General features: G+C 65.1%; 356 protein-coding genes, 2 tRNA genes, 1 other RNA gene, 2 pseudogenes and 3 riboswitches (1 of these 364 only partly in view). Of the genes and pseudogenes, 192 read left to right on the forward strand and 169 right to left on the reverse strand.

Features of this window, described 5'->3' with window-relative positions; translation table 11 throughout:
• On the reverse strand, positions 1-1,216 hold the 5' portion of the coding sequence (locus ASC83_RS20725) for an FAD-dependent oxidoreductase (protein WP_056067184.1). 17 nt of this gene lie to the left of the window's left edge; only the first 1,216 of its 1,233 coding nucleotides appear in the window; the start codon lies at positions 1,214-1,216; its stop codon lies off the left edge, out of view.
• Positions 1,217-1,268: 52 nt separating this feature from the next.
• The gene (locus tag ASC83_RS20730; RefSeq protein WP_056067186.1) at positions 1,269-2,624 is read right to left on the reverse strand and encodes an amidase; all 1,356 of its coding nucleotides are present in this window, start codon (positions 2,622-2,624) and stop codon (positions 1,269-1,271) included.
• Between the two features lie 187 nt (positions 2,625-2,811).
• Between ASC83_RS20730 and rpsB the strand changes: the two genes are divergently transcribed.
• The 20 genes from rpsB to ASC83_RS20830 all read left to right on the forward strand — a co-directional run bounded on the left by rpsB (position 2,812) and on the right by ASC83_RS20830 (position 23,727).
• Positions 2,812-3,564: a 30S ribosomal protein S2 gene (gene rpsB / locus ASC83_RS20735; protein ID WP_056067188.1), complete on the forward strand. Its 753-nt coding sequence runs from the start codon at positions 2,812-2,814 to the stop codon at positions 3,562-3,564.
• 106 nt (positions 3,565-3,670) lie between these two features.
• Entirely contained in the window at positions 3,671-4,597 is a 927-nt protein-coding gene (gene tsf, locus ASC83_RS20740; RefSeq protein ID WP_056067190.1) for a translation elongation factor Ts, read from the forward strand.
• Between the two features lie 56 nt (positions 4,598-4,653).
• The gene (gene pyrH, locus ASC83_RS20745; protein WP_008906712.1) at positions 4,654-5,376 is read left to right on the forward strand and encodes a UMP kinase; all 723 of its coding nucleotides are present in this window, start codon (positions 4,654-4,656) and stop codon (positions 5,374-5,376) included.
• A gap of 49 nt (positions 5,377-5,425) precedes the next feature.
• Positions 5,426-5,986, forward strand: a complete 561-nt coding sequence (gene frr, locus ASC83_RS20750) for a ribosome recycling factor (protein WP_056067192.1) — start codon at positions 5,426-5,428, stop codon at positions 5,984-5,986.
• A 23-nt stretch (positions 5,987-6,009) separates the two neighbouring features.
• The gene (uppS, locus tag ASC83_RS20755) at positions 6,010-6,741 is read left to right on the forward strand and encodes a polyprenyl diphosphate synthase (RefSeq protein WP_056067194.1); all 732 of its coding nucleotides are present in this window, start codon (positions 6,010-6,012) and stop codon (positions 6,739-6,741) included.
• 27 nt (positions 6,742-6,768) lie between these two features.
• A complete protein-coding gene (locus tag ASC83_RS20760) occupies positions 6,769-7,623 on the forward strand; it encodes a phosphatidate cytidylyltransferase (protein ID WP_056067196.1) in 855 nt (284 codons plus the stop codon).
• On the forward strand, positions 7,620-8,801 hold the full coding sequence (gene ispC, locus ASC83_RS20765) for a 1-deoxy-D-xylulose-5-phosphate reductoisomerase (RefSeq protein WP_056067198.1): 1,182 nt from the start codon (positions 7,620-7,622) through the stop codon (positions 8,799-8,801). Before ASC83_RS20760 ends, ispC begins: the two co-directional genes overlap by 4 nt.
• A 29-nt stretch (positions 8,802-8,830) precedes the next feature.
• A complete protein-coding gene (gene rseP / locus ASC83_RS20770; protein WP_056067200.1) occupies positions 8,831-10,195 on the forward strand; it encodes an RIP metalloprotease RseP in 1,365 nt (454 codons plus the stop codon).
• A gap of 45 nt (positions 10,196-10,240) precedes the next feature.
• On the forward strand, positions 10,241-12,538 hold the full coding sequence (bamA, locus tag ASC83_RS20775; RefSeq protein ID WP_056067201.1) for an outer membrane protein assembly factor BamA: 2,298 nt from the start codon (positions 10,241-10,243) through the stop codon (positions 12,536-12,538).
• A complete protein-coding gene (locus tag ASC83_RS20780) occupies positions 12,538-13,059 on the forward strand; it encodes an OmpH family outer membrane protein (RefSeq protein ID WP_056067203.1) in 522 nt (173 codons plus the stop codon). The genes bamA and ASC83_RS20780 overlap by 1 nt, the downstream gene beginning before the upstream one ends.
• Positions 13,060-13,083: 24 nt before the next feature.
• On the forward strand, positions 13,084-14,067 hold the full coding sequence (gene lpxD, locus ASC83_RS20785) for a UDP-3-O-(3-hydroxymyristoyl)glucosamine N-acyltransferase (RefSeq protein WP_056067206.1): 984 nt from the start codon (positions 13,084-13,086) through the stop codon (positions 14,065-14,067).
• Positions 14,068-14,083: 16 nt separating this feature from the next.
• Complete coding sequence (fabZ, locus tag ASC83_RS20790) at positions 14,084-14,524, forward strand: 3-hydroxyacyl-ACP dehydratase FabZ (protein ID WP_056067207.1); 441 nt, start codon at positions 14,084-14,086, stop codon at positions 14,522-14,524.
• A 21-nt stretch (positions 14,525-14,545) separates the two neighbouring features.
• The gene (lpxA, locus tag ASC83_RS20795; RefSeq protein WP_056067209.1) at positions 14,546-15,334 is read left to right on the forward strand and encodes an acyl-ACP--UDP-N-acetylglucosamine O-acyltransferase; all 789 of its coding nucleotides are present in this window, start codon (positions 14,546-14,548) and stop codon (positions 15,332-15,334) included.
• A gap of 10 nt (positions 15,335-15,344) precedes the next feature.
• Positions 15,345-16,508: a lipid-A-disaccharide synthase gene (gene lpxB, locus ASC83_RS20800; RefSeq protein ID WP_056067766.1), complete on the forward strand. Its 1,164-nt coding sequence runs from the start codon at positions 15,345-15,347 to the stop codon at positions 16,506-16,508.
• Positions 16,474-17,106, forward strand: coding sequence for a ribonuclease HII (gene rnhB / locus ASC83_RS20805; RefSeq protein ID WP_056067211.1), 633 nt, complete (start codon positions 16,474-16,476; stop codon positions 17,104-17,106). Before lpxB ends, rnhB begins: the two co-directional genes overlap by 35 nt.
• A 20-nt stretch (positions 17,107-17,126) precedes the next feature.
• Entirely contained in the window at positions 17,127-17,900 is a 774-nt protein-coding gene (locus tag ASC83_RS20810; RefSeq protein ID WP_056067213.1) for an RNA methyltransferase, read from the forward strand.
• 265 nt (positions 17,901-18,165) lie between these two features.
• Complete coding sequence (carA, locus tag ASC83_RS20815) at positions 18,166-19,329, forward strand: glutamine-hydrolyzing carbamoyl-phosphate synthase small subunit (protein ID WP_056067215.1); 1,164 nt, start codon at positions 18,166-18,168, stop codon at positions 19,327-19,329.
• Positions 19,329-22,574 (forward strand): carbamoyl-phosphate synthase large subunit, encoded by a 3,246-nt coding sequence (carB, locus tag ASC83_RS20820; protein WP_056067217.1) that lies wholly within the window; start codon positions 19,329-19,331, stop codon positions 22,572-22,574. The genes carA and carB overlap by 1 nt, the downstream gene beginning before the upstream one ends.
• 201 nt (positions 22,575-22,775) lie before the next feature.
• Positions 22,776-23,252 carry a transcription elongation factor GreA gene (greA, locus tag ASC83_RS20825; RefSeq protein ID WP_056067220.1) on the forward strand — a complete coding sequence of 159 codons (477 nt, stop codon included), beginning with the start codon at positions 22,776-22,778 and terminating at the stop codon, positions 23,250-23,252.
• Positions 23,253-23,280: 28 nt separating this feature from the next.
• A complete protein-coding gene (locus ASC83_RS20830; protein ID WP_056067767.1) occupies positions 23,281-23,727 on the forward strand; it encodes a DUF4149 domain-containing protein in 447 nt (148 codons plus the stop codon).
• Positions 23,728-23,806: 79 nt separating this feature from the next.
• Here ASC83_RS20830 and ASC83_RS20835 read toward each other — a convergent pair whose 3' ends face one another.
• Together ASC83_RS20835 and ASC83_RS20840 are read right to left on the reverse strand one after the other, a co-directional pair.
• The gene (locus tag ASC83_RS20835) at positions 23,807-24,538 is read right to left on the reverse strand and encodes a glycosyltransferase (protein ID WP_369817016.1); all 732 of its coding nucleotides are present in this window, start codon (positions 24,536-24,538) and stop codon (positions 23,807-23,809) included.
• Positions 24,539-24,582: 44 nt separating this feature from the next.
• Complete coding sequence (locus ASC83_RS20840; RefSeq protein WP_056067223.1) at positions 24,583-25,056, reverse strand: YhbY family RNA-binding protein; 474 nt, start codon at positions 25,054-25,056, stop codon at positions 24,583-24,585.
• 105 nt (positions 25,057-25,161) lie between these two features.
• Here ASC83_RS20840 and ASC83_RS20845 point away from each other — a divergent pair, with 105 nt between their 5' ends.
• The 4 genes from ASC83_RS20845 (at position 25,162) to glmM (ending at position 30,297) form a co-directional block, all read left to right on the forward strand.
• Positions 25,162-25,827, forward strand: a complete 666-nt coding sequence (locus tag ASC83_RS20845) for an RlmE family RNA methyltransferase (protein ID WP_056067225.1) — start codon at positions 25,162-25,164, stop codon at positions 25,825-25,827.
• Between the two features lie 171 nt (positions 25,828-25,998).
• Positions 25,999-27,918 carry an ATP-dependent zinc metalloprotease FtsH gene (gene ftsH, locus ASC83_RS20850; RefSeq protein ID WP_056067227.1) on the forward strand — a complete coding sequence of 640 codons (1,920 nt, stop codon included), beginning with the start codon at positions 25,999-26,001 and terminating at the stop codon, positions 27,916-27,918.
• 123 nt (positions 27,919-28,041) lie between these two features.
• Positions 28,042-28,872, forward strand: a complete 831-nt coding sequence (gene folP, locus ASC83_RS20855) for a dihydropteroate synthase (protein ID WP_056067768.1) — start codon at positions 28,042-28,044, stop codon at positions 28,870-28,872.
• 90 nt (positions 28,873-28,962) lie between these two features.
• Positions 28,963-30,297 (forward strand): phosphoglucosamine mutase, encoded by a 1,335-nt coding sequence (gene glmM, locus ASC83_RS20860; RefSeq protein ID WP_056067229.1) that lies wholly within the window; start codon positions 28,963-28,965, stop codon positions 30,295-30,297.
• A 62-nt stretch (positions 30,298-30,359) separates the two neighbouring features.
• Here the strand turns inward: glmM and ASC83_RS20865 are convergent, their stop codons facing one another.
• Together ASC83_RS20865 and ASC83_RS20870 are read right to left on the reverse strand one after the other, a co-directional pair.
• Positions 30,360-32,591, reverse strand: coding sequence for an EAL domain-containing protein (locus ASC83_RS20865; protein ID WP_056067231.1), 2,232 nt, complete (start codon positions 32,589-32,591; stop codon positions 30,360-30,362).
• Between the two features lie 195 nt (positions 32,592-32,786).
• Positions 32,787-35,738, reverse strand: coding sequence for an EAL domain-containing protein (locus ASC83_RS20870; protein ID WP_056067233.1), 2,952 nt, complete (start codon positions 35,736-35,738; stop codon positions 32,787-32,789).
• Positions 35,739-35,935: 197 nt separating this feature from the next.
• On the opposite strand from ASC83_RS20870, the gene ASC83_RS20875 reads away from it, so the two are divergent.
• The 5 genes from ASC83_RS20875 to sixA all read left to right on the forward strand — a co-directional run bounded on the left by ASC83_RS20875 (position 35,936) and on the right by sixA (position 41,432).
• Positions 35,936-36,775, forward strand: a complete 840-nt coding sequence (locus ASC83_RS20875; protein ID WP_056067235.1) for a GNAT family N-acetyltransferase — start codon at positions 35,936-35,938, stop codon at positions 36,773-36,775.
• Between the two features lie 3 nt (positions 36,776-36,778).
• A complete protein-coding gene (locus ASC83_RS20880; protein WP_056067237.1) occupies positions 36,779-37,648 on the forward strand; it encodes a UDP-2,3-diacylglucosamine diphosphatase in 870 nt (289 codons plus the stop codon).
• Positions 37,645-38,736 (forward strand): glycosyltransferase family 1 protein, encoded by a 1,092-nt coding sequence (locus ASC83_RS20885; protein ID WP_056067239.1) that lies wholly within the window; start codon positions 37,645-37,647, stop codon positions 38,734-38,736. The genes ASC83_RS20880 and ASC83_RS20885 overlap by 4 nt, the downstream gene beginning before the upstream one ends.
• Before the next feature lie 174 nt (positions 38,737-38,910).
• On the forward strand, positions 38,911-40,971 hold the full coding sequence (gene ppk1, locus ASC83_RS20890) for a polyphosphate kinase 1 (RefSeq protein ID WP_099732066.1): 2,061 nt from the start codon (positions 38,911-38,913) through the stop codon (positions 40,969-40,971).
• Positions 40,968-41,432 (forward strand): phosphohistidine phosphatase SixA, encoded by a 465-nt coding sequence (gene sixA / locus ASC83_RS20895; protein ID WP_056067241.1) that lies wholly within the window; start codon positions 40,968-40,970, stop codon positions 41,430-41,432. Before ppk1 ends, sixA begins: the two co-directional genes overlap by 4 nt.
• A gap of 64 nt (positions 41,433-41,496) precedes the next feature.
• Here the strand turns inward: sixA and ASC83_RS20900 are convergent, their stop codons facing one another.
• Together ASC83_RS20900 and ASC83_RS20905 are read right to left on the reverse strand one after the other, a co-directional pair.
• Complete coding sequence (locus ASC83_RS20900; RefSeq protein WP_056067243.1) at positions 41,497-42,024, reverse strand: hypothetical protein; 528 nt, start codon at positions 42,022-42,024, stop codon at positions 41,497-41,499.
• Positions 42,025-42,076: 52 nt separating this feature from the next.
• Positions 42,077-43,555 carry a Ppx/GppA phosphatase family protein gene (locus ASC83_RS20905; RefSeq protein WP_056067246.1) on the reverse strand — a complete coding sequence of 493 codons (1,479 nt, stop codon included), beginning with the start codon at positions 43,553-43,555 and terminating at the stop codon, positions 42,077-42,079.
• 263 nt (positions 43,556-43,818) lie between these two features.
• Here ASC83_RS20905 and pstS point away from each other — a divergent pair, with 263 nt between their 5' ends.
• The 7 genes from pstS (at position 43,819) to phoR (ending at position 50,632) form a co-directional block, all read left to right on the forward strand.
• A complete protein-coding gene (gene pstS / locus ASC83_RS20910) occupies positions 43,819-44,841 on the forward strand; it encodes a phosphate ABC transporter substrate-binding protein PstS (RefSeq protein ID WP_056067249.1) in 1,023 nt (340 codons plus the stop codon).
• Positions 44,842-44,950: 109 nt separating this feature from the next.
• Positions 44,951-45,940 carry a phosphate ABC transporter permease subunit PstC gene (gene pstC / locus ASC83_RS20915; RefSeq protein WP_369817010.1) on the forward strand — a complete coding sequence of 330 codons (990 nt, stop codon included), beginning with the start codon at positions 44,951-44,953 and terminating at the stop codon, positions 45,938-45,940.
• Between the two features lie 41 nt (positions 45,941-45,981).
• Positions 45,982-46,836, forward strand: coding sequence for a phosphate ABC transporter permease PstA (gene pstA, locus ASC83_RS20920; RefSeq protein WP_056067253.1), 855 nt, complete (start codon positions 45,982-45,984; stop codon positions 46,834-46,836).
• Between the two features lie 61 nt (positions 46,837-46,897).
• Positions 46,898-47,680 (forward strand): phosphate ABC transporter ATP-binding protein PstB, encoded by a 783-nt coding sequence (gene pstB / locus ASC83_RS20925; protein ID WP_056067255.1) that lies wholly within the window; start codon positions 46,898-46,900, stop codon positions 47,678-47,680.
• 11 nt (positions 47,681-47,691) lie between these two features.
• Positions 47,692-48,393, forward strand: a complete 702-nt coding sequence (phoU, locus tag ASC83_RS20930; protein ID WP_010457902.1) for a phosphate signaling complex protein PhoU — start codon at positions 47,692-47,694, stop codon at positions 48,391-48,393.
• 21 nt (positions 48,394-48,414) lie between these two features.
• Complete coding sequence (gene phoB, locus ASC83_RS20935; protein WP_015013590.1) at positions 48,415-49,122, forward strand: phosphate regulon transcriptional regulator PhoB; 708 nt, start codon at positions 48,415-48,417, stop codon at positions 49,120-49,122.
• Between the two features lie 166 nt (positions 49,123-49,288).
• Complete coding sequence (gene phoR, locus ASC83_RS20940) at positions 49,289-50,632, forward strand: phosphate regulon sensor histidine kinase PhoR (RefSeq protein WP_056067257.1); 1,344 nt, start codon at positions 49,289-49,291, stop codon at positions 50,630-50,632.
• Here phoR and ASC83_RS20945 read toward each other — a convergent pair.
• The 5 genes from ASC83_RS20945 to trxA all read right to left on the reverse strand — a co-directional run bounded on the left by ASC83_RS20945 (position 50,586) and on the right by trxA (position 55,982).
• Positions 50,586-51,953 (reverse strand): MATE family efflux transporter, encoded by a 1,368-nt coding sequence (locus tag ASC83_RS20945; protein ID WP_056067259.1) that lies wholly within the window; start codon positions 51,951-51,953, stop codon positions 50,586-50,588. The two genes, phoR and ASC83_RS20945, sit on opposite strands and share 47 nt — an antisense overlap.
• Positions 51,953-53,653, reverse strand: a complete 1,701-nt coding sequence (locus tag ASC83_RS20950) for a hypothetical protein (RefSeq protein ID WP_056067261.1) — start codon at positions 53,651-53,653, stop codon at positions 51,953-51,955. The genes ASC83_RS20945 and ASC83_RS20950 overlap by 1 nt, the downstream gene beginning before the upstream one ends.
• Before the next feature lie 109 nt (positions 53,654-53,762).
• Positions 53,763-54,017, reverse strand: a complete 255-nt coding sequence (locus tag ASC83_RS20955; protein WP_015013594.1) for a type B 50S ribosomal protein L31 — start codon at positions 54,015-54,017, stop codon at positions 53,763-53,765.
• 92 nt (positions 54,018-54,109) lie between these two features.
• The gene (gene rho / locus ASC83_RS20960; RefSeq protein ID WP_056067265.1) at positions 54,110-55,372 is read right to left on the reverse strand and encodes a transcription termination factor Rho; all 1,263 of its coding nucleotides are present in this window, start codon (positions 55,370-55,372) and stop codon (positions 54,110-54,112) included.
• Between the two features lie 277 nt (positions 55,373-55,649).
• Positions 55,650-55,982 (reverse strand): thioredoxin TrxA, encoded by a 333-nt coding sequence (gene trxA, locus ASC83_RS20965; RefSeq protein WP_008906761.1) that lies wholly within the window; start codon positions 55,980-55,982, stop codon positions 55,650-55,652.
• A 110-nt stretch (positions 55,983-56,092) separates the two neighbouring features.
• On the opposite strand from trxA, the gene ASC83_RS20970 reads away from it, so the two are divergent.
• The 3 genes from ASC83_RS20970 (at position 56,093) to ASC83_RS20980 (ending at position 63,639) form a co-directional block, all read left to right on the forward strand.
• Positions 56,093-58,711, forward strand: coding sequence for a PD-(D/E)XK nuclease family protein (locus tag ASC83_RS20970; RefSeq protein ID WP_056067267.1), 2,619 nt, complete (start codon positions 56,093-56,095; stop codon positions 58,709-58,711).
• Positions 58,708-62,217, forward strand: a complete 3,510-nt coding sequence (locus ASC83_RS20975; protein ID WP_056067268.1) for an exodeoxyribonuclease V subunit beta — start codon at positions 58,708-58,710, stop codon at positions 62,215-62,217. Before ASC83_RS20970 ends, ASC83_RS20975 begins: the two co-directional genes overlap by 4 nt.
• A 105-nt stretch (positions 62,218-62,322) precedes the next feature.
• Positions 62,323-63,639, forward strand: a complete 1,317-nt coding sequence (locus ASC83_RS20980; protein WP_056067270.1) for a TIGR03862 family flavoprotein — start codon at positions 62,323-62,325, stop codon at positions 63,637-63,639.
• Positions 63,640-63,721: 82 nt separating this feature from the next.
• Here the strand turns inward: ASC83_RS20980 and ffs are convergent.
• Positions 63,722-63,818: signal recognition particle sRNA small type (gene ffs / locus ASC83_RS23710), an RNA gene on the reverse strand.
• Between the two features lie 102 nt (positions 63,819-63,920).
• Here ffs and dnaX point away from each other — a divergent pair.
• The 6 genes from dnaX (at position 63,921) to ASC83_RS23715 (ending at position 69,486) form a co-directional block, all read left to right on the forward strand.
• Complete coding sequence (dnaX, locus tag ASC83_RS20985; RefSeq protein ID WP_056067272.1) at positions 63,921-65,975, forward strand: DNA polymerase III subunit gamma/tau; 2,055 nt, start codon at positions 63,921-63,923, stop codon at positions 65,973-65,975.
• A gap of 229 nt (positions 65,976-66,204) precedes the next feature.
• Positions 66,205-66,537, forward strand: coding sequence for a YbaB/EbfC family nucleoid-associated protein (locus ASC83_RS20990; RefSeq protein ID WP_055398201.1), 333 nt, complete (start codon positions 66,205-66,207; stop codon positions 66,535-66,537).
• 244 nt (positions 66,538-66,781) lie between these two features.
• A complete protein-coding gene (recR, locus tag ASC83_RS20995) occupies positions 66,782-67,372 on the forward strand; it encodes a recombination mediator RecR (protein WP_056067274.1) in 591 nt (196 codons plus the stop codon).
• Positions 67,373-67,486: 114 nt separating this feature from the next.
• Positions 67,487-67,912 (forward strand): MAPEG family protein, encoded by a 426-nt coding sequence (locus ASC83_RS21000; RefSeq protein WP_056067276.1) that lies wholly within the window; start codon positions 67,487-67,489, stop codon positions 67,910-67,912.
• 154 nt (positions 67,913-68,066) lie between these two features.
• Entirely contained in the window at positions 68,067-69,122 is a 1,056-nt protein-coding gene (locus tag ASC83_RS21005) for an ABC transporter substrate-binding protein (RefSeq protein ID WP_056067277.1), read from the forward strand.
• Positions 69,123-69,333: 211 nt separating this feature from the next.
• Entirely contained in the window at positions 69,334-69,486 is a 153-nt protein-coding gene (locus ASC83_RS23715; RefSeq protein ID WP_015013605.1) for a DUF3096 domain-containing protein, read from the forward strand.
• 75 nt (positions 69,487-69,561) lie between these two features.
• On the opposite strand, the gene ASC83_RS21010 is transcribed toward ASC83_RS23715, so the two are convergent.
• Both ASC83_RS21010 and gloB read right to left on the reverse strand, forming a co-directional pair.
• Entirely contained in the window at positions 69,562-71,091 is a 1,530-nt protein-coding gene (locus tag ASC83_RS21010) for a transglycosylase SLT domain-containing protein (RefSeq protein ID WP_056067279.1), read from the reverse strand.
• A complete protein-coding gene (gloB, locus tag ASC83_RS21015; RefSeq protein WP_056067281.1) occupies positions 71,088-71,864 on the reverse strand; it encodes a hydroxyacylglutathione hydrolase in 777 nt (258 codons plus the stop codon). The genes ASC83_RS21010 and gloB overlap by 4 nt, the downstream gene beginning before the upstream one ends.
• Between gloB and ASC83_RS21020 the strand changes: the two genes are divergently transcribed.
• The 4 genes from ASC83_RS21020 (at position 71,863) to ASC83_RS21035 (ending at position 78,055) form a co-directional block, all read left to right on the forward strand.
• Positions 71,863-72,717, forward strand: a complete 855-nt coding sequence (locus ASC83_RS21020) for a class I SAM-dependent methyltransferase (protein ID WP_056067283.1) — start codon at positions 71,863-71,865, stop codon at positions 72,715-72,717. The genes gloB and ASC83_RS21020 overlap by 2 nt on opposite strands.
• A 76-nt stretch (positions 72,718-72,793) precedes the next feature.
• On the forward strand, positions 72,794-73,243 hold the full coding sequence (gene rnhA, locus ASC83_RS21025) for a ribonuclease HI (protein ID WP_015013609.1): 450 nt from the start codon (positions 72,794-72,796) through the stop codon (positions 73,241-73,243).
• 192 nt (positions 73,244-73,435) lie between these two features.
• Positions 73,436-74,860, forward strand: a complete 1,425-nt coding sequence (locus ASC83_RS21030) for an efflux RND transporter periplasmic adaptor subunit (RefSeq protein ID WP_056067285.1) — start codon at positions 73,436-73,438, stop codon at positions 74,858-74,860.
• Positions 74,861-74,899: 39 nt separating this feature from the next.
• On the forward strand, positions 74,900-78,055 hold the full coding sequence (locus ASC83_RS21035; protein WP_056067287.1) for an efflux RND transporter permease subunit: 3,156 nt from the start codon (positions 74,900-74,902) through the stop codon (positions 78,053-78,055).
• A gap of 144 nt (positions 78,056-78,199) precedes the next feature.
• Here the strand turns inward: ASC83_RS21035 and ASC83_RS21040 are convergent, their stop codons facing one another.
• The 6 genes from ASC83_RS21040 to ASC83_RS21065 form a co-directional block, all read right to left on the reverse strand.
• Entirely contained in the window at positions 78,200-78,526 is a 327-nt protein-coding gene (locus ASC83_RS21040) for a thioredoxin family protein (protein WP_056067288.1), read from the reverse strand.
• A 93-nt stretch (positions 78,527-78,619) separates the two neighbouring features.
• Positions 78,620-79,987 carry a molybdopterin molybdotransferase MoeA gene (locus ASC83_RS21045; protein ID WP_056067290.1) on the reverse strand — a complete coding sequence of 456 codons (1,368 nt, stop codon included), beginning with the start codon at positions 79,985-79,987 and terminating at the stop codon, positions 78,620-78,622.
• A 19-nt stretch (positions 79,988-80,006) separates the two neighbouring features.
• Positions 80,007-80,552, reverse strand: a complete 546-nt coding sequence (locus tag ASC83_RS21050) for a GNAT family N-acetyltransferase (protein ID WP_056067292.1) — start codon at positions 80,550-80,552, stop codon at positions 80,007-80,009.
• 16 nt (positions 80,553-80,568) lie between these two features.
• Positions 80,569-81,207: a molybdenum cofactor guanylyltransferase MobA gene (mobA, locus tag ASC83_RS21055; RefSeq protein WP_056067294.1), complete on the reverse strand. Its 639-nt coding sequence runs from the start codon at positions 81,205-81,207 to the stop codon at positions 80,569-80,571.
• Positions 81,208-81,416: 209 nt separating this feature from the next.
• Positions 81,417-82,553 (reverse strand): GTP 3',8-cyclase MoaA, encoded by a 1,137-nt coding sequence (moaA, locus tag ASC83_RS21060; RefSeq protein ID WP_056067296.1) that lies wholly within the window; start codon positions 82,551-82,553, stop codon positions 81,417-81,419.
• Positions 82,554-82,600: 47 nt separating this feature from the next.
• On the reverse strand, positions 82,601-83,020 hold the full coding sequence (locus tag ASC83_RS21065; protein ID WP_056067298.1) for a BLUF domain-containing protein: 420 nt from the start codon (positions 83,018-83,020) through the stop codon (positions 82,601-82,603).
• A 187-nt stretch (positions 83,021-83,207) separates the two neighbouring features.
• On the opposite strand from ASC83_RS21065, the gene ASC83_RS21070 reads away from it, so the two are divergent.
• Positions 83,208-84,062 (forward strand): type IV pili methyl-accepting chemotaxis transducer N-terminal domain-containing protein, encoded by an 855-nt coding sequence (locus ASC83_RS21070; protein WP_235509433.1) that lies wholly within the window; start codon positions 83,208-83,210, stop codon positions 84,060-84,062.
• A 28-nt stretch (positions 84,063-84,090) separates the two neighbouring features.
• Here the strand turns inward: ASC83_RS21070 and ASC83_RS21075 are convergent, their stop codons facing one another.
• The 6 genes from ASC83_RS21075 to ASC83_RS21100 all read right to left on the reverse strand — a co-directional run bounded on the left by ASC83_RS21075 (position 84,091) and on the right by ASC83_RS21100 (position 89,905).
• Positions 84,091-84,777, reverse strand: a complete 687-nt coding sequence (locus ASC83_RS21075) for a hypothetical protein (RefSeq protein ID WP_235509434.1) — start codon at positions 84,775-84,777, stop codon at positions 84,091-84,093.
• Positions 84,777-85,751 (reverse strand): hypothetical protein, encoded by a 975-nt coding sequence (locus ASC83_RS21080; RefSeq protein WP_082522550.1) that lies wholly within the window; start codon positions 85,749-85,751, stop codon positions 84,777-84,779. Before ASC83_RS21080 ends, ASC83_RS21075 begins: the two co-directional genes overlap by 1 nt.
• A gap of 377 nt (positions 85,752-86,128) precedes the next feature.
• Entirely contained in the window at positions 86,129-86,890 is a 762-nt protein-coding gene (locus ASC83_RS21085) for an SDR family oxidoreductase (protein WP_056067300.1), read from the reverse strand.
• A 56-nt stretch (positions 86,891-86,946) separates the two neighbouring features.
• Positions 86,947-87,573, reverse strand: coding sequence for a DUF2889 domain-containing protein (locus tag ASC83_RS21090; protein ID WP_056067301.1), 627 nt, complete (start codon positions 87,571-87,573; stop codon positions 86,947-86,949).
• Positions 87,574-87,663: 90 nt separating this feature from the next.
• Positions 87,664-89,097, reverse strand: coding sequence for an aldehyde dehydrogenase family protein (locus ASC83_RS21095; protein ID WP_056067777.1), 1,434 nt, complete (start codon positions 89,095-89,097; stop codon positions 87,664-87,666).
• Between the two features lie 103 nt (positions 89,098-89,200).
• Complete coding sequence (locus ASC83_RS21100; protein ID WP_056067303.1) at positions 89,201-89,905, reverse strand: Crp/Fnr family transcriptional regulator; 705 nt, start codon at positions 89,903-89,905, stop codon at positions 89,201-89,203.
• 117 nt (positions 89,906-90,022) lie between these two features.
• Here ASC83_RS21100 and ASC83_RS21105 point away from each other — a divergent pair, with 117 nt between their 5' ends.
• Complete coding sequence (locus ASC83_RS21105; protein WP_056067306.1) at positions 90,023-90,559, forward strand: DUF962 domain-containing protein; 537 nt, start codon at positions 90,023-90,025, stop codon at positions 90,557-90,559.
• Here the strand turns inward: ASC83_RS21105 and ASC83_RS21110 are convergent.
• The 5 genes from ASC83_RS21110 to ASC83_RS21130 form a co-directional block, all read right to left on the reverse strand.
• Positions 90,553-91,761 carry an ABC transporter permease gene (locus ASC83_RS21110; protein ID WP_200938991.1) on the reverse strand — a complete coding sequence of 403 codons (1,209 nt, stop codon included), beginning with the start codon at positions 91,759-91,761 and terminating at the stop codon, positions 90,553-90,555. The two genes, ASC83_RS21105 and ASC83_RS21110, sit on opposite strands and share 7 nt — an antisense overlap.
• Positions 91,761-92,933 carry an ABC transporter permease gene (locus tag ASC83_RS21115; RefSeq protein ID WP_056067308.1) on the reverse strand — a complete coding sequence of 391 codons (1,173 nt, stop codon included), beginning with the start codon at positions 92,931-92,933 and terminating at the stop codon, positions 91,761-91,763. The genes ASC83_RS21110 and ASC83_RS21115 overlap by 1 nt, the downstream gene beginning before the upstream one ends.
• 216 nt (positions 92,934-93,149) lie before the next feature.
• The gene (locus ASC83_RS21120; RefSeq protein ID WP_056067310.1) at positions 93,150-94,136 is read right to left on the reverse strand and encodes an HlyD family secretion protein; all 987 of its coding nucleotides are present in this window, start codon (positions 94,134-94,136) and stop codon (positions 93,150-93,152) included.
• Between the two features lie 17 nt (positions 94,137-94,153).
• The gene (locus ASC83_RS21125) at positions 94,154-95,587 is read right to left on the reverse strand and encodes a TolC family protein (protein ID WP_235509435.1); all 1,434 of its coding nucleotides are present in this window, start codon (positions 95,585-95,587) and stop codon (positions 94,154-94,156) included.
• Between the two features lie 18 nt (positions 95,588-95,605).
• On the reverse strand, positions 95,606-96,427 hold the full coding sequence (locus ASC83_RS21130; RefSeq protein WP_056067312.1) for a metal-dependent hydrolase: 822 nt from the start codon (positions 96,425-96,427) through the stop codon (positions 95,606-95,608).
• Positions 96,428-96,567: 140 nt separating this feature from the next.
• Between ASC83_RS21130 and ASC83_RS21135 the strand changes: the two genes are divergently transcribed.
• The gene (locus ASC83_RS21135) at positions 96,568-97,191 is read left to right on the forward strand and encodes a TetR/AcrR family transcriptional regulator (protein WP_056067313.1); all 624 of its coding nucleotides are present in this window, start codon (positions 96,568-96,570) and stop codon (positions 97,189-97,191) included.
• 43 nt (positions 97,192-97,234) lie between these two features.
• Here ASC83_RS21135 and ASC83_RS21140 read toward each other — a convergent pair whose 3' ends face one another.
• The 6 genes from ASC83_RS21140 to ASC83_RS21165 all read right to left on the reverse strand — a co-directional run bounded on the left by ASC83_RS21140 (position 97,235) and on the right by ASC83_RS21165 (position 102,231).
• Positions 97,235-97,621, reverse strand: a complete 387-nt coding sequence (locus ASC83_RS21140; protein ID WP_056067315.1) for a VOC family protein — start codon at positions 97,619-97,621, stop codon at positions 97,235-97,237.
• 17 nt (positions 97,622-97,638) lie between these two features.
• A complete protein-coding gene (locus ASC83_RS21145; RefSeq protein ID WP_056067317.1) occupies positions 97,639-100,170 on the reverse strand; it encodes a cation-translocating P-type ATPase in 2,532 nt (843 codons plus the stop codon).
• Between the two features lie 112 nt (positions 100,171-100,282).
• Entirely contained in the window at positions 100,283-100,447 is a 165-nt protein-coding gene (locus tag ASC83_RS21150; protein ID WP_056067319.1) for a rubredoxin, read from the reverse strand.
• Positions 100,448-100,479: 32 nt separating this feature from the next.
• Positions 100,480-101,247, reverse strand: coding sequence for a cytochrome b/b6 domain-containing protein (locus ASC83_RS21155; protein WP_056067321.1), 768 nt, complete (start codon positions 101,245-101,247; stop codon positions 100,480-100,482).
• A 44-nt stretch (positions 101,248-101,291) separates the two neighbouring features.
• Positions 101,292-101,816: a diheme cytochrome c gene (locus tag ASC83_RS21160; protein ID WP_056067784.1), complete on the reverse strand. Its 525-nt coding sequence runs from the start codon at positions 101,814-101,816 to the stop codon at positions 101,292-101,294.
• A gap of 10 nt (positions 101,817-101,826) precedes the next feature.
• Positions 101,827-102,231 (reverse strand): DUF1924 domain-containing protein, encoded by a 405-nt coding sequence (locus ASC83_RS21165; protein WP_056067786.1) that lies wholly within the window; start codon positions 102,229-102,231, stop codon positions 101,827-101,829.
• 115 nt (positions 102,232-102,346) lie between these two features.
• On the opposite strand from ASC83_RS21165, the gene ASC83_RS21170 reads away from it, so the two are divergent.
• The 3 genes from ASC83_RS21170 to ASC83_RS21180 are packed head-to-tail and all read left to right on the forward strand — an operon-like array spanning position 102,347 to position 104,889.
• Positions 102,347-102,733: a PepSY domain-containing protein gene (locus ASC83_RS21170; RefSeq protein WP_056067788.1), complete on the forward strand. Its 387-nt coding sequence runs from the start codon at positions 102,347-102,349 to the stop codon at positions 102,731-102,733.
• A 24-nt stretch (positions 102,734-102,757) separates the two neighbouring features.
• Positions 102,758-103,450, forward strand: coding sequence for a response regulator transcription factor (locus ASC83_RS21175; RefSeq protein ID WP_056067323.1), 693 nt, complete (start codon positions 102,758-102,760; stop codon positions 103,448-103,450).
• Positions 103,447-104,889 (forward strand): sensor histidine kinase, encoded by a 1,443-nt coding sequence (locus tag ASC83_RS21180; protein WP_200938993.1) that lies wholly within the window; start codon positions 103,447-103,449, stop codon positions 104,887-104,889. Before ASC83_RS21175 ends, ASC83_RS21180 begins: the two co-directional genes overlap by 4 nt.
• 212 nt (positions 104,890-105,101) lie before the next feature.
• On the opposite strand, the gene ASC83_RS21185 is transcribed toward ASC83_RS21180, so the two are convergent.
• Both ASC83_RS21185 and ASC83_RS21190 read right to left on the reverse strand, forming a co-directional pair.
• The gene (locus tag ASC83_RS21185; protein WP_056067325.1) at positions 105,102-107,471 is read right to left on the reverse strand and encodes a DUF1631 family protein; all 2,370 of its coding nucleotides are present in this window, start codon (positions 107,469-107,471) and stop codon (positions 105,102-105,104) included.
• Between the two features lie 97 nt (positions 107,472-107,568).
• Positions 107,569-109,650 carry a sodium-translocating pyrophosphatase gene (locus tag ASC83_RS21190; protein ID WP_056067326.1) on the reverse strand — a complete coding sequence of 694 codons (2,082 nt, stop codon included), beginning with the start codon at positions 109,648-109,650 and terminating at the stop codon, positions 107,569-107,571.
• A 256-nt stretch (positions 109,651-109,906) separates the two neighbouring features.
• On the opposite strand from ASC83_RS21190, the gene ppa reads away from it, so the two are divergent.
• The 4 genes and pseudogenes from ppa to ASC83_RS24400 form a co-directional block, all read left to right on the forward strand.
• Complete coding sequence (gene ppa, locus ASC83_RS21195) at positions 109,907-110,443, forward strand: inorganic diphosphatase (RefSeq protein ID WP_056067328.1); 537 nt, start codon at positions 109,907-109,909, stop codon at positions 110,441-110,443.
• A gap of 221 nt (positions 110,444-110,664) precedes the next feature.
• A partial coding sequence (locus tag ASC83_RS24390) for an MCP four helix bundle domain-containing protein (protein ID WP_235509436.1) occupies positions 110,665-111,752 on the forward strand: 1,088 nt, incomplete at its 3' end.
• Between the two features lies 1 nt (position 111,753).
• Positions 111,754-112,094: pseudogene (locus ASC83_RS24395) on the forward strand (methyl-accepting chemotaxis protein); the annotation flags it as partial.
• Position 112,095: 1 nt separating this feature from the next.
• Positions 112,096-112,711: pseudogene (locus ASC83_RS24400) on the forward strand (methyl-accepting chemotaxis protein); the annotation flags it as partial.
• A 193-nt stretch (positions 112,712-112,904) separates the two neighbouring features.
• Here the strand turns inward: ASC83_RS24400 and ASC83_RS21205 are convergent.
• Positions 112,905-113,714 (reverse strand): triacylglycerol lipase, encoded by an 810-nt coding sequence (locus ASC83_RS21205; RefSeq protein WP_056067330.1) that lies wholly within the window; start codon positions 113,712-113,714, stop codon positions 112,905-112,907.
• 273 nt (positions 113,715-113,987) lie between these two features.
• On the opposite strand from ASC83_RS21205, the gene ASC83_RS21210 reads away from it, so the two are divergent.
• The 5 genes from ASC83_RS21210 (at position 113,988) to ASC83_RS21225 (ending at position 121,017) form a co-directional block, all read left to right on the forward strand.
• Positions 113,988-114,527, forward strand: coding sequence for a chemotaxis protein CheW (locus tag ASC83_RS21210; protein WP_056067332.1), 540 nt, complete (start codon positions 113,988-113,990; stop codon positions 114,525-114,527).
• A 91-nt stretch (positions 114,528-114,618) separates the two neighbouring features.
• A partial coding sequence (locus tag ASC83_RS24405) for an MCP four helix bundle domain-containing protein (protein ID WP_369817017.1) occupies positions 114,619-115,622 on the forward strand: 1,004 nt, incomplete at its 3' end.
• Between the two features lie 20 nt (positions 115,623-115,642).
• Positions 115,643-116,470, forward strand: coding sequence for a methyl-accepting chemotaxis protein (locus tag ASC83_RS24410; protein ID WP_369817018.1), 828 nt, complete (start codon positions 115,643-115,645; stop codon positions 116,468-116,470).
• Between the two features lie 601 nt (positions 116,471-117,071).
• On the forward strand, positions 117,072-118,865 hold the full coding sequence (locus ASC83_RS21220; protein ID WP_056067335.1) for a methyl-accepting chemotaxis protein: 1,794 nt from the start codon (positions 117,072-117,074) through the stop codon (positions 118,863-118,865).
• 400 nt (positions 118,866-119,265) lie between these two features.
• Positions 119,266-121,017, forward strand: coding sequence for a methyl-accepting chemotaxis protein (locus ASC83_RS21225; protein ID WP_082522552.1), 1,752 nt, complete (start codon positions 119,266-119,268; stop codon positions 121,015-121,017).
• Between the two features lie 105 nt (positions 121,018-121,122).
• On the opposite strand, the gene ASC83_RS21230 is transcribed toward ASC83_RS21225, so the two are convergent.
• Positions 121,123-122,382 (reverse strand): GNAT family N-acetyltransferase, encoded by a 1,260-nt coding sequence (locus ASC83_RS21230; RefSeq protein WP_056067339.1) that lies wholly within the window; start codon positions 122,380-122,382, stop codon positions 121,123-121,125.
• A gap of 80 nt (positions 122,383-122,462) precedes the next feature.
• Between ASC83_RS21230 and ASC83_RS21235 the strand changes: the two genes are divergently transcribed.
• Together ASC83_RS21235 and ASC83_RS21240 are read left to right on the forward strand one after the other, a co-directional pair.
• Positions 122,463-124,121, forward strand: a complete 1,659-nt coding sequence (locus ASC83_RS21235; protein WP_056067341.1) for an NAD+ synthase — start codon at positions 122,463-122,465, stop codon at positions 124,119-124,121.
• A gap of 54 nt (positions 124,122-124,175) precedes the next feature.
• On the forward strand, positions 124,176-124,514 hold the full coding sequence (locus ASC83_RS21240) for a P-II family nitrogen regulator (protein ID WP_015013651.1): 339 nt from the start codon (positions 124,176-124,178) through the stop codon (positions 124,512-124,514).
• Between the two features lie 174 nt (positions 124,515-124,688).
• On the opposite strand, the gene ASC83_RS21245 is transcribed toward ASC83_RS21240, so the two are convergent.
• From ASC83_RS21245 to ASC83_RS21270, 6 genes are read right to left on the reverse strand one after another with little or no spacing between them, the layout of a single operon-like run.
• The gene (locus tag ASC83_RS21245) at positions 124,689-125,282 is read right to left on the reverse strand and encodes a TIGR00730 family Rossman fold protein (protein ID WP_056067344.1); all 594 of its coding nucleotides are present in this window, start codon (positions 125,280-125,282) and stop codon (positions 124,689-124,691) included.
• Entirely contained in the window at positions 125,275-125,685 is a 411-nt protein-coding gene (locus ASC83_RS21250) for a diacylglycerol kinase (protein WP_056067346.1), read from the reverse strand. The genes ASC83_RS21245 and ASC83_RS21250 overlap by 8 nt, the downstream gene beginning before the upstream one ends.
• Positions 125,686-125,689: 4 nt before the next feature.
• Positions 125,690-126,241: an RDD family protein gene (locus ASC83_RS21255; protein WP_082522553.1), complete on the reverse strand. Its 552-nt coding sequence runs from the start codon at positions 126,239-126,241 to the stop codon at positions 125,690-125,692.
• A 37-nt stretch (positions 126,242-126,278) separates the two neighbouring features.
• Entirely contained in the window at positions 126,279-127,178 is a 900-nt protein-coding gene (locus tag ASC83_RS21260) for a DUF3106 domain-containing protein (RefSeq protein ID WP_056067350.1), read from the reverse strand.
• 20 nt (positions 127,179-127,198) lie between these two features.
• Entirely contained in the window at positions 127,199-127,654 is a 456-nt protein-coding gene (locus tag ASC83_RS21265; RefSeq protein ID WP_056067352.1) for a DUF3619 family protein, read from the reverse strand.
• Positions 127,651-128,220, reverse strand: a complete 570-nt coding sequence (locus ASC83_RS21270) for an RNA polymerase sigma factor (RefSeq protein WP_056067354.1) — start codon at positions 128,218-128,220, stop codon at positions 127,651-127,653. The genes ASC83_RS21265 and ASC83_RS21270 overlap by 4 nt, the downstream gene beginning before the upstream one ends.
• A 292-nt stretch (positions 128,221-128,512) precedes the next feature.
• Here ASC83_RS21270 and ASC83_RS21275 point away from each other — a divergent pair, with 292 nt between their 5' ends.
• From ASC83_RS21275 to pbpG, 6 genes are all read left to right on the forward strand, one after another.
• On the forward strand, positions 128,513-130,306 hold the full coding sequence (locus ASC83_RS21275) for an acetolactate synthase 3 catalytic subunit (protein ID WP_056067357.1): 1,794 nt from the start codon (positions 128,513-128,515) through the stop codon (positions 130,304-130,306).
• 144 nt (positions 130,307-130,450) lie between these two features.
• On the forward strand, positions 130,451-130,942 hold the full coding sequence (gene ilvN, locus ASC83_RS21280; RefSeq protein ID WP_015013659.1) for an acetolactate synthase small subunit: 492 nt from the start codon (positions 130,451-130,453) through the stop codon (positions 130,940-130,942).
• Between the two features lie 63 nt (positions 130,943-131,005).
• Positions 131,006-132,022 (forward strand): ketol-acid reductoisomerase, encoded by a 1,017-nt coding sequence (gene ilvC / locus ASC83_RS21285; protein WP_056067358.1) that lies wholly within the window; start codon positions 131,006-131,008, stop codon positions 132,020-132,022.
• A gap of 192 nt (positions 132,023-132,214) precedes the next feature.
• Positions 132,215-133,048: a CDP-diacylglycerol--serine O-phosphatidyltransferase gene (gene pssA / locus ASC83_RS21290; protein ID WP_056067359.1), complete on the forward strand. Its 834-nt coding sequence runs from the start codon at positions 132,215-132,217 to the stop codon at positions 133,046-133,048.
• A 206-nt stretch (positions 133,049-133,254) separates the two neighbouring features.
• On the forward strand, positions 133,255-134,793 hold the full coding sequence (locus tag ASC83_RS21295) for a 2-isopropylmalate synthase (protein ID WP_056067361.1): 1,539 nt from the start codon (positions 133,255-133,257) through the stop codon (positions 134,791-134,793).
• Positions 134,794-134,908: 115 nt separating this feature from the next.
• Positions 134,909-135,985 carry a D-alanyl-D-alanine endopeptidase gene (gene pbpG / locus ASC83_RS21300; protein ID WP_056067362.1) on the forward strand — a complete coding sequence of 359 codons (1,077 nt, stop codon included), beginning with the start codon at positions 134,909-134,911 and terminating at the stop codon, positions 135,983-135,985.
• A gap of 275 nt (positions 135,986-136,260) precedes the next feature.
• Here pbpG and ASC83_RS21305 read toward each other — a convergent pair whose 3' ends face one another.
• The 5 genes from ASC83_RS21305 to ASC83_RS21325 all read right to left on the reverse strand — a co-directional run bounded on the left by ASC83_RS21305 (position 136,261) and on the right by ASC83_RS21325 (position 138,986).
• Positions 136,261-137,088 (reverse strand): IclR family transcriptional regulator, encoded by an 828-nt coding sequence (locus ASC83_RS21305; RefSeq protein ID WP_056067365.1) that lies wholly within the window; start codon positions 137,086-137,088, stop codon positions 136,261-136,263.
• 56 nt (positions 137,089-137,144) lie between these two features.
• Positions 137,145-137,903 (reverse strand): arginyltransferase, encoded by a 759-nt coding sequence (locus ASC83_RS21310; RefSeq protein WP_056067367.1) that lies wholly within the window; start codon positions 137,901-137,903, stop codon positions 137,145-137,147.
• The gene (gene aat / locus ASC83_RS21315) at positions 137,900-138,655 is read right to left on the reverse strand and encodes a leucyl/phenylalanyl-tRNA--protein transferase (protein ID WP_056067369.1); all 756 of its coding nucleotides are present in this window, start codon (positions 138,653-138,655) and stop codon (positions 137,900-137,902) included. Before aat ends, ASC83_RS21310 begins: the two co-directional genes overlap by 4 nt.
• 112 nt (positions 138,656-138,767) lie before the next feature.
• Positions 138,768-138,843, reverse strand: a tRNA-Asn gene (locus ASC83_RS21320).
• Between the two features lie 67 nt (positions 138,844-138,910).
• Positions 138,911-138,986, reverse strand: a tRNA-Asn gene (locus ASC83_RS21325).
• A gap of 164 nt (positions 138,987-139,150) precedes the next feature.
• On the opposite strand from ASC83_RS21325, the gene def reads away from it, so the two are divergent.
• Positions 139,151-139,690 (forward strand): peptide deformylase, encoded by a 540-nt coding sequence (gene def, locus ASC83_RS21330; protein WP_056067371.1) that lies wholly within the window; start codon positions 139,151-139,153, stop codon positions 139,688-139,690.
• A 33-nt stretch (positions 139,691-139,723) separates the two neighbouring features.
• On the opposite strand, the gene ASC83_RS21335 is transcribed toward def, so the two are convergent.
• Both ASC83_RS21335 and map read right to left on the reverse strand, forming a co-directional pair.
• Positions 139,724-142,324 (reverse strand): [protein-PII] uridylyltransferase, encoded by a 2,601-nt coding sequence (locus ASC83_RS21335; protein WP_056067374.1) that lies wholly within the window; start codon positions 142,322-142,324, stop codon positions 139,724-139,726.
• A 95-nt stretch (positions 142,325-142,419) separates the two neighbouring features.
• The gene (gene map / locus ASC83_RS21340) at positions 142,420-143,235 is read right to left on the reverse strand and encodes a type I methionyl aminopeptidase (RefSeq protein WP_056067376.1); all 816 of its coding nucleotides are present in this window, start codon (positions 143,233-143,235) and stop codon (positions 142,420-142,422) included.
• A gap of 137 nt (positions 143,236-143,372) precedes the next feature.
• Here map and purL point away from each other — a divergent pair, with 137 nt between their 5' ends.
• Entirely contained in the window at positions 143,373-147,380 is a 4,008-nt protein-coding gene (purL, locus tag ASC83_RS21345; protein ID WP_056067793.1) for a phosphoribosylformylglycinamidine synthase, read from the forward strand.
• A gap of 186 nt (positions 147,381-147,566) precedes the next feature.
• On the opposite strand, the gene ASC83_RS21350 is transcribed toward purL, so the two are convergent.
• The gene (locus ASC83_RS21350; protein ID WP_056067378.1) at positions 147,567-148,256 is read right to left on the reverse strand and encodes a methyltransferase; all 690 of its coding nucleotides are present in this window, start codon (positions 148,254-148,256) and stop codon (positions 147,567-147,569) included.
• Between the two features lie 234 nt (positions 148,257-148,490).
• Between ASC83_RS21350 and ASC83_RS21355 the strand changes: the two genes are divergently transcribed.
• The 4 genes from ASC83_RS21355 to egtB all read left to right on the forward strand — a co-directional run bounded on the left by ASC83_RS21355 (position 148,491) and on the right by egtB (position 152,573).
• Entirely contained in the window at positions 148,491-149,477 is a 987-nt protein-coding gene (locus ASC83_RS21355) for a DUF808 domain-containing protein (protein WP_056067381.1), read from the forward strand.
• A gap of 129 nt (positions 149,478-149,606) precedes the next feature.
• On the forward strand, positions 149,607-150,197 hold the full coding sequence (locus ASC83_RS21360; protein ID WP_015013729.1) for an OmpW family protein: 591 nt from the start codon (positions 149,607-149,609) through the stop codon (positions 150,195-150,197).
• Positions 150,198-150,437: 240 nt separating this feature from the next.
• On the forward strand, positions 150,438-151,355 hold the full coding sequence (egtD, locus tag ASC83_RS21365) for an L-histidine N(alpha)-methyltransferase (protein ID WP_056067382.1): 918 nt from the start codon (positions 150,438-150,440) through the stop codon (positions 151,353-151,355).
• A gap of 12 nt (positions 151,356-151,367) precedes the next feature.
• Positions 151,368-152,573, forward strand: a complete 1,206-nt coding sequence (gene egtB, locus ASC83_RS21370) for an ergothioneine biosynthesis protein EgtB (protein ID WP_056067384.1) — start codon at positions 151,368-151,370, stop codon at positions 152,571-152,573.
• A 204-nt stretch (positions 152,574-152,777) separates the two neighbouring features.
• Here egtB and ASC83_RS21375 read toward each other — a convergent pair whose 3' ends face one another.
• The 3 genes from ASC83_RS21375 to ASC83_RS21385 all read right to left on the reverse strand — a co-directional run bounded on the left by ASC83_RS21375 (position 152,778) and on the right by ASC83_RS21385 (position 158,983).
• Positions 152,778-154,061, reverse strand: a complete 1,284-nt coding sequence (locus ASC83_RS21375) for an O-acetylhomoserine aminocarboxypropyltransferase/cysteine synthase family protein (protein WP_056067386.1) — start codon at positions 154,059-154,061, stop codon at positions 152,778-152,780.
• Between the two features lie 169 nt (positions 154,062-154,230).
• A complete protein-coding gene (locus ASC83_RS21380; RefSeq protein ID WP_056067794.1) occupies positions 154,231-156,924 on the reverse strand; it encodes a cation-translocating P-type ATPase in 2,694 nt (897 codons plus the stop codon).
• A 55-nt stretch (positions 156,925-156,979) separates the two neighbouring features.
• Entirely contained in the window at positions 156,980-158,983 is a 2,004-nt protein-coding gene (locus ASC83_RS21385) for a U32 family peptidase (RefSeq protein ID WP_056067389.1), read from the reverse strand.
• A 196-nt stretch (positions 158,984-159,179) separates the two neighbouring features.
• Here ASC83_RS21385 and ASC83_RS21390 point away from each other — a divergent pair, with 196 nt between their 5' ends.
• The 4 genes from ASC83_RS21390 to ASC83_RS21405 all read left to right on the forward strand — a co-directional run bounded on the left by ASC83_RS21390 (position 159,180) and on the right by ASC83_RS21405 (position 163,245).
• Positions 159,180-160,334 (forward strand): branched-chain amino acid ABC transporter substrate-binding protein, encoded by a 1,155-nt coding sequence (locus ASC83_RS21390; protein ID WP_056067391.1) that lies wholly within the window; start codon positions 159,180-159,182, stop codon positions 160,332-160,334.
• 141 nt (positions 160,335-160,475) lie between these two features.
• On the forward strand, positions 160,476-160,727 hold the full coding sequence (locus ASC83_RS21395; protein ID WP_056067393.1) for a hypothetical protein: 252 nt from the start codon (positions 160,476-160,478) through the stop codon (positions 160,725-160,727).
• 58 nt (positions 160,728-160,785) lie between these two features.
• Positions 160,786-162,177: a tRNA adenosine(34) deaminase TadA gene (gene tadA / locus ASC83_RS21400; RefSeq protein ID WP_056067395.1), complete on the forward strand. Its 1,392-nt coding sequence runs from the start codon at positions 160,786-160,788 to the stop codon at positions 162,175-162,177.
• Between the two features lie 84 nt (positions 162,178-162,261).
• Positions 162,262-163,245: an LD-carboxypeptidase gene (locus ASC83_RS21405; RefSeq protein ID WP_056067397.1), complete on the forward strand. Its 984-nt coding sequence runs from the start codon at positions 162,262-162,264 to the stop codon at positions 163,243-163,245.
• Between the two features lie 91 nt (positions 163,246-163,336).
• Here ASC83_RS21405 and ASC83_RS21410 read toward each other — a convergent pair whose 3' ends face one another.
• Positions 163,337-163,696, reverse strand: coding sequence for a hypothetical protein (locus tag ASC83_RS21410; protein WP_056067399.1), 360 nt, complete (start codon positions 163,694-163,696; stop codon positions 163,337-163,339).
• Between the two features lie 399 nt (positions 163,697-164,095).
• Here ASC83_RS21410 and ASC83_RS21415 point away from each other — a divergent pair, with 399 nt between their 5' ends.
• The 3 genes from ASC83_RS21415 (at position 164,096) to ASC83_RS21425 (ending at position 168,723) form a co-directional block, all read left to right on the forward strand.
• Positions 164,096-165,025 carry an adenylate/guanylate cyclase domain-containing protein gene (locus ASC83_RS21415; RefSeq protein WP_056067401.1) on the forward strand — a complete coding sequence of 310 codons (930 nt, stop codon included), beginning with the start codon at positions 164,096-164,098 and terminating at the stop codon, positions 165,023-165,025.
• Positions 165,026-165,138: 113 nt separating this feature from the next.
• Positions 165,139-167,691 carry a penicillin acylase family protein gene (locus ASC83_RS21420; protein WP_056067402.1) on the forward strand — a complete coding sequence of 851 codons (2,553 nt, stop codon included), beginning with the start codon at positions 165,139-165,141 and terminating at the stop codon, positions 167,689-167,691.
• Positions 167,692-167,709: 18 nt separating this feature from the next.
• The gene (locus ASC83_RS21425; protein ID WP_056067405.1) at positions 167,710-168,723 is read left to right on the forward strand and encodes an asparaginase; all 1,014 of its coding nucleotides are present in this window, start codon (positions 167,710-167,712) and stop codon (positions 168,721-168,723) included.
• A 97-nt stretch (positions 168,724-168,820) separates the two neighbouring features.
• Here the strand turns inward: ASC83_RS21425 and ASC83_RS21430 are convergent, their stop codons facing one another.
• Positions 168,821-169,438 carry a hypothetical protein gene (locus ASC83_RS21430; RefSeq protein WP_056067406.1) on the reverse strand — a complete coding sequence of 206 codons (618 nt, stop codon included), beginning with the start codon at positions 169,436-169,438 and terminating at the stop codon, positions 168,821-168,823.
• A 233-nt stretch (positions 169,439-169,671) separates the two neighbouring features.
• Here ASC83_RS21430 and ASC83_RS24480 point away from each other — a divergent pair, with 233 nt between their 5' ends.
• Complete coding sequence (locus ASC83_RS24480) at positions 169,672-170,400, forward strand: hypothetical protein (protein WP_056067409.1); 729 nt, start codon at positions 169,672-169,674, stop codon at positions 170,398-170,400.
• 34 nt (positions 170,401-170,434) lie between these two features.
• Here ASC83_RS24480 and ASC83_RS21440 read toward each other — a convergent pair whose 3' ends face one another.
• The 5 genes from ASC83_RS21440 to ASC83_RS21460 form a co-directional block, all read right to left on the reverse strand.
• The gene (locus tag ASC83_RS21440) at positions 170,435-171,709 is read right to left on the reverse strand and encodes an acyl-CoA dehydrogenase family protein (RefSeq protein ID WP_056067410.1); all 1,275 of its coding nucleotides are present in this window, start codon (positions 171,707-171,709) and stop codon (positions 170,435-170,437) included.
• A gap of 52 nt (positions 171,710-171,761) precedes the next feature.
• Positions 171,762-172,847, reverse strand: coding sequence for a phosphotransferase (locus tag ASC83_RS21445; protein ID WP_056067412.1), 1,086 nt, complete (start codon positions 172,845-172,847; stop codon positions 171,762-171,764).
• Between the two features lie 44 nt (positions 172,848-172,891).
• Positions 172,892-173,611, reverse strand: coding sequence for a Crp/Fnr family transcriptional regulator (locus ASC83_RS21450; RefSeq protein ID WP_015013747.1), 720 nt, complete (start codon positions 173,609-173,611; stop codon positions 172,892-172,894).
• A 183-nt stretch (positions 173,612-173,794) separates the two neighbouring features.
• Positions 173,795-174,574 carry an oxepin-CoA hydrolase, alternative type gene (locus ASC83_RS21455; RefSeq protein WP_056067414.1) on the reverse strand — a complete coding sequence of 260 codons (780 nt, stop codon included), beginning with the start codon at positions 174,572-174,574 and terminating at the stop codon, positions 173,795-173,797.
• Between the two features lie 36 nt (positions 174,575-174,610).
• Positions 174,611-176,134, reverse strand: coding sequence for a 3-hydroxyacyl-CoA dehydrogenase (locus ASC83_RS21460; protein WP_056067415.1), 1,524 nt, complete (start codon positions 176,132-176,134; stop codon positions 174,611-174,613).
• A 166-nt stretch (positions 176,135-176,300) separates the two neighbouring features.
• On the opposite strand from ASC83_RS21460, the gene ASC83_RS21465 reads away from it, so the two are divergent.
• Complete coding sequence (locus tag ASC83_RS21465) at positions 176,301-178,418, forward strand: hypothetical protein (protein ID WP_235509438.1); 2,118 nt, start codon at positions 176,301-176,303, stop codon at positions 178,416-178,418.
• A 102-nt stretch (positions 178,419-178,520) separates the two neighbouring features.
• On the opposite strand, the gene ASC83_RS21470 is transcribed toward ASC83_RS21465, so the two are convergent.
• The 4 genes from ASC83_RS21470 to thiO all read right to left on the reverse strand — a co-directional run bounded on the left by ASC83_RS21470 (position 178,521) and on the right by thiO (position 181,625).
• A complete protein-coding gene (locus ASC83_RS21470) occupies positions 178,521-179,417 on the reverse strand; it encodes a thiamine phosphate synthase (RefSeq protein ID WP_056067418.1) in 897 nt (298 codons plus the stop codon).
• Entirely contained in the window at positions 179,410-180,219 is an 810-nt protein-coding gene (locus ASC83_RS21475; RefSeq protein WP_056067420.1) for a thiazole synthase, read from the reverse strand. Before ASC83_RS21475 ends, ASC83_RS21470 begins: the two co-directional genes overlap by 8 nt.
• A 78-nt stretch (positions 180,220-180,297) precedes the next feature.
• Complete coding sequence (gene thiS, locus ASC83_RS21480) at positions 180,298-180,495, reverse strand: sulfur carrier protein ThiS (RefSeq protein ID WP_056067422.1); 198 nt, start codon at positions 180,493-180,495, stop codon at positions 180,298-180,300.
• Complete coding sequence (gene thiO / locus ASC83_RS21485; protein WP_056067424.1) at positions 180,492-181,625, reverse strand: glycine oxidase ThiO; 1,134 nt, start codon at positions 181,623-181,625, stop codon at positions 180,492-180,494. The genes thiS and thiO overlap by 4 nt, the downstream gene beginning before the upstream one ends.
• A 51-nt stretch (positions 181,626-181,676) precedes the next feature.
• Positions 181,677-181,822, reverse strand: a riboswitch (TPP riboswitch).
• A 68-nt stretch (positions 181,823-181,890) separates the two neighbouring features.
• Between thiO and thiD the strand changes: the two genes are divergently transcribed.
• Complete coding sequence (gene thiD, locus ASC83_RS21490) at positions 181,891-182,766, forward strand: bifunctional hydroxymethylpyrimidine kinase/phosphomethylpyrimidine kinase (protein ID WP_056067425.1); 876 nt, start codon at positions 181,891-181,893, stop codon at positions 182,764-182,766.
• An 80-nt stretch (positions 182,767-182,846) separates the two neighbouring features.
• Here the strand turns inward: thiD and ASC83_RS21495 are convergent, their stop codons facing one another.
• The 16 genes from ASC83_RS21495 to ASC83_RS21570 all read right to left on the reverse strand — a co-directional run bounded on the left by ASC83_RS21495 (position 182,847) and on the right by ASC83_RS21570 (position 198,055).
• Positions 182,847-184,127 carry a cytosine permease gene (locus ASC83_RS21495; RefSeq protein WP_056067427.1) on the reverse strand — a complete coding sequence of 427 codons (1,281 nt, stop codon included), beginning with the start codon at positions 184,125-184,127 and terminating at the stop codon, positions 182,847-182,849.
• Between the two features lie 459 nt (positions 184,128-184,586).
• On the reverse strand, positions 184,587-185,048 hold the full coding sequence (locus ASC83_RS21500) for a hypothetical protein (protein WP_056067429.1): 462 nt from the start codon (positions 185,046-185,048) through the stop codon (positions 184,587-184,589).
• A 101-nt stretch (positions 185,049-185,149) separates the two neighbouring features.
• A complete protein-coding gene (locus tag ASC83_RS21505; RefSeq protein ID WP_056067431.1) occupies positions 185,150-185,557 on the reverse strand; it encodes a hypothetical protein in 408 nt (135 codons plus the stop codon).
• Positions 185,558-185,927: 370 nt separating this feature from the next.
• Positions 185,928-186,359: a GNAT family N-acetyltransferase gene (locus ASC83_RS21510; protein WP_056067433.1), complete on the reverse strand. Its 432-nt coding sequence runs from the start codon at positions 186,357-186,359 to the stop codon at positions 185,928-185,930.
• 181 nt (positions 186,360-186,540) lie between these two features.
• Positions 186,541-187,422, reverse strand: a complete 882-nt coding sequence (locus ASC83_RS21515) for a helix-turn-helix domain-containing protein (RefSeq protein ID WP_056067435.1) — start codon at positions 187,420-187,422, stop codon at positions 186,541-186,543.
• Between the two features lie 12 nt (positions 187,423-187,434).
• A complete protein-coding gene (locus tag ASC83_RS21520) occupies positions 187,435-187,794 on the reverse strand; it encodes a nuclear transport factor 2 family protein (RefSeq protein WP_056067436.1) in 360 nt (119 codons plus the stop codon).
• Between the two features lie 125 nt (positions 187,795-187,919).
• A complete protein-coding gene (locus tag ASC83_RS21525) occupies positions 187,920-188,999 on the reverse strand; it encodes an NAD(P)/FAD-dependent oxidoreductase (RefSeq protein WP_235509439.1) in 1,080 nt (359 codons plus the stop codon).
• A gap of 19 nt (positions 189,000-189,018) precedes the next feature.
• Positions 189,019-189,348, reverse strand: coding sequence for a ferredoxin FdxA (gene fdxA, locus ASC83_RS21530; RefSeq protein WP_008904181.1), 330 nt, complete (start codon positions 189,346-189,348; stop codon positions 189,019-189,021).
• 114 nt (positions 189,349-189,462) lie between these two features.
• Entirely contained in the window at positions 189,463-190,833 is a 1,371-nt protein-coding gene (locus tag ASC83_RS21535) for a sulfate adenylyltransferase subunit 1 (RefSeq protein ID WP_056067441.1), read from the reverse strand.
• Positions 190,833-191,786, reverse strand: coding sequence for a sulfate adenylyltransferase subunit CysD (gene cysD / locus ASC83_RS21540; RefSeq protein WP_056067443.1), 954 nt, complete (start codon positions 191,784-191,786; stop codon positions 190,833-190,835). The genes ASC83_RS21535 and cysD overlap by 1 nt, the downstream gene beginning before the upstream one ends.
• Before the next feature lie 14 nt (positions 191,787-191,800).
• The gene (locus tag ASC83_RS21545; RefSeq protein WP_056067445.1) at positions 191,801-192,424 is read right to left on the reverse strand and encodes a phosphoadenosine phosphosulfate reductase family protein; all 624 of its coding nucleotides are present in this window, start codon (positions 192,422-192,424) and stop codon (positions 191,801-191,803) included.
• A 49-nt stretch (positions 192,425-192,473) separates the two neighbouring features.
• Entirely contained in the window at positions 192,474-192,860 is a 387-nt protein-coding gene (locus ASC83_RS21550) for a DUF934 domain-containing protein (protein WP_056067796.1), read from the reverse strand.
• 40 nt (positions 192,861-192,900) lie between these two features.
• Complete coding sequence (locus tag ASC83_RS21555) at positions 192,901-194,685, reverse strand: nitrite/sulfite reductase (RefSeq protein ID WP_056067447.1); 1,785 nt, start codon at positions 194,683-194,685, stop codon at positions 192,901-192,903.
• 7 nt (positions 194,686-194,692) lie between these two features.
• A complete protein-coding gene (locus tag ASC83_RS21560; protein ID WP_056067450.1) occupies positions 194,693-195,496 on the reverse strand; it encodes a sulfite exporter TauE/SafE family protein in 804 nt (267 codons plus the stop codon).
• Between the two features lie 131 nt (positions 195,497-195,627).
• Positions 195,628-197,589, reverse strand: a complete 1,962-nt coding sequence (gene mnmC / locus ASC83_RS21565; RefSeq protein WP_056067451.1) for an FAD-dependent 5-carboxymethylaminomethyl-2-thiouridine(34) oxidoreductase MnmC — start codon at positions 197,587-197,589, stop codon at positions 195,628-195,630.
• A gap of 193 nt (positions 197,590-197,782) precedes the next feature.
• Positions 197,783-198,055, reverse strand: coding sequence for an oxidative damage protection protein (locus ASC83_RS21570; RefSeq protein ID WP_010461281.1), 273 nt, complete (start codon positions 198,053-198,055; stop codon positions 197,783-197,785).
• Positions 198,056-198,213: 158 nt separating this feature from the next.
• Between ASC83_RS21570 and ASC83_RS21575 the strand changes: the two genes are divergently transcribed.
• The 16 genes from ASC83_RS21575 to ASC83_RS21640 all read left to right on the forward strand — a co-directional run bounded on the left by ASC83_RS21575 (position 198,214) and on the right by ASC83_RS21640 (position 210,975).
• On the forward strand, positions 198,214-199,236 hold the full coding sequence (locus tag ASC83_RS21575; protein WP_056067453.1) for a sulfate ABC transporter substrate-binding protein: 1,023 nt from the start codon (positions 198,214-198,216) through the stop codon (positions 199,234-199,236).
• A gap of 177 nt (positions 199,237-199,413) precedes the next feature.
• A complete protein-coding gene (gene ssuE, locus ASC83_RS21580) occupies positions 199,414-200,004 on the forward strand; it encodes an NADPH-dependent FMN reductase (RefSeq protein WP_056067455.1) in 591 nt (196 codons plus the stop codon).
• 138 nt (positions 200,005-200,142) lie between these two features.
• Positions 200,143-200,319, forward strand: a complete 177-nt coding sequence (locus ASC83_RS24055) for a hypothetical protein (protein WP_156379578.1) — start codon at positions 200,143-200,145, stop codon at positions 200,317-200,319.
• A gap of 58 nt (positions 200,320-200,377) precedes the next feature.
• The gene (locus tag ASC83_RS21585) at positions 200,378-201,349 is read left to right on the forward strand and encodes a sulfonate ABC transporter substrate-binding protein (RefSeq protein ID WP_056067458.1); all 972 of its coding nucleotides are present in this window, start codon (positions 200,378-200,380) and stop codon (positions 201,347-201,349) included.
• Between the two features lie 41 nt (positions 201,350-201,390).
• Positions 201,391-201,531, forward strand: coding sequence for a hypothetical protein (locus tag ASC83_RS24200; protein ID WP_165836556.1), 141 nt, complete (start codon positions 201,391-201,393; stop codon positions 201,529-201,531).
• Positions 201,532-201,577: 46 nt separating this feature from the next.
• Positions 201,578-202,741 (forward strand): FMNH2-dependent alkanesulfonate monooxygenase, encoded by a 1,164-nt coding sequence (gene ssuD, locus ASC83_RS21590; RefSeq protein WP_056067459.1) that lies wholly within the window; start codon positions 201,578-201,580, stop codon positions 202,739-202,741.
• A gap of 23 nt (positions 202,742-202,764) precedes the next feature.
• Entirely contained in the window at positions 202,765-203,139 is a 375-nt protein-coding gene (locus ASC83_RS21595) for a VOC family protein (RefSeq protein ID WP_056067462.1), read from the forward strand.
• A complete protein-coding gene (gene ssuC / locus ASC83_RS21600) occupies positions 203,136-204,002 on the forward strand; it encodes an aliphatic sulfonate ABC transporter permease SsuC (protein WP_056067463.1) in 867 nt (288 codons plus the stop codon). Before ASC83_RS21595 ends, ssuC begins: the two co-directional genes overlap by 4 nt.
• Before the next feature lie 48 nt (positions 204,003-204,050).
• Positions 204,051-205,013 carry an aliphatic sulfonate ABC transporter substrate-binding protein gene (locus tag ASC83_RS21605; protein ID WP_056067465.1) on the forward strand — a complete coding sequence of 321 codons (963 nt, stop codon included), beginning with the start codon at positions 204,051-204,053 and terminating at the stop codon, positions 205,011-205,013.
• A 4-nt stretch (positions 205,014-205,017) separates the two neighbouring features.
• The gene (locus ASC83_RS21610) at positions 205,018-205,827 is read left to right on the forward strand and encodes an ATP-binding cassette domain-containing protein (protein WP_056067467.1); all 810 of its coding nucleotides are present in this window, start codon (positions 205,018-205,020) and stop codon (positions 205,825-205,827) included.
• Positions 205,828-205,887: 60 nt separating this feature from the next.
• On the forward strand, positions 205,888-206,103 hold the full coding sequence (locus ASC83_RS21615) for a molybdopterin-binding protein (RefSeq protein WP_015013774.1): 216 nt from the start codon (positions 205,888-205,890) through the stop codon (positions 206,101-206,103).
• Between the two features lie 341 nt (positions 206,104-206,444).
• Positions 206,445-207,053 (forward strand): TetR/AcrR family transcriptional regulator, encoded by a 609-nt coding sequence (locus ASC83_RS21620; protein ID WP_056067469.1) that lies wholly within the window; start codon positions 206,445-206,447, stop codon positions 207,051-207,053.
• A 205-nt stretch (positions 207,054-207,258) separates the two neighbouring features.
• Positions 207,259-208,260 carry an NADP-dependent oxidoreductase gene (locus ASC83_RS21625; protein WP_056067470.1) on the forward strand — a complete coding sequence of 334 codons (1,002 nt, stop codon included), beginning with the start codon at positions 207,259-207,261 and terminating at the stop codon, positions 208,258-208,260.
• A gap of 131 nt (positions 208,261-208,391) precedes the next feature.
• Complete coding sequence (locus ASC83_RS21630) at positions 208,392-209,099, forward strand: SDR family oxidoreductase (protein WP_056067472.1); 708 nt, start codon at positions 208,392-208,394, stop codon at positions 209,097-209,099.
• A gap of 391 nt (positions 209,100-209,490) precedes the next feature.
• A complete protein-coding gene (locus tag ASC83_RS21635; RefSeq protein WP_056067474.1) occupies positions 209,491-209,895 on the forward strand; it encodes a GreA/GreB family elongation factor in 405 nt (134 codons plus the stop codon).
• Between the two features lie 123 nt (positions 209,896-210,018).
• Positions 210,019-210,975, forward strand: a complete 957-nt coding sequence (locus ASC83_RS21640) for a universal stress protein (protein ID WP_056067798.1) — start codon at positions 210,019-210,021, stop codon at positions 210,973-210,975.
• 56 nt (positions 210,976-211,031) lie between these two features.
• Here ASC83_RS21640 and ASC83_RS21645 read toward each other — a convergent pair whose 3' ends face one another.
• A complete protein-coding gene (locus tag ASC83_RS21645) occupies positions 211,032-212,396 on the reverse strand; it encodes an LLM class flavin-dependent oxidoreductase (protein ID WP_056067476.1) in 1,365 nt (454 codons plus the stop codon).
• Between the two features lie 140 nt (positions 212,397-212,536).
• A complete protein-coding gene (locus ASC83_RS21650) occupies positions 212,537-213,394 on the reverse strand; it encodes a TauD/TfdA family dioxygenase (protein ID WP_056067478.1) in 858 nt (285 codons plus the stop codon).
• 279 nt (positions 213,395-213,673) lie between these two features.
• Here ASC83_RS21650 and ASC83_RS21655 point away from each other — a divergent pair, with 279 nt between their 5' ends.
• From ASC83_RS21655 to ASC83_RS21685, 7 genes are all read left to right on the forward strand, one after another.
• Positions 213,674-214,780 carry an ABC transporter substrate-binding protein gene (locus tag ASC83_RS21655; protein ID WP_056067479.1) on the forward strand — a complete coding sequence of 369 codons (1,107 nt, stop codon included), beginning with the start codon at positions 213,674-213,676 and terminating at the stop codon, positions 214,778-214,780.
• A gap of 289 nt (positions 214,781-215,069) precedes the next feature.
• A complete protein-coding gene (locus ASC83_RS21660; protein WP_056067481.1) occupies positions 215,070-215,942 on the forward strand; it encodes an ABC transporter permease in 873 nt (290 codons plus the stop codon).
• A gap of 13 nt (positions 215,943-215,955) precedes the next feature.
• Positions 215,956-216,759 (forward strand): ABC transporter permease, encoded by an 804-nt coding sequence (locus ASC83_RS21665; RefSeq protein WP_056067484.1) that lies wholly within the window; start codon positions 215,956-215,958, stop codon positions 216,757-216,759.
• Between the two features lie 45 nt (positions 216,760-216,804).
• Complete coding sequence (locus ASC83_RS21670; protein WP_056067486.1) at positions 216,805-217,638, forward strand: ABC transporter ATP-binding protein; 834 nt, start codon at positions 216,805-216,807, stop codon at positions 217,636-217,638.
• Between the two features lie 36 nt (positions 217,639-217,674).
• Positions 217,675-218,769, forward strand: coding sequence for an ABC transporter substrate-binding protein (locus ASC83_RS21675; RefSeq protein ID WP_056067488.1), 1,095 nt, complete (start codon positions 217,675-217,677; stop codon positions 218,767-218,769).
• A complete protein-coding gene (locus ASC83_RS21680) occupies positions 218,766-220,124 on the forward strand; it encodes a sulfatase (RefSeq protein ID WP_056067490.1) in 1,359 nt (452 codons plus the stop codon). The genes ASC83_RS21675 and ASC83_RS21680 overlap by 4 nt, the downstream gene beginning before the upstream one ends.
• A 193-nt stretch (positions 220,125-220,317) precedes the next feature.
• Positions 220,318-221,268 (forward strand): CysB family HTH-type transcriptional regulator, encoded by a 951-nt coding sequence (locus ASC83_RS21685; RefSeq protein ID WP_056067492.1) that lies wholly within the window; start codon positions 220,318-220,320, stop codon positions 221,266-221,268.
• Positions 221,269-221,408: 140 nt separating this feature from the next.
• On the opposite strand, the gene ASC83_RS21690 is transcribed toward ASC83_RS21685, so the two are convergent.
• Together ASC83_RS21690 and ASC83_RS24060 are read right to left on the reverse strand one after the other, a co-directional pair.
• Positions 221,409-221,783 carry a hypothetical protein gene (locus ASC83_RS21690; protein ID WP_056067494.1) on the reverse strand — a complete coding sequence of 125 codons (375 nt, stop codon included), beginning with the start codon at positions 221,781-221,783 and terminating at the stop codon, positions 221,409-221,411.
• Complete coding sequence (locus ASC83_RS24060; protein WP_156379579.1) at positions 221,741-222,052, reverse strand: hypothetical protein; 312 nt, start codon at positions 222,050-222,052, stop codon at positions 221,741-221,743. The genes ASC83_RS21690 and ASC83_RS24060 overlap by 43 nt, the downstream gene beginning before the upstream one ends.
• A 226-nt stretch (positions 222,053-222,278) precedes the next feature.
• Here ASC83_RS24060 and ASC83_RS21695 point away from each other — a divergent pair, with 226 nt between their 5' ends.
• Positions 222,279-222,710 carry a hypothetical protein gene (locus ASC83_RS21695; RefSeq protein ID WP_056067497.1) on the forward strand — a complete coding sequence of 144 codons (432 nt, stop codon included), beginning with the start codon at positions 222,279-222,281 and terminating at the stop codon, positions 222,708-222,710.
• Between the two features lie 61 nt (positions 222,711-222,771).
• Here ASC83_RS21695 and ASC83_RS21700 read toward each other — a convergent pair whose 3' ends face one another.
• Complete coding sequence (locus ASC83_RS21700; protein WP_056067498.1) at positions 222,772-223,665, reverse strand: LysR substrate-binding domain-containing protein; 894 nt, start codon at positions 223,663-223,665, stop codon at positions 222,772-222,774.
• Positions 223,666-223,781: 116 nt separating this feature from the next.
• Here ASC83_RS21700 and ASC83_RS21705 point away from each other — a divergent pair, with 116 nt between their 5' ends.
• Positions 223,782-224,192 (forward strand): hypothetical protein, encoded by a 411-nt coding sequence (locus tag ASC83_RS21705; RefSeq protein ID WP_056067500.1) that lies wholly within the window; start codon positions 223,782-223,784, stop codon positions 224,190-224,192.
• Between the two features lie 27 nt (positions 224,193-224,219).
• Here ASC83_RS21705 and ASC83_RS21710 read toward each other — a convergent pair whose 3' ends face one another.
• Positions 224,220-225,860 (reverse strand): argininosuccinate lyase, encoded by a 1,641-nt coding sequence (locus ASC83_RS21710; RefSeq protein WP_056067502.1) that lies wholly within the window; start codon positions 225,858-225,860, stop codon positions 224,220-224,222.
• 174 nt (positions 225,861-226,034) lie between these two features.
• Here ASC83_RS21710 and ASC83_RS21715 point away from each other — a divergent pair, with 174 nt between their 5' ends.
• Positions 226,035-226,991: a LysR family transcriptional regulator gene (locus tag ASC83_RS21715; RefSeq protein ID WP_056067504.1), complete on the forward strand. Its 957-nt coding sequence runs from the start codon at positions 226,035-226,037 to the stop codon at positions 226,989-226,991.
• A 42-nt stretch (positions 226,992-227,033) separates the two neighbouring features.
• Here ASC83_RS21715 and ASC83_RS21720 read toward each other — a convergent pair whose 3' ends face one another.
• Entirely contained in the window at positions 227,034-227,909 is an 876-nt protein-coding gene (locus tag ASC83_RS21720) for a LysR family transcriptional regulator (protein ID WP_056067799.1), read from the reverse strand.
• Between the two features lie 109 nt (positions 227,910-228,018).
• On the opposite strand from ASC83_RS21720, the gene ASC83_RS21725 reads away from it, so the two are divergent.
• Together ASC83_RS21725 and ASC83_RS21730 are read left to right on the forward strand one after the other, a co-directional pair.
• The gene (locus ASC83_RS21725; protein WP_056067506.1) at positions 228,019-229,029 is read left to right on the forward strand and encodes a zinc-dependent alcohol dehydrogenase family protein; all 1,011 of its coding nucleotides are present in this window, start codon (positions 228,019-228,021) and stop codon (positions 229,027-229,029) included.
• Positions 229,026-229,457 carry a nuclear transport factor 2 family protein gene (locus ASC83_RS21730; RefSeq protein WP_235509440.1) on the forward strand — a complete coding sequence of 144 codons (432 nt, stop codon included), beginning with the start codon at positions 229,026-229,028 and terminating at the stop codon, positions 229,455-229,457. Before ASC83_RS21725 ends, ASC83_RS21730 begins: the two co-directional genes overlap by 4 nt.
• 177 nt (positions 229,458-229,634) lie before the next feature.
• Here the strand turns inward: ASC83_RS21730 and ASC83_RS21735 are convergent, their stop codons facing one another.
• From ASC83_RS21735 to ASC83_RS21750, 4 genes are all read right to left on the reverse strand, one after another.
• On the reverse strand, positions 229,635-230,171 hold the full coding sequence (locus ASC83_RS21735) for a hypothetical protein (protein WP_056067508.1): 537 nt from the start codon (positions 230,169-230,171) through the stop codon (positions 229,635-229,637).
• 120 nt (positions 230,172-230,291) lie between these two features.
• Complete coding sequence (locus ASC83_RS21740; protein WP_056067510.1) at positions 230,292-231,065, reverse strand: YkgJ family cysteine cluster protein; 774 nt, start codon at positions 231,063-231,065, stop codon at positions 230,292-230,294.
• Positions 231,062-232,552: a sensor histidine kinase gene (locus ASC83_RS21745; RefSeq protein ID WP_056067511.1), complete on the reverse strand. Its 1,491-nt coding sequence runs from the start codon at positions 232,550-232,552 to the stop codon at positions 231,062-231,064. The genes ASC83_RS21740 and ASC83_RS21745 overlap by 4 nt, the downstream gene beginning before the upstream one ends.
• On the reverse strand, positions 232,533-233,231 hold the full coding sequence (locus ASC83_RS21750; protein ID WP_056067514.1) for a response regulator transcription factor: 699 nt from the start codon (positions 233,229-233,231) through the stop codon (positions 232,533-232,535). The genes ASC83_RS21745 and ASC83_RS21750 overlap by 20 nt, the downstream gene beginning before the upstream one ends.
• Positions 233,232-233,383: 152 nt before the next feature.
• Between ASC83_RS21750 and ASC83_RS21755 the strand changes: the two genes are divergently transcribed.
• Both ASC83_RS21755 and ASC83_RS21760 read left to right on the forward strand, forming a co-directional pair.
• On the forward strand, positions 233,384-233,806 hold the full coding sequence (locus tag ASC83_RS21755; RefSeq protein ID WP_056067517.1) for a tripartite tricarboxylate transporter TctB family protein: 423 nt from the start codon (positions 233,384-233,386) through the stop codon (positions 233,804-233,806).
• A gap of 10 nt (positions 233,807-233,816) precedes the next feature.
• On the forward strand, positions 233,817-235,331 hold the full coding sequence (locus ASC83_RS21760; RefSeq protein ID WP_056067519.1) for a tripartite tricarboxylate transporter permease: 1,515 nt from the start codon (positions 233,817-233,819) through the stop codon (positions 235,329-235,331).
• Positions 235,332-235,577: 246 nt separating this feature from the next.
• Here ASC83_RS21760 and ASC83_RS21765 read toward each other — a convergent pair whose 3' ends face one another.
• From ASC83_RS21765 to ASC83_RS21775, 3 genes are all read right to left on the reverse strand, one after another.
• Positions 235,578-237,881, reverse strand: a complete 2,304-nt coding sequence (locus tag ASC83_RS21765) for an ATP-dependent DNA helicase (protein WP_056067521.1) — start codon at positions 237,879-237,881, stop codon at positions 235,578-235,580.
• Positions 237,878-238,771 carry a hypothetical protein gene (locus ASC83_RS21770; RefSeq protein ID WP_082522557.1) on the reverse strand — a complete coding sequence of 298 codons (894 nt, stop codon included), beginning with the start codon at positions 238,769-238,771 and terminating at the stop codon, positions 237,878-237,880. Before ASC83_RS21770 ends, ASC83_RS21765 begins: the two co-directional genes overlap by 4 nt.
• Positions 238,772-239,172: 401 nt before the next feature.
• A complete protein-coding gene (locus tag ASC83_RS21775) occupies positions 239,173-240,105 on the reverse strand; it encodes a LysR family transcriptional regulator (RefSeq protein ID WP_162245505.1) in 933 nt (310 codons plus the stop codon).
• An 83-nt stretch (positions 240,106-240,188) separates the two neighbouring features.
• Here ASC83_RS21775 and ASC83_RS21780 point away from each other — a divergent pair, with 83 nt between their 5' ends.
• A complete protein-coding gene (locus ASC83_RS21780; protein WP_056067525.1) occupies positions 240,189-240,932 on the forward strand; it encodes a sulfite exporter TauE/SafE family protein in 744 nt (247 codons plus the stop codon).
• Between the two features lie 6 nt (positions 240,933-240,938).
• On the forward strand, positions 240,939-241,130 hold the full coding sequence (locus ASC83_RS21785; RefSeq protein WP_056067526.1) for a hypothetical protein: 192 nt from the start codon (positions 240,939-240,941) through the stop codon (positions 241,128-241,130).
• Positions 241,131-241,338: 208 nt separating this feature from the next.
• Here ASC83_RS21785 and dgoD read toward each other — a convergent pair whose 3' ends face one another.
• From dgoD to ASC83_RS21850, 13 genes are all read right to left on the reverse strand, one after another.
• Positions 241,339-242,487: a galactonate dehydratase gene (gene dgoD, locus ASC83_RS21790; protein ID WP_056067528.1), complete on the reverse strand. Its 1,149-nt coding sequence runs from the start codon at positions 242,485-242,487 to the stop codon at positions 241,339-241,341.
• 57 nt (positions 242,488-242,544) lie between these two features.
• Entirely contained in the window at positions 242,545-243,204 is a 660-nt protein-coding gene (locus ASC83_RS21795; RefSeq protein WP_056067530.1) for a 2-dehydro-3-deoxy-6-phosphogalactonate aldolase, read from the reverse strand.
• Positions 243,201-244,250: a 2-dehydro-3-deoxygalactonokinase gene (locus ASC83_RS21800; protein ID WP_056067533.1), complete on the reverse strand. Its 1,050-nt coding sequence runs from the start codon at positions 244,248-244,250 to the stop codon at positions 243,201-243,203. The genes ASC83_RS21795 and ASC83_RS21800 overlap by 4 nt, the downstream gene beginning before the upstream one ends.
• Before the next feature lie 11 nt (positions 244,251-244,261).
• Positions 244,262-245,200 carry a dihydrodipicolinate synthase family protein gene (locus ASC83_RS21805; protein WP_056067535.1) on the reverse strand — a complete coding sequence of 313 codons (939 nt, stop codon included), beginning with the start codon at positions 245,198-245,200 and terminating at the stop codon, positions 244,262-244,264.
• Positions 245,201-245,313: 113 nt separating this feature from the next.
• Positions 245,314-247,047 (reverse strand): IlvD/Edd family dehydratase, encoded by a 1,734-nt coding sequence (locus ASC83_RS21810; protein ID WP_056067537.1) that lies wholly within the window; start codon positions 247,045-247,047, stop codon positions 245,314-245,316.
• Between the two features lie 34 nt (positions 247,048-247,081).
• The gene (gene yjfF / locus ASC83_RS21815) at positions 247,082-248,119 is read right to left on the reverse strand and encodes a galactofuranose ABC transporter, permease protein YjfF (protein ID WP_121943145.1); all 1,038 of its coding nucleotides are present in this window, start codon (positions 248,117-248,119) and stop codon (positions 247,082-247,084) included.
• The gene (locus ASC83_RS21820) at positions 248,116-249,162 is read right to left on the reverse strand and encodes an ABC transporter permease (protein ID WP_056067539.1); all 1,047 of its coding nucleotides are present in this window, start codon (positions 249,160-249,162) and stop codon (positions 248,116-248,118) included. The genes yjfF and ASC83_RS21820 overlap by 4 nt, the downstream gene beginning before the upstream one ends.
• A complete protein-coding gene (locus tag ASC83_RS21825) occupies positions 249,155-250,705 on the reverse strand; it encodes a sugar ABC transporter ATP-binding protein (RefSeq protein WP_200938995.1) in 1,551 nt (516 codons plus the stop codon). The genes ASC83_RS21820 and ASC83_RS21825 overlap by 8 nt, the downstream gene beginning before the upstream one ends.
• Positions 250,705-251,934 carry a multiple monosaccharide ABC transporter permease gene (gene mmsB / locus ASC83_RS21830; RefSeq protein WP_056067541.1) on the reverse strand — a complete coding sequence of 410 codons (1,230 nt, stop codon included), beginning with the start codon at positions 251,932-251,934 and terminating at the stop codon, positions 250,705-250,707. Before mmsB ends, ASC83_RS21825 begins: the two co-directional genes overlap by 1 nt.
• 1 nt (position 251,935) lies before the next feature.
• Positions 251,936-253,453, reverse strand: a complete 1,518-nt coding sequence (gene mmsA, locus ASC83_RS21835) for a multiple monosaccharide ABC transporter ATP-binding protein (protein ID WP_015013816.1) — start codon at positions 253,451-253,453, stop codon at positions 251,936-251,938.
• Between the two features lie 110 nt (positions 253,454-253,563).
• Entirely contained in the window at positions 253,564-254,634 is a 1,071-nt protein-coding gene (gene chvE, locus ASC83_RS21840) for a multiple monosaccharide ABC transporter substrate-binding protein (RefSeq protein ID WP_056067543.1), read from the reverse strand.
• Positions 254,635-254,821: 187 nt separating this feature from the next.
• The gene (locus ASC83_RS21845; protein ID WP_056067811.1) at positions 254,822-255,787 is read right to left on the reverse strand and encodes an ABC transporter substrate-binding protein; all 966 of its coding nucleotides are present in this window, start codon (positions 255,785-255,787) and stop codon (positions 254,822-254,824) included.
• Positions 255,788-255,865: 78 nt separating this feature from the next.
• A complete protein-coding gene (locus tag ASC83_RS21850; protein ID WP_056067545.1) occupies positions 255,866-257,317 on the reverse strand; it encodes an aldehyde dehydrogenase family protein in 1,452 nt (483 codons plus the stop codon).
• A 132-nt stretch (positions 257,318-257,449) separates the two neighbouring features.
• On the opposite strand from ASC83_RS21850, the gene ASC83_RS21855 reads away from it, so the two are divergent.
• Positions 257,450-258,412, forward strand: coding sequence for a LysR substrate-binding domain-containing protein (locus tag ASC83_RS21855; RefSeq protein WP_056067548.1), 963 nt, complete (start codon positions 257,450-257,452; stop codon positions 258,410-258,412).
• Between the two features lie 900 nt (positions 258,413-259,312).
• Here the strand turns inward: ASC83_RS21855 and ASC83_RS21860 are convergent.
• The gene (locus ASC83_RS21860) at positions 259,313-260,134 is read right to left on the reverse strand and encodes an SDR family NAD(P)-dependent oxidoreductase (RefSeq protein ID WP_055401789.1); all 822 of its coding nucleotides are present in this window, start codon (positions 260,132-260,134) and stop codon (positions 259,313-259,315) included.
• Positions 260,135-260,258: 124 nt separating this feature from the next.
• Here ASC83_RS21860 and ASC83_RS21865 point away from each other — a divergent pair, with 124 nt between their 5' ends.
• Together ASC83_RS21865 and ASC83_RS21870 are read left to right on the forward strand one after the other, a co-directional pair.
• Complete coding sequence (locus ASC83_RS21865) at positions 260,259-261,212, forward strand: SMP-30/gluconolactonase/LRE family protein (protein ID WP_056067550.1); 954 nt, start codon at positions 260,259-260,261, stop codon at positions 261,210-261,212.
• Between the two features lie 76 nt (positions 261,213-261,288).
• Positions 261,289-262,218 (forward strand): aldose 1-epimerase, encoded by a 930-nt coding sequence (locus ASC83_RS21870; RefSeq protein WP_056067813.1) that lies wholly within the window; start codon positions 261,289-261,291, stop codon positions 262,216-262,218.
• A 93-nt stretch (positions 262,219-262,311) separates the two neighbouring features.
• Here ASC83_RS21870 and ASC83_RS21875 read toward each other — a convergent pair whose 3' ends face one another.
• Together ASC83_RS21875 and ASC83_RS21880 are read right to left on the reverse strand one after the other, a co-directional pair.
• On the reverse strand, positions 262,312-263,925 hold the full coding sequence (locus ASC83_RS21875) for a rhodanese-related sulfurtransferase (protein WP_056067552.1): 1,614 nt from the start codon (positions 263,923-263,925) through the stop codon (positions 262,312-262,314).
• A 26-nt stretch (positions 263,926-263,951) separates the two neighbouring features.
• The gene (locus ASC83_RS21880; RefSeq protein WP_056067554.1) at positions 263,952-264,620 is read right to left on the reverse strand and encodes a cysteine dioxygenase; all 669 of its coding nucleotides are present in this window, start codon (positions 264,618-264,620) and stop codon (positions 263,952-263,954) included.
• A 204-nt stretch (positions 264,621-264,824) separates the two neighbouring features.
• On the opposite strand from ASC83_RS21880, the gene ASC83_RS21885 reads away from it, so the two are divergent.
• From ASC83_RS21885 to ASC83_RS21900, 4 genes are all read left to right on the forward strand, one after another.
• Positions 264,825-265,850, forward strand: coding sequence for an ABC transporter substrate-binding protein (locus ASC83_RS21885; protein WP_056067556.1), 1,026 nt, complete (start codon positions 264,825-264,827; stop codon positions 265,848-265,850).
• Positions 265,851-266,058: 208 nt separating this feature from the next.
• Positions 266,059-267,174, forward strand: coding sequence for an ABC transporter permease (locus ASC83_RS21890; RefSeq protein ID WP_082522560.1), 1,116 nt, complete (start codon positions 266,059-266,061; stop codon positions 267,172-267,174).
• Positions 267,168-267,971, forward strand: coding sequence for an ABC transporter ATP-binding protein (locus ASC83_RS21895; RefSeq protein ID WP_056067558.1), 804 nt, complete (start codon positions 267,168-267,170; stop codon positions 267,969-267,971). The genes ASC83_RS21890 and ASC83_RS21895 overlap by 7 nt, the downstream gene beginning before the upstream one ends.
• Positions 267,972-267,979: 8 nt before the next feature.
• Positions 267,980-269,188 carry a cytochrome c gene (locus ASC83_RS21900; protein WP_235509441.1) on the forward strand — a complete coding sequence of 403 codons (1,209 nt, stop codon included), beginning with the start codon at positions 267,980-267,982 and terminating at the stop codon, positions 269,186-269,188.
• Between the two features lie 168 nt (positions 269,189-269,356).
• Here ASC83_RS21900 and ASC83_RS21905 read toward each other — a convergent pair whose 3' ends face one another.
• Positions 269,357-269,749 carry a VOC family protein gene (locus ASC83_RS21905; RefSeq protein ID WP_056067560.1) on the reverse strand — a complete coding sequence of 131 codons (393 nt, stop codon included), beginning with the start codon at positions 269,747-269,749 and terminating at the stop codon, positions 269,357-269,359.
• Positions 269,750-270,106: 357 nt separating this feature from the next.
• Between ASC83_RS21905 and ASC83_RS21910 the strand changes: the two genes are divergently transcribed.
• Positions 270,107-271,222 (forward strand): LLM class flavin-dependent oxidoreductase, encoded by a 1,116-nt coding sequence (locus ASC83_RS21910; protein ID WP_056067562.1) that lies wholly within the window; start codon positions 270,107-270,109, stop codon positions 271,220-271,222.
• A gap of 98 nt (positions 271,223-271,320) precedes the next feature.
• Here ASC83_RS21910 and ASC83_RS21915 read toward each other — a convergent pair whose 3' ends face one another.
• The gene (locus ASC83_RS21915; protein WP_056067819.1) at positions 271,321-272,961 is read right to left on the reverse strand and encodes an FAD-dependent monooxygenase; all 1,641 of its coding nucleotides are present in this window, start codon (positions 272,959-272,961) and stop codon (positions 271,321-271,323) included.
• Positions 272,962-273,005: 44 nt separating this feature from the next.
• Positions 273,006-274,022 carry a tripartite tricarboxylate transporter substrate binding protein gene (locus ASC83_RS21920; protein ID WP_056067564.1) on the reverse strand — a complete coding sequence of 339 codons (1,017 nt, stop codon included), beginning with the start codon at positions 274,020-274,022 and terminating at the stop codon, positions 273,006-273,008.
• An 83-nt stretch (positions 274,023-274,105) separates the two neighbouring features.
• On the opposite strand from ASC83_RS21920, the gene ASC83_RS21925 reads away from it, so the two are divergent.
• Together ASC83_RS21925 and yjjJ are read left to right on the forward strand one after the other, a co-directional pair.
• A complete protein-coding gene (locus ASC83_RS21925; protein WP_235509442.1) occupies positions 274,106-275,035 on the forward strand; it encodes a LysR family transcriptional regulator in 930 nt (309 codons plus the stop codon).
• A gap of 87 nt (positions 275,036-275,122) precedes the next feature.
• Complete coding sequence (gene yjjJ / locus ASC83_RS21930) at positions 275,123-276,481, forward strand: type II toxin-antitoxin system HipA family toxin YjjJ (protein ID WP_056067566.1); 1,359 nt, start codon at positions 275,123-275,125, stop codon at positions 276,479-276,481.
• 278 nt (positions 276,482-276,759) lie between these two features.
• On the opposite strand, the gene ASC83_RS21935 is transcribed toward yjjJ, so the two are convergent.
• The 3 genes from ASC83_RS21935 to ASC83_RS21940 form a co-directional block, all read right to left on the reverse strand.
• Positions 276,760-277,788, reverse strand: coding sequence for a DUF262 domain-containing protein (locus ASC83_RS21935; RefSeq protein ID WP_082522562.1), 1,029 nt, complete (start codon positions 277,786-277,788; stop codon positions 276,760-276,762).
• Complete coding sequence (locus tag ASC83_RS24065; protein WP_156379580.1) at positions 277,785-278,384, reverse strand: hypothetical protein; 600 nt, start codon at positions 278,382-278,384, stop codon at positions 277,785-277,787. Before ASC83_RS24065 ends, ASC83_RS21935 begins: the two co-directional genes overlap by 4 nt.
• A gap of 245 nt (positions 278,385-278,629) precedes the next feature.
• A complete protein-coding gene (locus ASC83_RS21940; RefSeq protein WP_056067569.1) occupies positions 278,630-279,574 on the reverse strand; it encodes a LysR family transcriptional regulator in 945 nt (314 codons plus the stop codon).
• Positions 279,575-279,671: 97 nt separating this feature from the next.
• On the opposite strand from ASC83_RS21940, the gene ASC83_RS21945 reads away from it, so the two are divergent.
• Positions 279,672-280,907 carry an MFS transporter gene (locus ASC83_RS21945; protein WP_056067572.1) on the forward strand — a complete coding sequence of 412 codons (1,236 nt, stop codon included), beginning with the start codon at positions 279,672-279,674 and terminating at the stop codon, positions 280,905-280,907.
• A 147-nt stretch (positions 280,908-281,054) separates the two neighbouring features.
• Here the strand turns inward: ASC83_RS21945 and ASC83_RS21950 are convergent, their stop codons facing one another.
• Together ASC83_RS21950 and ASC83_RS21955 are read right to left on the reverse strand one after the other, a co-directional pair.
• Entirely contained in the window at positions 281,055-281,651 is a 597-nt protein-coding gene (locus ASC83_RS21950) for a hypothetical protein (RefSeq protein WP_056067822.1), read from the reverse strand.
• Between the two features lie 116 nt (positions 281,652-281,767).
• Positions 281,768-282,793 carry an ABC transporter substrate-binding protein gene (locus ASC83_RS21955; protein ID WP_056067575.1) on the reverse strand — a complete coding sequence of 342 codons (1,026 nt, stop codon included), beginning with the start codon at positions 282,791-282,793 and terminating at the stop codon, positions 281,768-281,770.
• Positions 282,794-283,027: 234 nt separating this feature from the next.
• On the opposite strand from ASC83_RS21955, the gene ASC83_RS21960 reads away from it, so the two are divergent.
• The 7 genes from ASC83_RS21960 (at position 283,028) to ASC83_RS21990 (ending at position 290,448) form a co-directional block, all read left to right on the forward strand.
• Positions 283,028-283,846 (forward strand): class II aldolase/adducin family protein, encoded by an 819-nt coding sequence (locus ASC83_RS21960; RefSeq protein ID WP_056067577.1) that lies wholly within the window; start codon positions 283,028-283,030, stop codon positions 283,844-283,846.
• The gene (locus ASC83_RS21965) at positions 283,843-284,991 is read left to right on the forward strand and encodes an acyl-CoA dehydrogenase family protein (protein WP_056067579.1); all 1,149 of its coding nucleotides are present in this window, start codon (positions 283,843-283,845) and stop codon (positions 284,989-284,991) included. The genes ASC83_RS21960 and ASC83_RS21965 overlap by 4 nt, the downstream gene beginning before the upstream one ends.
• 21 nt (positions 284,992-285,012) lie before the next feature.
• The gene (locus ASC83_RS21970) at positions 285,013-286,014 is read left to right on the forward strand and encodes an NAD(P)-dependent oxidoreductase (protein WP_056067580.1); all 1,002 of its coding nucleotides are present in this window, start codon (positions 285,013-285,015) and stop codon (positions 286,012-286,014) included.
• Between the two features lie 145 nt (positions 286,015-286,159).
• Positions 286,160-287,119 (forward strand): ABC transporter substrate-binding protein, encoded by a 960-nt coding sequence (locus ASC83_RS21975; RefSeq protein ID WP_056067582.1) that lies wholly within the window; start codon positions 286,160-286,162, stop codon positions 287,117-287,119.
• Between the two features lie 237 nt (positions 287,120-287,356).
• Positions 287,357-288,565 carry an MFS transporter gene (locus tag ASC83_RS21980; protein WP_225581158.1) on the forward strand — a complete coding sequence of 403 codons (1,209 nt, stop codon included), beginning with the start codon at positions 287,357-287,359 and terminating at the stop codon, positions 288,563-288,565.
• Positions 288,566-288,720: 155 nt separating this feature from the next.
• Positions 288,721-289,767 carry a methionine ABC transporter ATP-binding protein gene (locus tag ASC83_RS21985; RefSeq protein WP_056067586.1) on the forward strand — a complete coding sequence of 349 codons (1,047 nt, stop codon included), beginning with the start codon at positions 288,721-288,723 and terminating at the stop codon, positions 289,765-289,767.
• Positions 289,768-289,782: 15 nt separating this feature from the next.
• Positions 289,783-290,448, forward strand: a complete 666-nt coding sequence (locus ASC83_RS21990) for a methionine ABC transporter permease (protein WP_056067588.1) — start codon at positions 289,783-289,785, stop codon at positions 290,446-290,448.
• A gap of 158 nt (positions 290,449-290,606) precedes the next feature.
• Here the strand turns inward: ASC83_RS21990 and ASC83_RS21995 are convergent, their stop codons facing one another.
• The 4 genes from ASC83_RS21995 to ASC83_RS22010 all read right to left on the reverse strand — a co-directional run bounded on the left by ASC83_RS21995 (position 290,607) and on the right by ASC83_RS22010 (position 295,019).
• Complete coding sequence (locus tag ASC83_RS21995; RefSeq protein WP_200938996.1) at positions 290,607-291,386, reverse strand: N-acetyltransferase; 780 nt, start codon at positions 291,384-291,386, stop codon at positions 290,607-290,609.
• Between the two features lie 99 nt (positions 291,387-291,485).
• Positions 291,486-292,520, reverse strand: a complete 1,035-nt coding sequence (locus tag ASC83_RS22000; protein ID WP_056067589.1) for a tripartite tricarboxylate transporter substrate binding protein — start codon at positions 292,518-292,520, stop codon at positions 291,486-291,488.
• A gap of 64 nt (positions 292,521-292,584) precedes the next feature.
• Positions 292,585-293,889, reverse strand: a complete 1,305-nt coding sequence (locus tag ASC83_RS22005) for a glycerate kinase (RefSeq protein ID WP_056067591.1) — start codon at positions 293,887-293,889, stop codon at positions 292,585-292,587.
• 41 nt (positions 293,890-293,930) lie between these two features.
• On the reverse strand, positions 293,931-295,019 hold the full coding sequence (locus ASC83_RS22010; protein ID WP_056067593.1) for a tartrate dehydrogenase: 1,089 nt from the start codon (positions 295,017-295,019) through the stop codon (positions 293,931-293,933).
• 168 nt (positions 295,020-295,187) lie between these two features.
• Here ASC83_RS22010 and ASC83_RS22015 point away from each other — a divergent pair, with 168 nt between their 5' ends.
• The gene (locus ASC83_RS22015) at positions 295,188-296,162 is read left to right on the forward strand and encodes a LysR substrate-binding domain-containing protein (RefSeq protein ID WP_056067595.1); all 975 of its coding nucleotides are present in this window, start codon (positions 295,188-295,190) and stop codon (positions 296,160-296,162) included.
• Positions 296,163-296,272: 110 nt separating this feature from the next.
• On the forward strand, positions 296,273-296,860 hold the full coding sequence (locus ASC83_RS22020) for a DUF1566 domain-containing protein (protein ID WP_056067596.1): 588 nt from the start codon (positions 296,273-296,275) through the stop codon (positions 296,858-296,860).
• A gap of 55 nt (positions 296,861-296,915) precedes the next feature.
• Here ASC83_RS22020 and ASC83_RS22025 read toward each other — a convergent pair whose 3' ends face one another.
• The 3 genes from ASC83_RS22025 to ASC83_RS22035 all read right to left on the reverse strand — a co-directional run bounded on the left by ASC83_RS22025 (position 296,916) and on the right by ASC83_RS22035 (position 298,763).
• Positions 296,916-297,317, reverse strand: coding sequence for a carboxymuconolactone decarboxylase family protein (locus tag ASC83_RS22025; protein WP_056067597.1), 402 nt, complete (start codon positions 297,315-297,317; stop codon positions 296,916-296,918).
• Positions 297,244-297,723 carry a MerR family transcriptional regulator gene (locus ASC83_RS22030; RefSeq protein WP_056067600.1) on the reverse strand — a complete coding sequence of 160 codons (480 nt, stop codon included), beginning with the start codon at positions 297,721-297,723 and terminating at the stop codon, positions 297,244-297,246. Before ASC83_RS22030 ends, ASC83_RS22025 begins: the two co-directional genes overlap by 74 nt.
• 149 nt (positions 297,724-297,872) lie before the next feature.
• Positions 297,873-298,763 carry a LysR family transcriptional regulator gene (locus ASC83_RS22035; RefSeq protein ID WP_056067602.1) on the reverse strand — a complete coding sequence of 297 codons (891 nt, stop codon included), beginning with the start codon at positions 298,761-298,763 and terminating at the stop codon, positions 297,873-297,875.
• 96 nt (positions 298,764-298,859) lie between these two features.
• Between ASC83_RS22035 and ASC83_RS22040 the strand changes: the two genes are divergently transcribed.
• From ASC83_RS22040 to ASC83_RS22055, 4 genes are all read left to right on the forward strand, one after another.
• Positions 298,860-299,330: a cyclophilin-like fold protein gene (locus ASC83_RS22040; RefSeq protein ID WP_056067604.1), complete on the forward strand. Its 471-nt coding sequence runs from the start codon at positions 298,860-298,862 to the stop codon at positions 299,328-299,330.
• 254 nt (positions 299,331-299,584) lie between these two features.
• On the forward strand, positions 299,585-300,580 hold the full coding sequence (locus tag ASC83_RS22045) for an alpha/beta hydrolase (protein ID WP_056067605.1): 996 nt from the start codon (positions 299,585-299,587) through the stop codon (positions 300,578-300,580).
• Positions 300,581-300,676: 96 nt separating this feature from the next.
• Positions 300,677-301,828 (forward strand): MFS transporter, encoded by a 1,152-nt coding sequence (locus ASC83_RS22050; RefSeq protein ID WP_200939000.1) that lies wholly within the window; start codon positions 300,677-300,679, stop codon positions 301,826-301,828.
• 214 nt (positions 301,829-302,042) lie between these two features.
• Positions 302,043-303,182: a zinc-binding dehydrogenase gene (locus tag ASC83_RS22055; RefSeq protein ID WP_056067610.1), complete on the forward strand. Its 1,140-nt coding sequence runs from the start codon at positions 302,043-302,045 to the stop codon at positions 303,180-303,182.
• A gap of 215 nt (positions 303,183-303,397) precedes the next feature.
• On the opposite strand, the gene ASC83_RS22060 is transcribed toward ASC83_RS22055, so the two are convergent.
• Positions 303,398-303,691, reverse strand: a complete 294-nt coding sequence (locus ASC83_RS22060; RefSeq protein ID WP_056067611.1) for a hypothetical protein — start codon at positions 303,689-303,691, stop codon at positions 303,398-303,400.
• A 370-nt stretch (positions 303,692-304,061) separates the two neighbouring features.
• Here ASC83_RS22060 and ASC83_RS22065 point away from each other — a divergent pair, with 370 nt between their 5' ends.
• From ASC83_RS22065 to ASC83_RS22080, 4 genes are all read left to right on the forward strand, one after another.
• Positions 304,062-304,370 (forward strand): hypothetical protein, encoded by a 309-nt coding sequence (locus ASC83_RS22065; RefSeq protein WP_056067613.1) that lies wholly within the window; start codon positions 304,062-304,064, stop codon positions 304,368-304,370.
• Between the two features lie 323 nt (positions 304,371-304,693).
• Positions 304,694-305,782 carry a DUF6817 domain-containing protein gene (locus ASC83_RS22070; RefSeq protein WP_056067615.1) on the forward strand — a complete coding sequence of 363 codons (1,089 nt, stop codon included), beginning with the start codon at positions 304,694-304,696 and terminating at the stop codon, positions 305,780-305,782.
• Between the two features lie 233 nt (positions 305,783-306,015).
• Complete coding sequence (locus ASC83_RS22075; RefSeq protein WP_056067616.1) at positions 306,016-306,852, forward strand: MetQ/NlpA family ABC transporter substrate-binding protein; 837 nt, start codon at positions 306,016-306,018, stop codon at positions 306,850-306,852.
• A 285-nt stretch (positions 306,853-307,137) separates the two neighbouring features.
• Entirely contained in the window at positions 307,138-309,444 is a 2,307-nt protein-coding gene (locus tag ASC83_RS22080; RefSeq protein ID WP_056067618.1) for a bifunctional diguanylate cyclase/phosphodiesterase, read from the forward strand.
• A gap of 188 nt (positions 309,445-309,632) precedes the next feature.
• On the opposite strand, the gene ASC83_RS22085 is transcribed toward ASC83_RS22080, so the two are convergent.
• Positions 309,633-310,277, reverse strand: coding sequence for an FMN-dependent NADH-azoreductase (locus ASC83_RS22085; protein WP_056067620.1), 645 nt, complete (start codon positions 310,275-310,277; stop codon positions 309,633-309,635).
• A gap of 132 nt (positions 310,278-310,409) precedes the next feature.
• Here ASC83_RS22085 and ASC83_RS22090 point away from each other — a divergent pair, with 132 nt between their 5' ends.
• Positions 310,410-311,357: a LysR family transcriptional regulator gene (locus ASC83_RS22090; protein ID WP_056067825.1), complete on the forward strand. Its 948-nt coding sequence runs from the start codon at positions 310,410-310,412 to the stop codon at positions 311,355-311,357.
• Between the two features lie 164 nt (positions 311,358-311,521).
• Positions 311,522-312,391, forward strand: a complete 870-nt coding sequence (locus tag ASC83_RS22095; RefSeq protein ID WP_056067827.1) for an HDOD domain-containing protein — start codon at positions 311,522-311,524, stop codon at positions 312,389-312,391.
• A gap of 103 nt (positions 312,392-312,494) precedes the next feature.
• On the opposite strand, the gene ASC83_RS22100 is transcribed toward ASC83_RS22095, so the two are convergent.
• From ASC83_RS22100 to ASC83_RS22115, 4 genes are all read right to left on the reverse strand, one after another.
• Entirely contained in the window at positions 312,495-313,580 is a 1,086-nt protein-coding gene (locus tag ASC83_RS22100; protein WP_056067621.1) for an ankyrin repeat domain-containing protein, read from the reverse strand.
• Positions 313,577-314,191 carry a sigma-70 family RNA polymerase sigma factor gene (locus ASC83_RS22105; RefSeq protein WP_056067623.1) on the reverse strand — a complete coding sequence of 205 codons (615 nt, stop codon included), beginning with the start codon at positions 314,189-314,191 and terminating at the stop codon, positions 313,577-313,579. Before ASC83_RS22105 ends, ASC83_RS22100 begins: the two co-directional genes overlap by 4 nt.
• A gap of 22 nt (positions 314,192-314,213) precedes the next feature.
• Entirely contained in the window at positions 314,214-315,122 is a 909-nt protein-coding gene (locus tag ASC83_RS22110) for a hypothetical protein (RefSeq protein ID WP_056067625.1), read from the reverse strand.
• A 141-nt stretch (positions 315,123-315,263) separates the two neighbouring features.
• Positions 315,264-316,925: a methyl-accepting chemotaxis protein gene (locus tag ASC83_RS22115; RefSeq protein WP_056067627.1), complete on the reverse strand. Its 1,662-nt coding sequence runs from the start codon at positions 316,923-316,925 to the stop codon at positions 315,264-315,266.
• 289 nt (positions 316,926-317,214) lie between these two features.
• Between ASC83_RS22115 and ASC83_RS22120 the strand changes: the two genes are divergently transcribed.
• The 6 genes from ASC83_RS22120 (at position 317,215) to ASC83_RS22145 (ending at position 322,571) form a co-directional block, all read left to right on the forward strand.
• The gene (locus ASC83_RS22120; protein ID WP_056067829.1) at positions 317,215-317,799 is read left to right on the forward strand and encodes an alpha/beta hydrolase; all 585 of its coding nucleotides are present in this window, start codon (positions 317,215-317,217) and stop codon (positions 317,797-317,799) included.
• 231 nt (positions 317,800-318,030) lie between these two features.
• Entirely contained in the window at positions 318,031-319,035 is a 1,005-nt protein-coding gene (locus ASC83_RS22125) for a sulfate ABC transporter substrate-binding protein (protein ID WP_056067832.1), read from the forward strand.
• A 37-nt stretch (positions 319,036-319,072) separates the two neighbouring features.
• Positions 319,073-319,942 (forward strand): sulfate ABC transporter permease subunit CysT, encoded by an 870-nt coding sequence (gene cysT, locus ASC83_RS22130; protein ID WP_056067629.1) that lies wholly within the window; start codon positions 319,073-319,075, stop codon positions 319,940-319,942.
• Entirely contained in the window at positions 319,939-320,841 is a 903-nt protein-coding gene (gene cysW, locus ASC83_RS22135) for a sulfate ABC transporter permease subunit CysW (RefSeq protein ID WP_056067631.1), read from the forward strand. Before cysT ends, cysW begins: the two co-directional genes overlap by 4 nt.
• 12 nt (positions 320,842-320,853) lie before the next feature.
• Positions 320,854-321,978, forward strand: a complete 1,125-nt coding sequence (locus tag ASC83_RS22140) for a sulfate/molybdate ABC transporter ATP-binding protein (RefSeq protein WP_056067633.1) — start codon at positions 320,854-320,856, stop codon at positions 321,976-321,978.
• 56 nt (positions 321,979-322,034) lie between these two features.
• Positions 322,035-322,571: a disulfide bond formation protein B gene (locus ASC83_RS22145; protein WP_056067833.1), complete on the forward strand. Its 537-nt coding sequence runs from the start codon at positions 322,035-322,037 to the stop codon at positions 322,569-322,571.
• Between the two features lie 135 nt (positions 322,572-322,706).
• Here the strand turns inward: ASC83_RS22145 and ASC83_RS22150 are convergent, their stop codons facing one another.
• The 3 genes from ASC83_RS22150 to ASC83_RS22160 form a co-directional block, all read right to left on the reverse strand.
• Complete coding sequence (locus ASC83_RS22150; RefSeq protein WP_056067635.1) at positions 322,707-322,925, reverse strand: hypothetical protein; 219 nt, start codon at positions 322,923-322,925, stop codon at positions 322,707-322,709.
• A gap of 186 nt (positions 322,926-323,111) precedes the next feature.
• Positions 323,112-323,783: a glutathione S-transferase gene (locus tag ASC83_RS22155; protein WP_056067637.1), complete on the reverse strand. Its 672-nt coding sequence runs from the start codon at positions 323,781-323,783 to the stop codon at positions 323,112-323,114.
• Entirely contained in the window at positions 323,780-324,781 is a 1,002-nt protein-coding gene (locus ASC83_RS22160) for a rhodanese-related sulfurtransferase (RefSeq protein ID WP_056067639.1), read from the reverse strand. The genes ASC83_RS22155 and ASC83_RS22160 overlap by 4 nt, the downstream gene beginning before the upstream one ends.
• 91 nt (positions 324,782-324,872) lie before the next feature.
• On the opposite strand from ASC83_RS22160, the gene ASC83_RS22165 reads away from it, so the two are divergent.
• Positions 324,873-326,501: an HD family phosphohydrolase gene (locus tag ASC83_RS22165; protein ID WP_056067641.1), complete on the forward strand. Its 1,629-nt coding sequence runs from the start codon at positions 324,873-324,875 to the stop codon at positions 326,499-326,501.
• An 87-nt stretch (positions 326,502-326,588) separates the two neighbouring features.
• On the opposite strand, the gene ASC83_RS22170 is transcribed toward ASC83_RS22165, so the two are convergent.
• Entirely contained in the window at positions 326,589-327,479 is an 891-nt protein-coding gene (locus ASC83_RS22170) for a LysR family transcriptional regulator (protein ID WP_056067642.1), read from the reverse strand.
• A gap of 113 nt (positions 327,480-327,592) precedes the next feature.
• Here ASC83_RS22170 and bla point away from each other — a divergent pair, with 113 nt between their 5' ends.
• A complete protein-coding gene (bla, locus tag ASC83_RS22175) occupies positions 327,593-328,507 on the forward strand; it encodes a class A beta-lactamase (RefSeq protein ID WP_056067644.1) in 915 nt (304 codons plus the stop codon).
• Here bla and argA read toward each other — a convergent pair.
• The 4 genes from argA to ASC83_RS22195 form a co-directional block, all read right to left on the reverse strand.
• The gene (gene argA / locus ASC83_RS22180; RefSeq protein WP_015014347.1) at positions 328,504-329,850 is read right to left on the reverse strand and encodes an amino-acid N-acetyltransferase; all 1,347 of its coding nucleotides are present in this window, start codon (positions 329,848-329,850) and stop codon (positions 328,504-328,506) included. The two genes, bla and argA, sit on opposite strands and share 4 nt — an antisense overlap.
• Positions 329,851-329,936: 86 nt before the next feature.
• Positions 329,937-330,434: a hypothetical protein gene (locus ASC83_RS22185; protein WP_056067646.1), complete on the reverse strand. Its 498-nt coding sequence runs from the start codon at positions 330,432-330,434 to the stop codon at positions 329,937-329,939.
• 28 nt (positions 330,435-330,462) lie between these two features.
• Positions 330,463-332,475, reverse strand: a complete 2,013-nt coding sequence (locus tag ASC83_RS22190; protein WP_156379581.1) for an AAA family ATPase — start codon at positions 332,473-332,475, stop codon at positions 330,463-330,465.
• A gap of 100 nt (positions 332,476-332,575) precedes the next feature.
• Positions 332,576-332,821 carry a hypothetical protein gene (locus ASC83_RS22195; protein ID WP_015014345.1) on the reverse strand — a complete coding sequence of 82 codons (246 nt, stop codon included), beginning with the start codon at positions 332,819-332,821 and terminating at the stop codon, positions 332,576-332,578.
• A 359-nt stretch (positions 332,822-333,180) separates the two neighbouring features.
• On the opposite strand from ASC83_RS22195, the gene hrpA reads away from it, so the two are divergent.
• The gene (gene hrpA / locus ASC83_RS22200) at positions 333,181-337,326 is read left to right on the forward strand and encodes an ATP-dependent RNA helicase HrpA (protein WP_056067650.1); all 4,146 of its coding nucleotides are present in this window, start codon (positions 333,181-333,183) and stop codon (positions 337,324-337,326) included.
• Between the two features lie 53 nt (positions 337,327-337,379).
• Here hrpA and ASC83_RS22205 read toward each other — a convergent pair whose 3' ends face one another.
• Positions 337,380-337,784, reverse strand: a complete 405-nt coding sequence (locus ASC83_RS22205) for a GNAT family N-acetyltransferase (protein ID WP_056067652.1) — start codon at positions 337,782-337,784, stop codon at positions 337,380-337,382.
• Between the two features lie 467 nt (positions 337,785-338,251).
• Between ASC83_RS22205 and ASC83_RS22210 the strand changes: the two genes are divergently transcribed.
• Complete coding sequence (locus ASC83_RS22210) at positions 338,252-339,937, forward strand: long-chain fatty acid--CoA ligase (protein ID WP_056067653.1); 1,686 nt, start codon at positions 338,252-338,254, stop codon at positions 339,935-339,937.
• A gap of 85 nt (positions 339,938-340,022) precedes the next feature.
• On the opposite strand, the gene ASC83_RS22215 is transcribed toward ASC83_RS22210, so the two are convergent.
• Complete coding sequence (locus ASC83_RS22215; RefSeq protein ID WP_056067655.1) at positions 340,023-340,397, reverse strand: PilZ domain-containing protein; 375 nt, start codon at positions 340,395-340,397, stop codon at positions 340,023-340,025.
• Between the two features lie 136 nt (positions 340,398-340,533).
• On the opposite strand from ASC83_RS22215, the gene ASC83_RS24485 reads away from it, so the two are divergent.
• The 4 genes from ASC83_RS24485 to ASC83_RS22235 all read left to right on the forward strand — a co-directional run bounded on the left by ASC83_RS24485 (position 340,534) and on the right by ASC83_RS22235 (position 345,641).
• Positions 340,534-343,482 (forward strand): EAL domain-containing protein, encoded by a 2,949-nt coding sequence (locus ASC83_RS24485; protein WP_304439370.1) that lies wholly within the window; start codon positions 340,534-340,536, stop codon positions 343,480-343,482.
• A 204-nt stretch (positions 343,483-343,686) separates the two neighbouring features.
• Positions 343,687-344,178, forward strand: a complete 492-nt coding sequence (locus ASC83_RS22225; RefSeq protein ID WP_056067657.1) for a hypothetical protein — start codon at positions 343,687-343,689, stop codon at positions 344,176-344,178.
• Positions 344,179-344,300: 122 nt separating this feature from the next.
• A complete protein-coding gene (locus ASC83_RS22230; protein WP_056067659.1) occupies positions 344,301-345,080 on the forward strand; it encodes a 2OG-Fe dioxygenase family protein in 780 nt (259 codons plus the stop codon).
• 123 nt (positions 345,081-345,203) lie between these two features.
• On the forward strand, positions 345,204-345,641 hold the full coding sequence (locus tag ASC83_RS22235; protein WP_056067661.1) for a universal stress protein: 438 nt from the start codon (positions 345,204-345,206) through the stop codon (positions 345,639-345,641).
• 68 nt (positions 345,642-345,709) lie between these two features.
• Here ASC83_RS22235 and ASC83_RS22240 read toward each other — a convergent pair whose 3' ends face one another.
• The 4 genes from ASC83_RS22240 to ASC83_RS22255 form a co-directional block, all read right to left on the reverse strand.
• Complete coding sequence (locus ASC83_RS22240) at positions 345,710-346,693, reverse strand: tripartite tricarboxylate transporter substrate binding protein (protein WP_056067663.1); 984 nt, start codon at positions 346,691-346,693, stop codon at positions 345,710-345,712.
• A gap of 188 nt (positions 346,694-346,881) precedes the next feature.
• On the reverse strand, positions 346,882-348,066 hold the full coding sequence (gene bktB / locus ASC83_RS22245) for a beta-ketothiolase BktB (protein WP_056067665.1): 1,185 nt from the start codon (positions 348,064-348,066) through the stop codon (positions 346,882-346,884).
• Between the two features lie 91 nt (positions 348,067-348,157).
• Positions 348,158-348,919 (reverse strand): SDR family NAD(P)-dependent oxidoreductase, encoded by a 762-nt coding sequence (locus ASC83_RS22250; RefSeq protein ID WP_056067667.1) that lies wholly within the window; start codon positions 348,917-348,919, stop codon positions 348,158-348,160.
• A gap of 39 nt (positions 348,920-348,958) precedes the next feature.
• The gene (locus tag ASC83_RS22255; RefSeq protein ID WP_056067669.1) at positions 348,959-349,474 is read right to left on the reverse strand and encodes a MarR family winged helix-turn-helix transcriptional regulator; all 516 of its coding nucleotides are present in this window, start codon (positions 349,472-349,474) and stop codon (positions 348,959-348,961) included.
• A gap of 75 nt (positions 349,475-349,549) precedes the next feature.
• On the opposite strand from ASC83_RS22255, the gene ASC83_RS22260 reads away from it, so the two are divergent.
• Complete coding sequence (locus tag ASC83_RS22260; protein ID WP_056067670.1) at positions 349,550-350,455, forward strand: EamA family transporter; 906 nt, start codon at positions 349,550-349,552, stop codon at positions 350,453-350,455.
• A gap of 72 nt (positions 350,456-350,527) precedes the next feature.
• On the opposite strand, the gene ASC83_RS22265 is transcribed toward ASC83_RS22260, so the two are convergent.
• Positions 350,528-351,190 carry an RluA family pseudouridine synthase gene (locus ASC83_RS22265; RefSeq protein ID WP_056067672.1) on the reverse strand — a complete coding sequence of 221 codons (663 nt, stop codon included), beginning with the start codon at positions 351,188-351,190 and terminating at the stop codon, positions 350,528-350,530.
• Positions 351,177-353,378 (reverse strand): ATP-binding protein, encoded by a 2,202-nt coding sequence (locus tag ASC83_RS22270; RefSeq protein WP_056067675.1) that lies wholly within the window; start codon positions 353,376-353,378, stop codon positions 351,177-351,179. The genes ASC83_RS22265 and ASC83_RS22270 overlap by 14 nt, the downstream gene beginning before the upstream one ends.
• Before the next feature lie 249 nt (positions 353,379-353,627).
• Here ASC83_RS22270 and ASC83_RS22275 point away from each other — a divergent pair, with 249 nt between their 5' ends.
• A complete protein-coding gene (locus tag ASC83_RS22275; RefSeq protein ID WP_056067837.1) occupies positions 353,628-354,284 on the forward strand; it encodes an NAD(P)H-dependent oxidoreductase in 657 nt (218 codons plus the stop codon).
• A 63-nt stretch (positions 354,285-354,347) separates the two neighbouring features.
• Here the strand turns inward: ASC83_RS22275 and ASC83_RS22280 are convergent, their stop codons facing one another.
• From ASC83_RS22280 to ASC83_RS22325, 10 genes are all read right to left on the reverse strand, one after another.
• Positions 354,348-355,718 (reverse strand): MFS transporter, encoded by a 1,371-nt coding sequence (locus ASC83_RS22280; RefSeq protein WP_255356925.1) that lies wholly within the window; start codon positions 355,716-355,718, stop codon positions 354,348-354,350.
• A complete protein-coding gene (locus ASC83_RS22285) occupies positions 355,708-356,988 on the reverse strand; it encodes an acyltransferase family protein (protein WP_056067681.1) in 1,281 nt (426 codons plus the stop codon). Before ASC83_RS22285 ends, ASC83_RS22280 begins: the two co-directional genes overlap by 11 nt.
• A 78-nt stretch (positions 356,989-357,066) precedes the next feature.
• A complete protein-coding gene (locus ASC83_RS22290; protein WP_056067682.1) occupies positions 357,067-358,110 on the reverse strand; it encodes a MerR family transcriptional regulator in 1,044 nt (347 codons plus the stop codon).
• A gap of 4 nt (positions 358,111-358,114) precedes the next feature.
• Complete coding sequence (locus ASC83_RS22295; protein WP_056067685.1) at positions 358,115-358,522, reverse strand: FKBP-type peptidyl-prolyl cis-trans isomerase; 408 nt, start codon at positions 358,520-358,522, stop codon at positions 358,115-358,117.
• A gap of 169 nt (positions 358,523-358,691) precedes the next feature.
• A complete protein-coding gene (gcvP, locus tag ASC83_RS22300) occupies positions 358,692-361,580 on the reverse strand; it encodes an aminomethyl-transferring glycine dehydrogenase (RefSeq protein ID WP_056067687.1) in 2,889 nt (962 codons plus the stop codon).
• Between the two features lie 114 nt (positions 361,581-361,694).
• A complete protein-coding gene (gcvH, locus tag ASC83_RS22305) occupies positions 361,695-362,069 on the reverse strand; it encodes a glycine cleavage system protein GcvH (RefSeq protein ID WP_056067689.1) in 375 nt (124 codons plus the stop codon).
• Between the two features lie 87 nt (positions 362,070-362,156).
• A complete protein-coding gene (gcvT, locus tag ASC83_RS22310) occupies positions 362,157-363,299 on the reverse strand; it encodes a glycine cleavage system aminomethyltransferase GcvT (protein ID WP_056067691.1) in 1,143 nt (380 codons plus the stop codon).
• Between the two features lie 49 nt (positions 363,300-363,348).
• A riboswitch (glycine riboswitch) is annotated at positions 363,349-363,477 on the reverse strand.
• Positions 363,478-363,490: 13 nt separating this feature from the next.
• Positions 363,491-363,596, reverse strand: a riboswitch (glycine riboswitch).
• 5 nt (positions 363,597-363,601) lie between these two features.
• Positions 363,602-364,879, reverse strand: a complete 1,278-nt coding sequence (locus ASC83_RS22315) for a TRAP transporter large permease (RefSeq protein WP_056067693.1) — start codon at positions 364,877-364,879, stop codon at positions 363,602-363,604.
• A complete protein-coding gene (locus tag ASC83_RS22320) occupies positions 364,876-365,370 on the reverse strand; it encodes a TRAP transporter small permease (RefSeq protein WP_056067696.1) in 495 nt (164 codons plus the stop codon). The genes ASC83_RS22315 and ASC83_RS22320 overlap by 4 nt, the downstream gene beginning before the upstream one ends.
• Before the next feature lie 125 nt (positions 365,371-365,495).
• Complete coding sequence (locus ASC83_RS22325) at positions 365,496-366,467, reverse strand: TRAP transporter substrate-binding protein (RefSeq protein WP_056067699.1); 972 nt, start codon at positions 366,465-366,467, stop codon at positions 365,496-365,498.
• A gap of 447 nt (positions 366,468-366,914) precedes the next feature.
• Between ASC83_RS22325 and ASC83_RS22330 the strand changes: the two genes are divergently transcribed.
• The 10 genes from ASC83_RS22330 (at position 366,915) to ASC83_RS22375 (ending at position 379,675) form a co-directional block, all read left to right on the forward strand.
• Positions 366,915-367,373, forward strand: a complete 459-nt coding sequence (locus ASC83_RS22330; RefSeq protein WP_056067700.1) for an Lrp/AsnC family transcriptional regulator — start codon at positions 366,915-366,917, stop codon at positions 367,371-367,373.
• Between the two features lie 253 nt (positions 367,374-367,626).
• On the forward strand, positions 367,627-368,538 hold the full coding sequence (locus ASC83_RS22335) for a LysR family transcriptional regulator (protein ID WP_056067702.1): 912 nt from the start codon (positions 367,627-367,629) through the stop codon (positions 368,536-368,538).
• A gap of 305 nt (positions 368,539-368,843) precedes the next feature.
• Positions 368,844-369,638, forward strand: a complete 795-nt coding sequence (locus tag ASC83_RS22340; RefSeq protein ID WP_056067839.1) for a putative hydro-lyase — start codon at positions 368,844-368,846, stop codon at positions 369,636-369,638.
• 25 nt (positions 369,639-369,663) lie between these two features.
• A complete protein-coding gene (locus ASC83_RS22345; RefSeq protein ID WP_056067704.1) occupies positions 369,664-370,629 on the forward strand; it encodes a TRAP transporter substrate-binding protein in 966 nt (321 codons plus the stop codon).
• A gap of 111 nt (positions 370,630-370,740) precedes the next feature.
• Positions 370,741-371,250 carry a TRAP transporter small permease gene (locus ASC83_RS22350; protein ID WP_056067705.1) on the forward strand — a complete coding sequence of 170 codons (510 nt, stop codon included), beginning with the start codon at positions 370,741-370,743 and terminating at the stop codon, positions 371,248-371,250.
• A 21-nt stretch (positions 371,251-371,271) separates the two neighbouring features.
• A complete protein-coding gene (locus ASC83_RS22355; RefSeq protein ID WP_192421486.1) occupies positions 371,272-372,570 on the forward strand; it encodes a TRAP transporter large permease in 1,299 nt (432 codons plus the stop codon).
• Positions 372,571-372,612: 42 nt separating this feature from the next.
• A complete protein-coding gene (locus ASC83_RS22360) occupies positions 372,613-373,578 on the forward strand; it encodes a TRAP transporter substrate-binding protein (protein ID WP_056067709.1) in 966 nt (321 codons plus the stop codon).
• A gap of 31 nt (positions 373,579-373,609) precedes the next feature.
• Positions 373,610-374,158: a hypothetical protein gene (locus ASC83_RS22365; protein ID WP_056067712.1), complete on the forward strand. Its 549-nt coding sequence runs from the start codon at positions 373,610-373,612 to the stop codon at positions 374,156-374,158.
• A 51-nt stretch (positions 374,159-374,209) separates the two neighbouring features.
• The gene (locus ASC83_RS22370) at positions 374,210-377,863 is read left to right on the forward strand and encodes a hydantoinase B/oxoprolinase family protein (RefSeq protein ID WP_056067714.1); all 3,654 of its coding nucleotides are present in this window, start codon (positions 374,210-374,212) and stop codon (positions 377,861-377,863) included.
• A 138-nt stretch (positions 377,864-378,001) separates the two neighbouring features.
• Complete coding sequence (locus tag ASC83_RS22375; RefSeq protein WP_056067717.1) at positions 378,002-379,675, forward strand: methyl-accepting chemotaxis protein; 1,674 nt, start codon at positions 378,002-378,004, stop codon at positions 379,673-379,675.
• An 82-nt stretch (positions 379,676-379,757) separates the two neighbouring features.
• On the opposite strand, the gene ASC83_RS22380 is transcribed toward ASC83_RS22375, so the two are convergent.
• Entirely contained in the window at positions 379,758-381,458 is a 1,701-nt protein-coding gene (locus tag ASC83_RS22380) for an electron transfer flavoprotein-ubiquinone oxidoreductase (protein ID WP_056067720.1), read from the reverse strand.
• A gap of 139 nt (positions 381,459-381,597) precedes the next feature.
• On the opposite strand from ASC83_RS22380, the gene ASC83_RS22385 reads away from it, so the two are divergent.
• The 3 genes from ASC83_RS22385 to ASC83_RS22395 all read left to right on the forward strand — a co-directional run bounded on the left by ASC83_RS22385 (position 381,598) and on the right by ASC83_RS22395 (position 386,394).
• Positions 381,598-382,380, forward strand: a complete 783-nt coding sequence (locus ASC83_RS22385; RefSeq protein ID WP_015014335.1) for an SDR family oxidoreductase — start codon at positions 381,598-381,600, stop codon at positions 382,378-382,380.
• 20 nt (positions 382,381-382,400) lie between these two features.
• A complete protein-coding gene (locus ASC83_RS22390; protein WP_056067722.1) occupies positions 382,401-382,826 on the forward strand; it encodes a thioesterase family protein in 426 nt (141 codons plus the stop codon).
• Between the two features lie 406 nt (positions 382,827-383,232).
• Positions 383,233-386,394 carry an EAL domain-containing protein gene (locus ASC83_RS22395; protein ID WP_056067723.1) on the forward strand — a complete coding sequence of 1,054 codons (3,162 nt, stop codon included), beginning with the start codon at positions 383,233-383,235 and terminating at the stop codon, positions 386,392-386,394.
• Positions 386,395-386,465: 71 nt separating this feature from the next.
• Here the strand turns inward: ASC83_RS22395 and ASC83_RS22400 are convergent, their stop codons facing one another.
• Genes ASC83_RS22400 through ASC83_RS22410 form a run of 3 tightly spaced genes read right to left on the reverse strand, consistent with a single transcriptional unit; the run spans position 386,466 to position 388,661 of the window.
• Positions 386,466-387,179: a hypothetical protein gene (locus ASC83_RS22400; RefSeq protein ID WP_056067725.1), complete on the reverse strand. Its 714-nt coding sequence runs from the start codon at positions 387,177-387,179 to the stop codon at positions 386,466-386,468.
• Positions 387,180-387,187: 8 nt separating this feature from the next.
• Positions 387,188-387,769, reverse strand: a complete 582-nt coding sequence (locus tag ASC83_RS22405; RefSeq protein ID WP_015014330.1) for a peroxidase-related enzyme — start codon at positions 387,767-387,769, stop codon at positions 387,188-387,190.
• 46 nt (positions 387,770-387,815) lie between these two features.
• Positions 387,816-388,661, reverse strand: a complete 846-nt coding sequence (locus tag ASC83_RS22410) for an IclR family transcriptional regulator (RefSeq protein ID WP_056067728.1) — start codon at positions 388,659-388,661, stop codon at positions 387,816-387,818.
• Between the two features lie 134 nt (positions 388,662-388,795).
• On the opposite strand from ASC83_RS22410, the gene ASC83_RS22415 reads away from it, so the two are divergent.
• From ASC83_RS22415 to pcaC, 11 genes are all read left to right on the forward strand, one after another.
• Entirely contained in the window at positions 388,796-389,803 is a 1,008-nt protein-coding gene (locus ASC83_RS22415; protein WP_056067729.1) for a tripartite tricarboxylate transporter substrate binding protein, read from the forward strand.
• A gap of 40 nt (positions 389,804-389,843) precedes the next feature.
• Complete coding sequence (locus ASC83_RS22420; protein ID WP_056067732.1) at positions 389,844-390,764, forward strand: amidohydrolase; 921 nt, start codon at positions 389,844-389,846, stop codon at positions 390,762-390,764.
• 12 nt (positions 390,765-390,776) lie between these two features.
• Positions 390,777-391,796, forward strand: coding sequence for a tripartite tricarboxylate transporter substrate binding protein (locus tag ASC83_RS22425; protein ID WP_056067734.1), 1,020 nt, complete (start codon positions 390,777-390,779; stop codon positions 391,794-391,796).
• Between the two features lie 76 nt (positions 391,797-391,872).
• Positions 391,873-392,559 carry a diguanylate cyclase gene (locus ASC83_RS22430; RefSeq protein WP_056067735.1) on the forward strand — a complete coding sequence of 229 codons (687 nt, stop codon included), beginning with the start codon at positions 391,873-391,875 and terminating at the stop codon, positions 392,557-392,559.
• On the forward strand, positions 392,556-393,494 hold the full coding sequence (locus ASC83_RS22435; protein ID WP_056067736.1) for an NAD(P)-dependent oxidoreductase: 939 nt from the start codon (positions 392,556-392,558) through the stop codon (positions 393,492-393,494). Before ASC83_RS22430 ends, ASC83_RS22435 begins: the two co-directional genes overlap by 4 nt.
• A 63-nt stretch (positions 393,495-393,557) precedes the next feature.
• Complete coding sequence (locus ASC83_RS22440; RefSeq protein WP_056067738.1) at positions 393,558-394,565, forward strand: tripartite tricarboxylate transporter substrate binding protein; 1,008 nt, start codon at positions 393,558-393,560, stop codon at positions 394,563-394,565.
• Between the two features lie 189 nt (positions 394,566-394,754).
• Positions 394,755-395,711 (forward strand): tripartite tricarboxylate transporter substrate binding protein, encoded by a 957-nt coding sequence (locus ASC83_RS22445; RefSeq protein WP_056067740.1) that lies wholly within the window; start codon positions 394,755-394,757, stop codon positions 395,709-395,711.
• Positions 395,712-395,714: 3 nt separating this feature from the next.
• Positions 395,715-396,623: an amidohydrolase gene (locus ASC83_RS22450; RefSeq protein WP_056067742.1), complete on the forward strand. Its 909-nt coding sequence runs from the start codon at positions 395,715-395,717 to the stop codon at positions 396,621-396,623.
• Positions 396,624-396,644: 21 nt separating this feature from the next.
• The gene (locus ASC83_RS22455; RefSeq protein ID WP_056067744.1) at positions 396,645-397,562 is read left to right on the forward strand and encodes an SMP-30/gluconolactonase/LRE family protein; all 918 of its coding nucleotides are present in this window, start codon (positions 396,645-396,647) and stop codon (positions 397,560-397,562) included.
• A 175-nt stretch (positions 397,563-397,737) separates the two neighbouring features.
• Positions 397,738-399,939 carry a catalase/peroxidase HPI gene (katG, locus tag ASC83_RS22460; RefSeq protein WP_056067746.1) on the forward strand — a complete coding sequence of 734 codons (2,202 nt, stop codon included), beginning with the start codon at positions 397,738-397,740 and terminating at the stop codon, positions 399,937-399,939.
• A gap of 178 nt (positions 399,940-400,117) precedes the next feature.
• Entirely contained in the window at positions 400,118-400,504 is a 387-nt protein-coding gene (pcaC, locus tag ASC83_RS22465) for a 4-carboxymuconolactone decarboxylase (protein WP_082522567.1), read from the forward strand.
• A gap of 38 nt (positions 400,505-400,542) precedes the next feature.
• Here pcaC and ASC83_RS22470 read toward each other — a convergent pair whose 3' ends face one another.
• Positions 400,543-401,088, reverse strand: coding sequence for a PAS and helix-turn-helix domain-containing protein (locus tag ASC83_RS22470; RefSeq protein ID WP_056067748.1), 546 nt, complete (start codon positions 401,086-401,088; stop codon positions 400,543-400,545).
• A gap of 75 nt (positions 401,089-401,163) precedes the next feature.
• On the opposite strand from ASC83_RS22470, the gene ASC83_RS22475 reads away from it, so the two are divergent.
• Positions 401,164-401,871 (forward strand): CoA transferase subunit A, encoded by a 708-nt coding sequence (locus tag ASC83_RS22475; RefSeq protein WP_056067750.1) that lies wholly within the window; start codon positions 401,164-401,166, stop codon positions 401,869-401,871.
• A gap of 43 nt (positions 401,872-401,914) precedes the next feature.
• Positions 401,915-402,556, forward strand: coding sequence for a CoA transferase subunit B (locus ASC83_RS22480; RefSeq protein ID WP_056067753.1), 642 nt, complete (start codon positions 401,915-401,917; stop codon positions 402,554-402,556).
• The last annotated feature ends 165 nt before the right edge of the window (positions 402,557-402,721 follow it).

Raw genomic sequence — 402,721 nt, forward strand, 5'->3', positions numbered from 1 at the left:
CCAGCCCGTCCAGCGACACCTCGGGTTCCCGCTGCGCGATCAGGTCGGCCAGTGCCCGCGCGCTGCCGCAGGCCAGGGCCCAGCCGCCAGCGCCATGGCCGGTGTTGAGCCACAGGCCCGGCACGCCGCTGGCGCCCACCACCGGGGCACCGTCGGGCAGCATGGTGCGGGCACCGCGCCAGATCTGCAGGTTGGATGAAAGCTGCGCGCCCCCGGGGAACCAGTCGTTCAGCGTGCGGTACAGGCGCTGCAGTGTGGGGGTGTGGTGCTCGGCATCGGCCCCGGCCAGTTCAGCGCCACCGGCAATGCGCACGCGCTGGCCCAGGCGGGTGATGGAGATTTGCTGGCCCGCATCCACCACGCTGGCGCGGGGGGCGTGGGTGGATTCGCGCAGTGGGGCGCTCACGGAGTAGCCGTACACAGCCGCCATGGGCAGCCCCAGGCCCAGTGCGGGCAGCAGCGTGGCCGATGCCATGCCGGCGCACAGCACCACGGCATCAAAGCGGCGCAGGTCCGTTTCGCCCTGCAGCACCACGCCCGTGGGGCTGGTGTCGACGCGGTCTACGCGGGTGTTGAACACAAACTGCACCCCCGCACCCTGGATGCCCTGGCGCAGCAACTGTGCAAACAGACGGCAGTTGCCGGCGCGTGCATCGGGCAGGTGGATCGCGCCGGCCAGCGGGGCTTCGGGCGAGAGGCCTGGCTCGATCTGGCGCGCCACATCGGCGTCGATCTCACGCAGGGCCACGCCGCTGTCGCGCAGCACTTGCAGCGCGGGCTGCAGGCGGGCGCGGTCTTCTTCGGTGCGCAGCAGCACCAGGCGGCCGTCGCTGGCTTCAAAGTCCAGCTCATGCTGGTTCGCAATGGCTTGTAGTCGAGCTTGGCTGTATTGCGCCAGGCGTTCGACCGCGGCGGCCGGGGCGCTGTGGCTGCGCGCCATGCTGCGCCAGCGCCGCAGCCAGGCCCAGTTGGCGCGGGTCAGGCCGCCAGCCAGCCGCAGGGTGGCCTGTGTCCCCATCAGTCGCAGCGGCTGGCCGAAGCCCGGCAGCGCCCAGGGGCTGAGCAGGTGGGGCGCCAGCAGCCCGGCGGTGGCAAAGCTGGCCTCTTCGGCGGCCGCACTGCGTTGTTCAAACACCGTGACTTCGTGGCCGTCGCTGGCCAGTTCGTACGCGGTGGTGACGCCGACAATGCCGGCGCCCACGATAGCAATCTTCATGAATTTGGGTGTTTTTGGCTTGTAGCGCTAGTGAATCATGCGCTGGTAGCTATTATTTTTGTAGTGTTTGCTCGATCTGCAGGCTGATGTTGAGCACCGTGTCATCCCTGAGCGCCCCGTGCCAGACCATCAGCCCGACCGGGAGTTCCCCTTGCACGTGGCAGGGGAGCGACAGCGCACAGCCGTCCAGCAGATTGACCACACTGGTGTTGCGCAGCAGCAGGTTGTTGACGCGGAAGAACTCGGCATCGCGGGCGGCGTCCCGGGCCTTGTCCGCACCATCTGCAGGAGCGACATCGGACAGCAGTGGCGCCAGGATGGGCACGGTGGGGGACAGCAGGGCGTCGTACGGCTCCATGTCGGCGATCATGCGTGCAATCCATTGCTGGCGCGCCTGCAGCAGGTCGATGTATTCCCAGGCCATCAGCGTGGCCCCTTTTTCGATGCGCATGCGCACTCGGGGGTCGTAGCGGTCGCCTGCGCGCTGCAGCAGCTCGCGGTGCCAGGCGTAGGCTTCGGGGGCGGCAAAACCGTAGGCGGGCTGCTCCAGCACGGCGGGCAATGCGATGGTGTCGATCTGTGCGCCCGCCTGGCGCAAGGCTTCCACACTGCGCTCAAAGGCGCGCGCCACGGGGGCGTCGAGCCCGTCCAGGAAGAGGGTGGACGGCACCGCCAGCCGGTACTGGGACAGCGGCGCCAGGCTGCGCGTCACGCGCCGGGCGGCCAGCACCTCGTGCGCCACGATGGCGTCGCGCACGGTGCGCGTCATGGCGCAGGCGGTGTCCAGGGTGGTGGACAGCGGCACGGCGCCGGCGGTAGGCACCAGCCGGGCGGTGTTCTTGAAGCCCACGATGCCGTTGAGCGCTGCAGGAATGCGGATGGAGCCACCGGTGTCCGATCCCAGCCCGATGAACGCCGCGCCAGTGGCCACCGATACCCCGGCGCCGGACGAAGACCCGCCGGGCACGCGGGGCGCGCCGGGCAGGGCGCCAAAGCGGGCATCCCAGGCAGCAGGCGTGCCGTAGTGGGGGTTGACGCCGACGCCAGAGAACGCGAACTCCACCATGTTGGTGCGGCCGATCAGGTTGGCACCTGCTGCGCGCAGGCGGGCCACGGCCGGGCAGTCCTCGGCTGCTGCGGGAGCGTCTGCGAGCGCGGTAGAGCCCGCCGGGGTGGGTTGGCCGGCCACGTCAAACAGGTCCTTCACCGACACCGCCAGCCCGGCCAGGGGCAGCTGGGCCACACCCGGCTGCACCGCCGTGGTGCGTGCCTCGTCAAACAGCGTGCGCACAAAGCTGTGGGTGTTGGGTGTGGCCTGGGCGGCGTCGATGCAGCGCTCGAGCTCGGCGGGCGCGGTGTTGGCGCCGTCCCGCAGTTGCTCACGGGTGGCGATCAGGTCAGGGAGCATGGGTGTGCTAGAATCTTTGGGTTTTGCTGGGAGCAGTAGCGCAGTGGTGCAAGGTTTGCACAACCGGCGTGGCCGCTGCGGCAAGACCAATCGCAAAGCAGCCCTGTCAAGGTGTTGCAGTGTTCGTGAGGATCACGGCACTGCAAATATTGGGGCTGATTTTAGACCTAACCTTTGGAGTATTTTTATGTCCGTTACCATGCGCGAAATGCTGGAAGCCGGTGTCCACTTCGGTCACCAAACCCGCTTCTGGAACCCCAAGATGGCCCCCTACATCTTCGGCCATCGCAACAAGATTCACATCATCAACCTGGAAAAGTCGCTGCCACTGTTCCAGGAAGCCCAAAAGTTCGCCAAGCAACTGGCTGCCAACCGCGGCACGATCCTGATGGTCGGCACGAAGCGCCAAGCCCGTGAAATCCTGGCCACCGAAGCGCAACGCGCTGGTGTGCCTTTCGTGGACCAGCGCTGGCTGGGCGGCATGCTGACGAACTTCAAGACCGTGAAGACCTCGATCAAGCGCCTCAAGGACATGAAGGCTCAGCAAGAAGCTGGCCTCGAGAACCTGAGCAAGAAGGAGCAACTGACGTTCTCCCGCGAAATCGAAAAGCTCGAAAAGGACATCGGCGGCATCCAGGACATGGCTGCTCTGCCCGACGCCATCTTCATCATCGACGTGGGTTTCCACAAGATCGCCGTGGCCGAAGCCAAGAAGCTGGGCATCCCGCTGATCGGTGTGGTTGATACCAACCACTCGCCCGAAGGCATCGACTACGTGATCCCTGGTAACGACGACTCGGCCAAGGCTGTGACGCTGTACGCCCGTGGCATCGCTGACGCGATCATCGAAGGCCGTGCCAACGCCGTGAATGAAGTCGTGAAGGCTGCAACCGCCGAGAGCACCGACGAATTCGTGGAAGTGCAAGAAGCCGCTGCCTGATAGCCCGGCTGCGCGATCCGTCGCGAACAAAAGCGGGGCCCCTGGTGAGCCCCCTTTTTTTTAGCCCGAATCTGAACTGACTGAATTGAATACTGAAGGAATAAAGATGGCTGCAATTACCGCAAGCATGGTGGCTGAACTGCGTGGCAAGACCGACGCCCCCATGATGGAATGCAAGAAGGCGCTGACCGAAGCCGATGGCGACATGGCCAAGGCGGAAGAGCTGCTGCGCGTCAAGCTGGGCACCAAGGCTGGCAAGGCCGCATCGCGCGTGACTGCTGAAGGCGTGGTCGCCAGCTACATCGACGGCACCACGGGTGCTCTGGTCGAAGTCAACAGCGAAACCGACTTCGTTTCCAAGAACGACAGCTTCATTGCCATGGCCAACGCCGCTGCCAAGCTGGTGGCACTGCACAACCCCGCCACGGTGGAAGCCCTGGGTGCACTGCCCTACGAGCAAGACAGCTTCGGCCCCACGCTGGAAGATGTGCGCAAGGGCCTGATCGGCAAGATCGGCGAAAACATGTCGTTCCGCCGCTTCAAGCACTTCAGCGGCTCCAACCTGGCAGCCTACCTGCACGGCTCGCGCATCGGTGTGGTCGTCGAGTTCGACGGTGACGCCACCGCCGCCAAGGACGTTGCCATGCACGTGGCCGCCATGAAGCCCGTGGCCCTGACCAGCGCCGACGTGCCTGCCGACCTGATCGCCAAGGAGCGCTCGGTCGCCGAAGGCAAGGCTGACGAAGCCAACAAGGAACTCGTGGCTGCCGGCAAGCCTGCACAAAGCGCTGAAATCACGGCCAAGCGCATCGACGGCGCGGTGCAGAAGTACCTCAAGGAAGTCTCGCTGGCCGACCAGGTCTTCGTGAAGGCTGCCGACGGCAAGCAAACCGTGGCCCAGATGCTCAAGGCTGCCAACACCAACGTGAAGGGGTTCACCCTGTACGTGGTGGGCGAAGGCATCGAGAAGAAGGTGGACGACTTTGCTGCCGAAGTGGCTGCCCAGGTGGCTGCTGCCAAGGCTGCTGCCTGATCGTTCCCTGTAACCACCCCACCAAAGCCTCGTACCACTTACTGGAGAAATTTCCCATGTCCAACGCTGCACCAGCCCACAAGCGCATTTTGCTCAAGCTGTCTGGTGAGGCGCTGATGGGGGATGACGCCTTCGGTATCAACCGCGCCACCATCGTGCGCATGGTCGAGGAGATCGCCGAAGTGACCCGCCTGGGTGTCCAGGTGGCCGTGGTGATCGGTGGGGGCAATATTTTCCGTGGTGTCGCCGGGGGCTCGGTCGGGATGGACCGTGCCACCGCCGACTACATGGGCATGCTGGCCACCGTGATGAACGCCCTGGCCCTGGCCGACGCCATGGACAAGCAGGGCCTGGTGGCCCGTGTGATGTCCGCCATTGCCATCGAGCAGGTGGTCGAGCCCTATGTGCGCCCCAAGGCGCTGCAGTATCTTGAAGAGGGCAAGGTCGTGGTCTTCGCGGCCGGTACGGGCAACCCGTTTTTCACCACCGACACAGCAGCCGCCCTGCGTGGCGCGGAAATTGGCGCCGAACTGGTGCTCAAGGCCACCAAGGTGGACGGCGTTTATACTGCCGACCCCCAGAAAGATCCCACGGCGACGCGCTACACCAAGCTCAGCTTTGACGAGGCCATGTCCCGCAATCTGGGCATCATGGACGCGACTGCCTTCGCCCTGTGCCGTGACCAGAAGCTGCCCGTGAAGGTGTTCTCCATCATCAAACACGGCGCCTTGAAGCGCGTGGTGATGGGCGAAGACGAAGGTACGCTGGTTTACGCTTGATCACGATGGAAAGGCCTGCATTGCATGCAGGTCGGCCCGAGGAGAAAACATGACGATTGCCGACATCAAGAAGACTGCTGAAACCAAGATGGACCAGTCCATCACCGCGTTCAAGAACAACCTGCAGAAGATTCGCACCGGTCGTGCCAATCCGGCCCTGCTCGATACGGTGCAGGTCGAGTATTACGGCTCCCTGGTTCCACTGAGCCAGGTGGCCAACGTGGCGCTGATCGATTCGCGCACCATCAGCGTGCAGCCCTGGGAAAAGGGCATGGGCGCCAAGATTGAAAAGGCCATCCGCGAAAGCGACCTGGGCTTGAACCCGGCTTCCATGGGCGACCTGATCCGCGTGCCCATGCCCCCCATGAGCGAAGAGCGCCGCAAGGAAATGACGAAGCTCGCGCGCAACGAGGGCGAGAGCGCCAAGATCGCCGTGCGCAACCTGCGCCGCGATGCCAACGAATCCGTCAAAAAACTGGTCAAGGACAAGCTGGCGTCCGAAGACGACCAGAAGCGCGCCGAAACGGAAGTGCAAAAATTCACCGACAAGCACATCGCCGAGATCGACGCGCTGGTGGCCGCCAAAGAGCAGGAAATCATGGCGGTTTGAGCCCCCAGGGCTTGAACATTCCCATGTCTGTATCTCCGGTGGTGCCACACCACATTGCCATCGTCATGGATGGCAACGGCCGCTGGGCTACGCGTCGCTTTCTGCCGCGTCTGGCCGGCCACAAGCAAGGGGTTGACTCACTTCGCCGCTGCGCACGCGCTTGCGTGCAGCGCGGCGTTGGTGTGCTCACGGTGTTTGCGTTCTCTTCCGAAAACTGGAACCGCCCCGCCGACGAGGTCTCCGGCCTCATGGAGCTGCTGGCGATGGCGCTGGCGCGCGAGGTGCCCCAGCTCAAGAAAGACGGCGTGCGTCTTCATTTTGTGGGCGAACGTGGCAGCCTTTCGCCCAAGGTGCGAGACGGCCTGGGTCAGGCAGAAGCCGCCACGGCGGACAACACCCGCCTGGTGCTCAACGTCTGCTTCAACTACGGAGGCCGCTGGGACATCGCGCAGGCGGCTGCATCGCTGGCTGCCCGTGGCGAGCCCATCACCGAGGCCAGTCTGCACAATGCGATGGGATTGGCCCACGTGCCCGACCCCGACCTCGTGATCCGCACCGGGGGAGAAATGCGGATCAGCAACTTTTTGCTCTGGCAATCGGCATACTCCGAGTTCTTCTTCAGCGACCGACTGTGGCCCGATTTCGATGAGTCCGCCCTGGACGAGGCCATCGACGCCTTCAGCCGCCGCGAGCGCCGTTTTGGCAAAACCTCTGAACAGATTCTGTCCGCGCATCCTGATCCGATGCCGGGTTGAGAACCTGAACAGGTTCTGAAAGCCCCCATGCTTCAACAGCGCGTCATCACAGCCCTTGTTCTGCTGGCCATCTTGTTGCCCGCGCTTTTCTACGCCAACACCATACCGTTCACGCTGGTCGTGCTGGTTCTGATGGCTGCCGGGGCTTGGGAATGGGGTCGTCTGAGCGGCTTTGGCCAAGCAGGCTCCGTGGCGGTGGGTGTGGCCTGTGTGGCCTTGTGCGCCGGGTCGTGGGCGCTGGGCTGGGTCGATCGCCCGTTGACTGCCCTGTGGGTGGTGGGCGGCGGGCTGTGGGTCCTGGCGGCTGCCTGGCTGCTCAAGGCCGGGGTGCCCGGCTGGCCCCGCATACCAGCCGGTGTGCGTCTCGTGGCTGGCGTGCTTGCCTTGTGGCTCGCGTGGCTGGCCGTGGTGCAGGCCCGCAATGTGGGCATCAATTTTTTGCTGTCGGTGCTGCTGCTGGTGTGGGTGGCCGACATCTTTGCCTACTTTGCGGGGCGCGCATTCGGATTGCGGTTTACCAAGGGCAAGCTGGCGCCCTCGATCAGTCCCGGCAAGAGCTGGGAAGGTGTGTGGGGCGGTCTGGCAGGGGTGATGGTGATGGCTTTTGTTTGGGCGGCAGCGGATGCCCACTGGCAGGCGTCGGTGCCCAGTTTTTACAGCCGCATGGCGCAGCAGGGCTGGTGGTTGCTGGTGATTGCGGCGTTGTTCATGGTGGCCATGAGCGTGTCGGGTGACCTGGTGGAGTCGCTTATCAAGCGCAGTGCCGGTGTCAAGGACAGCAGTGGCCTGTTGCCTGGGCACGGCGGCGTGCTCGACCGCGTGGATGCCTTGTTGCCCACACTGCCCCTCGCCATGATGCTCACGAGCCTGACAACCCCATGAAGAAACAACGACTCACCGTTCTCGGTTCCACCGGCTCCATCGGGACCAGCACGCTGGATGTGGTGGCGCGCCACCCTGAGCGCTTTGAGGTGTTTGCGCTGAGTGCGGCGACGCAAGTGGATCTCTTGCTGGCGCAGTGCGCGCAGTTTCGCCCGCGTTATGCTGTGATGGCCAGCGCCCCGCACGCTGCTGCCTTGGCTGAAAAATTGCAGGCCAATAGCCTTCCAACGCAAGTCATTCAATCGCAAGATGCTCTTGAAGTGATAGCGTCACACGATGAAGTGGATGCCGTGATGGCTGCCATCGTGGGGGCGGCCGGTCTTGCGCCGTGTCTGGCTGCGGCCCGCGCAGGCAAACGACTGCTGCTGGCCAATAAGGAGGCCCTGGTGGTGGGCGGCGGGTTGTTCATGCAGACAGTGCGCGACGGTGGCGCCACGTTGCTGCCCATTGACAGCGAACACTCGGCCATCTTCCAGTGCTTGCCAGAAGACCCTGCCACTTGGTCTGACCGGGTGGACAGCATCCTGCTCACAGCCTCGGGCGGCCCGTTCCGCCAGCGGGACCCTTCCACGCTGGCGCAGATCACCCCTGACCAGGCCTGCGCGCACCCCAACTTCTCGATGGGACGCAAGATTTCCGTGGATTCGGCCACGATGATGAACAAGGCCCTGGAGGTCATTGAGGCCCGCTGGCTGTTTGATCTGCACCCGGACCAGATCAAGGTGGTCATCCACCCGCAGCAGATCATCCACTCCATGGTGCAGTTCAAGGATGCTTCCATCCTGGCGCAGCTGGGGACGCCCGACATGCGCGTGCCGATTGCCTGCGGCCTGTCCTGGCCCGAGCGCATTACCAGCGGGGCCAGCAAGCTGGATTTCTCGACCCTGGGCGCCCTCGCGTTTGAAGATGCGGACGCCATTCGCTTCCCGGGCCTTCACCTGTCCTGGCAGGCGCTGAAGGCGGCCGAGGGGACCACTGCCGTGCTGAATGCGGCCAACGAGGTGGCGGTGGGCGCCTTTTTGTCGGGTCGGCTGCGTTTTGACCATATTCATGCGGTCAACCTTGCAACTTTGGATGCAGTTTTGCCCTCCAAGCCCGATTCGCTCGCCGCGTTGCTGGATCTGGACACCCAGGCCCGCCATGCGGCTGAACATGTGGCGGGCCGTCTGGCTGCCTGACTGCCGGCCCACTCAGGAACCATCCATCCATGCTGCTTACTATCGCTGCCTTCATCGTCGCCCTCGGTCTTTTGATCGCAGTGCACGAATACGGGCACTACCGCGTGGCGGTGGCCTGTGGGGTCAAGGTATTGCGGTTCTCTGTGGGTTTCGGCAAGCCGCTATTGCGCTGGCAGCCCCAGGGGTCTCCCACGGAGTTTGTGCTGGGAGCCTTCCCATTGGGGGGCTATGTGCGCATGCTGGACGAGCGAGAGGCACCCGTTGCCGCAGAGGAGCGGCATCTGGCCTTCAACACCCAGCCCCTGCGCTCGCGAGCAGCCATCGTTGCGGCTGGGCCCATCGCCAATTTGTTATTGGCAGTGCTGCTGTATTCGGTGGTGAACTGGAACGGTGTCGAGGAGCCCCGAGCCATTCTGGCAAGCCCGGTCGCAGGCTCTGTCGCACACAGTGCCGGTTTGCGGGGCGGTGAACTGGTAGAGCGCGCCGCATTGGGTGCAGAAGACCTGGAGCCAGTTCGTTCGTTTGAAGACCTGCGGTGGCTGCTGACCCGTGGTGCGCTTGAGGGGCTGAACGTGCGTCTTGACGTCCAGTCCGGCCATGGTGCGGGCCATCGTGAAGTCGTGCTCGACATGTCCCGGATCGACAGCCGTGAGGCTGATGCCCAGCTGTTTCGCAAGGTCGGCATCCTGGGGCCTTGGACCCGCCCTGTGTTGGGCGAGGTCATGGCGCAAAGCGCGGCTGAGCGCTCTGGCCTGCGCCAAGGTGATGTGGTGCTCAAGGTGGGGCAGACCGATGTGGTGGACGGCCAGCAATTGCGCGAGTTGATCCGGCAGTCGGTGCGGGGCAACGAGCCATTGGCGCAGCCATGGCGCGTCGAGCGCGGTGGTCAGGTGATGACACTGGATGTGTTGCCCGAGGCTGTGACCGAACCGGGTAATACGGTGGGGCGCATTGGCGCCTATGTGGGAGCTGCACCAGAATTTGTCACGGTGGACTACGGGTTGGTTGAGGGTCTGTGGGGTGGTGTGGTGAAGACCTGGGATGTGTCGCTGCTGACTCTGCGCATGATGGGCCGCATGGTGATCGGCGAGGCGTCGCTCAAGAACCTCAGTGGCCCCTTGACCATTGCCGACTACGCAGGCCGCTCAGCCAGCATGGGGCTGACGCAGTACCTCATCTTTCTGGCCCTGATCAGTGTGAGCCTGGGGGTGCTGAACCTGCTTCCGCTGCCAGTCTTGGACGGTGGGCACCTGATGTATTATCTTTGGGAGGGTGTCACGGGCAGGGGTGTGTCGGACGCATGGATGGAGCGATTGCAGCGTGGAGGCGTTGCTGTCCTGCTTGTCATGATGTCCATAGCCCTGTTCAACGATATCACCCGGCTCTTTGGCTAACACTTTTGCCGCGCTTGCCCTGCAACTGCGGCTCCCGCTTCATTCATGAAAAAACACATCAATCGCCTGGGCGTGCGTACCGCATCGGCCGTTGCAGCCATGATTTTTGCCGCCAATGCGGCATGGGCTCTGGAGCCATTCAAGGTGCAGGACATTCGCGTGGAGGGCTTGCAGCGTGTGGAGCCGGGTACCGTGTTTGCATCCATGCCCCTGCGGGTGGGTGACGACTACAACGACGAGAAAGGCGCCGCTGCAATTCGCGCGCTGTTCGGCCTGGGACTCTTCAAGGATGTGCGCCTGGAGGCCAGCGGCAACGTTCTGGTGGTGGTGGTCGAAGAGCGCCCCACTGTCGCCGACGTGGACTTTGCCGGTGCCCGTGAATTCGACAAAGATGCGCTCAAAAAAGCCATGCGCGAAGTGGGTCTGACGGAAGGGCGTCCTTATGACAAGGCGCTCACCGACCGCGCCGAACAAGAGCTCAAGCGCCAGTACATCAACAAGAGCCTGTACGGCGCCGAGGTGGTGACCACGGTCACACCCATCGAGCGCAACCGCGTGAACCTGACCTTCACGATCACGGAAGGTGAGCCTGCACGCATCAAGGAAGTGCGCATCGTGGGCAACAAGGCGTTCAGTGAATCGACGCTCAAGGGCCTGTTCGACCAGGACACGGGGGGCTGGCTGAGCTGGTACACCAAGTCCGATCGCTACTCGCGCACCAAGCTCAACGCCGACCTTGAAACCCTGCGCTCCTATTACCTGCAGCGCGGCTACCTGGAGTTCCGTGTGGACTCGACGCAGGTCGCCATCTCGCCGGACAAGCAGGACATCTCCATCACTGTCAATGTGACGGAAGGCGAACGGTATGTGGTGTCGGGCGTGAAACTCGAAGGCAACTATCTGGACCGCGAGGACGAGTTCAAGTCGCTGGTGACCATACGCCCCGGTGAGCCCTACAACGCGGACCAGGTGACCGAAACCACCAAGGCGTTTTCCGAGTACTTTGCCCGCTTTGGTTTTGCATTTGCCCGCGTGGAGGCTGTGCCCGAAATTGATCGCGAGAACAATCGTGTCAATTTTGTGCTGCAAGCCGAACCAGCGCGCCGCGCCTACGTGCGCCGTATCAACGTCAGTGGCAACAACCGCACGCGTGACGAAGTCATTCGCCGTGAGTTCCGCCAATACGAGGCCTCCTGGTACGACGGCGACAAGATCCGCCTGTCCCGCGACCGCGTGGATCGTCTGGGCTTCTTCACGGAAGTGAACGTGGAAACCCAGGAAGTGCCCGGCTCGCCCGACCAGGTCGATCTGGTGATCAACGTGGCAGAAAAGCCCACCGGCTCGTTGCAACTGGGCGTGGGTTTTTCCAGCGCTGAGAAAGCGTCTCTCTCGTTCGGTATCAAGCAGGAAAACATCTTTGGCTCGGGCAACTACCTGGGCATCGACGTCAATACGAGCAAGTACCGGCGCACATTGGTGTTCAGCACCACCAACCCGTACTTCACGCCCGAAGGCATTTCGCGTACGCTCGATGTGTACTACCGCACCGACAAGCCCTACGAAGACCAGGGGGGCAATTACCAGCTGGTCACCACCGGGACCTCCGTGCGTTTTGGCGTGCCTTTCAGTGAGACCGACACGGTGTTCTTTGGCGGTGGGCTGGAGCAGACCCGCATCAAGCCCGGCACGAACATCCCGGCCACTTACCTGTTTTACGCAGACAAGTTCGGCTACAGCAGCACCTCGATTCCATTGACTGTGGGCTGGTCCCGTGACGACCGGGACAGCGCCTTGGCGCCCAACTCCGGCCGGTACCAGCGCCTCAATTCCGAATGGTCTGTGGCGGGCGATGCCCGCTACGTGCGGGCCAACTATCAGTACCAGCAATACATCCCCCTCAACAAGCGCTTCACCATTGCCTTCAATGGCGAGGCCGGTTACGGCAAGGGCTTGAACGGCCGTCCGTTCCCGGTATTCAAGAACTTCTACTCGGGTGGTCTGGGCTCGGTGCGTGGTTTCGACCAGGGCACCCTGGGACCGCGTGATGTGACCGGGGCCTCGTTGGGTGGGCCCAAGAAGATCACGCTGAACACCGAGCTGATTGCTCCGTTCCCGGGTGCTGGCAATGACCGGACCCTGCGTGTGTTCACGTTCCTGGACGTGGGCAATGTGTACGGCGAGAACGACAAAGTTACCTTCAGTGACATGCGTGCCTCCGTGGGCCTGGGTCTGAGCTGGATTTCGCCGCTCGGTCCCTTGCGTTTGGCGTTTGCGCAGCCAGTGCGCAAGTTCGCCGGCGATAGAATCCAGAAACTGCAATTCCAGATTGGAACGTCTTTCTAATGAAATCCTTTTCTCGCCATCTCTCCGTGGCCTTGCTGCTCGGCACCGTTGCCATCGCAGCCCCTGCACAAGCGCAAGAGTTCAAAGCCGGTTTCGTCAACACCGATCGCATCTTCCGAGAAGCCACCACAGCCAAGGCTGCGCAGGCCAAGCTGGAGCAGGAGTTCTCCCGTCGCGAGAAAGAACTGGTGGACCTGGGCAACACCCTGAAGACTGCCAGCGACAAGTTTGAGCGTGAAGCACCCACCATGGCGGAGAGCCAACGCACCGCGCGCCAGCGCCAGCTGGTGGACCAGGACCGCGACTTCCAGCGCAAGCGCCGTGAATTCCAGGAAGACCTGAGCGCCCGCAAGAACGAAGAGCTGTCGCAAGTGCTGGAACGCGCCAACAAGGTGGTCAAGCAGGTGGCCGAGGCCGAAAAATACGACGTGATCCTGCAAGAGGCCGTCTACATCAATCCCAAGCACGACATCACCGACAAGGTGATCAAGGCCCTGAATGCCGCTGCTGCTGCCAAGTAAGCCGCTGCGCAAGACAGGTGGCGCGTGAGCAGCTTGCTTCTCGGGCACATTGTTGATGCGCTCGGTGGTTCGCTGGAAGGGGGTGCGCGGGAAACCGTCATCGCCCGCATTGCGCCACTGGAGGTTGCGGGCCCGGGAGACCTCAGTTTCCTGAGCAATCCCCGCTACCAACAGCAACTGGCCGCCTCCCGGGCGGCCTGTGTCATTGTGGCGCCTGCCATGCGCGACGCCGCATTGGCGCGGGGGGCCTGCATCGTGGCCGACAACCCCTACGTGTACTTCGCCCGAGCTACCCAGTTGTGGCGGCAGCGCAATACGCCCGCGCGGTCGTCCGGTGTGCACCCCAGCGCAGTGGTTGATCCCTCGGCGCAGGTCCACCCCTCGGCCACCATCGGTCCGCTGTGCGTGATTGAGCGGGGCGCCTCGGTGGGCGCAGATACCGTGCTCAAGTCGCGCGTCACCGTGGGCGAGGGCTGCAGCATCGGCGCGCGTTGCATCGTCCATGCGGGCGTGGTCATTGGCGCTGATGGTTTCGGTTTTGCGCCGGAGAACGGGCAGTGGGTCAAGATCGAGCAACTGGGTGCCGTGCGCATTGGAGATGGCGTCGAGATTGGCGCCAACACCTGCATCGACCGGGGTGCGCTGCAGGACACGGTGATCGAAGACGGCGTGAAGCTCGACAACCTGATCCAGATCGGGCACAACGTGCGCATCGGCAAGCACTCGGCCATGGCTGGGTGTGTAGGCGTGGCGGGCAGTGCCACCATCGGGGCGCATTGCACGGTAGGCGGTGGTGCCATCGTGTTGGGGCACCTGGAGCTGGCTGACAACGTACACATCTCGGCCGCGACGGTGGTCACCCGCTCTCTCACCCGGCCTGGTCAGTACACCGGCATGTTCCCCATCGACGACAATGCGCGCTGGGAAAAAAACGCTGCCACACTCAAACAATTGCACAGCCTGCGCGAGCGCATCAAGGCGCTGGAGCTGGCCCTCAAGGCAGTATGAACGGAAGAACAACTCGATGATGGATATTCACGCAATTCTCAAACAACTGCCCCACCGCTACCCGTTTTTGCTGGTGGACAAGGTGATCGAGTTAGAGAGCAACACCCGCATCAAGGCCATCAAGAACGTCACGTTCAACGAGCCCTATTTCATGGGGCATTTCCCTGGCCGTCCGGTGATGCCGGGTGTGTTGATCCTGGAAGCACTGGCCCAAGCTGCGGGCTTGCTGGCGTTCGATGCCATGGGCAAGGTGCCCGATGAGAACAACATTTACTACTTTGTCGGTATCGATGGCGCGCGGTTCAAGCGCCCTGTGGAGCCCGGCGACCAGTTGATCCTGACCATCACCATCGACCGCGTGCGCGGCGGCATCTGGAAGTTCAAGGGCGTGGCGAGCGTGGGCGAAGAGGTGGCCTGCGAGGCCGAACTCATGTGCACCATGCGCAACGTCGGTTGACCGGTTCAGGCCTGTTGGATCGTGAGCAATATCCACCCCACAGCCATTGTTGCGGACGGCGCCCGCCTGGACCCTACGGTCACGGTGGGGCCCTACGCGGTCATTGGCGAGCATGTGTCCATCGGCGCGGGCACCACAGTTGGCGCGCATTGCGTGATCGATGGGCGCACCACGATTGGCGCTGACAACCGCATTTTCCAGTTCAACTCCATCGGCGCCATCCCGCAGGACAAGAAGTACGCAGGCGAGCCGACCGAGCTGGTCATCGGTGACCGCAACACCATCCGCGAATTCTGCACGCTGAACCTGGGCGTGCCCCAGGCCGGCGGCATCACCACCGTGGGCCATGACAACTGGATCATGGCGTACACCCACATCGCCCACGATTGCCATGTGGGTAACCACACCACACTGGCCAACAACACCACGCTGGCAGGGCATGTGCACCTGGGCGACTGGGTGACGGTGGGCGGACTCACGGGCATCCACCAGTTCGTCAAGATTGGTGCGCACGCCATGGTGGGCTTTGCCAGTGCGGTGTCGCAGGACGTGCCGCCTTTCATGCTGGTGGATGGCAATCCCTTGGCGGTGCGCGGCTACAACGTGGTGGGGCTGCGCCGCCGTGGCTTTTCGGCCGAGCGCATTGCCGCGGTCAAGCAGATGCACAAGCTGATTTATCGGCAGGGCCTGACGCTGGAGGCCGCGCGTGCCGCCATTGCAGAGTTGGCGCAGTCCGCACCACAGGCCGGTGACGATGCGGCGATGATGGAGCGGTTCTTGGCCGACGCCACGCGCGGCATTGCGCGCTGAGGGCTGGGCGATGGCAGATTCCCCCCGCGTCGCCATGGTGGCGGGCGAGACGTCGGGCGACTTGCTGGCGGGCTTGCTCATCGATGGCATGCAGGCGCATTGGCCCGGGCTGCAATCCTGCGGCATTGGCGGGCCGCAGATGGCGCGCCGCGGTTTTACTGCCTGGTGGCCCAGCGACAAGCTGGCAGTGCACGGTTACAGCATGGAGGTGCTGCGCCGGCTGCGCGAGCTGCTGGGCATTCGCAAACAACTGCGCGAACGCCTGCTCAAGGACCGCCCCGACGTGTTCATCGGCGTGGACGCTCCCGATTTCAACCTGGGCCTGGAGGCCGATTTGCGCGCTGCCGGCATCAAGACCGTGCATTTTGTGTGCCCGTCCATCTGGGCCTGGCGTGCGAATCGCGTCGACAAGATCCGCCGCAGCGCGGACCACGTGCTGTGCATCTTCCCGTTTGAGCCAGAGCTGCTCGCGCAGCACGGCATTGCCGCCACCTACGTAGGTCACCCGCTGGCGGGCGTGATTCCCATGGTGCCGGACCGTGCAGCCGCGCGTGCGCAATTGGGTCTGAAGGATGAGGACGAAGTCCTGGCCATCCTGCCAGGGAGCCGCTCCTCCGAGATCCAGTACATTGCCCAGCCATTCTTTGAGGCTGCAGCGCTAGTACTTCAAGCGCGACCAGCTATTAAATTGATAGTACCTGCAGTGCCCGCACTGCGTGATCGCATCGAGCAGTTGGCGCGCGCGTGCGGTCTGGGCGATGCCTTGCAAATCACCACGGGCCAGTCGCACACGGTGCTCGCAGCGTGTGATGCCACGTTGATTGCCAGCGGCACCGCGACGCTGGAGGCCGCGCTCTTCAAGCGGCCCATGGTCATCGGCTACCACATGCACCCGCTCAGCTGGTGGCTCATGCGCCGCAAGCAGTTGCAACCCTGGGTGGGTCTGCCCAACATCCTGTGCCGCGAGTTTGTGGTGCCCGAGCTGATCCAGGACGCCGCCACGCCCCAGGCGCTTTGCGCAGCCACGCTGGACTGGCTGGACGCAAAGCGCCAAGATCCCCGAAAAATTGCAGCCCTGGAGCAGCGCTTTACGGCGCTGCACGAGAGCCTGCTGCGCAACACCCCCCAACTGGCTGCCGATGCGATCCAGAAAATCCTCGCTCCCGCTGCCTGAGCAGGCCTGCCTGCCCTGGCACCCGCCCGGCCTCGTGGCTGGCGTGGATGAGGCTGGCCGTGGCCCCCTGGCCGGGCCGGTGGTGGCGGCGGCCGTGATCCTGGACGACCTGCACCCGATTGCTGGCCTGGCCGATTCCAAGAAACTCACGGCCGTGCGGCGCGAGAAGCTCTACGACGAGATCCGCGCCAAGGCCCTGTGCTGCAGCATTGCCGAGGCCAGCGTGGAAGAGATTGACCAGCTCAACATCCTGCAGGCCACGCTGCTGGCCATGCGCCGTGCCGTCATGGGGCTGCGGCTCAAACCGGCCATGGTGCTGGTGGATGGCAACCGGCTGCCCGTGCTGGACGTTCCTGCGGAGGCCATCGTCAAGGGCGATGCGCTGGTGCCTGCCATCTCGGCGGCCTCCATCCTCGCCAAGGTGCACCGCGACCGCTGGTGCGCGCAGGTGCATGACGAGTTTCCGCAGTACGGCTTTGCCGGCCACAAGGGGTACGGTACGGCCGTGCACATGGCAGCCTTGCGCGAGCACGGTGCCTGCATTTACCACCGGCGCTCGTTTGCGCCGGTGGCCCAGAACCTGCGCGCCGGATCCTGACCGCGCGCTGAAAATTTGCCATGACCTCCTCGTCCGTGACCGCCATCCATTCCCGCGATAACACCTTCGTCAAGGATTTGCGCCGTTTGGCCCAGGATACGACGGCGTACCGCAAGCAGGGCCGTGTCTGGCTTGAAGGCGATCATTTGTGCCGCGCTGCGCTCGCACGGGGGCTGCGGGCATCGGTGGCGGTGTTTTCGGAGTCTTTTTGGCCGCAAGCGCAGGTGGAATATGCTGGTGCAGCTACAAAATTCATAGTCCTTGCCGATACACTGTTTGCGGACGTGAGCGGGCTGGAGTCGCCCGCCGCGATGGGCTTCATCCTGGACCTGCCCGCACCGGCGTCACTCCGTCCCGATGCCGCCACCGTGGTGCTGGACAGGGTGCAGGACGCGGGCAATGTGGGCTCCATCCTGCGCAGCGCCTCGGCGTTCGGGTTCCGCCAGGTGGCCGCCATCAAGGGAAGTGCCGCGCTGTGGTCGCCCAAGGTCTTGCGGGCTGGCATGGGGGCGCATTTCGCGCTGGACCTGATCGAGGGGCTGGCGCTGGATGACCTCGTTGCCCTGCAGGTGCCGCTGCTGGTCACCAGCTCGCATGCGGGCGACTTCCTGCATCGTGCTGCCTTGCCCTGGCCCTGCGCCTGGGTGATGGGCCACGAAGGGCAGGGCGTCAGCCCGGCTCTGGAAGATAGGGCTTCGTTGCGCATCCGCATCGCCCAGCCCGGTGGCGAGGAGTCGCTGAACGTGGCGGCGGCTGCGGCCATCTGCCTGCACGCGAGCGGAGCAGGGCGCTGAGCCTGCCCGCGCCCGCCGCGGTGCCATGGGCGCTCGGGGTGAGTCTTGGTCCTGCAGCTCATAGACGTTGGTATCAGGGTTATGCAAGGCGTGCATTGCGGAGGTGTCAGCGACGGAAGGTATAATCGGGAGCTTTTCTCGCAACAGCGTCGCCCGACCGCACCCAAAGCAACAACCCATCTGAGAGCAGCCATTGGCACCATCGCGCTTCGAGTGTGCGAGTGGTCTGCAGGCGCCGGGCGACCGTAACCATCCGGAGAACCCAGTGCTTTTGTCTCTCAAGGGAAACTTCCCGCCCGCCATCCTGGCGCTCGCAGACGGCACGGTCTTTATCGGTAACTCGATCGGTGCCACCGGCACCACGGTCGGTGAAGTGGTGTTCAACACCGCCATCACCGGCTACCAGGAAATCCTCACCGACCCCAGCTACTGCCAGCAGATCGTCACCCTGACGTATCCGCACATCGGCAATTACGGCGTCAATGCGGAAGACATCGAAGCCGACAAGGTCCATGCTGCAGGCCTGATCATCAAAGACCTGCCTCTTCTGGCCAGCAACTTCCGATCCACCGAAACGCTTTCGCAGTACCTCGTGCGCGAGAAGACGGTGGCCATTGCCAACATCGACACCCGCAAACTCACCCGCCTGCTGCGCGACAAGGGCGCGCAGAACGGCGCCATCCTGGGCCTGGCGGCTGGTGAGGCTGTGACGCAGGCGCGCATCGACGAAGCCCTGGCGGCTGCCAAGGCCGCGCCCAGCATGAAGGGTCTGGACCTCGCCCAGGTGGTGACCACCCCTGCGACCTATACCTGGGACCAGACCGAGTGGAAGCTGGGCGAAGGCTATGGCACACAGGCTGCCCCGCGCTTCCACGTGGTGGCATACGACTTCGGCGTCAAGAAGAACATCCTGCGCATGCTGGCCGAACGTGGCTGCAAGCTCACCGTGGTGCCCGCCAAGACGCCCGCGGCCGACGTGCTGGCCATGAAGCCGGACGGTGTGTTCCTGTCCAACGGCCCTGGCGACCCAGAGCCCTGCGACTACGCCATCGAAGCCACCCGCCAGATCGTTGATGCAGGCGTGCCCACCTTCGGCATCTGTCTGGGCCACCAGATCATGGCACTGGCCAGCGGCGCCAAGACCTTCAAGATGGACAACAGCCACCATGGTGCCAACCACCCGGTGAAGGACCTGGACAACGGCCGCGTGAGCATCACCAGCCAAAACCACGGCTTTGCCGTGGACATGGCCTCGCTGCCCGCCACGCTGCGCCCCACGCACATCAGCCTGTTCGACGGCACGCTGCAAGGGCTTGAGCGCACCGACAAGCCTGCGTTCTGCTTCCAGGGCCACCCCGAGGCATCGCCCGGCCCGCACGACATCGCCTACCTGTTTGACCGCTTCACCGCGCTGATGGAGAAGAAATAATGCCAAAGCGCACAGACCTCAAATCGATCCTCATCATTGGTGCTGGCCCGATCATCATCGGCCAGGCCTGCGAGTTCGACTACTCCGGCGTGCAGGCCTGCAAGGCCCTGCGTGAAGAAGGCTACAAGGTCATCCTGATCAACAGCAACCCTGCCACGATCATGACCGACCCGGCCACCGCCGACGTCACCTACATCGAGCCCATCACCTGGCAGACGGTCGAGAAGATCATTGCCAAGGAACGCCCCGACGCCATCCTGCCCACCATGGGCGGCCAGACTGCGCTGAACTGCGCGCTGGACCTGTGGCGCAACGGCGTGCTCGACAAGTACAAGGTCGAGTTGATCGGCGCCACACCCGAAGCCATCGACAAGGCCGAAGACCGCCTAAAGTTCAAGGACGCCATGACCAAGATCGGTCTGGGCTCCGCGCGCTCCGGCATCGCCCACAGCATGGACGAAGCCTGGGCCGTGCAAAAGACCGTGGGTTTCCCCACCGTGATCCGCCCCAGCTTCACGCTGGGCGGTACCGGCGGCGGCATTGCGTACAACCCCGAAGAGTTCGAGACCATCTGCAAGCGCGGCCTGGAAGCCTCGCCCACCAACGAGTTGCTGATTGAAGAGTCGCTGCTCGGCTGGAAGGAGTACGAGATGGAAGTGGTCCGCGACAAGGCGGACAACTGCATCATCATCTGCTCCATCGAGAACCTGGACCCGATGGGCGTGCACACAGGGGACTCGATCACGGTGGCCCCCGCGCAGACGCTGACCGACAAGGAATACCAGATCATGCGCAACGCGTCGCTCGCGGTGCTGCGCGAGATTGGCGTGGACACGGGCGGCTCCAACGTGCAGTTCTCGGTCAATCCGAAGGACGGCCGCATGATCGTCATCGAGATGAACCCGCGCGTGTCGCGTTCGTCGGCGCTGGCGTCCAAGGCCACGGGCTTCCCGATTGCCAAGGTCGCGGCCAAGCTGGCCGTGGGCTATACGCTCGATGAGCTCAAGAACGAAATCACCGGCGGCGCCACGCCTGCCTCGTTCGAGCCTTCGATCGACTACGTGGTCACCAAGATCCCACGTTTTGCGTTCGAGAAATTCCCGACGGCCGACAGCCGCCTGACCACCCAGATGAAGTCTGTGGGCGAGGTCATGGCCATGGGCCGCACCTTCCAGGAGTCCTTCCAGAAAGCCCTGCGTGGTCTGGAAGTGGGCGTGGATGGCATGAACGAAAAGACCCAGGACCGCGAAGTGCTCGAAAAGGAACTGGGCGAGCCCGGTCCCGAGCGCATCTGGTACGTGGGCGACGCGTTTGCCATGGGCCTGTCGGTGGACGAGGTGTACGACCTTACCAAGATCGACAAGTGGTTCCTGGTGCAGATCGAAGAGATCGTGAAAATCGAACTCGAACTCGACCAGCTCGCCGCCGACAAGGGTGATGTGGCATTGGCTACGCTGGATGCCGACACGCTGCGTACGCTCAAGAAGAAGGGCTTCTCCGACCGCCGCCTGGCCAAGCTGCTCAAGACCACCGAGAAATCGGTGCGCGAAGCACGCCGCGCGCTGAACGTTCGCCCCGTGTACAAGCGCGTGGACACCTGCGCTGCCGAGTTCGCCACCAACACGGCCTACATGTATTCGACCTACGAGGAAGAGTGCGAAGCTGCGCCGACGGACAAGAAAAAGATCATGGTGCTGGGCGGTGGCCCGAACCGCATCGGCCAGGGCATCGAGTTCGACTACTGCTGCGTGCATGCCGCACTCGCCATGCGCGAGGATGGCTACGAAACCATCATGGTCAACTGCAACCCTGAAACGGTTTCGACCGACTACGACACCTCCGACCGCCTGTACTTCGAGCCGCTGACGCTGGAAGACGTGCTCGAGATCGTGGACAAGGAAAAGCCACACGGTGTGATCGTGCAGTACGGCGGCCAGACGCCGCTCAAGCTGGCACTGGGCCTGGAAGCCGAAGGCGTGCCGATCATCGGCACCAGCCCCGACATGATCGACGCGGCCGAGGACCGCGAGCGTTTCCAGAAGCTGCTGGGCGACCTCGGGCTGCGCCAGCCGCCCAATGCCACGGCGCGTACCGAAGCCGAGGCTTTGGAAAAGGCCGCCACGCTGGGTTACCCCCTGGTGGTGCGCCCCAGCTACGTGCTGGGCGGCCGCGCGATGGAAATCGTGCACGAGCAGCGCGACCTGGAGCGCTACATGCGCGAGGCCGTCAAGGTGAGCAACGACTCGCCCGTGCTGCTCGACCGCTTCCTGAACGACGCCATCGAGTGCGATGTGGATTGCCTGCGCGACCCCGAAGGCAAGACCTTCATCGGTGGCGTGATGGAGCACATCGAGCAAGCCGGCGTGCACTCGGGTGACTCGGCCTGCTCGCTGCCGCCGTACTACCTCAAGCAAGCCACCGTGGACGAGCTCAAGCGCCAGTCGGCTGCCATGGCCGAAGGCCTGAACGTGGTGGGCCTGATGAACGTGCAGTTCGCCATCCAGGAAGTGGATGGCAAGGACGTGATCTACGTGCTGGAAGTGAACCCCCGCGCATCGCGCACGGTGCCGTTTGTCTCCAAGGCCACCGGCATCCAGCTGGCCAAGGTCGCAGCGCGCTGCATGGCGGGCCAGTCGCTGGCTTCGCAGGGCATCACCAAGGAAGTGACACCGCCTTACTTCAGCGTGAAGGAAGCCGTGTTCCCCTTCGTCAAGTTCCCGGGCGTGGACACCATCCTCGGCCCCGAGATGAAGTCCACCGGCGAGGTGATGGGCGTGGGCAAGACCTTTGGGGAAGCGTTCGTGAAGAGCCAGCTGGGCGCGGGCACCAAGCTGCCGACGTCGGGCAAGGTGTTCCTCACCGTGAAGAACAACGACAAGCCCCGCGCGGTGGACATTGCCCGCCAGCTGGTGGCGCTCGGCTTCGATCTGGTGGCGACCAAGGGCACCGCTGCGGCCATCGCCGAGGCGGGCGTCCCGGTGGTGGTGGTCAACAAGGTCACGGAAGGCCGTCCGCACATCGTGGACATGATCAAGAACAATGAGATTGTCATGGTCATCAACACGGTGGAAGAGCGCCGCAATGCGATTGCAGACTCTCGCGCGATCCGCACCTCGTCGCTGCTGGCCCGCGTGACCACCTTCACCACCATCTTTGGTGCCGAGGCGGCCGTCGAGGGCATGAAGTACCTCGACAAGCTCGACGTGTATTCCGTGCAGGAACTGCACGCTCAACTGGCTGCCTGACCGGGTTTTTGCGGTGGCTTTTGCCGCCGCAAACACGGCATAATTGCAGCCGAACTAACACCGCCGCGCGGCAACGTGCGGCGGTTTCCTTTTGTAGATGTGCCATGTGCACCCGCCAGTGTTTTGCGGGGCGCAGCGTGGCGACAGATCGGTGGAAGTGCATTGCACTTTCACCGTTTTGACTTGTGGAGACTCAATCTCATGGCCACCATTCCAATTACCAAGCGCGGCGCCGAAATGCTCAAGGAAGAGCTGCACCGACTCAAGACCGTGGAGCGTCCCGCTGTGATCTCGGCCATTGCCGAAGCGCGTGCGCAGGGCGACCTGAGTGAAAACGCCGATTACGACGCAGCCAAGGACCGCCAGGGCTTTATCGAAGGCCGCATTCAGGAGATCGAGGGCAAGCTCTCGGTGGCCCAGGTCATCGATCCCAGTGCGGTGGATGGTGGCGGCAAGGTGGTGTTTGGCGCCACGGTCGAACTGGAGGACGAAGAGTCGGGCGACACGGTGAAATACCAGATCGTCGGGGAAGACGAGGCGGACCTCAAGCGAGGCCTGATCAATATTTCCAGCCCCATCGCGCGTGCCCTCATTGGCAAGGAGGAGGGCGACACCGCTGAGGTGCAGGCCCCCGGTGGCATCCGCCGCTATGAAGTGGTGGCGGTCAGCTACCAGTGATGGTGTGATGGCTGCCATGTGGCTGGGCATGCGCCCGCGACTTCCCGCTCTGGTGGCGGCCTTGTGGTGGGGCAGTCTCACCACCATCGGCTTTTTGGTGGTGCCGCTGTTGTTCGCCTATCTGCCATCCCCTTCCCTGGCGGGACAGGTGGCGGCCCGGCTGTTTGCGGCGCAAACCTGGGTGGCTGTGGTGTGCTGTGTGGTGCTGCTGCTGCTGTCCAGACCTCGGCATGGGGTGACCCAATATCCGTGGGCACGCGCTGCCATGCTGTTCGTTCTGGGCGGCCTGTTGCTGGCATTGCTCAACCAGTTTGGTGTGGCGCCCCGCATTGTGGCCCGGCAGGACTTGCGTCTGTGGCACAGCGTGGGGACAGTGATGTACGCGGTGCAATGGGGCTGCGCCTTGGCAGTATTCTGGCAAACGCTTCGGCCAGGATCGCACACGGCAGTGGAAGAGCGGTCCGCCAGCGATTGACGGTCAGGCAAGCGACTCGCTGACAGACCTACTGCGGCGTAGACTTTTCTCTTGAGGGCAAGCCTGCCCGCCGCCGCGCCTATTCGTGCCAGTGTTCCGCCACCCAGGTAGCTGGGCGGATGTAGCGGAACCGGCGGTTGCGCCTCCCCGCCAGCGCATCCGGGGGATTGCATTCCCCGTGAAAAATCACGATGCGTGCGCCTTCGGGTACAAACGGTGCGCGCCAGTAATTGGTGGGCCACGGCGGTATCCCGTGGTACTTGAAACTGGGGCACCACGCAGCGGGCCAGTATTGCAGCTTGCCCCGCTTGTGCAAGAAGTCGGACAGGTAGGCCTGTTCGTTGCGAAACTGTGCGCGGATCTCCGCGAAGTGTTCGCGAAAATACGCTAGCACATCCGGATGGGCGCCAAGCTCGAAGCGGTAGACCGACGAGTTTCCCGTGATGCGCCATGGGCGTTTGTAGTCGTGAATGATCAGAAATTCGCCGGGCTGGGTGAAAAAATCATCCAGGCTGCCGGTGACGACCACATCCACGTCCAGAAACAGGGCGGTGCCCCGCAGTCCATGCAAGTCTGCGCTGAAGGTGGCCAGCTTGGTCCAGCCCCGCTCGGGAATGCCTGGCGGTAGATCCAGTGCAGGAATGGGCAGGCATTGCACTTCGCTACGGATACCGGCGCTGTCATCGGTGAGGCAGACAAAACGGAAGTCTCCGCTCAGATGTCGACGCACCATGGCGTACAGCCGGTTGACGTAGTCGGGGCCGTATTTCGTGCCCCATTTCATGCAGAGGATGTGGCGGGTTGGCGCCATGCCGGCAGGTGCTGCAATGGTTGCAGATACTGCTTCAGCGGTCATCAGTCAGCCTGGCGCTTCTTGATGGATTTTTGCTTGGGCTTGGCGCGCTTGATCTGGCCGCCTGACGTAAGACGCTGGTTGCCGAGCACACGCAACTGCTTGATCTCGGGGCGCTGACCACCCCGTTTGCTGTACTTCAGTACCTTGACATCGCGTGGGCCGGGCATCCGGTCTTCGTCGATGGTTCGCTCTTTGACAGGCTGGGGCCGCCACAGCACCAGCAGTTTGCCGATGTGCTGTATGGGTGCCGCGTTGAGTTCGGCGGTCAGCTCCTGGTACATCAGCTCGCGCGCCACGCGGTCGTCGTTGAAAACACGCACCTTGATCAGGCCATGGGCGTTGAGGGCGGCGTCGATTTCCTTCTTCACGGCAGGGGTGAGGCCATCGCCGCCGATCAGGACCACGGGGTCCAGGTGGTGGGCATTGGCGCGTTGTTCCCGGCGCTCGGCAGGAGTCAGTTGAATTTGGGGCATACCCGTATTATGTCTGCGGCCCGTGGTGGGGTGACTCCACCTCCCAAGTGCGGCAAGGCTTTCAAGTCACCAGCTACAGCGATTGTCGAGAGACAATACCGTCATATGAAAGTCAAAACCCAGAGCAAGAAGGTGAACAAGGCGTGGCTCAACGACCACGTGAACGACACCTATGTCAAATTGGCACAGAAGGAGGGTTACCGCGCCCGTGCCGCCTACAAGCTCAAGGAGATTGACGAGCAACTGGGCCTCATCAAGCCTGGTTATACGGTGGTCGACCTGGGCTCCACACCGGGGGCGTGGAGCCAGTATCTGCGCAGGCGCATGTCGCCCGCTGGCGCCGCTGCGGGGCAACTCAACGGGGTGATCATTGCGCTGGACATTCTGCCCATGGACCCCATTGAAGGCGTTACCTACTTGAACGGAGACTTTCGTGAGCCTGAGGTGCTGGAGCGCTTGGAGCAGGCGCTCGACGGCCGGGTGGTGGACGTGGTGGTGTCTGACATGGCGCCCAACCTGTCGGGCATCGAGTCGGCCGATGCAGCACGGATTGCGCATTTGGTGGAGTTGGCTGTGGATTTCGCGTGCAACCATTTGAAACCGGAAGGCGCCCTGGTGGTCAAGCTGTTCCATGGCAGCGGATACAGCGATCTGGTCACCCTGTTCAAGCAGACCTTCAAGGTCGTCAAACCCTTGAAACCCAAGGCGTCGCGCGACAAGTCGTCAGAAACCTTCCTGGTGGGCATGGGGCTGAAAAAGCAGCCTGTCTAGACTTGCCTCAGGTCAAGAATCCGTGAACTTTGGCTGCAAAGCCCGCGCTGATTCCATGGGCGTGAGGGGGAATAGAGCTGGTCCCGTGGCTTGAAAGACCTAAAATGGGCCGCACATGCGTGCCATGACGGCAGTGTGTCCGTTTTCTGTTCCCTGCAACTGGAGCCCCGCTTGAACAATCAGTGGTTTTCAAAAATTGCCGTATGGCTGGTCATTGCCATGGTGCTGTTCACGGTGTTCAAGCAGTTTGACACTCGCAGCGGCGCCAGTGCAGGCCACGTCGGGTATTCCGAGTTTCTGGACGAAGTCCGCAACAACCGCATCAAAAGCGCCACCATTCCCGAAGGGCTGAGCGGTGGCGAGATTGTTGCGGTCACCACCGATGATCGCAAGATCCGCACAAACGCTTCGGTGCTGGACCGTGGTCTGGTGGGTGACCTGCTGAATCACAACGTCAAGTTCGACGTGAAGCCTCGTGAGGAAGGCTCCTTGCTCATGACCCTCCTTGTCAGCTGGGGGCCCATGTTGCTGTTGATTGGCGTGTGGGTGTACTTCATGCGCCAGATGCAAGGTGGCGGCAAGGGCGGCGCCTTCAGCTTTGGCAAGAGCAAGGCGCGCATGCTGGACGAGAACAACAACCAGGTCACGTTCGCTGACGTGGCAGGCTGCGACGAGGCCAAGGAAGAAGTCAAGGAAGTGGTGGACTTCCTCAAAGACCCACAAAAGTTCCAAAAGCTCGGCGGCCGTATTCCCCGTGGCCTGCTGCTGGTGGGGCCTCCCGGTACTGGCAAGACCCTGCTGGCCAAGTCCATCGCTGGCGAAGCCAAGGTGCCGTTCTTCAGCATCTCCGGCTCCGACTTCGTGGAAATGTTCGTTGGCGTGGGCGCGGCGCGCGTGCGCGACATGTTCGACAACGCCAAGAAGAACGCTCCTTGCATCATCTTCATCGATGAAATCGACGCGGTGGGCCGGCAGCGTGGCGCTGGCCTGGGCGGTGGCAACGACGAGCGCGAGCAGACCCTGAACCAGATGCTGGTCGAGATGGACGGCTTTGAAACCAACCTGGGCGTCATCGTGGTGGCCGCCACCAACCGCCCTGACATTCTGGACGCCGCCCTGCTGCGTCCTGGCCGTTTTGACCGCCAAGTGTATGTGACGCTGCCCGACATCCGTGGCCGCGAGCAGATCCTGAACGTGCACATGCGCAAGATCCCGATTGGTCAGGATGTGGCGCCTGGCATCATCGCCCGTGGTACCCCCGGCATGAGTGGTGCCGACTTGGCCAATCTGTGTAATGAAGCCGCCCTGATGGCTGCCCGCCGCAATGCGCGCACCGTGGAGATGCAGGACTTCGAGAAGGCCAAGGACAAGATCCTCATGGGCCCCGAGCGCAAGAGTATGGTCATGCCCGAGGAAGAACGCCGCAACACGGCTTACCACGAGTCAGGCCATGCGCTGATCGGCAAGTTGCTGCCCAAGTGCGACCCCGTGCACAAGGTCACCATCATTCCCCGCGGCCGTGCTCTGGGCGTGACGATGAGCCTGCCCGCGCAGGACCGTTATAGCTATGATCGCGAATATATGCTCAACCAGATCAGCATGCTGTTCGGTGGCCGCATTGCCGAAGAAGTGTTCATGAACCAGATGACCACCGGCGCCAGCAACGACTTCGAGCGCGCGACCCACATCGCCCGCGACATGGTCACGCGCTACGGCATGACCGATGCCCTGGGGCCGATGGTTTACGCCGAGAACGAAGGCGAAGTGTTCCTGGGCCGCTCGGTCACCAAGACCACCACCATGAGCGAACAGACCATGGAAAAGGTGGACATGGAAGTGCGCCGCATCATCGACGAGCAGTACAACCTCGCCCGCCGCTTGATCGAAGAGAACAGTGACAAGATGCACGCCATGGCCAAGGCCTTGCTCGAATGGGAAACCATCGATACCGAGCAATTGGACGACATCATGGCGGGCAAGGAACCTCGTCCTCCCAAGGACTGGACGCCACGCACCCCTCCCTCTGGTGGTGATAACTCCAGTGGTGGCACTCCAGCTGTAGCCACGGATACTGCACCGACGGCAGCCTGACTGGGCTCGCGGTCCAGCCGTCTGAACGGGGCCTTGTGCCCCGTTTTTCATGGGGACCATCGTTTTTTCTTGCGGAATGCTTTGTCGAGCCGCTATTTCGAAATCTGCACGGGTGTGATCGGCATGATCTGGCAAACCTCTCGCTTCGCAATTGACTTGGTCCGTCCCCAGGTCATGGGCGTCGTCAACGTCACTCCTGATTCTTTCTCCGATGGTGGGCGCCATGGCTCCACGGCTGCGGCGCTACGGCATTGCGAACAGCTGTTGAAAGAGGGCGCAGATATTTTGGATATCGGTGGTGAGTCCACCCGCCCGGGCAGCCCTGCTGTGCCGCTGGATGAGGAGCTGTCTCGCGTCGTTCCCTTGGTGCGTGAGGCTGTGGCGCTGGGTGTCCCGATTTCAGTGGACACCTACAAGCCGGAGGTCATGCGTGCTGTGCTGGATCTGGGGGCTGACATCGTCAACGACATCTGGGCCCTGCGGCAGCCAGGAGCTGCGGCAGCGGTGGCTGCGCACCCGCAGTGTGGTGTGTGCCTGATGCATATGCACCGCGACCCGCAGACCATGCAGCAGGCGCCTATGGGGGGGGATGTGGTGCCCCAGGTGCTATCATTTTTGCAGCTGCAGGCGCATAATCTACTAGCGCTTGGGGTCGAAAAGGCTCGTATCCTGCTGGATGCGGGCATTGGTTTCGGCAAAACGGTGGAACAGAACTTTGCGTTGCTGGCACGACAGTCCGAGCTATTGACCGCTGGCTACCCGCTGCTGGCGGGATGGTCGCGCAAGTCATCGCTGGGCACGATCACAGGGCTGGAGGTGAGCCAACGCATGGTACCCAGTGTGGCCGCCGCCTTGCTCGCGGTGGAGCGGGGCGCGTCGGTAGTGCGTGTGCACGATGTACGCGAGACGGTGGCGGCACTGGCAGTGTGGTCTGCGATGCAGCGATCTGGCTGAGGGGCCAGTGATTCGAGAGCAGGTAGTGGGGCGCCAGGTCCTCGCCTTTGACAACAACATACTGAGATCCGTACGAGGAGACGCCAGAACATGACACGCCAATACTTTGGAACCGACGGCATCCGCGGCACTGTGGGGCAGCCGCCCATCACACCGGATTTTGTGCTGCGCCTTGCCCATGCCGTGGGTCGCGTGTTACGCCGCACGGAAGAGCGGCCCACAGTGTTGATCGGCAAGGACACCCGCATCTCTGGCTACATGCTTGAAAGCGCGCTGGAGTCTGGCTTCAACTCGGCAGGGGTGGATGTGGTGCTGCTGGGGCCGTTGCCCACGCCAGGCGTGGCTTACCTGACCCGCGCCCAGCGCGCCAGTCTGGGCGTGGTCATCAGCGCCAGCCATAACGCCTACCCTGACAACGGCATCAAGTTCTTCAGCGCGCAAGGCACCAAGCTGTCGGACGCCTGGGAGCTGGCGGTGGAAGCCGCACTGGCCGAACCACCCGTCTGGGTCGATTCAGCCAGCCTGGGCAAGGCCCGGCGCCTGGATGATGCGGCCGGGCGCTACATCGAGTTTTGCAAGAGCACGTTTCCCCAGGACCTGACGCTCAAGGGCCTGAAGATAGTGGTGGACGCTGCCCACGGAGCCGCCTACCAGGTGGCGCCCAAGGTATTCCACGAGCTGGGTGCGGAAGTGCTGTCGATTGGCTGCGCACCCGACGGCCTCAACATCAACCACGAGGTCGGTGCGACACACCCCGACGCGTTGGTGCGCGCTGTGCGCGCGAACCGTGCCGACTATGGCATTGCCCTGGATGGGGATGCAGACCGGCTGCAGATTGTGGACGCCAATGGGCGGCTGTACAACGGTGACGAGCTGCTGTACCTGATGGCGGCAGACCGCATGGGCCGTGACGAGCACGTGCCTGGCGTGGTGGGCACGCTGATGACCAACATGGCGGTAGAGGTGGCGCTACTGGCCAAGGGAGTGAAGTTTGTACGCGCCAAGGTCGGTGACCGGTACGTGCTGGAAGAACTGGCGCGCCACCACTGGGTGTTGGGCGGGGAGGGGTCCGGGCATCTGCTGGCCCTGGACCGACACACCACCGGCGACGGTTTGGTCAGTGCCCTGCAGGTGCTGCAGGCTTGTGTGCGCAGTGGCCGCACGCTGGCGCAGCTGCTGGCAGGCATCACGCTCTACCCGCAGGTCTTGCTCAACGTCCGACTGGCGCCAGGGCAGGACTGGAAGGCCAACCGTTTACTGGCAGAGGCCACGCAGGCGGTGGAGCAGCAGTTGGGCTCCTCGGGCCGCGTACTGATCCGCGCCAGTGGCACCGAGCCTCTGCTGCGTGTGATGGTGGAGGCGCGCGACGCGCAGTTGGCCAGCTCTTGCGCTCAGCGCCTGGCCGACGCAGCCCGCGCGGGTTGACGTCTTGGACTATCGGCGGAGTGCAGCAGCGTCCGCCGCGCTGGAAAGGGTCTTGAGGCTGGTCAGTGTGCGGTCGTGTGTTGCCGCATGAAGCGTTCCAGTTGCTCCGCGGGCAGTGGCGTGCTGAAGTGGTAGCCCTGCGCTTCGTCGCAACCTTGTTCGTGCAAAAAGGCCAGTTGCCCCTCGGTTTCCACGCCTTCAGCGGTAGTACGCATGCCCAGCGCCTGCGCCATGCGGATGATGGCGCTGACGATGGCGCGGTCGTTGCTGTCGTTGCCCAGGTCGCGCACAAAGGATTGATCGATCTTGAGCTTGAAGATCTGGAACCGCTTGAGCTGGCTGAGTGACGAATAGCCCGTGCCGAAGTCGTCCATCGACATCCGCACTCCACGCGCATGCAACTGGTCCATGGTGGCCACCGCCGCATGGGGGTCGTCCACTGCCACCCCCTCCGTCAGCTCCAGTTCCAGCGAATCGGGGGGCAGGTCAAACTCCGCGAGCACCCGGCTCACCAGCTCTGGCAGCTGTGGCTGGCGAAATTGAATGGCTGACAGGTTCACTGCCATTGTGAGTTCGGGAAACCCGCAGCTGCGCCATGCCTTGAGCTGGGCCAGCGCTGTGCGCAGCACCCACTCGCCGATCTGCAGAATCTGGCCGCTGTCTTCGGCGATGGGGATGAACTCTCCCGGAGAAATCGCACCGAGCTGGGGGTGTTGCCAGCGCAGCAGGGCTTCCACACTGCGCACAGTACCCGTGGCCAGGTTCATCTGTGGCTGGTAGTGCAGGTGGAACTGTTCGCGCTCCAGCGCACGGCGCAATGCGTTTTCGAGCTGCAGGGCCCGTACCGACTGGGCCTGCATCTCGGGGGTAAAGAAGCGAAAGGTGTTGCGTCCGTCCAGCTTGGCGCGGTACATGGCCACGTCTGCCGACTGGGTCAAAGTATCGAAATCGTGTCCGTCCTGGGGGAACAGCGCAATGCCCATCGACGGGGCCATGGTCAGCTCGTGGTGATCGATCTGGTACGGCTGACGGGATGCCTCCTGCAACTTGCTGGCGACCCTGGCTGCACCCCGCGCGTCGGCGCCTGGCAGAAGCAGGATGAACTCATCCCCTCCCAGGCGCGACACCGTGTCCTTGTCGCGCACCACCGCACGCAGGCGCTTGGCAATTTCGACCAGCAGCACATCGCCCACCCGGTGGCCCAGAGAGTCGTTCACATGCTTGAAGTGATCCAGGTCCAGGAAGATGACGGCCAGCGGCGTCTGGTTCTCCTGCGCCACCCGAATGGCCTGCTGCGCACGTTCTGCCAGCAGGGCACGGTTGGGCAGACCGGTCAACGCATCGTAGTGGGCCAACCAGTAAATGCGCTCTTGGTCGGCCTTGCGGTCATTGATTTCACGGTGCAGGTTTTCCACTGTCTCGCGCAGCTCGCGCGTGCGGTCTTGCACCTGCCGCTCCAGCTCCTCATGGGCCTGGGCCAGCACCGCCTGCGCGCGTTTGCGGTCGGTGATGTCCATGGTGATCCAGATGGTCCCCTGGGCAGGGTCGGCGGGATCGATGCATTTGCTGCGTACTTCGCAAATCACAGGGGTGCCGTCCTTGCGGCATAGCTCCACCTCGCCCTCGTACGACTGTCCGGCCACCAGCGAGGGGTAGCAGCGGTCGCCCACTTCTTGCCAGGCAGCATCGCTGGCGTACCAGCGACGCGACGAGCTGCCAATGAGTTCGCCCGGCTCAAAGCCCAGCATCTGTTCAAAATGGTGGTTGCAGCGGGTCAGATGCCGGTCTCGCAGAAAGACGATGCCGACCATCGCGCTGTCAAACAGCAACTGCTTTTCCCGCACAGCGGCATTCAGCGCGGCGTGGGCACGCTTTTGCTCATCGATGTCGTCCACGATCCAGATCGAGCCTTCTCCGGTGTCGTGCGGATTGATCAGGCGCCCCGTGAGGCTGCCCCAGAACAGTGTGCCGTCCTGACGACGCAACTGGCGTTCAATCCGGAATGACTGCCCCTGGGCCAGCGCGGGATAAGCCGTGCGCCCGAGGTCCCGGAATGCATCCCGGTCTGGATAGAAGGCTTCGGTGTTGAGCCCTACCAAGTGGGCGGGGCTGGCATAGCCGAAAATTTCGGCATACCGCTGGTTGCAGCGCACCACGCTGCGCTGGCGCAGGAACACGATACCCACTCCCGCGCTGTCCAGGAGGGTTTGTTGTTCACGCAAGGTGCGTTGCAGGGGGGTGTCAGGGGGCACTCCGGCGCGCTGCGAGGGCGGAGTGCTGAACAGCGAATACATAAGACCAGAACAGGCGGCAGGGCCAGACGGCCTCAGAAAATTGTGCCAAAGTGTAGCAGCGGCAGCTTACAAGCCGTTTGAGGGTATGCCTCAGGTACAGCGCTGCAGGTTCTGCCGTACGGCTGATGTAAGTGCAGTCGCCAGGAGCCAGGAGCTCTGGCGCGAGAGGGTGCAGAGACGCGTTGCCCGGCGTTTTTAGCGTCCCAAGTGTTCCCGCAGATAGGCCTCAAAGGCATCGGCTGCCAGGGGGCGGCTGAACAGGTAACCCTGGCCTTCGTCGCAGCCCTGCGCGCGCAGAAACTCCAGCTGGCCATCGGTCTCCACCCCCTCGGCGGTCGTCTGCATGCCCAAGGCCTGCGCCATGCGGATGATGGCGCTGACAATGGCCCGGTCATTGGCGTCGTCGTCCAGGTCGCGCACAAATGACTGGTCGATCTTGAGCTTGTAGATCTGGAAGCGCTTGAGGTAGCTCAACGACGAATATCCCGTGCCAAAGTCATCCATCGAAAGCCGCACGCCCCGGTCATGCAATTGGTCCATCATGGCCAGTGCAGCAGCGGGGTCGTCTACCGCAGCCCCCTCGGTCAGCTCCAGCTCCAGCCGACGCGCAGGCAGTCCGGCTTGTTGCAGGCAGCGTGTCACCATCTCGGGCAACTGGGGGTGGCGGAACTGCACCGCCGACAGATTGACTGACACAGCCCGCAGTGGCAATTGAAGGTCCAGCCAGCGCTTGGCGTCATGCACGGCAGTGTTCAGCACCCACTCGCCAATTGCGACGATCATGCCGCTGCTTTCGGCCACAGGGATGAACTCCGCCGGGGACACCATGCCCAGCTCGGGGTGGCTCCAGCGCAGCAGCGCCTCGGCACCGACCACTTGGCGCGTGGTGAGTGACACCTGGGGTTGGTAGTGCAGCTCGAACTGGTTGCGTTCCAGTGCCCGGCGCAGTGCGTTTTCGATCTGTAAGGCTCGGGCGGTCCGTGCCTCCAGGTCGGCGGTGAAAAAGCCAAAGCGGTTGCGCCCGCTTTGCTTGGCACGGTACATGGCGGCATCAGCACGCTGGTACAGGGTGTCGAACGAGTCTCCGTCAGCCGGATACATGGCAATGCCTACGGACAGGGTGGTGGTGAGTTCGTAAGGCTCCACCTGAAACGGCTGCGCCACGGCCATCAGCAAACGGTTGGCTACGTCGGCCGCCTGCAGGGCCGAGGCAGCGGGTAGCAGCAGCAAAAATTCATCCCCTCCCAGGCGCGATACGGTGTCCTGTGCGCCCAGCAGGGACTCCAGCCGTCGCGCTACTGCCACCAGCAGGATGTCGCCAATGCGGTGCCCCAGCGAGTCGTTGACGTTCTTGAAATGGTCCAGGTCCAGGAACAGCAAGGCCAGCGTTCCGCCCCGCGCTTGCTCTTGTTCGATGTGGCGTTGGGCGCGCTCTGCCAGGAGCGCACGGTTGGGCAGGTCAGTGAGGGGGTCGAAATGCGCGAGGCGCTGGATGCGGTCCTGAGCCTCGCGTTGCAGGGTGATGTCGCGGAACAGCGTGATGGAGTGGGTGGTGCTGCCATTGCCATCGCGCACGCGGCTGACGGACAGCCACTGGGGGTAGGTCGATCCATCCTTGCGGCGGCCCCAGGCTTCGCCTTCCCAGTGCCCTTCTTTGGTGAGATGGGCGTACACCAGGTCGGCGTCGAAGTCTCGGGTGGACTCTGCCACCGTGAGCAGGCGCATCGACTGACCTACGGCCTCCGCTTCGGAGTAGCCAGTGATGCGGCTGAATGCCCGGTTGATGCGCACGATGGTCTGGGCTGCGTCGGCAATCACGATGGCCTCGCCGCTCTGGTCAAACACCTGGGCCGTCAACTGCAGTTGTTCTTGCGACCGCTTGCGTTCAGAAATGTCGCGGGACAGCACAATGAACCGGGGTTTTCCTCCCGCTGATCCTGCCTTGCGGGCCGCAGAAAGCTCGAACCAGGTGGGCCCCAGGCCAGGCAGGTCCAGCATGATCTGGCGTCCAGTGGACCATCCCTGGGATTGCGCTTCATTGAGCACATCCATCACAGTCAGTGCAGCCAGTGCGGGTAACACCTCGGTGACATTGCGGCCGATCAATTGCTCAGCAGGGCCCATGAGCAACTCGGCACGAGGGCTGTGCACGCTGCAATAGCGGCCGTCCTGGTCGATTTCAAACAACGGATCGGGAATTGCATCGATGGTGGCGCGCAGCTGCTGCTGTGTGGCCTGGATCTCGGAGGTCCGCTGGGCCACCTGTGTCGCAAGACCGCGCTCGTGCACCTTCAATTCGACCAGCAAGCGCGCCAGGTAGCCCATCAGCAACGCAAACAGCAAGCCCAAGGCACAGCGCAGAGCCAGCACACCTGGCGCGCCCCATCCCTTGGCGGGTGTCAGGCTGAGCGTCCACTGGCCATTGGGCAGGGTCAGGGACCGGCCAACAGCGTCACCGGTGGGCGGAGGGTCAGACGTCGCGATGGTCTGCTCCTGGTTGTTATCCGGGCGGACACGCCACAATCGATAGTGAAAACCCCGTTCCTTGAGCTGGGGCAGCCGGGCGGTGGCCAGCACCTCGGGCAGACGGATGGTGACGTAAGTAAAACCCCAGAAGCTCCGGCGCCCCAGGTCATCTTCCAGGTACACCGGTTGGCGCCCCACGACGCCCAGGCCGCCCTGGACCAACTCCATGGGCCCCGCCAGCGTCAACACGCCGGACTCGCGGGCACGGGCTGACTCCGCCCCTTGGCGGGGGTCGTTGAGCTGGTCAAAACCAATCGAATTTTCGTTGCCTGCACGGGGAACAACCTGCTGCACTACCCCTCCCGGGGACAGGCCCATGGCCGCGATGCCCGGGTAGAAAGGCAGCATCTGCACGCCGATTTCTTCGAACTGGGGAACCTTCCCGTGGCCCTGGCGCACCAGCGCCACCAGGGTGTTGTTGGCCGACAGTGCCAACTCGATGGCACGCTGCAGGGCCTGGACATGATCGCCCGCCACATCGGCGGCTTGGGTGCGCTGCTGCGCACGTTCCTGGCGTTCCAGCGTCCAGATCAAAGCACCAGCGCAGGCGGCTGCAAGCACAAACACAGCCACAAAGGCTGCGATGGGGCTGCGTGTGGGGGGCAGGGCGGGGGAAGGCACGGCGGAGTTCCTCAGTCAATTATGCAGGCCATTAGTGAGGGCCCCGTGCCAATGGAAAGCGCGCATTGTCATGGCGTTGACACGCCGAAGACATGGGCATGTCATGCGCGGCTTTCACACTCCCGGCCAGGAAAGCGGATTCCCGCTCTGTTTGGAAATTCCAGCTGTGCCCGTTCTTACCGAAGGAGACGTTGTCCATGAACGACCTGCCCACTTTGATGCAGTTGTCCACATCGCCGGAGGCTACAGGTACCGGTATTGTTCAGCCTTCTGGTGTTGTGCCGGGCGCCGTGCATGCTATCCCGGCGCGTGGTGCTATCGAGGTGACTTGGGCCAGGCATCTGGATGAGGTCCGTGAGGCACAGCGCTTGCGGTTTGAGGTGTTCGCGGCAGAGATGGGCGCTCGATTGACGACCCCCATTCCTGGCCACGACGTGGACCTGTTTGACGACTATTGCGAGCATCTTCTGGTGCGCGACGCTCCGAGCCAGCAAGTCATTGGGACTTACCGGGTGCTGACGCCCGCGCAGGCCAAGCGGGTGGGCGGAACTTACAGCGACACCGAATTCGACTTGACGCGCTTGCGCACGCTGCGCCCGCGCATGGTGGAGCTGGGCCGCAGCTGTGTGCATCCCGACCACCGCCACGGCGGCGTGATCATGGCGCTGTGGAGCGCGCTGGCGGACTTCATGGTGCGCAACGAACTCGACACGATGATCGGCTGCGCCAGCATTCCCATGCTTCACAATGGCGTGGTTAGCGGCGACGCGGCGGCCAGCATCTGGCAGCAAGTGCGAAAGACCCATCTGGCACCCATCGAATACCACGTGCTGCCGCGCCTGCCGTTGCCCGTGGAGCATCTGGACGGATCCATTGCCGTGGACCCACCGGCCTTGATCAAAGGCTATCTGCGACTGGGCGCCCGTGTACTGGGTGCACCGGCGTGGGATCCGGACTTCAATACCGCCGACCTGCCCATGCTGATGCGGCTGGCCGACCTGCATCCCCGCTACCGCAAGCATTTTCTGGGGGCCTGACCGGTGCGTGCCGCGTTCGACGCCCTGGGCCCTTGGTTGAACGAGTCCCAGGTGCCGCAGGATGCAGAGCCCGACGCCCTTGTGGCGTTCGCCGGTCAACGCTGGTTCCGTGCTGTGTTCATTTCGGATTTGCACCTCGGCACGCCTGGGTGTCAGGCTGAAGCGCTTCTGGATTTTCTGAAGCACCATCCCAGCGACCATCTGTACCTGGTGGGAGACATCGTCGATGGGTGGCAGTTGCGCCGCCGGTGGTTCTGGCCACAGGCGCACAACGATGTGGTGCAAAAGCTGTTGCGTCGCGCGCGCAAGGGGGGCCGCGTGGTGTTTGTTCCTGGCAACCACGACGAATTTGCCCGAGCCTTTGTGGGGAATTCTTTTGGCGGTATCGAGGTGGTGTCCGATGCTGTGCACACCACTGCAGATGGGCGCAGCCTGTGGGTCACGCATGGTGACCACTTCGATGGTGTGATCCAGTGTGCCAAATGGATCGCCTATGTGGGTGACAACCTCTATGAATTCACGCTCAAGCTGAACCGCCATCTCAACATCCTTCGGGCGCGGATGGGGCTTCCGTATTGGTCTTTGTCAGCTTACCTGAAAGGCAAGGTAAAAAAGGCGCTCAACTACGTCACCGATTTTGAAGTGGCGGTGGCCGCAGAGGCCCGTCGCCGCGGGCACGATGGAGTGGTCTGCGGACATATCCACCGCGCGGAGATGCGCGAGATTGGTGGCACCTTGTATTGCAACGATGGCGACTGGGTGGAGAGCCACACAGCACTCGTCGAGCACCTTGATGGTCGGCTGGAGCTGTTGCAATGGCCCGCTGTGCCCGCAGCCAATCTGTCCAGCCAGACCACACGGGTGTCCGCATGAAGATTGCGCTGCTAACTGATGCATGGCTGCCACAGGTCAATGGCGTGGTGACCACTTTGGTCGAGTTGGTGCGAGAGCTGGAAGATGCCGGGCATGACGTGCAGGTGCTGCATCCTGGTCAGTTTTCTACCCGTCCTTGTCCCGGTTACGCTGGCATTGATCTGGCGGTGCGACCCTACAAGTTACTCACCCAGAAGTTGGACGCCCTGCAGCCCGATGCCATTCATCTGGCGACCGAGGGGCCTTTGGGCTGGGCGGGGCGTCGTTACTGTCTCAAGCGTGGCCTGGCATTCACCACAGCCTTTCACACAAGGTTTCCCGAGATTCTTCAGGCAGCCTTGCGCATACCACTGGGTTGGGGTTATGCGCTTTTCAGGCATTTTCATCGCCCTTCGTCGGGGGTAATGGTTCCTACGCAGGGTGTCTTGCAAATGCTGCAGCAGCGGGGCTTTCGCCAACTGCGGTTGTGGACGCACGGTGTGGATACCCAGGCGTTTCGCTTTCATGGTGAGGTCTGTCAGAGTCCGCTCACTGGCGTTCTGGCGCATCCTGTGGCGCTGTATGTGGGGCGCATTTCATATGAAAAGAACATCGATGCCTTTTTGCAGATGGACATGCCGGGCACGAAGGTGGTGTGTGGTGTAGGCCCGCTCGAGGCACGGCTGAAAGCCAAGTACCCGCAGGTACGCTGGCTTGGCATTCTGGACCGGGAGGCGCTGGCACAGATCTACGCCTCGGCCGATGTCTTTGTGTTTCCGAGCCGCTCCGAAACCTTTGGGCTGGTCATGCTGGAGGCAATGGCTTGCGGCACGCCGGTCGCTGCCTTTCCTGAAGATGGTCCGCGGGAGGTCCTGGGTGCAGGGGACGGCAGGGTGCCGATGGGCGGCGTGTTGCACGCGAGCCTTCTGGCGGCCACGCAGCAGGCCTTGTCCATACCAAGGTCCGAAGCACGAAGCCGGGCGCTGGAGTTCACATGGGCACATGCGGCCAGGCTGTTTCAACAGTACCTGGTACCAGCCCGCTCCAGCTCGCAGGGAGTTTTCGTGTCTGTCACAAAGTCTGTCACGCAGTTGTCATCTGGGCGTTAAATACTGCAGCGATTCTGCAATTGCTGTACGCGCGTATCCATGCTGCCCCTGCCTCCTGTTGATTCCATCCCTTTGCAGCGCGAGCACCTCGATGCTGTCGGGGACTCCTCGCACGCCGTGTCACATGACAACGATTTTGCGGCTGTGGGGGCTGTCACGGGCGTTGCTCCCCACATGTTTCTGGACCGCGACCACAGCATCCTGGCATTTAACGAACGCGTGTTCGACTGGGCGGTTCGCACAGATGTCCCGCTGCTGGAGCGGCTGCGCTACCTGTGCATCGTGTCATCCAACCTCGACGAATTTTTTGAAGTACGTGCCGCAGCGCACATCACGGCGGCCAAGAAGGGCGAGACCAAGGGGCTCTACACCGCAGCGTCGTTCGAGGCCCTGTCCGCCCAGGTACACGACCTGGTAGAGCGGCAATACGCGCTGTACAACGAAGCACTGGTTCCCGCATTTGCAAAGCATGGGATACGTATCGTGGCGCATGGTGACCGCTCCGCAGAGCAGAGGCGGTGGGTGCACGAGTATTTTGCGCGCGAGGTCCGTCCCTTGTTGATTCCGGTGGGACTCGACCCGGCCCACCCGTTTCCGCAGGTGGCTAATAAGTCGTTGAACTTCATAGTGCGTCTCAAGGGGCATGATGCCTTCGGCCGCGAGAACGAAATCGCCATCGTCAAGGTGCCGCGTGCACTGCCCCGTCTGATCCGTATGCCAAAGAAGGTTGCGTCCGACGGGGCGTTGTTCGTCAGCTTGTCCAGCATCGTGCGTGCCCATTTGGAAGACCTCTTTCCTGGCCGCGAAGTGACGGAGTTTTCCCAGTTTCGTGTCACACGCCACTCCGATCTGGCACTGGACGAAGAGGATGTTCGTAACCTGCGCACCGCCCTGCGGCAAGGCCTGCAGCACCGTCATTACGGACAGGCTGTGCGCCTGGAAGTCTCTGCGGGTTGCTCTCGCTTCCTGTCCGACTTCTTGTTGCAGCAATTTGATCTGCCCAACGCGGCCTTGTACCGTGTACATGGTCCTGTGAACTTGGTGCGCCTGAATCAGCTGGTGGACTTGGTGAACGATCCCGCGTTGCTGTTCCCGCCATGGAGTTCCGCTTGGCCACGTCAACTCCAGCCAGGGGTGTCCATCATGGGTCAACTGCGCGAGCGCGACGTGTTGATCCACCAGCCGTTCGAGAGCTTTGATGGTTTGCTTGCGTTCCTGCGGGAGGCTGTGAACGACCCGGACGTGCTGGTCATCAAACAGACCATCTACCGCACAGGCGCCGACTCCGAACTCATGGACCTGCTCAGCGAGGCGGTGCGCCGAGGCAAGGAGGTGATGGCGGTGGTGGAGCTGAAAGCACGCTTTGACGAGGAGGCCAACATCAATTGGGCAGAGGCGCTGGAGTCGATTGGGGCGCAGGTGGTCTATGGCGTCGTGGGCCTCAAGACCCACGCGAAGATGCTGCTCGTCACGCGCCGTGAAGGGCGGCAGTTACGCCGGTACGGCCATCTTTCCACTGGCAACTACAACGTGCGTACGGCCAAGCTGTACACAGACCTGAGTTACCTCACGGCAGATGAAGAAACCACTGCCGATATGGACGGTGTTTTCAATCACCTGGCCAGCCAGAACCGGCCTCCCAAGCTGCGCAAGCTCATGCTGGCACCGTTCCATTTGCATCGCCGCATGATCGAAAAAATCGAGCGCGTGGGACTGGCTGCCAGCCGTGGGGAAGACGCACGGATCGTTGCCAAGATGAATGCCCTGACCGACGAGGGATTGATGCGGGCGTTGATCCTCGCTGGGCAGCGCGGCGCACGCATCGATCTGATTGTGCGCGGGGCCTGCATGCTGGCCCCGCAGGTGCCGGGAGTGACGGACAACATCCGGGTGCGCTCGGTGATTGGTCGGTTCCTGGAGCACACGCGTGTTTTCTATTTCCGCGCGGGGGGCGAAGAAGACCTCTATCTGTCGAGTGCCGATTGGATGAACCGCAACATGATGCGCCGCGTCGAGCTGGCGTGGCCAGTGACTGACCCCAAGCTGCGCCAGCAGATCATTGATGAATGTTTGGTGGCCTACCTGTGTGATGACCGCGATGCCTGGACGTTGAATGCCGCAGGCGTCTACGACCGCGCGGTGCACCCGGTGGACGGTAGTGGTGCCCAAAACGCGTTGATGGTGCGCTATGGGCCACGGCCTGCTCTGGGTCGCGAGGAGCCAGGGGTCGCATGATGGATTTGATCCTTTGGCGTCATGCCGAGGCGGAAGAGGCAGAAGACGGTAGCGATGATCTTGCACGCCCGCTCACGGCCCGGGGCGAGAAGCAGGCGGCGCGCATGGCGGCCTGGCTTGATCGTCAACTGCCGGAAGGCCTGAGGGTGGTGGCAAGTCCAGCGCGGCGGACTGAGCAAACTGCCCACGCTTTGGGCCGCAAATTCAAGATGCGCGCCGAGTTGTTGCCTGGCGGTACACCACAGGATTTGCTAGAGCTCGTGCAATGGCCGCGTGCCAAGGGCGCTGTTCTGGTGGTGGGGCACCAGCCCATGCTGGGCCAGACCGTTGCCCAGTTGTTGCAACTACAGGCCCCCGAGTGCCCTGTGCGCAAGGGCTCCGTGTGGTGGTTGCGCCAGCGCCAGCGCTGGGACCACAGCCAGACCGTGCTCATGGCAGTGCAGTCACCGGAGTTTCTTTAGCTTACCCGGCGATGTCCGAGGGCCCGAAGCCGTGCCCCTGGACACGCCGTGTCTCGGGACAGGTTTACTTGCGTCCTGCTTTGCCGTTGGTCTTGGTCGTTGCCTTTGCAGTGACAGATGGCGCGGCTTCAGCTGTGTCGGCCTTTGGGCGACCGGTCTTGATGGAAGGCACAGCTTGCAAAGCGCTGCGCAACGCGCTGTCTGACAGACCTGCCAGCACCTTGAGCCCTGCGCGCAACAGCTCGCTTTTCTTGACGGGGTGGGCCAGTGCTGTGGCACGGTCTTTCAGGGTGTCGAGCACCGCGTACTCGTCTTTGGGGATGGTGAAGCTGTCACGGACCAGCTTGGGCTTTTTGCCCTTGGGCTCGGTGGCCTTGGTGGGTTTCACTGCGGAAGCTGCCTTGGTCGCGGTGGCTGGCTTGGAGGCTGGCGCCTTTTCTGCCACGGCCTTTTTTGCGGGCTTTGCAGCCTTGGATGCCTTTGGAGCCTTGGGTGCCGTTTCCGGCTTGGTTGGCTTGGCTGCCTTGGCGGGCTGGGCAGCGGGCGCGGCGGGGGTGACGACGGGGCTGGGGGTTGTGGTGGCAGTGGTCATGACAGAAGATTGGTAAACGGTATAAACAGTTTATACCGTTTGTTGTTTACCCTCAAGGCATGTCCACAGCCAGCTCCCAGGGGGTTTTTTGCCAGGCTTGAACTTCTTCGCGCAGAAGGTGGGCCGACTGGGGGTATGCGATGGCCCATCCAGGGCGCGCGCTGACCTGAAATTGCTGTCCGTCCGCCTGCAATGACAGCCCTTTGGTATCGGGCTCCCGGCGTGCGTGGCACAGGGCCACGGCCAAGCGCAAGCACAAGAGCTGCAGCACAAAAATCGGATCGTCGAGTTCCACCCCCAGCTTTCGTACCTTGCCCCGCTGCCCCTGCACCAGCACTCCCAGGCGGTGCAGTTCTGGCACCGCAAAACCAGCGGCGTCAGTGTTGTCGAGAATGTAAGCGCCGTGTCGGTGGTAGTCGCTGTGGGAAATGCGGCAGCCAATCTCATGCAGGCGGGCGGCCCAATCCAGCTTGCGGCTGGCACGTTCGCTCCCGGGTGGAGCAGCCTGGTCAAACAGTGCGCAGGCGGTGCGCGCCACGCGGTCTGCATGCTCCATGTCCACGCCAAACCGCTGCATCAGCCCTTGGACGGTGGTGGTGCGAAGGTCGGTGCCGGGTTGCTCCCGATCCAGAAGGTCATACAAGGCGCCCTGGCGTAGTGCCCCTTGCGCCACCTGCATCTCGTGGATGTCCAGCAGGTCAAAAACGGCGCGCAGCACGCTGATGCCCCCCCCGATGACTGCACGGCGCTCTTCCTTGAGTCCGTCCATGCGCAGCCGGTCGGCACTTTGGGCACGGAGCAAACGCTCCCGCAGCCAGTTCAGCCCATCGCGGGTGATCAGACCCTGCGAACCTCCGGCAGCGGACAGAATGTCCCCCACGGCGCCCGCCGTGCCAGACGACCCATAGGCAACATCCCATGCATCGGGGCGAAAAGTCTCCAGCGCCTCATCGAGTACCGCCTTGGCAGCAATCTCCGCCGCCAGGAAGGCCTGGGCAGAGAACTCTCCCTTGGCAAAGTACCGTTGTGACCAGGCGACGCTGCCAACCCGGAAGGAGGCCACCGCGTGGGGCGTGAACTGCTCGCCGAGGATCAATTCGGTGGACCGACCTCCGATATCCACCACCAGGCGGCGCTCGTCCGACTGAGGCAGCAATCGGGCTACACCCTGGTAAATCAACCGAGCTTCTTCCGGGCCAGACACCACGTCGATAGGGTACCCAAGCACCTCACTGCCGCGTGACAGGAATTCTTCGCGATTGCGCGCTTCACGCAGTGTTTGAGTGGCCACTGCACGCACCTGCGCGCGGGGAAAGCCTGCTAGGCGCTCTCCAAAGCGCGCCAGACAAGCCCAGCCGCGCTCCATGGCGTCGCGAGTCAGGTTCCGATCTTCATCCAGCCCGTTGCCTTGGCGCACGGTTTCCTTGAGGTATTCCACCCGCTGGACGTGTCCGAACTCATAGCGCCCGATTTCCAGGCGAAAACTGTTGGAGCCGAGATCGACTGCGGCGAGGCGTGTGCCGTTCTGCATGTGTGTTTGGTGGGAGCTGCGTGCGGCATCGTACCGCGATGCGCGTGGCCTGATCCGAAGCGCGGGCCGCCATTGGCTGGGCGGGCAAGTGACCGGGAGATGGCGGGAGTGTGACGAGGTTGTGTGACGCATTCATGACGCCAGCGATGCCGCGTCACGAGGGGTGTTGCAATGGTCTGAGGATGGTTTTTGTGTCACTGAATTGTCACGATAGGCCTCTAGAGTTCGCTCTGTTCCTGTTAACCCCTGCCGAAAGGTACTTCATGAAACGCGTATTTCTCAAAACCGTCGCAGTAGCTCTGGCCGCCCTGGCAGTGGGCAACGCCTTTGCGGCAGACATCACCGGCGCCGGCGCTACGTTCCCCTTCCCGATGTATGCCAAGTGGGCTGAAGCCTACAAGAAGGAAACCGGCGTGGGTCTGAACTACCAGTCCATCGGTTCCTCGGGTGGTATTCGCCAGATCCGCGCCAAGACCGTGGCTTTTGGCGCTACCGATGCCCCTCTGTCGGGCGCTGAACTGGAAAAAGACGGCATGGTGCAGTTTCCTGCCATCATCGGTGGCACCGTGCCTGTGGTGAACCTGGACGGCTTCAAGCCAGGCGAACTGCGCGTGACCGGCACCGTCCTGGCCGAAATGTATCTGGGCAAGATCACTAAGTGGAACGATGCCAAGCTGGCAGCCCTGAACCCTGGCAAGACGCTGCCCGACCAGAACATCACCATCGTGCACCGCGCCGATGGCTCGGGCACCACATTCAACTGGACCGACTACCTGAGCTCTGTCAGCAAGGAATGGGCGGACACGGTGGGCAAGGGTGCTGCAGTGAAGTGGCCTGCTCAGTCTTCCGTGGGTGGCAAGGGCAATGAAGGTGTTGCAGCCAACGTGACCCGTGTGAAGGGTGCCCTGGGCTACGTGGAGTACGCCTACGTCAAGAAGAACAACATGACGTTCCTGCAACTGCAGAACGCTGATGGCAAGTATGTGGCGCCCGACGATGCCACCTTTGCAGCGGCTGCTGCGAGCGCTGACTGGTTCAGCGTGCCTGGCATGGGTATTTCGATGGTGAACGCCAAGGGTGCCAACAGCTGGCCCGTGAGCACGGCATCCTTCATCCTCATGTACGCCGACCCCGCAGACAAAGCCCAGTCAGCCGAAGTCCTGAAATTCTTTGACTGGGCCTTCAAGAACGGCAAAACCATGGCTGCTGACCTGGACTACGTGCCGCTGCCTGACGCTCTGACGGCGCAGATCCGTTCCAAGGTCTGGTCGCAAATCAAGAAGTAAGCGGTTTGCCCCAGAATAGTGCCCATCGGCCGGCTGGTCTGACCGATGGGCGCTGGTTTGTGGGGTCTCCAGAAGCCAGATGGGAGTCAACATGAGCGTGGGAACCACCATGAGTTCGCAACCCGTGTCCGTCAAGATGACGGACGCCCCCACACCGTCCATGGTGTCGATTGCCAAGAGGCAGCGCCTGCAGGACATCGTTTTCCATCGGCTGACCCAGAGCCTGTCGCTGCTGGTGCTGGTGGCGCTGCTGGGCATCATCGTTTCGCTGTTCATCTACGCGTGGCCAGCTTTTCACAAGTTTGGCATCCAGTTCATCTGGCGCGCTGAGTGGGACATCATCAATGAAGAATTTGGTGCGGCGATTGCCATCGTCGGCACCCTGGCCAGCGCAGGCATTGCACTGCTGATCGCCGTTCCACTGGCATTCGGCATTGCGCTGTTCCTGACCGAAACCTGCCCTGTTTGGCTGCGCCGCCCGCTCGGCACGGCGGTGGAATTGCTGGCGGCCGTCCCGTCCATCATCTACGGCATGTTCGGCCTGTTCGTGTTTGCGCCATTGTTTGCAGACCATTTCCAGGTACCCGTGCAAAAGCTGCTCGGCTCCATGCCGCTGATCGGCTTCCTGTTTGGCGGCAGTACCAACGGATTTGGCATCCTGGCCGCGGGCATCGTGCTGGCCTTCATGGTGTTGCCTTTTGTGGCTGCAGTGATGCGCGATGTGTTCGAGATTGTTCCCCCCATCCTGCGCGAGTCCGCCTATGGCCTGGGTTGCACGACCTGGGAGGTGGTGCGTCGCGTGGTGCTGCCCTACACGCAGAAGGGCGTGATTGGCGGAGTGATGTTGGGTCTGGGCCGGGCCTTGGGCGAGACCATGGCCGTCACTTTTGTGATCGGCAATGCCAACCGCATGCCCACCTCGCTGTTCTCGCCAGGCACTTCCATCGCATCCACGCTGGCCAATGAGTTTGGCGAGGCGGCGGACTTTCATTTGTCCACGCTGTTTGCCCTGGGCTTCCTGCTGTTTGTGATCACGTTTGTGGTGCTGTCGGCCGCCAAGATCATGCTGCTGCGCGCCGAGAAGGCCAAGGGCCTGTAAGCCCTGCAGCCCGCTCCCGACCCTCTTCAGAGACGAGCTCCATGGAATTCAATCAACAACTCTACAAAAAGCGCCAGCGCTCCAACGCCATTGGCCTGACCCTGTCACTGGGCGCCATGGCACTGGGCCTGTTCGTGCTGCTCTGGATCCTGAGCGTGCTCCTGTCCAACGGTTTTGCCGCTTTGGACTGGAACATGTTCACGCAGTCCACCCCGGCGCCCGGCTCCGACGGCGGTGGCCTGGCCAACGCCATCGTGGGCAGCCTGCTGATGGTGGGCTTCACCGTGCTGGTGTCCACGCCCATCGGCGTGCTGGCGGGGGTGTACCTGGCCGAATACGGGGACCAGAGCAAGACCGCCGAACTGACCCGCTTTGTGACGGACATCATGCTGTCGGCCCCTTCCATCGTGCTGGGCCTGTTCGTATATGCCATTGCGGTCGCTACCGTGGGCAACTTCTCGGGCTGGGCGGGCAGCCTGGCGCTCTCGCTCATCGCCGTGCCGGTGGTGGTGCGCACCACCGAGAACATGCTGCGCCTGGTGCCCGGCAGCCTGCGCGAAGCAGCCTTTGCCCTCGGTGCACCGCGCTGGAAGGTCTCGACCATGGTCACCCTGCGTGCTGCTCGCAGCGGCGTGATGACTGGCCTGCTGCTGGCTGTGGCCCGCATCAGTGGCGAGACCGCGCCCCTGCTGTTCACCGCGCTCAACAACCAGTTCTTCAGCACCAACATGAATGCGCCCATGGCCAACCTGCCGGTCGTGATCTTCCAGTTTGCGCTGAGCCCGTACGAGAACTGGGTTCGCCTGGCCTGGGGCGGTGCGCTGCTCATCACGCTGTCGGTGCTGATCCTCAACGTCGTGGCGCGGGTGTTCCTGCGCGAAAAGAACCGCGTGTGATTTCGTTGGCTGATGCGGCCAACGCCATCGACAAGACTGCCTCCATTTTCAGGAATTGACAATGAACGCCACTGCTACCGCCACTGCCAGCAAAAACGCGCTGGAGCTGCGTAACCTAAGCTTTTTCTACGGCAAGTTCCAGGGCCTGCGCAACGTGAGCCTGGACATCGCCGAGCACAAGGTCACTGCCTTCATCGGCCCCTCGGGCTGTGGCAAGTCCACGCTGCTGCGCACGCTCAACCGTATGTACAGCCTGTATCCCGGCCAGCGCGCCGAGGGTTCCATCAGCTTCTATGGTCAGGACATCCTGGACCCCAAGCAAGACATCAACCTGCTGCGCGCCCGCATCGGCATGGTGTTCCAGAAGCCCACGCCGTTCCCGATGTCCATCTACGACAACATCGCGTTTGGCGTGAAGCTTTACGAGACGCTGAGCAAGAGCGAGATGGACGACCGCGTGGAGTGGGCGCTGTCCAAAGCCGCTCTGTGGACCGAGGTGAAGGACAAGCTGCACCAGAGCGGCCTGTCGCTCTCCGGCGGCCAGCAGCAGCGCCTGTGCATTGCGCGCAGCGTGGCGGTGAAGCCTTCGGTGCTGTTGCTCGACGAGCCCACCTCGGCGCTGGACCCGTTGTCCACTGCCAAGATCGAAGAGCTGATCGACGAGCTCAAGCACGACTACACCATTGCGATCGTGACCCACAACATGCAGCAGGCCGCCCGCTGCAGCGACTTCACCGCCTACATGTACCTGGGCGAGATGATCGAGTTCGGTGCGACCGAGCAGATCTTCTTCAAGCCCGAGCGCAAAGAAACCGAAGACTACATCACCGGCCGTTTCGGCTAAGGAGACAGCAGATGCCCGATAAACATCTTTCGTCCCAGTTCGACAGCGAACTCAACAGCGTCTCTGCCCGCGTCATGGAAATGGGCGGCTTGGTGGAGTCGCAGATTCGCCAGGCGGTGTACGCGCTGTCGCAATTCAGCCTGGAGGCCGTGGAAACGGTGGCTTCGATGGAGACCCGCATCAATGCGATGGAGGTCGAGATCGACCAGGAGCTGTCCTCCATCATCGCCCGCCGCCAGCCCACCGCGCGTGACCTGCGCCTGCTGCTGGCCTTCTCCAAGGCCACGGCCAATCTGGAACGCATGGGCGACGAAGCCAACAAGATGGCGCGCATGGTGCGCTCCATCATCGAAGGCGGCGCCCCGCGCTCGTTGCCATCGAGCGACCTGCGGGTGGCGGCCGAGCTGGCCTCGGGCCAGCTGCGCAAGACGCTGGATGCGTTTGCAAGGCTGGACGTGAAGGCGGCGGTCGCCATCCTCAAGGAGGACGACCTCATCGACAAGGAGTTCGACGGCTTCGTGCGCAAGCTCATCACCTACATGATGGAAGACCCCCGCACCATCTCGCCCAGCCTGGATCTGCTGTTCCTCGCCAAGGCCATCGAGCGCATTGGCGACCATTCCAAGAACGTGGCCGAGCTCATCATCTATCTGGTCAAGGGCAAGGACGTGCGCCACACAGCCCTCGACGAGATCGAGTCGGCAGTGCTGTAAGTACGGGGCGCTGACATCACCATGAGAAAGCTTCCCCGTGTCCTTATCGTGGAGGACGAACCCGCGATTGCCGAACTGATTGCAGTCAACCTGCGCCACAACGGTTTCCAGCCCTTCTGGGCGGAAGACGGCGACAGCGCGCAGCGCGAGCTGGATGCCGTGCTGCCCGATGTGATTCTGCTGGACTGGATGCTGCCAGGGCAGAGTGGTCTGTCGCTGGCACGCAAGTGGCGTGCAGACAGCCGCACCAAGCCCATCCCCATCCTCATGCTGACCGCGCGTGGGGATGAGCCGGACAAGGTGGCCGGGCTGGACGCCGGTGCCGACGACTACATCACCAAGCCCTTTTCCACGCAGGAGCTGCTGGCCCGCATCCGCGCGGTGCTGCGCCGCCGAGCACCCGAGCAGGTGAGCGACAGCGTGAGCATTGGCGAGCTCGTGCTGGATGCTGCGACCTACCGGGTCACCTTCCAGGGCCAGCCCCTGAAGGTCGGCCCCACCGAGTTCAAGCTGCTGCATTTCTTGATGAAGCACGCCGAGCGTGTGCACAGCCGCTCACAGCTGCTCGACAAGGTGTGGGGCGACCATGTCTTCATCGAGGAGCGCACGGTGGACGTGCATGTCAAGCGCCTGCGCGAGGCCCTGGGTGCAGCCTCCGTGATGGTGGAAACGGTGCGCGGCGCGGGCTACCGGCTCACTGCACAACCTCAGGTGCCGCTGTCGGCCTGATGAGGCAGGCGGGCTCCCGCCTGTGAGTGTTGCGACGCGCTCGATGGCTGCTGTGCAGCGGGCCACTGCGGTCGGCGTGCATCGGTGGTGGCGATGGATGGATGTGATGGATCAATGGGCGCGAGTGTCGCGCCCCTGGCGTTTCTGAGAAGGCTTTGCAATCCGCATGCTGTGGCGTATTTCGTTTTTCCTGCTGTGGCAGTTGGCGGGTGGTGGCCTGGGGTGGTGGCAAGGCGGGCCCTGGGGTGCCGCACTGGGGGCCGCCATTGCTGCCTGGGCGTGGTTCGTGTGGGACTTGCTGCGGGGGGTGCGGGTGCTGCGCTGGTTGCGCACGGGCGACCTGGCATCGGTGCCGTCCATGCGTGGCATCTGGGGCGAGGCGGCGGACCGTGCGCGGCGTCTGCTGCGCAAGCAGGAGGCGCAGATACGCGACAGCCAGGACCGTTTGCAGGAGATCCTGGCCGCCCTGCAGGCCTCCCCCAACGGCGTGGTGCTGCTGGATGCGCAGGGCCGCATCGAATGGTGCAACCAGATGGCAGCCAACCAGTTTGGCTTTGACGCGCAGCGCGACGTCATGCAGTCCATTGGCAATCTGCTGCGCAACCCTGAATTCACGGCTTACTTTGCTGCCAAGGACTTCACCAGCGATGTGGTCCTGGAGGGGCGCCTGAGCACGCCGTCGCGGCCCGTACGCATCTCGGTGCACCTGCACCCCTATGGTGATGGCCGCACGCTGCTGCTGTCACGCGACGTGACGGCGCTGGAGCAGGCCGACGCGATGCGGAGAGACTTTGTGGCCAACGTGTCGCACGAGATCCGCACACCCCTCACGGTGCTCACCGGTTTTGTCGAAACCTTGCAGACCTTGCCGCTGAGCGCCGACGAGCGCTCGCGCTACCTGGGCATGATGGCGCAGCAGGCGCAGCGCATGCAAAGTGTGGTGCAGGACCTGCTCACGCTGTCGCGGCTGGAGGGCAGCCCGCTGCCCGGCATGGCCGAATGGACACCTGTTCAGTCACTGATGCAGCGCTGCGAGGAAGAGGGCCGCGCCCTGTCGACGCTGCTCACACAGAACCAGCAGCGTCCCCATACGATGCGCTTTCCGGCGGCCGATTTGCTGCGGGCCGAAGGCGAGATTGCTGGTGTGCCTGCCGAACTGCAAAGCGCCTTGTCCAACCTCGTCAACAACGCGGTGCGCTACACACCCGGCGGTGGTTCCATCGAGGTGCAGTGGCTGCGAAAGGAGGATGGCAGTGCCGTGTTCTCGGTGCACGACACCGGCCCCGGCATTGCGCCCGAGCACATCCCGCGCCTGACGGAGCGCTTTTACCGGGTGGACCGCAGCCGTTCGCGCGAGACCGGAGGCACCGGCCTGGGCCTGGCCATCGTCAAGCATGTGCTGCAGCGCCATGGCGCCACGCTGGACATCGCGAGCACGCTGGGCAAGGGCTCGGTGTTTTCGGTCACTTTCCCGGCCAACCGTTTGCGGGGTTTTTCCTTGCCGGGTTGATGGCTCGCCAGAGCATGGCGACGAACAGCAGTGCGGTGACTGCGAGCGCCGCCGCGCTGGCCGCCCAGAAGGGAGTGGGCGAAGCCACACCCGACCAAGGCCCGCTGCCCCCATAAGCCAGCCAGTAGCCGCCCGCCAGGCCAGCCCCCCACAGCAGCGCGCAGTACACCACCAGTGGCGCCAGCGTGATGCGGTAGCAGCGCAGCACAAACACGCACAGCGTCTGCACCGCATCGGCAGCGTGGTACGCCGCCACCCAGACCAGCACCGTGCCGGCCACGGCTGCCACGCTGGCGTTGTCGGTGTAGATCTGGCTGATCGAGTGTCTTGCTATCAATAATATAGCTGCCAAGGCAATACCCACTAGCGCAGCGAGCGAAAAACCCATCAAAACCACCTGACGGGCTCGCTGGGGCTGCTGTGCGCCCAGCCAGTAGCTCACCCGCGCGCTGGTGGCGATGGACAGCGACAGCGGCACCATGTAGAGCACGGCAGCCATGTTGGCGGCGATCTGGTGGGCGGCCGCCGAGGTGGTGCCCTGGCGCGCGATGAACAAGGCCATCAGGGTGAAGGAGGTCACCTCCACCATCACGGCCAGGCCTGCTGGAATGCCGAGTCTGGCAAAGCCTGCAATGGTGGGCCAGTGCGGGGGCTCCATGCGGCGCCACAGCCCCAGGGGGGTATAGATGTCCTGCGTGCGCAGCAGCCACACAGCCAGGGCCAGCATGCTGCAGTTGACGACCAGCGTTGCCCAGGCGCAGCCCACCACCCCCTGTGCAGGCAGGCCCCCGCCGCCAAAAGTGAACCACACCGACAGCGGCAGCTTGATCAGCAGTGAGCACACCTGTAGCCAGGTGACCAGACGCGGATGGCCCAGGGCCTGGTTGAGGGTGCTGTAGATCCGGAACAGCAGGGCGGGTGGGAGTGCCAGTGCCAGCACAGCCAGGTAGTTTTCTACCTGCGGGCGAAGCGCAGGGGGGACCTCCGTCCAGCGCAGCAGCGCGCCTGGCGATAGCAGCACCGCCATGCCCACCACTGAAGCAGCAGCGCACAGGTACAAGGCCTGTCGCAGTGATCGGCCTACGGCCTCAGGCTGTTGCGCGCCGCGCTGTTCGGCCCACACGGGGAGGAGTGCCTGCAGCACGCCGATCAGTGCGACGTACACACTGATGAAGATGGCCGACCCCACGGACAGCGCGGCCAGCGACGATTCGCTGTAGCGCCCCGCCACGATGGTGTCCGTCACCCCGAAGGCCATGACCGCCAATTGCCCCGCCAGCACGGTCACGGCGTGCCGGGTGATGGTGGACAGCTCCGACATCAGCGGGCCGGGGCCGCACGGCGGAACAGCAGCAGGTTCTCGTTCTTGTCGGTGGGACGGGGCAGGGTGGCCCGGGCTTCCCACAGCTCAGCGCGGACCATGCGCTCGGACGCGGGCCAGGAGGCGCTGTCCACCAGCAGCCACTGGCATTCATCCTGCAGGCCCGCGCGCTGCAGCGACAGCTGTCCATGGAACTGCAGAGCCGCCACCTGAGCACGGTTCAGCCCCACGGTCTGAATGCACCCGGGCTCCGGCCCCAGGGCTGCCACCACACTGCGCACCTGCGGACCATAGCTGCGTGCGTAGTCCAGCAGGGGCAGCCACAGGGTCATCAGCAAAAGCCAGCCCAGGGCAGCACCACCTGCGGGCAGCACCAGGCTCTTCCAGATGGGGGCCCGGTTGCGGGACGCACGCCACCACGCCAGACCACACCAACCCACAGTGGCCGCCACGGCCACCAGCAAAGCCAGTGCAGAAAACTGCGGCACGAACCCGGGCGCCAGCTTGGCCACGTTGGCGGCAGGTTTGGCAGGCACCCCGGTCTGCATGGCAATCCAGATCACCCAGATCGCGAGGGCCGATGCGGTGAAGAACAGCAGCGTGAACCAGTCGATCAAGGCTCCTACGCTGCGGCGCAGCGTAGGCAGGGCAAAGGCTGCCAGCGCAGCCAGGGCGGGCAGGCCCAGCAGCAATGCCCGGTCGGCCGGCTGGGTGGTGATGGTGGCGCCAATCGACACCAGAGTGAACCACAGGGGCAGCAGCAGGTGCCGTTGGCCAGGGCGGCTGAAGATCTGCTGGCGCCAGCGCCACAAGGTCCACAGTGCCAGTGGCCAGGCCGGCCAGCCAAACCACAGCAGCAGGCGCGCTAGGCTCAGCCAGTCCTTGCCACCACCATCGAACCCCACAACACGCCAGCGCCAAAGGTCCAGACCCTGGGCCAGGGCGGCAGCCGCCAGTGTGGCTGCGGCCAGCACGGCGGCCCAGCGCCAGCGGCGGTCGGTGTTGCCAGCGGGTGCAAACAGCGCCAGCAACGCGCCGCCCATGCCCAATAAGGCCGTAAGGGCGGGGGCTCCGGACAGCGTGAGCCCGGCCATGCCCAGTACCAGGGCCACGGCGGGCGCCACGGAACGGTGGGGCATGGCGGCCACCGCAAAAAACAGCAAAGCGGTGCAGCCAAGCTGAGCCAGATAGCTCGTGACCTCATGCGAGAGCTGCGCCAGGCCCAGGCAGGCGATCAGCGCCAGCAAGGCGCCATCGGCAATCGCGCGCGCATAGTCGAGGGGAGAGGCCTCACCCCCAAAGGCAAATGCGACCGGTTGGGCGCCTGGGCTGCGGGCCAGGTAGTACACGCCATACCAAGTGGCCATCAGGGTGATGACCAGGAGCGCGATGAACGGTATGCGGGCCGCCATCTCCGGCGACAGCCAGGCCGGTGCCATCTGCACAGCCCAGGCCCCCAGCCAGTAGGGCAGCAGCCCTTCGGTTTCGGGGGGCATGCCACCGAGCAGCGGACTGAGCCAGGGAGTGCGTCCCTGGGCGAGCTCCAGCATGTAGCCAAAGGCGGTGACGTCTGCGTTCTTCCACGGATCCCGGCCCACAAAGCCGGGCACTACGTAGGCAATGCACAGCAGCAGCAGCGCCCAGCGGGGCAGTGGGCTGACGGCGTTCTGGGTAACGATGGCGGGGGTGGGTGGAGTCACGCGGCAGTGGGCGGCTGGGCAAAGGAGCCACCGAGAATAAAGGCAAAACCCATGAAAAAAGGCAGCCCGGTTGCCCGGGCTGCCTTTTTGGCGGGATCGCAGGGGCGAATTACTTCGCTGCGGTCTTGCCGAAACGGTTGCGGAAGCGCTCCACGCGGCCACCCATGTTGTCCACCGACTTTTGCGTGCCGGTGTAGAAGGGGTGCGATTCAGAAGAGGTATCCAGCTTGAACAGCGGGTATTCCTTGCCTTCGTGGGTTTCGGTTTCCTTGGTGTTCACGCACGAGCGGGTCACGAACTTGAAACCGTTGGACAGGTCCACGAACAGAACTTCGCGGTAGTTGGGGTGAATGCCTTCTTTCATGATCTTCCTTTGAGTCAACTGCGGGAGCCGCACCGGCCAGTCCGATGTACTTTCCGCAAGAAAAAGCCCTCTATTATTGCACAGGCTGAGAATTAGCCCCCGCGACGCATCATGTCGAAGAAGTCCACATTGGTCTTGGTGGCCTTCATGTTCTTGATCATGAGCTCCATGGACTCGATCTCGTCCATGTTGTACATGAACTGGCGAAGGATGCGGGTCTTTTGCAGGATCTCGGGGGCCAGCAGCAGTTCTTCGCGGCGTGTGCCGCTCTTGTTGAGCTCGATGGCAGGGAACACGCGCTTTTCGTAGAGGCGGCGGTTCAGGTGGATTTCGCAGTTGCCCGTGCCCTTGAATTCTTCAAAAATCACTTCATCCATGCGGCTACCGGTATCGACCAGCGCCGTGGCGATGATGGTGAGCGAACCACCTTCCTCAACCTTGCGCGCAGCGCCAAAGAAGCGCTTGGGGCGCTGGAGTGCGGCGGCATCCACACCACCGGACAGCACCTTGCCGCTCGACGGCACGACGTTGTTGTAGGCGCGGGCCAGGCGGGTGATGGAGTCCAGCAGGATCACCACGTCCTTCTTGAGCTCGACCAGGCGCTTGGCGCGCTCGATCACCATCTCGGCCACGTGCACGTGGCGGGCGGCGGGCTCGTCGAAGGTGGAGGCGATGATCTCTCCCTTGACCGTGCGCTGCATTTCGGTCACTTCTTCAGGGCGCTCGTCCACCAGCAGCACCATCAGGTGCACGTCGGGGTTGTTGGCCGTAATGGCGTGGGCGATGTGCTGCATCATCACCGTCTTGCCGCTCTTGGGCGGCGCGACGATCAGCGCACGCTGGCCGCGGCCAATGGGCGCGATGATGTCGATGATGCGGCCGGTGATGTTCTCTTCGCTCTTGACGTCGCGCTCCAGTCGCATCTGCTCCTTGGGGAACAGGGGCGTCAGGTTCTCGAACATGACCTTGTGCTTGTTCTGCTCTGGGGGGCCGTCGTTGACCTTGTCGAGCTTGGTCAGTGCAAAGTAGCGCTCGCCGTCCTTGGGCGTGCGCACTTCGCCTTCGATCATGTCGCCGGTGTGCAGGTTGAAGCGACGCACCTGGCTGGGGCTGATGTAGATATCGTCCGTGCTGGCGGTGAAGCTGGTGTCCGGGCTGCGCAGAAAGCCGAAGCCATCAGGCAGGATTTCCAGCACGCCGTCTGCAAACACCTGCTCACCCGCCTTGGCGCGCTTCTTGATGATGGCAAACATCAACTCCTGCTTGCGCATGCGGCCCGTGTTTTCGATTTCGAGTTCTTCGGCCTGCTTCAGGACTTCAGACACGTGCAGTGCCTTGAGTTCGTTTAAGTGCATGGATTGACTCCTTGGCGGAGCTGGTGTGAATCTTGGGGGAGGTGGGCTGATGCCGAATGGGCTGCTGTTTGCAGGTCCGGCTCGCCAGGGATCTTGGTCCGGCTGCCAATGCATGCAGCCCGGTGATCTGTGGGAATTATGACAGGAAAAAATGCGGGGGCCTCAGGGGCGCAAGGTGTGAGGTTGCGCAACTGCCAGCCTGTTGTTTCCCCGCAGGTCTATCGCTTAACAAAAAAGCCCCATCGGCAGTCGTACCGAGGGGGCTTGGGGCAGTGGGTCAGGCCAGTTGTTGGTCGATGAAGGCGGTCAACTGGGCCTTGCTCATCGCGCCGACCTTGGTGGCTGCCAGTTGGCCATCCTTGAACAGCATCAGGGTGGGGATGCCGCGGATGCCGAACTTGGCGGGGATTTCGCGGTTCTCGTCCACGTTCATCTTGGCGATCTGCAGCTTGCCTTGGTAGGTGCCTGCGACTTCGTCCAGGATGGGAGCAATCATCTTGCAGGGGCCGCACCACTCAGCCCAGTAGTCCACCAGCACGGCGGAGCCCGGTTGGAGCACGTCGGCTTCAAAGCTGGCGTCGGAGACATGTTTGATGAGTTCGCTGGCCATGGCGGAATTCCTTGATTTTGGGCGGGTTGCGACCGGTGTACGTTTAAAGTCTGGGCATTGTGACAGAAACCAATCCCACGTTCACCGGTGTGGCCGGGTCTTGCGACGCTATGACAGTCATAGCGAAAAGCGATCAAACCAGTGGATTTGCGGCCGCAAGCACCGCCCTGTGGCAACGCGCACTGGCCCGGGTGGCCGCGCATGCCCAAGCCCATGGTGCCCATTTGGCGCGCACGGTGGTGCTGGTGCCCTACGCCCAGCTCATGCCCTGGGCGCAGCGCCATTGGGTTCAGCAGTTCCCGCAGAGCTTTGCTCCACGTTTTGAAACCACCCGCAACTGGGCCCGCCAGCTGCAAGCGTTTGAGCCCACGGGCGACGACCTAGCGGGCGACGTTGCGCGCGACACGCTCACGGCCCGCACTTTGCTTGACCGCGTGGGGCAGGGCGGGCAGCGCGAAGTGCTGGCCACGCCACTGCAGGAGGCCGCTGCCCAATTGGCCCCGGTGATTGCTGCCGTGCCCCCAGCCCGACGCGCTGCCTGGGGTGACGAGGCTCGGAAGCTGCTGGCCACGCCGGAAGAAGGTACCGCCCTGCATTACGAGGCCCTGGTGGCTCGCCTTGCGCTGGAATGGGCACTGGCATCGCGCTACGCGACCGATGTGCTGTTTGAGCCCAGCGTTCGCGGGGCGGTGGATGCGCTGGTGGTGTTGGAGGGATTTCAGTCTGACATGCTGACCCGAGTCCTGCAGGCGCATTGGGGCGAGCAAGGTGTGTGCATTGCGCTCCCCGCGTTGATCGGTGATGCGGATTCACCACCGCAGTGGGCCCTGCACGCCGCAACGGACGCCGAAGACGAGGCGCACCGTGCTGCGGCCTGTGTGCTGCGTCATGTCGAGCAGGGGCGGGTGCCCGTGGCCCTCGCGGCCACTGACCGCGCACTGATCCGCCGTGTCCTGGCCCACCTGGACAGCAGTGGCGTATTGGTGCGCGACGAAAGCGGCTGGATTCTGTCCACCACGCGCGCCGCTGCACGGGTCATGGCCGTGCTGCAGGCCGCTGCGTGGAATGCCTCTTCCAACGAGGTGCTGGACTGGGTCAAACACACCCCAGCGCTGATGCCTGGCGAGGTCAATCGCCTGGAGCAATGGCTGCGCAAAGGTGTGGTGCAGCACTGGAGCGCCGCCGCCCAGCTGGCTTTGACGGGCGACGTGGATGCGCAGCCCCACCTGGCCCGCACCGTGGCCACCGTAGAAACATGGCGCAACACCCTGCGCGCTGCACGGCCGCTGGCGCAGTGGCTACCCGCTTTGCGCACGGTGCTGGAGCAGGCCGGCCAATGGCAGGGTCTGCAGGCCGACCCTGCTGGCATGCGGGTGCTGGCCGCCTTGCGCCTGCAAGACGGTCAGCAGTCAGAGCTGGACGGCTGGGGCGACAGTGCGGGCCGCCGCATGACACTGGCCGAATTCACCCGTTGGGTCAAAGACGTGCTGGAGGCCGGGCGCTATGTGGCCGCGCAGGCGGCTGGTGCCCCCGTGGTGGTGGTGCCCATGCCGCAACTGCTGGGCCGCCCCTTCGCCGCCGCCGTGTTGCCGGGTTGCGACGAAAAGCGCCTGCAACCTGCTCCCGAACCCGCTGGCGACTGGACACAGGCCCAGCGCGAGGCATGGGGCCTGCCTACGCGCCAGTCGCTGGAGGCTGCCCAGCGCGCCGCCTGGGCCCATGCCCTGCGCACGCCGGTGGTGGATGTGCTGTGGCGCACCGGTGACGAAGGGGGCGAGCCCCTGCTGGCCAGCGCGCTGGTGCTCGCCCTGCAGCTGGATGGTGCCGCCCTGCCGGGAGCCGATGAGCGCGGTGCGCGCGAGGTGGTCGCCACTCCCACTTTACGCCCCTTGCCTGTTGGCCAGGCGCTGCCGGTGACCCACCTGTCATCCACGGCGTATTCCGATTTGCGCCACTGTCCTTACCGCTTCTTTGCCCAGCGCCAACTGGGCCTGCGCGAGGCCGACGAGCTGGATGCCGAAGTGGATAAGCGGGACTTTGGCACCTGGCTGCACGCGGTACTGCAGCACTTTCACGAAGCCTTGCTGGCGGAGCCGACCGATGGTCTGGATGAGCGACGTGTGCGCATGGACGCCGCCGCCGAGGCCGTCACCCGCGAGCAGCGTTTGCAGGACGGCGACTTTCTGCCCTTTGCCGCAGGCTGGACGCAACTGCGCGACGGCTACCTGCTATGGCTGGCAGGGCATGAGCAACAGGGCGCCACCTTCCGCCAGGCCGAGGTCAAGGCCCGCCAGCCGCTGGGCGATCTGGAACTCATCGGCACCATCGACCGCATCGATGGGGTCTCGTCCACCGGCGAGCCTGCGGTACTGGTGATTGACTACAAGACCGAAAGCGACAGCATGACCCGCCAGCGCATCAAGGCTGGAGCGGAGGACACCCAACTTGCTTTTTACGCGGCCTTGTTGAGCCACGACACCCTGCGTGCGGCTTATGTCAACGTAGGCGAGCGCGGCGAGACACAGCTGCACGAACAAGACGAGGTGGTGCACCTGCGCGATGTGCTCATCGAAGGCATCCAGCACGACATGGCCCGCATCGCCGCCGGCGCGCCGCTGCCCGCGCTGGGCGAGGGATCGGTGTGCGAGTTCTGCGCCGTGCGCGGCCTGTGCCGCAAAGACTACTGGGCGGACGCTGAACAGGCGTTGCCCGCGCAAGAGACGCCATGACCGAGAGCCATTCCCCACCCGCCCAGGCCGCCTACGAACACAACGGCCGTCCGGTCTCGCGCGAGGCCTTCTACGCCATCGCCTGTGACCCTGCCCGCAGCGTGGCGGTGGAGGCCTGCGCCGGTGCGGGCAAGACCTGGATGCTGGTCTCGCGCATGCTGCGGGCGCTGCTCGACGGCTGCGCTCCGCACGAGATCCTGGCCATCACCTTCACCAAAAAGGCCGCGGGCGAGATGCGCCAGCGCCTGCAAGAATGGTTGGAGCAGTTCAGCCACAAGCCGGTGGAAGAACTGACGGCCGAGCTGATTGCACGCGGAATCAGCCCCCAAGGCGCGCTGGAAAAGCGCGAGGCGCTACAAAATCTATACCGCCAGTTGCTCGAAGCAGGCCGCCCGGTGCAGATACGCACCTTCCACAGCTGGTTTGCCGCGCTGCTGGGCACGGCGCCGCTGGCGCTGCTGCAGCAACAGGGCCTGCCCGCGCACTTTGAGCTGCTCGAAGACGATGCCGAGGCCGTGCGCGAGGTCTGGCCCCCGTTTCTGCAGACCGTGGCTGAGAGCGCCAGCCTGCGCGCCGACTACGAAGCCGTGGTGGCCCGCCACGGCCGCTCGCAAACGCACAAGGCCCTGGCAGCGGCGCTGGCCAAGCGGGTGGAGTTCGATCTGGCCGACGAGGCGGGCGTGGTCGATGCCTCGGTGCCGCCGTTCCAGCAGGCCTACCCCGAACTGGCCGCGTTGGCAGAGCCCGCCGATGCTTTGCAGACCGAAGCGGCTCTTCAGCGCTGGCGCAGTCGTGCCAGCGCGTTGGGCGCCGAGGCCAACAAGACCCCCCAAAAGGCGGCTGACGCCATCATCGACGCGCTGGGCTGCGCCGACCTGAACCAGCGTTTGGACATGCTGCGCAAGGCGATGTTTGTGGCCAAGGAAGACCGCCTCTCCAAGAACCTGGAGAAGTTCCCCGCCGCGCAGGAGGCCGAGCCCGAGTTGCAGCGCCTGCTCACCGCTCGCCGTCAGCACGAGGCCTGGCAGCACCAGCAGCGCATGGCCCGGCTGGCGCGCTGCCTGATTGCGCAGTTTGTGGCCGTCAAGCAGCAGCACGGCTGGGTGGACATGAACGATGTGGAGCGCACGGCCCTGGTCATGCTGGCCGACCCGGTGCTCAGTGGCTGGGTGCAGGAGCGGCTGGACGCACGCATTCGCCACCTGCTGGTCGATGAGTTCCAGGACACCAACCCGCTGCAGTGGCAGGCGCTGCACGCATGGCTGTCCGGCTATGCGGGCTCGGGCGGTGGTTCGGCCGCGCCCAGCGTGTTCATCGTGGGCGACCCCAAGCAGAGCATCTACCGCTTTCGCCGCGCCGAACCACAGGTGTTCATCGCTGCGCAGGCGTTTGTGCGCGATGGGCTGCGCGGCGACCTGCTCAGCTGCGATCACACGCGCCGCAACGCACAGGGCGTGATTGCCGCGGTCAACGCCGTCATGGGCCAGGCCCAGGCGCAGCAAGAGACCAGCGGTTTCCGCGATCACACCACCGAATCCAAGCACCCCGGCCAGTTGCTGCGCCTGCCCGCCATCACCGACGCGGACGACGACAGCCAAGGCGCAGGCCGCGACCCCCTGGTCTGGCGCGACAGCCTGACCGAACCTCGCCACGAGGCCGAAGAAACCCAGCGCATGCGCGAGTGCACGCAGGCCGCTGCCTGGGTGGCCGCGCAGATTGCCGCCGGCACTCTACCCAAAGAGGTGCTGGTGCTGGCCCGCAAGCGCGACCGCCTGGCCAGCATGCAAGACGCCCTGCGCGCCCTGCACCTGCCCTGTGTGCAGCCCGAAAAAGCTGACCTGTTTGACGCGCCCGAGGTGCAGGACATGGTGGCGCTGCTCGACGTGCTGGTATCGCCTACACACGACCTGTCTTTGGCCCGCGCGCTCAAGTCACCCCTGTTTGGCCTGGGCGACGACGCGCTGGTCGCGCTGGCATTGTTGCGCCGCCAGCCGGAACACGCGGGCTGTAGCTGGTTTGATTTGCTATTGAAAAGTGAGCTGTTAGAACATGAATATCAAGCGCTTGGAGCCGTTTTGGCCCAATATCAGACGTGGGTGGGTACTTTGCCGCCCCACGACGCGCTGCACACCATTTACGAACACGGTGACGTGCTGGCCCGCTTTGCTGCCGCAGCACCGGTCACCCAGCGCCAGTCCGTGCAGGCCAATCTGCGCGCACTGCTGGCGGCATCGCTGCAGCACGACGGGGGGCGCTACCTCACGCCCTACGCCTTTGTGCGGGCCATGAAAAAGGGCGGTGTGCGCGCCCCAGGCCGGGCGGATGCGCAGGCCATCCGCTTGCTGACGGTGCACGGTGCCAAGGGGCTGGAGGCCGATTGCGTGCTGCTGCTCGATACCGACACCCGTCCACAAAAGGCTGAGACCATGGGCGTGCTGGTGGACTGGCCTGGCGAGCAGGCCCTGCCGTCTGCCTTCGTCTTTTTGGCCAGCGAATCGAGCCCGCCACCCAGCGCAGTGGAGACGCTCGCCGCCGAGCAGCAGGCCCGCAGCCGCGAGGAACTGAACATGCTCTACGTGGCCATGACGCGTGCCAAGCATTGCCTGGCCCTGTCGTCCGTGCAGCCCGGTAACTCGGCCCCAGGCAGTTGGTGGAATCGGCTCGCTCCCTTGGTCACTGAGGTGGACATGCAGGCGTTGGCCCCCGCAGAACATGCCGTGGCGGCCGTAGCGCCCGCGCAGACCTTCACCATCCCCTGCCTGCCCGCGCTGCCCGAGGCGCTGCAAAGCGCGCGCGTGCAAACCGATGCGGCATTGCCGGGCGACAGGCCTGTGGCCATGCCGGGCGACGGAGAGTCCACCCCCTTGTCGCGCCAGGGCGATGCCATGCACCAGCTGCTGGAGCAAGCCGGCGTGGCTGGTGCCCCACTGGCCGACTTGCGCGCCCAGGGTTGGGCTGCCGCGCGCATTGCCCATCTGGCTCTGGACCACGACATTGCCCCCGCTGCCGCCGAGTTGGCCGCCCGCATGGCGCAGGCCATTCTGGCGGGCGAGGGGGCCTGGGCGTGGGACGCTGCCCTGGTGCAGACCGCCATCAACGAAGCCCCGCTGCACTACCAGGGGCAGAGCCTGCGCATCGACCGCTTGGTGCAGCGCCGCGCGGCACGCGCCGGCGATGCAGAGGCCGGCTGGTGGGTGCTGGACTACAAAAGCGCCAGCCAACCCCAGCGCCAGCAGGCACTGGTGGCCCAGTTGCAGCGTTACCGCGAAGCCGTACAGGCCCTGATGCCAGGCGAGGTGGTGCATGCCGCCTTTCTCACGGGCGATGGGCGGTTGGTAATGGTGGGCGATGCGCCGGGCTCAGCAGGGGCATCGGCGGCCCAGGCGCTTGTGGTGGGGCATACTCGCCCGCCCGTTGCCCCCATTGCGCCGGTTGCTCCAGCACAACCAGAGCGCGCGCCCACCGCGCCAGGCCCTGCGGATTCTCCGCAAGGCTCTCTGTTCTGACATGCCGCCCCCGCAACGCGCTTCTTTATTCAGCAAGGCCCTTACGTGTCCCACCCCCTTCCTCCTTCCGATACATCCCCTGTACTTGCCCAGTCCGCGGAGGCTTTGCAGTGCGACGTGGCCGTCATCGGCGGTGGTCCGGCGGGTCTCATGGCCGCAGAAGTGTTGGCCCAGGCGGGGGTGGTCGTGCACGTGTTTGACGCCATGCCTTCGGTGGGGCGCAAGTTTCTGCTCGCGGGCAAGGGCGGCCTCAACCTCACGCATTCCGAGCCCCACGCGCCTTTTGTGAGTCGCTATGCCGGGCGCGAACCACAGATTGAGCCTCTGATTCAGGCTTTTGGCGGCCCTGAGCTGCGCGCTTGGGCGCAGGGGCTGGGGGTGGAGACCTTTGTGGGCACCTCGGGCCGCGTGTTCCCCACCGACATGAAGGCCGCGCCGTTGCTGCGCGCCTGGCTGCAGCGCCTGCGCGGGCAAGGGGTTCTGTTCCACATGCGCCACCGCTGGCTGGGCTGGGCCGAGGAGGGGGCGCTGCGCTTTGCCGCACCGGCAGGCGAGGTGCGGGTGGCCGCCAAGGCGGTGGTGCTGGCGCTGGGCGGCGGCAGCTGGGCACGCCTGGGGTCTGACGGTGCCTGGGTGCCGCTGCTGGCGCAGCGCGGCGTGGTTGTGGCTCCGCTGCGCCCGTCCAACTGCGGCTTTGATGTGCTGCGTGCAGACGCACCTGCGGGCGAGACGCGCCGCGCCTTTCTGCAGGAGCTGCTGGGCCGCACGCCTGCGCCCACCGTGGGCTGGACGCCGCATTTTGCCGAGAAGTTTGTGGGCCAGCCCTTCAAGACCGTGGCGCTCAGCTTTACCGACAGCCGGGGCCACAGCTTCAGCCGCCGGGGCGAGTTCGTGGTCACGGCCACAGGGATGGAGGGCAGCCTGGTCTATGCCGCCTCGCACCTCCTGCGCGACGAGGTGGAGGTCCATGGCCACGCCACGTTCCACCTCGACCTGCTGCCCGACCATGCGCCTGAGCGCGTGCTGGTGGAAGTGCGCCACCCGCGCGGTTCCCGGTCGCTCTCCAGCCACCTCAAGAGCCGCTTGGGCCTGGATGGCATCAAGGCGGGCATCCTGTACGAACACCTGGGCAAGGACGGAATGAACGACCCCGTGGCACTGGCCCATGCCATCAAAGCCTTGCCCATCACCGTGGTGGCCACGCGCCCGCTGGACGAGGCCATCAGCACGGCGGGCGGTGTGGCCTTCGAAGCGATGGACGCACACCTCATGGCGACGGCGTTACCAGGTGTGTTCTGCGCGGGAGAAATGCTGGACTGGGAGGCGCCCACCGGGGGCTATCTGCTGACCGCCAGCATGGCCAGCGGCCGTGTGGTGGGAGAGGGGGCGCTGCGCTGGCTAGGGCAGTCCGCAGGGGCTTGAGCGGCCGCTGAAGCGCACGGCGCGCTGTGGAAATACTGGAGAGAGGGAAGTTTTTGCGCGACCGCGCAAAGAGAAAGAAGAAGTTGACGAGCCTTACCCCCGGCACTGACTCCACAGTTAGGGCTGCTTGGTTCCCCACCTGACCCGGTTGGCCGCTTCACCATGCGAGGAGGCCCGTCACCGCTGATTGTACGTCGGATGGAGGCCCTGATTTTTCAGTGGCTGTTTTGTTTGCCCTGGTGGCGCCAGGGGCGCATGGCCCAGCCCGTAGAATCGACCGCATGTCCTACCTCGTGCTCGCCCGCAAGTACCGTCCCCGCAATTTCACCGAGATGGTGGGGCAGGAACATGTGGTCCAGGCCTTGTCGAATGCGCTGACCCAGCAGCGCCTGCACCACGCCTACCTGTTTACCGGTACGCGCGGCGTGGGCAAGACCACGGTGTCGCGCATCCTGGCCAAGTCGCTCAACTGCCAGGGGGTGGACGGCACTGGCGGCATCACCGCTACGCCCTGCGGCGTGTGCCAGGCCTGCACCGACATCGACAGCGGCCGCTTTGTGGACTACACCGAGCTGGACGCGGCCTCCAATCGGGGCGTGGACGAAGTGCAAAGCCTGCTGGAGCAGGCGGTCTACAAGCCGGTGCAGGGGCGCTTCAAGGTCTTCATGATCGACGAAGTGCACATGCTGACCAACACGGCGTTCAACGCCATGCTCAAGACGCTGGAAGAGCCGCCTGAGTACCTCAAGTTTGTGCTGGCCACGACCGACCCGCAGAAGGTGCCGGTCACGGTGCTGAGCCGTTGCCTGCAGTTCAACCTGCGCCCCATGGCGCCTGAAACTGTCCTCTCGCACCTCACGCAGGTGCTGGCGACCGAGAACGTGCCTGCCGAGCCCCAGGCGCTACGCTTGCTCTCACGCGCTGCGCGGGGCTCCATGCGCGATGCACTGTCGCTGACCGACCAGGCCATTGCCTTCGGTAGCGGCCAACTGCAGGAAGCCGGTGTGCGTCAGATGCTGGGTGCGGTGGACCGCTCCTATGTGTTCCGGCTCATTGAAGCGCTCGCTCAGGGTGACGGGAAAACCGTGGTGGAGACCTCGGACACGCTGCGCATGAACGGGCTGTCTGCCGCCTCCACGCTCGAAGAGATGAGTGCCGTACTGCAGCGCATGGCCGTGTTCCAGGCCGTGCCCCAGATGGCCGGTGCCGTGGATGCCGACGACCCCGAGGCTGCTGAAACAGCCCGCCTGTCTGCACTGATGCCCGCGGATGAAACGCAGTTGCTCTACAGCCTGTGCCTGCACGGGCGCGGCGAGTTGGGCCTGGCGCCCGATGAGTACGCGGCACTCACCATGGTGCTGCTGCGTCTGCTGGCTTTCAAGCCCGTCAGCGGTGCAGGGGGCGCCGGCGAATCGGCTGAAAAAAAAACTCTGACGCGGGCTGAAACGCCCCCCTCAGGCGCTGTTGCATCAACTGCAGCAGCCCCTGCTGCAGTGGTGGCCACGCCAGGGCCTGTGGGAGGGGCAGCGGTGAAGCCCCCCCAGGCCCTGCCTGTACCGCCGGCGCCTGCAGCTCCGGTGCGTGCTGCCCAGCAAGTCCCGTCTGCGGCCCCCGCGCCTGCAGTCCCGGCCCCCGTTCCGGCAGTGGCTGCAGGCACCGCACCTTCTGGCGCGGACCATCCATCAGAGTCGTTCAACGATTCTGAGCCACCCCCATGGCCAGGTTCTGATGAGCCAGGTACTGTGACCACTGCGGCTGCGCCCGCTGCCACGGCGTTGCCGGTACGCACCACCGAGAGGTTTGAGCAAAATCCCGGTGTAGCGCAATCATTCAAAGCACACAATGCTCCTGAATATGTAGCAATCCCGGTGCGTGAGTCCCCCGAGCCCGGCGAGCGGTTGCAGCCGCTTCCACTGTCTGCACCGACCCCGGTATCTGCCCGCTACACCCCCACCGAAGAGGGGGACGTCTGGCATGCCACGGTGCAGCAACTGGTGGCAGCAGAGGCCATCACGGCTCTGGTGCGCGAACTGGCCCTGCAGTCGCAGCTTGTGGCGCGCGACGGTGGTCACTGGCTGTTGCGCGTCGAGCGCGAATCGCTCAACCAGCCCACGGCGCGCGAGCGCCTGCGTGCGGCCCTTGAAGCTGCGGGCCATGCGACCCAGATCAGCGTGGAAGTGGGCGTGGTCATCGACAGCCCCGCCCGTCGCAACGCCGCCGCCGCTGCCGAGCGCCAACGCCGCGCGGAAGAAATCGTGCACAACGATCCCTTCGTGCAATCGCTGATGCGTGACTACGGCGCGAGAATCGTGCCGGGCAGCATCAAACCCGCGTGAGATGAAGCACCCCCTGAGTCGCCTTCGGCGCCTTCCCCCTCTCTCGCTTCGCGGGAGGGGAACGCTCCCAGCGCAGCGGGGCGGCCCTTGCGCGGGAGCACTGGTCTGGGCAGCGGCAGTTTCGATGGCCGCTAACGGTGCAAAGCACAATACCGTGAATTTCGGATACTGAATTTCAGTCCCCACGTGGGAATCGATCAACCAGAAAGAAAGCAAAGGAAACCACACCATGTTCAACAAAGGACAACTCGCCGGCCTCATGAAGCAAGCCCAGGCGATGCAGGACAACCTCAAGAAGGCCCAGGACGAACTGGCTTTTATCGAGGTGGAGGGTGAGTCGGGCGCGGGTCTGGTGAAGGTGGTCATGACCTGCAAGCACGACGTCAAGCGCATCACCATCGACCCGAGCCTGCTGGCCGAAGACAAGGACATGCTGGAAGACCTGGTGGCGGCTGCGTTCAATGCGGCGGTGCGCAAGGCGGAGGAGACATCTTCGGAGAAGATGGGCAAGCTGACGCAAGGTATGCCTGGCCTCCCCGGCGGCATGAAATTCCCTTTCTGAGGGTTGGCTACCGAGCGGGCCATCTGCGTCGTTGGGCGGTGCTCGCCATCCTCAAGTACTTCAAGTACTTTCCGGTGGCTGTGCTCCGTCCGCCTAGCAGCTGATCCCGCTCGCTACGCCCTTGAGGGTGGGTGTAAAGGCAGGGGTAAATTCCCGTTGTTTTCCCACATCCGTTTGGGCTTGGCCTGTTGAGCCTCGCTCCACTGCTTCGTACGACCTTACGCGCCTTATCTCCAGCCTTTCCATGTCCACCACCAACTCCCTCGACGTTCTGATCCAGGCGCTGCGCCGGTTGCCGGGGGTGGGGGTGAAGTCTGCGCAGCGCATGGCGTTTCATCTGTTGCAGCATGATCGCGAAGGGGCGCTGGCCCTGTCGCGGGCACTCTCGGAAGCGGTGGGCACGGTGCACCACTGTGCACGTTGTCATACGTTCACCGAGGCGGAGGTGTGCAGCACCTGCCTGGACCCTGACCGCGATGCTACGCGGCTGTGCGTGGTCGAAACGCCCGCTGACCAGTCTGCACTGGAGCGCACGGGGGCCTTCAAGGGGTTGTATTTCGTGTTGATGGGGCGGCTCAGCCCGCTCGATGGTGTCGGTCCCAAGGAGATCGGCCTGCACAAGCTCATGGAGCGCGCCACGGATGGCACCGTTCAGGAGGTGATCCTGGCCACCAACTTCAATGCCGAGGGGGAAGCGACTGCGCATGTGATCAGCGAAGCGCTGAAGAGCCGTGGGTTGCATGTCACGCGGCTCGCGCGCGGCGTGCCCGTCGGCAGTGAGCTGGAGTACGTTGACCTTGGAACGATCGCGCATGCGCTGGTGGATCGCCGGTGACGCCAAGGCGCCTGCCAGCCCGTCGCCCCGACAATGTCTGCGGCTAAAATACTCTCAATTTAATAGCTACCAGCGCTTGTATTTGCTGCGCTGTTGCCCTCAAAAGCCTCGAAAATGAATACCACCTTGCACGTCGCGCGGTTCACCGTGGCCTATTGGTGCGTGCTGTTCGCAGCACTGCTGCCCATCGCTTGTGCCTGGTTGGCCAAAAGTGGCAACTTTGGCAAGTCCCGCAAAGAAGGCGGTTTTGACAACCACGATCCGCGCGGCTGGCTCTCGCGGCAGACTGACTGGCGCGGACGCGCCAACGCAGCGCAGGCCAACAGCTTTGAAGCGCTGCCGTTTTTCATCGGCGCGGTCATCATTGCGCACCTGCTGGGCGCGGGGCAGACGTTGCTGGACCTGCTGGCGATGTTGTATGTCTTCCTGCGCATCTTCTACGTGATGATGTACGTGGCCGACATGCCGATGGCCCGCAGCGCAGTCTGGGCCGGTGGTTTTCTGGTCAATATTGCCATCCTGTTCATCGGTTACCGTTGAGCGCCCCGGGGGCGCGCCACCCGTCTTGCGGTGTGCTGCGGTTGAAGGCTGTCTATCGCGGTACGTAGTAACCCGCAGGGATTCACCCTGATGCGGTTTCGCCTGTGCTGCGGCACGATTGTTGCAATGCAGCATTGTCTTTTTGCCTGATTCCATGTCTCTGCCTCCACTCACCCGCCGCGCCTTTGGCGCCGTATCTGCCTTGTCGGCGGCTGCGGTGTGGGCGCCTGCCGTCCGGGTGCGTGCGCAGACCGATGGTGCTGCTCTCGGGCGAGTGACCGTGGCGGTCGGAGGGCAGGGCGTTCTGTACCACCTGCCGCTGGCGCTGGCCGATGCGCTGGGGTACTTCCGCCTCGAAGGCCTGGACGTGGTGGTGCGGGACTATTCGGCGGGAGCGCATGCTTGGCAGGCGGTACAGGACGGTGCGGCAGATGTCTGTTCCGGTGCCTTCGAGCACGTGTTGCGTGCGCAGGCGCGAGGTCATGCGTACCGCGCGCTGGTGCTGCAGGGGCGGGCCCCGCAGCTGGCTATGGGTGTGTCACTGCGGTCGGTGCCTGCGTACAAGGACCTGGGCGACCTGGCGGGGCGCAAGGTGGGAGTGTCGTCGGTGGGCTCATCCACCCATCTGGCGGCCAGCCTGATGCTGATGCGTGCGGGCGTGCCGTTGCGCGATGTGGGTTTTGTGGGGGTGGGCTCGGGCACCAATGCCATGAACGCGCTGCGTTCCGGCCAGGTGCATGCACTGTGCCATGCCGATCCCATCATGACCTTGCTGGAGCAGAAGGCGGACACCCGCATCGTGGGCGATCTGCGCTCTCTCAAGGCAGCGCAGGACATGTTCAGTGGCACCATGCCCGCCAGTTGCCTGTATGCCCCGCAGGCCTTCATCCAGAAGCAGCCTGCCCAGGCCCAGGCATTGGTCAATGGCGTTGTGCATGCGCTCAAGTGGCTGCAGACGGCAGCACCGGCAGACCTGGTGAAGGCGGTGCCTCCGGCCTACCTGATGGGCGATCGGGGGCTCTATCTGGCGGCGTTCAGCCGGGTGCGCGAGACCTACTCCACCAACGGACTGATGCCGGACGAAGGTCCGGCTACCGCACTGCGCGTGTTGTCGCGCGTGCTGCCCGAACTGGCCGAGGCCAAAGTCGAACTGGCGCGTACGTCCAGCAACGATCTGGTGCGCAAAGCCCGCCAAAAGTACAGCGTCTGACAAGCCGCTGCGGCGGGAGACCCCAAGGGCCTGCTTACCTCCCCTGCGAGACCGTCAACAGGCTCTGAGGGCCCTGGCATCGACTACAGTGTCAGCCGCCTGCCCACCTGCCACTGCACCGCAATCACACCGTGCGATACGCATTGCGCAGGCTACGCACGCAGCATTTGTGCTGCGCCATTCCCGTGCCATTTTTCAAGGACTATCCACCATGTCGCTGAGCCTCAGCATCGGCCCGCTCGTCTCCCTGATCGCAGGCATCCTCATTCTGGTCATGCCGCGTTTGCTCAGCACCATCGTGGCGCTTTATCTCATCATCATGGGAATCCTGGGGCTGCTGGGCATGCACACGCTCCGGTTCTGATGCATGGGCCCAGCGACCAGCCAAGCAATGCCGGGCTTCGCCGGGCCCAGGTGGCTTTGCTGAGGCGCCTGCGTCTCAGCGGCGCTTGACCTTGGAGGGGGATCCGCCACGCCGCGCAGGCGCTGGAGCCTGGCGTTTGCCCGCGGTGGCGGCCGATGCGCGAGCGCTGCCGCCGCTGCTGCGCGCCTGACTCTGGCGCACCGGCAGGTACACCACAATCTGCTGGCCCACCTTGAATGCGGCATTCGCCCGCACATCGTTCCAGTCCGCCACGTTGGCTGCTGCCAACTTGTAGCGCCGCGCAATGCTGGCCACCGTGTCGCCCTTGCCGGCCCGCACTGTGGTGCGGCGGGTGACGATCTCGGGGGTAAGGCTCAGTTGGCCGTTGTCGGCCAAGTGGGACGACACGTCTTGCCGGGTGGTGGTGGAGCGGGGCACCATCAGCGCCGAGCCTGCTTTGATGAGCATGCGCGGCGGGATGTTGTTCATGCTGCGCAGATCCGCCTCGCTCATGCCGGCACGTTGTGCCGCCTCGGCCACCGTCATGGTGGTGGGCACAGACCACACGGTCCAGCTCGCGTACTGGCCTTCACGCTTGGCCTCCAGGTTGCGCTGGAAGACCTTGGCGTTGTCCCAGGGCAGCAGGATTTGTGGCGTCCCGGCGGCGAGGATCACGGGTCGCTTGTACGACGGGTTGAGGGCACGGAAGTCTTCCTCGCGAATACCCGCCAGTGTGGCCACCAGCGACACATCGATGTCGTGCGTGATGTCCACGGTCTGGAAGTAGGGGTGGTTCTCGATCAGTGGCAACTCTGTGCGGAAGGCATCGGGGTTGGCCACGATGTTCTTGACCGCCTGCAGCTTGGGCACATACATGCGGGTTTCCGCGGGCATGTTCAGGTCGGTGTAAGTGGTGCCCAGGCCCAGCTTCTGGTTGCGTGCAATGGCCCGGCTCACGCTGCCTTCACCCCAGTTGTAGGCGGCCAGGGCAAGGTGCCAGTCGCCAAACATGCCGTAGAGTTTTTGCAGGTAGTCGAGTGCCGCCCGGGTGGAGGCGAGCACGTCGCGGCGGTCGTCGCGGAAGGCGTTCTGCTTGAGGTCGAAATAATTGCCCGTAGCGGGCATGAACTGCCACATGCCTGCGGCCTTGGCGCTCGATACCGCTTGGGGGTTGAACGCGCTTTCAATGTAGGGCAGCAGCGCCAGTTCGGTCGGCATCCCCCGGCGTTCCAGCTCTTCAACAATATGGAACAGGTACTTGCTGGAACGCTCCGTCATGCGCTGCATGTAGTCGGGGCGCGTGGCATACCACTGCTCGCGGTCCTGTACCAGCTCATGCTGCAGGTCGGGCATAGCAAAGCCACGCCGGATCCGGTCCCACAAGTCGGCGGGGGCCGAGAGCGATGCCACCTCGCCACTCGTGGCTTGCGCGGCAGTGATGGGTTTGAGCGGGCCGTTGGGGATGACAGGGGTGTGGGGCGACGCGGGGCCCTTGGTGTTGGTGGTGTTTCCGCTGGCGGACGCCTGGTCGGGCGTCGAGCCCGTAGTGGCGCAGCCTGTCAGCCACAAAAGGCCGGCCAGGCAGGCAATGTGCAAAATTTTCATCGGAACTCGTTTTTCCATTGACGCAGCGCGGCCAGCACCGCTACGGCGTCGTCAAGGGGCACCTGCGCGTCGTAGCCCTGGGCGGCTTGCGCCACCGGGCCCTGCCGCACGCGCAGAAAGGGGTTGATGTCTCGCTCCAGCGCCATGTGCGAAGGCAGTGTGGGCTGGTTCTGCTCCCGCAGGGCTTCGCATTGGCTGCTGTAGTGGAGCAGGGCGGCGTTGCCAGGTTCCACGGCCCGCGCAAACTTCAGGTTAGACAGTGTGTACTCGTGGGTGCAACACACCCGGGTGTTGCCAGGCAGTGCCGCCAGCCGGTCCAGCGAGTCGAGCATTTGCGCAGGTGTGCCTTCAAACAGCCGGCCACAACCGCCTGAGAACAGCGTATCACCACAAAAAAGCAGGGGCGCTCCGTCCATCTCGCGACAGTAGTAGGCAATGTGGCCCGCCGTGTGCCCTGGCACGTCGATGACCTGGAACTGAAACCCCAGCGCGTTGACGGTATCGCCTTGCGCCAGCCGCTCCAGCGGCTCGGGCATGCGCTCCCGCGCTGGGCCATACACCCGTGCACCGGTGGCTTGGCGCAGGGCATCGACTCCGCCGACATGATCGGCATGGTGGTGCGTGACTAGAATGGCTTGCAATGACAGGCCCCAGCGGTGCAAGGCCTGCTCCACCGGCGCGGCTTCTCCCGGGTCCACAACGATGGCCTGGCGGCCGTCGTGCAGCATCCAGATGTAGTTGTCGGTAAAGGCGGGCAGCGGTAGCAAGTTCATGAGCGATCAAATTATAGGTTTGCACCACTGGTTCGACTCCCCCCCTGGCCGCTACCTGCTCGCATGGGAGCAGGCACGCTTTGACGAGGCGGTGGCCGATATTTTTGGCTATCACAGTCTCCAGCTCGGCATGCCGCTGCTGGACGGCCTGCGCGCCAACCGCATGCCCCACCAGTGGCTGGCGATGGGGCAGGAGGCCGTGGAGGGCTCCATCGCCTTTGTGGAGACCGGTGATGACGATGGGCCGCTGCAGCGCCGCGCGGTGGACCTGCTCACCGAGCCTGTGGCCTTGCCCTTCCCCGCAGCGAGCCTGGACCTGCTGGTGTTGCCCCACACGCTGGAGTTGAGCATCGACCCCCATGCCGCGCTGCGCGAGGTGGAGCGGGTGCTGGTCCCTGAAGGGCGTGTGGTCATCAGCGGCCTGAACCCCACCAGCCTGTGGGGCCTGCGGCAGCGGCGCGCGCGGCTGTACCAGCGCCTGGGGCGGGGCACGCTGTATCTGCCCGACGTGGGCGAGTTCATCGGCTATCGCCGCCTGCGCGATTGGCTGCGGCTTTTGAACTTCGAGGTCGAATCTGCCCGATTTGGCTGTTATCGTCCAGCGGTGCGCAGCGCGCAGTGGCTGCAGCGTTTTGGCTGGATGGACCCTTTGGGTGAGAAATGGTGGCCCATTCTGGGTGCCGCGTATTTTCTGGTGGCCGTCAAACGGGTGCATGGCATGCGTTTGCTGGAGCCCGCCTGGCGCACCCACCGCCAGCGTGCTGCGGGCACCGTGCCCATCGCCAACCGGGTGTCTCAAAGCGGGGTGAATCCTTCGCGCACTGCGCCCACTGCAGCCCGGCACAAGCCTTGAGCACAGCCTTTCGCGGTTGCCTTGGGCTTCCATGCCCCGTCATGGCAACCATCCACCTCATTGTCAGGAACAGAGTTTGAACCAGGTAGAGATTTACACCGATGGCGCCTGCAAGGGCAATCCGGGCCCCGGCGGGTGGGGCGTGTTACTGCGCTCCGGAGCGACCGAAAAAGAGCTGTTTGGCGGCGAACTGGGTACCACCAACAACCGCATGGAGCTGATGGCGGTGATCGAGGCGCTGTCGGCCCTCAAGCGACCCTGTGCCGTGACGCTGTACCTGGACAGCGAGTACGTGCGCAAGGGCATTACCGAGTGGATCCATGGCTGGAAGGCCAAGGGCTGGCGCACGGCCTCCAAGCAGCCGGTCAAGAACGTGGAGCTGTGGCAGCGGCTGGATGCGCTGGTCAGCACCGGCGGGCACCGCATCGAATGGCGCTGGGTGAAAGGGCATTCGGGCGACCCGGGCAATGAGCGGGCCGACGCGCTGGCCAACCGGGGCGTGGACCAGGCTCTGGGCCGCAGGTAGATCCATTGCCAGCTGCTCACCGCATGCAAGCCTCTTCGGAGGCTTTTTTTGTGCCCGCGTCCGATGCGGCCAGTACGGCCTTCACGCACCAGCGGCGAATGCTCCGGGATATTGCTGCGGGTGGCTGCGACTGCACACACCCACTGTTACATTGTGTGACTGCGCATCCCACCTCACTGGATTGATTGACCCATGGCGTCCAAGAGCAAGTACAAGTACCTCGTTTTCGCTGTCATCGGCATCGCTGCCGCATCGGGCGCTGCCTGGTGGCTGCAGAAGCCCGTGCAGCCGCAGCAGCGTGCCGAGGCCGGGGCGGGCGGTGCAGGCGCTGGCGCTGGCGCATCGGCTGGTGGCGCTACGCCCGCCGGTGCTGGCCGCCCCGTGGCCGTGGAAACGGTGACCGTGCGGCAGATGGCGCTGCGCGACGATGCCGAAGCCGTGGGAAGCCTGCGGTCGCGCCAGAGCGTGATGCTGCGGCCCGAGGTGGGCGGGCGTATCACCCAGCTCAACTTCCGTGACGGCCAGCGTGTGCGGCGCGGGCAAGTGCTGGTGCAGCTGGATGACCAATTGCCGCGTGCGCAGATCCAGCAAAGCCAGGCCGAGTTGTCGATTGCGCGGGCCAACCACAAGCGCAATCAGGAGCTGGTGGCCCAGGGCTTCATCAGCCAGCGTTCGGTGGACGAGAGTGCGGCCAACCTGGAAGTGGCCCAGGCCAAGCTGGCTTTGGCCCAGGCCACGGCCCAGCGCCTGAAGATCCTGGCCCCGTTCGATGGTATCGCAGGCATTCGGGGCGTGAACGTGGGCGACTACCTCAAGGACGGGGCCGATATCGTCAACATCGAAGACCTTGATGCGGTGTATGTCGATTTCAGCCTGCCCGAGCGGTTGCAGGGCAAGGTGCGCCCGGGGCAGACCGCGCAGGTCACCTTTGATGCACTGCCGGGCGCGCGTTACGCCGCCGTGGTGCAGGCCATCAGCCCACAGATCGATGCGGATGGGCGGGCCATCGCGGTGCGTGGCTGCATCGACAACCGCCGCCTGCAGCTGCGCCCCGGCATGTTCGCGCGGGTGACGACCGTGTTTTCCGAACGCAGCGACGCGCTTGTGGTGCCCGAGGAAGCCATCGTGCCCGACGGCACCAGCCCCTATGTGCTCAAGGTGGTAGAAGGCAAGGAGCCCAGCAGCAAGGTGACGCGCCGCACGCCGGTCAAACTGGGCGTCCGTTCACCTGGGTGGGTGGAGGTGGTGGACGGCTTGAGCGCCGGAGACCTGGTGGTCACGGCGGGCCAGCAGCGCATCCGCAAGGACGGCACCGAGGTGCGCGTGGTGGAGCTGGGCAAGCAGGGCAACGGTGGTGCGGCGGCCGCGGCAACGCGGCCGGCTCCGGGCGCTTCAGGTGCTGCGACTGGGGCGGACCAAAAGGCATCGCCGGTGGCTGATGCGCCTGCGCAGAGCACCTCTGCGGCATCGGCATCTCCATCTCCTTCTGCCGCCCCCTCGGGGGGCCGCGTGATGGCGGCTCGCAGCGAACCCGATCCGCTGCCCGGCCCCAACCCTTGCCAGCTGGCCGGAACCTCCAGCCGGTCCACGCCCACTGGCAGCCGCCCTCCCGTCTGACGGACTGCCGTCCTTACCCTCTGATGCCTCTGGACTGCCATGCAACTCGCTGAAATCTCCATCCGCCGGCCGGTGTTTGCCACCGTGCTGTCACTGCTGGTGCTGTTGATTGGCGCGGTGAGCTTCACACGCCTGTCGGTGCGCGAATACCCCAAGATCGACGAACCCGTGGTCACCGTCAGCGTGCGGTATGCGGGCGCGTCGGCCGAGGTCATCGAATCGCAGGTGACCAAGCCGCTCGAAGACTCCATCGCCGGTATCGACGCCGTGGATGTAATCACCTCCATCAGCCGGGCCGAGCAAAGCCAGATCAGCGTGCGCTTTCGCCTGGAGAAGGACGCTGACAACGCTGCCGCTGAAGTGCGCGACCGCACCGCCCGTGTGCGCAACCGCCTGCCGCTCGCGGTGGATGAGCCCGTGATTGCCAAGGTGGAGGCCGATGCGTCGCCCGTGCTGTGGCTCGCCTTCAGCAGCGATACACGCAGCCCGCTGGAGATCAATGACCTGATCAACCGCATCGTTAAGCCCCGGTTGCAGACGGTGACCGGTGTGGCGGATGTGCCGATTTATGGCGAGCGCAAATACGCCATGCGCGTCTGGCTGGACCCCGAGCGCATGGCCGGCTATCGCTTGACCACGCAGGACGTGGAAGATGCCATCCGCCGCAACAACCTGGAACTGCCAGCAGGCCGCATTGAATCGCAGCAGCGCGAGTTCAGCGTGACGTCCCAGACCGACCTGAAAACCCCAGCACAGTTTTCCGACATCGTGATCCGCACGGTCAATGGGTTTTCAGTGCGCGTGCGTGATGTGGCCCGGGTCGAAGAAGGCCCTGCCAGCGACCGCAGCCGCGTGCGGCTCAATGGCCGCGATGCGATCTCGGTGGGCGTGATCCGCCAGGCCACGGCCAACCCGCTGGAGCTGTCCAAAGGCGTGCGCGCCATGATTCCCTTGCTCAAGGCCGACCTGCCGCCAGACATCGGCATCGACATTGCCAACGACAACTCGCTGTTCATCGACCGCTCCATCAAGAGCGTGTACTCCACCATCATCGAGGCCGTGGTGCTGGTCGCCCTGGTGATCTTTGTGTTCTTGCGCACGTTCCGTGCGTCCATCATCCCCATCATCACCATCCCGGTCAGCTTGGTAGGCAGTTTTGCGCTGATGTCGCTGGCGGGCTTTTCGATCAACACGCTCACGCTGCTGGCGCTGGTGCTGGCCATTGGCCTGGTGGTGGACGACGCCATCGTGATGCTGGAGAACATCTACCGCCACATCGAAGAGGGGCTCGACCCGTTTTCTGCAGCCATCAAGGGCGCACGCGAAATCGGCTTTGCCATCGTGGCCATGACGCTCACGCTGGTGGCGGTGTATGCGCCACTCGCATTCACACCCGGCCGCACGGGGCGCTTGTTCGTGGAGTTTGCGCTGGCGCTGGCCGGAGCCGTGGTGGTGTCGGGCTTTGTGGCGTTGACGCTCTCGCCCATGATGTGCTCGCTGCTGCTCAAGCACAACCCGAATCCCAATTGGTTTGACCGCTCCATGGAGCGTTGGCTCACGGCCCTGTCGGACGCCTATGGCCGCCTGCTGCGCTGGATCGTCACGGCCCGCTGGGGTGGTGCGGGCGCGGGGCGCAGTGGCGTGCGGGGTGCGCTGTTCCAGGCCCGCTGGATCGTGCTGGGCGTTATGGCCCTGAGCGGCATGGCGCTGGTGCTGGTGTTCCCCAGCATGCGGCAGGAGCTGTCGCCGCTGGAAGACCGGGGCACCATTTTGGCCAGTGTGACCGCGCCCGACGGCGCCACGCTGGACTACACCAACCGGTATGCGCTGGAGCTGGAAAAGATCGGCAACACCTACCCCGAATTCGACCGCGTGTTTGCCAACATTGGCAACCCCACGGTGGCGCAAGGCAGCGTCATCTACCGCACCGTGGACTGGGAAAAGCGCGACCGCACCACGCTGGCCCTGGCCAAGGAGCTCCAGCCCAAGGTGGCGGGCCTGCCCGGTGTGAATGCCTTCCTGATCACGCCGCCATCGCTGGGTCAGGGCTTTCGCTCGCGGCCCCTCACCTACGTGATCCAGACCTCGGACAGCTACGAGAACCTGAGCAAGGTGGTGGCCGCGTTCATGGCCGAGATTGCGCAGAACCCCGGCATCGTGTCCCCCGACGTGGACCTGCGCCTGAACAAGCCCGAGCTGCGGATCGAGGTCAACCGTGAACGTGCCGCCGACCTGGGGGTGAGCGTGGAAGTGGTGGCCAAGGCCATCGAGACCATGCTGGGCGGTCGCACCGTCACACGTTACAAACGCGATGCCGAGCAGTACGACGTGATCGTGCAGACCGAGGCGCGGGGCCGCACCACGCCCGAGAACATCGACACCATCTATGTGCGCGGCCGCAACGACGCGATGATCCCGCTGACCAGCCTGGTCAACGTGCGCGAAAGCGTGAGCCCGCGCGAGCTGAACCACTTTGGTCAGCGCCGCTCGGCCACCATCACGGCCAACCTGTCGTCCGACTACTCACTGGGCCAGGCCATCACCTTCATGAACGAGACGGCGGCCAAGGTGCTCAAGCCCGGCTACACCACCGACCTGAACGACACCTCGCGGGAATTCAAGAACTCGCAAGGCGCGCTGGGCGTGGTGTTTGTGCTGGCGCTGGTGTTCATCTTCCTGGTGCTGGCGGCGCAGTTCGAAAGCTTCATCGATCCGCTGGTCATCATGGTGTCGGTGCCGCTGTCGATGATCGGCGCGCTGCTGGCGCTCAAATGGAGCGGCGGCTCGCTCAACGTGTATTCGCAGATCGGGCTGATCACGCTCGTGGGGCTGATCACCAAACACGGCATCCTGATCGTGGAGTTCACCAACCAGCTGCGCGAAGAGGGCATGGAGATGGTGGACGCGCTGGTCAAGGCCTCGGCCCAGCGACTGCGCCCCATCCTGATGACCACGGGGGCCATGGTGCTGGGCGCCATTCCCCTGGCTTTGGCCACGGGCGCTGGCGCCGAAACGCGCACCCAGATCGGCTGGGTGATTGTGGGTGGCATGTCGCTGGGCACGCTGCTCACCATTTTTGTGGTGCCCACCATGTACACGCTGTTTGCCCGCAAGGCGGTGCCGGGGGCCAACACAGCCGTGGCTGTGGATCAGTCGACCCACCCGCTGCACCCGCACGACTATGTGGCCAAGTAGCCTTCAGTGGGAGTGCAAAGCGAGCTGCCAAAACAGCAAAAGCAAAGCAAGACAAGAAAGGGCCCGGCAGGGCTCTTTCTGCTTTCTGTTGTGCAGTGCCAGCGTGAGGACGGTCTGGGTCCAGCGGGTTGCAGCGCGGGTGGCTTAGGCCAGCACCGCCTGCACCGCGTCCTGCAATTCCTGGCCGCTCTGCGGGCGCACCAGGCGCGCCACTTCCTTGCCGTCTTTCATAAAGACCAGTGTCGGCCACAGCTTCACGCCGAACGTGCGGCCCAGGCGCTGGCCAGGGCCGTCTTCCACCTTGACGTGGGCAATGTCCGCGCGGTCCCTCAGGGCGGTTTCGATCAGTGGCTGGGCGCGCTGGCAGTGGCCGCACCAGGGGGTACCGAACTCGACCACCGTGGCGCCGGGCAGGCGGTCCACATCGTCTCGGGATGGGGGTTGTGCAAGGTGTTGGGCGGCGTAGGGCATGGCGTGATTCGCGGTTTGTGAACAGGGCGAGAGGCTGGTTTCAGGTTACCTTGGCGGCCGATGGCATGCACTGGCTGGCGGCGCATTGCCGTGTCAGATCACGCCCTCAAACACCATCACATCCACGGCGTCGCCTACCGCCACATTGCCCTGCCCGTGGTGCAACACGATGAGCCCATTGGCCTGCACCATGGAGCTGAGCACGCCCGAGCCCTGGTTGCCGGTGGTGCGTACCTGCAGCGTGCCGTCGGCGGCGGTGGTGACCAGGCCACGCTGGTATTCGGTGCGGCCGGGCTTCTTGCGCATGGGCTCGGTGCTGATGGCGCGCAGCAGCGGGGGCGCCGCGCGGGTGCTGCCCATCATGCGCAGCAGGGCGGGGCGCACAAAGGCGAGAAAGGTCACCATCACCGCCACGGGGTTGCCGGGCAGCCCGAAGAGCACTGCGCCACCGGGGGCTGTATTGATATCAGTATTGATATCATTTTGATAGCTGTCAGCGCTTGATGCACTAGCGCTTGAGGCCGAAACGGCTTGATTTTCTGCGTTGCCGATGCGCCCCACGGCCATGGGGCGGCCGGGGCGCATGGCGATGCGCCAGAATGCCACGTCGCCCAGCTTTTTCATCATGGTGCGGGTGTGGTCGGCCTCGCCCACACTCACGCCGCCGCTGGTGATGATGGCGTCGGCCAGCTGGGCCGCCTGGCGAAAGGCAGCTTCGAGCAGTGCAGGCTCGTCGCGCACCACGCCCAGGTCAATCACCTCCACCCCCATGCGCGTGAGCAGGCCGAACACGGTGTAGCGGTTGCTGTCGTACACGGCGCCTTCGCGGGGAGCCTCGCCCAGGCTCAAGATCTCATCGCCGGTGGAGAAGTACGCCACCCGCAGTCGGCGGAACACCGTGACGGTGGGCAGGCCCAGGCTGGCCACCAGGCCCAGGGCGGCGGGCGTCAGCAGCTCGCCACGGGCCAGGGCCACGCGGCCTTCCATGATGTCTTCGCCCTTGAAGCGGCGGTTGTCTCCGGCGCGCAGCACATCGGCTGCGATGGTTAAGTGGCCGTCGGCAGCGGTGGTGGTGAACTCCTGCGGCACCACGGTGTCCAGCCCGGCGGGCATGATGGCGCCGGTCATGATCTTCACGCATTCGCCTGCAGCCACCGTGCCTGCCCAGGCCTTGCCCGCCAGGGCGGTGCCCACCACGCGCAGGGTGAGCGGCTGCCCAGCCACCAGTTGCGCGCCCGCAAAAGCGTAGCCGTCCATGGCCGAGTTGTCGTGGGGCGGCACACTGACGGGCGAGATCACATCCTGCGCCAACACGCGGCCCAGCGCGCTGAACAGCGGCAGCACTTCGGTGGCGGTGACGGGCTCAACCAGCCGGTCCAGAAACTGGTTCACGTCGGCGGCGCTCAGGGCCTGCGGGTCGTAGCCTTGCAGCTCGGCGGCAATCTGGGCAATGGTTTTCATGGGTGGGATTCGCTTGAAGTCAGTGGGAGAGCAGCCGCACCATGTGCAGCTTGTCGTAGCCCACGCCATCCACCACGATGGCGTTGGGCAGCAGGCCCCAGGGGCGGAACCCGGCCTGCTCGTACAGGCGCACCACGTGCTGGTTGGACGCGGTGACGGTGAGCACCAGTTGGGTCAGCCCCGGCACTTGGCTGGCGGCCTGCACGCAGGCATCCACGAGCTGCCGGCCAACGCCCCGGCGCTGCGCAGCGGGCGACACCATCATGCCCACTACCACCGCGCAGTGGCGCTGTTTGGTGCGTTGCTCGCGCTCGCAGCCCAGGCAGCCGAGCAGCTGGCCCGCCGTGTCGAAGGCGCCCAGGAAAAACTGGCCGGACTCCAGCGCGCCGAAACGCGCCACGTACTCGCTGGCATCGCGGCCCACGGAAGATTCGTAGTCCGAGGTGAAGGCGTCCGGCGCTGTGCGCAGTGCCTCGTCCCGCAAAGCCTTGTAGGCCAATGCGTCTGCGGCGACCAGGGGGCGGATCTGCACCGCGGCAGCGTCCACCGGGGGGCGACTGTTCATGGGGTTGGCGCGCGGGTCAGGCCTGGGGCGCGCTGCTGTTTTCCAGCGCGTGCAGCTCGGCAAGCGTGTTGGCGTTGAAAAAGGCCTGGGGGTCGTCGCCCGGCTGGTCGAACGGCACGATGGCGCAGCGGTGCTGGCCGGTCCACGCGTCGATCTTGCGGCCACCGGCCTGGGTGAAGGCGACCAGGCTTTCCAGCAGGTCCACGCGCAGCAGGCAGAACACCGGCTGCGGGCGCACGGTGATCTGGCCCTTGCCGTCGTCTTCCGGGGCTGCGGCCATGGCAATGTCGGCGCCCTCGGCGTCTGCCGCTGCCGCCAGGCGCTGGGCGAGGTCCAGCGGAAACAGCGGCGTGTCGCAGGGCACCGTGAGCAGCCAGGGGGTTTCGCAGCGCTCCAGCCCGGTCAGAAAGCCTGCCAGGGGCCCGGCGTAGTCGCTCAGCACGTCCGGCCACACCGGCGTGCCAAAGGCCTCGTAGGCCGCCAGATTGCGGTTGGCATTGACCATGGTGGCACCGGTCTGCATCTGTAGCCGCATCAGCGTGTGCAAGGCCAGCGGCAGGCCGCGAAAGTTCTGCAGGCCTTTGTCCACCCCGCCCATGCGGGAGCCGCGGCCCCCTGCGAGGACCAGGCCGGTAATGTCTTGCTGATTGATCAATTGAAATCCTGTGGGCAATGGGTCGTGTGCTGGATAGCCGGCGCTGTGCATGAGCGCAACGCCAAATAGCTGCACGAAATGAAATCGATGGCATCGCGCCCAGGGCAAGGCGCAAACCGCAGTGATAGCCGTAGCTATCGCGAGGATTTGCAACGCAGCCTTGGGGGTGAGGACGCGATTTCATGTGCAGTTATTTGCGGGACAGCACACTAGCCCCCGATGTAGCTCATCTCAACGCGGCGAGCACCCTGGCCGGTGTCGGCGGGCAAGCTGCTGCGCAGCTCGGAGTAGCGGTCGTTGCGCTGCTGCCAGATGGGGGCGATGGCCGAGGCAATCTCTGCATCGCTCGCGCCCCCGCGCAGCAGGCTGCGCAGGTCGTAGCCCTGGCTGGCAAACAGGCACAGGTAGAGCTTGCCTTCGGTGGACAGGCGTGCGCGGTTGCAGTCGTGGCAGAAGGCCTGGGTCACGCTGCTGATCACGCCGACCTCGCCCAGTGCGGGGTCGTGCCGGCCCTGGGCATCGGCATAGCCCCAGCGCTCGGCGGTTTCGCCGGGACTGCTCGGGTCCAGCTGCACCAGCGGCAGTTCTGCGCGCAGGCGTTCGATGAGTTCGGCAGAGGGCAGCACCTCGTCCATGCGCCAGCCGTTGGTGGCGCCCACGTCCATGTATTCGATGAAGCGCAGCGTGGTGCCGGTGCCCCGAAAGTGCCGCGCCATGGGCAAGATCTCGTGGTCGTTGGTGCCGCGCTTGACCACCATGTTGACCTTGATGTGCGACAGGCCCGCCGCATGCGCGGCGTCGATGCCGGCCAGCACATCGGCCACCGGAAAGTCCACATCGTTCATGTGGCGAAAGATCGTGTCGTCCAGGCCGTCCAGGCTCACCGTCACGCGGTTCAGGCCCGCGTCCCTCAGGGCCTGGGCCTTGCGTGCGAGCAGTGATCCGTTGGTGGTGAGCGTGAGGTCGGGCGCCACGCCATCCACGGTGCGCAACTGGGCCAGTTGCGCCACCAGGTCTTCGAGGTTCTTGCGCAGCAGGGGCTCGCCGCCCGTCAGGCGGATCTTGCGCACGCCGTGCGCCAGAAACAGCCGCGCCAGCCGCGTGATTTCCTCAAAGCTGAGGAGCGCCCCGTGCGGCAGGTAGGGGTAGTCCTTGTCGAACACTTCCTTGGGCATGCAGTAGTTGCAGCGGAAGTTGCAGCGGTCCGTCACGCTGATGCGCAGGTCGCGCAGCGGGCGGCCCCGCGTGTCGGTGAGTTGGCCCGTGGGGCTCACCAGCCGCGCTGGCACCGTGGCTGCCAGCGCGGCCAGGCGCTCATCGACCAGCGGAATCACGCGTTCAGACATGGGTGGGCTCGTTCAGCAGGACGGGAGGGCACATGCCGCGCATTTTCTCACTCCAGCCAGCGCACGTTCTGCAGGATCTCGTCAAAGAAGCTGCGCAGCGTCAAGGTGTTCATGCTGAACGGGTCGAAATCGGGGGTGCTGGAGTATTTGAGGAACAGCTGCCGGTTGGCGTCCAACGAGCCCAGAAGCCCCATGGACCAGCTGGTAAACCGGCGGTGCGGGATCTCGCCAAAGTCCAGCACGGCCGTGTCTTTGTGGCGCGTGTCCTTGAGCAGGCGGTGGTACAGCGCGTTGACCGCAGCACGGTCGCCTTCGAGCTGCTGCAGGAAGATGCCGTTGTTCAGGCACAGCGCACCAGTGATGCCCGCGCGGGCATTGTTGCGCTGCGACGCGCCCAAGATGTCCTTGATGTCCGCAGGGCCGAGCACACGGGAGGTGCGGCTGGCATAGGTCAGTTGTATCAACATGTATGTCTCCTGAACGGCGCAGTGTGTCAGGTTTGGTGCGCATCAGTGGGCCCGCCCGCCAATGACCCTGAAGATGGGTTCTGTGTCTTCGCAGGTGTGGGACCCGCGGATGGAGATGTTTGATCTGGCGCAGGGCGTCGAAATGCTGCGTTGCAACAATACGGGCATCCGATTTCAGGGGGTTCTCATGCCAGTTCCCGAGCTATTGAACAGGTTCTCCGCCGACGCCATGCCATGCCAGCGCCGTGTGGCGGTGCAATGGGTGGCGGCGGGCATCCTGCTGCCCACCTGGGCCAATGGGGCCCAGGCACAGATGGGATTGTCGGGGGCCATCAACTATGCGGGCTGGTTCCGTGCACTGTCGCAACGCATGGCCAAGGCCTATTGCCAGCAGTACCTGCAGGTGCTGCCGGGCGCTGCGGTGGACGTGATGGGGCTGGCACGCAAGATGGTGCAGTCCGGCAGCAACGAGCTGGCCCGGGGCATGCAGTCAGGGCAATGGCCTGCCGATGTGGGGCGCCAACTGGCCGATGTGCAAAAGCAGTTTGCCCTGCTCAACCAGTTGACGGCAGCGCCGGCCACCCAGACCGCACTGGTCGTTGCGGCGTCCGAGCAGGCAGATCGCACGCTGCTGGTCGCGCAGACCGTGACCGAGTCCATCGAGAAGATGGCACAGGCCCCCAGCGCCCGCCTTGTCCACCTGGCGGGCCGCCAGCGCATGCTGTCGCAGCGCCTGGCCAAGAACTATTTTCTGAATGCGGCCAAGGTGGAGTCGAAGGTGGTGCAGGCCCAGCTGGTGGCCGATGCGGCCGACTTCCGGCAGGCGCTGCAGACGCTGAAAACAGCGCCGGTGTCCACGCCCGCCATCCGCAGCGAGCTGGAGCTGGCCGACTCGCAGTGGCTGTTCTTCGACTCGGCCCTGCGCCGCCCGGCCGATGACGCAGGGCTCAGTGCCGTGGCGACCACCAGCGAACGCCTGCTGGGCGTGATGGACAAGCTCACCAGCCTCTACGAGGCCGCCCTGCGCGAGGTGCTGGGCTGAGCCGCACCGCACGGCTGGGCGCATCCGGTCAGTGGCCGCCACAGGCGGCAGGCAGCGTGAATTCAGCCAAATGGCAATCGCGCCCCACCAGCACCAGCCGCGTGTCCAGCGCGTCGAAAAATCCCGGCGGCGGTGGCAGCGGCAAGTGCTGCACGCGCTTGTGCGCGTCGATGCAGACCGCTGCCAGCTCATAGTCGAGGGCTAGGGCCATCCACAGGCCGTGCGCGCCGGCAGACTGGCGTGCGCCGGTCATGAGGCTGCGGCCAGAGTCCAGCCACCAGCGGTAGATGGCGGTGGCAATGCCCATGCGCCGGTAGCCGTGCGCTACCTTGGTGTGGGGTGCGCGCAGGTGGCGGTCGGTACGTCGGTCCACCTCCACCAGCCGGTTGAATACGGTGTAGGCCACGATGCGGTTGCGCAGCGGGTCGATGGCGTACACAAAATATTCGCCATCGGCCTCGCGCAGGCGGAACACCAGCCCGCGCAGATGCAGGGGCAGCGGCTGCATCGCATCGCGCGTGCGGTGGTTGGTGCGAATGCGGTCGTACAGCGCATCGAACTCGCGCTGGATGTCGCGGCCCGACAGGTCCACGTCGATGCGCAGTTCGGTCAGCCACTGGGCCCAGCGGCCCAGCAGGCCGGGGCTGGTCGATGGCTTGGTGGTTCCGGTGGTGGTGGCATGGCCAGGCAGGTGCAGGCAAAGGGCGCTGGCCATCATGGCGTGCTCCCCGTGCCCCCGGTCCAGCAGCCGCTCAGCAGGCGTGCTGGTTGTTCGCGGGCGCACACCTGGGCGCTGTGGGGCCAGTCTGGCAAGGGCACGTCCAGGCCCGCATACACGCCATAGGCGTCGCCTGCGGCAATCGTTTCACCTGCCCAGAGGCTCTCGCCCGCACGGATGGCCCCGCCGGTGTGGATGTGACCACCGGCCCGCACACCCCAGCCCACCTGCAGGTGGCCCTTGCAGTCCACATCGCCCATGGCCCACACGCCCCGGGCGGCCTGCACGGCGGCATCGGCTTGCAGATGCCCGCCCACCTTGATGCCGCCGTCGCAGCCCAGGTCGCCCACCACCCGCAGATCCTGGGCCACCCGGCAGTGGCCACCGACGTGGGCGGCGGCGGCGCAGTCCAGCTCGCCGCCCACACGCAGGCTGCCTGTGCAATGCAGCCGCTGCGCCACCGTGAGGGACCAGCCCACGCGCGCATCGCCGTGCAGCCGCGCGCTGCCCTCGCAGCGTACCGCGCCCGCCACGCGCAGGTCTTCGCCCACGCGCAGCGCACCGCCCACCCGCAGGCCGCCCAGCACGCTCAGGCTGCGGCCGGTGCGCAGCACACCCTCCACGTCGGCATGGCCCCGGCAGCGCACGCTGCCCGCAAACACCAGCGCGTCTGCCTCCAGGTGGTCCACCTCCAGCACATCGTTGGTGGGGCCGAACTGGTCCAGCATCCAGCACGCGTCTTCCACGCGGCCCTCGCGCACCAGGTCGTCCAGCAGCGCCTGGTAGTTGCTGGCGCCCTCCTGGCGGCGCAGGTACCAGCGGTAACCGTCGGCACAAGGCCGCTTGGCGCGGATGAAGTGGCGGGTGATGTCGGTGGCGGCAGACGTGTTGGCGATGGCCTCATCGGTGGGCAGGCTGTGCGCAAGGGCGCATGGGGCGAGCGAAATCTCGCCCGAAGGGAACGGGGGCATGGACACTCCTGACGTCCGCGCCCCGGCTGTTGCCAAGGCGCAAGCTGGCGCTGGGCGTGGGGCCCGGCGACAAGAGGTGCGCGAAAAGAATGCTGTGGGGAGGGAGTGTCGCCGGGCTCAGGAATCTGCAGCGAGGGTGCAGAGAGCGTGGTCACCGGCCTGGAGCGTGGCTTGCGAGCGCGCAGCACGGCGCAGCGGCGCGGCGGCGCTGGCGGCTGTGGCGGGAGAGTGGCTCGCAAACATCGGCGGCACTATAGGCAGCAGGGCCAGCACCGTCAAATCAATCCGCACTGCCCTAGTGCGGATTGGGCCGCTCAAAAAGGGGCGTGGTGGCTGCTTCAGAGCATGCCGCGACGCCTGTTTGTTTGCTTGCTGACTTAAACGCAGCGCCCGCCATCCACCTCAATGCACACGCCGCTGATGAACGACGCCTCTTCGCTCGCCAGGTACAGCGCCGCGTTGGCCACGTCCAGCGCGGTGGAGAAGCGGCCCAGCGGAATGGTGGCCAGGAACTTGGCGCGGCGCGCATCGTCCACCGGGCCGCCCGCGAATTCGGCGGCCAGGCCGGTGTCGGGGTTGAACACGGGGTTGATGCAGTTCACGCGGATGTTGTCGGGGCCCAGCTCGGCGGCCATGGACTTGCTGGTGATGATGACGGCGCCCTTGGAGCCGTTGTACCAGGTCAGGCCTGGGCGGGGGCGCAGCCCAGCGGTGGAGGCGATGTTGATGATGCTGCCGCCACCCGCCTGGCGCAGTGCGGGCACAGCGTGGATGGCGCTCAGGTAGATGCTCTTCATGTTGATGGCGTAGACCTTGTCGAACTCGTCCTCGCTCACTTCGAGCATGGGGCGGTTGCGGTGCGTCCAGCCTGCGTTGTTCACCACCACGTCCAGGCGGCCGTACAGGCGCACGGCTTCGTCGACCATCGCCTTCACTTCGGCGGACTTCGTCACGTCGGCTTTGAAGAAAGCGGCGGTGCCGCCGGCGGCCGTGATCTCGGCCACCACACGCTGGCCGCCCACCTCGTTGATGTCGTTGACGATGACCTTGCCGCCTTCAGCGGCCAGGCGTTTGGCGATGCCTTCGCCAATGCCGTTGCCAGCGCCGGTGACGATGATGGATTTGTTCTGCACACGCATGGGTGTCTCCGATGGGTTGTGGTGATATATCAAAATTGATAGCTACCAGCGCATATTCAACTAGCGCTAGCGCCCGATGGGGCTGAAATTTCAGTGGCCGAAGCTGTATCGGCCGCAGGGGCTGCCGGGGCGGGTGCCTTGGGCTCCCGGCCATAGAACTGCGGAAAGAACTCTTTGACGCCATTGCCGTTGAAGTCCCACCCCGTGCACTGGCCCAGATGGCGTGGCGGCTCGTCGGGGTGGCTGGCGGCAAACACGGCAGGCACTGACTGGAACGCCGCCGTGGCCAGGTTGAACAGCAGCTCGCGCAGGTGTGTGCAGCTTTCCACGCCGCCCAGGTGCTTCTGGATGGCCTGGCGCCAGCCGCGTGCCATGCTGCAGCCCACCATGCGCTGCAGCGCTGCCTGGGCCTCGGTGCAGCCTTTGAGCGGATGCGAATCCATGGACACATCCACCGCCTGCACCACCAGCTGGCGGTTCACGGTCACGCGCAGCCACATGTGGTGGATGGCTTCGCCCGCCAGGCGCGTGCGCGTCGGGTCGCGGTGCGAGGGCGCGTCGTAGGCCTTGCTGTCATGCAGCTCGCCTTCGATGTCCCACAGGCCATCGTCGCGTTCAAAGCCCTGGTAGTTCACCCGGCGGACATGCTTCAGGGTGCGGAGGGCGGGGGGGCTCAGGGGCATGGGGAAGAAAAATCGTCGTACAGAAGCAGCCGAGGTTAGCGGGGCCTGCCAGCACCGTCGCGCGCCAGCGGGACACCCTGCAATGCCTCTTCAACCGTACTTGATGGCGACGGTCTTCAAGGTGGTGAAGCCGTACAGCGCCTCAAAGCCCTTTTCGCGCCCATAGCCGCTGGATTTGACGCCGCCAAACGGCAGCTCCACACCGCCGGCCGCGCCGTAGTTGTTGATGAACACCTGGCCGCTGTGCACACGCTTGGCCATGCGGAACTGGCGCGCGCCGTCACGCGTCCAGATGCCGGCCACCAGGCCGAACTGTGTGGCGTTGGCCAGCTCGACCGCATGGTCCTCGTCCTGGAAGGCCATGGCCGACAGCACGGGGCCGAAGACTTCTTCCTGTGCCAGGCGGTGGCCCACGGGCACATCGCGCAGCAAGGTGGGGGCCTGGTAGTAGCCGGTCTCGGGGGCCTCGTCCACCACCACGCCCTGGGCCACCATGGGGATGCCGGCCACTTGCGCGTCCGATAAAAAGTCCCACACGCGTTGCTGCTGCGTCTGGCGGATCAGCGGGCCCACGTCCAGGTCCATGGCGGCGGGGCCGACGCGCAGCTTTTCAAACGCCTTGCCCAGGCGCTCCAGCAGGGGTTCATAAATCAGCGAGTCGATCAGCACGCGCGAACCGGCCGAGCAGGTCTGCCCAGCGTTCTGCACGATGGCGTTGATGACCACGGGGATGGCGGCGTCCAGGTCGGCATCGGCAAAGATGATTTGCGGGCTCTTGCCGCCCAGCTCCAGCGTCACGGGGCAGTGGCGTTCGGCAGCCACCTGCTGGATCAGCGTGCCGATCTTGGGGCTGCCGGTGAAGCTGATGTGGTCGATGCCGGGGTGGCGCGCCAGCGCGTCGCCCACCTCGTGGCCGTAGCCGGTGACGATATTCAAAGCTCCGGCTGGGAACCCCACCTCGGCTGCCAGCTGCGCCACGCGGATCAGCGACAGGCAGGCGTCTTCGGCCGGCTTGACCACGCACACATTGCCCGCCGCCAGGGCGCCACCCACGCTGCGGCCAAAGATCTGCATGGGGTAGTTCCAGGGGATGACATGGCCCGTGACGCCGTGGGGCTCGCGCCAGGTCAACACGCTGTAGCCGTCGGGGTAGGGGATGGTCTCGCCGTGGAACTTGTCGCATGCACCGGCGTAGAACTCGAAGTAGCGGGCCAGCGCAATGGCGTCGGCGCGTGCTTGCTTGGTGGGCTTGCCGCAGTCGCGCTGCTCCAGCGCCGTCAGCTCGTCCGCATGCTCCAGGATCTTGGCCGAAAGCTTTTGGAGCAGGCGGCCGCGCTCCACCGGGGCCAGCTTCTGCCACACCGCGTGGTAGCACTGGCGGGCTGCATGCACCGCCGCGTCGATGTCGTCGGCGTTGCTGCGCTGGATCTCGTCGAAGGGCTGGCCGTCGGACGGGTCGATCACGGGGATCGTGCGGCCCGAGGACGAGGGCACCGAGGCGTTGGCGATGTAGTTGAGTTGCATGGCCGCCATTTTGCCCGGAAATGGAATGTGTGCTTAGTATTTGTGTGAAAACACGCCGATGCGCTAGTACAATATGCCTTGGTTGCTATCGATTTAATAGTAATCAGGCGCAGGCCCCCCGCAGGCCGGCCAGGTCCAGAATCTCCACCTCGCCGCGCTGCACGCGCACCAGCTGGCGCGACTCCAGGTCCTTGAGGATCTGGTTGGTGGTCTGGCGCGAGATCGCCAGCATCAGCGACAGCTGCTCTTGCGAGATCTCGATCACCCGGCGCGACTGCCCTTCGGCCGTCCACTGCCCGTAGCCCTCGGCCATCATCACCAGGCGCCGCGCCAGGCGCTGTGGGGCGGGCAGCAGCGCCAGCTCTTCCATCGCCACGAAGGCCGAGCGCAGCTTGTCGGTCATCAACAAGGCCAGCGCATGCCAGTGCTGCGGGTGGGCCTGCAGCCAGTGCTGCAGCCGCTCGTGCGGGATGTGCACCAGGGTGGTGGGTTCGGTGGCCTGTGCATCGTGGGTGCGGGCCGAGTTGTCAAACACCGAGATCTCGCCAAACCAGTGCGGCGGCTCCAGGCGGATCAACAGCGCCGCACGCGCCTCGTCGGCCCGCCCCCCGGTGCCCGAGATGCTGACCGCGCCGCGCACCACCGCATACAGGCCACAGGGCGCATCGCCGCGCCGGAACAGCACCTCGCCCGTCGGCAGATGGCGCAACTGCGCCATGGCAATCAGCGGCTGGGAAAAGTCGGGCGGCAGGTGGGCAAACCAGCGGCCAGACTGGAGGACAGGCAGGTAGGCGGAAGGGGTGGACATGGGATGCGATTGAACGGGGCAGGAGGGCGCGGCGGCTTTTTGTCGTCTGCACGACAGACGCTGGCGCGGCCTGAGAGCGAGTATTGATGCTGCGCAAAACACATGCTGGAGACACCCATGAAAACCCTGATCGACCACCTCTCCCAATACGCCGACTACCACCGCGACCCGCGCAACATCCACACCCATTTTGTGGGCGTTCCCATGATCATGTTCGCTGTCGTCATCCTGCTGTCGCGCCCGACCTGGATGGTGGGTGCGCTGCCGCTAAGCCCGGCGCTGCTGGCAGCGCTGGTGGCCAGTGTTTTCTACTTCCGGCTGGACATGCGTTTTGGCCTGGCCATGGCCGCGCTGCTGGCCGCCATGCTGGTGGGCGGGCAATGGGTGGCCGCACAGACCTTGGCCGTCTGGCTCGCCACGGGCATTGGCCTGTTTGCCGTGGGCTGGGTGATCCAGTTCGTGGGCCACTACTACGAAGGCCGCAAGCCCGCTTTTGTGGACGACCTGGTGGGCCTGATCGTGGGCCCGCTGTTTGTGGTGGCCGAGTGGGCGTTTGCACTGGGCCTGCGCAAGGAAGTGCAGGCGGCAGTGGAAGAGCGCAGCGGCCCGGTGCGCTTGCGTACCGGGCAACAGGCTGCTGCCCACCCTCAGTAAGCTCTGCGCTCGCGCTCCGCCGCGTTTGCTGCTTGAGCGCCAGGGCTTGACGGCCTCGCAAGGGCCAGCACGGCCCCTGCGCACACCGCACCCAGCGCCACCAGCGCACACAGGTAAGGCAGCGCGGCGGACAGCGGTGCGCCCAGCTGGTTGAGCCGCAGCGACGCCTGCACGCCCGAGGTGCTGGGCAGCAGCCAGCGCAGCCACTGCAGCGGCTCGGGCAGCGCCTCCACCGGCCACGAGAAGCCTGCGACGAACGCGATGGGCAGTGTGGTGAACAGCAGCACCTGCAGCGCGCGTTCACGGTTGCCAAACCACAGCCCCAGCAACACACCCAGCGCAGCGATGCCCGGGATGTAGCAGGCCAGCAGCGCCAGTGCGCCCAGCGGGTTGCCGCCGCGCGGGTAGTCGTGCAGCACAAAGATCCAGCCAAAGTAGAAGAGGCCGCTGGCCCAGCCCAGCGTGCACAGCGCCAGCAGGCGGCCCAGCCAGGTGGTGGCGCGGGCACGGTGCTGGCCGCTTTCCACCCAGGTGCCGGTGAGCATCGCAGCGCCCATCAGCAAGGTCTGCTGCAGGATGAGCAGCGCCACAGCAGGCACCACAAAGCTGCCGTAGCCCTCGGTGGGGTTGAACAGCGCCACCATCTGCAGTTGCACCGGCGCGCGGCTGGCGCGGGCCTGGGGGGCGCTCTGGCCGCTGGCCTGCAGCTTGCGGATCTCGACCCCGGCAGACACGGTGCCGACGGCCTCTGCGAAACCGTATTGCACGGCCTTGTTCAGCAGCGCGTAGGCGCCGTTGGCCTCGATGCTGACCACGGCGTTTTCGCCGCGCACCACGCTGCGCTTGAGCCCGGCAGGGATCACCGCGTAGCCTTCGATCTCTCCGCGCCACAGGGCCTCCTGTGCCTCGCGTTCGCTGGCGGCGACGAAACGCACTTCAATGCGGGGGTCGGCGTCGGCAAAGCGGGTGATCTGGCGCGACAGGCTGGTGTGGTCCCTATCCACCACGGCCACAGGCACGCGGGTCAGTACCTCGTCGGCATAGAACCAGGGGTAGAAAAAACCGTAGAGCACAGGCGCTCCTACCAACAGCAGCAGCACGCCCTTGTCGCGCACCACGGTGGCCAGCGCTTGCAACCAGGCGCCCAGCAGGCCCTGGTGGGGTGGCGTGGTCACCGGCATGGGTTGCATCGGTGTGTTCATCAGCGGCCTCCCCAGGTGTCTGGGCGCGTGTGCGCCACGGTCAGCGCCGTGGCGCCTACCAGCCACAGCCCTGCGGTGGCGATGGTCAGCGCCACCATCGTCGAGACGCTGGTAGCCACCGGTGCGCCCATTTGCAGCTGCTCGATCTGCAGGCGGATGTAGTGGGTGAACGGCATGGCTTCGGCCCACGCGCGTGCGCTGCCGGGCATGCCCGAAAGGGGAAACGCCACGCCGCTGAACGCAAACGCCGGTGCCGCAAAAAAGCCCGCACCCGACAGTGCGGTGCGCAGCGACCGCGTGATGCCTGCCAGCGCAGCGCCTGCGGTGATCGACACCGTCATCAGCAGCGCCAGCGCCGCAGCCACCCACCACAGGTTGCCCGGCGGGTGCCAGCCCCGGCCCCAGGTGATGCCCACCAGCGCCAGCAGGCCCACCAGCGTGAGTGTTGCCCAGGGCAGGGCGAGCTTGCCGACCAGCGCGCCTGCAGTGCGCACCCAGCCCCCTGCGCCCAGCCACTCGCCCAGCGTGCGGTCGCGCAGCTCGCGGCCCACCGTCCAGGCACCGGCCGTCATGGCCAGGATGTGCAGCAGCGCGGGGATCAGCGCTGCGCCCAGAAACTGCTCGTAGTTGCTGGACACATTGAACAGCGCCACCATCTGCGTGTGGATTGGCTCCATGCTCACGTGTACGGCCTGGGCGCTTTCGCCGCGCTTGTTGCGCGCGGCCATCTCGATACCCGCCGACAAGGTGCCCACGGCCGTGCGCACATCGCGCTGCAGCAGGCCCGAGTGGGTGGACATCTGCGCGTTGTGCAGCAGCGTGACCTGCGCTGCGCGGCCTTCCTTCACGGTGCGCGCAAAGTCGCGCGGGATGGAGACCACGGCGTACACGTCCACCGCGCGCAGCGCGCGTTCGGCCTCGGCCGCGTTGGTGAAGTGCTGGGTGATCTGCACGCCCGGTGTGGCGTCCAGCATGCGCACCAGCTGGCGCGACAGGCTGGAGTGGTCGTCATCCACCACGCCCACCGCCAGGTGGCGCGGCAGGCCGGCCGAGAAGATCCACCACAGCAGCGCCACGCCCAGCAGCGGCACCCAGGTGACCATGGCCAGGTCCCACGGATCGGCCGCCAGGCGGCGGGCTTCGCGGCGAAGGCTGTTTGCTATTGAATTCATAGCTTTATGCGCTTGTAAGATAAGCGCTGGAGGCACTTTTTTGGATCGGTTTTCCGTCGCGCTCCAGTCCCGTCGCGGAATTCGGAACAGGCGCGGCCCGGCGAGGGCAGCCGAGCAAGGGCCGCCCCGCAGCGAGGGCTGCGTCCCCCTGCCCGCAACGCATAGCGTTGCGAGAGCGGGGGGAAGCGCCGAAGGCGCTCAGGGGGGTGTCGCATTTCAGTTCACCAGCACCGTCATGCCGGGGCGTGCGCCTTCGATGGGGGCCGCCGGGCGCGCGCGCACTTCAAACGTGCGGGCGTCAAAGCCCTGGCCTGCGCGTGTGGCGCGCCAGGTGGCAAAGTCGGGCAGCGCAGCCGTGTGGTGGACCTTGAACTTCACGGTTTTGCCGCCCAGCGCGGGCAGCGTGGCGTCAAATTCGTTGCCGATGGCAAAGCGCTGCAGACGGTCTTCGCGCACATTCAGTACCACCCACTGGTCCTTCAGGTCCACCACCGTGACCACGGCCACGCCCTGCGGCGACAGCTCGCCCGTGCGGGCCAGCACCTTGGCCACTTCGCCGGCGACGGGGCTCTTGAGCTCGGTCTCGGCCTGGGCCGCCTGCACCTCCGCCACCACGCCCGCCACCTGGCGCGCCTGGGCGCTAGCGGCGGATCGGTCTTCGCTGCGGGCACCGGCGCGGGCCAGGTCGTACTGGGCCTTGGCGGCCAGCGCCTGGTCGCGCGAGGCCTTGAAGTTGGCCTCGGCCTCGTCGCGTTTTTGCGTCGCCACCAGGCCCTCGCGGGCCAGGCCGTCCACGCGCTTGAAGGACGATTCGGCCAGGTCGGCGGCGGCCACGGCGCGCTGCCAGTTCAGACGGGCCATTTCAATCTCTTGCGGGCGCGCGCCGTGCTGGGCCTTGTCGGCCACGGCCTGGGCAGCCTCTTGGGCGGCGGTGGCCTGCGCCAGCTTGGCTTTCACCTCGGGGCTGTCCATGCGGATCAGCGGGGCGCCCACGGCGATCTGGTCGCCTTCCTTCACCAGGATCTGCGCGATGCGCGCGGTGACCTTGGGGGCGATGTCGGCCTCTTGCGCTTCGATCTGGCCCTGGAACACCTCGGGTGCAGGCTGCGAGGCCTTCCACAGGCCAAAGCCCACAAAGCCTGCCACGGCCACAAAGGCCACCGTGCCGATCACGGCCGCCTTTTTGCTGTTGTTCTTGCTCATGTTCGTTCCACCTTTACTCATTCCACCCGCACCGCATCAGCGCGCGCCATGTATTTGCCAAAGTCTTCCGACAGGCCGCAGGCCTCCAGCAGATCGGCCAGCGCCTTCACGTAGTCGTGGGCGGCCTGCGCGCGTTCGGTCTGGGCCTTGGCCTGGTTGACCTGAGCGTCGATCAGGTCCAGCGTGGTGCTGGTGCCCGCCTTCAGACCCGAGATGCGCAGGCGCAGCACTTCGTCGGCCAGCTCCAGACCCGGCTGCAGCGCAAAGTAGGCGCGGCGCGCTTGCTCCAGGGCCTGCCAGCGCTTTTCCACCAGCAGGGCAATGTCGTTCTGCGCCTGCGCGCCGGTGCGCTCAGCCTGCTCGATCTGGCGGTTGGATGACTCGGCCAGCGCGTTGCGGTCGATGGAGTCCCACAGCGTCCAGCGCACGCCCACGCCGGCCACCCAGTCGGCATCGCGGCCGGTCTTGAGCTGACGCTGGCCAAACGCGAACACCTGGGGCTTGCGCAGTGCCTCCTGGGCGGCGTGCAGTTGCGTGGCTTGTTCTTTCTTGGCGGCTACCTTGTCCAAGCCTGGGTGGTGGGCCAAGGCGGTGTCGATGAAGTGGGGCAGGGGTTCGACCGGCTGGCTCAGCACAAACAGCGGGCTGGTGGGCGTCACAGGGTCGGACGCCTTGAGGGTGCGGGTCAGCGCCGTGGCGGCCAGCTCGGCATCGTCGCGGGCCTTGCGGGCATTGCGTCGGGCCTCTTCCAGTGCGGAGCGGGCCTGCAGGCGTTCGACGCGCGCGATCACACCGGCGTCCAACATCTTCTGTGCGGCAGCGTCATGTTGTTCGATGGTGGCCAGGGCCGATTCGCGCAGCAGGGCAGCGCGCTGCGCCAGCTGGGCGCCAAAGTAGCGCTGCACCAGCAAGGTGGTGGCCTCGTGGCTGGTTTTGGCAGCGTCGGCCTGGGCTTCTTGCGCCTGGGCATCCAGCAGGCCCCGGGCGGCATTGCTGGCGCCGCCCATGTAGATGGGCCAGATGGCTGAGACCGAGGCTGTGGTGTCGCTCTTGCTGCGGTTGAGCGTGTAGCTGGACGGCAGGTGGGGCAACTGGGCCAGCGAGCCCGCCAGCTGGGGTGGCAGCTGCGACAGCACGCCGGGCAGGGCGCTGTTCAGCGGGTTCAGGTCCACGTCCAGGTTGGCGTTATAGGTATAAGCGGCGCCGCTCAGGTTGACCACCGGGCCACCCAGGCGCTGCATGGCGTCGCGGCGCAGCTGGGCGCTTTCGACGGCGCTGCGCGATGCGGCCAGCTGGTCGGAGCGCTGCTGCAGCTGCTGCAGCGCTGCGTCAAATGCCAAAGGGGCGGCGTGGGCCTGCAGGGGCAGCAGGGTCAGGGTGGTAGATGCAAGCAGGCAGAGCAAAGCCGCGCCTGCCCGGCCTGTGTGCCGGGGCGTGGTGGGATGGGTCATGGTGTCAGGTCGTGGTTGTCAGCGCGCACCCACCGGGGTGTAGGCGTTGCTGTGCTCCGCCAGCCAGCGTGCCGACAAGTCGGTGCCGTGCTGGCTGGGGTGAAAGTCGGGGCGCAGGTACTCGCGCCAGGGGCGCCAGGTCTCGCGCACCAGGCCGCCCTTGCCGAACAACGTGCGTGCGGCGCTGGTCCACGTGCTCCATTTCCACAGCGAGCCATCGCGGCGCAGGTTCAGCACCGTCTGGCGCAGCACATCGCCGAGGAACACCACCGTGATGCGGCGGAACCAGGTGATGCGCCAATCGTGGTTGCCGCCCAGTGCCTGGTAAAGGTCGAAGGCCGTGTTCTTGTGCTCGGACTCTTCGGCGCAGTGCCATTGCCACATCGTGGCCAGGCGCGGCTCGGCGCCCTGCAGCACCTCGGGGTGGGCAAGCAGCCATTCGGCGAGCAGGGCGGTGAAGTGCTCGTTGGCAGCGGTCACAGCCAGCGGATGGCGTGGGTCGGCGCCCGCAAACAGCTTCATGCGCTCTTGCGCACGCGGGGCCCATTCATTGGCGAGGCCCTGCTGGTCGAGGTGGCCGTTGAACAGCGCGTGGATGCGGCGGTGTGTGGCCTCCTGCCCGATGAAGCCACGCACTTCGTCGGCAAACTGCGCTTGCTTGTCGGGGGGCAGGGCCTTGTGGCCGTCACGCACGGCATCGATAAAGAACTGCTCGCCCACCGGAAAGCTCATCGACAGCGCGTTGAACAGCGCAGAGCGAAACGCGTCGTCACCACACCAGTGGCGCGCAAACGGCGTCTCCAGGTCGATCAGCAGGCGGCGGACAACGAGTTCGGTCATGAAGAAAGCTCCCGGCGCAAGGGGGCCGCGCGGTGGTGCATGGATTTGGTACTTTGCAGTACCGGTGGATTTGTATGATGCAGATCAACTATGGTACTGTCAAGTACCTCGTCGAATTTTCTGCATTGCGATCAGTCTCCATGAGCGAAGTCACCGCCCCAATTGCTGCGCCCGTTGCACCCGCTGCGGGCACCGAACACCGCGCCCGCCTGCTGGAGGGCATGGCACGCGCCGTGGCCGCCAAGGGCTATGCCGACACTACCATTGCCGACATCGTGCGCGAAGCCAGCGTGTCGCGCCGCACCTTTTATGAAAATTTTGCCGACAAGGCCGAGTGCCTGACCGCGCTGTACGAGGCGGCCAGTGGCAACGCGATTGCGGTGCTGCGCGCTGCCATCGATCCGCACAGCGACTGGGAGGCCCAGGTGGAGCAGGCCATGGCCGCCTACTTTGGCGTGTTGGCGCGCAACCCCGTGCTGCTGCGCACCTTGTTCATCGACATCCTGGGCCTGGGCCCGACGGGCCTGGCCGCGCGCCGCCGCGCCAACCAGCAACTGGCCGACCTGATGCTGGACGTGGTGAACAACCGCCCGGGTGAGCGCAAACGCAAGACGCCCCTGCAGCCCATGATGGCCATGGCCGTGGTGGGGGGCATCAACGAGATGGTGCTGCACTCTATCGAGCAGGACCGGGCCGGGCAGCTGCAAGAGCTGGTGGAGCCCGCGGCAACTTTGTTGCGGGCGGCGATCTCGGCCGAGTTCTGATCGTTGTGTGGGAGACCGTACTGCGATCGGTGCAGCCAGCGCCTCACACCTCGTTGGCAATCTCGATCAGGTTGTCGTCCGGGTCGTAAATGTAGACCGAGCGCAGCCGGTGGCGGGCGCCCGTTGCGCCCACCGGGCCTTGCACGATGGGGACGCCTTCGGCCTGCAGGTGGGCGATGACGTCGTCGAGCGGCATCTGGGTGAGAAAGCACAGGTCGCCGGAGCCCGCCGTCGCGTGGCGCACATTGGGGTCCACCACCGTGCCCACTTCGTGCAGGTTGATCTTTTGCGCGCCGAAGTGCAGTGCGTACCGCTGGGGCTTGAACTCCCGGGCGGTCATGCCCAGCACACGCTCATAAAACGCAATGGTTTTGTCGATGCTGGCGACGGTGAGCACGACGTGGTCGATGGATTCCAGAACAATGGGCATGGTGTAGGGCGGGAGGATCAGGCGAGAGAAGTATGGCGCGCCAGTGTGGCGGGCTGCAGCCAGCGCTTGTTGGCCGTAAACACCACCGTGAGCAGCAGCCCGGCCAGCAGGGCCATGAACCAGTGCAGGGGCGACAGCGGCACAAACCTGAAAGCGTTGGCCAGCCACGGCACGGTGGTGATGGCCGTCAGCGCGGCCAGCGTGCCTCCCGCCACCCACAGGCTGACCGGGGTGAGTCCCGCCCACAGGCTGCTCCACACCGTCTGGCTGCTGCGGCTGGGCAGGATGAGCGCGGCGTTGGCGGCCACCAGCACCACAAACGCGGCCGTGCTGGCGGTGGCGGCATGTGCGGGCTGGCGCAGCAGCCAGGCATACAGGCCCACCACGGCAGCGGTCACCACGCTGCCCTGCAGCACGCTCAGCAGGATGTGGCGGGTGGACAGCAGGGGTTCGTCGGCCGCGCGCGGCGGCTGCTGCATGAGGTCGGCAGCGCCTTCTTCGGCCTCGAACACGATGGAGCAGGCCGGGTCGATGACCAGCTCCAGAAACGCGATGTGCAGCGGCGCCAGCACCAGCGGCAGTCCGAACAGCACTGGCAGCAGCGCCAGCCCAATGATGGGCACGTGCACCGCCAGCGTGTAGACCATGGCCTGGCGCAGGTTGGCAAACGTCTGCCGGCCCCGGTGAATCGCCAGCACGATGGCCGCAAAGTCGTCGTGCAGCAGCACCAGGGCAGCGGCCTCGCGGGCTACGTCGGTGCCGCGCTGGCCCATGGCGATGCCGATGTGTGCGGCCTTGAGGGCCGGGGCATCGTTCACGCCGTCACCGGTCATGGCCACCACCTCGCCCTGGGCCTTGAGGGCTTCCACCAGCGCCAGCTTCTGATGCGGCTTGATGCGCGCAAACACGCTGACCTGCCGGACCTGGTCGGCCAGCACCTGCGGCGGCATGTGGGCCAGCTCGTCGCCGGTGATCACGCGGTCGCGGGCGATGCCTGCCTGGGCGGCAATGGCGCGCGCGGTGCGGGGGTGGTCGCCGGTGATCATCACCACGCGAATGCCCGCCTGGCGGCACTGCGCAACGGCCTGGGGCACCTCGGGGCGCAGCGGGTCTGCCAGGGCCACCAGGCCCAGCCATTCAAAGTCAAAGCCGTGCTGGGCGTCGGGCCAGGTGTCTTGCGTGCCGTGCCGGGCCTTTGCCACGCCCAGCACCCGCAGGCCCCGGTCCGCCAGGCGCGCGGCCTGGGCGCTGACGGCGGCGCGCTCGGCGTCGGGCAGGTGGCAGAGGTCGGCCACGGCTTCGGGCGCGCCCTTGGTGGCTACCGTGTCGTGCGCCGAGGTGCCATCGCGCCACAGGTGGCTCATGGCCAGCAGCTGGGGCGACAGCTCGTACTCGCGCGCCAGCGACCATGTGGGATGCAGGTGCTCGGTGTCCACCAGGTGGTCCGCCGCCATGCGATGAAAGGCCTGCTCCATGGGGTCGTGCGGTTCTATCTCGCTGGCCAGCACGGCGTATTCGAGCAGTTCGTGGAAGGCATCGGGCAGCGCGCTGCCATCCGCCGCGGCTGGCAGGTGTTGCACATCCAGCTCCTTGCCCGCAATGCAGAGCGCCGCCACCGCCATGCGGTTTTGGGTGAGCGTGCCGGTCTTGTCCACGCACAGCACGGTGGTCTGGCCCAGTGTCTCGATGGCGTTGAGCCGCCGCGTGAGCACCTGCTGCGCCGCCAGCCGCCGCGCGGCCAGGGCCAGGAAGATGATCATGATCACGGGCAGTTCTTGCGGTAGCACCCCCATGGCCAGCGTGATGCCTGCCAGCACGGCCTGCAGCCAGTCGCCCCGCAGCGCCCAGAACAGGGCCACCAGCAGCGCGCACAGCGACAGGCCAATGACCATCAGCTTGCGCGTGAGCCGCGCCATTTCCTCGCGCAGCGGCGAGGCCTGCAGGGCAATGGTGTCGAGCGACTGGCCAATGCGGCCCAGTTCGGTGTGGCGTCCCACGCCGGTCACCCGCAGCAGGCCCTGGCCGCTGACCACCAGCGTGCCCGCAAACACCTTGTCGGCAGGTTGTTTGGCCACAGGCTCCGACTCGCCGGTCAGCATCGACTCGTTGGCGGCCAGCTCGTGGGCCTGCAGCAGCGTTCCGTCGGCCGGGATGCGGTCTCCCTCGGCAATCATCAGCAGGTCTTCGCGCACCACGTCGCGGCCGGCAATGTGCACCATGGTGCCGCCGCGCAACGCCAGGGCCCGGGGGCTGGAGAGGTCGCGCAGGGTGTTCAGCGCGTTGTCGGTGCGGCGCTCCTGCAGCACCGTGATCGCCATGATGATGACCACGAAGCCCAGCAGGATCATTGCCTCGTGCGCGTCGCCCATGGCGAGGTAAATGGCACCTGCACCCAGCAGGAGCAGGAACATGGGCTCGGTGACCACGTCCCAGGCCATGTCGCGCAGCGTGCGGCGCTGGCTGATGCCCAGTTCGTTGGGGCCTTCTTCACGCAGGCGTTGGGCGGCCAGTGCCGGGTCGAGGCCAGTGTGGGAGTCGGTAGTGGGCATGTGGGGCGTGACGCTGCGTTGCAAGGAGGGTTGCAGCGGTGTAACAGTTATACCGCGCGCTGGTGTCAGCCGCCCTGACGGAGCGCAGTGCGCCGCATTCCATCCGCCTTTTTCACACCTCGCACATCACAAAGTCTGCCTTGCCGACATTGCATTCGGGGCAGCGCCAGTCTTCGGGCACGTTGGCCCAGAGGGTGCCGGGCGCGATACCGTGGTCGGGCAGGCCTGCAGCCTCGTCGTAGATCCAGCCGCAGACGGCACACATGTAGATTTTCATAGGGCGGTTCCTCCGTGTTCGGTGGCTCTGCGTCAGTCGTCATCGTGGTGCCGCTGGCGTTCGGTCGATGTGCCGTTGGCAACCCAGCCGCTGGGCGACTGCTGCCACTGCCAGCCACCACAGGCCAGTGTTGCGATCAGCAGCAGGGCGGCGAGCCAGGTGCGGTTCTTCGGGACCAGGTCCGGCCCTTTGCCCTCTACCCGGCCGGTGAGCATGGGCAGTGCCTGGTTCTTGCGGCGCAGCAAGCTCAACCCTGCAATCAGCGCGATGTGGGCCAGCACCACAAACAGCAGGGCGTTGCCGAAGAACTCATGCACTTCTTCCATCGCTTCTCCCATCCAGTTGCCACCCAGCGCAGCGCCCCAGTCGTTGTACGTGGCATATCCGCTGAGGGTGAGGGGCACCACCAGCGCCAGCAGCAACACGATGGCCAGCGCCATCAGCAGGTTCTGGCCCTGGCGCCAGTTGATCTGCGTGACCGATGCGGCCTGGGGCAATGTGCGCAGCCATGCGGGCGCCCCTGTCAGCTTGCGCCACAGCAGGCCCAGGCCCGAGGTGCGCGGCCCGAAGATGCCGTACAGCAGTCGAAAGCCCAGCAGCCCCGCCATGGAGTAGCCCAGCGTGACGTGCAGCAGCCGCCAGTGTTCGCCGTCGGCCGTGGCGTAGGCCCCCGCAAAGCAAAGTGCAAACAGCCAGTGGAACATGCGCGTGGGCGCATCGGTCACCCGGCGGCTGGGAGCCTTGACAGGGGTTGACTGCGCCGTGGTGCTGGCAGGGTGGAGGGAAGGGGCGTTGTTCATCGTGTTCTCCTTGTGGGGACGCCAAAGGTTTCTGTCGGTGGCAGTCAGTCGTTCCACGCGCGGCGCGATCGGGCATCGAGCCCCGCCGGCATGCGCAGGTTGTGTTCGTCAAACTGCCCCTGGTCTGCGCCTGTGTGGCAGGCCGCACAGTTGGCAGCGCTTTTCACGCTGGCGAGCTTCCAGGTGGTGGGTTCGATCTTTCGGTGCTTGCGTTCAAACCAGGCCGAGCGGGTGATACGGTCCTCGGGTGGCTCCTCGTTCACCCGCTTGTAGGTGCCTGCGTGGGCCTGCAGCCACTGGTTGAGTTGGCGTACGGTGGCGGCGTCCAGCGATGCGTCGGTGCCGTAGTGCTTGTCCAGGCCCGTCATCACGCGGTTCCAGGATGCTGCGGGCAGCAGGCCAGGCGGGTAGGCGGTGTGGCAAGCGGCGCATTCCTGTGTGTAGGCACTGGGCACGTTGCGGGGCATGGCGCGCCCGCTGTCTGCATGGGCGCTGGAGAGTGAGAGCAGGGTCAGTGCGCACACAGCGGCGGCCAGGACCGCAGGGCGTAATTGGGCTGGTTTTTGCATGGTGTCGGTCTCAGGGCTTGAGGGCATTGAGGTAGGCCAGCACGTCGGCTTTTTCCACCGCTGTGCATTCACGGCTCACCACGTCGTTGCAGTTGCGGCGGAACCACTTGTCCACCTTGGCGGTGTCGGTGAATGCCTTGGGGTTGAAGGCCGGAGCCAGGGGCGCAATCGACTTGCCGGTGCTGGCGTGTTTGCCCTGTGCGGTGGGCGGTGTGCCGTGGCAGGATGCGCAAGACCATTCGCCACCATGGCGTGCGTTGAAGAACACCTTGCCTTTGTCGGCATTGCCTGGGCTGCCGGCCTGTGCGCTCCAGTGGGCGAGCTGCTGGGCAGCGGTGGTGTCAGCGGCGTGGCTGATGCTGGTGGCTGCAAGTGCACAGAGCGCGGCCAGAGTCAGGGTGCGAAGGGAAGTCATGCTGTGGTCCTTGTGGGTTTCATCGCTTGTGCAGCCATTGTTGAAATCCCCGCCTGAACGGCGCGTGAAAGGGCTGTTCATCGGCCGTTCAGATATCGCGCGGGACAATGCGACCATGCCTTTCTCCTTCCACTCTGCTTGTGCGGGCTGCCATGTCCGGCGCATTTGCTTGGCGGCGTGTGTGCTGTGGGCTGCCGCGCTGGCCGTGCCGTCCGCGTGGGCCAGCGGCAAGGAAGACCACGACCGCGCCCGGCAGGCCGTGCAGGCGGGCCAGGTGCTGCCACTGCCCGTCGTGCTCGATCGCCTGCAGCGCGAGGTGCCTGGCCAGGTGCTGGAAGTGGAGCTGGAGCAGGAGCGCGAGCGCTGGATCTACGAGATCAAGCTGCTGACGCCTGCCGGGCAGTTGACCAAGGTCAAGCTCGATGCGCGCACGGCGGAGGTGCTGCGTGTGCGATCCCGAGAATCGCGCGAAGATCAGCAGCGAAGCCGTGACAATCGCTGACGCCCCTCCGACCACGACACCTCCATGCGCATCCTCCTGGTAGAAGACGACACGCTGCTGCGCGCCCAGTTGCGCAATGCCCTGGACGGCGCGGGCTACACGGTGGACGAGGCAGACAACGGGCGCGACGCGCAGTTTCTGGGCGACACCGAGGCAGTGGATGCCGTGGTTCTGGACCTGGGCCTGCCCGTGGTGGACGGGCTCACGGTGCTCAAGCGGTGGCGGGCCGAGGGGCGCAACATGCCGGTGCTGATCCTCACCGCGCGCGATAACTGGCACGAAAAAGTCGCAGGCATCGATGCCGGTGCCGACGACTACCTGACCAAGCCCTTTCACCTCGAAGAACTGCTGGCGCGCCTTCGCGCACTCATCCGCCGCGCCAGCGGGCAAGCGTCGGCCGTGCTGCAGTGTGGAGACTGGTCGCTGGACACACGCAGTGGCCGCGTGACCTGTGCGGGCCAGCCGGTGACGTTGACAGCGCATGAGTACAAGGTGCTCGACTACCTCATGCACCGGCCTGGCGTGCTGGTGTCACGCGCGGAGCTGACCGAACACATCTATGCGCAGGACTTTGATCGGGACTCCAACACCATCGAGGTCTTTGTGGGGCGCTTGCGCAAGAAGATGTTGCCTCCTGCGGCTTCGTCGGCTGCCCCGGTGGATTCGGCCCGCATCGAAACCGTGCGTGGCATGGGCTACCGCCTGGTGCCGCCATGAGCGCGCAGGCTGTGCCACCTGCGCCGCCCGTGCACTGGTCCCGGTCGTTGCGGGTGCGGCTGCTGGCCGTCACGCTGGCGGGGGCGGCCGTGGCCATGGCGCTGGCTGGGCTGGTGCTGAGCGGATTGTTCCGCGAGCATGTGCAGCAGCAGTTTCAGGCTGCGCTGCAGCTGCAGCTGGACCAGATCACGGCGCGGCTGGAGTTTGACGCCCAGGGGCAGCCGGTGATTGCTGCCGAGGCCCTGTCCGACCCGCGCTGGCTCAAGCCCTACTCCGGCCTGTATTGGCAGGTGGACGCCATGGCGCCCGACGGGCGGGAGCGGGCAGGGGTGTTGCGCTCGCGCTCGTTGTGGGACACCAGCCTGGCGCTACAGGTGGATGCGTTGGCCGATGGCACCGTGCATGTGCACGAGATGACAGGCCCGCAGGGCGCGCCTTTGCTGGTGCTGGAGCGCACGGTGCGCGCCGAGGGCGTGCATGCAGCGCGCTGGCGCTTGATTGTGGCCGCCGACCTGCAGGCCACGCAGGCAGCCACGGCCCGGTTCACTGGCGTGCTGGCGCTGTCGCTGGCGGTGTTGCTATTGCTGCTGGTCGCCGCCGCCTGGGCGCAGGTGGCGGTGGGGCTCAAGCCCCTGCAGGCGCTACAGCGCGCGGTGCAGGATGTGCAAGAAGCGCGGGCTTCGCAATTGCAAGGCAGCTTCCCTGCGGAAGTGCAGCCGCTGGTCGACGACTTTAATGCCGTGCTGCGCAGGCATGGCGAGGTGGTGGAGCGGGCACGCACCCAGGCGGGCAACTTGGCCCATGCGCTCAAGACGCCCCTCACGGTGCTGGAGAACGCGGCCCGCACACAACCGCCCACTGATGGCCCGGAGCTGGCGGCGCTGGTGCGAGAGCAGGTGGTGGTGGCCCGCAGGCACATCGACTGGCACCTGGCGCGGTCGCGGGTGGCGGCATCTGCGCGCTTGCCCGGGCAGCGCACGCCGCTGCAGCCGGTGGTGGATGGGCTGGTGCGCGTGATGAACAAGGTGCATGCGGACCGGTTGCTCGATATCAGTGTCGAGTCTTCAGCGGTGCCGCTTTTCTTTGCGGGCGAGGCGCAGGACCTGCAGGAAATGCTGGGCAACCTGCTGGACAACGCCTGCAAGTGGGCGCAGGCTGCGGTGCGGCTGCAGATGCAACTGCTGCCCGCCGGATCGGGCGCTGCGCAGCCCCAACTGGTGGTTGCGGTGGAAGACGACGGCCCCGGCATTGACGCCGCGCAACGTGATCAGGCGCTGGAACGCGGCGTGCGCCTGGATGAAACCGTGCCCGGCACGGGACTGGGCCTGGCCATCGTGCAGGACCTGGCAGCTTTGTACGGGGGGCGGCTGGATCTGGAGCCCGCAGGCCTTGGCGGCTTGCGGGCGACGCTCACCCTTCCTGCCACGAGCGCTCACTGAGCCGCAGTGGCGGTGGCTGTTCGACACGCCAAAAAGTTCCCGCTGGGCGGGGCGCCTAGAGAAAAACCGCCAAAGCGGAAAACCATTAAAAAAGCCCGCCAAAGCGGGCTAAGGCCCTGACAAATTCCCCTGAATTCTGCAAAGCCTTGGAGTGATGGAGACAGGGTATCACCGTCTGCCGTGTTTGACCACTTTTGTTGTGCAAGCGGCCTTCAGTGCCTGCTTTCCACGCTGTTTTGCATGGCTGTCTGAGCAACGGCGTCCAGGGCGTTGTCCACCACGGTGTGCTCGGCCAGCACCTGCATCGCTCCCTGTTGCAGCAGCCGGTCTAGCAGCCGCAGGGTCATCGACTGGGTGCGACCAGCGGCGCTGGTAAAGAGGAACAGGTTGCCGTGCGAGCCGATCCAGGACAGCTGTGTGCGCTCCCACTGGCCCGCCACCTGCAGGTTGACCCAGGTGCCCACCGTGATGGTGGCGGCGGGCAGCGGCAGGGGCGCAGCGCTGCTGGGGGCAGCCTCGGGGGCCGTGTCTGCGCCCTCGCTCTCGGGCGATTGCGAGATATCGATGTAGCCGGACTCCCTCGCTTCGGAGGGCGCAACCCAGGGGTCGTCGTCATCAAGGGGCGCCGGTTGTTGCGGCTCTGCCGTGGGCGTTGCAAAAGTCGCTGCGGCTGCAGGGGCTGGCGCAGCTACCCGGGGCCCGGGTTTGAAGGCCTGCCGGTGCAGTTGCATCAGCAGCTCAAAAACAGCCTCCGTGCGGTCTGTTGGGTAGTCGATGGACGCCAGACCTTCGCGCAATTTGGCCAGCAGCTTGGGCAGCAGGCGAGCCAGCTGGCCCGTGTTGGCGCGCGTCAGTTCGGGTTGTACGCTCCAGATCAGCGCGTCCACCAGTTCCTGGTAGCGGCCCGGGTCGGTCGTGCCTGATTTGTCCGAAAGACGCGCCTCCGCCATGACCTGGGCCCAAGCGCCCAGCAAAAAGCGCGAGATGGCGTCCGGCACCTTGCCGATGTCGGGCAGCAGCCAGATCTCGCGCGATATCTGTGCGGCCAGCAGATGGCGCTGCTCTGCATGCTGCAGGGCCTCGATGGCGCGCAAACGCTCCTGCTTGAGCGCCTGGTCCTTCTCGGCCCATTTGGCGTGCAGTTGCTGCAGCACTTGTTCAAAGTCATCAGCGCTGTCGATGGTGGCGGTGGCCAGCGGGCCTGCGATGTGCATGAGCGAGCGCATGAAGCTCTGAAAACCAGGGGCTTCGGGGCTGTTGAAGGCCTGGCTGCGGTCGGTGATGTCCTGCAGCAGGCGGCGCGCGGCATGCTCCTTGTGGCTGAAAAAGCGGGGGTCGGCCAATGCCAGCTGCATCAGCGCAGGCTCCAGCGCGCGGATGAACTGTTGCACAGGCCACAGCAGCCGGGTGTCGCGCGCGATGTTGTCCACCATCAGCGCCACCACCTCCATGCTCAAGGCCTGGCCCAGGCCCTGCGCCTGCGCCCGCTGCGCGGCAGCGGGGCTGCCGTCTGCATCGTTGCCGGCTGGCGCGCGTGGCGTACCCAGGCGCTCCATCATCTGGCCGACCTGGTTCATCTCTTGCAGCGCCTCAAACGCTGCGGGCACCGTCATCGCGAAATCCGTGGCCGGTGGGTCGATCTGCGGCAAGCCTTGTGACGGGTGTTCAAACTCCCGGTCAAACCGGGCTGCGAAAGATTCCTGGGGGTTGTCGCCGCTGGCGTGCATGTCCGCAGGGGCGGGTGCGTCATTGAACTCGCCCAGCAGCAGGCGGCGCAGGCGGTCCAGCGTCAGCAATGGGTCGCCCGTGCTGGTGGACGACACGTACAAGTCGTTGTCGGCTGCAAAACCGGGGGACGCCCCGGCGTCGGCCGGCGCCACATAGACCACTTCGCCCGTGGCCTGCCGCATGGCGTAGCCCACAGGCTTCACACCACTTTGCTTGAGCTGGTCGATTTGCGCGAGGTACAGGCTGCGCAGCTCGGCGCCCAATGCCTGTGCCATCAGCCCCACCCAGTCGTGGCGCACCTGGGGTGTGACCTGCATTTGCGACACCACGGACTGCAGAGCCTGCAAGAACACGTCGGGGCGCAGCGGGTTGTGCTCCGGCTGCACCCGGGACAGCCCCTGGGCCGCGCACACCAACGCGTCCAGGTCAGCCAGCGGACCTTCCACTGCAGCGATCAGTACCTGACGGGCACGTGCGCGCTCCACGCTGTCGTTGATCTGCGCCTCGTCCATCAGTTCGAGGTCGTCAAAGTGCACGGTGAACAGGGACCGCGTGGGCTTGTCGTCGCCCTGTGCCGTGTCCTGGTCCAGCGCCTTGCGCAGTGCGTCGGGGTAGCGATCTGCCATCACCGATGCCAGCCGCACCAGTTGCTGCCGTGCCTCCTGCATCGCATGGTGCTCGCCGGGGGTGCGGGCACTGTCCAGGCGCGCTTGCAGGGAAACGCGCGTGGCCTCAATGACGCGCTCCACCACAGGCCGGGCCTGGGCCAGCGCGATCTGGACGATGCGCTGCTGGGGCGCAGCGGGGCTGTCGGTCGGGGCCGGGGCGGGCAGGGTGGTGTGTGTCAAGGCCATCTTCAGTGGAACGCGATACCAGTGGCTGCTGCAGTGGATGCGATGTTACGCGTCAAAAAGGGGCCAGAGGCCCCTTTTTGACGATGGTGGGACGGTTTTACCCGCCGTGGAACTTGACCACCAGCGGCACGATGAGCAGTGCCACGATGTTGATGATCTTGATCAGCGGGTTGATGGCCGGGCCGGCCGTGTCCTTGTAGGGGTCGCCCACGGTGTCACCGGTCACGGCGGCCTTGTGCGCCTCGCTGCCCTTGCCGCCGTGGTGGCCGTCTTCGATGTACTTCTTGGCGTTGTCCCACGCGCCACCGCCCGTGCACATGCTGATTGCGACAAACAGACCTGTGACGATGGTGCCCATGAGCAAGCCGCCCAGCGCCTTGGGCCCCAGCAGCAGGCCCACCACAATGGGAACCACCACCGGCAGCAGGCTGGGGATCACCATTTCCTTGATGGCGGCGGTGGTCAGCATGTCCACGGCCTTGCCGTATTCGGGCTTGCCCGTGCCGTCCATGATGCCCTTGATGGTGCTGAACTGGCGGCGCACCTCCACCACCACAGCGCCTGCGGCCCGGCCTACAGCCTCCATGGCCATGGCGCCGAACAGGTAGGGAATCAGCCCGCCGATGAACAGGCCCACAATGACCAGCGGGTCCGACAGATCAAAGGTGATGGCCTTGCCATAGCTCTCCAGCTTGTGGGTGTAGTCGGCAAACAGCACCAGTGCAGCCAGGCCGGCAGAGCCGATGGCGTAGCCCTTGGTCACAGCCTTGGTGGTGTTGCCCACGGCGTCCAGCGGGTCGGTGATGTCGCGCACACTGCTGGGCAGCTCGGCCATTTCGGCAATGCCACCCGCGTTGTCGGTGATGGGACCATACGCATCCAGCGCCACCACAATGCCCGCCATGCTCAGCATCGATGTGGCTGCCACCGCAATGCCGTACAGGCCAGCCAGGCCGTAGGACACGATGATGGCCGTGCACACAAACACCACCGGCCAGGCCGTGGAACGCATCGAAACGCCCAGGCCCGCAATGATGTTGGTGCCGTGGCCGGTGGTGGACGCCTGGGCAATGTGCTGCACGGGCGAGTACTGCGTGCCGGTGTAGAACTCGGTGATCCAGACCAGCGCGGCCGTCAATACGAGGCCGGTGGCGCAGGCGCCAAACAGCCGCAGCTGGGTGCCCGTGGCCGTGACCGCGTTGTCCGGCATGATCCACAGCGTGACGAAGTAGAAAGCGATGAGCGACAGCACGCCCGCGATCGCCAGACCCTTGTACAGCGCGGGCATCACGTTCTTCATGCCGGGCGTTGCCTTGACGAAGAAGCAGCCAATGATGGATGCGACGATGGACACCGCCCCCAGCGCAAGCGGGTACACCACCGCATTGACCTGGGCCGTGGCCACCATCAGGGCGCCCAGCACCATGGTGGCGATCAGTGTCACCGCGTAGGTCTCGAACAGGTCGGCCGCCATGCCGGCGCAGTCGCCCACGTTGTCGCCCACGTTGTCGGCGATCACGGCCGGGTTGCGCGGGTCATCCTCGGGGATGCCTGCCTCCACCTTGCCCACCAGGTCGGCGCCCACGTCCGCGCCCTTGGTGAAGATGCCACCGCCCAGGCGCGCAAAGATCGAGATCAGCGACGAGCCGAACGCAAAGCCGATCAGCGGGTTGAGCAGCGTGGCCAGATGGGTGGTGGGCGTGTGGTTGCCGTTGCCCGCCAGGAACCAGTAAAAGCCCGTGACACCCAGCAGACCCAGCCCCACCACCAGCATGCCGGTGATGGCACCGCCACGAAACGCGACATCGAGCGCCGGGCCAATGCCTTGAGTGGCCGCCTGCGCGGTGCGCACATTGGCGCGCACCGAGACATTCATGCCGATGAAGCCGCAGGCGCCCGAGAGCACGGCGCCCACCACAAAGCCGACCGCCGTGGTGCCGTCCAGAAACACGCCGATGAGCACCGCCAGCACCACGCCCACGATGGCAATGGTCTTGTACTGGCGGGCCAGGTAGGCGGCGGCACCGGCCTGGATGGCGGCGGCAATCTCCTGCATGCGGGCGTTGCCCGGGTCTTTGGAAAGGATCCAGCCCCGGGCCCAGATGCCGTAGGCCACCGCAATGAGCCCGCAAACGAGGGCGAGGATGAGAGGGGATGTCAGTGCTGAACTTGCAGCCATTCAATTCTCCTTGATGTGTCGCACGGAGGGGGACCAACGCATCGGTGGCTTCCCCGCTGCGTTGCTTCCTCGTGCTACCCATGCGTTTCGCGCAGGAGCCGATTGGCCAACAGGCCCAATTTACAGGCAAACGCCGGTTTGCAAGCGGGCAGAAAGGGGCGTGCGCCTAAAATCAGGGTTAATCCCGACGCTTCGTTGCGCTGCATCAGTGCCGAAGGCCTCGCGGGTTATCGTCAACAAACCACTATCCAAAGACATGTCCCTCAACAACGTCCCCCCAGGCAAGAACGTTCCTGACAGCTTCAACGTCGTCATCGAGATTCCGATGAACGCCGATCCGATCAAGTACGAAGTGGACAAGGAATCGGGCGCCATTTTTGTGGACCGTTTCATGACCACCGCCATGCACTACCCCACCAACTACGGGTATGTGCCGCAGACGCTGTCGGGTGATGGCGACCCGGTCGATGTGCTGGTGATCACGCCTTATCCGCTGTTCCCCGGCGTGGTCGTGCCCTGCCGCCCCCTGGGCATCTTGATGATGGAAGACGAGGCCGGTGTGGATGGCAAGGTGATTGCTGTGCCCACGTCCAAGATCCTGCCCATGTATGACCACTGGAAGACCATCGACGATGTGAACGCCATGCGCCGCAACGCCATCGCCCACTTCTTTGAGCACTACAAGGACCTGGAAAAGGGCAAGTGGGTCAAGGTGCTGGGCTGGGAAGGCATCGACGCCGCGAAGAAGGAAATCACCGACGGCATCGACAGCTACAAGAAGTCGCAGGCCTGATAGCCCTTTGGGCGATTTCTGCCCGTAGCGCTAGTGCAATATGCACTGGATGCTATCAAAATAAAAGCACGCCATCCACCTCGGGTGGCGTGTTTTTTTGTGGGTGGCACTCTGCCAGGGTAGGGAAAAGCCGCGCCATGTGCGGCTGGGCGCGCTGATAGACTGCATTTTGTTACATGGCTACGGCTGTCTCGGCGTTTCGAGGTACTTTGAGGTGATTCATGAAAATTTCTGATCTGCGCATTGGCGTCAAGCTGGCGGCGGGTTTCCTTGCGGTGGTGTTGCTGACCGCCTTGCTCGGCGCCATTGCGCTGGTGCAAATGTCCCGCATCCACGCCAACGCTGAGGAGATCGCCACCAATCTGCTGCCCAGCGTCACGCAAACGGGCGAGCTGCGCGTGCTGCTCAACCGCATGCGCCGCGCAGAGGCGGGCATGGTCACGGCGCGCAGCGCGGCCGAGGTCAAGGCGTTTGCCGAGCAGGTGGCGCAGCGCCACAAGGACCTGACCCGTGTGGAGGCGATCTACGAGCCGCTCATCGACATGCCCAAGGAGCGCGAGGTTTTCCAGGCCTACAAGGCGCGCAAGGCGGCCTATGTGGCGTTGCAGGACAAGCTGGCGGACATTGCCAAGGGCGTGGACTTCAGCACTGCCGAGACCATGGAACTCACGGCAGATGCGTTGAGCATGCTGTATGCGGGCGAATCGGAGTCAGCCTTTGTGGCCACCGCCGAGACCCTGGGCGAGCTGCAAAAGATCAATGCGGACGCTGCATTGAAGGCCAATGAGGAAGCGATGACAGTGTTCAATGCGGCACGCATCTGGGTGCTGGGCACCCTCGCGCTGTGCGTGGCGTTGGCGGCCGTACTGGGTGTGGCCATCACCCGCGCCGTTACGCGCCCCGCCCATCACGCCGTATTGGCCGCCCGCGCGATTGCCGATGGCGACCTGGCGACCGAGGTGCCCCCCGGCGGCAAGGATGAAATGGGCCAGCTGCTGAATGCGCTGGGCGACATGCGGGCCAACCTGGCGCGTGTGGTGTCGGGCGTGCGCAGCAACGCCGAAGGCGTAGCGTCAGCGAGCGCACAGATCGCCTCAGGCAACAACGACCTGAGCGCGCGCACGGAACAGCAGGCCTCGGCGCTGGAAGAGACGGCTGCCTCGATGGAAGAGCTGGGCTCCACCGTGCGCCAGAACGCCGACAACGCGCGCGCCGCCAACCAGCTGGCCGTGAGCGCCAGCACCGTGGCCGTGCAAGGCGGAGACGTGGTGGCCGAAGTGGTCGAGACCATGAAAGGCATCAACGCCAGNGCCGCCAACCAGCTGGCCGTGAGCGCCAGCACCGTGGCCGTGCAAGGCGGAGACGTGGTGGCCGAAGTGGTCGAGACCATGAAAGGCATCAACGCCAGCAGCAACAAGATTGCAGACATCATCAGCGTCATCGACGGCATCGCCTTCCAGACCAACATCCTGGCGCTCAATGCCGCAGTGGAAGCCGCCCGCGCCGGCGAACAAGGCCGAGGCTTTGCCGTGGTGGCCGGAGAAGTACGCAACCTGGCAGGACGCAGCGCAGAAGCCGCCAAGGAAATCAAAGCCCTCATCACCGCCAGCGTGGAACGCGTGGAACAAGGCACCGCCCTGGTCGACAAGGCNCCTGGCAGGACGCAGCGCAGAAGCCGCCAAGGAAATCAAAGCCCTCATCACCGCCAGCGTGGAACGCGTGGAACAAGGCACCGCCCTGGTCGACAAGGCCGGAGCCACCATGACCGAAGTCGTCAGCGCCATCCGGCGAGTGACCGACATCATGGGAGAGATCAGCGCCGCCAGCAGCGAACAAAGCGCAGGTGTTGGCCAAGTGGGAGAAGCCGTCACCCAGATGGACCAGGCCACCCAGCAAAACGCCGCCCTGGTGGAAGAAATGGCCGCTGCTGCCAGCGCACTGAACGCCCAGGCCGGAGAACTGGTCAACGCCGTGGCCGTGTTCAAGCTCGACGCCAGCAGCACGAACAGCAGCTACAGCCAGAGCCGCCAGACGGCAGCCCCCGCCCGCACCCCCATTGCAGCGCCCAGCTACAAAGCCCCGGTCCGCAGCAGCCTGGGCAGCAGCGCCAAGAGCAGCAGCAGCAAACCCGCCAGCCTGGCAGCGCCCAAGACCGGCAGCGCAGCGCCAGCGGCCCCTGCAGCCAGCGCCGCAGCCCCCAAACCGGCAGCGCCCATCCCGGCACCGGCCAAGGCAGGGGGCAACGACGACGACTGGGAGAGCTTCTGACTAGGGCTGCGCAGGCCCCTGAGTGAAGAAATCGGGTCAAAACGGCTGTAAGCGCAGGTGGAACATGCGCTGACAGCTATCAAAACAGAAGTAAAAAAGTACGCAGAGGGGACACCTTCTGCGTGCTTTTTTACGTGGCACTTAGGAATGCGCCGTCCCTTCGGGTACGGCAGGGGACTTTTCCGTACTGCTCTCAGCGGTGCGGGTTCGGATACACCAGATGCAGCCCTGGCAACCGCGGGCGCTGGAACGGCTGCCACACCACGCCTGGCCCGTGCGGCTGGCCCAAACGGTCGGCCACGGCCCACCAGGCACTGGGGTTCAGGCCGATGCCAAAGTGGCTGGCCACCACCTCGATGTTCTCGGTGTGGGGGTTGTGGTCGGCGGGCGCCTGGATGCTGCCGCGCCATGCCACCACGCCATCGGTGCGGGAGTAGATGCTGGTGGTGGGCACCGGGGGTGCTTCGGGCAGGTTGTAGTTCTCAGTTTCGCGCTCGATGCTGCGGCCGCTGGCGAACTGGTAAATGCGCCAGGCGTTGGTGGAGGTGTGGGGCCCGGCAAACGGGGTGCCCAGGGTCACCACGCAACGCACCAGGTCCGGCATTTCCTTGGCCAGCTCGCGGGCGTAGATGCCGCCCAGGCTCCAGCCCACCAGGCTCACCTTGTTGCCGCTGGCATCCACCGCTTGCTGCAGCTGGGCCTTGGCGTTCTCCAGTACGCCATCGCGCGGCCCCAGGTTCAGGCCCTGGCCCCAGCCTAGGGTGTTGTAGTTGCGCGATTCGAGATAGCGGCGCAGGGGCAGGGTGGTGGCGTCGCCAGCTGTCAGGCCCGGAAACACGATGACCGTGTGGCCATCGCCCAGTGGAGCGCGCTGCAGAACGGGCCATGCGGGCAGCACGGCGCCAAATTCCCAGGGGGCCCGCAGCTCCAGCGCCAGCAAGGGGAGGCTGGGCGGTGGCATGTGGTCAGGGGCAGCGGATTTGCGGTCGGAGAAGAGAGGCATCAAGTCGTCGTTCCAAAACGGGCGCCTGCCGGGCAAGGCAGGCGGGTCGTGCGACGGTAGCAGTTTTTGCGCACCAAGGCGGGGCGCGAAATGGAGCAAGCTCTCCAATTGCCCCCGCCCGGACTGGGGGAGTCCCCTTCGGATTGCGGGGGGATTGCCCGCGAATGTCACATTTTGCAACCGTGCGCTGCTATGCTTTGGATAGCTTTTGCGTTCGTCGCGTTCTGGCGCTGTTCGCAACCCTCCCGTTCCAACCGCCTGAAAGCCCGCGCCATGACCGCTATTGCCGACGCCGCTGCGCCTGCCGCCACCCACTCTGCGCACCGCGCGCTGGCCCCAAGCCCCACCGCAGCCCCTCGTGAATTCCTGACCTTCCGCCTGGGTGCGGAGGAGTACGGCATTGACATCCTGCGCGTGCAGGAGATCCGCTCATACGAGAGACCCACGCGCCTGGCGCAATCGCCCGACTTCATCAAGGGCGTGATCGATCTGCGCGGCCGCATCGTGCCCATCCTGGATCTGCGGGTGAAGCTGCAATGCCCTGAAGCCAGCTACACGGACTTCACCGTGGTGATCATTCTGGACATCGGCTCTACCGTGATTGGCGCGGTGGTGGATGCGGTGGCCGATGTGGTCTCGCTCACTCCCGACCTCATCAAGCCCACGCCCCAGTTCGAGCGGCAGGGCCATGTAGACCCGGCCTTTGTCACTGGCATTGCCAGCCTGGGCGAGCGCATGCTGATCGTGATGGACATCGAGGCGCTGCTCAGCAGTGACGAAATTGGGCTGGTGAGATCGGCCGTGCACAGGTAATGTGCCACCCAACTGCAAAAGATCAACACAGAGGAGAAAAAGGATGAATCAGCTCAAGATTTCAACCCGGCTGGCTGTGGCATTTGCCGTCATGGTGCTTCTGTTGGTCGCTTTGGGTGCTGTGGGCCTGGTGCGGTCAGCCAACCAGCGCGCGGAGCTCAAGGACGTGATCGATGTCCGGATACCCATCGTCAAAACCCTGGGTGCCCTCAACGACGGCGTGAACGAGCAGGCGATTCAGCTGCGCAATCTGGCGATCTTCACCTCGGATGCGATCGTGAAATCGGCGACAAACCAGATTTCCGCTTCTGCAGCGGATGTCGATGCGCAATACAAAACCCTGACTGCATTGGTCACCTCTGAAAAGGGCAAGGAACTGATGGCGCGCATGCAGCAGCGGCGCGGTGATTTCTTGAAGCTGAGAGATCAATACCTCACGACGCTCCAGCAAGGGCAGCGCGACGAAGCCCTGAAGCTGCTGGAAGAGCAACTGCGCCCTGCGCAGCGGGCCTACATGGCCGCCATAGACGAACAGTTTGAATTTCAATCGCAGAGAACTGTGGACGCCGGCGCGCGCGCCGAAGCTGCCGCCGTGTCGCTGCAGCGCGATGTGCTCATCGCGGGTGCACTGGCCATCGCCATCGCTATCTTTCTGGCCATCACCATCATTCGCTCCATCACCCGCCCCCTGGCGCAGGCGGTGGAGGCGGCCGACCGCGTGGCCAGTGGCGACCTGAGCGGCCAGATCGTCGTGCAGTCCAAGGACGAAACCGGCCACCTGCTCAGCGCCCTGCAGCGCATGCAGCAAAGCCTGGTCAACACCGTCAGCTCGGTGCGCCAGAACGCCGAAGGCGTAGCGTCAGCCAGCGCACAGATCGCCTCAGGCAACAACGACCTGAGCGCACGCACGGAGCAGCAAGCCAGTGCCCTGGAAGAAACAGCCGCCTCGATGGAAGAGCTGGGCTCGACCGTGCGCCAGAACGCCGACAACGCGCGAGCCGCCAACCAGCTGGCCGTGAGCGCCAGCACCGTGGCCGTGCAAGGCGGAGACGTGGTGGCCGAAGTGGTCGAGACCATGAAAGGCATCAACGCCAGNCGCCGCCAACCAGCTGGCCGTGAGCGCCAGCACCGTGGCCGTGCAAGGCGGAGACGTGGTGGCCGAAGTGGTCGAGACCATGAAAGGCATCAACGCCAGCAGCAACAAGATTGCAGACATCATCAGCGTCATCGACGGCATCGCCTTCCAGACCAACATCCTGGCGCTCAACGCCGCCGTGGAAGCCGCCCGCGCCGGCGAACAAGGCCGGGGCTTTGCCGTGGTGGCCGGAGAAGTGCGCAACCTGGCAGGACGCAGCGCAGAAGCCGCCAAGGAAATCAAAGCCCTCATCACCGCCAGCGTGGAACGCGTGGAACAAGGCACCGCCCTGGTCGACAAGGCTGGAGCCACCATGACCGAAGTCGTCAGCGCCATCCGGCGCGTGACCGACATCATGGGAGAGATCAGCGCCGCCAGCAGCGAACAAAGCGCAGGCGTAGGCCAAGTGGGAGAAGCCGTCACGCAAATGGACCAGGCCACCCAGCAAAACGCCGCCCTGGTGGAAGAAATGGCCGCGGCCGCCAGCGCACTGAACGCCCAGGCCGGAGAACTGGTCAACGCCGTGGCCGTGTTCAAGCTCGACGCCAGCAGCACGAACAGCAGCTACAGCCCGAACCGCCACACGGCAGCCCCCGCCCGCACCCCCATTGCAGCGCCCAGCTACAAAGCCCCGGCCCGCAGCACCAGCCTGGGCAAAAGCGCCAAGACCGGCAGCAAACCCGCCGCCAGCCTGGCAGCGCCCAAGGCCAGCAGCCCGGCAGCCTCCACTGCCGCCAAGCCCGCAGCGCCCAGCCCGGCCCCGGCACCCAAGGCTGCGGGAAGCGACGACGACTGGGAGAGTTTCTGACCAAGGGCTGCGCAGGCCCCTGGGTGAAGAAATCAGGTCAAAACGGCTGCAAGCGCAGGTGGAAAATGCGCTGACAGCTATCAAAAACAAAGCAAGAAAGCACGCAGAGGGGGCTACCTTCTGCGTGCTTTTTTGTGGGTGGGCGCTTTGTTGGTGATGGCTGAAGGCATGCGTGGGGCGGGTATGCCACCCGCTGGCGCGATGCTTGCTGCAGATGCGTGATGGCGAGCTGCCGTCATGGGCAGCGACGCGCCAATGTGGCGGGCGATTTGTACGCAAACGTAACGGAAAGCGCTATGCTGAGCGGGCCCGCCACGGCGCGCGGCCCGTCGGTGGGTGGACATTCCTTTTTTGGCGCCGTTCTCCACAGGAGTTCTGCAATGGACCGAGGTTTCAACGCGTCGCGCACGTGCATGGGTGGCCGCCCCATCATCACCAGCGCGAGCTGCTGTGCGCCTGCCGTGTGGTCTGCGAAGCCAACCGTGGCACCGCAAAGGCCGCACCTGAGTCTGCCGCGCGCTCTCCGTATGCCCCTTTCCAACCGCTGGTGCGCTGCCAGCCGGGCGCAGCCTGTTTGCTTGTTTCCCTCAGGAGTGTTGTCATGAACCAGTTCAAGATTTCCACCCGCCTGGCGGGTTTGCTTGCGGCCCTGTGTCTGCTGGTGTTGCTGGTGGGCGTGGCGGGGCTGTATGGCATGGGCAATTCCAATGCCGGGCTCAAGTCGGTATACGACGACCGGGTGGTGCCGCTCAAGCAGATCAAAGTCGTGGCGGACATGTATGCGGTCAACGTGGTGGACACCGCCCACAAGGTGCGTGATGGCGCGCTGACACCCGCACAGGGCCTGCAGTCGGTGGACGATGCGCGCAAGGCGATCGAGGCCAACTGGAAGGCCTATCTGGCCACCCAGCTGGTGCCGGAGGAAACGCAGTTGGTCGAGCGCTTCAAGCCGCTGCAGGCCAAGGCAGATGCGGCCACCGATGTACTGGCGGGGCACTTCAAGTCGGGCGATGTGGCGGCCCTGACCGCGTTTGCGGCCAAGGAGATGTACCCCGCCATCGACCCATTGCAGGAGGTGCTGGGCCAGCTGATGCAGGTGCAGCTGGACCGTGCCAAGGCCGAGTACGACAGTGCGGCCGCCAGCTACCAGACCATCCGCGCACTGGCGGTCACGGCCGTGGTGGCGGGCATCGTGCTGGCGGTGCTGATGGGCGGCGCCATGATCCGGCAGATTTCGCGCGCGCTGGGCGATGCGGTGCAGATCACCGACGCGGTGGCGCAGGGCGACCTGACCGTGGCGATCCACGCGCGGGGCAAGGACGAGATCGCCCAGTTGCTCAGCGGCCTCACCGCCATGCGGGACAACCTGGCGCATGTGGTGTCGGGCGTGCGTGGCAATGCCCAGGGCGTGGCGTCGGCCAGCGCCGAGATCGCATCGGGCAACAACGACCTGTCCATCCGCACCGAGCAGCAGGCCAGCGCGCTGCAGGAAACCGCTGCGTCGATGGAGGAGCTGAGTTCCACCGTCAAGCAAAACGCCGACAACGCGCGCCAGGCCAACCAGCTGGCGATGAGCGCGTCCACCGTGGCGGGGCAGGGCGGCGATGTGGTGGCCGAGGTGGTGACCACCATGAAGGGCATCAACGACAGCAGCAAAAAGATCGCCGACATCATCAGCGTGATCGATGGCATTGCGTTCCAGACCAACATCCTGGCACTGAACGCGGCCGTGGAGGCCGCCCGCGCGGGCGAGCAGGGCCGGGGCTTTGCGGTGGTGGCGGGCGAGGTGCGTAATCTGGCCCAGCGCAGCGCCGAGGCGGCCAAAGAGATCAAGTCGCTCATCACTGCCAGCGTGGAGCGGGTCGAGCAGGGCACCCAGCTGGTGGACAAGGCGGGCATCACCATGACCGAGGTGGTAGGCGCCATTCGCCGCGTGACGGACATCATGGGCGAGATCAGCGCCGCCAGCAGCGAGCAGAGCACGGGCGTGTCGCAGGTGGGCGAGGCCGTCACGCAGATGGACCAGGTCACTCAGCAGAACGCGGCGCTGGTCGAGGAAATGGCGGCTGCTGCCAGCAGCCTGAGCCACCAGGCCCAGGCCTTGGTGGGGGCGGTGGCGGTGTTCAAGCTCACGGCCGACCAGGCGCGGGCATCGCAGCCTGGCGGCGCTGTGGACCCGGTGCCGCGCCCCGCGCCTGCAGCGGACACGCGCAAGGCAGCGATGGGTGGCCATGCCGCGGGCAGCAAGGCAACCCTTGCTTTGCGCTCTCCCTCTGCTCCTGCCGCCAAAAAGGCACCTGCTGCGAGTGCCACCACCAAGGCCGCGGGCGCCGCACCCAAAGCGGCCCTACAAGCAGTGGCCGCCGGTGCCGAGGACGACTGGGAGAGCTTTTGACCGACGGTAGGCCGCGCCTGCACCGTTTGTAAGTTTTTTGCCCCGTTTTGGGGCGTAGACTTCCCCAAGCTGGTTCGGTGCCTGGCACTGCGCCGACAGCGCCCGCGATGTAGCACTCCAGCCCGTGCGTGCGCTGCACGCACCGGGCCTTGTGCGCTGTTTTGATATCCCCACGGCAGACACAGGGGGCCGCACCCATGCCCCCACCGGCGCAGCGCTTGCGCAGTGGGCCGTCGACTCATTTGTGATGATTAAAATTGATAAAATCATATTTATCATAAATATGATATAATTATCACATCCCAGCCGCTGATTCCTTGTTGTCCCGCGCAGGTGCGCCGAACCACATCGGCGCAGCCATGGCTGGCAAAAGCCCCCATAAAAACCACGAAAGATTCCCATGAGCAACCTGAAAATCGGAGCGCGCCTGAGCCTGGCCTTTGGCCTTGTGCTGTTGATCACCGCCACCATCGCCGCCACCGGTGTCTGGCGACTGGCAGTACTCAAGGAGGCCAGCAGCCGCATTGCCACTGTCGAAATGGAACGCAACGCCCTGGCGCAGGAGTGGAAGGCGGCCATCGACCTGAACTGGGTGCGGGCGTCGGCGTCGCTCAAGGCCACGGATGCGGGCTACATCCAGTCGCTCACGGCGGACATGGCCACCACGTCCCAACGGGCCAGCGAGGCGCAAAAGAAGCTGGAGGCGCTGGTGGACGACCCCACCGAAAAGGCGCTGATGGAACGTGTGGCGGTGACCCGCAAGGCCTATGTGGACGCACGCGCCAAATTGCTGGAGCGCAAGAAGGCTGGGGAAGACGTGTTTGCGCTGGTGGACAGCGACCTCAAGCCCCTGGCCACCGCTTACCTGCAGTCGCTGGCCGATGTGGCGGACAAAACGCACAAGCAGCTCGATGAGTTCGAGGGCGCCATCATCCAGGCCGCAGGCACCAGCCAGTGGGTGCTGGCGCTGGGGGCGGTGGTGTCGGTGGTGCTGGGCGCATTGTTTGCGCTGTGGACCACGCGTTCCATCGTGGGGCCGGTGCAGCGTGCGGTGCGGGCGGCCGATGAGATCAGCCACGGCAATCTGTCGGTGCAGATTCCCGACGTGGGCAATGGCCGCAATGAGATGGCCCAGCTGCTGCGCTCGCTGGACGAAATGCAGCAAAACCTGTCGCGCATCGTGGGGCATGTGCGCTCCGGCTCCGAGAACGTGGCCACGGCGTCGTCGGAGATCGCTCAGGGCAACAACGACCTGAGCGCACGCACCGAGCAGCAGGCCAGCGCCCTGCAGGAGACGGCGGCATCCATGGAGCAGCTCAATTCGACCGTGCGCCAGAACGCCGACAACGCCCGCCAGGCCAACCAGCTTGCGCAGAGCGCATCGACGGTGGCCGTGCATGGCGGAGAGGTGGTGAGCCAGGTGGTGGACACCATGAAGGGCATTCACGACAGCAGCAGCAAGATCGCCGACATCATCGGTGTGATCGATGGCATTGCCTTCCAGACCAACATCCTTGCGCTGAACGCGGCCGTCGAAGCAGCGCGTGCGGGCGAGCAGGGCCGGGGCTTTGCGGTGGTGGCGTCCGAGGTGCGCAGCCTGGCGGGCCGTTCGGCCGACGCGGCCAAGCAGATCAAGACCCTGATCAACGACAGCGTGGAACGCGTGGCCGCAGGCACCACGCTGGTCGATCAGGCGGGTGCAACCATGACCGAGGTGGTGGGCTCCATCAAACGTGTCACGGATTTGATGGGCGAGATCAGTGCCGCCAGCTCTGAACAAAGCCAGGGTGTGGCCCAGGTGGGCGAGGCTGTCACGCAGATGGACCAGGTCACACAGCAGAACGCCGCCCTGGTGGAAGAAATGGCCGCTGCCGCCGCCAGCCTCAACAACCAGGCGCAGGACCTGGTGAGCACGGTGGCGTTCTTCAAGCTGTCGCCAGCGCAGGCTGCGCAGCCAGCTGCGTCTGCCTTTGCGTATGTGCCCAAGGCTGCAGGCCCATCTAAGGCCTTGGCCGGTTCCAGCCGACCAGCCCCTGTGGCCCAGTCCAAGGTGCCGCCCCTGCGTGCGGCCGCCAAGCCCGCACCGGCTCTTGCGTCAACGGCGCCAGCTCGTTCGGGCAGCGGCAATGATGCTGACTGGGAGAGTTTTTGACAGTGACTCGCCGCCCTCGGTAGGCGTGACGGGCCCTGCCTTCGCCATGTGTTGGTTCAAACCTGGCTTTGATCTTGTCCGCGCGTCCTGCCTGACCGTTGCAGGTCAGGCGGCCTTGAAGGGGCTTCGCGCTTGCAGGTCGCCGAGGTAGCTTTCCACGCCAGCGCCTTCGCGGTCCAGAAAGCGCTGCACCGCCTCAGCAAATGCCGGGTGTGCCAGCCAGTGCGCGCTGGTGGCCTGCACGGGCAGCAGCGCGCGGGCCATCTTGTGCTCGCCCTGGGCACCCCCCTCAAACCGCACGGCACCGTGGGCGATGCACCACTGCAGCGGCTGGTAGTAGCAGGCCTCGAAGTGCAGGCAGTCCACGCGCTCCAGCGCGCCCCAGTAGCGGCCGTAGGCCACCAGCTCGGAGCGTGATTCGGGGCCTGATTCAGCGTCTTTTTGGGCTGATGCGCTAGATGCATATGCGCCGATAGCTATCAAACTGCTAGCAATAGGCCGTCCGTCCCGCTCCCCCACAAACAGCAGCCAGGCCTCGGGCATGTCCGCTGCCATGCGGGCGAAGAAGTGGCGCGTGAGGTAGGGCGGGTTGCCGTGCTCCAGATAGGTGCGCTCATAGCAGCGGTAAAAAAAATCCCAGTCTGCAGCGCTGATGTCCGCCCCGCGTGACCAGCGGAAGGTGACTCTGGCATCGGCAACGCGGCGGCGCTCCTGGCGGATCTTCTTGCGTTTGTCTTGCGACAGGCTGGCGAGGAACTGGTCAAAGTCCTGGTAGCGCGGGGTTTCGCCGTCGGTGGCGGCTACACCCTGGGCCACAGCGAGCGTGGGCCGCTCATTCTTCCAGTGAAACTGCACGGTGTGCCGCAGCATCAGGTCTTGTTGCGCGCTGGTCAGCACATCGTCATCGCTGGCAAACAGCACATGCACGGACGACACGTCTTCTTGCTCGCACCACTGGCACACCGCCTGCACCAGCAGGGCGCGCGTGGCGGCATCGCGGGCCAGCAGCCGGCTGCCCGGCACGGGCGTAAAGGGCACGGCAATGACGGCCTTGGGGTAGTAGGGCACACGGTGCTGCTCGTAAGCGCTGGCCCAGGCCCAGTCAAACACATATTCGCCGTACGAATGGCTCTTGAGGTACAGGGGGCAGGCTGCCACCAGGGTGTCGCCGTCCCACAGCGTCATGAAGCGGGGCGTCCAGCCGGTACGCGGCGTGGCGCTGCCGCTGCTTTCCAGCGCGGCCAGGTATTCATGCCGCATGAAGGGCGTGGGGTGGCTTTGCTGCGCCAGCAGGTGGTTCCAGGCGGCAGTGTCCACGTCCAGCACGGAGGGGAGCACGCGGGCGATAATGGCAGCTTCAGCCATGCAGGCCCCTGTGATGCACCTTTGATTGCGGGCCTGCAACGGCGGTATTCAACCTGGCCGCAGGGGCCGATTCCAGTTCCATGACGCTCTCCATTTGCACTGCGCAGCTCAACTTTGTTGTGGGCGACATGCCCGGCAACGCCCAAAAGATCATTGCGGCAGCCCGCGAGGCCTATGCCCAGGGCGCTCGCCTGTTGTTGACACCGGAGCTGGCCATCTGCGGCTACGCGGCCGAAGACCTGTTCCTGCGCCCTGCCTTCATTGCGGCCTGCGATGATGCCGTGAAAACCGTGGCCCGCGAGACTGCGGGGTTGAAAGGCCTGGCCATCGTGCTGGGCCATCCACAGGCCATGGCCCCTGGCGCCCAGGCCTTCAGCGTCTGCTTCAACGCCGCCAGCGTGATGCGCGACGGCAAGATCGAGCAGACCTATGCCAAGCGCGAGCTGCCCAACTACCAGGTGTTTGACGAGCGGCGCTACTTCGTGCCCGGCAGCAAGCCCTGCGTGTTCGAGGTGGAGGGCGTGAAGGTGGGTGTGCTGGTGTGCGAAGACGCCTGGTTTGCCACCCCCGCGCGCGATACCGCTGCCGCCGGTGCGCAGTTGCTGGCAGTCATCAATGCATCGCCTTTCCATCTGGGCAAGGGCACAGAGCGCGAGGCCACCATGCGCGCCCGTGTGGTCGAGACGGGCCTGCCGCTGGTCTACGCCCACCTGGTGGGCGGGCAGGACGAGGTGGTGTTTGAAGGCCGGTCGTTTGCGCTGGCCGCCGACGGCTCGGTCGCGGCCCGGGCCCCTGCTTTTGTGGAAAAACTGGTCTATGCGCTAGTCGAATCTGCCCAGGGTGCTATCAAAATTACAGCAGAGGTTGCCCCAGAGCGCACGCTGGAGGCCGACCTGTGGGATGCCCTGGTGCTGGGTGTGCGCGACTATGTGGGCAAGAACGGCTTCCCGGGCGCGCTGCTGGGGTTGTCGGGCGGCATCGACTCGGCGCTGGTGCTGGCGATTGCGGTGGACGCGCTCGGTGCCGACAAGGTCCGCACGGTGATGATGCCGTCGCCCTACACCGCCGACATCAGCTGGATCGATGCGCGCGACATGGCCGCGCGCATGGGCGTGCGCTATGACGAGATTTCGATCAAGCCGCAGTTCGAGGCCTTCAAGGCCGCGCTGGCCACCGAATTCGCCGGGCTGCCCGAAGACACCACCGAAGAAAACCTGCAGGCACGCATCCGGGGCACGCTGCTGATGGCGCTGTCCAACAAGTTCGGCGCCATCGTGCTGACCACCGGCAACAAGAGCGAGATGTCCACCGGCTACTGCACGCTGTACGGCGACATGGCCGGCGGCTTTGCCGTGATCAAGGACGTGGCCAAGACCCGGGTGTTTGATCTGGCCCGCTGGCGCAATGCCAACGACCCGTATGGCACCTGCGCCAGCCCCATCCCTGAGCGCATCATCACCCGGCCGCCCAGTGCCGAGCTGCGACCCGACCAGAAGGACCAGGACAGCCTGCCGCCGTATGAGGTGCTGGACGCCATCGTGGCCCGCTACATGGAAAACGATGAGCCCATCGAGTCCATCATCGCCAGCGGCTTCGCCCGGGCCGATGTCGAGCGCGTGACGCGCCTGATCAAGCTCAACGAGTACAAACGCCGCCAGGCGCCGGTAGGGATTCGTGTCACGCGCCGCAGCTTTGGCAAGGACTGGCGTTACCCTATCACCAGCAAATTCAGGGCGTGACGCTTCGGCGCCGTGCCCCCAGCCCGATTTTTTACATCCTCCAGGAGACCCGCCATGAAAATGATCACCGCCGTCATCAAGCCCTTCAAGCTCGAAGAAGTCCGCGAAGCCCTGGCCGAATGCGGCGTGACCGGCCTCACGGTGACCGAAGTGAAGGGTTTTGGCCGCCAGAAAGGCCATACCGAGCTGTACCGCGGCGCGGAATACGTGGTGGACTTTCTGCCCAAGGTGAAGGTCGAGGTCGTCGTCAAGTCCGAGGATGTGGACCGCTGCGTGGACGCGATCGTGAACGTGGCGCGCACCGGCAAGATCGGTGACGGCAAGATTTTTGTGACCGCCGTGGAGCGCACGGTGCGTATTCGCACGGGCGATCTGGACGACGCAGCGGTGTGAGGTGACAACCCCCTGAGTCGTTTCTTACCTTGCCCTTTCTCTTGAACGGCTGCGCCATTCGAGAAAAGGGAGGCAACGCCAGCGCAAGCAAGCGAAGCGCCGAATGCGCAGCCTGTTGGCCCTTGCTCGGTGGCCTTGGCTTGTGGGCCGCTCCAGTTTCGGAGTGCGGGGGAGTCAGATCACCGAGCGCAGCGGGACAGGCGCTTGGTCGGGCCCCGCGTCTTGCACCAGCGCGCGCAGCAGGCCCTCTGCATCGGTGGATGCGTGCAACAGGCCCATCTGCCATTCACCCATGAAGCCACTGGCCACGCTGCCCTGCAAGAAACCCAGCAGGCCATCATAGTAGCCCCCCACGTTGAGCAAGCCCAAGGGCTTGTCGTGGTAGCCCAGCTGGCGCCAGGTCCACACTTCAAACAGTTCTTCAAAGGTGCCGATGCCGCCGGGCAAGGCGAGGAAGGCATCGCTGCGCTCTGCCATCATGGCCTTGCGTTCGTGCATGGTCTGCACGATGTGCAGCTCGTCACATTGGCGGTTGGCCAGCTCCTTGTCCACCAGCGCCTGCGGTATCACCCCCACCACCCGGCCGCCCGCCAGACGCGTTGCCTCGGCCACCGTGCCCATCAGGCCACTGCGGCCACCGCCGTATACCAGTTGTCCGTTGTGGGCGCCGATCCACTGGCCCACTGCCTGCGCCGCCTGGGCATAGGCGGGGTTGTCGCCGGGGCGCGATCCGCAATATACGCACACAGAAAAAGTGGGTTCAGCCATGGAAAAACCTCTGAAACAATGCGGCGGCCCAGATGCCGATGCACAGCAGCAAGGCCAGCAGAACCGCTGCGCTGCCCATGTCCTTGGCGCGTTTGGACAGGTCATGCCACTCGGGCCCGATGCGGTCGATGGCGGTCTCGATGCCCGTGTTGAGCAACTCCACAATCATCACGATGACCACGGAGCCCGCCAACAAGGCGACTTCGACCCAACTGCGGCCCAGCCAGAGCGACAGCGGCAGCAGCACCATGGCGGCGATGGCCTCCTGGCGGAAGGCCTTCTCGTTCCAGCCGGCCCGCAGCCCTTCCATGGAATAGCCGGCGGCATGCCAGATGCGGTTGAGACCCGTGCGTGCCTTTTGGGGGTTGGCCGGGGCCGCTGAAGGAGGGGAAGAGGGTTGCATGCGCTTATTTTTTGGGAATTTCGTAGTGCACCAGCCGGGTGCCAGCCAGCGCGTCGTGCCAGAACTGCCGCGTGGGGTGGAACCGGCTGAGCAGCGCCCAGATGGCCACCCAGCCCAGCACGATCACGGCGGACTCGCCTCCCGACAGGGAAAATGGTGCGATTGCCGCCAGCGGCGGCAGAAACCACAGCCAGCTCAATACATACCGCAACAAGGCGCGCGGCTGGCTGATGGGTTGCCCTGCAGTGCCCACCACGCGGATGTGCCAGGTTTTCTGTGCGAGGGTCTGGCCTTTGGCCCAGAACCAGGTGAAATAAATACCGAACACCACAAAGAGAAAGGCTTGCAGCGCATGGCGGTTGTCCATCGCATTGCGCGTCTGGCTCAGCGTGCCAAACAGGTACCCGGCGATAAAGACCACGCCGAACATCAGCATGCCTTCGTACAGCCAGCAGGCCATGCGCCGCCACAGGTTGGGCGTGGGGCCGCCCGCAAGGACACCGCTTGATGCGTTGGCCGCAGGCTGGGGCGTGGTGGGAGAGGGAGAAACGGACATTCCAGGTCAGGCCCGTCGGGCCAGGGCAGGTTGAAACCTACTGAGGATACAGGCCGGAGGTGTCAGGTGTTACCGCGGGGGTGCCGGGCGAGCCCGTGCTGTCGGCTCCGCCAGAGCCCAGGGGCGGAAGTACAGCAGGCACCGCACTGGGGATCGCCACGGGCGCTGTTTCCACGCCACCCATCGAGGTTGCCGGCGCTGCGGATGCGGGGGTGGATGGCATCGCAGGCGCCGTCGGCTGAGGCACAGGGGCCGCAACGCGGGGCGAGTGGTCTACCACCGGTGGAATCTTGGGGGCGTTGGGCCGATCGGGGTTGGCTTGCGTTGCTGCGGGCACCTGGGCCAGCTTTTTGGGCGAGACAGGGCGCAGGGCCGTGGCAGCCCCATGGGGATTGGGGGTCGCCTTGGAGGCCAACGCCTTGCGCTCTTCGTCAGACAGTGCCTGGTAGGCCTCCCACTGCGCCCGTTTGTCGTCCCCAGCCAGGCGCTTGGTGACCGCGTAGTTCAAGCGTGCCTGGTTGCGCTGCTGGGCACTCAGATTGGCCCAGTCGGTGATGCGGTCATGGAACTTGCGTTGTTCCTCTTCCGAAAGACTGGGGTAGTTGATGGCCAAGTCGAGCCAGCGGCGTTTTTGGGCTTCGCTGATCAGCGCCCAGCGTTCCGACAGCGGATACAGCGCCAGTTTTTGCGCCGTGGTGAGCGTGCCCCAGCCTGGTCCTGATTCCGTGGCAGGGGGCATGTTCACGGCAGACAGGTCTGTGCGGGCGTTATTGGGGCGGGCCACTGCGGCCTCAGCGCCCGCCTGGAGCACTGTGCTGGGGGCCATGCGCATCTGCACCAACGCCTGCCAGCCACCAGCGGTAAGCGCACCCAGAAGCGCCAATGCCAGCACGAAGGCTGGCAGCGTGGAGGGAGCTTCAGAGGGGCTTGGGTGCATGCAGTCCAGAGTCAGGCAGGTCAGTTTGACTGCGCGGAGGTCTTGAGGAATTGTACGAAGCCTGGGTCCGAATAAGCGGCGGGAGGCAGGTCATCGGTCAGCAGAGCGGCATCCACCTCGGCCACATCGTTGGCACTGCGTTCGTCCTGCGCGATGTTGATGACCACCAGTCCCACGACCAGCGCCAGCAGAGGCACGGCGGACACCAGGGCATTCCACCAGCCACCGCCTTCGCCGCCACGGCCCAGTGTGGCGGTGCTGCCTGCGTTGACCACCACTGCTGCGGGGGCGGTGCGATGCACCGGCGCGGTGACTTTGCGTTTGGCCAACGCCTGCATGCGCGAGGCGCGCAGCCGCTCGGAGATGTCATAGGGCAGGGCGTCGGTGCCGCTGGACAGGCGCGCCGTGACGCGCAGCGCAAAGCGCTCGGCAGCAGCTTCAGCTTGGGTCGGTGGGGTCTGTACAGTGTTCTTCATGGCTCGATTCCTTTGGCCTTCAGTGCCTTGCTGAGGGTTTGTATGGCGCGAAAGCAGTGTGTTTTGACACTGCCTTCGGAGCAGCCCATGGCGGCAGCCGTCTCCGCGACGTCCATTTCCTCCCAATAACGCATCAGGAACGCTTCCCGTTGACGTGGTGGCAACTCTGCAATTTCTTCTTCAATGCCCTGGAATATCTGGGCCCGGCGGGTCAGGTCTTCCGCGCTTTCGGCTTTGTCGCCGTCTTCTGTCCCTGAGTACGCTTCGAGCAGATCAAAATCCGTGCCATCTTCACCTGGGCCTTCGAAGTCGCTCATGCTCGAAAACAGTGCATTGCGCGTCTTCTGGCGACGAAACCAGTCCAGGGTGCAGTTGGAAAGAATCCGCTGGAACAGCATGGGAAGTTCGCCCGCCGGTTTGTCCCCGTAATGCTCGGCCAACTTGAGCATGCTGTCTTGCACGATGTCGAGCGCCGCTTCCTCGTTGCGAACGTGGTAGACCGAGCGCTTGAATGCGCGCTTTTCTACGCTTTTGAGGAAATCGGAAAGTTCTTGTTCGGTTGCCAAGACGGGTCAGCCCGGGAGGAGATCGGCGCAGATATCTGCAGTTTCGCAACTCAACGGCGCCGTAAAACCTCAGATTATCGCACCCGCCGGAGTTTTTTTCGGCTGCGGAGCGTTTTGTGAGTGTTGCAGTGCGATAATCGGGCTGCAATTCAAAAGGCAAACGGGTCACGGTCCGGCGCGGCAATCATCCCGCCCATGTCCTTGGCCTCAAGTTCCAAGCTGGCTTCACAAGAGCGCGTGCGAGGGGCACCCAAGGTTTTTCGTCAGAGAAATTCACAAAGGTTGATCGATCATGGAAATCTCCAAGGCTGAAATCTCTTCAGCAGCCGCTGCTTCGCAGGGCAACACTTCTCCCGCTTCCGGTTCGCAGGACCTCATGGGTTCTGAGATCCTCATCAAGGCCCTCCAGGCAGAGAACGTCCAGTACATCTGGGGCTACCCTGGCGGCGCGGTTCTTTACATATACGACGCGCTCTACAAGCAAGACACCATCCAGCACGTGCTGGTGCGTCACGAACAGGCCGCCGTGCACGCAGCCGACGGCTACGCTCGCGCCACGGGTGAAGTCGGCGTGGCCTTGGTCACTTCGGGCCCCGGCTTGACCAACGCTGTGACCGGCATCGCCACTGCGTACATGGATTCGATCCCCATGGTGATCATTTCTGGTCAGGTGCCTACGCCCGCCATCGGGCTTGATGCCTTCCAGGAATGCGATACGGTCGGTATCACCCGCCCCATCGTCAAGCACAATTTTCTCGTCAAGGACCCGCGCGACCTGGCCGCGACGATGAAGAAGGCCTTCCATATTGCCCGTACCGGCCGCCCAGGCCCTGTGGTGGTGGATGTGCCCAAAGATGTTTCCTTCAAGAAGGTGCCTTACACCGGCTACCCGCAAACGGTAGAAATGCGCTCGTACAACCCCGTGCGCAAGGGCCATGGCGGACAGATCCGCAAGGCCCTGCAGTTGCTGCTGGCGGCCAAGCGCCCTTACATCTATACGGGCGGCGGCGTGCTGTTGGGCAACGCCACCAACGAGCTGCGCACGCTGGTGGACATGCTGGGCTACCCGGTCACCAACACGTTGATGGGCCTGGGGGCCTATCCCGCATCGGACCGCAAGTTCCTGGGCATGCTGGGCATGCACGGCACCATCGAAGCCAACAACGCCATGCAGAACTGCGACGTGCTGCTGGCAGTGGGTGCGCGTTTTGACGACCGGGTGATCGGCAACCCCAAGCACTTCGCGCAGAACGACCGCAAGATCATCCACGTCGATATCGACCCGTCGAGCATCTCCAAGCGCGTGAAGGTCGACATCCCGATCGTCGGTGACGTGAAGGACGTGCTCACCGAGCTGATTTCCATGATCCGCGAGAGCAGCACCCGCCCTGACGCCGGTGCCCTGGCTGCCTGGTGGGACACTATTGAAGGCTGGCGCAAGCGCGAGTGCCTGAAGTACAGCATGGGCAGCGGCGATGTGATCAAGCCACAGTACGTGGTAGAGACGCTGTGGAACATGACGAAGGATGGTGATACATACATCACGTCCGACGTGGGCCAGCACCAGATGTGGGCCGCGCAGTACTATCGCTTCGACGAGCCGCGCCGCTGGATCAATTCCGGTGGTCTGGGCACGATGGGTGTGGGCATTCCCTATGCCATGGGGATCAAGCTGGCCAAGCCACAGTCCGAAGTGTTTTGTATTACGGGCGAAGGCTCGGTGCAGATGAACATCCAGGAACTGTCCACTTGCCTGCAGTACAACACGCCGATCAAGATCTGCTCGTTGAATAACCGTTATCTGGGCATGGTGCGCCAGTGGCAGGAGATCGAATACTCCGGTCGGTACAGCCACAGCTACATGGACGCGCTGCCCAACTTCGTGAAGCTGGCTGAGGCCTATGGCCACGTAGGGATGCTGATCGAGCACCCCAAGGACGTGGAGCCAGCATTGCGCGAAGCCCGCAAGCTCAAGGACCGCACGGTGTTCATGGACTTCCGCACCGACCCCACCGAGAACGTGTTCCCGATGGTGCAGGCCGGCAAGGGCATCACCGAAATGCTGCTGGGGTCGGAAGACCTTTAAGCCAAATCGGCCTCAGGCGCATGTTTTTCATGCGCTACCAGCTATCGAATAGATAGCATCTAAATTTTTGACGAATCTATTGCCTGCCAAGCCCATGCATTACCGTGCATGGGGGAGGGCAGCAAAAAGAGGAATCTCTTCATCATGAAACACATCATTGCTGTCTTGCTGGAAAACGAGCCTGGTGCTCTTTCCCGCGTAGTGGGTCTGTTCTCGGCCCGTGGCTACAACATCGAGTCGCTCACCGTGGCGCCCACCGAGGATGCATCGCTGTCGCGCATGACCATCCAGACCACGGGCTCCGATGACGTGATCGAGCAGATCACCAAGCATCTGAACCGCCTCATTGAAGTAGTCAAGGTGGTTGACCTCACCGAAGGTGCCTACACCGAGCGTGAGCTCATGATGGTGAAGGTGCGCGCGGTGGGCAAAGAGCGCGAGGAGATGAAGCGCATGGCGGATATCTTCCGTGGCCGCATCATCGACGTGACCGAGAAGAGCTACACCATCGAGCTGACGGGCGATCAGTCCAAGAACGACGCGTTCCTGCAAGCCATCGACCGCACGGCCATCCTGGAAACCGTGCGCACGGGCGCCAGCGGCATCGGCCGGGGCGAGCGCATTTTGCGTGTGTAAGACAATTCACCCCGTTTTTCCCATTTCAATCCCCCCAACAACGCATTTCAACCGGAGCGACCCATGAAAGTTTTCTACGACAAAGACACCGACCTGAGCCTGATCAAGGGCAAGACCGTGGCCATCATCGGCTACGGCTCGCAGGGCCATGCCCACGCACAAAACCTGAACGACAGCGGCGTGAAGGTGGTGGTCGGCCTGCGCAAGGGCGGTGCCTCGTGGGACAAGGTTGGCAAGGCCGGCCTGAATGTGCTGGAAGTCAACGACGCCGTGAAGGCCGCTGACGTGGTCATGATCTTGCTGCCCGATGAAGACATCGCAGCCGTGTATAAGAACAACGTCGAACCCAACATCAAGCAAGGCGCTTCGCTGGCCTTTGCCCACGGTTTCAACGTGCACTACAACCAGGTCGTGCCCCGCGCAGACCTGGACGTGTGGATGGTCGCTCCCAAGGCCCCAGGCCACACTGTGCGCAACACCTACACCCAGGGCGGCGGCGTGCCCCACCTGGTCGCTGTGCATCAGGACAAGTCCGGCAAGGCCCGTGACCTGGCCCTGAGCTACGCAGCAGCCAACGGCGGTGGCAAGGCCGGCATCATCGAGACCAACTTCAAGGAAGAAACCGAAACCGACCTGTTCGGCGAGCAAGCCGTGCTGTGCGGCGGTGCCGTCGAGCTGATCAAAATGGGTTACGAAACCCTGGTCGAAGCCGGTTATGCGCCCGAAATGGCCTACTTCGAATGCCTGCACGAGCTCAAGCTCATCGTGGACCTGATCTACGAAGGCGGCATCGCCAACATGAACTACTCGATCTCGAACAACGCCGAATACGGCGAGTACGTGACCGGCCCTGAAGTGATCAATGAGCAGTCGCGCGCTGCCATGCGCAATGCCCTCAAGCGCATCCAGAACGGTGACTACGCCAAGATGTTCATCCAGGAAGGCCGCCTGAACTACCCATCGATGACGGCCCGCCGCCGCAACACGGCCGACCACAGCATCGAAAAGGTGGGCGGCCAGCTGCGCGCCATGATGCCCTGGATCGCCAAGAACAAGCTGGTCGACCAGACCCGCAACTGATGTTTCGTTTCTGAAGCGTCAAAAGGCCACTTCGGTGGCCTTTTTCATTGGCGGGCGGCATGGTGTGCAGGCGCTACACTGCGGCCTTCGCCTTTTGCGCGCTTGGCAGTCGGCATTCCTGCGGGAAATGGTTCAATACTATAAATTTAATAGCTGCTTGTGCAATATTTGCAAGCGCTGGAGGTCTGTTTGATGCATGACGGCAATGAGTCCACCGAGAACCCCGGTGTGATGGTGCGCAAAAGGCGCAAAGGCATCTACATCCTGCCCAATCTGTTCACGCTGGCGGCGCTGTTTGGGGGCTTTTACTCCATCGTCATGGCCATGAATGGCCGGTTTGATCAGGCGGCGGTGGGCGTCTTCTGCGCGATGGTGCTCGACAGCCTGGACGGGCGCGTGGCCCGCATGACCAATACCCAGAGTGCGTTTGGCGAGCAGATGGACTCGTTGTCCGACATGGTGTCCTTTGGTGCTGCGCCTGCCCTGATTGCCTATGAGTGGTCCCTGCAGGGTCTGGGCCGCTGGGGCTGGATTGCTGCGTTTGTGTACTGTGCCTGCGCGGCGCTTCGCCTGGCGCGCTTTAACGTGAATACGGGCGTTGTGGACAAGCGCTATTTCCAGGGGCTGCCTTCACCAGCCGCTGCGGCCTTGGTGGCAGGGTTTATCTGGTTGATGACCGAGCTGGGCGTGCGTCCCGGCGAAGACCACTGGCTGACATGGAGCCAGGTGACCTGGATCATGTTCTCCTTCACGCTGTATGCAGGGCTCACCATGGTGACCAATGTGCCGTTCTACAGCTTCAAGGATGTGCAGATGAAAAAGAGCGTGCCTTTTGCTGCCATCGTGCTCATCGCGCTGGGCATCGCTGTCATCAACATTCACCCCCCTATCGTGCTGTTTGGTGTGTTCGTTTTCTATGGCCTGAGTGGTTATGGCGTGTACGCCTGGCGCAAGGCCAAAGGGCAGCACAGCAGCGTGATCAGCACCTCTACCGACGAACCCGACGAGCGCGGTCTGCACAAGTGATGACCGTGATATCCGGCCAGTTGTGCTACATTGCGCGATATGAATTTGTTTGCTTTGGCGCTACTGCTACCTCCCCACGGGCGGAGACAGTAGGCGCACGCGCACACTTTTTCACAAAGGCCCGTTTGCACCCGCGACGGGCCTTTTGTTTTGGGCGCCAGATTTCTAAGTTGCGGGGCCCCACCCACTGATACCAGGAGAACAACATGGCTGACAAACTGATCATTTTCGATACCACCTTGCGCGATGGGGAGCAGTCTCCCGGCGCCTCGATGACCAAGGACGAGAAGCTGCGCATTGCCCGCCAGCTCGAGCGTCTGAAGGTGGATGTGATCGAGGCCGGTTTTGCAGCCAGCTCCAATGGCGACTTTGAAGCCGTGCAGGCGATTGCCAACGCCATCAAGGAGTCCACCATCTGTTCCCTGTCTCGGGCCAATGATCGTGATATTTCACGCGCTGCTGAGGCCCTCAAGGGCGCGGCGAGTGCCCGTATTCACACCTTCATTGCCACTTCGGCGCTGCACATGGAGAAAAAGCTGCGGATGACGCCTGACCAGGTGCTGGAGCAGGCTAAACAGTCGGTCCGTTTCGCCCGCAACCTGGTGGGTGACATCGAGTTCAGCCCTGAGGACGGATACCGCAGCGATCCCGACTTTTTGTGCCGCGTGCTGGAAGCCGTGATTGCAGAAGGTGCCACCACCATCAACGTGCCCGATACCGTGGGCTATGCCGTTCCGGAGCTGTACGGCAACTTCATCAAGACACTGCGCGAGCGCATCCCCAATAGCGACAAGGCGATCTGGTCGGTGCATTGCCACAATGATCTGGGCATGGCGGTGGCCAACTCGCTCGCCGGTGTGAAGATTGGCGGTGCGCGGCAGGTCGAATGCACCATCAACGGTCTGGGTGAGCGCGCCGGTAACTGCTCCCTCGAAGAGGTGGTGATGGCAGTCAAAACCCGCCGTGACTACTTCGGCCTTGAACTGGGGATTGATACCCAGCACATCGTCGCAGCCAGCCGCATGGTCAGCCAGACCACTGGTTTTGTGGTGCAGCCCAACAAGGCCGTGGTGGGTGCCAACGCATTTGCTCATGCCAGCGGTATCCACCAGGATGGCGTGCTCAAGGCACGCGATACCTACGAGATCATGCGGGCGGAAGATGTGGGCTGGAGCGCCAACAAGATCGTGCTGGGTAAGCTCAGTGGTCGTAACGCCTTTAAACAGCGCCTGCAGGAACTGGGTGTCAGCCTGGATAGCGAAACCGAAGTCAACACCGCTTTCACACGCTTCAAGGAATTGGCTGATCGAAAGAGCGAGATCTTTGACGAAGATATCTTGGCACTGGTGAGCGACGAGAGCGTGACTGCTGAAAAAGAGCAATACGGGTTCGTATCGTTGTTCCAGCAAAGCGAAACCGGTGAGCAGCCCCGTGCACGTATTGTGTTCACCGTGGATGGGCAGGAAGTGCGCGGCGAGGCCGAGGGCAACGGTCCTGTCGACGCCTCGCTCAAGGCCATCGAATCGCATGTGAAGAGTGGCGCCGAAATGGTGTTGTATTCCGTCAATGCCATCAGTGGCTCTACCGAGAGCCAGGGCGAGGTCACCGTGCGGTTGCAGAACAGCGGGCGTGTGGTGAATGGGGTGGGCGCGGACCCAGACATCGTCGTGGCGTCGGCGAAGGCCTACCTCAGCGCTTTGAACAAGTTACAAAGTAAAGCCGATCGGGTAGCCGCACAAGGCTGAGTGATCAATTTATAATTCACTCACTTTCTCGGAAAGTCGCGCAAGGTATTGATCTTGCGCGACTTTTTTTGATTCTGTACACTGCTCAATAATTCTTACCGTTTGGAGCACTTTGATGCACCATCGCCGCAACGCTGCAGTGAATCGATTTTTCCAGTGGATGGGTTTCGCGCTCGTGAGCGCTGCCCTCATTTCGCCCTCTGTGCACGCGGCAGATGTCAAAAAGCCAGGGGTCAAAAAACAGCAGGTCAGCGCAAGCAACGCGAAGCGTGCCGTGGCACCACGCAAGGTGGCCGCCAGCATCAAGCCCACGCGCGTCGCTGCCCGGACTGCCAAAGCACCTACCAAGGTGGCGTTTGTTCCAGCCAAGCCCTCTTTCGGCCAGATGGCGGGCTTGCACGAGGTCAATGATCCGCTGGACCTCAAGTCCAGCGTAGCGCTGGTGGTGGACCAAGACACCCATGAGGTGTTGCTCCGTAAGAACGATCAGGCTGTGCTTCCCATCGCCTCGCTGACCAAGCTCATGACGGGTATGCTGATTTCGCAGGCCAAGTTGCCCATGGACGAACCTGTCACCATCACGCAGGACGATGTAGACACCGAAAAGGGGAGTCGGTCGCGTTTGACCGTGGGTACCACGCTGACGCGTGGCGAGATGCTGCACTTGGCGCTGATGTCCAGTGAGAACCGGGCCGCCCATGCACTGGGTCGTACTTACCCGGGTGGGTTGGAGGTCTTTGTGACGCAAATGAACGCCAAGGCCAAGTCACTGGGCATGAATGATACTCACTATGTGGAGCCCACGGGTCTGTCCAGCCGTAACCAATCCAGTGCCCGCGATCTTGCGACCTTGGTGGGTGTGGCGCATGGAGATCCTCTGTTGCGTGAGCTGTCCACTTCCCCCGGCTATGAAGTGGCGGTGGGGCATAAGACGCTTCAGTACAACAACACCAACGGTCTCGTGAAAAATCCTACCTGGGACATCGGTCTGCAGAAGACCGGTTATATCTCCGAGGCAGGGCGCTGCTTGGTGATGCAAGCCCAGGTGGCGGGACGCAAATTGATCATGGTGTTCCTGGACTCTGCAGGTAAATTCAGTCGACTGGGCGATGCCGAGCGGGTGCGCCGCTGGGTGGAGTCGAATCCTTCGTTGGCCGCACCTTTACAGGCGGTACGGAGCAACAACGGCTGATAGGCAGACATCTCCCCACATGCGCCTGACAGGCTGGTCCTGTCAGGCGTTTTCTTTTGTAGTGCGAGTCCGGTCTCGCAAACGGTCTTGGGTAAATAGGGTCAGCGGGCATCTCTTGTCTTGAGTGGGTTGGGATGCGATGAGCTGGCAAGACCATGCCGGAGGCTTGCTGCGCGTGTCCCACGCACACCGTGCAGCGCTTGCCTCGATGCCTCAATACGCCACTGCGGCCCCGCCAATAGCGCCATTGGCAAATGGGGTGTGGATGCAGAACATCAGCGCAATTCGGTGCGTTGGTTGGTGATTGGGTTATGACTCGCGTCGGTACTTGGCGTATAGCCCAGGGCCAGTGAAATTTCGTTCGCCGTTGCTTGCAGCTTGGGCAGCCAGCCTTCATCCAGTCTGTCAGCGGGGGCAGAAATGGACAGGCCTGCTACCAGTTTTCCCTGGTCGTCATACACACCGGCTGCCATACAGCGCACGCCCAACTCAAGCTCTTCGTTATCGCGGGCAATACCGTATTGCCGGGCCTTTGCCAGTTCCCGCTCCAGCACGGGCAGCTGGGTGATGCTGTTGCGGGTGTGGCCTGCAAGACCGGTGCGGGTGGCATAGGCACGAACGCGCTGGGGGTCATCCAGTGCGAGGAAGAGCTTTCCTGTAGAGGTCAGGTGCAGTGGCGCCCTGCCGCCAATGGCGCGCACGACCTGCATGCCCGACCGCTCACTGTAGGCACGCTCCACATACACAATCTCGTCGCCCTGGCGCATGCTCAGGTTCACGGGCTGCTGGATCAGCTTGTGCAGACTGCGCATGGGGGTCAGCGCCGCATCACGAACGCTCAGGCGTGCCTTCACCAGGTTGCCCAGCTCCAGCAGTCGCATGCCCAGCCGGTAGCTGCCCGATTCGGGGCGGTCCACAAACCGTCCAATGGTCAGGTCGTTCAGGATGCGGTGAGTCGTAGAGGGGTGCAGCCCTGTCTTTTCGCTGATTTCCTTCAGGGAAATCGCCTCTTCACGAGAAGCCAGAACATCGATCAGAGTGAACATACGCTCAAGCACCTGAACGCTGGGTTTGAGAGGGATGCTGGAATCGGTTTTTTTCATGAGCGGCTATGGTGCGAAGGCCGCCACATTTTATCTTGTGAAATGTTAACGCGTATTCAGGTGCTCGCGTGGCCGGTGTCTGCTACCCGGTGCCATAGCCCATCGGTACGGATTTCATGGGGCACAAAGCGTGCCTTGTAGTTCATCTTGGGGCTGGTTTCTATCCAGTACCCCAGGTAGACATGGGGCAGGCCCAGTGCATTGGCTTGCGCAATTTGCCACATGACGTTGTAGGTGCCGTAGCTGCAATGGGGCTCGGGTTCGTAAAACGTATACACGGCAGACAGGCCGTCATCGAGCACGTCAAGAATGGAGACCATCTTGAGCGCACCGGGTTCGCCTGATGCGTCTGTCTCGCGGAACTCCACCAGTCTCGAGTTCACCCTGCTTTGCAGCAGAAACTGTGTGTACTGGTCGATGCTGTCATGGTCCATGCCACCGCCTGCATGGCGGCCGTTCTGGTAGCGCAGGTACAGCTGGTAATGTTCGGGCACAAAACACAGCCGTAGCACCCGGGCCTGCAGTTGGCCGTGGCGTGTTGCCGCGCGTCTTTGGCTGCGATCAGGCTTGAATTCGTTGACCAGGACCCGCAGCGGTGTACACGCCTGGCATCCGTCGCAATAGGGGCGGTAGGTGAACATGCCACTGCGGCGAAACCCTTTGGTTACGAGGTCGGAATAGAGATCGCTCTGGATCAGATGGCTGGGGGTGGCGACCTGCGATCGTGCCTGACGGTCCGGCAGGTAACTGCAGGGGTAGGGGGCTGTCGCGTAAAACTGCAGGGTCTGCAGTGGAAGGTCATTGAGTTGCGTCATGCCGGATCGATCTTGGGTGGCAGCAGCTCGTTCCAGTATACGGGCTCAAATCTCCAGGGGATGGCAGGCTGTTGTCGCGCTTTGTCCACATGTACCAGGAAATCGGCGCGGGGTATTTCCCGGCCGCCCAGGGAGGTCAGGTGCTGCGTATTCTGCTGGCAGTCAATCAAGCTGATGCCATGGCGGCGGCAAAGGCAGACCAAGGCTGCAAGAGCGATCTTGGAGGCGTCGGTCGCATGGGCAAACATGGATTCTCCGAACACCGCACGACCCAGTGCCACGCAGTACAGGCCCCCTATGAGTCGGTCGTCCACCCAGGTTTCCACGCTGTGGGCATGGCCTGCTCGGTGCAAATCAGTGTAGGCGTTCACCATCTCCGGCACGATCCAGGTTCCAGCCTGGCCATCGCGTTCCTTGGTGGCACAAGCCGTGATGACGTCCTGGAATGCGCTATCGACACGTATTTCGCAATGCGCCTGTCTGCGAAACGCCTGCAGCCGTTTGTTCAGTGATCGATGCAGCCGAAATTCCGACACTGGCAGCACCATGCGCGGATCGGGTGCCCACCACAGGATGGGTTGCCCAGGGCCATACCAGGGAAAGGTGCCCTGCGCGTACGCGGCACGGAGGCTGTCCACATCCAGTGCACCACCTGCGGCCAGCAGTCCCGGCGCAGGGTCACCTTCTCCCCATGCAAGGGTCGGGGCTGGAAGGGGGGCGTCAGGTTCGAGCCAGGGGAGTTGCGGGGGCATGCGGGCGTGTGTCGCAAAGGCACTATTGTCTGGCAAGCACTGGCGCGCTGCGTGGTGGGGTTTCGGCCAACAAAAAAGCCCCACACTCAGAAAGTGTGAGGCTTTTTCAGATTGGCTCCTCGACCTGGGCTCGAACCAGGGACCTACGGATTAACAGTCCGGCGCTCTACCGACTGAGCTATCGAGGAATGATCGGTATCTATCAACTGACTAACTAAAAGGCCCCGCTTTTTTTATGCAGGGCCTGCAAATTCTTGGCTCCTCGACCTGGGCTCGAACCAGGGACCTACGGATTAACAGTCCGGCGCTCTACCGACTGAGCTATCGAGGAACAAGACTTAGATTATATACACAAAAATTGTCCCGAATCCACAAAACTGACTGCATCGGTTCGCAAACCTGCGCGCCAACCTGGAGCCCTACGGCGCGATATGCTGGGCACCCTGCTGCCAATTTGGCGGTCTGTGCCTTGCCTCCAAGCCTGTCTCATATTTCATGACCATCCACACCATTTTGAAAATGGGCGACCCCCGCCTGCTGCGCGTGGCGCAGCCTGTCACTGCGTTCGACACTGACGAGTTGCATCAGCTGGTGCGGGATATGTTCGAGACCATGGCCTCCGTGAACGGAGCCGGCCTTGCCGCGCCGCAGATTGGGGTAGATCTGCAACTGGTGATCTTTGGTTCCAACGACCGCAATCCGCGCTATCCGGATCGGCCGCTTGTGCCGCCCACCGTACTGCTCAACCCGGTGATCACGCCCCTGGGGGTAGAAGAAGAGGAAGACTGGGAGGGTTGCCTCTCCGTGCCCGGTTTGCGCGGCAAGGTGCCCCGCTGGTCGCGCATCCGCTACACAGGCTTCGATTTGTACGGCGACCCCATTGACCGCACGGTAGATGGCTTCCATGCGCGTGTCGTACAGCACGAATGCGACCACCTGATCGGCAAGCTGTATCCCATGCGGGTGCGTGATTTCACGCAGTTCGGTTTTACCGAGGTGCTGTTCCCGGAGATCAGTGCCACCGAAGACGACTGATAGGGATCCTCTCCTGGGCCTATCCCTGCGCGGTCAGGACGACAGTTCCTGCAGCAGCTCGGTCTCGATCTGGATCTGGCGGGCGTTGTTTTGCAGCTCTGGGCCCTGGATGAGAAAAGTGTCTTCCACCCGCTCGCCCAGGGTACTGACCTTGGCCAGTTGCACGCTCAGGTGGTGCTGCGCCAGGATGCGAGCCACGAGATAGAGCAGACCGGCACGGTCGCTGGCCGAGATAGCCAGCAGCCAGCGCTGCGCCTTTTCGTCGGGGCGCAAGGTCACCCGGGGCGCTACCGGAAAGCTCTTGACCCGGCGTGACACCCGCTTGCGGGTGGGTTCTGGCAAAGGGCCGCCTTCCTCGATCACGCGCATCAGGTCGCTCTCCACCATGTGGGTCAGCTCACGGTAGTGCCCTGGTTGCTCCGATGCCGAAGAGGCCACGACCTGAAAAGTGTCCAGCGCATAACCGTTGTTGGCGGTGTGCACCCGCGCATCGAGGATGCTGAAACCCACACGGTCGAAGTAGCCGCAGATGCGTGCAAACAGGTCGGCCTGGTCGGCGGCGTAGACCATCACCTGCAGCCCATCACCCGCCAGCGACTGGCGGGCACGCACCACCGGCTTGGCCGTGCCTACATGGCGCGACAGGTGGCGTGTGTGCCATGCAATGTCGGCAGCGTCGTGGCGCATGAAATAGCTCACGTCGAGCGTGGCCCACAGCGCCTTGTGCGCTTCAAAGGGCAGGGCGTTGAGCGCCAGCAGCACCAGCGCCTCGCGCTTGCGAGCCTCGATCTCGGCGGCTGCATCGGGGGCGCGGCCGCCCAGGGTGCGCAGTGTGGCGCGGTACAGGTCTTCCAGCAGCTTGCCCTTCCAGGCGTTCCAGACCTTGGGGCTGGTGCCGCGGATGTCCGCCACCGTGAGCAGGTACATGGCCGTGAGGTTGCGTTCGTTGCCCACGCGGCGTGCAAAAGCAGCAATCACATCGGGGTCGCTCAGGTCCTGCTTTTGCGCCACAGTGCTCATGGTCAGGTGCTCACGCACCAGAAACTCGATGAGCCGGCCATCTTCGCGGTCCACGCCGTGCTGGCGGCAAAAGCGCCGCACTTCTTCAGCGCCGATTTGCGAGTGGTCGCCACCGCGTCCCTTGCCAATGTCGTGGAACAGCGCGGCCACGTAAAGAATCCACGGCTTGTCCCACCCTCCCGCCAGTTGCGAGCAAAACGGGTATTCGTGCGCATGCTCGGCCATGAAGAACCGGCGTACGTTGCGCAGCACCATCAGGATGTGCTGGTCCACCGTGTAGACGTGGAACAGGTCATGCTGCATCTGCCCCACGATGCGACGAAACGGCCACAGGTAGCGCCCCAGCACCGAGGTCTGGTTCATCAACCGCATGGCGTGCGTGATGCCCGAGGGCTGCTGCAGGATGCGCATGAAGGCATCGCGGTTGACCGGGTCTCGACGGAAGGCGCTGTCCATCACGCCGCGTGCGTTGTACAGCGCGCGCAAGGTGCGCGCCGACAAGTCCTTGAGCCCGACCGTGGTCTGGTAGAGCAGGAAGGTCTCCAGGATCGCATGCGGGTCGCGGGTGTAAAGGTCGTCGCTGGCCACCTCGATAAGACCCGCCTTCTCAAAGAACCGTTCGTTGATCGGACGCGGCTCATGGGTCGATGGGTTCAGGCGCTCTTCGATGTTGAGCAGCAGGATCTGGCTGAGTTGCGACACGGCCTTCGCTGCCCAGTAGTACCGCCGCATCAGACTTTCGCTGGCCCGCATGGGCAGGCGCGAACCATCGGGTGCTTGCGAGCGGTAGCCGAACGACTCGGCCACGGCGGTCTGCAAGTCGAACACCAGCCGGTCTTCGTGCCGCCCGGCAGCCGCATGCAGACGGGCGCGAATCAGGCACAGCAGTGCCTCGTTGCGCTCGATCTGGCGCACTTCAAAGGCCGTGGCCAGGCCACTGGTGGCCAGTTCCTTCCAGTTGCTGCCCAGCCCGGCAGCCTGTGACACCCACAGGATCATCTGCAGGTCCCGCAGCCCGCCGGGCGACTCCTTGCAGTTGGGCTCCAGCGAATAGGGCGTGTTCTCGTACTTGGTGTGGCGCTGGCGCATCTCCAGGGTCTTGGCGACCAGAAACGCCTGGGGGTTCATCTGCGCGCGGTACTGGCGCTGGAATTCTGCAAACAGCGCGGCGCTGCCGCACACCAGCCGCGATTCGAGCAGCGAGGTCTGCACGGTGACATCGCCCGCGCTTTCGGCAAGGCATTCGGCCACTGTGCGCACGCTCGATCCGATCTCCAGGCCCGTGTCCCAGCAGCTACCGATGAAGCCTTCCAGCTTCGTGCGCAAGGCACTGCCGGCCTCGGGCGCCGTGCCGTCGGGCAGCAGCAGCAGAACATCGACATCGGAATAGGGGAACAACTGGTCGCGCCCAAATCCGCCGACGGCCACCAGGGCCATATCGTCGGGCAGCGCAGCACGCTGCCACAGGGTCTGCAGCAGGTTTCCCGCCAGCGACGACAGCTTGCGCAGCAGCACCCGGATGCCGCGTGTCGATGCGCCGGTGGATTGCATGGCCGCCAGCAGCGCGGCCTTGTCGCTGCGGTAGGCGTCGCGCAGGGCATGGAGTTCAGTCATGGTCGGTAAGTATCGTGGGAGGCCATGAAAAAGCCATGCAAGAGTTGTGCAAGCAGCTGCCTTTTTGCGCGGGAACCGGTGGCCCGGCGCTCGCCTCAGGTCTTGGTGGCGGTCACAAACGACGGCAACGGGGGCGAACCCGCTGACAGCGTCATCACCTCGTACCCCGTGGGCGTGACCAGTACCGTGTGCTCCCACTGGGCCGACAGGCTGTGGTCCTTGGTCACGATGGTCCAGCCGTCGTTGCCAAATTCCTTCACTTCGCGGCGGCCGGCATTGATCATGGGCTCGATGGTGAACACCATGCCGGGTACCAGCTCTTCGAGCGTGCCGGGCTTGCCATAGTGCAGCACCTGGGGTTCTTCGTGGAACTTTTGGCCAATGCCGTGGCCGCAGAACTCGCGCACCACCGAGAAGCCGTGCCCTTCGGCAAACTTCTGGATCGCGTGGCCGATATCCCCCAGCCGTGCGCCGGGCTTGACCTGCACGATGCCATGCCACATGGCTTCAAACGTCAGCGCTGACAGGCGCTTGGCGGCGATCGAGCACTCGCCGATCAGGAACATGCGGCTGTTGTCACCGTACCAGCCGTCCTTGGTGATCACGGTCACGTCCACATTGACGATGTCGCCCTTCTTGAGCGGCTTGTCGTTGGGGATGCCGTGGCACACCACATGGTTGACCGAGGTGCACAGCGAAGCCGGGTAGGGCGGGTAGCCCGGTGGCTGGTAGCCCACGGTGGCCGAGATGGTGCCCTGCTGGGCCATGCATTCGGCGCCCAGGCGATCGATTTCTTTGGTGGTGATGCCGGGCTTGATGTGCGGTGTGATGTAGTCCAGCACTTCGGAGGCCAGACGGCAGGCCAGGCGCATGCCCTCGATGTCCTCGGCGCTTTTGATGGTGATGCTCATGGCGCAATTATCCCATTGGGCCCCCGGCTGCGCAGGCGGCCCGGCCATGCCCGGTAAAATGGAGGGCTCCGGTGCTGGTTGCACGCTGGCGCCCGGAGCCACCCTCTACCCCTGACACCCCCCAACAGGCCGCTACCGTGACCTTGCACATGACCACGCTGGCGGGCGGCAACGCCCTCAGCTCCTTCCGCGCCCAGCAACTTCAACCCGCCCTGGAGGCGATCCACCCCAAGATCAGTGGCATTGCAGCGCGTTTCGTGCACCTGGTCGCCACCGATGCGGTCCCCACTCCTGCAGAACAAGAACGCCTGGCCGCGCTGCTGACCTATGGCGACCCCTACGCTGGCCCTGAAGACGGCGCCGCGCTCATCGTCACGCCCCGCCTGGGAACGCTTTCGCCTTGGGCCTCCAAGGCCACCGACATTGCGCGCAACTGCGGCATCGCCATCCGCCGTGTCGAGCGCATCACCGAGTACCGCATCAGCCTGAAATCCGGCCTGCTGGGCAAGACGCCCGAGCTGACGGCCGAGCAACTGGGCCAGATCGCCGCACTGCTGCACGACCGCATGACCGAATCGGTGGTGGCCGACCGCAGCGCCGCAGCCGCCCTGTTCACCGAACTGCAGCCCGCCCTCATGGAGCATGTGGATGTGCTGGCCGGTGGTCGCGCGGCACTCGAAGCGGCCAACACCCGCTTCGGCCTGGCCCTCGCCGACGATGAAATCGACTACCTAGTGACCGCCTTCACGGGCCTGAAGCGCAACCCCACCGACGTGGAACTGATGATGTTCGCGCAGGCCAACAGCGAACACTGCCGCCACAAGATCTTCAACGCCGAGTTCACCATCGACGGCGTGGCGCAGAGCAAGAGCCTGTTCGGCATGATCCGCAACACGCACCAGCTGGCGCCCCAGCACACGGTGATCGCGTATTCGGACAACGCTTCGGTCATGGAAGGCCATCAGGTGGAGCGTTTTGTGGCAAAAATGGCCGCAAGCGCCAGTGAATCAAGCGCTAATAGCTATCAAAAAAGTAGCATTACCCAGCATGTGCTGATGAAGGTGGAAACGCACAACCACCCCACGGCCATCTCGCCCTTCCCAGGCGCATCGACCGGCGCGGGCGGCGAGATCCGCGACGAAGGCGCCACGGGCCGCGGCTCCAAGCCCAAGGCGGGCCTCACGGGTTTCACCGTGTCCAAGCTCTGGGGCAGCACCGTGGGCAAGCCTGAGCACATTGCCAGCCCGCTGCAGATCATGGTCGAAGGCCCCTTGGGCGGCGCGGCGTTCAACAACGAATTCGGCCGCCCCAACCTGAACGGCTACTTCCGCGAGTACGAGCAGAACGTCGGCGGCGTGCAGCGTGGCTACCACAAGCCCATCATGATCGCGGGCGGCGTGGGCGTGATCGATGCAGAGCTGACGAAAAAGATCGAATTCCCTGCAGGCTCGCTGCTGATCCAGTTGGGTGGCCCCGGCATGCGCATCGGCATGGGCGGCAGCGCCGCCAGCTCCATGGCCACCGGCACCAATGCGGCCGAGCTGGACTTTGACTCGGTGCAGCGCGGCAATCCCGAGATCGAGCGCCGTGCACAAGAGGTCATCAACCACTGCTGGGCGCAGGGCACGAACAACCCCATCCTGGCCATCCACGACGTGGGCGCGGGCGGTTTGTCCAACGCCTTCCCCGAGCTGACCAATGATGCTGGCCGCGGCGCGCGCTTTGACCTCCGTGCCGTGCAGCTCGAAGAGTCCGGCATGAGCCCGAAGGAAATCTGGAGCAACGAGTCGCAAGAACGCTACGTGCTGGCGATTGCGCCCGAATCGCTGGAGCAGTTCAAAGCCTTTTGTGAACGCGAGCGCTGCCCGTTTGCCGTGATCGGCACGGCCACCGAAGAGCGTCAGCTGGTGCTGCACGACCCTGCTGCCACGGCCGACGACCAGAAGCTGCCCGTGGACATGCCGATGAACGTGCTGCTGGGCAAGCCGCCCAAGATGCATCGCGACGTGAAGACCGTGGTGCGCGAATTTGCACCGATGGACTTGACCGGCGTGCCGCTGCAAAAGGCCGTGATCGACGTGCTGGCCCACCCCACGGTCGCCTCCAAGCGCTTCCTCATCACCATTGGCGACCGCACCGTGGGTGGCCTGTCGCACCGCGACCAGATGGTCGGCCCCTGGCAAGTGCCCGTGGCCGATTGCGCCGTGACGCTGGCCGATTACAAGGGCTTTGCGGGTGAAGCGATGAGCATGGGCGAGCGCACGCCGCTGGCCGCCATCAACGCGCCCGCCTCGGGTCGCATGGCCGTGGCCGAGGCCATCACCAATCTGCTGGCTGCGCCCATTGAGCTGCCGCGTGTGAAGCTATCGGCCAACTGGATGGCCGCCTGCGGCGAGCCCGGCGAAGACGCTGCGCTCTACGAAACCGTGAAGGCCGTGGGCATGGAACTGTGCCCCGCGCTGGGCGTGTCCATCCCCGTGGGCAAGGACAGTCTGTCCATGCGCACGCAGTGGAATGAAGGTTCCGACCAAAAGAAAGTCACCTCGCCTGTCAGCCTGATCGTGAGCGCCTTTGCTTCGCTGTCCGACGTGCGCGGTACGCTCACTCCCCAGCTCAACGCCACCGAGGCCGATACCACGCTGGTGCTGATCGACCTGGGCAAGGGCCAGAACCGCATGGGCGGCAGCATCCTGGGCCAGACGCTGGAGCAAAGCGGCAACGTGGTGCCCGATGTGGACGACCCCAAAGACCTGGTCAACTTGGTCAACGCCGTGAACGCACTGCGCGCCAAGGGCCAGATCCTGGCATACCACGACCGCAGCGATGGTGGCCTGCTGGCCGCAGCAGCCGAAATGGCCTTTGCAGGCCATGTGGGTGTGGCGCTCAACGTGGACATGCTGGTGACTGAAGGCGACGGCATCAGCGACAGCCGCATGGAAACCGGTGACGCCAAGAACTGGGCGCAGCAGGTCAGTGCCCGCCGTGAAGAACTGACGCTCAAGGCGCTGTTCAACGAGGAGCTGGGTGTGCTGCTGCAAGTGCGCACCGCCGAGCGCAACGATGTGATGCAGGTGCTGCGCGAGCATGGCCTGTCCAAATTCAGCCACTTCGTGGGCAAGACGCGCCCTGTGTCGTCCGAAATCGACGCAGGTAAGGGCGAACTCCAGGTCTGGCGCGATGCCAAGGCCGTGTTCAGTGCCTCGCTGGCCGACCTGCACCAGGTGTGGGATGCGGTGAGCTGGAAGATCTGCCAGCAGCGCGACAACCCCGCCAACGCCGATGCCGAGCACGCTGCAGCGGGCGAGCCCGCCGACCCGGGCCTGCACGTGCACCTGACGTTCGACGCGGCCGACAACGTGGCCGCGCCGTACCTCAACTTGGCCAAACCCAAGGTCGCCATACTGCGTGAGCAGGGTGTGAACTCGCACATCGAAATGGCCTACGCCTTCACCGAGGCAGGCTTTGAGGCTTATGACGTGCACATGACCGACCTGCAGACCGGCCGCGTCAAGCTCGAAGACTTCAAGGGCGTGGTGGCCTGCGGCGGCTTCAGCTACGGCGATACGTTGGGTGCTGGCATCGGCTGGGCGCGCAGCATCACCTTCAACCCCGTGCTGGCCGCGCAGTTCCAGGGCTTCTTCGGCCGCACGGACACGTTTGGCCTGGGCGTGTGCAATGGCTGCCAGATGTTTGCCGAGCTGGCAGACATCATCCCCGGCGCACAGGACTGGCCGCGCTTCACCACCAACCAGAGCGAGCGCTTCGAGGCCCGCCTCTCGCTGGTGGAAGTGCTCGAATCGCCCAGCCTGTTCCTGCAAGGCATGGCCGGCAGCCGTTTGCCGATCGCCGTGGCGCATGGTGAGGGCTATGCCAACTTCAAGTACCGTGGCAACGCCGACAGGGCGATTGCCGCAATGCGCTACGTGGACAACCACGGCCGCGCGACGGAGCAGTACCCGTTCAACCCTAACGGCAGCGCGGGTGGCCTCACGGCCGTGACCACGCAGGATGGCCGCTTTACGGCCATGATGCCGCACCCCGAGCGCGTGTTCCGCAACGTGCAGATGAGCTGGACCAGCGAGGACAAGGCCCAGGCCAGCGGCTGGATGCGCATCTGGCGCAACGCGCGCAAGTGGGTTGGGTAGCAGGGGGCATCCCCCTGAGCGGCTGCGCCGCTTCCCCCTTCTCTCGATTCGCTGCGCGAATCGGGAAGAGGGACGCAGCCCTCGCTGCTGGGCGGCCCTTGCTCGGCTGCCCTGGCGCTTAGGGTGCGCGGGCTCGGCGGTCTGATGGTGGCGCTATCGCGCCGGGCCAACCCTTCAAAGTCGTGTTCAGGCCGCTGTTAAGGTGCGCTGGTACACCAGCAGCCGCCCTTTGTACGCCGGCACATCGGCCAGGGCGGGGTGGTCCAGTCGCTCTTCGATCACATCGAAACGGTGCACAGCCATCTGCTTGTGGAAGGTGGAGCGGTTGCCCCTGTTCGGGTCCACGATCCAGATCTGCGCGCCGTCGCCTGCGTGGTGGTCCAGAAAGGTGGCCAGGGACGCACGAGCGTCGCGTTCGTACAGCACATCGCTGCCGATGATGAGGTCGAACTGGCCTTGCACCGCGTTGGCCGGTGCTGGCGCGTCCGAGCCCCATTGACCCGTGCGGTACTTCACGGGTGACAGGCCGTTCAAGCGCGCGTTTTCCTGCAGAAACTGTGGGGCCAGAGGATGGCAGTCGCTGGCGGTGACATCGATACCGCGCCGGTGGCACACCAGGCTGGCCAGACCCAGTCCGCAGCCGATCTCCAGCACACGTTCGCCCGCTAGCAGGGGGCGGCTGGCCATGCGCTGGGCCAGCTGCGCGCCCGACGGCCACAACAGGCCGAAGAGGGGCCAGGCGGCCGATGAGATACCCAGCGCCTCGGCGGCGCCCAGCGGGTCGGCAAACTGCTGCTTATCCAGCAGCGACTGGATGATCAGGTCTGCCGCGCCGGTGATGGCGATGTCTTCTTGCTTGGTCAGGTAGCCGGGCATGGCGTGGCGGTGAAGCCCGCAGAAGGCCCCATAGCGGGTAGTGGATGAGCGCGCGAGTATGCGCCTTGTGGCTGGGCAGGCATGCCCGCAGGCAATGTGGGGCTATCTGCGAATGGCGTGGCCGCTGCACGACGATGGGGGCTTGCGCGGCGGTTGCCTGTGCGTTGCTATAGTGCGGCGCACACCGGCGGCTTGTTCGCCGCATTTTTTTGCGACTCATCCCAAGGACTTCCCATGGCCGCTGGCAGCCTGCTTGCTTTGCTCGACGATATCGCCACCATCCTCGACGATGTGGCCTTGATGACCAAGGTGGCGGCCAAAAAGAGCGCTGCCATGGCCGACGATGTGTCGGTGATGACCAAGGTGGCTGCACAGAAGACGGCGGGCGTGCTGGGGGACGACCTGGCGCTCAACGCCCAGCAGGTGACTGGGGTGCGCGCTGAGCGCGAGATTCCGGTGGTGTGGGCGGTGGCCAAGGGCTCGTTCATCAACAAGGTCATCCTGGTGCCCGCTGCGCTGCTGATCAGCGCCTTTGCGCCGTGGGCCGTGACGCCGCTGCTGATGGTGGGGGGCGCCTTCTTGTGCTTTGAGGGCTTTGAGAAGGTGGCGCACAAGCTGCTGCACGCCCAGCATGAAGATGAGGCCGAGCATGAGAGCCACGCCAAGGCCAATGCCAATCCAGCGGTGGATCTGGTGGCCTTTGAAAAGGACAAGATCAAGGGCGCCGTGCGCACGGACTTCATCCTGTCGGCCGAAATCATTGCGATCACGCTGGGCACGGTGGCCGCTGCGCCCTTCGTGCAGCAGCTCACGGTGCTGTCGGGCATCGCCATCATCATGACCATCGGTGTCTATGGGCTGGTGGCGGGTATCGTCAAACTGGACGACCTGGGCCTGTGGCTCAACAACAAGGCCAGCAGCGCCGCGCGTGCCCTGGGATCGGGCATCCTGCGCGCAGCACCCTGGCTGATGAAGGGGCTGTCCATTGCGGGGACTGCGGCGATGTTTCTGGTGGGCGGTGGCATTCTGGTGCACGGTGTGCCTGCGTTGCACCATGCGGTTGAGGCTGCAGGTACGGCAGCGGCGCAATGGCCCGTGGGCGGGCTGTGGGCGGTGCTGGTGCCCAACCTGCTGAATGCCGTGGTGGGCATCGTGGCGGGTGGCCTGGTGCTGGCCGGGTGGACGCTGGTTCAGCGCCTGCGGGGCAAGTCCACAGCTTGATAGTGGGTATTCCTTGATCTAGGTCTAAGGGTTACTACCGAGGGCTTGAGGTAAGGCAAGGCCGGGTCGTGGCCGCAGCGGTTCAATGCATGCACGGGGGTCGTCCCCGTCCAACCGATGCGAAATACCATGAAAAAGAACCTGCTGGCTGTCGCCGTTCTCTGTGCCCTGTCTTCTGGCGCTGCCCTGGCGCAACAGGCCGAGGGCCCCTGGATGGTCCGTGCACGTGCGGTGCACCTGGACAGCGCCAACAAGGACAGCACACCGCTGGGCCTGTCGGTCAACAACAAGACCATCCCTGAAGTGGATGTGACCTACTTCTTCAACAAGAACATCGCGGCCGAGCTGATCCTGACCGTGCCCCAAAAGCACACGCTCAGCGCTGGCGGCGCAGCCATTGGCACGCTCAAGCACCTGCCCCCCACACTGCTGGCGCAGTACCACTTTGATGCCCCCGGCTTCAAGCCCTACGTGGGCGCGGGCCTGAACTACACGCGTTTCTCGAGCGTGAACCTGCCCGCAGGCGTGAGCATTGACCGCAACAGCTTCGGCCCCGCGCTGCAAGTGGGTGTGGACATCCCGCTGGCCAAGAACCTGTACCTCAACTTCGACGTGAAGAAGGTTTTCATCAAGACCGATGTGAGCGCAGGTGGTGCCAAGCTGGGCACCTTCAAGGTGGACCCCGTTCTGGTGGGCGTGGGTCTGGGCTGGCGCTTCTAAGGGCACAGGGCCCCAGGCGGGCCCTGTGTTCCTGACAATAAAAGTTCTCCAAGGGTCTGAAGGGCTGGCGCATGCGCCAGCCCTTTTTTTTCGGGTGCGGAAATGGCCTACACACGGCAGTCAGCGAGGCAACGCACAATGGGGCAGGGGAGCGTGTGGGGCGTGCCGCAATGTGGGCGCTCCAGGTGCCTCTGCTTTTGACCACCCGGCGGCGCTGCCGCCCCAACGTCCTGACGACCCATGCTCCTGCCTCGCTATTCCGACATCACCCGCGGACTGACCCAGCGGCCCGCACGCATCTCCCCCAAGTATTTCTACGACCAGCATGGCTCGCAGCTGTTTGAAGCCATCACACGCCTGCCGGAGTACTACCCCACACGCACCGAAATGGCGCTGATGCAGACACATGCAGACAGCATCGCGGGCGCCGTGGGCGCAGGCTGCACCCTGATCGAACTCGGCGCGGGCAACTGCCAGAAGGCCCGCACCCTGTGCCGCCTGGTGCAGCCGGCCTGTTTTGTGGGCGTGGACATTTCGGCGGATTTTCTGGAGCAGGCGGTGCAAGGGCTGCGCGACGACTTCCCGGCGCTGGATGCCCGCGCGCTGGCGGGCGACATGACCCTGGGGGTGTCACTGCCTGACGACATTCCCCGCACCGGGCGCCTCGTGTTCTACCCGGGCTCGTCCATCGGCAACTTCGACCCCCCGCACGCGCTGGAGCTGCTGGCCCACATGCGCGATCTGATCGACGACGATGGCGGCCTGCTCATCGGCATCGATTTGCCCAAGGATGTGGCGGTGCTCGAAGCCGCCTACGACGATGCAGCGGGGGTCACCGCCGAGTTCAACCGCAATGTGCTGAGGCATGTGAACCGCCTGATCGGCAGCGACTTTGACGTGGCGCAGTGGCGGCACCGTGCGTTCTTCAACACCGAGGCGTCGCGCATTGAAATGCACCTGGAGGCTGCCTCTGCCACCGAGGTGTGCTGGCCCGGCGGCGGTCGCAGGTTCGACCAGGGCGAGCGCATCCACACCGAGAACAGCTACAAGTACCCGTTGCCCGTGTTCACCGACATGCTTGCGCGCGCCGGTTTTGCGCAGGCCCAGGCGTGGACGGACGAGCGGGGCTGGTTCGCGGTCGTCCACGCCCGTCCTTGATCGGTGGCCGCCATGACCGTGACATCCCCCGCATTCGACACGCTGCTGGCGCGCTACACCGCGGTACGCGGCCGCTCGCTGGCCCTGGCGGCTCCGCTGTCGCCCGAGGACTGCGCCGCGCAGTCCATGCCCGACGCCAGTCCCACCAAATGGCACCTGGCCCACACCACCTGGTTCTTTGAGACCTTTGTGCTCGAAGCCCACGAGCCCGGTTTTCAGCCGTTTGCACCGGCGTTCCGGGTGCTGTTCAATTCCTACTACAACGGTGTGGGCGCCAAGCACCCGCGTCCGCAGCGCGGGCTGCTCACGCGGCCATCGCTGGACGAGGTGCTCGCCTACCGGGCCGACGTGGACGCCCGCATGGCGAGCCTGTGGCCCACTGTGGCGCACGACGCTGCGCTGCATGGCCTGACCGAGCTGGGCCTGCAGCACGAGCAGCAGCACCAGGAGCTGATGCTCACCGACATCCTGCACCTGCTGTCCTGCAACCCCTTGTTCCCCGCCTATGCCAAGGCTTCAGACGCTGTGGCGCCCGAGGCTGGCCAAGCACTGGCGTGGCATTCCTTTGACGGGGGGCTGGCCGATATCGGCCACGCTGGCAGCGGCTTTGCCTTTGACAACGAGGGCCCGTGCCATCGCGTGTATCTGCATCCCTACGCGCTGGCCTCGCGACTGGTGACGCAGGCCGAGTATCTGGCGTTTGTGGAAGGTGGCGGCTACCACAACCCGCTGCTCTGGCTGGCCGAAGGCTGGGACTGGCGGGCGGCGCAGGGTCTGGAGCAGCCTCTGTACTGGCATCGCATCGACGGGGCCTGGCACCAGTTCACGCTGGCCGGCCTGCAACCGCTGCAGGGCAACCAGCCGGTGGTGCATTTGTCGTACTACGAGGCCGATGCCTACGCGCGCTGGGTGGGCGCGCGCCTGCCCACTGAGGCTGAATGGGAGCATGCGGCCGCGCGGGGTGCCGCCGGCATGGCGCAGTGGCACGGCGCTGCCTGGCAGTGGACGCAGTCGAGCTACGCGCCGTACCCCGGCTTCCGGGTGGCCGAAGGCGCCGTGGGTGAGTACAACGGCAAGTTCATGGTCAACCAGTACGTGCTGCGGGGCTCGTCCAGCGCTACGCCGCCAGGGCACGAGCGACGGACCTACCGCAACTTCTTTCCGGCCACGGCGCGCTGGCAGTTCACCGGCATTCGGCTGGCACGCGACATCGGCTGAAGGCGGCCAGCGCCTGGCGCTGGCCGTCATCGACCCGCCGCGTTGGGGCCAGCATGACGGTGTCGCTGCGTGCCGTGGTCTTGTTTGCTATCAAATATGTAGCTAGCGGCGCATATTCCACTAGCGCTTGGACGCAAAAAGCCTCAAAAGTACGGTGACAGGTGCCTAGCCATGCGCCTGTGGGGGCGCATGGCCATTCGCACATCACACCTTGTCGAGTGCCTGCGCCAGGTCCGCCCGCAGGTCGTCGATGTGCTCGATGCCGACCGACAGGCGCACCATGCTTTCGCTCACGCCCGCCTTGGCCAGCTCTTCGGGATTGAGCTGGCGGTGGGTGGTGGACGCGGGGTGGGTGGCCAGCGACTTTGCATCGCCAATGTTCACGAGGCGCGTGAAGAGCTGCAGCGCATCCAGGAAGCGCGCCCCGGCCGCACGTGGGTCGGCGTCGCTGTTCTTCACGCCAAAGCTCAGGATGCCCGATGCCTTGCCGCCTGACTGGCGTTGCACAAGCGCGTGGTCCGGGTGGTCGGGCAGACCGGCGTAGCGCACCCATTCGACCTTGGGGTGGCTTTGCAGGTACTGGGCAATGGCCAGCGTGTTGTCGCAGATACGGTCCATGCGCAGCGCCAGGGTTTCAATGCCTTGCAGGATCAGGAAGGCATTGAGCGGCGCCAGCGCCGCACCCGTGTTGCGCAGTGGCACCACGCGCGCGCGGCCGATGAAGGCGGCGGGGCCCAGCGCCTCGGTGTAGACCACGCCGTGGTAGCTCACGTCGGGCTCGTTCAGGCGCGGGAAGCGTGTCTTGTGCTCCGCCCACGGGAACTTGCCGCTGTCCACAATCGCGCCGCCCACGCTGTTGCCGTGGCCGCCCAGGTATTTGGTGAGCGAGTGCACCACGATATCGGCGCCATGCTCGATGGGGCGCAGCAGGTAGGGGCTGGGCACGGTGTTGTCCACGATCAGCGGCACGCCGTGGTCGTGCGCTACCTTGGCCAGCGCAGCGATGTCGGTCACATTGCCCAGCGGGTTGCCGATGGACTCGATGAAGATCGCCTTGGTGCGCGCATCGATGTGCTGCGCAAAGCTGGCCGGGTCGCGCGGGTCGGCAAAGCGAGTGGTGATGCCCTGCTGCGGCAGCGTGTGGGCAAAGAGGTTGTAGGTGCCGCCGTAGAGCGTGCTGGCCGAGACGATGTTGTCGCCCGCCTCGGCAATGGTCTGGATGGCGTAGGTGATGGCGGCCATGCCCGAGGCCACGGCCAGCGCGGCAATGCCGCCTTCCAGCGCCGCGACGCGCTTTTCGAGCACGTCGGTGGTGGGGTTCATGATGCGGGTGTAGATGTTGCCCGGCACCTTCAAGTCAAACAGGTCGGCGCCATGCTGGGCGCTGTCAAACGCGTAGGCCACCGTCTGGTAGATGGGCACGGCCACGGCCTTGGTGGTGGGGTCGGGGCTGTAGCCTGCGTGGACGGCCAGGGTTTCGATTTGCATGGGTGCTGTCTCTTTCATTGAAGGGATGGGAGTGGCACAACCGGGCTCGGCCCATTGCTGGACGAGGCCCGATGTGCCGAGGGCGCGGGCCATTCTGGCACCCTGGACCCGTGGCGTCATCGAATCGTTGGCTATGTGCTTATGACGTTCTTGTGCGCCCTGGACTCTTTCAGGCCGAGGGCTCGTCCATGGCGCTGTCCATGGGCTCTGGGGTGGTGCGCCGCGCCTGCTGGCTGCGGCGCCAGGCCTTCTCGACTTCCACGACCACCAGCACCACCAGCGCGGCGCCAATGCACAGCGCCAGCTCGCCCAGGCTCAGCGGCTCGGTGCGGAAGATGGGGTTGAGCCAGGGCACATAGATGGTGGCCATCTGCAGCGCAAAGGTGAGCAGCACGGCACCCAGCAGCGGGCGGTTGCTCAGCAGGCCCAGGCGCCAGATGGGTTCGGATTCGGAGCGGATGGCGATCACATGCGCCATCTGCGCCAGCGTGAGCACGGTGAACACCATGGTCTGCCAGTGCGTGTGGCCGGTGTGCAGGGCCCAGGCCTGCACCGCCAGGCACAGCCCGCCGATGAGCAGGCCCACGCCCAGGATGTGCTGCCACATGCCGTGGGCAAACAGGCTCTCGCGCGGCGCGCGGGGCGGGCGCTGCATGATGCCGCGCTCGGCCGGTTCGGCCGCCAGCGCCAGGCCGGGCAGGCCGTCTGTCACGAGGTTGACCCACAGGATGTGGATGGGCAGCAAAGGGATGGGCAACAGCAACAGCGGCGCCAGGAAGATGGTCCAGATCTCGCCCGAGTTGCCCGTCATCGCGTAGCGCACAAACTTGCGGATGTTGTCGTAGATGCGGCGGCCCTCGCGCACCGCCGCGACGATGGTGGCGAAGTTGTCGTCCAGCAGCACCAGGCTCGATGCCTCGCGTGCCACGTCGGTGCCGCCCTGGCCCATGGCCACGCCGATGTCGGCACGCTTGAGCGCCGGGGCATCGTTCACGCCGTCGCCCGTCATGGCCACAAAGTGGCCCTGGGCCTGCAGCGCCTCGACGATGCGTATCTTCTGCGCCGGGTCCACGCGGGCGTAGACCTGCACCTGCTCCACGCGGGCGCGCAGCGCAGCATCGTCCAGTGTGGTCAGGTCGGCGCCGGTAAGCACCGGGGCATCGCTGCTCTTCACAATGCCCAGGCGGTGCGCAATCGCGCGCGCGGTGGCGGGGTGGTCGCCCGTGATCATCACCGGGGTGATGCCCGCGCTGATGCAGTCGCGCACTGCGGCCTGGGCCTCGGCGCGGGGTGGGTCGATGAGGGCGATCAGGCCCAGCAGCTCCAGCTGGTTTTCTACTGCGTCGATGTCGTTGGTGTCGGGCAGGCGGGCGTGGCTGCGGCGGGCGAGGGCCAGCACGCGCAACCCCTGTGCAGCGAGCTGCTGGGCAGTGGCGAGGACCTTGGCGGTGTCTAGTGCGGCAGCGCCTTCAGGCGTCCAGTGGGCGGTGCAGCGGGGCAGCACGGATTCGGGCGCGCCTTTGGTGTAGGCCACAAAGCCTGCGGCCGCGCGGTGGAAGGTCGTCATGCGCTTGCGGTCGGAGTCAAACGGTTGCTCCTGCACGCGGGGGCTTGCAGCGTCGAGCTGGGCCTTGTCCAGCCCGCCCGCGTGGGCGGCCAGCACCAGCGCGATCTCGGTGGGGTCGCCCAGCCAGTGGATGCCCGACTGGCCCTCTTCGTTGTGGACCTGCAGCGTGGCGTCGTTGCACAGTGCGGCGGCGCACAGGGCTTCGGCGTGGGCGGGGCCGGGCAGGGGATCGCCGGGCACCCAGCGCACGCCGTGGGCCAGCAGCAACTCGGCATGCATGCGGTTCTGGGTCAGGGTGCCGGTCTTGTCCGAGCAGATGGTGGTGACCGAGCCCAGGGTCTCCACCGAGGGCAGGCGCCGCACCAGGGCATGCACCGCCACCATGCGGCGTGCGCCCAGGGCCAGCAGCACCGTGACCACGGCGGGCAGGGCCTCGGGGATGGCGGCCACCGCCAGGCTGATGGCGGTGAGGGCCATGAGCAGCGGCGCCTCGCCGCGCAGCACGCCCACCACAAAGATCACCGCGCAGATGCCCAGCACCGCAATCGCCAGGCGCTTGCCAAACGCCGCCAGGCGCAGTTGCAGCGGCGTGCTGCGGTCGCCGGTGTCGAGCAGCGTGGCCACCTTGCCCAGCTCGGTGCGCATGCCGGTGGCCACCACCAGGCCGCGTGCGCGGCCGTGGGTGGCGGTGGTGCCCTTGAAAGCCATGTTGGTGCGGTCGCCCAGCGCGCCCACGTCTTCGGCTGCCAGGGCTTCGGTCTGCTTGGCTACCGTGACGGACTCGCCCGTGAGGGCCGATTCATCCACCTGCAACTGCGCAATCTCGATGAGCCGCAGGTCGGCCGGGATCTGGTTGCCCGCCTCCAGCAGCACGATGTCGCCGGGCACGAGCACGGTGGCAGGAACCACCTGCACCGCACCGCTGCGCAGCACGGTGGCGTGCGCCGCTGCCAGCTGGCGCAGTGCCGCCATGGCCTGGTCGGCGCGCCAGGCCTGCACAAAGCCAATGACGGCATTGAGCACCACGATGACGAGGATGACCAGCGTGTCGGTGACCTCGCCCACCAGCCCCGAGATGACGGCCGCACCCAGCAGTACCAGCACCATGAAGTCCTTGAACTGGTCGGCCAGCAGGCGCCACCAGGGGCGGTCCTGCGATGCGGCCAACTCGTTGGCGCCATGGGTGGCGCTGCGGCGCAGCGCTTCGTCGGCGTGCAGGCCTGCGTCAGGGTTGACGCCATGGGCCTGGGCCACGGCGTCGGTGGGGTGCAGGTGCGGCGCGGTGGATGGGGACATGCGGCGATCGGTGAAACGGGCCGCACGCCCGCACAAGGACTTCTTCGGCGTTGCCTTAGTGCGCGACTTGCGGCCGGGCTTTGTAGAACTGGAGCGGGGCTTCTGGCAACTGGTTCAGCACCTGGCGCTTGATCTTGCCCACCACATGCATTTCACAGGGCTTGCAGTCAAAGCGCAAGGTCAGCTTTTCCTTGCCATTGATCAACATCAAGGGTTCGGCCTTGATGGTGCCCTGCACACCCGTCACGCCCTTGGCCTGCTTGGGGCACAGGCTCATGGAAAAGCGCACGCAGTGCTTGGTGATCATGAGGCTGACCTCGCCTTCCTCTTCGTGCGCCTCGTAGGCCGCGTCGATCACCTTCACGCCGTGGCGCACGTAGAAGTCGTGGGCCTTGTGGTTGAACACATTGCCGAGGAACGAGAGCGTGTCCTCGGGGTAGGGTGTTGGGGGCTCCACCGGCGTGGCGCGCGGCAGGCGGGCAAAGTTGCGGGCGCGGTTGGCTTCCAGGTCGGCCACGGCATCGCGGCGCAGGGCGTTGAGCACCGAGGCGGGCACAAACCACGGCTGCGAGAGCTGCAGCGCAATGTCATGCACCGCAAACACCGTGGCGCCAAAGCGGCCCAGTTGCTCGCGCAGGCTGGCCTCGGCCTTGGCCGCGTCAGTGGCTGGCTGGTGGGGTTGCTGCACGGATGCACAGCCCACGTTGCCATCCTCGTCGGTCAGCATCAGGCTGAAGCCGGTGGGCGTTTCGCTCAGGTGCGCCCACAGGCCGATGCGGCGGTCGCTGGACTTTTTCTCCAGCGTGCGCACCCAGTCCATGTCGCGGTTGCGGTTGACCTCGGTGCCCTTGCGCAGGTCCTTGAAGCCGTCCATCGGGTCCTTGGGGTACACGCGCCACTGGCCCACGCTGCGGGCCGACACCGGCTCGGCCACGTTGATGGCCATGCCCACCAGCTCCTTGTGCAGGTCGTAGTAGCACAGGCCGTCGCCGTTATGCAGCACGGTGGCGGGGTCACTCAGTTCCAGCTCCACAAAGTCTGGGCCCAGCTTGGTCACCCAGCCGATGGCCTGGCCGGGGTTCTTGGGGGTGTCGAACGCGCCGATATCTTCCTTGCGGCCCGTCACGAAGTAGTCGGTGAACTCGCGGTTGAAGTTCTGCAGTGGGTCGGGCGTGAAGGTGAAGGTGGTGCGACCGCTGGACGAGCGCGACAGCGGCCGGCCTTGGTCCTCGCGCTCTTCGATGATCTCGTCGAGCAAGGTGCGGTAGTGGGCGGTGATGTTCTTCACGTAGCCCATGTCCTTGTAGCGCCCTTCGATCTTGAAGCTGCGCACGCCCGCATCGATGAGTGCGCGCAGGTTGTCGCTCTGGTTGTTGTCCTTCATGCTCAGCACGTGCTTGTCGTGCGCGATGAAGCGGCCCTGCGCGTCGGTCACCTGGTAGGGCAGGCGGCAGGCCTGGCTGCAGTCGCCGCGGTTGGCGCTGCGGCCCGTTTGCGCATGGCTGATGTTGCACTGGCCACTGTAGGCTACGCACAGCGCGCCGTGGATGAAGAACTCGATGTTGGCGCGCCCCGGCGCATCCACGGGCCCCAGCGCCTTGTGCACGGCGGCGATCTGCTGCACCGTCAGCTCGCGTGCCAGCACGATCTGCGAGAGGCCCGCGTCCTGCAAGAAGCGTGCTTTTTCGGGCGTGCGGATATCGGTCTGGGTGCTGGCGTGCAGCTGGATGGGCGGCAGATCGATTTCGAGCAGGCCCATGTCCTGGATGATCAATGCATCCGCGCCCGCCTCGTACACCTGCCAGGCCATCTTGCGCGCGGCCTCCAGTTCATCGTCGCGCAGGATGGTGTTGAGCGTGATGAAGATGCGGCTGTTGAAGCGATGCGCGTGCTTGACCAGGCGCTCGATGTCCCGGATGTCGTTGCCCGCACTGGCCCGCGCGCCAAAGGCCGGGCCGCCGATGTAGACGGCGTCGGCGCCGTGGTTGATGGCTTCGATGCCAATGTCTGCGTCGCGCGCGGGCGAGAGCAGTTCGAGCTGATGGGGCAGGAGGGACATGGGGCGTGATTATCCCAGCCTGCCTGGCCGGGCGGTGGGCGCCGGACTCATTAGCCCGGTTAATGCCGGAGCAAATTACTAAGTTTGCTTAGTAATTTTGCGAAAACGAGGGTTGAGGTGGCTACGATGCGGGGTTTGTTGTGTACAAGTTCGGTGCACAACAGGATGCTTTGACCGACCCAGGAGACTTTGTACCGTGCTGCGCCCCGTTTTTGCTTCTTCGCCCCTGTTCCGAATTTCTGCACTGACCGCCCTTGCGCTGGCGGCCCATCTGGCCTCTGCCCAGGACGTACAGACCGTCAAGATCGCCCATGCGGGCCCGGTGTCGGGCGGCATTGCCCACATCGGCAAAGACACGGAAAACGGTGTGCGTCTGGCCATTGACGACCTGAACGCCCAGAACCTCGTCATCGGCGGCAAGAAGATCAAGTTTGAAATCGCGGCCGAAGACGACGCGGGCGACCCACGCCAGGCCACCGCCGTGGCCCAGAAGCTGTGCGACCAGAAGGTGGCGGGCGTGGTGGGGCACCTGCAATCGGGCACGTCCATTCCCGCCTCGGCGGTCTACGCCAAGTGCGACCTGCCACACATCACGGCCTCGGCCTCCAACCCCGACCTGACCAAGCCAGGCCACAAGACCACCTTCCGCCTGATCGCCAACGACAACGCGCTGGGTGCTGCCCTGGCCTTGTTTGGTGCAGACCACCTCAAGCTCAAGAGCGTGGCCATCATCGACGACCGCACGGCCTATGGCCAGGGCGTGGCCTCGGTTTTCAAGGCGACGGCGCAACAAAAGGGCCTGAAAGTGGTGGCCGAGGAGTTCACTAACGACAAGGCCACCGACTTCATGGCCATCCTCACCGCCATCAAGAACAAGAAGCCCGACGCGATTTTCTACGGCGGCCTGGACGCCCAAGCCGGCCCCATGCTGCGCCAGATGGAGCAGCTGGGCCTGGGCAACGTGAAGTTCTTTGGCGGCGATGCTCTGTGCACCGAAAAGCTGCCCGAACTGTCGGGCAAGACCCCCGCGCTGAAGAATGTGACCTGCGCGACGGGCGGTGCCTCGGTGGACAAGATGCAGGGCGGCTCGGACTGGAAGAAGCGCTACGACGCCAAGTTCCCCAGCCAGTTCCAGATCTATAGCCCCTATGCCTATGACGCCGCCATGGTGCTGGCTGACGCGATGAAGCGCGCCAACTCGGTGGACCCCAAGGTGTTCGCGCCGTTCCTCGCCAAGACTGAATACAAGGGCGTGACCGCCAACATCGCCTTCACCGCCAAGGGCGAGCTGACCACGCCCGCCGTGACCTTGTACACGTTCAAGGACGGCAGCCGCGTGGCATTGAACTGAGGTCACTCTCCGGCGTTGCTTCAGCGACTCCTGACCCAACGGCCGCTCCCTGCGGCCGTTTTTGCGTGCGGCGTTTGGCTTTACAGTCAGATCCCATCGCAAGAACGCGCGGGCCGCCGGTGCCCGCCAAGGAGCCCAGGTATGCGCGCAATGTTTGGATTGGTCGGACTGGTGGTGGTGCTGGCCATCGTGGGCCTGCTGGCCAAGAAGCAACTGGCGGCCACGCGCGCCCCCGTGCCCGCATTGCAAACCGCCACAGGCGCGGCGGGGCCTGCGTCGGCGCCGACCGGAACGGTGCGTGAGCAGAGCCAGCAGATGCAGCAGCAGGTCAAGCAGCAGGTAGAAGGCCTGATGCAACAGGCACGCCCCATGCCCGAAGACGAGAAAAAATGAGCCAGATCGGCTTCAAGCGCTGATACTTCATGCCTTGGATGCTATTGAAAATATAGTGATGAAAACCGCCGACGATGCGCACTGGATGCGACTGGCCCTGGTCGAGGCGCAAGCCGCAGCCAGCGCGGGCGAGGTGCCCGTGGGCGCCATCGTGGTCAAGGACGGCCAGGTCATTGCCACCGGCCGCAATGCCCCGGTGGAAGGCCACGACCCGACGGCCCACGCCGAGATCGTGGCCCTGCGTGCCGCGGCGCTGCGCCTGGGCAATTACCGGCTGGACGGCTGCAGCCTGTATGTGACGCTGGAGCCTTGCGCCATGTGCAGTGGCGCCATGCTGCATGCCCGCCTGGCACGGGTGGTGTTTGGTGCGATGGAGCCCAAGACGGGGGCGGCAGGCTCGGTGCTCAACCTGTTTGGGCATGCCGAGATCAACCACCAAACCGAGGTGCAGGGCGGGGTGCTGGCCGAGGAGTGCGGCGGCCTGCTGAGCCGCTTTTTTGCGCAGCGGCGCCGCCAGCAACGCGCCGAGGCATTGGCCCGCCACCCCCTGCGTGACGATGCCTTGCGCACACCCGATACGGCTTTCGCGAACCTGCCCGGCTACCCCTGGGCTCCCCACTACGTCAGCGACCTGCCGACTCTGGCGGGCCTGCGCCTGCACTACCTGGAAGAAGGCCCCCGCGATGCACGCCGCACCTGGCTGTGTCTGCATGGCAACCCGGCTTGGAGCTACCTCTATCGCCGCATGCTGCCCACCTTTCTGGCTGCAGGCGACCGCGTGGTGGCGCCCGACCTGATCGGGTTTGGAAAAAGCGACAAGCCCAAGAAGGAAGGTGCGCACCAGTTCGAATGGCACCGCCAAGTGCTGCTGGAGCTGATCGAGCGGCTGGACCTGCGCAATGTCGTGCTGGTGGTGCAGGACTGGGGCGGCATCCTGGGCCTCACGCTGCCCATGGCGATGCCCGAGCGGTTTGGCGGCCTGCTGGTGATGAACACGCTGCTGGCCACAGGCGATGCACCGTTGCCCCAGGGCTTTGTGGACTGGCGTGCGATGTGCCGGGACAAGCCGCTGTACGGGGTAGGGCGCCTGCTGGCACGCGGCAACCTGCACCTGAGCGCTGCGGAATGCGCAGCCTACGATGCCCCCTTTCCGGACAAAGGTTACCGGGCTGCGCTGCGTGCGTTCCCTGACCGTGTCCCTGCCGCTCTGGATGACGCCGGTGCGGCGCTGTCGCGTGAAGCCCGCGATTTCTGGCAGCACCGGTGGCAAGGCTTCAGCCTGATGGTGGTGGGGGCGCAAGACCCCGTGCTGGGGCTGCCCACCATGCGGGCGTTGCAACACAACATCCGTGGATGCCCCGAGCCGGTGGTGCTGCCGCATGCGGGCCATTTTGTTCAGGAGCATGGCGAGGCCATTGCTGCACAGGCTGTGGAATACTTCACGCACTGATGTGCCCGCTGGCGCCCCATGACTGCATGGGGCACCGGGCATCCCCCCTGTTTACGGAGCAGGCCCCAGCGGGGCCTGAGCGCTTTGCACGACCACCATCACGACCCCTCGCAGTGCGACCACGACCACGGTCCCAAGCACATCTACATCTACTCGCCTTCCAGTGCAGTGCGCGACAAGGCCGCCTTCAAGCGGGGTATTGCCCGCCTCAAGGCCCAGGGCCATGAGGTGGAGGTGGATGTGGACGCGCTGGCCACACACACACGCTTTGCGGGCGACGACGCCACCCGGCTGGCCGCCATCCACCGTGCGGCGGCCAGTGGCGCCGATGTGGCGCTGATCTCGCGCGGGGGCTATGGCCTCACCCGCATCCTGCCGGGCATCCGCTACAAGGCGGTGGCCAAGGCCATCGAAAAGGGCACCCACTTTGTGGGCGTGAGCGACTTCACCGCCTTCCAGCTCGCCGTGCTGGCCAAAACCGGGGCCACCACCTGGGCGGGGCCCTCGCTGGGGGCCGATTTTGGCGTGGAGGGCGCGCCCGACGACATCATGGAAGCCTGCTTTGACGACCTGCTGACCGGCCACGGCGAGGGCACGGGCTGGCGCATGCACAAGGAAAAGCCCCATGCCACTACCGGCAAGCCTGCTGTGCCCAACGTCTATGTGAAAAGCGCCACCCTGTGGGGCGGTAACCTGGCGGTGCTGGCTTCGCTGGTGGGTACGCCGTACTTCCCGCAGGTCAAGGGTGGGGTGCTGTTTGTGGAGGATGTTCACGAGCATCCCTACCGCGTTGAGCGCATGCTGACCCAGCTGCTGCACGCCGGTGTGCTGGCCCAGCAAAAGGCCGTGGTACTGGGGCAGTTCACCAACTTCAAGCTGGCGCCGCACGACAAGGGCTACAAGCTGCAGTCGGTGGTGGACTGGCTGCGCACCCAGATCAAGGCGCCCGTGCTGACCAACCTGCCGTTTGGGCATGTCGAGACCAAGGTGCTGCTGCCCGTGGGCGCAACGGTGTCGTTGTCGGTGGAAGAGCGCGATGCGCTGATCTATTGGGGCCACCAGCACTGAACAGGCGGCGCTAACCTGGGGCCGCTGCGTGGCACGATGCCGGTGCGGCGTGGTGACCAGCCCCGGCCGTCAGGGCTGCAATCTCAGGGTTTCAGAGGTGCGCGCGGGGTGCGTTGGGCATTTGTGGCACCCGCAGCGACAGCGGCAACTGCCCCTGGAACATCGGCGTGACCTGGTCCAGCACCGTCTGTGCGATGGCCTCGCCGCGCAGCAGGGTGAGCGTGTCGAGCAAATCGCTGCGCAGGTACCACAGCGCTTCAATATCGCCCGCATAGCGCAGGCGCATGTTCATGCGCGCCACTTCGCAGCCGGTCAGCCCCATCAGGCTGTGTAGCATGGCACGCCGCACCTCTTCCAGACCCTGGTCGCGCACCCAGGCCGTCGATGACGGCTTGTCACGACCGAGCAGGTCGTGCAGGTTGTTGCGGAGATTGGGCTTGTTCCAGCGCATGGACGGTGAGCTGTGCGATTTTTGTAACAGGTCGATCAAAGTAAGCGGGAGTGAGGGTTGACGCAAGGGTGGCGCTCCTGTTTTTGCATAAAGACAACACGGCGCCCCCGTTTGTTGCGAACTTTTACGCAATTCATCGCGAATGCTTGCGGCGGCCTGACGCGAGGCAACCACGCGAACAGGTGCGCGGCTCGGCGTGCGCTTTGCCGGGTCTTCAGGCAGCCAAGATGCGCACCCACCACACCTACCGCCGCCATCAGCGCCTGCAGTGAGGCCGCAAGTACTGGCGTGCGTGGCCCGCAAAGACCTTGGCATAGGATTGTTGACGCTTTGATAGATGCGTCTTCGTTGAGCTTGCACTAAACTGGTTCACATGATGTTACTAATCGGCCATCGTTCATGAGTGTGTTGTCAACGGTGGTCTTCGCCGACATTTCGGGCAGCACCTCGTTGTATGAAACGCTGGGCAACGAGCGCGCCACCGAGGCGGTGACGCAGGTCACGCAGTGGATCAGTGACGCCATCGAGGCGCATGCGGGGCGCGTGGTCAAGAAGCTGGGCGACGGGGTGTTGTGTGTGTTTGGTGATGCGGCCAGTGCCGTGACTGCCACCACCCACATGCTGCGCCAGCACCAGGCGCGTCTGGACCGGTGGCCGCAGCCGCTGCGCATGGACATCCGCGTGGGAGTGGCCAGTGGCGAGGTGGTCGATGTGGATGGCGACTGTTACGGTGATGCCGTCAATGTGGCCTCCCGCCTGTGCGAGCGCGCGGGCCCCGCCGAAATCTGGGCCACCGAGACGACTGTGCTGCTGGCGGGGGCCGCTGCCGATGTGTGGTACCGCAAGCTGGGCCTGATGGAAATCCGCGGCAAGGCCGAGCTGCAGATGCTCTACCAGGTGGAGTGGCGCGAGAACGAAGAGCCCGATTCGCTCACCATGCAGGCGGCGCTGGTCAGCAGTTTTGCTCCGGCCGATTCCATCCTGGGGCAGATCCAGTTTTCCTGGCATGGGGTGGACATGTCGTTCACCTCGTCGGATGCGCCCGTGCATGTGGGGCGCGCCAACCATGCCCAGCTGTGCATCAATGACCCCCGCGTTTCACGGCTGCATGCGCGCATCGACTGGCGCAACAGCGGCTTTGTGCTGACCGACATGAGCAGCTTCGGCACCTGGGTGCGGTTTGACGGCAGCGACTCGCCTGTGCGGCTGCGCCGCGATGCCTGCATCCTGCATGGCACGGGGCAGATTGCGCTGGGGGTTCCCTTTACCGAGTCCAGTGCTCCGATCATGAACTTTCAGGTCGCCGGCACCAGCGTTCATCTGGGCTGAGGCCGTCGGCTGCCGCCGACAGCTGTCACAGCGCGGCGGGCTCCCGGTCAGCGCGCAGCCCTTTCACTTCCGAACCCACACAAACAACCCAGAACAATCAGGAGACACGAGACATGGCGTGGATGAAGCGAACGGCCGTCGGGCTGGTGGTGGCGGCCTTGCTGGCTGGCACGGGGGCTGCCGTGTATGTACAGCGCAGCTTTGCGACACTGGATGGCAAGTTGGTCGTGAAGGGCCTGCGCCAGGCCGTGCAGGTGCAGCGCGATGGCGCAGACGTCACCCACATCCGCGCGCAGAGCCCGCAAGACGCCTGGTTTGCGATGGGCTACGTGCATGCGCAGGAGCGCACCTGGCAGCTGGAGTTCAACCGCCGCGTGATGCACGGCGAGCTGTCCGAAGTGTTTGGGCCGGCCACGCTGGAGACCGACAAGCTCATGCGCACGCTGGACATCATGGGCACGGCCAGGCGGCAGTACGCAGGCCTGCCGTTGTATGCCCAGGAGGCCCTGCAGGCCTACAGCCAGGGCATCCACGCCTTCCACCAGAACCGCCCCCAGGCGCTGCCGCCGGAGTTCCACATCCTGGGCGTTCAGCCCGGCGGGACCACGGGTGCTGTGTGGGAGCCGGAGGACAGCTTGGGCTGGGCGCTGATGATGGCGCTGGACCTGGGCGGCAACTGGGGCAACGAGTTTGCGCGGCTGTCCGTTGCGAAAACGCTGGACACCGAGCGCTTGTGGCAACTGATGCCACCGTACCCGGGCGAGCGCCCCGCAGCCTCGGCCGACCTGGCCGCGTTGTACCGGCAGTTGGGGGTGTACCGGGCCACCGATGCCAGCGCTTCTGCTGCACCGGCGGCCGCCGCTGAACCGGTCGACCGGGGGGCTGCATCTGCCGCGCTGGGTGATGGGCATTTGTCCCGCCAGATCAGTGCCGGCATGCTGGCCTGGGCTGACGAACTGACCCGCAATGCGGGTACCAACGAGGGCAAGGGCAGCAACAACTGGGTGCTGGCGGGCACCCGCACCGTCAGTGGCAAACCGCTGCTGGCCAACGACCCGCACCTGGGCCTGTCGGCACCTGCCATCTGGTACTTTGCGGGCTTGCAGGCACCTGCGGGCCAGGCGTCTGACGGCACCCCCATCGGCGCCATCGACGCGGTGGGCGCCACCTTGCCCGGCATGCCCTTTGTGGTGCTGGGCCGTACGGACAAAGTGGCCTGGGGCTTCACCAACACCGGCCCCGATGTTCAGGACCTGTACCTGGAGCAGATCAACCCCGCTGATGCCTCGCAGTACCGCACGCCCGAGGGTTGGGCGCCCTTCACGGTGCGCAACGAAACCATCCGTGTGAAAGGGCAGGCCGACGTCGCCCTGAAAGTGCGCAGCACCCGGCATGGCCCTGTGTTGAGCGACGCGCAGAAGTCGCATGCCGACGTGCTGGACCTCGGCAAATACGTGCTGGCGCTGCGCTGGAGCGCGCTCGATGCCGACAACCAGACGGTGCTGGCGGGCCTCCAGACCAACCAGGCCAAATCGGTGGACGCGTTGTTCGCGGCACTGTCGCACTACCACTCGCCGATGCAGAACGTGGTGGCGGCCGATGACCAGGGCAACATCCGCTTCAAGGCCGCAGGCCGCGCACCCGTGCGAGACCCGGCCAACGACATCCGGGGCGTGGCGCCCTCACCGGGCTGGGATGCGCGGTACGACTGGAAGGGCTGGCTGCCGTATGACCAGACGCCCGAGGACAACGGCGCCCGGGGCTGGATTGCCACCGCCAACCAGCGGGTGACCGCGCCGGACTATCCCCACTACCTCACCCAAGACTGGGCCTTGCCCTACCGCTACGAACGCATTGCGCAGTTGATCGAGGCGACCGACAAGCACGATGCCGCGAGCATGCAGGCCATCCACCGCGATGTAACGTCTCTGGCCACGCGCAGGCTGCTGCCCTACCTGCAGCAGGCCAAGTCATCACACCCCCTGGCCGCAGCTGCGCAACAGCAGCTCCAAGGCTTTGACGGTGTGATGGATGCGGGCAAGGCTGCGCCCCTGGTGTTTGCCGCATGGACCGACGAGCTGGCGCGTGGCCTGATCGTGCCGCGCATCGGTGACGCGCGGTTTACCGCCACCTACGGCAAACGCGACTACCGGGCCGCGCTGGAGGGCATCCTGGAGCGCAACGACCCCTGGTGGTGCCAGCCCGCATCGTGTGCAGAGCAGTCGGCCGCAGCCCTGGGACGCGCGCTCGACCGGCTGCAGGCGGCCTACGGCGCAGACCCCGCGCAATGGCGCTGGGGCGCGGCGCACCCGGCACTCAGCGTGCACCGGCCATTTGGCAATGTGCCTGCGCTGGCCCGCTTTTTTGACGTGAGCGAGCCATCGCATGGCGACGCCTACACCGTCAACGTGGGGCAGTACAACGCGGGCGAAGCCAAGGGGCCGTTTGTGAACCGCCACGCCGCATCGCTGCGCGCGGTGTACGACCTGGCCGACCTGGAGCAGTCGCGCTTCATCTACCAGACCGGACAAAGCGGCCTGGTGTTTTCGCCGCGTTACCGCGACATGAGCAGCACCTGGGCGCAGACGGGCTACCGTGCCCTGCAGCGACAGCCTGCTCGCTGGTCCCATGAGCTGACGCTGGCCCCCGCACCGGCGGCGCAGTAACCACTGCTGGAGATCACCATGGGTTTTGTTCCGCTGATCGAGGTGACCCGGGGCGACCTCGCCGAATGCCAGCACTGGGGCGCCGTGGCGGTGGCCGACCGCCATGGCCGTGTGCTGGCGCAGGTGGGCGACCCGTACACGGTCACGTTCACGCGCTCCACCATCAAGGCATTTCAGGCCCTGCCGTTCATGCAGTCTGGCGGAGCCCAGGCGCTGGGCTGGGGCGCGGGTGAACTGGCCCTGCTGTGCGCCAGCCACAACGGCGAGGCCATGCATGTCGAGCAGGTTGAGCACATGCTGGGCAGTGTGGGGCAGAGCTACCACGCCCTGCGCTGCGGCTGTCACCGGCCGCTGTTTGCCGAGCTGGGGTTAGGGTCGCTGCCAGAGGGTTTTGTGCCCGACGAACGCCACAACAACTGCAGCGGCAAACACGCGGGTTTTGTCGCCCATTGTGTGCGGCAGGGCTGGCCGCTCGACAAGCATCTGGACTCTGCGCACCCGTTGCAGCGGGCGATTCGTGAGCGGGTGGCGCAGGCAGTGGGGCTGGGGCCTGAGCAACTGGTCATGGGCATCGATGGCTGCTCCGCCCCCAACTACGCCATGCCTCTCGCGCACCTGGCCCGGGGCTATGCGCGCCTGGCGGGTGGGGCGCCCGACACGGATCTGGACCAGAGCCTGACCGCACTGGCCGATGCCATGGTGCAACGCCCGGAGCTGGGCTCCGGCACCGGCCGGCACGACCTGGATTTCATGCGGATAGGGCGGGGCGACTGGGTCTCAAAGACCGGGGCCGACGGGGTGCAGGTGGTGGGCAGCCGCAGCCGTGGCGAGGCCTTTGCCCTCAAGATCATGGACGGCAACATGACGGCGCAGGTGGCGGCTGCGGTGGAGGTGATGGACCAGCTGGGATGGCTGGACGCCACCCAGCAAGAGGCCCTGGCGCCGCGCAGAAACGCGGTCATCCGCAACGCCAAGGGGCTGGTGGTGGGCGGCCGCCGGCCTGTGTTTCGCCTGCAGCGCGCAACGGCTTGAGTCTGGTTGGCGTGTGCGTGGCTACTGCCGGAAGCGGCAGCGCGTGAGCCCCAGCCGTACGGGGCAAGAAAATTGAATCAAATGGGCCGGTAGCGCACTATTCATATGCGCTGGCCGCTTCAAAAAATGTAGCAAAAGGCTCGGTGTCCGGCAGCACGTAGATCACCCCTCGCGCCCGCCCGAACCAGGGGGCTATGAACTGGTCGTAAAACGCTGTGGGTGCGTTCACACAGCCATAGCTGATGCGTTTTTCTCGGGTGCTGGAGCTTGCCAGGCGCTGCAGGCGGCGCTCTGCGGCGCTCACGCTGCGCACCCGGTGCAGTGAGACGGCAGCGTCGTAGTCGATCCACACAATGTCTTCACCCTGCAGGTTGCGGCCGGGCTCGGTCACAAAGCGGCCTGCAGGGGTGGTGCGTTCGTGCGGGCGGATGTGGGCCAGCGGCTTGGCCCCGATGCCCAGGGCTGAGCGGTCACCCGCAGCGGCCCCCAGCAGCACGGGCGCGCTGCCGAGCCACTGGGCCTGTGCCGAAAACACGTGGATGCGCGCGGCAGGCTTGTCGATCACGGCAAACGGCAAGCCCTGGTGGTCGGCCGTCGCGGTGGACCAGCGGACCAGCTGGCGCACCCGGGCCGATGCGTCGTCGGGCAGTGCCAGGGCAATCCCCGGTGCGACGAGCGCACCAGCCAGGGTGATCAGGGCAAGTCTGCGGTCCATAGAGAAGAGCATGTGGGCTGTTCAGATCGCCAAAAGTGAATGCGGCGGGGTTGCTCCGGCGCGGTGCAGTGCCCATGCGCTTGGGTAGTGGCTGCACCAGCCGTTCGCCGCTTTGCCCTTCCGGTATGGTGAACCAGGTCACAGAAGGCGTTCCGCCGGTTTGCCGCAGCGGCCGATGCCCCCAATAATGCCTGCATCCGTGACTTCCGCGAAGCCTTGGGCTTCGAATCGCCATGTTTGACCGTCTTCGCAAAGCGCTGCATCTGCCCGGTGGCCCGAATGCCGCACGGCCCGTGTCCAACCAGGAGGTGGTGCGTTGGGCGGCCACCCAGCGCCTGGCGGTGGTGCCGCAGGCGGTGGACGGGCATTTTGACCTGGGGGGCGACCTGAATGGCCACCCGTGGCGGCTGGAATGCGGCAACCCAACGCGTGACTATGTGCGCGGCCTGGAGTTGCGGGGGCGCGCCGACCTGGGGGTGGACCCGGACGCGGCGGTGATGGTGCTCAACCGCCCCTTGCAGGAGTCCCTGGAGGGCAATGCCTACAACGCCATCACCGACACCCTGCAGACCACGGTGAATGCCAGCTTGCCCGAGGAAATGCGCTGGCTGGCGATGTTTGAAGAGGTGACCTGGCCGGGCCTGCCCGCCTCGTTTCGCCAGCACTTTGCGGTGGTGGCGGAGCGCATGGAGACCGCGCAGCGCTGGATCCATGCGCCGGTGGTATCCCAGTTGCTCAACATCGTGGAAGGCGAGGGCGGGGCGGTGCGGGCGCAGTCGCCGCTGCTGTTGATGCTGGTACGCGGCAAGGTGTATCTGCGCATGGAGCACACGCAGCGCAGCCTGACGGAGATCGCCCAGGCCACGCAGTTGCTGCTGGCGGCTGCCCAAGGGGCATTGCAGAACCTGCCGCCCCCTCCGCCTGCGGGTGTGCCGACGGAAGGCGCTGCAGGCCCGCAGTAGGGCCTGCGGGTGTCAGGCCCTACGGAGGTTGGCGTCAGCTGCCGCGGGTGACCGGCACGGCGGCGTCCCGGCCATAGGTGCCGTACTTGCCCAGCTCCCACTTGGCAATGGCGTTGCGGTGCACTTCGTCCGGGCCGTCGGCAAAGCGCAGGGTGCGCGCACCGGCGTAGGCATAGGCGAGCGGGAAGTCGTCAGACATGCCGCCACCGCCGTGCACCTGCATGGCCCAGTCGATGACCTGGCAGGCCATGCTGGGGGCCACCACCTTGATCATGGCGATCTCAGTCTTGGCGACCTTGTTGCCAGCCACGTCCATCAGCCAGGCAGCCTTCAGGGTGAGCAGGCGGGCCATGTCGATTTTGCAGCGGGCCTCGGCAATGCGCTCCTGTGTCACGGTCTGCTGGGCCACGGTCTTGCCAAAGGCCACGCGTGACGATGCACGCTTGCACATCAGCTCCAGCGCACGTTCGGCCAGGCCAATGAGGCGCATGCAGTGGTGAATGCGTCCAGGGCCCAGGCGGCCCTGGGCGATCTCGAAGCCACGGCCTTCGCCCAGCAGGATGTTGGAGACGGGCACACGCACGTTTTCGAAGGTCATCTCGACGTGGCCGTGTGGGGCGTCGTCGTAGCCCAGAACATTCAGCGGACGGATGATCTTGATGCCAGGGGCGTCGGCGGGCACCAGCACCATGCTCTGCTGCGAATGGCGCGGGGCTTCGGGGTCGGTCTTGCCCATGGTGATGAACACGGCGCAGCGCGGGTCGGCGGCACCAGAGATCCACCACTTGCGGCCGTTGATCACGTACTCATCGCCCTGGCGCTCGATGCGGGTCTCGATGTTGGTGGCGTCGCTCGATGCCACATCGGGCTCGGTCATGGCGAAGGCCGAGCGGATCTTGCCTTCGAGCAGGGGCTTGAGCCAGCGGGCCTTGTTGGCTTCGTCGCCGTAGCGGGCAATGGTTTCCATGTTGCCGGTGTCGGGCGCGGAGCAGTTGAACACCTCGCTGGCCCATGGCACGCGGCCCATGATTTCGGCCAGCGGTGCGTATTCCTGGTTGGTCAGCCCGGCACCTGCATAGCCGGATGCTGCGGCGCTGTCGACCGGCAGGAACAGGTTCCACAACCCGGCGGCCTGGGCCTTGGGCTTGAGGTTTTCGATGGTGTTCAGCGCGCTCCAGCGCTTGCCTGCGACGGTGTTGGCGGCCAACTCATCCTTGTAGGCAGACTCGTTCGGATAGATGTGGTCATCCATGAACTGGAGCAGCTTGGCCTGCAGTTCCTTGGTTTTGGGCGAGTAGTCAAAGTCCATGGGTTTCTTCTCCGTTGGTAATCGTGGGCGGCGCTGGTGTTGCGTCGTGTGTTCAGCCGCGTTGCGCGAAGGACCAGGCCAGCTGGGCCATGGGTCGCGCGGTGTCGCCCGAGGCCTTGGCCTGGGCGCTGGAGGCCGTGCCAGCCTCTACCCGCTTGGCAATGCCCTGCAAAATGGCGGCGATGCGGAACATGTTGTAGGCGAGGTAGAAGTTCCAGTCGGCACGCAGCGCATCGGGGGTGGTGATGCCGGTGCGCTCGCAGTACAGGCGGATGTAAGTGTCTTCGTCGGGAATGCCCAGCGCGCCCAGGTCCAGCCCCGCAATGCCACGCCCCAGCGAGGCAGGAATGTGCCAGCTCATGCAGTGGTAGCTGAAGTCCGCCAGCGGATGGCCCAGTGTGGACAGCTCCCAGTCGAGCACGGCGATCACGCGGGGCTCGGTGGGATGGAACATCAGGTTGTCCAGGCGGTAGTCGCCGTGCACGATGGACACATGGCCCTCGTCCCGTGCGCTGGCGGGCATGTTGGCGGGCAACCATTCCATGAGGCGGTCCATCTCTTCGATGGGCTGCGTGATGGAGGCCACGTATTGCTTGCTCCAGCGGCCGATCTGGCGGTCAAAGTAGTTGCCGGGCTTGCCATAGTTGGCCAGGCCTCGGTCTGCAAATTTCACCGTGTGCAGCGCTGCGATCACCCGGTTCATCTCGTTGTAGATGTCACCGCGTTCAGCTGGCGTCATGCCGGGCAGGGACTGGTCCCACAGCACGCGGCCCTGCATGCACTCCATCACGTAGAAGGCGCGCCCAATCACTGACTCGTCCTCGCACAGCACAAACATGCGCGGCACGGGAACGTCGGTGCCGTACAGGCCGCTCATCACCGCAAACTCGCGCTCGATGGCGTGGGCCGAAGGCAGCAGCTTGGCCACGGGCCCGGGCTTGGCTCGCATCACGTAGCTGGCGCCGGGGGTGATGAGCTTGTAGGTGGGGTTGGACTGCCCGCCCTTGAACATCTCTACCGTCAGCGGGCCCGCAAAGCCCTCCATGTTCTTGGAGAGCCATGCAGTCAGCGTTTCGATGTCAAAGGCGTGCTGATCGGAAACAGGGCGGGTGCCGACGAAATGGTCAAAGTTGCTCATGGAGGCGGATGAAGGTTCTGGCTGTCAGTGATGGGGTAAGGGATTCAGTTGTCGGCTTCAGCGATGCGCATCAGGGCTTCGCGGTCCCGCACCACCAGGCCGCCCGGCTCGATGCGGATGGCGTCTTCGCGTTCCATGGCCTTGAGTTCCTGGTTCACGCGTTGCCGCGACGCACCCAGCAGTTGTGCCAGTTCTTCCTGCGCCAATTGCAGGCTGATCCGCATTTCGCTGCCGTCCGACAGGCTGGGCACGCCGTAGCTGCGCACCAGGTGCACCAGCTGCTTGGCCAGGCGCGATCGCAAGGGCAGCGTGTTGAGGTCTTCCACCAGCCCGAACAGCTGGCGAATGCGCCGCGCATGCAGGCGCAGCATCGCTTCGTACAGCTCGGTGTGCACGGCCAGGATCTTGCGAAAATCGGCCTTGGCCACACACAGGATCGTGGTGTCGCCGTGCGCGTAGGCGTCGTGCGTGCGCCGGTCCCCATCGAAGATCGCCACGTCGCCGAACCAGATGCCCGGCTCCACATAGGTCAGCGTGATCTGCTTGCCCGAGATGGATGTGGAGCTCACCCGCACTGCACCGCGCGCGCAGGCAATCCACTCCTCGGGCGGGTCGCCGCGTGCGGCGATGAGGCCGCCGTCCTTGAAGCGTTTGACGTATGCACATCGCAGGATGTCGTGGCGTAGCGAAGGTGAGAGTGATGAAAACCAGCGACCGGAGTTGATCGCTTCACGTTCTTCGATAGTAAGAATCGGGTCGTCCATGGCCTGTCTTTTGGGTGACTAGAAACAGGCCCATTGTCGCGTCAGGGACCTGCGCAATGCGTCAGGGTTGTCACCTGCGTGTCTGCGCGTAGGCCAAAAGAAAACCCCCGGCGCTGGGTGGCAGCGTACCGGGGGTTGATGGGTCTGCGACGGTGGATGCGTCGAGGCGTTTGTGGTGCAGCGCTACTCGTAGCGGGGCACGCGCTTTTCCAGAAATGCGGAGATGCCTGCGCCGCCATTGGCGTGGTGCAGGTTCTTCACGAAGTGGTCGCGCTCATGACCCAGGTGGTGTGTGAGCTGGGCATGGGGAGCTTCGTTCAGTAGCTCCTTGATACTGGCCAGTGCATTGGGTGCACGGGCATTGAGCTGCTCGGCCAGCGCCAGGGCGGTGTCGAGTGCATTGCCTGTTTCGGCAAGGCGGTTGACCAGGCCCAATGTGTGCAGGCGTTCTGCGCCGATGCGGTCCCCGCACATGAGGATCTCGGTGGCAATCTGGCGGGGCAGCGCGTGGGCCAGGCTCCAGCTGGCGCCGCCATCGGGCGACAGGGCCACGTTGCTGTAGGCCATCACAAACACGGCATTGCGGGCCGCCACGATGAAATCGCAGGCCAGTGCCAGCGAAAACCCTGCACCGGCGGCCGCGCCCTCCACGGCGGCGATCACCGGCTTGGGATAGGTGCGGATGGTCTCGATCCAGTTGTGCAGGCCTTCAATGCTTTGTGCCTGCACCTGCGGCGCTTCCTGGCGGTTGGCCAGCAGGCGCTGCAGATTGCCGCCCGAGCAGAACATGCCATCGGCGCCCGTGATGACCACGCTGCGGATGTCGGGGCTGCTTTCGGCCACGCCCAGTGCTTCCACACCCGCGGCATACATCACCGGGTCGATGGCATTGCGCCGCTCGGGGTTGCGAAGGGTCAGGATCAGGGTCTGGCCCTGGCTGGTGCTCTGGAGTTCTGCGGGCATGGTGGTCTTTAGTGAGGCGGCCGTGGTGCTTGGCAATCAGTCTTCTTCGACATGGCTCAGGCTCAGGCCAATCGCACCCCGTCGGCGCAGCCAGGGGCTGGGGCGGTAGCGCGTGTCGCCATACACGGTCTGCATGTTGAACAACACCTCCAGGATGTTGGTGGGGCCCCAGCGGTCGCCCATGGCCAGGGGGCCCAGTGGATAGCCCAGGCCCAGGGTCACGGCAGTCTCAAGATCCTTGGGGGTGCAAATGCCTTGCTGGCAGATGTCGCTGGCGATGTTCACGATGGTGGCCACGACCCGTTGGGTCACAAAACCACCGCTGTCACGGATCACACTGACAGCCTTGCCGTCGCGCGCAAACAGCGCGTGCGCAGCGTTGCGGATGTCGACGCGCGTGGCGGGGTTGGTGGCCAGCACGCGGCGCTTGGTCGCGGCGTCATCGATGAGCATGTCGATGCCGATGGTGCGGGCTGGGTCCAGCCGCTCCACCACGGCGACGGTGGTCACGTCAAAGCCCAGTGGGGCAACCAGCGTGATGGCCTGGGGGGAGGGGGATTGGCCGGTCTCGATGGTGGCCCCCAGGTCCTTGAGCAATTGGTACAGCTCGGCCCGGCGTGCAGCGCGCGGGGACACCCACACGGGCGGAATGTCGTTGACCACGGGGGCTGGCGCCTCGGCAGGCACCTGCGCCGTGCCCTCCACGTAGCGATAGAAGCCTTCGCCCACCTTCTTGCCCACCACGCCCCCCGCCAGACGCTGCGCGGTGATCACGCTGGGGCGGAAACGGGGTTCGTCGTAGTACTGGCGGTAGATAGACTCCATGACCGGGTGCGACACGTCCAGCGCCGTCAGGTCCATCAACTCGAAGGGCCCCAGCTTGAAGCCGACCTGGTCGCGCAGGATGCGGTCGATGGTGGCGAAATCGGCCACACCTTCGCCCACGATGCGCAGGGCCTCCGTGCCGAAGCCGCGCCCCGCGTGGTTCACGATGAAGCCAGGGGTGTCCTGCGCCTGTACAGGGGTATGGCCCATTTCCTTGGCATACGCGGCCAGCGCAGTGCAGATCGCTGGATCTGTCTTGAGGCCCGCGATCACCTCCACCACCTTCATCAAAGGGACGGGGTTGAAGAAGTGGAACCCAGCCAGGCGTTCGGGGCGCTTGAGGGTTGCGCCAATAGCCGTCACGGACAGAGAGGACGTGTTGGTGGCCAGCACCGCATCGGCGCGCACCACCCCTTCCAGTTCGACGAAGAGGGCCTGTTTAGCATCCAGCCGCTCCACGATGGCTTCCACCACCAGATCGCAGGCCGCCAGGTCTGCCGCCGTTTTGACGGGGTGCAGCCGCGCGGTCAGCGCTGTGGCTTGGTCCGCTTCGATCCGGCCCTTGGCGACCAGCTTGTTCCATTGCTCCTGCAGGGCGGCCCGTGCGGCGTCGGCGGCTCCGGGGTTGGCGTCCAGCAGAAAAACCTGACTGCCAGCCTGGGCAGCAATTTGTGCGATGCCTCTGCCCATGGCACCGGTACCCACGATGGCGATGTTGGGAAACTGAATTTTCATAGCGGCATTATGGCTCTGGCCTTATCTGGGTCTTATGTGCAAGAATCCTCCGGACCGAAAAACAGAATTGATTGTGAAAATCCGTAACACCGTTTTTGGACCAGGATTGTGGGCGCTTGCAGCCGGTGCTTCGGCGCTGTCCCTGGGCAATGGTAGTGGTACGGTCGTGTTGGGCGCCCCGGTCGATCTCTCGTTCGAGTTGCAGCCCGACCCGGGCACGGATGTCGCATCGTCCTGCGTCACGGCCAAGCTGGTGGCAGGCGACAACGCAATCAGTGAAAACAAGGTGCGCGTGGTCCCATTGCCCGAGGTGCGTGGGCGTCCTTCAGGGGTCCGCGTGCTGGCCTCGGTATCGCTGGATGAACCGGTTCTCACCGTGACCCTGACCGCAGGGTGCAACGGAAAAACCACGCGCAACTACACCTTCCTCTCGGATTTGCCGACCACCGTCACCCGGTCCGCCTCTGCATCCCCGGTGGACTTGGCGCGGCTTCCTGCAGCAACCCCCAGCGCAGCTTCAGAGTCACAGCGTTCGCCTTTACAGGGCAGTGGCAGTGCATCTGCGGCTGCCGCCGGTGCTATGCAGGCCACCAGGCCCCGTGACAAGGCGCCTGCACTGGCAAGGGCCTCGGGCTCGCCCTCCGCTGATGGCCGCGCTCCCAGTTCTGCAGCTGCCGCACGGCCTTCCGCGCGTGTGGGCACGGCAGCACCTGGCAAGTCGGTAGTGGCCGCTGCACCTGCAGCGCGCTCGCGTTTGGTGGTTGAGCCCCTGGATACCTGGCTGGACAGTCCTGTGGCGTTGCGCTCTACCGCGCAGCTACCCACGGCGCCTTCTGAAGAGATGTCGGCCCTGCGCACCCAGGCCGCCGCGTTGTGGAGGTCGTTGAACGCGCAGCCGGAAGAATTGCAAAAAGACGGCGAACGGTTGAAGGCGCTGGAATCAGACACCGCCGCATTGCGAGCACTGGCCGCCAAGGACCGTGCAGCCGCTGGCCAGTTGCAGCAGCAGCTGGAGGCGATGGAACAGGAGCGTTTTCCTGCGACGGTGGTATATGCCTTGGGCGGTCTGCTGGCCTTGGCCTTGGCGGGGGTGGCATGGATGTGGTCGCGGATGCGCAGCGCCTCTGACAAGGCAGTGCGTTCGTGGCGCGATTCTGTGGCCTTGGGCGCACGTGGCGATGCAGCATCGGCGCATGAAGAAGCGGTCAGTCTTACCCCCCATCCCGGCGACACCTGGCTGCCGTCTGAAACCCAGCCTCATGCCGTCGCGGCGAACCCCGAGTCCGGCGGCATGCCCCTGCGCAAGGCAACCGCTGCGGCCGTGGAACCACGCTTCGTAGCGACCAGCCCGGCGGCGAGTGCTCCCGCTCCCTTGCAGGCGAAGTCGGTTTCCGCGCCGGCCGCCGCCTCGGTAGCGCCCCACATCGTCAACCCTGAAGAGCTGTTTGACATCCAGCAGCAGGCTGAATTTTTTGTCTCGGTGGGCGAGCACCAGCAGGCCATCGAGGTGCTGAAGAATCACATTGCCGAGCACCGCCAGACCTCGCCCTTGGCCTACCTGGAGCTATTGCGTCTGTACCACACGCTCAGTCGTGTGGATGAGTTTGCGCAGCTGCGAACGCAGTTCATGCAGTCCTTCAACGCGCAAGTGCCGGAGTTTGCGGGCTTTCACCGCACGGGCCGCATGCTGTACCACTACACCGACGCACTCGCCGAGATCGAGGCCGAGTGGACAACGCCTGCGGTGCTGGGCTTGTTGGAGAAATTCCTGTTCCGCCGCACGGGCGCTGAAGCGGTGGAGCCGTTTGATCTGGCGGCCTATGACGATCTTTTGCTGCTGCTGGCGATTGCACAGACCACGCCCGCCAGCGCGCGTGGTGCAGCGCCCCCGCGCAAGCGGACGACGCCCCTGGCACCGCCCCGATCCGAGACCCTGGTGGCACCTGCAGCGCCTGCACCGGTGGCGCTGCACGACGACCAGCCGCTTGATTCACTGGCAGCCAGCCTGGAGTTCGAGTTCGCGATGAAGGCCCAGCAGGAGCCCGAGCCCGTGCGCTCTGCAGCCACTCCCTCCAGGCCCGCAGCAGCAGTAGGCGAGGATTCGCGAGGCATTCCGCTCGACCTGGATCTGTCGGACCCACCCCACCTCACGCTGAGCGATCTGCCCCCGGTGCCCGTGACGGCGCCGCCGCCAGCGGGCCAGCCGGTCGGCTTTGGCATGGAGAACGATCTCATGGAGCTCCGCCTTGAGCTGGAGCAGATGAAGAAGCCCGACAACAAGTAGCGAGCAGGCGACCAATCGGCCACCCGGCGACTATCCAGGTGGCGCTGCGATGGTCGTGAGGGATGCGCGATAGCCGCCGTGGCCGCTATCGCCACCCAGCCGTCACCGCATCAGCGCCATCAGCTCTGCGGCCGATGCTTCAGGGTCCGGCGCGTTGACCAAGGCCCGCACCACGGCCACGGAACCCACGCCAGTGGCCAGTACCGTGGGGAACTGCTCGGCGCTGATCCCACCAATCGCCACCTGTGGGTAGTCCCGCATCAGCCGCGCATACACGCCCAGCCTGCCCACGCCCTGGGGAGCGGTGGCCATTTTTTTCAGGGTCGTGGGGAACACGGCACCCATTGCGATATAGCTGGGCCCCACGGCGTCGGCACGCACCATTTCGGCATACCCATGGGTGCTCACGCCCAGGCGCAGGCCCGAGCGATGAAGCGTTTGCAGTTCCTCGGCGGTGAGTGCGTCCAGGTCTTCCTGGCCCAGATGAATGCCGTAGGCGCCAGCTTCGATGGCGTCCCGCCAGTGGTCGTTGACGAACAACAGCGCGCCTGTGCCTTGCACCGCCTGGACGGCGGCCTGAACTTCGGTCCGGATGGCCTGGGCGTCGTCCGACTTGAAGCGCAATTGCACCGTGGGCACCCCGGCACGTGCCATGCGGCCCACCCACTGGGCGTCGGGCAGTACGGCATACAAGCCCAAATGCTCCGGGCACGCGGCGAACTGATGGGCGCGTGGAAGGCGCTGCAGGCCAAAGTCCTGGGGCTCGTCCGGCCATTGCTCGGGCTGTGCACTGCCAGTGCGCAGCGCGCGCGCCTGCCAGGCGCGGGCCAGGCATTCGGCGTCATGGGCGATGAAGCCCAACTGGCTGCAGGCCTGTAGCGCGGCGAGGTAGACAGGGTCCTGCAACGTGGGGGTTGGCACAGGCTCGGGCGCAAACCCCGCAAAGGTGGCCGCGTGGTGGCTCAGGATGGCCTGCGCCAGTGTGGTGGTGTCATGCATGGGCGTGGTGCCAGAAAGGGGTGCCCAGCACGGGGGTGCTGGGCTGGGCGGCGTCTTGTGCGGCCATGGCACCGGCCAGGCGGGCTGCGCGCCCGGCGCTGACGGCATCGGCAAATGCACCGGCCATGGCCACGGGGTCTTGTGCCAGGGCCACGGCGGTGTTCAGCAGCACGCCGTCATAGCCCCATTCCATGACCTGGCAGGCGTGCGAAGGCAGGCCCAACCCGGCATCCACCAGCATGGGCACGTTCAGGCGCTCGCGCAGCGTCTGCAGCGCATAGGGGTTGACCGGGCCGCGCCCGGTGCCGATGGGCGCTGCCCAGGGCATCACGGCCTGGCAGCCCACATCGACGAGGCGCTGGCAGAGCACCAGGTCTTCGGTGCAATAAGGCAGCACCTGAAAGCCTTCCTTGATGAGGTGTTCGGCCACCCCCACCAGGTTCAGCGTGTCCGGCTGCAGGGTGTAGTCATCGCCGATCAGCTCCAGCTTGATCCAGGGGGTGTTGAACACCTCGCGCGCCATCTGGGCGGTGGTGATGGCCTCTTGGGCGCTGTGGCAGCCGGCGGTGTTGGGCAGCACGGGCACGTTGAGCTTGCGCAGCAGATCCCAGAAGCTGCTGCCGCTTTCGGCCGGGTTGCTGCCCTGGCGGCGCAGTGAGGCAGTGACCATGGCGGGCCGGGCGCGTTGCACAGCGGCTTCGAGCACGGCGGGCGATGGGTACCGCGAGGTGCCCAGCAGCAGGCGGCTGGCGAACGTCTGGCCGTACAGCACCAGCGGGTCTTGGGGCGTCGGAGTGGTCATGTGATTACTATGATTTTTGTAGCTGCTCGTGCATGTTTTATAAGCGCTTACAGCTCTTTTGATTGAATTTTTGCTGACTCAGCCGCCCGTGACCGGCGAGATGATCTCCACGCGGTCGCCAGGCTGCAGCGCATGGGCGGCGTAGCGGGTGTTGGGCACAAAAGTGGTGTTCACCGCCACGGCAAACGGGGGGCGCGCTTCGATGGCGGCCACGGCATCGGCCACGGTGGCGCCTTCGGGCAGTTCGTGCGGGATTTGGTTGATCGAGATGTTCATGCAAATGCGGGGGCTGCAACGCCGGTCGGGGCGGGTGCGGCTGGCCCCAGTTCCAGCCGGAGGTCAAAACGTTCGGACAGGGTCGATTGTCCCGTGTTCAGCACCTCCAGGGTCACATCCAGCATGGCGGGCGAGATCATGAAGCCGTGGCGGTACAGACCGTTGATCTCCAGCACGCCTGGACGGGTCTGGCGGATGGCGGGCAGGTTGTCGGGCAGCGTGGGGCGGCACTGCGTGGCCAGCTCGAGGATGCGGCCTTCGCCAAAGCCAGGGTGCACCGCATAAGCGGCGCTCAGCAGTTCCAGGGTGGAGCGAACACTGGCCGGGGAGCGATCGTCGGACTCGATCTCGGTCGCGCCAATGACAAACAGATGGTCTTCCTTGGGCGCAATGTAGATGGGGTAGCGCGGGTGCACCAGCCGGGTGGGGCGCTGCAGCGTGACGTCGGGCGCATGGATGCGTACCACTTCGCCACGCACGCCGCGCAAGGCACTCCACTGGCCCTTGGCGCCCAGGCCCCGGCAGTCCAGCACCCGGTCAGGCTGGCCGGGTGCGCCGGGCGTAAAGGTTTCGGGCGACTGGGGCGTGTGCCAGTGCATGCGCACTCCCAGGCGCTCCATTTCCACCACCAGGGCGGCCAGCAACTGGCGGTTGTCCAGCTGGCCCTCGCCGGGCAGGTACAGGCCCTGGTTGAAGCGGTGCGCAAGGGCGGGCTCCACCTGCTCCAGGGCGCCACTGTCGAGCTTTTGCAGGGCGGGCAGCTCGGGCAGGCCGCGCTGGTTGTTTTCGAGCTGGCGGGTGAAACGCTGGGCTTCGGCCGCGTCCTGGCGGTGCCACACAATCAACGTGCCGGCCTGCTGGAAAAACACAGGCGCTGACAAGGTTGCCAGCAACTCGGGCCAGCGCGTCAACGCGTGGTGGCCCATGCGCACCACGCCGGGTTCGGTGATCGCAGACTCTGCCAGCGGGGCCAGCATGGCCGCAGCCACGGTGGCGGCGGAGTTTTCGGCGGCGGGGCTGCCCGCGTCGTAGATGTCTACACGGTGCCCCAGACGCGCAAGCTCCACAGCCAGCAGACGGCCCATGAGCCCTGCGCCCAGGATGGCAAAGGAAGAAGGTGGAAGTGACATAGCTCCGTCAGTGTGTCCATGTAGTGGCAAGCAGCCATGGACAAAACGGGGTCACCGCTGATGGAAACTCCCCACGCCAGCATGACCTGGATCGGGTAGCGGGGCTGCTGCGTGTGCCGCAGTGCACAGGGTTCTGTGAGGGCCCCAGGGTATTTCTCAGTCGCGCACCATGCGGTGGGACACCCCTGTTTCGTCCGGAAAATGAATTACAGCACATCCCCTAAGCGCCCCGTTTTGACGTGGCGCATAGGCCATAATTTTTGCCATGATTTCACCGACGATCTCCTTGCCCTCCACGGGCCACCGCTACGCACGCGTGCTCTCCATTGCCGGGTCTGACAGCGGCGGTGGCGCGGGCATCCAGGCCGATCTCAAGACCTTCAGTGCCTTGGGCTGCTATGGCATGACGGCCATCACCGCCATCACGGCCCAGAACACCTGTGGGGTGACAGGCATCCACGGCATTCCGCCCGAGATGCTCAAGGCCCAGATCGATGCGGTGGTGCAGGACATTGGCGTGGACGCCGTCAAGATCGGCATGCTGCACTCACCGGACGTGGTGCACGTGGTGGCAGAAGCCATTCGGACCTATCAGCTGCCGCACGTGGTGCTGGACCCGGTGATGGTGGCCACCAGTGGCGATCGGCTGATTGCCCAGGAGACGGTGGCCGTGCTGGTCCAGGAGCTGTTTCCACTGGCCGAAGTGGTCACGCCCAACCTGGACGAGGCCGGATGGCTGCTGGGGCGAAGCATCGAGGGCGTGGAGGCGCTGGAGCTGGCCGCGCAAGATCTGCTGCAACTGGGCGCCCGCGCCGCGCTGCTCAAAGGCGGGCACCTTCCGGGCGACTGGGTGGTGGATGTGCTGGCCGTGCAAGGCGGAGAACACGCACAAGGACAGGGCCACCGGTTGCAGTCACAGCGCATTGCCACCCACAACGGGCATGGCACCGGGTGCACCCTGTCGTCAGCGATTGCCGCGCAGCTGGCACTGGGCCAGCCGCTGCAGCAGGCCGTGGAGCACGCACGGGCCTACATCCTGGGGGCCATTGCTGCTGGCGCGGATGTCACCACCGGCCGCGGCCATGGTCCCCTCAACCACGGCTACGCGCCCGTGGCGCAGCGGGTGTTTCAGGCACTGTAGAGCGATTTTTGGGTGTTTTGAGGCTCAAGCGCTAGTCAATCATGCGCTGAGCGCTCATCTTTTTATAGTGATTGATTGGTTCAGTGTGCCTTGGGCCTCGTGGCCCAGGCGAGCACAAAGCTGAACACCAGTGCGGGCAGTGCAGAGCCCGCGTCAGGCAGTACCTTGGGTGCCAGGTGGTACACCGCAATGCCCGCCAGCCAGATGGCCACGGGCGCCGCATTCACCTTGCGCGCAGCCGCGAGCAGGGCGGGCGCATCGGTGCCGAAGGCCAGGCGCCCCAGAATCACGCCAAACAGCGGCACAAACACCGAGCTGAGCAGCAGCAAGAACGGCTCCAGGCTGTGCATGGGCAGCACCAGCGCCAGCCCGGTGCACAGCGCGGCCACCAGCAGGCCCCAGGCGCGCACGCCCCAGCGCGGCAGCAGGCTGTGGGCCGACACGGCGCCCGAATAGGCGTCACCATAGGCGTTGTCCACCTCGTCGATCAGGATCAGCGACAGCGCAATCAGCCCGCCCTGGGCCAGCAGCAGCGCCTGCACCAGGTCCTGGCTGGGCAAGGTCAGCGCCACCAGCACCCCCAGGCTGTAGCACCAGATATTGGCCAGCGCATAGCCCAGCCAGGTGCCGCGCAGTGCCGAGCCGCCGTTCTTGCCATGGCGCGCGTAGTCAGCCACCAGCGGCAGCCACGAGATGGGCATGGCGATCACCAGGTCCAGAGCGGGAAGCACGCCCATGCCGCCGTCGCCCTTGCGTGTCCACAGCGCTTCAAAACCTTGGGTTTGCGCCAGCGAGAGGAACTGCCACGACAGCCACAGCAGCGACAACACCACCAGCGGCAGGGCAATGCGCGCAATCAGCTTGCGCACCAGCTGCACCATCGAGCCGCTGATGAGCAGCATCACCACGCCGCCCCACAGCAGCGTGGCCAGCACCGGCCAGTGGGCACCGGCCATGGCGCCCGACTGCTGGCCGATGGCCACGGTGGCATCCCGCATCACCACCAGCTCAAACGTACCCCAGCCCACCAGCTGCACGATGTTCAGGATGATGGGCAGGCTGGCAAACGTGCGGCCGTACACGGCGTGCATCAGCCCGGCGCTGGCTAGGCCGCTGTCGCAGCCCAGCTTGGCCACCCAGCCCAGCAGGCCCGCGCCCACGATGGAACCGGCGACGATGGCGATGAGTGCCTCTTTGGTGCCCAGCGCAGGCATCAGGTAGGCGCCCACCTGCATGACCAGCAGGCCCACGCCCAGGCTGAACCAGAGCGAGGCGTGGTCATGCCACTGGAAGACGCGGCGATCGGGGGAGACGGGGGCCAGCGCTTCGTTGGTGGCGTGCGTGGCAGGCGATGAGGACATGGAATGGCTCCGTAAGCAGATACAGAGCAGGGGCCGCCCACCAGTGCGCCCTGACGTGTTCAGGGCCGTGCCATAGCGGACTTGCTTCCCTGCGCGAGGATGATCTCAAGCCTGCAAAGTAGAACAATGCAGGCAACAGGTTCGAAGGGTTTGATCTCAGCCCAGCAACGAATTTATTGCAGGACACCCCCAGCGATATGGTTGGATTCTAGTTAAACAGGGTTGAGTGAGGTCAACGAGCTGTTTCACAAGTGGCGCAGTTCATTTCCTTCATGGGTGCGAATGGCGCCTTGAGGCAGCGGTGACTGTCTAGAGCGGGCCCGCTCGCGTCCCCCGCCGTGGGGCAGAATCCGGCCAGAAGCAGTTGGTGGCGGCTGGCGAAATCGGACGCTCAACGTTTGTAATGAGAGGCTTGACCCGGCTTGCCGGGGCAAGTCCTCGCGATTGAAGGATTGGGCGTCACTTCCAGAACTGCCATGACTTCTTTGGCCCTTCGACACCTTTGGCCTGACTTTGTAGAAAGCGCAGGTACTTCGGGTCTTGATCTTTGAAGATGTCCGTTCCCGCGCCCATGTATGCCCGCACAAGCTCGTCAGCCGCGCGATCAAGAGCGCCTAGTTCGAACTGGCACTGCCCCAACCGTAGGTGCAGGAATGGATTGCCGATTGCGCTTGGGCAATGCATTGCAGTGGTTAGGTTGTCCTTTCCTGCCGTGTAGTCCTGGCCGAGGAAATTGGCATCACCAATGGCGGCGAGTAGCCACGCAGCGGCTTCCCATTCGGTCCTGGGCTCAGGCAAGAGATCCCAGGCTTGCCAATACACAGGGATTGCTTCCGAATACTTTCGCGCACTGGCTAGGGCGTCGCCTTTGGCAGATAGACGCTGAATCTCGGAGTGAATGGCCTCTGACAGTTCAGGCATTTCGCTTCGACTCTGGTGACGCCCAACGTGGGCGTTGTCCGGCGAGCAGCACACGCCGCGAAGCGGCCTTCTGCTGCTGCGCATCCGCGACGAACAACTTGTTAAAGCGCATCGACGTCATATTCGAAAGTCTCGTAATGACGCCACCTCAATACAAGCGGCCCACCTTCTACAAAGATGTCCACGTCGTCACTAGATGGGTAGCAAAAATTGCTCCAATATGTGACGAAGGTTTCCCATGGCAGAGACAGTGCAGTGTCCTTGTTCCAAACAGCGATCACGCGACCGCCCGGCAGTTGCAGGCTTGCCAACCACCGACCGGTTTCGCCCTCGTCCTCCGTCGCCAGATGCTGAACCATCGTCGAGCCAAAACGATTGTTCGAGGAAAGGCCAAGTGCCTCAATTTGTGCGGTCGTTAACGGATGCAGCGCCCGCAAGACATCGACAGGCAGCACCGCATGTGATGGCTGAGTCCATCTCCATATCAAGGGAAAGGCGGCGATGTCCATGAGTAGCTGCTGTGCGTTTTAACGTAATTTAGACCGCAAAACCTGCGGGATATTCTGGACTGTGCGGGATATTCTAGACACTGAACTCTCCTGAAAATGGCTTGCAGATTGGGCTTGCGGTCAGTGCGCTGTTCAAAAGCACAGGTATAAAATTTCCGACAAACCCGGCAGGCATCAACTCAGCAAACTATAGCTTGCCAGTAGGCAGGCACCGGGCACTGAGACAGCGCGGTTTGGACGTCAAGCAGTGGGTAATGAGTCAACGGTAGCTTTGCGGTAATTTAGTCCACCGGCTGTTTAGGGCCCGTTGCAGACCTTTGGCCCCCCGGCAGCAGACGACTTGCCGGTACGCATCATCTTGATTTGAGGATTAGCTTTCACTAAGGTAGCCCCCCTCCACCTGCTGCTGCTGATTCTTGAAGATGGCCATAGCCGTCTTCATTCGCATGAAGCCGAATTTCCTGTAGAAAGGTTCTTTGCCAGGGACCGCATACAAGATGATTTTCTTGTGACCGGATGACATTTCCACCAGGTCACTGACAACTTGTTTGCCGAGGCCTGTGCCTTGATAGCTGGGCAATACCGCAACGTCGCATATGTACGAGCAATCTCCACCATCAGCGAGCGCGCGTCCCACCGCTACGAGCTTCGCATTCTCGTAGACGAAACACTTGAACATGCTGTTTGAGAAGACTTTCTGCAGATGAAGCGGCGGCTTCTCGCCTAGTGGTGCAGCCCGATAGAGGGCAGACAGTTCTTCCCAGTCGACTCCATCTGCGGAGTGTTTCCATTCGAGTGGCATTTGTGGCTCCAATGTCCGCTTCTGGCCAGTAGGTAGCGGGCAGCTCGATTACTGTTCCGACCCTGGCTCCGGATGATCTTAATCAGGTTCCAAGGGACTCTCTCAGTCGCTTCCGGCAGGCCGGTTCGACGCCCTTAGCAATGGCGCCCCAAAGGAGCGCGGTCCTCTTGGAGGGGGAGGGTCAGCGCTTGCCCGGGGCAATCGGGATTGCGTAGTGCATTACGGAGTCGCTGCACGTCGGGTGGTATTGCGAGCCGTAGATTTCCAGATCCGGCCCCAGGGTGTGCGACGGGCCGGCCGACAGCAGCCAGCTTGCGTAGATGTAGTTCACCGTCGCATCGACGTTCTGCGCAGGGCCCCGGTGGGTGAAGCGTGCATAGGTCGATCCGGGGATTTCCATGGCCACCATGCCCGGTGGTAGCGCACCGAGGCCCCGCACTTCGATGCAGGCCAAGTAGCGCAGTTCTTCGGTGTGGGGCCCCGCTGGGGCTACGACGCCGTAGCAGACCCCGGGCACGGCGTTCGCAATCTCGCCCAGCCGGGGCAGGAACTTCGCCCACAGGGGCGGCAGTTTTTGCCCCAGATTGTTCTTTTCGGAGTCGATGCCGTAGTAGTCCGTGGGCAGCCCGACCAGCTGCATGGCAGGCTGCTCCTTGATGTCGGGTTCCAGCGAAATGTTGTGGTGAATGTGCGCGAGGTAGCTTTCGTCGAAGCGGATCTTGCGCACGAACAGCGAGCGGTTGCCCATCTTGCGGTACTGCGACGGCGTGAGCCGAAAGCAATCCCTGAATGCACGCGTAAAGCTCTCCTGCGTCTCGTACCCTGACGCCAGCGCAATGTCGAGCACGCTCAGCCGTGTGTTGGTCAACTGCTCGAGAGCCCGCGAGAACCGGCGCGAACGGATATAGGCCTTGAGGGTTTCGTTGGTCAGCGCCTTGAAGATCCGCTGGAAGTGCCACTGGCTCATCCCGGCAGCCCGTGCCACCTCCGAAAGCTCGATATCGGATTCGAGATGGGCCTCGATGAAATCGATGCCCTCCTGGATTTGCCGGAGATAAAGCACGGTGGCGTCGGTTCAAGGGGCTTCAAAGAAACCGGTCATGGCAACCAGGCGATTCTGGTCGTTGTACCGGCCGTAGCTCACGCCTTCCCCGATCACCTGTCCGCTGCCATCCACCATGTTCCATTTGGCGATGCTCTGCTGGTTGTGGCTGGCGAAATAGTGGGTCACAAAATGCCCGCCGGGGACCTGACTGTGAAAGTTGTCCATGTAGGCCGTCAATTGGTCCCAGCCCTGGGCTGTGGCCAGCGGGTCGTTGTAGGTGCAGGCGGGGTCGAGGGACTGGGTAAAAAGGGCTGTGCGGTCCGCGGCCGAATCGGTCTTCCACGACGCGGTGTAGGTGTCCCAGATGGATTGAAGGGGGGGTTGGCTCATGGCGTGCTCCTGGTGGGTGGATGGAGACGCCATCGTGCCGGGCGCTTGCGCGCCTTTTGGACATTTTGTGCTTATTTGTGGGCCCGTCGTTTGGGCATGAAGTGACGAGCCCTGGCCCGCCGGGGCTACACGGTGGCAGAAGGTGCCGATAACGGTGCAACGCCCAGCAACTGGTGCAGGCGCGGACTGGTGGTGGTGTATTGCAGCGCCACCTTGTCGCCTTTGAGCACCTCGGCCGCACCAAAGGCCGCCAGCGTGGCTTCGTGGAAGCCGCACAGGATGAGCTTGCGTTTGCCGGGGTAGGTGTTGATGTCGCCCACGGCGTAAATGCCGGGCACGCTGGTGCGGAAGGCTTCTGTGTCCACCACCAATTGTTTGCGGTCCATGGCGATGCCCCAATCGGCGATGGGGCCGAGGCGGGGGGAGATACCCAGCACGGCCACCAGCAGGTCCAGCGCCAGGGAGCGGGTGCTGCCGTCCGCATCTACGACTTGCAAGGCAGTGAGGCGGTCACCCACAGTGTCGATGCTGGTGATCTGCGCGGCCTCGACGTGGATAAGGCCTGTGTCGCGCAATTGCTGCAGGTGTTGCAGCAAGGCGTCAGGCGCCTGGAAAACGTCGCGGCGGTGCAACAGGCTCACGCGGGTGGCCTGGCCTTGTTCGGCCAGTTCCACGGCGCGGGCCACGGCGGGCTCGTCGCCGCCGTACACGACCACATGGAGCCCGGCTACGTGGGCCGTGGCGGGCAGGTTCTGGTAGTGGACCTGGGCGCCCACAAAGCGCTCGATGCCGTCCACCTTGAGCGTGCGCGGCACAAAGGCGCCCACACCTGCGGCAATGAACACGCTGCGGGCCAGCAGTTGCGCACCTTGCGAGGTTTCGACCAGCAGGCGCCCATCGGCCTGCACGGTGAGTGCGGACACCAGCGTGTTCAGGTGCCACTGGGTCTTGAACGGCGCAATCTGCTGAAGCAGCAAAGCGGCCAGCTCGCGGCCGGTGCACACCGGGATGCCGGGGATGTCGTAGATGGGTTTGTCGCCGTACAGCTCGACGCACTGGCCGCCCGCATGGGGCAGGGCGTCGATCAGGTGGGCGGTGATGCCTTGCAGGCCCAGCTGGAAGACCTGGAACAGGCCCACGGGACCCGCGCCGATGACGACGGCGTCGGTCTCTACGACGGCGGGCGCTTGCAAAGTCTCAGTCACCAGCGGGGCGCGCGGCGGGTTACTTGATCAGTTCGTTGACCTTGCCCGGCTTGCCGTTCCATTCGTCGGCGTCGGGCAGCGCCGGCTTGCGCTTGGTGATGCTCTTCCAGCCGTCGGCAAAGGCCAGGTCGGCGTTGAGCTTGATGAAGGCGATCTGGTCTGCGGGCAGGTCTTCCTCGGCAAAGATGGCGTTGGCCGGGCACTCGGGGATGCAGACGGCGCAGTCGATGCATTCGTCAGGATCGATGACGAGCATGTTCGGGCCTTCGCGGAAGCAGTCCACGGGGCACACGTCCACACAATCGGTGTACTTGCACTTGATGCAGTTTTCGGAAACGACGTGGGTCATGACAGGAGTTGTGTGGGTCGGTGAAAACCCTCGATTTTAAAAGCTTTCACCGACCTTTGGTTGCAGGGTCCCTCACCCCGATGGGGTGACTGGGGCTTGGGGCGCTGATCTGGATCAGTTGACGAGCACGGCGCCAGCGGTTTTGTGGCTGGCGGTGTCCACCAGAATCAGCGAGCCCAGCACGCGGGCCTGGCTGAATGCTGCGGCGGGAATCGCCTCCTGCAGCAGCAGGTCCACATGGCCGATGGCATTGGGATCGAGCTGCGTGGCGGCTTCTTCGGCCAGCGTGTTGATGTTGAGCTTGTGCACCACGGCCTTGACCTTGGCCTTGACCCAGCGGTGGCCGTGCAGCGCCCAGTACACGCGGCCTGCGACCAAGGGCTCGTCGTCCATCCAGGCGACGGTAGTGCGCAGCTCGCGGCTGGCGGGCCAGGCCGGGGTGGCGGCGGGCGTGTCGCCAAAGTCGTCATCTGCTGGGGCTGCAGCGGGTGTGGGCGCTGCCAAAATCCAGTCGCCGCGCGATACGTCCACCTCGCGGTCCAGGATGATGCCGGCGCTGGTGCCTGCGGGCACGTCCTTGGGGCGGCGGGCGTGGTCCAGCACCTGGGCCACGGTGGCGAGCTGGCCGCTGGGGAAGATCTGCACGGCCGTGCCGGGCGCGAAGGTGCCCGCAGCTACACGGCCCCAGAACACGCGGCGGCCCTGGCTCGTGTCGGACGAGGACGAGAACTTCTCGACCCACTGCACCGGGAAGGCAGGTGCCAGTGCTGTGTCTGCCGGGGTGTTGGGCAGTTCTTCCAAGACTTGCAAGAGGGTAGGACCGTCATAGCCGCACCAGCCTGCGTGGGCGTCCACCACGTTCCAGCCCTTGAGGGCGGAGACCGGCACCATGGCTCGCACGGTGATGCCTGCCGCCTGGGCAAAGGCCTGCAGTGCGCCTTGAATATGCTTCCAGGCCAGTGCGGGGTTTTCCACCGCGTCCAGCTTGTTCACGGCAAACGCCAGCGAGTGCACGCGCAGCAGATGGGCCAGCAGGCTGTGGCGGCGCGTCTGCGGCAGCAATGCGAGGCCGGGGTTCTTCCAGTCGAGCTTGGTCGCATCGACCAGCACCACGGCGGCGTCGGCGCTGGATGCGGCCGTCACCATGTTGCGGGTGTACTGCTCATGGCCGGGCGCGTCGCCAATGATGAACTTGCGCTCTTCCGTGGCGAAGTAGCGGTAGGCCACGTCGATGGTGATGCCTTGCTCGCGCTCGGCGGAAAGGCCGTCGGTCAGCAGGGCCAGGTCGGTCTCACCCTGGCGCTGAACGCCGGCCAAGTGGTCTTGCAGCACGGCCTTGCTGTCCACCAGCAGGCGGCCGATCAGCGTGCTCTTGCCGTCATCGACGGAGCCGCAAGTGATGAACTTGAGGGCGGAAATATGGTCGTTTTGGCCGGTAGCGCTAGTGTTGTTTGCGCTAGTAGCTATTGAATTGATAGCGGTCATCAGAAATACCCGTCCTTCTTGCGCTTCTCCATCGAAGCATCCGATGTCTTGTCGTCCATGCGCGTGGCGCCACGCTCGCTTACGTCGGCGGCCAGCGTCTCGATGACGATCTCGGCCGGGGTGGCTGCGGTGCTTTCCACGGGGGCGGTGCAGGTGATGTCGCCCACGGTGCGGAAGCGCACATCGCGCGTTTCCACCACGTCGCCTTCACGCGGCGGGGTCAGCTCGGTCACCGGCATCAGCAGGCCCTTCTTGTCCACCACCTGTCGCTTGTGCGTGTAGTAGATGCTGGGCAGGCCGATCTGCTCGCGGTCGATGTACTGCCACACGTCCAGCTCGGTCCAGTTGCTGATGGGGAACACGCGGAAGTGTTCGCCGGGCTGCAGGCGGGTGTTGAACAGGGTCCACAGCTCGGGGCGCTGGGCCTTGGGCTGCCATTGGCCAAAGTTGTCGCGGTGGCTGAAGATGCGCTCTTTGGCGCGCGCCTTTTCCTCGTCGCGGCGGGCACCGCCGATCAGGGCGTCAAAGCGGAACTCTTCAATCGCTTCGAGCAGCGTGACCGACTGGTGCACGTTGCGCGACTCGCCGGGGTGGGCCAGGCGCACGGTGCCGCGCGCCATCGAATCTTCCACGCTGCGCACGATGAGTTCGGCGCCCAGTTCCTTGGCGCGGAAGTCGCGGAAGTCCGTCACTTCCGGGAAGTTGTGGCCCGTGTCGATCATCAACAGCGGGTAAGGGATGCGGCCCGCGCCAAAGGCCTTCTCTGCGCACTTGAGCATGACCAGCGAATCCTTGCCGCCCGAGAACAGCAGGGCGGGGCGCTCGAAGGCGGCGGCGACTTCGCGCAGGATGAAGATGGTTTCTTCTTCCAGGGCGTCGAGGTGGGAGTTGTTGAGGTGGTAGCTCATGTTGTTGGTTTTCTCAAGCAGCGCTGAGTCGGTGCGGGCGTTCATGGTCGGACCTGGGGTCAGTGGGCAATGTGCAGGCCACACTCGCGGTTGTCTTCGCCCTTGGTGGGGTCCACGTAGTCGAAGTTGTTGGGCAGGCCGTGTTTCACGCAGTACTCGTGCAGGTCTTTGGACGACCAGTGCAGCAGCGGAGCCACTTTGATGAGGCCGTCGGGGTTGATGCTCACCGGATCCATCTGCGCGCGCACGGCGGTGTCGGTGGCACGCAGCGCAGTGAACCAGACTTGCGGCGCGGTCTCGCGCAGGGCGCGGGCAAAGGGCTCCAGCTTCACCTCTTCGGTGAAGGCGGCGTGGCGTGGGTCGTCCAGCGCGGGCGTAGGGCCGTCCACCGCTTCGCGGTGGGCGCGCGAGCGCAGGGGCAGGTAGATCTTCAGCTTCAACCCCAACTGCTGGGTCACTTCGTCGGCAAAGCGGTAGGTGGCTTCGGTGTTGTAGCCGTTGTCCATCCAGACCACGGGCACATCAGGATTCACCTGCGTGACCATGTGCAGGATCACGGCTTCGAAGGGGCGGAAGTTGGTGGTGACGATGCTGGTCTTGCCCAGGCCCAGGGCCCATTCCACGAGGGCGGGCGCGTTGCGGCCCAGGTCGGCGTTGATGCGTGCGAGATCGATTTGGCTCATGGTGAGGGACTCGTGTGTTGGTGCAGCGGGCGCGTGGGCAGTGCGCCTGTCAGGCAGCCTTGGCGGCAAACAGGGGTTGGGGGTTCACTGCGTCGCCCTGGTAGAAGCCAGGGAAGCGTTCAAACTGGCGCTGCGCATCGGCAGCGTCCACGCCCTCGCGCAGCACGGCGCTCGAAAAGCCCGTGCGTTGCATCTGCACCAACTGATCGATCAGCACATCGCCGGTGGCGCGGATCTCACCCGTAAAGCCACGGCGGCGGCGCAGCAAAAAAGCCTGGCTGAATGCGCGGCCATCGGTGAAGTTGGGGAAGTGCAGATCCACACGGTCCACGCCATCGAGCGGCAGGGCCAGCGCATCGGCATCGTTGGGCAGGGCCACGGCGCGGGCGTCGCCATGGGCAGGCGGCTGGTGGTCTTGGGCGGCGATTAGTTTCAACATCATGTCTGTGGGGCTGTGCTGTACGGCGCTGCGGGGCTCAGGCGGCAGCGGTTTCTGGTTCTTTGTGGCGTGCCTGCTTGGCGGCTTCCTTGAACGGGTCGAGGCCAGTGCGGCGCACAGTGTTCTGGAAGGTCTCGCCGCTTTCGCGCAGGTCGCGGTAGGTGCCGAGCACGGCCTCGATCACATCCGGAACTTCGGCCGCCGAGAACGATGGGCCAATCACCTTGCCGGCCACGGCAGCGCCCGACAGGTCGGAGCCGTCAGAGCCGCCCAGCGTGACCTGGTACCACTCCTTGCCGTCCTTATCCACACCCAGGATGCCGATATGGCCGCTGTGGTGGTGGCCGCAGCTGTTGATGCAGCCGCTGATGTGCAGGTCGATCTCGCCGATGTCATCCAGCTCGTCCAGGTCCTGGTAGCGCTGGGTGATGGCCTCGGCAATCGGCAGCGAGCGGGCATTGGCCAGCGCGCAGAAGTCGCCGCCTGGGCAGGCGATCATGTCGGTCAGCAGCTGCACGTTGGCGCTGGCCAGGCCTAGGGCCTTGGCTTCTTGCCACAGGTCAAACAGGCGGCTGGCGTGCACCCAGGGCAGCAGCACGTTCTGGTCGTGCGTCACGCGGGCTTCGCCGGCGGAGTATTTGTCCACCAGGTCGGCCAGTGCGATCAGCTGGTCGCTGGTGGCGTCGCCGGGCGACTGACCAGGGCGCTTGAAGGATAGCGTGACCGCGCGCAGCTGAGCGTTTTGGTGGGCGTGCACATTGCGCTTGAGCCAGCGGCCAAACATCACATGCTCTGCCGCCTGTGCGTCCAGCGATGCCTGCAAGGCTGCGGGGGCCACGTCGGCAATGTCGGCCAGCTTGGGTGGCACAAAGCAGGCGGCCACGCGGTCAAATTCAGCCTGCGGGATGGTGTGGGGGCCGCCGTCGATCTCCAAAATCTGGCGGTATTCGGCTTCCACATCGTCGATGTACTGCTGGCCTTCGGACTTCACCAGAATCTTGATGCGGGCCTTGTACTTGTTGTCGCGGCGGCCGTGCTCGTTGTACACGCGCACGATGGCCTCGATGTAATTCATGATCTGGTTCCACGGCAGGAACTCGCGGATCACGGTGCCGATGACTGGCGTGCGGCCCATGCCACCGCCCACAAACACCTTGAAGCCGATCTCACCTGCATCGTTCTTGACCAGGTGCAGGCCCACATCGTGCCAGCCCGTGGCCGCGCGGTCGTCCTTGGCGCCGGTGATGGCGATCTTGAACTTGCGGGGCAAAAACGCGAACTCGGGGTGCAGCGTGGACCACTGGCGGATCAGCTCCGCATAGGGGCGGGGGTCCACGATCTCGTCCACAGCGATGCCTGCCAGCGCGTCGGTGGTGGTGTTGCGGATGCAGTTGCCGCTGGTCTGGATGCCGTGCAGGTTCACGCTGGCGAGCAGGTCCATCACGTCCGCGCTTTTGGACAGCGGAATCCAGTTGAACTGCACATTGGTGCGGGTGGTGAAGTGGGCGCAGTGCGTGGGCAAGAACGTGGTGCCTAGCTTGCCCTGGCCTTCCATGGCGGCCTTGAAGACGGCGGCTTCGGGCTCGTCGTATTCGCGGGCAATCTGCGCCAGCACGCGCAGCTGGCGGCTGGCGATCTCGCCGTAGGGCACTGCCACGCGCAGCATGGGCGCGTAGCGCTGCACATACCAGCCGTTTTGGAGGCGCAAGGGGCGGAAGTCGTCCTCGCTCAGCTTGCCCGTCTGCCAGCGCGTGAGCTGGTCACGGAACTGTGCGGCACGCTGTTTCACGAACTGGGTGTCGAAAGCGGTGTATTGGTACATAGGGGGCTCAGATCAGAATCAGTTTGAAGCCTGCCCAGGCCAGCAGAATGGACAAGGCGGAGCGAATCAGGCGCTCAGGAGTACGGGCGACGAGGCGAGAGCCCAGCCAGATGCCCGGCAGCGAGCCAGCCAGCAATTGTGCAAGCAAAGGCCAGTCCACCGAGCCCAGCGACGCATGACCCGACCCTGCCACCAAGGTCAAAGGCACGGCGTAGGCAATGTCGGCACCGATGATGCGCGGCAGCGGCAGCATGGGGTACACCAGCAGCAGCACCGTGACGCCGATGGCGCCCGCGCCCACCGAGGTAAAGGTCACCAGCGTGCCGATCACGGCGCCCAGCAGCACCGGCAGGCTCCAGTGGCGGGGGCGGGTGGGGTCGCCGGTGTGGCTTTTGCGGGCAGCGGCTTCGGCTGCCTGGCGCTGGGCAGAAAACGCCACCACCTTGTAGAGCGTGGCCGCCGCCGTCAGCAGCAGGGCAAAGCCCAGCGTGGTGGTCATGATGGCCTGCGCCGTGCCGCTGGCGGGCCCCAGGACTTTCAGCGCCCACAGCGCCAGCAGCGCCGCCGGAATGCTGCCGGCGCATAACTGACCCACTACCTTCCAGGGCACCAGCCGTTGGCGGGCCAGGCTCACGGTGCCGCCCATTTTGGTGAAGGCCGCGAACAGCAGGTCGGTGCCGACCGCCATGTGGGGCTTGATGCCGAAGAAGAAGATCAGGATCGGCGTCATGAGCGAGCCGCCGCCCACACCGGTCAGGCCAACGATGAGCCCGACGGCAAAGCCCGCAAAAACAAACGCCAATTCATGCATGGCGGCGAATGTAGAGGGGCTTCTTATGGATGCAAACTATTGTTTTGCTCTGCCAATATGTCTATTTGTTTATAAGCAAGGATTGGCGCGGGCTGGCGGAGGGCTGCCTTGGGATGCCTGCGGCGCCCGCGTTACGGCAGGCGCTCGGTGCCCAGCGCCTTGGCCAGCCGCGCATCCAGCGGCAGGGGCTCACCCTGCACTCGGGCGGCCAGCAGTTCGCCGCACAACAGCGCCAGTGTCAACCCCCGTGCGCCCATGGCCGTGCTGGCCCACAGGCCCGGCAGGTGGGCCGCGTCCACCGGGCCCACGAGAGGCAGCCGGTCGGGCGCGGTGCAGCGCACGGCGGCCCAGGTGCGCAGAGCCGGGGACTCGCCCGGGGCGGGCTGAGGCGCTGACACGGCCAGCGCCTGGGTGAACAAAGGCTCCAGCTGGGGCGCGATGCCGGGCAGCAGGCCCTGCAGCTTGGCCCAGTTGGTGGCATGGGCGGTGTGGATGTCGGCTGTGCTCGGCGGCAGGGCCTGCACATCGCGTTCGAACGTCGAGCCCATCACCCAGCCTTGATCGCCATCGGCTTGATCGCCCAGCGGGAACCGGGGCACCAGGTTGCCATTGCCGTTGGCTGGGAACGGAATCGATGGTCGCAGCGGCGTTGCCGTGTCGGCATGTTGGCCCCACGACACCTGCCCGCGCACCGGCTGCAGGGGCCAGCGATGGTTCAGCAGCGCCGCGCTGCCGGCGCCTGCGGCAATGACCACGGTGGGCGCCTCGGCCAGCACCTGGCCGTGGGCATCGATCACTTGCCAGGTGGCGATGTCCGGACTGTGCGTCGTGGCGGGTGTCTCCACGCGCCGCAGCTGGGCTACCGCGCAATTTCCCCGCCATTGGATGCCAGGTTGGCCCAGCAAGGCCCTGGCCAGGCGCGCCGGGCGCACCCAGCCCGCCTGGTGGTGCCAGCAGGCGGTTGCGTCGGGCGGTAACTGGGCAGCAGCCAGGGCAGCGGGGGGCGCAGGCTCGCTCCAGGCGGCACCCGGCCCTTGGGGCCAATCGGGCGACAGACCTGGGCTGCCGTCGGTGCGGTGCTCCAGCACGCCGCAATGTGCCCAGTCCACCCCCTCGTTCAGCAACCAGCGGGCCTGCTCCAGCGTGGTGCGGATGCCGCTGCGCGACAGGCGCGACAGCACACTGTCGTCGGGCGACACATGGGGCGCAAACACGCCAGCGGGCAGGGCGGATGCGCCTGCGGCGGGCTCGGCGGCCTGGTCCAGCACGGTGACCTGCCAGCCGCGCCGGGCCAGACTGGCGGCGGCGGCGGCGCCTGCAATGCCGCCGCCGATCACGATGCAGGGGCCGGGCAGAGACGGCTCCGGTGTCGCCCCGGGCTGGCGCGGGGTGCGCGGCTCCCAGCGTGGGTTGTAGGTGGCGTGCAGGTTGTCGCGCTTGGGCGGCACGCCGGGCACGCGGGTCACTTCAAAGCCACATTGCGCCAGGGCATCGCGCACGGCGCGTGCGATGGTCCAGGTGGCGAGCTGTGTACCGCGACGGCAAGAGCGCGCCACGGCTTTCAGCGTGTGCAGGTCCCAGCTTTCGGGGTTGCGCTGGGGGCTGAAGCCGTCGAGGTAGATGGAGTCCACCGTCAGGTTCTGCTGGCGCAGCATGGCCTGGGTGTCGCCCACATGCAGGGTGAGCAGCACCCGGCCTTCATCAAAACGCAGGCGGTGCACGCCCGGCAGCAGGCCCCACCACTGGCGGTGCAATGCTTCAGCCAGCGGCGCCAGCTCGGGGTGGACCGATGTGGTGCGCAGCAGGTCGGCTGCACTCACGGGCCAGGCTTCGGTCGATACGAAGTGCAGGAGCGTGGGGCGCTCTGGGTCGGCCCGCCAGGCGGCCCAGGTCACCAGGAAATTCAGGCCAAAGCCGAACCCGGTTTCCAGAATGCGCCACTGCGATTGGCCTGCCCAGGCCTCGGGCAGGCCACAGCCGTGCAGAAACACCCGGCGGGCCTGGGTGAGGCCGCCGTTTTCGCTGTGGTAGCGGTCGCCGAAGCGGGGGCTGTAGGGGGTGCCATCCGGCAGCCACTCGATGGGTTCAGTCATGTGGACGGCAAAAGGCCGGCGTGGCGCCGGCCTGTTGGAAAGGGAAGGCGGTTTTTACCGCGAACCGCTCCAGGGTGCGTTGCGCTGCGTCACGCGCCGGGCGGGACATATCCCGCTGCGGCGTCTGCGCCGCCGCCGAAGAAATGGTTTTGGCGAAACCACTTTTTGCAGCGCTGCACTTCGCGTCGCTCCGTTACGCGCTGGGCGGGACGTAGCCCGCCGCGGCGTCTGCGCCGCCGCCAAAGAAATGGTTTTCCATCTGGCGTGCCAGGTACTGGCGGGCGCGCGCATCGGCCAGGTTCAGGCGGTTTTCATTGACCAGCATGGTCTGGTGCTTGAGCCAGCCGGCCCAGGCTTCCTTGCTCACGCTTTCCCAGATTCGCTTGCCCAGCTCGCCAGGGTAGGGCGGAAAGTCGAGGCCTTCGGCTTCCTTGCCGAGCTTAATGCATTGAACGGTGCGTGCCATGGGATGTCCTTGGTGTGGGGCGGGCGAAAAAGGCTTCGCTCAGATGATTTGGATATTAAGAACTGAAATCTCAGTAGTTCCAGTTTTGAAGAGGGCCTTCCAGAATGCGTTCCATCGGTGATTTGCACTGCAACACATTCACAAAAAGAGGCCCTTCCATGAACTTTCGCCGCGACTTTATCAAGTTTCCCTTCGCCGCTGCCCTGGTCAGCAGTTTGGCCCTGACGGCATTGCCGTCGTTTGCACAGTCTGTGACGCTGCTCAATGTGTCGTACGACCCGACCCGCGAGCTGTACGTGGAGTTCAACCAGGCCTTCGCCAAGCACTGGAAGGCCAAGACCGGCCAGGACGTGACCATCAAGCAAAGCCACGGCGGCTCGGGCAAGCAGGCGCGCTCCATCATCGACGGGCTGGATGCCGACGTGGCCACCCTGGCGCTGGCGGGCGACACCGATGCGCTGCACACCAACGGAGGCTGGATCCCGAAAGACTGGCAAAAGCGCCTGCCGCACAACAGCTCGCCCTACACCTCCACCATCGTGCTGGTGGTGCGCCAGGGCAACCCCAAGGGCATCAAAGACTGGGACGACCTGGTGCGCCCCGATGTGAAAGTGATCACGCCCAACCCCAAGACCTCGGGCGGTGCGCGCTGGAACTACCTGGCAGCGTGGGAATTTGCCAAGCGCAAGTACGGTGGCGACGCCAAGGCCAAGGACTTCGTGGCCAAGCTGTACGGCAACGTGCCCGTGCTCGACACCGGCGCACGCGGCTCCACCATCACGTTTGCGCAGCGCAACCAGGGCGACGTGCTGATTGCGTGGGAGAACGAGGCCTACCTGCTGGAAAAGGAATTCGGCACCAAGTTCGACGTGATCGCGCCGTCCATCTCCATCCTGGCCGAGCCCGCCGTGTCAGTGGTGGACAAGAACGTGGACAAGAAGGGCACGCGTGCCGTGGCCGAGGCCTATCTGCAGTACCTGTACACCGAAGAAGGCCAGGACATTGCGGGTAAACATTTTTACCGCCCCGCAGTCTCTGACAAGGCCAAGGCCAAGTACGCCAAGCAGTTCCCCAAGCTGAACCTGTTCACGATCAACGACGCGTTCGGTGGCTGGGACAAGGCTGCCAAGGACCACTTTGCGGACAACGCGAGTTTCGATCAGATCTACACGCGCAAGTAAGCAGGCCCAACCGCCCCGAAGGTGGCTGGGGCGATGCTCCAGCCTCCATGGAAGAACCCTGGCCCCAACGGGCCGGGCGGGGCGTTGTTTGTCCTTTTTATAAGAAAAACAAGCTCAAGCGCTAGTCCGTCATGCGCTGGTAGCTATCAAAACAGTAGTAACAAAGGAACCAACACCATGTCCGCCTTGCTCATCGCTGGCAGCCCTTCAGAGCGCTCCCGCTCCGCCGCCTTGCTCGACGCCGTGGCCCAGCGCCTGTCGGTGCGCGGCGCGCTGGTGGATCGCGTCCATATCCGCGACCTGTCGCCCCAGGCGCTGTTGCTGGCCGATTTTGGCCATCCCACCGTGGTGAAGGCGATTGACCAGGTGGCAGATGCCAGCGTGCTGGTGGTGGCTACGCCGGTCTACAAGGCGGCGTACAGCGGCGTGCTCAAGGTGTTTCTGGATTTGTTGCCGCAGACAGCACTCAAGGGCAAGACCGTGCTGCCCCTGGCCACGGGCGGCAGCCCGCACCACATGCTGGCGCTGGACTATGCGCTGCGCCCCGTGCTGCAGTCGCTGGGTGCCAAGAGCATCCTGCCCGGCATCTACGCCACCGACGCCCAGGTCACGCTGACGCCCGAGGGCACCTACCACGTGCAGGCCGACATTGCCGCCCGGCTGGATGACGCGGTCAACGTGCTGGTCACCGAAACCCTTCGCCCATCGCCCGCCCAGGCTACACGGTTCGCGCCGGTGCATTTCTCGCAAGTGCGATGTAGTGTCTGACGGACCACGCGCCTGCGGCCCTGGCCGCAGGTGCCCACGCTCCGCCCGCCTTCCTCCGTTCCATTGTTTTCCTGGTAATGCCCGCTGAGCGCAGGCAGGGCGGGCTGTTGCCTGCTTGTACAAAAAAAGGTGCTGTTCATGTCCGGTGACGCAATCCCTCTGTCCGCACAGCCACAGGCTCCATCGGTCCTTGAAGACCGACCCCTGGGTTTGCGCGACGCCCTGCGCTGGCTGGGTGTTGCCTTGCTGGTGGTGGCTTCGCTCGTGGTCATCGGTGCCTTCTTGCTCATGCCGGTGGTGCCTGTCGCGGGCTGAACTCCCGCAGTTTTGGCCTCTTTTTGCCGCCCCTTTTTTCTAGAAACAAACCATCACCATGACGACATCGTTCTCTCTTCATCGCCGCCAGGCGCTGCTCACCGGTCTGGCCGCCGCCACTCTCGGCGTCACGGGGGCCCCGGCCCTTGCACAAACGACTGCGCCCGGCCGCGTGCTGCGCGTGGGCCACCAAAAAGGCTGGCTTTCTATCCTCAAGGGCCGTGGCACGCTCGAAAAGCGACTGGCCCCGCTGGGTGTGAAGGTGACCTGGACCGAGTTCAACGCAGGCCCCGTGCAACTGGAAGCGCTCAACGTCGGCTCCATCGACTTTGGCGACGTGGGCGAAGCCCCGCCCATCTTCGCCCAGGCCGCTGGCGCGCCGCTGGTCTACGCTGGCGCCACGGTGCCGCGCCCCGCGCTGGAGGCCGTGATCGTGCCCAAGGACTCCCCGATCCGCAGCGTGGCCGACCTCAAGGGCAAGCGCGTGGCCTACAACAAGGGCTCCAACGTGCAGTATTTCCTGGTCAAGCTGCTGGAGAAGAACGGCCTGAAATACGGCGACGTGCAGTCTGTCTTCCTGGCCCCAGCCGACGCGCGCGCCGCGTTTGAAAAGGGCGCAGTCGATGCCTGGATCATCTGGGACCCGTTCCTCGCTGCCGCCCAGAAGACGCTGGATGCCCGCCTGCTGGCCGACGCCACGGGTGTGGTCAACAACCGCGCTTACTACTTCACCTCGCGCGACTTCGCGACCAAGAACACCGATGTGTTGCGCATTGCAATCGAAGAGGTCAACGCGATTGACACCTGGGCGTCCAAGAACAAGGCGGCTGCAGCCGCAGAGCTCTCTGCCGTTCTGGGGCTGGACAAGTCCATCACCGAGCTGTACCTGAACCGCGCGCAGTTCGGCACCGCCCCGGTCACGCGCGAGATCCTGGCCGAGCAGCAAGGCATTGCCGACACCTTCTTCGACCTGAAGCTGATTCCCAAAAAGCTCAACCTGCTGCACGCCGCGCCGGTCGATCTGCTGTAACCCCACCACCCAGACCACAAACACGTTCCAAGGAGCTTCCCATGCCCGCGCCCATGCCTTTCCCGTTGCACGCCCAGCTGCGACGCGTTCTGTGCGTCACGGCCACCGCCTGGGGGCTGAACGGTCAGCAGCGGCGCGCGGTCTTGCGCCCGCCCCAGTTCGGCTTTGCCATCTCCTACTGATTTCGTTCGGACCTCGTTGAGATCCCGTTTTGAAGAGACCTGTCCCATGCAAATCTTCTGGTTCATTCCCACCCACGGCGACAGCCGCTACCTTGGCACCGCCAAAGGCGCACGCCAGCTCAGCCATGACTATCTCCAGCAGGTGGCGGTTGCCGCTGACAGCCTGGGCTACGAGGGCGTTCTGATCCCCACCGGCCGCTCCTGCGAAGACCCGTGGGTGGTTGCGTCCAGCCTGCTTGCCGTGACCAAGAAGCTCAAGTTCCTGGTGGCTGTGCGCCCCGGCCTGCACCAGCCCGCACTGGCTGCACGCATGGCCGCCACGTTCGACCGGCTCTCGGGCGGGCGCCTGCTCATCAACCTGGTGACCGGGGGCGATCAGGCCGAGTTGGAGGGCGACGGCGTGTTTCTGGACCACGCCACGCGCTACGAGCAGTCGGCCGAGTTCATCCGCATCTGGCGCGAAATCCTCACGCGCAGCCACCAGGGCGAAAGCCTCGACTACGAGGGCAAGCACCTCACGGTGAAGGGCGCAAAGCTGCTGTTTCCGCCCTTGCAGCAGCCGCACCCACCGGTGTACTTCGGTGGGTCGTCCGACGCCGCCCACGACCTGGCGGCCGAGCAGGTGGAGACCTACCTGACCTGGGGTGAACCCCCCGCCGAAGTGGCCAAGAAGGTGGCCGACGTGCGCGCCCGCGCTGCAAAGCGGGGCCGCTCGGTCAAGTTTGGCATCCGCCTGCACGTCATCGTGCGCGAAACCGAAGACCAGGCCTGGGCCGCTGCAGAAGAACTCATCAGCCACGTGGACGACGTGACCGTGGCGCGTGCCCAGGCGGTGTTCTCACGCATGGATTCCGAAGGCCAGCGCCGCATGGCACAGCTGCATGCGGGTGGGGTCAAGCGCAGCCGCGCCGACCTGGAGATCAGCCCCAACCTGTGGGCTGGTGTGGGCCTGGTGCGTGGTGGTGCGGGCACGGCGCTGGTGGGTGACCCGGAAACGGTGGCTGCGCGCATCGAGGAATACGCGGCGCTGGGGCTGGACACCTTTGTGCTCTCGGGCTACCCGCACCTGGAAGAGGCTTACCGGTTTGCCGAGCTGGTGTTCCCGCTGCTGCCCGTGGGTGTGCGCGAGAAGCTCTCTGGCGGCAACCCGCTGGGGCCGTTTGGCGAGACCGTGGCCAATGACTTTGTGCCCCGTGCGTCGCAAAGCTGAACCGGCACCGCAGGAGATATGCCATGAGCATCCAGTCCATCAACCACGTGCAACTGGCCTTCCCGGCTGGGGCTGAGGCGCCCATCCGGCGCTTTTACGCCAGCCTGCTGGGCCTGCCCGAGGTGCGCCTGCAGGCCGGTAAAACGCTGCGGTTTGCCGCGGGCACCCAGCGCATCGATCTGGTGCCTACCGAGCACTGGCAACCGGCGCCTGCGGTGTCGCACCTGGCCTTTGAGGTGCAGGACCTGCCCGCGCTGCGCCACCGCCTGCTGCAGGCCGAGCTGCCGCTGGTGGAAAACCGCGCGCTGCCCGGCTACCTGCGCTTTTACGTCAAGGACCCGGCGGGTAACCAGCTGGAGTTCCTGGAGCCCGATAACGAACAGGACATCACACCATGACACAGACCACCCGAGAGCTGCAGATATCGCCTGTGGCGGACTCCGTCGATCTCCCGCTCGAAGGGCCTTTGCTCCCAGCGTCGCTGGTCCGCTTTGTGGCCAATGTGGCGCAGCGTCTGCTGCCCTGGGCCGTGCCTGTAGGGCTCATCGTGTTGTGGCAGATCGCCTCTTCTTCGGGCTGGCTTTCCACCCGCGTGTTGCCTGCGCCGCTGGAGGTGGTGAAGGCAGCCTGGACGTTGACCCTGTCTGGCGAGCTGTGGACCCACGTCAAGGTCAGCGCAGGCCGGGCGCTGGCGGGTCTGGCCATCGGGGGCGGGCTGGGATTGCTGCTGGGCCTGCTCACCGGCTCGGTCAAGCTGTTCGAGACGCTGCTCGACTCCACCATCCAGATGGTGCGCAACATCCCTGCGCTAGCGCTGATTCCGCTGGTGATCCTGTGGTTCGGCATCGACGAGTCGGCCAAGCTGTTCCTCATCAGCGTGTCGGTGTTCTTCCCGATCTATCTCAACACCTTCCACGGCATCCGCAATGTGGACCCGGGCTTGATTGAGATGGGCCGCACCTACGGACTGGGGCGCTGGCAGCTCTACCGCCAGATCATTCTGCCCGGCGCCTTGTCGAGCATCCTGGTGGGACTGCGCTTCTCGCTCGGCCTGATGTGGGTGATCCTCATCGTGGCAGAGACCATTTCGGCACAGGCGGGTATTGGCTACCTCACGATGAATGCGCGGGAGTTCCTGCAAACCGACATCGTGCTCGTGGGCATCCTGCTGTACGCGTTGCTGGGCAAGCTGGCTGACGTGTTTGCCAAGGGGCTGGAGCGCTACTGGTTGCGCTGGCACCCCGGCTACCAGACGGCTTGAGCTGCGGGGCCCTGACTCCGACATTCCTACAACGCATTCATCACGACCATGACCCTTCCTTTCCTGATTCATCGGCGCACCGTGCTCGGTGCCCTTGCGGCACTGTCCAGCGGCCTGGCTGCGGCGCAAGGCAAGCCCGAGACCCTGCGCATTGGTTTGCAGAAATCATCCACGCTCACCACCATCCTGCGAACACGGGGCACGCTGGAGCAATTGCTGGCACCGCTGAACGTCAAGGTCTCGTGGCACGAGTTCACCAGTGGCCTGCCTTTGCTCGAAGCCCTGAACCTGGGCAACATCGATGTCAGTGCCGACGTGGCCGACACCGTGCCCGTCTTCGCCCAGGCGGCCGGCGCCAACCTCACCTTCGTGGCGCAGGAATCGCCATCGCCCGCCGCCCAGGCCATCGTGGTGCGTGCCGATTCACCCATCAAGACCGTGGCCGACCTCAAGGGCAAGAAGATCGGTTTTGCCAAGGCGGCGGGCGTGCACTTCTTGCTGATTGCAGCCCTGGAGAAGTCCGGCCTGACGTTCAAGGACATCGAGCCCGCCTACCTCACGCCGGCCGACGGCCGTGCAGCCTTTGAGCGTGGCGCCATTGACGCCTGGGTGGTGTGGGACCCGTTCCTGGCCGCCGTGCAAAAGCAGTCGGCGGTACGGGTGCTGGCCGACGGGCGTGAGCTGGCGTCTTACCAGCGCTATTACCTGGCCGGGACTCCCTATGCCAAGGCCCGACCCGATGTACTCGGTGTGTTCTTCCACGAGCTGCAGAAGGCCGGTGCCTGGGTCAAGCAAAGTCCCAAGGACGCAGCCGCGCTGCTGGCACCGGTGTGGGGGCTGGATGCGGGCGTGATCGAGCTGGCCAATAGTCGCCGCAGCTATGAGGTGCGCGCCGTGGTGCCCACGGCCCTTGCCGAGCAACAGCGCATTGCGGATGCCTTTTTGGCCGAAAAGCTGTTGCCCAGGCGCGTGAATGCCCTCGATGTGCCTCTCTTCAAACCCGGAGCCTGATGCCATGAGCCAGAACGATCCCAACACAGCGCAGGGCGTGCGCCTGGAAGTGCGCAGTGTGGACAAGCGCTACGGCACGCGCGATGTCCTCAAGAAGACCGAACTCACGATTGAACCCGGCCAGTTTGTCGCCATTGTGGGCCGCAGTGGCTGCGGCAAGAGCACGCTGCTGCGCCTGGTGGCGGGCCTGGAGTCAGTTTCTGGCGGTGCGATCCGCCTGGACGGCCGGGACATCACGGGCCTGAGCGGTGACACCCGCATCATGTTCCAGGACTCGCGCCTCTTGCCCTGGAAGCGCGTGGCTGACAACGTGGCCCTGGGCCTGCCGCCCGAGCGGCGCGGAGCCGCGGCCGATGTGCTGGCGCGCGTGGGCCTGGGCGACCGGCTGGGCGAATGGCCGGCACGCCTGTCGGGCGGCCAGCGCCAGCGCGTGGCCCTGGCGCGTGCGCTGGTGCACAACCCGCGCCTGCTGCTGCTGGACGAACCCCTTGGTGCGCTCGACGCACTGACCCGCATCGAGATGCACCGCCTCATTGAAGGCCTGTGGCGCACCAGCGGCTTTACGGCATTGCTGGTCACCCACGACGTGCAAGAGGCCGTGGCCCTGGCCGACCGCGTGATCCTGATCGAAGACGGCCAGATCGCGCTGGACCAGCGCATCGACCTGCCACGCCCCCGTTCGCACGGTGACGCCGCGTTTGCTGCCATCGAAAAACGCATCCTGGACCGCGTGCTGCAAAAGCCCGATGGCGACCCCGCACACGAGGCGCCATGGCCAGGTGTGCCAGCGCATGGCCTTCGCTGGGCGGTGTGATTTTTCTGTTTCTCTCACCCACTGTTTTCATTTTTCAACGGACTATTCAAGGAGAACCCCATGTCCATTCAAGCCATCAACGTACGCAACCAGTTCAAGGGCAAAGTGCGCGAGATCATTCGCGGCGATGTCGTCTCCGAGGTCGATGTCGAAACCCCCTGGGGCATCGTCACCTCCGTCATCACCACCCGTTCGGTGGACGACCTGGGCCTGGTCGTGGGTTCCGATGTGGTCGCACTGGTCAAGTCCACGGAGGTGTCCATCGCCAAGCTGTGATGGAGCACGGCGCGCAGCCATCGTGGGTATTGCGGCTGAATTGCGCGCAAAGCGGGCGGTTGAAGCGACCTGCTGCGTGCGGGGGCCTGCGGTGCTTTGGACGAAGACTGCGACGGGCGAATAGCTCGTTTGGAAACGGTCGCATCGCATGAGGGGAGGGCTGGGGGTTCATCAATACAGCCGCAGTCCGCCTTCTTTTTGACCATCCACCACGTGCCTGTTCATGGCGCTGCTCGCATTCCAGGCCCCGCAGGGGCCTGTTTTTTTGGGGCGGAACGATGCACGGGCGTGTGTTCAACCCCATAGACCAAGCGCAGTTGCGCTGAATGGTGGGTTTATGTATGATAAACATCATGCGAAATATACAGCCCAATGCCCGAGCCGCCGCCAAAGAAGCGACCCATGAGCGCATCGTGTCGGTGGCGGCGCGGGCGATCCGTCGCCAGGGCTACCATGGCACCGGGGTTGCGGACATCATGAAGGAAGCAGGCCTGACGCATGGCGCCTTCTATGCGCACTTCGAGTCTCGCGAGGCCATGCTGGCCGAAGCGGCAACGCAGGCGTGCGCTCAGTCTGTGGCGACGGTGGCGGGCGCTGTGGCGGGGGAGCCTGCCTCGCAGGCGATGGCAACCGTGCTCAAAGCCTACCTTTCGCGCGAACATGTCGAGAGCATCGAAACGGGTTGCCCTCTGGCCGCGTTGGGCTCCGAAACCTCGCGCCAGTCCCCTGAGGTGCGACGCGTCTCCACCCGGCACATCAAGGAAATGGTCGATCTGATTGCGCGCCAGTCACCCCAGTGGGGCCAGCCAGAAACCCATGAGCAAGCGCTTGTCACCTTGTCCACCATGGTGGGAGCGCTCGTGCTTGCCCGTGCTGTGGACGACGCCGCGCTGTCCGACAGCCTGCGCGAAGCCGCGCTCAAGCATCTGTTGCCGGCGGAAACGGCATAACGCGGATTCACACCCAGCCTCTTCTTGATCGTGCGATGGCACGCATTTTTTTATCATTACATATGATGTTTATCATGCGAAATAACGGCCCAACCCCTAAACAGCATCTGGTGCGTCATGGAGGGACGGCTTTTTTGGTGGAGCCTCGCCAGTCCGCGTGGCATTGCTGTGCAGCCATGCAATCCCTTGCAGCAAAGGAAACCCCATGAAAGCGTTTGTTCTGGATCGCTATGCCAAAAAGGGCGTACTCCGGCCTGCCGATGTTCCTGCCCCCTCCCTGCGCGACGATGAGGTGCTGGTGGAGGTCCATGCAGCGGGCGTCAACCCGCTCGACGCCAAGATCCGAGATGGTGAGTTCAAGCTCCTGCTGCCTTACAAGATGCCGCTCATCCTCGGGCACGATGTGGCGGGCGTGGTGGTGCGGGTAGGGCCGCGCGTGCAGCAGTTCAAGCCGGGGGACGAGGTCTATGCCCGGGCGGACGACTTTCACATCGGCAGCTTTGCGGAGCTGATTGCGGTCAAGGAGTCTTCGCTGGCCTTCAAGCCCCGCAGCCTGACCATGGAAGCGGCAGCGTCGATCCCGCTGGTGGGGTTGACGGCATGGCAGGCCCTGGTGGAGAAGGCCCAGGTCAGAAAAGGGCAGAAGGTTTTCATCCAGGCGGGGTCGGGGGGGCTGGGCAGCATCGCCATCCAGCTGGCCAAGCACTTGGGCGCCACCGTGGCCACCACCGCCGGCGCGGGCAGTGCCGCACTGCTCCAAAGCCTGGGCGCGGACGTTGTCATCGACTACCGCCAGCAAGATTTTGAAAACGTGCTGCGCAACTATGACGTGGTGCTGCACAGCCAGGACAGCAAGGCGCTGGCCAAGTCCCTGCGCGTGCTCAAGCGCGGAGGCCAACTTGTCTCCGTCTCGGGCCCGCCCGATCCCGCATTCGGCGAAACCCTTCATGCGTCTGGCTTCTTGCGGATGGTGTTCCGGCTGTTGAGCGCCGGTACCCGGCGCCGTGCCCAAGTGCTGGGCATTGGCTACTCGTTCCTGTTCATGCGTGCACAGGGCAGCCAGCTGCAGGAGATCACGCGTCTGGTGGATGCAGGGGCCATCCGCCCGGTGATCGACAAGGTGTTTCCCTTCGACGCAACCAACGAAGCCATCGCCTACGTGGAAACCGGCCGTGCCAAGGGCAAGGTCGTCGTCAAGGTGCGCTGAGCTGCTCGCTTACTGCTGCCTCGCACCCGTCTCGCGTCCGTCTCGCACCTATCGAGCCCTCACTCCATATCCATCCATTGCACAGCCCGTGCATATCCCTGTTCAGTCCCACCCCAACCCTGGAGATTCCCATGAAGATCGAAAACGCTGTTGTCCTCGTCACCGGTGCCAATCGCGGCATTGGCCTGGCCTTTGTTCGCGAGCTGCTCGCACGCGGTGCGCGCAAGGTCTACGCCGCCGCGCGCGATCCGTCCACCATCGTCCCGCAACCCGGCGTGCAGGCTTTGCGCCTGGACGTCAACAACCCCGAAGAGGTGGCGGCTGCCGCCGCGCAGGCGTCTGACGTGACTTTGGTGATCAACAACGCGGGCATCGCCCAGCCCGGCGGGTTTCTGGCGGCCGACAGCGAAGAGGTCATGCGCCGCATCTTTGAGACCAATGTCTTTGGCGTGCTGCGTGTCAGCAAAGCCTTTGCCCCGGTCCTGCAGTCCAACGGAGGCGGGGCGCTGCTCAACGTGCTGTCTGTGGCGTCGTGGGTGAATGGCGGCGAGCTGGCTGCTTACTCGGCCAGCAAGTCTGCGGCCTGGTCGCTCACCAATGCACTGCGCCATGAGCTGGCCGCGCAAAACACGCAGGTCCTGGGCCTGCACATGGCGTATGTGGATACCGACCTGACGCGCGGCTTTGACGTGCCCAAGACCAGCCCGGTTCAGATCGTTCGGCGCGCGCTGGATGGCCTGGAAGCAGGCACGGACGAGGTGCTGGCCGATGAGCTCACACAGCATGTCAAGCTCGCGATGACGGCCACGCGACCCAGCTACCTGCCGCAAGTGGCCTGAGTACGCCGCGCAGGGGCCACCCAGCTGGCGTGACGCTCTGGGTGGCCCCTGGTGGCGACAAAGATCGGCCACCCAGCCGCTGGGTATCTGGCAAGAACCCTGGGGCTATTGCTCCCAAAACCGCCCGTGTTACCTACACTCGGGCCCATGACGACCCTTCTGGTTTGCCCTTTTGCCGCCCTGGCTGTGCTGCCCCGCGCAGCGGCCTGCGCGCGAGCGGTGGCCAAGAAGAACGCGCGTCGTCAGCTGACGCCAGCACATTCCTGAGCCCGGCGGCACCCTCTCTCCTCATCCCCTTGTAGCGCAACCATCCACCGCCGGGCACCAGCCAAGCGCGGTAGCGGCCGTCTTGTCCCCACGGGGCACCGCCGCATTCGATGGAGTGCTTTGTATGCATGCAGTTGTGACCCCTGGCGAGCGCACGCTCACCGACCTGGACTATTCGCGCCTGACCAAGCTGGTCGGCAACCGGCCTGCGCCCTTGCTGGACGACCTGCTGGCCAACGCCGATATCACCAGCCCACGCACCGTGCGGGCAGACGTGGTCACCATGAATTCACGCGTGGAGCTGGTGGACCAGCACACCCACCGGCGCCAGGTGCTGACCCTGTGTTACCCGCAGGACGCCGAGCCTGCGGCGGGCTTCATCTCGGTGTTGTCGCCGGTGGGCATCAGTCTGCTGGGCTTGCGGGTTGGAGATATGGCCAAGTGGCAAACGCCCCATGGCGAAGAGTGCTCCGCCACCATCGAGAACATCCAGTACCAGCCCGAGGCCACGGGCGACTACCTCACCTAGTCGCCTTCGCACGCCGGCCCGCTGCGGGCCGTACCACCAGATCACTTCTCACCAGACCGGCGCCAATCGCATTGGCAGCCGTTGGAGGAGTGCGCGTTGTTCACCACAGAAGGACGTACCACCATGACCCCTCGTTCCATCCTTGCCGTCACCGATTTCTCCGAACAGGGAGGGCACGCGCTGGCGCGTGCGGCGCTGCTGGGCGCAGAGCATCGGGCTGCGTTGCAGCTGGTGTATCTCTCCCAACCCGGCGAAGTGCCGCCACCCGACGTGGCCGTGCGACTGTCGCACCATGCGCTGCAGATTCGGCAGCGCCACCAGATTCCTGTTCATTCCGGAACACGCATGGATTGCACGGTGGCGGATATCGCCCGCGCGGCAGCGGGTCACGACCTTGTGGTGTGGGGCATGGCCCCGCAGCGCGGGTTGCGGGCCTGGTTCGGCGCGCACCCTGCGATCCAGTTGCTCCGTGCCTGCCAGCGCCCCGTGATCGTGGTGCGTAGCGCAGCGGCACAGCCCTACCAGAGCCTGATGGTGGCGGTGGACTTTTCTCAGGCTTCGCATCGCCTGGTGGAGCTGGGCCTGGCGCTCCACCCCCGCGCACGTGTGGAACTGTTCCATGCCGTCAGCACTGCCAATGAGGGCAAGCTGCGTTATGCCGAAGTCTCGGAACGCGCCATCCAGATCTACCGCGAGCAGTGCAGGCGCCATGCGCAGGACCGCATGTTCACGCTGACCGACTCGTACGATGCGCGGCGCAACCGGCTTTCATCCTCCATCGGCCGGGGCGACCCGGCGCGGCAGGTGCTGGTGGCGCAGCAAGGGGCAGGGGCCGACCTGATCGTGGTGGGCAAGCATCCCGCGTCCCGGTGCGCAGACTGGCTGTTCGAGAGCGTTGCGCAACGCATCCTCCATGAAGCCCGCACGGACGTGCTGGTGGTACCGCACGGCTTTCAGTCCGCATCCCGGGGGGCCGCCCTGAAACGCCTGGCGACCGATCTGCCCGTGCGCCGTGTCAAGGCAGGCCAGCCGCGCCTGCCGAGCCATCCCAACCCTGCGGCGCTGCAGGGTGGCACATGACGAAGGAGCCCTGCGGACAGCCCTGCCGAGGTCATTGGGCTCGCCATGCATGATGCCTAGGCCGCCTTCGCGAGCAGTGTTGTGTACCGGCTTGCGGGCCTTGCCAGGCCCAGGTTCTCCCGCAGGGTGGTGCCTTCGTAGGTGGTGCGAAACAGGCCGCGCCGCTGCAGTTCAGGCACCACCAGGTCCACAAACTCGTTGAGTGATTGGGGCAACACAGGCGGCATCACGTTGAAGCCGTCCGCCGCCCCGTTCTCAAACCATTCCTGCATGCGGTCGGCAATGGTCTCGGGTGTACCGATCACCACCCAGTGGCCGCGTGCACCGGCGAGGTATTCGTACAGCTGACGCACGGTGTACTTCTCTCGCCGGGCCAGCTCCAGCACCACGTGGGCGCGGCTGTTGATGCCCTTGGGTGGCTCGGGGATGTACGGCGGAGGTGCGTCGAGGTTCCACTTCGACAGGTCCTCTCCGGGCCAGAAGGGGGTGAGAGTGGCCAGGCCCACACTGGGGTGGATCAGGGCCTGCAGCTCGGCCCACTTGGCCTGGGCTTCTGCCTCGGTGCGGCCAATCACGGGGGAGATGCCGGGAAGCACCAGCAGTTCTTCAGGACTGCGGCCGTACTTGGCCATGCGACCCTTCACATCCTTGTAGAAGGCCTGGGCCTCGGCCAGGCTGGTCCAGGCGGTGAAGATGGCGTCGGCCGTCGCGGCGGCCAGTTCCTTGCCGTCTTCCGAAGAGCCGGCTTGCACAATCACTGGGTGGCCTTGCACCGAGCGCTCGATATTGAGCGGCCCTTGCACCTTGAGGTGTTTGCCCACGTGGTTGAGTGCGTGCAGCTTGTCGGGGTCAAAGTAGATGCCGCTTGCCTGGTCGCGCACCAGGGCGTCGTCGTCAAAGCTGTCCCACAGCCCCTTGACCACGTCCACAAATTCGTGGGCGCGCTCGTACCGCGTGGCAGGGTCCGGGTGCGTGTCCAGGCCAAAGTTGCCGTGCACGTTTTCGGCGCTGGTGGTCACCACGTTCCAGGCGGCCCGGCCCTTGCTGATGTGGTCCAGCGACGCAAACTTGCGCGCCAGCAGGTAGGGGTCTTCGTAGGTGGTGGAGGCTGTGGCCACAAAGCCGATGTGCTTGGTGACGACCGACAGCGCTGCCCACAGCGTCACGGGCTCGAAGTGCGAGATGCGTCCCTGGCGGCTGAAGGACTCGCGGTCGCCCTTGTGCCACACGCCGGGGCTGTCGGCCACGAACACCTGGTCAAACAGGCCACGTTCGGCTGTTTTGGCGACTTCGATGTAGTGATCGATGTTGACACCCGAATCGACCTGTGAGCCCGGGTGGCGCCAGGCGGCTACGTGGTGGCCCGTGGCCATGATGAAGGCGCCGAGGCGCAGTTTTCTGGATGTGTCGGGTTGGGTCATGTGAGATTCCAAAACTTGTGGAGATGGCTCGCGGCCTTCGACACTGGCGCGGCCCAGGCCAGTGCACCCGTGGAACCGGCTTTGCCAGGCCAGGGGGGCGTCTCCCCAAGGGGGATGGCGCCGAAGGCGACTCAGGGGGGCTACTCGGTAATAGTGATGCGATGCAGCTTGCGGTGCTGCGGAAAGAAGTCGCCCACTGCGTAGTGCTGGGTGGAGCGGTTGTCCCAAACGGCCAGCGTGCCCGGCGCCCAGCGCAGGCGGGCCTGGAACTCGGCCACCTGTGGCAGGGCAAACAGCTGGGTCAGCAGCGCATCGCTGTGCGTGCGGTGCAGGCCCTTGATGTGGCTGGTGAAGGTGGGGTTCACGTACAGGATCTTCTTGCCCGTGACGGGGTGCACGCGCACCACGGGGTGCTCCACGGGCGGGTACTTGGCGCGGGCGGCCTTCAGTTCTTCGCCGCTGGCGTCCTTGCGCAGCAGGTACTCCGTCCAGCCGCTGATCTCCCAGGTGTGCACGGCCGTGAGCGTTTCCAGGTGAGCCTGGAAGGCGGGCGGCAGACTGGCGTACGCGGCCGTGAGGCTGGCCCACAGCGTATCGCCGCCGCTGGCCGGGATCACCTGTGCATAGAGGCTGGTGCCCAGCGGCGGTTGCTCGCGCCAGGTGATGTCCGCATGCCATTGGTTGGACGCCTTGGGGCGCTCGGCCGTGCTCTCCACGATCTCGATCTCGGGGTGGCTCTCGAGCCGGGGGAAGAACGCCTTCACCTCGGCCACATTGCCAAAGCTGCGGGTGAAGTCCACCTGCTGCTGCGGCGTGATGTGCTGGTCGCGGAAGAACAGCACCTCGTGCACGGCCAGTGCCTGGCGCAGCTCGGCCTGTGTGGCGGCGTCCAGGGGCTGGCGCAGGTCCAGCTCGTGGATGACTGCCCCGATGGTGGGGGTGTAAGGCTCTACCGCAAAGCGGGTGAACGTGGGGTGCAAATCGTTGATCTTGGACATGGCGCTACTTTCTGAAACGGTGGGGTGATGAAAGAGAACTCCCACACGATTGGGACAGCGCGCAGTGCGCGCATCAACGAAGCAGTTCGCATATGCATAGTCGGAAAACTGCGCCTTGCACTGGCGCGCGTGGGCCTGCCATCCGCAAATTTGGATATCTGTTTTTGGTCGTTGGCCCCCGCGCAGGGCCTGCCTAAAGTGATCGGCGATGTGTGCAGCACATTGCACACGCACACCGGAACGACAACAGGCAAAACAACAGGCACGAAGGGGCGACAGATGAAAAAAACGCAATGGAAAACAGCGCTCTGGGCGGCTGCCACGACAGCCAGCGCAGCGGTGGCCCTGGGCCTGTGGGCGGGTAGCGCAGCCGCACAGGCGCAAGATCCCCTGAAGGTGATCCGCATCGGCATCGCCACCGGCGGTGTGGGCAGCGACCCGGTGCGCCATGGTGGCACCTCGGCCGCGCTGGCCTACACCGATGGCGGGCTGGAAGAAGAGTTCAAGAAGGACGGTGTGAAGGTGCAATGGACCTTCTTCAAGGGCGCGGGTCCGGCCGTCAATGAGGCACTGGTCAACAAGCAACTGGACTTTGCGTGGCAGGGCGACCTGCCCTCTATCGTGCACCGGGCCAGTGACGTGAAGACCAAGATCATTCTGGGCAGTGGCGTGCGCGGCGGGCTCTACCTGGCGGTGCCGCCCGACTCCAACATCCGCCGCCTGGAGGACCTCAAGGGCCGCAAGGTGGCCGTGTTCAAGGGCACCAACCTGCATCTGGCAGCTGTGCGCGCGCTGGCCGACAAGGGTCTGAGCGAGCGCGATGTGAAACTGCTCAATCTGGATTTGCCCAGCGCTGAGGCGGCGTTGGTCAGCAAGGACATCGACGCCGCATTTGGCTATGTGGGTTTTTTCAAGCTGCGTGACCAGGGCCTGGCCAAGGTGGTGTGGTCGGCTGCGGAAGATTCCTACAAGTACACCCGCCAGACGGCGCTACTGGTGACCGACGACTTCGCCGCCCGCCACCCCAAGGCGGTGGAGCGCGTGGTCAAGACGGTGGTGCTGTACGCCCATAAATATTCCGACGAAAACCGCCGTGCCGAACTGTTTGCGCAGTGGGGCAAGGCCGAGTACGCCGAGAAGGTGTGGCGCGAAGACTTTATTGGCCAGCCGCTGCGCGTGCGCCTGTCGCCACTGCTCGACCCCTTTCTGGTGGCGCGCTACAAGGACGCGGCTGACGAGGCCCACAAGCTCAAACTCATCCGCAAGAAGCCAGAGATCGATAGCTGCTTTGACCGCCGCTATCTGAACGCTGCTCTCAAGGAGCTGAAGCTGGAGAGCTACTGGCCCGTGTATGGCGCCAACGGGGATCTGGTCGCCGCCCCTTGATGCAGGTCTCCAATCCGAACCACGGTGTCCAAGCCCGGAAAAGCCGCTCACCACCGCTCGTTGCAACCCGCCCGCACCTTGTGCGCGGCGGGTTTTTTGTGCCTGCGCCGAGGCAACCTCATAACGCAGGCGTCGCTGCTCATGCCGCAAACATCTTTGTCATTGCATATGAGTATTAACCATTTATTTTTATAACAAACGTCTTTTACATTTCTTTTGGTTGTTATTGATGGCGCTGCGCTCACCCCAGGTGGTAGCAGCTCTACCACCCACAAAGGAAATGCAAAAGATGGCGATACCCGCACTGAACGCGGCCGGGCCAGGCGGCCCCGCGAGCCCGCTGGACGCGCTGCCGGATGCCCCCACACGCCGCCCCGTAGCGGCAAGGCAAAACGCTGCCTGGACTTGGGCGAGGCGTTCGCTCTGGGCCTGGCCCTTTCCGCTGGCCGTGCTGGCGCTGTGGCAGCTCTCCGCCCTGTGGGGTTGGGTGCCCGAGCAGGTGCTGCCCCCGCCCGCCGCCGTGTTCAAGGTGTTTGGCGAGCTGCTGGCCAGCGGAGAGTTGTGGGACCACCTGCGCATCAGCATGGTCCGTGTGTTTGCGGGCTTTGGCATCGGCCTGTCGCTGGGCCTGGTGCTGGGTGGTGCCATGGGCCTGTCGCCGACATTCCGTGACTACTTCTTCCCATTGTTCAAGGCCTTCAGCCAGGTGCCGGTGATTGGCTGGCTGCCGCTGCTGATCCTGGTGGTGGGCATTGACGAGGGGCTCAAGTTTCTGCTGATCGCCAAGGCGGCCCTGGTGCCGGTGGCCATCAACACCTGCCAGGGCATTCAGAACGTGCCCAACCGGCTGGTGGAGGTGGCGCGTGTGTATGGCTTCACCCGCTGGCAGATGCTGCGCAAGGTGGTGTTTCCGGCGGCTACGGCGCCCATCTGGAACGGCGTGCGCTATGGCCTCACGCATGCATGGCTGGCGCTGGTGGTGGTGGAGCTGCTGGCGTCATCGGAGGGCATTGGGTTCCTCATCGTCTATGGCCGCCAGCTCTTTCAGCTGGACGTGGTGCTGGCCGCCGTGCTGGCCGTGGGCATCGTGGGGTTTGTGATCGACAAGCTGCTGGCCGTGTCCGAGGCCTGGTTGCTGCGCTGGCGCAAGCCGGGTTTGTGAGTGGGGTGTGCCAATGTCTTCTGTGAACGTGCAACGCAACGTGTTCCAAAAAGTGCCCGCACGCCTGCGGGGCTGGGTGCTGCCCGTGCTGATCCTGGCCGTGTGGTGGGCGGTGGTGGCTTCGGGGGCGTCCGATTCGCCCCTGCTGGTATCGCCATTGGCCGTATGGCAGCGCGGTGTGGGCCAGGTTGTCAGCGGCGAACTGTGGGTGGCCTTGTCGGCCAGCCTGTGGCGCATGGCCTGGGGGTTCGGCATTGGCTCCGGCATCGGGCTGGCGGTGGGTGCGCTGCTGGGCTGGTCGCGCTGGGCCGAGCGGCTGGTGGGGCCCACGTTCCACACGCTCAAGCAGATCTCGCTGTTTGCGTGGATTCCGATGCTGTCGATGTGGTTTGGCCTGGGCGATACCGCCAAGGTAGCGTTTGTGGCCATGGCGGCGTTCTTTCCGGTGGTGCTCAACACGCTGGAGGGCCTGCGCAGCGTGCCGCGTGAGTACCTGGAGATGGCCCGCGTGTACGAGTTCAGCGTGTGGCAAACGCTGCGCCGTGTGGTGGCGCCTGCCGCCGCGCCCTCACTGTTCACCGGTATCCAGCTCTCGCTCATCTACAGCTGGCTGGCCACGCTGGGGGCCGAATACCTGCTGGCCTCGGGCAAGGGCATTGGCAACACGCTGATCGATGGGCGCGAGCATTTCTGGATGGACCTGGTGCTGTTTGGCGTGGTGGTGGTGGGCCTGGTGGGCTTTGTACTGAACGCGCTGCTGGCCGCACTGGAAAAGCGCCTGCTGGCCTGGCGTGATCGCACGATCGCCAGGTACTGATGCTGCTGACGCATCGCATACGCATACGAACACAAGGAAATCAGCATGGCACACGCCGGTACCCTGGCCATTCGCGGCCTGAACAAGCAGTACGAGGTCAAGGGCGAAGCCCTGCCCGTGCTGCAGGACATCCACCTCACCATCGAGCCCGGCGAGTTCGTGAGCATCGTGGGCTCGAGCGGCTGCGGCAAGTCCACGCTGCTGCGGCTGGTGATTGGCCTGGAGGGCGATTACCAGGGCGAGATCCTGCTCAACGGCCAGCGCATTGTGGGCACCAGCCTCAACCGGGGGATCGTGTTCCAGGAGCACCGCTTGTTCCCCTGGCTCACGGTCGAGAAGAACGTGGCGCTGGGCCTGCTCAACTCCAGTCTGACCGAAGGCCAGCAGCGCGCCACCGTGCGCGAGCACATTGCGCTGGTGGGGCTGGAGGGGTTCGAGACCGCCTATCCGCACCAGCTCTCGGGCGGCATGTCGCAGCGCGTGGCCATTGCGCGGGCGCTGGTCAACCGGCCCGACATCCTGCTGCTGGACGAACCCTTTGGCGCACTCGACGCCATGACCCGTGCCCACCTGCAGCAGGAGCTGCACCGCATATGGCAGCAGGAGGGCATCACCATGATCCTGGTGACCCATGACGTGGAAGAGGCCGTGTACCTGGGCGACCGCGTGGTGGTGATGGAGCCGCGCCCCGGCCGCATCCGCCGCACCGTGCCGGTGGGGCTGCCCCATCCGCGCGAGCGCACCTCCCACGCGTTCACCGCCATCAAGGACAGCGTGCTGCGCGAGTTCTCTGGCCACCCGGCGGCCGACCTGGCCGAGCCGCCGCTCAAGCGCGGCGAGCAGCTGGCGCCTGCCGCGCAGTGGCAATTTGCTGTTTGATTGTTTGTTCCCCTTTTACAGATCCCCGAGATTCCCATGACACAACAAACCCCCCTCGTTTTCTCCACGCGCCGTTTGCTGCTGGTGGCTGGCGCTGCCGCATTGGCTGCCCCCATGGTGCTGCGCGCCCAGTCGCCCGCCAAGGTCATCCGCATCGGCTCGCCCGACCTGGGTACGGCCGGCAAGCCCTCGCCGGGCGGCAGCGTGTTTGCGGTGCTGCAGGCCAACAAGTGGCTGGAAGATGAATTTTCCAAGGACGGCATCAAGATCGAGTGGAACTTCTTTCGCGGCGCAGGCCCGGCCGTGCACGAGGCGCTGTCGGCCAAGCAGCTCGACATCGTCTCTCTGGGCGACCTGGCCGCCGTCATTGGCCGAGCGCGCGGTCTGCCCACCCGCTTCATTGCGGCCACGGGCCGGGGCAGCAACAGCTACCTGGCCACGGCGCCGGGCGTGAGCATCAAGACCGTGGCCGACCTCAAGGGCAAGAAGGTCACGGTGCTCAAGGGCACCGCCTACCAGCGCACCTTCGACAACCTGCTGGCAACGGCGGGCCTGACCGAAAAGGACGTGAAGCTCATCAACATGGACTGGCCCACCTCCAAGGCCGCCGTGGTGGCCGGGCAGATCGACGCCACGTTCGGCGGCTCGGACGTGTTCCTGCTCAAAGCGCAGGGCGCGCAGATTGCGCTGAGCACCAAGGGCCGTGGGCCGGACTACACCATCAACTCCGGCATTCTGGCCACCGAGGATTTCGCTGCACAGAACCCGCAGCTCACCCAGCGCCTGGTGTCCCAACTGGTGCGCGCCGCCCACTGGTCTTCGCAAGAGGGCAATCGCGAGGCGCTCATCAAGCTGTACGCCGACAACAGCGGCAACCCCGAGCTGTCGTTCCGCGAAGAACTGGCGGGCGACAACCTGAACGCCCGATATTCGCCGCTGCTCGACGAGGGCTTCATCGCCGGTTACCAGGGCGTGCTGGACGACGGCGTCAAGCTGGGGCTGATCCGCCAGACGTTTGACGTGAAGGCCTGGTTCCACCCCGCCTTCGTGCAGCAGGCCGTCAAGGACCTCAAGCTCGACAAGCAGTGGCGCGAGACCGATGCCGCCGGCAAGGCCAAGGGGGCTGCATGAGCATCACCACCAATGTGGCCGCCTCCGCTTCCACCCAGGCGCCCAACATCGTCTTTATCCTGGCCGACGACCTGGGCTGGGCCGACCTGAGCGTGTACGGCCAGGCCGACTTCACCACGCCGCACCTCGATGCGCTGGCGGGCGAGGGCGTGCGCTTTACCCAGGCTTATGCCAACTCGGCTGTGTGCTCGGCCACGCGGTTTGCGCTGATCACCGGGCGCTACCAGTACCGCCTGCGCGGCGGGCTGGAGGAACCCTTGGTGCGCAAGGCCCATGTACACGGCCTGCCGCCGGAGCACCCCACGCTGCCATCGTTGCTGCGCGATGCGGGCTATGACACGGCGTTGATTGGCAAGTGGCACCTGGGCAGCCTGCCCACCTTCGGCCCGCTCAAGAGTGGCTACGACCGCTTCTTTGGCAACTATGGCGGTGCCATCGACTACTTCACGCACAAGCCCGGCGTGGGCGATGCCGTGGCGCGCGATTTGTACGAAGGCGAGGTGCCGGTGGAGCGCGTGGGCTACTACACCCAGCTGCTGGCCGATGAGGCCACGCGCTGGATCGGCGAGCGCAGCGCGGCCAAGCCGTTCTTTCTGTCGCTGCACTTCACCGCGCCCCACTGGCCCTGGGTGGGGCCGGAGGACGAAGAAATATCGCTGGGCCTGAAAGACCTCTTTCACTACGACGGCGGCAACCTCGCCACCTATGCGCGCATGGTGCGCTCGCTCGACAAGGCGGTGGGCCAGGTGCTCGATGCGCTCAAGGCACAAGGCCTGGCCGACAACACCATCGTCGTCTTCACCAGCGACAACGGCGGCGAGCGCTTTTCCAAGACCTGGCCCTTCACCGGCCAGAAGACCGAGCTGCTCGAAGGCGGCATCCGCGTGCCCACGCTGCTGCGCTGGCCTGCGCGCATTGCACCGCAGGTGAGCGACCAGGTCACCGCCACCATGGACTGGCTGCCCACGCTGCTGGCCGCTGCGGGCGTGGCGCCCCATGCCGACTACCCGCCCGACGGCGAGAGCATCCTGCCCGTGCTGCTGGGCGATGCGCCCGCACACCCGCGCACGCTGTTCTGGCGCTACAAGTCGCAGCGCCAGCGGGCGGTGCGCGAGGGGCGCTTCAAGTACCTGCGCATCAACGACAACGAGTTTTTGTTCGACGTGGAAGACGACACGCTGGAGCGCGCCAACCTGCGCCACAAGCACCCCGAAGTGTTTGAACGCCTGCGTGCGGCGTGGGAGCAGTGGAATGCGCAGTTCCTGCCCATCACCGACGAGGTCATCACCCACGGGCTGTCGCCCGACATCCAGGCCGACCGCTATGTGCCCGACCTGTCCCAGCGGGGCATGTAAGGCCCGTACGGGCAAAAAAACCAAAGAAAAGTGACTGATGCGCTAGTGGAATATGCGCTTGATGCTATTAAAAACATAGTATTTACAGGCCCCTGCGCTACGGGCTGTCTGGATACGGAACGCATGGGGCCGTCGCCAACACGGTCCCCGCGCGGTGGCAGTCACATCGACATTGTGAGACCGGCTTTTATCCATGAACTTTCAGCAACTGCGCTCTGTGCGCGAAACCGTGCGGCGGGGCTTCAACCTGACCGAAGTGGCACACATCCTGCACACCTCGCAGCCCGGGGTGAGCCGCCAGATCCGCGAGCTGGAGGAAGAGCTGGGTGTGGAGATTTTTGTGCGGGCGGGCAAGCGCCTCACGGGTCTGACCCCGCCTGGCGAAGTGCTGTTGCCCACAGTCGAGCGCCTGCTGCTGGAGGCCGACAACCTCAGGCGTGCCGGCCAGGACTTCAGCGACAGCGCGCAGGGGCGCCTGTCGGTGGCGGCCACGCACTCGCAGGCGCGCTATGCGCTGCCCCAGGTGGTGCGCGACTTTCGGGCGTTGTTCCCGCAGGTGTCGCTGCACCTGCACCAGGGCTCGCCCCGCCAGGTGGCAGAGATGCTGCTGTCTGGCGAAGCCGACATCGGCGTGGCCACCGAGGCCTTGGCTGGCTACGACGCGCTGGTCACCCTGCCGTGCTACCGCTGGACACACAGTATCGTGGTGCCCCCGGGCCACCGCCTGCTCGACCTGCCCGGCCCGGTGACGCTGGAGCAATTGGCGCAATATCCCATCATCACCTACGAGCTGGGCTACACCGGCCGTGCGCACATCGACGAGGCCTTTGCGCGGGAGGGCATTGCGCCCGACATCGTGCTCACCGCCATGGACGCTGACGTGATCAAGACCTATGTGGAGCTGGACATGGGCGTGGGCATCGTCGCGTCCATCGCGGTCGATGAAGAGCGCGACCGCCACCTGCGGCTCATCGACGCGGGCCATCTGTTCGAGGTCAATCTCACCCGCCTGGGCCTGCGGCGCGGCGCCTGGTTGCGCGGGTATGCCTACAGCTTCATCCAGAGCTTTGTGCCCACGCTGACACGGGACGTTGTGGAGCAGGCGGTTGTGCATTCCGCAAGCGTGGATGGAGGAGCCTCGTAGGGCGCTTGATGCGCCCGGGTTGGGTAGGCCCGGGGGCAGGGCAGCCGCACATCCCCGCGTCCACCGCAGTGATGACGGTATGAGGGCATGAGTCTGCACATGCCTTCCACCGCCATGTCGGGCGTCGCAGCCAGGTCGCTTTATGGGAGGTGTGCAGTCGCGCTGCCTTGTCCTTCGGCATCTACTGCCCCATCGCCCCGCCGTTGCCTGCGGGGTGTCGAGCTGCGCCGCCAGGTACGCAGAAGAAGGCGGGCGGCGCTGGCCAGGGCTTCGTCGAGTGCGCAGCGCCAGTCTTTGGCCACCGAAGACACCACGACCGCCCCTGCTCCGTCGGTGCGCAGGGCGATCTGGCAACGCTTGTCGGGGCCGCCCCGGGGGCCGTTGATGTCATCCAGCTTGATTTCAGCGCGTGGTACCAGAGCGTTCAGCCGCCGAAAGGCAAAGCGAACGCGACGCTCCACGGCATCGCGCATCAGTGCGGCCTCGGGGTGGCGTGTTCTGAAAAGAATCTGCATTTGCGATCTCCTGAGTTGAGGATGACACCGTAGCCCGCAGCTTGGCGGCCAACCAGCAGGAAATTTCTTCGTTGAATCTCTGAAAACTCTGTGCTTTGGCTGCGATTTCGCTGCCGATGGATAACATCGATTTTCTGGATGTGTATGTCAGAGAAAACCTGCTTCTTTTCAGCGGGTGGGGGGCACACATTCAAGGCTTCTTCCTGTTCGCAGTTTTCCGCCTCAAAGGAGCCGTCCGTGAAACCCTGGTCTGGAATCTCTTCGCTCATTTTCTCTCTGCGTCATCGCCTTGTGCGCTGGCTCTCCCGTGTTGCCGTGGCTCGGGCACCCGTGCTGCGGCGCGTGCCGGTCAAAGTGCCGCTGCGGGTGCAAGCCCAATACCGCGACGGCTGGCAGCCGCGTTCACGCTATCGCCGCTAGGGCGGCGCGCTGGGTAAGCCATTGCTTGCTTGTCACCTTTGTCATTGCACGTACCCCATATCAAGGAAATCAGAAATGCGTAGCTATCCCCGCAATAGCCCCGAAGCGGTAGCCCGAGTCATCGCCTTGCTGTTGATATCGGATGGCCATGTCAGCCGGTCCGAGCTGGATGCCTTGCATGGGCTTCACATAGAGCAGGACCTGGGCTTGCCGCGCGGCGGCTTTGCCAAGGTGTTGCACGGCCTGTGCGAGGACCTGTGGATGGGTATGCATGAACAGCGCGTTTTGATCGCCAGCATTGATGGCCTCACGCTGACCTTGTTGCTCGCTGAGGTGACCGACCCCGCCCTGCGGCGCAAGGCCCTGGAGTTCGCTTACGCAGCCGCTACGGCTGACAGTCACCTGGCGCAGAGTGAGTGGTGGCTGATGAATGCAGCGCGCCAGTATTGGCAAACGGGCTTCATGCCCACTGAGCTCAGCCGCTACGAGCTGGCGCAGGCTGCCTGACGCGGCTGTAACTGCAAGCGCAACCTTTAACAAGGGGGATGCTGGTTGCGTGGGAAGCCCGCTAGGCTGTGCCCAGCCCGGCGGAAGCATCCACCAACTGCCGCACCAGAGGGTGGTACTGCCCCCGGCGCGACCAGATGGCGTGGACTTCCTCAAAGAGCTGCGGGCATTCGCCCAACAGGCGCAGCCCACGCACCAGCCCCACATCTTGCGCACCTAACCGACTCACCGGAAATACCCCTAGCCCCCGCGCTGCAAACACGGCCAGCAAGGCGCTGTCCTCAAACTCACCCACCACGCGTGGTTGCAGACCCAGGTCTTGAAACCACGCATCCAGAGTGGCACGCAACGGCGCGTGGTGTGTGGGCAGCAGCACCGGCAAATCTTGCAGTGATTGGGGAAAGCGGTCGCGCGCTGCCTTCTTGACCAGCGATGCCGGCCCGTACCACTGCAGCGGCGAGCGCGCGATGCGTTCGCTGGTCAGGCGTTGCTGCGGGATGCGCGGCGCTGCCTGCCCGGCCAGCACCACGTCCAGCTGGTGCAGGGCCAGCTCGGAGAGCAGCTCGTCTGACTCTCCCTCGTGGCACACCAGCCGCAGATGGGGCGTTGCCAGCACCGGCTCCAGCAGCGCGTGGGCCGCCAGTTTGGAGATGCCGTCCGACAGCCCCACTGACAACCGCGCCACGCGGGCCGTGGCGGCCTCACGCACTTCTTCTTCAATGTACTGACCCAGTTGAAAAATCTCTTCGGCCCGGCTGAACGCGGCCTGCCCGGCTTCGGTCAGCGCCACACCGCGCCCCGAGGGCTTGAGAAGCTGGTGGCCCAGCGACTTTTCCAGGTCCCGCACCTGGGCGCTGATGGTCTGCACTGCCATCTCCAGCCGGTCTGCGGCCCGGGCAAAGCCGCCTTCCTTGGCAACCATCCAGAAGTAGTACAGGTGGCGGTACTTCAGCATGCGTGGCCTCAGGTTCGAGAAAACCGAATGCTAGGTGCGGCCCGGGCTGGTGTCTATGTCACGCCGGTTTGCCCATACTCATCGCTTGCCATTTGTGCAACTCAAGGAGGTTTTGCATGTTCTACGCAATCAACTGGTTTCTTTCATTGGCCTTGCTGGCCCTGTGGTCGCTGGCGTGCTGGGCTCTGCATGCAGTCACCGTGTGGGTGGTGTCCAGTGCGGGCGCCTTGGCAGGGGGCCGCACGGTGGCGGATGTAATCTTGTTGCCCACCTGGCTCAAGGCCTGGATGCCTCCCGAGCTGATGGGGCAGTGGGAGGCTTTGGTCTCCTCCGCGGGCCCCATCGTGCAGGCCGTGCTGGAGGCGGTGCCAGCTCTGGCAGGCGCGGTGACGTTCCTGGCCTGGGCGCTGTGGGGGGTAGGTGCCGTGGTGCTCGTGGCACTGGCTGCCGGGATTCACATCCTCATTGCGCTGGCCCAACGCCGTGGCGGTGGTCCCGGTACCCCGCAGCCCGCGTTGGTCCGCTGAGTGGGGTCAGCTTGGTGCCCCGCATGCTCAGGGCAGCGACTTCACGCCCTCAAACGCCGCGTTCAGCGCCGCCTCGGCGGCTAGCAGGCGCTGCCGGGCTTCACCCGACCAGGCGCGGTCCTTGGCCAGCGTGTCCTTGGCAGCGGCCACCATGCGCGCGACCTCCTGGGGCTGGGGGCCGCCTGTGCCGGTGCGGGTCAGCACCATCTCGGCGGGGGACAGGGCGCGGCGGAATTCCTTTTCCGTGAGCGGCAGGCGCTGGTCCTTGATGTCGTACTTTTTGCCCGCTTCGCGGTAGATGCGCACGGCTTCGGCATACGGAAAGTCCTTGGGCCGGATGTTGCGCTCCTTGGCATACACCACCACGTCCGACGCAAAGTGGTGACCCACCCGGAACGGAATGGCATGGGTACGCTGCAGGGTTTCGGCCAGCTCCATCGACGTGGTCCATTCGGATTCCAGTTCGTCCAGTGCGCGGGCTGGGTCGATGCGCAGCGAGTCCAGCACATCGGCCAGCTGCTGCAGCATCTCCACGCCCTGGACAAAAGTCTTGGCGCTACCGGGGCTCCAGGTGTTCTTGTAGTCGATCATGCCGGGCGTGACGTTATGGGCGCGCCACAGCGATGCCTGGGCCGACGCCACCACATCGCTGGCCTTGGCGCGGGTGTTCTGGATGATGCCGGGGTTGGCCTTTTGCGGCATGGCGCTGCTGGTGTAGGTCTTGGAGCTGGCCAGCAGCATCCATGGCCGGGTCTGGTGGTACTGGGTGTGCACATCCTGCATCAAAGCGCCCACGCGGATGGCGGTGGAGCTGGCGATGGACGCGGCCTCGATCGGGATGTCATACGTGCTGATCTGTCCGGCATCCAGCGAGTTGACGATGAGCCCGTCAAACCCCAGCAGTTGCGCCAGGCGCTCCCGGTTGATGCCCCAACTGGAGTTGGCCAGCACCGCCGTGCCCATGGGGCTGAGGTTGATGCGGGCATAGGCCTCGCGGATGCGTGCCGAGTCGCGGGCGAACGAATCGGCAAACGCCATGAGGTAGTGCCCATAGCTGATGGGCATGGCCTGCACGCCATTGGTGTAGGCGGGCACATAGGTGGCGGTGTGCGCCTGTGCGATGGTGATGAGCCGTGCGCGCACCTGGTCCAGGGCATCGGCAAAGTCCAGCATCTCCAGGCGCAACTGCGCAGCGTTCAGGGTGGAGTGGATGTCCTGGCGACTGCGCCCGGTGTGGATCAGCGTGGCCTCTGGACCCACGGCGTCCGTGATGATCTTCTCGACCTGCAGCACATCGGTGGGGCGCTTGCCGCCCGGGGCCGTCGCCTGCGTGATCGACAACTCCACGCCCCTCGCAATGCGGCCCGCCTGGGCTTTGGGGATGATGCCTTGCTCCACGTTGACCACGGTCGATGCCATGTTGATGCGGCCAAACCAGTAGAAGGTGTCCTGTGACTTGGACAAGGCGCTGGTGGCGTCCCCCTTGACCAGCCCCTGGATCTTGGCGACCTGTGCCTGGCATTCGACGGTGGTCTTGCAGGCGGTGTCCAGGGTGTCTGCGGCCTGTGCCTGGCCCATGGCCAGGAGTGCGCTCACGACCGGAGCGAGCAGGAAATGGGTGGGGCGCAAGGTGATCGTGCGCAGGGGCTGGCGCTGAGGTGATGGCATGGTGGTTTGTCTCCTGAGATCTCTCGCATCCAGCGGCAGGCTGGTGCGGGGATAAGATTCGTTAATTGAATGCATCTGGCGTGGGTTTGCTCCTTGCCAGCGCGCGATCGTTCCATAGCAGGCGCCGCAAGGCCAATGCTTCTTTTTCAAGTGAATTCAATTTTTGAATAAGCCATGCCGGATTTGACGCCTTCCGTCCTGTTCAACCGCATCCTGGGGCGGGTGCGCCTCAAGCACCTGCAGCTGGCCATTGCGATCGCCGACCTGCAGAGCCTGCACCGGGCGGCTTCCTCCATTGGACTGAGCCAGCCCGCCGCGACCCATGCGCTGGTCGAGCTGGAAAGCTCTCTGGGCGGCCCTCTGTTCGAGCGGCACTCCAAGGGCATGCGCTTGACCCGCCTGGGAGAGGCGGTCCTGCCGCTGTTGCGCGCATCGCTGGTTCCGCTCCAGGCCGCCGCAGGCAATGCTGCGCTGTTGCAGCAGGGCGCAGCGTCCGCGCTGATCCGCATCGGCAGCATTGCGGCGGGCATCAACGGCCTGCTCACGATGGCCATCCCGACCTACGTTGCCGCGCACCCGGATGCGGCCATCGATGTCCACGAGGTCACGATCGACAATTTGCTGGAGAGCATCCAGGAGGGGACGCTGGACCTGGCCATCTGCCGCGAACCGACCCCGCTGCCTCAAGGGTTCGCGTTTTGCGCCGCGCTGCAGGACGGGTTTGTGGTGGCCTGTCGCCCGGAGCATCCTCTGACCCGGCAGGCCACCGTCACCGCCGCAGAGCTGCTGGCGCAGCGCTGGCTGGCCCCACCCCTGACCGGGCTGGGACCCCAGCAGGTGGAGAGCCTCTTCGATGAGCTGGGTGGTGTGCCCGAGCTGTGCCGCGTGTCGAGCCGTTCGACGGAGATTGCATACGCCATGCTGGCCGACAGCGACATGCTGATGTGCGCGCCCGCCAGCCTGCTGCGGCCGCTGGTCCAGCGTGGAGAGCTGGCGGTGTTGCCGTGGAAGTCACAGGCGGTGGGGCCGCTGGGCATCTTGGTCAAGGCAGATGTGCTGGCGCACCAGAGCCACCCGTGTCTCAGCTTCATCGAGCATGTGCTGGCCGTTGGGGCGGGGCTGGGTCGCTGACCGCCATCAGCCAAGCGCTGCGAAGGCGCTCCCGGCGTTTTGTCAGCCGCCCTGGTCGCCTGCATCGCTTTGAGCAGGGCCCAGCGCTTGCATCAGCATTTCCACCAGCGCGCGCAGCCGGGGCACCCGGCGCAGGTCCCGGTGATAACCCAGCCACACATCGCGCCCTGGCGGCGCAGGGGCGACTTCCACCCTTTGCAGGCCGGGGTGTGAGTCACCCAACGGGCAAGGCAATACGGCCATGCCCGCTCCCGATGCGCAGGCCACGGCCTGCACGTGCCGGTTGTTGCTGCGAAACGCGATGCGCGCCGAAGGAAAGGCCTCGCGCAGCCAGGCCGCGTCCGGCATCTCGCTGAATCCCAGGTCCATGGTGATGAGGCGAACGTCCGCATCGTCCGTGGGCATGTCTGCGCCCCGCTGCATGTACAGCGCATAGGGCACATGCATCAGCCGCCGCTGTATGACGTCGGGCTCGTCAAAAGGAACGATGCGCGCCACCAGGTCCGCCTCGCGGCGCGCCAGACTGAAGAGGCGCGCATCGGTCAGGAGTTCGATGCTGACGCGGGGGTGGTTGTTGGTAAACGCTGCGCAAAGCGGCGCCAGCACATGCAGACCAAACCAGTCGGAGGTCGATACCCGCAGCGCGCCTTCCAGCTGCTGGTCTGCGCCGTCCAGTTGGCGGGAGAACGATAGCGCCTGCGCTTCCATGCCCTCGGCGTGGCGCAGCACGGCGGCTCCTTCGTCGGTCAGGACGAAACCCTCGGAAGTCCGCTGGAACAGGGTGTGGCCCAGAGAAAGCTCCAGCGCCTTCAGCCTGCGGCCCATGGTGGGCTGGCTTTGTTGGAGGGCGCGGCCTGCCGCACCCAGCGTGCCGTGCCGGGCAATGGCCAAGAACACCTGTACGTCATCCCAGTTCATCGGCTGCATCATACAAAAGTGAATGACAAGGTTTCAATCTTGTGGCTTTTCATTCAAAAGCGAAAGGTGAAAACTGGCGGCACTGTTCAACCCCGCGAAGGAAAACGCCATGTCCACCTCTCCCGTCCCCACCATGCAGGCCCTGGTGCTCGCATCCCCCCACGGCGCACTGACCCCCACCTTGCTGCCCCGGCCCCAGCCCGCGGCGGGCCAGGTGCTGGTCCGCATCCACGCCAGCGGCGTGAACCCGCTGGACACCAAGATCCGCGCGGGCGCCGCCGAGCACGCCCAGCAGCCGCTGCCCGCCGTTTTGGGCATGGACCTCGCGGGCGTGGTGGAGGAGGTGGGGCATGGCGTCTCTCGCTTTAAGGTGGGGGATGCGGTGTATGGCTTTACCGGCGGCATCGGCGGGCTGCAAGGCAGCCTGGCGCAATACGCTGCAGTGGATGCCCGGCTGCTGGCCCACAAGCCAGGCCGGCTGACGATGCGCCAGGCAGCGGCCTTGCCGCTGGTCTTCATCACCGCCTGGGAGGGCCTGGTGGACCGCGCCAACGTGCGCAGCGGGCACAAGGTGCTGGTGCATGGTGGCGCCGGGGGCGTGGGCCATGTGGCCGTGCAGCTGGCCCGCGCGCGGGGTGCCGAAGTGTTCGCCACGGGCACGGCGGCGCAGGCCGGTTACATCCGGTCTCTGGGGGCCACGCCGATTGACCATGAAACGACCTCGGTCGAGGCCTATGTCCACGCGTTCACCGACGGCCGGGGCTTCGATATCGTTTACGACACCGTGGGTGGGCCAGTGCTGGATGCGTCGTTTGTGGCCGTCCACCGCTACTCGGGCCATGTGGTGACGTCGCTGGGCTGGGGCACCCACAAGTTGGCGCCCTTGTCGTTCCGGGGCGCGACCTTCTCGGGCGTGTTCACGCTGCTTCCCATCCTCACGGGGGAGTTTCGCGAACACCATGGCGCGATCGTGGAGCAGGCCACCACCCTTGCGGAAGCGGGTCAACTGGTGCCGTTGCTCGACCCGACCAGCTTCACGCTGGACACGGCCGAAGCGGCACACGCTCTGGTCGCCGAGGGCCGTGCCCGTGGCAAGGTGGTGGTGAGCGTGCTGCCATGAGCCAGCCGGGTCAACCTTTGGCAGAAAGCTCCAGCGGGCCAGCCAGCAGGGATGACGCAGCAGGCCTGCGGCATGGTGCGGTGGTCCCCACGCACGAACACCTGCGCCACTTGGCGGATGCGCTGATCGCGGCCACCAACGCATTTGCGGTGGAGCGGGTGCTCGGCCTTTTTGCGCACGATGCCGTGATCGACGACCCCTCCACGGGCCACCGTTTTGATGGCCATGCTGGAATACGCCGCTATGTCGAACAGTACTTCGTCCGCTACCAGACGGTGACCCGGTTCCTGTCGATGCAACGCCTGGGGTCGCGGCGCGCGAGGGTACGGGTGGACTTCACGGGGGATTTTGGTCACGAGATCGGCAACCTCGACATCACCGTGAATGCGCAGGGCCTGATCGCCCGGCTGGATGCCGACCTGGAATGAGCGGTGTGAATGGCTTGGCTGCGCGACGGCCCTCAGGGCTGGCGTGCGGCACCAAGCTGCACGAGGCGGAGGTGGGCGGCGCTGGGCTGTTTTGATGCGGGATTTGATCAAAAACAGCCTGAGGCGCCAGTGAATCATGCGGTAGTAGCTATTAAAAAGAGAGCGTTTTGATCCGACTCAACGCGGCAAGCACCCCGCAAACCCCCTGGGCCCTGCTGCTGAGACATCCGCCAGCGTCACGGCCTCCAGCCGGTCGTTCTGCCCCGGTATCTTGGTCAGCCGCTGGCCGTTCTGCCAGCGCCACTGGGTGCCGTCAAAACTGTAGATGAAGGTGTGCGTGCGGTTGGACAGCAGGTGCGCGGGGGTGAGGGTGATGGCCTGGGCGGCGGCTTCGGTGGGTGCGTGGGCCTGGGCCTCGTTGTCCTTGATGACGAGCTTGCCTACGTACGGTGTCACGGTGGATTCGGTGCGCGTGACTTCGGGCTGGACCAGGGCAGGGCTGTAGCCGGTCAGGGTCCAGTCGCCCGCGGCGCCAGGCAGTACATGGGGTTGCCGTGCGGCCAGGAATTGGGTGCACGCGGTGGTGATGGCATCGAAGCTGGTGGTGGCGGGGCCGGTGGCTTCGGGCTTGCTGCAGCCTGCCAGGCCCGCCACCATGGCGGCAGCGGCTGCCAGGTGGAGGGGGGCGCAGGAGCGGAGGGTGGGCTGGGTCATCAGGCGTGAGGCGGGGGGGCGTCGAGAAGTTCGGCCGCACGCCCAGGCGGCTGCGGGGCTGGCTGCATTGTGGGCGGCTGGTTGCGGTGGGTCTTGATAGACATCAAGGCGCGTGGGCTTTTACGGCAATGTGGTGGGCAGGGCCAGCGCGCCTTCGTCACCCCGGTACCAGCGCAGCAGGGCGCTGGGTGCGTGGAGCGGTGTACCGTCCAGAGCTGCCAGTACGGCGGCGTTGAGTTCGTGGGCGCTGGCAGGCAGGGGCTGGTCGCGGTAGGCCAGGGCGGTGCCGGCCATCAGCGCTTCGGCGTCCACCAGCAGGCGCAGGTTTTGCGGGATGGTGGGCGATTGCTCTGCACAGTGCGCAGCCGACAAGGAATGCGCCTTGCGGCAGGCGGCAGGGCGCACGCTGTAGATGGCACACCGATCATTGACGAGGAAGCTGCAGGGCTGGCGCGTGGTGCCCGCGCTTGCCGCCGCCACGTGCTGCTGCAGGCGCAGCGTGGTTGTGGCCTGGTCCGCGCCGGGCAGCGTGCCCAGGTGCTGGGCGATGTGCAGCACTTCGGGCTCCGTCGCCTCCACGCGCAGGTGGCAGCAGTGCGCGCAGCCCGCCTGGCACGCTGGCTGGGGGCCGGTGGCGCGGGCTTGTTCTGCCACGGTATCCAGGCCCTTGTGCAGTTGTGCGATGAAATCGACGGCGGCCTGGGCAGCGGGCTCGGTGGCTTCGGCGGCCTGGGCGGCGGCGTTGGCTTCGGTGCCATGGGCAGCTGCGCCCTGCATGGCGTGGGCCTGCACCGCCCGCAAGGCCCGCCCAGCCGCGCTGCGCACGCGGGCGATGGACTGCAGGAAGGCCGCTTGCTCTGCCGCGGTCAGTGCTGGGTTGGGCGGGCTCGTCATGGGGATGTGGGGAGCGTGCCGGAGGGGGCAGGCGCATTGGGTGCCAACGGCAGCCACACGCTGGCCGCCAAGCCTGAACCGTCCGCTGTGTCGTTGGCGGCCGTCAGCTCCAGCCGTCCTTCCATCAGCTGCACATACCGTGCCACGATGGCCAGGCCCAGCCCTGCACCCTGGCCCAGGCGCTGGCCCTGGTCGCCCAGCGCCCAGCGCTGTTGCAGCTGCTGCGCCAGCGCGGCGTCCACGCCGGGGCCGTTGTCGGTCACGCGCAGCACGCCAAAGCCGGACTCGGTGTGCAGCGCCACGGTGATGCGGGGCGGCGTGCCGCGCCCGTAGCGCAATGCGTTGTCCAGCAGGTTGTTCAGGATGCCTTCGACCAGCGCTGTGTTGCCCCGCACCACCACGGCCTGGTCCAGCCCCTCGGCGCCCAGGTCCACCCCCAGGGCATCGGCGCGTGGCAGGTAGCGCAGCAGCACGTCGCGCACCAGCGTGTGCAAGGCCAAGGGCTGCAACGTCAGCGCGATGCCACCCTCGGCCGCACGGGCCAGGGCCAGCAACTGGTCCACGGTGCGGCTGGCGCGCTGTTCGGCTTGGGCGATGCCCTCGATTTCGCTGCGCCAGACGGCCGGGTCGTTGTGGGCCAGTGCGTGGGCGGCCTGGGCGCGGATGCCTGCGAGCGGAGTGCGCAGCTCGTGCGCCACGTTGCCCGCAAATTCGCGCTGCGCATGCAGGCTTTGCTGCACCCGCGCCAGCAAGCCGTCCAGAGCCACACCCAGACGTTGCACGTCGCTGGTGCTGGCTTGTTGTGTCAGCGCGGGCGGCAGGGGTTGCAGGTCGGCAGCGTCGCGTTGGTCCATGGCGTCCTGCAGTGCACCCAGCGGATGCAGGTCGCGCTCGATGCCACGCAGCAGCCACGACCCCAGCACCACCAGCAGCCACAGCTGGGCCAGGCCCGAGTACACCAGCAGCCTGCGCAGCAGCTGCGTGCGCTCGGCGGTGGTCTGCGCCATGACGACGGTGAAAGGGGGCGGCCCCGCAATCTGCAAGGTGGCGCGCCGCAGCTCCCGCCCGTCTTGCGAAAGCTGCGAAAAGGCGTGGCTGCTGCCCGCCGCCACCACGCCCGGCGCCAAATGGGGGTCGCCTGCGATGAAGCTGCCATCGGGCGCGTACACCGCAAACCACACGGTTTCGCTCTGGTCAAAACGCAACAGCCCCACCTCGCGCGGCGTGAGGTCCAGCCGCAACGGGTCGCGCGCCGGATCTGTTGGCTGGCCGCCGCGCACATGGGCGGCCACGGCGTGTGCGTCATCGAGCAACGCTCGGTCAAATGCCTCGGCCACAAAGTGGTTGCCCACGCCCAGCACCACCGTGCTGCCCAGCCCCCAGATCAGCACCAGTGAAAGCAGCACGCGCCGGCCTATGCGCTGGCGCAGGTCGGACGGCTGCTGGTGCAGCGGTGCGGGGCCGGGTTCAGGACTGGCCAACGTCATCCTCTAGCACGTAACCCAGCCCACGCAGCGTGCGGATCGCCGCGCCGCTGCCCGCAATCTTGCGCCGCAGGCGGGAGAACGAGGCCTCCAGCGCGTTCTCGCCGACCACCTCACTGCCGTCCGACAGGCGCGAGGACAAGTCGCCCTTGCTCAACACGCGGCCGGGCGGGGTCATCAGTTCCCACAGCAAATCGAACTCGCGCGCGGGCAGCTCCAGCGGTTGCCCGGCCACGCTGACGCGGCGCGCCTGGCGGTCGAGCACCAGCTGGCCCACGGTGACGATGTCGGCGGTGCCGCTGGCGCGCCGCAGCAGCGCGCGCAGTCGCGCTTCCACCTCTTTGAGTTCATAGGGCTTGCCCAGATAGTCGTCGGCGCCGGCGTCCAGCCCGGCAATGCGCTCCTCGGTGCTGTCGCGGGCACTGAGCACCAGCACGGGGGTGCGGTCGCCGCGCGCACGGGCGCTGCGCAGGGCGGTGAGGCCGCTGCCCAGGCCGCTGCGCGCGTGGGCAGCGTGGGGCAGGTTCAGGTCCAGCAGCACGGCGTCGAAAGCCTGTACGGCCCACCAGTGCTGGGCTTCTTCGACGGTATGGGCCAGCTCGACACGGTGGCCCGCGTTTTCGAGGCCCTGGGCCATGGTGCGGCTGAGCACCGGGTCGTCTTCCACCAGGAGGAGGCGCATGGAGGTCGGGGTTCTACGTGAAATTACGCATGGCCAAGATCAGCCTGCGATCAGGTTTGATGGAGATAGTCTGCCCGTCAGCATACCCCAGCCCTGCGCGCCGTTTGCACCGCCGGATGGGGTCGTCCAGCCTATCAGGAGACAACCTTTACATGATCAACCGCAATCTACTCAGAGGCTTTGCCCTCATGGCTTTGGCGCTGGGCTTTGGCCTGCCGTCCATGAGCTATTCGCTGGGGACGCTCGGCCGCGCAGGGCCGGGCATGTTCCCGTTCATCGTCAGCTGCATGCTGTTTGTGATCGGGGTCATCACCGTGGTGCGCGCGCGCCTGGTGGCGCCGGTGCCCATGGACTTCCAGGTGCGCAACATCGCCATCATTCTGGGCAGCCTGTGTGGCTTTGCGGCGTTGTCGCACTTCGTGAACATGATCGCGGGCATCGTGTTTCTGGTGTTCTGCTCGGGGTTTGCGGGTACGTCGTACTCGTGGAAGCGCAACCTGAAGATCGCTGCGGTGCTGGTCGGCATCGCGTTTGCATTCCAAAAGCTGCTGGGCGTGAGTCTGCCGCTGTACTGAGGTCGCCGCCATGGAAGTCTTGAACAACCTCGCGTTTGGCTTCAGCCACGCGCTGACGCTGCAGAACCTGATGTTCTGCGCCCTGGGCTGCACGGTGGGCACCCTGGTGGGCTTGCTGCCGGGCCTGGGCCCGCTGGCCACCATCAGCCTGCTGCTGCCGCTGACCTATTCCATCGACACCACCGGCGCACTCATCATGCTGGCCGGTATTTACTATGGTGCGCAGTACGGCGACAGCGTGAGCGCCATCACCATGAAGATCCCGCATGCGAGCAGTATCGTGGCGTGTATCGACGGGTATGCGATGACGCTGAAAGGGAAAACGGGGCTGGCCCTGTTCACCGCCGGGTTCTCCAGCTTCATCGGGGGCACGGTGGCCATCGTGGTGCTGGCGTTCCTGGCGCCCAGCCTGGGCGAGGTGGCCTTTTTGTTCGGCCCTGCCGACTACTGCGCGCTGATGCTGGTGGGTTTTGTGTGCGTGAGCTTCGTGACCACCGGCAGCCTGCTCAATGGCCTGGCCATGTGCATGGTGGGCGTGCTGCTGGGCTCCATCGGTACCGACGTGAACAGCGGCTTGGCCCGCTTCACCTGGGATGCCCCGTTCCTAGCCGACGGCGTGGGCATTGTGAGCATTGCGCTGGGCTGCTTCGGCATTGCCGAAATCGCCAAGAACCTGGACTCGCGTGAAGAGCGCTCGCCCTTCAACGGCAAGATCAAGCTCATGCCCACCTGGCCCGAGTTCAAGCGCATCATCCCCAGCGCGCTGCGTGGCAGCGTTGTGGGCTCCATCCTGGGCATCCTGCCCGGCGGCGGCCCCGTGATCGCCCAGTTTGCGGCCTATGCGCTGGACAAGAAGGTCAGCAAGTACCGCCACGAAATCGGCACCGGCTGTATCGAAGGCGTGGCCGGCCAGGCTGCAGCGGACGAAGCGGCTGCACGCACCAGCTTCATCCCGCTGATGAGCATCGGTATCCCCGAGAACGCCGTGATGGCGCTGATGATGGCCGCGTTCATCATCAAGGGCATCCAGCCCGGCCCCAACATGATTGCCGGCCACCCCGAACTCTTCTGGGGTCTGGTCGCCAGCATGTGGATCGGCAACTGCTTCCTGCTGGTGCTGAACGTGCCGCTGGTGCGCTACTGGCTGTCGGTGTTCAAGATTCCGTACAACGTGTTGTTCCCCGCGATCTTGTTCTTCTGCTGCATTGGCACCTACAGCATCAACAACAACCTGGACGATGTGTTCATCACCGTAGCGTTTGGTGCGCTGGGCTACCTGTTCATGCGGCTGGAGATGGACCCCTCGCCGCTGATGCTGGGCTTCATCCTGGGCCCCATGCTGGAAGAGAACTTTCGCCGCTCCATGCTGCTGTCGCGCGGCAGCTTTGAGGTGTTCATCAACCGTCCCATCAGCGGCACGCTGATCAGCCTGATCGCCGCATTCGTCTTGTGGCAAACGGTGTCGTTCTTCCGCCAGCGTGGCAAGGCCAAGGAGCTGGTGGTGACGGAGCCCGTTGCATCCTGACGATTGACTCTCTGTGTGCCGCTTTGGCGGCCTTTGCAAGGCCGGTCCCCAACGGGTGACCGGCCTCTTTTTTGGTTCAGAGGCTGAGAGTTTTTTGTCAGTGCCCGAAAGGTGCGCCATAACACCGCTGATCGAGGCGCAAAGCACAGCCATAGCTTGGGCTATGGCGCGCATTTGCAACGACGAGCAGCGGTGTTATGGCGTGCAAGGCGGGCATAGGCAAAAGACTCTCAGCCTCTAAGCCTCTCAGTCCACCTGCCACCATGCAGGCAGCAGCGCACGCACCTGGGCCTGCGCAAACCGGTCGTCCATCAGGTGCACCACGCCCTCGTCGCTGGGCGTGCGGATCACGCGGCCTGCGGCCTGCACCACCTTTTGCAGGCCGGGGTAGAGGTAGGTGTAGTCGTAGCCCGCGCCAAACAGCGCCTGCATGCGCTCGCGGATCTGTTCGTTGACGGGGTTGACCTGCGGCAGGCCCAGCGTGGCCAGAAAGGCGCCAATCAACCGCTTGCCCGGCAGGTCGATGCCCTCGGCAAACGCGCCACCCAGCACAGCAAAGGCAATGCCCTGACTGCTGTCGGTAAAGCGCGCCAGAAAATCCCGCTGCTCGCCTTCCAGCATGCGGCGCGACTGGCACCAGTGCGGCACGTCGGGGTGTTGCTGCGCAAACAATGCGGCAGCCTGCTGCAGGTAGTCATAGCTGCTGAAAAACGCCAGGTAGTTGCCGGGCCGCTCGCGAAAATGCTGCGCCATCAGCGCCGCAATCGGTGCCAGCGATGCCACGCGGTGCGGGTAGCGCGTGGAGATGTGGCGCGCCACCTGCACCTGCAGCTGGTGCGCGGCAAAGGGCGATTCCACGTCCACCCACACATGGTCGTCGGGAAGGCCCAGCAGGTCGGCGTAGTAGCGCGCGGGCTGCAGCGTGGCCGAGAACAAGGTGCTGGTGTGTGCAGCTGCAAGGCGGGGTTGCAGAAAGGGCGCGGGCACCACGTTGCGGATGCAAACCACGGAATCGCCAGGTTTGAAGGCCCGCTGGTGGCGGGCGGCAGAAGCCTGGGTGATGTCCACCATCGAATGCGCGTCCAGCAAGTCGGCCATGCGCTGCAGGTGCAGGGCGTCGAAATAGAAGGTTTGCAGCGCGCTATCCGGCTCGGTGGGGTGATCGGTGAAGTGTTCGGTGAGCGTGGTGGTGCACTGCTGCAGCGCGGCCAGCAGCTTGTCGGGGAAGGTCTCGAGCACCGTGTACGGGGCCGGGTGCGCCTTGTCCAGCGCCACCCAGGCGCGGCGCACCTTGTCCAGCGCCTTCTTCACCGGCGCGTGCTCCGCAGCGGTGGGGCTGCTGCGGGCCTGGGCCAAGGAGGCGGGGTGCAGCTCGGCGGTGAACATCTTGCGGCCGCGCTCCACCAGGTTGTGGGCCTCGTCCACCAGCAGCGCCGTGCGCCACTGGTTGGCCTGGGCCAGGCCGTGCAGCAGCCCGCCCAGGTCAAAGTAATAGTTGTAGTCACCCACCACCACATCGGCCCAGCGGGCCAGTTCCTGGCTCAGGTAGTAGGGGCAGACGTCATGCTGCAGGGCTACGTCGCGCACACGGGCTTGTTGCAGGACGGGCGCGGGGTTACCTGCACTGGCGGGGGCCACGGCGGCAGCGCGGGCGGCAGGCAGCCGGTCGTAAAAGCCCCGGGCCAGCGGGCAGGATTCGCCGTGGCAGGCTTTGTCGGGGTGTTCACACGCCTTGTCGCGCGCCACCAGCTCCAGCACGCGCAGGGGCAGTGCCGGTGCGCTGTGCGACAGGCGCGCCAGCGCATCCAGCGCCGTCTGCCGCCCCGAGGTTTTGGCAGCCAGAAAGAACACCTTGTCGATGCGCTGGGCCGGTGCTGCCTTGAGCAGTGGGAACAGCGTGCCCATGGTCTTGCCAATGCCCGTGGGCGCCTGGGCCAGCAGGCAGCGGCCCGCCACTGCCGCCTTGTAAACGGCCTCGGCCAGCGGGCGCTGGCCGGTGCGAAAGTCGCCAAACGGAAATGCCAAGGTGGTCAGTGCCGCGTCGCGTGCCGCACGGTGGGCCACCTGCTGTTCGGCCCAGGCAATGAAGCGCTGGCACTGGGCCTCGAAGTGCTGGCGCAGGTCGTCGGCGTTGCAGCGTTCGGTGAACACCGTCTCTTGTTGCGTGCCCACGTCCAGGTAGACGAGTGCCACGTCGATGTGCGCCAGCTGCTCCTGCTCGCACAGCAGCCAGCCATACACCTTGGCCTGCGCCCAGTGCAGGTGGCGGTGCGATGCGGGCTGGCGGTCCAGCCGCCCCTTGAAGGTCTTGACCTCGTCGATGCGTTGCTGCGCGGGGTCGTAGCCATCGGCCCGGCCGCGCACGCGCAGGCTTTGGTAACTGCCGCTCAGTGCCACCTCGGCGCGGTAGTCTGCACCCCGGCGCGACGCTGCCACCGCATGGCCCGCCATGCCTTCCAGCGCGGTGGGTGCGGGCGTAAAGCGCAGGTCCAGGTCGCCTTGCTTGGCGGTGAACTCGCACAGCTCGCGCACCGCTACGGTGTAGGTCATGGCGGGGTGGTCGGGGTGTCAGTGGCGGGAGGAGCAGGCTCGCCCAAATGGGTCTGAGCCATGTCGTCATCGCTGCGCAGCGGCGTGGCCTTGCACAGCGCCATCCACACAGAAAAGGGCAGGGTGCAGCGGTTGTGTCGCGCGGGGCGCAGCAGCTCAAAGCGCCCGTCATCCACGCTGCCGTGCAATACCCAGATGCCGAAGTGCTCAGGGATCTCGTCGGGCTCGGCTATGCCTGCCGGGAAGATGTAGTAGCACTCCTCGCACAACCACTGATAGGCCTGCCGCTTGGCATCGTGCCGCAGGTCCGACAGCAGGTCGGCCCGGCTCGCCTTCACCTCGTGCACCATGGGCTGCAGGTAGGCGGGCACCGAGGTATTGCGCACCGAGAACAGATCGGGCCGGGCCATGCGCCACACATTGGCAGCGGCGCGGGCAGCCGGGGCGTGGTCATCGTCGGCCCACAGCGGTGCCATGGCGGGCGCGGTATTGGCGGGTGCATCGGCCGTGGCCGCAGGCAGCAGCACATCCCCCATCGGCACGGTGTCGATCACCGCGCGCAGTGACAGTTCGGTCCATACGATGCGCCCCGAAGCCAGCAACTGCGCTGCAAACTTCTGCCCCAGCCGGTCGTGCAGGCTCAGCGCCCGCACGCCACGCTGGCGGGCCTGCGCCAGCGTGCGGATGCCTTCGTCGGTGAGGCGCAGGGTTTCGCAACCATCGGCCGCAATGTGCAGACTGATGAGGCCCGCAGCCAGCAGGTCAATCTCCAGTCCATCCTTGCACGGCCAGCCTGCCGAGCGCCAGATCTGCATCAGGCGGGTGCGGTGAAAGCGGGTGATCGGGGTGGAGGGCGGGGAGTCCGAAGTGGGGGAGGGCAGCGCCGTCATGGCAGGGTGGGTGGGCTGGCGTCACACTGATTTTAATCACAGTGTCTGGCAGGGACTGTTTTTTGGACAAGGGTAGAATAGGGTTGCAGAGGAGTTGGGGGTGTGATCGGCACCTGGCGCAATATGGGTGGGTGCTAACAGCTATTGAAATGTGAGCATCCCCACGGTGACATTCCGAGGGAGAAGCAATGAGTCACCAGGGGCCTGAATGAGGACGCTCCTGCCCGCCATTGGGCTAACAACCGGAAGTTGTTGTCGCGTGGCCGTCTACGCCGCAGGAAAATTGAAAGCGGTTGCGTGAGGCTGCAGCGCAGGGTTTGCAGCCGGTCAGTGTTCTGACGCTGATAGCAGGCTACCGGGCAACAGCAATTCTTATCCCATACCCTGCCAACGTCCTCTGCTCACCGGTTCCCAACCTGCGGTCGCGCCGTCAGCAGCGCATTGGCCAGCGCGCTCACGCTGGGCAGTTCACTGCCTGCCGGTGTCATGCAAACGAGCAGCTTTCTCCGAGACCAAGCATCAGATAGCCCTAGGATCTGGGTGCCGGACTTGGCAAAGCGCGCAGCCGCGCTCTCGGACATGACCGCCACTCCCACGCCTTCGGCTACCAATTGCGCGACAGCGTCAAATCCGCCCAGACGCACCCGATGGCGCGGGACCCGGCCACTGCGACTGGCCTGGGCTGCCAGAAAGCGGCTGAGTCCACTCTCCCGGGCCAAACCTACAAAGGGATGCTCTAGCAATTCGCCATACGCCACGGAACGGCGGCGGCCCAAAGACCAGCGCTTTGGCAAGAGTGCCACCAGACGGTCATCGACCCATGGCTGCACAAGCAGCCCAGAGGTGTCCACGTAATCGGCGACGATGCCCAGATCGGCAGTGCCACGGCGCAATGCCTCTACGACCGCCTCGCTCGAAAGCTCTTGCACGTCCACATCAAGATCAGGGGTCTTCACCAAGAATTGGCCAATCGTGCGCGGAAGGCTCTCGGACATGGCGGCTGTGTTGCACAGCAGCCGAACGGTCCCGCGCAATCCATGACCAAAGCTCGCCATCTCTACATGCAGCGATTCGAGCTCAGCCAGCACGCGGTTGGCATGGCGCAGCAGAGCGCGTCCCGCATCGGTGGGTATTGCGCCCGACTTGGACCGCTCCAACAACTGCGAACCGGTTGCGTCTTCAAGACCCTTGAGGCGAGCGCTGGCCGCAGCCAACGACAGATTCACGGACGAAGCAGCGGCAGTGATGGTTCCATACTCCATCACGGCGGCAAAGAGGTGCAGGTCAAACGGATCAACGCGGTAATCCGTGGTGCGGCGCTTAGGGGTACTCATGACCGCCATCCTACGGAATACGCGAAGGATCTGTTCACTGCTATCCGATGGACAGCACTTGGGCCATGCGGACACCATAGGGCATGGACATATTGCAGCTCTTGATGGTGGTCGTTGTTTTCGTTTTGGCCGGTGGTGTGAAGGGCGTCACCGGCATGGGGCTGCCTACAGTAGCCGTGAGTTTGCTCGGGCTGTGGATGCCCCCGGTGCAAGCGGCCGCACTGTTGGTCATGCCCTCGCTGGCAACCAATATCGCGCAATGCCGTGGCCCTCACCTGCGCTCACTGGTATCCCGGCTGTGGCCCGGTTGGCTGGCAATCGCGATCGTGACTGTGAGCGCGCCCGGTCTGGGGGACGCCGTTTCCGCACAAACGACCAAGGGCTGGCTGGGCGGGATTCTCATGGCCTATGGCATCTGGGGCTTGTGGCGACCTCAGCTGCCCGATCTTTCACTCACCAGCAAATGGCTCAGCCTGCCGACAGGCGCGGCCACTGGGTTCGTGACGGCACTCACGGCCGTCTTCGTATTGCCCTGGGTTCCCTACTTGCAGACGCTGCGGCTGGGCAAGGACGAGATGGTGCAAGCGCTGGGCCTTTCATTCACCGTGGCCACTCTGTCGCTCGCCGTGAAAGTGCAGATGTCCGCCCCTTTGGGGTTGATCTCGTCGTCTGTTGCTATTGCAGTCGGTGGAGCATTGATCGGCGCATTTAGCGGGCTCAAGCTTGGTGAGCTGCTACGTAGCCGCCTTGTCGGTCCCGTCTTCCAGAAGGCACTTTTTATGGTGTTCCTCGGATTGGGTGCAGCCAATCTGATCCAGGCACACTGACACAGTATGAGCGGACAAAAGGAGTTGCTTGAGGCTGCAGCCTTGTTAGAGCGGGCTTACCGGCTGGCACACGTGTTGCAAGGCGAAGGTTTGCTTGAAATCGGAAGCAGACAGTTTGTTGCAGACGAGCTTGTCGAGGTGCTTGATGAAGCTCGTGTGGCGTTTTTTGCAGCCTGTGATTTGCCCAAACCGCTCTGACTTTCTCTGAGCTGACAGAGTCATCCCCGTACCAGCAAGCGTTCGAAAGATGAAACTGGGCGACTGCTCCTAGCCTATTGATCTGGCGCAATCCATTCATGAGCCCCGTTCGAGTCGAGGCTGCCGAAGCCCTGGGCAAGCTGAGGTACAGCGCCATCGATACTCTGGAGTAAACCGCGCCGCATCAATAACAAGGCGCCCAACCCCCTCACCACTCCGCAAAGCTCCCATCCCGGTGCCGCCACACCGGGTTCCTCCACCGGTGCCCCTCCTGCGCCCGCTCGCGCACGTAGTCTTCGTTCACCTCAATGCCCAATCCCGGCCCGGTGGGGATGGCCACCATGCCATCCTGGTATGCAAACACCTCGGGGTTGGACACATAGTCCATCAGGTCGTTGGCCTGGTTGTAGTGGATACCCAGGCTTTGCTCCTGGATGAAGGCGTTGTAGCAAACGGCGTCCAGCTGCAGGTTGGCCGCCAAGGCAATGGGCCCCAGCGGGCAGTGCAGGGCCAGGGCTACGTCGTAGGCCTCGGCCATGCTGGCGATCTTGCGGGTCTCGGTGATGCCGCCTGCGTGCGAGGGGTCGGGCTGGATGATGTCCGCATAGCCGCCTTGCAGCACGCGCTTGAAGTCCCAGCGCGAGTACAGACGCTCGCCCAGGGCAATGGGGGTGGATGAGATGCGGGCGATCTCCTTCAGCGCCTCTTCGTGTTCGCTCAGCACAGGCTCTTCGATGAACATGAGCTTGTAGGGCTCCAGCTCCTTGACCAGCACCTTGGCCATGGGCCGGTGCACGCGGCCGTGAAAGTCTACGCCAATCCCCACATTCGGCCCCACGGCCTCACGCACTGCGGCCACGTTTTGAAGGCAACGCTCCACCTTGTCGTAGCTGTCCACGTACTGCACCTCTTCGGTGCCGTTCATCTTCACGGCCGTGAAGCCGCGCGCCACGGCGGCCTGGGCAGCGGCGGCCGTCTCGCTGGGGCGGTCTCCGCCAATCCAGCTGTAGACCTTGATGTGGCTGCGGACATTGCCGCCCAGCAGCTCGCACACGGGCACGCCCAGCGCCTTGCCCTTGATGTCCCACAGGGCCTGGTCGATGCCGGCCAGCGCGCTCATGTGCACGCCGCCGCCCCGGTAAAAGCCGCCCCGGTACAGCACGGTCCAATGGTCTTCGATGTGGCGCGGGTCTTTGCCAACGAGGTAGTCGGCCAGTTCATCGACCGCAGCGGCCACGGTGTGCACGCGGCCTTCCAGCACGGGCTCGCCCCAGCCGGTGATCCCTTCGTCGGTTTCGATTTTGAGGAAGCACCAGCGTGGCGGGACGATGAATGTGGTGAGTCGGGTGATCTTCATGGGGGCTGGGCAGTCGGTTCAGAAATGCTGGGTTGTCTGGAGCGAGTAGGGGGCGGTTCAGGCCGTGGCGGGCGCTGTGCCAAAGGAAGCCTGCCACGCCCGCGCAAACGCTGCGGCTTTGTGCGCGACTTCGGGAGCCTGGTCGCCGGGCCGGTACAGGGCCGAGCCCAGGCCAAAGCCGCTGGCGCCTGCTGCCGCATAAGGGGCAATGCTCTCGGGCACGATGCCGCCCACGGGTACCAGCGCCATGGGCGGCGTGATGACAGCGCGCCAGGCCTTGAGCACATGGGGCGGCAGCGCCTCGGCCGGGAACAGCTTGAGCATGTTGGCGCCCGCTGCCAGCGCGGCGTAGGCTTCGGTCAGCGTGGCCACGCCGGGCGCGCAGGCCATGCCAGCGGCGCGGGCAGCGCGGATTACATCGGGGTCGCTGTGGGGCATGACGATGATCTGCCCACCGGCTGCGGCCACGTCGGCCACGGCATCGATGGAGAGCACGGTGCCCGCGCCCACCAGGCAGTCGGCGGGCAGTGCATCGCGCAGTGCGCGGATGCTGGCCAGCGGATCGGGCGAGTTGAGCGGCACTTCGATGATGCGAAACCCTGCGTCGTACAGCGCGTGGCCGATGGCCACCACCTCGTGCGGCTGCACGCCGCGCAGGATGGCGATGAGCCCGCAGCGCTGCAGGATGTGGAACAGGGCTTTGTCGATGGGGTTCATGCAGCCAGGCTCCCGGCGGTGAAGGGGTGTGAGGGGGAAGGTGCGGGCGCAACGACCAGCCCTGCCGCCAGCGCGATCTGCCACAGCCCGGTGGCCGTGGCTTGCGTGGCGATGGTGGGGGCGGCAAAGCCACAGGTCTGCAGCGCGATGGCGTAGCGGCGGCACAGGTCGGGCTCGCCGCACAGCACCAGCGCTTGCGGTGTTGGTGCGGTTTGATCCTGTGCGCGTGCAAGGCTCGCCACCTCGTGCCCGATCAGCAGGCCCGAGAGGTAATCCGCTTGGGCTGTGGGCGCCAATGTTCCTGTCAAGCCCAGCGTGCGTGTGCTGAAGATGTGCGAGAGCAGACCCAGTGTGGCGTCGCTGCCCCGCGCCACTTCCAGACCGCGCGCAAAGGCATCGTCGTCGGGTGTAACTGCAGCCTGCATGGTCTTGCCCAGAATGGTGTGGCTGCGCAGTGCGGCAAACACCTCGCCGGTCATGAAGGTGTAGAACTGCTCGATGCGGCCCCGGCGTGCCAGCACCCATTTGCTGTGGGTGCCGGGCAGGCCGATGAGCACGGGCGCATCCGCAGGCAGTGCAAGGCCTGCCAGCACCCCCAGCACCTGGGTTTCTTCGCCGCGCATCACGTTGGGCAGCGCGCCCTGCTGCAACAGGCCCGGCACGATGTGCAGCGGCGGGCCGTCGCGCCGCGCCACCAGCGCCAGGCCCCGCGCCAATGCATCGAGCGAGGTGGGCGTCGGCAGGTACTTGGCCTCGCGCCAGCCCTGGGCGCTGCCCACCATGCCGCAGGCCAGCAGGGGCAGGCCGGGTGTGGCGGCCAGCCAGTCGCCGCAGGTGTCTTGCAGTGCGCGTTCAAACGCGGCGCCGGGCTCGGGGTCGTTCACGCCGGTGGCGGCTGGGGGCAGATTCATGATGCCCCAGGGGCGGTGGCGGGTCTCCTGCACGGTGCCGGTCGCATCCATGCGGAACGCGCGCAGCGCGGAGGTGCCCCAGTCCAAGGCGATGAGGCCCGCTTCAGCGGGCACCAGATAACGCACAGGCGCCATGGGTGCTCCGTTTAGCGTGCCCAGCGCAGCACCAGCGGGTCCAGCCGCCGTGCGATGCCGATCAGGCCGCGTCGCACCTCAGGGTGCATGGTCGGGAAGGGGTGGCGGCCCGACTCGCAGGCGATCACGCCGCCTTCCTTCATCAGTGCCTTGGCCGTGAGGATGCCGCCCTGGCGGTTTTCGTGGTTGATGAGGGGCAACCAGCGCTGGTAGAGCGCAAACGCCTGGTCCATGTCACCCTGGCGGTGCGCCTCGATGATGGGGCGAATGCCGTCGGGGAAAGCGCCGCCCGTCATCGCACCCGTGGCGCCCGCATCCAGGTCGGCCAGCAGGGTGATGGCCTCTTCGCCGTCCCACGGGCCTTCGATGGCGTCTCCACCCAGGCGGATCAGCTCGCGCAGCTTGCTGGCGGCGCCGGGCACTTCGATCTTGAAGTAGGCCAGGTTTTCAATCTCCTGCGCCATGCGCGCGAGAAAGGGGGCGGACAGCACGGTGCCGCTGGCGGGTGCGTCCTGCACCATGATCGGAATGCGGATCGCGTCGGACACACGGGCATAGAACTCGTAGATCTGCGCCTCGGGCACGCGGAAGGTGGCACCGTGATACGGCGGCATGACCATCACCATGGCCGCGCCCATGTCCTGCGCGGCGCGGCTGCGCTCGGCGCACACGCGGGTGCCGTAGTGGGTGGTGGTGACGATGACCGGCACGCGGCCCGCCACGTGCTCCAGCGATGTGCGGGTGAGGACTTCGCGCTCGGCATCGGACAGCGAGAACTGCTCGGAGAAGTTGGCCAGGATGCAGACGCCATCCACACCGGCGTCGATCATGAAGTCGAGGCAGCGCTTCTGGCTGTCGAGGTCGAGGCGGCCGTCTTCATGGAACGTAGTGGGCACCACGGGGAAGATGCCGCGGTAGCGAGGGTTCTGGAGGGAATGGGTGGCTGGCATGGCGGGCGCGGGTAAGAATTTGAGTGAAATATGCCTATAGCGCTAGTTGAATAAGCGCTGGTAGCTATTGAATCTGTAGCGCTTGACTGCGACGAGCGCCTCAGTGGGGCACATCAATGCGAGTGGCGGGGCACAGCAGCCCCCCGGCAGCCGACCAAGAAGTCAAAGTCGCAACCATCGTCCGCCTGCAGTACGTGGTCCACATACAGCCGCTGGTAGCCGCCGCGTCCGCCGTTGTCCGTGCCAGCCAATGCGGCCAGGCGTGCGGCCAGTTCCTCGTCGCTGATGTCCAGGTGCAGGCGGCCGTTCTCGCAGTCCAACTCAATGAAGTCGCCATCGCGCACAGCAGCCAGCGGGCCACCGGCTGCCGCCTCGGGCGCCACATGCAGCACCACGGTGCCGTAGGCGGTGCCGCTCATGCGGGCGTCGGAGATGCGCACCATGTCCTTCACGCCCTGGCGCAGCAGCTTGGGCGGCAGGCCCATGTTGCCCACCTCGGCCATGCCGGGGTAGCCCTTGGGGCCGCAGTTCTTGAGCACCATCACGCAGCTCGCGTCGATGCCCAGGTTTTCATCGACGATGCGCTCCTTGTAGTGCTCCAGGTTCTCGAACACCACGGCGCGGCCCCGGTGCTTGAGCAGTTCGGGCGAGGCGGCGGAGGGCTTGAGCACCGCGCCACGCGGCGCCAGGTTGCCGCGCAGGATGCAGATACCACCGTCGGCAATCAGCGGGTTGTTGATCGGGCGGATCACCTCGTCGTTGTATTGGGGCGCTTCGCGCACGTTGTCCCACAGGCTCTTGCCGTTGACGGTGAGGGCGTTGGGGTGGGGCAGCAGGCCGTTCTCGCCCAGGCGGCGCAGCACGGCAGGCAGGCCGCCCGCGTAGTAGAACTCTTCCATCAGGAAGCGGCCCGAGGGCTGCAGGTCCACCAGCGTGGGCGTGCCACGGCCAATGCGCGTCCAGTCCTCCAGGTCCAGCTGCACGCCGATGCGGCCCGCGATGGCCTTGAGGTGGATCACCGCATTGGTCGATCCGCCGATGGCCGCATTGGTGCGGATCGCGTTCTCGAAGGCTTCGCGCGTGAGGATTTTGGAGAGCGTTAGCCCTTCGTGTGCCATTTCCACGATCCGTTTGCCCGACATGTGGGCCAGCACATAGCGACGCGAATCCACGGCCGGGATGGCTGCGTTGTGTGGCAGCGAAGTGCCCAGCGACTCGGCCATGCAGGCCATGGTGCTGGCCGTGCCCATGGTGTTGCAGGTGCCCGCCGAGCGTGACATGCCTGCCTCAGCCGCAAAGAACTGGTGTTCGTTGATCTCGCCCGCCTTCAGCGACTCGTGCAGGCGCCACACGGCGGTGCCCGAGCCGATGTCCCTGCCGTCGAGCTTGCCGTTGAGCATGGGCCCGCCCGTGACCACGATGGCTGGCACATCGCAGCTGGCCGCACCCATCAGCAGGGCCGGTGTGGTCTTGTCGCAGCCCACCAGCAGCACCACGGCGTCGATAGGGTTGCCGCGAATGGCTTCTTCCACATCCATGCTGGCCAGGTTGCGCGTGAGCATGGCCGTGGGGCGCAGGTTGGATTCGCCGTTGGAGAACACCGGGAACTCCACCGGGAAGCCACCCGCCTCGTAAATGCCGCGTTTCACATGCTCGGCAATCTTGCGAAAGTGGGCGTTGCACGGGGTCAGCTCGGACCAGGTGTTGCAGATGCCGATCACGGGGCGGCCGTCGAACGCGTGGTCGGGGATGCCCTGGTTCTTCATCCAGCTGCGGTACATGAAGCCGTTCTTGTCGGCCGTGCCGAACCATTCGGCGGAGCGGAGTTTGCGCTTGGGGGTGGTCATGGTGGGGTGCGAGAGAAAGAGGAGAAATGAAGAGTCAACGGGCCTTGCCCGACCGGCGCGAAAGCAGCCGCTGCAGCAGACAGAAAGCGAACAGCAGCACACCAACGACGATGCGTGTCCACCAGGAGCTGAGCGTGCCGTCGAAGGAAATCAGGGTCTGGATGATTCCGAGCATGAGCACGCCAAACAGCGTGCCCGCCACATAGCCCACGCCACCCGTCAGTAGCGTTCCGCCAATGACCACGGCAGCAATTGCGTCCAGTTCCATGCCCACGGCATGCAGGCCGTAGCCCGACAGCATGTAGAACGTGAACACCACGCCCGCCAGCGCCGAGCAAAAACCCGAGAGCGTGTAGACGCCAATGAGCGTGCGGCGCACCGGCAGGCCCATGAGCACGGCCGAGTGCTCGCTGCCGCCCACCGCATACACGCTGCGGCCAAACGGCGTGCAGTGCGCCACAAACAGGGCCACCAGTAGCACGGCAATGGCGATGAGTGCGCCCAGCGAGAGCGATGCGCCTTCCCACAAAGGCAGGCGCCACTGGGCCAGCTCTGAATAGCCTTCGTGTGTGATGCTGATGGAATCGATGCTGATGAGGTAGCACAGCCCCCGCGCCAGGAACATGCCGGCCAGCGTGACGATGAAGGGCTGCAGCCGAAAGCGCTCGATGAGGAAACCCATGAACGCGCCAAATGCCGTGCCCATCAGCAGCACCAGCGGGATGGCGACTATCGGGTTCCAACCCCGGTGTTCCACCAGCGCGGCCAGCACCATGGTGGTCAGCGCCACCACCGATCCCACCGAGAGGTCGATCCCGCCCGACAGGATCACGAACGTCATGCCCACCGCCACGATGATGAGGAAGGCGTTGTCGATCAGCAGGTTGAGGAACACCTGAGCCGAAAAGAACCCGGTGTACAGCACCGAGCCCAGCGTGGCCATGGCCACGAACAGCGAAATGGTGGCGGCCAGCGGCAGGTACTTGGGGTTGAACCGCGCGTGCGCAGCGGCGGCCTGTGGGACAGGAGAGCTCACGGTGCCGAAGCCTGCGGTTTTGGGTACGGCGCTCATGGCAAAGCTCCCGCGCCGGGGCGGCGTGCCAGGGCGCCCACTTGCACCCGGAACTCGGGCGACTGCAGCAGCATCACGATGAACACCACCACGGCCTTCACCACCAGGTTGATCTCGGGCGGCACGCCCAGGGAGTAGATGGCGTAGGTCAGCGTCTGGATGATGAGTGCGCCAATCACGCTGCCCACCAGGCTGAAGCGGCCTCCGGTGAGGGCGGTGCCACCCAGCGTGACGGCCAGAATGGCGTCCAGCTCCAGCAGCTGCCCAGCGTTGTTGCCATCCGCGCTCTTCACGTTGGAGCTGATCAGCAGCCCCGCAATGCCCGCGCACACGCCGCAGAACACATAGGCCGCCACGATAAGCCTCCCCGCCTGCACACCCGCCACCCGCGCCGCCGTGGGGTTGATGCCCACTGCCTGGATGAACAGGCCCAGCGCCGTGCGCGTGATGGCGAGGTACAGCACCACGAAGACTGCGGCCACTACGAACACAGAGAACGGCAGCCCTGCCAGGTACCCACCGCCCATGAAGAAGTAGGGCGTGTAGTAGATGGTGATGATCTGCCCGTCGGTGATGAGCTGGGCAATGCCCCGGCCCGCCACCATGAGGATCAGTGTGGCAATGATGGGCTGCATGCCCACCTTGGCCACCAGTACGCCATTCCACAATCCGCACAGCAGTGCCACGCCGATGGCGCCCAGGATGGCGACGGGCAGTGGAAACCGGCTCTCGGTGCCCGACACCGAGCCGCCAATCAGCCACGCGGCCACGGCCGCTGCAATGGCCACCGTCGCGCCCACCGAAATATCGATGCCGCGCGTCGCAATCACCAGCGTCATGCCCAGCGACACCAGCACCAGCGGTGCGGCGCGGTTCAGGATGTCGATGAGGCTGCCGTACAGGTGGCCGTCGCGCCATTCGATGTGTAGGAAGCTGCTGTTGAACACCGTGTTCACGATGAGCAGCAGTGCCAGCGTGATCAGGGGCCAGGCCAGGCGGTGGCGCAGCAGCACCACCAAAAGGGAAGGGGAACGTTCAAGCATGTTCGGCAGCAATCAGGTCGTAAACGGCGTCTTCGCTGCTGCCCGCAGGCAGCTCACCCACCTTGTGGCGGTCGCGGAGCACCACGATGCGGTGCGCCACGCGCACCACCTCGCTCATTTCGGAAGAGATGAACAGCACGGCCATGCCGCCCTGGGCCAGGCGCAGGATCTGGTCCATGATTTCCTGCTTGGCGGCCACGTCGATGCCGCGCGTGGGTTCGTCCAGGATCAGCAGGCGCGGCTCGATGGCCATCCAGCGCGCGAGGATCGCCTTCTGCTGGTTGCCACCCGATAGCAGGCCGATGGGCTTGTCCACCGTCTCGGTCTTGATACCCAGCAGCTTCACATAGCGCTCGGCCAGCGCCGTTTGCTCGGCGCGCGAGAGGAATTGGCCCACGCCCATGCGGGCCTGCAGCGCCAGCGCAATGTTCTCGCGCACCGACAGCTCGGCCACGATGCCGTCGGTCTTGCGCTCTTCGGGGCAGAGGGCCAGGCCATGGCGGATCGCATCCATGGGGTTGGCAAACTTCGCCACCTGCCCGTCGATGCGCAGTGCGCCCCGGTCGGGCTGCTCCAGGCCGAACAGCAGGCGCGCCAGCTCGGTGCGGCCCGAGCCCAGCAGCCCCGCCAGGCCGACTACCTCGCCGGCACGGATCTGCAGGTCCAGCGGCTGCAGTTGCGTGTCTTGCCCCAGGCCCTCGGTTTGCAGCAGCGTAGCTTGACGGCTGTCCACGGCGGGCGCTGGTGCGGGTTGCTCCGATGCAGCGGCCAGGTCGCGCCCCAGCATGGCCGCGATCAGTGCCTGCGGCCCCAGGTCTTTGGCCAGCCACTCGCCCACCCAGCTGCCGTTGCGCAGCACGGTGATGCGGTCGGACACGGCATACACCTGGTTCAAAAAGTGCGTCACAAAGACGATGGACAGGCCCTCGCTGCGCAGGCGCCGCAGCACCTCAAAGAGCTTTTGCACTTCGTCGTCGTCCAGGCTGGAGGTGGGTTCGTCCAGAATCAGCACGCGCGATTCGATGCTGAGTGCACGCGCAATCGCCACCAGCTGCTGTACGGCCACCGGGTAGTCCGACAGCAGGCGCGTCACGTCGATCTGCAGACCGATGCGCGCCACCAGATCGCGGGCGCGCTGGTGCAGCGTGGCCCAGTCGATGCGGAAGCCCTGCGCGATGCCGCAGCGCGGGTAGCGGCCCGCAAAGATGTTCTCGGCCACCGAGAGGTTGGGGCAGAGGTTGACCTCCTGGTACACGGTGCTGATGCCCAGGCGCTGCGCCGCCAGCGGCGAGTCCGGCCACACCGCTGCTCCGCCCAGCCGCATCTGGCCGCCGCTGGCCTCCAGCACGCCTGTCAGCACCTTGATCAGGGTGGACTTGCCCGCACCGTTCTGTCCCATCAGCGCATGGATCTCGCCAGGGTAGAGGTTGAGCTGCACATCGCGCAGCACGGTGATGCCCGCAAACTGCTTGTGGATGCCCGAAAGCTGCAGCACCGGCGCGGCAGCGGGGGCGTGAGCGGTGGACGCGTCCATGGGGGGCATCACGCTTTGTTCTTGTTGTAAACGTCCACCAGCACGGCGGCCAGCAGCACCACACCCTTGATGACCTGCTGGTAGTCAATGCCGATGCCCAGGATGGACATGCCGTTGTTCATCACGCCCATCACAAAGGCGCCGATGACCGCGCCCATCACCTTGCCCACGCCGCCCGATGCCGATGCGCCGCCGATGAAGCAGGCTGCAATCACGTCCAGCTCAAAACCCAGGCCCGCCTTGGGCGTGGCGGTGTTGAGCCGCGCCGCAAACACCAGCCCGGCCAGGGCCGCCAACACGCCCATGTTGATGAAGGCATACAGCGTGAGCCGCTCGGTCTTGATGCCCGAGAGCTTGGCCGCCTTCTCGTTGCCGCCCATGGCATAGATGCGGCGGCCGACGGTGGTGCGGCTGGTGACAAAGTCGAACAGCACGATCAGCAGCGCCATCACGATGAGCACGTTGGGCAGGCCCTTGTACGAGGCGAGCAGGTAGCTGAAGTACACCAGCAGCCCACCAAACACCACGGTGCGGGCGATGAACAGACCCGCAGGCTCCGTCTGCACGCCATGGCGCAGGCGGTTGGCGCGCTGGCGCAGGCCACCCACGGCCAGGGCTGCGGCTACGGCCGCGCCCAGCAGCAGTGAGGTCAGGCGCAGGCCTTCCACGCTGAACAGGTCGGGGATAAAACCAGAGCTGAGCATCTGGAATGTCGAGGGGAACGGCCCCACCGACTGCCCCGCCAGCAGCGCCAGCGCCAGTCCCTTGAACACCAGCATGCCCGCCAGCGTGACGATGAACGACGGAATGCGCGAGAACGCCACAAAGCTGCCTTGAATGGCGCCAATGAGTCCGCCGCAGAGCAGGCACACCAGCGTGGCGGGCACAAAGTGCCAGTTGTATTCGACCATCAGCACCGCAGCCAGTGCGCCGATGAAGCCACACACCGAGCCCACCGACAGGTCGATGTGCCCGGCCACGATGACCAGCAGCATGCCCAGCGCCATGATGACGATGTAGCTGTTCTGCAGCACCAGATTGGTCAGGTTCAAGGGCTGCATCAGCGTGCCCTCGGTCATGTACTGGAAGAAGCCCATGATGGCCACCAGCGTGATCAACATGCCGTATTCGCGCAGGTTGTGCTGCAGGTGCTGCAACAGCGATTTGTCGTGCCGCGCCGCTGCTGTCGTGCTGCCGTCGGCCAGCGTGCTGGCGGGGGGATGGGTGGTCTGGCTCATATCAACTGGCTTTCACAATCGCTCGCATGATCTTTTCTTGCGAGGCGTCTGAAGTTGGCATCTCGGCCACAAAGCGGCCTTCGTTCATCACATAGATGCGGTCCGTGATGCCCAGCAGCTCGGGCATTTCGGAGGAGATCACGATCACGCATTTGCCCTCGGCCGCCAGCTGGGCGATGAGGGTGTAGATCTCGTACTTGGCGCCCACGTCGATGCCGCGCGTGGGCTCGTCGAGGATGAGCACTTCGGGGCTGGTGAACAGCCATTTGCTCAGCACCACTTTTTGCTGGTTGCCGCCCGAGAGGTTCAGCGTCTTCTGGTCCACGCCCGAGCAGCGGATGCGCAGCTTCTCGCGGTAGTCCTGTGCCACGCGGTGTTCCTGGCCGCTGTCGATCACGCTGGCGAACGACACGCCCGGCAGGTTGGCCAGCGAGGTGTTGAACTGGATGTCTTCGTTCAGCACCAGGCCATTGCCCTTGCGGTCTTCGGTCACATAGGCCAGGCCGTGGCGTACGGCCTTTTCCACCGTGCTCACGTCGATGGGCTGGCCGTGCAGCCGCACTTCGCCGCTAATGCGCTGGCCCCACGAGCGGCCGAAGATGCTCATGGCCAGCTCGGTGCGGCCTGCGCCCATCAGGCCCGCAATGCCCACAATCTCGCCGCGCCGCACATTCAGGTCGATGCCCTTGAGGTGCTCGCGGTCGCTGCGCTGCGGGTGGTGGGCGCGCCAGTTGCGCACCTCAAAAACAATGTCACCCACTTGCGGCTGGCGCTGGGGGTAGCGGTCGCTCATCTCGCGGCCCACCATGGCCTGGATCACGCGGTCTTCGCTCACCGGGCCCTCGCGGCAGTCCAGCATCTGCACGGTGCTGCCATCGCGCAGCACGGTGATGGCATCGGCCACGCGCGAGATTTCGTTGAGCTTGTGCGAGATCAGGATGCAGGTAATGCCCTGGGCTTTCAGCTCCAGCAGCAGGTCCAGCAGGGCCTGGCTGTCGTTCTCGTTCAGGCTGGCTGTGGGCTCGTCCAGGATCAGCAGGCGCACCTTGCGCGACAGCGCCTTGGCAATTTCCACCAGCTGCTGCTTGCCCACACCCAGCTGGCCCACCGGTGTGTCAGGCGACTCGCGCAGGCCCACCTTGTGCAGCAGCGCCTGTGCGCGGCTGTGTGCGGCCATCCAGTCGATGACGCCGTGCCGCGCGGTTTCGTTGCCAAGGAAGATGTTCTCGGCAATCGACAGCAGCGGCACCAGCGCCAGCTCCTGGTGAATGATGATGATGCCCAGGTGCTCGCTGTCGCGGATGCCCGCAAATTCGCGCTCCTGCCCGTCGAACAGGATCTGGCCGCTGTAGCTGCCGTGTGGGTACACACCCGACAGCACCTTCATCAGCGTGGATTTGCCCGCTCCGTTTTCGCCGACGATGGCATGGATCTCCCCGGCCTGCACCTGCAGGTTGACCTGGTTCAGCGCCACCACGCCGGGGAAGGTTTTGCGGATGTTCCGCATTTCAAGAAGCATGGTCTCTCAGTCTGTTGGTGGGGCCTCTGGCCCCATCCCGGTTGCAGGCCGCCTGCGCTGCCCCAGAGGCATTCGCAGGCGGCGGCTCTACATGCAGAAGCCGCTCGTGCTCACTTGATTTGGGACTCTTTGTAGTACCCACTGCCCACCAGCACCGTGTTCCAGTTGGATACGTCCACCGACACGGGCTTGAGTAGGTACGAGGGCACCACCTTCACGCCGTTGTTGTAGGTCTTGGTGTCGTTGATCTCGGGCTGCTTGCCCGTCAGTACGGCGTCCACCATGTTGGCGGCCACCTTGGCCAGCTCGCGGGTGTCCTTGAACACGGTGGAAGACTGCTCACCCTTGAGGATGGACTTGATGGAAGGCACCTCAGCGTCCTGGCCGCTGACCACAGGGCAGGGCTGCTGGGCGGTGCAGTAGCCCACGCCCTTGAGGGAGGACAGGATGCCGATGGAGATGCCGTCATAGGGCGACAGCACCGCATGCACCTTGTCCTTGCCGTAGTAGGCCGACAGCAGGTTGTCCATGCGCGCCTGGGCCACCGAGCCATCCCAGCGCAGCGTGCCCACCTTGTTCATGCCGGTCTGCTTGCTGCGCACCACCAGCTTGCCGCTGTCGATGTAGGGCTGCAGCACGCTCATGGCGCCGTCGTAGAAGAAGAAGGCGTTGTTGTCGTCCGGCGAGCCGCCGAACAGTTCAATGTTGAACGGGCCCTTGCCTTGCTTGAGGCCCAGCTTGTCCACGATGGAGGTGGCCTGCAGCACACCCACCTGGAAGTTGTCGAACGTGGCGTAGTAGTCCACGTTCTTCGAGCCCTTGATGAGACGGTCGTACGCAATGACCTTCACGCCCTTGTCGGCCGCGTTTTGCAGCGCCTTGGACAGCGTGGTGCCGTCAATCGACGCGATCACCAGCACCTTGGCACCCTTGGTGATCATGTTCTCGATCTGCGCGAGCTGGTTGGGGATGTCGTCTTCGGCGTACTGCAGGTCGGTCTTGTAGCCCCGGTCCTTGAGCACCTTGACCATGTTGTCGCCATCGGCAATCCAGCGCGCCGAGGACTTGGTGGGCATCGAGATGCCGATGGTGCCCTTGTCCTGGGCCGATGCCACGGACGTGGCGCCAATGGCAGCCAGTGCCACGGTGGCCAACACGGCCTTGAAAATTGCACGCTTCATTTGAGTCTGTCTCCTGATGTTGTTTTGATTTGATTGCCGCTTGGATGCGTCACGGCCTTACGAAACTGTCGCGGCCCAGTGCCAGAGCCACCGCCCAAGGGCCGTCCCGCCGGGCCGGTGGCGTCCCCCTTCCCGCATCGCGCAGCGATGCGAGAGAAAGGGGGAAGGCGCGCAGCGCCTCAGGGGGTTAATACTTCCTGTTCGGCATTTCCTTCGCCGCCACTTCCATCGGGAAGATGCCTTCTTCCGTCACGATGCGCTTGGGTACCGCCTTGCCTGCCTTGATGTCCTTCACAGCGCTCATCAGCTGCGGGCCCAGCAGGGGGCTGCATTCCACGCTCACGTTGAGCTTGCCGGCGATCATGGCTTCGAAGGCGCCCTTCACGGCGTCGATGGAGATGATCACGATGTCCTTGGCAGGCTTCATGCCGGCCTCTTCGATGGCCTGGATGGCGCCAATCGCCATGTCGTCGTTGTGCGCGTACAGCACATTGATCTTCTTGCCCTCGGCCTTCAGGAAGGCTTCCATCACTTCCTTGCCCTTGGCACGGGTGAAGTCGCCGGTCTGGCTGCGGATGATCTTGAACTTGGAGTCGGCCTTGATGACTTCTTCAAAGCCCTTCTTGCGGTCGATGGCGGGGGCGGAGCCCACTGTGCCTTGCAGCTCGACGATGTTGACCTCGCCCTTCTGGTCCTTCATCTTCTCCACCAGCCAGCGGCCGGCCTTGCGGCCTTCTTCCACAAAGTCCGAGCCCATGAAGGTCACGTATAGCGACGTGTCCTTGGTGTTCACTGCGCGGTCGGTCAGCACCACGGGAATCTTGGCGGCCTTGGCCTCGCGCAGCACGGGTTCCCAGCCCGACTCCACCACGGGCGAGAACGCAATCACGTCCACCTTCTGCGCGATGAACGATCGGATGGCCTTGATCTGGTTCTCCTGCTTTTGCTGCGCGTCCGAGAACTTCAGCTCGATGCCTGCCTCCTTGGCGGCCGACTTGATGGACTCGGTGTTGGCGGTGCGCCATTCGCTCTCGGCCCCCACCTGGCTGAAGCCCAGCACGAGGGGCTTTTGCGCCCAGGCGGCGCCGGGCAGCAAGGCGGCCACGGGCACGCTGGCCAAGGCGGCAGCAACGGTGCGGCGGTTCATTTTCATCATCTTGTCTCCTGTCTGTAATGGTTGGTTGACGATGGTTGCGGGATGGAAAGAAGGAACGCTCGAAAAGGGCAGGGCTCAAGCCAACATGTAGCCGGTCTTGACGGTGGTGTAGAACTCGGCGGCGTAGCGCCCCTGCTCGCGGGCGCCGTAGCTCGATTCCTTGCGGCCGCCAAACGGCACATGGAAGTCCACGCCCGCCGTGGGCAGGTTCACCATGGTCATGCCCACGGCAGCGTGGCGCTTGAAGTGCATGGCGCGCTTGAGCGACGTGGTGCAGATGCCCGCACACAGGCCAAAGGGCGTGTCGTTGGCCAAGGCCAGTGCGTGCTCGTAGTCGTCGGCCCGCAGCACGCAGGCCACGGGGCCAAAGATTTCCTCGCGCGCCACGCGGTGCTCGGGGCGGGCCAGGAAGAGGGCTGGGCTCATGTAATGGCCTGGGGTGGGGCGCTCCAGGCGCTCGCCACCCCAGACATGCTCCGCTCCCTCGCTCTTCGCAATGTCGATGTAGTCCAGGTTTTGTGCCAGCTGGTTGTCATCCACCACCGGGCCCATCTCGGTGCCGCGCTCCAGCGCGTGGCCCACCTTCAGGCTGGCCAGCCGGTTGCGCAGGCGCGCCACAAAGGCGTCGTGCACCTCGGCCTCCACGATGAGGCGGCTCGATGCGGTGCAGCGTTGACCGGTGGAGAAATACGAGCCCTGCAGCGCGCAGTCCACCGCCTGGTCCAGGTCGGCGTCGGCCAGCACGATGAGCGGGTTCTTGCCGCCCATCTCCAGCTGCACCTTGGCGCGCCGTGCTGAGGCCGCGCGCAGGATGCGGTCGCCCGTGGCGATTGATCCGGTGAAGCTCAGCGCGTTGACCAGCGGGTGGTCCACCAGCGTCTGGCCCACCTCGCGGCCGCTGCCCATGACGAGGTTGAAGGCACCGGCGGGCAGGCCGCTGCGGCTGATGATTTCGGCCAGCGCCCAGCCACAGGCGGGCACCAGCTCGGCGGGCTTGAACACCACGGTGTTGCCGTAGGCCAGGGCCGGGGCGATCTTCCAGGCCGGGATGGCGAACGGGAAGTTCCACGGCGCGATGATGCCCACCACGCCCACGGGCTCGCGGGTCACGTCCACCTGCACGCCCTGGCGCACGGAGGCCAGCAGCTCGCCCTGAATGCGCAGCGCCTCGCCCGCAAAAAACTTGAAGATCTGCCCGCTGCGCGCCACTTCGGCGATGCCTTCGGGCAGCGTCTTGCCTTCTTCACGGGCCAGCAGTGCGCCCAGCTCGTCCTTGCGTGCCAGCAGCTCGCTGCCGATCATGTCCAGCACGTCGGCGCGGCGTTGGGGCGTGCTCTGGCTCCAGGTGGGCAGGGCGTCGGCCGCAGCGCGCACAGCCAGCTCGGTCTGGTTGCGGTCGGCGCGGGCGTATTCGGCCACCACCTCGCGGGTGTCCGACGGGTTGGTGCTGATGCCGGTGGTGGTGCCGATTTCCCACCGGCCGTTGATCAGGTGCCGGGGGCTGAGCTGGAGGTCGCCGAGCTTCATGGAGAGAGGCCTTTGTTGCAGTTGCGGCGAAGTCTATGGAAGGTTTTGATATCAATCCAATCGTTTTTTAGACAAAATACATATCGTTCTTTGCATTCTGGAAAACCCCTCCCTTTTCTCGTCGTCCCCTCCATGAGCACCTACAACCACTGGTTCATTCGCGCCCGCCTCAAGACGCGCCAGCTTCTGCTGCTGGTGGCTCTGGCCGAAGAGGGCAACATCCACCGCGCCGCCCAGGTGCTCAGCATGACCCAGCCGGCCGCCTCCAAGCTGCTCAAGGACCTGGAGGATGTGCTGGAGGTGTCGCTGTTTGACCGCCTGCCACGCGGCATGCGCCCCACCTGGTACGGCGAAACGATGATCCGCCACGCGCGCATGGCGTTGGCCAACCTGAACCAGGCGCACGACGAGATCGGTGCGCTCAAGCGCGGGCACTACGGCCAGGTGGGCATCGGCGCCATCACTTCACCCGGCCTGAGTCTGCTGCCCGCCGCCGTGGCGCAGGTCAAGCAGGAGCACCCCAGCCTGCGCATTTCGCTCGACATCGAAACCAGCCCCGTGCTGCTGGAGCGGCTGGAGCAGGGCAAGCTCGACATCGTGGTGGGCCGCCTCTACGAGGAGCACGACAAGGAGAACCTGCGCTATGAGTCGCTGACGGAGGAGCTGGTCTGCGCCATGACGCGCCCGGGCCACCCGCTGTCGAGCATGACCGGGCTGACGCTGCGCGATGTGGTGTCGGCCAGCTGGATCGTGCCGCCGGCGGGCAGCGTGCTGCGGCACCGGTTTGACCTGATGTTCCAGCAGGACGGGCTGGCGCCGCCGCTGCACACGGTGGAGACATCGGCGCTGTTGTTCATCACGCGCATGCTGCAGCAGAGCGACATGATTGCGGTGGTGGCGGAGGATGTGGCGCGCTATTACGCGGCGCATGGGATCGTGACGGTGTTGCCGCTGGCGATGCCGTGCCATATGGATGCGTTCGGAATCATCACGCGGTCGGACCGGCTGTTGTCGCCGGCGGCGAAGGTGATGATGAAGGCGTTGAAGCAGACGAGCCTGGTGCAGTACGGGAGGCGGTTGGAGGTGGGGGATTGATGGTTTGGGTTGTTGTTGGCTAGATGCGCTAGTGGGATATGGGCTGGTAGCTATTGATTTTGTAGTGTTGGTTCTTGTGCGCTGATTGGGTGGCATGCCTTTGTTGAAGGCGGAGGCCGGGAGTCGCCCCGGCGGGCGAGGTACTTTTCTTTGCTTCGCCAAAGAAAAGTACCCAAAAGAAAGGCGACCCCCAGTCTGCGACCCCTTCGCGTTGCGAAGGGGCAAACCTGCGGCGGGGCGGTTGCGGGGTGCGCCGCAGAACTCACTGCGCTGCTTCGCAGCTCCGTTCGGACAACTGCGGCGAGTCAGTTCACGAAGCATGGGCGCTCCGACGCCCATGCCACCCCGCAACCGCCCCGCCGCAGGCGCAGCCAGCAGGGGTGGGGAGCCGAACATCCAAACAGCCACACGGGCCATCGCTGCGCTCGGCCCCGCCTGCGCAGCGCGTGGCGCTTGCGCCCGCGAGACGGGGCCGAGCGCAGCGCAGCGAAGCAATGGCCCGAGTGGATGTCCGTTTTTGGGTTCCCTTCTGCGCGTGCCGAGAAGCGCAGGGCAGGGGGTGCGTGCGTGTGCCGAAGGACACACGCACTTCGTGCACTGACTTGCCGCAGTTGTTTGAACGGAGCGCGTAGCGCGCAGTGAGTTCTGCGGCGCACCCTCTGTGCGAGCATCGCAGGTTGCCCGTAGCGCAGCGAAGGGACGCGCGCAGTAGGGTCGCCCTTTCTTTGGTGACTTTCTTTCGGCGACGCGAAAGAAAGTTACTCGCACGCCGGGCGACTCCCGGCCTTCGTCCCCAACCCGAGCACGCCGCCAGACCAGCACCCACACTCAAAAACTACAAAAACAATAGCTACCAGCGCTTACTGCATAAGAGCCAGAGCCCAAAAAGACCTAAAAAATTCAAACCCACCCCGCATCCACCTTGAACTCCTGAGCCGTACACATCGCCGCATCGTCCGACGCCAAAAACAACACCATCCGCGCAATGTCATGCGGCCGCAGCTTGTCCGGCAAACACTGGTTGCGCGCCAGCTCCTTCTCGCCCTCGGCGTCCAGCCACAGTTTGATCTGCCGCTCCGTCATCACCCACCCCGGCGACACCGTGTTGATGCGGATCCGGTCCTGCCCCAGCGTCTTGGCCAGCCCGCGCGTGAGGCCGTTCACCGACGACTTGGCAATCGCATAGCAGGGGTAGCCCGTGCCCTTGCCCTGCCAGCCCGTGGAGCCCAGGTTGATCACCGAGCCCGCGCCCAGCCTGCGCATGCCGGGCACCACGGCCTGGATGGCGAAGAAGGCGGGGCGCTCGTTGATGGCCATGCGCTCGTCGTAGTACTCGGGCGTCACGGACTCCAGCGTGTGCCGGTCATCGCTGGCCACGTTGTTCACCAGCACTGCAAAGTCGCTGCCCAGCTCGGCCGCCGCTTCGGCCACGCAGGCTTGCAGGGCGTTCACATCGCGCACATCACACACACGCCACCAGGGGCGGGGCAGGCCTGCGTCGGCAATGTGCTGGGCCAGGGCTTCACTCGCGTTGCGCGCCACGTCCACAAACGCCACGCGGGCACCTTGCTCGGCAAACGCCGCCACGATGGCCGCGCCAATGCCGCTGCCGCCGCCCGTCACAAACACGGCGCGGCCTTGCAGGCTGGGGAATTTCGCCAGGCCCTGGGGGGCGCCTGTGGCGTCGGTCGACGAAGAGGAGGGGGTAAAAAGCTGTGTCATATCAATATTGCAATCAATCAATGGCAAAAAAATTCATTTCAAGCATCAATTGGCGTTGATAAGATGCCGCTCGTCAAGTGCCTGGCGGCAGGCCGATGCAAAAAAACGACCGGAGACAACCAACGTGCGCCCTTCGCTGGATACCCCCATCCCACCGTCCAGCGGCGCGTCCGCCTCTGCTCCAACAACAACCGGCGCCCTGCGCTGCGTGGTCGCACTGGGCAACGCACTGGGCGAGGGCGTGATGTGGTCGGTGCGCGAGCAGGCCGTGTACTGGGTGGACATCCTGCAGCGCGAGCTGCACCGCTGGGACCCGGCCACCAGCGCCCACCAGCGCTGGACGTTTGACGAAGAGATTTCTGCCATTGCCGAACGCGCGCACGCCCCGGGCTTCATCGTCACCCTGCGCCGGGGTTTTGCACTGTTCGACCCCGCTGCTGACATCGCCCCGCGCTACCTGCACCAGCCCGAGCCAGAGCGCACTGGCAACCGGTTCAACGACGGCAAATGCGACGCGCAGGGCCGCTTCTGGGGCGGCAGCATGGACTTTGCGTGCGAGGCCCCCACAGGCGCGCTCTACACCTACACCGCCAGCGGCCACTGCGTGCGGCACGACGATGGTTTTGCCGTGACCAACGGCCCCACCTGGGCCACCACCGCGCAGGGCCCGGCCATGTTTTTCAACGACACGGTGCAGGGCACCACCTACCGCTACCGCTGCGACCCGGCCACCGGTACCGTGAGCGACAAGACCTTGTGGAAGCGCTGGCCCGCGGCTGACGGCGTGCCCGACGGCATGACCACCGATGCGCAGGGCCGCCTGTGGGTTGCGCACTGGGGTGGCGGCTGCGTCACCTGCCACGACGCCGACACGGCCGACGAGCTGGCCCGTATCCCGCTGCCCGTGAGCCAGGTCACCAACTGCGCCTTTGGCGGTGCGGACCTGTGCACGCTGTACATCACCTCGGCCCGCACCGGTCTCACGCCCGAGCAGCTCGCGGCCGAGCCGCTGGCCGGGGCACTGTTTGCCGTGGACATCAGCACGCCCGGCCTGCCCGCGCATCTGTTTGGCGGCTGATGCCGGCCGCGCGCGCAGCAGCGAGGCCCATGGCTCCGCCTCCTTTTTTCTCCATCCCGCAGAAAGCACACCGCCCATGACCGAGGCCTCTTCATCCCACCCCATCGTCTGGCTGCACCACGCGGGGCAGCACCTGGGCCTGGTGCCCACACTGGGCGGCAGCGTGGCGGCCTGGCAGGTCGACGACCCGCAAGAGGCTGATGCACGCATCGACCTGTGGCGGCCGTGGGATGGCGCCACGCCCGACCTGTACCAGCTTGCATCCTTTGCCATGGTGCCCTGGTCCAACCGCATCAGCGGCGGCGGGTTTGAGCAGGCGGGGCAGTTCCACCCCATCCGTCCCAACCGCGTGGGCGAGCCTTATCCCATCCACGGCGACGGGTGGCTGCAGCCCTGGCAGCTGACCCAGCCCGCGCCCGACACGTTGCAGATGCAGCTGCGCTCCGAGCGCTTTGACGGCAACCCCTACGAGTACGAATGCGTGCAGACCTTCCGCCTGGTGGAGGGCGGCCTGGACCAGTCGGTGCAGGTGCGGCACCTGGGCGAGCAGCCGCTGCCCTACGGCCTGGGCCTGCACCCCTGGTTTCCGCGCACGCCCCGCACGCGCATCACGGCGCCGGTGCAAGGCGTGTGGCTGTGCGGCGACGACCCTTTGCCCACGGAGCACACGCAGCAGTTTCCGCCTGGCTGGGACTTGAATGCAGGCGCCCCCGCACATGGGGGCCTGATCGACAACGCCTACACCGGCTGGGGCGGCACGGCGCAGATCGACTGGCCCGAGCGCAGGCTGCGCCTCACCGCCCATATGCCGGACTTTGACAAGGACGGCGGCGCGGCCCACCACTACTGCCTGGTGTACCGCCCGCCACAGGGCCCGGCGTTCTGCTTTGAGCCCATCACCCAGCCCATCGATGCCTTCCACCAGCCGGGCCAGCCCGGCCTGCGCAGGTTGGCGCAGGGCGAGGTGCTGGCGATGAACGTGTCGTGGCGGTACGAGGCGTTGTAAGCACCCCTGGGGCGCCCCAGAAGAAGGTTTGTAGCGAAATCAGCCGGTAGCGCTAGTGAATCATGCGCTGGCAGCTATTAAATCGATAGTGGATCAGATCACCCGGAACCCGTGGGTGCCGTCGCGCCCCAGTTGCTCCACCAGCCCGAACTCCCAGTCCAGGTAGGCCTGCATCGCCTCGCGCGGGCTGTCGGTGCCTTCGTACGGGCGGCGGTAGCGGTCGATGCGCGGCGAGGCCAGGCGCGTCTCGCCATGCTCCAGCGGCAGGCCCTGGGCGATCCAGTCCAGCGTGCCACCCTCCAGCACCACCACCTCGGCGCCACCCGTCAGGCGGGCCAGGTCCTGCGCGGCATAGCGTGCCAGCAGGCTGCTGCCGCAGGTCAGCACATAACGCTGCGCCTTGGGAATGCTGGCCACGGCCTGCGCCAGTTGCGAGCGGATCACGAACCACGCGCCGGGGATGTGGCGCTGCACGTAGTTGGCGCTGGTGGTCAGGTCCAGCACGGCGGTGTGGCCGGGGCGCTGTTTGCTTTCTTCGTTCAGCCAGGCCGCCAGTTGTGCGGGCGTGACCCAGGCAATGGGGCCTTCGGGCTCGGGCACGGTGTTGGCCACGGCGCCGGTCTCGCTGAAGTCGGCGGCGGGCGCGTCGTCCAGCACCCACACGTCCCATCCCATCTGCGCCAGCCACGATGCACTCATGTTCGCGCGCACCCCGTCGTCATCCACCAGCACGATGCGCGCGCCACGCACGGCGGCGGTGTGATCGGTCTCCTGCACCAGCTGGCCGCCGGGCGTGTTGCGAAAGCCGGGCAGGTGGCCTGCGGCAAATTCTTCGGGCGTGCGCACATCCAGCAGGTAGGTGGTGCGCTGCGCCTCGGCCGCAAAGCGCGCCAGGTCGGCGCGGGTGGCGCGCTGTACGCCCGCGCGGTCGGCCACGCTGCGCGCCTGCTGGGGCGCGCGCTCGCGGTCGGCATGCACGGCGGGTTCAAAGCGGCGGGTGGCGCCGCGCTCCAGCGTCTGGCCGGCCAGCAGCCAGCCGATGGTGCCGTTGCGCAAGGCCGCCACCGGGTTGGGGATGCCCGCGTTCACCAGCGACTGCGTGCCGATGATGCTGCGCGTGCGGCCCGCGCAGTTCACGATGATCTGCGTGGCCGGGTTGGGCGCCAGTGCCTGCGCGCGCAGAACCAGCTCCGCGCCGGGCACGCTCACGCCGGTGGGGATGTTCATGGTGTGGTACTCGTCATACCGGCGCGCATCCAGCACCACGACATCGGCCTGGGCGTTGATGAGCGCCTGCACCTCTTCGGCCGCCAGCGAGGGCGTGTGGCGCTCGGCCTCCACCAGCTCGCCAAACGATTTGCTGGGCACGTTCACGTCGATGAACAGCTCGCCGCCCGCATCGCGCCAGCCCTGCAGGCCACCGGTCAGCAGCGTCACCTGCGTGTAGCCCAGCTGCTGCAGCTTGCGCGCGGCGGGCTCGGCCAGGCCTTCGCCGTTGTCGTACACCACGATGAAGGTGTCGCGGCGCGGAATGCGCGTCCACGCATCCAGCTCGATCTTGCCGGCGGGCAGGTTGGCGGCGAACAGCGGGTGGCTCTGGGCAAACGGGTCTTCCTCGCGCACGTCGAGCAAGGCGATTTCCTGGCGGGCGAGCAGGGCCTCGCGAACCTGGTGGAACGAAGTCTGGGGCAGGGCGGGAGCGGTCATGGTCTTGGTGTTGGGTCGGATCGGCTTCAGGCAGCCGGTGCAGGGTTTTTGGACAGGTCCCAGAGATTGGGCAGGGTGCTGTTGCTGTAGCCCGAGATGAACGGCTTGCGCGTGCCGTCCTCCAGGTACACGCTGCGCTGCACCGCGCCAATGTTGGCGCCGTACACGTGGATGCTGATGGAGGTGTGGCCCTCCCACGCGTTGCTTACGCGGTGCACATCGCCTATGGCAGGGTCGTTGGGCGAGACGGCCTCCACCTGGCCCGGCTGCAGCCGCACGGGCGCGCCCTGCGGTGCCCAGCGGCCGTCGGGCGTGCGGGCATAGGCCTGCGAATCCTCGGCACCGCGCAGCATGCCGATCAGGCCCCACACGGTGTGGTCATGAATGGGCGTGGCCTGGCCGGGGCCCCACACAAAACTCACGACCGAAAAGCGCCCCAATGCGTCGGCATGCAGCAGGTACTGCTGGTAGCGCTCGGGGTGGGGCTGGGCATAGGCGTCGGGCAGCCAGTCGTCATGGGCCACCAGCGTGCGCAGCAGCGTGGCGCCCTGGGCCAGGGTGTCGGGCTCGGGCAGGCGCTGCTCCACCAGCGCCGCCAGCTGCTGCACAAAGTGGCGCAGGCGGGCGGTATGGGGGGCGCCCTGCGGCGCGGAGGGGGACGTGTGTGGGGTCGATGGGTTGGGCAATGCACTCATGCCCGGTATTGCACCAGCGCCCGGGCTGCCTGTGTGTTGCGTGTTTTGCATATGCATCCCTGTTTTTCTTCGTTCTGTTGCGAGGCGTCTTTCAGTTCAATGCCAATCCATCGTAACGGCGGTGCGGACCGGCTCGCAGGCATCCACAGGAATTCACGGGCAATCGCAGCGCCGATCAGGATTTGACAACCAAAAGGGCACAACATGAGCAAGCTTCAAGGCCAAGGTGGGGTGGGAGGGCGCTGGACGCGCCGGCAGCTGTTGCATACAGCGGGCGCGGCCAGCGTGGTGGGGGCGTCGAGTGTGGTGGGCAGCCACGTGCTGGCAGCCGGCAAGCTGCGCGAGGTGAAGCTGGCGTGGAACGCCAACGCCATCTGCCTGTCGGCCGCGCCGGTCGCCATCGAGCGCGGCATTTTTGAAAAACATGGCCTCAAGGTCGAGCTGATCAACTTTGCGGGCTCCACCGACCAGTTGCTGGAAACCATCGCCACCTCCAAGGCCGACGCGGGCCTGGGCATGGTGCACCGCTGGATCAAGCCGCTGGAGTCGGGCTTTGACGTGAAACTGGTGGGCAGCTCGCACGGCGGCTGCTCGCGCCTGGTGGGCTATGAGGCGGCGGGCGTGACCAGCCTGCAAAAACTCAAGGGCAAGACCATTGCGGTGTCGGACCTCAACAGCCCCGGCAAGAACTTCTTTTCGGTGCTGCTGACCAAGGCCGGGCTGAACCCCGAAAAGGACGTGACCTGGCGCCAGTTTCCTGGCGACATGCTGGGCCTGGCGGTGGAAAAAGGCGAGGCCCAGGCCATTGCCGATGGCGACCCCAACCTGCTGCTGATCCAGCGCCGCACCAAGGGCCTGGTGGACCTGGCGTCCAACCTGTCGGGCGAATACGCGGCCAAGACCTGCTGCGTGCTGGGCGTGAGTGGCGCCATGGTGCGCAACGACAAGGGCACGGCAGCCGCGCTGACCCGCGCCATCATCGAGGCGTCGGACTTCGTGGCCGACAACCCCAACGAAACGGCGCGCATCTTCAGCCCGTATTCCAAGGTGCCGCAGGAGGACCTGCGCGCCGTGCTGGGCACGCTCACGCACCGCAGCCACCCGGTGGGCACGGCGCTGCGGCAGGAGATCGAGTTCTATGCCCGCGACTTCAAGCTGGTGGGCGTGCTCAAGCCCGGCACCGACCCTGCGCGCTTCGCGGCCCACGTCCACGCTGACGTGCTGGTGTAGCAAAGGGCACCCCCCTGAGTCGCTGCGCGCCATCCCCCCGCTCTCGCAGTGCTTCGCATTGCGGGCAGGGGAACGCAGCCCTCGCTGCGGGGCGGCCCTTGCTCGGCAGCCCTCGCATGGGCCGCGCCCACCTCGCGCGGCTATGGCCAAACATTCACCGTGATGAATGAATACCACTGGACCTGAATCGATCTGACTGGACCCGACTATGAGCACTGTTGCCGACAACATCCTGGGCGCCCCGCCGGGCATCAGCCCCAAGCCTTCGCAGCCCCCGCTGCGTGCGCCCAGCCCATCATCCGGTGCGCCCCGTGCTGCGGGTGCGCAGCCTGTCACCGCGCCTGACTTCAAGGCGGCCAAAGCGGCGCTGGGGGTCTGGTGGGCGGGGCTGGCCGCCGCCGTGGCCTGGGCGGGGCTGGCCTTGCTCACGGGCCTGTGGCCCAACAAGCCGGCGGGTTTCAGCGAATGGGCGTTTACCGAAGAGTTTGCCTGGGGTGCGGGGGGCGTGTCGGCACTGCTGCTGGCGCTGACAGTCCTGGCCCGTCCGCTGGCTGCCGTGGTGCGCCGCGTGCGTGCGGCTGGACCGTGGCTGGTGGCCATTGCCGTCGGCCTGGCGGTGTGGGAGGTGTTCACCGCCAAGCTGGGCACGCTGCCGCCGCCCTTCTTTGCACCGCCCCAAAGCCTGGTGGAGGTGTACGCCACCGACTGGCCGCGCCTCCTGGAGAGCGCGGGCGCCTCCATCCGCCTGCTGGCACTGGGCATTGCCATCGGCGCGGCGGCGGGTTTTGTCACGGGCGTGCTGATCGGCTGGTCGCGCCAGGCCAGTTACTGGATCCATCCGGTGCTGCGCATCCTGGGCCCGGTGCCCACCACCGCGCTGCTGCCGGTCAGCTTCTATTTCTTTCCGTCCAGCTGGTCCACGGCGATCTTTTTGATTGCGCTGGGCACAGCCTTCCCGGTGGCCATCCTCACCTGGTCGGGCGTGGCCGGGGTGCACAAGAACTTTTATGACGTGGCCCGCACCATGGGTGCGTCGCCCTGGTTTCTGGTGCTGCGCGTGGCCATCCCGGCGGCGCTGCCGCAGGTGTTTGTGGGCCTGTTCATGGGCCTGGGCGCGGCGTTCTCCACCCTGGTGGTGGCCGAGATGCTGGGCGTGAAAGCGGGCCTGGGCTGGTACCTCACCTGGGCGCAGGGCTGGGCGGCTTATCCCAACATGTATGCGGCGCTCATCGTGATGGCGCTGTTGTTCTCGGGCGTGATCACGCTGCTGTTTGTACTGCGCGACAGGGTGCTGTCGTGGCAGAAGGGGGTGGTGAAATGGTGAGTTCCGCGACGATTCCCGAAATCTCTACGGCGGCCCGTGTGACCGGCGCACGCATTGACGTGCGCAATGTCAGCCACTGGTTTGACCTGCCTGCAGGCCCGCTGCACGTGATCGACGAGCTGGACTTGTCCATTGCGCCCGGCGAGTTCGTGGCCCTGCTGGGCCCCAGCGGCTGCGGCAAGAGCACGCTGCTGCGCCTGGTGGCGGGGCTGGAGCCCGCCACCACCGGCGAGCTGCTGCAGAATGGCGCCCCCATCACCCAGCCCGACCCGTCGCGCATCGTGGTATTCCAGGACCCCACGCTGTTCCCCTGGCGCACCGTGTGGGACAACGTGGCCCTGGGGCTGCAGGCGCGGGGCATCCTCAAATCCCAGCGCCATCGCGTGGACGAAGCGCTGGCCCTGGTTGGGCTGCAGGACTTTGCCAAGGCCTTCCCGCACCAGCTGTCGGGCGGCATGGCGCAGCGCGTGGCGCTGGCGCGTGCGCTGGTCAACGACCCCACCTTGCTGGTGCTGGACGAGCCGCTGGGCAAGCTCGACTCGCTCACGCGCCTGTCCATGCAGACCGAACTGGTGCAGCTGTGGCAGCGCGCAGGCTTCTCGGCCCTGCTCGTCACGCACGATGTGGAAGAAGCGCTGTTCATGGCGCAGCGCGTGGTGGTGTTCTCTGACCGGCCCGCGCGCGTCAAGCAGGTGCTGGTCAACGACCTGCCATACCCGCGCCACCGGGGCGACCCGCGGCTGGCGGCCCTGCGCCACGAGGCTCTGGCGTTGCTGGGGTTGGACGCCAGCTGGTAGCCGCCGCCTTGGCCTGGTTGTCGTTGCCGCCCGAGTGGCTGGCCGCTCTGCTCGAAGGCCTGCAGGCCACCCAGCAGGGCCTGCGCACGCTGTTGCATGCGGTGGGCCTGGCGCCCGATGTGCACGGCCAGCCCGCCTGGCCGTTTGCGCACCGTGTGGCCGCCGAGATGCTGGTGGTGGATGCCGGCCATGCGCGGCGCGTGCTGCTGTCGCTGCTGTGTGTGGGTGCCGCGCTGCTGGCGCTGGCGGTATCCGTGGCGTGGCGGCGCGGCCGCAAACTGCTGTGGTGGCTGGCCGCTGCGCTGGTGGTATTTGCGCCCTGGCCCCATCGCCACCTGCTGCTGACGCCCGCCGTGGCCACCAGCCTGCACCAGTCACCCACGGGCTTCACCGCGCAGGGCATCGTGCGCGGCCAGGCGGTGTACCAGCAGCATTGCGTGCGCTGCCATGGCGCCAGTGCCAACGGCGAAGGGCCCGATGCAGCCCGGCTGGCCATGTGGCCGCCCAACCTGAACGGCGCGCTGCTGTGGAAGCGGCTGGACGGCGAACTCTTCTGGCGCGTGCGCCACGGCATGCAGGGCCGCAACGGCGCGCAGACCATGCCCGGCTTTGGCACCACGCAGCTCACCGACGCGCAGGTGTGGGAGGTGCTGGACTACCTGCAAGCCCATGCCGCAGGCCAGATGCTGCGCGAATCCGGCACCTGGGACCGCCCGGTGCGCCTGCCCGACGTGGCCGTGCTGTGCCGCCATGGGCTCCAGCACACGGCGCGCAGCCTGGTGGGGCAGCGGCTGCGCGTGGTGCTGCCAGGCAGCGGCAGCCCCTTGCCTGCCGATGACCCACGCCTTGTTTCGCTGGTGGTGGCGCACCCCGGGCCCGGCGCGCCGCACACTCCCGATGCTGCTGCCGCAGATGCGGAATGCCTGACCAACGATACCGCAGCGCCGTTGGCATTGGCCCTGGTGCTGGGGGTGCCCGCCAGCGACCTGCCCGGCCACCAGCTCATCGCAGACCGCGCGGGCTGGCTGCGCGCACGGGGCCAGCCGGGCAAGGCCGCGTGGTCGGAGGACGATCTGGTCTGCCGCACTGCGCCAGCGGCCCAGCAGCTGCCTTCTGTCGATGCAGCTGCCAACGCTGCGGGCGATGGCCTGCAGTCGCTGATTCGCCGCATGGACGCAGAGCCCGTGCGGCTGGTGCGGGGCGGCTTCCCGCACTGACAGCGCCTGCCACCAGCGTGTTGGCAGCGTGCTGCGAGCGAACGCCTGGGTCGCGTTCAGGTTGCTCTTAAAAGAATAGCAGCTGGCGCTTTATCGACTAGCGCTTGAGGCCATTTTTCCTTAAATATGCAGCGCAGGGGGCTCGCGCCCGCCCGGCGCCACCCTGCGCTACGCCTGTCCGTGCGACGCCACACACAGCTTGTTGCCGTCCGGGTCCCGAAAATACGCGCCGTAGTAGTTGGCGTGGTACTCGGGCCGCAGTCCGGGGCGGCCCTCGCACTGGCCGCCCAGGCTCAGCGCCAGCGCGTGGGCCGCGTCCACCTGGCTGCGCGTGGCGGCCATGAAGGCCACCATGAGCCCGTTGCCGGGGTGGGGCACCTCGCCATTGAACGGGCGGGCAATGACAAACAGCGGCCGGGGGCCGGGGGTGGACTCCCAGCCCGCCCAGGGCCGCTCGGCTTCGCAAAAGCGCTCCTGAATGCCCAGCGAGGCCAGCACCGGCCGGTAGAACGCCAGGGCGCGCTCGAAATCTGTGATGCCAACAAAAACGTGCGAGAGCATGGTGGGTGGGGTCCTTTCTGGATGCGAAGTGAGCTGGCCATTGTGAGGAGCGAGGAGCCAGCGGTCAGAGGCCAGGGCCAGACATGCAGGTCGGCAACGCACTGGCCGACCATGCCGACGCTGGCGGCCAGGCGGGGGAGTCTGGATGGCGACCCGCCACAGCATAGCGGCGCGCACGGCGGCGGTGCACCCCCATCGCCGTGTGCAGCGAGGCCTATGCGCCGCACAACTTTGCAAACGCGTTTTTCTTCGTTGGCCCGCGCCAGGGGCGGGCAGATCATGGCTGCAGTCCCGCACGCGTGACGTTGCCAACCATTCACCCAACCTTGTTTCACCCCATCGCCACAGGAGCCCGCTATGCCCGTCCAGTTCATCGGCATGATCCAGCCGCACGAAGTCTCTGAAACCATCGCCCGCAAGGGCCCGGCGGTGGACCCCGCCTATGTGCGCGTGTTTGCCCAGGCGCACGAGCACGCGGGGTTTGACCGCATCCTGGTGCCTGCCAGCTCGTCCAGCCCCGACACGCTGCTGACCGTCACGTACGCGGCATCGGTCACCGACAAGATCAATTTCCTGCTGGCGCACCGCCCAGGTTTTGTGGCACCCACGCTGGCCGCGCGCCAGCTGGCCACGCTGGACCACTACACCAACGGCCGCCTGGCCGTGCACTACATCAGCGGCGGCTCGGACGAAGACCAGCAGCGCGATGGCGACTTCCTGAACCACGACGAGCGCTATGCGCGCACCGACGAATACCTCACCGTCCTGCGCCGCGTGTGGGCCGAAGACAAACCCTTTGACCACGAAGGCACCTACTACCGCGCCAAGGGGGTGGTGTCGGAAGTCAAGCCCCTGCAAGGCCAGCGCGTGCCTATCTACTTTGGCGGTGCCTCTGCACCCGCGCTGCAGGTGGCCGGCAAACATGCCGACGTGTATGCGCTGTGGGGCGAGTCGCTGGCCCAGGCGGGCGACCTGGTGCGCCGTGTGCGCGCCGAGGCCACCTTGCAGGGCCGGCATGTGGACTTCAGCATCTCGTTCCGCCCCATCCTGGGCAAGACCGAGGACGAAGCCTGGGCCAAGGCCGAGCGCATTCTGGAAGACACGCGCCGCCTGCGTGTGAGCCAAGGCTACTCGCGCGGCGTGGGCCCGCAGCAGAGCGAAGGCGCGCAGCGCCTGCTGGCCGACGCTGCCAAGGGCGACCGTGTCGACGAACGCCTGTGGACGGCCATTGCGCGCGAGCTGGGCGGCCGGTCCAACTCCACATCGCTGGTGGGTACGCCCGAGCAGGTGGCCGACGCACTGCTCAAGTACTACGACCTGGGCATCACTACCTTCCTGATCCGTGGCTTTGACCCGCTGGTGGACGCTATCGAGTACGGCCGCGAGCTGCTGCCCCTGGTGCGCGCCAAGGTGGCAGAGCGCGACGGACAGCAGACACCGGTGGCACCCGCCGCGCTGCGCAAGGCCGCCTGAGCGATTGGCTGCGTAGCGCCCCGGCCTGGATCGCGCCCTGGCCTGGATCACTCCCGGGCTGGGGCGTTGCCGCTAACGCAGCGGCCTCGCCCGTGCGGCTACCCCACCACGCGCGCCAGAACGTCGCGGGCTTGCGCTGCGGTCACCACGGGGCCGCCAGCAGGCGCCGTCCAGGCCACAAACTGGTCGGGCCGCACCAGCACCAGCGGTGCGCCATAGCGCGCAGGCTCGGTGCCTTCACACCCGTCACCACAGTCCACCAGCCGCAGCGGCAGTCCCAGGCCCGCCGCCGCCCCGCGAAAGGCCTGCACCGATGGCGCGTGGGCGCCGTCGCCGCCCACCACCAGCAGCGAAAAGCCCGGGCCCAGTTCCTCAAACACATTGCGTCCGGTGGGCAGCGTGGCGGGTGCCAGGTGGTGGCCAGGCCGCGCCTCAAACCGGTGCGATCCCTTGGCGCTGCTGGCGCGGCCCGCACTGCCCCACACGATGCCTGAGCCCTCGTAGTGCGGCTCAAACGCATGCACTTCGCCCACGGCACCCTGTGCACGCGCCTGCCACGCGGCTTCAAACGCGGCCTGGTCCCGCGCCGGGTCGTGGGTGTCCAAGAACTCCTTGTCCGTCTCGATGGACCGCGCAATGAAGTCGTTGATGGTGGACGCAAACACCGGGCGCCGCTCGGCGTCGTACGAGTCCAGCAGGCGCTCGCCGCCCCAGCCTTGCAGCGTGGCGGCCAGCTTCCAGCCCAGGTTGCGCGCGTCTTCCAGGCCCGAGTTCACGCCATAGCCGCCGTAGGGCGGGTGGCTGTGGGCGGCATCACCCGCGATGAACACCCGGCCCTTGCGATAGCTGTCGGCCAGCATGAAGCGCAGGTCCCAAAAGCCGATGTGCTCAAACTCCACCTCAAACTCCGCGCCCACCGCCTCGTGCAGGTAGGCGGCAAAGTCAAAGTTGTCTTTGGTGGTGCCTGGCGGCACCGGGGCGTGAAAGAACCAGGTGCTGCCCAGGTCCACCCGGCCCAGAAACTTCCAGTAGCCCTTCAGCTCGGGCTGCAGCACGTTGTAGTAAGACTTGCCGGGGTAGCGCTCCAGCAACTGGTGCAGGCCTTGCGACTTGAACACCAGCAGCACCATCATGCGGTCGTGGTCCGTGCGGGTGTGGGTGATGCCCGCCTGCTCCCGCACCACCGACCGCGCCCCGTCCGACCCCACCACATAGGCGCCGCGCAGCACGCGCTGGGCCTTGCCGTCGCCGCGCTGCTGGATGGTGACGGACACGCCCGCGTCATCTTGCGCCACGGTGCTGGTCTCCCAGCCGTAGAGGGTCTGCACCGACGGCAGCTGGGCCACGCGCTGGCGCAGCACGGCCTCGGTGGCGTACTGCGGTAGCCGCTCGTTGGCCGTGAAGTAGTAGGGCTTGACCAGGTCGCGCTGCAGCCAGTCGTAGCTGTAGGGCCCCAGCAGCGTGCCATGTGCGGTCAGGCCGCCAATGCCGTATTCGACCGGAATGGTGCGCGCTGCGCGCAGCTGCTTTTCAGCACCCCAAAAATGAAAGTGCTCCATGGTGCGCTGCGTGAGATTCTGGCCCTTGGGGATGGGCTGGGGCTGCACATAGCGCTCCACCACGATCACGCTCACGCCGCGCTGGCCCAGCTCAATGGCCAGGCCCATGCCGACGGGGCCGCCGCCCACGATGATCACTTCGGCGTCTTGCTTCGGCGCCACGGTTGCTTGCTGGTTCATGTTGTTGGTGTTCTTCGCTACGGTCTGCTTGGTGGTGCGTGGGATCACTCTGCGGTGATGCCCTGGGCCTTGATGAGGTCGGCCCAGCGCTTGGCGTCAGCCGTCACCAGCTTCTGGAAGGCGTCTGGCGAGCTGTGCGCGGGCGTCATGCCCTGGGTCTCGAACGACTTGGCCACGGCGGGCGAGGCCAGCACGTCGCGCAGCTCGGTGTTGAGCCGGTCCACCATGGCGCGGGGTGTGCCTGCGGGGGCAAACACGCCGTACCACATGTCCACGTTCAGGTCGCCCAGCTTCAGGGTGCCGAGCGACGGCACCTCGGGCAGCAGCGGGTGCGGCGTGTCCGAGCTGATGGCCAGCGCCTTCAGCTTGCCCGCCTTCACATGCTGCAAGGCCACGTGGATGGGTAGGAACATCGCGTCGATCTGCCCGCCCAGCAGGTCTGTCACAGCCGGTGCGGTGCCCCGGTAGCTGATGTGGGTGAGCGAAATCTTGGCCCGGTTCTTCAGCAATTCCATCGCCAGGTGGTGCGGCGTGCCCGCACCGGGCGAGCCGTAGTTCAGCGAGCCGGGCTTGGCCCGGGCACGGTCCATCAGGTCCTTGAGCGATTCGATTTTGGACCCCGCCGATGCCACCAGCAGCAGCTGCCCCCAGCTCGTCTGGCTCACGGGCACCAAGTCCGTCAGCGGGTTAAAGCCCTGCTTGGGGTACAGCGCCATGTTCATCACCAGCGTGTTCACGCTGACCAGCAGCGTGGTGCCGTCGGGCGCCGCGCGCACCACCTCTTGCGTGCCGATGATGCCGGACGCCCCCGCCTTGTTCTCCACAAAAAACGGGCGCTTGAGCCGGTCAGACAGCGGCTGCGCAATCTGCCGCGCAATCAGGTCAATGCCCGTGCCGGGCGTGAACGGCACCACCAGCCGCACCGGTGCATCGGCACCCGTCTGTGCCCAGGCCCTGGGCGTGGCGGCTGCAGCCGTGGCGACCAGCGCGCCCAGCACCAGGCTGCGGCGTTGGGGGGAGGGCGGGTGCGCGTTGGCACGCAGGGTGGGCAGCTGGGGCATGGGGCTTGTCTCTCTAGTCGTTGGAAGGGCGTTACAGGACAATTACAACGACACTCTTGACATTGATCAAACGGAAAATTCTGATGAATTCTTCATCAAAGCTGATGAATGTCAGCACCCGCCAGCTCCACGCTTTTCTGGAGGTGACGCGCCTGCAGAGCTTTGCCAAGGCGGCCGAGCAGGTGCACCTGTCGCCCTCGGGCATGAGCATGCTGGTCAAGGAGCTGGAAGACCAGGTGGGCGCCCGCCTGTTTGACCGCACCACCCGGTCGATCACGCTGACCGAGGCCGGGCGCCGCCTGCAGCCCGTGGCCGAGCGCGTGGTGGGCGAGCTGCGCGCCCTGGGCGCCGTGCTGGACGGCAACGAGGCCGCTGTGCGCTCGCGCCTGCTGGTGGCGGCCACGCCCATGATCTCGGCCAGCCTGCTGCCCGAGGTGATTCGCGGCTTTGCGCACAGCCACCCCGGCGTGCAGGTGCAGCTCAGCGATGTCGAGGTGGGCACCGTGCGCCAGCGCGTGCTCGACGGCGAGGCCGACATCGGCTTTGGCTTCTTCGTCAAACCCGCCGTGGGGCTGTCGCGCCAGCCCTTGTGCAAGTTCCGCCTCATGCGCATCAGCCCGCCCGATGCGGCGCACACCAGCGGCCAGCTGTCAGACAGCCAGCCCTGGAGCCGCCTCAAAGACGTGCCCCTGGTCAGCCTGCCGTCGGGCAACCCCATCCAGGTGGTGATTGAAAAGCAGCTCTCGCGCCTAGGGCTGGCCCACCAGGAGCGCCCCCGCATGAACCTCATCGGCACCCTCATCGGCATGGTGCGCGCAGGCCGTGGCAGCGCCATCGTGCCCTCGTTCGCGCTGGAAGAATGCCTGCGCCAGGGCCTGGGCGTCGCCATGCTGCGCGAGCCCGTGGTGCATCTGGACCTGTACCTGGCCTACCACCGGGGCACGCAGCAACAACCGGCGGCTATGGCGTTTGCCGAGGCGCTGCGGGAGGCTGCGGTGCGGTTGCCGGCGTAGTCGGGCGATCTCGATACGTCCATTCAGCCTGTTTTATCTATTCTTTTATCTATTCAATTTTCAATTCAATCGGCGTATCCTTAGGCCATGCCCTCCGCCGCCCAGACCTACGCCAACGCCATCCGCCCCCTGCTGCGCCCCGGCCCCGCCAAGGCGCAGGCGCTGGCCCAGGCGCTGCAGGTCAGCCAGCCCACCGTCTCGCGGGCACTCAGCGCGCTGGGTGACGAGGTGGTGCCTTTTGGCGCCGCCAGATCTATTCAATACACCCTCCGCGATCCCCAGCGCGCCGATCTGCAGGCCACCGTGTACCGCGTCACTCCCCAGGGCGCGCTCGAAACCCTGGGCACCCTGGTCCCGGTGTGCCCGCAGGGCTTTGTGATGGTCGAAGCGGGCGGAGCCCGGCTGCACAGCGACGGCCTGCCGTGGTGGATTTTTGACATGCGCCCGCAGGGCTACCTGGGGCGCGCGTACTGCCAGCGGCACGGCCAGCGCCTGGGCTTGCCCGAGCGGCTGGGCGACTGGAGCGACACCCACGCGCTGCGCGCCATCCTGGACCAGGGCGACGACATGCCCGGCAACCTGCTCATCGGCCCCGCCGCGCGCGACCAGTTCGTTAACGCGCCCGACCCGGTGCCCATTGCAGCGGCGCAAAAGCTGCCCACCTACGCCCAGTTGGCCGACCTGGCCGCGCGCGGCGAGGTGGCGGGCTCGTCCGCCGCCGGAGAGCAGCCCAAGTTCACCGCCTACGCAGAGCAGGCCGACGGCACCGCCGCGCATGTGATGGTCAAGTTCACCGCCGAACTCGACACCCCCGTCAGCGCCCGCTGGCGCGACCTGCTGCTGGCCGAACACATCGCCCTGCAGGTGCTGCGCGACCACGGCGTGCCTGCCGCGCAGTCCATGACCTGGATGCACGGCACCCAACGGTTTCTGGAGGTGCAGCGGTTTGACCGGCTGGGCGCGCGCGGGCGCAGTGCGCTGCATTCCTTCGCCGCGCTGGACGCCGAGTTTGTCGGCAGCGGCGGCAACTGGCCGGTGATCGCCAGGGCGTTGCTAAAGACCGGGGTCATCACCCCCCAGGCCTTTGACACGGCCTGCCTGCTGTGGGCGTTTGGCACCCTGATCGGCAACACCGACATGCACAGCGGCAATCTGTCGTGCTTGTCAGAGGGGCGCAGGCCTTACGAGCTGGCGCCTGCGTATGACATGACGCCCATGGCGTTTGCACCCACTGCTGGGGGTGGCTTGCCGGATCGGGCGCTGGAGCTGACGGTGGGGGAGCAGGTCAGCGCGGCGGCTTGGAAAGAGGCGCTTGGAATGGCGCAAGTGTTTGTGCGCCGGTTGGAGGGCGAGGAAGGATTCGGCGCCGGTTTTGATGCGTGCAAGGCTGAGTTGGTGCGCCACGTGACGGTGGCGGGAGAGCGTGTCGGGCGACTGGCGGTTTAGATAGTTGCCTGCGGGGTATGCGACAGAGGCCACCTTAGTTCGAAATATGCCGGTAGCGATTTATCTGTATGCGGTAGTAGCTATGAAAAATAGAGCAACATGACTGTGCTCCTTTTTTCTTTGAGTTTTGAACCATATACGTAAGGATTGACCGCTGCGGGCCCGATGCGGCGGTCGCATAGTCGGCCAAGTTGCCCTGAAGCGGACTTACGCCACAAGCGGGCATCACCAGCAGCTCCCACTGCTCTGCTGTCTTAGTTCGAACGGTCATCCCGCAGTCAAACGAGCCCTTCATTCCTCATGGCTTCTAGCGGATCAGCATCAGCTAGCACCGCTTCAATAATCAAACCTCTGCGTAGGCGATTGATTCGGTCATTAGAAGCTTGAATAGCGGCCTTTGCATATATACCTACAGGTGCGTTCTGAGATGTCATCCCTTCATTATCGACCGCAGTGTAAAATGCTTCGAGACGGCTAAGGCCATCGCTTGGCGACAAGTGAGGATTATCCGATAGCACCCTGTCAAGCGATACGATGGCGCTAAAGAGGTCAGATCGCTTCCAAATTCGCGAACTTTTGGTGAAACCGCACTCATCAATGAAATCGAAGACTTTCGTCAATCGTCGGGCAATGTCATTGCTCAAGGGGAAACCCTCATTGAATTCGCTCAGGTATTGCTCCAGCAACTCGTCACGATCGAAGTAGCCCCCTAGCAGCGTTACTATGAGTTGGAGTACAAATCTCACATCTCCCATTCTCTTTATGTCAGTAGGCCGAAAGACACGATGCTTGTCAAAAAACTCATGCTCCGCGAAGCCGGAGGCAAGGGTCATAAGCGCGCCTGTATATACCGCATTGTTGATCTCTATCTCATTCAAAGAGTATCTCGTGGAGTTTATTCGACGAAATATATCAACAATCTGCTCGGAGGTAATTGTTCCTAGGTCACGCACCGTCACGTCGTAGTCGAGAAAATCACGCTTGCGGTCTGCGTCCAAGCTCGCATAGGACGGCAAGACGGTGCCATATGTCTTAGGGTCGCCAGTGAAATAATCAACGATTGTCGTCACTCGCTGCTGACCGTCAACCAGCAATTGCTGTCCTTCCCCAGTATTCACATCTACAGGTCCGTTTGCAACGTAGATTTCGGGGAATGGCATGCCTTTAAGGATTGTGTCCATAAACCGAATTTTGTCTTCGGTTGTCCAGACTAGCCGCCGTTGAAACTCAGGTCGTGGGACGAGCTTTGTTTCTCTCGTCAGAGTAATCAATTGCCTTACCTTGAGGCTCGTAGGGGAGGTTCTCACAACATTAACTCCTGCTCGCGCGCGAAACGAATTCCGCGCTGCTGGTACGTTTCAAGGAAATATTGGGATTGGAATAGTGCGAGCCGCACTCGCTTATTTCTTAATGCTGGGTATATCTGTAAATCTCTGTATGCGGTAGACCAATCGGCGCATCGTTGGGGCTTGGGATCTGGGAACTTATCTGGTCGAAGCCAACCGTGATACATGTAATCGCCAAGACTCGATCGTACCGGGAAACTTCTGGCGTGCGCCCCGATACTTGCTAAGTCGTTCCAGATTTTCCCGTAGACCACGGGACTAACGACGGCAATGTCGATATCAGAAATACCCGGTTGATAGCTTCGATAAGCAGGCTTAACGACCACGCCTCTTTCACGCTTTTCTATGAACGAGAAACCTAGTTTTGCCGAGCCGACAACAATAGCTGACACTCGATGCTCCGCGGGGACCTGAAACCTGTCTCGAAGGATAGCTTCGATGTGTCGAAGGGACTCGGCAGGAACGTTCGGCCCAGGGTCCTCGGTCACGATGTGCGTGCGAACGATCTCCGCTTCATTCATTTCGTTCAACAGGCGCCGGAAGTCTTCTGCAATCATCGCCTAGGGAATGCTGGATAGCAGCACAGTCTAGCAACATCCAAACTGCAAGCGCAAGGTGATATGCGCCGTGTCAATAAGCTAGATACCCCTGTCTCGCAGTCGGTTTGTTCAAGTGAAAACCGCTCTGTGACAAATGACGTTCGCAGGGCGGTCTTCCGGACATAGTTTGCGACCCTCCAGTTAGCCGCCGCCGCCGTCGACGACGGGCCGCTTGTGGCCGGTCCCTGCTTCAGCTCCGTACATCACCCCACCGCCCGCATCCCCACCAACCACGGCATCGCGCCCCGCATCGCCTCCAAAAACAACCGCAGCCTTGCCGGATAAAACCGCGCATACGGGTACACCAAGTACACCGGCAGCGGCGCCGCGTGCCAGTTGGGCACCAGGTGCAGCAGCTTCCCCTGCCGCACATCGTTGTCCACGATCCACGCCGATGAAATACACGCCCCCAGCCCGGCTAGGGCGGCGCTGCGCAGGGCGTACAGGCTGTCGGTGGCCAAACGCGGGGTGATGCCAAAGGTGTGGGCCTCGCTGCCGGGCTCTTGGGTCAGCGTGACCTCGCGGCGGTAGAAGGTGCTCAGGGCCAGCCAGGGCAGGGGCAGCAGGTCTTGCGCGTGCTGGGGCGTGGGGCGCCCGGCCATCAGGGCGGGGGCGGCCAGCACGATGCGGGGCACCTCGGCCAGGCGCACTGCGACCACGCTGGGGTCGTCCACCGCACCGACCTGGATGGCGCAGTCGATGCCTTCGGCGATGAAGTTGGGGCGGCGGTCGTGCAGCATCCATTCCACGTCCACCTCGGGGTAGCGGCACAGGTAGGCCATCAGCGGGGCGATGAACTGGTCTTGCCCAAAGGCGTGCGGCGCCAGCACGCGCAGGGTGCCGCGCGGGGTGTCGGCGGTGCCGCGCAGGTCGTCCTCCATGGCGCGCCAGTCTTCCAGCAGGGCCTTGGCATGTGCAAAGCAGCGGTCGCCGTCTTCGGTCAGCTTCATCACATGGGTGGATCGCTGCAGCAGCTTGATGCCCAGGCTGCGCTCCAGTGCCTGCAGGCGGCGGCTCACGGTGGGCTGGCTGGTGCCCAGTTGCTGGGCGGCGGCAGACAGGCTGCCGGCCTCGACGATGCGGACAAAGGTCTGCATCAGCTCGATGCGGTCGGCGCCGGGTTGCAGGGCTGGCAGGGTGTTGGTCATACGCCAAGCGTATAACGAATCTGCAATTCAGCCTACTACCCAGCACGGAGGCGAGCTAGAACAATCGCACCATTCCTTTCTAACCAATGGTGTTGTGATGTCTTCCATTCAAAACGTGCATGCAAGCGGCGCAGCGGGGCTTGCCCCGGTGGCGCCGCCTGCGGAGGGAGCGGTGAGTGCGCCGCTCTTGTTGCTGCTGGCGACCACAGCGGGGCTGAGCGTGGCCTCGCTGTATTACAGCCAGCCCATGCTGGGCGTGCTGGGGCCCGACATGCAGGCCGACAGCCGCGTGGTGGGGCTGGTGCCCACGCTCACGCAGCTGGGGTATGCGCTGGGCATCTTGCTGCTGGCGCCGCTGGGCGACCGGTTTGACCGGCGCCGCATCATCGTCATCAAGTCCATTGCGCTGATGCTGGCGCTGCTGCTGAGCGGCCTGGCACCCGGCATGGGCGCGTTGCTGGCAGCCAGTTTGGCTGTGGGCCTGGCAGCCACGGTGGCGCAAGACGTGGTGCCTGCCGCCGCCACGCTGGCCCCGGCCGCGCAGCGTGGGCGCATGGTGGGCACGGTGATGACGGGGCTGCTGCTGGGCATCTTGCTGTCGCGCGTGGTCAGCGGCTTTGTGGCGCAGCAGTGGGGCTGGCGCACGGTGTATGTGGCGGCTGCAGTGGCCATTGCGCTGCTGACGGTGGCGGTGTGGCGCGGGCTGCCGCGCTTTGCGCCCACCACGCAGATGGGCTACGGCGCGCTGATCGGGTCGATGGTGGCGCTGTGGCGCCAGCACGCAGCGCTGCGCCGCGCAGCCTGGGCGCAGGGGCTGCTGGCCGTGGGCTTCAGCGCGTTCTGGTCCACGCTGGCGGTGATGCTGCACAGCCAGTTCAACCTGGGCACGGCAGCGGCAGGTGCGTTTGGCCTGGCAGGGGCGGCGGGGGCACTGGCTGCGCCGTTGGCCGGGCGCCTGGCCGACAAGCGTGGGCCCGAGGTGGTGACGCGCTATGGCGCCGGGCTGGCCGCCGTGTCGTTTGCGGTGATGGCGCTGGCGCCACTGCTGCCTGCGCAGGCCCAGCTGGGCTTGATTGTGGTCAGTGCCATCGGCTTTGACTTTGGCGTGCAGGCCACACTGGTGGCGCACCAGACCATCGTCTACGGCATCGACCCTGCAGCGCGCAGCCGGCTCAATGCGCTGCTGTTCACCGGCATGTTCATCGGCATGTCGGCCGGGGCGGCGCTGGGCAGCCTGGCGCTGGCGCAGTGGGGCTGGCTGGGGGTGGTGGGCTTGGCCACCGTGGGGTCGCTGGCGGCGCTGGCGGTGCGCATGGGGCGCCGCCGGGGCTGATTTAGGGTGAAATATGGCTGTAGCGCTAGTGGATCATGCGCTGGCAGCTATCAAAAAAAGAGCGACCCTGGGGTCGCTCTTTTTGTTGGGTGGCGGTTTGTACCGTGCTGGTGCTCAACCGCTCGGCGGCCTTGGGCCTGCGCGGGCTCAGGCCTTTTTCACCTCAATGTGGTACAGCCCCCAGGGGCACAGGCCAAAGCGTTCCTTCACGGGCTTGTCCTTGAAAGCGGGCAGCACGTCGGCGTCGTACACGGCCCACTGCGGGCCCAAGCCACCCAGGGCCATGGGCTGGCCGTCGATGTGGGTGGCGACGATCATGCGGTAGGCCTGGGCGTCGGCCATGCTGATGTTGACGTTGTAGCCGTCCACCGCGCGCAGGCCCAGTTGCACGGGGCTGCCCGCTGCCACACCGGCTGCGGCCAGCACGGTTGTAAGCAGGGGGCCCTTGAGCGTGTGGGGCTTGCTGTCGTATTCGAGCGTGGGCTTGATGGTGACGGCGGGCATGCGCGCCAGGGCGGCGGCGTCCAGCGCAAAGGCCTTGTCAAACTGGATGCCGTGTTTGCCCATCATCTGGTCGATGGTGGTGTCCAGTGCGCCGCGGTTGGACTGGGTGATGGCGCCGCTGATGGTGAGCAGCGTGGGGCCGCTGGGGGCCTTGGCCGGCGTGGCGGCGTGGCTGCTGCCCGTGGCCGTCCACAGGCCTGCCAGGCCCATGCCGGCGGCGACGAAGTTGCGCTTGTTCATGCTCATGGGAGGGTGCTCCTTGATGGAAATCAGGGGCGCATGGTAAGCGCAAGCGGTGCTCCCCGCCACGCGAAAAGTGGCACGGGGTGTGGCTGCGGCGGCGGGGGTTGTGCGTGTCAGGCCGCCTTGTCGATCGCGAAGGGGCGCAACACGTTTTTGAAGCTGCGGTCCCACAGGGGCGCCACTTGCGCGGGGCCGTCGAGCACGCCCAGTTGCAAAAAGGTGTCGGCCACCGCCTGGTGGCCTTGCACCACGGCGTCGTCCACGGGGCGCAGGTCGTAGTCGGTGCTGCGGCTGTTCCACAGCTCGATCAGGTCGCCCACGGGCACGCGGGTTTCGGCGGACTGGGCCCGGGCGTAGTCCAGGTAGTTGCCGTTGGCCCACTGGTAAGCGCGGCGCAGGCGCAGCAGGTAGTCGCTGATGGCGGCATGGCGCGCGGGGTCGTCCACCGCGCGCGGGTTGGCATAGATGGGAAAGTTGCCCGACAGGTAGCCCACACCGGTCTTGATCACGCGGGCGCCGTAGCGCAGCCGTGCCAGCTGGCCGTTGTAGCCGTAGATGGCCCAGGCGTCGAGGTCGCCCCGGTCAAAGGCCGACAGCCCATCGGCCGGGGTGAGGTTGATGGCCGTGATGTCGGCAAACGACAAGCCCGCTTCGGCCAGCTGCTTGCTCAGGTAGTAATGCGAGGTGGTGGCGCGCACATAGCCCACGCGTTTGCCTTTCAGGTCGGCAATGCGCTGGATGGGGGCATCCTTGCGGGCCAGGGTGACCTGGTTGTTCAGGTCTTCGCGCACCACGGCAATGAAGCGCACCTGCGCCTTTTGCCGGGCGGCAAACAAGGCAGGGATCTCGCTGCCCGAGCCCAGGTCCAGCGCGTCGCCGTTCAGGGCCTCGATGTGCAGCACGCCGTTGTTCAGCTCGCGCCATTCGATGCGGTAGGGCGTGTTGCCCTGGCCCGATGCGGCGATCAGCGCGCGCCACAGGCCCTTGTAGGTGCCAACGCGCAGCGTGACCTTGGACAGGTCGGGCGTGCCGGGCGATGCCGCCAGTGCGGGTACACCCGCTGTGGCCGCCCATGCGGCGGCGCCCAGACCGGTTTTGAGGAGATGGCGGCGGTTCAGTGAAGGAGGGGTATGGGGCATGGCAGGCTGGTGTGTGGATCGGTGTGTCGAGCCACAAGGTTCCAACAAGCCCGGCGGCAGCGCAAAGACCATTGCGTAGCATCGATATGCGGCAAACGCAGCACCCACCGTGGTGCATGCGAAAACCGCATGTGGTCACGCGGATTTCTTCGTTGGCGCGGGGCGGGGGCGCTCCTATGGTGGGCGGGTTCGTTTCTCTTTCGTCCACCTCACCGATCTGGAAAGCCGCCACCCATGTCTGCCGTCCTCAAGCCCCTGCCCGCCACCGACCTCGCCCGCAACCCCTCGCCGCAGCGCAAGGACTGGTTTGATGCGCCCAGCCCGCGCCCCACGGTGCAGGCCGAGCGCCGCTACCGGCAGGAGAACCTGGCCGTGGCCTTTCGGCTGTTTGCACAGCAGGGGTTTGACTACGGGCTGGCAGGCCACATCACTGCGCGCGACCCGGAGTGGACGGACCACTTCTGGGTGAACCCGCTGGGCGTGCATTTTTCGCAGATCAAGGTGTCCGACCTGCTGCTGGTGAACGCGGCAGGCGAGATCGTCATCGGCCAGGGCCCGCTGAACCGCGCGGCGTTTGCCATCCACGCGGCGTTGCACGAGACGCGGCCCGACATCATTGCTGCGGCCCACACCCATTCCACATACGGCAAAGCGTGGTCTGCGCTGGGCCGCAAGCTCGACCCGCTGACGCAGGACTCGTGCATCTTCTATGAAGACCACGCGCTGTTCGACGACTTCACGGGGGTGGTGCTGGAGACGGACGAGGGCTTTCGCATTGGCAAGGCGCTGGGGGCGCAGAAGGCGGTAATCCTGCAGAACCACGGCATCCTGACGGCGGGGCCGTCGGTGGAGGCGGCGGCGTGGTGGTACATCGCGCTGGAGAACGCCTGCCAGGCCCAGCTGCTGGCTGAGGCGGCGGGCACGCCCCAACCCATTCGCCATGAGATCGCGCAGCACACGCATGCACAGATCGGCGGGCCCGGCGGCGCGCAGTTTGCCTTCAGGAGCCTGTTCGACATCCTTGTGCGGCAGCAGCCTGAGGTGCTGCAATGAACGCGCCGCTGACCTGGGGGCAGGTGGCGCGCACGCTGGCGGTGGAGTTTGCCGAGCGCGCCGTGGCGCACGACCGGGACGGGAGTTTTCCGCACCAGAACTTTGCCGACCTGCAGCAGGCCGGCCTGCTGGCGCTGGCCGCGCCGCGCACGCTGGGCGGGCAGGGCGCGTCGGCCGCGCAACTGGGCGAGGTGATTGGCGCGGTGGGCCAGGGCTGCCCGGCCACGGCGCTGGTGCTGACCATGCAGTACATCCAGCAGCGCGGCATGGGGCGGCCCGGCTCGCCCTGGCCGCAGGCGCTGGCCCGGCAGCTGGTGCACGAGTCGCACAACGAGGTGTCGCTCATCAACGCGCTGCGCGTGGAGCCCGAGCTGGGCTCGCCCGCACGCGGCGGCCTGCCTGCCACAGTGGCGCGGTACACGGCCGAGGGCTGGCGCATCAGCGGGCACAAGGTGTATTCGACCGGCGCGCCCATCCTGCGCTGGTACGTGGTGTGGGCTCGCACCGACGAAGAGGTGCCGCGCGTGGGCTCGTTCCTGGTGCGGGCCGGTTCGCCCGGCATCCGCATCGACGCCACCTGGGACCACCTGGGCCTGCGCGCCAGTGGCAGCCACGATGTGATCCTGCAGGACGTGCTGACCCCCCACGACCACGCGCTCGATGTGCGCCTGCCGCAGGACTGGGCCCGTGGCGAGCCCGCCATGCTGGCCGAGATGACGGTGATGCTGGGCGCGCTGTACACGGGCGTGGCCCGCGCAGCGCGCGACTGGGTGGTGCGCTTTTTGCGCGAGCGCACGCCCGCCAACCTGGGCGCACCCCTGTCCAGCCTGCCGCGCGCCCAGGAGGCCGTGGGCCGCATCGAGGCCCTGCTGCTCACCAACGACCGGCTGATCGCCAGCGTGGCGCATGACCTGGACACCGGCACCCTGGTGCTGGCGGTGGACAGCGGCCTGGTCAAAACCGTGGCCACGCAGAACGCCATCGAGGTGGTGCAGGCGGCGCTGCAGCTGTCCAGCAACCACGGCCTGGCACGCAAAAACCCGCTGGAGCGCCACCTGCGCGATGTGCTGTGTGGCCGTGTGCACACCCCGCAGGAGGACAGCGCCCACATTGCCGCAGGCCGCCGCGCGCTGGGCCTGGGCTGAGACGATGAGAACGGATACGCCATGAATGCCGTGCTGGCCCCCCGCCCCCTGGTGGTGTTGAACCAGACCGGTGCCGATGCCGATGCCCTGGTGGCCGCAGCGGGCTTGCCCGTGGCCCTGGCCGACGATGCCGCTGTGCCTGCCTGGGAGCGTGCCGCTGATGCCGATGTGCTGTTCACCGGCCCGCGCAATGGCTGGCGCAATGCGCCCGCGCAGCCCCCGGCGGGCTGGCCGGGGCACCTGCAGTGGGTGCATGTGGCGTCGGCGGGCATCGACTTCTTTCCGCCGTGGCTGCTGCAGGTGCCGCTGGTGACATGTTCACGCGGTGTGGCGGCTGTGCCCATTGCCGAATATGTGATCACGGCGCTGCTGGCACACCAGCGCGACTGGGACACACTGCGCGTGCAAGGGGCCGACCCATGGCGCGAGACCTTTGCGCGGGTGGACCAGCACCTACCCGGCACCCTGCAGGGCCGCACGCTGGGCATTGCGGGCTATGGCGCCATTGGCCGCGCGGTGGCCTTGCGTGCACAGGCGCTGGGCATGCAGGTGGTGGCGCTGCGGCGTGGGGGGGCGCCGGTGGATGGACGGGGTGAAGGGGGTGAAGGCGTGCAGGCGGTGGGCTCCATCGAGCAGCTGCTGGCGGCGTCTGACCACCTGGTGCTGGCCCTGCCCATCACCGCGCAGACCTACCACCTCATCAACGCGGCCACGCTGGCCCATGCGCGGCCGGGACTGCACCTGGTGAACATTGCGCGCGGCGCCCTGGTGGACCAGCAGGCACTGCTGCATGCGCTGGATGCGGGCCGCCTGTCGGGCGCCACGCTGGATGTGACCGACCCCGAGCCTTTGCCCGACGGCCACCCTCTGTACCACCACCCGCGTGTGCGCATCACGCCGCATGTGTCGTGGGCCGTACAAGGGGCTGCGGAGGTGACGGCGCGCAAGTTTGTGGGCAACCTGCAGCGCTTTGTGGCCGGGCTGCCGCTGCACGACGTGGTGGACAGGGAGCGCGGTTACTGAGCGCCGCAGGCCAGCGGGCCACCCCACCCACACCCCGCGCGCGCATGCGAAAACCGCATATGGATGCTTGCAAGCCTTCGTTGGCGCCGCGTGGGGTGGGTGATGCAATGAATGCCGAATCAACCTTGTCTTCATTGACCACACCATGCTGCGCCGCCAATTCCACCATCTGCTGACCGCCTCGGTCGCTGCCAGTTCGTTCCTGTCGCCCGTCCTCACCCATGCCCAAACCTCGTCACGCGTGCTGCTGCGTGCGGGCGACCAAAAGGGTGGGCTGCAGGCGCTGCTGGACGCAGCGGGCGAGCTCAAGAACCTGCCCTACGACATCAAGTGGAGCGAGTTCCCGGCGGCTGCGCCGCTGGCCGAGGCGCTCAACGCCAACGCGGTGGACTTTGGCCCCATTGGCGATGCGCCGCTGTTGTTCACGCTGGCGGCGGGCAGCCGGGTCAAGGCGTTTGCGGCCAGCCGCTCAGATGCCTACGGCACGGCCGTGCTGGTGGCGCCCCACTCGCCGCTCAAGACGGCGGCCGACCTCAAGGGCAAGAGCATTGCCACCAACCGGGGCTCCATCGGCCATCTGGTCACCCTCAAGGCGCTGGAGTCGGCAGGCCTCAAGGCCGACGATGTGCAGCTGCGCTTCATCCCGCCGCCAGACGCCAAGCTGGCGCTGACGCAGGGCTCGGTCGATGCCTGGGCCACCTGGGAGCCCTACACCGCGCTGGCCGAGACCAGCGGCCATGCGCGCGTGCTGGTCAGCGGCCGGGGCCTGTGGTCGGGCCTGAGCTTTCTGGCGGCCACCGATGCGGCCCTGGCAGAAAAGCGTGCGGCGCTGGCGGACTTCAAGGAGCGCGTGGCGCGTGCGCAGGTGTGGTCGTACCAGAACGCCAAGCCGTTTGGCCAGTCGCTGGCGCGCATCGTGGGCATTCCGGCCGATGCGGCGCAGCTGCAGTTTGAGCGCCGCGCCACCCGCTGGCAGGACATCGACGCCCAGGTGCTGGCCGACCAGCAGAAGACGGCCGACTTTTACCTGGCGGCAGGCCTCATCAAGCAGCGGCTGGATGTGCGGGGCACGTTCGACACCAGTTTCAATGGGGGCAAGGGCTGAGGACGGCTGCTCCCGACCGTTCGCCGTTCGGCATTCGCCGTTTGCCGTTTGCCGTTTGCCGTTTGCCGTTTGCCCGTCCCGTTGGGCGTTGGGCGGGTTGATACGATGGATGTGGTTCGGCAAGCTTCAACGGAACGCGCTGGTGTGTCCAACGCGCCCCTCCCTGACCCTGAGCCACCGGGGTGCATGCCACCCCGCGCCAGCAACCTTGCGCTGGCCGCACCACAATCGGGTCATATGACCTCTTCTTCGACGATGCTGCGGGTGATCAGCCTGGCAGCCTTTTGCAGCATGGCTTCCATGCGTGTCTGCGACCCGATGCTGGTGTCCCTGGCACGCGAGTTTTCTGTCACCACGGGCGATGCGTCGGCCGTCATTGCGGCGTTTGCCGTGTCTTATGGCGTGCTGCAGTTGTTTTATGGCCCCCTGGGCGACCGGTTGGGCAAGGTGCGCGTGGTGATTGGCGCCACGTTTGCCTGTGCGCTCTTCAGCGGCGTGACGGCGCTGGCGCCCACGCTGCCGGTGCTGGTGGCGGCACGGGCTGCCATGGGGGCGTCGGCGGCAGGCATCATCCCGCTGTCGATGGCATGGATTGGCGACAACGTGCCGTACGAGCAGCGGCAGGAGACCCTGGCGCAGCTGATGGTGGCCACGGTGTCGGGGATGATGGCCGGGCAGTGGTTTGGCGGCTTTGCAGTCGAGGCGCTGGGCTGGCGGGCTGCGTTTGTGGTGCTGTCGCTGCTGTTTTTGACCGCCGCGAGCCTGCTGTGGCGGCAAGCCCGCGCCATGGCGGCCAGCACCCCGGCACCTGCGGCTGGCGGTGCGGTACCGCCTGCTTTTTCGCTGTCGGCGTACCTGGCCAACACGGCCGCGCTGCTGCGCATGCCCCGGGTGCGCTGGGTGCTGACCGTGGTGGCGGTGGAGGGCGCCCTGGCCTTTGGCACGCTGGCTTTTGTGCCCGCACGCATGGTGGACGGGTTTGGGCTGTCGGCCTCGGCGGCCGGCGGGGTGATGGTGCTGTATGGAGTGGGCGGGCTCATCTACAGCCTGCTGGCGCGCCGCTGGCTGGCGCTGCTGGGTGAGCGGGGCCTGGCGCTGATGGGTGCGTCGCTGATCGCCGCCGGGCTATTGCTGCTGGCCTGGGGGCCGGTGGCGGCCTGGGGGGTGCTGGGCTGCTTCTTTGCCGGGGTGGGGTTTTACATGCTGCACAACACGCTGCAGGTGCAGGCCACGCAGATGGCGCCCGAGGCCCGGGGCACGGCGGTCACGCTGTTTGCGTGCCTGCTGTTCCTGGGGCAATCGCTGGGGGTGCTGCTGGTGGCGGCCAGTGTGGACCGGGGCTGGATCGCGCCCGTGTTCTCGGTGGCGGCACTGGGGGTGCTGGTGCTGGGCGCGCTGGTGTCGCGCAAGGTGAATGGCCGGGTGGCGGTGCCCGCGGGAGCGTAGTCTGGAGTCGGCCACACCGTGCAAATAACTTTGATGTCTTATTACTTTATTTTTTGATAGTTTGATTCTTTATGGCGCAATAGTACATTCCCTGATCTTTGTGTCTTTTGGGGCCGAACCCGCGCCGCCCGGCGTGTGGCGGCCCTTTGTGTTTCATGATCGAACTACGGGGTATCACCCAAACCTACCAGGGCTCACAAGGCCCGGTCGAGGCGCTCAAGGGCATCGACCTCACCATCCAGCCGGGCGAAGTGTTCGGCATCATCGGCAAGAGCGGCGCGGGCAAAAGCTCGCTGGTGCGGGTGATCAACCTGCTCAACCGGCCCACCACGGGCCAGGTCATCGTGGGTGGGCAGGACCTGACCCAGCTGAACGACGCGCAGCTGCGCGAGGCGCGCCGCGAGATCGGCATGGTGTTCCAGCACTTCAACCTGCTGTCGTCACGCACCGTGTTTGACAACGCCGCGCTGCCGCTGGAGCTGGCGGGCATGGACAAGGCCGCCATCCGCGCGCGCGTCAACCCGCTGCTGGAGCTGGTGGGCCTGTCGGCCCTGGCCGACCGCTACCCGGCGCAGATCAGCGGCGGGCAAAAACAGCGTGTGGGCATTGCGCGTGCGCTGGCCAGCCGCCCCAAGGTGCTGCTGAGCGACGAAGCCACCTCGGCGCTTGACCCGGAGACCACGCGCTCCATCCTCGACCTGCTGCGCCAGGTGAACCGCGAGCTGGGCCTGACGGTGGTGCTGATCACCCACCAGATGCAGGTCATCAAGCAGGTGGCCGACCGCGTGGCCGTGATCGAGGCTGGCCGCATCGTGGAGCAGGGCCGGGTGCTGGACGTGTTCACCCGCCCGCAGCAGGCCATCACCAAGAGCCTGATCGACGAGATCCTGCCGCAAGAGCTGCCCGCCAGCGTGCTGGACCATGTGCGCAAGCTGGCAGGCCAACTGAGCGCCGGACGAACCGGCCAGCTGCTGCGCCTGTCGTACGCCGGGGACAGCGCCTACCAGCCCATCCTGTCGCAGCTGATCCGCCAGTTTGGCGTGGACATGAGCATCCTGCACGGGCAAGTGGATGAGATCCAGGACGAGACCTTTGGCTCGCTGGCCGTGTACGCCAGTGGCGAGGCCGAGAGCGTGCGGGGCGCCGTGGCGCACCTGCGCGCGGGCGGGGTCGAGGTGGAAGAAGTGGCCGTGGCCGGTTAAGAGGGAGCACACATCATGTTCAACAACTTCACGCCAGCCATGCTGGATCTGTTTGCTTCGTCGCTGTGGGAGACGCTCATCATGGTCGGCATCTCCGGCCTGGTGGGCGGCTTGCTGGGGGTGCCGCTGGGCGTGTTCCTGCGCCTGACCGATGACGGCGGGGTGCTGGAGAACGGCCCCGTCAACAAGCTGGTGGGCTGGCTGGTCAACGCCGTGCGGTCCACGCCCTTCATCATCCTGCTGGTTGCCATCATCCCGTTCACGCGGCTCATCACCGGCTCGTCCATCGGCACGGCCGCCGCCGTGGTGCCGCTGACCATTGCCGCTGCCCCGTTTGTGGCCCGCCTGGTCGAGGCCGCGCTGCGCGAGGTGGACCACGGCCTGGTCGAAGCCGCGCAGGCCATGGGCGCCACCACCAGCCAGATCGTGTGGAAGGTGCTGCTGCCCGAGGCTCTGCCCGGCATCGTGGCGGGCCTGACCATCACGTTCGTGAGCCTGACGGGCTACTCGGCCATGGCCGGTGCCATTGGCGGCGGCGGCCTGGGCGACCTGGGCATCCGCTACGGCTACCAGCGCTTTCTGCCCGAGATCATGCTGGCCGTGGTGCTGGTGCTGATCTTCTTTGTGCAGGCCGTGCAAAGCCTGGGCGACTGGGCAGTGCGCAAGCTGAGCCACCGTTGAGTGGTGGATGGTTTGCTATTGAATCAATAGCTGCTAGCGCTTGATTCACTAGCGCTTGTGGCCTGTTTGGCCTCAAACCCACGCGTGGAGGCACTGCCTGGGCCTCTGCGCTGGTCCTGGCTCTCTCGCATCCTGTGGGAGAGGTGCAGACGCCAATCTCAGCCCGGCACCCGGTAGTGGTAGCCGTAGGCCGTCTTGAACCCCATCGATTCATACAGTCGCAGCGCAGGCGTGTTCTGCGCCCGCACCTGCAGGTAGGCGCTGGTTGCACCGGCCTCCATGCCCCAGTGCAGCAGCGCCTGCACCAGCGCGCGCCCGCGTCCGCCGCCCCGGTGTTCAGGCGCCACAGCCAGGTCGTACAGGCCCACCGCGCCGCGCTCCAGCACCGCCAGGCCAAAGCCCACGGCGTGGCCCTGGGCGTCGTGTTGCAGCGCATAGCCCACCGGGTGGGCGATGGCGTCGAGGATGCTGCGGTGCAGGTTGCGGTGGTGCGGCGCCACGCCGTTGGCCGCCGCAAAACCTTCCAGCCACGCGGGCGATGGCGAAGTGCTGACCACGGTGCTGCCATCGGGCCGGGGCACCGCGCCCGGCGCCAGCGGCCGTTGCAGGACCAGCGAGGGGTCAAAGTGCTGGTAGCCCGCGTCCGCCAGCTCCTGGTCGGCCTCGGCCGGGGCCAGGGGGGAGATGCGGAACACAGCGGGCAAGCCATGCCGCGCATACAGCGCCGCCGCCGCCTCGCGCACGCCGTCAAACGGTGCGCCGGGCACCAGCGCGTTGGCCGAGTTGGCGCGCTTGGTGTAGCCGCCCGACAGCCGGAACACCCAGCCCCGGTGCAACACCGTCTGGTGCGCAGGCCAGGCGTTGAAGGCGCGCTCTTCCAGCGCGCGGACGAGGGCAGCGGGTGCGGTGTTGGCAATGGGGGCGGCGGTGTCGGTCATCGCAGGTTTATACCAACCCACCTTGACCATTCACCTCGCCAGCCACCTTTTGCTATCACCTTGTGCGACGACTCTGTGCAACCGCTCTTTGCCACCGGGTCAGTCGGTGGTGATCTTGTTGTCTGCCACCAGCTTGGCAAAACGTGCGGTGTCGGCCGCAATCTGCTCGGCCATCTGCGCGGGGGTGTTGCCGATGGGTTCGGCGCCAATGTCGTGCATTCGCTTTTGAAAGTCCGGCGACTGGATGACCTTGACCATTTCGGTGTTCAGCCGCGCCACCACGTCGGCGGGCGTGCGGGCGGGGGCCAGCACACCAAACCAGGTGCCGATGTCAAAGCCCGCAAAGCCGCTTTCTTGCAGTGTGGGCACATCGGGCAGGGTGGACGAGCGCTTTGCCGTGGTCACCGCCAGGGCGCGCAGCTTGCCCGCCTTGATGTGCGGCAGCACGGGGGTGACGGTGTCGAACGACATCGACACCTGCCCGCCCAGCAGGTCGGTGGTGAGCGGGCCGCTGCCCTTGTAGGGCACATGCAGCAGGGGCTGGCCGATGGACGTGGCGAACTGCGTGCCGATCAGGTGCTGCGCCGTGCCCGCGCCGTTGGAGCCGTAGGAGAACTTGTTGGGCGTGGCCTTGATCAGCGCCACCAGTTCCTTCACGTCCTTGGCGGGCGTGGCCGCACTCACAGCCAGCACGTTGGGCACCAGCGCCACGGTGGTGATGGGTGCAAAACTCTTTTGAAAGTCGTAGTTGAGCTTTTTGTACACGCTCGTTGCAATGGTGTGGTGCACCGCGCCCATCAGCAGCGTGTAGCCGTCGGCAGGGGCCTTGGCCACGTAGTCGGCCCCGATGGTGGCGCCCGCGCCGCCCCGGTTTTCCACGATCACCGGCTGGCCCAGGGCTGTGCCCAGTTTTTCGCCCAGCGCGCGTGCCAGCACATCGGTAGTGCCGCCGGCCGCAAAGGGCACGACGATGGTGACGGGCTTGGCCGGCCAGGCCTGCGCGTGCGCCGGTGCGCTGGGCAGGGCACAGGCAGCACCAGCCAGGGCGGCCAGCGCCAGCAGGTGGTGCCGGCGTGTGGAGGGTGTTGTGGGCGGCGTTGACGGTGGGTGGTGCGGGGTTGCAATGCGTGGCATGGTTGTCTCCGTTGGGTTGTGGTTCTTGTGGGGGCAGGGCCGGTGGGGACGCGGGTGCGTGGCGTCAGCCCGTGGCTGCGATCAGGATCGCGCGGAAGTCGTTGACGTTGGTGCCCGTGGGCCCGGTGACCACGGCGTCGCCCAGCGCGCCAAAAAAGGAGTGGGCGTCGTGTGCGTCCAGTGCGGCGGTGGCGTGTTGGCCCAGCGCGGCGGCGCGCTCCAGCGTGTCGGGCGTGGCGATGGCGCCTGCCACGGGCTCCAGGCCATCGATACCGTCGGTATCCCCGGCCAATGCGTACACGCCGGGCAAGCCCTTGAGCGACAGGGCCAGGGACAGCAGGCATTCCACATTGCGCCCGCCGCGCCCCGGGGTTGGCATGGGTTGCCCTGGGGCGGGTGCGCGCAGGTTGACAGTGCTTTCACCGCCACTCAGCAGCACGCGGTGCCGTGGTGACGGGGCCTTGGCGGCGTAGCGGGCGACACCGGCCAGCACGGTGCCCATGTCGCGGGCTTCGCCCTCCAGCGCGTCGCCGAGCAGCGTGGGCTCGATGCCCGCCTGGCGCGCCACCTGGGCGGCTGCCTGCAGGGCCAGGTCGGGTGTAGCAATGACGTGGGTGGTGATGGGGCCCAGCCGGGTGTCGCCGGGCTTGGTGCTTTCGCTGGCGGCAGTGTCCAGTGCGGCCAGCACGGCGGGCGGCAGAGCAATGCGGTAGCGCTGCAAGATGGCTAGCGCCTGTGCACGGGTGGTCGGGTCGGCCACGGTGGGGCCCGAGGCCACGTCCAGCGGGTCGTCGCCCGGCACATCGGACATCACCAGGTTGACCACGCGGGCGGGGCTGCAGGCCAGGGCCAGCCGCCCGCCCTTGATGGCCGAGAGGCGGCGCCGCACACAGTTCATCTCGCCAATGCTGGCGCCGCTGCGCAGCAGGGCCTGGTTGAGCGCCTGCTTGTCGGCCAGCGTGATGCCTGGCAGCGGCAAGGGCAGCAGTGCCGAGCCGCCGCCCGACCACAGGCCAATCACCAGGTCGTCTGCTGTGAGGCCCGCCACTGCGGCCAGCATCTGCTGCGCAGCAGCCAGGCCCGCCGCATCGGGCACGGGGTGGGAAGCCTCCAGCACGCGGATGTGCTGGCAGGCGGCAGCATGCCCGTAGCGTGTGACCACCACGCCAGACAGCGGCGTGGGCCAGTGGGCCTCCAGCACCTGCGCCATCTGCGCCGATGCCTTGCCCGCGCCGATCACCACCGTGCGGCCCCGGGGCGGGGCAGGCAGGTGCGGCGGCAGACATATCGTGGGCTGCGCGGATGCGATGGCGGCGTCGAACATGCTGCGCAGCCAGTGGCGGGCCTGGGTGTCGATGTGTGTGCTCATCGGGTCGAGGGGCAGGGCGCAGTGTGTTGGAGCCACGCAGCTCAGGCGGCCTTTTGCAACTGCGTGCTGCTGATCAGCGCGCACACGGCGTCGGTCACCTGCGCCGTGGTGGCCGTGCCGCCCAGGTCGCGGGTGTGCAGGGCGGGGTTGGCGGTGACCTGTTCGATGGCCTGCATCACGGCGCGGGCGGCGTCGGCCTCGCCCAGGTGCTCCAGCAGCATCACCACCGACCAAAAGGTGCCGATGGGGTTGGCCAGGCCCTTGCCCATGATGTCGAACGCCGAGCCGTGGATGGGCTCGAACATGCTGGGGTAGCGGCGCTCGGGGTCGATGTTGCCGGTGGGCGCGATGCCCAGGCTGCCCGCCAGCGCGGCGGCCAGGTCGCTGAGGATGTCGGCATGCAGGTTGGTGGCCACGATGGTGTCGAGCGTGGCGGGGCGGTTGACCATGCGGGCCGTGGCAGCGTCCACCAGCTCCTTGTCCCATTTCACGTCGGGGAACTCGGTGGCCACCTGCGCGGCAATCTCGTCCCACATCACCATGGCATGGCGCTGCGCGTTGCTCTTGGTGATGACGGTGAGTAGCTTGCGGGGGCGGGATTGGGCCAGGCGGAAGGCGTAGCGCAGGATGCGTTCCACCCCCACGCGGGTCATGATGGACACATCGGTCGCCGCCTCGATGGGATGGCCCTGGTGCACGCGGCCGCCGACGCCCGAGTATTCGCCCTCGGAGTTTTCGCGCACGATGACCCAGTCCAGGTCCTTGGGCGTGCAGCGTTTCAGGGGCGCATCAATGCCCGGGAGGATGCGCGTGGGCCGCACGTTGGCGTACTGATCGAACCCTTGGCAGATCTTGAGGCGCAGTCCCCACAGCGTGATGTGGTCGGGGATGTCCGGGTCGCCCGCCGAGCCGAACAGGATGGCGTCCTTGCCGCGCAGGGCATCGAGCCCGTCGGCCGGCATCATCACACCATGGGCGCGGTACCAGTCGCCGCCCCAGCCGAAGTTTTCGAACTGGAACTGCAGGCCCGTGTGGCGGGCGGCCAGGGCTTCGAGCACGCGCTGGCCGGCGGGAATCACTTCCTTGCCGATGCCGTCTCCGGGGATGGTGGCGATTTGGTAGGTTTTCATGAAGGTCTTTGGTCTTGGTGTGTGAAAGCGTCGGGAAAGGCCTGTGGGGATGTCGTGCCGCGAAAAAGCGGGTGGAACAAAAACAGTGAGAGCGACTGTAGGCATCCGCTCGTTGTAAAAAAGGCGCTCAAGTGAATCCATCGTTAACCTGCAGTTGATAATGCGGCGATGAGCTCTACCATCCAGCCCGCAGAACTGGGCTTCTTCTCGGCACTGGCGGCCAGCCCCAGCCTGAGCGCCGCCGGGCGCGAAATGGGTGTCTCCACCGCCGCCGTGAGCAAACACCTGGCGCAGATGGAAAAGCGCCTGGGTGTGGTGCTCATCAACCGCACCACCCGGCGCATGAGCCTTACGCCCGAGGGCGAGCTGCTGCTGGAGCACGCGCGCCGCATCCTGCGCGAGATCGATGCGCTGGACGAACTCATCGTGCAGTCCAAGGCCAGCCCCAAGGGCCTGCTGCGCGTGAATGCCACGCTGGGTTTTGGCCGCATGCACATTGCGCCCGTGATCTCGGACTTTGTGCGCCAGTACCCCGAGGTGGATGTGCAGCTGCAGCTGTCGGTGCACCCGCCACCGATCACCGACGATGCCTACGACGTGTGCGTGCGTTTTGGCGAGCCGCCCGACGGCCGCGTGATTGCCCGCCGCATCGCACCCAACCGGCGCGTGCTCTGCGCCGCACCCGCCTACCTGGAGCAGCATGGCAGGCCCCGCGTGCCGCGCGACCTGATGGAGCACCAGTGCATCGGCATCCGCCAGGGCGACGAGGCCTACGGCCTGTGGCGCCTGACCACCGGGCGTGGCAGCAAGGCGCACACCGAGTCGATCAAGATCACCGGCAACCTCACCACCAACGACGGCGAGATCGCTGTGCTGTGGGCGCTGCAGGGCCACGGCATCGTGATGCGTGCCGAGTGGGATGTGAACCGCCATCTGGCCCATGGCCTGCTGGAGCCCGTGCTGCCGCAGTACCACACGCCTGCGGCCGACATCTATGCGGTGTACCCCCAGCGGCACCAGTTTTCGACGCGGGTGCAGGCGTTTGTGGGGTTCCTGGCCGAGGCATTGGCCGCGTCAGGCACGCTGGCAGGAGTGGGCGTGGGTGGCCGCACGGACAAGCGGCGGGCCGTGCGGGTTTCTTGATCTGGTGGGTGGCGCGCAGGCCGTTGCCGGGTTAGGGTGTCGCCAAGGCATTCTGTGATGCCTCTCTGCCCCCGGACCTGTACCTGGCTTTCATTGCCCCTGCTTTGCCCATGAAAACGTTGTTGCCGCTCATCCCCCCGCTGTTGGTTGCCCTGTTTGCCGGGCCTGCGCAGGCCGCCGATTCGCAGGTGGCCGCCGATTGGTCCCTGTCCGCCGATGGTGCTTATGTGTTGGATCAGCGTGCCGGCCTGGCCTGGCCACGCTGCGTGGAGGGCATGCAATGGACCGGCAAAACCTGCACGGGCCAGCCCCTGCTGCTGGACCGTGCTGAGGCCACGGCTCTGGCCTCTGACCGCTGGAAGGCCGAGGGTGTGGGCTGGCGCCTGCCCCGTGCGACAGAGCTGCAGCGGCTGGTGGACAAGGCGCTGTCGCCCCCGGGCCTCAACCCCCTTCTGTTCCCGGCGGCGCCGGGCCAGTGGCACTGGACGTCCACCGCCAACGTGAGCGCGCCCAGCGTCAACCAGTACACCTACGGCAACATCGCCCAAAGCCGGGCGGGTGATGGTGCGCGGCAGGCGGCCATGATCAACGGCTGGGCGGTGAACCTGTCCACCGGCGAGGCGCGCGGCGATGCCGCGCGGGCCAGCAAGCTGCCGGTGCGGCTGGTGCGGCCGATGCCGGTGGGGGCCGCCAAATAGGCGATCGCCCCGATGCAGCCGCATCCGGCAGGACAGGGCGGGGCGGCAGGGCGCTTCAAGCGGCCTGTGGTTGTGCGTCGGCCGCTGCAAACACCTCGCGTGCCGCGGCCAGTCCGTTGAGCGCGGCCGGAAAGCCTGCGTACACCGCCATTTGCATCAGCACCTCCACGACCTCTTCGCGGGTGACGCCCACATTCAGCGCCGCCTGCAAATGCACCTTGAGCTGTGGCGTGGCGTTGCCCAGCGCGGTCAGTGCGGCGATGACTGCAATCTCGCGGCTGCGCAGATCGAGTCCGGGGCGCGAATAGATGTCGCCAAACGGAAACTCGATCAGGTAGCGCGCAAAGTCGGGGGCGATGTCGGCCAGGCTGGCGACGACACGCTCACCCGCGTGGCCGTCGATTTCGCGCAGCTTGGCGAGGCCCTGGAGATAGCGGGGTTGGGTTTCGGGGGACATGGGAGCTTCCTTGGTGGGTGGACGACGGGGTGGGTCGAAGGGAAGCTTCCAGACCTTGGTAGTGCGCGATCTTGGATTGCAGGGCCTGCGCGGCTTGCTGCATGGCGGTGATCGTTGCCAGCACCTGCGCCAGGTGCTGTTCCAGCAACTGGCGCCGCTCGGGGGCGGTGGCGTTCCCTTCGCTGCGCAGCCGCGCAAAGGCCTGCATCTGCCCGATGGGCATCTGGGTCTCGCGCAGGCGCAGCAGGAATCCGATCCATTCCATGTCCGAAGCCGCATAGCGGCGCTGGCCACCTGGCGCGCGCGCCACGGGCGCAATCAGCCCGGCGCGCTCGTAGTAGCGCAGCGTGTGCGCGGTCAGGTCCGTGCGTTCGGCGACTTCGGCAATGGTGAGGAGGGATGCCATGGGAACGATTCTGAAAGTTGGAGTGCACTCTAAGTCAAGCACTGAATCGTTCCAACGTGACAAGGGGTCGCAACAGGCCGCTGTCTAACCCTTGTTCGTATTCGCAGCCTCGTGATCTCTAGCCACCCGCGTGCTTGCAAGCAGTCTCTTCACCGCAGCTGCAACGCCTGCAGCACCAGCGAAAACGCAGGCGATGGCTGGCGCCGACTGGGGTAGTACAGGTGGTAGCCCGCGAACGGTGGGCACCAGTCTTCCAGCACTCGGACCAGGCGTCCGTCTTCGATGTGGGTGGCCAGTTCGTCCTCGGGCAGCAGCGCAATGCCCAGCCCAGCCAACGCTGCATCGACCTGGGGCGGGGCGGTGTTGAAGATCAGCGGGCCATCTACCCGCACGTTGACCTGTTTGCCTTTGCGCGCAAAGTCCCACACGTACAGGCCGCCCGAGGTAGGCATGCGCTGGTTGATGCACCGGTGCGCCGTCAGGTCGTGCGGGGTTTTGGGAATGGGATGGGCGGCAAAGTAGCTGGGCGATGCGACCACGGCCATGCGAAGCGGCGGGCCGATGGGCATGGCAATCATGTCCTTGTCGATGGTGTTGCCCAGGCGCACCCCGGCGTCAAAACGGTCGGCCACGATGTCGCGAAAGCCGTAGTTCATGTCGAACTCCAGCGTGATGTCGGGGTTGTCGTGCAACAGTGGCATGAGCTTGGGCAGCAGCGTGGTGTGCATGACGTGGTCGCCGCAGGTGATGCGCACAGTGCCTGCGGGTTTGTCGCGCAGTGCGGTCAGCGCATCCAGCTCGGCCTCAATCTCGTCAAAGCGGTGACCGATGGCGTGCATCAGGCGTTCGCCCGCTGGTGTGGGCGAGACGCTGCGCGTGGTGCGTGTGAGCAGCCGGATCTGCAGGCGCTCTTCAAGGCCACGGATGGTCTGGCTCAGCGCGGACTGCGTGACGCCCAGAGTGGCTGCGGCTCGGGTAAAGCTGCCCTCGCGCGCCACGGTGACAAAGGCCAGCAGATCGTTCAGGTTGCGTCTCGCCATGTCTGATTCTCTGGATTGATTGGTTAGCCAGACTTATAAACCCATTCTCCATTCATTATCTAGTCGGCGCAAGCAATGCTGGGCAAACTTCTTGCTATGGCACAACGCATCAGCACCCACCCCTTCCAACGCCACGCCCTGGCGGGTGTCGCCTTGGCATTCACCCTGGCAGCCGGGGGGATGCCCACCACCACCTTTGCACAGCAGGGCCCCATGAAAATTCATCTGCATATCGATGGCGCCATTGCCACCGCCACCCTGGACAACAACGCCGCAGCGCGCGATTTTGTGGCCCAGCTGCCGCTGTCGCTGACGTTGCAGAACTACGCGGAGATCGAACGCATCGCCACCCTGCCGCGCAAGCTGTCGGTGGATGGGGCACCGGCGGGCATCACCCCCAAAACCGGTGACATCAACTACTACGCGCCCTGGGGCAATCTGGCGATTTTTGTGGGCGATGACGCCTATGCACGCGGCCTGGTGCGGCTAGGCAGAGTGGACACGGGCCTGCCCGCGTTGCAGCGCCAAGGGCCTTTGAAGGTGCGTATCGAACGCGCCAGCGATTGACGCGCGGACAAAGCATTGGAGCGTCCAACGAAGGCGCGCCCTCGACCCCCGCCTTCATTTCTCGATTTCTCGTCCTCCCCCAATTTCCTACCTCCCCAGGAGCATCGAACATGCACGACACACTCTCCACCATCCACGCACAGCACCCAATACCCGGCACAGACCCCCTCACCTCGGACCGGCGCGACTTCCTCATCCGGGCGGGCTTCGGTGCGGCGGTATGGGGCGGGCTGTCTGCCGCGGGTGGTAGTGCGATGGCAGCAGGGCCGCAGCCAGCGCCCGGCAAGCTCAGCGGCGCCGACAATTTCTACCAAAGCGACAAGGTGGCCGTGCGCAAGGTGATCTTCAAGAACCAGTACCGCATGGCGGTGGCTGGCAACCTGTTTGTGCCCAAGAACCTGGACCGCAGCAAGAAAAATCCGGCCATTCTGGTGGGCCACCCCATGGGCGCAGTCAAGGAACAAAGCGCCAACCTGTATGCCACCAAGATGGCAGAGCAGGGTTTTGTCGCGCTGTCGCTGGACCTGCCTTTCTGGGGTGAGAGCGAGGGCCAGCCGCGCAACGCGGTGGCGCCAGACATCTATGCCGAGGCTTTCAGCGCAGCGGTGGATTTTCTGGGCACGCAGGCGATGGTGGACCGCGAGCGCATTGGGGCCATTGGCGTGTGCGGCAGCGGCAGCTTTGTCATCAGCGCCGCCAAGATCGACCCGCGCATGAAGGCCATCGCCACCGTCAGCATGTACGACATGGGTGCTGCCAACCGCGACGCGCTGAACCACTCGCAGACTGTGGAGCAGCGCAAGCAGATCATTGCCGCCGCTGCCGAGCAGCGCTACGTGGAATTCACCGGCGGGGCCATCCAGTACACCGGTGGCACGGTGCACGAGCTGACGGCAGACACACACCCCATTCAGCGGGAGTTCTATGACTTCTACCGCACCCCGCGTGGCGAGGTCACGCCCAAGGGCGGTTCGCCGTTGACCACCACCCACCCCACGCTGACCAGCAACGTCAAGTTCATGAACTTCTACCCGTTCAATGACATCGAGACGATTTCTCCGCGCCCCATGCTTTTCATCACGGGCGATCAGGCGCACTCCAAGGAGTTCAGCGAAGACGCGTTCCAACGTGCTGCCGAGCCCAAGGAGCTGCACATCGTCCCCGGAGCAGGCCACGTGGATCTGTATGACCGCGTGAACCTGATCCCGTGGGACAAGCTGACGGCGTTCTTTGGCAAGCACCTGGCGTAAACGATGACCACTCAGGTATGCGCTGCGCCGTCGGTCGATTTCGACGGTGCGCTGGGTGCAGCGGTGCAGCCTGCGCGCTGGAGCGGCGTCTTTGCGATGACGCTCTGCGTGTTTGCGCTGATCGCGTCGGAGTTCATGCCCGTTAGCCTGCTGACCCCCATGGCGGCAGACCTGGGGGTCAGCGAAGGCGGGGCAGGGCAGGGCATTGCGATATCGGGCGCCTTCGCCGTACTCACCAGCCTGAGCATTGCTGCGTTGGCAGGCCGGGTGGACCGCAAGACCTTGTTGCTGGGGCTCACAGCGCTGATGTGCCTCTCTGGCGCAGTCATTGCACTGGCGCCGAACTATGCGGTGTACATGGCAGGCCGCGCGCTCATCGGAGTGGTGGTGGGTGGCTTCTGGTCGCTGTCTGCGGCCACGGCCATGCGGCTGGTGCCTGCGCAGCAGGTGCCACGGGCTTTGGCCATTTTCAATGGTGGCAACGCACTGGCCACGGTGGTGGCGGCGCCGTTGGGCAGCTATCTGGGTGCTCTGGTCGGGTGGCGTGGGGCCTTCTGGGGGCTGGTGCCGGTGGCGGTGGTGGCTTTCATCTGGCAGTGGGTGAGCCTGCCGCCCATGCCTGCCGGTCAGCAGCGCGCGGGGGGCTCTGGTGGTGCGGTTGTCAGGCTGCTGCGGTGCCGGATGATTGCTGTGGGCATGCTGGCAGTAGGCTGCTTTTTCATGGGACAGTTTGTGCTGTTTACCTACCTGCGGCCATTTCTGGAAACCGTCACGCATGTGGGTGGGTTCACGTTGTCGTTCATTCTGCTGGTGATCGGGGTGGCGGGCTTTGTGGGCACCACACTCGTCGGCGCGGCACTGGCCAGAGGCTTTTACCCAACGCTGTTCATGGCACCCGTCTTGATGGCGCTCATCGCCATCGCGCTGATCTGTTTGGGTGACCAGCTCACCGCTGTCACTGCCTTGCTGGGTGTGTGGGGCCTGGTGGCTACGGCCGCGCCGGTGGGCTGGTGGACATGGGTCGCCCGGTCGATGCCGAAAGACGCTGAAGCCGGAGGCGGTCTCATGGTGGCGGTGGTCCAACTGGCTATCGGCCTGGGCTCCACGGTGGGGGGCCTGCTATTTGACCGCAACGGATACCAGAGCACCTTTGTCGTCAGCGCTGTTTTGTTGCTGGTGGCCGCGTTGCTGGTCTTGCTGACCTGGCGCTCTGGCAGGACCGAGGGCTGTGCTGTTGCCGGTAGTTGAAGGCTGAAGGAGATGGGGTGAACGCGTGCCTTGCGCACCAGCAAACTGACGGCGTTGTGGGGTGCAAAACCGAGGGGACAGCAAAACCCGGCGTCCTGGTGAAAAATGGCGCGGCAGGTGGAGAGGCTGTGACCTGCTGGCACCCCAGCCTCCCTCCACGTCGCGCCGCTTCATGCGCGCGGCCCCATTTCCATCATCCCACTGCGAATCCTCCATGAACCCATCCATCCCTACCACCGCGCTGCAGCTGCGCTCGCTTGTACAAGCCAATGGCACCTTGCAGATCAGCCTGGAGCTGTCACCCGTGCCCACGCCAGGGCCTGACGAAGTGCTGATTCAGGTACAGGCCACGCCCATCAACCCATCGGACATTGGCCTGCTGCTGGGCCCGGCTGATCTGTCCACCGTGCAGGTCACGGGCACGGCCGAGCGGCCGGTGGCCACGGCCAGCATCCCCGAGCGCGCCATGCCCGGCATGGCGGCACGCCTGGGCCAGAGCATGCCCGTGGGCAACGAGGGCGCCGGTCTGGTGGTGGCTGCGGGTGCATCGCCCGCTGCGCAGGCGCTGCTGGGCCGCACGGTGGCAGTGATTGGTGGCGCCATGTATTCGCAGTACCGCTCCATGCCTGCAGCGCAGTGCCTGCCTTTGCCGCCCGGAACCACGGCGGCTGAGGGCGCGTCGTGTTTTGTCAACCCGCTGACTGCGCTGAGCATGGTCGAAACCATGAAGCGCGAAGGCCACACCGCGCTGGTGCACACCGCTGCGGCCAGCAACCTGGGCCAGATGCTGCTCAAGATTTGCCAGAAGGACGGTGTCGGCCTGGTCAACATCGTGCGCAAGCCCGAGCAGGCGGCGCTGCTGCGCGAGCTGGGCGCCCAATATGTGTGCGACAGCAGCGCGCCCACCTTCATGGCCGAACTGACCGACGCGCTGGCCGCCACGGGCGCCACCATTGCGTTTGATGCCACGGGCGGCGGCACGCTGGCCGGGCAGATCCTGCAGTGCATGGAGGCCGCCATCAACCGCAAGGCCAAGGAATACAGCCGTTACGGTTCGGCCGTGCACAAGCAGGTGTACCTGTACGGCCACCTGGACACGCGCCCGACCGAAGTGCACCGCACCTTTGGCATGGCCTGGGGCATGGGTGGATGGCTGCTGTTTCCGTTTCTGCAGAAGATTGGCGAAGAGGCCACCCAGGCGTTGCGCCAGCGCGTGGCGGCTGAGCTGAAGACCACGTTCGCCAGCCACTACGCGCGCACCGTGTCGCTGGCGGGGGCGCTGAGCGCCGAGTCCATCGCGTTCTACGGCCCGCGCAATACCGGCGCCAAGGTGTTGATCGACCCGTCGCTGTAAGCGACTTTGCAGGGGCGCGCCTGGCGCCCCTGGGGGGCGCGGCTACACGGCAGGCACCAACAAAAAGAGCTCCCTAAAGGAGCCCTTTTTGCCTGCCCGCCCCTGCGGTTCAGTTAACACTCCCCATGGCAGCAGCACCCGCACCGCGCGAAGAGCCACCACCCTGGGAAGTCCCGCAACTGCTTCAAACCAATCTCAGCAGTTGGTCTGCCAAATTACATGGCGCTGAATTCGCCCGAAGGGATCTGGCCGGTGCGCACGGCTTCGGCAGCCTGTGCACGCACGGCAGCGCGGTCAGCGGTGGATTGGTAGGTCACCACACGCGAGCCTGCGGGTTCCATGTTGTGGGTCTTGGCTTCCACTACGGCTTCGGCTTGCACTTCAGCGCGGGTGCGGTTGGTGTCGAACTTCAGGGCAAATTGCGAGCCATCGGCTTCATCGGCATGGGCGCCAAAGGCGGCGAAAGTGGCAACAGCGGCGACGGAGAGGAAACGGGCGGTCTTGTTCATGATGAAAATCCTTAAAAGCTAAAAAAGCGTCTCAAAAAAGCCGGGTCAAAAACGATTCCTGAACCGGGTTCGGTGAGTCGCCTTGCGGGTTCGGCTCATCGATGGGATGAACTGTACGCCGATGGTGTTCAGGGAAAAACCACCCAGTCGCAAACTAACGGTGAGTCGCCTTGCGGGTTCGGCTCATCGATGGGATGAACTGTACGCCGATGGTGTTCAGGGAAAAACCACCCAGTCGCAAACTAACTGTTCCAGTATTGAGAACAATCTTTCCATCCTCCCGCGCTCCGTGTGGGATCTTTCGGTGCTCGAATTTTGTTGGAAAAAACTGTATATTCATACAGCATCAAACCACAGGAGAAGCAGCGCCATGCAAGTCATCGAATCCACTTACGCCGTCACCCTGCGCGACTACCCCGAGGAACTCCCGGCCAAGGAGCGCATTGCCGCAGAAACCCGGTACGCCAGGGCCCTGGAAAAGCAGCTTGGCGGCCCCGAACAGGTGGCGGCTGCCCTGGACACCATGCAGAGCCTGGAGGAGTCGCCCCCTGAGGTGGTGTCTCCTGGCGATCTCACCCTGCTCAAGGCCTGGGGCAAGGCCAGCGTGGCAGCCCGGCAGGCCGGGTTCCGGGATCTGGGAGAAGGCGAGGGCGCGTACTTTGAGGTGCGGCTGGTCTGAGAGGCTGAGAGTCCTTTATCCATGCCCGCTTTGCACGCCAATACGCCCGGCGCGTCGTTACCAATGCTCGCCATAGCCTGAGCTATGGCTGTGCTTTGCGCCTAGATCCGAGGCGTATTGGCGCGCCTTTCGGGCCCGGCTAAAAAACTCTCAGCCTCTGAGCCTGAAAGCCCGCAGCCCGCAATGGGGCTGACCGAGCCGCCGTGCAGGCGCGTGCTGGGTGTACGGGCAGGGTCGCCGCGGTGCTTGCGCAACCGCCGTGTGGGCAGATACTGTGTGTACATTGCATTACCCGCACACTCAACGCCGGAGACACAACCCCCATGACCCTGCCGCTTCACCCCCTGGACCCTGTCCTGTTTGCCCGCGCGTTGCCGCTGCTGGACGACGAGTGGCTGACCCGCGACCCTGAACTGGCGCCCGTGTTGCCCACGGTGCTCGCGCGCAATGTGGGGCAGGACTGGCACAAGGCGGGCACGTTTCGCCATCACCTGGTGGGCGTGACGCGCACGCTGACGGTGTGGCAGCAGCCGCGTGATGTGCGCCTGTTGGGCCTGCTGCACAGTGTGTATGGCAATGCGTTTGTGGACCTGGTGAAGTTCGACCCTGCCAAGGAGCGCGCCCGGGTGCGCGAGATTGCGGGCGAGTCGGCCGAGCACCTGGTCTACCTGTTCTGCACCCAGTCGCGCACGCAGTTTGTGCAAAAGGTGCTGGCCCATGCACTGGAGGCGGACGGCAGCCTGGTGCTGCAAAAGGACGGGCAGGACCATGTGCTCACGCCCTACGAGGTGGCGGCCTTCATCATCGTGAGCATGGCCGACACCATCGAGCAGTGGTTCAGCTGGCAGGACGACATCTTTTCGCGCTTTCCTGATGTGCAGCACCGCAGCCAGAAGGCGCACTGGGCTGCATCGCTCTGGCCCGGACCCATGCGGCCGTCGGGGCGCATGGTGCACCAGATCAATGGCCTGGCCAAGGCGCTGCAGCACCCGGGGCTGAAGGACGTGCTGCCCATGCCACCCGTGTTTGCACACTGCTCGCAGCACCTGTCTGCCGCCAACGAGGCGGCGGCCACGTCGCTGTACTGGTCTGTCATCCAGCAAGACCAGCCGCTGGTGGACCTGGACGTGGCCACCGGCGTGCTGGAAAGCGCCGTGCGCCACAACCCCTGGGTGGGCGAGCCGCAGATGGTGCTGGCCCAGCTGTACCTGTCCGCTGGCCGCAAGGACGACGCCAAGGCCGCTGCCGAGAGCGCTCTGCACCTGTTCAGCGCCTGGGGCAATGCGTGGGACAAGCGCGTGCAGTGGGACGCCTGGGTGGCCTGGACGCGCATCCTGCTGCAGGGCGCGACGGTGGAGGGCACCTGGCCCGAGCGGCTGGACAAGCTGAACAACGTGGCACTGCGTGGGTGACTTGGAACATCCCCCTGAGTGGCTGCGCCACTTCCCCCTTCTCTCGAATCGCTGCGCGATTCGGGAAGGGGGACGCAGCCCTCGCTGCGGGGCGGCCCTTGCTCGGCTGCCCTCGCCGGGCGCGCGCCAGTTTCAGGAGGTGGGGGTGGGGGCACGGGCCTTGTCTTCTTATTCGAATGGGTTGTAATGAAATGAAAACTTAGTTGTTCCAGTTTTATCGGGGAAACCCTAGGATGCGAACCATCTCTCAACGAAAGGTTTTCCCTGTGAACAACAACAAGCGCCTTCTCCTGCAATCCGCCCTGGCCCTGGCCGCTGCTGCCGCTTTCTCGTCCGGCGCCATGGCCCAGGACAAGCCCATCAAGGTGGGCGTGACCGGCGGCCCCCACGCCCAAATCTTCGAGCAGGTGAAGAAGGTTGCCGAGAAGGACGGCCTCAAGATCCAGATCGTCGAGTTCAGCGACTACGTGCAGCCCAACGCCGCGCTGGCTGCGGGCGACCTGGACGCCAACAGCTACCAGCACAAGCCTTACCTCGATGCGCAAGTGGCCGACCGTGGCTACAAGCTGGTGTCGGTGGGCTACACCGTCAACTTCCCCATCGGCCTGTATTCCAAGAAGGTCAAGAAACTGGAAGACCTGAAGGAAGGCGCCAAGTTCGGCATTCCCAACGACCCCACCAACGGCGGCCGCGTGCTGCTGGTGCTGCAGGACAAGGGCCTGATCAAGCTGCGTGACGGCGCGGGCCTCAAGGCCACGCCGCTGGACGTGGTGAGCAACCCCAAGAAGCTCAAGTTTGTTGAACTGGACGCCGCCCAGCTGCCCCGTTCGCTGGACGATCTGGACGCCTCGGCCATCAACACCAACTTTGCGCTGTCGGCCGGCCTGAACCCTGGCAAGGACGCCATTGCACAAGAAAACGCCAAGAGCCCCTACGTCAACCTGATCGCCGTGCGTGAAGCCGACAAGGACAAGCCCTGGGTGGCCAAGCTGGTGAAGGCTTACCACTCGGAAGAAGTCAAGAAGTTCATCCAGACCGAATTCAAGGGCTCGGTGCTGCCAGGCTTCTGAAGCTGATCGCAAAAGCGCCCTGCGATGAAGGGCGCTGTCGTACTGCGGACTGATTGCCGCTTCGCCCTCTCTCCCGCAAGGGGAGAGGGGCGGAAAAAGCGACTGCAACAGCAGTCAAACATCCAAGTATTTCTGGCGTTATGCGCTTTCCCGTAAAGCGCAAATAGCTATCTAAATGATAGCGGTTCGCCAACACCATTCCCCTGCTTTGCGCTGGGAAAACTGTGGTGTCGCGCTTGCATACACAATGAGAGGGTAACGTCCAGTAACACCATCCCCTCCACCATGCCCTTCGCGGAACGAATCCTCACAGCGGTCTGGTTGAGTGCGACCACGCTGTTGTTCGTTGCGTCGCTGTGGGCACCGGCCCCTGGCGTGCGGCTGTTTCTGGACAACGCCTCCTGGACGCTGGCGTTTGGGCTCTCTGCATTCTGGGCCTGGCGTGGCTGGCGGCTGGCGCCGCCCACCGACCGCGCGCTGCACACCGGCCTGCTCATCTTTGCGGTGCTGGTGGCCCTGGGGCAAATGGTGTGGAACGTGCAGGTGGCGCTGGACTGGAACCCATTCCCCGCGCCCGCCGACCTGCTGTTTCTGGCGGGTGGGCCGCTGTGGGCTGCCACTGTCATCCGCGCCACTTTTGCGCGCCTGTCGCGCGATCGGGCCTACCCGGCCGCCCTGGACTTTGGCGGCACGGTGCTGGCGCTGCTGGCGTTCACGCTGGTGATCTACCTGCCCTCGGGCGAGGTGGACTCGCTGGCCGTGGGCACGGTGCTGGTGCTGTACCCGGCCGGGTTTCTCGCTGCGGCCGGCGTCACGGCGCTGGCTGTTCCGACGGTGGGGGTGCGCATCGACCGGTCCCATGCGCTGGTGCTGCTGGGCCTGCTGGGCTTTGGCCTGAGCTGGATGCAGTGGAACCTCATGGTCATCAGCAACACGGTGCAGCCGGGCATCTGGTTCAACGCCAGCTTCAGTGTATCGGCGCTGGTGCTGGGCTGGGGCGCACGCTGGCTGCGGTTTGAGATGTCGGCAGATTCGACCTACCGCCGCCAGTGCGACCAGGTCATGAACTACGTGCCACTGCTGTCCATGACGCTGGCGGCCATCACCCTGGTGCTGCTGTTTGTGGCGCCCGATGGCAGGGCAGGCATGCAGGCGCTGATCCTGGTGTGCTGCCTGCTGGTGCTGCTGCTGGCGGCACTGCGCCAGACCATTGTGGTGACCCTGCTCAACCGCCTGCGCACGGCCGAGGCCGCCGTGCTGCGCAACGAGGAGCAGCTGTACCGCGTGGCGCACTTTGATGCGCTCACCGGCCTGCCCAATCGACGCTACTTTGAAGACGCGCTGGAGCGCGCCGTGGCCGAGGCCGCGCGCGACACGCACAGCACCAACCGCCGCGTGGCGCTGATGCTGATCGACCTGGACCACTTCAAGAGCGTGAACGAAACCTATGGCCACCGCGTGGGCGACGCGCTGCTGAGCGAGGTGGCGCAACGCATCACCCAGCTGCTGGCGGGGCAGGGCCTGGTGTCGCGGCTGGCCAATGACCAGTTCACGGTGATGCTGCTGCGCCCGGCGTCGCGCACCGAGCTGGCGCAGCTGGCGGCCTCGCTGGTGGAGGGCCTGGCGCAGCCCTGGGAGCTGTCGGAGGTGGGCGCACAATACATGGGCGCCAGCCTGGGCATCAGCCTGTACCCGGACGACTCGGCCAACAGCGTGGAGCTGGTGCGCCACGCGCATTCGGCCCTGCACGCCACCAAGAGTGCAGGCCGGGGCTCGTACCGCTTCTACATCGAGGAGTTCACGCAGATCACGCGCGGGCGGCTGGAGCTGCGCCGGCGCCTGCACAACGCATTGCAGGCGGGCGAGTTCTCGCTGGTCTACCAGCCCCAGCTCAACCAGCAGCGCCAGACCGTGGGTGCCGAGGCGCTGCTGCGCTGGTCGGTGGATGGCAAGGCGGTGCCGCCCGACGAGTTCATCCCGCTGGCCGAGGAGAGCGGGCTCATCGTGCCCATCGGGCTGTGGGTGTTCGAGACTGCCTGCCGCCAGATGGCACAGTGGCGTGCCGAGGGCTGGCAGGCGCCCGTGGTGTCGGTCAATGTCTCCACCATCCAGCTGCGTGAGCCGGGTTTCACCCAGACCCTGCTGGGCGTGACCCAGCGCGCCGGGGTGGCGCCCGCCGGCCTGGTGCTGGAGATCACCGAGTCGCAGCTGCTGGACGAGTCCCTGTACGCCATCGCGCTCGATCTGAAGAACGCGGGTTTTGCGCTGTCTATCGACGACTTTGGCACCGGCCACTCGTCGCTCATCAAGCTCAAGCGCCTGCCGGTGAGCGAGCTGAAGATCGACAAGGTGTTTGTGCGCGACATTGTGGTGGACGTGAACGACCGCGAGATCTGCGCCACCGTCAACGCGCTGGCCCGTACGCTGGGCCTGGAGGTGGTGGCCGAAGGTGTGGAAACCGAGGAGCAGCTGCAGTTTTTGATCCGCATGGGCTGCGAGCGTTTTCAGGGCTGGCTGTTTGCACCGGCCCTGGCGCCCGGGCCACTGGCCGAGCAATGGCTGCAGCGGCAGGCGCCGCCCGCTGCGCAGTGACTGCTGGCACGGTGTGGCGTGGGGGCGGCATGGTCCGCGTGTGGCATATCAAAAATGATAGCTGCTCAGGCATGTTCCACTAGCGCATCCGGCCGTTTTGCCCTGATAAAAGCCCAAACCCGGCACAGGGCCGGGTTTTGGGGGGGCTTGCAGGGCTTGTGCCCTGCGCGCCGTTGTTGCCGCTGGGCTTAGGCGGCCTGCGACACGCGACCCTGGTTGGCCGCCACGCTGGTGTGTGTGGAAATTTCCACGTTGGCCGAGGCCAGTGCGGCCGCCTTGGCGTCCGGGCCCATGGCCACGCCTTCGGCACGCACAAAACGCACGTCGGTGATGCCGAAGAAGCCGAACACCACCTTCAGGTAGCTCTCCTGGTGCTCCATGGCCTGACCGCCTTCGCTGGTCGAGTACACGCCGCCACGGGTGGAGGCCACGATCACGGTCTTGCCACCGGCCAGACCCACGGGGCCCTTCTCGGTGTACTTGAAGGTGCGGCCCGCTTGCGCCAGGCGGTCGATCCAGGCCTTGAGCTGGCTGGGGATGGAGAAGTTGTACAGCGGCGCGCCAATCACGATCACGTCGGAGGCCAGGAACTGGCTCACCAGGGCTTCGGACAGTGCGTTTTCAGCGCGCTCTGCCTCGGTGGCAGCGGCCTGGCCGGTGCGGAACCCCAGCGACTGGGCCGACAGGTGCGAAGGCGCTTGCTGGGCCAGGTCCAGGTATTGCACGGTGGTGCTAGGGTGGGCGGCTTGCCAGGCGGTCACGGTGCGGGCAGTCAGTTGGCGGGACACGGATTGATCACCGGTGATGGCAGAGTCGACGTGAAGCAGTTGCATGAGGGAACTCCTGGGGTTCTGTGGATCGGAGCCACAGCGTGTGGCCATGGGATGAATTGTGGGGATGGATCAATTTGTTGATAAGGTAGTGAACTTGCGATAGATTGTTCTATCCATAGGACGATGAAGCCCATGCAAGATCTCAACGACATGCTGTATTTCGCCGAAGTGGTGGAGCGCGGTGGCTTTGCCGCTGCGGGCCGCGCGCTCGGCATTCCCAAATCGCGCCTGTCGCGCCGGGTGTCCGACCTGGAAACGCAGCTGGGCGTGCGCCTGCTGCAGCGCACCACCCGCAAGCTCTCGCTGACCGAAGTGGGCGAAGCCTATTTGCGCCACTGTCAGGCCATGCGCGAATCGGCCCAGGCGGCGGCCGACACGGTAGCCCAGGTGCAGACCGTGCCGCGCGGCACCATCCGCGTGAGCTGCCCCGTCACGCTGGCGCAGACCGTGGTGGCCGAGCTGATCCCCCGGTTCCTGGCCAGTTGCCCCGAGGTGCGCATCGACATGCTGGTGAGCAACCGCGCGGTCAACCTGGTGGAAGAGGGCATCGACGTGGCGCTGCGCGTGCGTCCCTCGGTGGACGACAGCGGCAGCATGGTCGTCAAGCGGCTGGACCACACCACGCAGATCCTGGTGGCCAGCCCCGAGCTGCTGATCCGCCAGGGCACGCCCCAAACGCTGGACGACCTGGCCAAGCTCGACAGCATCGCCATGTCCGCGCCCGATGGCCGATCGACCTGGAACCTGATCGGACCGGGAGGCGTGCACCAGATGGTGCAGCACACGCCGCGCTATGTGGCGGACGACCTGCTCACGCTCAAATACGCGGCCGTGGCCGGCACGGGGGTGTGCTGGATGCCCGACTACATGTGCCAGGAGGAAATGCGCGAGCGCAAGCTGGTGCGGGTGCTGCCCGACTGGGCGCCGGCGCCCGCCATCGTGCACGCCGTGTTCCCCTCCCGCCGGGGGCTGTCGCCCGCGGTACGGCGTTTTCTGGACTACCTGGGCGAGGCCATGCCCGGGCGCAGCAGCCTGAGCACACGGCAGGCCCTGCAGGGGCTCGACGGCGCCAATATCTGAGAACCTGTTCAAAGGACAGGTTCTGAGGCGCTGGGCGCAAAGCCTGCGCTTGTGCACGGGTTCGGTGGGCAAAGCGCTTTTTGGCGCCACAATGCAACGAATTGCAACTGTGCGGGCTGCGCCCGTCCGTGTGGTCGGCACACGCGGCGGCCCGGGGACTTTTTGTGACCGCTCCACACCCCATCGACCAAGACATCCGGCAAGCCCGCGTGCACCCTGCCGTGCGCGCCATCGTGATCCCGCCGTGCCCCGAGTCACTGCTGCGCCTGCAGCAGATCGTGGCGGCGCCCGAGCTGGACTCGACCGCGCTGGAGCAACTGGCATCCTCCGACGTAGCCCTGGCCGCCGCCGTGATGCGGCTGGCCAACAGTCCGCTGTACGGCCTGGCCCAGCCGGTGCAGACCGTGGGCATGGCGCTGACGGTGCTGGGGCTGCAGCCGGCCGTGGAGCTTTTGTCTGCCTTCATCACGCGCAATGCGCTGCAGGTGCGCTCGCCGCTGCTGGAGCATTTCTGGGAAAGCTCGCAGCGCCGCGCCATTGCGTGCGAGCACATCGGCCACCAGCTTTACAGCCTGGAACCGGGCCTGGGTTACAGCTTCGGGCTGTTCTGCCACGTGGGCATGCCGGTGCTGGTGAAGGCGGTGCGGGGCTACGCGGGCACCGTGACCGAGGCCCTGGCGCGCAAGGACCGCACCTTTACCCAGACCGAGAACGCGAGCCACCGCACCGACCACGCGGTGATGGGCGCCATCGTGGCGCGCACCTGGCACCTGCCGGGCGATGTGGCCCAGGCCATCTGGCTGCACCACGACTTTGCCTGCCTGAACGACGAGCAGTTTGATCCCACCGTGCGCCACCTGGTGGCGCTGGGCTTGCTGGCCGAGTTTCTGGTCAACCAGCACGACGGCCTGGCCCCCACGCGCGAGTGGACCCAACACGGCCAGGCCTGCATGGACCACCTGCATGTGACTCAGGACGAGCTGGACCACTGGATCGATGCGCTGCACCCCGCGTTTGAGGCAGTGCGGTTCTAATGATTCCGACGAGCCACTGACTCGCCGCTACCGCCGAGCGGGGCAGCTACGCCCGCCCCCTGCGGACATGACGCGGGCACTGCGAGACCTGCCGGTGCGCTTTTCAGCGGGCCGCTTCCAGCAGCTCTGCCAGGCGCGTGTGGCCCCGCTGTGCCGCGAGCTGTGCCGCATTCAGACCTTCGCGGTCCACCAGCGCCGGGTTGGCGCGCAAGGCCAGCAGCCGCTGCACAGTGGCGGTGTGGCCGTTCAAGGCGGCCAGCATCAGGGCGGTTTTTCCTCCGGGGTCGCGGGCATCCACTGGCGTGCCCTGTTGCACGAGGGCTTCGACCTGCTGGGTAAGGCCCGAGCGGGCGGCCTCCCAGATGGTGTTGGGCGAGGCCGCGCCCATATTTTTTGACATGGCAGGGGCTGCAGCCGCCGTCTGTTGGTCGCGCGCTGCAGAGTCAGCCTGCGCGCTGCGGGCGGCTGGTGCGGCGGCCGGAGCGGGGGCAGCCGGGGTGGTCTCCTGAAGCGCCGGTGCCGCGGGGGCTGCTGTGCGCTCGCGCCTTTCACCACCAGATTCGGCAGGGGAGGCTGCGGTCGAGGGCGCGGGGGGCGACGCTGGGAAACCGGAGAGGGCCCCGGCTGAGCGAGGTGCTGACAGGGCTTCCTGCTCAGTGGAAGGCGACACAGGAGCCGGCTTGGCTACGGGCTGGGCGGGTGCTGGTGTCTGCGCAGGCGCGGGGGGGGCTACCGTGGCAGGCTTGGGGAGCATGGCGTCGGCCGACGGGCCGGCGCTGTTCCGCGTACTTTTCTGTGCGCTTTCCGGTGCAGGCGGAGTGACCGATGGGGGCTCTGCCGGTGGCGGGAGCGTCGGTGTGGCCGCAGGAGCAGGGACCGTGGGAGCCTGCGCAGGCGACTCGGTCCGGCGGTGGCTGAAAGCGGTGTCCCGCTCTTCGGGCGTGCCGCGCTCAAACTGCAGCATCAGCAAGCCAGTCAGCCCCACCACGGCCAAGGTGGCCAGGGCCGAAATCTTCCAGCGGGCCTGGTTGGCGGCAGGGGCTGCTACCGGGGTGGCCGATGCCGCAGCCGCTGCCACCATCTGTGCATGCGCACGCACGGCATCGCGCACATGCACGCCGGGGCGGGCGCCTTCCTGTTCGCTGGCCTCGTGGTAGCGCCGGACCAGTTCGTCATCCTGCCGGGTCATACAAACTCCTTGAGGTGCTGGCGCAGGCTGGCCCGCGCGTAGCGCAGGCGGCTTTTGGCGGTTTCAAAGTTAACGCCGGTGGCCTTGGCAATCTCCTGCACGCTCAGGTCTCCTTCGGCTTGCAACAAAAAGGCCTCGCGCTGCTCTGGCGGCAACTGCTCTACGGCGGCGATGAGCGCGGCGGCCTGCTCGCGCGACTGCAATTGGCGCACGGGCCCGAAGCCCGAGTCCGCCACCAGCGTGTCTGCCAGGCTGCGCGCATCGTCGTCGCTGGCATCTAGGCTGGCATGGTGTTTGGCGGTACGCAGGTGGTCTACCAGCCGGTGGTGTGCCAAGGTGAACAGCCAGGTGCGGAACCTGGCCTTGACCTCGTAGCGGGCAGCGTTGCGCGCCACCGCAAACCACACGTCCTGCAGCAGGTCGTCGGCCACGGCCTGCACCTTCACGCTGCGAAACACAAACCGCCACACGGCCAGCTCGTGCCGGGCGTACAGCCGGTCAAACGCGGCCATGTCGCCACCGGCGTAGCGCAGCATCAGCGCTTCGTCGGCGTCGTAGGCATCGTGAGAGGGTGGGGCTGCAGGCACCCGGGCATTATGCGAAACCCTCATGCACTCACGGGCCGGCCCAGGTCTACCGTGGGTCGGGTACGTACGACAGGTTGTCCGACTGCGGAAACGCGCGCGGCACATGGGGCGCGTGGGGGCGGGCGATGGGCTCGCGGATCACGCCGCTGGCGATCAGGTTCTCGCGGCTGTCGTAGCGGATGCTGATGATTTCATTGGGCTGCTCTTGCAGGCGCGTGAAGCTGGTGTGGGTGACAACCGAGGTCTCGCGCTGGCCGTGCGCCGTGCCTAGCTTGGCCGATGGCATGGGAACGGCCTTGGCCACACTGTCGGCAGATTGCGAGCGGGCAGAGGACTCTGCCTCGGCCGATGGGGCTGGGGCAGCAGGCGCACCGGCAGCCCCAGCGGCTGCGGGCGATGCGGGGTCCTCCCGCAGACGCCCGAGGCCCAGGCTGTTGTCGCGGCGCTGGCTGTAGGGCTCGGGGGTGATGGCGGGGGCAGGCTGGGGCATCGGTGGCTGTTCGCGGAACAGGGCGACGCCAATCACGCCCACATGCGCAGGGCGGCCCGTGCGGGCGGCATACGAGTTGGCGATGTGCGAAAACTCGAAGGCCGCCACCTGGCTGTCGCTCTTGCGCCAGCCGGTGATCTGGTAACGCTCATAGGGCGAGAACAGATAGCCGCGCTGGTCCCACGCAGCGGTTTCGCCGCTGAGCACATTCACGCCGTCCACCGACGGCACGGCCAGCACCCGCTCGCCCAACCGGTTGCGCACCGTGATGGCATACCGCGCCCCGGGCCGCCCGGCCACCCAGTATTCGCCCCGGGCGTAGTGCACCGGCAGCGTGGCGCCGGTGTCGCGGTCCACGATGGTCACGTCGGCGAGGCGGCCAATGGCTTGGGCAGGCAGGTGGGCCAGGCCCAGCAGTGCTGTCAGGGCGGCGAGGGCGTGCAGGGTGAGTGAACGGGGTTTCATGGCAGCTCCATCAAAAAAGTGGTGGTGCTGGGTGAAACGAACGGGGCGGGGCAATGGGGTTGAGGGGTACCGAAAAATTCAAGAATTTTTTCAGCACCTCATTGCACCCACCCTGGCGGACCTGCTGTCCGCAATGCTGTCTCAGTGTGCGAGGCGTCGCACGCCGGGGACGGGCAGGGCATTGCCACGATGTACTGGCGTGGCACGCGGTGCATCGAGTCCCATGCCTGCTGAAGCACTGCCGCCGACCTGGAACACGGCCACCAGCTCCGCCAGCCGCTGGGCTTGCTGGCGCAGGTTTTCGGCTGCGGTGGTGCTTTCGCTCACCAAGGCGCCGTTTTGCTGGGTCATCTGGTCCAGCTGGGTCACGGCCACGTTGACCTGCGAGATGCCGTCGCTCTGCTCGGCGGCGGCGGTGCTGATCTCGCCGATGATGCCGTTCACGCGCTGCACGCCTTGCACGATCTCGTTCATGGTCTCGCCCGCGTTGGCCACGAGCTGGGTGCCCGAGTCCACCTTGTCGACGCTGGACTGGATCAGCGCCTTGATCTCCTTGGCGGCCTCGGCACTGCGCTGGGCCAGGCTGCGCACCTCGGTGGCCACCACGGCAAAGCCACGCCCCTGTTCGCCCGCTCGGGCTGCCTCCACAGCGGCATTTAGCGCCAGGATGTTGGTCTGGAACGCAATGCCGTCGATCACGCCGATGATGTCGGCGATTTTCTGGCTGCTGTGGTGGATGTCCTGCATGGTGCTTACCACCTGCTGCATCACTTCGCCGCCCTTGGTGGCTGTGCTGGCAGCGGTGGTGGCCAGGGCGTTGGCCTGGCGGGCCGAGTCGGCACTTTGACGCACGGTGGCGGTCAGCTCCTCCATGCTGGCGGCGGTTTGCTCCAGACTGCTGGCGGCTTGTTCGGTGCGGTGGCCCAGGTTCTGGTTGCCGCTGCTGATGTCGTCGCTGGTGGTGCGCAGCTGCGCAATGTTGTCGCGCACGGCCGACACCAGTTCATGAAAACGCTGCTGCATGTCGCGCACGGCCACCATCACGCTGCCGGTGTCGCCCGCCTTCACTTGCACTGGGGTGGTGAGGTTGCCCTGCTGGATGGCTTGCACCACCGCGCGCACTTCGCTGGGCTCAGCGCCCAGCTCGCGGCCAATGCTGCGTGATACCAGCACCGTCACCGCCACACTGATCAGCACCGCCAACAGCGTGATGGACAGCATCACGCCGGTGAACTGGCTCGCGTCCTGGTTGGCCGTCTGGCTGTTCTTGATGATGCGCGCCTCTTCGTAGTCGATGAGCTTGTTGGCCGCTGCCAGCCATTGCTCGTACTGGGGCTTGGCCTCGGTCCAGAGCATGGCTTCAGCGCCTGCGCGGTCGCCGGACTGCATCAGCGCGACCACCTTGCTAGTGGTGGCTACCGTACGCGCTTCAATGTCTTTGAGCGACTGCACCATAGGGGCCACTTCGGGCGGAATCTCCTTGGCGGTTTTCAGCACGCTGTCCAGCTGCGTGGCGGACTGGGCGTAGAAGTCCGCCAGCCGTGCGATGGATTCGATTTCCTTCTTGCGTGCGTCGTCGTTGGGGGCCAGCACCACGTCGCGCACCGCGATGGAGCGGTCGTGCGCCGAGCCCCGGAAGTTGATGGCAGCGCGCTGGATGACAGCGTTCTGCGTGGCATTGGCGGTCAGAGCGCCGTCGATGCCCCGTGCAATGAGCACGCTGTAGACCGACATGCCGAGCAGGGCCACGATGACCAAACCGAAGCCCGCCATCAGGCGCTGGCTGATTTTCCATGTGTGCATTGAAAGGTGCCTCTTGAAGTGAAGATGACTAAGGAAGAACCGACCTGGGACAAGCCGCCAATGCAAACCCAACCAGCCGCCGTCGTGCGGAACGGCGCCAGGCGGCTTGTTTGCAATTCGTTACATTGTACGCGTCGGTTTGAAATTAAACCGGTTGGTTTAATTTATTCACTCAATAGTCATTGATTGAAAGAGGCAAGCAGAAGTCGCTTTTTTAGATGATTTGGAGATTAAATAACAAAAATTAAGTCGTTTGGGTTTTAAAGGCTGGCTCGCAGAATCCCTGCCTGTGACCACCACCACCTCCATCATCATCGTCCCCGGCTGGCGCGATTCGGGCCCCGGCCACTGGCAGAGCCTGTGGGCCGAGCGCCTCCCCCACGCGCGCCGCGTGGTGCAGGACGACTGGATCACGCCCACGCGTTCAGCCTGGGTGAGCCAGCTGGAGAAGACGGTACTGGCCGCAACGCACCCTGTAGTGATCGTGGCACACAGCCTGGGCTGTATTGCCACTACCCACATGGGGCCGGAGGCTGCAGCCAAGGTGTGCGGCGCCTTGCTGGTGGCTCCTGCCGACCCCGAGCGCCGCGCCATCCTGAGCGACTTTGCCCCCGTGCCCTACGCGGCGTTGCCTTACCGCAGCATCGTGGTGGCCAGCAGCAATGACCCGTTTTGTCCCATCCGCCTGGCGGGCGCCTATGCCAGGGCCTGGGGCAGCGAGTTTGTGCGCATGCAGAACGCAGGGCATATCAACATCGACTCGGGCCATGGCGAATGGCCGCTGGGCTGGGCGTTGCTGCAGTCTCTGGAGGGCGACCACAGCACCATCCAGCCAGCTGCAGGGTACTCGCAGGTTTCTCCGGCCGCCGCCTGATTGCTATCTAATTGATAGCTGTCTGAGCATGTGTTACTAGCGCTCGGTGCCTGCAGGACCCGAAATGTCAGGCCCGGGCAGCTGGTGTGCGGTTTTGGGCCATGGCACCGGCACGCCCTTCGAGATGTCTATATGTCAATTCTCGATTAATTAACAAGAATATATTCTTTTGAGTTTTAAGGGGTGGTCCGCACAATGCGGAATCTCCTGCATTTTTTGGGCGACTTCACCATGACTTCTTTGAAACTCAAGACCCTCCTGGCCTCTCTGGCCCTGGCCGCGAGCGGCATGGCTGCCGCTCAAAATTCGTTGCTCAATGTGTCGTATGACGTGGCCCGCGAGTTCTACAAGGACTACAACGTGGCCTTCGCCGCGCACTACAAGAAGACCACCGGCCAGGACGTGAAGATCGACCAGTCGCACGCCGGCTCCAGCGCCCAGGCCCGTGCCGTGAACGACGGCTTGGCTGCTGACGTGGTCACCATGAACACCACCACCGACGTACAGTTTCTGGCGGACAACGGCGTGGTTGCCAAGGACTGGGCCAAGAAGTTCCCACACGACGCATCGCCCACCACCTCGACCATGCTGTTCCTGGTGCGCAACGGCAACCCCAAGAACATCAAAGACTGGGACGACCTCATCAAGCCCGGCGTGCAGGTGATCGTGGTCAACCCCAAGACTGGCGGCAACGGCCGCTATGCCTACCTGGCCGCCTGGGGCGCCGTGCGCGAAAAGGGCGGCACCGAGGCGCAGGCCGCCGAGTTTGTCGGCAAGCTGTACAAGAACGTGCCTATCCTGGCCAAGGGCGGCCGCGATGCCACGGCCACCTTCCTGCAGCGCAACCAGGGCGATGTGCTGATCACTTTCGAATCCGAGGTGGTCTCCATCGACCGCGAGTTCGGCGCGGGCAAGGTCGATGCTATCTACCCCTCGGTGAGCGTGGTGGCTGAAAACCCCGTGGCCGTGGTGGAACGCACCGTGGCCAAGAAGGGCACGGCCCAGCTGGCCAAGGCCTACCTGGACTACCTGTACTCGGAAGAAGCGCAAGAGATTGCAGCCAAGCACGCCATCCGCCCCCGTTCGGAGACCGTGCTCAAGAAGTACGCCGACACCTTCAAGCCGCTCAAGCAGTTCACGGTGGCCAAGTACTTCGGCTCGCTGACCGAAGCGCAGAAGGTGCACTTCAATGACGGTGGCCAGTTCGACAAGCTGTACACGCCCGGCGCCAAGTAAATAGGCCCAGCGCTTTTCCCGACTCACCACTGCATCTATGACCACTGCGACCGCTGTGGCCGCAGCCCCGGCCGGACGGCGCGCGCCTAAGCGCGTGCTGCCCGGCTTCGGGCTGTCACTGGGCTACACCCTTTTTTACTTGAGCATCATCGTGCTGATCCCGCTGTCGGCACTGATCTTCAAGACCTTCACGCTCACCTGGGACCAGTTCTGGGCGGCCATCAGTGCGCCGCGCGTGCTGGCGTCGTACCGGCTGACCTTTGGCGCATCGTTCATCGCGGCGCTGGTCAACCTGGTGTTTGGCCTGCTAATCGCCTGGGTGCTGGTGCGCTACAAGTTTCCGGGCAAGAAGATTGTGGATGCGCTGGTGGACTTGCCGTTTGCGCTGCCCACGGCCGTGGCAGGCATCTCGCTCACAGCCTTGCTGGCGGGCAATGGCTGGGTCGGCAGCATTCTGGAGCCTATGGGCATCCAGCTTGCGTTCAAGCCTGCGGGCATTGTGATTGCGCTGATCTTCATCGGCTTGCCATTTGTGGTGCGCACCGTGCAGCCCGTGCTGGAAGACGCCGAAAAGGAGCTGGAAGAAGCTGCCACCTGCCTGGGCGCCACGCGCCTGCAGACCTTCACCAAGGTCATCCTGCCCTCCATCACGCCTGCGCTGCTCACCGGCTTTGCCATGGCGTTTGCGCGGGCGGTGGGTGAGTACGGCTCGGTGATCTTCATCGCGGGCAACATGCCCATGGTGTCGGAGATCACGCCGCTCATCATCATCGGCAAGCTGGAGCAGTATGACTACGCAGGCGCCACCGCCGTGGCTGTGGTGATGCTGGTCATCTCCTTCATCCTGCTGCTCATCATCAACGCGCTGCAAGCCTGGCAGCGCCGCCACGCGGGGGCACCAGCATGAGCGGCAACAACTCCCGAACCATTCGCCGCGCCCAGGCGGGCACGACCGAAGCGCCCTGGGTCCGCTACACGCTGATCGCCATCGCCTTGGCTTTCATGCTGCTGTTCCTGGTGCTGCCACTGGCCGCCGTGTTTGCAGAGGCGCTGCGCAAGGGCTTTAGCGCGTACCTGGAGGGCCTGCGCGAACCCGATGCCTGGTCGGCCATCAAGCTCACGCTGATCACCGCGCTGATTGCCGTGCCGCTGAACCTCGTGTTCGGCGTGGCAGCCGCGTGGTGCATTGCCAAGTACGAGTTCAAGGGCAAGGCCTTCTTGACCACGCTGGTGGACCTGCCGTTCTCGGTGTCGCCCGTGGTGGCGGGCCTGATCTATGTGCTGATGTTTGGCGCGCAAGGCTGGTTTGGTCCCTGGCTGCAGGCGCACGACATCAAGATCATCTTTGCCGTGCCTGGCATCGTGCTGGCCACCGTGTTTGTGACCTTTCCGTTCATCGCGCGAGAACTGATTCCGCTGATGCAGGCGCAGGGCAACGACGAGGAGCAGGCCGCCATCGTGCTGGGCGCGAGCGGCTGGCAGACCTTCTGGTACGTGACCTTGCCCAACATCAAGTGGGGCCTGCTGTACGGCGTTATCTTGTGCAACGCGCGGGCCATGGGCGAGTTTGGTGCCGTGTCGGTGGTGTCGGGCCACATCCGTGGGCAGACCAACACGATCCCGCTGCACGTCGAAATTCTCTACAACGAGTACCAGTCCGTGGCTGCGTTTGCTGCGGCCTCGCTGCTGGCTTTACTGGCCCTGGTCACCCTGGTCATCAAGACCATTGCCGAACACCGCAACGAACAGGCCCTGAAGGCCGCCGCCGAATTGCCGCCCGAGCGCCCTGCGCCCGCTGGCGTGTGAAGGAAACAGAAAATGAGCATCGAAATCCGTAACGTCAGCAAGCAGTTTGGAGACTTCCAGGCCCTGCGCGATGTGAGCCTGGACATTGCCTCGGGCGAACTCATTGCGCTGCTCGGCCCCTCGGGCTGCGGCAAGACCACGCTGCTGCGCATCATCGCGGGCCTGGAGACGGCCGACGTGGGCACCATCCACTTCAGCGGCGAAGACACCACCGACGTGCATGTGCGCGAGCGCAACGTGGGCTTCGTGTTCCAGCACTACGCGCTGTTCCGCCACATGACGGTGTTCGAGAACGTGGCCTTTGGCCTGCGCGTGAAGCCCCGCAGCGAGCGCCCGAGCGAGGCGCAGATCAAGAAAAAGGTCATGGACCTGCTCAAGCTGGTGCAGCTGGACTGGCTGGCCGAGCGCTACCCCTCGCAGCTCTCGGGCGGCCAGCGCCAACGCATTGCGCTGGCTCGCGCGCTGGCGGTGGAGCCCAAGGTGCTGCTGCTCGACGAACCCTTTGGCGCGCTGGATGCCAAGGTGCGCAAGGAACTGCGCCGCTGGCTGCGACGCCTGCACGACGAGTTGCATGTGACCAGCATCTTCGTGACCCACGACCAGGAAGAAGCCCTGGAAGTGGCTGACCGCGTGGTGGTGATCAACCAGGGCAAGATCGAGCAAAGCGGCTCCCCCCAGCAGGTGTGGGACCAGCCTGCCAGCCCGTTTGTCTACGGCTTTTTGGGTGACGTGAACCTGTTCCACGGCCGCGCCCATGAAGGCCTGGTGCACCTGGACGGCATGCAGCTCGACTCGCCCGAGCACCAGGCGGCGCAGAACGCCAAAGCCTTTGCCTATGTGCGCCCGCACGACCTGGACGTGGAGCGCTACTCCCCCGGCGCGGGCCTGGACGCAGAAGGCCGTCCCCGTGGCATCGTGGCCCAGCTGAGCCGCGCCATCGTGGTGGGGCCGATTGCGCGGCTGGAACTTATTCCGACCGACGATCACAAACCAGCGGACAATGCGTCCCCAGAATCCCTGATCGAAGCGCAGATCCCTGCGCAGCAGTTCAAGGACATGGGTTTCAAGGAGGGTGAGACGCTGGTGGTGACACCACGCCGCGCCCGCGTTTTTCTGGATCACGCCGCCGGTATCTGAGTTGCTTCTCCTTCGAGGCCTCTCTGGGTAACCTGCGGTTTCGAGGGACAAGAATGATGGTGTTGAACTGGATTGATCAGGCCCCGCGTCGCGTGCTGGCGCTGATCAGCGTGGCCTGTGTGGCGATGCTGGCGTTTGGCATGTACCTGCAGCATGTGGTGGGCCTGGAGCCTTGCCCTATGTGCATCGTGCAGCGCTACGCGCTGATTGGTGTTGCTGTATTCACGGCCCTGGCGAGTGCGCGAGGCAATCGGGGCTGGTGGATGACCTGGGCGGTGCTGGCCGTGATCACTGCCGGGTTTGGCGCCTTTGTGGCGGCTCGCCAGAGCTGGCTGCAGTGGTACCCGCCAGAGATCGCTACCTGCGGCCGCGACTTCTACGGCATGATCGAAAACTACCCCATCAGCCGCGCCATCCCCATGATCTTCCGGGGCTCGGGCGATTGCACTGCGATCGACTGGACCTTCCTGGGTGGCTCGATTGCCAACTGGTCGTTCATCTGCTTCGTGGGGTTTGGCTTGGTCCTGCTGGCTGTGCTGTTGCGGGCGCTGAAGGGTGGCAACAAGCGAGGCGCTGGTTATTCGATGGCTTGATGCCTGTGAGGCATGGGCTTGCACGAAAAAAGGCGCTCCCTGGAGCGCCTTTTTCGTTATGGGAAGGGCTTCCAGCGCCGGTGTTCCTGCTCCGAGCGCAGTTCCACCTGGTCGCATGAAAGCGCACAAGGTTGGCTATCCAAGCACCATGTCCCCTGCGTCCAGCGAAGGAGGACGCAAAAGGTCTTCGTTGATGCCCATGGTCTGACTGGCGCGTTCTACGGCCTGCCACAGTGGCGCAGGCATTTGCAATATCTCTTCTGGCGACGCGGAGCGCGCGATCCATGCACTGATTTGCAGGTGCTGCTCGTGGGTGAGCAGGTCCAGGTTCAACATTTCATCGATGATTTTCATGCAGGGGCTACAGGGTCGATGGGGTGGCTTGGAGGTGGCTCTGCGCGGTAAAGCCCTGAGGAGGCTGTGCTTTGCATGAAGCGAAGAGGGGTTGCTCCGTGACAACCTCTAGCGTCACGGAGCATGGTGTTTTGTAGAAGAGATGGTACCCAAAGCACCGATCTCAAGCGGTCCAGTGCGACCGCTTCAGCCTGGCATACCGGTGCCACGCGGGAACGGTACGCCTTGTGTACCGTCAACCCATGGGGGCAGTTTAGGCATCACCTGGCCAAACAGCGGACTGGCCTGCCATTGCGCCAGCCAGGCCTGCAGGCGGGGCCACGGCTGTGCGGTCCACCAGTCGGCATCAATGCCTGCAAACTGCCGCACAAAAGGCGCAATCGCCATGTCGGCCAGGGTCGCGTGGGTGCCGAACAGGTAAGGCTGATGTGGTGAGAGATGGGCCTCCAGCGCACCCAACCAGGCCACGGCTTGGGCGTGTTCCGCGTCCATGTCAGCGTCCGGGTATCTGCTGGGGTACTTGCACCGGTCCAGCGCCTGCTTGAACGGGCCATCGCATTCGGCTATCAGCGCGAGCATGTCCTCCAGGCTGCCATGGCTGGGGGTGAGCCAGCCTTCAGGGTCGTGGTGTCGCAGCGCCCACAGCATGATGTCCAGGCTCTGCTCCAGCAGCTGGCTGCTGGGCAACACCAGCACGGGCACCGTGCCCTTGGGCGATGCCTGCAACAACCCTTGGGGCTTGCTTTTGAGCACCACCTCGCGCAGTTCGCAAACCTGGCCGCTCACGGCCAGGGCCAGGCGGGCGCGCATGGCATAGGGGCAGCGGCGGAACGAGTACAGGACGGGCAGGGCGGTCATGTTGTGCCATCCATGCCATCGTCCTCCGCGTGCTTGGCCACAGCGCGTGTGGGGCGGCCGGGTTGCTGCGCGCCGATGTGCTCTTGCCCACGCTGGCGGGCCAGCTGCATCTGCCGCTCGCGCTCGGCCAGGGCGCGTTCCTGCTCGGGTGTGCGGGTGCCGTGGCAATACGGACAGCTCACACCGGGCACGTAGTGCGGTGATTGCAACTCGGCTTCGCCCAGCGGCATGCGGCAGGATCGGCACAGCTGGTGGTGGCCCGGTGCGAGGCCATGGCCTACGGACACGCGTTCGTCGAACACAAAGCAGTCACCGTGCCAGCGGCTGGATGCTTCGGGCACGGTTTCCAGGTACTTGAGGATGCCGCCTTCCAGGTGGTACACCTCGTCAAAGCCTTGCGACTTGAGGAACGCGGTGGACTTTTCGCAGCGGATGCCGCCCGTGCAGAACATGGCTACGCGGGGCTTGCCAGCCAATACGCCGCCAGGCTGCGATTGCTGCGCCACCCAGGCCGGAAACTCTGCAAAGGTCTGCGTGTGCGGGTTGATGGCGCGCTCAAATGTGCCAATGCCCACCTCGTAGTCATTGCGCGTGTCCACCACCACCACGCCCGGGTCGTCGATGAGGGCGTTCCAGTCTTCGGGCTTCACATAGGTGCCGGCGTTGCGGGCGGGGTTCAGGCCTGGCACGCCCAGGGTGACGATCTCGCGCTTGAGGCGCACGCGCATGCGATAGAAGGGCATGCGCTCGGCCAGCGCCTCCTTGTGCTGCAGGGAGGCAAAGCGCGCATCGCTGCGCAGCCAGGCCAACACCGCATGCACGCCCTGTGGTTCGCCCGCAATGGTGCCGTTGATGCCCTCGGGCGCCAGCAACAGCATGCCGCGCACGCCATGGGCGTCGCACAGGGCCTGCAGGGGCTCGCGCAGCGCCGCAAAGTCCGGCAGGTCCACAAACTGGTAAAGCGCGGCGGTGAGAAAGCGGGGTGTGACCGAGTCCACGAATTGGGTGTTTTTGAAAAAGGAAAGGTGATGATAGCTGTCACCTTTCGTTACGATGCGGGGTTACCAACGCTGCTTGCAAGGTGGTCGCATGAGCAAGGAATCCACTCTCAATCTGTTCCGTCGGCTGGAGCAGCTCAACGGCATCGGCGCCGCGCTTTCGCGCGAGCGGGACATTGACCGGCTGCTGGAGAACATCCTGGAGGCCGCCAAGACCATCACCGGCGCCGATGGCGGCACGCTCTACAGCGTGACGGATGACCAGTCGGCGCTCAAGTTCGAGATCCTGCGCACCGACTCCCTCGGCATCAGCCTGGGAGGCACCACCGGCAAACCCATCGACCTGCCGCTGCTGCCCCTGCGCACGGCCGACGGCGGGCCCAATGATTCGCTGGTGGCGGCCCACGCGGCCATCCACGACCGCACGGTGAACATTGCCGACGCCTACAGCGCGGCAGGGTTTGATTTTTCGGGCACACGCGCGTTTGACCAGCGCACGGGCTACCGGTCGCAGTCGTTCCTCACGGTGCCGATGAAGAACCACGACCTCGAACTCATCGGCGTGCTGCAGCTCATCAATGCGCGCGACCCGGACACGGGCGAGGTCATCACCTTCTCGCAGGCCGACCAGAGCCTGGCCGAGTCGCTGGCCTCGCAGGCGGCCATTGCGCTCACCAACCGGCTGCTCATCACGCAGCTCGAACGCCTGTTCGAGTCGTTCGTGAACCTCATCAACCTGGCCATCGACGAAAAATCGCCCTACACCGGCGGCCACTGCCAGCGCGTGCCCGCTCTCACGATGATGCTGGCCGAGGCTGTGGATGCCACCCGCGAAGGGCCGTTGGCCGCGTTCAAGATGAGCGACCGCGACCGCTACGAGCTCAAGATGGCGGGCCTGCTGCACGACTGCGGCAAGATCACCACGCCTGTGCACGTGGTGGACAAGGCCACCAAGCTGCAGACCATCTACGACCGCATCGGCCTGGTGGACACGCGGTTTGAAGTGCTCAAGCGCGATGCCGAACTGGCCGCGCTGCGCCGCCAGCTGGCGTTGCGTCCGGTGGTGGATGCACGGGCTGAAGGCCAGGAGCTGCAGGCCCTGCAGCACGAGATCCATGCGCTGGAGGAAGACCGCGAGTTTCTGCGCCGCAGCAACACCGGCACCGAGGCCATGCGCCCCGAAGACCAGCAGCGTGTGCGCGATATTGCCGCCATGCGCCACTGGCGCAACCCGCAGGGTGTGCAGACGAGCTTTTTGACGGGGGAGGAGGTGGAGAACCTCACCATCCGCTCCGGCACGCTGAACCAGGCCGAGCGCGACACCATCAACTACCACATCGTCGCCACCATCAAGATGCTGGAGACGCTGCCCTGGCCGCGCCACCTCCAAAACGTGCCCGAATACGCGGGCGGCCACCACGAGCGCATGGATGGCAAGGGCTATCCGCGCGGCCTCACGCGCGAGCAGATGTCGCTGCAGGCCCGCATGATGGGCATTGCCGACATCTTTGAGGCGCTGACGGCCGCAGACAGGCCCTACAAGAGTGGCATGACCCTGTCGCAGGCGCTGGCCATCATGTGCAGGATGCGGGACAACGGGCACATCGACCCCGACCTGTTCGAGGTGTTTGTGCGCGAAGGGGTGTACCTGCGCTATGGCCAGCAGTTTCTGGATGCGGGGCAGGTGGACGGGGTGGATGTGGCGGCGATGGGATTTTGACACCGCTGCACCCCGTGCATCACGGCGTACTTTTGCTATGAAATTGATAGCTTCTGGCGAATGATCCACTAGCGCTACCGGCCAAAATCATCCCAATTCTTCAGCCCCGGCACCCACTGTGACGCTGGCCTGTGACATCAGCCAGTCCCGGAACGCTGCCATGGCCCCCGTGGTGGTGCGCGATTGCAAGCGGGTCAGCCAGTAGGCGCCCCGGTGCAGCTCTTGTGCAAAGGGCAGCGCCAGGCGGCCCTGCTGCAGTTCGCGCGCGAACATCTTCACTGGCAACAGCGCCATGCCCGCGCCCTGCGCCGCCGCCTCGGCCAGCGTCAGGGACGAGTCGAACACCGCGCCACGCACCACGGGGCAGGGCGCACCCGCAGCCTCGAACCAGGCCGTCCATTCGTCGGTGCGGTAGCTGCGCAGCAAGGGCTGGCGCGCCAGGTCGGCCATCGTGCGCAGGCCGTGGGCCAAGGCGGGCGAGCACATCACGGACATGGGCGCATCCATGATGCGGTCAGCCTGCGTGCCGTGCCAGGCCCCGTCGCCAAAGCGGATGGCGTAGTCCAGCCCTTCGCCCGCCATGTCCACCCGGTTGTTGTGCGTGAGCAGGCGCAGGTCCACAAAGGGGCAGGTCTGCTGAAAGTCGCGCAGCCGGGGCAGCAGCCAGCCCACGGCAAAGGTGCCCACGGCGCCCACGGTCAGCACCTCGCGCGGCCGGGTGTCGCCCAGCTTCTCCAGTGCGCGCTGCAGGTTGCCAAACGATTCCACCACCACCGGCAGCAGGGCCTGGCCTTCGTCCGTCAGCGCCAGGCCGCGTGGCAGGCGGCGAAACAGCGGTTTGCCCAGCCGGTCCTCCAGCTTGCGGATGTGCTGGCTCACGGCGGTCTGGGTCACGTGCAGCTCCTGGGCGGCGCGCGTGAGGTTCAGGTGGCGGGCCGAGGCCTCGAAGGCCCGCAGGGCGTTGAGCGGCAGGTGCATATTGCCAAAAGGTCAAAGTTTTTCTTGGGGCTTTTGGCAATTATTGTCGATGGTGCTGGGGGCTGAACCCTCGTATCGTTCGGGCCTTGTTCCCCACTACGCTTTCAATCGATATGCAAAGAAGACAGTTTTCCTTGGGTTTGATGGCCGCCACGGCCCTGCCTTTGTGGGGTTGCGCAGCCGTCCGCAACCCCGACCGCCGCGACCAGACCACCCGCGCCTGGAACGAAGCACTCGCCAGCATCGAACGCGCCGCCCAGGGTCGCCTGGGTGTGGCCATGCTCGATACCGGGTCGGGCCTGGCGCTGGGCTGGCGGCAGGACGAGCGGTTTGCCATGGCCAGCACCTTCAAGCTGGTGCTCGCCGGCTGGATGCTGGCTCTGGTGGACCAGGGCAAAGAGCGGCTGGATGCGCGTGTGCACTACGCAGCGGCCGACGTGGTGGCGTACTCGCCCGTCAGCGGCCCGCGCGCGGGCGATGGTGGTGGCCTGACGGTGGGAGAGCTGTGCGCAGCCACCGTGAGCCTGAGCGACAACACCGCCGCCAATGTGCTGCTGGCGCGCCATGGCGGCCCGGCCGGGTTCACCGCTTTCGTGCGTTCGATGGGCGACGAGGTCACGCGGCTGGACCGCACGGAGCCCACGCTGAATGAGGCGGGCGTGGGCGACCCGCGCGACACCACCACGCCGCTGGCCATGCTGCAGACCATGCAGAAACTGGTGCTGGGCAACGCGCTCAGCCCCACGTCCCGGGCCTGGCTGCAGCGCTGGCTGGTGGAGACCAGCACGGGCGACAAACGGCTGCGCGCCGGTGTGCCGGGCTGGAAGGTGGGCGACAAGACAGGCACGGCGGGCGACAGCGGCACGGCCAACGACATCGGCGTGCTGTGGCCGCAGGGCGGCGGCGCACCGGTGCTGGTGACCTGCTACCTCACGCGCTCCATGGCGTCGCCCGAGCAGAGGGATGCGGCGATTGCCCAGGTGGCGCGCGCCGTAGCGGCCGCGCGCGAGACTTTCAACCGTGCTTAAAGCTTCTTGACCAGCACCTGGCTCTTGCGGTCCCAGTTGTACTTGCGCTTGCGAGCGTCGGGCAGCCAGTCCGGGTCCACCGGCGAGAAGCCGCGCTTGATGAACCAGTGCATGGTGCGGGTGGTCAGCACAAAAATGCTGTCCAGACCCAGCAGGCGTGCACGCTGCTCGATGCGCTTGAGCAGTTTTTCGCCGTCGCCCGTGCCCTGGCTTTGTGGCGATACGGTCACGGCGGCCATCTCCGCTGTCTTGGCCTCCGGGTAGGGGTAAAGCGCGGCGCAGCCAAAGATCACGCCGTCGTGTTCGATGATGGTGTAGGTGGCGATGTCCCGCTCGATCTCGGTGCGGTCGCGCTTGACCAGCGTGCCATCCTTCTCGAAGGGTTCGATCAGCTGCAGGATGCCGCCCACGTCGTCAATCGTGGCCTCGCGCAGCTCTTCGAGCTTTTCATCGATGACCATGGTGCCGATGCCGTCGTGCACATAGACCTCCAGCAGCAGCGAGCCATCCACCGCAAACGGCAGGATGTGGCTGCGTTCCACGCCGGCCTTGCAGGCCTTCACGCAGTGCTGCAGGTAAAAGCCCGTGTCGGTGGGTTGCTGCGCCGGGGGCAACTGGGCCAGCAGCGCCTGCGCGGCGGCCAGCGGCAGCTCGGTGTCGATGGGGTTGTCGTCGCTCTCGGGCTCGGTGGGCGACATGCGGATGCCCTGCACCTCGGTCAAAAAGATGAGTTTGTCGGCCCGCAGCTCGATGGCCACGCTCGTGGCCACTTCTTCCATGCTCAGGTTGAAGGCCTCGCCCGTGGGCGAAAAGCCGAACGGCGACAGCAGCACCAGTGCGCCCATGTCCAGCGTGCGCTGGATGCCGGCCACGTCCACCTTGCGCACCAGGCCCGAGTGCTGAAAATCCACCCCATCCACAATGCCCACGGGGCGCGCCGTGAGGAAGTTGCCCGAGATCACCCGCACCGTGGCGCCCGCCATCGGCGTGTTGGGCAGGCCCTGGCTGAAGGCCGCCTCGATCTCGTAGCGCAGCTGTCCGGCGGCCTCCTGAGCGCAGTCGAGTGCCACGGAGTCAGTGATACGGATGCCATGGGAGTACTTGGCCGCATGCCCCTTGGCTGCCAGCTGCTCATTCACTTGCGGGCGAAAGCCGTGCACCAGCACGATCTTCACGCCCATGGCCTGGATCAGTGCCAGGTCTTGCGCAATGCTGTGCAGCTTGCCGGCCGCAATCGCCTCACCCGTCAGCCCGATCACAAACGTCTGGTTGCGGAACTTGTGGATGTAGGGCGCCACCGAGCGGAACCAGGGGACGAAGGTGAAATTGAAGACAGCGGACATGGAGAAAGGTGTTTGGGGCAGTGGTGGTAATGCGCGAGGAGCGAATGATAAGTGTCCTTAGCGACCGGGTGCGGGGATTTGCACGCTCAGCCAGGGTGACCGACGAACAGCGCTGCGATGCGGCTGCGCCAGCGTTCGGCATCTTCCCGCCGGTCAAACCCGCCCAGGTGCATGGGGCGCTCGCCATGCACTGTCAGGCGCAGCACATGGTAGGGGCCGTCTTCTGAGGTACGTTCCACCACCTCTGGTGGTGCAAAGCGATCAAACGCAATGTGCACAGTGCGGCCCACCAGCGGCCAGCGCGAGGTGCGCCGCACCTGGCGCCTAGCTGAGTCGAAATGTAGCGTCAGCACCCGCCCCAGAGCAATCGCCAAAAACAGCGCACCCATGGCGCAGGCCGCCACCACACACGCGGCGGCCAACAGCAGGTGCAGCCACGGCGTCCGGGCCGTGGCGTGCATCACAAAGGGAACAGGAATCAGGAACATGCCCAGCGCAATGGCGCCCACAAAGAGGCGCATCGGCACCGAGATGTGCTCGGCGTAGTGCAGCCCGTCACCGGACTCGGAAAACCCGCTGGCCATGTTGATCCTTGGTCCTTCGTGCTGGGTGTCACGCTAGCTGGGGTGCAGCGGACGCCGCCGCCCGCGCGCGAAACGCGCTGAGTTTGGCGCCAAAAGGCTCCAGCACCAGACCTTCTTCGGGCAAGGTGCCTGCAGCGTCCGAGGGGGCCTCCAGCGCAATGCCGCAGCCCTGGAGCAGCGCCACCATCTCCGCAGGGGCGATGGTGCCGTGTTCCAGCAAGGCGTCCACCGTGCGCCCCAGTGCCTCGTGGTGCGTGGTCAGCAGCGCCTGGGCGCGCTGGTATTGCTGCAGCATCAGCGTCTCGATGGCCTCGTTGCTCGGGCCGATGTCGGTGTTGACATGGTTGTCCATCTCCACGGTGACATCGGTGCGGGCCAGCCGCGCGCCAAAGCCATGGTGGCGGATGTAGCGCGCTGCCTCGGCCGTCACCTGCTTGAAGTCCTGCTCGGCCCCGGTGGTGCAGGCCATTTCTCCAAACACCAGCTCCTCTGCCACGCGGCCCGCCAGGCCTACGCACATCATGTCGAGCGCGTTCTGGCGCGTGGTGGCCTTGAGGCTGGAGAAGCTGTTGTAGCCGCCCTCGAACGAGGCAATGTTGATCTTCACCTCTTGCGGAGCGTGGCCGAACAACACGCAGTACGCCAGCCCGTGGCCTGCCTCGTGCACGGCCAGCAGGGCCCGAAAGTCTGCATTGGCACGTTGCTTGAGCCGGTTCAGCTCCAGCGTCACCGCAAACGCGGCCTGCACTGCGCCCTCCGGCCCCTGGCCCGACACCAGCAGGTGGCGCTTGTCGGGCGCCAGGTGAATGGCGAACTCCTGGTCCGTTGAGAGCTGCTCCTGCACCACCCATAACGCCGCGTTGACCAGGTTGGCGCTCAGGATCGCGTGCACCGACGAGAACAGTGGCCGCGTGCCCTGCGCAGGGAACACCGCGTTGGCATACAGCTCGCTCAGCACATCCTGCCCGATGGCAAACCGCACGCCACACTGCGCGGCAATATCGTCCACATAACGTGTGCACAGGTTATGGATGAGGCGCTCATACGTCGCCTTGCTGAACGACGGGTAGACCACATGTTCATTGCCCAGCCGTGCGATCTGCTCGGGCTTGAAGCGCTCGCCCAGCGCCTTCTTCACATCGATGAGCGAGAGCTTGCGCGTCAGGCTGTGAAAGATGTCGGCATCGGTGTCGCAGTCTTCTACACGCTGTGCGGTCTCGTGGTACATCTCGTCGAGGTTGCCACATACAAACACCAGCAGCTTGCTGTAGTCGGTCTCCCACGCATGGCTGGACTGCTGAAAGCTGGCAAACAGCGCCTGCACCTTGGCGGGCGGCCACTGCATGATGGCGGACAGCGGCTCCTGCAGCTTCAGCATGCGCTTGAGTTCTTGCGCATCCCAGGCGTCCAGCTGAAAGCGGTAGGGTTTCTTGCCTGCGCGGTCGTCATCGCCATCTTCGGCGCGCTCAGCCTCGTAGTGCGCATCGGCCAGCTTGCGCTCGATGTTGGACAGCGCGCTCAACGCGGGTGGCAGGCGCCCGTCGGACAGCAGCGTCCACACGTCCTGGTAGCGCTCCACCTTCACGTCGGCGCCCTTGGTGTCCACCGTGCGAAACCGCTGGAACTCGTCCAGTACCAGGATGCCCGGCATGCCCTCGTGGATACCCGAGTCGCCCAGCATGCCCGAGATGGACGAGCTGCGGTAGCTCGCGCCGTGGCTGAAGCCGTCCATCTGCACTTCCACAAACCGGTCGTAAAAGCCCAGCAGCTGGGCCAGCCGCCGCGTGAGCTGCGTCTTGCCTGTGCCGGTCAGGCCCCACAGGCAGACGATGACCGGCCGGGTGATGAGCTGCGGCAGCACGTACCAGGCGCGGATGGCATTGATCACGCGGTCGATCACGTCGTCGATGCCGAAAAGCTCGGCTTTCAGTTGCAACGCCGCGCGCGCCAAAGCCTGCTGGCGCTGGGCCAGCTCTGCGCTGCTGGCAACTGGCGTGATGGTCGCGGCTGTCTGGGCACGCACAGGGTGCGCTGAGTGCATCGGGGATGGATGCGCTGCCAGCGTTGGCGCACCGGCCAGCGCCGGATGCGGAGTGGGATGCCGCTGGTGTGGCGGCAGTGGGTTGTTGAAGGGATTCATGTCAATCGTTCAAAAAGGGGTTCTGGATCGCCTTGCGCAGGGCGACGTTGTCCGCACGGCGCTGGGCCCCACGGGTTCGGATGTGCTTGCCTGCCGCGCTGGACAGGCTGCGTTGGGCCAGCGCTGCGGCCACAGGGTTTCGGGGCGGGCCCGAGGCTTCGAGCTTCAGCACCAGGGGCTGCTTCATGCGACGCAGCTTCTTGATTTCACCCTGGGCGAAGGCCCGAGACAGTTTTTTGGCACTCATGGTGTGCACGTACTCCACAAACAAAAAAACCCGGCGATGGAGCCAGGGCTTGCGGAGCGCGTGAAAGAGTGCGCGGGTGCATTTGCCATGGCTGAACTGTGTGTGCACAGTCCAGCCGGGGCGGTGGACTGTGGTCAGACGGGTGCGGCGTAAAAGGCAGACATGTCGGGGACCTCCAGGGGTTCGTTCGGGCCGTGTGCCGAGGGTGGCGCTGTACAGGGGCTTGCGAAGAATGGGCGCGATTTTGGCGGCGCTGGCGGGTTTTGGCAACGAAAAGCGCTGAAAACGCGGCGAAATGTCGTACCAAAAGCACAGATGCAGCGCAGGGGGCAGGGTGCTGCTATCGATAATGCGGGCCTATGTCCTCTTCTGATCCGCGTTTGCCTGCGTCGTCCCGCGTTCCTGCTCCAGCACCCGTATCTGCACCCGCCGCGCCGCCAGCGCCGCTGCGCATCACGTTCCCCGAGTCGTTGCCGGTGTCGGGCAAGCGCGACGAGATCATGGAGGCCATCACCAAGCACCAGGTGATCATCGTGTGCGGTGAAACGGGGTCGGGCAAGACCACCCAGCTGCCCAAGATTGCGCTGGCGCTGGGCCGGGGCAAGTGCAATGCCAAGCCGGGACAGAAAGGGCAGCTGATTGGCCACACCCAGCCACGCCGCATTGCGGCCAGCAGCGTGGCCAAGCGCATTGCCGAAGAGCTGAACACGCCGCTGGGCGACGTGGTGGGCTTCAAGGTGCGGTTCCAGGACCGCTTGAGCCGCGATGCGTCCGTCAAGCTCATGACCGACGGCATCTTGCTGGCCGAGACGCAGACCGATCCGCTGCTCAAGGCATACGACACCATCATCATCGACGAGGCGCACGAGCGCAGCCTCAACATCGACTTTCTGCTGGGCTACATCCGCCAGATCCTGCCGCGCCGGCCGGACCTGAAGGTCATCGTCACGTCGGCCACGATTGATGCGGACCGGTTTGCCAAACACTTTGAAAGCGCCAAGGGGCCGGCCCCGGTCATCATGGTGTCGGGCCGCACCTTTCCGGTGGAGCAGCGCTACCGCCCGTTTGAAGAGAGCCGCGACTACGGTCTGAACGAGGCCATTGCCGATGGCGTGGACGAGCTGTGGCAGGGGAATGCGGCGGGTGACATCCTGGTCTTTTTGCCCGGTGAACGCGAGATCCGCGAGGCTGCCGACCACCTGCGCAAGCACCTGTCGCACCAGCCCGTGATGCGCAACGCCGAGGTGCTGCCGCTGTTTGCGCGCCTCAGTCAGGCCGAGCAGGACCGCATCTTTGACGGCCATACGGGCCGCCGCATCGTGCTGGCGACCAACGTGGCCGAGACCTCGCTCACGGTGCCGGGTATCCGCTACGTGATTGACGCAGGCACAGCGCGCGTCAAGCGCTATTCATTCCGCAGCAAGGTGGAGCAGCTGCTGGTGGAGCCCATCAGCCAGGCCGCAGCCAACCAGCGCGCGGGCCGCTGCGGGCGCGTGGCCAACGGCATCTGCATCCGCCTGTACGACGAGGCGGACTTCAACAGCCGCCCGCGCTTTACCGACCCCGAAATTTTGCGCAGCTCGCTCGCGGGCGTCATCCTGCGCATGAAGTCGCTGCACCTGGGCGATGTCACGCAGTTCCCGTTCATCGAGGCGCCTTCGGGCCGCGCGATTGCCGACGGTTACCAGCTGCTGGCCGAACTGGGCGCGGTGGACGACGCCAACGAACTCACGCCCATGGGCGTGGAGCTGTCGCGTCTGCCGCTGGACCCGCGCGTGGGCCGCATGATCATCGAGGCGCGCGACCGCAAGGCGCTGGACGAGGTCCTCATCATCGCCAGCGCACTGAGCGTGCAGGACGTGCGCGACCGACCCATGGAGGCACAACAGCAGGCCGACCAGGCGCACGCCAAGTTCGACGATGACAAGAGCGAGTTCAGCGGGTATCTGAAGCTGTGGAAGTGGATCAACGAGGCCCGGGGCGGGGCGCCCAGCCTGCCGTCGGCCCGCGCCCAAAAGGCCATGGCCGCGCAGAAGGCGCCTTCGCAGGCGTATCTGCCGGTGGCGCAGCGAAGCGGCGGGGGCAGCCCAGCGGCAGCGCCTCCTGCACCTGCACCTGCACCCGCTGTCGCCGCAGTGGCCCCGGCCGCCACCCACAAGCTCAGCAACCGCCAGTACGAGCAGCTGCTGCGCCAGAACTTCATCAGCATCCGCCGCCTGCGCGAGTGGCGCGACATCCATACTCAGCTGCTCACGGTGGTGACCGAGCACAAGTGGCAGATCAACACGCAACCCGCGAGCTACGAGCAGCTGCACCTGTCCATGCTGGCCGGGCTGCTGGGCAACGTAGGCTGCAAGAGCGACGAGGAAGACTGGTACCTGGGCGCGCGTGGCATCAAGTTCTACAAGCACCCGGGCGCGCACCTGAACAAAAAGCCCGGCCGCTGGATCATCGCGTCGGAACTGGTCGAGACCACGCGCCTGTTTGGCCGGGGCATCGCCGCCATCGAGCCGCAGTGGCTGGAGCAGATTGGCGGCCATTTGCTCAAAAAGCAGCTGCTGGACCCGCACTGGGAGAAGAAGTCCGCCGAGGTGGTGGCGCTGGAGCGCGCCACGCTCTACGGCATCGTGGTCTACAACAACCGCCGCGTGAACTTTGGCAAGGTGGACCCGCACGCTGCGCGCGAGGTGTTCATCCGCGAAGCCCTGGTGGGTGGCAACTGGGAGACGCGCCTGCCCTTCCTGGCCGCCAACCAGAAGATGATCGCCAAGGTGGAAGAGCTGGAGCACAAATCCCGCCGGCAGGACGTGCTGGTGGACGACGAACTCATCTACGCCTTCTACGACCAGCAACTGCCGCCCGAGGTGTGCAGCGGCCATAGTTTTGAGGCCTGGTACCGCGAAGAAAGCAAAAAGCAACCCGACCTGCTCAAGCTCACCCGCGAGGAGCTGATGCGCCACGAGGCCGCCGGCATCACCACCAACGCCTTTCCCAAGACGGTGCGCCTGGGCGGTGTGGACTGCGCTGCAAGCTATCTGCACGAGCCCGGCGATGCGCGTGACGGCATCACCGTGACCATCCCGCTCTTTGTGCTCAACCAGGTGAGCGACGAGCGCTGCGAGTGGCTGGTGCCCGGCATGCTCAAGGACAAGATCCAGGCCCTGCTCAAAAGTCTGCCGCAGCGCCCGCGCAGCCGCTTTGTGCCGCTGCCCGACAGCGCCACGCGCCTGGCCGAGCTGCTGGGCGCACCCGAGCGCTTTGGCATCGGCGGCCTGACCGAGGTGCTGCTCAAGCAGGTGCGCGACGAAACCTCGCTCGACGTGAAGCGCGCCGACTTCAAGCTCGACATGCTCAGCCCCCATTTGTTCATGAACTTCCGCGTGGTGGACGAGCACGGCCGCCAGCTGGGGCATGGCCGCAACCTGGGCGCACTCAAGGCCGAGTGGGGTGCCAAGGCGCGGGGCGCGTTCCAGGCGCTGGCGGGGCTCAAATTGGGCAGTACAGCTGCCGATACGGCGGATTTGAAGCAAAAAGCGCCGCAGGCGCTAGAGAATCATGCCCAGGGTGCTATCAAATCAGGAGTTAACGGGCCAGGCCCAGCGGCCAAGCCAGGCGGCACGACGCTTTCCACACCCGCTGCACCATCGACCCCTGCAGGCCAGCGCTACACCACCTGGACATTCGGCGAGCTGCCCGAACTCATGGAGATCAGGAAGGCCGGCCAGACGCTGATCGGCTTTCCGGCCCTGATCGACGGTGGCGACGCCGTGACCATCGAAGTCTTCGACGAACCCGAGGTGGCCGCCGCCAAGCACCGCGCGGGCCTGCGCCGCCTGTTTGCGCTGCAGATCAAGGACGCCCTCAAGTACCTCGAAAAGAACATCCCCGATCTGCAGAAGATGGCTGTGGCCTATATGCCCCTGGGCACGCAGGAAGAGCTGCGCACCCAGATCATCGACGTGGCGCTGGATCGCGCCTTTTTGCTCGACCCGTTGCCCACCGACGAATACGCTTTCAAGCGCCGCGTGGAAGAAGGCCGGGGCCGCCTCACGCTGATCGCCAACGAGGTCGCGCGCCTGGCCGCCACCATCCTCACCGAATACGCAGCCGCCGCCCGCAAGATCAAAGACACGAAGAACGCGCCCGACGCGACAGCGGACGCCCTGCAGCAGCTACAACGCTTGGTCCCCAAGAACTTCATCGCTGTGGCCCCCTGGGCGCAACTGGCGCACTACGCCCGCTACCTCAAGGCCATCACCCTGCGCCTGGACAAATACCGCGCCGACCCCGCCCGCGACGCCGCCAAGCTGGCCGAGCTGCGCCCGCAAGAGCAGCGCTACTGGCGTCTGGTCGCCGAGCGCAAGGGTGCAGTGGATGCCCGCATGCAAGAGCTGCGCTGGCTGCTGGAGGAACTGCGCGTGAGCTTCTTTGCGCAAGAGCTGCGCACGCCCCAGCCGGTCAGCGTGAAGCGGCTGGACAAGTTGTGGGCGCAGGTCAATAGTTGACTGAAGTTATCTCCGGCGGTGAGACGGTTGGTCTCACCGACAAGGACCGCCATTTAGTGCAGTAGCTCGAGCGAAGCGGTCGTGTGAAGCCGTTTTTGCATCAGTGCGCCGGTATGTTTCGTTTGATCTACACCCACAATCTCCTGGAGACCGTCCACCGTGACGAAACCGTTGCGTTTCCAAAATGCAATCAGGCTGGGGCTGGGAGGTGAAACATGGAGCAAGATCGTGTCAGAAAACTGGGCTAGCTCCTTGTCGAGAAGAAGAACAACGTCGTGCCCCAGACCGCGACCGCGAAAGTCTGCATCAATGAGCAAGAAGGAAATATAGGCTGGCGATTCCTTCGTCGCGGGTTTTTGGACCGCCACGATTCCGACGACCCGGGTTATTGCTTCCTTTAGCAACACTTCGTAGAAAACACTAGAACCCAGCGTTCCTTGGGTGAGGCCCTCGAGCACAACTCGACTATCCACTTGTCTCTCATCTCGAAAAAACAGCGGAATCTTCCGATGTGTCAGCTGATTCAGTACAGCTTCAACGTAGGCTGGCCTAGCGTGAATGGAGGCAAGGGAGATATGGCTTGTCTTATGCAATTTTCTACTTTAAGGAGAGAGGGTTATTACCTGTATGCAAGGCCATTCTAAGGATGGAACGCAACGATGAACTTCATGTTCAAAACGAATCTGCGGGTTTAATGTGACACTTCGTATCCAAAACGAATCTGCGGAATTAATGTGACTTACGCGCATCACAAAATGCGAGAGCTCACTCGCGCTTAGATTGCCAAAGGTGTGATAAGGCGGAGGCGAGGCAGAATCGATGGGCTAGGGGGGCGGTCGCGTTGGCGACGCTTGCCGAGGGGCACCCCATTGTCGTGCTGAGGGCTGCGAACTAGGCTTGCGATCAAAAGGAGACTGTCTGCCCCATGCGCCCTCACTACAAGTTCTGGCCCCGCCGCCTTCCACACGCCATCACACTGCCTGCCACCTCGCTGTGGGACAACCTGGCCACCAATGCACGCCGCTACCCTGACAAGGCGGCGTTGGTGTTTTTCGGCACCACGGTCAGCTACCGGCAACTGATGGAAGGCGCGGAGCGCCTGGCTGCGCGGCTGGCCCAGCTAGGCGTGCAGCGGGGCGACCGCGTGGTGCTGTGCATGCAGAACTGCCCGCAGCTGGTAATGGCCCACTTTGCCATCCTGCGGGCCAATGCGGTGGTGGTGCCGGTCAATCCGATGAACCGGGCCGAAGAGCTCAAGCACTACATCACCGATCCCGACACCAAGGTGGCGATCACCACCGGTGATCTGGCCCCCGAGATGGCGAAGGCCAGCAATGCGTTGGCCCCTGGCGAGCGGCTGGCGCATCTGGTGGTCACGCAGTTCTCGGATGCGTTTGACGTGGCAGTGACCGGCATGGATGCGCCGCCCGAGGCGTGGATGGACTGGCTGGGCACGCGCCACCCCTTGCCGGCACTGGAGGGCGGGCAGGCCCACGCCTGGGCAGATGCCCTGGCTTGTACTGATGCGCCCCCCGCTTTGTTGGTAGGCCCAGCCGACCTGGCGCTGCTGCCCTACACCAGTGGCACCACAGGCCTTCCCAAAGGCTGCATGCACCTGCACAAAAGCATCATGCACAACACAGTGGCCGCCTGCCTGTGGGGCAATGGGTCTGCCGACAATGTGACGCTGGCGGTGGTCCCCATGTTCCATATCACCGGCATGGTGAGCGTGATGCACACGTCGATCTACTGCGGCGCCACGCTGGTCATCATGCCCCGCTGGGACCGCGACCTGGCCGGGCGCTTGATATCGCGCTACCAGGTCACCACCTGGACCAATATTCCCACCATGGTCATCGATCTGCTGGGCAGCCCGAACTTTGCCAGCTATGACCTCTCCAGCCTGGCCTATATCGGTGGCGGGGGAGCGGCCATGCCGCAGGCCGTGGCGCAGCGCCTTCTGGAGCAATATGGCCTGAGGTATGCCGAGGGCTATGGCTTGACCGAAACGGCGGCGCCGTCGCACGCCAACCCGCCGGACCACCCCAAGCAGCAGTGCCTGGGCATTCCGTTCATGAGCACCGATGCGCGGGTGATCGACCCCGACACGCTGCAGGAACTGCCAGTAGGCGAACAGGGCGAGATCATCATCCATGGCCCCGAGGTGTTCGAGGGCTACTGGAAGCGGCCCGATGCCACGGCGTCAGCCTTCATCGAGTTCGAGGGCAAACGGTTCTTCCGCTCGGGCGACCTGGGGCGCATGGACGAGGACGGTTACTTCTTCCTGACCGACCGGCTCAAACGCATGATCAATGCCAGCGGTTTCAAGGTGTGGCCCGCCGAGGTCGAAGCGCTGATGTTCCGCCACCCTGCGATCCAGGAGGCCTGCATCATCGCGGCCAAGGACAGCTACCGGGGCGAGACAGTCAAGGCGGTGGTGGTGCTGCGCGCTACCCACAAGGACACGACCGAGCAGCAGATCATTGACTGGTGTCGCGAGAACATGGCCGTCTACAAAGTGCCGCGCATCGTGCAGTTTGTGCCGGCGTTGCCCAAGAGCGGCAGCGGCAAGGTGATGTGGCGCGCGCTGCAGGAGCAGGAAGCGCAGTGACGGGTTGGCACCCGCCGGTTTGACAAACGCGCCAAGAAGAAAAGAGATGCCGCTACGGCGGCGGTGACGAGCCCTGCGGCGGCCGTCAGTGCGCCGCGCCCGCCATGGTCAGTTCGCCCAGGTCCCGCTCCAGCAGGGCGGGGTCGCCCAGTTGCAGCTCGATCAGACGGCGCAGGTGGGTGACGCTGTCCAGGTCAATGCCCTTGCACAGCAGCCCGGTGTGCAGGCCTTGCACGTGGGCCACCTCGGTGGACATGGCGATGTGGTTGCCGGTGTCGGCCAGGGGGATGGTCAGTTGGCACAACGTGCCTTGCCCCAGCGTGGCCTGCGCGGGCACCATGATCAACGCGCCCTTGAGCGACAAATCCAGCACATGCACGCTGAACGCATCGGTGGCCGTGGTCAGCAGGGCCGGTGCATCAAAACCAACGCGGACGAAGTGGCGGCGTTCATGGGGCATCGCTGTCTCCTGGGCGGGGCGGGGGTGTGGCACATGCTACCCCAACCGGCACACGGTAGTTATTTTTTGGAGGTTTTTGCAAGCATTCGTTAACATGGTTTCTCCATCACCTGGGGGGTCCGGTGTGAAACCTGGCGTGAACTGGCTGGTGCGGTGCTGTGCCGCGTGGCTCAAAGGCATTGTGTGGGCGGCCGTATTGACGGCCAGCGCCAGCATTGCTGCTGCGCCCCGCGAGCTGCGTGTGGGCGTGTACTCGAACGAACCCAAGGTGTTTGTGGATGCCGACGGCAAGGCCGCAGGCATTTTTGTGGATCTGCTGCAATTGGTGGCTGCGCGCGAGCAGTGGACCATCAAATATGTGCCCTGCAGCTGGCAGGACTGCCTGGATGCGCTGCGCGAGGGCCGGCTCGACCTGATGCCCGATGTGGCTCGCTCGCCCGAGCGCGAGATCCTGTACGACTTTCACCGCCTGCCAGTGCTGCACAGCTGGTCGCAGATCTACCGGACATCAGGCGCGCCCATCTACTCGTTGTTTGACCTGCAGGGCAAGCGGGTCGCGGTGCTCAAGGGCTCCGTGCAGCGGTCCACATTCCTGAACATGGTGGACAGCTTTGGCATCCAGGTGACTTTGGTGGATGCGCCCAGCCTGATAGATGCGTTTGCCATGGTGCAGCGTGGCGAGGCCGATGCGGTCATCTCCAACCATCTGTTCGGCAATTTCCATTCGGCCCGCTATGGCGTGGTGGACACGGGCATTGTGTTCCAGCCCGCTACGCTGTTCTTTGCGACCGGCCCCGGTCGCAACGCAGATGTGTTGGCGGCCATTGACCGATCCGTCGAGAACTGGCGCAGTGGCGCCGACCCGGCCTATGCCCAGGTGATGCGCCACTGGGGCGGGCAAGACCCTGGCGTGCAGATTTCCCCCTGGGTGTGGCGGGGGCTTGCGGGCTTGGTGGCGTTCAGCTTGCTGGCTGCGTTGATGGTTGCGATCTTGCGTCGCCAGGTCCAAGAGCGTACGCGCCACTTGCGGGACAGCGAGCAAAAGCTCGCCACCATTTTGGACAGTGTTGGCGCGTTCATCTACATCAAGGGCAAGGACTACCGTTACCAGTACGCCAACCACCACACGCTGCATTACTTTGGCAGGCCGGCGCACGAGGTATTGGGCCATGACGATGCGGCGTTTTTCGACTCAGCCACGGCGCAAAGGCTGCGAGCCAATGACCGCCGGGTGCTGGAGGACGGCGAGACGCTGGAGGCGGAGGAGGTGAACACGCCCGCCGCCACGGGCGAGACACGCGCGTTTTTGTCGATCAAGATTCCGCTGCGCCACGCGGATGGCAGCATTTATGCGCTGTGTGGCATCTCAACCGACATCACAGAGCGCAGCAAGGCCGAAGAATCGCTGCAGATTGCTGCCACGGTATTTGAGTCGTTCGAGGGCATGATCGTGACAGGGCCCGACCAGAGGATTCTCAAAGCCAACCAGGCCTACGCGCGCCTGACCGGCTACACGGTGGACGAGCTGGTGGGCCAGACGCCGCGCCTGCTGCACTCGGGCCGCCAGGACGCGTCTTTTTACGCGGCCATGAAGAACACCTTGCTCTCCAGCGGCATGTGGCAGGGCGAGGTATGGAACCGGCGCAAGGACGGCACCGAATATCCGGCCTGGATCACCATCACCACCGTGCGTTCGCCGCGCGGCGACATCACCCATTACGTGGGCACGCAGACGGACATCTCCAGCCGCAAGGCTGCCGAAGAAGAAATTCGCCTGCTGGCCTTCTACGACCCGCTCACGGGCCTGCCCAACCGTCGGTTGATGAATGACCGCCTGCAACACAGCCTGGCCGCCAGCGCACGCTCAGGCGCGGGCGGTGCGTTGCTGTTTGTGGATCTGGACAACTTCAAGGACCTGAACGACACCCAGGGCCACGAGCTGGGCGACCAGCTGCTGCGCCAGGTCGCCGCACGCCTGGGGGGCTGCGTGCGCATGGGCGACACCGTCGCACGCTTGGGTGGAGACGAATTTGTGGTGCTGCTGGAGGGGCTCAGCCCGCAGGCGCACGAAGCGGCCGCCCAGGCCGAAACAGTGGGGCGCACGGTGCTGCAGGCTCTCAGCCAGAGCTACCAGCTCGACGGCCATTCGCACCACAGTTCTTGCAGCATAGGCATTGCGCTGTATGCCGATGCACGCGGCTCGGTGGACGAATTGCTCAAGCACGGCGACATGGCGATGTACCAGGCCAAGGGCGCAGGCCGCAACACCTTGCGGTTCTTTGACCCGCGCACCCAGGCCAATGTGACCGCGCGCACGCTGCTGGAGGCGGGCTTGCGCGACGGGCTGCGCGAGGGGCAATTCTTGCTGCACTATCAGGCACAGATTCACCAGCAGCGAGGCATTGTGGGCGCCGAGGCGTTGGTGCGCTGGCAGCATCCGCAGCGCGGGCTGGTGTCGCCCGCCGAGTTCATTCCAGTGGCCGAAGCCTCGGGTCTCATCGTGCAGCTGGGCGTGTGGATTCTGCGCACGGCCTGCCTGCAACTGGTGGAGTGGGCACGCGACCCGCAGACTGCCCACTGGACCTTGGCCGTGAACGTGAGCGCACGGCAGTTCCGCCACAGCCACTTTGTGGACGAAGTGCTGGGCGTGCTGGAAGAAACCGGCGCCAACCCGCACCGGCTGAAGCTGGAGTTGACCGAGACCCTGCTGCTGGACGATGTGGAGGACACCATCCAGCGCATGGACATCCTACGTGCATCGGGCCTGGGCTTCTCGCTGGACGACTTTGGCACGGGTTATTCGAGCCTGAGCTACCTCAAGCGCTTGCCACTGGACCAGCTCAAGATCGACCAAAGCTTTGTGCGTGACCTGCTCACCGACGCCAATGACGCCAGCATTGCCCGCACCATCGTGACCCTGGCCCAGAGCCTGGACCTGGGGGTCATTGCCGAGGGGGTCGAAACCCAGGAGCAACGCGACATGCTGGCCGGGCTGGGCTGCCATACCTGGCAGGGCTACCTGTTCGGGCGCCCCGGGCCGGCGGAAGCACTGCTGCAGGCGGCTGCCACTGCAGCGGCGTCGTGATGCCGGTGGACGTATATCGGGCTTAGGCGCCGGCAGCCAAGGCCTTGCGGTACCTCCTCTCGCGCCAACAACTGTCGCCATTGGCTGACATTTTGTAGCGTCTGAAAGGTGTAAGGTACAGGAAGCCTTGTGACTCACACAGGGCCGCCCTCCCTGTGCACACGCTGTTTGCGTGCACGGCATGGCAGTCAGCAGGAGCTTTCCATGAAAAACACCATGTTTCCCACGATCCGTCTTCTTGTTTCGGGTGCGGCTGCGGCCGCGCTCCTCGGCCTGGCGGGCGGCGCGCATGCGCAGGCCTACGTCAATGCCACCGTGGGGGGCGAACTGGCACCCGGCGTGTATGGCCGCATCAACATTGGCAATGCACCGCCGCCACCGCTGATTTACGCAGAGCCTGTCATCATCCAGCGCCCTGCTGTGGTGGTGCCGCGTGCGCCCATTTACCTGTATGTGCCGCCCGGCCATGCCAAGAACTGGGGCAAACACTGCGCTCGCTACAACGCCTGCAGCCAGCCGGTGTACTTTGTGCAGGAGCCGCCCCCACGCCGTGGCAACCCGTACCAGGGTCCGCGCGGGCGCGATGACCATCGCTGGGATGATGACCGTGGACGCGGCGGCAAACACGACCGTGACCATGACCGCGGGCATGGCAAGGGTGAAGGCCGTGGCAAGGGCCATGGCAACCGGGACTGAGCGGCTTGCGACCACGGGGGCTGGCCGGTTGCGTGGATCCGGATGCGGCCCCCACACTGCACCCACCCTGGTTGCGCCATCGCAGAACCTGTGGTGGCGGCTGCGGTTAAGCTCGGGCCTCTATGGCCCAAGTCTCCTTTTCTCCCCCTTTCACTACACCGGCTGACGTCGCCAGCCAGCTGCAAAGCAGCGGCTTTGCCGTGCTCAGCCCTGAGGCCGTTGCCGAGTGGGTTGGCTGTGACCTGTCGGCGCTGCTGGCCCTCAACAGCGACTGGGCAGCCTTGCCGCCCGATGAATTCCTGAAGGATGGTGGCCGCTACCGTCGCCGCCGCCATGCCTGTTTTGTGCTGCAGCAGGGCCAGATGCAGCAGGTGCCGCACCGTGCCCACTGGCAGCCTGTGGAATACAACGCGCTGCACGGCGGCATGGAGCGCTGGTTTGCCCCCATGGAGCCCGCGACCGTGGCGCAGCCTGTGTGGCAGCAGTTGCTCGCCGCTCTGGCGGGCGTGTCGGACGCTGTGTTTGCCGGGCCGCAGGCACCGGTGCCCTGGTTTGTAGAGGCGCACCAGTTCCGCATCGACACCACCGACGGCATCGGTCGCCCCACACCCGAAGGTGCCCACCGTGACGGGGTGGATCTGGTGGCGGTGTTTCTGGTGGGGCGCGAGGGCGTCAAGGGGGGCGAGACGCGGGTGTTTGAGGCCAACGGCCCTGCGGGGCAGCGCTTTACGCTGACGCAGCCCTGGTCGCTGCTGTTGCTGGACGACGCGCGCATGATCCACGAGTCCACGCCCATCCAGCCGCTCAAGGACGGAGGCTACCGCGACACCCTGGTGGTGACCTGCCGGCGGGGCAACTTCCAGGGCGCGGACGTGGTGGGGCAGGCGCCGTCCGGGGCCTGAACACTGCGGCAGAAGTGCATCCGATTTGATGCGAATCAAGATGCGGGGTATGGTGGCGGTTCACACTGTCGCCCATGGTCAGGCCACAAGCCTGGTCCCACCCCTCATTCAAGGAGTAGCACCATGTTCAAACACATTCTGGTTCCTGTCGACGGTTCCAAGACCTCCATGCTGGCCGTGTCCAAGGCCGCAGGCCTGGCCAAGACCTTTGGCAGCGCCGTCACTGCGGTGTATGTGATCGACCCGTATCCCTTCACCGGCGTGGGTGCCGACTTTGCCTACGGACAGGCCCAATACATCAGTGCCGCCACGGCCGAGGCCAATGCAGCGCTGGATGCCACCAAGCAGGCCATGGCCGATGCGGGTGTGCAGGTCACCACCGTGGTGGGCGAGGGCCATGCAGTGCACGACGGCATCCTGCGTGCGCTGGAGAGCACTGGCGCCGACCTCATCGTGATGGGCTCGCATGGCCGCCGTGGCCTGGAAAAGCTGGTGCTGGGCAGCGTCACGCAGCGTGTGCTGGGTGTGGTGCACATCCCTGTGCTGGTGGTGCGGGACTGATTGTTTTTGCCCCATGCAAAACGGCTCCTTTAGGAGCCGTTTTTTATTGCAGAGCGCGCTTCAGGCGGTCACTCAATCTTTGCGCCAGAGGCTTCCACAATGCCCTTCCACTTGGCGTAGTCGGTCTTGAGCAGGGTGTTGAACTGAGCGGACGACATGGCCTCCGGCTCGGCACCCTGGGCGTGGATGGCGGCCTTCATCTCGGGGGTAGCCAGCAGTTTGTTGATTTCTGCGTTGACGACGTTCACCACGGTGGCCGGTGTGCCTGCGGGCGCAAACACGCCGTACCAGGTGCTCACATCAAAGTCCTTGAAGCCCGACTCGGATACGGTGGGTACTTCGGGCATGGACGAGCTGCGCTTGGCCGATGTCACGGCCAGCGGGCGCAGCTTGCCCGACTTGATCTGGGCCATGGCCGATGGCACCGAGGACATGAGCAGGTCCACGTTGCCCGACAGCGCATCCATCAGCGCAGGGTTGGAGCCCTTGTACGGGATGTGGCTGAGCTTGATGCCCGCAGCCTTTTCGAACAGGTCGCCTGCCAGATGGATCGAGGTGCCGTTGCCGGGCGACCCGTAGGTGATGGTGCCGGGCGCTGCCTTGGCAGCAGCCACCACGTCGGCCAGCGTCTTGAACTTGGAGTTCGCGCTGGTGGCAATGACCACGGGCGTGTAGGCCACATGGGCTACGGCGGTCAGGTCCTTGGTGGGGTCCCAGGGCAGGTTTTTGTACAGCCAGGGGCCGATCACCAGGTTGTCTTTCTGGCCCATGACCAGGTCATAGCCGGTGGGCGCAGCCTTGACGGCCTCGCCAATGCCGATGGTGCCGCCTGCGCCGGCGCGGTTGTCGGCCACCACGGTCCACTTGGCGCTTTCAGTGAGCTTGGTGGCCACCAGGCGCGACAGGATATCGGTGCCGCCGCCGGGCGGGAAGGGCACGATCAGGCGGATGGGCTTGGCGGGGTATGCCGCAGCGGGCGCAGGCGCCTGGGCGTGGGCCGTGGAGCCCAGCGCAAAGGCGAGGGCGGTGAAGGAAAGCAGGGTGCGCATCATGGTGAGAGGTGTCTCCATCGGTTCAGTGGTGTGCGGGCTACCGCCAGGCCGCTGGGTGCGGCTGCGGTGGCCCGGCTGATCTGGGGCAGCGGGCGCCAATGATCGCTGATCGACTGTGGCGCTCGCGTTGCCAATAGCAGGTGGCAGCATCGCGGGTGGCGATGGCAGTGTGCGCACCCGCGTGCAGGTCAGAGGCGCTCAAAAATCGCCGCAATGCCCTGGCCGCCGCCAATGCACATCGTCACCAGCGCATAGCGGCCCTGGATGCGTTGCAGCTCATGGATGGCCTTGACGGTGATGAGCGCACCGGTGGCGCCGATGGGGTGACCCAGCGAGATGCCCGAGCCGTTGGGGTTGACCTTGGCCGGGTCCATGCCCAGGTCCTTGGTCACGGCGCAGGCCTGGGCGGCAAAAGCCTCGTTGGCTTCGATCACGTCCAGGTCGTTGACGGTGAGGCCCGCTTTCTTCAGCGCCAGCTGCGTGGCCGGCACGGGGCCGATGCCCATGTACTTGGGGTCCACGCCCGCGTGGGCGTAGGCCACCAGGCGGGCCAGGGGCTTGGCGCCACGGGCCTTGGCAGCACCGGCTTCCATCAGCACCACGGCGGCGGCGGCGTCGTTGATGCCGGAGGCGTTGCCAGCGGTGACCGTGCCGTTTTCCTTGATGAAAACGGGCTTGAGCTTGGCCAGGTCGTCCATCGTGGCGCCGGGGCGGAAGTGCTCGTCGGTGGCGTACTGCACGTCGCCCTTCTTACTCTTCAGGGTGACGGGCACGATCTGGTCCTTGAACACACCGGCCTGCGTGGCGCGCTCGGCGCGGTTGTGGCTCTCGACCGCCAGCTTGTCCTGGTCTTCGCGGCTGATGCCCCACTTGGCGGCGATGTTTTCGGCCGTCACACCCATGTGGATGTTGTGGAAGGGGTCGTGCAGTGCGCCGATCATCATGTCCACCATCTTGGTGTCGCCCATGCGGGCGCCCCAGCGCATGTTCAGGCTGGCAAAGGGCACGCGGCTCATGTTCTCGGCACCGGCGCCGATGGCCACGTCGGTGTCGCCCAGCAGGATGGACTGGCTGGCGTTCACGATGGCCTGCAGGCCCGACCCGCACAGGCGGTTGACGTTGTAGGCGGGCGTGCCTTCGCCGCAGCCGCCGTGGATGGCTGCCACGCGTGACAGGTACATGTCCTTGGGCTCGGTGTTGACCACATGGCCGAACACCACGTGGCCCACGTCCTTGCCTTCCACGTTGGCGCGGGCAAGCGATTCGCGCACGACGAGTGCGCCCAGTTCGGTGGGGGGCACGTCCTTGAGGCTGCCACCAAAGGTGCCAATGGCGGTGCGCACTGCGCTGACGACGACGACTTCACGGGTCATGGGGAGGTCCTTTCAGAGAAATTCAGGTCAAAACGGCTGCAAGCGCTAGTGAATCATGCGGTTGCAGCTATCAAAGTAGGAGTAAATGGGCTCACGCCTCGCGCACATCGGCCACCGGGTTGGTGCCGAAGTCTGCGCGCTCCAGCCAGGCGAGCACGCGGGTGGCGGCGTCGGCAGGCGATGTGAGCTGGCCACCCGTCTTGAGGTTGGCGAAATTCTGGCGGTCTGGGAAGGCGGCCGGGTCGGCGCCGCGCAGCTGGACCTGCATGTCGGTGTCGATCACACCGGGAGCCAGTGAGCATACCTTGGCCCCATGGGGCTTGATGGCCTCGTCCAGCGCCACGCAGCGGGTGAAATGGTCCATGCCCGCCTTGGCGGCGCAGTACGCGGCCTGCGAGGCCATGGCCCGGCGGCCGAGGCCCGAGGAGATGTTGAGCACCTTGCGCGGCACCGTCCAGGTGTCCGTCGCGCCCAGGAAAGCAGCGGTGAGCTGCATGGGAGCCTCCAGCCCCACGCGCAGGGCGGTGGCCAGGTCTTCCGCGTCGCTGGCCGACAGCGGGGCGATGCGCGGGATCATGCCCGCGTTGTTGACGAGGGTGGCGCTGGCAAACGCCTGCGGGCCCTGGGCCTGCAGCCAGGCTTGCAGCTTGTGGGCCGCCTGCTCGCCCTGCGACAGGTCTTGCTGCCACTGTTCGATGGCGACGCCTGCGGCCCGCGCCTCGGCGGTCAGGTCATCGTTGGCGCTGCGGGCGATGCAGATCAGGGTATTGCCGCTGCGCAAGAGCTGCTGGGCCATGGCAAGGCCCATGCCGCGCGATGCGCCGGTAAGGATGTAGAGGTGGTTTTGAGGCATCCCGCCATGTTACTGCGCAGTACACAGGGCCGGGTGTCTTCACTGGCCTCTGCGTGACTCCAAAGCGGACAGCAGCAGGGCCAGCCGCGCATCCAGCGCGGCCAGATCGGCCGCCTTGAGGTCGGAAAGGATGCGGTGTTCGTTGGCCACATGGGCTTCCACGGCGCGGTCGATCAGCTCCAGCCCCTGGGGCGTGAGCTGCACGAGCGAGCTGCGGGCATCGGCCGGGTTGGGCAGGCGCTCGATCCAGCCCTGGGCTTCGAGCTTGGCCATGCGGTGCGTCATGGTGCCCGACGTGACCATGAGCGTGGAGAACAGCGTGGTCGGCGTCAGGCAGTAGGGCGCGCCACTGCGGCGCAGCGTGGCCAGCATGTCGAACTCCCAGCGACTCAGGCCGAATTCGGCAAAGGTTTCATCCAGCCGCCGCTCCAGCAGCGCGGCGCAGCGCTTGATGCGCCCGATGGGGCCCATGGGGCTCGCGTCCAGGTCGGGGCGCTCGCGCTTCCACTGGGCCAGGATGGCGTCGACGGCGTCGGGTTGGCGTGGGGTGGCCATGGGCTTTTGGTGGTTGATTTATCTTGAATTCGAGATTGTATGGTAAAGTTTTTGTCTTGATTTGAAGATAAATATATGGCTGCTTCACGTGCTTCTGCAAGTTCCTCAACCTGGCTGGATGCGCTCACCACAGCGCTCGGACCGGTCATCTGGGGCTCGACCTACATCGTCACCACCGAGCTGCTGCCGCCCGACCGGCCCTTCACCGCCGCACTGCTGCGCACCTTGCCCGCGGGCTTGCTGCTGGTGCTGTGGTGCCGCCGCTGGCCGGCCTGGGGCGACTGGGTGGGGTGGCGGCGCCTCATGGTGCTGGCGGCGCTGAACATTGGCGTGTTCCAGGCGCTGCTGTTTGTGGCGGCCTACCGGTTGCCCGGTGGCGTGGCTGCGGTGGTGGGCGCCGTGGGCCCGCTGGTGGTGATGGGCCTGACCTGGGCGCTGGACCACCGGCGCCCGCCCGCACTGGCGCTGGCGGCTGGGGCGCTGGGTGTGCTCGGCATGGCGGCGCTGCTGCTGTCACCCGGTGCGCGCTGGGACATGGTGGGCGTGGCTGCCGCGCTGGTGGGCACGCTGTGCATGGCAGCGGGCACGTTCTGGTCGCGGCGCTGGCGGTCTGACTTGCCGGTGCTGGCGTTTACCGGCTGGCAGCTGTTGGCGGGCGGCGTGATGCTGGCGCCGGTGGCCTGGGCGGTGGACCCGCCTTTGCCCGCACTCACCGCCACCCACATCGCGGGTTATCTGTACCTCAGCCTGGCGGGCGCGCTGGTGGCCTATGCGCTGTGGTTCCGTGGCATTGCGCGCCTGCCGTCGGTGGCGGTGTCGTCGCTGGGGCTGCTGAGCCCGGTCACGGCGGTGCTGCTGGGCTGGGCGCTGCTGGGGCAGGCCATGACTGGGGTATCGCTGGTGGGCATGCTGGTGGTGCTGGCTAGCATCCTGGCCGTGCAGTGGGCCATGTCGCGCGCCGTGCCGCCGGGCGGGCGCTGATCAGCAACTACCGGTTGCTATTGAATAGATAGCGATTGGTGCATGTTCCACTAGCGCTGTCGGGCCATTTGGCTAGAAATCGGCCGCCCACTCCAGCGCTACCTGCTCCCCGGTGGTGGGGTGCGCAAAGGCCAGGTGACTGGCATGCAGCAGCAGGCGCGGGGCCTGTGCCTGCGTGGCGGCATTGGCATACAGCCCGTCGCCCAGGATGGCGTGGCCGATGGCGGCCAGGTGCACGCGCAACTGGTGGGTGCGGCCGGTGATCGGCTCCAGCTCGATGCGCGTGGTCTGCGCCGTAGCGTCTTGCGCCAGTGCACGCCAGTGGGTCAGGCTGGGTTTGCCCACGGCGTGGTCGATGACGCGCAGCGGGCGGCGCTCCCAGTCGGCAGCAATGGGCAGGTCGATCTCGCTCCAGTCGCCGCCCGCTGTGCCCAGCAGCCCTTGCACCACCGCCTGGTAACGCTTGTGCACCTGGCGCTCGGCAAACGCGTGGCCCAGGCGCCGCTGTGCGTCTATGTTGCGCGCCATGAGCACCAGGCCCGAGGTCGCCTGGTCCAGCCGGTGCACGATGAGCGCGCCGGGCCAGCGCTGCTGTGCGCGTGCGCTCAGGCAGTCTTGCTTGTCGGGGCCCCGGCCGGGCACACACAGCAGCCCGGAGGGTTTGCACAGTACCAGCAGGTCGTCGTCTTCGTACAGCGCCTGTACGCCATCAGCCACGGGTTCAGGCAGGGTCATGGCCCACGATCAGCCGCTGCACGGTGGCGCAAAGTTCTTCCACGTCATTGGGTTTGTGGATCAGGGCTTGCGCGCCTTCGGCGAGTGCGGCCTGTTCGATCTCGGCCGTGACGTAACCCGAGGCCAGGGCCACGGGCAGGTCGGGGCGGATGAGGCGGGCCTCGCGCACCAGGTCCACGCCACAGAAGCCGGGCATGTTGTAGTCGGTGACCAGCAGGTCATAGGCCTGCGGTGCTGCCCGCAACGCAGCCGTGGCCTCGTGCGGGTCGGTATAGCCGCTCACCTCGTAGCCCCGGCGGCGCAGCAGGCGCTGCACCAGGAAGACCAGGGCCTGGTCGTCGTCCACGTACATCACATGGTGCTTCTTGCCAGGCGCACCGCCGGGTGGTTCTGCAGGCTCCGGTGCAGACGTTGCGGCGGCCAGTGGCACGGCCTGCGCGGCGGGGCTGGGCTGCGCACCAGCAGTCGCACCGGTGGCGACCGGAAAGTACAGCGTGAACCGGCTGCCCTGGCCTGGCGCGCTTTGCACATCCACGCCGCCTTCGTGCGTGCGCATCACGCCATGCACCACCGCGAGGCCCAGGCCCGTGCCCTGGCCCACGGGCTTGGTAGTGAAGAAGGGCTCGAAGATGCGCTCCAGCGTGGCAGCGTCCATGCCGGGGCCGGTGTCGCGCACTGTCAGGGCCACGTAGTCGATGGGCGCGAGGCCCAGGCGCTCGGTCAGGCGCTGGTCGGGCTGCACGGTGGCGGCCTCCACGTGGATGCTGCCGCGCTCGGTACCAATGGCATGGACGGCATTGGTGCACAGGTTGAGCAGGGCCTGCTCGACCTGCGTGGCATCGGCCAACACGGGCGGCAGGCCCGCCTGCAGTTGCATGTGCAGCTCGATGGCAGGAGGCAAGGTCACGCGCAGCAGGCGCTCGGTGTCGTGCACCACCTCGGCCAGCGACACGGCCGAGCGCTGCGGGGGCTCGTTGCGGCTGAAGGTGAGGATCTGGCGCACCAGGTCGCGCGCGCGGCGGCCGGCCTTGTCGATCTCCAGCAGGCTCTCCAGCACGGGCGAGCCTGCAGCGCAGTCGGCCTTGGCCAGCTCCACATTGCCCAGAATGGCGCCCAGGATGTTGTTGAAGTCGTGCGCGATGCCCCCGGCCATGGTGCCCACGGCCTGCATCTTGTGCGACTCGCGCAGCTGGGCCTCCAGCTCATTGCGGTGCGCCTCGGCCTTCTTGCGACCGGTGAGGTCGCGGGCGAACACGGTGGTGGTTTCCCCGTCAGCATGGCGCTCGAACGACACGCTCACCTCCACGGCCAGCTCCTTGCCGCTGGCGGTGAGGGCCGTCATCTCGCCCAGCAGGGCCTGCGTGGTGAGCTGGGCAAATGCCAGCGCCTGTGCAGCGTCGGGCAAAAATCGGTCGAGCGTGCTGCCCAGCGCGTCGCTGGCACTGCACTGGAACAGCGCGGCCGCCGTGGGGTTGAAGACGGTGATGCGCTGGTGCTGGTCCACGCAGATGATGGCGTCCAGCGCGGAGTTGATGACGGCCTCCAGCCGCTTTTCGCTGGCGCGGATCTGCTCATTGCGCTGCTGCAGGGTCTCGGCACTGTGCTGCAAGGCCTGGCGCTCGGCCAGCAGCGGGCCCTGGTCGATCACCGCGCACAAAAATTGCGACAGCGGCGGGCCGCTGGTCTGCGGTGCATCGATGTGGGCAATGTGCAGGTCGCCGGTGATGCGCGTGGCATTGCTGATGGTGAACACCACCTCCTTGACCTCGCTGTGCCCCAGGTCCTGCGCCTGGGCAAAGGCTTCGCGCACGCGCGCGGCATCTTGCGGGCACACAAAGGGCATCAGCGCGGTCAGGGGCCGGTCGCGCTCGGTGGGCTGGAAAGAGCGGTGCGCCATGGAGTTGGCCTGCACCACCATGTCGTGGTCGTCCACCACCATGAGGGCCAGCGGCACGCTGGCAAACAGGGTTTCGAAGCGTTCGTACGCGCTCTCGGCCACGGCCTGGCTGTAGCGCAGCACCTTGTTCTGGTTTTCCAGCTCGGCCTGGTAGGCGCGTAGCTCGGCCACCAGGCCCTCCGCCGAAGCGCCGGGCGTGCGGGAGTGGGGGACAGGCGGGCGAGGCATGTGCTCTGCGGCTGCGGGCTGGCGGCCTGCAGGGTCCAGAAAAGACAGGTCGGGTTCACTCATGAAGGGGCGCGGTCAGCCGGGTGCGTGCCCGGGCGCTCGCCCAGGCTTTCTCAAGTGTACGCCTGCCCATCTGGCACCACGCGATGGCGGCTGCACCATCAGAGCGCGGTTGCAAAGCGCTTGTGGGTCGATTGTTGATGAATTGCGAACAATCCGTTTCTTTGGCAGGGCTTACCGAACCACCGTGGGGTGCCTACAGTTCCACCATCGATACATCCCTTGATCCACAACTTCTTTCAGGACGCTGCCATGACCACAGACACCACTCTCGCCCAACCCCTGCTGAACAAGCTGCAATGGCGCTACGCCGCCAAGAAGATGAACCCCGCCAAGAAGGTGCCGCAAGAGAAGGTGGAGCGCATTCTTGAAGCCGCCCGCCTGGCGCCCACCTCCAGCGGCCTGCAGCCGTTCGAGATCATCGTGGTGACCGACCCTGCTGTGCGCGCCAAGATCCAGCCCATCGCCTGGAACCAGGCCCAGATCACCGACGGCTCGCACCTGCTGGTGTTTGCGGCCTGGGACAACTACACGGCCGACCGCATCAACATGATGTTCGACCTGACCAATGACCAGCGTGGCTTCAAGAACGAAGGCTGGGAAAACTACCGCCAGATGCTGCTCAGCAGCTACCCCCAGCGCGATGCCGAAGTGAACTTCCAGCACGCAGCCCGCCAGGCCTACATCGGCATGAGTGCAGCCCTGATCGCTGCGGCCTTTGAAGAAGTGGACTCGACGCCCATGGAAGGCTTCGACCCCAACGCGCTGGATGAAATCCTGGGCCTGCGGGCACGCGGCCTGCGCAGCGTCGCCATCTTGCCGCTGGGCTACCGCGCCGACGAAGGCGACTGGCTGGTGAACCTGAAGAAGGTGCGCCGCCCCCGCGAGCAGTTCGTGACCGAAGTCTGAGGATCTCCTCCTCAGGCACAAAAAAGGCTGGACAGTGGTACAGCCTTTTTTGCGTTGGGAGCCTCAGCGTGTGGCGGGCGCTGCGTCCGTCACGCGGCGCATGGGTGTGAGCACAAAAGCCAGTGCCGCCAGCACCACCAGCGTTCCGCCGCTGGCCGCGAACAGCTGGGTGAGTGTGATGCTCTTCATCACCCAGCCCGTCACGGCGGCAGAGATCGGCGCCAGGCCCATGAAGATGAACATGAAGAGGCTCATCGCGCGGCCCAGCAGGGCGGGGGGGACCCGGTGCTGGATCCAGGTGAACACGCTCACCTGCATGAAGCCGCCGAGCAGTCCGATGACCAGCATCAGCACTGCGCCTTGCCACACGGCGGTGATCAGACCCAGCGGCATGAACAGCGCGCCAATGATGGCGTCGAACGCAAGAATGGTCATGCCCAGGCTGCCGAACCGCAGCCGGGGCACCATGCCCGACACCACCATGCCCAGCAGCGTGCCCGCGCCGTGGGCGCCCACGATGATGCCGAAGGCGGCGGCACCGAGCTGCGGGCTGCTGCTGGCCAGCACCGGAATGGCGATGTGGATGGGTCCCATGATGAACAGGGCAATGGCGCTCCAGTACAAAAAGCAGGTGCGCAGCTCGCTGTCACGCCAGAAGTGACCGAGGCCCTGCGCCACCGAAGCGAGCACCGCCTGTGGCGCGGCCGTGGGGGCGGAAAGGTCCGCAAGGCCCGCACGCGTCTGCACCTTGGACAGCGTCCAGGCCGACACGGCGAAGCTCAGCGCATCCAGCGCGAAGGCGATGCCGATGCCAGTGGCGTTGGCGTGTGCTGGCGCATCCGCAGCGGTGTGGGCCGCGCCACCGGCGCCAAACAGTGCAATCAACAGCCCCGCGAGCAAGGGCCCCAGGAACATCGTCAGCTGCCGCAGGCCCAGGCTGATGCCGTTGGCGGCCTGCAGCTGGGGGCGTGCCACCACCGACGGCATCATGGCCGTGCCCGCCGGAATGCTGAAGGCCGTGGCGAGCCCAATGCCCAGCGACAGCGCGTACACCATCCACAACGACAGCGTGCCCGCAAACACCAGCCCCGCCAGCGCGGCCAGCAGCACCAGGTTGACGTATTTGGTGATCATCAGCACCTGCTTGGGCGAATGGCGGTCTACCAGCGCGCCGCCGATCAGGATGAACAAGGCGCGCGGTACGCTGATGAGGGCCAGCACGGTGCCCAGCACCAGCGTGTCGCCGGTCATCTGCAGCACCAGCCAGGGCAGTGCGATCAGCGTGAACTGGTCGCCCAGCATGGACAGGGCCGAGCCGCCAATCATCCAGCGGAAGTTGGGGTCCTGCAGCAGCGCGGCGCGCGGGTCTGTGGGTGGGATTGCAGGGCCTGCGCCGGATGGCTGGGCAGGACGGGGTGAGGTGTCAGGTCGCATGAACGAGGTCTCCCAAAGAATGACGGGTGTGCGTGCGCCCCGTGAGCAAGCGGCCCACAGCAGTAAAACGCACGCAAAGGTGGTAACTGGCCAGGCACAGGGCGGTCGTGGCCAGCACATTGATCAGCATCTTGGCCAGGGCTGGAACGGGCAGGCCGTACAGCAGCGCACCCAGGCCCATCGTGAGTGGCAGGTGCACCAAGTACACCCAGTACGAGCTGTCGGCCAGGTATGCCAGCCAGGCGCGGGGCTGGCCGACATGGCGCAGAAACAGCCCGATCAGCGCAAAGCTCCAGAGCCACGACGCGCTGTTGTAGGCCAGGGCCATCCAGAACTGCAGGTGGCGCGTGGCCGATACGGGCGCGGCCAGCAGATCGGTAAACGCCCCGGTGACCAGCACCAGCACAAAGGCCGATGCTTCGGGCTGAGCCAGCACTTCCGAAAGCAGTGCAGTGACCAGAAAGCCCACCAGCCCCAAGCCGGCCAGCGCAGGCCAGTGCCGTTCGTAGCGCGCCATGAGCGCCTTGCGGTGCACGTGCAGGCACAGGCCAAAGCCGTAGAACAGCCCGTTGTGTATCCATTCCGCCAGCGGTGGCAGGAAGGACCCGCTGGGCGTGACGATGCCGTGGTCGTAGCCCGCGCCAATCCACGCCAGGGGCAGCGTGAGCATCAGCAGGCCCGCAGGTGTGCCGCCGAGCCAGAGGGCACCGCGTTGCAGGGCCTGCTGCAGCCCTGCGGGCAATGCGCGTACCGCCCTCCATGCCACGGGCGTCAGCAGCGCCAGCCACAGCAGCATCCACAAGAACCACAGGTGCATGGTGGCTGGGCCCTGGGGCACGTTGGGGCCTCGGGGCAGCAGGCTGCGGTCTACACCCCAGGTGCCATAGGCCATGCGGTGCAGAAACATCAGCCCGAGTAGCGCACAGGCCACGAACAGCGGCGGCCAGAACAGCGCAAAAGGCAGACCGAGACGGCGCAGGCGGTTGCGCACCATGCCAGCCAGCCCCTGGCGTTGGACCAGCGCCGCTACAAAGAACCCGGCGAGGATGAAAAACAAGGGCATGCGAAAGGCATGGATCACCGCCACCAGCAGGTCTGCCAGGGGGCTGGACCGGTCGTCGTGCCAGGGCAGAGGCGATGGCCGGCTCATGTAGAGCACCGAGACATGCAGCACGATGCCCAGCCACATCATGGTGGCGCGCAGGTTGTCCAGGGCGTGCAACCGCCGGGTGGGAGCGGAGGGGCTGGAAGAGGGTGTCGATTCATTCATGGGGACCGACTGTGGGGCCTCACGTTGCGTGAGGGTCAAGCACTTTCCAGTGGTTTTTTTGCAGACGGTGTGAGTGTCTCAGCGGCGCGCAGCGACTGTCGCAGCCATGGCGGGAGAGGGTGTGGCCAGCGCGAGCGCCGCCTGCAGGTAGGCGCGCACGGGCGCGCTCAGCGGCGAGCCCGCCTGCAGCAGCGGCTCGTTGGCCGACGCTGTGAGCAGCTTCTGGCGCAATTGCGCATCGCCGCGGGTCAACTGGTCGAACAGCGTGTTCCAGCGCAGGGCCGCGGCCCCTGCGTCGGTGTGGTTCGTGGGGATTTGGCGGTCCAGCAACTGTTGCACGTCACGTTCCAGTGCCGCCCACGCGGTGTGCGGCACATGGCCCAGCGTGCGCAGGTCGTCGCGGGTCAGGTACTTCTCCAGCAGCGCCAGCCGCAGCTTGATGGCGGTTTCCACGTATTCGATCATGTCGCCGGGCGGTGCGTGGTTGCGCCCCTGCGCGCTGGGCTCGGTGCGAAACATGTGGCCCCAGCGGTCCAGCAGGTCCAGGTCGCCCCCCATCCAGTGCAGCATCAGCGCCATCCAGCGGTAGGCCAGTGCCTGCACCTCGGGCGCATCGGGAGGTAGCTGGCGGTCCATGGCGCTGCGCACCAGGTCTTTGACAACGAGCCAGTCGGCCTCGATCAGGCTCCAGTTGGTGAAGATCTGCTTGAGTTCGGTGGTGCTGAAGTATTTGCCGTAGGTGGTCATCAGCGCCAGCGCCTCGAGCCAGTTGCCCATGTCGGGCTCAGCACCCGCCATGAGGCCGTCGCGCAGCATGGTCAGGCGCCCGCGCAGTTCTGTGGCCTGCGTGATCTGCTGGTCCAGCGCCCGGATCTGCTGGCCAATGATGCGCTGGGGCGCCACCCCTTCGCCCGCCAGCAGCTCGGCAATGTCGCTGAGCGCCAGGCCCATCTGGCGCATGGTCTGGATGCCATGCAGCCGCTGCACGTCGGCCTGGCTGTACAGGCGGTACCCCGCGTCTGACCGGCCCGAGGGTTTGAGCAGCCCCACCTCGTCATAGTGGTGCAATGTGCGCACCGTGAGGCCGGTGCGCCGCGCGAGGTCACCGACCTTCAGCAGCATGGGGTCAGCGGCCCACGGAGATCAGCTCGATCTCGAAATTCAGCGTGGCGTTAGGGGGAATGACGCCACCCGCGCCCCGGGCACCGTAGGCAATGCCGGGGGGGCAAGTCAGCTTGGCCTTGCCGCCCGGCTTCATGCGCTGCACGCCTTCGGTCCAGCAAGGGATCACGCCATTGAGTGGGAACGAGGTGGGTTCGCCGCGTTTGTAGGAGCTGTCGAACTCCTTGCCGTCGAGGAACGTGCCCTTGTAATGCACCTTGACCGTGTCGGTGGCCTTGGGCGATTCGCCCGTGCCGTCTTTGAGCGATTCATAGACCAGGCCGCTGGCCGTGGTGACGGGTTTGGAGGTCTGGGCCATGGCGGCGGGAGCCATCACGGCGGTGGCGAGCAGAAGGCACAAGAGGTTTCGCAAAGGAGGCTCCTAAAAGGGTGAATCACAACGCAGCCCGCGATCTTATGCGTGTTCCAGCACCTGCCTGTACGGGCCTCCAACGAAAAAAGCCCTGGGCGAGCGGGCTCCAGGGCTTGCAAGAGCAATGGCGGTGGCGGCAGACCGTGCCGCCGTGGCCTTCGCTGCAGGGTCAGGCGTAGTCGCTCACCGGGATGCAGCTGCAGCTCAGGTTGCGGTCACCCCACACGTTGTCCACGCGGCCCACTGGCGACCAGTATTTGTTGCTGCGCAGCGCAGCCACGGGGTAGGCAGCTGCCTCGCGGGTGTAGGGGCGGTTCCACTCGCCACACAGCAGGCTTTCTGCGGTGTGCGGGGCGTTCTTGAGCGGGTTGTTGTCCTGCGGCAGCTTGCCTGCTTCGATCTGGCGGATTTCTTCGCGGATGGCGATCATCGCGTCGATGAAGCGGTCCAGCTCGGACAGGGTCTCGCTCTCGGTAGGCTCCACCATCAGCGTGTTGGGCACCGGGAAGCTCAGCGTGGGCGCGTGGAAGCCGTAGTCAATCAGGCGCTTGGCCACGTCTTCGGCCATCACGCCGCTGGTGTCCTTCAGGCTGCGCAGGTCCAGGATGCACTCGTGTGCCACATGGCCGTTCGCGCTCGCGTACAGCGTGGGGTAGTGGTCCTTGAGGCGTGCGCTGATGTAGTTGGCGCTCAGGATGGCGGTCTCGGTAGCGGCCTGCAGGCCTTCGGCGCCCATCATGCGGATGTACATCCAGCTGATGGGCAGCACGGCTGCGTTGCCCAGCGGCGCGGCGCTGACAGCACCCACGCCACCAGGCACGCCCGCCGTGGCATGGCCCGGCAGGAAGGGCACCAGGTCCTGCACCACGCACACGGGGCCCACGCCGGGGCCGCCACCGCCGTGGGGAATGCAGAAGGTCTTGTGCAGGTTCAGGTGGCTCACGTCACCGCCAAACTCGCCGGGGGCCGCCACGCCCACCAGGGCGTTCATGTTGGCACCGTCCACGTACACACGGCCGCCATGGCTGTGCACCAGGGCGCACAGCTCTTTGACGCTGGTCTCGAACACGCCGTGCGTGCTGGGGTAGGTGATCATCACGGCGGCCAGGTTGGCGCTGTGCTGTTCGCACTTGGCTTTCAGGTCCACCAGGTCCACGTTGCCGTTGGCATCGCAGGCGGTCACCACCACTTGCATGCCCACCATCTGGGCACTGGCGGGGTTGGTACCGTGGGCACTGCTGGGGATCAGGCAGATATTGCGGTGGCCTTCGCCACGCGATTCGTGGTACCCCTTGATGGCCAGCAGGCCGGCGTATTCGCCTTGCGAGCCTGCGTTGGGTTGCAGGCTGATGCCTGCATAGCCCGTGGCCTGGCACAGCCAGGCGCGCAGTTGCTCGTCCAGCTGCTTGTAGCCCTGTTGCTGGTCTGCGGGGGCGAAGGGGTGCACGTTGGCAAACTCAGGCCAGGTGATGGGGATCATCTCGCTGGTGGCGTTGAGCTTCATGGTGCACGAGCCCAGCGGGATCATGCTGCGGTCCAGTGCCAGGTCCTTGTCGGAGAGCTGGCGGATGTAGCGCAGCATGCCGGTTTCGGAATGGTGGGTGTTGAAGACGGGGTGTGTGAGGTAGCTGCTGGTGCGGCGCAGCTCGGTGGGGATCAGCGGTTCCACGCCCTTTTCAAACGCATCGAAGGTGGGGAGCGCCTGGCCGTCCTTGGCGAAGATCTTCCACAGCAGCTCGATGTCGGCGCGTGTGGTGGTCTCGTCCAGCGAGATACACAGGTACTCCTCAAAGTAAATCCGCAGGTTTGCGCCCAGGCTGATTGCCTTGGTTGCTATGGATTGTGTAGCGCCCTGGGTGTGCAGGCTCACGGTGTCGAACGTGGCCTGTGCACGCACAGGCGCACCCAGCTGCTGCAGCCCTTGCGTGAGGATGGCGGTGTAGCTGGCCACACGCTGTGCGATGCGCTTGAGTCCTTCGGGGCCGTGGTACACGGCATACATGCTGGCGATCACGGCGGGCAGCACCTGGGCCGTACAGATGTTGGATGTGGCCTTTTCGCGGCGGATGTGCTGTTCGCGGGTTTGCAACGCCAGCCGGTAGGCAGGTTTGCCATGCACGTCCACGCTCACACCCACCAGGCGGCCGGGCAGGCTGCGCTTGTATTCGTCGCGGCAGGCCATGAAGGCAGCGTGGGGGCCACCGGCGCCCATGGGCATGCCAAAGCGCTGGGTGGTGCCCACCACGATGTCGGCACCTTGTTCACCCGGTGGGGTGATGAGCGTGAGGGCCAGCAGGTCGGCCGCCACGATGAAGGCGGCCTGCTTGGCATGCGCTTTTTCCACGTCGGCGCGCAGGTCGTCAATGCGGCCGCTGGTGGCGGGGTACTGGGCCAGCACGGCAAAGTAATCGCCGTCCAGCAGGGTGTTCCATTCCTCGGCCGAATTGGCCAGGCGCACTTCCAGGCCCAGGGGCTTGGCGCGGGTCTGGATGACTTCGATGGTTTGCGGGTGCGCGTCGCCTGCCACCACAAACACGTTGCTCTTGCTCTTGACCGAGCGCTTCGCCAGCGTCATGGCTTCGGCGGCGGCGGTGGCTTCGTCCAGCATGGATGCGTTGGCAATCGGCATGCCCGTCAGGTCGCACACCATGGTCTGGAAGTTGACCAGAGCCTCCATGCGGCCTTGGGAGATTTCGGCCTGGTAGGGCGTGTAGGCGGTGTACCAGGCGGGGTTCTCCAGAATGTTGCGCAGGATGACGCCAGGCGTATGCGTGCCGTAGTAGCCCTGGCCGATGAAGCTCTTGAGCAGCTGATTCTTGCCCGCGATGGCCTTGAGTTCTGCCAATGCGGCCGCTTCGGTGAGCGGCGCAGGCAGGTCCATGCCCCGGCTGCGTGCAATGGAGCGCGGCACGATGGATTCGATGAGTGCACGGCGCGAGGCCTCGCCGATCACCGACAGCATGTGCGCTTCGTCGGCCGCGTCGATGCCGATGTGGCGGGGCAGGAATTCGGTGGCGTTTTCAAGCGCGCCAAGGGGGGTGGCGGATTGCATCAGCATGGGGCAGTCTCGTAGGTCGCAGCGGGTTGGGGACGTTGCCGGGGATGAGGCTCGCACCCAGCAGGGCGGCGTGCCGGGCATGGCCCGGCGCCATGCCCTCTCAGTCGGCAGGGATCAGGCGTTCTTGGCGAACTCGGTGTATGTGGCTTCGTCCAGCAAAGCGTCGAGCTGGCTCGCGTCGGCCAGCTTGACCTTGAAGAACCAGCCAGCGCCCAGTGGGTCGCTGTTGGCCAGCGACGGGTCGGCGCGCAGGGCTTCGTTCACTTCCACCACTTCGCCGGTGACGGGCATGTACACATCGGCGGCGGCCTTCACGGATTCGACGACGCCGGCCACTTCGCCCTGGGCAAAGCTCTTGCCCACTTCGGGCAGGTCCACAAACACCACGTCGCCCAGCGCGTCTTGCGCGTGGACGGTGATACCCACCACCGAGGCGTTGGCATCAGCGGCGTTGATCCACTCGTGGTCTTTGGAGAATTTGATCGTCATGGGAAGCTCCTCAAGCAAAGGAAAAAAGTAAAGGAATCTGCAATGTAAGCGGGTGCGGGCGCAGTCCGGTCGATGCGTCTGGCGAAATCAGCCGCGGTAGTAGTTGGCGGGAACAAACGGCATGGCGCGCACTTCCATGGGCACCACCTTGCCGCGCACGATGGCGTTGACGCGGGTGCCGATGGCTGCAAAGGCGGGCGTGACGTACCCCATCGCCACGGGTTCGTTCACGGTGGGCCCCAGCAGGCCGCTGGTGACCTCGCCAATCTTTTGGCCGTCCGTGCTTTGCAGTTCGGTGTGTTCGCGCACCGGCACACGCTCCAGCGCCACCAGGCCCACGCGCTTGGCGGAAAGGCTGGCAGGGTTGTCGATTTGCGCCAGCACCTTGTCGGCGCCCGGGAAGCCACCCGCACGCACGCCGCCGGTGCGGCGGACCTTCTGGATCGCCCAGTTCAGTGCGGCCTCGGATGGCGTGGTGCTGGTGTCGATGTCATTGCCATACAGGCACAAGCCAGCCTCCAGGCGCAGCGAGTTGCGAGCGCCCAGGCCGATGGGCTTGACCTCGGGCTGGGCCAGCAGGGCGCGGGCGAGCGTTTCGGCCTGCGCGGCGGGCACGGAGATTTCAAAACCGTCCTCGCCGGTGTAGCCGCTGCGGGTCACAAAGCAGTCGCAGCCAGCAATGTTGAATGCTCCACCGGTCATGAACACCAGCTTCTCCACGCCGGGCGCGAGGCGGGTGAGGGCGACGGCGGCCTGTGGGCCCTGCAGCGCCAGCAGGGCGTGGTCCGGCATGGGCACCACCTTGCAGCGCTGGCCAATGCGGGTTTGGATATGGGCAATGTCGCCGACCTTGCAGGCGCCGTTGACGATGACAAACAGGGTGGGTTCGCCATCCACCACGCCCTGGTTGAAGAACATCAGGTCGTCGATGATGGTCCCCTCATCGGTGAGCAGCAGGCCGTAGCGCTGTTTGCCCACGGGCAGGTCGATCACGTCCACGGGCACCAGGGTTTCAAACGCCGCAGCAGCGTCGGCGCCGACAAGCTTGAGCTGGCCCATGTGCGACACGTCAAACAGGCCGGCTGCGGTGCGGGTGTGCACATGCTCGGCCATCAGGCCTGCGGGGTACTGCACGGGCATGGAATAGCCTGCAAAAGGCACCATGCGGGCACCCAGCTCGATGTGCAGGGCGTTCAGGGGCGTGGTGAGCAGGGGGGCGGTGGCTGACATGGCGGACTCCGGGGCAAATGGGGGCCGTGACCATCAACGTGGTCACGGGATTTGCCCTGCTGTCCGCTTTACCTGAGAGATTCACCGCAGCGCCCTGGCTGGCCGTGCGGTTTGCTCCTTCGGTGGATGGCCTGCACACAGTTTTACTGTGGGGTCATCTCTCTCCAGCAAGGGAACGCCCGCATCGCTGCGGGCGGTTGTCAGTCCTTTTGCCTGAGCGTTCGGCGGGTGCCTGCGCCTTCGGCGGTGCTGCGCGTCCTGAGGACAAGACGGAGCACTCTCTCCTGACCCGGCAATTCTAACTACTTTGCGTAGACCAGATCCCGAAGTGCCAGCGAGATCGATGGCACATAGGTGATGATCATCAGGCACACCAGAATCACTCCGACAAAGGGAAGCAGGTGCTTGATGATCCGGTCCAGAGAGATTCTGGCCACCGTGCAGGCTGCGAACAGGTTCACTCCAAAAGGCGGCGTGATCATTCCAAGTGCCAGGTTCACCACCATGATGAGACCGAAGTGCACAGGATCAATACCGAAGTGCATGGCCACGGGCGCCAAGATGGGGGCCAGCACAATGATCGCCGCGCTGGTCTCGATGAACATGCCAATCACGAACAGCGCAGCGTTCACGCCCAGCAGGAAGAGGGCGGGGGACTGCAGCACGGCCTCCAGCCACCTGCCAATCGCGTCTGGCACGCCAGCCCGCGTGATGAGGAACGCAAACAGCCCCGCGTTGGCAATGATGAACATGATCACTGCCGATGAGATGGCCGACTTGCGCAGGATGGCGAACAGGTCCTTGAGCTTGATCTCGCGGTAGATGACGATGCCGACAACCAGTGCGTAGAACACGGCGACGGCAGATGCCTCGGTGGGGGTGAACACACCGCCATAGATGCCGCCGAGGATGATCACGGGCATCAGCAATGCCCAGCCCGCCTGCAGCGTGGCTTTGCCAAAGGGCATGCGCCCATCGCCGTCGTTTTTGCCCCAGCCCTTGTACTTGCAGTACAGCCAGACAAACAGCATCAGTGCACCGCTGATCAGCAGCCCGGGGCCGAAGCCCGCGATGAACAGCTCACCAATCGACACCTCGGCACTCACGCCGTACAGGATCATCGGGATGGAAGGCGGGATGATCACGCCCAGCTCGGCACTGGTGGCCTGTAGAGCAGCGGCGTAACTCGTGGGGTAGCCGTGCTTGATGAGCGCAGGAATCAGGATGGCGCCAATCGCAAACGTGGTGGCGACCGACGAGCCCGAAACGGCCGCAAAGATCATGCAGGTCAGCACACAGGTCATGGGCAGGCCGCCCTGCACGCCGCCGACGATGCTCTTGGCAAACTCCACCAGACGGCGCGAGATGCCGCCAGTTTCCATCAGGTTGCCCGCGAGGATAAAGAAGGGGATGGCGGCCAAAGGAAACTTGTTGATGGCTCCGAACATCTCCTTGACGGAGATGAGCATGTTCGCATTGGAGGCCTGGATGCCCAGGATGGAAGCCAAACCGATGGACACAGCCACTGAGACGGTGAGTGCAAAGCACAGCACCATCGTTGAAATCATGACCAAACTCATTGAGCAGTCTCCAGTTCCATACGCAGGGGATCAATGAGGTTGCCGATGATGCCGACCACACAAAAAAGGCCACCCACAGGCATGGCGAGGTAAGCCCAGAACATGGACACGGATTCCAGCCCGGCCATGCTTTGCACGCCGCCCCGGCGTGCATAGTCCCAGCCATACCAGATGATGATGCCGATGAGGACCAGGGCTGCCAGTGCGACCACCCAGTCCAGCACCCGTTTGATGCGCGGCGGACTCCAGCGGTACAGCACGTCCACACTCACCATCGCGCCCTGGCGAAACGCGGCCGGAATGGCCAGGAACACCATCCAGATCAGGCTGAAGCGGATGAGCACTTCGGTCCATTCAGCAGGCTGCTCCAGCACAAAGCGAGTCACGATCTGGAACATGCCCAGGGCCGAAGCCAGGGTCAGCATGGCGCAAGCGCCCAGCATGGCGATGAAGGTGGTCCATCGCTCAAAGGTAAGAAAAGCGTTTTTCATGGGGCGGTGCCAACCATGGGTAGGTGGGAGGTGATCAGAACCATCGATCGTTCAAGAATAAAAACGCCCGATAGCGCAATGGCTACGGGCGTTGTCGGCTACAAAGTTAATAGCAATGAACAGAATTATTTGACGTCGCGGATCTTGTCGATGGCAGCCTTGCCGAACTGCTTTTCAAACTCGGCGTTGACGGGGGCCAGTGCCGCCACAAACTTGGCCTTGTCCACGTTGTCGATCACTGTCATGCCCTTGGCGCGGAGGTCGGCCACGCCCTTGGCGTCGTCTTCATCCACGCGTGCACGGTTGGCCTTGGTGCCTTCCTTGGCGGCGTCAATGAAGGCCTGCTTGTCGGCCGCCGAGAGCTTGTCGAAAGCTGCCTTGTTCATCACGAAGATGCAGGGCGAATAGACGTGGCCGGTGAGCGTCAGGTGCTTTTGCACCTGATCGAACTTGGCCGAGATGATGACGGACAGCGGGTTCTCCTGACCGTCCACCGTGCCTTGTTGCAGCGCCGTGAACACTTCAGGGAAGGCCATGGGCGTGGTGATGATGCCAAAGCCCTTGTAAGCGGCGATGTGCACGGGGTTCTCCATCGTACGCATCTTCAGGCCCTTCAGGTCGCCGGGCTCTTTCACGTCGCGCTTGCTGTTGGTCATGTGGCGGAAGCCGTTCTCGGCCCATGCCAGCGCCTTGAAACCCTTGGCATCGAACTTGGACAGCAGGTCCTGGCCGATGGGTCCATCCAGCACCGCGCGTGCATGGGCCTTGTCGCGGAACAGGAAGGGGACATCCAGGATCTTGGTCTCAGGCACAAAGTTGGGCACTGGGCCTGTAGAACTGAACGCCAGCTCTTGTGTCCCCAGCTGCACCGCTTCAATCGACTCTCGCTCGCCACCCAGTGCACCGTTGTAGAAGGTCTGTACCTTGTAACGGCCCCCTGTGCGTTTTTCGACCTCTTTGGCAAACGTGTCGATGGCTACACCCTGGTGGGAGTTCTGGGCCGTCGAGATGCTGATGCGCATAGTGGTCTGCGCAGCAGCGGTGGCCACAAAGCCGAGCGCAAGGCTCAGTCCAACGACGAGTTTGGTCAATTGCATGGTGTCTCCTGTTGATGTTGGGGCAGGGGAACGGGGCACTTGGGCTCCTTGCAGAGCAACCCCTGGCCTCAGTCAAATTATGGCGGTGCAGCATGGCCGCAGGCATCCGGGTTTGTGCTGGTAAGCGTGCTTATCAACTGGTCAACCCCGCGTTTGCAGTTGCATTGGCGACACCTCTTTGGAATGGGGCGCCGAGGTTCGTACACAGGACGCATGCCGCCGACGGATGCAAGCGGCTATTCAATCTGGGGAGGCATCTGGAATGCCAAGGGCCCCGTGCTGGCGGTAACCAGCCGGGGCCTTGTCAATTTGTGCGCTCCGGTAAGAGCGCCTTGATGGAAGAAGTATGCGCCGGGTGTTGTAGATGAATTTGCTGAACTTGGTGCATTTCGCCGAATGTGCAGAATAATTTTCTGTATTCGCATGATTTGCTGAATAATCCGGCCGATGGATCGACTGGATAGAAAAATTCTCGCTGTCTTGCAGGCCAACGCTCGCGCCAGCCTGCAAGAGATAGGGCAGGCCGTGGGCTTGAGCCCGTCGCCCTGCTGGGGGCGCATCAAAAAGATGGAAGAGGCCGGTGTCATCCAGGGCTACACGGTGCGCATCAACCCCCAGTCGCTGGACCTGGCCGACACGGTGCTGGTGCAGGTCACGCTCGACAGCCACTCCGACAACACGCTCGAAAAGTTTGGCGAGACACTGGCCAGCATTCCCGAAGTGATCGAGGCGCACCTGGTCTCCGGTGACTACGACTACCTGCTGCGCATCGTCGTCAAGGACACCCGCGATTACGAGCGCCTGCTGCGCGAGAAGCTCTACAAGATCAAAGGCATACGGCACAGCCGCTCCAGCTTTGTGCTGCGGACCTTGAAGAAGGCAGACCTGCCCTTGTTCACCGGGTAGGCCGGTCATGTGGCGTGGCAAGACGCCGCAGATTCCTTGCAGAAAACTGGCAACGCACTTTTAGCAAGCGCCCCCACTGCGAGCAGTTCTGCGTTGTGTCCTTGAAATGCGACGGCACAATGGCTTTTACAGCGCGGTGTTTGCCGGAAAAAGGCATGTGGATTCCGACACCGCGCACCATCACAGTGCGCCCGTCTGGGCAGTGCGCAAAGCCGTTGGTACACAGGCACACCCAGCCCTTCCGAAAAACACCATGAACCTGCGTTTTGTCGAAGCCTTTTACTGGGTGGCCTCTCTCAAGAGCGTGACACGCGCCGCCGAGAAGCTTTTCCTGACCCAGTCCGCGATGTCCAGCCGCATCTCCGCACTCGAAGAGGAGCTGGGCGTGCTGTTGCTGGACCGGCGTGACAAGCACTTCAAACTCACGGTGGCCGGTGCCCGGTTCCTGGTGTACGCCAAGCGCATGCTGGAGCTACAGCGCCAGCTCAAGACCGAGATGGGATCAGGCGGCCCTTTGGAAGTATCGATTCGTCTGGGCGCCATCGAATCGGTACTGCACTCGTGGCTCATTCCGTGGGTGGAACAGCTGCGCAAGGACAACCCGTTGCTGGAGCTAGAGCTGACGGTCGAGACCACCCCCGTGTTGCTCGACCAGATCCGCCGCGGCACGCTGGATGCCGTTTTCGCAGCCCTGCCGGCGGCCGCGGATGGCATCCGCAGCCAGGCGGTGACGCCCATGGAGATGGTGTTTGTGGGCAACAGCAAAACGCACCGCAAGCGCCGCTATGCGCTGGAAGATTTTGCAGGCGCTGACATCCTGACTTTCCAACGTGGCTCGCAGCCACACGTGTCCCTGCTCGACACGCTGCGCCAGGCCCAGGTGGAGCCGCGTTGCGTGCACACCATCTCGTCGATTTCTGCGATGGTGCAGCTGGTGCAGGGCGGCTTTGGTGTGGCCACTTTGCCGCGCCTGGCAGTGCAGCGCCTGCTGGCGTTTCCAGACCTGCGTGCACTGGCTTGCGACACCGCACTGCGGCCGCTGCCCATCCATGTGAGCTACCGCGAAGACCCCTCGTCACCCGCCATGGAGGCCGTGGTGCGGTCGGCGCTGGACTTCATTGAACAGCAACAGCCCGCGCCAGCCCGCCGCCCTCGCAAGGGCTGAGCCTTTCGTCAAAAAGCTTCGGTGCACCCTGTCGGGTGTGCGCAGCGCATGCCATTTTTTCCTGCAATCCAAGGATTCGTTGGTGCCAGGGTTTACCCGTAAATTCCCTCCTAGGGTTTTCCCTCGGCACCAAGTTGGTTCGACTCTCCCCAATGAAGTGCATGGAAAAAATCGATGAGCTGATAGAAATTTTTTGAATTTGCCAGGGGCTATCACCGCCCAACACAATCTGCCCAACGTCATGCAATTGACATTTCTCAATGCAAGGAAAAACGGTGGACTTCGTTCAAGAAAATTCGCTCGCGGTGTTTGGTTCCGAAGGTGCCAGTAACCCGATCCATGTCCGTGACACCATCCGCAAGGGCCTGTGGACATCGCATACCAGTGGTCTCGCGGATGGCCATGTCCAGGGCAACGTGGTCATCCTCCCCGAGGTGCTTGCCAGTGACTTCCTCCGGTTCTGTCAACGCAACCCCAAGCCTTGCCCTGTGCTGGCGGTCAGCGAGCCCGGACAGTTCACCTTGCCTTCACTGGGCAAAGATATCGACATCCGCAGCGATGTGCCGCTCTATCGCATCTGGCGTCACGGTGAAATGTCGGAAGAGGTGGCGGACATCGCCAGCCTCTGGCGATCTGACTTGGTCACCTTCGTTCTCGGTTGCTCGTTCTCGTTCGAGTCCGCGTTGATCGAGGCAGGCATCCGCCTGCGCCATATTGACGAAGGAAAGAACGTGGCGATGTTCCGCACCAATGTGCAAACCGAGCCCGCTGGCCCCTTTGGTGGCGCCATGGTGGTGACCATGCGTCCCATGCCGGCAGCAGATGTGATTCGGGCTGTACAGGTCACCTCGCGGTTTCCCAATGTGCATGGCGCGCCTGTGCATATCGGTGACCCGGCACTCATCGGCATCGCCGATCTGGCCCATCCCGACTACGGGGATGCCGTGGCGCTGATGCCCGGTGAGATCCCTGTTTTCTGGGCCTGCGGCGTGACACCGCAATCGGCCATCCTCAATGCCCAGCCGGCCTTCTGCATCACCCACGCCCCGGGTTGCATGCTGGTCACCGATCTTCTTAACCACCAACTTGCCAGCTTCTAAGCGGCTTACCCCCAGGAGTCTCCCCATGAAAAAATTTGCACTGTGTATGACGGCTGTCCTCAGCGTGTGTGCGGCCCAGGCCCAGGTCAAGTGGGACCTGCCCACCGGCTACGGTGCTAACAGCTTCCAGACGCAAAACGTGCAGCAGTTCGCCGATGAAGTGGACAAGCTCACTGGCGGCAAGCTCAAGATCACCCTGCACCCCGGTGGTTCGCTGTACAAGGCCAACGAGATCAAGCGTGCGGTGCAGACCGGGCAGGTGCCTTCGGCAGAGTTCATCCTGTCGGGCGCCACCAACGAGAACCCGTTGTTTGGGGTGGACTCCATCCCCTTCCTGGCGACCACCTATGCAGAGTCCAAACGCCTGTACCTGGCCGCCAAGCCCGCGCAAGAGAAGCTGCTCGCCGCACAGGGCGTGAAGGTGCTGTTCTCGGTGCCATGGCCCGGCCAGTCGCTGTATTCGCTCAAGCCGGTGAGCACGCCCGCAGACTTTGCGGGCACCAAGATGCGCGCCTACAACCCTGCCACCACGCGCATTGCCCAGCTGCTCAAGGCGCAGCCCGTGACGATCCAGCTGTCGGAGCTGGGCCAGGCCCTGGCGACCAACACGGTGCAGAACTTTCTGACGTCGAGCGCCAGCGGCGTGGAGTCCAAGCTGTATGAGCAGGTCAAGTACTTCTACCCCGTCAGCGCGTGGCTGCCGCGCAATGCCACGGTGGTGAATCAGAAGGCCTTTGACGCCCTCGACAAGCCCCTGCAGGATGCCGTGCTCAAAGCCGCAGCTGCCGCCGAAGAACGCGGCTGGGCCACCAGCGAGCGTGTGGACAAGGAATTCATCAAGGAGCTGTCGGCCAAGGGCATGACAGTGGCCGAGCCCAGCGACACCATCAAGAAGGAGCTGGCGAGCATCGGCGAATCCATGACTGCCGACTGGGTGAAATCGGCCGGTGCCGAGGGGCAGGCCATCATCGACGCCTACCGCAAGAAGTAGTCACTTCTGAACATGTCTGAAGGCCCCCACGGGGCCGGGTAGCGCACCGCGCGCTACCCCCGCAATTTCATTACCGCTCCCCCTCTTTTTCAAGCGTTACAGGAGTACGCCATGGACAAGCTCGTCCGAAATTTCTACAGGCTGCTGATGCTGCTGTCCGGCCTGTCGATGCTGGCCGCGTTCGGCGCAGTCACGCTGGGCGTTTTTGCCCGCGAAGTCATCCACCTCAACATCGACGGACTCGACGCTTACGCGGGTTACGCCATTGCCGCCGCCTTGTTCTTTGCGCTGCCCAGCACGTTGCAAAACGGCGATCACATCCGCGTGACGCTCATCCTGGACAGGCTGCCCGCCCGCTGGCGCAGTGCCTTCGAGTGGTTCTGCCTGGTCAGTGCGCTGGTGTTGTCCGTGTACATCGCCTGCTATGCCGTGCGGTCGGTGTGGATCTCCTACATCACCCATGACATCTCGCCGGCAGCCGACGCCTCGCCGCTGTGGATTCCCCAGATCAGCATGGCCATGGGCTGTATTGGCTTTGCGCTGGCGTTTGCCCATGCGCTGGTGCTGCGCTTCCAGGGTGTGGCGTTCATGGCTGTGTCCGAAGCAGCCCGTTCCGAATAACCCGATCCAGGAGAACTCATCATGGACGTCATCATTGCTTTGGGTCTGATCGTGGTGCTGTTCGCAGTGCTCGGATCGGGCCTGTGGATCGGCCTGTCACTGCTGGCAGTGGCCTTGGTCGGCATGGAGTTTTTTACCAACCGCCCGGTGGGCGACAGCATGATGCTGACCATCTGGGGGTCTACCTCCAGCTGGACGCTGACGGCTCTTCCGCTGTTTTTGTGGATGGGCGAGATCCTTTTCCGCAGCAAGCTGTCAAGCAGCATGTTCAAGGGCCTGGCGCCGTGGCTGGAGCGCCTACCAGGCCGCCTTTTGCATGTGAATGTGGTGGGCTGCACCATCTTTGCCGCGATCTCGGGCTCATCGGCCGCTACCTGCGCCACCATCGGCAAGATCACGCTGCCTGAACTCAAGCAGCGAGGCTACCCCGAAGATATCTCCGTGGGCACGCTGGCTGGTGCGGGCACCCTGGGTCTGCTGATTCCGCCGTCGATCATCATGATCGTCTATGGCGTGGCGGCCAACGTTTCGATCTCCAAGCTGTTCCTGGCAGGGGTGATTCCGGGGCTGATGCTGGCTGCGCTGTTCATGGGCTACATCATCGTGTGGGCCCTGTTCAACAAAGACAAGGTGCCTGCGCCTGACGCCCGTCTCAGCTTTGTGCAAAAGCTGTATGCGTCCCGCCACCTGATTCCGGTCGTGTCGCTCATCGTCGTGGTGCTGGGCGCCATCTACAGCGGCATTGCCACCGCCACCGAAGCTGCGGCGCTCGGTGTGGCCGGGTCGTTGATCCTGGCCAAGATCGAGGGTTCGCTGAACTGGGAGCGTTTCAAGGAAGGGCTGGTCGCCGCCTGCCGCGTGTACTGCATGATCGGCCTCATCCTGGCGGGTGCCGCGTTCCTCACGCTGGCCATGGGCTTCATTGGCCTGCCACGGCACCTGGCCGAGTTCATCGGCGCGCTGCACCTGTCGCCCTTTGCGCTGATGCTGCTGCTCATCGTGTTCTTCATTGTGCTGGGCTGCTTCCTGGACGGCATCTCCATGGTGGTGCTGACCATCGCAGTGCTGCTGCCCACGGTGGAAGCTGCAGGCTTTGACCTGGTGTGGTTCGGCATCTTCATCGTGCTGGTGGTCGAGATGGCGCAGATCACGCCGCCTGTGGGCTTCAACCTCTTCGTGTTGCAGGGCATGACGCGGCGCGAAGTGACCTGGATCGCACGCACGGCGCTGCCTCTGTTCGCTCTGATGATTGTGGCCGTCGTGATGACGTACTTCGTGCCCGATGTCGTGCTCTGGCTGCCACGCCAGATGCAGGGCTGACCCCCAGCACCCACGCCTGAAACGTCCGCGCAGGAGTTCCCCATGAAAACTTTGGTGTTGTTGGCCGCGCTCGCCGTGGCCCCGGTGCTGCACGCCCAGACCCAGTGGAAGCTGGCCACGGGTTACCGCGCGGAGTCGTTTCATACCCGCAATCTCGTGCAGTTTGCGCAGGATGTGGAGCGTGCTTCGGCCGGTGCGTTGCGCATCGAGGTTCACGCCAACAACGCCTTGTTCAAGCTGAACGAGATCCCCCAGGCCGTGCAGGAGGGCAAGGCCCAGGCGGGAGAGACCATCATGACCAACCTGGTGCGGGACATCCCCATCGCCGGGGCGGATGCCGTGCCCTTTGTGGTGCGCAGCTATGCCGACGCGCGGCGCATGTGGGACGTGCAGCGGCCGTTGATCGAGTCGCACATGGCCAGCAAGGGGCTCAAAGCGTTGTACGCCGTGCCCTGGCCGCCGCAGGGGCTGTTCTCGATCAACCCCGTGCGCTCGTCCGCCGACTTCAAGGGCACGCGCATGCGCACCTACAACCCCGGGACCGTGCGCATTGCCGAACTGCTGGGCGCCACGCCCGTGGATGTGCCCATGGTGGAAGTCAACCAGGCTCTGTCGGCCGGCAAGCTCGATTCCATGATCACCTCAGCCCTCACCGGGGTCGAGAACCAGGTCTGGGGACAGATCAAGCAGTACTACGGCATCAACGCCTGGTTTCCCAAGAACATCGTGTTTGTGAATCAGCAGGCTTTTGACGCACTGCCTGCACCCGCACGCCAGGCGGTGACCAAGGCCGCCGCCGAGGCAGAGACGCGCGGCTGGGCCATGAGCGCTGCGGTGGCCGAAGAGTCGGTGACCGAGCTGCAGCGCAAGGGCATCAAGGTGGATCGTGCGCCAGCGGATTTTGATGCCGAACTCAAGCGCCTGGGCGAACGGTTCTCGCGCGAGTGGGTGCGCTCGGTGGGCAGCGAGGCCAACCAGATCTTCATCCCGTACTACACGCAGCGCTGAACTTTCCTGCACGTCTTTCAGGAGAAGCACCATGCACACGCCCTCGGACACCATCGAGATGTACCTGCGCGCCAAGGATCTCAATCGCCCGCACCTCATCGCGCAAGCCTTTGCCGGTGGCGCGCTGCTGCAGATGGAAATGCTCCAGGGCGACGGGCAGACCCCGGCATGCACCCTGGGCCGCGAGGCCATTGCCGAGACCCTGGTGCGCAACTTTGGCCGCGCCTATGAAAACGCCTACACCTTTTGCCTGACCGATCCCCCGGCACCGGCCTGCACAGACTTTCACTGCCTGTGGCTGTCTGCCATGACGGCCAAGGACAACCGCGCCGTGTGCGTGACTGGCGGCCAATACCACTGGCGATTTGCTCCCGGCAACCGCCTGGCGCAAGAGCTGCGCATCGTGATCGACACCATGCAGACCCTCCCGCCGGTAGACATCTTGCCCGTGATGGCCTGGGCCGCGTCCTTGGCGGGCCCCTGGTGCCCCGTCGAGCTGGCCCTTGCCTCCGCTCCCCCCATTCCTGCCGTGTGGCAGGTCATGCAAAGGCTGGCACCCGCCAGCGTTGCCATGGCCTAGCCACACCGCCACCACCTCTTTCAATTTTTTTTATCTCGGAGCCACTACACCATGACCACCATCACACCCCAAACGCACACCCTACGCTGGCAGTTCTGGATCGACCGGGGCGGTACCTTCACCGATATCGTGGCGAAGCGGCCCGATGGATCGCTGACCACCCACAAATTGTTGTCCGAGAACCCCGAGCAGTACAAGGACGCGGCCGTGGCAGGCATTCGTCACCTGCTGGGCCTGAAGCCTGGCGAGCCCGTCACGCCCGCGCTGGTGGAGTGCGTGAAGATGGGCACCACGGTGGCCACCAACGCGCTGCTGGAGCGCAAGGGCGAGCCCACGCTGCTGGTCACCACACGCGGCTTTCGCGATGCGTTGCGCATCGCGTACCAGAACCGCCCGCGCCTGTTTGACCGCCACATCCAGCTGCCCGAGCTGCTTTACACCGAAGTCATCGAGGCCCGCGAACGCATGGGCGCCCATGGCGATGTGTTGCAGAACCTTGACGAAGCCACCCTGCGGGGTGACCTGCTGGCGGCGTACGGGCGCGGGCTGCGCAGCGTGGCCATTGTGTTCATGCACGGCTATCGCTACACGCAACACGAGCAGGCGGCAAAGCGTGTTGCCAAGGAGGTCGGCTTCACGCAGATCAGCGCCTCGCATGAAACCAGCCCCATGATGAAGTTCGTGAGCCGGGGCGACACCACGGTGGTGGATGCCTACCTGTCTCCCATCCTGCGCCGCTACGTGGAGCAGGTGGCCAGCGAGATGCCGGGCGTCAAGCTGTTCTTCATGCAGTCCTCCGGTGGTCTTACCGACGCAGGCACCTTCCAGGGCAAGGACGCGATCCTCTCCGGCCCCGCAGGCGGCATTGTGGGCATGGCGCGCACGGCGGGCCTGGCCGGACACGAAAAGGTCATCGGCTTTGACATGGGCGGAACGTCCACCGATGTGAGCCACTACGCCGGTGCGTTCGAGCGCGAGTTTGAGACCCACGTGGCCGGTGTGCGCATGCGCGCCCCCATGATGAGCATCCACACGGTGGCGGCTGGCGGTGGCTCGGTGCTGGCCTACGACGGTGCTCGTTTTCGCGTCGGCCCTGAGAGCGCAGGCGCCAATCCAGGCCCGGTGAGCTACCGCCGCGGCGGCCCCCTGGCTGTGACCGATGCCAACGTGATGGTCGGCAAGGTGCAGCCCCGTTACTTCCCCAGTGTGTTCGGCCCCGCAGCCAACGAAACGCTGGACGCCGATGCGGTGCGCGCGCGATTTGAAGAAATTGCTTCGCAGACGCAGCGCAGGCCCGAAGAAGTGGCCGAAGGCTTCATCCAGATTGCCGTGCAGCAGATGGCGAACGCCATCAAGAAGATCAGCGTGGCGCGCGGTTACGACGTGACGCGCTACACCCTGCAGTGTTTTGGTGGCGCCGGTGGGCAGCATGCCTGCCTGGTGGCGGATGCCTTGGGCATGTCGCGCGTATTTGTACACCCGTTGGCTGGGGTGCTCAGCGCCTACGGCATGGGCCTGGCCGACCAGACCGTGATCCGCGAGCAGGCGGTGGAGATGCCGCTGGCGGCTGAATCCCTGCCACTGATCGCTGAGCGCCTGGATACGCTGGGTTCTGCCGCGCAGGCCGAGCTGGAGCGCCAACAGGTCAGTGCGAACCCGGTGCAGGTACGCCACAACGTGCATGTGCGCTACGAGGGCACCGACTCGGCTCTGGTGGTGCCTTTTGGCGACATGGCCAGCATCCAGACGGCCTTTGAGGCCGCCTACCGCCAGCGTTTTGCGTTCCTCATGGCGGGCAAGGGCCTGGTGGTGGAGGCTGTGTCGGTCGAAGCCATGATTGCCGGTGACGCCCCCGCCGAGCCGCGCCTGCCCGTGCACCCACACCGCAAGCACCCGCAGCGCGAGGTGGTCAAGATGTACTCGGGCGGCGCCTGGCACGATGCGGCCCTGGTGGTGCGCGAGGACCTGCACCCTGGCGACGTGATCCCCGGCCCGGCCATCATTGCCGAGAAGAACACCACCACCGTGGTGGAGCCCGGCTGGTCTGCGCGCCTGACCGACCTGGACCACCTGGTGCTGGACCGCGTCACCGCCCGCAAGGTGCAGTACGCCGCAGGCACCACGGTGGACCCGGTGCTGCTGGAGGTGTTCAACAACCTGTTCATGAACATCGCCGAGCAGATGGGGCTGCAGCTGCAGAACACGGCGTATTCGGTCAACATCAAGGAGCGTCTGGACTTCAGCTGCGCACTGTTCGATGCGGCCGGCAACCTGATTGCCAACGCGCCCCACATGCCCGTGCACCTTGGGTCCATGGGCGAGAGCATCAAGACCGTGATCCGCGAGAACGCGGGCAAGATGCACCCGGGCGACGTGTACATGCTCAACGACCCGTACCACGGCGGCACCCACCTGCCCGATGTGACAGTGATCACCCCGGTGTACGTGGCCGAGGGCAACGAGCCCACGTTTTATGTGGGAAGCCGGGGCCACCATGCGGACATTGGCGGCACCACGCCGGGGTCCATGCCACCGTTCTCCACGCGCATTGATGAAGAAGGTGTGCAGATCAACAACGTGAAGCTGGTGGACCGGGGCATCTTTCTGGAAGAGGAGGTGCGCACCCTGCTGGCCACGGGCGGCGGCACCACGCCATACCCCAGCCGCAACCCGCAGCAGAACCTGGCCGACCTGCGCGCACAGATCGCGGCGAACGAAAAAGGCGTGCAGGAGCTGTCGAAAATGGTGGACCAGTTTGGCCTGGATGTTGTGCAGGCCTACATGTGCCATGTGCAGGACAACGCCGAAGAGTCGGTGCGCCGTGTGATCACCCAGCTCAAGGACGGCAGCTTCACCCTGCCGCTGGACAACGGCGCGCAGATCAGCGTGTCGGTCAAGGTCAATGTGGCCGAGCGCAGCGCGGTCATCGACTTTGCAGGCACCAGCCCGCAGCAGATGAACAACTTCAACGCCCCGCGCGCAGTGTGCATGGCGGCCGTGCTGTATGTGTTCCGCACGCTGGTGGACGACGACATCCCGCTCAATGCCGGGTGCCTCAAGCCCCTGCAGGTGATCATTCCGCAAGGCTCCATGCTCAACCCCAACCCGCCGGCCTCGGTGGTGGCAGGCAATGTGGAGACCTCCACCTGCATCACCAATGCGCTGTTTGGCGCCCTGGGCGTGATGGCGGGCAGCCAGCCCACCATGAACAACTTCACCTTCGGCAATGCGCAGTACCAGTACTACGAAACCATTGCCGGTGGTAGCGGTGCGGGTGCGGTGCTGGACGCGTCGGGCCAGGCGGTGCGCGGCTTTGACGGCACCAGCGTGGTCCAGACCCATATGACCAACTCGCGCCTCACCGACCCCGAGGTGCTGGAGTTCCGCTTCCCGGTGGTGCTCGACAGCTACGAGATCCAGCGCGGCTCGGGCGGCGCAGGCCGCTGGGCGGGTGGCGATGGCGGCGTGCGGCGCGTGCGCTTCCTGGAGGCGATGACGGCCAGCATCTTGTCCAACGGGCGACTGAACCCCGCCTTTGGCATGGCGGGCGGCCAGCCCGGCAGGCCTGGTGCCAACCGCGTGCTGCGTGCCAACGGTCAGGTGGAGGAGCTGGGCCACATTGGCGCAGCGCTGATGGAGCCCGGCGATGTGTTCGAGATCGCCACCCCCGGCGGTGGTGGCTTTGGCGAATGTGTCACGTCCTGACGTGATGGCCCGCTGACCCCGGTGGGGCAGGCGTTGTGTGCTGTGAGCCTTTGGGGGCGCACGGTGCACGGCGCACGGCGCTGGTCACCACCGACTTCGACCCCCGCACGGTGCGGGAAATGAAACAGGAGAACGCTCATGAACTATTTGCCCGCCACATCCGGGGCGCCTGGCGGCGCCGCCTTCTCCGCCGCACCGGCCGACGCGGAGTTCAGCCGTGCCGTGCCAGACGCTGCCGCTCAGAGCCCTGCACCTGCGCGGCACCGCCGGACTCTGAGCGTGGGACAAAAGCTGGCGGCCAGCTTTGGCATTCTGGGCTTTGCGGTGGCGCTGCTGGGGGCCACCACCTGGCTCACAGGGCAGGACACGAGCCGTCAGGCCACATTGTTGACCACGGAGCAACTGCCCATCGAACGCACCGTGCGCGACTGGAAAACCCAGTCGGTCTATATCGGCCAGATTGCATTGCGGGCCACGTTGTCGTCCGATGTGTTCCCCCTGGTGGCCGAAATGCGCAATCAGATCGCCGCCGAAGACGCAATGCGCAAGCGCATCGACGAGGCATTGGCGCAGGCGTCTTCCAGCGAGAGCGCGAGGCCGCTGTGGGCACAGGCCCAGGCCGAACGCCAGAAATATGCCGCGCTGCGGGACGCACTGGTGCAAAACGCCCTGGAAGCCAAGATCATCAGCCAGAAAGAGCTGCAGGAGCACGCAGCCGCGTTGACCCAATACCTGCGGTCCATCGACCAGTTGCTCGCAGCTTCCGAGCAGTCATCCCTGAAGGCGGGGGACAGCATGATTGCCGATGCATCCCGTGCGCAATGGATCAGTGCCGTGGCGGTGCTGGTGGTGGTGGCGCTGTCGGCGCTGTTTGGCTGGCTGCTGCGGCGCTCCATCGTGCTGCCGCTGCGCCAGGCGTCCGAGGCGGCTGCTGTGGTGGCGCGGGGCGACCTCACGGTGCGCATGCAAACCCAGCGCACCGACGAGATCGGCCAGTTGCTCACTGCGCTGGACAAGATGGTCGAGTCGCTGCACTACGTGGTGACCGAGGTGCGTGACTCGGGCGAATCCATCCATGTGGCCAGCTCCGAAGTAGCAGCGGGCAACACCGACCTGAGCATGCGCACCGAGCACGCCGCCAGCAACCTGCAGCAGACGGCGGCCAGCATTGCCCAGCTGGCGCAGATGGTGGCCGCCAATGCCGACAGCACGCGCCAGGCCAATGCCCTGGCGCTGAACGCCACCGAAGTGGCCAGCAAGGGGGGCGAAGTGGTCAACCAGGTGGTCAAGACCATGGAGGAGATCAATGCCAGCAGCAAGAAGATCGCCGACATCGTGGGCATCATCGACGGCATTGCTTTCCAGACCAACATCCTCGCACTCAACGCGGCCGTGGAGGCGGCCCGTGCGGGCGAGCAGGGGCGTGGCTTTGCCGTAGTGGCCAGCGAGGTGCGGGGCCTCGCAGGGCGCAGCGCCAATGCGGCGCGCGAGATCAAGGCGCTGATCTCCACCAGCGTGGACAAGGTGAGCGACGGCGCCCGGCTGGTGGTGACAGCAGGTTCCACGATGGGCGACATCGTACAGAGCGTGGAGCGTGTGACCACGCTGATGTCCGAGATCAACGAGGCCAGCAGCGAGCAGAGCACGCAGATCGGCCAGGTGAGTCAGGCGGTGGACCAGCTCGACCACATGACGCAGCAGAACGCCGCGCTGGTGGAGCAGGGCGCCGCAGCGGCCCAGAGCCTCAAGGACCAGGCCAACCGGCTGGCGGGTGCGATGGGGCAGTTTCAGCTCACACGCGCAGCCGCGTGAGCGCCAGTGCCAGAGACATCAATAAAAAAGGGCCTGCAGCGCAGGCCCTTTAAGCACTAGATGCTATGAATTCTGATGGTGCTCACATGCCTGCATAGTTCGGACCGCCACCGCCTTCTGGCGTGACCCACACGATGTTCTGCGTAGGGTCCTTGATGTCGCAGGTCTTGCAGTGCACGCAGTTCTGCGCATTGATCTGCAGGCGCTGGGCATCACCGCCTTTGGTGGTGTCGGGCACGAACTCGTACACGCCCGCCGGGCAATAGCGCGCCTCGGGGCCGGCGTACTTGGCCAGGTTGATGTTGACCGGCACGCTCGGGTCTTTGAGCGTGAGGTGGGCGGGCTGGTTTTCTTCGTGGTTGGTGTTGCTGATGAACACGCTGGAGAGGCGGTCGAAGGTCAGCTTGCCATCGGGCTTGGGGTAGACGATGGGCTTGCACTCGGCCGCAGGCTTCAGGTACGCGTGGTCGGGCTTGTCGCGGTGCAGCGTCCAGGGGATGTGGCCGCGCAGCACGAACTGCTCGAAACCGTTCATCAGTGTGGCCGCGGTTAGGCCGTACTTGAACCAGTTCTTGAAGTTGCGGTCCTTGTTCAGCTCGGTGTGCAGCCAGCTCTTTTCGAAGGCTTCGGGGTAGGCGGTCAGCTCGTCGTGCTGGCGGCCTGCCACCACGGCGTCATAGGCGGCTTCGGCGGCCAGCATGCCGGTCTTGATGGCGGCGTGGCTGCCCTTGATGCGGCCGACATTCAGGTAGCCGGCATTGCAGCCCACCAGGGCGCCGCCTGGGAACACGGTCTTGGGCAGGGCGTTGATGCCGCTGGCGTTGATGGCACGTGCGCCGTAGGACAAGCGCTTGGCCGTGATCTCGCCCTTCTCGTTTTCGAAGTAGTAGCGGACGTTGGGGTGCGTTTTCCAGCGCTGGAACTCCTCGAACGGGCTCAGGTAAGGGTTGGCATAACCCAGCCCCGTGACGAAGCCCAGTGCCACCTTGTTGCCCTCCAGGTGGTACAGGAAGGCGCCGCCGTAGGTGTCGTTCTCCATGGGCCAGCCGGCGGTGTGCATCACAAAGCCGGGCTGGTGCTTCTTGGGGTCGATCTCCCACAGTTCCTTCACGCCAATGCCGAAGCTCTGCGGGTCGCGGTCCTTGTCGAGGTGGAACTTGGCAATCAGCTGCTTGCCCAGGTGGCCGCGTGCACCTTCGGCAAAAACGGTGTACTTACCCAGCAGTTCCATGCCGAGTTGGAAGTTCTCGGTGGGCTCGCCATCCTTGCCAACGCCCATGTTGCCGGTGGCCACGCCCTTGACGGAGCCGTTGTCGTTGTAGAGCACTTCAGCCGCAGTGAAGCCGGGGAAGATCTCCACGCCCAGGGCTTCGGCCTGTTCGCCCAGCCATTTGGTCAGGTTGCCCAGGCTGATGATGTAGTTGCCGTGGTTGTGGGCAAACGGCGGCAGGAACATGTTGGGCACGCGAAAGCCCGACTTTTCGCTGAGGAAGATATAGGCGTCGTCGGTGACGGGCTGGTTCAGGGGCGCGCCGCGCTTTTTCCAGTCGGAGATCAGCTCGGTGAGGGCCTTGGGGTCCATGATGGCGCCCGACAGGATGTGCGCACCGGGTTCAGAGCCTTTTTCGAGCACCACCACCGAGACATCCTGGCCTTTTTCTGCCGCCAGTTGCTTCAGGCGGATCGCAGTGGCAAGGCCGCCAGGGCCGCCGCCAACGACCACCACGTCGTATTCCATGGATTCGCGGGGGCCGTATTGGGCGAGGATTTCTTCGTTGGTCATGGGCTTCTCGTCGGGCGTTTGATAATGGATTATTTTCTACAGAGCGCCGACCGCGCCCTGTCTGTCTGGCGACTGATTGTATTCACGGAATATAGACAATCGAACGACCGTTCTATTTTGATCAGTAGGGAGACTCTAAATGGCATACAGCATCGACTTGTCCGGCCGCGTGGCCTTCATCACGGGCGCGTCCAGCGGCCTGGGCGCGCAGTTTGCCCGCACCCTGGCTCGCGCTGGCGCAGGCGTCGTGCTGGCCAGCCGCCGGGTGGAAAAACTCAAGGAGCTGCGCGCGCGCATCGAAGGCGAGGGCGGTGACGCCCATGTGATCGAGCTGGACGTGACCGACCACGACTCCATCAAGTCCGCCGTGGCCCATGCCGAGACCGAAATGGGCTCCATCGACATTCTGGTGAACAACTCCGGCGTGAGCACCACGCAGCGCATCCAGGACGTGACGCCCGAGGACTACGACTTCATCTTCGATACCAACGTGAAGGGCGCCTTCTTTGTGGCGCAAGAGGTGGGCAAGCGCATGCTGGCCCGCTCCCGCGGTGCAGCGCCGGGCAGCTTCACCGGCGGTCGCATCATCAATATCGCGTCGATGGCGGGCCTCAAGGTGTTGCCGCAGATCGGCGCCTATTGCATGAGCAAGGCCGCCGTGGTGCAGATGACCCGGGCGATGGCACTGGAGTGGGGCCGGTTCGGCATCAACGTGAACGCCATTTGCCCCGGCTACATCGACACCGAAATCAACCATCACCACTGGCAGACCGAGCAGGGAAAAAAGCTCATGGACATGCTGCCGCGCAAGCGCGTGGGCCAGCCGCAGGACCTGGATGCGCTGCTGGTGATGCTGGCCAGCGACCAGAGCCATTTTGTGAATGGCGCGGTGATCGCAGCCGACGACGGCTTCGCGGTCTGATCCCTGGGGCACGAGCGGGTATGAAGATCGAAATCCCTGAGGTCAAGAAGCTGGTCTTTGAGATGCGGTTCCCGGTGCGCTGGGGCGACATGGATGCGATGGGCCATGTCAATAACACCGTGTACTTCCGCTACCTGGAAACCGCGCGCATCGAGTGGATGGTGTCGGTGGGTTGCAACCCCGACCCGCGCGGACAGGGGCCTGTCATCGTCAATGCGTTCTGCAATTTCTACAAGCAGCTCGAATACCCGGCCGACGTGTTGCTCAAGCTCTACGTGAGCGACCCGGGCCGCACCACGTTCGAGACCTGGGGCACGATGGAGCGCGTGGACCAGCCGGGCGTGATATGCGCAGCGGGCGGAGCCACGACGATCTGGGTGGACTTTCCGCAGCAGAAGGCCGCGCCGCTGCCCGACTGGATGCGGACGCTGGTGACTGCCAGCTGACCGTCCGTCCCGTCACTTGAGCCCCGTGGCGGGGGCTGGTGGCTCATTTTTTGGACTATTCGGCCGGTAGCGCACGTGATAAATGCCTTGATTGCTATAAAAAAGATAGTTTTTGGGCGATTTGCACCGGTGGTTTGACGACAGAGTGGAAGGCAAGCCTCTGCGAGCACCCGTGCCACTTCTTCCCTCTGCTGGTGGCCCTGCGGTAGCCAGTGAATACGGCTCCACAGGCACCCAGGCGCGGAGCACTGTGCCCATACCGCCGACCCCATACCGCGCCTTCTCATTCAACCTCCTGTTCTTTTTGTTACCTGTTAGGATGACTTCGGCAACGATAGAAGAAAACGAATAGAGCCGGGGAGGGGATTTCCAACACCGCACCGACGTGCTGCTTTGTGCTTTCTGAATGAATTCAACCATCCCAGCAAGCGCGGCTGCCAGCAGCATCAACAAGGTGACCAATCTGGTCATCGCGTCGGTTCTCTTCATGTTTGGCCTGTACGCCTTTGACGAATGGGGGCAGGTCAGGGACCGTGAAGAGGAGCACATGCAGTCCAACCTGGTGCTGCTGACGCGGACGCTGGACACCTTCTTTCTCTCCAAACGCGCTGGCATGTTCAGCCTGGCAGAAACCATCGCCATCTCGCCCGGTGGTATCGACAACCTGGCGCTGGCGCAGCAACTGCTGACGGACTACCGCAAGCACCGCCCCGAAGTCAGCGAGATATCCCTGAGCGAAACGAACGGCAAGGTGCTGGCCTCGTCCCATGCGGCGGACAGGAACGGCCAATCCGGCCTGGTGGATCAATCCGGCTTTCAAGACTTTGCGCGGGACGCTAAGGACCAGCACGACATCTACCTGGGACGACCCCAGCGCGACGCGCAGAGCCAGGACTGGGTGTTCACGCTGCGTTATGTGCTGCGGGATGCGCAAGGCAAGCCCCGGGCGGTGCTGACAGATGTGTTTCCGGTCGATTTTCTGGAGTCGCTCTGGAAAGACGCGCCGCTGGTGCAGCAGCTCACAGTGGGTGTGCTGCGCGATGACGGCTACCTGATGACCCGCTTTCCGGTGCCCGCCACGGTCACCAAGGACGAGGTGTATGGCATGCGTCGGGACGGGGTGCTGGTACGGTATCTCGCGCAGCACCAGTTCCCCCTGCAAGGGCGGGTCGAGGGACCCAATGCGCTGTTGAAGGGGCAGAACTTCATCAACCTGTTCCACCGGCTCGACAGGCTCCCTGCGACCGTCTTTGTCGGGCAGCCCGAGAGTCGGTTCTTTCAGGTCTGGGCCCGCAGCATCGACACTCCCCTGGCGCTCACGGCGCTGTTGCTGGTGTTCATCAAGCTCGTGTCGCTGCGCCTCGCTCGCCGCGAGCACGAAGCCGAGCAGCAGCGGCTGGCGGTGGAAAGGGTGCTGCGTGAGAGCGAGACCGAGCAGCGCTCCCTCATCGACAACCTGATGACGGGTCTGGTCATCCACGATGCGACGGGCGCTGTGGTGCGGTGCAACGCCGAGGCCAGTAACCTGCTGGGGCTGAGTTTTGAGCAGATGACCGGCAAGCAGCTGATCGACCCGGCCTGGTCCTTCGTGAACGAGCAGGGGGCCGTCATGCCGGTTTCCGACTACCCCGCCTCCCGGGTGCTTGCGACCCTTGAACCTGTCAACGGGGTGGTGGGAGGCATCGTCCGTGGCAAGGATGCCGGCATCTGCTGGGTGCTGAGCCGGGCCGACCCGTGGTTCACCACCGATGGACAGCTCGACAAGATCGTGGTGACCTTTGTCGACATCACCATGCGGCGCAAGCTGACGTCGCAACTCCAGGACCGCGAACTCAAGTTCCAGGCGCTGTTTGACAACAGCATGGACGCCGTGTTGCTGACCTCGCCCGATGGCACCGTGCTGGCCGTGAACCAGGCGGCTTGCCGACTGTTTGACCTGAGCGAGGCACAAATCATCGCCCGGGGGCGCATGGGGCTGGCCGACCCTGCCGACCCCCGGCTGCAGGAGTTGCTGGTACAGCGCCAGCAGAGGGGGCAGGCGGCCGGCCTGCTGACCATGGTCCGGGGTGATGGCAGCCACTTCACCGCCGAGATCAGCTCCAGCATTTATGGCGACAGTGAAGGCCGCCAATACAGCAGCATGATCGTTCGCGACATCACGGAGCGCCTGCGCAGCCAGGCCGAGCTGGAGGCTGCCAATGCACAGATGCGCCGCATCAACGAGCAGTTGGCCGAGGTGGCGCACTTTGACATGCTGACGCACCTGCCCAACCGCGTTCTGCTGGCCGACAGGCTTCAGCAGGCCATGGCGCACTGTGTGCGTCGCAACAAGTCGCTGGCGGTGGCGTTTCTGGATCTGGATGGCTTCAAGGACATCAACGACCGGTATGGCCATGCGGCGGGCGACGAGTTTCTGGTGGCGATTGCCAAGCGGCTGCGGTCTGCACTGCGCGATGGCGACACGCTCGCGCGCATTGGTGGGGACGAGTTTGTGGCCGTCATGACCGACCTGACGGCCGAGCAGGACTGCGAGCCCCTGCTGTTGCGGCTGTTGCAGGTGGCGGGCGAGCCGTTGCTGGTAAGCGGGCAATCCCTGCAGGTGTCTGCCAGCATTGGCGTCACCATCTACCCGCAGGATGGTTCCAGTTCGGAGCAGCTCATCCGCCATGCCGACCAGGCCATGTACCTGGCCAAGCAGGGGGGCAAGAATCGGTTCCACCTGTTTGATGTGGCCAGCGATGCGGCCATCCGGATCAAGCGCGAAAGCCTGGAGCAGATTGCCACCGCCATCGCTCAGCGGGAGCTGGTGCTGTACTACCAGCCCCAGGTCAACATGCAGACAGGTGAGGTGGTGGGCATGGAGGCGCTGGTCCGCTGGTTGCATCCGCAGCGGGGCCTGCTGGCCCCGAGCCAGTTCCTGCCGGTGATTGAAGACCACGATATGGCGATTGCGATTGGCGAGCGGGTGCTGGAGATGGCCCTGTCCCAAATGGCGCAGTGGCTGGCGGTGGGGCTGCGCATGCCGGTCAGCGTCAACGTGTTCTCCAAGCAGTTCCAGCAAGAGGACTTTGTGCACAAGCTGCGCCAGGCACTGGCAGCGCATCCCTCGGTGCCTTCGTCGGCGCTGGAGCTGGAGATTGTGGAGACCAGCGCGTTGCAGGACATGGCCCAGGTATCTGGCCTGATGCACGCATGCGCCGAACTGGGCGTGCGGTTTGCTCTGGACGATTTTGGGACCGGTTATTCGTCGCTGACCTACCTGAAAAAGCTGCCTGCAGAGCTGCTCAAGATCGACCAGAGCTTTGTGCGCGACATGCTCGAAGACCGCGACGACCTGGCCATTGTGCAGGGTGTGGTGGGCCTGTCCAAAGCGTTCAACCGCAAGGTGATTGCCGAAGGTGTGGAGACCGTGGACCACGGCCGCATGCTGCTGGCCATGGGCTGTGTGCTGGGCCAGGGCTATGGCATTGCGCGGCCCATGCCCGCGCAGCAGGTACCGGGCTGGCTGGACCAGTGGCAGGCGCAGCAGCCCTGGGTGCGCGAGACCGATACAGACTTGCCGGCCTGAGGTCCTGAGGTCCTGAGGTCATGCGGAGCATCGCGCGGGTATCGGTCCGTTGAGTCGCTGTGGGACGACCTTTATCGTGGGGGCAGGGCAACACATTGCGCCAGAGGCATGCCCTGTGCCTCTGAGGCGCCCAGCAGCAAAAGGCGCTGCAGTTCTGGCAAATAACGGATGGCTGTCTGCGGTGCGCTGTAGCCGTTGCTGTTGTTCAGGCGTTCTTGCATGCGCAGCACAAGACGGCTGGGCAGGTGTTCGATGCTGAGGGTGCGCACACCCGTGTAGAAGGTGGTCTCTATGGTGCCTTCGGTGCCGAAAAAGCCGCCACCCACGCGCGCCGCGCGGCGCCGGCCCTCGAAGGTCGTGGCGATGCGCAGTTTGTCGTCACGGCTGGTACAGCTCCCCTCGAAGGCCGCAGCGCACTCCATGGGCAGCGGATTCTGTTGCACCAGCACTGCCTGCACGGACGGGGTGTGCAGCAGTGCGGGGGGCACGGGCTCCAGGCGTACGCAATCGGCGGTGGGTACGACCTGCCACGCCGTAGCGCCCGGCGAGTCAGGGATTTGCAGGCGCGAGCCTGCAACGCCCGCACCGAGGTAGTAAGTGGGCGCCGCCCCCGTGCTGGACTCTTCGCGGAAGAGCGAGGCGGACCGCAACGGCGACAGCGCGCCAGCGGGCACGGCCACAGTCAAAGGGTGAAAGGGCAGCGTGCCCTCCGGTGGCCCAAACCCTGCGGCCTGTACCGCAGGCGCGGCCAGCACCCAAAGCCAGATCGTTCGTGCGGAGCGCATGGTTTGGATCAGGCCGCAGGCTTGGCCTTGGGCACACGGCCCATCAGATAGAACTCTGGGTTGGGCTGCATGCCCGCAAAGCTGGCCATGCGGTTGGACAGGCCAAAGAATGCCGTGATGGCGGCGATGTCCCAGATGTCCTCGTCATCGAAACCATGGGGGTGCAGGGCCTCGAAATCCGTGTCGTCGATCTCGTGGGCGTTCTGGCACACCTTCATGGCGAAGTCGAGCATGGCCCGCTCCCGGGGGCTGATGTCCGCCTTGCGGTAGTTCACCGCCACCTGGTCGGCGATGAGCGGCTTCTTCTCGTAGATGCGCAGGATCGCGCCATGCGCCACCACGCAATACAGGCACTGATTGGCCGCGCTGGTGGTGGTGACGATCATCTCGCGCTCGCCCTTGGTCAGGCTGCCTTCTTCCTTGAGCATGAGCGCGTCGTGGTATGCAAAGAATGCACGCCATTCCGCTGGCCGGCGGGCAAACGCGAGGAACACGTTGGGGATGAATCCCGCCTTCTCCTGCACTTCAAGAATCCGCGCGCGGATGTCCTCGGGCAGGGTGTTCAGGTCAGGGAAGGGGTAGCGGCTCACGGCAGTCTCCTCGGTTTTTGTGTGGGGTGTATAACGGATGCAAGTATCAGGGATGCCATTGCGTCGCCCGCACGGGGGCATGGGCCGGCGCGGCCGAACTGCCAGCCAGCGCGTAGGACAACTGTGTCGCTGCAGCGACCACGGTGTGCGCCAGCGCTTCGAGCTTTTCGGCGGGCAAACGCGAGGCCGGGCCTGAGATGCACACCGAGCCCATGAGCCGCCAGTGCATGCCAAACACCGGCGCCGAAACGGTGGCCACGCCCTGTTCCCGTTCACCAATCGACCAGTGGTAGCCCTTCTTGCGGATCTCTTCATAGGCCTTGCCCGGCTCGCCCGAAAACGCCAGGATCACGCGGCCCGGCGAGCCCTTGTCCAGCGGCAGTCCTTCGCCCATGCGGGCGTGGTGGCGCAGCGCCTGCGGGCCTTCCACACGGACAAGGCAGGTGCGCACATTGCCTTCACGCACGTAAAACGCAGCGCTTTCGCCGGTGGCAAGGGTCAGTTCACGCAGCGCGGGCTCCAGCACGTTCTGCACGTCAAAGCCTGCCTGGTAGCGCGCACCCAGCCAGCCTGCTGCCGGACCCAGGCGCCAGTCGCCATCTTCGCGCTGCACCATGAACCCGGACTGCGCCAGCGTGCGGGCCAGGCGCAGTACGGTGGTCTTGTGAAGGCTGCAGCGGCGGCTCAGCTCTGCCAGAGACAGGCTGGATTCGCCCAGTGCAAAGGCCTCCAGCACCTGCAGCGCACGCGTCACGGCGATCACGCCACCGGTGTCCTTGGTCGCCGCATCGGTCGGCCGGTCTGCGCTTTCATCGACCCCGGCGGTGGTGGCATTTGGCTGGGTGGCCTTGCGCGGGGCAGGGCGCGCGGGCGAAGAGGGTGGGTTGCTCATGGCGCAATTCGTTTCATTGTGTGCAACTGCATTGTATGGGTTGAAACGCGTGCGTACATTCGCACACCACGGCGCCAGGCCCGAACAGGCCCTTGCAGACCGGTGTGACGAACCACCATAACGGAGACAAATCCATGACCGCTTTTTCATCGCTTTCACGTTCTTTGAGTGCTCGCCTTTGCGCCGCTTTCCTGGGCCTTGCGGCCGTGGCCGTGCCCCACGGCGCTGCGCAGGCGCAGACGGCCTACCCCGCCAAGGCCATCCGCCTGATTGTTCCGTTCCCCCCCGGCGGGGGCACCGACATGATCGCCCGCGCCGTGGCGCAGAAGATGGCCGACCAGAACAAGTGGAGCGTGATCGTGGACAACCGCCCTGGCGCCGGTGGCAACCTGGGGGTGGATGCTGTGGCCAAGGCCGACCCGGACGGCTACACGCTGGTGATGGGGCAGACCAGCAACCTCGCCATCAATCCCACGCTGTACAAGAAGCTGCCCTACGACCCGCTCAAGGACCTGGCGCCGGTGGCGCTGGTGTCGTCCTCGCCCATCGTGATGGCGGTGCCGGTCAACTCGCGCTTCAAGACCTTTGCCGATGTGGTGGCTGCCTCCAAGGGCAAGCCTGATGCCCTGACGCTGGGCTATTCGGGCAACGGCACCGTGGCCCATCTGGCCGGGGAGCTGGCAGAGAACGCTGCTGGCATCCAGTTGCGCCACATCCCTTACAAGGGCGCGGCCCAGGCCATGACGGACCTGATGGGCGGACAGATTGATCTGTACATGTCGTCCGTGCCCACGCTGCTGGGCCATGTGCGCAATGGCAAGCTCAAGGTCATAGCCATCACCTCGGCCCAGCGCTCGGCGCAGCTGCCGGATGTGCCCACGCTGGCGGAGTCCGGGTTCAAGGGCTTTGAGGCCGTGACCTGGTTCGGAGTGCTGGCCCCTGCGGGTACGCCCGCAGCCATCGTGGCGCAGCTGAACAAGGCCATCAACCAGGCCCTCAAGCAACCGGACGTGGCGGACAAGCTGCGCTCTGAAGGCGGCGACATCCTCGGGGGCACGTCCGAGCAGTTTGCGGCACTGCTGCGCACCGAAGTGCCCCGCTGGTCCAAGATCGTGAAGGACTCTGGCGCCAGCCTGGACTGATCGAGCCGCCACGTTCATCCCCCGCTGACTGCCCATCGCCATGACCCGCGATAGCCTTGTCACGCCCGTACCGTTCTCGCTGGGAACGACGGCGCCCCGTACCGCACTGCCTGCGGCGGCGTGCGACTGCCACGTGCACGTGTACGACCAGCGCTTTCCCATAGCGCCGGGGGCCAAGCTGCTGCCGCCCGACGCGTCGGTGCAGGACTACCGCGCGCTGCAACAGCGCATCGGCACCCAGCGCACCGTGCTGGTCACGCCCTCCACTTACGGCGCAGACAACCGCTGCATGCTGCAGGGCCTGGCGGCGCTGGGTGACAACGCCCGAGGCGTGGCCGTGATCGATGGCCGCGAGAGCGATGCGCAGTTGCAAGCCCTGCACGATGCGGGCGTGCGCGGTGTGCGGCTCAATCTTTCGCTGGGCGTCACCGGCACGGTGGACTCCATCCTGCCGCTGGCCCGGCGCATTGCGCCCTGGGGCTGGCATCTGCAGCTGCTGATGGCGTCCGATGTGCTGGCTAGCTTGGGCGATGTATTGCGCAACGTGCCTGTGCCCCTGGTGTTTGACCACCTGGGCCGCATCGCACCCGAGCAAGCCGGGAAGCACCCAGCCCACGCACTGCTGCTGCAGCTGATGGGCGAGGGCCGGGCCTGGGTCAAGCTCTCGGGCGGCTACATCGTCAGCGCCACCCACGCGGTGGACGACCCGGCGCTCGATGCACTGGCCGTCGGCTACCTGCGTGCTGCACCAGAGCGCGTGCTGTGGGGCAGCGACTGGCCCCATGCCACTGCCAGTGCTGGCCTGCACCCCGTGCCGGACGACGCATTGCAAATCGACACCCTGGCGCGCTGGTGCGATCAGGCCGGTGCGGATGCCCTGCGCCGCGTGCTGGTCACCAACCCTGCCGCGCTTTACGGCTTCTCGCCGGTCTCGACTTCTTCATCCCCCACCCCTGTCTGAGGGCCTTGCACCATGACCTCTTTGGTATCTCCCCTTTCTACGCACGGCGCGCAGCGCCGCCACCTGCTGACCACCCTGGCCTTTGCGGGCGCAGGTGTGGGGATGGGGCTGCCCGCCTGGGCGCAAAACGATTGGCCTGCGGGCAAGCTCATCACCTGGGTGGTGCCGTATCCCGCTGGCGGCAGCACCGACGTACTGGGCCGCAACATTGCCCTCAAGCTGGGCGCGGCCCTGTCCACCAACGTCATCGTGGACAACAAGGCCGGGGCCACCGGCACCATCGGCGCGGCCTACGTGGCCAAGGCGGCGCCCGACGGGCTCACGCTGCTGGGCACCTCCATCGGCCCGCAGGCCATCGCCCCGCACCTGATGGCCAAGCTGCCCTACGACCACATCACGGCGTTTGAGCCAGTGATCACCGTGGGCACCATCCCGCACATCCTGGTGGTGGGCGCCAACCAGCCCTTCAAGACGGTGGCCGACTTGCTGGCCGCCGCCAAGGCCCAGCCGGGCAAGCTGGCGTTTGCCTCGGGCGGCAACGGCACCATCTTGCAAATGCAGGGCGAGCTGCTGCAGCAGCAAACCGGCGCGCGCTTCATCCATGTGCCCTACAAGGGCGACACCCCCGCGCTGCAAGACACGCTGGCCGAGCAGGTGCAGTTCATGTTTGCCCCCGCAGCCGCCGCGCTGCCGCATGTGCAGTCGGGCAAGTTGCGCGCCCTGGCCGTCACCTCTGCCCAGCGCCTCAAGGCCCTGCCTGCAGTGCCCACCATGGGCGAGGCGGGGCTCAAAGACTTTGTGGTGGAGCAGTGGCAGGCCGTGTTTGCGCCCGCCAAGACGCCCGCCGCCATCGTGCAGCGCCTGAACCGCGAGATTGCCGCCACGCTGAAAGACCCCGCCCTCATCGCCCTGGCCGACAAGCTGGGCGTGACGCTGGTGGGCGGCACGCCCCAGCAGCTGGGCGACCTGCAAAAGGCCGACTCTGCCAAGTGGGCCAAGGTCATCAAAGACGGAAACATCAAGGCCGACTGATACCCGCGATCCACCCATTGTCAAAAAAAGCAAAACGCTGCTTCTTCGTTTTCACTACCTCAACCGGACCACTCCCATGAGCCAACTCCCTGAAATCATCCGCACCATGGACCGCGTGAGCGGCGACGTTGTTGCCCAAGCCGCCACCTACCAAGCCGCCATCCTGGCCGACGTGGCAGGCCGCCGCGGCACCATGTATGGCCGCGTGGCGCCTGTGCACCAATCTATGAAAGTGGCAGGCCCCGCCTTCACCGTGGAAGTGCGCCCCGGCGACAACCTCATGATCCACGCCGCCATCGCGCTTGCCCAGCCCGGCGATGTGCTGGTGATTGACGGCAAGGGCGACCAGACGGCGGCGCTGATGGGCACGCTGATGCTCAGCGCCTGCAAGAAGCGCGGCCTGGCGGGTGTGATCGTGGACGCCGCCATCCGCGACAAGCTGGAAATTCTGGAGCTGGACTTCCCCGTGTTCAGCGCGGGCTTCAACCCCGCAGGGCCCACCAAGTACGTGCCCGGCCGCATCAACCACCCCATCAGCGCCGGTGGCGCGGTGGTGAACCCGGGTGACCTGGTGGTGGGCGACGCCGATGGCGTGGTCGTCATCGAGCGCGAAAAAGCCCCCGCCATGCTGGCCCTGGCCGACAAGAAGGTGGCCGACGAAGCCGCCCGCATCGAAGCCATCGCCCGTGGCGACACCGCATCGAAATGGCTGCCTGCCGCGCTGCGCGCTGCGGGCGTGCTGAAGGAAGGGGAATCGCTGTGAGCCAAACCATCATCGTCACAGGCGCCGACCTGGCGCAACAAGCCCTGGATCTGCTCACAGCCTACGAGATCGTCTACGCAGGCAAGACGCCGACGGAAGAGGACATGGTGGCCCTGTGCCGCGCGCACAACCCCGTGGCCATCATCGTGCGCTACGGCAAAGTGGGCGCTGCGGTGATGGACGCGGCCCCCGCGCTCAAGGTCATTTCCAAGCACGGCAGCGGCACCGACACCATCGACAAGGTGGCTGCCAAAGCCCGTGGCATTGAGGTGGTGGCCGCCGTGGGCGCCAACGCCGCCGCCGTGGCCGAGCAGGCCCTGGCCCTGCTGCTGGCCTGCGCCAAGTCGGTGGTGGCATTGGATGCGCGCATGCACGCAGGCCACTGGGACAAGGCCACGCACAAGAGCCTGGAGCTGGGCGGCCGCACCGTGGGCCTGGTGGGCCTGGGTGCCATCGGCCTGCGTTTTGCCAAGATGGCCGACGCTCTGGGCATGCGCGTGATTGGCTTCGATCCGTTTGCCAAGAACCTGCCCGCCTATGTGCAGGCGGTGGACCTGGAGACGATCTGGCGCGAATCCGATGCCGTGTCTTTGCACTGCCCGCTGACCGACGAAAACCGCAACCTGCTGAACGCCGCCACGCTGGCGCAGTGCAAGCGCGGCGTGATTGTGGTGAACACGGCACGCGGCGGCCTGATCGACGAGGCTGCGCTGCTCGCCGCCGTGCGCTCGGGCCAGGTGATGGCGGCGGGGCTCGACAGCTTTGCGGTGGAGCCGATGACGGCGGGCCACCCCTTCCAGGGCGAGAAGCACTTCATCCTCAGCCCCCACATTGGCGGCGTGACGAGCGATGCCTACGTGAACATGGGCGTGGGCGCGGCGAAGAACCTGCTGGCCGTGCTGGCACGTGCACCGCATGCAGTAGCCGTCGCCTGAGCGCCAGCCTGCCCCAAGAACATGGCCGGGCAGGGTGCCCGGCTGCACAGGAGACAACAGACCATGGCACGCAATTTCAAGAAAAATAGGCCTCTTGCGCTAGTCAATCATGCGCTGGCAGCTATTGTTTTAGTAGCGTCTGGCGCCGCCTGCGCGCAAACGGGCGCAGCAGCCTATCCGACCAAACCCGTGAAGCTGGTGGTGGGCTTTGCGGCGGGCGGCCCCACCGACGTGGTGGCGCGCGCCTTTGCCGACCACGCCAGCAAGGCGCTGGGCCAGCCGTTCATCATCGACAACAAGCCCGGCGCGGGCACCATCATTGCCGCGCAGGCCGTGGCCAGCGCCCCGGCCGATGGCTACACGCTGCTGTTCGGTGCCACCAACCACACCATGATTCCGGCGCTGTACCAGGGCCGCGTCAAGTTCGATGCGGTGAAGTCCTTCCGCCCCCTGTGCACGGTGGCCAGCAGCCCCACGGTGCTGGTGGTGGCCCCTAGCCTGCCGGTGAAGACGCTGGCCGATTACCAGGCCAAGGCCCGCGCCGAGCCCGGCCGCGTGACCGCAGGCACGGCCGGGATGGGCAGCTCGGGCCACTTTGCCACCGAGATCTTTGCCCGCGCCCAGGGCCTGCAGCTCAACCACGTGCCGTACAAGGGCGCAGCGCCCGTGGTGACCGACCTAATGGGCGGCCAGCTCGACAGCTCGTTTGCCACGCTGGGTTCGGTGCTGCCGCAGATCAAGAGCGGCAAGCTGCGCGCGCTGGCCGTGGGCGCGCCCCAGCGCTCGGCCCTGGCGCCCGAGGTGCCCACGTTTGCCGAGGCGGGCGGTGGCAACTACGCTGCCGACGTGTGGTACGGCGTGCTGGCCCCGGCAGGCGTGCCCGAGCCCATCGTCCAGGCGCTGGAGCGCACGGCCGCCGACTTTGCCAAGAGCGAATCGGCCGCTGAAAAGCTGCGCGGCCTGGGGATGGATGCCGAATCGGTGTGTGGCAATACCTTTGCGACCCGTGTGGCCCGCGAAGCTGCGACGTATAGCCAGATTGCCAAAGCGCTCGATCTCAAAGCAGATTGACTCGGACAACCCCCTGAGGCGCGTTGCGCCTTCCCCCTTCTCTCGCTTTGCGATGCAAAGCGGGAAGGGGGACGCAGCCGGTGCTGCGGGGCGGCCCTTGCACGGCTGCCCGCGCATGCACCGTGCGACGTGAAACACCGCTACCGCCTTCCTTCTCTTGTTGATTGAATGCTACCCAAGGAGACCCCCATGTTTCGCTTCCTCAAACCCCTGATCGCCGCCTGCGCCCTGGCCGCTGGCGTGGCCCACGCCGCCTTCCCCGAGTGGCCCATCACCATCGTCGTGCCCTACGCCCCCGGTGGCGCGGCCGATGCCGTGGCCCGTGTGGTGGCCACCCGCCTGGGCGCCAAGCTCGGCGGCAGCGTGATCGTGGACAACAAGGCCGGTGCCAGCGGCACCATTGGCGCCAGCTTTGTGGCCAAGGCCCCGGCAGACGGCTACACCATGCTGTACGACGCCACGCCTTACTCCATCAACCCGCATCTTTTCCCCAAGATGCCGTATGCCGCCAACGCACTGCAGCCGCTGTCGCTGGTGCTGCTGGCGCCCAACGTGCTCATCGTGAAGGCCGATGCACCCTACAAAAACGTGGGCGAGCTGATTGCCAAGGCCAAGGCCCAGCCAGGCAAGATCAACTTTGCCTCAGGCGGCAGCGGCACGGTGCAGCGCCTGGCGGCGGAGCTGATGGCCCAGAAGCTGGGCCTGGACATGGTGCACGTGCCCTACAAGAGCGGTGGCCCTGCCATCACCGATGTGATGGCCGGCCAGGTGGACTTCATGTTCGGCACCGTGGCCGCCACCTACCCGCATGTGGCGGGTGGCAAGCTGCGCGCGCTGGCCGTGTCGGCCCCTGAGCGTTCCAAACGCCTGCCCGATGTGCCCACGGTGGCCGAGGCGGCCATCCCCGGCTATGAGGCCTATGAGTGGAACGGCGTGTTTCTGCCTGCGGGCGTGCCTGCGGACGTGGCCATCAAACTGCAGCAGGCCCTGCAAGAGGTGCTGAAAGAAGACGAAGTGAAGCAGCGCCTGGCCGACCTGGGCGCCCAGCCCATCGGTTCGACGCCCGCAGACTTTGCCGCCTTCCTGAAGAAGGAAGACGCGAAGTGGGGCGAGGTCGTGAAGAAGGGCAATATCAAACTCGACTGACCCATGCCTTTGCCAGCGCTGACCACGCCCGTGTCGCACTCTGTGGGCCTGAACCGCCCGCAGCGCCGGCTGCCGCCCGGCGCGTGCGACAGCCACATGCACATCTTTGACCTGCGCTTTGCGCCGTCAGCCCACTGGCCGCGCACGCCGCCGGTGGCCCCTGTGGCGGCATACCGGCAGCTGCAGGCGCGCCTGGGCACCACGCGCACGGTGGTGGTCACGCCATCGACTTACGGCACCGATAACGCCTGCACGCTGGATGCGCTGGACCAGTTGGGCGACGCCGCACGCGGTGTGGCCGTGGTGGGCGACGGCTTGGGTGCCGACGAACTGGCCCATCTGGCCGCACGTCGCGTGCGCGGGCTGCGGGTCAATTTCGTCTCGCCCCAATCGTGGGGCACCACCACGCCCGCCATGCTGGCCACGCTGGCGCGCAAGGTGGCCGAGCACCCGGCGTGCGCGGGCTGGCACATCCAGATCTTTGCGCAGCCGGAGCAGCTCATCGCCCTAGCGCCGCAGTTGCACACCCTGCCTGTGCCCGTGGTCATCGACCACCTGGGCCGCATCGATCCCGCCGAAGGCCCGGCCGCCGAGGCCTACGGCGTGGTGCGCGGCCTGCTCGATGGTGGCAACACCTGGGTCAAGCTCTCGGGCGCCTACATGCGCTCGACCGTGCATGGCCCCAGCTACGCCGACACCCTGCCGCTTGGCCAGGCCCTGGTGCAGGCCGCGCCCGAGCGCCTCGTGTGGGGCAGCGACTGGCCACACACCACGGAGGCGGCTGGCACTGTGAACGATGCCGACTTGATGGATCTGCTGCAGGCCTGGGCTGGCAGCGACGCGGCCATGGACCGCATCCTGGTCGACAACCCGGCACGGCTGTATGGTTTCGATGCCGTTCCCGCCGCCTGAACGAATTGGAAAGACCCCACCATGTTTTTGCTTCAAGCCCCTGAAGTCCGAGACCTCGATGTCTTCACCGCCATGCCCGAGCCCTTTCGTCGCCGCGAGCGCAGCGACTGGGCCGACGCCAACCGGGGCGGCACCATCACCGATTCGTTTCTGGAGGGCCCGGTGTTCGACGACGCAGGCAACCTATACGTCAGCGACATCCCCTGGGGCCGGGTCTTTCGCATCAACCCGCAGGGCGACTGGGCGCTGGTGGCCGAGTACGACGGCGAGCCCAACGGTCTCAAGTTCTTGAAGCCCGGCATGCTGCTCATCACCGATTACAAGAACGGCCTGATGCAGCTCGACGTGACCACGGGTGCCGTCACACCGTACCTTCAGCGCCGCAACAGCGAGCGCTTCAAGGGCGTGAATGACCTGATCTTTGACGCCGAAGGCAACCTCTACTTCACCGACCAGGGCCAAAGCGGCCTGCACGACCCGAGTGGCCGCCTGTATCGCCTGCGGCCCAACGGCCAGCTCGATTTGCTGCTGCACAACGTGCCCAGCCCCAACGGCGTGGCCCTGTCGCCCGACGGCCGCGTGCTGTATCTGGCCGTGACGCGCGGCAACTGTGTGTGGCGCGTGCCGCTGCTGCCCGATGGCAGCGTGGCCAAGGTCAGCCAGTTCTTCACTTCGTATGGCCCCAGCGGCCCCGATGGTCTGGCCGTGGATGCCGAAGGCCACCTGCTGGTGGCCAACCCGGGCCTGGGCTATGTGTGGGTGCTGAACCAGCGGGCCGAGCCCGTGCAGGTGTTGCGCGGCGCACCGGGCAGCTCGACCACCAACCTGGTGTTTGGCGGGGCAGGGCGTACCACGGTGTATGTCACCGACTCGACCCATGGGCGCATCCTGAGGGCTGACATGGGGGCACCTGGACTGCCGCTGGCTCACTTACGTTAAAGCGGCCTCCTGTTTGATGAATCCATGGGGCGCAGTGAAATCAATGGAGTGAAGGTGTTTTATTGAAATTGGCTATTGATGAGATTCAATCGATTCAATTTACCTGTCATGGTTTGCTTCCTACCATCTGCCCTGTCGATACGTTTTGCCGACGCGATTTCACAGGAGATGACCCATGACGACCGAAGCCAAATGCCCCTTTGACCACACCAAGGCCGTGCCCACGGGCCCCCGCAATGCCGACTGGTGGCCCAACCAGCTCAATCTCCGCCCCCTGAACCAGAACTCCCCGCTCACCGACCCGATGGGAGACGGCTTCAATTACGCCGAAGAATTCAAGAGCCTCGACCTTGCTGCTGTGAAGGCCGACCTGCGCGCACTGATGACCGACTCGCAGGACTGGTGGCCCGCAGACTTTGGCCACTATGGACCGCTGTTTGTGCGCATGGCCTGGCACAGCGCGGGCACCTACCGCCTGGCAGACGGCCGTGGGGGCGCCGGGGCCGGGCAGCAGCGTTTTGCGCCGCTCAACAGCTGGCCCGACAACGCCAACCTGGACAAGGCGCGCCGCCTGCTGTGGCCCGTCAAGCAGAAATATGGCCGCAAGATCTCGTGGGCCGATCTGATGATCCTGACAGGCAATGTGGCACTCGAATCCATGGGCTTCAAGACCTTTGGCTTTGCCGGTGGCCGCCCTGACGTGTGGGAACCCGATGAAAACGTGTACTGGGGCGCTGAATCCACCTGGCTGGGCAGCGACAAACGCTACAGCGGTGAGCGCGACCTGGCCAACCCGCTGGCTGCTGTGCAGATGGGCCTGATCTATGTGAACCCCGAAGGCCCGAACGGCAACCCCGACCCCATCGCCGCCGCGCGCGACATTCGCGACACCTTTGCACGCATGGCGATGGACGACGAAGAGACCGTGGCATTGATTGCTGGCGGCCACACCTTTGGCAAGACCCACGGTGCTGGCGATGCCGCGCTGGTGGGCAAGGAGCCCGAAGGTGCAGGCATCGAGGACCAGGGCCTGGGCTGGAAGAGCGGCCATGGCTCTGGCAAAGGCGGTGACACCATCACCAGTGGCCTGGAAGTCACCTGGACCACCACGCCCACGCAGTGGAGCAACAACTTCTTCGAAAACCTGTTCGGCTACGAGTGGGAGCTGACCAAGAGCCCGGCAGGCGCCCACCAGTGGACGGCCAAGGGGGCTGCAGCGACGATCCCGCACGCACACGACCCGTCGAAAAAGCTGGTGCCCACCATGCTCACCACCGACCTGTCGCTGCGCTTTGACCCGGCCTACGAAAAGATCTCGCGCCGCTTTTTGGCGCACCCCGAGCAGTTTGCCGATGCATTTGCGCGTGCATGGTTCAAGCTCACGCACCGTGACATGGGGCCGCGTGCCCGCTATCTGGGGCCGGAGGTGCCCGCCGAAGTGCTGGTCTGGCAAGACCCTGTGCCTGCCGTGGACCATGCGCTGGTGAACGCGCAGGACATCGCTGCGCTCAAGGCCAAGGTGTTGGCATCGGGCTTGTCGATTTCGGAACTGGTATCCACGGCCTGGGCCTCTGCCTCCACGTTCCGGGGCGGCGACAAGCGGGGCGGCGCCAACGGCGCGCGCATCCGTCTGGCTCCCCAGAAGGATTGGGAAGTGAATCAGCCCGCGCAACTGGCCAAGGTGCTGGGCCAGCTCGAAGCCATCCAGCGCGAGTTCAATGCGGCGCAGACGGGCGACAAGAAAATCTCGCTGGCGGACCTGATCGTGCTGGCCGGTGGGGCTGCCGTGGAGGCTGCCGCAAAGCAGGCAGGGCAGGACGTGACCGTTCCCTTCACGCCTGGCCGCACGGATGCCTCGCAAGAGCAGACCGATGTGCCGTCGTTCGAGGTGATGGAGCCCGTGGCCGATGGCTTTCGCAACTACGTGCGCCCTGGCCTGGAAGGCGCCGTGGCCGAGCTGCTGGTGGACCGCGCCAACCAGCTCACGCTGACGGCGCCCGAGATGACGGTGCTGGTGGGTGGCCTGCGCGTGCTGGGTGCCAACGTGGGGCAGGCCACCCATGGTGTCTTCACGCAGCGCGTTGGTACCTTGAGCAATGACTTCTTCGTGAACCTGCTCGACATGCACACCCAATGGCAGAAGTCGGCGGGTGCAGCGGGTGTGCTGGAAGGTGTGGACCGCAGCACAGGTGCCAGAAAATGGACCGGCACGGTGGCCGACCTGGTGTTTGGCTCCAACTCGGTGTTGCGTGCGCTGGCCGAGGTCTATGCCAGCAGCGATGCGCAGGCAGTGTTTGTGCAGGACTTCGTCAAGGCTTGGACCAAGGTGATGAACCTGGACCGGTTTGACCTGACCGCAGGCGGTGCCAGCGCCTGATCAGTGAGGCCTTGCTCCCATGTCGTCAGGGGATGGCATGGGGCGAGCTGTTCACGAAGCCATGAAGCCCGGCGTGTGCAGTGCATGTGCCGGGCGTTCTGTTGTTTGCGCGGTGGCAGCCCTGCGTGCGCTCGCTACCATCGGGCCTTGATGTTTCAACCCTTCAAGGAGAGCCCGCGTGACACCAACCCCGACCAAAGACTACGAAAAAGGCCTGGCCACCCGCCGCGAGGTCATGGGTGACGATTTTGTGGACCGTGCGCTGGGCAACGCCACCTCTTTCACGCAGCCCATTCAGGAATACATCACGCGCAACGCGTGGGGCGATGTCTGGCAGCGGCCCGGGCTGGACCGCAAGACCCGCAGTCTCATCACGGTTTCTATGTTGATCGCGCTGGGCAAGCAGCATGAACTCAAGGGCCATGTGCGTGGCGCGCTGAACAATGGCGCTACTGCGGAGGAGTTGCAGGAAGTGCTGCTGCACGCCAGCGTCTATTGCGGCCTGCCGACGGCGGTAGAGGCGTTTCGCACCGCCGCCGAAGTCATCGACGGCCCGGCCAAGTAGGCAATAAAGGGCGGTAGTGCTGTCCTTCGAGGGCCGGTTCAGCCGCCTGCCAGCAGCTTGTGCACCAGGTCGGCGGCGGTGGAGGCGTTGTACTTGCGCATGAGGCGCGCGCGGTAAATTTCTACCGTGCGGTGGCTGATCTCCAGTGCCCGACCGATCTCCTTGGAGGTCAGGCCCTCCAGCAGGCGGGCGGCTACCTCGCGCTCACGGCCCGTCAGCTCCGCCTTCACGGCGCGCTGCGAACTCAGATCTTCGAAGCTCCAGATGCCGGACTCATGCGGGGCATCGCGGTTGAGTGCGCGTCCAGACACGTGGCACCAGAACACTTCGCCATTGGCGCGCTTCATGATGCGGTTGTCCGCATAGTGGCCCTTGGCGTTCAGGATGGGCTCCATGTGCGCTCCAAGCCGCTCATATTCGTCGGCGCTGGGATAGAGTATCTGGAACGACTGGCCGATCAGCACTTCGCGCGAGGCGCCGAACATTTCGCAGACATGGCGGTTGCAGTCCACCATGGTGCGGTTGCGCGAGAGCACCAGCCCCACAGGGGCCATGTCGAAAGCCAGTCGGTAATCAACGTCCATAGTGCTAATCTTTACGGAAAACTACTTATTTAAGTACGTAGTATCGTAGCGCATCCCATTCATAAGGAGATCGTGGTGAACAAGTTATTCCCCTCCGCAGCCGAGGCCCTGAAGGGCGTGGTTGCAGATGGCCAACTCATGGCTGTTGGCGGCTTTGGACTGTGTGGCATTCCTGAAGCCTTGATCGACGCGCTGCGCGATTCAGGCGTGAAGAACCTGACCGTGATCTCCAACAATGCGGGCGTGGACGGCTTCGGCCTGGGCAAGCTGCTCGAGACCCGCCAGATCAAGAAAATGATCTCGTCGTATGTGGGCGAGAACAAGGAGTTCGAGCGCCAGTACCTCGCTGGCGAGCTGGAGCTGGAGTTCACCCCCCAGGGTACGCTGGCCGAAAAGCTGCGTGCGGGCGGTGCGGGCATCCCGGCCTTTTTCACCAAGACCGGCGTGGGCACCATCGTGGCCGAGGGCAAGGAACTGCGCGAGTTCGATGGTGAAACCTATGTGATGGAGCGTTCGCTGGTGCCCGATGTGTCGCTGGTCAAGGCCTGGCGTGCCGACAAGTCGGGCAATCTGCAGTTCCGCCTCACGGCGCGCAACTTCAACCCCGCTGCGGCCACGGCCGGCAAGATCACCATCGTGGAGGTGGAAGAGGTGGTGGAAACCGGCGCCATTGCGCCCGACCAGATCCATCTGCCTGGCATCTATGTGCACCGCATCGTGCACAACGCCACGCCCGAGAAGCGCATCGAAAAGCGCACCATCACCGAAAAAGCGGGCGTCTGAGCCGCTGCCGCACAACCGTACAGAACAAGCTGGAGAAGTATCTATGTCGTGGAGTCAAGACCAAATGGCGGCCCGTGCCGCCCATGAACTCGAAGACGGCTTTTATGTGAACCTGGGCATTGGCATCCCCACGCTGGTGGCCAACTTTGTGCCTGCCGACAAAGAGGTGTGGCTGCAGTCCGAAAACGGCATGCTGGGCATCGGCCCGTTTCCCACCGAAGACGAAGTGGATGCCGACCTGATCAACGCCGGCAAGCAGACCGTGACCACCATCAAGGGCTCGTCCATCTTTGGCAGCGACCAGTCGTTTGCCATGATCCGTGGCGGCAAGATCAACCTGTCGATCCTGGGCGCCATGCAGGTCAGCGAAAAGGGCGACCTGGCCAACTGGATGATCCCCGGCAAGATGGTCAAGGGCATGGGTGGCGCGATGGACCTGGTGGCTGGCGTCAAGCGCGTGATCGTGCTCATGGAGCATGTGGCGCGCAAGAAGGATGGCACCGAAGACCTGAAGATCCTGCCCCAGTGCACGCTGCCCCTCACGGGCGTGGGTGTGGTGGATCGCATCATCACCGACCTGGCCGTCATGGACGTGACGCCCCAGGGCCTGAAGGTGGTGGAGCTGGCTCCCGGCGTGAATTTTGAGGCCCTGCAGGCCAAGACCGGCGTCAAGCTGATCCCATAAGCATTTGAGCCACCCCTGCAGTGGAGTGGCATCACAAAAAAGGCTGGGGCCCCTCACAGGGCCCCAGCCTTTTGCATTGGCAATTTTCACAAAGCCCTCATGCAGTCTGCATGGGGCCTCTGGCAATTACATTGCGTTGCCGATTTCGCCCGAAGAGATCTGGCC

The organism is Acidovorax sp. Root402, from assembly GCF_001425125.1.
Classification (GTDB): domain Bacteria; phylum Pseudomonadota; class Gammaproteobacteria; order Burkholderiales; family Burkholderiaceae_C; genus Acidovorax; species Acidovorax delafieldii.

Excerpts from the sequence above, each read along its gene's own strand:
- ASC83_RS20730 (WP_056067186.1), bottom strand. The coding sequence starts at position 2,624 with ATGCTCCCTGACCTGATCGCCACCCGTGAGCAACTGCGGGACGGCGCC.
- rpsB (WP_056067188.1), top strand. The coding sequence starts at position 2,812 with ATGTCCGTTACCATGCGCGAAATGCTGGAAGCCGGTGTCCACTTCGGT.
- tsf (WP_056067190.1), top strand. The coding sequence starts at position 3,671 with ATGGCTGCAATTACCGCAAGCATGGTGGCTGAACTGCGTGGCAAGACC.
- pyrH (WP_008906712.1), top strand. The coding sequence starts at position 4,654 with ATGTCCAACGCTGCACCAGCCCACAAGCGCATTTTGCTCAAGCTGTCT.
- frr (WP_056067192.1), top strand. The coding sequence starts at position 5,426 with ATGACGATTGCCGACATCAAGAAGACTGCTGAAACCAAGATGGACCAG.
- uppS (WP_056067194.1), top strand. The coding sequence starts at position 6,010 with ATGTCTGTATCTCCGGTGGTGCCACACCACATTGCCATCGTCATGGAT.
- ASC83_RS20760 (WP_056067196.1), top strand. The coding sequence starts at position 6,769 with ATGCTTCAACAGCGCGTCATCACAGCCCTTGTTCTGCTGGCCATCTTG.
- ispC (WP_056067198.1), top strand. The coding sequence starts at position 7,620 with ATGAAGAAACAACGACTCACCGTTCTCGGTTCCACCGGCTCCATCGGG.
- rseP (WP_056067200.1), top strand. The coding sequence starts at position 8,831 with ATGCTGCTTACTATCGCTGCCTTCATCGTCGCCCTCGGTCTTTTGATC.
- bamA (WP_056067201.1), top strand. The coding sequence starts at position 10,241 with ATGAAAAAACACATCAATCGCCTGGGCGTGCGTACCGCATCGGCCGTT.
- ASC83_RS20780 (WP_056067203.1), top strand. The coding sequence starts at position 12,538 with ATGAAATCCTTTTCTCGCCATCTCTCCGTGGCCTTGCTGCTCGGCACC.
- fabZ (WP_056067207.1), top strand. The coding sequence starts at position 14,084 with ATGATGGATATTCACGCAATTCTCAAACAACTGCCCCACCGCTACCCG.
- lpxB (WP_056067766.1), top strand. The coding sequence starts at position 15,345 with ATGGCAGATTCCCCCCGCGTCGCCATGGTGGCGGGCGAGACGTCGGGC.
- rnhB (WP_056067211.1), top strand. The coding sequence starts at position 16,474 with ATGCGATCCAGAAAATCCTCGCTCCCGCTGCCTGAGCAGGCCTGCCTG.
- ASC83_RS20810 (WP_056067213.1), top strand. The coding sequence starts at position 17,127 with ATGACCTCCTCGTCCGTGACCGCCATCCATTCCCGCGATAACACCTTC.
- carB (WP_056067217.1), top strand. The coding sequence starts at position 19,329 with ATGCCAAAGCGCACAGACCTCAAATCGATCCTCATCATTGGTGCTGGC.
- greA (WP_056067220.1), top strand. The coding sequence starts at position 22,776 with ATGGCCACCATTCCAATTACCAAGCGCGGCGCCGAAATGCTCAAGGAA.
- ASC83_RS20830 (WP_056067767.1), top strand. The coding sequence starts at position 23,281 with ATGCGCCCGCGACTTCCCGCTCTGGTGGCGGCCTTGTGGTGGGGCAGT.
- ASC83_RS20835 (WP_369817016.1), bottom strand. The coding sequence starts at position 24,538 with ATGGCGCCAACCCGCCACATCCTCTGCATGAAATGGGGCACGAAATAC.
- ASC83_RS20840 (WP_056067223.1), bottom strand. The coding sequence starts at position 25,056 with ATGCCCCAAATTCAACTGACTCCTGCCGAGCGCCGGGAACAACGCGCC.
- ASC83_RS20845 (WP_056067225.1), top strand. The coding sequence starts at position 25,162 with ATGAAAGTCAAAACCCAGAGCAAGAAGGTGAACAAGGCGTGGCTCAAC.
- folP (WP_056067768.1), top strand. The coding sequence starts at position 28,042 with ATGATCTGGCAAACCTCTCGCTTCGCAATTGACTTGGTCCGTCCCCAG.
- glmM (WP_056067229.1), top strand. The coding sequence starts at position 28,963 with ATGACACGCCAATACTTTGGAACCGACGGCATCCGCGGCACTGTGGGG.
- ASC83_RS20865 (WP_056067231.1), bottom strand. The coding sequence starts at position 32,591 with ATGTATTCGCTGTTCAGCACTCCGCCCTCGCAGCGCGCCGGAGTGCCC.
- ASC83_RS20875 (WP_056067235.1), top strand. The coding sequence starts at position 35,936 with ATGAACGACCTGCCCACTTTGATGCAGTTGTCCACATCGCCGGAGGCT.
- ASC83_RS20885 (WP_056067239.1), top strand. The coding sequence starts at position 37,645 with ATGAAGATTGCGCTGCTAACTGATGCATGGCTGCCACAGGTCAATGGC.
- ppk1 (WP_099732066.1), top strand. The coding sequence starts at position 38,911 with ATGTTTCTGGACCGCGACCACAGCATCCTGGCATTTAACGAACGCGTG.
- sixA (WP_056067241.1), top strand. The coding sequence starts at position 40,968 with ATGATGGATTTGATCCTTTGGCGTCATGCCGAGGCGGAAGAGGCAGAA.
- ASC83_RS20900 (WP_056067243.1), bottom strand. The coding sequence starts at position 42,024 with ATGACCACTGCCACCACAACCCCCAGCCCCGTCGTCACCCCCGCCGCG.
- ASC83_RS20905 (WP_056067246.1), bottom strand. The coding sequence starts at position 43,555 with ATGCAGAACGGCACACGCCTCGCCGCAGTCGATCTCGGCTCCAACAGT.
- pstS (WP_056067249.1), top strand. The coding sequence starts at position 43,819 with ATGAAACGCGTATTTCTCAAAACCGTCGCAGTAGCTCTGGCCGCCCTG.
- pstC (WP_369817010.1), top strand. The coding sequence starts at position 44,951 with ATGAGTTCGCAACCCGTGTCCGTCAAGATGACGGACGCCCCCACACCG.
- pstA (WP_056067253.1), top strand. The coding sequence starts at position 45,982 with ATGGAATTCAATCAACAACTCTACAAAAAGCGCCAGCGCTCCAACGCC.
- pstB (WP_056067255.1), top strand. The coding sequence starts at position 46,898 with ATGAACGCCACTGCTACCGCCACTGCCAGCAAAAACGCGCTGGAGCTG.
- phoU (WP_010457902.1), top strand. The coding sequence starts at position 47,692 with ATGCCCGATAAACATCTTTCGTCCCAGTTCGACAGCGAACTCAACAGC.
- phoB (WP_015013590.1), top strand. The coding sequence starts at position 48,415 with ATGAGAAAGCTTCCCCGTGTCCTTATCGTGGAGGACGAACCCGCGATT.
- phoR (WP_056067257.1), top strand. The coding sequence starts at position 49,289 with ATGCTGTGGCGTATTTCGTTTTTCCTGCTGTGGCAGTTGGCGGGTGGT.
- ASC83_RS20945 (WP_056067259.1), bottom strand. The coding sequence starts at position 51,953 with ATGTCGGAGCTGTCCACCATCACCCGGCACGCCGTGACCGTGCTGGCG.
- ASC83_RS20955 (WP_015013594.1), bottom strand. The coding sequence starts at position 54,017 with ATGAAAGAAGGCATTCACCCCAACTACCGCGAAGTTCTGTTCGTGGAC.
- rho (WP_056067265.1), bottom strand. The coding sequence starts at position 55,372 with ATGCACTTAAACGAACTCAAGGCACTGCACGTGTCTGAAGTCCTGAAG.
- trxA (WP_008906761.1), bottom strand. The coding sequence starts at position 55,982 with ATGGCCAGCGAACTCATCAAACATGTCTCCGACGCCAGCTTTGAAGCC.
- ASC83_RS20970 (WP_056067267.1), top strand. The coding sequence starts at position 56,093 with ATGACAGTCATAGCGAAAAGCGATCAAACCAGTGGATTTGCGGCCGCA.
- ASC83_RS20975 (WP_056067268.1), top strand. The coding sequence starts at position 58,708 with ATGACCGAGAGCCATTCCCCACCCGCCCAGGCCGCCTACGAACACAAC.
- dnaX (WP_056067272.1), top strand. The coding sequence starts at position 63,921 with ATGTCCTACCTCGTGCTCGCCCGCAAGTACCGTCCCCGCAATTTCACC.
- ASC83_RS20990 (WP_055398201.1), top strand. The coding sequence starts at position 66,205 with ATGTTCAACAAAGGACAACTCGCCGGCCTCATGAAGCAAGCCCAGGCG.
- recR (WP_056067274.1), top strand. The coding sequence starts at position 66,782 with ATGTCCACCACCAACTCCCTCGACGTTCTGATCCAGGCGCTGCGCCGG.
- ASC83_RS21000 (WP_056067276.1), top strand. The coding sequence starts at position 67,487 with ATGAATACCACCTTGCACGTCGCGCGGTTCACCGTGGCCTATTGGTGC.
- ASC83_RS21005 (WP_056067277.1), top strand. The coding sequence starts at position 68,067 with ATGTCTCTGCCTCCACTCACCCGCCGCGCCTTTGGCGCCGTATCTGCC.
- ASC83_RS23715 (WP_015013605.1), top strand. The coding sequence starts at position 69,334 with ATGTCGCTGAGCCTCAGCATCGGCCCGCTCGTCTCCCTGATCGCAGGC.
- ASC83_RS21010 (WP_056067279.1), bottom strand. The coding sequence starts at position 71,091 with ATGAAAATTTTGCACATTGCCTGCCTGGCCGGCCTTTTGTGGCTGACA.
- ASC83_RS21020 (WP_056067283.1), top strand. The coding sequence starts at position 71,863 with ATGAGCGATCAAATTATAGGTTTGCACCACTGGTTCGACTCCCCCCCT.
- gloB (WP_056067281.1), bottom strand. The coding sequence starts at position 71,864 with ATGAACTTGCTACCGCTGCCCGCCTTTACCGACAACTACATCTGGATG.
- ASC83_RS21030 (WP_056067285.1), top strand. The coding sequence starts at position 73,436 with ATGGCGTCCAAGAGCAAGTACAAGTACCTCGTTTTCGCTGTCATCGGC.
- ASC83_RS21035 (WP_056067287.1), top strand. The coding sequence starts at position 74,900 with ATGCAACTCGCTGAAATCTCCATCCGCCGGCCGGTGTTTGCCACCGTG.
- ASC83_RS21040 (WP_056067288.1), bottom strand. The coding sequence starts at position 78,526 with ATGCCCTACGCCGCCCAACACCTTGCACAACCCCCATCCCGAGACGAT.
- ASC83_RS21045 (WP_056067290.1), bottom strand. The coding sequence starts at position 79,987 with ATGAAAACCATTGCCCAGATTGCCGCCGAGCTGCAAGGCTACGACCCG.
- ASC83_RS21050 (WP_056067292.1), bottom strand. The coding sequence starts at position 80,552 with ATGAACAGTCGCCCCCCGGTGGACGCTGCCGCGGTGCAGATCCGCCCC.
- moaA (WP_056067296.1), bottom strand. The coding sequence starts at position 82,553 with ATGTCTGAACGCGTGATTCCGCTGGTCGATGAGCGCCTGGCCGCGCTG.
- ASC83_RS21065 (WP_056067298.1), bottom strand. The coding sequence starts at position 83,020 with ATGTTGATACAACTGACCTATGCCAGCCGCACCTCCCGTGTGCTCGGC.
- ASC83_RS21070 (WP_235509433.1), top strand. The coding sequence starts at position 83,208 with ATGCCAGTTCCCGAGCTATTGAACAGGTTCTCCGCCGACGCCATGCCA.
- ASC83_RS21075 (WP_235509434.1), bottom strand. The coding sequence starts at position 84,777 with ATGGCCAGCGCCCTTTGCCTGCACCTGCCTGGCCATGCCACCACCACC.
- ASC83_RS21080 (WP_082522550.1), bottom strand. The coding sequence starts at position 85,751 with ATGCCCCCGTTCCCTTCGGGCGAGATTTCGCTCGCCCCATGCGCCCTT.
- ASC83_RS21085 (WP_056067300.1), bottom strand. The coding sequence starts at position 86,890 with ATGCGTGTGCAGAACAAATCCATCATCGTCACCGGCGCTGGCAACGGC.
- ASC83_RS21090 (WP_056067301.1), bottom strand. The coding sequence starts at position 87,573 with ATGCCCCTGAGCCCCCCCGCCCTCCGCACCCTGAAGCATGTCCGCCGG.
- ASC83_RS21095 (WP_056067777.1), bottom strand. The coding sequence starts at position 89,097 with ATGCAACTCAACTACATCGCCAACGCCTCGGTGCCCTCGTCCTCGGGC.
- ASC83_RS21100 (WP_056067303.1), bottom strand. The coding sequence starts at position 89,905 with ATGTCCACCCCTTCCGCCTACCTGCCTGTCCTCCAGTCTGGCCGCTGG.
- ASC83_RS21105 (WP_056067306.1), top strand. The coding sequence starts at position 90,023 with ATGAAAACCCTGATCGACCACCTCTCCCAATACGCCGACTACCACCGC.
- ASC83_RS21110 (WP_200938991.1), bottom strand. The coding sequence starts at position 91,761 with ATGAACACACCGATGCAACCCATGCCGGTGACCACGCCACCCCACCAG.
- ASC83_RS21115 (WP_056067308.1), bottom strand. The coding sequence starts at position 92,933 with ATGAATTCAATAGCAAACAGCCTTCGCCGCGAAGCCCGCCGCCTGGCG.
- ASC83_RS21120 (WP_056067310.1), bottom strand. The coding sequence starts at position 94,136 with ATGAGCAAGAACAACAGCAAAAAGGCGGCCGTGATCGGCACGGTGGCC.
- ASC83_RS21125 (WP_235509435.1), bottom strand. The coding sequence starts at position 95,587 with ATGACCCATCCCACCACGCCCCGGCACACAGGCCGGGCAGGCGCGGCT.
- ASC83_RS21130 (WP_056067312.1), bottom strand. The coding sequence starts at position 96,427 with ATGACCGAACTCGTTGTCCGCCGCCTGCTGATCGACCTGGAGACGCCG.
- ASC83_RS21135 (WP_056067313.1), top strand. The coding sequence starts at position 96,568 with ATGAGCGAAGTCACCGCCCCAATTGCTGCGCCCGTTGCACCCGCTGCG.
- ASC83_RS21140 (WP_056067315.1), bottom strand. The coding sequence starts at position 97,621 with ATGCCCATTGTTCTGGAATCCATCGACCACGTCGTGCTCACCGTCGCC.
- ASC83_RS21145 (WP_056067317.1), bottom strand. The coding sequence starts at position 100,170 with ATGCCCACTACCGACTCCCACACTGGCCTCGACCCGGCACTGGCCGCC.
- ASC83_RS21150 (WP_056067319.1), bottom strand. The coding sequence starts at position 100,447 with ATGAAAATCTACATGTGTGCCGTCTGCGGCTGGATCTACGACGAGGCT.
- ASC83_RS21155 (WP_056067321.1), bottom strand. The coding sequence starts at position 101,247 with ATGAACAACGCCCCTTCCCTCCACCCTGCCAGCACCACGGCGCAGTCA.
- ASC83_RS21160 (WP_056067784.1), bottom strand. The coding sequence starts at position 101,816 with ATGCAAAAACCAGCCCAATTACGCCCTGCGGTCCTGGCCGCCGCTGTG.
- ASC83_RS21165 (WP_056067786.1), bottom strand. The coding sequence starts at position 102,231 with ATGACTTCCCTTCGCACCCTGACTCTGGCCGCGCTCTGTGCACTTGCA.
- ASC83_RS21170 (WP_056067788.1), top strand. The coding sequence starts at position 102,347 with ATGCCTTTCTCCTTCCACTCTGCTTGTGCGGGCTGCCATGTCCGGCGC.
- ASC83_RS21175 (WP_056067323.1), top strand. The coding sequence starts at position 102,758 with ATGCGCATCCTCCTGGTAGAAGACGACACGCTGCTGCGCGCCCAGTTG.
- ASC83_RS21180 (WP_200938993.1), top strand. The coding sequence starts at position 103,447 with ATGAGCGCGCAGGCTGTGCCACCTGCGCCGCCCGTGCACTGGTCCCGG.
- ASC83_RS21185 (WP_056067325.1), bottom strand. The coding sequence starts at position 107,471 with ATGGCCTTGACACACACCACCCTGCCCGCCCCGGCCCCGACCGACAGC.
- ASC83_RS21190 (WP_056067326.1), bottom strand. The coding sequence starts at position 109,650 with ATGGCTGCAAGTTCAGCACTGACATCCCCTCTCATCCTCGCCCTCGTT.
- ppa (WP_056067328.1), top strand. The coding sequence starts at position 109,907 with ATGTCCCTCAACAACGTCCCCCCAGGCAAGAACGTTCCTGACAGCTTC.
- ASC83_RS21205 (WP_056067330.1), bottom strand. The coding sequence starts at position 113,714 with ATGCCTCTCTTCTCCGACCGCAAATCCGCTGCCCCTGACCACATGCCA.
- ASC83_RS21210 (WP_056067332.1), top strand. The coding sequence starts at position 113,988 with ATGACCGCTATTGCCGACGCCGCTGCGCCTGCCGCCACCCACTCTGCG.
- ASC83_RS21220 (WP_056067335.1), top strand. The coding sequence starts at position 117,072 with ATGAACCAGTTCAAGATTTCCACCCGCCTGGCGGGTTTGCTTGCGGCC.
- ASC83_RS21225 (WP_082522552.1), top strand. The coding sequence starts at position 119,266 with ATGAGCAACCTGAAAATCGGAGCGCGCCTGAGCCTGGCCTTTGGCCTT.
- ASC83_RS21230 (WP_056067339.1), bottom strand. The coding sequence starts at position 122,382 with ATGGCTGAAGCTGCCATTATCGCCCGCGTGCTCCCCTCCGTGCTGGAC.
- ASC83_RS21235 (WP_056067341.1), top strand. The coding sequence starts at position 122,463 with ATGACGCTCTCCATTTGCACTGCGCAGCTCAACTTTGTTGTGGGCGAC.
- ASC83_RS21240 (WP_015013651.1), top strand. The coding sequence starts at position 124,176 with ATGAAAATGATCACCGCCGTCATCAAGCCCTTCAAGCTCGAAGAAGTC.
- ASC83_RS21245 (WP_056067344.1), bottom strand. The coding sequence starts at position 125,282 with ATGGCTGAACCCACTTTTTCTGTGTGCGTATATTGCGGATCGCGCCCC.
- ASC83_RS21250 (WP_056067346.1), bottom strand. The coding sequence starts at position 125,685 with ATGCAACCCTCTTCCCCTCCTTCAGCGGCCCCGGCCAACCCCCAAAAG.
- ASC83_RS21255 (WP_082522553.1), bottom strand. The coding sequence starts at position 126,241 with ATGTCCGTTTCTCCCTCTCCCACCACGCCCCAGCCTGCGGCCAACGCA.
- ASC83_RS21260 (WP_056067350.1), bottom strand. The coding sequence starts at position 127,178 with ATGCACCCAAGCCCCTCTGAAGCTCCCTCCACGCTGCCAGCCTTCGTG.
- ASC83_RS21265 (WP_056067352.1), bottom strand. The coding sequence starts at position 127,654 with ATGAAGAACACTGTACAGACCCCACCGACCCAAGCTGAAGCTGCTGCC.
- ASC83_RS21275 (WP_056067357.1), top strand. The coding sequence starts at position 128,513 with ATGGAAATCTCCAAGGCTGAAATCTCTTCAGCAGCCGCTGCTTCGCAG.
- ilvN (WP_015013659.1), top strand. The coding sequence starts at position 130,451 with ATGAAACACATCATTGCTGTCTTGCTGGAAAACGAGCCTGGTGCTCTT.
- ilvC (WP_056067358.1), top strand. The coding sequence starts at position 131,006 with ATGAAAGTTTTCTACGACAAAGACACCGACCTGAGCCTGATCAAGGGC.
- pssA (WP_056067359.1), top strand. The coding sequence starts at position 132,215 with ATGCATGACGGCAATGAGTCCACCGAGAACCCCGGTGTGATGGTGCGC.
- ASC83_RS21295 (WP_056067361.1), top strand. The coding sequence starts at position 133,255 with ATGGCTGACAAACTGATCATTTTCGATACCACCTTGCGCGATGGGGAG.
- pbpG (WP_056067362.1), top strand. The coding sequence starts at position 134,909 with ATGCACCATCGCCGCAACGCTGCAGTGAATCGATTTTTCCAGTGGATG.
- ASC83_RS21305 (WP_056067365.1), bottom strand. The coding sequence starts at position 137,088 with ATGAAAAAAACCGATTCCAGCATCCCTCTCAAACCCAGCGTTCAGGTG.
- ASC83_RS21310 (WP_056067367.1), bottom strand. The coding sequence starts at position 137,903 with ATGACGCAACTCAATGACCTTCCACTGCAGACCCTGCAGTTTTACGCG.
- aat (WP_056067369.1), bottom strand. The coding sequence starts at position 138,655 with ATGCCCCCGCAACTCCCCTGGCTCGAACCTGACGCCCCCCTTCCAGCC.
- def (WP_056067371.1), top strand. The coding sequence starts at position 139,151 with ATGACCATCCACACCATTTTGAAAATGGGCGACCCCCGCCTGCTGCGC.
- ASC83_RS21335 (WP_056067374.1), bottom strand. The coding sequence starts at position 142,324 with ATGACTGAACTCCATGCCCTGCGCGACGCCTACCGCAGCGACAAGGCC.
- map (WP_056067376.1), bottom strand. The coding sequence starts at position 143,235 with ATGAGCATCACCATCAAAAGCGCCGAGGACATCGAGGGCATGCGCCTG.
- ASC83_RS21350 (WP_056067378.1), bottom strand. The coding sequence starts at position 148,256 with ATGCCCGGCTACCTGACCAAGCAAGAAGACATCGCCATCACCGGCGCG.
- ASC83_RS21355 (WP_056067381.1), top strand. The coding sequence starts at position 148,491 with ATGGCCGCTGGCAGCCTGCTTGCTTTGCTCGACGATATCGCCACCATC.
- ASC83_RS21360 (WP_015013729.1), top strand. The coding sequence starts at position 149,607 with ATGAAAAAGAACCTGCTGGCTGTCGCCGTTCTCTGTGCCCTGTCTTCT.
- egtD (WP_056067382.1), top strand. The coding sequence starts at position 150,438 with ATGCTCCTGCCTCGCTATTCCGACATCACCCGCGGACTGACCCAGCGG.
- egtB (WP_056067384.1), top strand. The coding sequence starts at position 151,368 with ATGACCGTGACATCCCCCGCATTCGACACGCTGCTGGCGCGCTACACC.
- ASC83_RS21375 (WP_056067386.1), bottom strand. The coding sequence starts at position 154,061 with ATGCAAATCGAAACCCTGGCCGTCCACGCAGGCTACAGCCCCGACCCC.
- ASC83_RS21380 (WP_056067794.1), bottom strand. The coding sequence starts at position 156,924 with ATGTCCCCATCCACCGCGCCGCACCTGCACCCCACCGACGCCGTGGCC.
- ASC83_RS21385 (WP_056067389.1), bottom strand. The coding sequence starts at position 158,983 with ATGTCCCTCCTGCCCCATCAGCTCGAACTGCTCTCGCCCGCGCGCGAC.
- ASC83_RS21395 (WP_056067393.1), top strand. The coding sequence starts at position 160,476 with ATGCGCGCAATGTTTGGATTGGTCGGACTGGTGGTGGTGCTGGCCATC.
- tadA (WP_056067395.1), top strand. The coding sequence starts at position 160,786 with ATGAAAACCGCCGACGATGCGCACTGGATGCGACTGGCCCTGGTCGAG.
- ASC83_RS21410 (WP_056067399.1), bottom strand. The coding sequence starts at position 163,696 with ATGCGCTGGAACAAGCCCAATCTCCGCAACAACCTGCACGACCTGCTC.
- ASC83_RS21415 (WP_056067401.1), top strand. The coding sequence starts at position 164,096 with ATGAGTGTGTTGTCAACGGTGGTCTTCGCCGACATTTCGGGCAGCACC.
- ASC83_RS21420 (WP_056067402.1), top strand. The coding sequence starts at position 165,139 with ATGGCGTGGATGAAGCGAACGGCCGTCGGGCTGGTGGTGGCGGCCTTG.
- ASC83_RS21425 (WP_056067405.1), top strand. The coding sequence starts at position 167,710 with ATGGGTTTTGTTCCGCTGATCGAGGTGACCCGGGGCGACCTCGCCGAA.
- ASC83_RS21430 (WP_056067406.1), bottom strand. The coding sequence starts at position 169,438 with ATGGACCGCAGACTTGCCCTGATCACCCTGGCTGGTGCGCTCGTCGCA.
- ASC83_RS24480 (WP_056067409.1), top strand. The coding sequence starts at position 169,672 with ATGTTTGACCGTCTTCGCAAAGCGCTGCATCTGCCCGGTGGCCCGAAT.
- ASC83_RS21440 (WP_056067410.1), bottom strand. The coding sequence starts at position 171,709 with ATGGACTTTGACTACTCGCCCAAAACCAAGGAACTGCAGGCCAAGCTG.
- ASC83_RS21445 (WP_056067412.1), bottom strand. The coding sequence starts at position 172,847 with ATGAGCAACTTTGACCATTTCGTCGGCACCCGCCCTGTTTCCGATCAG.
- ASC83_RS21450 (WP_015013747.1), bottom strand. The coding sequence starts at position 173,611 with ATGGACGACCCGATTCTTACTATCGAAGAACGTGAAGCGATCAACTCC.
- ASC83_RS21455 (WP_056067414.1), bottom strand. The coding sequence starts at position 174,574 with ATGCCCGCAGAACTCCAGAGCACCAGCCAGGGCCAGACCCTGATCCTG.
- ASC83_RS21460 (WP_056067415.1), bottom strand. The coding sequence starts at position 176,134 with ATGAAAATTCAGTTTCCCAACATCGCCATCGTGGGTACCGGTGCCATG.
- ASC83_RS21470 (WP_056067418.1), bottom strand. The coding sequence starts at position 179,417 with ATGCATGACACCACCACACTGGCGCAGGCCATCCTGAGCCACCACGCG.
- ASC83_RS21475 (WP_056067420.1), bottom strand. The coding sequence starts at position 180,219 with ATGACCACTCCGACGCCCCAAGACCCGCTGGTGCTGTACGGCCAGACG.
- thiS (WP_056067422.1), bottom strand. The coding sequence starts at position 180,495 with ATGAACATCTCGATCAACCAAATCCCGCACGAACTGCCCGAAGGCGCC.
- thiO (WP_056067424.1), bottom strand. The coding sequence starts at position 181,625 with ATGTCACTTCCACCTTCTTCCTTTGCCATCCTGGGCGCAGGGCTCATG.
- thiD (WP_056067425.1), top strand. The coding sequence starts at position 181,891 with ATGATTTCACCGACGATCTCCTTGCCCTCCACGGGCCACCGCTACGCA.
- ASC83_RS21495 (WP_056067427.1), bottom strand. The coding sequence starts at position 184,127 with ATGTCCTCATCGCCTGCCACGCACGCCACCAACGAAGCGCTGGCCCCC.
- ASC83_RS21500 (WP_056067429.1), bottom strand. The coding sequence starts at position 185,048 with ATGCCTGAACTGTCAGAGGCCATTCACTCCGAGATTCAGCGTCTATCT.
- ASC83_RS21505 (WP_056067431.1), bottom strand. The coding sequence starts at position 185,557 with ATGGACATCGCCGCCTTTCCCTTGATATGGAGATGGACTCAGCCATCA.
- ASC83_RS21510 (WP_056067433.1), bottom strand. The coding sequence starts at position 186,359 with ATGCCACTCGAATGGAAACACTCCGCAGATGGAGTCGACTGGGAAGAA.
- ASC83_RS21520 (WP_056067436.1), bottom strand. The coding sequence starts at position 187,794 with ATGAGCCAACCCCCCCTTCAATCCATCTGGGACACCTACACCGCGTCG.
- fdxA (WP_008904181.1), bottom strand. The coding sequence starts at position 189,348 with ATGACCCACGTCGTTTCCGAAAACTGCATCAAGTGCAAGTACACCGAT.
- ASC83_RS21535 (WP_056067441.1), bottom strand. The coding sequence starts at position 190,833 with ATGACCGCTATCAATTCAATAGCTACTAGCGCAAACAACACTAGCGCT.
- cysD (WP_056067443.1), bottom strand. The coding sequence starts at position 191,786 with ATGAACGCCCGCACCGACTCAGCGCTGCTTGAGAAAACCAACAACATG.
- ASC83_RS21545 (WP_056067445.1), bottom strand. The coding sequence starts at position 192,424 with ATGAGCCAAATCGATCTCGCACGCATCAACGCCGACCTGGGCCGCAAC.
- ASC83_RS21555 (WP_056067447.1), bottom strand. The coding sequence starts at position 194,685 with ATGTACCAATACACCGCTTTCGACACCCAGTTCGTGAAACAGCGTGCC.
- ASC83_RS21560 (WP_056067450.1), bottom strand. The coding sequence starts at position 195,496 with ATGCATGAATTGGCGTTTGTTTTTGCGGGCTTTGCCGTCGGGCTCATC.
- mnmC (WP_056067451.1), bottom strand. The coding sequence starts at position 197,589 with ATGACTGAACCCATCGAGTGGCTGCCGGATGGCACCCCCTACAGCCCC.
- ASC83_RS21570 (WP_010461281.1), bottom strand. The coding sequence starts at position 198,055 with ATGGCACGCACCGTTCAATGCATTAAGCTCGGCAAGGAAGCCGAAGGC.
- ASC83_RS21575 (WP_056067453.1), top strand. The coding sequence starts at position 198,214 with ATGAACTTTCGCCGCGACTTTATCAAGTTTCCCTTCGCCGCTGCCCTG.
- ssuE (WP_056067455.1), top strand. The coding sequence starts at position 199,414 with ATGTCCGCCTTGCTCATCGCTGGCAGCCCTTCAGAGCGCTCCCGCTCC.
- ASC83_RS24055 (WP_156379578.1), top strand. The coding sequence starts at position 200,143 with ATGTCCGGTGACGCAATCCCTCTGTCCGCACAGCCACAGGCTCCATCG.
- ASC83_RS21585 (WP_056067458.1), top strand. The coding sequence starts at position 200,378 with ATGACGACATCGTTCTCTCTTCATCGCCGCCAGGCGCTGCTCACCGGT.
- ASC83_RS24200 (WP_165836556.1), top strand. The coding sequence starts at position 201,391 with ATGCCCGCGCCCATGCCTTTCCCGTTGCACGCCCAGCTGCGACGCGTT.
- ssuD (WP_056067459.1), top strand. The coding sequence starts at position 201,578 with ATGCAAATCTTCTGGTTCATTCCCACCCACGGCGACAGCCGCTACCTT.
- ASC83_RS21595 (WP_056067462.1), top strand. The coding sequence starts at position 202,765 with ATGAGCATCCAGTCCATCAACCACGTGCAACTGGCCTTCCCGGCTGGG.
- ssuC (WP_056067463.1), top strand. The coding sequence starts at position 203,136 with ATGACACAGACCACCCGAGAGCTGCAGATATCGCCTGTGGCGGACTCC.
- ASC83_RS21605 (WP_056067465.1), top strand. The coding sequence starts at position 204,051 with ATGACCCTTCCTTTCCTGATTCATCGGCGCACCGTGCTCGGTGCCCTT.
- ASC83_RS21610 (WP_056067467.1), top strand. The coding sequence starts at position 205,018 with ATGAGCCAGAACGATCCCAACACAGCGCAGGGCGTGCGCCTGGAAGTG.
- ASC83_RS21615 (WP_015013774.1), top strand. The coding sequence starts at position 205,888 with ATGTCCATTCAAGCCATCAACGTACGCAACCAGTTCAAGGGCAAAGTG.
- ASC83_RS21620 (WP_056067469.1), top strand. The coding sequence starts at position 206,445 with ATGATAAACATCATGCGAAATATACAGCCCAATGCCCGAGCCGCCGCC.
- ASC83_RS21625 (WP_056067470.1), top strand. The coding sequence starts at position 207,259 with ATGAAAGCGTTTGTTCTGGATCGCTATGCCAAAAAGGGCGTACTCCGG.
- ASC83_RS21630 (WP_056067472.1), top strand. The coding sequence starts at position 208,392 with ATGAAGATCGAAAACGCTGTTGTCCTCGTCACCGGTGCCAATCGCGGC.
- ASC83_RS21635 (WP_056067474.1), top strand. The coding sequence starts at position 209,491 with ATGCATGCAGTTGTGACCCCTGGCGAGCGCACGCTCACCGACCTGGAC.
- ASC83_RS21640 (WP_056067798.1), top strand. The coding sequence starts at position 210,019 with ATGACCCCTCGTTCCATCCTTGCCGTCACCGATTTCTCCGAACAGGGA.
- ASC83_RS21645 (WP_056067476.1), bottom strand. The coding sequence starts at position 212,396 with ATGACCCAACCCGACACATCCAGAAAACTGCGCCTCGGCGCCTTCATC.
- ASC83_RS21650 (WP_056067478.1), bottom strand. The coding sequence starts at position 213,394 with ATGTCCAAGATCAACGATTTGCACCCCACGTTCACCCGCTTTGCGGTA.
- ASC83_RS21655 (WP_056067479.1), top strand. The coding sequence starts at position 213,674 with ATGAAAAAAACGCAATGGAAAACAGCGCTCTGGGCGGCTGCCACGACA.
- ASC83_RS21660 (WP_056067481.1), top strand. The coding sequence starts at position 215,070 with ATGGCGATACCCGCACTGAACGCGGCCGGGCCAGGCGGCCCCGCGAGC.
- ASC83_RS21665 (WP_056067484.1), top strand. The coding sequence starts at position 215,956 with ATGTCTTCTGTGAACGTGCAACGCAACGTGTTCCAAAAAGTGCCCGCA.
- ASC83_RS21670 (WP_056067486.1), top strand. The coding sequence starts at position 216,805 with ATGGCACACGCCGGTACCCTGGCCATTCGCGGCCTGAACAAGCAGTAC.
- ASC83_RS21675 (WP_056067488.1), top strand. The coding sequence starts at position 217,675 with ATGACACAACAAACCCCCCTCGTTTTCTCCACGCGCCGTTTGCTGCTG.
- ASC83_RS21680 (WP_056067490.1), top strand. The coding sequence starts at position 218,766 with ATGAGCATCACCACCAATGTGGCCGCCTCCGCTTCCACCCAGGCGCCC.
- ASC83_RS21685 (WP_056067492.1), top strand. The coding sequence starts at position 220,318 with ATGAACTTTCAGCAACTGCGCTCTGTGCGCGAAACCGTGCGGCGGGGC.
- ASC83_RS21690 (WP_056067494.1), bottom strand. The coding sequence starts at position 221,783 with ATGCAGATTCTTTTCAGAACACGCCACCCCGAGGCCGCACTGATGCGC.
- ASC83_RS24060 (WP_156379579.1), bottom strand. The coding sequence starts at position 222,052 with ATGAGCGAAGAGATTCCAGACCAGGGTTTCACGGACGGCTCCTTTGAG.
- ASC83_RS21695 (WP_056067497.1), top strand. The coding sequence starts at position 222,279 with ATGCGTAGCTATCCCCGCAATAGCCCCGAAGCGGTAGCCCGAGTCATC.
- ASC83_RS21700 (WP_056067498.1), bottom strand. The coding sequence starts at position 223,665 with ATGCTGAAGTACCGCCACCTGTACTACTTCTGGATGGTTGCCAAGGAA.
- ASC83_RS21705 (WP_056067500.1), top strand. The coding sequence starts at position 223,782 with ATGTTCTACGCAATCAACTGGTTTCTTTCATTGGCCTTGCTGGCCCTG.
- ASC83_RS21710 (WP_056067502.1), bottom strand. The coding sequence starts at position 225,860 with ATGCCATCACCTCAGCGCCAGCCCCTGCGCACGATCACCTTGCGCCCC.
- ASC83_RS21715 (WP_056067504.1), top strand. The coding sequence starts at position 226,035 with ATGCCGGATTTGACGCCTTCCGTCCTGTTCAACCGCATCCTGGGGCGG.
- ASC83_RS21720 (WP_056067799.1), bottom strand. The coding sequence starts at position 227,909 with ATGAACTGGGATGACGTACAGGTGTTCTTGGCCATTGCCCGGCACGGC.
- ASC83_RS21725 (WP_056067506.1), top strand. The coding sequence starts at position 228,019 with ATGTCCACCTCTCCCGTCCCCACCATGCAGGCCCTGGTGCTCGCATCC.
- ASC83_RS21730 (WP_235509440.1), top strand. The coding sequence starts at position 229,026 with ATGAGCCAGCCGGGTCAACCTTTGGCAGAAAGCTCCAGCGGGCCAGCC.
- ASC83_RS21735 (WP_056067508.1), bottom strand. The coding sequence starts at position 230,171 with ATGACCCAGCCCACCCTCCGCTCCTGCGCCCCCCTCCACCTGGCAGCC.
- ASC83_RS21740 (WP_056067510.1), bottom strand. The coding sequence starts at position 231,065 with ATGACGAGCCCGCCCAACCCAGCACTGACCGCGGCAGAGCAAGCGGCC.
- ASC83_RS21745 (WP_056067511.1), bottom strand. The coding sequence starts at position 232,552 with ATGACGTTGGCCAGTCCTGAACCCGGCCCCGCACCGCTGCACCAGCAG.
- ASC83_RS21750 (WP_056067514.1), bottom strand. The coding sequence starts at position 233,231 with ATGCGCCTCCTCCTGGTGGAAGACGACCCGGTGCTCAGCCGCACCATG.
- ASC83_RS21755 (WP_056067517.1), top strand. The coding sequence starts at position 233,384 with ATGATCAACCGCAATCTACTCAGAGGCTTTGCCCTCATGGCTTTGGCG.
- ASC83_RS21760 (WP_056067519.1), top strand. The coding sequence starts at position 233,817 with ATGGAAGTCTTGAACAACCTCGCGTTTGGCTTCAGCCACGCGCTGACG.
- ASC83_RS21765 (WP_056067521.1), bottom strand. The coding sequence starts at position 237,881 with ATGACCTACACCGTAGCGGTGCGCGAGCTGTGCGAGTTCACCGCCAAG.
- ASC83_RS21770 (WP_082522557.1), bottom strand. The coding sequence starts at position 238,771 with ATGACGGCGCTGCCCTCCCCCACTTCGGACTCCCCGCCCTCCACCCCG.
- ASC83_RS21775 (WP_162245505.1), bottom strand. The coding sequence starts at position 240,105 with ATGAGTACCCCTAAGCGCCGCACCACGGATTACCGCGTTGATCCGTTT.
- ASC83_RS21780 (WP_056067525.1), top strand. The coding sequence starts at position 240,189 with ATGGACATATTGCAGCTCTTGATGGTGGTCGTTGTTTTCGTTTTGGCC.
- ASC83_RS21785 (WP_056067526.1), top strand. The coding sequence starts at position 240,939 with ATGAGCGGACAAAAGGAGTTGCTTGAGGCTGCAGCCTTGTTAGAGCGG.
- dgoD (WP_056067528.1), bottom strand. The coding sequence starts at position 242,487 with ATGAAGATCACCCGACTCACCACATTCATCGTCCCGCCACGCTGGTGC.
- ASC83_RS21795 (WP_056067530.1), bottom strand. The coding sequence starts at position 243,204 with ATGAACCCCATCGACAAAGCCCTGTTCCACATCCTGCAGCGCTGCGGG.
- ASC83_RS21800 (WP_056067533.1), bottom strand. The coding sequence starts at position 244,250 with ATGGCGCCTGTGCGTTATCTGGTGCCCGCTGAAGCGGGCCTCATCGCC.
- ASC83_RS21805 (WP_056067535.1), bottom strand. The coding sequence starts at position 245,200 with ATGCCAGCCACCCATTCCCTCCAGAACCCTCGCTACCGCGGCATCTTC.
- ASC83_RS21810 (WP_056067537.1), bottom strand. The coding sequence starts at position 247,047 with ATGACCACCCCCAAGCGCAAACTCCGCTCCGCCGAATGGTTCGGCACG.
- yjfF (WP_121943145.1), bottom strand. The coding sequence starts at position 248,119 with ATGAGCGCCGTACCCAAAACCGCAGGCTTCGGCACCGTGAGCTCTCCT.
- ASC83_RS21820 (WP_056067539.1), bottom strand. The coding sequence starts at position 249,162 with ATGCTTGAACGTTCCCCTTCCCTTTTGGTGGTGCTGCTGCGCCACCGC.
- ASC83_RS21825 (WP_200938995.1), bottom strand. The coding sequence starts at position 250,705 with ATGCCCCCCATGGACGCGTCCACCGCTCACGCCCCCGCTGCCGCGCCG.
- mmsB (WP_056067541.1), bottom strand. The coding sequence starts at position 251,934 with ATGAGCCAGACCACCCATCCCCCCGCCAGCACGCTGGCCGACGGCAGC.
- mmsA (WP_015013816.1), bottom strand. The coding sequence starts at position 253,453 with ATGCTTCTTGAAATGCGGAACATCCGCAAAACCTTCCCCGGCGTGGTG.
- chvE (WP_056067543.1), bottom strand. The coding sequence starts at position 254,634 with ATGAAGCGTGCAATTTTCAAGGCCGTGTTGGCCACCGTGGCACTGGCT.
- ASC83_RS21845 (WP_056067811.1), bottom strand. The coding sequence starts at position 255,787 with ATGAAAATGAACCGCCGCACCGTTGCTGCCGCCTTGGCCAGCGTGCCC.
- ASC83_RS21850 (WP_056067545.1), bottom strand. The coding sequence starts at position 257,317 with ATGAAGCTCGGCGACCTCCAGCTCAGCCCCCGGCACCTGATCAACGGC.
- ASC83_RS21855 (WP_056067548.1), top strand. The coding sequence starts at position 257,450 with ATGAGCACCTACAACCACTGGTTCATTCGCGCCCGCCTCAAGACGCGC.
- ASC83_RS21860 (WP_055401789.1), bottom strand. The coding sequence starts at position 260,134 with ATGACACAGCTTTTTACCCCCTCCTCTTCGTCGACCGACGCCACAGGC.
- ASC83_RS21870 (WP_056067813.1), top strand. The coding sequence starts at position 261,289 with ATGACCGAGGCCTCTTCATCCCACCCCATCGTCTGGCTGCACCACGCG.
- ASC83_RS21875 (WP_056067552.1), bottom strand. The coding sequence starts at position 263,925 with ATGACCGCTCCCGCCCTGCCCCAGACTTCGTTCCACCAGGTTCGCGAG.
- ASC83_RS21880 (WP_056067554.1), bottom strand. The coding sequence starts at position 264,620 with ATGAGTGCATTGCCCAACCCATCGACCCCACACACGTCCCCCTCCGCG.
- ASC83_RS21885 (WP_056067556.1), top strand. The coding sequence starts at position 264,825 with ATGAGCAAGCTTCAAGGCCAAGGTGGGGTGGGAGGGCGCTGGACGCGC.
- ASC83_RS21890 (WP_082522560.1), top strand. The coding sequence starts at position 266,059 with ATGAGCACTGTTGCCGACAACATCCTGGGCGCCCCGCCGGGCATCAGC.
- ASC83_RS21895 (WP_056067558.1), top strand. The coding sequence starts at position 267,168 with ATGGTGAGTTCCGCGACGATTCCCGAAATCTCTACGGCGGCCCGTGTG.
- ASC83_RS21905 (WP_056067560.1), bottom strand. The coding sequence starts at position 269,749 with ATGCTCTCGCACGTTTTTGTTGGCATCACAGATTTCGAGCGCGCCCTG.
- ASC83_RS21910 (WP_056067562.1), top strand. The coding sequence starts at position 270,107 with ATGCCCGTCCAGTTCATCGGCATGATCCAGCCGCACGAAGTCTCTGAA.
- ASC83_RS21915 (WP_056067819.1), bottom strand. The coding sequence starts at position 272,961 with ATGAACCAGCAAGCAACCGTGGCGCCGAAGCAAGACGCCGAAGTGATC.
- ASC83_RS21920 (WP_056067564.1), bottom strand. The coding sequence starts at position 274,022 with ATGCCCCAGCTGCCCACCCTGCGTGCCAACGCGCACCCGCCCTCCCCC.
- ASC83_RS21925 (WP_235509442.1), top strand. The coding sequence starts at position 274,106 with ATGAATTCTTCATCAAAGCTGATGAATGTCAGCACCCGCCAGCTCCAC.
- yjjJ (WP_056067566.1), top strand. The coding sequence starts at position 275,123 with ATGCCCTCCGCCGCCCAGACCTACGCCAACGCCATCCGCCCCCTGCTG.
- ASC83_RS24065 (WP_156379580.1), bottom strand. The coding sequence starts at position 278,384 with ATGATTGCAGAAGACTTCCGGCGCCTGTTGAACGAAATGAATGAAGCG.
- ASC83_RS21940 (WP_056067569.1), bottom strand. The coding sequence starts at position 279,574 with ATGACCAACACCCTGCCAGCCCTGCAACCCGGCGCCGACCGCATCGAG.
- ASC83_RS21945 (WP_056067572.1), top strand. The coding sequence starts at position 279,672 with ATGTCTTCCATTCAAAACGTGCATGCAAGCGGCGCAGCGGGGCTTGCC.
- ASC83_RS21950 (WP_056067822.1), bottom strand. The coding sequence starts at position 281,651 with ATGAACAAGCGCAACTTCGTCGCCGCCGGCATGGGCCTGGCAGGCCTG.
- ASC83_RS21955 (WP_056067575.1), bottom strand. The coding sequence starts at position 282,793 with ATGCCCCATACCCCTCCTTCACTGAACCGCCGCCATCTCCTCAAAACC.
- ASC83_RS21960 (WP_056067577.1), top strand. The coding sequence starts at position 283,028 with ATGTCTGCCGTCCTCAAGCCCCTGCCCGCCACCGACCTCGCCCGCAAC.
- ASC83_RS21965 (WP_056067579.1), top strand. The coding sequence starts at position 283,843 with ATGAACGCGCCGCTGACCTGGGGGCAGGTGGCGCGCACGCTGGCGGTG.
- ASC83_RS21970 (WP_056067580.1), top strand. The coding sequence starts at position 285,013 with ATGAATGCCGTGCTGGCCCCCCGCCCCCTGGTGGTGTTGAACCAGACC.
- ASC83_RS21975 (WP_056067582.1), top strand. The coding sequence starts at position 286,160 with ATGCTGCGCCGCCAATTCCACCATCTGCTGACCGCCTCGGTCGCTGCC.
- ASC83_RS21980 (WP_225581158.1), top strand. The coding sequence starts at position 287,357 with ATGACCTCTTCTTCGACGATGCTGCGGGTGATCAGCCTGGCAGCCTTT.
- ASC83_RS21985 (WP_056067586.1), top strand. The coding sequence starts at position 288,721 with ATGATCGAACTACGGGGTATCACCCAAACCTACCAGGGCTCACAAGGC.
- ASC83_RS21990 (WP_056067588.1), top strand. The coding sequence starts at position 289,783 with ATGTTCAACAACTTCACGCCAGCCATGCTGGATCTGTTTGCTTCGTCG.
- ASC83_RS21995 (WP_200938996.1), bottom strand. The coding sequence starts at position 291,386 with ATGACCGACACCGCCGCCCCCATTGCCAACACCGCACCCGCTGCCCTC.
- ASC83_RS22000 (WP_056067589.1), bottom strand. The coding sequence starts at position 292,520 with ATGCCACGCATTGCAACCCCGCACCACCCACCGTCAACGCCGCCCACA.
- ASC83_RS22005 (WP_056067591.1), bottom strand. The coding sequence starts at position 293,889 with ATGAGCACACACATCGACACCCAGGCCCGCCACTGGCTGCGCAGCATG.
- ASC83_RS22010 (WP_056067593.1), bottom strand. The coding sequence starts at position 295,019 with ATGAAAACCTACCAAATCGCCACCATCCCCGGAGACGGCATCGGCAAG.
- ASC83_RS22015 (WP_056067595.1), top strand. The coding sequence starts at position 295,188 with ATGAGCTCTACCATCCAGCCCGCAGAACTGGGCTTCTTCTCGGCACTG.
- ASC83_RS22020 (WP_056067596.1), top strand. The coding sequence starts at position 296,273 with ATGAAAACGTTGTTGCCGCTCATCCCCCCGCTGTTGGTTGCCCTGTTT.
- ASC83_RS22025 (WP_056067597.1), bottom strand. The coding sequence starts at position 297,317 with ATGTCCCCCGAAACCCAACCCCGCTATCTCCAGGGCCTCGCCAAGCTG.
- ASC83_RS22030 (WP_056067600.1), bottom strand. The coding sequence starts at position 297,723 with ATGGCATCCCTCCTCACCATTGCCGAAGTCGCCGAACGCACGGACCTG.
- ASC83_RS22035 (WP_056067602.1), bottom strand. The coding sequence starts at position 298,763 with ATGGCGAGACGCAACCTGAACGATCTGCTGGCCTTTGTCACCGTGGCG.
- ASC83_RS22040 (WP_056067604.1), top strand. The coding sequence starts at position 298,860 with ATGGCACAACGCATCAGCACCCACCCCTTCCAACGCCACGCCCTGGCG.
- ASC83_RS22045 (WP_056067605.1), top strand. The coding sequence starts at position 299,585 with ATGGCAGCAGGGCCGCAGCCAGCGCCCGGCAAGCTCAGCGGCGCCGAC.
- ASC83_RS22050 (WP_200939000.1), top strand. The coding sequence starts at position 300,677 with ATGACGCTCTGCGTGTTTGCGCTGATCGCGTCGGAGTTCATGCCCGTT.
- ASC83_RS22055 (WP_056067610.1), top strand. The coding sequence starts at position 302,043 with ATGAACCCATCCATCCCTACCACCGCGCTGCAGCTGCGCTCGCTTGTA.
- ASC83_RS22060 (WP_056067611.1), bottom strand. The coding sequence starts at position 303,691 with ATGAACAAGACCGCCCGTTTCCTCTCCGTCGCCGCTGTTGCCACTTTC.
- ASC83_RS22065 (WP_056067613.1), top strand. The coding sequence starts at position 304,062 with ATGCAAGTCATCGAATCCACTTACGCCGTCACCCTGCGCGACTACCCC.
- ASC83_RS22070 (WP_056067615.1), top strand. The coding sequence starts at position 304,694 with ATGACCCTGCCGCTTCACCCCCTGGACCCTGTCCTGTTTGCCCGCGCG.
- ASC83_RS22075 (WP_056067616.1), top strand. The coding sequence starts at position 306,016 with ATGCGAACCATCTCTCAACGAAAGGTTTTCCCTGTGAACAACAACAAG.
- ASC83_RS22080 (WP_056067618.1), top strand. The coding sequence starts at position 307,138 with ATGCCCTTCGCGGAACGAATCCTCACAGCGGTCTGGTTGAGTGCGACC.
- ASC83_RS22085 (WP_056067620.1), bottom strand. The coding sequence starts at position 310,277 with ATGCAACTGCTTCACGTCGACTCTGCCATCACCGGTGATCAATCCGTG.
- ASC83_RS22090 (WP_056067825.1), top strand. The coding sequence starts at position 310,410 with ATGCAAGATCTCAACGACATGCTGTATTTCGCCGAAGTGGTGGAGCGC.
- ASC83_RS22100 (WP_056067621.1), bottom strand. The coding sequence starts at position 313,580 with ATGACCCGGCAGGATGACGAACTGGTCCGGCGCTACCACGAGGCCAGC.
- ASC83_RS22105 (WP_056067623.1), bottom strand. The coding sequence starts at position 314,191 with ATGAGGGTTTCGCATAATGCCCGGGTGCCTGCAGCCCCACCCTCTCAC.
- ASC83_RS22110 (WP_056067625.1), bottom strand. The coding sequence starts at position 315,122 with ATGAAACCCCGTTCACTCACCCTGCACGCCCTCGCCGCCCTGACAGCA.
- ASC83_RS22115 (WP_056067627.1), bottom strand. The coding sequence starts at position 316,925 with ATGCACACATGGAAAATCAGCCAGCGCCTGATGGCGGGCTTCGGTTTG.
- ASC83_RS22125 (WP_056067832.1), top strand. The coding sequence starts at position 318,031 with ATGACTTCTTTGAAACTCAAGACCCTCCTGGCCTCTCTGGCCCTGGCC.
- cysT (WP_056067629.1), top strand. The coding sequence starts at position 319,073 with ATGACCACTGCGACCGCTGTGGCCGCAGCCCCGGCCGGACGGCGCGCG.
- cysW (WP_056067631.1), top strand. The coding sequence starts at position 319,939 with ATGAGCGGCAACAACTCCCGAACCATTCGCCGCGCCCAGGCGGGCACG.
- ASC83_RS22140 (WP_056067633.1), top strand. The coding sequence starts at position 320,854 with ATGAGCATCGAAATCCGTAACGTCAGCAAGCAGTTTGGAGACTTCCAG.
- ASC83_RS22145 (WP_056067833.1), top strand. The coding sequence starts at position 322,035 with ATGGTGTTGAACTGGATTGATCAGGCCCCGCGTCGCGTGCTGGCGCTG.
- ASC83_RS22150 (WP_056067635.1), bottom strand. The coding sequence starts at position 322,925 with ATGAAAATCATCGATGAAATGTTGAACCTGGACCTGCTCACCCACGAG.
- ASC83_RS22155 (WP_056067637.1), bottom strand. The coding sequence starts at position 323,783 with ATGACCGCCCTGCCCGTCCTGTACTCGTTCCGCCGCTGCCCCTATGCC.
- ASC83_RS22165 (WP_056067641.1), top strand. The coding sequence starts at position 324,873 with ATGAGCAAGGAATCCACTCTCAATCTGTTCCGTCGGCTGGAGCAGCTC.
- ASC83_RS22170 (WP_056067642.1), bottom strand. The coding sequence starts at position 327,479 with ATGCACCTGCCGCTCAACGCCCTGCGGGCCTTCGAGGCCTCGGCCCGC.
- bla (WP_056067644.1), top strand. The coding sequence starts at position 327,593 with ATGCAAAGAAGACAGTTTTCCTTGGGTTTGATGGCCGCCACGGCCCTG.
- argA (WP_015014347.1), bottom strand. The coding sequence starts at position 329,850 with ATGTCCGCTGTCTTCAATTTCACCTTCGTCCCCTGGTTCCGCTCGGTG.
- ASC83_RS22185 (WP_056067646.1), bottom strand. The coding sequence starts at position 330,434 with ATGGCCAGCGGGTTTTCCGAGTCCGGTGACGGGCTGCACTACGCCGAG.
- ASC83_RS22190 (WP_156379581.1), bottom strand. The coding sequence starts at position 332,475 with ATGCACTCAGCGCACCCTGTGCGTGCCCAGACAGCCGCGACCATCACG.
- ASC83_RS22195 (WP_015014345.1), bottom strand. The coding sequence starts at position 332,821 with ATGAGTGCCAAAAAACTGTCTCGGGCCTTCGCCCAGGGTGAAATCAAG.
- hrpA (WP_056067650.1), top strand. The coding sequence starts at position 333,181 with ATGTCCTCTTCTGATCCGCGTTTGCCTGCGTCGTCCCGCGTTCCTGCT.
- ASC83_RS22210 (WP_056067653.1), top strand. The coding sequence starts at position 338,252 with ATGCGCCCTCACTACAAGTTCTGGCCCCGCCGCCTTCCACACGCCATC.
- ASC83_RS22215 (WP_056067655.1), bottom strand. The coding sequence starts at position 340,397 with ATGCCCCATGAACGCCGCCACTTCGTCCGCGTTGGTTTTGATGCACCG.
- ASC83_RS22225 (WP_056067657.1), top strand. The coding sequence starts at position 343,687 with ATGAAAAACACCATGTTTCCCACGATCCGTCTTCTTGTTTCGGGTGCG.
- ASC83_RS22230 (WP_056067659.1), top strand. The coding sequence starts at position 344,301 with ATGGCCCAAGTCTCCTTTTCTCCCCCTTTCACTACACCGGCTGACGTC.
- ASC83_RS22235 (WP_056067661.1), top strand. The coding sequence starts at position 345,204 with ATGTTCAAACACATTCTGGTTCCTGTCGACGGTTCCAAGACCTCCATG.
- ASC83_RS22240 (WP_056067663.1), bottom strand. The coding sequence starts at position 346,693 with ATGATGCGCACCCTGCTTTCCTTCACCGCCCTCGCCTTTGCGCTGGGC.
- bktB (WP_056067665.1), bottom strand. The coding sequence starts at position 348,066 with ATGACCCGTGAAGTCGTCGTCGTCAGCGCAGTGCGCACCGCCATTGGC.
- ASC83_RS22250 (WP_056067667.1), bottom strand. The coding sequence starts at position 348,919 with ATGCCTCAAAACCACCTCTACATCCTTACCGGCGCATCGCGCGGCATG.
- ASC83_RS22255 (WP_056067669.1), bottom strand. The coding sequence starts at position 349,474 with ATGGCCACCCCACGCCAACCCGACGCCGTCGACGCCATCCTGGCCCAG.
- ASC83_RS22260 (WP_056067670.1), top strand. The coding sequence starts at position 349,550 with ATGGCTGCTTCACGTGCTTCTGCAAGTTCCTCAACCTGGCTGGATGCG.
- ASC83_RS22265 (WP_056067672.1), bottom strand. The coding sequence starts at position 351,190 with ATGACCCTGCCTGAACCCGTGGCTGATGGCGTACAGGCGCTGTACGAA.
- ASC83_RS22270 (WP_056067675.1), bottom strand. The coding sequence starts at position 353,378 with ATGAGTGAACCCGACCTGTCTTTTCTGGACCCTGCAGGCCGCCAGCCC.
- ASC83_RS22275 (WP_056067837.1), top strand. The coding sequence starts at position 353,628 with ATGACCACAGACACCACTCTCGCCCAACCCCTGCTGAACAAGCTGCAA.
- ASC83_RS22280 (WP_255356925.1), bottom strand. The coding sequence starts at position 355,718 with ATGCGACCTGACACCTCACCCCGTCCTGCCCAGCCATCCGGCGCAGGC.
- ASC83_RS22285 (WP_056067681.1), bottom strand. The coding sequence starts at position 356,988 with ATGAATGAATCGACACCCTCTTCCAGCCCCTCCGCTCCCACCCGGCGG.
- ASC83_RS22290 (WP_056067682.1), bottom strand. The coding sequence starts at position 358,110 with ATGCTGCTGAAGGTCGGTGACCTCGCGCGGCGCACCGGCCTCACGGTG.
- gcvP (WP_056067687.1), bottom strand. The coding sequence starts at position 361,580 with ATGCTGATGCAATCCGCCACCCCCCTTGGCGCGCTTGAAAACGCCACC.
- gcvH (WP_056067689.1), bottom strand. The coding sequence starts at position 362,069 with ATGACGATCAAATTCTCCAAAGACCACGAGTGGATCAACGCCGCTGAT.
- gcvT (WP_056067691.1), bottom strand. The coding sequence starts at position 363,299 with ATGTCAGCCACCGCCCCCCTGCTCACCACGCCCCTGAACGCCCTGCAC.
- ASC83_RS22315 (WP_056067693.1), bottom strand. The coding sequence starts at position 364,879 with ATGAGTTTGGTCATGATTTCAACGATGGTGCTGTGCTTTGCACTCACC.
- ASC83_RS22320 (WP_056067696.1), bottom strand. The coding sequence starts at position 365,370 with ATGAAAAACGCTTTTCTTACCTTTGAGCGATGGACCACCTTCATCGCC.
- ASC83_RS22325 (WP_056067699.1), bottom strand. The coding sequence starts at position 366,467 with ATGCAATTGACCAAACTCGTCGTTGGACTGAGCCTTGCGCTCGGCTTT.
- ASC83_RS22330 (WP_056067700.1), top strand. The coding sequence starts at position 366,915 with ATGGATCGACTGGATAGAAAAATTCTCGCTGTCTTGCAGGCCAACGCT.
- ASC83_RS22335 (WP_056067702.1), top strand. The coding sequence starts at position 367,627 with ATGAACCTGCGTTTTGTCGAAGCCTTTTACTGGGTGGCCTCTCTCAAG.
- ASC83_RS22345 (WP_056067704.1), top strand. The coding sequence starts at position 369,664 with ATGAAAAAATTTGCACTGTGTATGACGGCTGTCCTCAGCGTGTGTGCG.
- ASC83_RS22350 (WP_056067705.1), top strand. The coding sequence starts at position 370,741 with ATGGACAAGCTCGTCCGAAATTTCTACAGGCTGCTGATGCTGCTGTCC.
- ASC83_RS22355 (WP_192421486.1), top strand. The coding sequence starts at position 371,272 with ATGGACGTCATCATTGCTTTGGGTCTGATCGTGGTGCTGTTCGCAGTG.
- ASC83_RS22360 (WP_056067709.1), top strand. The coding sequence starts at position 372,613 with ATGAAAACTTTGGTGTTGTTGGCCGCGCTCGCCGTGGCCCCGGTGCTG.
- ASC83_RS22365 (WP_056067712.1), top strand. The coding sequence starts at position 373,610 with ATGCACACGCCCTCGGACACCATCGAGATGTACCTGCGCGCCAAGGAT.
- ASC83_RS22370 (WP_056067714.1), top strand. The coding sequence starts at position 374,210 with ATGACCACCATCACACCCCAAACGCACACCCTACGCTGGCAGTTCTGG.
- ASC83_RS22375 (WP_056067717.1), top strand. The coding sequence starts at position 378,002 with ATGAACTATTTGCCCGCCACATCCGGGGCGCCTGGCGGCGCCGCCTTC.
- ASC83_RS22380 (WP_056067720.1), bottom strand. The coding sequence starts at position 381,458 with ATGACCAACGAAGAAATCCTCGCCCAATACGGCCCCCGCGAATCCATG.
- ASC83_RS22385 (WP_015014335.1), top strand. The coding sequence starts at position 381,598 with ATGGCATACAGCATCGACTTGTCCGGCCGCGTGGCCTTCATCACGGGC.
- ASC83_RS22390 (WP_056067722.1), top strand. The coding sequence starts at position 382,401 with ATGAAGATCGAAATCCCTGAGGTCAAGAAGCTGGTCTTTGAGATGCGG.
- ASC83_RS22395 (WP_056067723.1), top strand. The coding sequence starts at position 383,233 with ATGAATTCAACCATCCCAGCAAGCGCGGCTGCCAGCAGCATCAACAAG.
- ASC83_RS22400 (WP_056067725.1), bottom strand. The coding sequence starts at position 387,179 with ATGCGCTCCGCACGAACGATCTGGCTTTGGGTGCTGGCCGCGCCTGCG.
- ASC83_RS22410 (WP_056067728.1), bottom strand. The coding sequence starts at position 388,661 with ATGAGCAACCCACCCTCTTCGCCCGCGCGCCCTGCCCCGCGCAAGGCC.
- ASC83_RS22415 (WP_056067729.1), top strand. The coding sequence starts at position 388,796 with ATGACCGCTTTTTCATCGCTTTCACGTTCTTTGAGTGCTCGCCTTTGC.
- ASC83_RS22420 (WP_056067732.1), top strand. The coding sequence starts at position 389,844 with ATGACCCGCGATAGCCTTGTCACGCCCGTACCGTTCTCGCTGGGAACG.
- ASC83_RS22425 (WP_056067734.1), top strand. The coding sequence starts at position 390,777 with ATGACCTCTTTGGTATCTCCCCTTTCTACGCACGGCGCGCAGCGCCGC.
- ASC83_RS22430 (WP_056067735.1), top strand. The coding sequence starts at position 391,873 with ATGAGCCAACTCCCTGAAATCATCCGCACCATGGACCGCGTGAGCGGC.
- ASC83_RS22440 (WP_056067738.1), top strand. The coding sequence starts at position 393,558 with ATGGCACGCAATTTCAAGAAAAATAGGCCTCTTGCGCTAGTCAATCAT.
- ASC83_RS22445 (WP_056067740.1), top strand. The coding sequence starts at position 394,755 with ATGTTTCGCTTCCTCAAACCCCTGATCGCCGCCTGCGCCCTGGCCGCT.
- ASC83_RS22450 (WP_056067742.1), top strand. The coding sequence starts at position 395,715 with ATGCCTTTGCCAGCGCTGACCACGCCCGTGTCGCACTCTGTGGGCCTG.
- ASC83_RS22455 (WP_056067744.1), top strand. The coding sequence starts at position 396,645 with ATGTTTTTGCTTCAAGCCCCTGAAGTCCGAGACCTCGATGTCTTCACC.
- katG (WP_056067746.1), top strand. The coding sequence starts at position 397,738 with ATGACGACCGAAGCCAAATGCCCCTTTGACCACACCAAGGCCGTGCCC.
- ASC83_RS22470 (WP_056067748.1), bottom strand. The coding sequence starts at position 401,088 with ATGGACGTTGATTACCGACTGGCTTTCGACATGGCCCCTGTGGGGCTG.
- ASC83_RS22480 (WP_056067753.1), top strand. The coding sequence starts at position 401,915 with ATGTCGTGGAGTCAAGACCAAATGGCGGCCCGTGCCGCCCATGAACTC.